We start from the raw sequence: 364,979 nt of genomic DNA on the forward strand, positions 1-364,979 counted from the left end.
AAAATGGCGAAATTATTTACCAAGAGTTGGTATTAGTTACTTTGGACTAAAGAATACAAATATCAATCAGCCGGATAGCCAATACAATGATATTCGTATTCAATTAAACCAATTAGTTTATGATGGTGGCGAAAACTTCCACGAAATAGAGTCAGCAAGATTACAAGAATTATTAAACAATCAAGATTGGAATATTACAAAGAACAAAATTTCTTTAGAAGTCCAAAAGGCATACTTGAAATTTTTAAGTAATAAGTTTAAACATAGTATGTTATCAAAAACTCTGGATAGAATCAATAAATTGCAAATTGATTCAGAATTAGAATCAAAATCAGGTTTCAATACTGAACTTGAGCGTTTGGAATTGGAATCTAAGATCAGAGACATAGAATTAATGTCTTTGAAAGCTTCTTCGTCAATACGGTTGGCCGAAATTGACCTAAAAAAACAAATGAATTTACCTTTAACTGTAAAACTTATACCTAAAGATTCAATACTGGAAGACTACATTCTTTTTCAACCTTCAGAATTAATTAATATATCCGAATACCTATTACAAAAGCCGGAGTTGAAAAAAAGTAAACTAGCGATTGAAAACCTTCGAACTCGACAAGAAATCTTGGATTCCTATTGGAAACCAAAAGTTATTTTTGGTGGCTATTATGGTAAAAATATTAATGGCCCTCTTCCCGTTCAAAATGATGTTTTTGGGTTCAATATTGGATTGCAAACGCAGTTAGGTAGTACGACGAATCAATCAAGTTTGAATTCCGGAGTACAAACTGATGGTACTGGTATTCAAAGAATCCCAGGGTTTGGACCCCAATTCGTTGGAAGAGGGGAAAATGCTTTTAATAGCACAAATTTCAATCTTTTTGATGATTTAAGTTATAGCAGAAAAATTTATGAAGGCCAAATAACACTCTCCGATGCGATCAGAAACCAAAGGAATCTTGAGATTACATTAGAGGCTGAGATTTATAAATCATTAGAAAAACTCAATGAAAGTTGGCAAGTGATTCGGATCTCCAATGCAAAATTCTATCAAAATGCTGAGGCATGGAAAACAGCCTTGTTAAAGTTTGATCGGGGTTTTATGAAACCAGCAGAATTGCTAAATCACGAATCAGAGCTCTTACGATCTTTAGATGATTTATGTTTAGGTTATTCTACATATATTGAATCTACATATGAATTAGCTTACAGTTTAGGTGTAAGCAATGAAGAACTTCTACTTGTTCGAAAAGAGAAATCGAAAGGAAATTCAATTTTTAACGAACTGATGAAGTCTGGATACTTTGAAGTTTCTAGTAAGGTAGATAAAAAATGAAGTTTATCATTTATAACTTATTATTGTTAGCCGCATTTAGCTATTGTAATCCAAATGGAAAAAGTTTGGATTCGTTATTAACATTTGTCGATGATGATGGCTCTCCAAAAATTGTTTACGCTTCGCCAACAATGGGTGAAAAAAATTTAGAGAGAAATGTAAGTGTTTCGGTCCTTTTTTCAAAATCAATGAATATCAATACTTGCGTTCAAAGTTTTTCAATGACTCCAAACACACTTGGATTTTTTGATCTTTCCGATCTATCATTGAAATTTACACCAAGTTCACTCCTACCTTACGGATCATATACTTATACAATTACCAAGAACTGTGAATCGAAAGATGGAATTGATTTAAAAGATGTATTCTCAGCAAATTTTTCTGTGGGTGAAGCAGTTAACGCAGGAAGTAATCCGCAAGTAACAGGAATATTTGTATCTGCTGGTACTGTTGCTGCTTGTAATGCTGGCACAGCAGCGCGAGTTAACATTCTAAGTTCTGACTATATCAACGTTTGTATGGGCAGTCCGACGATTAACGAAATTGAAGTGATCTTTGACCGGCCGATGGATCAAAGTTCTGTTTTATCGGCAATTCAAATTACGCCGAATATTTCTGCAAATTTTGTTTGGTCATCCTCAACGTCATTAAGAATAATTCCTGATAGACCATTGAATGGGAATATAAGGTACTCTGTTTCCATTTCTGCATCTGCTTCGGATTCTCTGAACAACCGCCTTCTTTCACCTGTTTTCAAGAGTTTTTTGGTCGGATCGGAAAATCTTGTACCAACGGTTACAAGTATGACCATTACAAATGGCACTTTAGCAGATTGTTTAGCAGGTATAGGAACCATTACAAATATACTAGTAACCTCCGTCACAAATGGTTGTTTAGGAAATCCAATCAATAATCCAATTGTCATTGATTTTGATAGACCCATGAATCGTTCGATTACAGAGTCATCAGTTTCCATTTCACCTTCCTTAACAGGAACATTCCTTTGGTCAGTCGGTGATACTAGACTTACTTTTACTCCTGATGCAAAATTTTCCTACGGAATTCGATATACGATTACTATTACTAAAAATGCTATATCGGCTAACGAAATTAATGTAAGTCAAAATGTTTCTTATAGTTTTATAGCAGGTGGAGCGATTGGCGATGCACCAGTGGTTCAATCAGTAGGTGTAGTTTCGCAAGGCTGTTCCAATTCTTTTCCAGGAACAGGCTCTGCAACTGGTGGAAACTGGTTGTTGCCTCAATGTTTTTGGGACAATAGTTTGCCTATACTCGGCCCAACTTCCTATTATTTTAGATCCGGGGATACTGGATCCGGTCTATCTTCCTGTGCAGATGTTAATACCGATAATTTCAAAATAATTTTTTCGAAATACATGGATATGAATACTACTTTAAATGCCATTAGGCTACGTCGAATGTCTCCACCTTCTACAATTGTGCAATTATCTTCTTGGGTGTGGAGAGATTGCCAAGCCACATTTCCTTTCGGATGTCGTGTTTTAGAGTTAGCTTTTGCAGAGCAAGAAGCATCTTGTAACGGACCAGTATTTGGAAATGCTTCAACGTCTGGCGATTTTAACTTGTTAAGATCAGATGATACTCCGTCTGGTTTTCCTTTTTATATGATTACAGTGGATACTTCCGCTAAAGATACTATGGGTGCATCCCTACAATCTACTTTTAATTTTACAATGGAGGCCAAATGAGGTTGTTACTAACAATCGCCGGACTTTATGCATTTGTTTTCTGCAAATCTCCTCGTGATAATCTAAATTATGCAATCAATCCGATACAAGGAAATAAAAAAATTCTATTAGGTGATTTCAAACAGAAAACAAACGTTCAATCAATGAATTTAGGAAAATTAGCAAAAGACTTTACTGTGATTGAATTGATGAAAGAAGGATACCGCGTAGACGTTTTCGAGACTAATTATGATCCCATCTTGATCAGAAAAGAAGAGACTAAGTCGGCTTTCAAAAACATGATTCTAAAGGCCGCAGGTGAACAAAATGAAAGAGTTTTTACTTCCGATATGTTGGATTCAAATTATATCGCCGAGTTAGGGAAAGAAAGAAATTTTGATTATTTTTTGCAAGGAAAATTACACATCTATAAGGAAGAATTCAAGACCAATTCGCTAAGTGAAATAATTGCCTATATAACCTTATCCAATTCTGAAGGTATGTTAGTAGCTGCAATTTCTTCAAAGAAGAAAGCATCCTCAGAGATTAGTTCTGAAGATGTATCCGAAGTGGTAACAGATGTAATCAAAAAAGTTCCCCAGGTCATAAATAAATGAAAATTCCTTTCATAGTATTACTTTTATTAATTGGATGTGGCAATTCGCAAGAGACCAATTTTCAAAAATACTTATTAGCAAAAGGCTATTTTTTGCAAGGGGACTTGTCTAATTCTTCCAAAATTTTCAAAGAAATATACAGTGATGATTCTGAGTTCGAAGATGTAGACCTACACATGATCAAAATTGAATTCTATCGAGGAAATTTCCAAGAATGCCTTGAGCTAATTGATTCGGCACTAGAAAGTGGACGATGGACACAACAGGCGTTAGTTTACAAGATTAGAGTTTTCCTATTAAACCCGGAAAAGAGGGGCGAACTACTTCCTTTAGTGGAAAAAATGTTGAAATTGGATTCATCCAATTTGGACGCCTTATTGTTGGCTGGTAAAGTATACACTATCCACAATAAGACTTCCGATGCAATCATGGTATACAACCGCGTTTTATCCGAAACCGATCGCATCCATACCGCCCACATAGAACTTAGCAAAATCTATAAACATCTAGGCCTCAAAGAGAATTCAGATTTACATGAAAATCTTGCGAAAAAAATTACGGGCTCACCTTTAAATGAAGTGAAATCCATTAAAGAAAATATATTAAACAAAATAAAGATTAAAAGGAAATAAAATCATGATTAATAAACTAAGAACTGTGTATATTCGATATAAAGAAATAATTTGGCCAACTCAGCGCATTGAAAACATTGAACCGACACACTTAACTAAGAACGCATTAAGAAATTTACTCTTAGTTTCAGGGATGTATTTACTTTTATACTTTTTTTTCTTTATTATAAAGTATTCCGTATACCAGAAATATAACGACAAAGTGATCGCTGACCTGAGTGCAAAAAATTCGGGAACAACATTGAAGTATTTAAATACATATCCCGGGAATGTTCTTTATATTTACCTTTCCCTGATCATTTTCTCAATCTTAATGATCTTAATTTCATATTTGATTTCATTCCTTTTGGAAACAGAAAAAAGAAAATTTCCAGTTCATCTAGCAATTAGTTTAAGAAGTGTAGCTACAGCATTTTCCGTTTTCCCAATTGTTTTGATTGTGAATAGTGTTTTCCCAATCAATGAAAATTCAGGACAATTTGTAACCTCTTTACTCGTTTCGTCATGGATCATTTTAGCATTCGCATCTTATATTCTTTCTGTCAGAAATTATATTATTGATAACGAAATGATTTTTGGTCAGCCCAGACGACGAAGTGCAATTGTTTGGACAATCCCATTTTATTTAGTTTTAAACTTTATGTTTGGGGTCATTTTTAATTAAAAATGAAATCAATTTATGAGTTCTTAAAAAATATTCCTTTTTTCAGTAAATTTGTAATTAGCGGATTAACCTATTTGCTAATCATGTTAGCATATTCAAATTTTACCTGGCAAGACTTTAGAGCCCGAATTCCCGCTGTAAGTAAAATACTATATTCAAAGAAACTGTCAATCGTTTATCATCTGGAACGGTACAACAATAAAGAAAATGACCAAAAGGCTGAAACATCTGAACAAGGTGACATGATCTTTATTTCAGTGCTTTCACTGAAAGAATCAGAATACTATCCAAAAATTCAGAACACAGCAATTCTTGAACCGATCCAGTCAACGGACATATATTCAAAAGTTAGTGGTCGCATAGAAAAGATTTTTGTCCAAGAAGGAGATAAAGTAAAAGTTAGCTCAAAATTGCTTAAGTTGGATAGTTTAACCTATGAGCTTGATCTCATAAAACAGAAAGCGGCAGTTGAAACTGCGAAGGCTCAATTTCGATTGTCGAAAGAAAAACTTTCTAATGCTGAACGAAATGTTGAAGTAAAATGGTATGAAATAGAGAAAAGAAAACTTTCTGTTCAAAAAACAAAATCCGAGTTAAATCGAATTCAAGAGATATTTAACAAAAAGAAAGAGCTATTTGAAAATAATGTAATAAGCCAAGAAGAATTAGAAAATATAAGCTTAGAGCTGCGAAATAGAACCATCGCATTCGAAACTGCTGAGCGAGATTTTGAAGCTATTTCTCTTGGAATGAGAGATGAAGATATTATTAATGATGGTCATGTAGTTCCGATTAAATTTTCTGAAAGATTAAAGCTACTAAAACGAATTAATACAAAAATTGAACGTTCCGAAATTGAAGTAGCTGAAAAAAACATTGAGGTCGCTGCAGCGAATATTCAAGCTTCTGAAATGCTGATTAAAGAGGCTACAGTTTCTTCACCTATGGAAGGATTGGTTTCAAAGGTAAATCGTTCCGAAGGAGAGTTAATAAACTCCGGAACAGGAATGCCTAATCCCATCATTACGATCATAGACGTAAGGAAGTTGCTAGTCATTCTTGCTGTCAACGAAAAAGACATTCAAAAATATCGAATTGGACAAGATAACTATATAACAATAGACTCAATACCTGACAGAAAGTACACAGGTAAGATTAAAAGGATCAATCCAGCAATTGATCCGAAGACCCATACTTCAGAAATCAAAATCGAATTAGCCAATTCAGATAACATGCTTCGCCCAGGTATGTTTGTTCGATCCGAAACCATTGTGGGTGAAGTAAAGAGAGCAATTCAAATTCCATTAAATTCCCTTATTCCAAGAGATGAAAAATCCGGCCATGTCTTTATTGTTAAAGACTCAAGAGTATTCCGGGTAGAGGTAGAACTAGATGAAAAGCTAGAAGAATCAGCAATAATAAAAAAAGGGCTCAAAGAAGGAGACTTAATTGCCACATCTAATTTAAACAAACTCTTTGACGGTGCCCAGATAAGTTTTTCAAACAACTAATCCAATGATTCGAAAATTTATTACTGCATTACTATATAAACCTATTGCAGTATTTATGGCTGCTGGTTTAGTTTTAATTTTTGGCATTATATCTTTTAATCAGATAAAGTTTGCGTTACTACCAAACATTGAATATCCACGTTTAACCATTTTAACAAAATTTGAAAATTCTTCCGCCGTTGAAGTTGAAAACTTAGTAACGAAGTATCTTACCGATACTTTGAATACAGTTCCAAGAATTGAACAAATTGAATCTGATTCCTGCCAAGGCCTTTCTATAGTCCGAATTCGTTTTAAATACGGAACTGATTTGGCTATTTCCACTCTTGAAATTAGAGAAAAGTTAGATCAAATCCGAGACCTATTACCGAGAGAAGCGGCAAGGCCGTTAATTAGTCGTTTTAATCCTGGCGAAAGTCCATTTATGCAAATTGCATTTACTTTCAAAAATTCGGAAGATGAAAGAAAACTTCGACCGTATTTAGAAGAGAATGTTCTATTCTACTTTGAGAGAGTGGAAGGAATAGGAAGTGTACAAATTTCGGGAGGATATAAGAAAGAAATACTAGTCGAAATTGATCCAGAAAAGATGAATTTTTATAAGACCTCCATTGACGAAATTAAACATAAAATAATCAGTCAAAATAAGAATATTCCTGCCGGTCAATTACCATTTGGTAACAAAGAACTATTGATAAAAACTAAATCACAATTTGAAAGTGTGGAAGATATTCGAAATCTAATTATTGGATCTACTCAAAACTTTGAGCACTTTTACCTATCAGATATTTCAGAAGTTAATGAGGTTTATAAAAGAAAACAAAGCTATGTAAGACACAATGGGAAAGACGCTGTCATTTTAAGCTTATACAAAGAATCTTCTCGAAACAGTTTTATTCTATCAAAGGATATTAAAGAGATAATAAAAGCTCAAAATGATATTTTTGGCGACCTTCTAAATTATGAAATTATATTTAATGAATCGGACTACATTGAAGCATCAATCAATAGCTTAATGTTTAGCTTAGCGATAGGGGCTTTTCTCGCATATCTTTCACTGTTAATCATTCTTAAGAACACAATCAGCCCTACACTCTTAGTTATAACTATACCATTATCAATTATTTCAAGCATATTAGTCTTTAGGTTTTTAGAAATTTCATTAAACCTTATGAGTATGGGCGGTCTCGCAATCGGCATAGGAATGCTCTTTGATTCGAGTAACGTTGTCTTATCTGGTATTGAACGAAATCTTCAAATAGGAAAAAACTTAACTGAGGCAGTGATTGACGGTGTTGTTGAGGTATTTGGGTCAGTAAGTTCTGCTACTTTAACCACGATAATAGTCTTTTTGCCTTTAATTTTTTTAGAAAGCCTTGTTGGAATACTATTTTCCGAGATGGCTTTCTCAATTATCATAATTATTTTAGTAAGTTACCTAATCTCATTTTCTTTTTTGCCTGTAAGCACCTTGATTTTATATAAATTTAGGAAAAATAATAACGGGGAAAACTTTCTATTATATCGTATTTTCAATGAAGATAAAATAAAACAAAAGTATACACGATTCCTACAGAATCTTCTACCACAACCAATTAAAATTTTAATTCCGCTAACATTCGCACTAACATTGGCTTTATTTTCGCTTAGTTTTCTCGATTTGGATTTCTTGCCAAAAATTAGTAGCGGGAGATACGTATTGCGAGGGGAGTTTCCCAAGGGTACGCCTCTACAGGTGATGAACGAAAAATCATTCCAATTAGAAAAAGAATTTAAACAAAAGATAAAAAAGGATTATTTCACAATTGTTAGCAGAGATGAAATCGAAATTCTGAAAAACCCTAATCTGCAAAAAGAAAAATATATAATCCAAATAGAGTTTTCTTTGGAAGAAGATGAAATTTATTTAATTTCTGAAATTTTATCAAATCTACATAAAAATTCTGAATTAACAAACATAAAACTTTGGATTGAAGAAAAAGGAGATCTATTAAGTCAATTAGTTCTGTTTAGAAGGGATGTCATCAATCTAGAAATTACCGGCGATTCTCCTTTAGCTATTTCAGAAGCCGGACTTAACTTAAAAAAAAAATTAGAGTCGAACCCAAAGGTAATTTTTGTAAGATTAGGAATGGATACTCAAGAACCTGAGCTACTCATAGAGTCCGACAAGTTGAAATTAGCTAGCTTCGGATTATTGAATCAAAACATTGCAGATTTAATTAAGATTAGTCTACGAGGTGAGGATGTATCCAAGTATAAAGTTAGTTCCAGCGAAACGGATATTAGAATCCATTTAAAAGACACGAACCTAAAAGAAACAAAAGATCTTCTAGATCTACGTTTGTTGACTAGAAGCGGTGAAAATATAGCACTTAACAATGTAGTCAAATATAGAGAATCAACATCTTATCCTTCTATTCAAAGAGTTGGAAGTAACATAGTAAACAATGTTTACATTCGTTTACAAGATGGTGATTCCTCTACGAGAGAAGAGATTCTAAAAATTTTTAAATCAGAAATAAATCGAAAAGATTTTTCTTTATTACCTTCTGATGAAATCAGACAAATAGAAACTGCGATGATCGAATTACTCTTGACTCTCCTTCTTTCTACAGTTATTGTTTACATGGTCTTAAGTGGCATATTTGAAACATTTGCCATTTCTTTTATTATGTTGCTATCTGCCCCTTTAATATTGGCAGGAACCATTCCGTTCATTCTTCTCTCTGGATCTAGTTTAAACGTCAGCAGTTTTATAGGTATGATCTTACTTATTGGAGTTTTAGTAGACAATGCCTCACTTTTTTACGAGTATTTCTCAATTTATAGTAAAACAAATTCTTCAATTAAAGATTCCGTGTTATTAGCAGCTCAAGAAATATTTCGACCCGTCCTTATGAACAATTCAACAACGATTTTTGGAATGTTACCGATTGCTTTCGGGCTTGGATTCGGAACAGAATTTCAATTTCCCCTCAGTATAGTTGTCATTTCTGGACTCATTATTTCGACCTTTGCTTCTTTATTACTAGTTCCTTTATTCTTCTATATTTACTTCAGAAAAAAAGCACAGAGTTAAGTTTGAAACCTAAACTTTATTTTATGGTAATGTTGGTATGCTCTTTACTTGGAGTATTAGGTATAAGTAAGATAAACTATTCTCCAAACCGTGAACGCGAGTTTAATGGTATCTTGGTGAAAGTTGATGCTACAGGTGCGGATGCGTTTAAGGTAGAAGAGATAGTAACATTTCCAATCGAAAAGTCTCTTTCCAACATTGGAGGAATTGATGAAATTAGATCCGTCTCTGAAGTTGGGAAGTCGAACATATATTTGAAATTCAAAGATTCAATAGATTTTAGAACTAAATCTATTGAGATTAGGGAAAAACTAGACTTAGTATCTGCAAATTTTCCGAAAGAGTTCCATAAACCCCACATTTTACGATATGATCCTGCTCAAAAGCCAATTTACATTGCATCTTTTGAAAGTAAGACACTTTCCATAAATGACCTACGATTATATCTAGAGAACAAAATTAAGCCGAGTTTGTCTGCCCTTGATGGAATCAATCTAGTTGAGATTGCTGGAGGAGAACTGGAAGAAATTCAAGTTTCTTGTGATCCTTTCAAACTGGAATCTTATAAAATTAGCCTTTTAGATGTGGTAAATAAAATACAAGATCTCAATAAGAATTTTTTACTTGGACATTTATATTCTAATTTTATCAAGCTAGAACGAGGAATTTCGTTAAATGGCAAATATGAAAACATTTTTGATATTCAAACAACCCCTCTTCTTGTAAAAGAAAATGGGAAGGGAATATTAGTTAAGGATGTTTGTAATGTTTCAAGAAAACCAAGAGAAAGCAGTTTAATTTCCCGAATCAACGGCGAAGAAAAAGCTAGTATTTTCATCTACGGAACTAGTGATTCAAGCATAGTTTTACTTTCTGATCAAATTAAAAATACTATAAACAGCTATTTAAGAGAGGACGTTGACTATTTCATTCATACAGATCTTTCTCGCGATCTCTTTTCTAGATTAAAATCATCTGCGATTATCTTATTCTCTCTTGCTATATTTTTCTCCATTCGCTTTAAATTTTATTTCAAAACAATCAACATTAAATTTTTTCTAATCATTATTACATTATCAATAAATTATATTTTTTTTCTAATTATCTTATTCAAAATGAAAGTAACCGAAGTTTCCTTAACTTCTTTTTTATTGAGTTTAATTTTATATTATTTATATAATACTCATTTAAGATTAAAAAAAGAAAGCTTAGTTCGTATTTTTTTTACCATTTTTACCATTACAACACTAAGCATAATATTTATCATTTCCTATCTAGATACAATCCTCGTTAAGGAATATTTTGAATTTTATATCTTATTTATATTATCATTTTTAGTATTACTGATCTATAGCAAAGACATTCCAAAAAAAAAGCAGATGACCAGCTCGAAATGGAATAAACTGACAAAGTTGAAAACTGTGGTGAAAGAGTTCAAACAGAAGACGACTCAAAAAATCACAAAATCTAAAAAAAAATATTTAAATAATTTCTATATTTTTCCCGCAAGTGTAATCTTTCTTTCTATTTTAGGTTTCTTTTTTTTTCTAAATAGTGATTTTTCAAGCAAACTTGAGAACGAAGGATTTGAACTATCAGCTGTCTTGGAATTTCCAGCAGGAACGTCTTTCGATTATTCGAATCAGATTACGAAAGGTGTTGAAGAGAAGCTAAAAAAGAATGAAAACATTAACGATGTAATTAGTAAAGTAGAATCGGATCGATCTTTTTTGATCATCAAATTTAAAGAAAACACTAAGATACAAAAGAGCCTTCTTATTTCACTTAAAAAGAGTGTAGGAAATCTAGAGGAAGCTTATTTGCATTTCATTAACGATTTGGAAGCTCCATTATTGAATGAATATGCATATGATTTAAGCGGACCAAATTTAGACACCCTGGAAAATTTAGTCTTTGAAATTACACGTAAATTAAAAGAAAAAGAAGGAATTGAAGATGTCACGCTGCGGTTTAAGCCTTCAAGAGAAGAACTAGAACTTATCTATAGGGGTGATAAATTTACCCATTCAGGGATTTCGATTTCAGAATTTGGCGAACAAATTAGAACTGCCATTCAAGGAGGGGTTGCTTCTAAGATATTTCTTGAAAACAAGGAAGTCGATATTCGAGTACGCTACGATGAAACATTTAGAAAAAGCGTCCGCGATCTCAACATATATAAAGTTAAAAATATTTTCAAAGGTTTCGTTCCAATTGAGCAAATCATTGAAATTAAAATAAAAAAAGTTCCATCTAAAATTTATCATAAAAATAGAGCAAGGGTTCTGTCATTTGCGGTTCAAACAGACTTCGAACCTAAAGCTACCAAAAGCTTATTGGACTCAGTATTTTCAGAATTAAATTCTGACATTAGTTATCGAGTTAGAGAATATAGAGACATAGAAAATAAAAATTTAAGAGATATAGTTTTACGCGTTTTTTTCCTATTAATCCTCGCTTCCGCATTCGTTTTTGATTTTAAGAGGGAAAAATCGCTATCCCTGCTCGTTTCCTATCGTGAAATTTTTCATTTTTTTCCTTTTTTTTTCCTATTGATTTACTTTCATCAATCCAGCTTCGGATTCTATCTTCAGTTGGGTTTTTTAACTGGATTTGCTTTGGAACGTTCTCTGGGGAAAGCTATTCTAACGATGAGAATTCTTCGGGAATTATTTTTTATTACCCTTATGATTAATATGCTAGTGCCGCCGATATTTTTTTCTCTGGCGTTAGTTTTAAACACAATTTTGATCTATTTATTCAGCAAACGTTTTTATTTGCAAGTTTCCAGACGATGGTTATTGGAAAATTCGCTAAAAAGCTGGGGAGGAGTAATGGATAGAATAAAGAAAGATATAAAGCAGTTGCCGAAGATAAGCAACTAGATAAAAAAATCTTATTCTTTAGCCAACCCCCTCGCAATTCCCCAAGAATTTTTCTTTCCTCAACCCACAAATGACTTGTGAATCCATTAAACTCCTGTTCTCTTTTAGATTCGGGAATTCAATAATTAATTTCCATCTAGATTTCCATAGGATGGATTTGGAAAGATCATGGTCATACAAAATCGAATTTATACTTTTAGTTTTCTATTTTTTCATTTTCTCGTTTTCAGTTTTTCCTTCAGTCATTGCAAACTGGACTTAAACAATCCCAGCGACCCAAGGTCCCGGAGTTTTTTTGAAACAGCCATTTGGAATGCCTATCTGAATTCTTTATGTGCTCCGAATGTTCGTGGAAGTTTTCCATTGGGAACGGGAAATACTTTGATCATCCCACTTTCCGTCAAAGCCCTAAAGAGTGGAAATGTGGTCATCACTGCAGTGACCCAAGAACCTTTAGTTTGGAATGGGAGCTCGAATGGAATTCATAACAATCACCAAAACGCAGCCTTAAACGGAGTAGTACTTGTGATTGATAAATTTTTTTCTCGGATTCTCTGGTTGGACTATATTGGAGAGATGAGTTATGGGGTAGATAGTTGGCCAATGACAGAAACTATTTCAGTAGACGAATTTCCCAATGGCGATTTAGGATTTTTTGCAGTGGTTAATGGAACTGGTCGGACCAATACATTAAATGCAAAATCAGGTACACTCGCATTTTTTCTATCGAGATATAACCAGTATTCCGGTGAAATCATTTGGCAAGGATATGCAAACAAAGACAATACAAGGTTTAATTTTAATAATTATGCAATGACCATCACCCCTTCTGGTCAAATGGCCATTGTGTACCAAGGTCAATCGGAAGCATCCACTCCAACAGTTGATTCCACGGGCCTTAGTTTTCCCGGATTGCCAGCACCCTCCACAAGTTCCAACTCTACAATTGCGAGCCAAAAAGAACTTGGATTAGCCTTAGTGGATGGTAATGGTGTGGGAATTAGGCAGAATTTTTTACCGAATCCAGGTTCTTCTTCCGATACCTACTTATTTAAATCTTATGGTGATAAACTTTTGTTAGGTGGAGAAACTTTCAATGAATTTACATCATTTTCTGGTCATCCCAGATTGAATGAAGCAAGAGGTTTCTATGGGATACTAAATTCTTCACTCAATTTAGGTTCCGTCAGTTATTATGGCCCAACGTTTACTCCTACAACCTCCAAATTCCGAAAATCACTGTTTGCCAATGGAGAGGTTTATTTGATAGGAACGATAGACCAACCAGATTCTTCACCAAATACAATCCACTCCTACCAAGGAACTTCTGGTCGCAGGAATTACCAAATCATAAAACCAGATCGAGACTCAACCAATTTGTTATGGAGTCAATATTTAGGAACAACAAGTTATAATGTACCAGATGTGATTCCTGGAAACTTTGTCTACAATAGTGCTCGCGGTGAGGTTATAGGAAACCTACTAACAGTAGATAATGGAACTCCGTATACAGGAATCTCTTCGGATATCCTATCAGGAACAGTTGTAAACGCACTGGGCCAAGCAAAAGTAAAAATGAATCCGCCTACAGGTGCCTTCCAAAAAATTCAATTGTATGAAGGAAGTTCTGATGTCAGTGGAAACAATGTAAGATTCATTTCGAACCAAACAGAGGTTTGTTCAGGAAGAATGGTTACCATTTACACTATGGTTTCTTCTTTTTCCGTACTTTCTACGGCAAGAAGAATTGAAATTTCGACAGTCCCCGCATCGGAAGAACCATAATCCATAAAGATATCCACTACACCTACAAGGATTTATACCAAAATCGGGTGATAAAATAGCGATTGTGTATTTTTGATGAACAATACATTCAAAATATCGAATATTCAATTTTTAGTGAATAACAAAAACTACCCAAATCAAAAAATTAGAATATCTTTAAGATCATAGATTGTCATTTAGGGATATCATAAACAAAGGACTTGAGAAATTCGCCACTTCTAGTACTATGGTCTAAAAAACCTTTCTAATCAGAAAGGAAATTCAGTTTGGCGATGAAACAACTTATAAATTTCGGAAAGAAGTTTTTTTTACTTCTTATTCTTTTCATGATCCTTTTGCAGTTTAACAACTGCAAACTTAAATTTAACAATCCTAAAGACCCAATGTCCCAAAGTTATTTAGAAACTTGGCTTTGGGAAGAGTATCTCCGAAGTTTGTGTAACCCAAATTTAAGAGGTTTTGTTCGTTTGGGAACAGGAACATATAAAACTTATCCTTACAAATTATTGAAACTTAAAAATGGTAATTTTTTAGTAACAGCTGGTGTCTTTGAGGAAGTAATATGGAACGGAAAAACTGCCGGAAAAAATTTTTCATTTTCGGGAACTCCTGGCACCGACATGAATGTGATTGTATTTTTAGTCAATGGAAGGTCATTACAAATTGAATGGTTGGATTATCTCGGCCAACTAGTCACTTCTTCCGATAGCAAAGATACATCACCAATTACGGAATTATCCAATGGTGATGTAGTCGTTACAACCTATGTCAAAAGTGCTGTGCAAGGAAATCCAATCTCTTCAAAGTCAAATACCAATTCTCTCATAATGGTTCGTTATGATGGGAATGGAAATCGTATTTGGAGTACATATTTAGATAAAACGGATAATTCTATTTTAGAATCTAGATTTTCCCTTGTTACTGATAGCCTTGATCGCATACATTTATTTTTTACAGGCAAAGGGGTGGGATCACCGATTGCTGATACAGTTGGCTTTGGTGAATTTCCAACGATGGAAGTTTCTTCGAATGGATTTAATTCTAACCAAGAAGAGATTGGATGGGCAGTAATATCAGCACAAGGTGTTCCCATACGGCAACGATATTTACCATCTAACGGAAACACATCGGTACATAATGCCATATTAGGAATGAGTGACTCCATCATCTTGTCTGGCAGTGCAGAAGATAATTTCACAGGTTACACTGGCCACCCACTACCCGCATACAATTACAAAAGACCTGTAGTTACTAAACTGTCCATCAATAGTTTTGCGATCACTAATATAACTTATCTTGGATCTATTAGTCCGAGTCATACCATCGGAACTGTACAAGAAATTCGATCCGGATCTGACGGAATTTATGGAACAGGAGTGAGTGCAGGCGATTTTGGAACATCTTTTCACCCTTTTCAACTCTATCCAAGTACAACTAGCTATAGAAATACAATTTTTTCAAAATTTGATTGGAATGGGAATCTAATTTGGAATCAATTTCTAGGTTCAACGGCTATCGATTCATTAGAAATTCCACCTACTTTAAGTTATATTACAGAAACAAGTTCATTAAAAGTATTTGGATTTTCTTTATCAAATGGAACTCGTTATACTGGATTATCGATCCCCACTTCAGGTGATGGAATCAATCCATTCCAAAGATTTACTTTAACAATATCGGAAACAAATGGACATTACCAATCGATTCATTATGAAACTAGTTTTAATAATGATCCTCCGGGAGCCACCGAGTTATTACAAAATATAGTATCTGTTTCTGAAGCCTGCCAAGGTAGATTGGTCCGACTGAAAAGTATTATAGAATATTCTTCAGAAAAGGGAATCCTCGAATTGGAAACAAAACCGGCAACCGAAGAACCCTAGGGTTTCTATAAACAAAATTCATTCCCGTTTGTGATTCAGGTTCACGAAAAATACGGACATTTTTTTCATTTTTTTCTTCCCATTTTGTCACAAACGGTAAAATCAATTGTCCCAATAGAAAAACCGTTCTTTAGGAGAATTCTATGAAACTTCTTTCGTTAATCCTGACTGGATTTGTTGCTGTCGAACATGTGTTCATTTTGGTATTGGAAATGTTCCTTTGGAAAACCGAGTTTGGAATGAAAGTGTTCCAACTAACACCGGAAACAGCAGAGATCACAGCCAAGTTAGCAAAAAACCAAGGCCTTTATAATGGATTTTTAGCAGCAGGTCTTTTTTGGGCTTTGTTCTTTATCAAAGACCAAACACAGAAATTCCAAACCATATTATTTTTTCTGATTTGTGTGGTAGTCGCAGGAATTTATGGATCAGCAACTGCTAAGTTTTCCATTTTGTTTTCACAAGGATTACCTGCTTTATTAGCACTCGTGGTTCACTACATAACAAACAAAACAAAATGATAGACGATCCGCATCTTTTATTATTAGAAAGTTCACTTGCGGGAAAAACAAATGCTTTGGAGGAACTCATTCAAATTTTCCAACCAAAGGTGTTTTCTTTAGCATTGAAATTTTTATGGAACCCGGAAGATGCGGAAGATGCCACCCAAGAAATTTTAGTAAAAGTGATTACAAACTTAGGTGGCTTTCGTAAAGAAAGTAAACTATCTACTTGGATCTACCGGATTGCCAGTAACCATTTGATCAATGTACAAAAATCAAAAATGGAACGACGAAAGGTTCACTTAAGTGCCATCCGCGAAGAATTACACCGAACACAACGCCCTTACCAAACAATTCCTGAATTTCCAACCGTAACCATGGATGAAGAATCCTCACCCCCAGTTTCCGAACTTGTTTTGCATGTCCAGGTAGCTTGCACCTACTCTATGTTACAAGGTCTTTCAAGACCTTACAGAATGGCCTATCTTTTAGGAGAAGTGTTCCAAACTTCCAGTGAAGAAGGGGCTTCTGTAATGGGTATTCGTCCCGAAGCGTTTCGCCAAAAGTTATCTAGATCTAGAAAACAAATGGAAACCTTTCTTGGAAAAGAATGTAGTCTTACAAAAGCAGAGAACCCTTGCCATTGCCCAAACCGAATTGGTTATGCAACAAGAGCAGGAAGGATCAAATCCTATCTCAAACTATCGGAACAAATGAAATTAGATGGGAGATGGAAAGAAACAAAACCGATGATGGCAGACACTTCTAAAATTAGAAAAGCCGCAGAAGTATTTCGCAACCACCCCGAATATTTGCCAAAAAAAAATCAGTTAGACAATATCCGAAAGTTATTACACAACTCGTTTCCACTCTCGGCTCGGTGAATTTCCATAAATTCGTTTATAGGCTTTTGAAAAAGAAAAAGCAGAAGCATAACCAACGTTTTGTGCAATTTCTTCCAGTCCCATATTACCCTTTTGAAATAATTGTTTAGCCTTTTCCATTCTGAGTTTTGCTAAATATTCCATTGGAGGGATTCCGAGAACTTCACGGAAACGGTTGGCGAGATTGGCCCGAGAAATCCCTGTTTCCTTTGCCAAGGATTCAATGGTCCAATCTTTACTATATCCGTTGTGTAATTTTTCTAGTGCATACAATACTTGTGTATCATGAAAAGCTTTGATCCATCCCGCTTGTGAATCGATATGTTGGTTCAACCACATACGTAACATATAATACAATAAAATGTCTGTTAACCTTTGTACGATCAAGTCAGTACCAAGATTTAGCTCCAATTCCCGAGAAAGGATTTGAATGATATCCCCCAGTGCATGATGGGCTTGGATGGTTTCATATGATATATGAATGTATTCAGGCAGTTCCAAAAATAAGGGATGGATAGGACCCGGTGGAACTTCATAACGAACAGAAACAAAGGTGGTTACAGGATTCTCTTTTTTGATCCGAATCTCTTTATCACCTAAGAAACGTTCAATGGTTACTACTTTTGCTTTTGGGTCGGATAATAGTTCGTGATTGGTCCCACGAGTGATAAAAATGAGGTCCCCTTTGTGTAGAGGGATGGTAGTCCCTTCGATCCTCGCATAACAGCTGCCTTGTGTTACGACATGAAAACCACCACTTTTTTCACAGGGGAAATGGAACCCAAAACTATCGAAAATTTGACCCTTGGAAAGTAGGTCGTTTTTCCAACCGGCGGAGGCAAGAATGTCAGAAAGTAGATCCATAACCCTTTTTTACTCAATATTCACCAAATGTCTATCAAATTATACGATTGGATATATTTTTAATATTTTATGACATAGACAGTCTAGATTTTCTATCGTATTATAGAGAAACAATAACGGATTCATTTCCGAATTCAAGGATTAACTATGAAAGTATTTGTATATGGCGGTTCTGGACTCGTTGGCGGTCATCTCGTAACCGAATTATTAAACGCAGGACATGAAGTCTTTGCAGGATCAAGAAAACCGGAATCACAAAAGAGTTCCTCAAACCTACATTGGGTGTTTGCTGATTCTAGTGAACTAAACAAAGGTCTAGAAGTTTTGGAAAAAGTGGATGCCGCTTATTTTTTAAGCCCTCCAGGTCAAACCAACCAATACGAAATTCTTTCCCCATGGATTGAAAAAGCAAAACAAGTCGGTTTAAAAAAATTAGTGTTAATGACGGCCATGGGTGTGGATCACGCACCACCAGAAGCTCCATTTCGCAAAACAGAGATTCTTTTAGAAGGAGCAGGGATTCCTTGGAATATCATTCGTCCCAACTGGTTTATGCAAAACTTCCATACCTTTTGGATTGCAGGCATCAAACAAGACGGCAAAATTTATTTTCCAGGTGGAACAGCAAAAACAAGTTTCATTGATGCAAAAGACATTGCATCAGTCGCAGCAGTGCTTCTAACAACTACTAAAAACGAAAACAAAGCATTTACCTTAACAGGGTCTGAATCCATTGACCACTCTGAGGTGGCAAAACATTTAACAAATGTAAGTGGTAAAGAAATTGGATATGTGGATGTGGATCCGAAAGTATTTGAGTCTTCTCTTGTATCTGCAGGACTTTCTAAAGATTATGCTGCTTTTCTTGTGATGATTGCCGGTGCATTAAAAGATGGATTTTCATCTCCAATCGTTGATACTGTAAAAACTCTAACCGGAAAAGATCCAATCTCCTTTAGCCAATACGCAAAAGAAAATGCAGGTGCTTGGAAATAAATCCAAACACCAGATTTGACATTGTTTTACCTTAAGGAAGATTGAATTTTAATCTGCTATTAAGATGCGGTTGGCGGCTCCGCCAGCCACATCTTCCATGATATTTCGAATCAACAATTTACGAAATGGCAAAAAAACAGAACCGCTCACATTCACATTATTTTTATAGAATTTTTTAGTAGGGATTACTTTCTTCTGCTTTAAAGTTATGGGATCATAGATATGTAATCCGGAGTTTCGAACCCAAACCAATTCTCCTTCTTTCCAAAATCCCAACTTATGACCATGAGTCCCCCATTTTGATTTTTTCACATCCGAAAGATTTTCAGTATTATACATACGAACTTCTCCGGTATCAGCGGCAGCCATATATAAATATTTTCCATCTTTCGAGAAACTAATTCCATAAGGAGTGGAAGGAATCGAAAATTCCTGGAATGAATTTGAATCTATTTTGAATAAATAACCCGTTGGATTTCTATTTTGAAACGATTCCGCATAACAAGAGATCACTATTTGTTTGGATTCTGGATGAAATTCAGGTGTGTACGGATAAAATTTAGATTTGTATTCTTTTAATTTTGTTAATTTTTGATTTTGAATTTTATAAATAAAAGCAGTCACATCAACTGAATCATTGTCTTTTAAGTCTGCATCTATCGCAAAAGTAAAATAACCTACATTATCTTCTTGTGAATAACCAACAACGGAACTGATGGCAAATGATTTTTTATCAGATTCTGCAATTTCATAGATTGGTTCAACCACATCAATGGTATTGGTCGACAAATTCCAACCCATAAAAAAATACCTTTTGGTATTTACCGAACTATGTTTATTTTCGATCACAAAACCAGCACGATGATTCACTTCATCATAAAATAAAAACTCGTAAATCGTAAGTGGTAAACGTTTGCCTTTTGTTTCTATCTGACCGATGAATTCAGTTGGATGGGCAAGGTAATATATTTCCAAAGGAACGGAACGATAAATTTTCTCTTTGGATTCTGTATCATAAAAATACAATCCAGGTTCGTCAAAATCAGCAGTCCTTCCCAAATAGACCCACTTACCACCGTTGACAAAAAATGGACTGTCCCCTTCTACAAATGTAGGTCGTACATTGAAATCTGTTTTGAACGAAAACTCAGATTCTATTTTTTGTGCAAAAAGTGAGAAGGCAAAAAATAGAATGAATAAATAAACAACAGAAAATCGTATCATAGTTTACTCCTTGTTTTTTGGCATGGTAGATGACTCTAAAAGGTTTCTAATTTTTTACAACCTTTGTTTGTCATTTTTTTTCAGAAAATGAACACTAACGATCCATAACAAGGGATGAATTAAGTTACTACATCTTTTCAAAAGAGTATGTTCGAACACCCGAACATTATAAACAGGATTCAATCTTACTTAATTCAGTGAGTAACCAATCTCTAGATTTAATTTCTTTTCCATCAAAAAATTTGATTTGATAAGGTGTTCCCGTTAGGAAGGATTTCGAAGCAATTTTTTCAATGAATAGTTTGGCGGTCCATTCTTTAGGATCGGGAGCAAAGAAGGATTTTTTTGCTTCTTCTAATTTATAACGTAGATGTTTCTCTGCCGCTTCTGCAGAATGAGTTTCTCCATTACGAATCAAACTCCCCTGTAATTTTCCGACTCCAACCAAAAGTTTTTCAATCTTTTGATCTTCCGTAAACTGAGGACAAGAACTTGTTTTTCCATAAAGAAGTGGAATTTCCTGAGTAACCAAGAAAAAACTAAACAAAGTAATCCAAATAAAACGACGATCTTTCATAAACACATCCTATTTTTCTTATTAAGGAAAAATCAAAAAAACTACCTTTTAGAATGATCGAAAGATAAATTATGGAATCCATTTGTATAGAAAGAAATAGAAACAGGAGAAGAAATTTAAATTTAGTGACCGTAAGTCATAGATAAATGACTGGTGGTTGTTCTAAATTGACCTCTAGTCAATAAGCATTTTTTTCTAGCATATTTTTTCGGATTTTCCTACACTGGAGGTATGAGCCGCGTGTTGGTTGCAGAACGATCACCCAAAAAAAGAGCCGTGTTGGAGAAAGACAAACTTTCCAAACGAGCTACAATTATCCAATCAGCAGCCTTTCTTTTGCAAAAAAAAGATTGGGCGGAACTCTCTATGGATGAAGTTGCCAAACGAGCAAAAATAGCCAAGGGAACTCTCTATTTGTACTTTCCCACGAAAGAAGATCTTTGCCTTCGCGTACATATTGCGGATTACGAAGCCTGGTTCCTCGATATGGAAAATTTTCTAACCGAAACGAAACCAATCAATGCTGAAATATTTTCCAAATGGTTTGTCGATTCCATGGATAGACATGTTCGATTTTTAAAACTACTTCCTATTGTTCCTACCATCTTAGAAAAAAATGCCAGCGTAGAAACCATTCGTGAATTCAAACTGAGTTTAAAAGAACAAATTTTTAAAATCCTACCTCTTCTTTTCCAAGTATTCCCATTCCTAAATGAAAAGTCAGGATTTTTATTTCTAATGCAATGTCATGCGTTAGCTGTTGGTTCTTGGTCTCATGGATTTCCATCAAACCAAGTAAGGGAAGCAGTAAAAGACGATGGATTGGATATTTTTGTTTTGGACTATAAAATTTTTCTTAGAACTTCGATTCTAACACTTTTACAAGGGAACCAAACCGTTTAACGAATATTAGAATATATCACATTCAATATTTTTCTTTTTAAAATTGAATCCGTAATAGGAACTCTATTTTTCTCTGCCAAGTCCATTTGTAATAACTGATCTCTATCACTATGATAAACGTACTTTTTGTCATCGGTGATCCACGATTTTTGAATCTCGGAATTCCAAGTTTTTAAAACTAAATTCAGTTTATATTCAGAACTAAAGAAATTTGATTTTAAATTTTCTTCTGTTTGGTTGTGGTTACCGTCCAGTAAACTTAAAATAGTATCTTTAAAATCGGTAGACGTTCCCTGTTCTGGAATATAAAGTTCTCCCGATTTGATAAAATATATTAAAAAAGGAACATCAGTTTCCTGATTGTATAAAGAATAGTTATGGGCATGAGCTCCCTCTTCTCCAAAGGATTCGCCGTGATCGGCGGTTAGGATAAGAACTGTTTCACGCGAAGAGTTTTCTTTCCAATAAGAAATGATAGAATCCAAAACTTCGACTTCTTCCTCAAGAGCCACCATATAACGATCTAAAGGTGATTTCCAAAAATAATCAACTTTCTCTTTAGATACAAAATAAGGGCTATGTGTTTGGCTAAGACCTATCATTACAAACAAAGGTTGTTTCTTTGTATTAGTGATTTGTTTTAATGCAGGCAAAACAACTCGATCTTCCATTCCCCAACTAAAAGATGGATATAAACCTCCATAACGTTTTTCCAAATCGCCTTTTTCCCAAACTGTTTGAAAAATTTTTGGGAAAAACTGGTCCATTCCTTCAAAATAGATGGATTGTGTGTAGATCATAGAAGTAAAATAATTATGTTTTTTCTCCAATTGTTTGGGAAGATTTGATTCCATTACGGATTCATCCAATTGCAAACGAGTGTGATCGAGTTGAGACTTCCCCGTCATCCAAGTAAATAAACTCTTAGATGTATGCGGCATGGGAATCCAAAAATGAAAATCTTGTAAGTTAGAAAAATCAATGTAACTAGATTTTATTTTTAACAAATGTTTTCTTGGAACACCTTCCAAAAAAACTAAAACAAAATTTGGTTTTCCTGAGAAGGATTCGAATTTCCTTTTCACTTTCTGTGTTGAGTATAGTTTCTTTTGGTTTTGGTTCAGATTAAGATCTGACATCACCCAAGAACCAGAATGAAGAATAATGAGTAAGATCAAACTGAAGGATAAAATAATCCAATTTTTTTTTGTTTCATCGCGATGGTTTGTGACAATCAAATAAAACCCAATTCCTAAAATCACCCAATGAATCAATTTCCATTGATATAAAAAATTGAAAAGATCAGAAGACAAAAGAGAGAGGTGTTGAAAAAAATATATCACAAGATCCAAAGAAAGAGCCGTTTGATAGACTTCTTGATAATGGAAAACCACAACAAAGAGAGTCCATAAAATCAAACGATAGACAGTTGTTTTCTGGTTAAAAAATTTGTTCCGATTGTAAATTATTAAGGAATCTAAAATCAACACAAAGAGTGTAAATATAGTAACCAAACTTCCATGAAAAAAAATCCAAACACTAAATGAAAAAGATAGGAAACCATAAAAAAGATAAGAGAAAATATAAAAAATAAACAATGTTGATTTTTTCGAAAAGAACCATTCCATTTGGCTCCAGAATTTATTTAACTTCGAAATCAACTGATGCCTTCTTCAATTTTCCATCATACAAAACCAACGATTGTTTTCCACGAATGATGGGCAGACGTAAGTCCCCTCTGGAGTTCGGTTTGAATTCTTGTTTGCCATTCCAAATTAGTTTCGGATCTTTTAAAGTTTGGATTTCACGAATTCGAACGGGAATCTCTTGAGTTTGTTTTTCATACGATGGATGGTATAAATAAATTTGACCCATAGAAGGATAAACAAAACCAACACCCAATACTGCCTGTTTGGATTCTTCGTTGTGTTGATTACAAGGTTCAGGAAGTAAAACTTTTTTTCGAACTCTTAAGACGATCGATGGACACTTATCTAGAGCTAATTTCCCTGTAAGCCTACAAAAATTTCTAGTCTCAGTAAATTTCGATGTGTAATCGAGTTTTGGTCTGTCTTTCATCAAACTTCGAAATATATTTTGAACGATCCGTCCAGCACCAAAAGAACCTGAAACATCCATCGTTCGTTCTCCAGAAAAATTCCCAACCCAGGCACCGACCACATAATCATCATTAAATGCTACTGTCCAAGAGTTTCGATAATCTTTAGAAGTACCTGTTTTGATAGAAACAGGAAAAGGAAAATCTAAATAACTCCTGCGACCAAAAGCTCTTTGCCTTAGCTTAGGATCTTTTAAAACAAATTTTATTTCTTCTGCTGTTTCAGCAGAAAAGAGTCGCGTTGAGGTACCGAAATATAATGGTTTTTTATCAATTTTGCCCAAACGTATTTTTGGTAATATTCCACTCAAAGGAAATGTACCATAAGCACGTGTTAGCTGCAAAAGACTGGTTCCACCGGCGCCAAGGGCAAGGCCAGGTCCGTAAAACTGAGGGGATTCTTTTAAATGATTAAATCCAGCCGATTGCAAAAATCGGTAAAAAGTAGTCACACCCATTTGATTGATCGCAGTAACGGCAGGAATATTCCGAGAGTTCCCGAGTGCTTCAGCTAATGTCAAATCCCCCCAATACCGAAGGTCAGCATTTCTTGGAAGGTAGTTCCCTCCTTGGCCTAAAGAGAAAGAATATTTTTCATCAGAAAATATGGAGTTAACAGCATAGTGTCCTTTTTCTATCGCAATTGCATATAACAGTGGTTTTAGAGTGCTACCTGCATCCCTATATGCCAAACTACCGTTTACCATTCCATTACCATCTTCAAAAAAATTCTTTGATCCGATCATGGCTTTAAGTTCTAATTCATCTTCTTTACCAGATACACGTGTTAGAACGATTGCAGAGGCATTGGATACATTCCACCTTGTTAATCCCTCTAATTCAGAATTTACAATCGAATTTAATTCAGAATTTAATTCAGAAGATAGAGAAGATACAAATTCTTCCGAAGGGATAGCGATCAACGTCCGTATCCAATTTAGAAAGTGTTGGTTTTCTCCCTTCAAAGGCTCTGATACATTAACTTTGTTCGATGAAGAAAAACTGATAGTGAGTTCGTTCGGATTCTCTAACTTTGGGATAGGATAAGGGATTCGAGCTCGTAAATTCTCATAACGAATAGATAGTTCTTCTAAAGAGGGCCTGTTTTTCCGAATAAGAACGGTGAGATATACCGCTTCTTCTATCGATAAAAAACGAATGTGTTTTCCGAATAACATTAGTGAAGCGGATGGAAATCCGACAAGATTGGAATGGATAGAAATAGAATTTAGGTAGGCTTCTAAAATTTCCGATTTGGTAAGCCATACTTCATAACGAAGAGCTTCTAAAATTTCAAAAGATTTTCGTAACAAAAGCGGATAAGATCGAATATCCGGATTTTGAATCCGTACAAGTTGCATTGTAATTGTGGAGGCACCTCCCCTTTTTCCTTCCGAAAAGAAGTAGGAACGAAGAGAATTAAATCCAGCAAATACATCGATTCCATGATGAAAGTCATATCGTTTGTCTTCCGCAATCTTTAAAATCTCTGGAACAAAGTTTGGATATTCATGAATACTTTCCCAATCTTGTTTGGTTTGATTTTTATTGGTTCCACGACCAATGAGAGTTCCTTCCTGAGTTAGAATTCGAACTGTTGTATGATTTCTAAGGGATTCAAAGGAAACAGGTCTTAATAAAAACCCTGTTAGTGGAATCAGAACAAATCCCACTAACAAAAAATAAATGGTAATTTTTTTCTTAGAAATCAATCCACTTTCACTTTAATCGTATTAGTATTTCCATAAAACTGTGGATGATACATCAAAAAGGTTTTTGAGGCAGGCATAATCGAATTTCCTTTTGCCACTGGTCTCAAAATATAATTAAATTCCATTTCTCCTTTTCTAATTCGATCTTCGGAAAAGATCACACGATCATCACGATATTCCTTGTAACCACCGTAATAGTTGTCTGTAACGTCTGTCTCTTCTCCATCAGAAGTTTTTTCCGTTAAAAAGGATGTGTTTACAATTTCAGTATTACTTGGGATCGGATCTACAATCATTCCGAAGGCTTGTTCTAAATTACTGAGGATTTTCACTTTTACAAGATAAGTGGATCCTCGCTGTAAACTGGTTACTTCTTTTAAAATGGCATCACCATTAGAATCTCTTCCATCAATACGATATAAAGTTTTTCGAATTTCAAGACCATTAAACTTTTGTGTGGTCGTATCTTTTACTGGAACATACATCAATCTAGTTTGAAAATACAACCTACCTTCAGAACTGGTTCGTTTGAAAACCAGCGGTCGACCGGATGGATCTTTTCCTTCAAAAAGACGATCAAAAGTAATTTCTTCTTTATAAATAGAATCCGAAGAAGAGGAGAAAGATTCATCAATTAACGTTTTTTCTCCAAAGATAGCTTCTCCTTCTGTGTCGAGAGACGTTGATTCAAAACGATTACGATATTCAGCGAGTGCAAGAGCAATCGTACCCACGCTATGACTGTCAGACCAGAAGTGATTTTGGCGATCCATCATAATCGATTTCACAAGCTCTACAATCTTTGGATTTTTCGAATCCACTCTAAGTAACAATCGCAAATAGTTTCCGAGTACCGAAGAAGAACTATAATACGAATAATAGTAGTATTCATCAGAATTTTGTTTTAAAGGTCTAAGGGCAAACAATTCCTTTTCATAAACAATGTATTTTGTGTACTCTGAAAATAATTTTTTAAACACAGGATCTGAATCAGAAGATTCTAGTTTATGTACCTCTGCGTAAGCAGTAAGAAAAATCCCTCTGGACTTTAGATTTAATTCTTCAAAGTGGTCCACCAATGTTTTTTCTAAGGAATGAACATCTTTTTTATCTTTCGAAAGCACAGAATAAATCAAACTGAGTGTTTGGTAAGAATTAACAGACGTTTCTGTAGGATTCTTAACGTAATTTTCCAAATACTTAATAGCCGATTGATATGCTTGTGGATTAGATCTTTTCCCTTTATCTTTTCCAATTTGCATCACTGAACTAATGTAAGCGGTTAAATAAGGATAACCTGTTCGACCATGACCTTTCCAAACAGTAAAACTTCCATCGGATGTTTGGAACTCAGACATCTCATCTAGAAATAGTTTTTCAATTTGTGTAAAATCATAAGAATCTTTCGCAGGGGCTTTGTATTGAAATTCTTTTAGCAACTCACCAGCACTCAAAGAAAGAAGATAGGCCGATGTCCTTTGTTCCATACAAAAGTAAGGATTTGATTCATAAAAATCGAAGGCAGATTTTAAAGCCGTAAGTGCAGTCCCTGACATTCGAATGTCTAATGAACCTTTATTAAGAAGTATAGATTCTTTTTTTGGAAAAGAAATCAGCGTTTTGTGTTCCGAATCCGTATACCCAGAAAATTGAACAGATGTTACTGGATCAAATTCTTTGATTGGCATAGTCACCACCAATGCATCGGAAAGATCGGATTTTTTTAGATCGGCAAACTCTGCCCCTGTTTCTGGTTCTACTGAAATTTGGTATGACAACTGAATTTCGTCTTTAGGGTGATCAAGTTTGAGTTTGATGTACTGTGATTCAGAAATCTGGAAGGTTCTAAGGACTTCCTTGGTTTGTCCTGCGGCAAGTTCAATCGATGTCCAACCCTTATCCTCAGAAAGGAATTTAGACTCGATTTTATACTTAAATTTACCCTTTTTCTTTGTATTATTGGTGATACTTCCACCTAACTCTAAACTGTCGCCAACACGAATGAACCTTGCTACAGTTTTTTGGAGGACTAGATTTTTTTTAACGATAAACTCGGAATTAGAGGCACCAAACTTTCCGTTGGCGGAAGATGCAACCATAACCTTAAAAGTAGTTAAGTTGTCAGGTAAAGTAAAACTAACATCTGCATTTCCGTTACTATCAGCAATCACAACAGGATTCCAATAGGCAGTGTACCGAAAATCTTTTCTTGCACCAGACTCAGATTCTGCAGAAAACCCACCGCCTGAATCTTCGCCGTAATCCCCACCAGGGCTATCTCCTTTATTTTCGTAAATATAATGTTTGATGATCATACTACGAAGCTCAAATGTTTTAACAATACTATACCAATACTGATAAAACATTTGAACAGGACTTTGAAAGGAGTAACCAACTAAATCAAGAACACCACGGTCAGCCACTGATACAGTGAGTTCAGCACCGGGACTCGATTGAATTGATAATTTCACCTGTTCTCTTGGTTGGTATTCTTGTTTGTCTGTTTTAATTACAACCGGTGCCGTTCTGGATGCCAAATTTACTTTCAAAGTCACAGATCCAGTTTTAGCTTTTGGAGCCCCTAAGTCTTGTTGATTGAATTCTTCGATATCATCAGCAGAGAGTCCCTCGGGTACAGGTAATCTACCCGACAACATAACAACGTTTACATCTACATTGGGAAGATACGACTCTTCAATTGGAATTTCAAGAGGAGCACTATTTCCTTTCATCAAAAATGATTTTTTAAAATAAACAGAGTCTCTTTCTACTGTCACAATGACACGAGCATTTTGTAACGGGGATTTAATCAAAATTTTGGCTTTATCACCAATTTTATACTCTTGTTTGTCGGAACGTAACTCGATGGAGTCGTCTCCACGAAAGTCCCATGTATAATAAGATTCTTTTTCGTAGGCATAAAAATCCACACGAGAAAATACTTTATCTTTGTTCAAAACTAAGATAGTGTAACTACCGGAATCTTTAGCCTTATAATCAAAGGAAACACCATCAACTTTAGAAACTAATTTTTTGACCTCTACAACTTTCTTTGTTAACTGATTACTTCGAAAAAAGAACTTCCCTAGTCCTTTTGACAAAACAGAAGTCCAGTCATTATAAATGATATAAGCCTTTAACTCCGCGCCGGCAACAGCTTTACCTTGTAAGTTGACAGCCACCGCATTGAATTGAAATGGTTTATCTATCGCTTGGTATCTATCATTACATTTCAAACCTACATAGGTTTCCGATGGGTTGTAAGGTAAACTCGAAGATTTTGTAACTGACTTTCCATCTACATCATATACAGAAGATTCCACAACCAAATTGAAAGGATCTGCAATTTCAATATCTTCACCATCTGTCGCAAATTTACGAGTTAGATCTTGAACAGGAATGTCCAAATTAAAAAGGCCTTTGGCATCTAAAACACCTTCCGATCCTGTTACATAATCAGAGTTACCGCCAGAATATTCATCCTCGTAATCATACCAAGTATCAGAAAAATCATAACTCGAAAAAGATTCGAAGGATATATATCTTTTTCTTTTTAAAACCGAATAACCAATCTTAGCTCCACCCATAGGAGCACCAAACATATACTTACCTTCAACCGTTCCCTTGACGTTTTGATCTTTGTTTACGGCATTTGCTAAATTGACATTCACCATAAAATTCACAGGTCGAAATTCTTCGACTTGGAAGGTATCATAAGTGATGGAATCATTTTTTCCTGCGTTATAAACAGATACGGAATAATGGCCAAGCGGTGCATCCGATGGAATGGTAAAACCCGTAGCGACTCCCCCTTGCCCAGTCGAGTTAAGATTTGTATTGGCTACATCCTTTCCACGTGAATCTCGAATTTGTATGTTGATATTCTTTGAACTATAAGGAACTAAAACTCCATTTTTTCGATCCGCAAGTACTGCTTTGATTTCCACCCGATCCCCAGGTCTGTATAACTTTCTATCGAAATAAATTTTCCCTTTTACATGATTTTCTGTATAATAATCACTATATCCTTCTATATGAGTTTGATTAAAATGAAGGAAGGCTTTATCACCAGAAGAATCTTCAGCAATTAACACAGACTTGTCGAATGATTTAGTATCAATGATGGATGGCACAGTACAATGCCCATCTTTGTCTGTTTTACATGTTCCGCGCAAACTTCCTTTTTCATACAAACTAATATTAGTATTGGCAACTGGTTCTGCTTTGGAAAGAGTATGTACCCATACATGAAGAGTATTTGGATCTAACTTGGTTGTGATACCTAAGTTTGTAGATTGTAAAAATATAGATTCTTTTTTGTATACTTCCTTATTGTTATCACCAATGACATTGGCCCCTAACTGAAACGCGATCCATCCTTTTGCATTGGGTTTGGCACCGAAATATGAATCAATATCCATACCTTGATTTCCAAAGGAATTAACTTTAATACCAGACTTCCAAACGGTTTTTTTCCAACTCAGTTGATTTTCGAAATCATAATATTTGTTCCCTAATGTTGCAATCGCATTCACAAGAACAGGAATTGATAATTCAGCAGAACGAATTTGAAACTCGGGAACATTTGAAATAGAAATAGGCAGGACTTTGTTTAAATTGGATTCAAATATATTTTCGCTAGATAAATAAAATGATGGTTTTCTCGCCATCACAGGAAGTTTAAAACTAACAGGAGTTTCTAAAAAACAATCATTCTCTGCATAAAATTTTCCAATTTTAATTTCGTATTCTACATCGGGATCAAAGTTCCAATGGTCCAAAGAAAATTCACGAGTAATATAATCAGAAAATTCTAATCGAGGATTAGATGGTTTTGGAGAGATCTGAACCGCAGATGCGAATTCTTGTAAATTGGTATCTTCGGTAACTGTGATATGATAATCCCAGAGGTCTTCCAAATATTTCAAATCTGTAGTGTCTAGTTTGACCTCGATACGGCAACTACTGGGAAATATGGTGCGTTTGATGGTTCGAAAAAAACCGCTGATAGAATTGCAGGAACCAAGGAAAAAAAGAAAACTAAAAGCCAATACCAACTTACGCATGAGAACTCCGAAATTCGAATGTTCCCTGTTCTACGACGGACTACCTTCTTTGCCAACTCTTTCCTGAATGAAATGGAAAATCTTTCTATATTTTTTCGATTGGATCAGAATTTTCGCTATGCTTTTGGCATTTTGCAATTTGATTGATGACGATGTCTCTGTCTCAAATCAAAAAACAATTTTTAGAACTTAAGGCACCCAATTCCTTTCCTGTAGGAAATTTTCAAGCGGAATGGATCGGTCCCAACTGGTTTCAAACAGGTGCTAGTTTCAGTTTGAACTTTATGTCCTTTCGTCACTGGTGGGGAAAATCATTTGATGGTTCGGAGATTGCTTACAATTTGTTTTTACCACCTAAGGAGACAGAGTTCCAGTTACGCCACCCCATGAATTTGTCCATCGCACCGTCACGGCTGGATAAAAACCTAAGTCTCGTTCTAGAATATACAAAAAATGCCCCATTTCCTTGGCCATATTTTATAGATGAATTCCGTGTTTTGAACGAAACAGATCTACTTGGGATGAGTTACAGCAAATTTACACCTGGTTTGGCGCTCCCATTTCTTATTAGAAAGTCCTAATTTAGTTTGTAGTTATTTCGTAAAGATTCGTCCAATGGTTGGTATGCAACCTCCACCCCCTTCATTGGAAATGCAAATTCTCTCCGAAATGGAGGAGGTGGTTTTTTCGGCTAGTTTTCCTGAATTAGAAATTATTTATGTCAGCCCTTCCGTGGAGATGCTCAGCGGATACCCTATTGAGTTTTTCAAACATGAATTAGGTGCCTGGCGAAAGATGATTCATAGTGACGACTTACATATCGTGGAACACGCACTAAGTTCTCTAAAAGAAACAAACAAGTTTCGAATCCGATATAGAATCCAAACGAAAGACAACCAAATTAAATTTGTTCAAAGCCAAGGTCGATTGATTCGTAATGAATCAGGAGAAATACTTCGGTTTGATGGAGTGGTCACCGATATTTCAGAATTACTTTCTGTTCAAGATTTCATTAAAAACGAATCAACTGGAATTAAACAACTGTTACTCGAAAATAATATTCTTTTTAATGGAAGCCAAGACTCCATGTTCCTTGTCGAAGTCATGGAAAATCGGGATTTTGTAATCCGAAGAATCAACACAGCTTATGAAAAAGCTACAGGCCTTACTCAATCCAACATACAAGGAAAAACTCCTATTGACCTTTTAGGAGAACCATTGGGAAGTTCAGTGATTCAAAATTTTCGGAATGCTCTTCGAGCAAAAACCACAATTTCTTATGAAGAAAGTATTCCTATGCCAGCGGGAACCAAAATCTGGACAACGGCCCTCACTCCTATTGAAGTTGATGGAAAAGTAAAATTCATTGTAGGATCAAGTAAAGATATCACTGAACAAAAACGTATTGAAACCGCTCTAAAAGAATCTAACGAACGATATGCTTTAATTTTAGAAGTGAGTTCCGATGGTTGGTTTGATTGGGACTTGGTGAACGATACAGTAATCTATTCTCGAAGATGGTGGTTGGAGTTTGGTAACGACGAAAAATCAGATAATGTTCCAATCAGTTATTGGAAAAGTTTAGTTCATCCCGATGATTCAGAATGGGTATCTGAATTCTTAGAAAATATTTTATCCTCACAAAGGGAAACTTTTGAGTTCAGTTTCCAAATGAAAAAAAGAAAAGGAAATTATGCTCATGTTGTGTCCAGATGTTATATTCAAAGGGATTCATCGGGAAAAAAAATCAGAATGGTTGGATCCAACTCCGATCTAACAGAAATCAAAAAAATTGAATCTACCTTAAGAAAGGCAAAAGAAATGGCAGAGGCTGCCAATCTAGCTAAGGGCAATTTTTTAGCCAATATGAGTCATGAAATCCGAACACCTCTTAATGGAATTATAGGATTCACAGAATTATTGTTACATGCATCTCTCACAGACGAACAAAAAGAATATTTACGAAGTATCTATATCTCTGGAAAAAGTTTGTTATCTCTTGTGAATCAAATTCTTGATTTTTCAAAAATTGATTCGGGCAAGATGGACTTGGAACTAATTAGCACAGATCTGATCGACTTAGTGCAATCTACTGTGGATCTCTTCCAAATTTCTGCAGCCTCCCAAGCAATTCACTTAAAACTAAAACTAGATCCGGAGTTACCCAGATTTGTATCTCTCGATCCTTTGCGTGTAAGGCAAGTTCTTTCTAATTTGATTGGAAATGCTATCAAGTTTACACACGAAGGTAAGGTAGAAGTCTCAGTTAAACCGATCAAACAAACGGGAGAGATCGTTGATATAGAATTCTCGGTTTCTGACACAGGAATTGGAATCGACATTAGTTCTCAGACGAAACTTTTTGATTCCTTCTCACAAGCGGATTCATCCATTACACGAAAATATGGTGGAACGGGACTTGGTCTCACAATCACAAGTGAACTCATTCACAAAATGGATTCTCATTTACGATTTGAAAGTGAACTGGGAAAGGGTAGCAAATTCTATTTTGTTTTATCACTCCAAGTAAATTCTTCAGGATCTGTATCCTCTAATTTGTTTGAGGAAAAACAAATAACTCCAGATGAAACAGCAATCATTGAAAACAACCAAATCCAAAACGATATTTTGATTGTGGAAGATAATGATTTAAACAAAAGACTGTTATCAAAAATGTTATTAAAAAGATATCCTAATATACAATTGAGATATGCAGTCGATGGGGCTGATGCCATCAATCAATTCAAACAAAAAATTCCTGATTTAATCTTTATGGACTTACAAATGCCAGTTATGGACGGTTATACGGCCACAATGGAAATTAGAAATTTAGAAAAAGACAAAGATAAAAAAACTCCCATCATCGCATTGACGGCAGGAGCCTTTTTTTCAGTTAAAGATACGGCAATGGAATCTGGGATGAATGACTTTCTTACCAAACCACTTTCCTCTGCCGATCTTTATAAAACTCTTGAAAAATGGTTATCTTCAGGCCGCATGTAATAGGTATTCAAAGGCACTAATAGCAGCCTTTGCTCCTTCACCCATAGCAATGATAATTTGTTTGTAAGGAGTATTTGTTACATCTCCACAAGCAAAAATCCCTTCTACATTGGTTTTACATTTTTCATCGACCAATATTTCACCAAAACGATTGGTAGCAACCAAATCCTTCACAAAACTACTATTTGGTACAAGACCAATCTGAACAAAAACTCCATCAAGAGGAATGGTTTCGGATTCTTCCGAACTTCTATCTTTATAAGTAAGTCCTGTTACTTTTTCAGTATTAGTTTGGATTTCCATTGTTTGTGCCTTCACCAAAGTTTTGATATTGGAAGACTGAGCTACTTTATCAAGTAAAACTTGATCAGCATTCAATCTATCACCAAACTCGATCAAGGTAACTGATTTTACAATTCCACTCAAATCGAGAGCCGCTTCTACACCTGAGTTTCCGCCACCAACTACAGCTACATCTTTGTCTTTAAAAAATGGTCCGTCACAATGAGGACAATAGGCCACACCTTTTCCAATAAATTCCTTTTCACCAGGAACATTGAGTTCACGCCATTTCGCGCCGGTCGAAAGAATGACTGTTTTTGTAAGAATCCGTTCCCCTGTATTCAAATGAATGGTTTTTAATTCTCCAGATTCAATTTTCAAAACTCGAACATTTTCTTTTTTACGAATTTGATTTTTCTCTATTTGTTCGGACAATACATTCGTTAACTCTGGCCCTGTTGTGTAAGGAATAGAGATGATATTCTCGATCCCTAAAGTATCCTTTACTTGTCCACCTAATCTGTCTGCAATGACAAGAGTATTTAATCCTTTTCTAGCAGAATAAACAGCTGCAGTCACACCGGAAGGCCCACCACCAATCACAGTAACATCATAAATTTCCGTAGGGTTTGTTTGATTAGAATTTTCTTCTTTGGATTCTGGAATGGAATACAATTCCAAAAGTTTATCAAAAATAACGGATGCTTCTGCCTTTCCCGAAAGAAAACGTTTTCCATTTAAAAAAACTGCAGGAACCCCTTGTATATTTTTTTCTTTCACAAGTTCTGGATACATAGCACCATCAATCATATTGTGAGAGATAGAAGGGTTTACCAAAGAAAAACTATTTAGTGTTTGTACCACTTCAGGGCAATTATGACAATCCAAAGAAATGAATGTTTCAAAGTGTAAAGTTTCTTTTAATTTTGAAACTGCAGATAAAATCCCTTCTTCCAATTTGATTGGATTTCCGCCGGATTGTAAAATTGCTAAAATGAGTGAAGTGAATTCATGACCCATAGGAATTCCAGAAAATTCAATTCCTGTTGGTTTTCCTTCAGAAAGAATGGCAAAGCGAAGGCCATCATTTTTATCTTCTGAATGTTCTAAAGTGATCATCGAACTAAGAGATACGATATCATTTAAAAATTCTACCAACTCCCCTCTTTTTTCATGGTCTCCCGAAAACAAACGAATGTTCACCGGGTTTTTAATTCTTTCAAAATATTGTTTTACTTGTTCCTTTGTTGATTCATCTAACATAATAACCTCCCGATTTAGGCGGGTTTTATCCCGCCTAATTTAGTTTAGATTTTTCCTACCAAGTCAAGACCTGGTTTCAAAGTGGAATTACCTGGTTTCCATTTTGCAGGACAAACTTCGCCGTCATTGTTTGCAACGTATTGAGCTGCTTGCACTTTACGAACGAGTTCCTCAGCAGAACGTCCAATTCCAAGATCATGGATTTCAGCAGTTTTGATCACACCTTCTGGGTTCACAACGAATGTTCCTCGAAGTGCTTGGCCATCTTCTTCGATCATAATTCCGAAACCTCGAGTGATCTTTCCAGATGCATCACCTAACATTGGGAATTTGATTTTTTTGATGGTGTCACTAGCTTCGTGCCAAGCTTTATGAACAAAATGTGTATCTGTGGATACAGAATATACTTCTACTCCCATTTTTTGGAGTTCCGCATAATAATCTGCTACGTCGCCAAGTTCTGTAGGGCAAACAAAAGTAAAATCTGCAGGATAAAAAACAAATACGGACCATTTTCCGAGAACGTCTTTTTTGCTAATTTTTTTGAAAGCCCCATTATGGAAAGCTTCTGTGGTAAAGTCAGGAATTTGAGTGTTGATATTGGACATTGAATATCCTCCTTTGTTGTTAAGAAGAATATACCCCAAACCAGATCATTTGTAAAATAAATACTATAAATGACAAGATTTACAAAAACTATCAATCAATTTTCATTCAATCTTGGTTCAAAGACACACCGATGATTTTAAATTTTTCTTTGGAATGATATTCCTTAGCTATCACACCAAGAATCAAACTTGTGAGTTTTTTTAAAATTTTAGTTTTGTAAAACCCCTTCTTATATACCAAACTAATTTCTCTTGCGGGTTCGGGAGTATCAAAAGGAACAATTCGTTTGGAAGATGGATCCACTGATAACTTAGGTAATAAGGTGACCCCAATCCCCATGTCTACCATTCGTTTCAAAGTTTCCACACTTCCACTTTCAATTTTTGCCAGTGAGTTGCGATTACAGATTTTTAAAGACTGGTGACGAAAACAATGTTCTTCACCAAGTACAAGTAAGGGGTACTTCTCGATATGTTTCATCGAAACAGATGAGGTTTTTTCTTTAGCATCTTTTGGATAATAAACAACAAATGGTTCATAGTAGAGCGGGTGTTCTACGATATTTGGAATTTTGAGTGGAGTCGCAAGAATTCCCAAATCAATTTCTTCTGATTCCAATTTTTCTAAAATGGAGAGAGTTGGAAGTTCCGAAATTCGGAAGTTTACTTTAGAAAACTCTGTTTGTAATTGATTGTAAATGGAAGGAATCAAATAATTACTGACAGTCGGAATGATTCCAATGGATATATTTCCGGCAGGTTCGTCTTTCCATTGACCAGCGATTTCAAAAAGTTTGTCTGCTTCTTTCAGTGTATTTTTTGCCTGATCTACAACGGCTTTCCCTAATTTGGTAGTTATAACAGGGTTTTTTTTCCGATCAAACAATTCAAAACCCAGTTCCTGTTCTACTTTTTGAATTTGTAAGCTCATAGTGGGTTGAGCAACTAAACAATGTTCGGCGGCTTTTGCAAAACTCTTAAATTGATCCAGGGCAACAATATAGCGAAGTTGAGTGATGGTCATTTAGATACTCTCCAAAAAAATAACGAAAGTGAATGGGAGAATGAAAATCAACTTGCATTCTCTCTGTACGCAACTATCCTTAGCCGATACCGATGAGATTTCTCTCATTTATTTTCCCCTTTTTACTTACTATAGTATTTTCGCTTTCCTCGGAACCACTAAAAGTAAGTTCCAAAAACCTGACAACCATGTCTGGTGACTGGACATTTACGTCCCAAGGCGAAACAAAACCCATCCAAGTTGGGAAAGGTCTTTCACTCCAAGGGCTGAACCCACCAATTCATGGCAGTTACAAAACAAGTTTTTATTACGAACCAAATCACAAACCACTAGGTATTTACTTAGACCGAATTCAAGAAGTCGATAAACTGTTTGTCAACGGTGTTTTACTCGGAGAAACCGGCACTGTCTCCGAGGATGGATCATATTTTCCTAACTGGTATTACAAACGATTGTATTTTATTCCCAGCTCCGTACTCAAAGAAAATGAGATAAACCATCTAGAATTAGAGATCCATTTTCGGAACAAAACCTTCCAAGGGGGATTATTTCGAAAAATTCCTGTTATGGGAAACTATGATCTTTTACAAGAATTCATCATCAATGAAGATGGACGCGATTTTTGTTTCATCATGTTGTTCTTTGGAATTGGTGCTTATCAAATTTTTTCGATCATTCTAAAAAGACAGGCAAAAGCAAATTTTTACCTTTTACTATCTACATTGATCTTTGTTTTGTGGAGATTACCTTTATTAAACATAAGTTATACTTATACCAACTTTTCATTTCTATTTTGGTTAAAAGTTTTTTTCACAGCGCAAGCCCTACTTCCAGTTTCCATTTTTTTGTTCAGTTATTCCTTATTCCAAACAAAATTCCATTTAAAAGAACGATTGTTGGTATTTTTCCTACTCCTATTGGCCTTTGCACAAACTTGGAACATCGATATACCAACCAGGATATTACTTTTAAGAATTTGGGAGTTTTCATTATTACTCGTAGTGTTTTTTATTGTTCGCGGAGTGATCCGAGCCGCAAAAGAAAAAAAGGCAGAAGCATACTTTTTAACAGTAGGTTTTATTTGTATCTGTGTCGGTGCAACAATCGATATCATGATCGATGTTACCTCTGGGAAAAATATATATTTAACTCAGTATGGATTTTTAATTTTAATGATCCTCTCCGGAGTTGCCATCTCGTATCGTCATGCAAAAAATGAAAAAGAACTTTCTGTACTAACCAAAGATTTAGAAATTCGTGTTCACGAAAGAACAGTTGAACTTAGAGAAAAAAATGAAGATCTAGAACAAGATTTATTTTTCGCCTCTCAACTCCAAAGTTATCTTCTACCCAAAGAACACCCAAATACAACAGGACTTCGAATCCACACAACTTATCTACCGATGAAACAAGTGGGTGGGGATTTATATGACTGGGTAGAATTGGACGATCATCGCCTGCTATTGTTAATTGCAGATGTTGCCGGTCACGGTGTTCCAGCTGCCTTTGTATCTTCGATGGTAAAAGTACAATTTAGAGAATCCACAAAAAATATCCACTCACCAAAAGTTGTATTGGAACATATGAACCAGGCTCTTACCTCACTTGTAAGTCGTTATTTTATCACTGCCTGTTGTGCACTTATTGATACAAATGAAAGAACAATCATCTTCTCAACTGCTGGCCACCCAAACCCACTGATTTACAATCGAATCCAAGGCAAATTTGAATTTATGAATGTAAAAGGTCCCATCATAGGTTGGAAAGAATCCTTCACTTATAGTGAATGGATCCACAAAATGGAAGCCGGTGATCGATATTTCTTTTTCACTGACGGTGTTACCGAAGCTCGTGCAGAAAATAAATTATTTGGTGAAAGCAAAATACTTGATCTACTGGAAAGAGGGAAAGACAAGGATATAAAATCGTTGTCTCGGGAAATTATTGTTCAAATTTCAAAATTTTCGGAAGAAGAACTAAAAGACGATGTCACTTTTTTCTTTATTGATGTAACATAAATTAAATCCATGGATTCTTCCACCTATTCAGTATTAATCATTGAAGATGAATATCCTGCTAGAATGCTCATGATGGACTATATCATGAACTGTTCTGAATTAAAACTGGCAGGCATCGCAGAAAGTGGCGACAAAGCCCTAACTCTTCTGCAAGAGAAGAAATTTGATTTAGTTTTTATGGATATCAACCTTCCTGCCGTCAATGGAATGGATATTTTACGAAAGGAACACAATAAATCTACGTTTTTTATCATTACCACTGCCTATAGTGAACATGCCGTAGAAGCCTTTGATTTGGATGCGACTGATTATTTACTCAAACCATTTTCATTTGAACGATTTCGAAAGTCCGTAGACAAAGCCTTACGTTTTTTACAAGAATCAAAACAAACAACAGTACCCTCGCAAGAGAAAAAAACCCATCTCAAAATTCAGTCCGACTCGGCAGTTTTTCTATTACCGTTTCAAGACATTCACTTTATCTCTGCAAATAACAAAAGTTGTGTGATTCACACTTCCCAAAAAGACTACGAAACATCAAAATTACTCAAAGAAATTGAAGAAAAATTACCTTCCGCACAATTCATCCGAATTCACAAAGGATTCCTCGTTAATTTAGATTACGTGACAAGTTTACGTTATGATAAAGGCGGATCCTACACCATCCAACTGAAAAACGAGGACGAAACTACCCTTCCGGTTGGCCGTTCGTTTGCTCAAAATCTAAAAGAAGCACTTAAATTATAATCCGTTTCGATTTCACTCCGGAATATGTAGCGTTCATTCCGAGTTAAGTAGTTAATCAACGTTAGTGCGATTAATCCGTTGACCACAACCATAGAAATGGTATGTGGATACGAACGGAGTCTTTTTATGAAACATTTTATAGTCACTGCAAGTATCTTCTTTTTATCTTTAGGTTTAACGAATTGTGCCTCTTCTTCCGTTGGACTTGCAACTAGCAATAAACCAATTCCAAACACTCCTTACGAAACCGTAAAAACCGTAGAGAAAACCTTTACATGGTATGCACTTGATTTCATTATCTTTGGTCTTCCTTTTACTGAACCACCTGTCACTGATTTATACGAAAAAGTGATGGAGGAGGATTCTGGGGACGCTCTTGTAAATATTCGTTACTGGAACGACAAATCCATTTTTGGACCAATCACAAGGTATCGATTCACTATTAAAGGTGATTTGGTTCGGTTCCCGTCATCCACAACACCAACTAAAAACAAAAAATAATACCAACGATGAAAACATCTATCTTCAAAATCTTTATAAGTTTTATTTCAGCTTCCATAATGGGTATGGGGTGTATTGGCTCCCATGTCTCAAAAGAAATTTATTTATATGATTCCGCAACAGTCATACGTTCCACCGATTATAAAATTCTCGGAAAAGGGAAAGGACAAGACTCCGCCTTTTATTTGTTAGGAATGTTTCCCGTTACAAAAGCACCTAATGTAGAGTTGGCCATGAGTCAAATTTTAGAAAAATACCCGACAGGAAAAACTCTAATCAACATCAAGATCCAAAGAGAAGATAAAGCTTATTTCCCTCTTGGTTTGGTTACTGTAGTGAACGTAACTGCTGACGTAGTTGGCCAACCGGAAGAAACAGAAACTACAACGACTGGAACAGGGACAAAAGGTACCAAATGAAAATCTGGACACTTACCTTTTTAATGGCGTTTGGATCTATCATCCATTGTGGAGCTGGGGTAGATCGCGTAGATACTAGCGATGCACAAAGCCAAGTTTATGCAGCTGCAAAATTTGCTTCAGAGAAATGTGGAAATCCCATTCCCAATCCACCATTAGTCATCGTTAATAAACCAATCAAAAGAAATTTAGACTTGTGTACAATTGCGATTACCCGTACGGAATGTCCGTTTCTTGGATATCCCCTACCTTGTACCCTCATTTACCTAGAAAAAGAAACGGGAGATATCCCTTGGTATTTAAACTTCAATGAAATCAGCAAAATTCAAATTAAATAATCGTATTTTATTAGGGATTTTTCTCTTTTGTTTTGGATCCCCACTCCTTGCCGTGAGTATCCGTGCCAAACTGATTAATCCCAAAAAGGAAATTGCAGAAAAGAATTTATCTGTATTAATTTTTGAGACGAAAAAATTTGCACAAACTGATGCAGAAGGAAATATCACTCTCGATTTTCCAGCACCTGGTGATTACACCTTACGTTTGTTGCGTGACTCAGGAATCCAAGAAATAAAAATTTCTGTTGGCTCTGAAGATGAATCAAGGACTATCTACACCGAAAAAAAAGCAAGTGCACCAAAAACAGGAATTGTAGTTGAAGGAGAACGTGAAAAAACTGTAGCTTCAAGAACTAAAGTTCGTTACGAAGAAATCAAAAGGATGCCAGGTACTTTTGGTGAGGCTCTCCGCGCTTTGGAAACACTTCCTGGGGTCATTCCTAACATTGGTTTTGGTGGTGGTGCCAATGGTATTATCGTACGTGGTGCTAACCCCAGCGCAAATACCTATCTTTATGATGACCTTCCGATTCTTTATCCATTCCACTTGGATGGATTAACATCTGTCATTCATAATGATTTGATCAAATCAATTGACTTATACTCTGGCGCATATCCTGCTAACTTTAATAATGCGACAGGTGGTGTCATTGAAATCGAAACAGTAGATTCCGTTCAAAAAACAAAAGGTGCTTTTCAAGTTTCCTTATGGAACACAACAGCTTATGCTGCGACACCAACATCCGGCGGGAAGGGATACCTTGCTATTGCAGGGAAACTTGGTTATTTGGATAAAACTTTAGGTGCCACAGGTCTTTTACCAGAAGGGATTAGGCTTCCTCGCTATAATGACTCACAAATTAAGTATGTTCATAACTTTACGCCTGAACACCAAATTGCTTTTTATAACCTATCTGCTCAGGACAACTTTGCTATCGATGTTCCGAACAAACCTGCGAATGATCCTACTAGTTCGGCACTTGCCCTTTTAAGTGGAGCAAAAGCTAGTTTCGGTCAAAGTTTCCGAACAACAGCCCTTAGATATACTTGGATTCCTGGTGATAAATTTCAAAACCGTATTACTTTAATTAACTTTGATCCAATCGGTGAGTATAATGTTGGCTTCGGAGCCATTCAAGGGAAACAATACCAAAGGGGAAGTTATGTAGGTGTTCGTCAGGATGCTTACTGGACAGCAACCAAGTTTCTAAAAGTAGATTTTGGAACAGAAGTGAGAAAGTTTTCCTTCAGAGATTATGGAACAGAGGTTGCCTTACGTGATCCGACAAATCCGGCGCCTAACCCTTATAACTCGGCAAATCCAGATTTCATCGGTAGACCCCTCAGTATCCAAGGAAATACCCCATATTACAATGCATATACGACACTCCACTTTAAATTTGGAAACTTTCTATTTGAACCTGGTGCACGTTATGATTATGTTCAGGTCACAGGTAATGGTGCCTTAACACCGAGAGCCACTGCCTCCTATACGTTTCCAGAAGTTGGGAAAGGGATGACAATTTATGGAAGTGGTGGGGATGTATCCAGATTTCCTTTAACAACTAATTTTAATTCGGAAACAGGAAACCCTGATTTACGGTTCGAAAGAGCACGAAAAGTAAGTGCCGGTATCGATCAAAAAATTGATCAAGTCTGGCAGGTAAAAGTAGAAGTATTCAAAAACCAATTTACCGATACCATCATTGATGATCCTTATGTGTCCACACCTGTTGGTTTAAATCCAGACAAGGGACAATGGTTAACTCAGCCGATAGTCGCCAATCGTCCGTTAAACTATTCAAACAGAGCATCTGGTTGGTCTCATGGTTACGAACTTTTGATTCGTAAAAATGCACGCCCGGGCACCAGAGACTGGTTTGGTTGGATATCTTATACTTGGTCGCAGTCCTTTCAAAACACAAATTTATATCAAGTTTATGAAGGTGACAATTCACAAGTTGGCGGGATCGAGAGAAAAATTCTTGCAGCTTATTTCCCAAACTCAAAAGAACAACTAGCTCCTTGGGATAGAACTCATGTTGCCAACTTTATTTATGGTTGGAGAGTTAGTGAAAGTTATCAAATTGGTGGTCGATGGAGCTATTTAACTTCAATTCCTTCCAGACCTGTAGTCGGTGATGATGGTGGTAGATTTTCGAACCCACTCAATGGACTTACTTTTTGGAATCCACAGTATTCGAATAATCCAAACTCATCTCAATATGGATACGTGAAACGTGGAACTGACTTTCATAGGTTTGATATTCGATTTGATATATTTGAAAACTATTCTTGGGGATACCTGAACTGGTATTTAGAAATCGTAAACGTTTATATGAGAAAAAACAAAAACGGTTATGATTATGATAACTCAAGACCGTTCTCAGCAACTAACCCCAGAGAAAATGATACTTTTGGAACTTTAGAACTTCCAGGTGGAACAGTCATTCCTTTCTTTAACGTAGGTATGGAGGCACACTTCTAATGAAACATGTTATCCTTCTTCTTAGTGTTATATCTATCATCTCTTGTAGTGAACCTAAAAAACTTGAAGATTCTTACAAGGAAACTGTTTTACTACAATACCTTGCTACACCGAATGCACCGCAAGACACATGTGAATCAATCATCACAAATAAAGATTTATGTTTCAAAGCTTATTTTACTGCAGTTGGTGGAACATTCACTGAAACAACTGCGGCAGTAAAAACATTAACTTGCCAAACGATGATATCCACTGTATATAAAAATATGTCAGGGATTGCCCAAACCTGTGCCTTTAACTGTCAAGTAACAGATTGGAAATCCAAAACCAGTTCGGGAGTTTGTGCTCAATCGACAATCCCTGCTCTGATAGAGTCGAGTCTAACATCTAATTCAGCAATTTCTTGTTTGAGGTCTTGTTTTGCAACGACCAACAATCAAATTAGTGCAGATCAGATTCCATTATATTTATTATTTAATAACATTCAAAACGGAGAATAGTATGCAAGAGTATGTAGAAATAGGTGAAGAATTAATCTTTATTGCAATGGGAATTGCAAGTGTAATTGCATTAGCAGTATTTGCTGAAAGATTAATTTATTATAAAAAATCGTTAGGTAAAAAAAACGAAGACTACCTAACTGAAGTTAGAACATCACTACAAGAAGAACCAGAAATTCACTGGAAAACTGACGCCGGCGAAGAATCCATTTATACCAGATTCGTTCAATTTGCTCTCAAACAATTAAAATTAGGACGAAAGGGACTTGATGAAAGTTTAGATGGCCAAATTCTATCCGAAAAATTGGAGTTGGAAAAACGTTTACCAATCCTAAACACCTTGGGTAATAACGCTCCGTTCATCGGACTCTTAGGAACCGTTCTAGGTGTTATCAAAGCTTTTTATGGTTTGGGAACCTTAGGAAGTTCTGGTGCAGAAGTGGTTATGCGTTCCATCTCTACGGCTCTACTTGCAACGGCAGCTGGTCTTGCAGTCGCAATTCCTGTGGTAATGGCAAACAATTATTTTTCTAGAAAGTCCAAGGTGATTTTACAGAATATGGAAATTCTGAAAAAAGAACTACTCTCTTATCAAATGAATAAGACAAAGGTATAATTATGGCTGGAGCATCAGGTTCACAAGACGAAGAAATTGGAAGTATCAATATCACTCCTATGGTGGATGTGATTTTGGTTCTTCTTGTCATCTTTATGGTAACGGCAAACTTTCTAAAAAAAGAAAGTTTAAACATCAATTTACCAAAAGTACAAGCTGCTGATCCGAACGTTGCTGAGTCGGTGCAAGTAGCAATTACCAAAACTGGCGCCATCCTTTTGGAAGGAAAAGATACAGACGTTTCCGGTTTGGTTCGAAATCTCGAAAGGGAAGCAAAAATTAGACCTAACATGCGTTTAACTCTTTCTGCAGATGAAAGCCTCCCTTATGGAAAAATTACGGAGCTGATGGGAATCATCCGAAAAGCGGGTGTTACTAAAATTGCCCTCAGTGTAAAAAAATGAACCGTATCGCGGAATTATGGATAATTTTTAAACAGTCGGTCAAACAGAATAAGGAGCGATTGTTCCATATATGTTTGATCGGTAGTTTGTTTGTCCACACCGCAACTTACGCTGGTTACAAGATTAGCCAATTACGCGGCGACGAAGTGATTGAAGAATCAAACTTTGAAGATGTCGATGTTAGTTTTGAAGACATTCCTCCTGAACTCATTGGTGGCACATCCTCTCCTGCACCTATCGAAAAACAGGAATGGGTAGAGGGGAGTAATAAAGACAAAGCTGACGAACCAGATAACTCCGATATCAACCCAAATCAACTATCGGGAAATGGAACAGATAAAGATGGATATCTTTTCTCTTTCAACGGAGACAAAATGCCAACTGCAATCATTGACTTTGATTTAAAGGAGTATTTTCCTCCTCAAGCCAAAGCAGCCAATATTGTAGAAAAACAAGTTGTACTTCTAGTTCAGGTGAATGAAGACGGAAGTTTACAATCGGCAAAAATTGTATCTGGCCGTGCAGGTTACGGATTCGAAGAAGCTGCAATGAAACTCATCAAACGTGTGCGATTTAGCCCAGGTTATGTGCAAGGACAGCCCAAAAAAATGGCACATAGATTACCTATTTTATTTTCTTTAGAAGACTAATAGACGCTCTATGAAAGATCTAGGGAGCAGATTTTTAGAAAAACCAACTCTATCCATCTGTCTCCTTTTTCTTATTTTCTCAGTTTCTATTACATCATACATCTACTCCATCACTAAACCAACGGATAACTCTCTAGCTGAATATTACCTAGCCGAAAACACAGAATACTTTGTTGGTGACATCCCTGCAGATGATAATGGTAACATTGATTTTCAAAAAATGCATAAAGTGTATTGGGAATCCATTTCCGGTTGGATTGACGATACAGAACTCCAACGAATCACCGATTCGGAATTTATTTGGTTACGTTCCAAGGCGTTACCAAATCACAAAACCAAAGAAGATGTTTTTTTTCTAATCGAACATGGTGGCTTAAATATAGAAATATTTAATGAATATGGAGATTCCGTTTTCAAATATGGAAATTTTTTAGATCAAGAAAGGTTACCCAATATTTTCCAGTCAAAATTTGATTGGGTTAAAATCCCCGATGATGATTCAAATTATTATTACTTAAGATTGTATCACAAAAAAGGAATCCTCTTTGTGATTACCATCGTGGAAAATTTAGTTGGGAAACAAACCGCACTGTATCGAGAAATTGCGTTAAAAAACCTAACGACAATTTTTTTCCATTCATTCTTCTTGATGATTGGTATCATCTGTGCCTTGGTTTTTTTTATTGAACATAAAAAACAATACAACATTCTCCTTGATTTTGCAGCTTTTTCACTATGTTTCGGTTTACTTGGCCTCACATCTAACGTACTCATTCGATATCTATTTACAAACTCAGAAACATTATTCATTCTCACTACCGTTTCAGCAAATTTTGTTTTTATTCCTATGTTATCTGGTGTGCGACGCCTTTTTGGAAGTGGAAGTTACAAAGTTTTAGATATATTAATTTATATAGATGTTATCATTTGTTCTGCTACGACTATTCTCGTTTTTTCACTTCCGTTCGTCGACACAGCTCATTCATTATTAATTAGTAGCAGAAGTTTTTTCATCTTATTTAATCTTTTAAACATTCTAGGACCAATTTACATTACCTTTGAAGCCTGGAAAAAAGGGAATCCTGAAGCCTTTGGTCATTTCATTGGATTTAGCGTTACACTCCTCCTTGTCATCATAGAAATTTTTCTGGCAATCAAATCGAATGATAACTCTACAAACAAAGTAGTTCTTTGGGGTGTTCTTTTTGGTGTTATCTCTCAAGGATTTGCATTAGAACGTACAATCTTTGCTAACAGACAAAAAGCACAAGTGTACAAAGAAGATTTGTTAAAAGCGGAAAAATCACTCAAAGAAAGCCAACTCAAAACTTTACAAACAAAGATGAGTCCACATTATTTATTTAATTCTTTAAATACCATTCATGCACTTCACAAAATTAAACCCGAGTTAATTGGAGATGCGATTTTAAGCCTTGCGAATAACTATAGATTCATTTCAGATAGAACGGATAGAGATTGGATTCCTTTTGAAGAAGAATGGAATTTTTTAGAAGACTATCTACATTTACAAAAACTAAGATTTTACGATACCATCCAAATTGATTTTAAAAAATCCGGTGACTTTTCTTCTGTAGTGTTACCACCACTGTTACTCCAACCCATCATCGAAAATTCTTTTAAACATGGGTTTCGCGGATCGGCAGAAGAACAGTTTCAATTGTTTATTCATGCAAAAATAGTTCGTGATTCTGTATTTAGTTTCGTTGTCTATGACAACGGTATTGGAATTCCAGAGGAGTTACTTACAGATAAAACAAAACTTTTGGAACGATCTTTGGGAAATATAAAGGAACGTTTGAAAAATCTTTATTCTGAGTTTAGTTTCGAAGTGACCAGAAATTATCCAGAAGGCGCTAGAACAGAAATTGAAATTATACTAACATCTAGAGTTCCGCAAGTTCTCTAAGTTTCGTTGCCAATATATTGGCAGAAACTCCACCAGGAAAGTTTATGAGAGTATTTAATTTTTCATCTAATACATAAATAAAATTAGAATGATCAATTCTATAAGTATTTCCCTCTCCTACTTTTTCTCTTACGATTCCAAATAGTTCAGTGAGTTTAGTTAAAGACTCAGCATTGGGAGAAAGTGCTGTTAAATTTTTTCCAGGAAAGTTATCTATATAGTTCTTCAAAGTTGCAGGAGAATCCCTTTCAGGATCCAGTGTTATAAAAATAAACCGATACCTGTTGGATTTTTCACCGAGTATTAAGGAAGCCCTTCCAAAATTTGTCAAAGCAAGTGGACACATATCGGGACAATGGGAAAATCCAAAATACAATACCGATTTTTTTTCAGACCAAAATTTTGGTTCTAACAAACTTCCATCTGGTTGTACAAAAGACAAATGTTTCCATTCTTCTTTAATTGTATCTTCCTTTGATTTACAAAAAGAAAAAAAACCAAATATCAGAAGAATACTTACTAAAGTTATACGGCTACGATCCAACCCATACCTCCGTTTTCAGCCATATGTGTTTGGTGAGGATGGAACATATACCGACCCTTTTTTTTCAAAACGAATTCAATGACAACTCGCTCTGTTTGTCCAATACTCACAACATCTGAATGTCCATCCGGAATGACACTTCCTAAATTTCGAATGATATCAAAAGTCTGAGCATGTAAATGGAAGGTAATGATAGGTTCTCGCTCCATCATGTTTTGAATGTAGAAACGCACCCTTTCCCCGACAGGAACTTTCATGGGATAACGATCATAAATTCCGGCAATACCATTCCAAGTATAATAATCGTTTTTACCCTTACCTTTTGTATCCCATCCAGAAAATGTAAGAACAAATTCATGCGCCGGTTTTCGTTTGATAGGTGGGTCAACAAGCAATGCACCATACAAACCTTTGGCGGTATGAACCATCAATGGTGGGACATGGCAATGATAAGGATGAAGGCCAATGGGACCTGCTTCAATTTGATAAGTCCTTTCACCAAATGCAGGGATTGGTTCCCATCCATCTTCTAACGGATCATGAGTTCCATGAAAGTGTAAAGAATGAGGATCGGGACTCGAATTTTTAACATGAATTCGGAGAGTGTCTCCTAAGTTGGCTCGAAGTACAGGCCCCGGAACCAATCCATCGAATGTCCATGCAGGATAGTTTACATTATGAGCAATATTCATACTCAAAGGAAATAGATTTAAATTAAAGTCTTTCACCTTCGAGTTCGTATTTTTATAGTTAGGTGGGTAGTAAAACCTTTCAGTATACTCCTCTTTGATAAAAAAAGGTGGGTGGGCCATACTTCCATAAGTATTAATACCACGTAAACTCCCACCGGCTCCAATTGAATTTTGATAGTTATCGCTAACTGTGGGAGTGGTCACCACTCCAAAGTTAGCTGTTACCGAAGGATCAGAAGGTCCACAAAATTCCTCAGAGTTTCTTGAATTGAATTTGATGGAACCAAATAATGATCCAACAAATCCTGTAATCCCGAATCCCAGCGTTGTTAAAAAACTCTTCCGATCCATAAGGTAACTCTCTAAAACTCTAAATATGAGAAATTAAACTAAGGACCCAAACAAGAATGAATACTCCCAAACCACCACCAACTGCGATTTGTTTGAATTTTTTTTCGTATTCCGTATCAGCTACCAAAAGGTATACAGCAGGCCCAAGAACTGGAACTATCAAAATCACAAGTGACCAAATGATTTGTTTTGTTGTATCCATCCCCTTTTGTTTAGAAAGACCAAACAGTGCTAAAGGGGCCCAAACCATTGTCAAAACAAAGGGAAGGTAATAAGCGTAAGATCCGATAAAATATGTCCAAAAACCTGGGTTTGCAAAAGTTGTTTCCATAAATATACTCCTATATTAAACTACAGACGGTTCTGTAACCGCCGTCATCGCATAACCGGCATAAGCCAGAATGGTAAAGAAAAGAAAAATACCACCAATCACTACTGTGTTCCGAACAGTCTTAGAAATTTTTGATTCTTTAGAGTATAAATAAACCAAAGATCCAATAAATGGAACAAGTAGAATCAGCCAAAAATAAAAATCTAACTTAGAACCTTTTGCAGAGAATCGATCCAAGATAGCAAGTCCTGTCCAAGCAGCAAAGATTGCAAATGGCAACAAATATCCCATTAGGTGGAAATACCATGTTTTGATAGTGCCCGGAAAATGAACTCTCCATCCCGATGTATACATAGGGTTTGTGGCAGCATCAAATTCTGCTTGGCTCAGTTTCGGCAGTTCGGCAGAAGTTATCAAACCTTTGTTTGCCTCAAAAACATCATGTGCAGGAATCACATTCACCAAACTTTCCTTAGGCATACTCATTTGAGATGGAGGGATTGGTTGGTTTTTATAAGAACCGAGTACAAATTCCCGAAGGTTTGCCTGTACAAAGAGGGCAAGTAGGCCAATACTAGAAGATAAGTCACCTATATGAGGATAACGAATGCCCGTACACGATTGAAGGGTTTCAAGTAAGGGGGGACTAGACACTCCATAAGAGTTTCCTTCAAAACAGTTTCCCACATTTACTGGCCCACTAAGAGCAATGTCTCCCCTGCCGGAATGATAAACTTTATTGTTCCTTACGACGTTGTTATTGGAGATCCAAATGTTTTCGTCGATATTCATTGTGACCAAAATTCCATAGTTCTTATGATTAAAAACTAAGTTGTCTTCGACCAAATTCTCTAAGGCTCCAAGTAAAGCGATACCGTTTCCAATCGATGGATATTCCAATTTTTTAGAAGGAGCATTCGTATTGTTATTATCATAAACAATATTTTTCTTCACCACAATTTGTTTTTGAGGAGGAAGTAACTCTCTATCCAGTGTATTTGGACCAATACCCAATTGGTTTTTTCTCCATATAGAAGATAAAAGATACAAGTTTCCACTTGAATTGGTTCCAGAATAACCAAGCGCATTGTTCTCAGAAATAACATCGTTAATAATCGCATTACAAGGATTACATTGACCTACATAAAATCCAGAATCAGGAGATCCAGAAGCATAAGAATGTTCCATCAGTCCATCAACAGAATCAAAAGCATAAATTCCATAATCACCGTTGTTATAAGCCGTTAAATAGGATCCTCGGTAACCTTTCACACCAGTCCAATACACACCATTTAATGTAGCATTTCTTGTTGTTAGGTTTTCTACAGCAACTCCATCGGCTCCCACCACCATGATTCCGTTTCCACGTAAAAACTCGCCATCGATAATGGTTTCATTACGATCTTCCCCACGAATCACAATCGAAGGAGTGGTGACTGTGACTTCTTCTTTATAAATTCCTTTGGCAACAAGAACTAAGTCGCCAGGAGAAGCTGCATCCACTGCATTCTGAATGGTTTTGTATTGAGAAGGAACCTTACGAGTCACTCCTGTCCATTTTTTTGATATTTTGGATTTTGTTATGTTCGTTTGCGGATTGTAAGATGCATTTCCAATCACAGCAACACCGGTCATTCCAATTTTACCATCTGGTGATGCATGGAAAGAGCAGAAATATGGGTACACACCTTCTTCAGGAAAGAACACATCGGTATGGGCTGCGCGAAACATCGCTAGGTTTCCAAATGTTTTCTCCGTTGACCAATCTTTATTGATCGAGATCGCATTGTGAGGATTGTTCCCTTCGTTCACAAATCGAATTTTTCCGCCTTTGAAGGTTCGAATGACTGGTGGGTGAAAGGCATTATCCATCATCGTGACATGGACAAAGGCCGAATTGGCAGGATCTTCTGAACTGCAATGATTCATACCAAGTGTTATGAATACTGCAATTGCGACTCCTAATAAAATCTTTTTATTCTTTTTCATAGGTCTTTCCCAGAACGTGAGGATTTCCTCACATTTTGAGAATTTTACATCTGTGTTAAAACTTTGTCAATGTTAAATCAAAGGAAGGAAGAAAAATATACAAATAACAAACTTTTCAGTTCCGCTACCACTGCCTTCTTTTCGGCCGCTTTTCCCTTTCTTTGGGCAATTTTGAAGACAGCATCCACCGTTTCCACAATCATGAGTGCACGATAGTAGGCTTGTTTTTTCTCTACTTTGGGAAACAAAGTAAGAATCACTTTTTCAGCAAGAGATTTCGCAAATCGTTCGTTACTTTCAATATCCAATTGTAACAATGCTTGGTTTGTATAGAGGATAGAATTGATTAGACGATACCCTTTAACTTCACTTAATGTCCGCTCAAAGGCATGAAGAGTGAACTCAATGAAATCCGGAGAAAACTTTTTTTTCTTTTTAAGCTCCTCATCAAGAAGTTTAAAAAAGTAATCATGAAGGATAAAATAACACGATTCCGCATGATAATAAATAATGGATTCTTTGTTTGGAAAAAATTGATAAATGGAACCAACGGATATTCCACTCCTCTCTGCTATCAAATCCGTAGTTAAATCATCATATCCAACTTCACCTAACAATTCAATTGTGGTATCAACAATTTTTTGATACCGTTCAATAGAACGTTTCTGCTGAGGAATTTTCCTTGGATTTAATTTTATATTCATTCAGATCGCAACGCTACGATCGGACTCAATTTGGCGGCATACTCCGAGGGCCACCAACCAAACAAAATTCCAATCGATATGGAAAAGAGAAATGCAAATCCAATAGAAGGAAAGGACAAAACAATAGTCCAACCAAAGTATTCTTGTAAAAATAATACAGCGAGTATCCCGAAAACAAGTCCAACAATCCCACCGGTCAAACTGGTTAAAGTAGACTCAATTAAAAACTGCATCCGAATGTCGGACTCCCTAGCTCCTAGTGCTTTTCGAAGACCAATTTCCTTAGTCCTTTCTTTTACAGACACCAACATGATATTCATAATTCCAATCCCACCTACCATAAGTGAAACTGCAGCAAGGGCTATGAGGAGAGTTGTCATGGTTTGATTGGTTTCAGATACTGCAGATTGGATATCGGCCATGTTCATCACTTGGTAAAGATTTCCCATGGATTCGTTGGTTCCATGTCTTTCATGTAAAAATCGTTTTAAGGAAGTTGTAAATTCTTCTGAAGATTCAATTTTCTCTAATTCCATTTCCAAACTATCAACCGCATCTTTATTGAGTAATCTTCGCATAGCAGTGTTTAGCGGAACTAAAACCACATCATCCTGATCGCGAAACCCGGCACTCCCTTTTTCAGGAAGAAGCCCAACCACTCGAAACAAAATACGATTTACTTTTAAATATGTACCAACTGGATTTTTTCCTTCATAAAGTTCTCTTACAACCGTGTTCCCCACAAGACAAACAAGAGCTCGTTTTTGGTTTTCTTCTTCTGTAAAAAATCTTCCTTCTACTGGTTCTAAATTGCGGAGTGTTTCATAGTTAGGGCTTGCTCCCGTGATATAACTATTCCAATTTCGACTTCCAAAAACAAGTTGTCCTCTGCCATTCACAACAGCAGAGATTTGTTTTACCTCAGGGAATTTTTTAGCAACCGCTCCTACATCAAAAACATCCAATCGATTGACTGTTCCTGCTTCTAATGATACCCCCCCACTCCTCATCCCACCCGTACGAACAATCACTAAATTAGCACCTAACGAAGAGAACTGTTCCTCAACTGATTTTTTAGCCCCTTCTCCCAATGCCATCACAGATATAACACAAACAACACCAAAAAGAATACCAAGAGCCGATAAAAAAGTTCGCAAACGATTAGAAGATAATGAAAACAATGATTGTAAAAAAATACCTTGAAAGAGAGGCCAACCCATTTTTCGTTTTAGATTTGTTTTTGGAAAAAGGTTGGATTCTTTTTTTTTCTTTTTTCCTTCATCAGACACAATACGCCCATCACTCACGTGAATGATTCGATCACAATACTCCGCCATTTCTGGTTCATGAGTTACCATCACAATGGTTTTTCCTTCCTGGTGAAGCCGTTGTAATTCTAACATGATTTCAATTTTACTTTTGGAATCTAGGTTCCCGGTCGGTTCATCCGCAAAGATGATTGGTGGGTCCACAAGTAATGCACGGGCTATAGCTACCCTTTGTTGTTGTCCACCAGAGAGTTCATTCGGAGTGTGATGTACTCGATTTTCCAATCCCACTTTTTGTAACTGTTCTACAGCTCTTTCATCGGTATGATCTACATTCGTGTATAAAGAGGGTAAACTTACATTTTGAGAGGCATTGGATTTAGATAATAAGTGGAATTGTTGAAATACAAAACCGATTAAACTTCCACGTACATCTGACAAAACATCAGAAGACTCTCCGTCAACCCTACGACCAAACAATGTATAGGTGCCTGAATCCACATGATCCAGTAACCCCATCACTTGTAATAATGTGGATTTACCAGACCCCGAAGGGCCCATAATAGCGACAAATTCACCTTGTGAAATTTCTAAATCAATCCCAGAGAGAACGGGAAATTTCGACTTTCCTATTGTATAGGATTTATTTAAGTTATGAATCTCAATTGCTAACAAAGATTATCTCTTCGGCATTTTTGGTGAGGAGAATGGACCACCGCTGTTAGTCTTTTTTTCCTCTTGAACTTTTTTCTTACGATAAACTACTTCATTTTCACTCAGGCCAGAAATTACCGCTGTATTTTGTTCATCGGAATTTCCAATACTTACTACTGTTTCTACAAGTTCACCATCCAATTTTTTTGTAACTTTTCCTTTCCCTGATCCACCTTTCACAAACTCATTGGGAAGGAGTAATACATCTCTCTCTTTGGAAAGAATAAAATCTATGGTAATCGACATTCCACTTCTCAAATATTCCGGAATGGTTTTTAATTCCAAATCCACATTGTACATGGTTACATTGTTCTCCGTCACAGCTTCGTATCCAATATGAGTGACTTTTGCTTGAATAGGGGTATTTGAATAAGAATCTACCGTGACATTAGCAATCTGATTAATTTTTATTTTTGATAGATCCGTTTCATCTACTTTTGCCTGCACCATTAGATTATCAGAAAGAACATAGAGTATGTCTTGTTGTGTGACTGTTTGCCCGGGACTAATATTAGAAGCGATCACCAAACCACGCAAAGGTGAAATAACAGGAGTTGGCTTATAAAAATCTTCCCATTTTTTTAATTCATCTTCTCCTTTAGCTCTTGCTGCATCAAGTAACGCAGCCCTTTCCGTGGAACTCATCCAAGCGATGATTTTCCCACGACCAACATGGTTCCCTTCATTTACGAGAATGGATTCCACGCGGCCAGCAATGGGTGGTTTGATTTCTAATCGATTTTTCGGAATGGCTGTACCCGTAGCTCGAACTGTAACAATTAAATCTCCACGAAATACTTTTGAAGATTCAAGTTTGGTGTTCGATTTTGATTTACCAAAACCAAATAGATATACCGTTATAGATATGGTGACGACAACAATTGAAATGAATATAAATTTAATCTTCATCAAAACACTTTCCTAAATTTCGTAAATAAGTAGCCTCTGCTAAACTCAGATCCCTTTTACCCAATAAATGATTTTTTTCTCGATTGATTAAATCGTTTTCGATGATGTCCCAATTTTCAAAACTAATCAGACCATTTGAGTATTGTGACCTTGCTATCATGGCACGAATCTCAGATGCTTTATAAAATTCTGTTAACACAACCAATTGTTCGGATGCATTTTTAAAATTCAAATGTGACTGCTCCAAAGAAAAGGAAAGGGAGTTCTTTTTGGAATCTCTTGTATGAATGGATTTTTCATATTCGGTTTTTGCAATCTTTACATTATAATAATCCCGACCACCGTTAAACAATGGATAGGTTAAGTTCAATCCGAAACTATAATTTCGAGGTTTAGGTAACCAAACATCATCTTGTCTCGTCATGGTTGCACTTAGATTTAAATCAGGATAAAAACCGGCCTCCGCTACACCGATATTGGCCTGTGCGGCTCTTACTTTGGACTGCTCCGCCATGACAGATGGATGTGATTCTAACAGTGATTCCTTCTCTTTCTCTGAATACTTCTTTTCCATTACCGGTTCATAAACAAATTCTGAATTGATATTTATATCCAAACGATTGGCAATCACCCGTTCTACTTCATTCAAATTACTTTCAAAAAGTCGAAATGCCGAAGATACTTCAAACTCTGATTGTTTCACAAAGGATTCACTTAGTAAAAAACTACCTTTATGTTCCCGTCCCACTTCATATCGAAGTTTTACTAAATCACGATTTTTAATCCTTCTTTCCTTGATTTTTTCGGAAAGTTGGTGAAGTTCTTTTGCATACAACATTTGAGCATAACCTGACTTCAATTCAAAACAAATCTTCAAACGAGAATCATGTAATGTTTGTTTTGCTGCCTGAAGTAATGCTTCTGTTTTATCGATTCCACTTTTATCTTTAAATCCAGCAAACAAGTTTTGATTAGTGCTAAGTCCAACCGAATAACGGTTGACTGCAGTTGGCCTGGATTCTCCTGAACTTGATGTTTGTGTTGAATTGGATCCTGCATTAGCCCCGCTGATTAAAGGATCATTTACAGTACCAGAGCCACTAAAGTTTGCAGATGACTGCCTTGCTGATGCCAGTACGTTCACTGTCGGTAAATATCCGGCATAACTTTTTTCATTTTCAAAAAATGCTTTGTCATAATCGGCTTTAGCCGATAAAAATTCTGGATTGGATTGTAAGGCAGTTTGCCAAAGTTCTTTCACTTGGACCGGTTTTGCAGACAGAGTGATCAAACCAGAAAATGCAAAATGCATCAATATAATTCTACTCAACTTCACTATATACTAAACCTAAGTTTGATAGGAAAAGTTCCCAAGGTTTCACAGTTTTGAAAAAAATTACCAACTTCCAGAACTACCTCCTCCTCCAAAACTTCCACCGCCACCACTGAATCCACCGGACCGAGAACTCCCACTACTTGACCAACCACTGCCACTAGAACTTCCGAAAGATCCTCCGAAACTTCCTTTCTTCATTCGCATCCTACCATGAGGAGTTAATAAATGATATAGTTTATAGATCCCAACTCCAACTGCATAAATTAAAAATACAGAGGCTCCGATATTTGCTCCATGAATGGCAGTCGGAAACAAACTCCAAAAAGGAAACAAAAAGAAATAAATAAACCAACCAATATAGGGGGTGTTAGCTGCTACATAAGTAAAAATTCCGAGCACAAACAAAACAAAAATGGAGACAAAAATTTTAATCGGTAAGGGAATTTCCTCCTGCCCCATCGATAGTTCTCCCAAAAAAGACAAAGGACCTAAATGAGAAAAATCTTCAGCAGGGGGAACCGTATAAGTTCCATCAATTCCAGCAAGGATCGCATTCACTCCATTTTGAATCCCTGATTTATAGTCTCCTTTTTTGAAGTAGGGTTTGATTTCCTCTTCTATGATATGATGGCAAAGAACATCTGTTAAATTTCCTTCGAGTCCATACCCAACTTCGATTCTTAACTTTCTATCATCCAAAGCAATTAATAACAAAACACCATTATCTTTTTTTCTTTGCCCCAACTTCCAGGTTTCTGCAACCTTCATAGAGTATTCTTCCAGAATTTCACCTTCTAAAGAAGAAACCACAAGAACAACAACCTGGTTACTAGTTTTACTCTCATGATCTTTCAGTTGTCTTTCTAGAGCAGATATGAAACCGGCATCCAAAGTCCAAGTTTCATCCATAACTCGTGCTTTTAAAGTAGGTATATCTTTGGCTTGGATAAAAATGGGGAATAAAAAAAGAAGAGAAAAAACCAATATCCTTTGCATACTAGGATATTGATTTTAAAACACTCAGTTACAAGAATTTTTTTTGGACTACTTGTTGATTCGAGTCGCCCCGTAATAAGCAGAGATAGGTTTTAAGTCTTCAAAACCTATCAAATTTACAACTCCACCTCGTTCTTCATAATCCCGTTTAAAACTTTGCAAAAATTCGATGGCCGAAAAACCAATCATTTCCACTTTTTTATCAAACTTAAGATCAACTCGTTCCCCAGGTGTGATTTTTCTGAGTAATAATTTTAATGAAATCATATTTGAAAACAACAAAGCATGTTTCACGTACAATTCATGAATTTTATTTTCTGATTTAACAGTGATATCAGCAACAAAAATATAACGAAGTGGAACTCCAAAATAAATTTGAATCAAAATGGCAGTCACAATACCACAGAAAACGCCAACTAACAAGTCTTCTACGATTGTAATTACAACAGTTACCAAAAAAATAACAATTTGATCCCAACCCTTTTCATAGGTTTCTTTGAAAACATGGGGGGATGCCAATCGAAGTCCCACCATAATCAGAATTCCGGCAAGTGATGCGAGAGGAATCCTATGAATCAATCCAGGTAAAAGCAAAATGAAAAAGAATAAAAAGAGTCCATGAAAGAAATTGGACCATCTAGTTTTGGCACCGTTCTCCATATTGGCAGAGGAACGAACTACCTCTGCAATGATTGGTAATCCTCCAATCCATCCTAAGAAAAAGTTACCGGCACCTTTTGCGACCAACTCACGATCCATATTCGATTTACGGCGATAAGGATCTGTATTATCAACGGCAGTTGCAGTTAACAAAGATTCGATACTCGCAATAAGAGCAATGGTAATTACCATTACCCAAAAAACTCCATCCTTCCAGCGAGAAAAATCAGGAAAAGAAATCCCATCATAAATATGGGCCGGTAGGTTTACTAATTTTTCTGGACCAATTTTATAAGTATGATCGAGCAAAGTATAGGAATGTTCATCAGCTAAATCAAAAACAACTCCAAGGACAATACCGATTAACACTGCAACTAGCGGCGCCGGTAATTTTTTTATGAGAGGATTTTTGATTTTCGCTAGGACCGCAATAATAACAATCGCAGAGATCCCGATGATGGCAACTTCCGGATTCACTAAAGAAAAACTAAAAGGAATTTCCCAAAGTAATCCCCCGATGGTTTTTGCTTTAGGAGTGATCCCAAGTGCCACATAAAACTGTTTGGAAATAATAATAATTCCAATGGCCGCCATCATTCCATGTACGACTGATATAGGAAAATAAACGGTTAAATTCCCTGCCTTCACTAATCCGAGGACTATCTGAATTGCACCAGCAATTACGATGGCCGCAAGAGTTAACTCAAACCCAAGTTTTGCATCCCCACCACCTAATACCATAATTGAGTTGAGAACTACAGCGATGAGTCCGGCTGCTGGACCATTGATGGTAAGATGAGAACCACTAAGTAATGAACCTATAATTCCACCCACAATTCCGGAAAAAATCCCAGCCATCGGTGGGGCCCCTGATGCAAGTGAGATACCCAAACAAAGGGGCAACGCAATGAGAAACACAATAAAACCGGACAAAATGTCCGATCGCCAATTTTCCTTTAACCCGGGTAACCAATCTTTTGGTTTGTTTTCATTGTTCATGGGAATGTCCTCTTAATCTAACTATCTATATATGGCTTCTTGGTTTTTCGAAATTGGTTTGGGTTTACACCGGATTGTTTTTTGAATTCAAGATAAAACGCGGACCTGGATCCAAAACCTGAAAGTTTCCCAACCTCAGCAACATTGAGTTCTGGTCTTTCGCTCAGGATCACCATGGCCTCTTTAATTCTATATTGGTTCAGTAAAGATGGAAAATTAAAATTATACTCAGAGTTAATCAGTTCGCTTAATTGGTGATAAGAAAGTCCCATTTTAAAAGCGATAAGTTCCTCATTACAATTTGGATCCAAATATATCTTCTCGGCAGCTAACAAAGATTCTAGTTTATTTCTAAATTCTGTTTTATCTAATTTTGTTGTGACAGATCTATATCTTGTTTTTGACTTATCTCGTTTTTCATAATTTCGCAAAAACAAAAAAGAACCTGCTGTCAGAAAAGGTAGATAGAATACAGCTGCATAAATGAAAAATGGTTGGTATGGATAAAAATCAAAATGAAACAATGTTTTCAAAAATACAGAGAACAGGAAAAAAAACCAACCTAATACATATGCTCTTGCATCGCTTTCTTGTTTCGATAATAAAAAATTATGAGTTTTGAATAAATAATATGCTGCCGTTCCAAAAATAGATAGAACTAGAAAAATTCTAAATTCATATACACGCGAAAATAACGGAACGAGTAAATACAAGAACCCCGCAAACCCCGAGATCCAAAACAAAATTTGTTTTGAAAAACGATTTCCAACAAACTGATCAAAGGTGGCGAGATAAACAAAAAACACAAAATGGTTAATTGATAAAAACAAATAATAAGAATGTGTAACTAATTTATTTGAGTTTCCCAAAAGGGAAGCAAACTCCTTTCCGTGAACAGAATACACAAGAAGGAAAAACATAATAAAATGAGTTAAAATTGCAATGTAGATCTTTTCTTTTGATTTGAGATATTCGGAGATAGCCCATCCAAAAGAAACAATCCCTACCATGGAAAAAAATAAAAATGTTAAGAATCGAAATAAAACAATGGAGCGATAACTTGCCGAAGAAACAGTTCGAATGGGAAAGTTTAAATCTTCGTTGGAAACAAGGTAAATATAAAAGTAACGACTTTCCTTAGCCTTTAGGGTTACATTAAAATGTGGGAACGGGGAAAGTAAACCCATCCAATCTTCCCAGACATAACCACTATAAGAATCTACAATTTCCCCATCTTCCCCCTCCGAACAAAGTTCCACAAAGGGAATGTTGATCCATTGGATGAGGATGCTGAAAAAACTGTCGGCAACAGCTTCATTCTTTAGTTCAAACCGAACCCACTGTCCCCCGACTTCGCGTTTTCCTCTCATGGAATCGGCACTTCGGTTGTCCATCCAGACCAAACTCCGTAAAGATTGGATGGATTCGTGACTGCATTTTCTTGGAATTTCTGTCCTATGGGGTACCAAAAATTGGACATCCTGACTTATGTTCCGTCCATAGAAACTTTCCGGTTTCCATAGGCATCCCCCCAACCCTATCAGGATTGCCATAAAAAGGGGGATTTGGGCCATTCGTTTCATCAGAAACACCAATCTTCCCTAATTCAACCGCCGAGAAAGCGATTTCGAAGTTTGAGGGAATTTGAAACGAGTTATTTTTTGTCCAATTTTATGATATTGGACAAAATAGGTGTCTTAAATGATGACAAATAGAGGGTAGAAATTATGGATTTCCACGCAGCACTCAACAACATCTTAAACCCACCGGTACTCTTTTTCTTTTTAGGAATGGGCGTCGTATTTTTTAAATCAGATCTACGGATCACAGAAGGAGTCTCTAAATTCCTTTCTTTGTATCTTTTGTTCTCAATCGGCTTCAAAGGGGGACATGAACTATTCAAATCTCCATTTGCAGAGGAACATATGATGACTCTCATTGCCTGTATGTTTATGGCATGTTTTGTTCCTGTTTACTCTTACTTCATCTTTAGAGCCAAATTGGATCATGCCAACTCGGCAGCACTTGCAGGAAGTTTTGGATCCATTAGTGCTGTGACCTTTGTAACTGCAGGAGCTTTCCTCCATAGTTATGGATATGAATACCAAGGATTCATTGTTGCAGGTATGGCTCTTATGGAATCACCAGCAATTGTACTTGCCGTGATCATTGATCGATTGGGCAAAAGGAAAAGTAATCAAAATCTCAATGAAAGGATCCAATGGAAACATTTACTCCATGAAGCTTTCTTTAGTTCCTCAGTTTACATTTTGATCGGAGCACTCATTGTAGGTTATTTGTCTGGTGAGTCCGGATGGAATACAACAAAACCGTTTACAGAAGATATTTTCAAAGGATTACTCACTTTCTTCTTATTGGATAAAGGAATCGATGCGGCAAGACAGATGCGTGAGCTAAAAAAAGTAGGGTTTTTTCTCATTGGATCGGCCCTCATCATCATGCTCATCAACATCGTGATTGCCATCCTGCTCACAAAAATCATTCAAATGCAAATCGGTGATGCTCTAATGTTTGTGGTTTTATGTGCCTCTGCATCATACATTGCAGTACCGGCAGCAATGAAAGATTCTATCCCAGAAGCTAACCCCAGTATCTATTTAACGGTTGCTTTATCGATTGTATTTCCTATCAACATAATCGTAGGAATCCCTTTATACTTTTACATACTAAAAGTCATTGCAGGAACCACTTAAGTAAATTAAACATTTGTTATAGAAAAGGAGATACTTCATGTATATTTCAAAAGGATATTTCTATTTTCTATTGTTAGCGGTAATGATGCCGCTAACAATTACAACGGCTGCTCCAACAGAAACAGAAAATGTTCCAACCGCAGCCACAACCCAAGAAATCAAACCCTATGTTTCTTCCATGAAAGAAAAGGGAATCGATCCAGAATACAACCGTCATATGTTTGTGGAGCCGGAATTATCCAAACATTCCGCTACTTCTGGCCAATTTTGGTTGAACGATGTATTACGTTTCGGAATGTATTTGCGACCTAGACAAGAAGCAAGATACAATATGGATTTTAATGCATCTGACAAAGGTTATACCGACAGAACGGTTCAAACTTCCTCTATATATTTTATCTTTGACCCTAGTCCCTATGTACAAGCAAAAGTAACTCTCCAAGATGCTCGTGTTTGGGGAGGGGAATCACCTGCCTCCACTGGCGACATCCGTGCTAATTTTTTTAACAACACTGCGGATATTTATTCCAAAAACCAAACCAATGCCGTTTCCCAAAACCAAACGGGAATCAGAGAAGCATTTTTAACCTTGAACCAACTGCCTTTACGTTCCAAATTACAAATTGGACGACAAATTTGGGCGTATGGCGACCAACGAATGATAGGTGGCGGGAACTGGACAGTTAACGGTCTCTCCTTTGATGGAGCAAGACTCATGTTCAACTATGACAATTTCAAAATCCATTTTCTCATGGCAAGGCCGTATTGGACACAAAGCGGAACCAATGGTGTTGTATCCGCAAACGATCCCAAACTCAATTCAGCAGCAACAGGTACAGACACCACCTTACTTGGAACCTATAATAGTTTTACCATCCCTGATTGGTTTACCTTGGATCTTTATAGTTTGGGAGTGGTTCGTAAATGGAAAAAAAATCCGGTGAATCCGATAACAGGACTTCCTGAATCTTCGAATGATGATCCGCAGGCCATGAACCGAAGTAGACAAAACCAAAACTTGGTCACCACTGGATTCCGGCTTACCAATAGAACCAAGGGAAATTTCCTGCCAGAAGGAAAGTCTTGGGATTTTACATGGGAATCAGCCTTCCAAACAGGCACTAGTGGACGACGAATCCAAGACCCTTATTTAAAAGAATACCTCCCAAATGAATATGATAACTCAAGAACCGAAAGAGAAAGGTATACAGGCCAAATGCATGTTTTCCAAACAGGATATACTTTCTTCAAAAAACTCAGGTTAGGTGGTCAGGTTTTATATGCATCTGGTGACAAAAATAGAGCTGATGCTTCTGTCTCTACCTTCCAAACCCTGGCCAATCCAAGATTTGGAGTGATTCCCTACTTTAATAGTGTGGCAGGAATTTCAGAAAACATCAACGCACAAAACTTATATTCAAAATCTGTGAGTATCAGTTATAAAACAGATACTTGGGGTGAATTCCAAGTTACTTATTTCCAAAATGATAAGGCAGAAAAACAAGATGCATGGTATGCTATCAGTGGTGCAGCCAACTCCACAAGTTCCCTAGGTGAAAAAAATCCTTACCCAGTATCAGCTGACAAAGGTAGTACGGAAAACTATTCCAATAATTCCTATTCCTCTCCTTATGCACTGGGCAAACGAATTTATACTGAAGTGGACTTAACTTGGCATGGGCAAATCAATGATTTTGTTTCTTTATGGATGGGTTTTGGGTATTTGAATGCAGGAGATTCTGTCCGCAACTATCGAAATAGCAAAATTCAATACAATGCCACCACTCAGTCCTTTGAGTGGAACCAAAATTACTTACAAGGGAAAAACCAACTGGCAAAGGATGCTTATATGGCCTATGCCCAAATCAACGCTGCTTTTTAAGAAAAACGTTCGATTTTTGTATGGATTTGAATACTATGGAGGACAGATTGATTCAAATCCATGTTGGAAGCTTCAAACAAACAAAGACGGATTCGAAATAGCCTCTCTCGTGAGGAAATTAGAGACGTCTCCCTGCTAATTTTAAAAGAGGAGGGGCTGGAAGGTCTTTCCATGCGAAAGATTGCAAACCGTCTGGGTTGCAGTGTTGCCAGTCCCTATTCTTATTACGAAAGCCAAATCGATCTTGTCCAAGACTTAATCAAATCAGGTGAGGATGAACTCCTCTCCATGTTAAAAAAAGCAAGTGCCGAGGCAGAATCTGGTACCGCCTTCCAACAATTGGCCGCCATTGCACGTTCCTACTTTAACTTCGCTAGTAACAATCGTGAGTTACACAAAGTTATGTTTGTGACCGATTACGGTGGTGTACATAGAAAAGCTTTCCCTCAATTACCAAAAAGTTATCGGTTCTTTTTAGAAACGGTTCGTATTGGATTTGAGTCCGGCGAAATTCCCTATCCGAAAAATGAATACCCTGCGATTGCCCGGATGATGTGGAGTTGGATGTATGGAGTTATTGTTTTAGATATGACAGGAATGCTTCGCAAACGAAAAGGTTCAGGAAATCCCATTGAAGAAGGGATTTCCTATTTCCAAAAACTCCTTAGCAAACAATACCCTAACGGAAAATAGGTGATGATTACTCTACAAAACCGTTGAAATTAAAATTAACCTTAACTAATACTTGGCGAAATTTCCAACCCATCATTTTCATCTTCTAAAACTTCCACTGGTTTTTGGGGAAGTATTACAGAAGTTCCTTTGTCTTTCATTCGGATGAGTTCACTTCGTACAAAACTTACTGTTTCAGAAGCATCTTTAACTTCCCGAATTGGATAACCAACGGACAATCGAATGGGTTTGTTTAAATTATACGCATCTAAAAACATAGGAATGATAGGTAAACCATAACGTTTACTGAGTACGGCCATACCTGGATGGAGTTTTCTCGATTTTCTAAACCCTCGAAACCAAGTGCCCTCAGGAAAAATACCAATACCCAAACTTCCTTTAGCAATTCGTTGTTTCATTTCTTTCATTGTGCGTGGGTCTGATTCGTTACGGTTCACAGGAATTAGGTCAATTGATGTAACAATCCCTTTGATGAGTTGTTCCATTTTTTGTTTTTTTGCTTTCTGAAAACTATCTTTGGGTTTTTTACCGGAATCAATACTCGCAAGAGCTGTTGTATAAATTCCATATCTTTTTAATACACCGCGAATCACAAAGGCATCATAAGGAAGAGTAATCAATCGCAAGAATTTGTTACGCGGTTTGATATGATTAGCAATTAGAATCACAGATTTACCACTAAACTCTCGTAAGATGTGGTCATTTTCCAAAGTCACTTTTTTTCTTCCATAAATTTGGCGCATGGGTTTTACAAATGCCCACATAAAAATAAAACCTATCAGACGACCTAAAACGTAAAACATACAATCCCTCTACTTCGTTAGAACAAATAGATCTCAGTTGGTTGCAAAATTCACTGAGTAAATTTCCCTCTGCGATTAGAATCTTAAAAAAAAATCAAATTGTAATGATATTCTGTAAAATACAAGGCTGTTCTTTACATTTGACAAAAAACCTGGTTCTTTAGACGTTGAAATTACCTTTAGGGAGGAAACAGGTGAAATTCCTGTGCTGACCCGCAACTGTAATCCAAACCAAAGTTTGGTGAGCCAGATCTTCCCCGTAGAGTCTACCTCGTGGCAAAGGAACTTTACACACTGATTCTAAATGTCCTCCATTTGGATAAGGGGCCCCAAAGGCATCGGGGCACCCGAAACAATTAGGAACTAAAATTGTATTTTAGATACTTATCCACTAAGTACTAACAACAGTTTGTTTATCATTGAATCGACGGTCCCTGAATTTTTAACTATTTAGGAGACTTCTATGAAAAGAACACTCAAAACTACTGCCCTTTCGTTGATTTTGCTCGCGCTAGTCGCTTGTAGCACAGAAAAACAAGTATCTGAAACAGATGCAAATAACAATCTAATCATGGGATTGTTAGCTGGTCAAGTTTCAGAGTCTAGTAAAGATTTTACTTTGAATGGTGTTTGGAATAGTTTTACAGGAAATGCAACTACATTAGATACTATAACCACATTCTCTGCAAAATATGGCTCTAAAGGATTACAACTAGACGACAGTACCGCCTTTGGTGGTTTCTCCAGCTGTTATATCATTATTGAATTTAACAATGCAGAAGGAAGTTTCATCACTCAAAACCCTGAGAACAACGGTGGATGTTTTGCTGGTGATACCAACAAAGGAAAATATAACAAAGTATTCTTTTTCAAAAATACGGCAAAAGATAATTCTTATTGGCTTTGTACGGTAGCTTTCGGAAAAACATACGATGCAGCCAAAGCCCAAACAGATACATCTACTAGAACCAACCCTGGTAGTTCTGGTTGCGGTGCGTCAGCATTCTCAAGATACGACAAAAAAACATAATCTTTTTTGATGAAGAAATCAACTGATCCCTATTTCAAACGATGGGGATCATTGTCTTTAGACCTAACAGTTATTTTCAAAAAATGGAAACTCCAACTTGGACTGGACTTTAAGGAATCGTTTCCGAAATTGGGAGATGTGATGCAAAAAAGATTCCAAACAAAAACATTATGTCTTTTAGTTCTGATGTTATTTGTTTCCTTTTCTTTTTGTAAAAAATCTGCATCTGGTTCGGGAGAAGAAAATCTCGCTGCCTTATTACCATTACTGAATGCAGCATCAAATGCTAGTGTTTGTCCAAAGTCATCACTTCCAACAGACATCTATCTTGCAACAACCGTTGTCAGTGCTAGTTCCAACATCTCAGGTTTTTCCGATCCGAAAAAAGCAGTCAATGGGATTTGTGGGGCTGGAGAAATGGCAGGTTCTCTTGATGTTTATGCCTTAGACATTACAGGAGCCGGAGCCACTATCGTACTCAGTTGGGGTGGTAAAACTGTAAAGAATGTATCCGATTTAGATTTTGTCGTCTATGACAATAGTTTCCGTATTTCTGATGATAGTAATACCTATGCCATGGATCCTTCCGTTGTCCAAGTTTCGATCGATGGGACCAATTATTGTGGCTTTAATCCCAGTTATTCGGGTGGCAATGTCAACTTACTGGACAGTTGGACTCGTTTCGGCGGATTAAGACCTGTTTACTACAATATGACCACAAAACCTTTCTCAAATGAAGACCTTTTTATCAACACTGGTGGTTCATTTTTGTTAGGTGGCGGCGACGGGTTCGATTTGGATCAAATAGACCCTGCTGATCCGAATGATATTGGTTGTGATACAACCTTAGCTGGTAACATCAAAACAAACGGATTCAAATATCTAAAAATTAGATCTGCAAGCGATGTGAACAATCCGAACACAGGAATCAAATTTCCTTGGCCCCCTGGCAGTTATAATGGAAGCGATATCGATGGTGTCGTGGCACGCGAAATCCAATAATTGTTACCATTATGTCAGATTCTTTCCTTCTCCGGAGTAATACCCAAAAAACCTTAAAAAACGACTTGTATTTCTGTTGACCGATCCTTAAAAAAGAGTTCTTTTCTTTAGAACCACTTTTCTGGCACGTATCTACTTTGAGCGAAAACCTATACACACAAAAAATATCCATCCAGGATGAGATACTTAGATTGTCTGCGCAGGCCAATCCCCTGAAACTCTTGATTAAGCCTTTATTGGATTCGATTTCCAAGAGTGTGAAATTCATGATCAATCTTGAAACATATTTTTATCAAAAATAGACGGAGGCAAAATTGAACCAAAAGTCACCCGTCATTATTGGAGAATACTACATCATTCCGGAAAATTTGCCTGCTGATGGCCAACTTCGATTGATTTTCCAACCCATCGATATGACTACGTATTGGAGTCGGTGTGGACTCACGGCAAACTTTGTTGCCGGTTTTTATTCTTATTGTTACGAAGCAAGTGAAACTAAAGCTAACTCACTTTCTACGATCATTAACGAACTTTTGGAAAATGCTTCCAAGTTTTCGAAGGCCATGAAAGGAAAAATCAACGTAGAATTAAAACAATACGGAAATCTTTTAAGAATTGATGTTTTAAATGTGGCGTCAAAAACCTTAAGGGATAGTTTTGAGCTTTTTGTAAATAGACTAATGTCGGAAAATGTGGAGGAGTTGTATTTTTCTACACTCGAGTCCAAAGAAGACGGCGATACCAAATCCGGTTTAGGACTATTGATGGTGTTAAAAGACTACCCCGTCCGTTTTGGTTATAGTTTCAATGAGATCGATTCCGATACTCATGAAATCACAGTAAGAGCAATTATCAACGTAGAAGAGATATAATAGGCGAAGCTTCATGGAAATCAAAGACTTAGATTACAATATAAAATACGACGAAGCCACTAAAACTGTCAAATTCACCGGTTCCATCCGATTGCAGAACTTACCTGCTTATGAACCTATAAAATCTTTTTTAAGGGATGCAGCCAAACTTTGCCAAGGTTCACTTTTGACTTTGGATTTCAGAGATTTACAATTTGTAAACAGCTCGGGAATCACTACTCTATCAATGTTCATTATTGATTCCAGGAAAAGTGCGACATACCAAATCAAAATCCAAGGTTCCCTCAACATTTCATGGCAGTCAAAATCCTTATCCAATTTCAAAAAACTTTGGGACCAAGTGATTTTGGAAATCGCCTAGACCACAAATACTCACAGGTGGAGGGAGGTTTCATTAAATCCCCTACACTAAAATCAGAAACAAAAAAAGGGGGATTCACTTTCTATCCCCGTAAACTCTGTATTCAAAAAATGATTCTGACTCATCCCAACCTTCATCCTTGAAAAATTAAAAATCATTTGCAATTTATGCAAAATGTATGATGTTATAATATAATTTTCCGCGTTCTCTTGAACGAAATCTAAAGAAAGAAAACTTTAATCTATGCCTCAAACTCCCTCCAACGAAATTCGATTTGTCCTGCCTGAATATTACAAAAAACAACTGAAAGAAATTGCCTATCAAGGGGAATTCCGCGCCGAAACTTTCGCAACCAAGTTCCGCTTCTTCTTCCTCGGAATGATATTTATCTTTTCCACATTGGGACTCCTTTCGGGCCGTCCAGTTGTAGAATACTATTACCAAATATCTGCTATCTTAATTCTTCTCAGTTATAACTTCTTTGTTCTTTATACGTTAAAGAAATCTGGTAAATACCTCAATATCTTTAAATTCCTTTCTTCCTTTTTAGAGATATCTCTACTAACTTTCGTTATAGGATACACAGCCCAGGCCCAAAAAAATCCAAGCCTTGTGTATGCAGCTCCTATGATTTATGTTTTCTTCATTCTCATTGCACTTGCTTCCATACGCAACAATACCAAAACCATCATATTTGCTGTTGTTGTCCTTATTGTTGAGTATGCATCACTAACCATTTACTTCTATCCAGAGATGACCGATTTGAATACAAAACTCATCGAATTATCTCCTTATCTCAAACCAAACTTTCTAGAAAAAAACAGTAATTTCTTTTTAGTCAGTGCGATTCCCATGGGAATCTTTCTCATTCTGATGTACATGGTTGTCACAGGTGGATTGATACTTTATGCAATCGTCAATACATCTCGCACGACACATGAACAAGCAGATTTAATTTTTAATACAGAAAAACAAGCCATCTTAGAAGAGAACATGCATCTCGGTATGGAATTGGAAGTAGCAAGGCAGATTCAGGCGATGGTTCTTCCTCGTAATGAGGAATTAAAAGAAATCAAAGAATTAGAAATTTCTGCTCGTATGGACGCAGCCAATGAAGTGGGTGGGGACTATTACGATGTAGTCCATCATGAAGATGGAACTGTTTATATTGGAATTGGGGATGTAACAGGCCATGGTCTTGCTTCCGGGGTTGTGATGCTCATGACTCAGTCAGCGTTTATCACAACTTTACGCTCCAAGGTCATTTCTTTACGTGAGTCTCTTCGTTCCTTAAACTCCATTTTATTTTCCAATATCCATATACGAATGAATGACATTCGTAACCTTACCTTGTCTTTATTTTCTTATAAGAATGGTGTGTTTACCACAGTGGGACAACACGAAACCATTATGGTTTACCGCCATACTTTGAAAAAAACAGAAATTATAGATACTGTCAATAATGGTATGTTAGTTGGTCTTACAGAATCTATTGACGAATTCATTCATGAAAAACCAATTCCACTCGAATCAAAAGACATCATCCTACTGTATACTGATGGAGCAACTGAAGCAGAAAATCAAAAAAGGGAACAATTTGGATCCCATAGGTTGATAGAATCTTTAGAAAGACATATCGAACTAGAAACCACAGATGCCATTTTAGATGCGATTTTTAAAGATATCTATGTCTTTATTGATGGAATGGAAGTTTATGATGACATCACTATCATGATTATGCGCAAACGAGAGTAAGGTGTTTTACCTCTGTTTCACAAAATACTGAAAAATACCTCGATACTGGGGAAATCCTCATGCCAAATGCAACCAAATCCCTGATAGACGAACCCATCAACAAAAAACCAAGGTCAGTATTGTTAGGAAAGGATTTTTTCTCAAACCAGTACATTTTGATAAACTGAGTACAAACCCCGAAGAACGCGGATTAATGTAATACTTGTTAGAAAAAGGGCTTGCGGCATTAAAATAGGTCACCTACATTTGTTAGTTGAACTAGGTCTATGCGAAAGTACGGCAATTTTAAATCTGAAAATAATACCAACCAAGAACCCGATTCCAAAATTCAAATCCAATTAACACCTTTGGATTTAATGCGTCATTGGCGGCGAATCGGAATCATGTCCGACTTTATTGGCTATTTTTACGGTTTTTCCTTTTTACCCAATGTCCCCACTGATTCGATGGAAATGAAAAATTCGAACATTGTTAGTTCCATCTCCACAGTCTTTAATGAATTATTAGAAAATGCTGCCAAATATTCTTATGATAAAAAGGCAGATATTGACATCTCTCTCATTCACAGAGGCAAAACCATTGAAATGTTTGTTCAGAACCAAACGAACGAAAAAAACGTGACGGCTTACGAAGCTAGCCTAAAAGATATTTTCTCTGCAAATGATTTAGAAAGTTTGTATCTGGAAAAATTAGAAACCAATGAAAATGATCCTAACCGTTCAGGAATTGGTCTGATCATGATTTTGAAAGACTATCCGGTTGAGATGGAAGTTAATTTTGAATCGAAAGGAGAAGAAACTACCATCACAAGCCACATCATTTATTTTACAGACGGGTTCCTTCAATGATAATCTCTAAAATTTGATTTACCTCTTTATGAAAAGTTTCCTCTTCCTCTTTGGATTTGATTTGTTTCCACTTTCGTTCGTTTAGTACGGCAAAACCGTGAACCCCACTCCAAAAACTCATCATGAGAGTGTCTGTAGGAACAGAATTTTTTAACTTCAAAGACTTTTGGCCAAACTCGACAATTTTATACATCCCCAAATAAGCGAACTTTCCACATTCCCTTAAATCGTCCGATAGAGGATCTCCAGAAACATAAATCTCACCACCAAACATGAGCTCTGTCCTTCTTGGATTTTTTAGGAGTAAAAAAATATACTCCTCACCTGCCTTTTTCACTTTTTCCACAGGATCTTCCGAGTAAGCCCAGGCTCTCTCCATACCTTCGGTCAATTCCCGAAATCCCTCCGTTACCAGAGCTTGGAGGAGGTCCATCTTTTTGGGAAAATGGCGGTAGGGTGCAGTATGACTCACACCTAAATCGTTGGCAATGTCTCGGAGGCTAAGGGCAGAAACTCCTTTGGTCTCCAATACCTTTCGGGACTGCTCTAACACCTCTTCCCTCAAATTTCCATGATGATAAGTCGTGGATTTAGAAGGGGTCAAAGAATTTGGTTTCGTATGGGTCTGTTTTTTTTTGGCAGGTTTCATATCAAAAATGTTTACAATGTATACTTTATATGTTGACAGAGTATACATTGATATTTACACTGTCTACATTATGGAATTTGCCAACTACAGAAAACAACCACTTTTTTGGAATGGAATCGCTATGGCAGTACTCACAGTTGCCATCCTTCCTCTGCTAATCCTCGACACAAGAACCCTTTTGGGAGTGAATGTCTGGATCAAACCCCTGAAATTTTCCCTATCCGTGGGTTTGTATTCCTTTACCACCGTTTGGGTCATCTATGCCTTTCTAAAAGATTGGAAATACAAAAATCAAATCCAAACGGTCTTAACAATTACTTCCCTAATCGAAATTATCCTCATCACCTTACAAGCGGCACGTGGAGAAGCAAGTCACTTCAATATCACAACCACTTGGAACCAAATTGTATTTTCAATTATGGGCACAAGTATTTCAATATTCTGGATCTTCCATCTTTGGATTGGATATAAAATCTTTCAAAAAAAGTCTATCCCGCTATCTGTAAAAGAAAGCCTTGTTTGGGGTCTTACGATTGCAGGCTTCGCAATGATCATTGGTTTTATGATGACTTCCCCTAGACCAGAGCAACTAGAAGCAATGAAAGCGGGTATCTTGGAAACCAGTGGTTCCCACCAGTTCGGTAGTGGAGATCCAGGTAAGGGTTTATTATTTTTTGGTTGGAGTACAAAACTCGGAGATATGCGTGTTCCTCATTTTTTTGGAATGCACGTGATGCAAATTTTTGTATTTTTAGCTGCTTATTTAAGCAAAAAACTAGATTCTTTACAATCCCAAATTTTTGTTCGATTCACAGGGATTCTATTCCTACTAATGAATGTCACTATGGTCATCCAAACTCTAAATGGAGAATCTATTTTTAGTTTTAGTCCCATATATATGGGCCTCTATTGTATTTCCGCGTTTCTCATTTTTCTTTGTCTCTTAAAAATCATTTCACAACCAAAAGAATATCAAAACCAGGTGGTCATATGAATCCTTCCTTAATCTTTAAAATTGCAAACGGTATCACACTCCTTTCTTGGTTGGTTTTAATTCTATCACCAAATCAAATGAAGGTGATTCGACCTTTAAGAGTATATATCTCTGGACTATTACTTAGTGGAGTGTATGTATTTTCCATCATCATCGGAAATGGACAGGCTGAGGGTAATTTTTCCAGTTTGGAATCAGTAAGATCTCTCTTTGCCAATGATCACTTTTTACTCGCAGGATGGATCCATTATCTTGCTTTTGATTTATTTCTCGGAACTTGGGAAGTGGAAGACGGAATCAAAGAAGGAATCAATCGTTTCCTTCTTATTCCTATTTTGGCACTTACATTTTACTTTGGACCGGCGGGATGGTTATTGTATTTAGTTCTACGATTGATTACGAAAAAAATAACAAAAAAGGTAAAAACTTCCTAACCACCATATACGTCTAGGAGAGAAAGGACTCGTTGGCATCTGTTCTTTTTCTCCTCATCACCTTCCAATTCAGCAATCTCCAAATTTTCGAAAGCAAGATCCCTACCTGTTTTTTCATCTAACGTTTTGGCATTGGATTTGGCACCAGATTCTAATAATAGAGCAAGGACAGCGGAATTTCCAAATTTACAAGTTTCATGTAAAGCCGTACTACCAGTGTTATCTGATATATGAATATCAATTCCGGCTTGGATTAACCTCTTGGCCATACTGGGTTCCCCAAAAACAGAACACCAATGTAAAGGAGTCATTCCATTCACGGACTGGAAGTTGACTTTGGCACCTCGCCGAATGAGTTCGTCCATAAGAGTAGTTTTTTCTTGTAATCGCAGTGTACTATCTTGGCACAACTTAAAGATTGCCGATTCTCCATTCGCATCTAGTTGGTTGGGATCGGCTCCTCGTTCAAGAAGACGCATACAAGATTTGTATCTCGCACGAACAAAACATTCTTGTAGAAGGGAAAAACCCAATGGATTACGAATAGGATCTTGAATTACGTAATCAAGAGAACCTACAGCACGAACAAAGGAATCCAAAAGATAAACATCATCAGAATCCAACCAGTCGAGGGTTTTGTCTTCGTTTTTAGATTCCAAACTAGAACCCAAATGTTGTTGATATCCCTCAGGAAATTTATGTTTTAACAGTGGGATAAACAACGGTTCGGTTTCCGTATGGCAAACTACATCATGGATCAATTGCCAATGTTTTTGATTGGGAACTACTTGGTTAGATAGAAGGAAAATTAAAGTTTCATTTAATTTTTTTTGGCTCAGTTGGAAAACAATCTGTAAATTCTCTTCTTTAAAATGAACTTCTGAAATCGTGGATGGATTTTCTGGCCAGTGGTACATAACGAGAGTTAGTAATTCATCTTTCGCCTGTTGGTTGAGAAGGGAAAAATTTTCCTGTAGGGCTAAAATATTTCCAGACAATGCAAAAATCTTAGATGCAAGTTCACTAGAAACAAAATCAGGGAGTTTTTTATCCGAATCTCCATGTTCATCAAATTGAATTTTGTAGATATGTGTCGCAGTAAAACTTCCATGTAATAAACTGTTCCACTCATCCGCAATGGCTAAATACAATTTCCCTGAAACAAAATGATCATCTAAGGAATCCACGGTGATTGATAATCTTACTGAGGAAACATTTACATTTTGGTTAATGATAATTTTTACAGTTTTGGATGGGGATTCTGGTGTAATGTCAAAAAGTAAATTTTTTAATCGTATGATCTCAGGCAAACCCGATATGGAGATCCGGATATCGTGTTCGTTCCCATCTTCATCTTTTAAAAAAACAAGTTCTTCATTAGACCATTCAGATATAAAATCAGTAGAGTATCTTCCAAAAATCTGACCTTGAAGTTTGTGTTCAGGAATTGAATCACCGAAATGAACATCAAATAACACCAATGAGTCGGATGTTCCGGATTCAAATTCTATACGATAATCAAAGTGGTTCCAGGAAGAACACTTTTTGCAGCGATACTTCCCTTTTTTCCCTTCCAATTTGAAAGTTGAAATAGAGTGGCCACTAAGACAATTAGAACAGGATAAGATCGTTTTCATATTTCGCTTGTTCCGATTAATAAAACAGGAGAGTTATGACGGATCAATCGAAAATTAAAATCTTATCAGCATTCAGGCAGGAATTCATGGGACAAAACCAATATTTGGTCATCGGAGGATCGGGAGAAGCGGGTCAAAGTGCAATCCTTTGCCTAAAGGATAAAGATCCATCTGCCTATATCATAACATCAACTACAACAAACGAACCTGTGTCGAATGCGGATCTTACATTTTTTGACAAAAAAGCAGAACCTGGACTTTCGGACAAAATTGTCGCAGATCTGAAAGCCCACAACATTCTACCAAGTTTTAAAGCCATCATCTACACACCTGCCCTCGGAGAAGTAGGGTTTCCGATAGCGGAGAGCAGTCCCAAACAAATTAAAGACACACTGGGAATTTGTTTGGATCCTATCCTGGAATTGGAGTTGGCTTTAAAACCTGAACTTATGGTCGCCTACTCTGCGTTTTACTGGCTTAGTCATACCTTGTCTTTTTACGGCTCCATGGGAATTGCTAAATACAAAGCGGACCTTTGGGCATTGGGAAATCCAAAAAACAGAAAAATTGTTAGAGCAGGAACTTTTTTCTCTAAAAGTGTCAGAGGAATCTCAATTGTTCTCCAAAGAACAATGAAAAAAACAAACAACCCTGACCTCCTAACATTAAAAAGTCGATTTGAAAACTCCGATCAAAAGTTTATGGATTTTTTTCTTTCCTATGCATGGGAACATGAAAAAGAGGCGTTTCAATCTAGGTTCAATACTCCATACCGCCCCACAGAGAGAAAAGACCTAAGTCGGGGTTTGTCTTTGGCCTTAGGATCAAATGCACCGATAGTCACAGTTCTTGGAGATTGGTCCTGGGAAGAAACAGAACTGCCCAAAGTTCCTAATTGGTTTAGTCAATTCTAGTTGTTTTATTTTTCGAAATAACAAAAAATAGACCAATTGGTATACGGAGGCTGTATGCGTCGACTCATGTTTCGAAAAAAAGGAATTTTAGAATGGGAAGAGTTAAATCCACTTACCATCACTGCAGAAAACCAAGTAATCATAGAACCGGTCTCCATTGCACGTTGTGATTTAGATTTACCCATCCTTCGTGGAGAAACTCTGTTTCGCGCCCCCTTTCCCGTAGGACACGAGTTTGTTGGTAAAATCAAATTGGTCTCAGAAGATTTGGTTGGTTTGTATTCGCCAGGAATGACAGTGGCCGTTCCCTTTCAAATCTCCTGTGGATCTTGTCCTTCTTGTTTAAGTCACCATACTAATTCTTGCGAATCAGTTCCCTATACATCGGCTTTTGGAATGCCACCCGGTGCACAAAGTTTCGGTGGTGCCATTGCTGATGAAATCAAAATACCATTCGCTAAACAAATGCTATTCGAAGTAGATCAGAAAATAGATCCGGTAGGAATTGCAAGTCTTAGTGATAACATTGCCGAAGTTTGGAAATTGGCAGGAAGGTTTTTAAACCAAAAAAAAGATCCAAAGGTTCTTGTTGTGGGTGGTCTTGCCGGAAGTATTGGGCTTTATACTGCCCTATTTCTCCACCAAACAAAAAAAGCAGAAGTATTGTATGCGGATACTGATAAAACGAGAATCCAATTGGCAGAATCTTTGGGAATCCCAGTGGAACACTTTACTACCTTTACTAAACCAACAAATAAATATGATTTGGTTTGTGATGCTTCCGCAAACAAAGCGGGATGGGATTTTGCGGTTCGTTCCCTTGGTAAAAATGCTATTTTTAGTTCTGCCTCGATCTTTTGGACCAACCAATGGGAAATACCCTATTTAGAAATGTACAACCAAGGTGTCGAAATCCATCTGGGTCGAGTGGAATCCAAAGATTCAATGGAAGCACTTTACCCCTACATTCTCTCAGGAACCTTCACACCAGAAAAAATTGTCACAAGAACCGCTAACTTCAATGATGCGAAGGAAGCATGGCTCGAAGAATCCATCAAGTTAGTGATTACAAAATGAAATCAAGAAATTCCCAATTAAAAACTTTCCCCGGTTCACCGAACCGGTTCTATCATTTTTCGATTGGGTTACTTCTTATCGTTTTAACCTTTTTTTTACAAAATCTATATGCAGATTCTATTATAGAGCGTTTTCCACCACCAGATGGATTCCAGAGAGTTTCATTTCCCAATGATAGTTTTGCAACATACTTACAAAATTTTCCATTAAAACCACAAGGAAGTTCTGTTTTACTCTATGATGGTAGAACAAAAACAAACCAAGTGTATGCCGCTGTTTTGGACTTTCCCCTCCTTCGAGAGGATCTCATCCAATGTGCCGATGCCGTAATGAAACTAAGAGCCGAGTATTTTTATTCTTTAAAAGAATATGATAAAATCCAATTTAAGATTAGTAACGGAATGGACGTTGGATTTTCTCGTTTCGCTAAGGGAGAGAGAGTCCAAGTTAAGGGAAACAAAACCAATTGGAAAACTGGCAAATTCAAAAAAGGAACAGGCCGTGATGTATTCGATGAGTATTTGCGATTTATTTACAGTTATGCGGGAACCATTTCCTTAAAATCAGAACTTAAGAAAAAACAAATTAATGAATTAAAACCAGGGGACGTTTGGATTGAAGCAGGTTCCCCAGGACATGTGGTTCTGATTGTAGACCAAGTAACAGGAAAAGATGGACAAACTTTATTTCTTCTGGCACAAAGTTATATGCCTTCCCAAGAAATGCACATTCTGAAATCGGAAAACAAATATTCCCCTTGGTTTGCAATTCCTAAAAACCAAACCTTTCAAACTCCAGAATGGGAATTTCCGGCAAAAGAAATTTATGGATTTGTAAAATGAAATACTGGTTACTATTATTTATCGTATTTGGCGCTAGTCTCTCAGCAGAAACCTACGAAGACGAAGTCAATCGTTCGATTGAATCCATTCGAACCATTAAAGATTCTGAGGACAAAAAGGAAATTGAAGAATTCAATTTTCTAATGGATGCTAACTGGAAAAAATTTTCCGAAAAAAAATCTGTATCCATTCCCATCATCCAAACAAAGTTAAAAGAAGAACTAAACTCAATAACACCGAACCAAATGTTGCTCTTAGACTTAAGTTGGTATTTAGCAGTTTCTGATCCCAACCAAGAACAAATCAATCTCATAGCAAAAACATTTGAAACTATTGATTTTCGAAATCCAACCATAGTTCAAAATACACAACAGTATTTCCGTTTAGCCTTATTCCTCAGCGAAAAACAAATTCCAGGTTTTTTAAACTTAATTGATCAAAGATTTTTACGAAACGAAAGTAGATCTTTTTTCATTCCACAACACATCAGTATGGTCGATGCCCATGCACAAAGAACTCATCTTTATGGTATTTATGGAAATCAAAGTGTTCCCCATTTAATCAATCTGCTAAAAATAGAAAAAAATACAAAACTAAGACAATCGATCACAAGTATCCTTAGACGGATTTGTACACCTGACTGTGCCAATGACATTTATGAAATGTTAGAAACAGAACAAGACCATACCACATTTGTAAACGGAACTTATATTTTATTAGATAATGCCGGTCCTGTCGGAAAGGAATTGTATTTAAAACTAAAACCTAAATCCCTTTCTAAAGAAACAGAGGATTACTTTTTTAGCGAAAAGATATACGTAAAAAATCAAAGTTATCATTTTTTTATCGAAAAAATGAAAAAGAAATATGGAGAAAGTTCCAATGATTTTTCAGATTCGAAACTGCTCGCCGAAATAGAAAAGATGATTCAAAATCAGGGAGCAAGTCAAACCATTCATCCATTAGATTTTTTTTCTAATTCCATTGAAAAACAAATCCTTATCGATAAACTCATCGAAACACGAAGAAAATGTTTTTTACGAATCAATCGTCACGGAATGGAAGACATTGATATCAACAACTTCATTCTAAACACAATCTACTACAAAGACCAAATTACAGATGACACAATTTAAAAACATTGCTGTATATTGTGGCTCTTCTCCTGGACAAAATCCTTATTATATGACCGCTGCATTTGAATTAGGTGAATATTTAGGTTCAAACCAAATTGGATTGGTATATGGGGGAGCAAGTGTCGGCCTTATGGGAGCGGTGGCCAACGGATGTTTATCAAAAAATGGATCAGTTATAGGTGTTTTGCCAAAGTTTCTAAAAAAGAAAGAAATTGAACATAACAAACTAAACCAACTCATCCTAGTCGACAGTATGCACGAAAGAAAATTAAAAATGTTTGATTTGTCGGATGCCTTTGTAGTCTTACCAGGTGGGTTTGGAACCATGGAAGAATTCTTCGAAGTCATCACCTGGTCTCAATTAGGTTTACATCACAAACCCATCATCATCCTTAATTGGCTTGGTTTTTACAATCCCCTCCTAACACTAATGCAAAATATGGTGACTTCAGGATTCTTAAAGAAAGAAAATGCCGCCCTCGTACAAGTTCTAGAATCGTCAAAAGATCTACTTTCTGCCTTACAAAACTATTCACCGTCTAAGACGGAGAAATGGTTGTCCGAAGATACCGTCTAAGATTCTATTACCAATAGGCAATTGAACATGCGAAATCCGTTATATGTTTTTATAAGTTTCATTTTGGTAGGAACTATTTTTGCCAATTGGGGAGTTGTAGCAAATCCAAGAAATGATGGATACGGTGCCAGACAAGGAAACCAAGAATCCAGACTCACACCACTGAACCAACTTTCCCCCGAAGCCAACCGAATCCTCAATGCCCCACCACCAACGCAGCACCAAGTCACCACTTTTGAAAGCCGAGTCACAGACCGCACTGCCTACCCATACATTCAAACCACTTTGAACTTTGTGAAAGGCCATCTTTCCTATAAGGCATTTTTATCCGATGGACAAGAAATTTCTTATTCCACTCGAGGTGAACATATCTGGCATTCTCAGTGTTACGGAGATCTTTGTGTATTAGTAACCAACAAAAACTTGTTAGGTGTTAGTAATTCAAGCACAGAATGGGAAAAAGGACATCATTTTGGTGAGGAACGTTACCAAATTGCGATAGGGCATAAAGCTGCCTTAGTGATTAGCGAAAGAAAATTATATTTGTTTAATAGTTATACCAACCATTGGGAAACCATTAGCCTAGAACAAGAAATCATTCGTTCCTTTGCCAATCTTTATGACAAAGTTGCGATCACTACAACTCGCCGAATGATTGTGATTGATTTACCATCAGAAACTCAATTCGAAGAAAACTTATTACTTCGAGGTATCTATCAATTTGAAATGCGTGATGCCTTTATCAACTTTTATTCTGGAGATAAACTCTGGATGTTTCGTTACCAAACACAAAATTTCGAGGAAGTGGATTTAACAGACTGAGCGATTGAAGAAGGGGGGCGCCTCGCATTGGTTTGGTGAACCTATATCAATCAATCACACGACCGCGCTTTCCGCTACAATCGCTGGCGCGGGGAAAACTTTAGATTCAAAGTAAAGATCAACTGATGTTAGCAGTCTCACAAAGAACTGATACGTTTCTTCCAGTTTATTTGAATAGAGAAGAAAAAATCAAAACTTAAATGGAACCTTTTTTGATGATACCATACGAATATTTATAATTTAAAATAAGGACGATAGGCTCCATTTGCTAGTGATACTGTCTGTTCGAATAAATTTCTTAGTACTCCAACATTATTTTTTAAACTATTTTGATTAACACTCAAAACTTGTTCAATGGTTTCAACTAACTTCTCTGGTTGTTTTAGCGCATCCTCCAATACTTTGATGGCGTTTTTATCTCCCATTGAATAAAGTTCATTGATTGCAAACAATGCATCTACAATGTTTTTTAAAGCACGTGAAATGCATCCCACTGTATTATAAAGATCTGATTTTTTAGCAAATTTATCAGCTTGCCAAAGAGTAAACTCAGCCGACCATAATGAATTCTGAATGATGGTTTGTTTCAATTTTAAAGGATAATCCTTTACCTCATTTTTTAACTTTTGAATGATATTTTCTGGATCATAAAGCGGAATACAATAATGAGTTTCTGCTAAATAAATTACTGATGAAAAACCATAAGGAGGTTGTTGTTCGTAGTCGTTTTCAAAAATTCCATTTTTTGAACTTTCTATTGTTCTTTTGATTTGATCAATGTTTTTATATAAAAGGTCAACTTCCCCTGAAGTTGTATGAATCCACGCCCCACCATTTACCCAAGTCCCCCAAACATAAAAATCTGTAACGGTTAAGGTATCATCAATTTGGTATTTTTTACTGATATTTTTGATCCCTTCAATACTAAATGGAGTTTTCTCATGATAATAGATTCCAATGTCTAAATCAGAATTTTCATTGGCGTTTCCTGTAGAATAAGAACCTCCGAGAACAAGAGCAACGACGCCATCCAACTGCTTTAAATCATCTACAATATCACCAAGTATCTTTTGTTTGTTTTCAGGAATTTGCATTTTAGGATATGTCCTTTCCAGTATGTATCATCAATTTGATGCTGGCTTTATCTTTTCGAAATATACAAAAAATCCTCAATCGATTGGTATCTCAATAAATATTTTGCTGTCATAAACACAAAACATCCAAAGGGAATTTGTGTAATCAAACCTAACAAAATAGGATGATTTGCCGTGATTAAGCCATAACCAAGATTCAGAGAAATATCAAAAATCATAATGATTACGGCGAGGGCAACCGCATATTTGTATTTCAGAAAAAACAATAAAATGACCAACGGATCGAAAACAACTAACGAAGTCCAAAAAACATTCAATAAAAATGGAGCAAAGGAATAACCAAGAAATCCCATAGTAACTACGTCTCTCGTATGAGTCAGAGTCCCAACGGAGAATCCAAACAAATAGACAATGAAGATGAGAAGGTGCTTTTTGTTGGTTTTCGAGGATTTCATTTTTGTATTCTAGGATCTAAGATACTTTTTCGGATGGTATATAACGAACGTTACCTCATCTCTACGCACATAGAAAACACAAAATTGAAAATCCAATCCGTCTAACAACCAATGTTTCCAGAAAGACCTGTTTGGATTTGGAAGGGGGATCCCGAATTTGCCCTATTACAACTTGTCCTATTAGTTCTATTCTTCTACCTTTCCTTTCGGATTAGCGCCTACCTCACACATAGAATCGAACTGATTCGAATGCATAGCAAACGTCTGGACCGGTTGGCATTTCGGGCAGGCTGCAGCAGAGAGGAACGAAACCTCCTCCAATCGTTTTACACCCAACTGGACAGACGCCACCGTGTTTTACTCGCACACAACCACGCCAAAGAATACCTCCGCCAACATTTGCTTCAGTTTATATCTTCTTTGGATGCAAAGGACTTCCCCGCTTTCCTTTCCCTGGTCTCAAAATTTTTAGGGACAGCAAACGATCCAAGACCACTGCTTAGCCTTCGCGAATTTGCCATTGTGCAGTGGGGGCCAAAAACTTATTTCGCACAAGTGGTTGATCCTGGTCTTGGAGAAGTTCGGCTGAGATTAGGATTACCTGCGGGCTCTCCTCCAAAGGCAACAAACGTGCAGGTCACCATCTTTCGAAACCCCAAAGGACTCCAAACCATTCGGGGAGGCGCAAGATGGGAGGCACCGGCCTCGTTTTACTTCCTGCCGAATCCCATGAATTGAAAAATTGACCAAATTCGATTCGCGCTTGAAAGATTCTTTCCAATAAAATTAATGTGACATAAGTCCATGAAGTGGAATCGCATCAATCAAAATGACGAATTGTTTTCCCTACTCTTCGTATTCCTGTTTTCCTTTACTTCCCTAATTTGGAACGGCAACTTCATGGTAAGAGGGATTGCCAGCTTTCAGGGTGTAGGCGATTTTTTTTCTGGGTCCTTTGATTCCTTCGGATCCCTAATCAAAAGTAGCTATAACAAACTCGAGTCTTTTGAACGTGTCAGAGAAGAGCGCGATTCTTGTTTGAACGTCATGGAAGAATACCGCCAACTTTCCAAAGATGTGGAAAGACTAAAAGCTGAGAACGCCATCCTCAGACAAGAGTTGAACTTCCCCCTCCATACAGATTACCCTTCCGTTCGGGCTGAAGTTTTGAGTGTTCGTTTGAATGCAATCTACCGAACCATCATCATCAATAAAGGTTCCGAAGTCGGAATCAAACCTTACATGCCAGTGGTCGCACGTGCCTTGGATGAAAAGGGAAAATTTACAGAAGCACTTGTGGGTAAAATCATTGCCGTATCGAAAGGTTCGGCCGTCATCCAACCCATCATTAATTCCAACTTTTCTATGGGAGTTGCCATTCCTGGAACCAATCTTTGGGCCTCACTTAATGGAAACAGTGGTCGCGGAACAGACGTTTTGTTAGATTATATTGACGCAGGGATTGTGATTGATCCCAAAGCCATTGGCAATTTTCCTATTGGTCCCAACCCACCTCCAACGTCGGCCAATACAATGTTTACCGAAGGATTTAGTAAAATTGGGAAAGCAGTGTTTAGTTCTGGTGGGTCGGGGGTTTTTCCTTCAGGGATTCCTGTGGGAACAATTATCGAAGAAGGCCCAAGAAATGGATCTTTTAAAACTGCCATCTTACGTCCGTTTGTTGAATTTGATAAACTTTTACATGTAATTGTTTTAAAGAAACAACCAGAAAAATGGCGTGAAGAATGGCCGGCAGAAAAAACAATTCAAATTGATGGACCATATTTTGGTGAAATCGATTTTCCTAAAGAAAAAGATTACAATAAAAAAGAGAAAGAAAAGGAGAAGAGACAAGGTAACTTTCCTTCCACTTTCGGAACTCCTCAATACACGAAACCATCTGTGAATACAAATGTACCTGATTCTACACCAACTGCTCCATCAACACCTTCCACACAAGAAGGACCTAAGGAGGTGGCGCCATGATTTTGGATAAACTTTTTATCATCATCGGATTACTGCTCTCTCACTTTTTAAATGGATCAAATTTGTTTGAATTGGGAAACGCAGTTCGACCAGACTTTATGGTGATCTTTGTTGTTTTTTTTGCCTTAAGAAAAGGCCCACTCTATGGACTCTGGCTTGGATTTTTTGGTGGCCTGCTCACCGATACTGCACTCGGTGGTGAAATTGGTGGAGACAATATTGTTTATTATAAAATTGGACTCCATTCCTTTTCCTATGCCATTATAGGATATATCGTTGGAAAGGTAATGCGATCTTCGTATACCGAAAATTATATATCGATTACCATTTATATACTTGGATTCACTCTTGTTTCAAGGATCATCACTTATTTATTATTTTTGATGTTCTTTCATTCCAACCAAAGTTATTCCTTTTTGTATGTGTCTTTGTACAATGCATTTATTGGGCCTGCACTATTCTTTTTGTTCTCCTGGGCATTCCGCTTAGATTCAGATGAGGTAAGGCAATGAGCCAATCGGCATCGGAATTTCGTTTAGAGACAAGTTTCCGTAAACGATTGTATTTTTTTACGGGGATGGTGGTATTCACCCTCACAGCATATATCCTTCAATTGTTCAATTTACAAATTGTCCAAGGAAGTGAGAACTCATTAAAAGCCGAACGTTTTGTCCGCAGAAGTGAGTCTATTCCCGCCGACCGCGGGAATATTTTTGATCGTAATTTTCTCACTCCCGAAACAAGCCAACCTCTTGTTTCCAACTCCGCGTCTCTCGATGTCATTCTGAATACAAGTTTACTTAAGAATGATCCAAGAAAGGTGAAGGATTTTATTTACAAATTCTGTGAAGCCCTTTCTATCCCGATCGTTTATTACGAAAAAGAACTTCAAGATTCGCGAATGATTAAAAAAATTCGTTCACGTGAACCATTTGTCCTTTTAGAAGGAATCTCACGTGAACAACAAGAACGAATTCTTGTTTTAGATAATATCAATAAATACGTCTATTTAGTTTCTTCACCGGCACGTGTTTACCATATGGGACCTGCTCTCTCACATGTGACTGGTTATGTGGGAAAACCAACAACAAGTGATCTACAAGAAAAAGAAATCAAAACCTACCAACTTATTGGTAAAGGTGGAATTGAATCTCTTTATGACACTACCCTTCGTGGCCAAGATGGATTTCGAATCCAAAAAAGAAACACGGAAGGAAATATCGAGGAAGAACGTGTTATCGAACATTCTGTTCCAGGAAACAACTTAATATTAACCATCGATCGTGATATGCAAATTGCCGCCTATCGTGCGCTAAAGGGTGTTCGCGGAACGGTTCTAGCAATCAAAGCAACTACCGGCGAAGTACTAGCGATGGCCTCCAACCCTTCTTACGATCCCAATATCCTTTCAGGAAAAAACAAATTAGATCGTTCTAACCACTTTACGCGCGTTACGAATAACGGCGGTTTTTTAAATTTAGCCATTCAATCTAGGTTTCCACCTGCTTCCACGTTCAAAACCCTTGTAGGTCTTGCAGCCATGGAAAGTGAACATAAAATCAATTTTGATCCCAAACAAACCTTTTCTTGCCCAGCAAACTTTACATTGAAATCAACATTCAAAGGTGTACCAGACCAAGTATTTTATAACTGGGACAAAAAAAATCACGGGGATCTGAACTTGGCCCAAGCTTTGGAAAAATCCAATTCTGTATATTTTTACCAATTAGGATATAAATTAGGTGCCGAACCAATCCTCGCCTATTGTAGGTTATTTGGTTTAGATAAAAAAACAGGAATTGACCTTCCAGGGGAAGCCACTGGTTTTATTCCTAGCTCAGATTGGAAAAAAAGAACTTATGGAAACAAATGGTTTGATGGAGATACAGTAAACCTTTCCATCGGACAAGGTTTTATCTCTGTGACTCCCATTGAGATGGCTCTATTTTATATGGCCGTAGTTAATAATGGAAAAATCTATAAACCTTATGTAGTCTCCGAAATCAGAAGTCCTCTCGACAATTCCCTTATCCAAAAAACAGAACCAACAATTTTGAGAGACATTCCACTCAAACGTTCTACTGTGGAAGCGCTGAAAGAAGGTTTGTATTTAGTTGGATATTCAGGAACGGCTTCTGGTGTTCTCAACTCACCTACACTTCCAGAAATTGCTGGTAAAACAGGAACTGCCCAAACTAGAAGAAGGGGAGCCTCTTCCTCAAACCATGCTTGGTTTATTGGTTATGCTCCAGTGAATGCACCTCCCGAGAAACAGATATTAGTTGCAGCTTTCGTAGAATACGGTGTCGGTGGTGCTGCATCCGCTGCTCCTGCCGCAAGAGAAGTATTTAAAGCAGCTTTTCCGCCCGGATCTTTCCCAAGAACGGATAGAACACGTGCTAAATCCATGGAAGAAGAAGCACCCGTTGAACAAGAGGCATTTTAATGGCTGATCGCAATACAGAAAAACTCGATTTTTTTCTCATCTTCTCTGTTGTCCTCGTGGCAATGGCAGGAGTTCTCACATTATACACACAAGAAGCCAACACAGCAGATGGACTGGGTCGATGGTATAAACAATTCACCTTTGTGTTTGTGGGACTTATCTCTATGTGGTTTATGTCAAGGATCAACTACCAACTAATTGGATCCTATGCTCTTTTCATTTATATTTTTTCCATAGTCTTACTTGTAATCACACTGATACCTGGAATTGGATATCTTCCTTCGGGTCGTGGTGCTCGGTCTTGGTTAAAACTAGGTCCTATCACTCTCCAGGCGTCTGAGTTTTCCAAATTGGCAACAGTGATTTTACTTGGCCAGTATTTGGTTTTAAAAGAAAAAGAAATGCACAAAATAACAGTACTCATTGTACCGTTTATCATTTGTTTGGTGCCGATGCTTTTTATCATTTTGCAACCGGACTTTGGAACTGCAGTTTCATTTTTACCAATGTTATTCACAATGTTGTATTTAGGTGGGGCAGATATTTTACACGTTGGTTCCCTACTTACCTTTGGTGGAATCTCACTCATGGTTCCTATGTATCTTGCCTACTCTCAACTAACACTGATTCAACCATTGGTTGATTTATTACGTAAGGACAACAAAACAGAACTGGTATCGATCGTAAACCAACTCCAAGGTAAAATTTGGCTGATTTTGGATGGTAAAAAAGTATCTGGATTGACTTTACCTGGAATCGAAAATCCAAAAAATCTACAGATGATCCGAGAAGCAGCAGAAATTGTAAAAGATGAGTATGCTAGTGTAGGATATAAGATTCTTTCGAACGAAGCCTTTATGTTTGGTCTTGGTGGAACACTGGCTCTGATTAGTTTGGTGATGATTTTTATCCGAATTGCACGTGGTTCTAAACACCTTAGAAACTACTACATCACGATTGGAATTTTAGGACTTTCCATCCTCTCGGCCATCGCCGTTCACAAATCCATTCCTTTCCGAGAAAACCAAGTCATTCGTCTCACTGCATTTTTAAATCCTGATCAGTTCAAACAAGGTGCGGGTTACCAACTCCGAGCCTCCAAACCAGCAGTTGGTTCTGGAAAGGTATTTGGTAAGGGACTCTTCCATGGTGAGATGACAGAAGGAAGAATTCCTCATGTTCCTGAATCGGGAACAGACTTTATCTTTGCTTCCTGGGCCGAACAAACAGGATTTTTTGGAAGTGTACTCCTTTTGTTTTTCTTAATGTCAATCCCACTCCGAGGTCTACAAATTAGTTTTGAAAGTAAAGACAGATTTGGATCACTTCTTGCTGCAGGAATTGTAGCGATGATATTTTTCCATATCGCCATCAATGTAGGGATTGTTATCGGGTTACTCCCTGTAACAGGTGTTCCACTCACTTTTATGAGTTATGGAGGATCCCATTTGGTGATGGCGATGACTGCTGTAGGAATCATCCTTTCGATCAAAAAACGTAAGTTTGCGAACTAAGAACCACAATGAAACCAACCAAAAAAGTATTGGGGGCAGAAGAGTTTTTTCAGACCAAAATCAAATTAGAAAATGAATTGATTCGTCTGGAAGAACTGGAAAGAGATTCGAAAAATTGTATTACGAATATGGTCCAACTTTCGGAAACATTGATTCAAATCTCTCAAACAAACGAGTCTCCTTACTTTTTACAAAGAAGCAAACGTCTTAGTATAGAAATCCATAAGTTCCAAATCAAAAACGAATACAAACAAAAAGAATTCGATTCTTTATTTCATATCTTAGACAAAATCAAATCAGAAGACAAAATTGAGTTTTTAGATTCTGCCCTAAAAAACCGCATCACTCGTATTGCCCAACATATTGTAGAAAAAAAGAGAACACCAATTACATCACAAAATCTAAAAGGCAAATTAGTTTTTATTTGTTATGTGTTAGAGGGTGTAAATTTTTTAATCCCTAAAAAAAGTTACCGCATCCTCAGAGATATTCCGGCATTCAAAAAACAATTAAAGATAGGAGAAAAGTCTGTTCCTTTATTTCCAGGACCTGGATTTGTTCTCATGGAAGAAGGTGAAAAAAAACAAAAGAATGTGATTCTTATGAAAGACTCATCAAAGAAAGAACATGGATTCTATTTTGATGAATTGAAAGAAGATTGGGCAGTATCCAAAACATCTTTAGAAGGATTACTCGAAAAAGATTCTACCAACGGACAAGTTTTAGGAAAAATCAAACGAAAAGGAAAGTTGTATCATTTAGTTAAAATTTAATACTTTGATACATGTGTTTTTGTCGTTTCCTAGTTGGCCTTTTAACTCCTCTAGTCCACTGAACTTTTTTTCATCTCGAATCTTTTGTACAATTTCCAATTCAACTTCTTTATCATACAAATCTCCATCAAAATCAAAGACATTCACTTCCACATGAAGTCCCAATCCATCAAAAGTTGGGTTATGGCCGATGTTAACCATCCCTTTATGGTCATGTCCATCAAACTTCGCAAAACAAGCGTAAACGCCAATAGCAGGAAGTAATTTATCCTCTGGAACTTTAATATTTGCAGTGGGAAATCCAATTGTCCTTCCTCGTTTGGCTCCTTGCGTAACAAAACCGGAAATATGGTAGTTTCTTCCTAAAAGAATTTTGGCCTCTTCCATTTCACCCTTTTCCAAAAATCCACGAATGAGAGAAGAGGAGATTTTGCTTTCTTTTTTTAAGACGGCTTCTTTTAATTCGACCGCATAACCATATTTAGTTTTATTTGAATCTAGAAGTGCGAAGTCACCACGACGTTGTGCTCCAAAAAAATGATTGTAACCGATTACGATATGTTTTGCGTTCAAAGTTTGGATCATAATTTTTTCTAAAAAATCTTCTGCAGACATTTTAGAAAGTTCCAAAGTAAAATCCAAAACAATCAAGTAGTCGATTCCGAATCCACTAATGAGTTCTTCTTTTTCCTTTTCGGAAGATAAATATTTAAAATTTGGTTTTTTGCCAAGAACCACAGAAGGGTTGGGGTAATAGGTGACAACCACGGACGGGATGCCCAGTTCTTTTGCTTTTTCCACAGTCCGAAGGAGTAAGGTCTGGTGTCCTACATGGATTCCATCGAAGTTGCCGAGAGTCATGGAGGAGCCATTTTGAAACTCGTTTTGGATCGATTCTAAAGAGCGAATAATTTTCAAAGGGGGACTTGTCTCGTAATCCGATACTTGTACTAGGTGCTTCCATTGAAACTACGAATCCTTCTCCTTACGGCAATCTTTTTATCATGCTTTGGTTCGGTGTTCGCATCAGACTCACAAATTCCCAAACAAGAATTTGGATTGGAAGAAGGTCTACTCCCCGAAGACATTGCCACCTACCCTGAATTAAAAACCTGGGCCATTTACCAATCCTATGAATTGGAACCAGATGCACCTCACCTCGGCCTCCAAGATTACATTTGCCGGATGGTTCCGGAAACCGGGCTTCGTTTCCTTTTAGAAAAAACCATTGTTTCGAAATCCACAGTTTATCTCTATTTGGACATAACTCGGTATAGACCCCTCAAAGGATCCAAATTCAAACCGAGAAAACTAAACATCCTTGTGAATGGAAGGCCCAAACTTTCTATTTATGCGGACAGAAACCAAAGTTTTCCCAATCCCGTGGAAATTTCTTTAGAACCATCTGAATATCCGGATGGAAAGATCAATGTAGACCTCGTCCCAAGCAATAACTCACTAGGAAGGTTTTGGGGGGTTTGGGATGCGTTTGTATTGGAAAATCGACTAAGTGCGAAAGATTAAAAAGAAATGACTAAACTGCGTATTTTTCGCGGTATTCGTCTTCGCTAATGGTTTGGAAGTAACTAGTAAGACCTGCTACTTTGAAAACCTTCTCAATGGCCGGTTTCATATTAGCAATGGAAAACTTTCCCTTCAGTTCCTGGACATAATTCAACTGTTTGATGAGCATTCCAATTCCAGAGGAATCAATATAATTGAGTTTCTCTAAATTGATGATGACATGTAGATTTTCAGTTGGTTGGGTGGGAACATTGGTTTCCAGGAAGTTTTTAAAATCCAGGGAAGTGTAAATGTCCAAACTTCCAGAAATGCTGATCACATAGGCGTCTGCATTTTTTTTTAGATTTATTTCCATGGGAGACCTTCCGCAAGGATCGGGTTTTTGCGTTTTTTATCAACCTTATTTTTAACAAATTAATGATTTCATTTCAAAAGTCGAAAATATATATAGAGTCTACTATCTGGGAGTTCGTATGCGTATCTCGTTTGTCCTAATTTTATCCTTTCTACTCACCGTTGGCCTTTTTGCTGCCGACGAAAAAAATGAACCTGTCAGCCAATCAGATTCTAAAAAGTTAAATCCGGATGGAAGCATTGCTCTCATTCCTTATAACGCCAAACAACAACAAAAGATCGAAAGAATCGGCAAAGAAATCGATGATTACCATGCAGTGATCAACGATAAGGTGAAATTCCTAAGTTTCGAAAAGAAAATCAAAGATAGCCGTTACGGTCAAGTGACGAATGCAAGGGAAATCCACCTACCATTCGAACCACGTTATGTCCTACACAGTCGCTTCGTGATGAAGTTGAAAGGTGGTGGCGGAGCAGAAGGTGGTGGATTCTCACTAGATGAAATCTCTTTCTGGTCAAGAAAATCACTCACAGAAAAAGGCAAAGACCCAGTCACTACTTACCGTGAATTAAAAAACAATACAGCTGGTGGAGTGAAAGGACTATCGCTTTCTGTTCGCACTGTGACGAATGCAGATGACAACACTCTGAGTTTTGAATTAGAGAAAATCCAAAGCCCATGGGAAAGACTTCGTTTAGCAACAGCTTACCGAGACAGACTTCGTGAAGTAGCAAGAACCATTGACAGATACATCCAAGCCAAAGGAAGTTTAGAAACCAGAGTGATTTCTGAATCCGTATTGGAAGTTTCTGTCAGCGGGGATTTTCAAGAGCCTTAATCCAGTGAGGGTGGAATGAGTCACTCCATACCACCGCAACAACCTACCAACCTTTACGAAGTCCTAGAGATTCCATTTGGTGCCACGACGGAAGAGATTAAATCCTCTTTCCGTCATCTGGTAAAACAATTCCACCCAGACAATCCCTTCACAGGTTCCTATTCCAAATTTCAAATCCTTTACTTTGCTTACCAAACCTTAACGGGAGAGGGACGAAAGTTGTATGATGAGGAATTCAAAAAAAATTACGCACGCGAATTTGTAAAACGCAAACTAGAAGAACATCCAGTAGTCCTACCTGTTTCTCGTGTTCGCTTCACAACGGGTATCCTAGAGCTCGCCAAACGTGGATTAATGAGAAAAGGATTTCGAAACAAAGATAGGCGTAAAGTAACAGGTATTGATTATGATTTGATCATTGATTTAAAAGAATCGGAGATCATTAGACCGGTCATTGCAGTCATCCCCCTCACAGTGAGGATTGTTTGTCGAGATTGTATGGGCGGCGACCCCCATTGCCCTGCATGCAGTGGACGAGGAAGTTACAAAGGTTACAAAAATCTAAAAGTAGAATTTCCTAAATCGGCACTTTTACATGGTAAGGTTTTTGAATTTGATCTCTCCAAATTTCGACCTGATTCCTTCACTCATTTTAAGAAAAAATACCTAAAGGTGAAACTCCTTGTTCATAAAAATATCCCTTTACGGGTTAAGAGTGCTGTCTAAAAAGGAAATCGATGGAAAAGATTCCCAAAGTTCTGTTTTTGACCCCCCTTTATAAGGAAAAAATCTGGGGTGGTCGAAAATTCGAAACAACACTTGGTCGAAAAATTCCAGAAGGGGCTATTGGAGAATCTTGGGAAGTTTCTGTATACGGAACTGACATTTCTCCCATTCAAAATCCAGAATTCCAAAACTTACTCCTAACAGAACTTATACGAAAAGCTCCCAAAGAAGTACTAGGTGAACCATTCTTAGAATCAGGGTTACCCTTACTTGTAAAAGTTATCGATGCCAAAGAGAAACTTTCTGTCCAAGTCCATCCTGATGATGAATACGCACTCAAATACGACCCAAAATCCAATGGCAAAAAAGAATGTTGGTATGTTTTGTACGCTGAACCTGGTGCAGAACTTGTGGTTGGATTTGAAACCGATACAACTCGCGAAGAATATTCAGCTCTCGTAAAACAAAACCTCGGAGAGACAGTTCTTAAAAAATGGAAAGTAAAAGCTGGAGATGTATTTTTATTAAACCCGGGAACCATCCACGCCATTGGAGGGGGAGTTCTACTTTTAGAAGTACAACAGTCTTCCGATTCCACCTACCGAGTGTATGATTATGGTCGTCTAGGTGACGATGGAAATCCGAGAGAACTTCATTTAGAAAAAGCATTGGCAGTTCTTAATTTCCAAAAGTCAGATAGTTCAGAAAAACAATCAAAACAACTGATCTCCTACCATCCATTCCCACGTTATCTATTTACTTCCAATGATAAATTCCGTTTGGAATCTTGGGAGTTTAACCAAGCACAAAATTTCACCTTTTCCAAGTTATGTGATCCAACTGCGTTTGGAATTTTTTATACAATTTCTGGATCTGTTTATTTTCCTGAATTTCAGAAACTTGTAGGTCCAAATGAAACATTTGTGGTCACCGCTACTGGCTTTTCAGAAACCATTTCTGCCTTTGCAGAGACAGGAACCAAACTTGCTTTTATGTCTGCAGGTTTCGACACTGTAAAATATCAATAACCTACCCTATTGACATTCTGATAAATTAAGTATAATAGTCACCAGAGAGGATTCTATGAAAAAAATATTTACCCTATTACTCGTGTTAGCATCTACATCAGTATTTGCTTTGTCTGACTTAGAGAACTTGATGATTAAAGAGGCAAATTCTCCAGAAAGTAAACAAGCGGCACGCTCTTACTTAAGTTCCATGGCAAAAGAGAAAGAAGCAAACGCAGTAAGACACGAAAAAATGGCGGGAAACAAAGGCGGAAAGGCAATCTCAGAAGCAAAGTTTAAAGAACATTGTTTGAACTTAGCAAAAGAATTCCGTGCAGAAGCAGAAGAATACAAAAAAGCGGCTGATGAATTGAAATAAATTTCGAACTCTTATTCTTTAATTGGGTAAAGGAATTCTGTCTGTTTCCCCTGGAACTTTCGGAAATTCATCTTTTGCCCATCTTTCTTTTGCTCTATCAATCGTATCCTGGTTTGTAGAAACAAAATTCCAAAATATATTTCTTTTTTCTGTTAACGGTTCCCCACCAAGTAACATCAAACGACTGTTCTGTTTAGCTTTGAATTTTACAGAGGTCCCTTTTTCAAATAACACCATAGATCCGACCGCATAAGATTCACCGTTGGATTCAATAGAACCACGAGAAACGTAAAGTCCTGCTTCTTCTTTATCAGAAAGCATCCAATCCACTTCCTCGGTGTTAAAACCAACTTCGATGTCTGCGTAAAACAAGGGTGAATGTACCGTAGCTGGTGATTCTAAACCTAGAAATCTACCACCTAACAACCGAAAGACCAATCCGTCTTTTTTAAGAACAGGCATTTCTAATTCAGAAAAATGTTCAAAACTAGGATCTATTTCTTCTTTTGCTTTTGGTAGTGCAATCCATGTCTGGATACCTTCTAAAATTTCGTATTTGGGATCAAATTTAGAACGTTCACTGTGTACGATTCCAGAACCTGCGACCATCCAATTGGTTTCGTTCGGCCGAATGTCCATTTCTACTTTCAAACTATCACGATGGGTAATCACACCATCATATAAAAATGTGATGGTAGCAAGGCCAATATGCGGATGGGCCCGAACCACCAGTTCTTGACCAGTGACTACAGGTACTGGGCCAAAATGGTCAAAAAAAACAAAGGGTCCCACCGAACGTTTTTCCATAGCAGGAAGAACGCGGCGAATGACAAAATTGTCTCCTAAATCTTTGGAATGTCCTATGAGTGAACGTGTCATTTACGTTTAGACTTACTTTTTTTGGCTTTTGGTTGGGATATTTTCTTTTTCGGACTGGCCTTCTTTTTTTGCACTTGTTTGGTGGTTCTCTTTGTAGAAGGTATTGATTCTTCTACCTTACCCACAAAAAGGCCGATGGCTTCTTTCCCTTTGGTCCAATGTGCTTTATCCCTTGCATTAAAATAAAGGATGAAGATTTTTTCTGCTTCGGAATACTTCACATCACAAGCATATACATGGCTTGCCTTCCATCCTTTTCCGGTGGGACCAAGAATTGGTGTTTGGTTGATTCGTTCAAAGTTGATACCATCTTCACTTTGTAAAAAGAGAATCGCCGAACAAGATTCCTTCCTTACTGGATTCCAAAAGATACCGTTTTGAAAACCAAGATAACGGCCTTTCCATTCAATGACTTTTAAGGAACCGGCACCCAAGTTACAAAAAGGATCCATCTCATTTGGTGTTAGTATTGGATCGGAAAAATAAGAGAAGGGTCCGAGAGGGGAAGTTGATTCTGCAACTGTAATATGTTTTGGTTCACAAAATCCACAATCAGGAATATAAACGAGTGAAGATGAAAAGTACATTCTGTACTTTTTACCAAACTTCACCAAACATGGATTACTGACAGAATCACCATACTTTGGATCTTTATGAAATGGGAATTTGGGTTCAATGACAGTTTTTGGTGCTGACCAAGTTTTTAGATCTTTGCTCGTTCGAACTTCGATTCTCGATTTCCACTTTCTATACGGGAACCAAGGCATTAAGATCTGTAGAAATTTGTATTTTTCGTAGTAGAGATAATAAGTGCCATCTTCCTGAAAGAGGAAAGGACGCATGGCATTCCAAATAATGGTTTTTCTTTTTTTCCATTGAATGCCATCTTCAGAGAGAAATTCTTGTACACCGAAAATATTGTGTGCAAAGAGATGCCAAAGACCATCAGGACAGTTTTCAGGAAATAAAAAACTCGGATCCGCCAAAATAGGCGACGGAAATCCTGGTTTTAGAATGGGATCATCTTGGTAGAGTTGCCAATAGATATTTTGTTTGTTCAATCGAAATGAATTTCCTTATTTTTCTAAGACAACTTTGAGGTTGGATAGTCCCTCTTCAAAGTCTTTTCCTATCAATTCTTGAAAATCCATAAAAAGGCAAATGATATTAGAAGGGTAAGGTATAGAACCTTCGAATCCCCAAATGACTTTCGATTTTTTTTGGTCCAAAGAAGAAACCTTCATATAACTCTTTTCTGTGGCTTCCATCGGTTCGATGAATCGAAGTTCCGTTTGCATCTCCAGGGCATCCACATTAATCATTTTGATTTCCTGTTCGCCTGTACCCACTTCTTTGTCCGAACTTTCCCAACGAGAAATAAAACCAACGGTTCCATCTTGACCGGTATAAATTTTTTTCATATTTGGATCTTTTTTGGCCCAAACACTATACTGGTCTTGGTTCTTTAACATTCGAATATATTCAAATACATCCGAAGCTGGTTTGGATATATCGATGGAACGTTCTACCTGGTATTGGGTAGGTAGAAAGAGTGCGACGATGAGTGGGATGGCGATAATGCCAATGATTCCTATGGTAATTTTTCTGCCGAGTGTCATAAGTAAAATATCCTACTGTCAGTTTTTGATTTAGTCAATTTATTTACCCGCGTGGTCGCAAATTCCAACTGAAAACAAGAAGGAAGATAGCAATCAAAGTCGACACAAGAATGGCGGATAAGGCAACATCCCAAGAATATTCTGTAGCAAGTAGTGCAAGACCCTTTCCTTGAACTGTCCGTCCCAAGGAGCCAAATAACCCAATAAATCCCGCAGCAGTTCCCACCGCTTTTTTAGAAGTGAAGTCCATTCCAGCAACACCTAACAACATAACAGGTGGATAGATAAAAAGTCCAATGAGTCCAAACAAAAGATAATCGATCCATAAAGATCCGGGAGGATTTAGAAGAATTCCTAAAAAAGCAAAAAAAATCGGAATGATACAAAGTAAACTCACCATTCCCCTACGTCCGTCAAATTTATCCGAAACCCATCCCATAAGAATGGTGGAACCAATTCCTCCAAATTCTAAAATAAAAGTAGAATACCCCCCACCCACAAGATCAGCTCCTTTGGTTTCTTTTAAATAAGTCGGGCCCCAATCGATCAAACTATACCGAATGATATAAACAAAAAAGTTAATAATCGCAAACAACCAAATGTATTTATTCATTAGGACTTGTTCAACAATCAATTGTTTGGTGGTAAGTTCTGCTTCATGATCTTCTTTTTCTTCTGGTGGAAAATCGTTTCTGTAAATTTCAACAGGAGGCAGGCCTTCTGACTGTGGTGTGTCTACAAGTCGAATGTATAAATACACAGATCCAACAAGGGCAATGACCCCCGGAACAAAAAAAGCATATTGCCAACCAAATTGCGCAGCCGAGTGAGAAGCGACCACTCCCACAAGCCCGCCTCCAATATTATGTGCAATATTCCAAAATGCAAACGTAGTACCACGTTCTCTCACTGAATACCAGTGTCCTAGAGAACGTCCACATGGTGGCCAACCCATTCCTTGCACTAAACCATTGGCTCCCCATAAAAATAGATGAATCCAATAATGATTCGCAAATCCAAATGAAAAATTCAAAATGGCGGTAAGAAACAAACCAACAGCCATAAACTTTCGCGGATTGGAACGATCGGAGAGTGCTCCCATTAGAAATTTTCCAATCCCATAAGTGATGGCAGTGACTGCGAGGATGTCACCTATATCTGCTTTCGAATAAGATAACGCTTCTCCAATTTCTTTGGATACAGGTGAGAAGTTATTTCGAGTTAAGTAATAGGTCGTATAACCGAGGAAAGTTGATTCTAAAACTCGAAACCGAAATTTCGGATAGAGCGATTGGATTTCTTTTTCCGATTTTTGAGGTATGGACGGAGCAGGAGCGAACCACCGACGAATGGTTTGTAACATAGACTAGGAAGATAGAAGTCTAAAGAGAAGGAGTCAAGTCGATTCTCATGAAAACAAATATAAGAAACGGATTTATTGATACTGTTGGGAACACCCCACTCATACGCATTCACTCGCTTAGCGAAGAAACGGGATGTGAAATTTTAGGTAAGGCTGAGTTTTTAAATCCAGGTGGGTCCGTCAAAGATAGAGCTGCTTTGTACATCATCGAGGATGCAGAAAAAAAAGGACTCTTAAAACCCGGTGGCACTGTTGTGGAAGGCACTGCTGGAAATACTGGAATTGGACTCACTCATATTTGTAATGCGAAGGGTTACAAATCAATTATTGTCATTCCAGAAACACAATCCAAAGAAAAAATCGAAATGCTACGAACGTTAGGTGCTGATGTGACCCTTGTCCCGGCGGTTCCTTATTCCGATCCAGGAAATTATGTACGAGTGTCAGAACGAATTGCTCGAGAAACACCAAACTCTGTTTGGGCAAACCAGTTTGATAACTTAGCCAACAGAAATGCTCATTTCGAAACCACTGGCCCTGAAATTTGGGAACAAACCCAAGGTAAAATTGATGTTTGGACGGCTTCCCTTGGGACGGGTGGAACTTATGCGGGAACGGGACTGTACTTCAAAGCCAAAAATCCCAAGATCAAATGTATCGTGGCGGATCCTTATGGATCGGGAATTTATTCTTTTGTCAAAACAGGGCAAATCACCATCGAAGGATCTTCCATTACCGAAGGAATTGGACAAGGTCGGATCACAAAAAATATGGAAGGGATGCCAGCGGATGACGCCATTCGTATTCACGACAAAGAAGCCCTTCGTATTTTGAATTTGGTTTTAAAACAAGATGGATTGTTTATGGGAGGCAGTGTGGGAATCAACCTGGCCGCAGCTTACCAGATTGCTAAAGATTTAGGCCCAGGTCACACCATAGTCACTGTGTTATGCGACAGTGGGGCAAAATACCAATCCAAAATTTTCAATCCTGAATTTTTGGCTTCGAAAGGTCTTATCTAAACCGGCCAATCGTTTGAATTTGTACAACCCAAGTGCAAATTGTTTCCTTACGGGTTTCGGCGCTACTCTGAAGCATTGGGACTTCTCTAAACGATTGGAACTACTTACTTGTGAGTATCGAAAACGGAAATGAAAGCCGATTACATAAGCGAAAAGGAGAATTAAATTCCATAGTAGAATCCATCCCAAATATGCAAAAATAATTTTGTTTTTTTTATCTCCCCAAATTCATTAACGTTGTAAACATTTCACAGGCAGTTACTGAACCTAACTCACAAGAGTCACTCAGTTCATGTAAAGCCAAAGTAATTTCTTCTGATTTTTTAGTTTTTAATCGATTGAGGGCACTCAATTCTAATTCCTTAGCTTTAGAAATTTGAGTTTCTTGGTTTTGGATCTTCCAAGGGTAAGGTCTTTTGTCAAAAGACAAACTATCTAAAAAAACCTGGATATCTTTTTCGATTTGCGGATATACCGATTCGTAACAAGTAATTAAAATGGTAAATCCAAACTCTTCCTCAGTAGCCGTGATATAATGTTGGACAATTGTATCTTCTTTATCTTTAAAACTTCCAAACATACCTAAAAACTTATAACCATTTTCAACATTAGGAATTTTCTGTAAGGTGAAAGATTGACGTAGATTAGTAATCAAACTAAACCGTTTAGATTCTGCATGAAAAAGAATGGGATTTAAACTAAGTTTGTTTTCCGATTCTTTAAAAAGAATCACAAGGGCCGGGATAATTTCCCTTCCCGATTCTTCTTTTAAAGCTTTGGTTTTGAAATGGTCAAACTTAGTAGTAAACCCATTGGACCTACGTTCAGTAAGAAACCATTGGGAAGGTAAGTCAAAAGAAATACAATTTGTATGAAAACAGGATCGCCAAGGAATGGATTCTGCATCTAAATTCACAGAAACTAACAATGATAAAGTTAGGTATCCGAACAGAATTCGAGAGGACTTCATACACTAAGTTCCTTTCGATTTTTAAAATGTTCGAGTGAATTTGGATTTGCGAGTGCATTTTTGTTTTTTACTTCTAGACCAGCAACTGTTTGTTTCACGGCGATTTCGACTTTTTTCCCATTGACCGTATAAGGAATTTCTGGAACAGAAAGAACAAGAGCAGGAACATGCCTTGGAGAAGTTTCTAATTTTATTTTTTCTTTAATTTTTTTGATTAGAGTTTCATCCAGTGATATACCTTCCGAAAGTGTGACAAACAAAATGACACGAACATCATCCTTATACTCTTGACCAATGATCACACTGTCTTTCACCTCAGAAATAGTGGATACAACAGAATAAATATCAGCAGTTCCAATTCTTACACCTCCAGGGTTTAACGTTGCATCGGAGCGACCATAAATAATCAAACCCTTCACAGCAGTGATGGAAGCAAAATCACCGTGACACCAAATATTATCATAGGTTTCAAAATAAGCGGATTTGTATTTAGCTCCAGAATCATCATTCCAAAAAGAAAGAGGCATTGAAGGAAATGGTGTTGGACACACGAGTTCGCCCTTCTCATTTTCCACCGACTTACCCATGTCATCAAAAACTTGTACATCCATACCTAATCCCTTACATTGAATTTGTCCTTCAAACACAGGTAAGTTGGGATTTCCTAAAGCAAAACATCCATTTAAATCTGTTCCGCCAGATATCGATGACAACTGTACGTCTTTTTTTATATTTTCATACACATAACGAAATCCGGAATTAGGAAGGGGTGAACCCGTAGAAAGGATGACTTTCAATGATGGTAACGAATATTTCAATTTGACCTGAACCTTTTCTTCTTCTAATACAGAAAGGTATTTCGCACTGGTTCCAAAAACTTGGATGGATTCTTTTTCCGCCATCGACCATAAAGTTTCCCAGGATGGATGGAATGGATTCCCGTCAAATTGGTATAGAGTCGCACCTATTGCCAAAGAAGATTGGGACCAATTCCACATCATCCAACCACAAGTTGTATAATAAAAAAATCGATTTTGTTTAGATAAATCACAGTGTAACGAAAGTTCTTTAGTGTGATTGAGTAAAACTCCTCCACCCTGAACGATACACTTGGGAAGGCCAGTAGTACCCGAAGAAAACATAATGTAAACTGGATCTGAAAAATTAATTGAAGTATAAAGTAGTTTGTCAGAAGGATCTGGTCGATTGATTTCACTGTAACGAAATGGAAATTGGATCTTACCAAAATCCTTTACGGGTTCTATAAAATCGTAGATGATTGTTTGTTTGAATTCTACACCACCAGCTTTTGCTAACTGAAGAGAAACTTCTTCCAACTTATCAACAATTGAAATTTGTTTACCTTTAAACAAATAAGACTCTACAGAAAGAAACACTTTCGGTTGGATTTGTTCAAACCGATCAAGAATCCCTCTAACACCAAAATCGGGTGATGCGCTAGACCAAATAGCACCTAACGAAGTTGTTGCCAACATTCCAATGGTAGCAATGGGTGCATTTGGTAGAAGGCCAACTACGCGGTCACCTCGTTTCACACCAAGAGTCATTAAATGTTTCTGTAATTTCAGAACTTCAGTTTTAAGTTCCGAATATTTTATCCTTTGAATTTTCCCATCTTCCGAATAAAAAACCAAAGCCAAATCGTTTGGATTTCCCACTTCCAATAAATTCTCAGCAAAATTATATAAGGCACCAGGAAACCAACGAGACTTTGAAAAATGAGTTCCGTGATCTAAGGTTCTTTCCGGTTCTTTATGTAACTTAAAACCAGAATAGGACAACCATTCTTTCCAAAACAAATCTGACTCATCCACTGAAAATTTATGGAAAGAAACATAATCAGAAAATGATTTATCAAACCGCATTTCCAGATGGCCTTGAAAACGGGAAAGGTTCGTATCTTTTGAATGAGGTGTCCACAGAATATTTTGAGTCGCCATGAAGACTGATCTTCCTGGATTTGATTTTTGAGGCAAGTATGATTGTGTAAAATGACTGGTAGAAAAAAATATCACGAAAATTCTAGGGAAAATGCTGTTCAATTCCGTTGACTATCTCTTCTTCTTTATAGCTTGTTATTCTATTTATTGGATGGCTCCTGGGAAGTTCAGAAAGTACATCCTTATTTTCTTTTCATTGGTTTTTTATGGATATTGGAGCCTTTCTTTTTTAACTCATTTCCTACTCTTCATTCTCATCACACATTTTTTTGTTTTAGCTATCCTCAAAACCAAAAAGAAAATCTTTCTCATCTTGGGTGTAGTCATCAACTTACTGAATCTTTGTTTCTTTAAGTACATTCTAACTTACTTACAATTCTTAAGTAAGGAAGGAGAGATCTCCATTCCGCTCATTCAATCGTTAAGTGAATTTGCTCTCCCATTAGCCATTAGTTTTTATACCTTTCAAATGATTGCGTATCTTGTGGATGCTTGGCATGGAAAATTTAACGAATCTCCTTTTTTAAACTTTTTGCTTTTTATTTTATTTTTCCCACAACTCATTGCGGGCCCCATTATGCGCCATGATGATTTTTATGAACAAATTGATCATGCCAAACTCAATTGGGATTTTGTTCACCGAGGAATTCTGCACATTCTTTCCGGAATCATTAAAAAAGTTTTAATCGCAGATCAAATCGCAAAGTCCATCAATCCAGTGTTTGCTGACCCATCTGGATATGATGGTTTGAGTATCTTTCTTTCCACTATGGCTTTTTCGTTACAAGTATACGGTGACTTTTCAGGATATACGGATATTGCACGTGGATCTGCCTTTCTCCTAGGATATGAAATTCCCGAAAACTTCCGATCCCCATTTCTCTCTGTTAGTTTTTCCGAATTTTGGTCTAGATGGCACATTACATTATCAACCTGGATTAGAGATTATTTATACATTCCGTTAGGTGGCAATAGAGTATCCGAATCTAGATTTATGTTCAACACTGTAACAGTAATGGCATTGGCTGGATTATGGCATGGAAATACTTATACATTTTTTATCTGGGGATTTTTACATGGAGTCTTTTTAGCAATTGAACGTTTCGCTTTTGGTAAATTAAACCGAAAAGATATGAACAATAAACAAAAGATCTTTGGGTTTATTTATGTATTTATTGGATTTAATTTGGTTAGTCCTTTTTTTCGATTAGATTCCTTACAAGGAATTTATAAATTCTGGTCTGCGTCCACCTCCACGGCAAAAAATTTTATTTATAAACCAGACTTTTGGTTACTCATCGTTGCTTGTTACCTGTTTCAATTTGTGGAATATAAAAATTATTTTAAAGAAAAACTGCAACCGTACACACATTGGTTAGTTCCTATTTTTACTATCCTCGTATTTTTTGCTTTAGTCAAAATTGAGAACCCTGTGGAAACATTTATCTATTTCCAATTCTGAGAGAAATCATGAACCAAAAACGTATTTATTTTTACCCATTTTTCATCATTTTTACGGTTTTTCTAATCGATAAGTTGGTTTGTATACCTGAACTCAGAGAAGCTGGCCGAAGAGCATATAAATCCGGACAAAATGTACTCGTTGGTCTACCTAAAGTTTGGGAAGAAGATAAAAAATTTCAATCAGAGAACACAAAAGTTGCCGTTGTTACAGGGACATCTCGATCCGATATTTTCCATGAATGGGAAAATATTCCGGTAAACAAATCTACATATGAAAATCCAGTTTATTTTGAAACAAGATCCTCTATTAAAGCTTCCGAATATTTTTTATTTTATCTAATGATTCAGTCGATGACAAAATCTGGGTTTAAACCAGATGTTTTGTTCTTAGAATTCTCCGAAGAGATGTTAAATGAAAATAATGTCTATTCTTACAAATCCAAATGGCAAGAGTTAATGTTACATGAGGATGAATTAATAGATATTTATCCAACTTTTAATTTTAAGTTCCAAAGAGAGATTTTAACTAAGTTATTATTTGTTTCTTACAATTATCACTTTAGCCCGACACAAGGGGTTTCTAATTGGATCAAAGGTAAAACCGCCAACGATGATACATACTTCATTGCTCTTGCATCTTATCTAAACAAAAAAAGACCCTTTGATCCTAAAAATGCAGGAATCGAATTAGATCGTTTTACACCGGAAGATTACAAAGCTCGTATCGTTGACTATAGTGAATCCCAACGAGAACTTCTACTCACCAAATATACTTTTTCTGAAACCGAATATGGATTTTTGAAAAAAATCATCCAACATGCAGAAGAACACAATATTCCCACCGTACTTTGGGAACCACAAATCCATCCGTATTACAGCCAACTTAGAAAATCGATTACCGGTGGGAATTTATTTGAAACTTTAGGCCGACCGTTGGTTGATCCAAATTCAAAAAATATTCGTCTAATCTCTTTGAATGAAGGGAATACCAACTGTAAAACTTTCGTGGATAGCAGCCATGTTTCCCCTCTTTGTGTTCCAGAAATTGCAGATAAGTTATTGCAAACGGCAAAGGAAATTCCAAACTTTAAGTAATCTTATGAAGTTAGATCGAAAAAAACTCAAATTTGGGAGGCAAGTTTTTCTATTTAGCTTTGTATTTCTATTTTCCGCTAATTTTATGTACCAACGTATCGTTGACAACGAGGTCAATTGTGGACTCATTGGTTCCCCTGAAAGTGGTTGCCCATATGCTTTTTTGGATCATGCCTTAGGTGTTAATTCTGGTCATGATTTGAATGAAGAAGGGGAACATACTGACCATGTTTGTTTTTCTTGCCCATGTAATTTGATTGTATCTTGCTCTTGGGATTTATATCTGTCCCATATTCTCATCCAACTCCATAAAGTTTATATCCACCAACCTGAACTTCTAATTCCACAACTTGTTTTTGTAAATAGTTTCTTCCGCCCACCCAAACATAACCTTACTTAGTTGATTCGCAATTGTATTGCGTCGCCACTTTGGAGGTTTTATGAATTTTTATTTTTTCCCCATACAACGGAAATTACTTCTTTGTTGTTTGGTTTATATCTATGTTATCGTTCTACCAATCCAACCGGAATCGAATGATTCTTTCGGAGGTAGTTGTCAAAAATACAATTCTATCCAGGAACTCAGCCACTGCATCGTGAGCAGACATCCTGAATATCGAATTGAAGAAATCAAACTGAAGGAAATATCAGGAAGAAAAAAAGTAGCTTCTTACTATTTCCCTTCTAACCCAGTTTTTAATGGTTATATGGCAGCAAGGAAAGGGGATACATCATCACCCTCTTTTCTTTCAGGACCTAATGCTGCAAATAACTTTCAGGTAATGGTCAACCAAGAAATTTTTACTAATGGAAAACGAGAAATTGCAATACAAATCGCAGATGAAGAATTTAAAGCACAAGTTTTTCGCCTAGAATCTGTAAGGCGAATCTTAGAATTTGACGTTTTAAAAAAACTAACTCGGTATCGTTACCTACATCTGGAAGAAGAAAATAGTTTTAATAGTTTAAATCTTGTAAAAGAACTAAAAAAAGTATCCAAAGCAAGAGTAAACGAAGGTCTCTCACCTGGTATAGACGAATCCTTATCAGAATCAGAAGAAATCAGGATTTTTAAAATCTGGAACCAAATCCATCGGTTATCAGAAAATGCAAAATCAGAATTAGAAGTATTACTTGGTTTCCCTATAGAAAAAGAAACAGTCAAAATCCAACATTGGATTTTGCCAAAAGACTTACCTAAAGAAAAATCGGATTTAATCCAAATGGCGATGCAGATGCGGCCAGAACTATCGTTATCAGAAAAGGAAATTGAATTATCCCTTCTTCGCCAAAACGAAGTGAGACGTCAAAAAATCCCGAACGTAACTTTAGGTGGCTTCGCACAGAATGATGGATTCAATGAAAGAGTTGTTGGAGGTTTGGTCACTTTCCCTATGACAGTTTGGAGAGATTATGAAGGCGAAACAATCATTGCTTCTTCTCAAATTGACAATTCCAAAGAACTAAAAGAGTCGGTTTCCAGAAATATCAAACAAGAAGTTTTGTTTGCGCTGACTAACTATCTCACTCTTTCAGATGAAATTCAACTATATGATACACAAAAAATGGATCGAGCTGAATTGGATTTAAAAAATCTACAGGAAGCAATTCGATTCGGAAAAATCAAAATCATAGATGCCATCAACCATCAAAGAATTCTGTTACAAACGAAATTAAATTACCTGAACACAAAAACCGAATTTGAGTTATCTCAAATTGAACTCGTTCGTGTTCTCGGTCTACCTAGCGACTCATTAGGAGTCAAACCATGAAAAAACAAACTATCATTCTACTTATTTCTGTCTTATTCATTTTGTTCTCCTTCTATTTATGGAAATCTCGAGAGACCAACCCTAATTTAGAAAACAAAAAAGAATCCAAAGACATAGTCAAATTGTTGGCAGAAACCCGAAAAAATCTCTTGATAGAAACAGAAATTGCCACAACACAAACCATCCAAACAAAAATAGAACTGATTGGTGAAACAGAAGCAGTTCCCGATGCAATTATTGATGTACCTGCAAGGATTTCGGGACGAATCACCTCTGTCTTTTTTGTAGAAGGGGATTCGATCAAAAAAGGTCAAAAACTGGCATCGATTGATTCTCCTGAACTAGCAAAACTTAGATCCCTTTATCTAGGAGCAAAATCTAAATACATTGCTTCTGAACAAAACTTAAGTAGAATTCATTCTCTTGTGAAAATGAATTTGGCCGCAAAACAAGAGCTAATTGATGCAGAGTCAAATTTAAAAGTGATTGAATCAGAAAAAAACGCAGCTGAAGAAAATTTACGTGCCAATGGTTTACCCATTGATAACTCGACATCCGGTGTGTACACTGTCTTTGCTCCAAGGTCAGGACTTGCTCTTTCTAGAAATGCGATCCCCGGTTCTATCGTTTTAGGAAATCAAATCCTAACAACAATCGCAGAGCTTTCTCAATTCTGGTTCCAGGCAAAAATTTTTGAAAACGATTTGAAACATCTCTCAGAAGGAGATCGCGGTAGAATCGTTTTAAATGCTTATCCTGATTTAGAATTCGAAGGAGTTTTAGAACATATCGGAGAAAAAGTGGATCCTGAATCTAGAACTGTACATGCAAGAATTGTTTTTAAAAATAAAAACCGCAAAGCAAAGATTGGATTGTTTGGAAAGGCCATCCTGACTGTAAACGATAGAATGGGAATTCAAATTCCCGAAGAAACAATTCAATCTTACCAAGATCGAAAGTTTATTTTTATAGAATTTAAACCAAATGAATTCAAGTGGAAGGAAATCACAACTGGTAGCGTAGCTGATAATAAAGTAGAAGTCCTATCTGGTGTGACACAAGGAGATAATATTGTAACCAAAGGAGCCTTTGAACTGAAAGCAATTCTCTTCAAAGCAACCTTTGGGGGAGAATAATATGGAGTTTTTAACAAAAATTGTCCAAGTTTCTCTTCAAAACCGATTGTTAGTGATTATATCAACAGCATTACTTGTGTTTGGTGGATTTTATTCACTAACTCATCTTAAAATGGATGCAGTCCCTGACATTACCAATGTCCAAGTGCAAGTAATCACAACATCCCCTGCCCTCTCTACTTTAGAGATCGAACAATACATCACTTTACCTGTAGAAAGAGCCATAACAGGAATTCCAAATTTAATTGAAGTTCGCTCCGTTTCTCGCTACGGATTTTCTTTAGTAACGGCAGTATTTGCAGATGGAACTGATTTATGGAAAAGTAGACAACTTGTTAGTGAAAGACTAACGGAAGCCTCAGAAAACATTCCTGCTATTTTTGGAAAACCGGTGATTGGGCCGATCACAACAGGGCTTGGCGAAGTTTTCCAATTTACCTTAGAAAGTGAATTCCATAACCAAATGGAACTCACAACTTATTTGAATTGGTACATCAACCCAGCTTTAAAAACCGTTCCAGGGATTGTGGAAGTCAATAGTTTTGGTGGGAAAACAAAACAATACCAAGTAATCGTTGATCCGTTTAAAGCCGCCGCACTCGGTTTATCTCTAAACCAAATCGTCACAGCCGTCCAATCGAACAACCTTTCTACGGGAAGTGGGTATATTGAAAGGGCCGGCGAACAATTGATTGTTGGGAGTGATGGATTACTTAAATCCATTTCTGATTTTGAAAAAATCCAAGTAGGCAAAATGGGAGATGGGTTTCCCATATATTTAAGTAGTATTGCAAAAATTATAGAAGGTCCAAGGTTACGAAAAGGAGCCGCCACAGCAGCAGGAAAGTCTGAGGTTGTTGGGGCTGTAACACTTATGTTACTCGGTGAAAATTCTCTGGAAGTAACAACGGCCGTAAAGGAAAAAATTACTCAAATTGAGAAGACACTTCCGACAGGAATGAAAATCAAACCTTATTATGATCGATCGATTATGGTAAAAAATACTTTAAATACAATTATTTGGAATTTATCGGAAGGTGCAATCCTTGTCATCATCATCCTATTTTTAATGATTGGGGATTTTCGCTCAGGATTAGTCATTGCTTCGGTCATTCCCCTTGCAATGTTATTTGCCATCAGCCTTATGTTTTTGCGAGACCTTCCTGCAAACTTAATGTCGATGGGAGCTATTGATTTTGGACTGATTGTAGATGGAGCAGTGATTCTTATCGAAAACTCACACAGACGATTAGGACTCAAACGAAAAGAATTAAAAAGAGATCTTACTGACAAGGAACAAAAAGAAACCATCTTATCTGCAACGATTGAAGTTCGTAAAGCTACCATTTACGGAGAAATCATTATCGGAATTGTTTATATCCCGATCCTTACCTTAAGTGGAACGGAAGGAAAGATGTTCATTCCGATGGCAACCACTGTACTCTTTGCGTTACTTGGTGCTTTCATCTTGACCTTGACACTCATTCCGGTTCTTGCATCTTATTTTTTAAAAGGGGGACATGTCGGAGAAGGAGAAACGAAATTTTTCCAAAAAATTCACAATTGGTATACGCCAAAACTAGACTATTGTCTCAGCGAATCAAAGAAGGTGACCTATTCTACAATCGGTATCCTTCTGCTTTCGATTCTTTTATTCTTTCGATTGGGGGGAGAATTCCTCCCCAAATTAGATGAAGGGAACCTTCTAATTGAAATTAGTCGGTATCCATCAACAACTTTGACAGAATCTATTTTGTCTTCTATGAAAATAGAAAAAACCATTCTAGAAGAAATTCCAGAAATCACAGAGGTGGTTTCAAGAACGGGTTCTCCTGAGTTAGCCATTGAACCTATGGGTGTCGAAAAAACAGATATGTATTTGGATATGAAACCAAGGTCGGACTGGAGTTTATCCAAAGGAGAAATTGAATCTAAATTACAAGAGATCATTGAAAGAGTGGCACCACACGTTGCTTATGGACTTTCCCAGCCGATTGAAATGCGAAACAATGAAATTATGGCAGGAATCCGTGCCGATGTGGGTATCAAAGTATTTGGTGATGACCTAACAAAACTAAAATCAATGGCAGAAGAGATAACATCCAAAATCAAAAATATCCCTGGTGTTGTGGATCTACGTATTGAACAATTGTATGGACTCGAATACTTACGTATCAAACCAAATAGAGAAAAATTAGCAAGATATGATCAGTCCATTGTAGATATCAATCGTGTGACAGAATCCATTTCTTCCGGTGTTCCCGCAGGTATTGTTTATGAAGGAATGAAACGATTTGAAATTGTTGTAAAAACAGAAATAGATCAGAAACCCGAACCCATCAAAAACATTCCGGTCAGAGTAGGAAAAAACACCTTTGCACCGTTACACGAATTATCAGAAATACAAATTGAGGATGGACCAGTTCAAATTTACCATCAAAACCAAAATAGGTATGCATTGGTTCAATTTAATATTCGTGGAAGTGATATGGTCAGTACAGTAAACTCAGTACAAAATGTTTTGGAAAAAGAAATCAATTTTCCACCAGGTTATCATTACATTACGGGAGGTGAATTTGAAAAATTTGAATCCGCTACAAAAACACTTTATGTTGTTGTACCGATTACACTATTGATTATTTTTCTAATCCTCTATTTTGCATTTAATGAAATATCATCGGCAATCATCATCTTTCTGAATGTACCCTTTGCCATTACTGGAGGGATTTTCGCCTTGTATTTCCGGAATCTACCATTTAGTATTTCTGCTGGCGTAGGTTTCATTGCACTCTTTGGAATTGCAGTTCTCAATGGGCTTGTGCTCATCAGTTTTATTAGAAGTTTGGAACAATCGGGAAAGAGAAAAGAAGAAGCGGTGAAAGAAGCCGCTTTATCCAGACTTCGCCCCGTCCTTACAACGGCCCTCCTTGCATCCATTGGATTTATCCCTATGGCAATCAGCACATCACCCGGAGCGGAAGTCCAAAGACCTCTCGCTACGGTTGTGATTGGAGGGTTGGTATCAGCGAGTGCTCTTACCCTTTTTGTACTCCCTCTCGTCTATTTGAAGTTTGCTGCAAAAAAGTCCTTCATACTTTCAAAAGACTCGTAGTCAGCTTTTTTATTATACGCAAGGCCAGGAAGACCTCGATCTTCTGCGCCTGGTCTTGTAAACCCGTGAACAGCTCCCGGATGAGAAACAAAACTCACCGGAGCCTTTGCATCCGTAATGGTTTTAACAAATGTTTCAACCGAAGTTTTTGGAACAAATGGATCATCTGCACCATGGTGGACTAAAACTTTAGTTTTCATTTTTTTTACACCCGATGCCAGGTTTTTACTGGCCAAAAAGCCGTGGAAAGAAACCACTCCCCCTTTTAAATCAGCACCATCTAATGCAAGTTCAATGACACCGCCACCACCAAAACAGTAACCAATGGCTCCAATTTTACTTACATCTACATTGGGATTTGATTTTAAAATATCAAGAGCCTTGTAGATCTTTTTCAAAAGAATTTTAGAATCTCCATTGGCACTCGATAATTTCCCAGCTTCCACATGGTCTTTTGCAAGAATTCCTTTTCCATAAACATCCATAACAAAAGCAACATAACCTAAGTCGGCAAGTTGTTTCGCCCGCTGTTTAGGATAGTCATTTAGTCCCCACCATTCATGGATCACTAGAATACCTGGACGTTTTCCTGTGAGAGAAGAATCAGTAGCGAGAAATCCTTCATAGGTTTTCCCATCCAATTTGTACTCCACTGCAGTTCCCGTAACTGTAGATTTTACAGGAAGCTGCGCCGTTGGTACGCTCGCACATTGTATCGCAAAAACGAGCGTGAGAATAGAAATGAGTTGTTTCATAGGTCTCCTGTTCTGCCGAAAAAACGAAAGATTCGTTCTTTCTACAGAGATCGATTTAGAATTCTAAATTGAAATCGGAAAAAAGAAACCTTAATTTCGTAAAATAGAGAACAGATTGATACCGATCAAAAATGAATACCTTTGTTCTTTTTTGTTAACAAGGACTAGAGAATCAGAAAAAGGAAACCGATCGGTTCACCAAAAAACAAAGTTTCAATTTTTTTTGTTATACGATTTTTTTTAATCGCCTCACATTGATAAAATCCATCTTCTAATCCAAAAGGAATTTATATGATCCAAAGTAACTACTTTCAAACCAACGAAGATTTAAAGGAACATTTTTACGAATTGATTGATTGGAATGAAATTGTTCCTCTCTATGAAAATAATTTTTCCGATTCTAAACTCTATACTGAGAACAATAACCCTAGATTAGAATATGCGCCATCTAATGTAGATGAGGCGAAATCCTTTTATGAAGAAATTCTAAAATCTTGCGGTGAAATTAGTGGGATTTATGTGTCCCAAGTTGCGGCAACAGTCGATGCCAAAGGTCTTAAATTTGATAATGGAAATGTAATCCACCCACAAGAAATGGTGGATGTTATTAAAATGTACCATGACGCAGGTTTAGGTCCTGTTGCTTTCAAAAGAAAATATGGTGGATTGGGAGCGCCAAGTATCATCAAAGCAATCATTGCTGAATTAATGTATAGGTCCGATAGTTCCATAACCATAGCAGTGGGAAGTATGGGTCTTGCTGCAATTTTAGAAGCCTGTGCAACAGACGAAATGAAAGAAGAATGGATACCTAAATTAATTTCAGGAAACTATACGGTCACCATGGGACTTTCAGAACCAGACTTTGGATCTGATTTGCCGAGCGTCACCACCAAAGCAACCAAGGCCAATGATAAGTGGTATCTTACTGGAACTAAACGATTTCAAACGGTAGCTTGTGGTATCAACGGAAGCCCTGGCATTACGCTCACACTAGCAAGAACGGGAACTCAAGAAAGTGGAGCAAGAGGTTTATCTTTTTTCATTGTCGAGAACAAAGATTACGCAGTGCAAGGGATTGAAAAGAAACTAGGAATCAAAGCCTCCGCCACTTGTGAAACTGTTTTTGAAAATAGCGAAGGTTATCTAGTAGGAAAAGAAGGTTTCGGACTTGTGAAGTACGTAATGGGTATGCTCAATGGAGCACGTCTCAGCGTATCTTCGCAAGGAACAGGCATTGTAACTGCAGCATATGAAGAAGCAATCAAATATGCAAAAGAAAGAATTCAATTTGGAAAACCGATTTATGAAATTCCTGCAGTACGTCGTATGTTGGATCGAATGGAAAGGGAACTCGCAGGTATGCGGTGCCTTATGGTAGAGGCTGCTTATTCCGTTGATAAATACTATTGGTATGAAGACGGTAGAACTGTCACACCAGAAGATTCCAAAACTGGCAAATTTTGGGAAAAAGTCGCAAACACACTCACCCCCATATCAAAATACTATAATTCAGAAATGTGTAATGACCTAGTTTATGACGGATTACAAGTATTAGGTGGCGCAGGATATACAGAAGATTATGATCTTTCGAGGCTTTACCGAGATGCAAGAATCACCAATATCTATGACGGAACCACACAAATCCAAGTGAATGCAGCCATTGGAGGAATTACTTCTGGAATGAGTCCTACTGGAACTTTCCGAGCTTACTTAGACCATTTGGCAAAAGGATCCGAATCCAATTCTAAATTACAAGAAATTAGAACTCTATTTGAATCTATTGTAGAAACTTACAAATCTATTGGAGACCAACAAACAAAAGAAACATATAGTTTTGAAGTGGTAGAATCAGCAGCTAGAGTTGTAGTCGGTTACTTAATGGAAAGAGCAAAAAACAAATCTACCAAAAGAAAAGAACTACGAACGCAGTGGTGTAAAGGATTTCATACCGATAGTTTAGCAATCCTTTCTGCAAATAAAATAAAACTCTCATAAAATTCTAAAAAAAAGGGCCCTCAATCACTTGAGGACCCATTAGAAAGGAAAGGGACGAACCTCCCACAATGCGTAAGTGGGAAGTTCAGATAATTCAGGTTAAATGCTTGTAACGGATTTCTCTTCTATAGGCAAAGAAATCTGAAAACTAGGTTGTTGAATCAAAGTCTTTGGTTCCAAATATTTCTTTTTGTTTCCCATTAATTTTCCGGCAAAAGAATCCGGGAAAGAATAAGCAATGATTCGTTTCCATACAGATGCAAACTGTTTTACGAAACTACCTGTGTTGTAGTGTTGACCATACTTGGCACAGATTTCTTTCAAACGAGGTGCTACTTCACGGTAACGTTTTGCAGGCATCCCAGGAAACATATGGTGTTCTATTTGGTGACTTAAGTGACCAGTCATCGTGTAGAAAAAATTACTGCCATCTAAGTTAGAAGAACCTTTGAGTTGTCTCAAATACCACTCTGCTTTTGATTCACCAGTGATGTCGTCTACAGAAAAGGATTCCGCATTTTCAGTAAAATGGCCGCAGAAAATTACTGCATAAGTCCAAAGATTTCTAATTAAATTAGCAATCAGGTTTCCTAAAATGATTTTTGGAAAATTCAAACCAGCAAGAAGTGGAAAGAAAATATAATCCTTAACAAGTTGTAATTCAATTTTCTTAAAGAACACTGCCTTGTAATCTTTTAATGTTTTTTTCTTTCTTTGTTTTTTGGGAATTTCCATATATTCCACACGATACCCGTGGGCCCCAACTCCCCACTGAAAGTTCATTGCAAGGAACAAATTTGTAAAAGGTTGCGTTAGGTGAACGGGTTTCCATTTTTGCCCTTCTGTCAAACGTGTGAAATTATACCCATAATCATGATCTTTATTTAAAACATTTGTATATGTATGGTGCATATAATTATGATAAAACTTCCATTGGTGAGCATCACTCACAATGTCCCATTCAAAAGTTCTTGAATTGAATCGGGGGTCGTTCATCCAATCATACTGTCCATGCAGAACATTATGACCAAGTTCCATATTGTTTATGATTTTGGATGTAGCTAGCAACAAGGTGCCAGCGACAAAAGTAATTGGTTCAAAACTAAAATGAAGGAGGCCACGACCAATTATTTCTGTATATCGATAAGTTTTATAAATAAATCGAATATGATCTGCATCTTCTTTTCCGACCTTGGACATCACTTCTTCACGAAGGGTTTCTACTTCTTTTCCAAAGGATTCAATTTCTTCTTTGTTTAATTTTTTGCTAATCGTTCTCATCTTTTTTTCCTATGATTATTTCTTTTAATTCTCATTCACCAATTTAGGTATTTAGGTTTCAAATCTCTAGAGTTCCAATTCCAAATTTGATTCAGCCCTAGAGACACAAATTTGGATGTTCTCTTCACCTAACTCAGACATTTCGCCTTTTGCTAAATCTGTAACAGAACCTACTGTTTTTTTACAAACACAAGTATGACAGATTCCCATTCGGCACCCACTTTGAGGATAAATTCCTTGGTCTTCCAATTCTTCTAAAAGAGATCGTTCCCCTTTCACTTGAATTGTCTTGTGACTAAGAGATAAAAACACATCCACAGTTCCCGTTTTTTTCACTTGTAAAGAAGTTTGTCCAGGTAACATAAACAACTCTGACTTTACTTCATTCCCTTCCAGAAGAGAAAGAGCTTTGGTTTGCATGGGTGCTGGTCCACAAACATAAACAGAATAGGATTTTAAATCTTTTGTATATTTTTGTAAAATTTCTTTGGTTAAAAATCCGGAATCATATCCCTCTTTGGACACTTCCGAAAAAATATAACGAATTTCTAACCAACCAGTTTGTTTTGCAATTTCTTCTAAGGAAGAACGTAAGATGATATCTTCGAAAGACCTAACAAAGTATAGGAGGGTGGCTTTGCCATTAAATTTCAAAGATTGTAGTTGTTTGAGAATGGAATGGATCGGAGTAATTCCGCTACCACCTGCTAAAAACAAAAACTTAGAAGGTAAAGTTTTAGGAAGAACAAACTCTCCTTGAGCTTCTCCCAATTCCAACAAATCACCCTTTTTGATATTCTGATTGATAAAGTTTGATACAAGACCACCTTTTTGACGTTTAACGGTGATACTTAAATGTTTTTCTCCGGGAACAGAAGACAAAGAATAAAACCTTGTCACTCGTCTTCCCGCAATTTCTACAGTGACTGGAACATGTTGTCCTGATCGAAACCCTTTCCACAACCAGTTCGGTTTCAAAACCAAAGTCTTTGTATCATCCGTTTCTTCCCTGACTGCAACAACTCGAGCTTTGATTGCCGTTACCGAAAACCTGGGATTGATCTCCCCCAATAGAAAATCAGCCCATTGTTTGGGTTGGAGAGAACTCAGGAATTCCTTGGGTTCATTGTAGATAAAAGGAAATGTTTTCATTTTCGCCTCGTATTTCGCATTTAAGTGAACACTCGTTCACAGAGATATTTAATAGTGTTAATTTACGTTGTTAGCTATGTCAACCCTAAAAAGAGGTTTTTGTCCTTGCTTTTTGAAAAAAAGTGAACGACTGTTTACTGAATTCAGGTCATGAAACTCAACAAACGATACGCCCAAAAACTACGTACCCACGACAATCTATTGGAGAGTGCGCTACAATTGATGGGAGAGGAGAAAGGACTCGGCGACTTAAGCCTTCGCGAGGTGGCGGGAGAGGCCGGAATTGTCCCTGCGGCGTTTTACAGGCATTTTAAGAATATGGAAGAGCTGGGACTAACTCTCGTGGACGAATGCGGGGGCCGGATCCAAACCATTGTCGGAGATGCTAGAAACAAAGGGGCGTATAAGTCAGCCCTACAATTGACCATTGGGTTTTTCTTCGACTATGTGGCCAACAATCGCTCTTTATTTCGATTCATTGCTCGAGAACGAACAGGAGGCAATCGCAAGATCCGAGAAAAAATCCGAGAGTCCATGAAGGCCATCGCAACCGAACTTGCGAAAGATATGCGAATGCCTAAAATGATTCCTGTGGAGGACATTCAGTTTGCATCGGAACTAATTGTAAGTATTTGTTTTCTGATGGCTTCTGATTTTTTAGATTTAGCAGCCGATGCCCATTCTGAAATGAGAAAACTAAAACTACAAACCATCAAACAAGTTCGTTTGGTTTTTATTGGAGCGATCCGAGGAAGAAAAAAGAGATAAGAGAAAATTTGAAAACAAAACTTACCTAAGTCAGTTCATTTTCTCACTTGTCATTGGATTTCACAGGAAAGGAAATCATAATATTGAGGCCTTCACCTTTTTTGGAGACGGAAGAGAAAACACCTTTGAGTTGTGACGTCAAACTACGAATCAACTCATAACCAAAATGATTTCCCTTTTCAATATTCACTGAATCTGGCAAACCATCTCCATCATCCCCAACCGATAAAATAATATTTTCGTTCGAACGAGAGAGATGGATACGAACATCTCCCCCTTTTTCATTGGGATAAGCATACTTGAGTGCATTGGTCAATAATTCGTTGAGGATCAGACCCAAAGGAAGAGTTCGTTTGAGATCCAAACGAATGTCTTCTAACTTCACATCAAAACGAATCTTCGTTGGATTGAGAACAAAGATATCATGTAAGCTAAACACTAAGTCCTCAATGTACTTACGAAGGTCTACAGATTCCAAATCTTCCGATTGGTAGAGGTTTTCATAAACCTTGGACATAGACATGATTCGAGATTGTGCATTTAGGAATGATTGTTTCGCAATTTCATTTTCAACTTTAAAGGATTCTAAATTAAGAAGTCCAGATATGATTGCGAGAGTATTTTTAACCCGGTGTTGTAGTTCTTTCAGTAGGACATCTTTTTCTTCTACAGACTTAGCCAAACGACCTTCCATATCCAAAATTTTTGTCACATCCAAGTTGATCCACAAAATGAAACGTTCACCTGCAATTTCAAAGGCTTGGCTAAATACAAGAACATCAAACTTTTTCCCATCGGTATGTTCTACGGACATCCTTTCACCGGACATCCTTCCGTTTTCTTGGTAGGCTTTATTCAGTCGTTCTATTTCTGCAGGATTACTCCATGCCTTAAACTCTTCCGTTTTTCTACCGATGACTTTTGATTTCTCTAATTGGAAAAGAGTTTCCATCGAAGAGTTTACGTCCAAATAAGTACCATCTTTCACCGTAGATATAGCCATTGGAATTGGACTCAGTTGGAATACCTTTGCATATAAACTTTCGCCATCCTTTGGTGGAACCATAACAGATGCAGATGGTGTTTCTCTAAAAACAATCACTATTCCATTTAGATTTTTTTCAGTATCCAAAATAGGTGAAATTGTTTCAGTAACATGTGTTTCACGGCCACTGCGAGAAACAATAATCAAATCATTTCTACGTTCTGTATCAATTAGCTTTTTAGATGAACTCAAAAAAGGATAAGAGACTCGAGTTCTCGCATCGGCTTGAACCAAATACAAAAAAGAGGTAAGATCTTTTTCTACAACTTCAGGTTTTTGATAACCTAACATATCTAAAGCTTTATGATTAATTTCTCGAATCAATCCTTCGGGTGAAAGAACAATCACTCCGTCACCCATTGCTTCAAAAGTAATTCGAAGTTCTTTTTCACGAAACGCTAACGTTTGTTCTGCTTGATAAAGTTGAAGTGCGGATTGAATCATACACTCTACTATATCTGGACTTGAAATTTTAGGAACATATCCGTAATGTTTTACCTTACAAACACGATCCAAGATTTTGTTATCTGAATAACCACTAACAAAAAGAATAGGAATCTCGCGGTAAGAAAGAATCTTTTCTGCTAATTGGATTCCATCCATTCCGTCAGAAAGATTGATATCCATAAGTATTAAATCAACTCGTTCACCGGAAGTGATATAATCATAAGCATCATTTGAATTAGATACATATTGTACAGAATACCCTTTGTTTTTCAAAAACTCTGATTGTGAGATGGCCAATATGGCTTCGTCTTCCACAAGTAGAATATGACCTAAACTATGTTTGAGTTCTGTCAGTGGCATGGAGTCTTCTACCGATTTTCATAATTAGCTGGTATAAAAGCAATCGATTAAGATGACAAAATTTTATGAAAAAAAATCAAAACCTGTGCAATAAAAACAAAATGTAAATGTTGAACAGATGAATTTATTGGAGATTGAGACTGTCTAATGATTGGATATTATGTCGAGTTTTCGGCACAAACAAATGTTTGCTGACATAAAATTTACGTAAGAAACCGAACTACATAAAGATTTTTTATATCACTTGTTCTTTTTTCAGGTAAGGATATCTTCTAAACGAAATCTCACCTTTCGTTCGAATGATGAGAACACTCAAACTATACGGTTCTTGGAATCAAAAACCAAAACAGAACCGCTACAGAGTTACGGTATATTACCTAACGAATGTTACAAATGCTTTAGGAGTGAGAATCATTTGTTGGTTCAAAAAAAGCCAGATTTTCTGGACCCTCATGAATGACAATCCGTCGAATTCTGCCCTCCGAGGATTTCACATCTGCTTTTAAACCGGAATAAAACCAACGAGCGACATTCTCAGAAGTAGGATTGATTCCCTTAAAATCCGGATGGTCGTTGATAAGGAGGTGGTCAATGGAATGTACGAGTTCCATAAGTTTGGTTCGTGCGGTTAAAAAATCATAAGAAATGCCGTCTGGCCGAATGTTTGTATTTCCTTCCAAAAACACCTCCACCTTCCAGGAATGGCCATGAATGGGCTCGTCGGAGCCGTCGGCAAAGTACTGGTAGAGGAAATGGGCCGATTCAAACCGACCCTCAATTCGGACATAAAATTTCCCGTTTTCTTGGGTAAACATTCCATTGACGAATAGAGCATAGTCCAATATTTGTATAGTAATTTCCTTCCTGAGGGTTCTTAAGATGACTGAAACAACAAAACCGCGCTTTTTTAAAGAAATGACTGTGGGTGAAGCGATCGCAATCCATCCTGAAGCAGGTCTAGTTTTCTCCAGCTACCATTTAGGTGGATGTTCACACTGCTCCATCAATGAAGTAGAAACCATAGAACAAGTTTGTATGGGTTACGGTGTCGAGGTAGACACTCTCATCGATTCACTGAACAACCTTTTCTCTGAAGAATAGACTTATTTCTCAACTCCCACCGGGCCCAAATTGTGGCCCTCGTGTTTTTTCAACCCAGTGGTAACTCTATAGGTTTACGATGGCAAAACAGTTTGTACGTTTCCAATATAAGAACAAAATCGATTGGGGGCTCATGACTGATGAAAACATCCTCCCACTACAAATTGGAGACAAATCCACCAAAGACTTGCTAGTTGATCTTCAAAAAAAAAGAATCAAACTAAATCTTAAATCTAAAAAACGAATCCAAAAAAAGGACGTTGCAGTCCTCTCTCCAATTACCGCCCCTTGTCAGGTCATTTGCCAAGGAGCAAATTATAGTAAACATTCCTTGGAATCGGGACTCGATCCTAAATCCAAAACATACAATTTGTTTTTTACCAAATCAGATCTTTCTCTCACTACCGCGATCGGGGATGTGATTCGGCCAAATCATGTAGAACTTTTAGATTATGAAATTGAATTGGGAATTGTTTTTGGTAAAGATATAGATCTTCCGTTAGACGTTAAATCGTATCATCCAAATGAATACATTGCCGGTCTTTTTATTGCCAATGATATTTCTGCAAGAGACATTCAACTTCCACAACTACAATGGTATAAAGGAAAATCGTACCGCACGTTTTTCCCTGCGGGTCCCATCCTGCTTGTACTCGAACCGGGAGATTATGAACTGATCCAATCATTAGAGCTAAATCTAAAAGTCAACGGACAGTTAAGACAATCAGCAAAAGCCAACCAAATGGTTTTTCCACCGAAAGAATCGATTGCGGAACTCTCTTTATTTACGCAAATTCGAGTCGGTGATGTTTTGTTAACCGGAACACCTGCAGGATGTGCACTAAAAGCTCCCGGAAAATTAAAACAAATCTTTGCTAGTTTTCTACCAGAACATAAAAAATGGGACCTTTTTATCAAAGGCCAAAAAAAACGAACTGAGTATTTACAACCTGGAGATCTAATCAAAGCAACGATTCGTACGGCAGATGGAAAGATGGATTTAGGAGAACAAATCATTCAGGTAAAACAGGACTAAATTCATTGGACAACCTAACATATAGCATACCAGGACTTCTTTTTCCAGCGATCTCCTTACTAATGCTTGCTTATACCAACCGATTTTTTGGTTTGGCTAAACTTTCAAGACAACTACTCAGTGAATATGAAAATTCAAAATCGGAAATTTTAGAAAAACAAATCCATAATCTACGATTTCGGATTTCTCTGATTTTATATTCCCAAAGTGCCGGAATCTTTAGTTTGATTTTATGTACTTGTTCTATGGGTATGATTCCATTTTACAATATCGTGGCTTGGATTTTATTTGTTTCATCACTTTTATTTATGGTAATCTCTCTCGTACTTGCGCTCATTGAAATCCACTTGTCGGTAATTGCATTAGATATTGAAAGAAATTCGATACTAACGCAAGGCTCTAAATGAAAAAAATTCCACTTCTTTTCATGTTGATTTTTCTTCTCTGTAAAGAAGCTAAGCAAAATGTAGATCAAGATATTCCACCTACCGTAAAAAACCCAATGATTGAAAAGATTTGTGTGATTGCGAAAGATGGATTGAGTATTTATTCAAAACCATCATCTAATTCAGAAGTTATAACATCTGTTTCTAAGTTAACGAAACTAGATGTTATCGAGTATTCCGATTATGAAACAATAGGAAAAGATTCTGGTAAATGGGCAAAAATTTCCTTTCACAACAAAGTCGGATTTCTATTCGATCAGCAAACAATTTGGGATTGTTCTCTGTATAACGAAGAGCTAATAGAACCAGATAAGATTAATGATCGATCAATCGTTGGCTTTTGGGGTGAAGAAAATTATAGCCCTTATTATATTCACTTCATGAAAGATCATACATTTGACGGAAACATTTGGAATGGATGTGACGAAGATGGTTGTATATCTTATAATGTCGATGGAGATTGGAAAATTGTAAATGACGTTATTTATATGCGATCTGTATACAAATCCGATAATCAAAGTAGATTTTACATCTATGTAGTTAGAGAAAAAAAACTAACTTCCACTGACCTTGATTATTCTTTTTTACAGAACTATGGCAACGAATCGGTTTCCGGTATTAAAAAAATTAAAAAGTGATGATCCTACTTTAAATCCGTATCACAATTTTTCCAAAATGAGATCCTGATCTTAAATAGCGAATCGCTTCAGCCGATTCTTCTAATGTAAAAACTTTATCAACAATAGGCCGTAATCCAGAAACTTCGATGGCCTGGTTCATTTCTATAAATGCTTTTCTGCCACCGACAACTAAACCTTGAATTTTTAAATTGTTCATAACTGCTGGAAGCAAATTGAGCTCACCTGATTTACCGGCAAGAATCCCAATCAAATGGATGACACCAAACGGACGACAGGCGGCAATAGACTGTTCTAAGGTTCCAGCTCCTCCCACTTCAATTATATGATCGGCGCCTACTTTTTCTGTGATCCGACGAACTTCTTTTCCCCAATCGGGAGTTTCTTTGTAATTGATTAGGTAATCAGCACCTAACTCTTTTCCCCGTTCTAACTTTTCTCCACTGGAAGAAGTAAGAATGACTTTGGCGCCGACCAATTTCGCAAACTGCAATGCAAAGATAGAAACACCGCCAGTTCCTTGTACGACGACAAATTCACCTGGTTTTAATTGACTGAACTGAAATAAACCAGACCAGGCAGTAAGAGCAGCACAAGGCAAAGTTGCTGCTTCTTCATAAGATAAATGTGAAGGAATTCTAACAATACCAGTCTCTGGAACTAAAGCAAACTCTCGTAAGGTGCCAGGTAGTGGCCCCCCGATCGTATGGCGCATTTCTGCATGTGTTGCCTCTTTTGCTATCCATTTAGGCGCAAAAGTGAGAAGGACTCGATCTCCCAATTTCCATTCTGTCACTTGAGAGCCGACACCCGCCACTTCCCCAGCGCCATCACTGCAAGGAATTAAGGGGAGAGGGAACTTGGGATTGTATTTTCCTTCCACAACCAAAGAATCGCGGTAATTCAAAGAAGCCGCACGCATTCGAACAAGGACTTCCAGTGGACCTGGACTCGCTGGCTCAGGAATGTTTACAATTTCTAAATGATCCAAACCAAAACTTTGGATTTGTGCTTGTTTCATACTTTCTCTTAATTCCTTTTCAGATTCAAAAACATAACAACCGTAAAACGAACTATTTACTTAGAACAATTTCTCCATTCTCATTCAAAGGGAAAAATGGATTGTATGCCACTTCAAAAATATGGCCATCGAAATCCTTAAAATAAGCACTGTATCCACCCCAAAAAACTTTTGTAGGTTCTTTGAGTATTTCTGCACCTAACGCGCGCACTTTCTCAATTACCGCGTCAACTTCAGCTTCACTTATTTGGTTTTGAGCGAGTGTAATTCCGGAAAACTTTTGGCGTTTTTGGAAAGGAATACCTATATCTTCAGCTAAAGCTTCTTCACCAAACAAACCAAAAACGAGAGCCCCAATTTGAAAAAAAGCAACACTATCATTACTTTCTTCTGAACGTTTCCAACCGAGTCCCTTTTCATAAAATTCAATTGACCGTTTTAAATCGGAAACACCTAGGGTGATTAAATTGATTCGTGGATGCATAAACGAACTCCTTTGGCAAAAATATGAACTTTAGAAAAATAAAAATTATGAAAGAAGGATTTGAATTCACAAAACGAAGGTTTCATGGTAGATGGAGCCATTGGGTGGCGGGTGGTTAACCCCACCCAGTCTATATAGGGCGGGGACATGTACCTAAATACTCACCTGGAAAGAATTACTTCTTTCCAAGACCTGTAGTTTTCGCACCAACGAGGATTGACATGTTTCCTGATGGGTGTTTGTTTTCGCGCATCAACTGGTGACACTCACCAGTTTGTTCGAAACTATAAGTTTCAGCCAAAACTGGATCTACTTTTTTATCAATCACCAATTGGTTGAGATCACGACAGTTGTCGTCGTTTGCGAAGTGAGAACCTTGCAGACGTTTTTGTCTCATCCACAGATAACGAAGGTCAGCTGTTGCATTAAAACCAGTAGTTCCTGCACAAATCACTACCATACCACCTGTTTCGCAAACAAATACGGAAGTTGGAAGTGTAGTTTCACCTGGATGTTCGAATACGATTTGTGGGTTTTTGCCTTTACCAGCAATGTCCCAAATCGCTTTTCCAAATTCACGTGCTTGTTTGGTCCATTCAACAAAAGCTTCTGGTTTGTTGATATCAGAAGTGAGCCCACCCCAGTGTTTGAACTTGTTACGGTTGATCACACCAGCTGCACCTAAATTTTTACAAAAATCAATTTTGTCATCGGAAGAAACAACAGCGATTGGAATTCCACCAGCTGCCTTTACAATTTGGATCGCCATAGCACCAAGTCCACCGGCTCCACCCCAAATCAAAGCTACATCACCAGGTTTTACATCGTTTGGTTTCCAGTGGTGTAACATTCTATAGGCGGTTGCAGCAACTAACATATAAGCTGCAGAAGCTTCCCATGTTAGGTGTTGTGGGCGAGGAAGACACTGATGGTCTTGTACTTTGCAGAACTGTGCAAAGGAACCCCAATTGGATTCATATCCCCAAATGATTTGAGAAGGTGCATACATTGGATCTTTTCCAGCAAGAACCCATGGATCTTTTGGATCCCACATAGCACAATGGACAACAACTTCGTCACCCACTTTTACATTTTTAACTTCGGCTCCAACCTTATAGACAATTCCTGATGCATCAGATCCACCAATGTGAAATTTTTCTGGTTCGCCTTTTTTGTTACGAGCTGCGATCACATCAACTGGATATCCAAGGGCTGCCCAAACGTTGTTATAGTTAACTCCAGCAGCCATAGTGGCTACGAGAACTTCGTTCGGACCGATCTCCGGAACATCAATGACTTCTGATTGGAAAGAAGTTTTCGGCTCGCCGTAACGTTCCGGGCGAATGACCTGCGCGTGCATTTTTTTGGGCACAACTCCAATAGGAGGGAGTTCCCCTACTGGTACGATTTCTACGTTGCTCATAGATTACCTTTTACGAATCAAATTTATAGAGTTTCTTAGAACGTTTTAAAAAAGGCATCAATTGTCAATCGCTTCCCCACTCCATAGAGAAGGCAAATGTCCATGCAGATTGATAGAGTCTATACTCACGATCCCTTTGCAACGGGTAACGATAGGCCAAACTCATATTGTATTTTTCTGAAAAATTCCAAGAAAACCCTGCACTCGCCTCTGTAAAATACGATGGATTGGCTTTATCTTTCTCTTTGGAATAATCCACACCATTATAGGGATTGCGATACAATAGTCCCGTAAAGAGTGAAATCTCTGGCATCAAATAATACGTCACATACGCAGAAATGAGTGTGGTTTTTTTGAATTCATATTCTGGTTCCGGAGGGGAAGCCGATGGTTTACGAACATAATAAGGAATTCCATCATTGTCTTGTAAGTTGTTTGGTTGTGGACGCGAGAGAGGGTTTAATCCTCCGATTTTAGTCACAAAGGACCACTTCTCATACAAATAACCAAGTTTGATAAATCCAGAACCCGTATAATAATTTCCACCGGTAAACCGGTCGGTATCAGGCCCACTAGGAAATCCTACCGAACCTTCAATCACAAAGAAGTAAGGTTTATCTAAATCAAAGAAAGGTTGGTATTTAAAACCAAGATAAGTTTTTCCAATTCGTGCTGCATCCTCTCTTCCTCTTTGTTGGTAGTAGTTCCAAGGTACAGAAGCATTGAGAGCAAACCTTCCATCAAAAAAATTCATCTCCGCAAAAGCTGTCGTTGTAAAAAGATGACTATTTTCCCTTGTGGATTGGTAATAATCTTGCGTCATTACCAGATAGTTGGTTGGTTTTTCTCGTTTTCCAGTAAATGGATCCACAAATCTCGCAGTCGCATTTGGACTATCCGACGAACCAGTGTGATGCGAATATATTGAAGAAAAAGAAAACAGAAAAAATATGAATACTAAAAAACTTTGTTTCATCGTTCCACTCCAGGGAAACAACCAGGGAAACTAAAAACGATATCTTCTGCTTGGAGATTCTGAAGGAGTATATTGTATAGAGAGACATTGGAGACTTTCGATATAATAACAGGTCCCGCGACTGCAGACAATTGGTCTAAAAATCGGATAGGAGTTCCCGACACAGATCGATCTTGAAAAAGCGACAATAAAGAGGTTAATATTTCTATATTACCAGAACGACCTGATTTAATTGGAATCTTACATTTAGGAGTAATGGATTTATTTCCTTGCGGAAGTAAAATAGTAACATCTTTCGCTCCTACTGTCATTCTGATATAAATTTCTTCCCAACTCAAATTTGCAACCGCCACCACTCCTAGTGGCATATTCGAAGTCCGAGTGTTTGGATAAAGAAAACTCGCACCCGTTTCCACTGTACTATTGTACTGAGTGATGTTGGATACCGTGGAAGCAGATAAAAATGGATAGATTTTACCATACAAATCGTCCGCAGGTAAATCTAAGGGTACAGTATACGGTGTATGTGTTTTCGCTGTGGCCGTGGAACTTCTTTCCGAACTTGAGGTGGACACACCTAATGTTTGGTTTGGTGGGTTGATTCGATAACTACCCGTTTCCCAATTGATATAACTGCTACTTTGGATCACAATAACGTACGCCACCGAATTACTAGTCAAACTAAACTGATTTAGGTTATCATCTGCTTGGTCATCATAACTGCGAAGGTTGGTTCCGACCGCTACCGTTTGGTTGTTATTAAAAAAAATTAAGTTCTGAAGAATCGTCAATTTTTCCTTATTACTATCACCCACCGAACCAAAAGTACAGTGAGTGACTAGTAAAGAAAGAATCGCAATGAAACTGAGCCGATAATTTTGTTCTTTCATCAAAAGGGGCTCGCAAACTTTGGATTGGTCAAAAACTCATTATCAGTGAGGGCCAAAAGAAAATTTACCATATCATCTCTCTCTGTTGCACTGAGTGTAAAAGGGCGAATCAACGTAGTGTTTTTAGCTGTGTGACTGACACCACCTGATTCATAATGTTGGATCACTTTTGTTAATGCATCCCTCGCACAATCTTGTTTCGTTTTTCCGGTACCGGCAGCTTTGTTCGGATTATTAACATCATCACACATAAAAGTGCCATCATGCATATAGGGATAAGTTAAACCAATGTTTCGTAGTGATGGAGCACGAAATTTTCCTATATCGGCAGAATCTCCTGTAACATCAAATAACCCTTTTTTATCATTCGGAAGAGATGCATAATACGCATCCGTATGTATGCCATTACTATGATAAAAAAACTCTTGTGAACCGGAATTTCCATGAAATGTAGTGTCAGTAAAATTAAACCCACCGTGACAATGGAAACATTCTGCTCGTTCTCCATTAAATAAGTTCATTCCCCGAATTTCAGAAGCATTCAGAGCGCTACGATTGTTTCGAAAGTTATACTGATCAAACTTTGAATTTCCCGAAATCATCGTCCGCTGGAAACTCGCCAAGGCAAATCGTACGTTTTGTTCGTTTGCAGAGGAATCTCCAAAAGCACGTTGGAACATAGGTGCATATATCGAATTTGCATTCAATCGATTCACAAAATCGTTATTTTGTAATCCGAGTTCCACCGGTGTTGCCCCAAACATTGGCACTCGCGATTGAATTTCCAAATTTGTCATCAAGGGATTATTCCATGTGAGACGCGGATGGTAAGCTACATTCGAAAGATGTTGCGAATTTCTTGGGTGGATTTCACCAGTAATTCCAGAAGGAAATTCCTTCGCATCGGCAAATGCAAATTCCTGAATATGACAACTGGAACAAGACATCGACTGATCTCGCGAAAGAGAACGGTCATAAAATAAAAACCTGCCGAGTTCGACTTTCGCTTCACTCATTGGATTAACACTAGGAACCACCGGAGTCGGAAACCCTGGAGGTAGGTTCCAGTTGTACCCAGAAGGAACAGCAAACAATAATAACAATAAATTCTTAGTGTTATCTTCTTTGTTTGGATTGAGTCCATTCAAAAGAAACGCACATTGGAATTGTAAAACTATAAATAAGTATAAATAAATTCGATTCATAAATCCTCCTTCGGGGAAATAATCCCCGAAGAGTTAACCAATTAAGGTTTTAAATAAAACGCAGAATGGGTTCCAGAACTCACACCCGACGCAGAAACGAGACCTGTGCGAGTGATGACCTTAGCACACTCTGCGTTTGCATTTCCTGGCATACACATTCCAATCGCTGCCGATTTGGTGTTGGTTGTATCTAACAATTTTTGAACATCAAAGTAGACTGGGTTGGCGGACGGAACCCAGCTAGACCCTTGAGTGGAAGTAACTCGAATCGTTGGTCGATTAGGAAGTGTACAGGTAACCGAGGGAGCAGTTCCCGTACAACTTGCACTGCCCAAATGAAATGCAGAAGCCACAGTTGAACCAGAGTCGGTCGTTTTCCAATCAAATTTCATAAATATAAATCCACTGAGCCAACTCCACTGCATTTTAGTTATATTAAAAGGTGCGGAATTCGTCGTCTCTGTCATATGATTTAAACTATAAGGAACTCCTATTTTAAACTCGAGTCCTATCACATTTCCAGAAGGTCTCGAAGTACGAATGATTTTATTTGTTTCCGAAGTTCCTTCTGCCGCACAGTCACTTGTTCCGTCTTCAAAGTCAAGTAAAACCACTGAAGAAGTTTGCCACTTTCCATCTGGAACTAAAGTTGCATCTACTGTCGTACCGTCGTTTAACACATATTTAACGTCATGTACATAGAATCTTGCATCTTTAATATAAAGACCGTCACTGCCAGAAACACTCACGCCAGCGACAGAACTAACTTCCGTTCCGCACTTTACGCCGACTTTGCCAGCTGCGACCATTTCAAATGGTATTTCTACGCTACTCATTGCATTCACAACGACCAAACCAGCGAGTAAATTGGAATTATCTTCCTTTTTTTCACCCAACATCTCACAACCAAATACTGTGAGAATTGAAAATGCGACAAAAGTCATAAATGTATATAATTTCATTATAATATCCTATTTTTCTAATTTATCTTTCAAAATTGCCGAAAGACTGGCTCTTTAAATTAGGAACTAGATACGTGGTGGTCTGAGTAAAGTGGGAATTCTTCCATCCTCAAGAGTGGATGAAGACTCATTAATAGTATAAAAAATCACAGAAGGAACGGTAAAACCAAAAGCTAAATTTGGTCTATCCATAGTTTGGTGGTGTGAACGTAAAGAAAGTGCATCTTTTTTTTTCTTTTTGCAAGAACATAGATGGACTTCGCCATCTTTTGCTTCGTGGCAATTCGGTTTGAGTGCCAATTCCTTTGTGGTTTGGTGGTTATCCACATGAGCCGAAGATAAAGATTCAGTTTTCCCTTCCGAAAAGAGTTTGTCTTCTGCGTTTCCATGTTTTTCCTTTTTGGATCCATGGTTACAATGGCAGATTTTGGAATTAGACTCCAGGCAATACCCAAGTAACCCACTCCCTAAAAAAAGGAATTGGGTACAAAGAAATAAGGCCAAACTCCCGGCAATCCACCGTTTGCAGAACATCTACCCCATGCTTGACCACCCAACCCAAAAATCGAGCCAATTTTTGGACAAATTTGGTGTCCCCCCTCCTGCCCTTTGAAAACATGGTCTTGGAACCAATGCAAACGAGCTAGAGGCCATCAGATGAAACGCACGGAACTAGAACGCAGGGAACGAGAACTGCGAAAAGCAGAAAAGAAAAAGATCCAACCTGGGGAAAAAGAAGCCATGAGCGTAGGTGACTACATCGACGCCCTATTTGGAATGTTTCGTTATGATTCGGACGAGATTTTTAATGCAGCCGAAGACGAAAACATTTTAGAACTTCTGGAAAACATGAAAATGGAACATCCAGAAAAACAATGGGATGTCATCATTCGCAAGGCTGTAAACAAAACAAAAGTGGAACAAAAAGAAAAGGCTTACGACTCCCTTCGAATCCTTGCAGGAATTCCTGCCGTCACCGCTTAATTCCTTTTTTTTCCCTAACAAACAGATTTACAAGGGAAGGTCTTCGTCTTATAGTTGTGACCTTCCTGTATGAAACAGACCTTCACCTTCATTCTGTTATGTCTCTTTTATACCAACCTATTTGCTACTTCAAAATCTTGTCCAAACACTGATCCTGTTCCACTTTCCAGCACGGAAGGGAATACTTATGATCTTTCTCATCATTTAGTTTTTTTCACGGCAAGTCCTGCCATCCATTCCGTATCCGAAGTAACAAATCAGTTTCAAACAACAACTTTACAAAAATCCAACGGAGTTATACCCAATTTTGGAAACACTGACAAACAATACTGGTTTTGTTTTGTCATTCACAATGATGAAACAAAACAAAAACGGATTGTCACCTACATCAAATACCCTTTACTTGATGATGTAAAATTTTTCGCATTACGAGAATCAGGTGACGTTTCAGAAAACCAACAAGGAAGAAGATTTCCGTTTAAAAATAGAGATCGGGACTACCGAGGTTTTAGTTTTGCGACTGACTTATTGCCGAAGGAAACCGTAACTTATTTTGTTGGTGTGAAAACAGATAGCTCTGTGTCTGTACCACTTATGGTAGCGGAGGAGAAAAACTTTTATACATTTGTTTCTTTAGACACTCTATTCCAAGGTATATTTTTTGGAATCGTAGGTGTGATGAGTATCTACAATCTGTTTGTATACTTCATGGTACGAGACAAAGCATACATCTTTTATGTTTTGTATTTACTCATTGCTGCAATTTTGTTCCAATTTTCACTTCAAGGTTTATTGCCTGTTTTATTTTTTCCCAACTCACCTGAACTGGTATACAACTCTCACAACCTACTTTACTTTTTATTTTTACTCACTTGTTTCCCAATGAGTATTACCTTTATGAACTTAAAGACCAATGCTCCACTCATCCGTAAATGTTTTTTGGGACTGATGGTCATCTCTGTTATTTGTATTTGCCTCCTTCCTTTTTTACCTTACCGCATTATGAACCAAGCAGGAGATATATTTTCGTTTTTACTCGCCTTCTTTGCTTTGTTTGTTTCTTATTACGTGGCCTTTATCAAAAAGTTCCCACCTGCGAGGTTTTATTTTTACGGATACTTTATGGTGATCGTGGGAGGGCTTGCGACGGTCCTCAAGTATATGGGATTTTTTCCAGTAAATACATTCACGGAGAATTCGTTTCAAGTCGGAATGGCGATAGAAGTACTTCTTATGGCCTTTGGACTTGGAGATAGAATCTCTGTAGTCCGCAAAGAAAAGGATAGAATTCAATTTAAAGCGGAAATCAACAAACAAAAGTTAATTGCCTACGGAAAAGAACTTAAGTTAGCCCAAAAACTTCAAGAGTCCACTCTTCCCCAAATTCTACCTAAGTTTCCAGGACTCATTATCAAAACGGGATACTTCCCCGCCTCTTTAGTTGGTGGTGATTTTTATGATCTTACCGTTTATGGGAAACACCAGATTTGTTGTTTGATCGCAGATGTAACGGGACATGGAGTTCCTGCCGCCATTGAAGCTGCCATGTTAAAGATTGCCTATATGCAAACTCTAGCTTTTGCCAATAAACCAGGAAAAGTTTTAGAAAGTATCAACGTATCCCTTGCCGGCAATTATAAAAATCAATTCTTAACTGCCAGTGCCATCTTTATTGATTTGGATCTCAAACAACTACGGGTTGCAAATGCAGGCCATCCTGCCTTGTACAAATTCAATGAAAATTCCACAACCATCGAAGTGATCCGACCGAAAGGAAAACTCATCGGATACTCTAAAGAAGTACAATACCCAGAAGAAATTCACAATGTATCTCCCGGTGACAAAATTTTATTATTTACCGATGGGATTTGGGATTTGTGGGAAAATGGTGATTCCGGCGAACAAGAATTAATTGGTTGGTTACTTGAGCGGAAGGCTGAGTCTGTGGAATCGTTGTATGGTGGGATTGATGAACACATTCGTCTACGGAACAAAGAAGGTCCCGCAGACGATGATATAACATTTATTTTGTTCGAAATTAACTAATATGCGGACTAAACGTCCGCATAAATCGCCGCATTCAAAAGTCTGGAGATATTATCCAAATTACGAGAAACGTCTCTATAAAGAAGGGCTGGCATCAAATTGTCTTTTTTCTGATACTTTTTCTTCTTCACTTTAGAATCATTCTTTTTAACGGAACGAATCATTTGAAAACGATACTCACGACTTTGGCTACGAATCTGTGGGTTACCAAGGATGTCAAAAGTTTCACTTTGTTCCAAGTTCACAAGCAAGATGTCGTAATGGTGTTTGAGTAAATCCATTTGGTCTTTTACCGAATGAGTGAAGGATTTATCTAAGGAAACCTTTTGGCGGTGTGACTTTCTCATCTTTCTTGCAATTGATGCAAAATTATCACCCATTTCTTCCACAGCCTTCACTCTTTCCATAATTCCTAAAACATCTTTCGCATAGTTTCCGGTAATACCAGTTTCTTGGATTTGGTTTAGGTAGGTAAGAACTTCTGACCTTACTTGGTCTAACTCTTCTTCTTTTTTTAATACCTGGAGGACACGAGTGGCATCGTAAGGTTGTAATAAAATTTGTTCTGTTAAACGAAGGAAGTCGTATGTGTCTCGAATGATTTTTTTAGTAAACTCAACAAGTTCCACCATCGCAAGTTCTGTGGTTTTAACAGCACCAGCTTGCAAAAGACGAATGGAATCTTTGTCTTTTCCTGTTTTGGATGCAAGTCCATCCACAATGGCACTCACTACTTTGGTAATTGTATTCACAAACCAAATGAGAATCAGAGTGTTCGTGATATTAAACATCGTGTGGAAAAGAGAGATATGAAATCTTGTCGATTCTTTATCAGTCAATGGATCCCCAGGAATCAAATCATCCACAATTCCAGTGAACAATTTAAAGAACAGTAAGGCCCAGATCACCCCGAACACATTGAATAATGTATGTGCAAGAGCGGCCTTTTTAGCATTTCGATTTCCCGGAATGGCAGCAAGGTTTGCTGTAATCGTAGTTCCAATGTTTTCACCAAGGATCATACCATAAGCGGCATCAATCGGTATATAACCGGAGAAAGCGAGTGTGATGGTGATAGTTGTGGAAGCAGAAGAAGATTGGATAACAATCGTTAAAAGAGCTCCAATCAAAACGAATAACAATATGGTGTTGAATCCCATATTTGTGTATTGTTGCAAAAATAGAAAACTCTCTGGATCTTTTGCACTATCAGGAACGGATGATTTTAAATAATCCAATCCTAAAAACAAAAATCCAAATCCGATCAGGAAACTTCCCCAACCCGATCTACTTTCTTTTCTCGAGAAATTTAAAATCACTCCGGCAGCAACCGCTGGTAAAGCGAAGGATGCAATGTTGAACTTAAATCCTAAAAAAGATACAATCCATGCAGTGATGGTGGTTCCAATGTTGGCCCCCATGATCACACCGATGGCTTGGGCGAGTGAAATTAAACCAGCATTCACAAATCCAACCACTAGAACGGTGGTTGCCGAACTGGATTGTATTGTAGATGTAATAAATAGTCCGCTGAACACAGCGGAAACTCGATTTCTCGTCATAGACGAAAGGAAGGAACGAAGCCTATCCCCCGCCACGCGTTGTAAGGACTCACTTAGTAATTTCATCCCATAGATGAAAATGCCGAGTCCGCCTAAAACCTGAATGAGTAGTGACCAATTCATAGATGTAATATTTCCAAGGTTTAATTTCTTTGATTACAATTTGGTACCAACCTTTTATTCGGTTGCAGTATTTTTTTCCGCTGGTACTTTGTAACCAATATGTCAAAAACCATCAGCAAAGGAATGGTTGTAGGATTTTCCTATCACCTAAAGAACGCCCAGGGAGAAACTCTGGACCAATCAGACGAACCACTATTATATCTCCACGGCTGGCAAAATATCATTCCCGGTTTGGAAAAAGAACTAGAAGGATTAGTAAACGGAGATTCCAAAAATGTAACTGTACCACCTGAAGATGGTTATGGGACATATAACGAAGCTCTGATCTTTCAAGTTCCCAAAACGGAACTTCCGGCAGAAGCCGAGTTAGAAGTGGGAATGGAATTCCAAACGGATACTCCCGAAGGTAGAATGGTTCTATACCTTCAAGAGGTTCGTGATGCGGATGTCATTCTGAACGGCAATCACCCGTTAGCTGGAGAAACTCTTCACTTTGCAGTGACAATTAAGTCCATTCGCGAAGCAACAGAAGAAGAATTACAACACGGTCACGTGCACGGTCCAGGCGGACACCACCACCACTAGAATTCTCTTTTTTTATTTTCTCTCTGGGTCTTCTTTCAGATTGCTTTTTTTAGAAAGGGTAATTACACTGACAGAAGATTCAGAGTATTGTTGATTTTCACCGCCGAAGTAGTCCTTTCAAGCTTGCACGCTGGTAGCTTTCCCAAGTTTTTCCCTGCATTTTTCTGGAGTTCTTACCCAAAATCCCTTTTAGGGTCCCGACGATTGTAAATCTAGAATTCCCGAGTCAACTTTAACAAACAGGACAAAAACTATGTCAGTAAACATTTACGTTGGCAACCTCTCTTACGATATGACTGAAGGTAAACTCAGTGAGCTTTTCGGAGCACACGGAGCAGTAACTTCTGCAAAAATCATCACTGACCAGTATTCTGGCCGTTCTAAAGGTTTCGGATTCATCGAAATGAAAGATGGAAAAGAAGCTGATAACGCAATTAAAGAACTTAACGGAAAGAACATTCTTAACCGTGAGATGAAAGTAAACATCGCAAAACCTAAAACTAACAACTGGAGATAATCTAGTTCGTTAAAAATCCGTCGCTTAACTTGGTTTAAGTGGCGGATTTTTTTTGTTTTTTTTGTTTTTTTTGTCTTTTTTGTTTTTTTGAAAAATAAAAAGGCTACTACCAATCCTTCTTTAAACAAATTTTCCTATTCCCTTTTCCTTCATTACACCCTACCCCTTACAAAACCACCTGGTATTTCGATTTCATCTTTTCTATTTGTTCTTCCGGAATTTGGTGTACATTTTTTCCTCCATGTCGATTCTCCACAGTCACAACATGAAGTTGATATTCGAATTCATTCGCTAAACGAATGTAAGGTTCCAATTCCCAATCTAAAGTAAATGTATTGTCCACGATGACAAAAGGAATTCCAAGTTCCAGGGCTTGTTTGGTTTTGGTTTCACAGTCTTTGTAGGCTAAGTGATTTTTTTTATAATCAAAATGATAATCACCAACCTCATCTTCAAAATAGGAATCAATGGAAAAGATGGGTGCCGTATTGGTGATGGAAATGGCTTTTGCCAAACTAGTTTTTCCTGAACCAGGAATGCCTCTTAAAGCTAGTAATGTTTTTGTTGGTTCAATGGAAGTGAGAATTGGTCTCAGGTCTTGTGATTGCTTCGGTTCCATTTCCAAATCTTGGTTCTTTTTCCCAATAGGGAAAGAGAAAAATCTAGCAAGGAATGGTTCTATCTGAAAGAATAGAGCAGAAACAAGGAGACTTTTGTGTCATACGAAGCTTATAAACTCATCCATATTTTCGGAATGTACCTTTTATTTTTATCCCTCGGCGGAATCGCTCTCTACACCATCAATGGTGGCAAAAAATCAGAAAACAAATTCAAAGCTGTGGCTGCTATCACACATGGTGTAGGACTTTTGCTCATCATCGTTGCAGGATTTGGCCTTATGAAGTTTCGAGGAATTTCTCATTCCGCACTTCCAGTTTGGGTGATTTTAAAAATCGTCATCTGGCTTGCGTTTGGTGGACTTTTAGCGATGGCTTCCAAAAAAGAGAAATTTGCAAAAATCCTTTGGTTTGTATTCCCACTTTTGGGTCTTTCCGCGGCTTACCTCGCTTTCTACCAACCGTTTTAATTTTCTAAATCACATCCTCCCGGATATTCTAACACGGGAGGGTATCAATTTTTCATTCTCACCTTTTTCTTTTTCGATTCTCAAATCTAACTCTGTCTACATAAAGAAGACAATTTATGTAAATTGAATCTCGAGGGAATATGAAAACAAGAATCGAAACCGACTCTATGGGTGAAATTGAAGTAGAAAATTCTCGTTATTGGGGTGCACAAACCGAACGTTCCCTCCACCACTTCCACATCGGCAATGACAGATTTCCGAGAGAGATGATTCGAGCTCTTGGGATTTTAAAAAAATCCGCAGCACTGACAAACAAAGATTTGGGAATTTTATCCTCAGAAAAAACAGAACTCATTGTGAAGGCGGCTGAAGAAGTCATCAATGGAACTTTGGATGCACATTTCCCTCTTGTGATTTGGCAAACGGGATCGGGAACACAAACCAATATGAATGTGAATGAAGTCATTTCCAATCGTGCCATCGAAATGGTAGGTGGAGTTATGGGTTCCAAAAAACCAATCCATCCCAATGATGATGTCAACAAAGCCCAAAGTTCCAACGATACCTTTCCCACAGCCATGCACATTGCTTGTGCCGAACAATTGGTTCACAAACTAATTCCCGCCTTACAAACGCTTCATGATACCTTGGAAATTAAAACAAATGAGTTTGCAGATATCATTAAAATTGGTAGAACCCATTTGCAAGATGCCACACCACTCACTCTCGGTCAGGAATTTTCAGGTTATGTCCAACAACTCTCTTATTCGATTGATAGAATCAAACGGGTGTTACCTTCTATTTACCGATTGGCACTTGGAGGAACTGCTGTAGGAACAGGACTCAATACCCATCCGGATTTTGCAGTGAAAGCCGCTGCGGCCATTACCAAAGAAACAGGACTTCCCTTTGTCACTGCGGAAAACAAATTTGAGGCTCTAGCCGCACATGATTCCCTTGTGGAAGTGAGTGGAGTTTTGAAAACCATCGCATGTTCCCTGATGAAAATAGCAAACGATATCCGTTGGTTGGCTTCTGGCCCACGATCTGGAATCGGTGAAATTTCCATTCCCGAAAACGAGCCAGGTTCTTCCATTATGCCAGGCAAAGTCAATCCCACCCAATCCGAAGCCATGACCATGGTGGCCGCACAAGTCATTGGAAATGATGTAGCAGTGAATGTCGGAGGGTCTTCGGGAAATTTTGAACTGAATGTATTCAAACCATTGATTATTTTTAATGTTCTCAATTCCATACGATTGTTAGCGGATGCGACCCTGTCTTTCGAAGAACATTGTGCAAGGGGAATTGAGGCCAATAAGGAAACCATAAACCAAAACTTAAACAGGTCCCTCATGCTTGTGACGGCTCTTAACCCCTACATTGGATATGACAACGCAGCCAAAATTGCCAAAACAGCTCATAAAGAAAATTCTACCCTAAAGGAAGCAGGAATCAAATTAGGAATCCTCACGGCAGAAGAATTTGATCTTTGGGTGAAACCAGAAGAGATGATTTCACCCAAAGAATAAAAATAATTTTGGATCACAAATTATATCAATATATAATAATATTATAATTAACAAATATTTAGTTAAAAAAATTCAATCTATAAAATGTTTGACTTTTATCTAGAATCCTTTTTATTTGCATATGTCTAGCTCATATAGAGACGGGGGAACCAAATTTTGGGGCGTACTGCAATTGCAGAGGATATCTCTCAATCCTAGCCCGACAGCTAACCTCGGAGACTTTGAGGGAAGGTAAACAACCTTCCACAAACGATTTTTGTAAGGAAGGAAGTTTATGAAGTCCTCAGTATTTTATGCCCTAGCGGTAGCCATTTTTTTCGGCACACTCGCTTTCGTTTTTTACCTCGGTAAGTTGTATTTCCCACTCAATCATGGTTTGAATCCTTTGAGCCTGGAGATCAATTTTTCTCACTTTTTAGTTGGTTTTGTGGCACACTTAAAATCCCCCTTCGGGCGATTGTTGTTACAAATCCTACTAATCCTTGTTACGTGCAAAATCTTTTCGTTTTTGTTTTCGTTAATACGGATACCAAGCGTGATCGGAGAAATCACGGGAGGTTTGGTCTTAGGCCCATCACTACTTGGTATGTTGGCACCAGAATTTTCAGAGATGATATTCCCTGCATCTTCTATGGGATCTTTGAAATTACTCAGCCAAGTGGGTTTGATTTTTTTTATGTTCCTGATCGGACTTGAAACTGATTGGAAAAATTTACATGGAAGTCTACATACCGCTGTTGTCATCAGCCATGTGTCCATCATGTTTCCTTTTTTACTCGGTGTGATTTCTTCCTTATTTTTATTTGAAACATTAGCACCAGAAAAAGTTTCTTTTCTCTCTTTTAGTCTCTTTTTGGGAATCTCCATGTCGATCACCGCTTTCCCTGTGTTAGCACGCATCATTCAAGAAAAAAAATTAAACACAGAAAGATCGGGCGTTCTCGCCATCACATGTGCTGCAGCGGATGATGTCACTGCATGGTTGATTTTGGCTTTGATTTTAGGACTCACCTCTTCCGATTCAATGTCGGGAGTTTTACTTTGTTTTTTGGGAGTGGTTCTCTTTCTTTATCTAGCATTCAAATATGTAAGGACAAGGTTTGCGAGTAGTCTTTCAAAATTAGAAAATATAGATTTTCTACCAAACTATATAGTATTTTTTCTTTTTATTTGGCTCACTTTTTCCTCCTTATTTACGGAATCAATGGGCATTCACTCATTGTTTGGAGCATTTATCGCTGGTTCTACGATCCCGGCGAATCATAAAATAAGAAAAATCATCATTAACAAATTTCAAGATGTGAGTGTGATTTTTCTCCTCCCTTTATTTTTCGCATACTCCGGTTTAAAAACTCAAATTGGTCTTTTATCAGATCCAAATTTATTTTTAATTTGTTTATTGATTCTGTTTGTAGCCATTTTTGGAAAGTTAGGTGGCAGTACCATTTCCGCAAGGTTTTTGGGAGAAACATGGAAGGATTCCCTCATCATCGGTATTCTTATGAATACACGAGGACTTATGGAACTAATCGTTTTGAACATCGGATTAGAAATGGGAATCATTGGGCCTGAGTTATTTACGATTATGGTGATTATGGCTTTGGTTACGACAGCAATGAGTGGCCCGGCCATCAACCTAGTGCAGAGACTTTTCAAAAAGAAAAGTATTCCTGAGGTTGTTCCCGTTTCAGAAAACACAAGTCCAGGTGTTCATCCCAAAATTTTGATCGCCTTTGCCAGACCCAAAACAGGGATTGATTTGGTAAAACTTTGTTATAAAATTTTTCCCAATGCAAAATTCAGAACCTTCCATGTAAATCAAAACTATAATTTCGACATTGAACAATCTCAGTACGAAATGTCCATTCTCTTCGAAAATATTAGGTTTATTTCTGCAAATGAAGGAATCCCTGTGGACTTTCAATTTTCTTCTTCGGAAAATTTTGAAACGGCTTTATGGGAACAGATAAATGAATACAACCCAGACCTTTTGATATTGGGGTCACCTAACGTAGAGTCATGGAAAGAAATTAATAAAGGTCCACTTAAAAAGATTATTAAATCTTCCAATTGTTCGGTAGCTGTATTCGTAAACAAAGGACTCGAATCATTAAACAAAATTTTTATGGAATCAGATTCAGAAGGAGCTGTTTCTATCATCAATAATTTGGGAGGAGATCGAAGTTTATTCAGACAATGGAAAGATGAAGATCATTTTGATCCAAACCATCATGTATTTGTTAGAGATTGGAACACAGAGAAAGACTTTGAATTTCTAAAAAAGAACTATTTGATTTTGGGTAAAAAAAGAACTTAAAGGTTTTCTATTTTAATCCATTTCCTTGGATTTTCTCAAATGAAATGTAAAATCTAAGCTGGTCCGTTCCAAGGGAAGTATTCCTTTCCTTGGTTCGTTTTTCTTAAACTAAAGTTTTGATCGCATTCCGAATTTTATCCCAATAGTTTTGGCGCCAACCCTCTTCTATATCAGGAATCAGTTCTTTCGGTACACCACGGTGAGTGAGTACGAGCTCAGTTCCACCTTCAGAAGTTTCTTTTAATGTAAATGTAGCCATAGAAAAAATTCCATCAGGAAAATCATTTCTTCTCCAGGCTTGGACAATTCGTTTTGAAGGTTTAAGGTCTACAATGATTCCGGTAACTTTTCCAGACAGAGCAGAAAAACTACCGCCAATACGTTTGCTAATCATCGCAGTTTCACCGGTAAGTCCAGTGACTTTCTTCGAATCAGCAATGAACTGATAGATCGTTGTGGGACTGGCCCTGAATTTTACTTTCTGTTTAATCGTTTTACACATCTTGAATTACCAAATTTGATAGCGACCAATCTATAAAATAAAGAATACAAAAAAACTTTCATTCCAACTCATCCGACTTTTCTTCTTCACTTTCTCCATCGTTGAGACTGCAGTTGATAAAAGGATCCAATTCTTCCTCAGTAATGTCCTCTTGGATCAGTCTTTGTAATTCCCCAACAAAATCTACCCTACGTATCTCACAAACATGAGATTGTCCACCATTCACACTGAGATCAAAATATACAGCTTCTTCTGGCATACCAAAACTAGATTTTCCCATTCGAGAAGAAGCACTACACTCAACTCCACCTATTTTACAATCGGAGACGACAAAACCTCTTCCGATAATATTTAATTCTACCTTAAAATCATTTTCTTTCGCGTAGAATGTGTATGGACTCGCAAGATTCTCTAGATTCATTTGGTGGAATCGAATGTCGAACTCGTCATCACTGAGTGAAATTCGCTTCACCCAACCAACCTTGTCATTATAATTGACTTTTACATATCCGCTATTTTGGGTGAGAGGGTGTGTATTTTCAATCACCTCTAACGGAATATTTTTTGGTATGATCATCACAGTTTTTGCACTGGGACTTGGTTCGTCATAAAGTTGAACCGTTTTGTTACTGAGTGTACGTAATTTTTTACTGGTATCTAAATAAAAACGACTCAACAATACTTCTCTTCCATTCCAAATCGCTTTATAATAATAAACGTTTTTATCAATTTTGATTTCTATAAACTTTCCACTCTTATCAGTGAGCAAAATGATTTTATCAAAATGTTGCGGACGAGAGTGCCAAATGACAGATAAATCTAATTCACGTGCTAATAAAATGGTGCCTGGAGAAATATATGTCGTCAGGCAGTTGTAACTTTTGGGACAAATGATTGGTTCGTTTTTTAAAAGATCAGATCCATTCAATAAAAAAAGCGAAAGAAGAAAGATTCCAACTTTTTTAAATAAATTCTTTCGTTTGAAATCCTTCATTTTAGTCCAACCTCTCCTTTCGAATTTTAGAAATCAGTTTCTTTAAAAGTAAGATTCAAAATATACCAGAATTTTCATCTTCTGGATGTAAAAATCGAAATTCAATTTGATTGTCACATCCAGTGAAAGTTAAGAAAAATTTTTCAATTCAACATTTGGAAAAAATCATTTCCTTTGTCATCTACCACGATAAAAGCAGGAAAGTTTTCCACATCAATCGACCATACGGCTTCCATACCTAACTCTGGAAAGTCGAGGACTTCTACTTTTTTGATATTTTCTTTGGCAAGAAGGGCGGCCGGACCACCGATAGATCCCAAATAAAACCCACCGTTCTTTTTGCAACTATCGGTGACCACTTTGGAACGATTTCCTTTCGCAAGAGAAATCATAGAATAACCTTTCTCTTGGAAAAGAGGAACGTAACTATCCATACGACCAGCTGTCGTAGGACCAAAGGATCCCGATGGCATTCCTTCTGGAGTTTTGGCAGGGCCCGCATAATACACCGGGTGGTTTTTGAAATAATCAGGAAGAGGTTCACCTTTATCCAATTTTTCCTTTAACTTCGCATGAGCAATGTCACGAGCCACAACGAGGCGACCCGACAACATAACACGTGTTTTTACAGGATACTTTGTGAGTACTTTAAGAATTTCAGGCATTGGTTGGTTGAGATTGATATGAACCGACTCTGTGCTGGAATCCACTTCATCAATCGTTGGTAAAAACTTAGAAGGATCGTATTCTAGTTTTTCTAAATAGATTCCATCTTTTGTAATTTTTGCTTTGATGTTACGGTCCGCACTGCAACTCACACCAAGTCCCACAGGGCAAGAAGCACCGTGCCGCGGAAGTCGAATGACTTTAAAATCATGAGCCAAATACTTTCCACCAAACTGAGCTCCAATTCCTGATTTTTGAGCCGCAACCAACATCTTTTCTTCTAGTTCCACATCTCGGAATGCAGAACCAAATTTGTCACCTTTGGTTGGCAAATGATCCAAATACCCAGCTGACGCTAGTTTTACGGTTTTTAGATTGGCTTCTGCCGATGTTCCCCCAATCACAACAGCAATGTGGTAAGGAGGACAAGCCGCGGTTCCTAAGTTGGATACTTTATCTGCAATGAATTTTTCGAGAGAGGCCGGGTTGAGTAAGGCTTTTGTTTCCTGGAAGAGGTAAGTTTTGTTAGCCGACCCGCCTCCTTTTGCCATAAAAAGAAAACTGTATTTGTCGCCAGGAGTGGAGTAAATATCAATCTGAGCTGGCAAATTGGACCCGGAGTTGACTTCGTCATACATAGTGAGAGGAACCACTTGCGAATACCGTAAGTTTCGGTTTACATAAGTATTATAAATTCCTTTGGAAAGAGCTTCGGAGTCATTGCCACCGGTGATGACGTATTCCCCTTTTTTTGCCATCACAATCCCTGTTCCCGTATCTTGGCAGGAAGGAAGTTGTTTGTCTGCAGCGATCACGGCATTTTTGAGAAGGGCCATTGCCACAAAACGATCGTTTGGTGTTGCTTCCGGGTCGTCTAAAATTCTACGAACTTTTTCAAGATGTGCCGTTCTTAGATAAAACGATACGTCTTCCATTGCCTTTTCTGCAAGAAAGGTGAGTCCTTCTGGATCTACTTTGAGAATTTCTTTTTCACCAAATGGAACTGTGCTCACAAAATCTTTTGTTAATAATTTGTATTCTGTGGTGTCCCCGTTTAAAGGAAATGGATCGGCGTAAAAAAACTCTGGCATGGTAACCTCTATTTATAACTTCTAATTTCAAGGGATTCCTCCTTTCGTAAATGAATTTTTGCGGAGACTGTTAGAAACACTGACAAGATTACAAAAATCCAAAAGGGAAAAAATCGTTTCCATTTCCAAAAATCAGTCTATAACAAAGGAAAATGAAACAGAACCTAATTTACGTATTCCTTGTTTCTGTCTCTTCTATGATTTTTGCTGAGGGCGAAGGCCGGGAAACAGAAAGACCCGTACCGGAAGGAAACAGTAAAAAATCAGAATGGAGTTTGCTCTTAAAAAGACAAACCTACCATTACCTTCCTTATGAATACAGTTCTCTCACTGACAAAAATGAATCCATTTTCCCCACTCGTTCCAGTTCTGCTTTGAAAGAAAATGGAAAGGTTCTCATCCCCTTTGTCTTCAGTTACGAAAACTTAGAAAAAGGATTCAAAGTAGATCTCTCTTATTTTGAAATTGAAATCGTAAATGCAAACACACTTCTTTACCAGCAGTCGGCACAAGGAGGGAACCTATCTCGGTTTTATCTTTCACCGATGGCAAGGTCCGAGTTTGAACTCAATCTTTATAAAACCTTTGCGCCCACAAAGGATTGGAAACTGAATCTGGGAGGTGGGGTTCGTAATATCAATCGTTATCTCTATGGAAATTATTTAGGCCAAGGAACCTTCAAAGAATACTTTTTTACTTATGGCCCACAAGCCTCTATCCAAACCATCTATCAAATCCACCAAGATTTTGCATTTCACCTAACAATGGATGTATTTTATACACAAGGTACTCGGTTTTTCAAACAACCAAACCTAATGGAAGACAGGTTCCAATATTCATTGTCCACAGCTGGTACAGAAGGAATTTTTCGCGGTTATGAATGGGATGGTTCTCTTTCCTATTCCTTTCATCCACATATGAAATTCTTTGTGGGATACAATATGATTGTTTCTAAGTTCTCTTATTTACATTATAACGATATCCAACTAAAGCAGGGTACAGAAAATTTAGGATCACAGAATCCAACTCTTGCCGGTGTTTGGGAAATGAATCTCCCCCAAAAATCAGAAAACTTTGATGTCTTACGAGGAATTTATTTAGGATTGATGGTGAGTTTTTAGGGAATTTTAGCAAGATAACCAAATTTCCTTTTGTTGTTGAAAAGAAATAGAACGTAGATTCCCTACTTGACTGAGAATCAAATAAGATATACAATCTCTGAACTATGAAATTCACGGTTTCCATCGATATCCATAAACCACTCGACTTTGTGATCCAAACATTTGATGACCCAGTGAATTTAAAACGATGGATGAAGGGACTTGAGTCCTTTGAACCTATTTCCGGAAACCCCGGCCAACCTGGTGCCAAATCCAAACTGACTTTCAATCTAAACGGCCGCAAAATGGAAATGGAAGAAACAATTACCGTTCGCAATCTACCAAAAGAATTTTCTGGTACTTATGAAGTGGGGGGGATTTGGAATTTGGTACAAAACCAATTTGAAGCCCTCTCTCCGAATCTCACTCGTTACACTTCCGTTCAAGAATTTCGTATGAAAGCACCGATGAAATGGTTTTCTTTACTTTTAAAACCAATGTTTCGAAAACAATCCACTCAACATTTACAAAGCTTTAAGGAGTTTACAGAGTCACTGGAATCATAAACTTCAAACATCCTTTTTTGATCCTTATCTATTGTTTTCATAAAGAGTGATCCAGTCCTTAGGACTCATTTTTTTTGACAACTCTCCAATCAATTTCCAAGGGATGTCTTCTAACTTTTTAAATCGGATACAACTTTTTCCCATATCCAATTTGGTTTTACAATGTTTGGGATATTCGGTTTGGAACCATTTGAGTAATTTTTGATCGGCGTAAATTCCCATATGATAGAGGGCAAGGCCATTCTTTTGAGATGCAATATGAATAAAAGGAAGTGCTAGTTCCGGGGTTACATGATAACCAGCAGGATACGTTTTTTTGGGTACAACAAATCCAATCATTTTGTATTGGATGGTTTCCTCAAAACCTTTGGGGAGATTTTTTTTAACGATCTCTCTAAGTTTCGAAAATGGTTCTCTTCGGTCTTCTGGTAAAGATTGGATGTATTCTTCAATGGTGTTTGGCATGGTAGATCCTTAAATTCCGGTACAGAGTTTTTTAAGGTCAAGAATTTGTTTCATTCAAAATATTTTGAACATAAACCATTTTAGATTCCAGCTCCCAATCCCTGCGCCAGCGATTGCAGTGGAAATCCTTCGTAAAATTATATGGTTCCATTTTCAATTAGAAACTCACGAAGGATTGAAACGAAAAGCGCGGTCGGTACAGAAAAAATTGACATTCGCATAACCAATGCGAGGCGCCCATATCTTTGACCACCAGAACATCTGATTGGTAAAAATTCGCCAGGCATAAAAAAACCCACCAAAAGGTGGGTTTGATTTAGAGAAAGGTCTCTAGTTTAAGTGTGAACTTTCTTATTTAGAAACAACTTGGAAAGTTACACGACGGTTGATCGCGTCTTTTTCATCAAAACCAGAAATTGGTTTAGAAGAACCAGCAGCTTTTGTTACCAATTTGTCCGCAGGAATTCCTTGTTTTACAAGAGCGTCCTTCACTGCATCAGAACGAATTTGTGAATAGTATCCGTTTCCTTTTTTAGCACCTTCTGCTTCTTCTGGACCAGATGCATCTGCGTGACCAGTCACTTCAAGAGCGTATCCTTCAGGAAGTTTTGCAATAGCATCTTTGATGTAAGAAACGTTGTCTTTTGCCCAAGTTTTGAAATCTTCTGCTTGGATGTCCGCTTGTTTGTAGCTAAAACCTCTGCGACGAACACCATCTGGATAGCGGTAGTCTTTGAGTGCTACATTGATTTCGTCCAAAAGAGCTGCATTGAGATCTCTGGAAGATACAGTGGATGTTGTTCCCGTAGTGGAAGTTGTGTCTTTCGGAGTTTCTTTTTCTTCAGAAGACGAACAATTCGTTAATGAAAGCGAAAGACCTGCGAGGAGGATGAGGCTTAAAAAAAATCCTTTTTTCATCAGTTGACCTACCTTAATGTTTCCATAGTTTAGTTCTTTTCATTAGATAACAACCGAAAATGCAAATATTTGTAACTGTTTCCGAAGATTATGACCAAAGTCGCCTGGATGTCTTTCTAAAAGACAATGCCGGAGACGATCTCAGCCGTTCTACCGTTCAAAAGTGGATTGATTCTGGATTTGTGACCAACAAAACCAAAGAACAACTGGCCACTAAAAACGGATATAAGGTGACTCTTGGTGAAGAGTACGTCGTGAATGTGATCGCAAGGCCTCCTTCTCGGCTTGAACCCATTCCCATGGACATTCCTGTTCTTTATGACGAGGACGAATTTATGGTTATCCATAAGAAAGCAGGGATTGCTTGCCACAGTGGGCCGGGAGATGACCAACCTTCTCTTGTGAATGGATTATTACACCAATTCAAAAACCTATCAGCCACAGGCGGTGAACGTCGTCCAGGGATTGTGCATCGGTTGGACAAACCAACAGAAGGGGTTCTCATCATTGCGAAAACCGATCGTGCCCATGCAGCATTATCCAAAATGTTTCAAGATCGGCTCGTGGATAAAACCTATTACGCTTGGGTGCTCCAAGCACCCGTGGAATCCGAAGGAACTGTCAATCTACCGATTGGTCGCCATCCCGTAGAAAGAGTGAAGATGTGTGTGAGAGAAGATGGAAGAATGGCCATCACTCATTATAAAACAGAAAAAATTGTCCAAACACAAACAGGTCGTAAATTTAGTTTGATGAAATTGGGATTGGAAACAGGTCGTACCCACCAAATTCGTGTTCATATGGCAAAGATGGGTTGTCCTGTTGTGGGAGATACTTTGTATTCTCGTTCCGCAAAAGATTATACACAATATGGACTTTTACTTTTTGCCAAACGATTGGAATTCCCACATCCTTTTATTCCCGACAAACGAATCTTAGTGGAGTTAGAATTTCCAGAAAGATTCAAAACTTTTGAAAGGAAATGTCCTAGTTACTAATGGATTGGTATCTTACCGCAAATGATTTTTCCAAACAAAAGTATAGCTGAAATATTGAGTCTGAATTCGATGTGTAACCAGAAAAATTATCTCTAACATTCACATTGGATTCACTGGTTTTTTAATTAAATTATGAGATTCAGAAATTTAAAACCGATTTTAATACTTTTGGTGCTTTTTGGCACCTTTCATTTGTTTTACGATGCTATTTATGAAAATCATATGGGTGAGGGAACCCATAGTGATGTTTTTTATCCGTATTTGTTTGCTCGGGATTTTTGGACTAGTGGATGGGCGGGTGTTCGCGGATGGAATGTACCCCCTTGTTCCTATCTATTTCCGGAGATGGTCCTTGCAATACTAGTTTATCCGGTTTTAAAGTCTGTGTATTCGTTTCATTTTGCCTTTGGATTTTTGTCCTTTGTGATGCCTTTTTATATGGCAAGGGCTCTCGGTCTGAAAAAGAACAAATCCTATTTGTTTTCTTTGGGATTTTTAGCGATTGCCGGAGTTTTGCCAAATAGTTTTGGTCAGTTTTTTTTGCCGGCTTTTCATGCGATGACCTTTTTCTTTGCTGCCTATACTTTATATGAAATCCATCATTGGGATTCTAAAAATCGAACCCAAGGTTTACGGTTCCTTCTAATGATTTCCCTCGTTTGGGTTTCTGAATATTGGTATTTTGTGAACATTGCCCCTTTCCTTCTGGTTTATGCAGTCGTTCGTTTGCAAAAAAAATCAATTTATCCCCTTGGTTTGGTGTTGGTTGGTTTTTTACTGGGTAAGGTTTGGCAAAAGGGAATTCAATCTTTAGGGATTGGTATTTTTACCTCAAAAGAACTCCCAACTATGGAGAGAATTCATTCCGCAAGAGATTTAATTTCGAAAGACCTAAATTCATGGATTTCAGGTGTAATCGAATCTATCACCAAACATCCGATATTTTCCGATTGGTTTTATTTGTATTTGGTTCTTTGTATTATCTACATTCTTTTTTTATTCCTTCGGCTCGAATTGAAAAAACAGTTTTTAGATTTGGTTTTTCTCCTTTCTCCTTTTCTTTCTGTAATTGCGTTATTTATCTTTCAGATTGAACCTAACTTTCGCTACTTGTACTTTTTACCTTTTTGTATTTTTTTTCTTATATTTCGATTGGCTTCTATGTTTCCTCTCCTTCGATCCGTCGCCACCTTCGTTTTGTTTCTCGGGCTTGTTTTCTTTTATAATGAGAAATACCCACTTCTCGCAAAATCAATCCAGGATAGTGAGGCCAAACGGGCCCATAGGTTGGAATGTCTTTCCGAATTTGATCCGAAAGTTCCTGGAGCCGCTACCTACTGGCCCATCAAGTATACTTATGCTTTTTCGGACAAAAATTGGATTCTTGTTCCTTTCACAAAAGAGGGAATTTATTACCCTTGGATTTCCAACCGGACATGGGACAAAGGACTCGATGAAAAACCTTTCGATCAGTTCCCTTGGGGGATCACAGAAACCAAAGAACATTTGGATTTATGGAAGGGTGTTCGGTTGGTGAAAGAATGTGAGGGTTGGTTTTTTTACAGGCGGTAGTCTCACCTTACCAAACCAAGGCCCGGGATTTAGATTGATTCATTTTTCATTTTTAGAACTTTAGGATACGTTATGATAGAAATTCTCTCCGACCCGTCGGTATGGCTTGCCCTTTTGACTTTGACTGCTTTGGAAATTGTCCTAGGCATTGACAACATCATCTTTATCTCTATTCTTTCCTCTCGTCTGCCAAAAACGAAACAAAAGTCTGCCCGCCAAATCGGACTGATGCTTGCCATGGTGACAAGAATCCTTTTGTTATTTTCTCTTTCTCTCATCATGAAACTCACGGCTCCGGTTTTTACTATCATCAACCATGCCATCAGTGGTCGTGATATCATTCTGATTTTGGGAGGACTTTTTCTCATTGCCAAATCCACTACAGAGATCCATCACAAATTAGAAGGAGAACCGGAGTTAGAAGAAGGTTCCGGGAAACGAATTTCCTTTACCAAAGTCATCATCCAAATTATGATTCTGGACATTGTGTTCTCTTTGGATTCTGTGATCACCGCTGTTGGAATGACTGACCAGTTAGGTGTGATGATTACCGCTGTGGTTTTGTCTGTAGGATTTATGTTGTTATCGAGTGGAAGTATTTCCGATTTTGTAGACCAACATCCCACAATTAAAATCTTAGCGCTGAGTTTTTTAATATTGATAGGTGTTGCCCTTCTCGGGGAAGGATTGGAATTACATATACCAAAAGGTTATATTTACTTTGCGATGTGTTTTTCTGTGATTGTTGAGTTCTTAAATATGAAACTTCGTTCCAAAAAATAAAAACCAATTAGGGATAAGGAAAATTCAAATGAAACGAAAAGATTTCTTAAAAAAAACAGCTTTGTCTTATAGCATTCTCCATTTGCCACTTCGTGCAGAAGGAACTGCCAAGGAAGAATCAAAATCAGAGACATCCAATGAATCTCCTTGGCAAGAAGCGGATGATCTTTCCGACCTTCGGGAACTCCTAGTTAAGTTACAAGCCGATACCGACGATTTTAAACTTTCTGGCAGTTGGGCTCCGGGAAAGGTATTTGCTCACTGCGCTCAAAGTATCGAATATTCTCTCAAAGGATATCCAGAGATGAAGTCTTCGCTCTTTCGTGGATCGATTGGTAAGGTTGCCTTTTCTATTTTTGCTTTTAAAAACAAAATGAATCACGGATTGGAAGAACCCATTCCTGGTGCCGAAGATATATCCAATGTTACGGAAATCAAAGCCGGGATTAAAAGACTCATCCAAGCCATTGATGATTTTTCCAAAACAAAAGAATCCTCGTTAAGACCTCATTTTGCTTATGGTGAACTTACTAAAGAAGAGTATGATGTAGCACATAGCCTTCACATCAAAAATCACATGGAACGAGTTTTAGGGTAAAATAAACTCTATTTGTTGGCAGAGATCTTCTGCCTTATACATTTTCGAAAGATAAGCAGAAACAATCGATTCCAATCCCTCTTCTTCCAAAAATTTGTCACCACCGGAAAGAGGGGCATCGGAACTGATCAGAATGATAGGAATCTTCTGGTCTTTGTGACGACGGCCTTCCCATTCATGGATGAGAGAAATTCCGTTCATTCCTGGCATTTGTAAATCCGTTATGAGTAAAGTTGGAGTGATCCGAGAGAGATGAGATAATGCTTCTTCGCCATTTCCTGCTTCAATTACAATCCATTGATTTCTTCGCATAACCTCCGCTAAGTCCGATCTAAAGTTTCCAGAATCATCCACAAGGAGAACCGATTTCGTACTTTTAGAGAGAGAAATCTCAAAAGAAGATCCAACACCGAGTACAGATTTGATTCGAAGTTTTCCAAAATGGGCTTCGAGGATATTCATACAAAGTTGTAAACCAAGTCCTGTTCCGCGTTCTCCGGCCGTTCCCGGCATACTTTTGATATTCTCTTCTCCAGTGAGTTTGTGGATTTGTTCTTCGCTCATTCCAAGACCACGGTCACGAATTTCCACAGACAACCATTTCCCTTTGTAAGAAACTCCTACCCAAACTTCCGAATTGAGATAAGAGTATTTGATGGAATTGGTTAAGATATTTTTAAAAACTTCCCCAATCAAGGTTCTATCGGCAATGATTTCAGCCTGGATGGGAGTATCCTTTTGGATACGAATTCCTTTAAGAGTGGCGAGTGGTTCCACCGATTCAATGATTTCATTTAATAGATCATTCACAGAAAATCGAGTTTGGATGAGTTTGGTTCCGAAGGCATCAAAACGACTGACATCCAATAATTGTTCCAACATTCGCAGAGACTGAGTGACACCCGTTTTACAAATTTCCAAAAATTTCTTTTTTTCCACTTCTGTGGATTCATTAAAACTGAAATCAATTACATCCAAAATTTGATTTACACTGTTTAGCGGCGAACGTAAGTCATGCGAAATAAGAGAAACAAAGTTTGCTTTCCAACGATTGGCTTTTTCCAATTCCAAAGTACGGGCTTTAACTTTTTTTTCGAGAGCTTCTTTTCTTTTGTATAATTCTTTGGATAAAGATTCGGACCGTTTATAAACACGAACAAGGCCAAAAGTAACACCGAGTGTCTGTGGAAAAATAAACAAATACAAAGAAACGAGTCCTAGAGGCCTATAACCAAAACTTGGATGGGAGATTAAAAACAAATCAATGAACCCGCCGATGATTGCCAAAAGTAAACTAAAGAAATACAATCTACTTTCCTTTCGTTGGAAGTACAATGCGAGAGAAACGGAAAAAAGTCCGAGAACAACAAAAATTGTGGAAAGGAATTCAAAATAAAAAGAAATTTTTGCAAGATTCGAGACGGGAGTAAACATAGCAACAAGAAGAAACGTAAGTGCATAAAGTTTTAGAAAAATCAACATACGTTTAAAAAAACGCACTTGAGTCATATTGAGAAGGATATAAGCTCCAAAATACATTACCAAAATAAATCCGATTCGAGAGAATCGAAATAAAGTTACGCAGTATTCATCCGAAAAAAGATTAAATAGAATTCTTGTTTCAATCAAAGTAGAAGTTAAAATTAAAATTCCTAAATAAACAAAAGCCATCCGAAGAGCATTTCTTTCTGACCTGTTAATAAAATAAACTAACGCATAATATATGGAAAGAAGTAACATAAAAATCATAAGAATCCAAGAAACAGTAAAATTTACGTTCCAGATACTGATGATATTTTGTATTTTTCCAAATCGAATGATCCCGTGAATACCAGCGTACTTATGTGAAAAGTTAGATATATGAATGACCAAATCTAATTTTTGAGAAAGTGTTTTAAGTGGGATGATTTTTACATGAAAAGAAGGTTGGTAGTTTTTTTCTGTTTTTGAGATGACTCCATTTTCAGCAACTAACTCACCATTTACGTACATTTTATACGCACTATGAAGAACAGGAACCAAAAGAGCTAAATTTTGATTCTCGGCAGGTGGGTCGGGTAAAAGGACTGTTAGGCGGTAGGTCGCAAATCCAAAACTGGGGTATACTTCCCCGTCTTCATTCTCTTGTGAAAACCAAGGTACACCCACTTTTAAGTAAGATTTGTTTTCGGGAGATTCTACCTTCGGATCTAAAAACTCATTCCAATAAAATTCCCATTTTCCCGTAAAGTTTATGGTTTCCCCTGAAAGATCAGCCGACCTTGCATCCAGAACACCATCTTTTGCCAGTAAGGTTGGGTAGGCATCAAACCGGCAGGAGGTGGTGCCCAGTACGATAAGGATCAAAATTAAGGGATATCTACAAAAAATAAGTAAGTCACAAAAAGATTTTTGGATGGATGAGAAGAATACGCTGAGAATCATGAGGCTGTGGAATCCGTTAAAATTGCCATCTTAGAAGACCATTCCGTTGTCACAGAAGGAATCATATCTATCTTAAAATCCAATCCTTTCTTTTCTCTGGCCGGAGAATTTCGAACTGCTGCTGATTTGTTTCATTTTTTAGAATCCAGTCCCATTCACTTATTGGTTTTGGATATCGACTTACCGGATCGTAATGGCATCGATGTTTTGCGCGAAATTAAAGAAAAACACCAACCTACAAAAGTCATTATCTTTTCCTTACATGGAAGTCGAGTTTATGTTGAAGATGCCCTTAAAGCGAAAGCTGACGGGTATATGCTAAAGTCAGATCCTATTTCCAAACTTCCCGAAGTCATTGAACTTGTGATGAAAGGTGGATCTTTTGTTTCCGATGGCGTGAGTAAAGTGCAACTTCCCTTCTCCGCTTTCCAAATGGAAATTCTAAATTTACTCGTACAGGGATTGTCTCAGAATGAAGTGGCGGACAGAATCCAAAAGTCGAGAAAAACAGTGGAATACCATCTCAACCAAATGCGTACCAAATTCTCTTGTAAGAACAACAACGAGCTCATTTCCAAGTACGAAAAAGAAATACAAAAATAGCCGTTTCGTGATTTCCGAATCCTTAGTTTCGGCTAATCTATTCGTATGAAACAAATTTATTTACTTCGTCATGCCAAATCAGAATGGGATGAACCTTATGATTCTGATTTGGAACGAACCCTTTCCAGGCGTGGGAAAGAACAATCCAAAGCCCTCAGAGAATACTTAAAAGAAAGCCGTTTCGAATTTGACCAGTGTTTGGTTTCTCCAGCAGAAAGGACGCAAAAAACCTATTCCTCTCTTCGGAAAGAAATCCTTCGTTTTCCAAAACCGGATCTACGGGAGGCCATCTACGATGCGGACAAAGAAGATCTCCTCTTTTTATTACACGGTCTTTCGCCAAGTGTTCGCTCTGTTTGCCTTGTGGGTCACAATCCGGGGTTAGAGGAATTAGGAAGTTCCCTTTTATTTGGGGAAACCTCTCCCACAAAATTTCAGAAATTTCCCACGGCCTCATTTCTCGGCTTGAGTTTTCCCAATGAATCGTGGAAAGATCTTAGCTGGGGCAGTTGCCAATTGGCAGTTTTCTGGATCCCTGGGCAAATAGGCAAAGAATGAAACCTTTATATTCAGAAGAACGAATCCATCACCGAGTCGAAGAACTAGCTCGTGAGATCTCTCGCGATTTTCTAAGCAAAGATCTAGTTGTGATTGGGATCTTAAATGGTGGTTTTATCTTCACAGCTGATCTTTGCCGTAGCATTGCCATCCCACATGAGGTGGACTTTATGGCCGCATCTTCTTACGGAGATGGAACCACTTCTGGAAATCTAAAAATCACCAAAGAACTAAAAAAATCTGTGAAAAACAAATCCGTTCTTCTTGTGGAAGACATTGTTGATACAGGAAAAACATTAGAATACCTATTAGAAGAAGTGGGAAAACACAATCCTAAAGACTTAAGAGTGGCTGCACTGTTTTGGAAACAAAGTAAAGCAAATCCTCACATTCCTGTTCATTATCCTGGTTTTATCATCGAAGATGAATTTCTTGTTGGTTATGGTTTGGACTACAAAGGTAGGTATCGTAACCTGCCTTATGTGGCGAAGTTGGAAGGAACGGAGTGAAAACCTTAACAAAATAAAATCATTCCCATCTTATCGATACAACAAAGGTGAATTAGAAAAATTCGCTACAAAACAATTGATTCCTAATCTTTAATGGGATGAAATTTCTTTCCGTTGATCATTCCGCAAAAACAAATTGCCAGAATCCTTCCGTTTGAATCCTTTTCTTATATACATGTATGTTCGTTTGATTTTTTTCTCTTTGGTTCTCTGTTTTTCCAGTAACTGCCAAATGGCTTCTTTATCCAATCCTTGTGATAGTGAATCCAAAGACTTCTACCCACAACTCCTTATCTCAGCAAGTATCGAAGGTGGTTTTTGCCAATTAAAAGTTGTGAATACTGGTGACTTATACCGCTTCACCGATTTTACTTTTTATAAATCCATTCCCATTTCCGTATTACCAAGATTAGGTTCTAAATCAGAAGTCAACATCAGTCCGAGTCTACCCACTGGATTGTATATAGATCCAAGTACGGGAGCTTTGTCCGGAACTCCCACAGTCCCTTTCGAAAGACAAAGATATACTGTTTATCGCAAAGGTGTGGCACAAGGTCAAATCACTGTAGAAGTGCGTGATTTAGCAGCGACTAAAGTGTATGGACAATTGGGAAATTTAAACTGCGGACTTTCTTATCTGAATATCAGTTGCACGACAGGAGGAACACCTTCCGCTAGCAATTTATCGGGACCCAATGACGTAAAAACCGACAATGCAGGCGGAGTTTATATTGCAAGTGCCAATCGTGTATTATATTATCCGTCAGGACAAACAACTGCGACGCGGGTCTATGGACAACATGGTCTGTTTACGTGTGACATTGCCAACGCTCATACAAACCAAAGTTGTATGCCACTGGGAGCCATTGCGGCGACCACTCTCAGCGGACCGAAAGGATTGTTAATTGATGCGGCAAATAATCTTTTTGTAACGGATACAGGAGCCAATCGCCGGATGTTAGTATACCCCAGTGAAAGTACAATTCCCATTCGCGCCATTGGAGTTCCTAACTTTGTTACTTCTGGAGGTGGGGCGACATCTCAGTCTACTTTGTACACTCCCATCCATTTGAGTCCAGACAGCACTGGTGGATTCTATGTCTCTGACACTGGCGACTGCCGTACCCTCTATTTTCCGAAAGATGCAAGTTTACCCACAGAAGTTTACGGACAACCCGATTTTTCAAGTAATGGAACCACAGCTTCAGCGAGTGGCCTAAGCACCAACCAAGGTGTTGTTGCCGATTCTCAAGACGGAATTTATATAGCAGACACAGGAAACCACAGAGTTGTCTATTATCCGAAAGGATCCAATATCGCAACAAGAGTTTATGGACAAGTTAACTTTACTTCAAGTGGAACTAGTGCTGTAACGAGTAACACACTAAATAACCCCGTTGCAGTTTCTTTAGACCAAAGTGAAAACTTATTTGTCGCAGATTTAAATAACCATCGCGTTCTTATCTACCCTCGAACAACTCTTGTCTCTGGAATGACAGCCTCAAGTGTTGTTGGCCAATTTGGAAACTTTACTTGTGGTGCTGACAATAATAATGGTTCCTGTTCTCCAGGTTCACCCACTGCCCAAAATCTATATCGACCTACTGCCGTTCATTTTGACAAACAGGGAAGAATGTACATTTCTGATTATGGAAATAACAGGGTATTGGTATATTGAATGAAAAAGAAAGGTTCTTTACAGTTCGACATTTAGTTACCAACACCACAATGGAGTCCTAGTCGGTGAACTAGATGATAATTTATTTCATAAATTAAATTCACCAAACCATTTTTGATAGACTTACAACTGCTTTTGCTTAGGTTTCACTAAACATTCTAATATGAAAATGTTCCGCAAATTGATTCCGATCTTACTTCCTGTTATTTTCTTTTTTTCCATTGGATGTAAACCCGATGGACTCGGAAACCATTGTGATCCCAAAGCAGATTCCTTTTTGGAAACGTTGACCTTCCAAGCCCTGACGACAGCTGTGTCCTATCATTGCGGTTACAATCTAGTCAACATTCCCCCATTTGGTTACAGACATTCCAATTACAGGCTCTATCTTAATTTTCCCGTTTCCATTGTCCCTCGCTATCCAAAGAATTCTAGTTATTCGATTCAAGGGATTTTACCTGCCGGTTTGACTTTTGATACCACAACAGGAGAAATCAAAGGTACGTCTACCGCTCTCACCACAGCCACGAATCTCACCATCACTAGAAATAGTCCCGGATTTGGAATTGTGACTATCACTTTGCAGGTGGTGGATACTAGTCCGACCATGGTGTATGGACAATATGGATTTTATACATGCGCCAATACATATAACAATGGTTCCTGTGCACCCGGAACTCCAACAAATCAGAACTTAAGTTTTCCCTTTGGAGTGGTCACTGACAACTCAGGCGGGGTGTACATTTCAGGTGTCAATCGTATTCAATACCATCCACCAAATTCAACTGTTTCATCTCGTGTTTATGGGCAATTTGGCAATTTTACATGCGATATTGCGAATATGATTTCTGCAGGATCTTGTTCAAATTATATAAACCCATCTGAAAATACCTTAAATTCTGTCAGAGAAATTGCATTAGATAGTCAGGACGGTTTGTATGCAGTAGACATGGCTAATCATCGTGTATTGTATTATACTAAAAATACAATCATACCTTCAGTGGTTTATGGACAACCAGGGTTTACAACAGGCACCGCGGGTTCTACAAGTGCGATATCATTAAACACACCGCAAAGTGTAGTTGCCGCACCTGATGGCGGAGTTTACATTTCAGAATCGGCTACCCACCGAGTTCTTTATTTTCCCCCAGGTTCTACCACTGCCACTCGTGTTTATGGGCAAACTAATTTCTCATCAATAGTCACAAATACAACCAATGTCAATCTAAGCGGTCCCTTTGGAATCACACTCGATTCGGAAGGTGGCCTCTATGTCGTTGATACAAATAACAACAGAGTACTTTACTTTCCTGCTGGTTCCACAATAGCCAGTCGAGTCTATGGCCAACCAAACTTTATTACGGGTACTAGTGGTGCAGTTGGACCAACTACACTTTCAACACCTACAAAAGTAGCACTGGATCAAAGCGAGAACCTATATGTTTCCGATACAGGAAACAATCGGGTGGTGGTATATCCGAAAACAACTCAAACTGCAGGAATTACTGCGGTGGCAGTGTTTGGACAATTTAATAATTTAAGTTGCGGGGTCGCCAACAACAATGGGAGTTGCGGTGGACCAGCCGTTGGACAAAATACTCTTTCCACTCCCACAGGAATTTTTTTCAACCAACTAGGCCAACTCTATGTCGCTGACCAACAGAATAACCGAGTATTGGTGTATTGAATCATACTCAGTAAGATAATCATCTACCATTTGAATGCAAACTTTTGTGCGCCTCGTATTGGTTAGTTGATCATTATTTTATAGATACCCGACCGGGCTCACTCCGGGGTGCGCATTCGCTCCCGTCTCACCTTTGCCAGGTGAGACCAAGCCCTTCGGATCCCATGGCGCGAGGAATGGTTACCAGATAAAGAGGGAAGGTTTGTTGGAGTTGGCGCCATTTGAGGTAACAACAATTATTTTTCCATTGATTGGATTTAGAATCGCACGAGGTGAAGCACCAGATTGAACGCCTTGCCCTGCCGAAATATCTGTATGTGAACAATTAGATCCATCCAAATTGCAACTAAATAAACTTGGTTTATAATTATTCGCGCCATTAGTTGCGACAATGAGCAACTTTTCATTAATGTAATCAATTTTTACACTAGGCTTGTTACCTGAATTACTACCTTGTCCAGCAGAAATATCCGTAAAGGTACAGCTAGTTCCATCTAAATTGCAACGGAATAGACTAGGTTTGTTAGAGTTCTGTGCATTTTGAGTGACAACCAATAACTTTCTATTGATGTAATCTAAAGTTGCACTTGGGAAATCGCCAGAATGTGGCCCTTGTCCTACTGAGATATCAGTTAAGGAACAGTTAGTTCCATCTAGATTGCACCTATATAGGTATGGTTTGTAATGATAATACCCATTTCCTGCGATAACGAGCAACTTTCCATTGACATGATCTACGATGGCAGTAGGGAATATTCCCGAATGGGTCACATTTTGTCCCGTAGAGATATCCGTATGCGTACAGTTAGTTCCATCCAAATTGCATCGGAAAAGACTTGGATTAAAGTTATTTGCATTATTAGTCGTGACCACCAACAGTTTTTCATTGGTGTGATCTATGACGAAACTAGGACTAATACCTGAATTAACAGCTTGTCCAGCTGAAATATCTACATGAATACAACTAGTCCCATCAAGGTTGCAACGATATAAACCTGGCTTTCCAATACTTGTGCGAGCGACCACCAACAATTTTCTATTGATGTGATCTATTAAGACCATCGGATCATAATTGGTAAAACCCCCTTGTCCCGCAGAAATATCCATATGGATACAGCCAGTTCCTTCCATGTTGCACCTAAATAAACTTAGCTTGTCGTTATTTGCTTGATTATGAGCGACAACTTGCATCTTTCTATTGATATGATCTATTACTACATTGGGGTAATAACCTGAATTAGTCCCCTGTCCCGCTGAAATATCTACATGTGTTCCCGGAGCATTTGTCCCAAATGGCATAACTGTTGTTAGGGCGATTGCTTCAAACGATGAAACCGCACTATTCCAACCAATATTGCTCGCCACCACCCTAAAGTAATACAGAGTTCCGGTCGTTAGTCCCGTAATGGTCGTATATGGATTAGTCACAGGCCCAAAACTTGTCGAAGCTTTTGTCACCCCAGGACTTGTGCTATAGTACACTGTGTACGATGTGGCTCCTGTCACAGGCCACCACTGCACGTAAGCACTCGTTCCTCCTGCTTGCGCTTCTACGAAAGCGGGAGCATCAATCGGAACCAAATTGACTTGCATTGTGAAAAGAGATACAGAAGTTCGATTCCCTCCCGCGCAAACGCCTGCATTGTCTTTAAAGGAAAATTCAAATATATATTCACCATTTTTATCAGGTGAAACTTTTGCAAACTTAGTCGTTCTATTTTGAATGTCCCCAGTAGCTAAATTGGATAGCGGAGGTTTGGAAACCACTCGCCAGTTATATTCATATAAATTTGATTGAGCTCCACAAAATGAGGCATCAGGGTCGGATGATTGTGAGGCATCCAATGTAGCTTCTGTACCTAAATCAATCGTAAGATTGGAACCAAACTGAATCACAGGGGATTGGTTGGCAAACGGTGTGGTTGCTTGTAAAACTCCACTCCAAAGACTTCGGTTGCCCCCATGATCAAAAGCGCGGATACAAAAATAATGTATTGTTCCCGAAGAAAGTCCACTTGCAGTGAATTCTAGAGGAGTTCCAGCAGGGGAAGATACAACACTATTCGGAACAAAAATACTCGCAGAACAGTCATCATCTGATACGATCGGAGTCGAACGTCTTCTGATCTCATAAGCGGAAGCGGATCCCGTGTTTCCATTATCACCCACAGCAGTCCAGTTGAGTTTGACTTGATGATAGGATTCAACGGTTGCAATAGCCGTAGTAATGTCAGCTGGTGGTACTAAGTCAGTAGGAGCATAAGTAGTGGCAGATACAGTTCCACTCCAGGAATTGCGAAGGCCAGAAGAATCAATGGCTCGAACACAAAAATAGTATGTAGATTGCGGAAGGTGTCCATCAATCTCTTTGATTTCCAATAACCCTGAGCTTTTTGGAACCATAGTATGTGCAATACCAACAGCGGCATCACACTGGAGATTATTTGTGATGGGTGCACTAGACCTTCTGATTTCGTATGCAGAAGCTTGTCCCAATACTCCGACACTTCCTGGTGCCGTCCATCGCAATTGGATTCTGGAAGCAGACATAGGTGTTGCCACCAAATCGGTGATATTCGACGGAGCAACCGTATCGGCAACATGAACAGAAGCAGATGCTTCCAAACTTTGATAAGTAGCAAATACTCCCGCTACACCGGGTGTTGTCGCCGTAAAGGTAGATGAGTTCAAACTGCCAATGGGAGATCCGCCAAGGCCTACGCCTGTTGTGTGGAAATTAACACGAACAAATTTTTGAACGCCTGCGAGAAACCCTCTAGCCGAAAATGTAATGGGTTCATTCACCTGTACCCATGCTTGCGTAGGTAAAATTTCAACACTATCGACTACAGCAGGTATTCCCGGTGGGTATGTTGTTCCCCCTGGCGGACTACTTGGATTGTTTGGATTGAATCCGTTGTCAAGTTCCCAGACATCATTGTATCCGTCTCCATCACGATCTGGATTGTATTGACTTATGTATGTGGGATTACCAGAGTCTGTGGGGTATAAAAAAGTTCCAGTTGATGGCCTCGATGTTTTTTGTCCATGAACATCCACAGCAATGACTTGAATTAAAATTCCACCAGGACTCATCGCTTCATAAGGTACTTTCGATTGGTACCAATTGGTTGTTCCCTCTCTTGTCATCGAGAAATAATTCGTTGGTCCACCAACAGGTCCGACCACCAAATACACATCCATTGGGTCACCATCTGGTTCTAACACATCAGCTCTTAATTGGTAAGGTGTATGTAAAGTACCGGTTTTTAAATAATAATAGGCGCCATTGATGACGGGAGGTAGGTTTCCTGGAGGTGGAGTTCCCCCACCAAACATCGAAAAGGTCTTTGTATGAAAAACAATATTTTCCGAATCCAGGGTTGTATTCACACCAGCCCAACCTGGCATCCTCAATGCCTCTGTTTCTGAGTTCGTGTTGGATACATGAAATCCTCTACTTTTCCCAAAGTTTAAATTCATCGATTGGGCTTTGGCACGATCCAGAGCGATGGTGACTACCACTTCTTTTTTAAACTTATAAGATGGTGTTACCTGATATATAGAACTTGTGGGAACATAACCAGAAGGAAGTGGTGCTTGTGTAGAATCATATTTTGTGATCTTAAAATCTACCGTTTCATCCATCGCACCTTCAGGAATCAAAATCGTAAAAAGTCCATCACTGGATTGGAAGCGTGTTCCTGAAGGATCTGCGGTTCCTCCACCAGCAGGAACCCCTACATTATTTGAACCTAATAGCAGTAATAATGAGTCCTTAGAAAATTCATTTTGATTCCGATTGAAATCTAAAAATGCAATACAGTTCCCAAGAAATAATGTTGTAAATAATATACAAAAAATCTTTTTCATTTATAATTTTCCTTTTTACAGTTGATCGAATGTTCTCTATATCATTGGGCAACTAAAACTGGAAAGAAATTAAGAAATCTCAAAATTTACCGTTCAAAGCGTTCTAAAATGGGGTAAAAAACGTTTTTAACGGTTTGGAAATTTTACGAGCAAAGCAAAGTCAAAATTTTAAGATATATTAGAGAATGATTCGATAGATACCGAAACTTAAGTTTAAGTTGTTGATCATTATTCTTTGATTGGTTGGTAATGTAAAAGAACAGCACCGCAATGAATCGTTTTGGTTTTTATGAGTTGGAGAGTAATTTGTTCACTGATGTCTTTAAATAAAGTCAAACCACTACCAGCAATAATGGGATGAACACATAACTGGTATTTGTCTATTAAATTCAGTTTTGTCAAAGAAACGATCAAACTTGGACTGCAGGCAAATATGTCTTTTCCGGGTTGGCGTTTAAGTTCCACCACTTCCTTTTCAAGATCCTGAGTTGCTAATTTAGCCGTTTTCCAATCTAAACTTTTCAAAGTTCGAGAAAAAACAACTTTCGGTATATGATCAATGGCTACTGCAAAATCATCTTTCGTTGGGTCTCCCGTAGGATTTTCCAGAACGGTGCGCCAATATTCCATCAGTTGGTAAGTGGTTCGCCATATAACGTGTCATCATTACTTCTTAATTGGTTAGCAAATGTCCTAGTCCGCGATGCCATAAATATGGTCACAAATTCCATCAATGGTCACATTGATTGATTTAATAAATTTTCGCATTTGTATTCTTATCTACCAAGCGAAGGCAAAAAAAAACCAACCCACAATTCAAATGTTAGATTGGTTCTTTTTTCAGACTTTGTATGGAATTCATACAAAGTTTGGTTGGCAAAGATTTAACTTCTTTTTGATTTTTTGGTCTGAGGAAGGACCTGGATTCGAACCCCTTTTCTTATTTCACCGGATCTGCAGAAACTTCCACTTCCGGTAATGATGCTCTCAAATATCCCGATTGTAATACCGCCACCTGTCCTTGTTCGCTGGTAAGGAAAGTAACAAAGGCATCAATTTTATCACCTTGATCGGTTTTATAAATGATAAACAATTCACGAGCGAGTTTATATTTTCTGTCGTATACATTACGTACTGACGGTGCCACATAAGGATCTTTTATTGTTTTGGCATAATCCAAAGCTTTTAATTTATCTTTGTTTTCCACAAGGGCAGACCCCATTCCCATATAACCAATGCTATTCGGATTTTCTTGAATGAATTTAGACAATTCAACATTGTCTTTCACGATTTTTGCATCCTTTGAGTACACGTTGGATTTGAATTCGTTGAATTCATTCAAACCTAAATCCTTTCTTTTGAGGATATGATTTTGGAAATAATCTTGAGTTCCCGATTTATCATTACGGATCACGATAGAAATGGGAGCATCGATACCACCAACTTCCTTCCAGTTTTTAATTTTTCCAGAGAAGATATCAGAGGTTTGAACCAAGTTGAGTTTGGAGACAGTGTTTTTGGGATTCACGACAAGAGCGACACCGTCGTAAGCCAATCTTACTTTTTCTAAGTTTCCTGTTTTACGAAGGTCATCAAATTCCGCTTGGTTTAAGTCGCGGGAAGAAACTGCCATATCGATTTCACCTTTTCGTAATCTATCAATTCCGGATTCGGATCCACCACCTTCGACTGTTACACGAGCATCAGAATTTACCTTTTCGTATTCGGCTCCTAAGTATCGCATCATACTGTTCATGGTTTCAGAACCCGCCACTTTCAAGGTTTGTTTGTCCTTACAGGCGACAAAATTAATTGTAATCAAAATGTAAAAAAGCAGAGAAAGGTTTTTCATGGTTATTCAGGTAAAGCCGAAAATCCATCCTTCGTCAATCGCAAAAACCGCTAGTTTTTTCCATTTCCCCTATCAGTTTTTCAAAAAAATCCCCGATCTTTTCAATGTCATGACTCGGCTCCGATTGTTATTTAGTTTTGTCATTTTTCTCCCACTTTTGGCCTCTACACCTGTGCCAACAGGAAAAACTACCTTCCAATGGAAATGGAAAGAAAACCAAGTTTTAGAATTGAATGAATACCATGATGTATTCTTCCGTGTGGGTACAAAAACGGTGGAAAGAGAAGATAAAAACAGAGTGGTGATGAAACCAAAAAAATGTTCATCTGATTCTTGTTTGGTGAATGCTTTTTTTGACACTTATATACGTTATGGCAAAACCTCAGGTCCTTTTTGGAAGGACAAAGAATTTTTATCCGATTTTACTCTATTCCGAAATGGCCGGTATGAAGTTCCCAATGAATTCATAATGCCAAACCTTCGCAGTTTTCCGAGTTTCCCTGACACACCGATTTCCGTTTCTGATGTTTGGAAATTACCTGCAGAAGAATCGTTTGATTTTAATGCAGAACGTATTCGTGTCAAAGTCCTTCCTGAATATACCTTCCAAGGAATTTTTCCTTGGTCAGAAGGAAATTATAAAGGGAATTGTGAAAAAATTACATACACCTATCCAATTTTTTATACCAAACCAGAAGGAGAAAAGATGGTACCAAACGTACCATACAAAATTTTTGGTTTTGCTTCAGGAACAGTTTTTTTTAACGCGAGCAGAGGTGTTCCTGAATTTAAAGAAGTAAAATTATCATACACGTTTATTTATCCGAACGGAACCGTACAGGAAGCCAACTTTCATATCAAAGGAATTTATTTCCTCCGCAACCAAGTGAATGCCAAAGACAAAGAGGCAATTCGTGAAGACATCCTAGGTGATCTCATTGTGGGATATACGGGAGATCCGAATGGATCAAAGTTAGGTGATCCTAACAAACTTCCATCCAATGGAAAAGAACCTAATAACGAAAATTTAGGACGAATCACGGACACGGGAGAAATTCCCGCTCCAGAAAAAAATACAGATCCAGAAAAACTTCCCATCACGGTGCGAACTTCCGATGACGGAATTGTATTTTCCTTGGATTCCATTCTTTTTGATTTTAATGATAGCAAACTGAAACCCGATGCCGAAACAGCAGTCGCAAAAATCGCAGAAATCCTAAAAAAATACCCGGATCGGGAAATTCGAGTTTCCGGTCATACAGACAATGTTGGAAAAAAAGAATACAACCAAAAACTATCCGAAGATAGAGCCAAGTCCGTACTTCATGCGTTAGTTGATAATCATCAAATGGATGAAAAACATATTTCCTTCAAAGGGTATGCCGATGATGTGCCGATTGTTCCCAATGATACAGAAACAAACCGACATAAAAACCGTCGGGTGGAAATTACATTAGTTTTAGATTAACAACTAACCGATTTGTAAATCGAGTCCGACAGAATATGGAGGGACAATGGGTTCACTAATCTTTTTCCCTCGTTCCATCAGAAGTTCCATCTCTTTACGAATCTCAATCAGTAAACTTTGGATGGCTTCTTTTTTGTTCGACTGGTAAATTTCGAAATATGGCGCCAAAGAAAAAGCAGGAGCCACAACTACATGAGCAACCCTTGCTCTTGCTTCCGTCTTTCCAAAAATATGTTTTTCAAAACTACAAATCCATTCCATCAAACGTTCTGCAGACGGCCATTGGATTAAATTTTTGGGTTTGGTAATGATAAAGGCGTACGCTGTGTCCACCAATTGTTTGGCTCTACGAATGTTTTGATCGGTAAGATTTTTAGGTGTAGAAGAAAGAGGAGCTCCAGCAGCCAAACTATCCAATGTCATAAACAACAATCGAATTTTTTGAATGGCATTGTCTGATTCATGAAACTTCACGTTTAAAATGGAAGCTGCAAGGTTGAGAGCTGTATGCCTTGCCCGACCCAATCGGTAATCAAAATCCTTTCCATCGGTCTCCGATCTTGGAATTCCCAATTCAAATTCGGTTTCTTCCAACATCACGCGACCAACAGTTAAAAACCGACGAAGCAGTGTTCGTCCACCGGGATAAAGTTTGAGTTTGCGTTCAATCCGAGAAAGAGAAGATTCAATGTCCGCAAGGATAGAATCCCTAGAACCAGAGATTCTATATTTCACAAAACTCGGTTGGATCCATAATTCTGCCTTGGGATCTTTTTCCAAAGCAGCCTCGAGTCCCCAAAAGGAAACTTGAGCCACACCAGGCATAAACGAAACCAAATTGTCGTTTTCACCAGAAACCATTCCTTCCGGATACATCACTAATTTCCCATTAGATTCAGCTAATATTTGTTTAGCGGTCTTGATCGCATTTCGATTGAGAGTTCCTGCAATGACAGAAAATGCACCCACTCGTTTGATGACCTCACCCACCAAACCAAAGGCCCAATTAAAAATACTACGGGAGGTCATAAAGTGAAATCTCGTTCCAATTTGATTCGCAACATAATAAGCAATGATGGGTTCGATTTCGCTTGGTTGGTTGGATAAATACATCACCCTTTTGTTTTTGATTTCTTTTAGATGGAGTTCATCTTCTTTTGCAATTTCTACTCCATCAATATTGAAGAGAAGTTTGGAAAGAATGGGGAAACCTAAGTCGAGTCCTAAAGCAAAGGGAAATTCAAAACGAGGAGGAATAAAAGAATCTTTCATACAATTGTCTAGTTAAGATAAGACGAACCCCTTTGCGAATACGAGCAATTATTCGTGGATGTATCCCCAGGTTTCTAATATTTTTTTTACCTCTTTACCCATCTCACGTTGTACTTCAGATTCTCTGGTTCCACTAAAGGCACCATCGTTATACACCCAAGGTAAAGGAGAAGATGGGAATCCTTCAGGTTGTCTTTCCGAGACAATCAAATCTTCTAAATGATGTATCGACTTTTGATATTCCAATCCATACCTTCCAAAACGAACAGGAATCGTTTTTCCATTACGAGAAAAACTAAAGTTGGCTCCAAGTTCTGGATTCACAGTTTTGAAAATAACTTCTTCCCCTTGGTTCCCCTCGGAAACTTTTGATTCCCTTTGCAAAGAAACTGCTTTTGCTGAACCGGAAATTAGTTGGACCGCATCAGAAACTTTCCAATCATAAATGGATCCTTGGACATTTAAAGAAAGGAAATCACGGCATAGAGATTCCGAACAAGGGGGAATCAAAATTCGCAAATGATTTCGTTTTAAAAAATTCTCACGACGAAAGTCGGCTCTAACAATCTGCAAAAGAGAATCTCCCTCAGGCAAAGGACTAAGGTTGAATTTTTCCTCTGGGTCTTTTTTTAAATCATACAATTCTTCTGCCATGGTATGGGGTTCACCAGCCGATGTTCGCCTAACTGTCGTAAATCCTGGATACCTGCGAATGTATTTATAATTTTCTGTCCGAACCGATTCCGACATCCTGCCTTCGGTATAAATAAAACTTTCTTTTGGACAAACATTTGTCATGCGAATGCAAGTGGAATAATCGACACCTTGGTAGGTGGATTCTTTGGGTAATAAATCTAAAAACCCGAGAATGGTGGGAGCGAGCGACAACAAAGAAGACTGGCCGGAAATTCGGATTTGTCCCCCATTGGCCACACCCGCCATTTCCGATTCCAAGTTTTCCTTTAGGGACTTAGGAAGTTTGATAAAATAGGGAACATTGATTTCCTCATCGTAATGAGTTTCTCCATGACCAAACCGAGTTTGCATGATAAAATGATAACTATAATCATGATGGGCACTGAATAATTCCCCATGATCACCAGTTACGATGATCATGGTTTCATCATAAGTTCCTTGTTTTTTTAACGCATCCACAAGCCGTCCAATTTCACGATCTGTATAATGCATCTCCCCTAAGTATCTTTGCACCGGAGATTCGTACCGATAAAAAACATCCGTTGGAACTGTAGAACGAACCACCGCCATATCCTCTGGAGGGGGAGAGTAAGAAGCATGAGGGGTATTCAAATTAAAATGTAAAAAGTAAGGTTTGTCTTTGTATTCGGTGACAAATTGAACCGCTTGGTTTGTGAGAATTTCCGTATCCACAATGTCCATTCCCACTTGAAAGGAATTATGAAATCCCAAATCCAAACCAACTGTGGTATAATCCAAAAAGAAAACGTTATTCATAATCGTTTGGGTGAAGTAACCCGCTTCACGAAAGGTTTTGGCTAAGTTGTCTCTATTTTTTCCATAATAAACTTTTCTTTGGTAGGGTTTTGTCGAAAACCAAGAATTCCCCAAACCAAGGTTAGATGAATATTCCGAATGGAAAAATGACATCATCGAAGGTTTGGTCCAGTTCCCATTCGCAAATGGATTTTCAAAAAATACCGATTCCTTTGCCATTTTGTCCATCACTGGTGTTACTGAATGTCGGTATCCATAAGATCCAAAAAAATCCTTTCTCGCCGAATCAATCACAATGAGAATCACAGACTTTGGTTTTTCAAGCCCTTGTTTTTCGGAAAGATTGCCCTCTTTTGGATATAACAAAGGTTCACCGACAAAAAGGTAACTATCAACACTCTCCCAAACCAACCGCAGGGATCCAGATTCCCCAATTTCTAAAACACTCTTTTTAGAATTCCATTTTTCCTTTACCGACCCAGTAAGATCCCATTCCTTTAGAAGTATTTCTCCTGAATAGATTTTGAACTTTCCCGAAACTTGGGTTTGGAATTCTGCACCACCTAACAGTCCAATCAGCGAAGAAAATTCATATTGTCCTTGGGGGACTTTGAATTCGTATTCCTGACCCGGTGGAAAAAAAAGAGAATCCAAGGAATGATTTAAAAAAATCTCTTTGTCTGTATTGAATGTGATTTGTGTGTTTTCCCATTTGCGAGAAAGAGGAAGACGGCTTTGGCGACCGGGATTTTTTTTCCAATGGTAGGGTAAGGGATCTTTAGAGACGGAGATTTTGGATTTAGCATTTCGTAACTCCAAAACCAAATCCACAGGGAAACGTCTTTCCGATTTGTTCAAACAGCCAAGGAGACAAAAACAGATCGTCAGGGCGAAAGGAACGGTCGCTCGCATATGGAACCAGTTTGGAAAACTGGTTTCCGACGAACAGGAAAAGTTCTTTCTTTTTAGGTTTCCATCGTCCATCCTTGACATCTATGAGTAATTGGGAACAAGCTTACTCCCGTGAGGAGTCTACCTTTCAAAACAAAGACGGCGGATCGATTTATTATCAAATCTATCGTCCAAAGTCCGGTGTCAAACGTGTGCTCGTTGTCCACCACGGAATTGGGGAACACGGAGGTCGCTACCAGTTTTTATTGGAAGCTATGGCGGAACGTAATTACGCCATCTACCTGATTGATGCCAGAGGCCATGGCAAATCGGATGGACGTCGTGGTGTCATCACACATTTTTCTGATTTTTTTGCTGACCTCAAAGAACTCATCGATATCGCCAAACGGAATGAAGGTGTTAGTAAAGTTACTTTACTTGGTCATTCCATGGGAGCAGCGGTCACCTTTCTATACACGGCCACTGACAACTATCAAAACGATTTAGATGCGTACATCTGTAGTGCACTTCCCATCAAAGTCAAAACAGACATCGTGATGGATATCAAAAAAGGTGCCGGCGGATTTTTAGCAAAACTAGTTCCTACCCTCACAGTTCCCACAGGTCTTGATGTGAATATGATTTCGCATGACAGATCAGTTGTGGAAGCCTATGTAAAAGATCCGTTAGTCCATGGAAATGTCGGAGCCTACTTAGGAGATTATTTACTTAACTGCTACACTCTCGCATTAGAATCGGCTACAAAAATCAATGTACCAATTTATATGTTCCATGGAAGAGAAGACCAAATCGCCCTGGTCCAAGGAACTTTGGAAGCCTTTGAAAAGGTAAACTCCAAAGACAAAACAATGAAAATTTTTGACGGATTGTACCACGAAACCATGAACGAACTTCCACAAGACAGAACTATCGTCTTTAAAGAGTTAGTTTCTTGGATCGATAAACACTAAGGAGATAAATGCCAATGGCAATAACCAAAGATATAGTTGGAAAAAAACTAGATCGTTTTGATTTCACTGTGGAACGAGGAAAGATCAAAGAATTCTGCCTCGCCATCAACGAAAAAAACCCAATCTATTTTGACGTAGAAGAAGCAAAAAAAGCAGGATACTCTGATGTTCCGGCTCCACCAACTTTCCCTACAGTCATTATGTTTTGGGGATACCCAAAGATTTGGAACGATATGGCAGAACTCGGTATCGACCTTTCCAAAATCCTTCACTTAAAAGAAGAGTATACGTATCACAAAATTCTGTATCCGGGCAAAGTGTACGCACAGTCCGAAATTTCTGACGTAAAATCAGGAAGAGCAGAAATCGTAACTTTCAAAACAACCATCTATGATGAAAAAAATGATCCCATCTTATCTGCAGAGATGGCGATTTTCATTCGTAAGGATTAATACAGGAGGCTAACAATGGCAAAAATCGAATTTGATAAAGTAGAAGTTGGTCAGACTCTTCCTTCTCTAGACATCCCTGTCATCGAACATGCAAACTTAGTTCGTTATGCGGGAGCATCTGGAGATTTTAACCCCATCCACAACGATCCTGATTTCGCAAGAAAAGCAGGCCTTGACGGAACCATCTCTCATGGTATGTATGTTATGGCACAAGTAGGAAGACTTTGTACTTCTTGGGCAGAACAAAAAGACATCGCATACTTTGGTGTGACTTTCAAAGCCATGACCAAACTCGGCGAAAAACTAACAATCGTTGGTACCATCAAAAAGAAATTTGAAAAAGATGGTAAAAAAACGGTAACTGTACTGGTAGAAGCAAAAAACGAAGCTGGTGAAGTGAAAGCCGGCGGAGATTTAGTCGTCAACGCAGTTTAAAAACAAAGTTCAAGTTCTTTTGTGACTTTCTAAAGTCTCATAAAAGAACAAAAACAAGAAAAAGGCATCTTTCGAAAGTTAGGTGCCTTTTTTATTTGGGTGTTATAACCTCTAATTTTTTTCTTGGGCGCCTCGAATCTAAGACACCACCAACATCCAATCGATTCAAGACCGCGCTATCCGTTGCAATCCTTCGCATAACAGATTGTATACTAAAATAGGATAAAGTCCGCGAAGGATTTCCACTCCTATCGCTGGCGCGGGGAAAGATTGGATCATTCAAAAATACTTCTAGTGATCTATTTTTTGGAGCCTATCTGCAAATTTTTAAGCTCTTTGTCATGTGCCGAAGAAAGTAAGAGATATATTACAAATTCTTTTTCAAGACGGTTGGTATATCATCGATCAAAAAGGTAGTCATATTCAAATGAAACATTCAGAAAAACCAGGGAGAGTAACAGTACCTTCGCACGGACTAGGAAAAGAAGTTGATATAAAAACAGAAAAAAGTATTTTAAAACAGGCTGGGATTGGGAAATAGAAAACATGAAATATATGGTTGAAATTGTGAAAACAAATACTGGATATTCTGCGCACGTACCGGACTTACCTGGTGTTTTCACCGTTGGTGATTCGTTGGAAGAAGTAGGAACGTTCATTCAGGAAGCCATCCAGTTGCACTTACATGGTCTAGAAGAAGATGGAATTACAGCACCACCTCCTAAAACAAACGTTATCTGGGTTGATGTATAACCCCTACTCCAAATCCTCAAATGGAATGTCCAAAACTTCAAACCCGGAACAGCCAGAAAAATCATAATGCCACCATTCGGTTTTGTTCACACGAAACCCATACTTAGCAAGGATGCTGATCAAAAGCGTACGGTTTTTTAAAATTTCTGGATCAGAAACCGGTGCTTCTGCCCAAGCTTCCTTTCGAAAGGAATCATATTCCGTTGGCATTGGAATTGTTTGTTTTGTTTTTAAATCCACCAAGCTTAAATCAATCGCACAACCTTTGTTATGCCTAGACCCAGTTTTGGGTGAGGCCACATATCTTGTGTCCCCAATGATTTCAAAAAATTTCACAGTGGCAGCATAAGGCCTGTAAGCATCAAAAATCTTAATCGAATAACCAAGTTTCGAAAACTCTTTTTGCGCCTCACCTAAAGCTTCTGCTACCGGTTTTCTGGCATATGCCTTGGCTTCTTTGTAGATAATTTGTTTGGTAAAGTTATCTGGTGTTGCATATTTGATATCTAAAAGGATTCCAGGGATCTTCTTTTCTAAGTTAATGAGTTCTTTATTTGGTGTTTTTTGAATCGAAAATTCATAAGCCTTTCGATCCAAAACATTGAGTTTAGTTTCGCTGGATTGAGAAACCAAAGATAAAAAAGGAAATCCCAAACAAAAGGCAATTGTCACTAGAACTAGTTTCATCATTTTCCTCTATCTAAGTTTCTAATAGAACTGGATCCTTTTGATTCTAGAAGTGGCTCATACATCATCCAAGCAGTATTTTCGGTTACCAACTCATCTTCCAAAATTTCTTTTGTATCTTTCAAAATTTTTTTTCTGCGAATGGTATTCCTTCTGGTATAACCTCCCCAAGGTTCTGCATGAAATCCGTGATAGGATTCATAAACTTGGTAAATGAAAGGAATGTCTACTTCGGAACGCCACTCCCCTTTTAAAAAATCATCTTCTATCCATAAATGCAATACAAATGGTTGTTTGGTTGTATTTTTGATTTGTAAGTCAATATAATTGTAAGACAAAGTGGCACCCGATCCAAATGGTAGAGTTCTTTCGGAATCCGGAAAGATATCAAAACTATGCCGCCACCGTTCCTTTACTTCCAAAGGACTATGTAAAGTCATCCAATAGATGAGGTTGGCCATTTGGCAAAGGCCACCGCCTGTGCGTTCTATAAAACTACCATTCCTCAGTTGCATCCCCAGCAAATATCCTTTGTGTTTTGTTGGTTTGCCCACAAGATACCAAAACGAAAAAACTTGGTTTGGTTGGAGAATGACTCCATCTAACTTGGAAATGGCAATACTTAGATTTACCTTCTTATTTTCTTGAAGATACATGGGTACGTCTTTGAGTCTGCGATAGATGGGAGAACTATGTTTAAAAATAGAAATGGGAAAGTTATGGGTTAACTTATCTAGGGATACTCTTATAGTTGCAAAGGATTTTCTTTCGAGAAACCAAACCAAATAACGTTTCCATTGGAAATAAATCTTACCAAAAAACAATCGAAGATTTCCTCGATTGGTCTTTCGATACATACCCGGAATGGATTTTTTTTTGAAACTAAATCCCATAATTTTGTTTTCTCTTCATAAAATCAGGACGCTGTCTGTAAGGATTTTTCCAAGACTTGGCGATAGATAGAAGTTTAGAATTTCTTTTTTCTAGCCACAAACGGTAACGTTGCCAATCTTTTTCTAAAACTAATTGATATTCACCTAAAGGTTGAACAAAGGAAAAAATAGGTAGATTTTTTTCATCCTTACTTGCAAGTAAATTCTCATAGCGAATTCCATACACAGCCCGGTAGATTTCTGTTCCTTTTGGTAATTCAGAAATTGCTTTTGTATCCGGTTCCCAAGATAGACAATCTTTTCGAAATTGGAAATGATAGTATTCGCAAAAACCATGGTGGGCTACAAGTAATCCATTGTTAGGTACGGAAGCCATTGATTCACCCGGTATCCACATTAAATCATAAGGATATCGAAATAGATGAGGACTCGTAAACAATGTAAAAATCCAAAAACTTGTACCGAGTGTCCAAATCAAAATTTGAATTCGATTCCAAACCACGAAAACTTGGGCCACTAAAACCAAACTCAAAAGAATTCTGTATTGTATGTCTGCAAAATGGAAGATAGGCAAGAGTAACATAAAACCAAAGAAAGCAATTGCCTTACGAATTTGGGTGAACTTCTCGTCACTTTTTCCAAATAATAAATACCCCCAGTCCCAGAGAATACCAAATCCAGCAATTCCATAAGCGGCCGTTAGTGGGAATATTTCAGTATCATTGTAAAACCTTCCATTCGGATCATGAGGAAGAAAAAAAGGCAAACTGAGAGAAAGGAGAAAAATGATTGGATAAAACTTAATAGATATTTGACTGAGAATCCAAATTCCGATACCCAGAACTCCCACCATTGGATGAAACCAAAAAGCCAATAAAAATAAAAGTACTGTGGCTCCCCACAGAATTCGATTCGTCCAAAAAGAAGACGAGGAAAATGATAAGGACGAATAAAAAGCAATACTAAGGATCAAAAAACCCAATGCCCAACTTTGTTTTGGATATAAAAATCCAAGTAACAAAACAACAAAACTGGGAAATACAAAAGTGAACTTAAATTCCTTTTGTAATAGAATCCAACGAGAGAGTATAATAGAAATTAACAACCAAACGGAAGTTAGAATTTGAAACAAAAATAAGGAGTGGTCTTGGATTCCAAAAATCTTTAGAAAAAGGGCAACGATATAAAAAACGGGAGAATGGTCTGGTGAATGTAATTTCCCTGTTTCTAATAGGGAAATTGCTTGAACACCATACCAATAAATATCCTTTCCGAACAACGGGATCAGTTGGAGATTTGGACTTTTTTGCCAATCATCTGCAATCCATTAGCAGACTTTTTAACAATAAGTGTATCACCAAAAATAATAGTAGATTCCGCACTTGTTGTTTCTGCATAGGGGCTATTCGAATCTAAACTTTGTGTAACAACCTTGTGATCCCGTCCAAAAATCTTAATTTTGGCTTCGGTGGGAGAAGCTTCTAATAAAACCCAGTTTCCATCCAAAACCCTTTTTTCTGATACATCCTCTTTCCAAATGACGAACGATCCATTAGAACGAAATACATAATCCAACCTTCCATCCGAAACATCACCAAACACTGCTTTATTGACAATGTTTGAAAGAATGGTATTCTTAGTTTTTGAAAGGATGGATTGTTTGAATTCATCAGCGTTTTTATCAACTACTGTAAATCGTTTTCCTTTTTCTCCGAGTAAAATAATCTCAGCGATCACAGTGTCTTTCCAAGTTTTTCCAGGTCGCACTTTTTGGATGGTGAATGTAAACTTTTTCCCTGATAAAGTTTTTGGGAAAAATATTCTTTGGCCACCTTGTTTGTCTGCAATTTTGATCGGAAAAGATTCGGATTCATTGGATACAGTTAGTTCGGTCACCGAACCATTTTTATAAAACAATGCATCTAATCTTTGATAACCGTTAAATATTTCCAAACCTGACAAATCAATGTTGTCTTCTAATTCAATTTGAAAAGATTCCCCTTCTCCATTTTCTTTAGCGCCTTCTACCCAAGCAAAATCAATACTTCCGTCAAATAATCCGTAAGCAGGATAATTAGGAAGAGTGCTACTTGCAGTCACCTCACCTAAAATAGGTTCCGGGTATAACACATCTAACTTTTTACCATTTTGAAAAAAAGAAACCGCTTTGATTCCGTTTCCTGAGTCTGGTAACAAATAAACAACATGAACTCCATTAGATCTTATTTTTTGAGGAGTATCTTTAGAGCAGTCAAAATTTGTCGCATAACTTCCATCTTTATAAAATGCAACGTAACCTTTTTTTTCTTGGCACTCAATGGAGATCTCACTAAAAAAGGCACGCCCATCTGTTTTTCCTGTTTGATTCCATTTTGTTCCGTTAGAGAAAAAAATTGTAATTCCATCTAAACTAGTTTCAGGTTTCCAATATTTGCCAGATTTAAATACATTAATGGGACTTGTGCCATCAGCAGAGGATGCTGCCTGGATTCGTTCAATTACGATGGAATTCTCAATCGAACTATTTTTACAAAATAAGATTATGAAAGCCAAAAAAATTAGAATTATTTTTTTCAAAAGATTTTACCTCGGCAGGTACAAAGAATTCAGAACTATTTCGACTTAGACAAGTAAAAATTTTACTTGATTGAGATCAGCCGAAACAATTTATTTTTCGTGTCGCATAGCAATCAAAATACGAAAGATGTTCCTATCCATTTTGACAAGTTTTCCCAGTTTGTAAGTCTTTATTTTACAAAGAAAAAAGAACAAAGAATCGGTAGACAAGGTCACAAACAATAGGATACATTGAGCATCTATTTGATGAAAGATCCAAAACTCGTACATCTTGACCCCAATGGGATCCGCCAACTTTTCCTGACTCATGGCAAAAAAATCAAACTAAAGAAAAAAGAAATTTTTGCAAAACAAGGCCTTCCGCTATTTAGCGTTGGTTTGGTTGGAACTGGAGGATTCAAACTGGTTTACAAACAAGGCAAAAAGGAATGGATCAAATCTTTTATCTTTGAAGGTGGGCTTTTGGGAAGTTTACCGAGCATTCTTGGACACCAAACAAGTAAATATTCCATCTTAGCTTTAGAACCAAGTGAAGTGTTTGTACTCACTGCAAATGTGTTCAAAACAAAAATGGAAAAGGAAAATCAATACAAAGACTTCCTGATCCAATTTCTATCAAATTTGTATTTGAAAAAAGAAGAACGAGTGGCCGATTTTCTACTCTTAGAACCTGAAAAAAGATACAAAAAGTTTATTCAAGAATACCATTCCGTTCTGGAAAGAATTTCCCAAATCGACCAAGCGGCCTATTTGGGAATTACCAACGTAGCTCTCAGTCGGATCAAAAAGAGGATTTTTGAAGATATTCGTTAATCGCACCTAAGTATAATTTGGTGAACTCGTCTCCTGAAAATGGATTCTGAGAAGTGACTAAATTTCGATCGCGAGTCGCATACCCACTTGCTGGAAATAAAGAAGATTCGTATTTCATTCCTCGTTCTATTAGTAAGTCAGAAATTTTTCTAACTTTAGGACTTCCTTTCATCACAAAGGTTTCAATAAACCACTCTTCTATTTTGGTAACAGAATTCACTCGATAACCTTGGAATAAAAATCCTTCTCCGTTTGTTCCGCTAGGAAGTGTGGTAAGTAAGGCAGGTGCATGGCATACAAGCCCGATGATTTTTCCTTGGTGATGAAAGGAGGAAATTAAAACGGGAAGGTTTTCATCATACAACAAATCGCTCATTAACCCTTGCCCACCGGGAATGAGTAAACTCAAATAACTTTGGTGATCTTTAGTAACGGATTGTAATGGGATGGGGTTTTGAAAGGATGGATGTGAATTTAAAAAACGAATAGCTTCTTCTTTTTCTTCCTTAGATTTCCAATATTTATCTTTTAAACTTTCAGGATCCAACGTAGCTTTTTTCCCTTCGGGTGTTGCAAATACAAAATCAAAACCAAAATGATCTAAAGCAATCATTGGATGATAGAGTTCATTCACGAATACTCCGGTCGGATGTTTGCGATTTCCATCTAACAAAAGTGTATTTGCGGCACTCATGACAATGAGAACTTTTGGTTTGGGTTTTGCAGAGATCGATGATTGTAAAAATACCAATCCCAGAAGCAAAATGACTCGTAACGCAGGACTAAAGATCCATTGAAAAAAATGGATCGGATTGGTTTTTAGAATTCTTTCTAAATGAAAAAAGGATATTATTTGATTCCTGATTGGATTCGACATGGAAAAACACTCACTTCTATTTTGAATTAGTTCCCTACCAAAAATAGAAGGGAACTTCTCTAATAGAGGTGCTAAAGAAATGAATTCATTTTAACCTAAGTTAAAATGTTAAAATTCCCATCCGAAATATCTTAAAATTTCCGAACCAATCGTACATTCTGTTTTTTCCTAAAACAAATCGATGGTTTCGAATCCTTGTAACAACTGCACTTCCACCTTTTCTTCTTCAGTTCGTTTCAAAATGTATTTCATGTTGGCATCAAAATCATCTCCAAGCCGGAGGTTTGGTTCCAATGGTTCTGATAGTGGTTTGAAAAAATTATCCCAATGGATGGGTATTAACAATTTGGGTTTTAAAGTTTGTACGGTTTGTTTGTAGAATTGTTCCTGGAAAGGAATGGGTTGTAAAGAAAGTTGAGCAATTCCCAAAAACAAAACATCTACTTTGATTTTATCAAAAGCTCCTTCTACAAAGTTTGTACTACTTTTGATTAAAATTTTATTTTTTCCATGTTGGATTAAAAAATCAAAGGTTCCTCCTTCGATATAGTCGGTTGCTTTCACCGGTGTTTTTAGTGGAGATTCAATGTTCGGGTGGTTCGGATCGGTGGCATTTGTTTTTCCGAGAATTCGAAATGGCGGAGTGTGTTTGGACTCCAAAACAGTAATGGTAAACTTTCCAATGGTAATTGGTTTTCCCGGTTGGAACTTCTGCATTTGTTCTGGGAGAAGTCCTGCACCAATTCCCACATTCAGAGTGGAAGTGGAACCAAACAACTTCGCCTTTGTTTGTTTGGCGACAAGTGGTGAGTCCATTACATGATCATAATGAGAATGGCAAACAAAAATGGCCTGAAGGCGATCGATTTTTGCTTTTTCGATTACAGATTGAACTGTAGATGGATCGGATTCTATTTTAGAAAAAGCGGTTTTCCATAAAGATGGCCTAGAAAAGAATCCGTCGGTTAGGATTTGTGTTTCCCCATCATCTAACAATATAGATGCGGTTCCAAAAAAAGTGGCTCGCACCTTCCCTTTAGGAATGGAACTTATTGTACTCTCATGCGGAAAATATGAATCATACTGGCTTAAAGTTCCGGAAGGACGAAGGGCACAATGAGAATAAAAGAGGATGAGTGACAAATAAAAGAAAGAGGGGAATAATTTTAATTTCTTAGGAAAACTCGTTTTGGTTATCATAACGAACAAATTTGGCAGAACGAAATTCTTATGGCAAACTCTTTCTATTCGTATAAAAGTTTGGATTCTATTTTGCGAGAGGGATTTGGAGGGCTTGGTCTCCGAGAACGCAAAGCGGTATCGGAGACGGGAGCGAACGCGGACTCCGGAAAAGCCCGGGCCCATCGGGACTCGCCAAGGATAAAGAAAGAGAATTTTAGATTCGGCGAGATTTCATTTTTGTTTTAAAGATTCCGAAGGATTTGTTTGCGCCAGAGGTTGGATCTTAGTCTAAGATTCAATATGAAATCTATCAATTCAGAATTGCCCATTGTTGTGACAGGAGGATCGGGATATATTGCTTCCTGGATCGTCAAATATTTGTTAGAAGACGGAAAATCAGTTCGAACCACTGTGAGAAGTCTAAAGGATACCAAAAAAATATCCCAACTATTAGAACTAAAAGATAAATTCAAAGACAAACTTGTCTTATTAGAAGCTGACCTCTTGTTGGAGAAAAGTTTTGATGCAGCGATCGAAGGTACAGAACTTGTCATTCACACGGCTTCTCCATTTTTTGTTGCGGGCATTAAAGATGCACAAAAACAATTGATTGATCCAGCTTTACAAGGAACACGAAATGTTCTTGAATCTTGTAATCGAATCTCGTCAGTAAAACGAGTTGTACTAACGTCTAGTGTTGCTGCAATTCATGGTGATAATATTGATTCGTTACAAGTACCTAACAATACCTTTACCGAGGAACATTGGAATACAACAAGTAACTTAAAACACCAACCATATGCTTACTCAAAAACATTGGCCGAAAAAGAAGCATGGGAAATTCAAAAGAGACAATCACGTTGGGATTTAGTTGTGATCAATCCATCATTTGTGATGGGCCCATCGCTTTCGAAGAGACTCGATGGAACGAGTGTTGAGTTTATGAAAAATATGTTGAAGGGAGTGTTTCGGACCGGTGTTCCCGATACGAAGATGGGATTTGTTGATGTGAGGGATGTTGCGAAGGCACATATCTTAGCAGGATTTACTCCTAATGCAAAAGGAAGGCATATCACTTCGGCGGAAGTCATGCCAATGTTAGGTGTGGCAAAAATCATCAAAGAAAATTTTGGGAACAAGTATTCGGTTCCCACAGGTAATCTTCCTAAAGCGCTTGTGTATGTGATTGGACCTTTCTTTGGATTATCTTGGGGTTATACAAAAAATAACATTGGCCAACCATTGAATCTAAACAATCAATATAGCAAAACTGATTTAGGACTAACCTATCGTCCGTTAAATGAAACTTTTATTGACCATGTAAACCAAATGGAGAGTTCGGGATTGTTATGATCCCACTCCACTTTCCCTTTTGCAAAGTGACTGAAATACTGGTGAAACTGCGAAGTTTTCTTTAGAATTTTGGGAGAGATTGGATTCCCAAGAGACAAGAGTTGGATTTTATGGTAGGAGTTGGGCCGGGAATGAACTCCCACAAGCCCACCTCCACCGCCCATTCAGGGTGGGGGCCGAGACCTGACACACGAGACATAATATGCAATCCCTCCAATCCAATCCGTTTTTAGGAACGGATTATTTACAGTCAGGAACCGCTAAACAGAAGGAATTGCTAGCTGATTTAGAAGAATGGAAAATTCTAAAATGTTTACATGGTTTCAAACCCGTAATTGCAGGAACCATTCCGTTGGACATCGATACCGAAACCAGTGATGTGGATATCCTCGTAAAATTTAATATTCCTGCGCATTTACAAAAGATTTGTTATGCCAAATTCCGCAATTTACCAAATTATAGTTTTTCAGAAAAAACAATATCTCTCCGTGTAACTTTAATTTGTCGATTTGAAACAAAAAAATTTAAATACGAAATCTTTGGACAATCGGTAGAACCGATAGAACAGTATGGTTGGATCCATATGATGGTAGAAAATCGTTTTTTAACTTTGGCAAACCCATCCTTTCGTGAAGAAATTCGTAATCTCAAAAAACAAGGTATCAAAACAGAACCTGCTTTTTGTACATTGTTGAATTTGAAAGGTGATCCGTACAAAACCTTAGCCCAATGGAATCAAAAAACAGAGGAACAGTTTCGAGAATTACTCATCCAAAGAGGGTTTTAAATCAATCCAAATTGACGAAAAGTTAGATTGATCCTTGGTCGTTTGACCTTCATTGTTTTAGGAAGAGAGTGTAACCAATGTCTTTGTATGACATCTTTCATTAAAAGTAAACTTCCATGTTCTAACTGTAATGCGACTTGCTCTCCTGTCTTTTTATGTTTATAACGAAAGATACGTTCGGCTCCAAAACTCACGGAAGCAATGGTGGAATTGGGACTTAGGGAAGTTTCATCATCACTATGCCAAGCCATACCTTCACTTCCATCATGGTATAAGTTCAACAAACAAGAATTAAAAATTTCTTTAGAAGTTAGTTCCACTTTTGTTTTTAGTTCTAAAAGGAGAGGGGACCAAGATAGAGCTGTTTTGGTAGTTCCTGAATAACGATAAGAAAAACCTTTTTCTGCATACCAAGCCACGTTTCGTTTGGTAATGATATGTTTTCCATAAAGTATGGCTTCGTCGGGTTTCCATTCAATCTCTTCCATCAAAGAATCAAAAACTCGATTGGCTTCTTCTATCGGGAGAAAGTCAGGGAGGTACAACAAAACCCCGTCATAAGGTAAGAGATTTTCCTGTTCAGACCTTTGGAATAAGTGCATGGATTTCGGATTCTACCGCCTGAAAAAAGTAAGTCACTGTAATTTTCCACCCAATGTCCAAAGAAATCCAATGAAATTCTACACTGACTGTCGAGACAGTCTAAAATTTTGGTTGGTTTCCCTTCCAGACCAAAGAATCTATACGATAGTATGACCCCAACTCGCACGATTCAATCTTTCATCGACGCAAAAAAGGAAAACCGTTCCCCTTCGGAAGAAGTTTGGAACTCTTTGAAAGGATTCCGGAAATGGAATGAACCGGAACTCATTGGCCTTCGGAATGCATCTGGATACTATCCAGATATTTATTTTGAAGCTGGAATGGATGAAACCATAACCAAACTACTTGCAAAATTCCAAGAGAGAGTGGTCCCCCATAAATTTTAATGAAGCCCAGTACCCCTAAAGTTTTATACCAAGAAGCCAATCCATATGGTTCTTTTACTGCATTTTTAGAAGATGATGGAAGAACCATTTACCTTTACTTACAATCACATAACAACCCTGAGTGGCCCATGAAAACACTTTGGGTGCGGAACTTAATTGATGCACCGGAAGCGCGTGTAGAAGAAGATTTTGATGCAGGTCTCGCTCCTGTACTCACTCAATTCGAAATAACAGATCCAAAAGCACAAAGTTCACTAACTGAAGATCAAATCCATTTTATTTGGTCAGAAGAAGGAGATGGAGTGGCATTGTTTGTCGATGAAGAACTACAAGCTTATTTGCCTTCTTGGTCTGGAATCAAAGGCATTCATGGATATTCTAAATTTGCAAAAGAAGAAGCTCCAACGGCATCACCACTCGGAGATCCTGAAAATGGTGTGATTGCGGAACGAGTTCGCAAGAATCGTAAGTTTTGGGAGTCTGTTGCAGAAAAAGATCATTGGAAGAAGGCACAGAAACTTCGATTGGATTTTTTAGAATCTAAACTTGGAAAACACCAAAAGTATTGGTCAGCGGATGGTGGAAAGTATCCTTCTCTTGGAATCGCATCGTTTTTACCAAAAGAATTTCCTGGTATCAAAATCTTTTCTACAATTGGGATGAGTGTTCAAAACCAACCATCTATCGAGCTCTACCATAAAGATTATGAAAATTTTTCTCGTATTGAACTTGTTTTCGCCATCCAACTCATGAAAGATGCTGAAGATAAATCAGAAACATGGATCCAACATGTACTCGGTGAGATGGTAAAGTTCCCTTGGAACACAGGAATTTGGTTTGGACATTCGCATACCATTCAAAATCCAAGAAAAGACCCTGATCAACTCTATCTAGACTTCAATTGGTTCGTTCTCCGTAACGTCACAGAAGAAATAGAGCAAGGTTCAACAGAATCTCTGCCGAAACTTCATGGACTCACCACAGAGAACGGGAAACGCGCTAATTTTCTCTTCTTAACACCGATCGCAACGGAAGAACGAATTTGTTTTATGAGAGAAGGATCGAGTCAGTTTTGGGAAACATGGAAGAAGGAAGGATACAGTTTCTTTCACGACAGCGAACGAAGAATGTTAGAATTCTAGATTTTAATTTCAAAAAAATCCGATTCAAACTCTAAAATCTGTCCGTTACTCTAAATGATATGGCAGAGACGTATACAAAGTACTTCAATTTAGAGTTTGAACCCTTTTCCTTAGAACGAATTCGTGAAGAGAGACAAGATTCCACCGGATTTTTCCTCTCTACTGTATTCCAGAAGCGGTTTTCGGAAGAAGTAAACCTCAAACGCCACGAGGATCAGAAACTATGGATCCAAACCAAAAATCTTCGTTACGTTGTTTTAGATGGGGTTCAGAAAATTTCTGATGAAAATGGAAGGTTAGAACCTACCAATATCCTCTACTTACTCGTATTTTTTGATTTTAACTCCATTACAGAGTATGGTTTCGAAGAAGTATGCAATGTACTGATGAAACGGTATGATCTGCCCTCTCTTATACTCAAAATGCCAGAAACAGACCATTTAGAAATTTGGAGTAAGGATCATTCTCGTAAAAGTTATAAAAATGTGATCCATCCTAACATTGAATCGCTGATGAAAGCACTCTTTGATTCGATCAATAAGAAGGATCATTTTCAGTTTATTGGTATGGAAAAAGCTAATTCTGATAAAAAATCAGGGTTTTTGATGAGTCGGAGGGGTTTTACAAGGGCAATTGCCTAGATTTTTATCAATCATACGCCTTATAAATGAAAAAACCCGCAGGTCTTGCGGGTTCACACAAATCTTACTTCGATCACTCGAAGGAAGAATTAAGGCTAAGCTTATTTCTTAGCTTTTTTCTTTGCAGCTTTTTTCTTAGCGGCTTTCTTTTTTGCGGCTTTCTTTTTAGCAACCATTGTGATCGTCCTTATCTTTTGATTTCAAAACACGGCTGTCCTTGGCAAACAGAGAGTGAATTGATACGACATAATTAAATCATATCAATTTTAATGTAAAGAAATTTTATTTTTTGCATGAATTTTTATTCAAAATAAAAAAACAGACTAATACTCATTCTACGGAACATTGATAACAATCTTACCAATAGTTTGTCCTGATTGAAATGTACGGAGTGCATCGTGTATCGAATCAAACGCAAATTCATGTCCAATGGTTTGTTTTGGTAATGATAACATCATTAAATCGGAAAAATGTTTTCGTAATTCATCAATTTCATTCCACAACCATATTAAATTGAATCCCATCACCGATTTATTGTCTGAAATCATGGATAATGGATCAATTTTTGGTCTTCTGAGGTAAGAATAAGCGATCGAAAGCCAATTTCGGAATGAATGTGATGGTGTGAAGTTCGCACTACCATATGTAATTAGCCTTCCCATCGGTGCCATGAGATCATAACTGTCGTGAAAATAACGACCACCTAAACATTCTAAAACAATTTTTAGTGGATGATCTGATAAAATTTTCTTCATCTCTTGTTTAAAATAAGGAGATCGAGTGAGAAAATAATCATAACCAACCTCTTTTAAGATCGAAAACTTAACGGAATCACCTACAAGTCCGATGGGAATTGCTTTTTTTTTCTTCGCAATATGTCCTGCCATGATGCCAACACCACCTGCCGCACTATGAATCAGAACGTGATCTCCTTCTTTTACTTGTCCGAGTGGAACAAGTGCATAGTATGCAGTGAGTGCTTGTACTACAAAAGCAGCACCATCTTGCATCGACCAACCCTTAGGAAGTGCAAATACTGTTTTTTCTGAGATGTTTAGATGCGTTGTGTATGCTCCGAACCTAGTCACACCAAACACTGAGTCACCGACTTGAAAATCCTTAACATTTGGGCCTATTTTTGCGATTTTTCCCGCAAATTCCAAACCAGGAATGAAACTATCCTTAGGAGTAGCTGAGTACAAACCATAAATCGAAAATACATCGGCAAAGTTAAGACCGATAGCTTTCACTTCAATGGTAACTTCAACTCCTTCTGGTGGTCTTAAAGGTTCTGATTTCCGTTGTAAACGATCAATAGATCCTGTTTTTTCGATGCGATAGACTTCTCTTAACATAATATCTTAAAAAAAATTCTATTCCATAACGATGAAACCATTTTTCCATGGTTCCAGAGTCTGAACGAGAGAGTGCCGTGGAACTAAAACAAACACCTTTACATACAATCCATAAAGAAATGGGAGCTAAGATGGTTCCTTTTGGCGGTTGGGACATGCCTGTTCAATATACAGGAATCATCCAAGAACATTTGAGCACAAGATCTGCTGCGGGACTTTTTGATGTTTCCCATATGGGTGAAATTTTTGTCACAGGTAACGAATCAGATGTGCTTTCTTTTTTAGAATCAGTCACTTGTAACACAATTACTGGGATGAAAGTTGGCCAAGTACAGTATAATGCGGTGGTGAATGAAAATGGTGGGCTTGTTGATGACATCACCGTTTATAAATTCAGTGATTCGAAGTATATGATTTGTTCCAATGCTTCCAATTATCCTGCAGTAACAAAACATTTAGAAACATATAAAAAAGGAAACGTAACTGTCGTTGATGATAGTAAAAACTGGCATCAAATTGCATTACAAGGCCCAAAAGCAGATGAAATTTTTTCCAAATATCTTGGTAAGGACTTAAGTTCCATCCTCTATTATCATTTTGAAGAAATGAATTGGAAAGGGGAAACCATCATTGTATCTCGCACTGGTTATACGGGAGAAGATGGATTTGAGATTTATACATCCAATACACTTGGTGTCACTCTTTGGAAAGATTTATTAGAAATTGGAAAAGACCTTGGTCTCACACCAGTTGGCCTAGGTGCTCGTGACACACTCAGGTTGGAAGCAAAATACCCACTTTATGGTCATGAATTGAATGCAGAATGGACTCCTGTAGAATCTGGAATCAACTTTATCGTCAAAGAAAAACCAACTCCTTATTTAGGATACGCGCGGATCATAGCGGACAAAAAGAATGGTCCCAAACGTAAAATTGTGGGGATTCGTCTCATGGAACCTGGTGTTTTACGCGAAAATTTCCCAATTTTCTCCGGTGATGGGAAAGAAATTGGTAAATCTACCTCGGGAACCCACTCTCCTAGCCGCAAAGAATCCCTAGGACTTGCCATTCTTGATATCGAATTCACCAAAAACCAAGTGGAAGTATTTGTGGAGATTCGTGGGCAGAAGAAATTGGCAAAAGTAGAGACTGGCGCCTTCATCCAAGGCAGTGTCCGAAACAATCGTTAAACGAGAGAGCAGAAAAGAAGAGGAAAATCATGGCTGATACACAAGCAAGAGACGGATATTATTATACTGAAAAACATGAATGGGTCAAAGTAGAAGGTGATGTGGCACAAATCGGAATCACTGACTTTGCACAAAATGCGCTTGGTGACATTGTGTTTATTGATCTTCCTAAACCAGGAAAACAAATCAAAGCAAAAGACAGCCTTGGAACCATTGAATCAGTAAAAGCGGCTGAAGATTTATATTCACCGATTTCTGGTGAAGTTGTGGAAACAAATTCCGCTCTCGGTTCCAATCCAGCGGCAGTGAATGCAGAACCATTTGATACTTGGATGGTAAAATTAAAAAATATCCAAACTTCCGAACTCGGAAGCCTGCTTACAGCTGCGCAGTACAAAGAATACGTATCTAAACTAGATTAATAGGAGTTTTTCTAAAGTGAGTTCCGCAAAACCTACATCGCCTCTCCAATCCCCTTACGAAGAAACATTAGAACCGAGCGATACTTTCCTCCGTCGCCATGTCGGTGTGACCGAAGAAACAGTTTCTTCGATGTTAAACACAATTGGTTATAAGGCTTTGGATGATCTCATTAATGATGCGGTTCCGGAAAACATTCGTTTACGAAAGGAACTCAACTTACCTACTCCTGTTGGTGAATATGCTCTCCAAAGAGAACTAAAAAAAATTGTTTCTAAAAACAAAATCTACAGATCTTATTTAGGTCTTGGTTATTACTCTTGTATCACACCTGCCGTGATCCAAAGGAATATTTTAGAAAATCCAGGTTGGTATACGGCTTACACTCCTTACCAAGCTGAAATTGCCCAAGGCCGAATGGAAGCTCTCATCAACTTCCAAACGATGATCACTGATTTAACGGGAATGGAAATTGCCAATGCATCTCTTCTGGATGAAGGGACAGCAGCGGCAGAAGCCATGAACATGCTTTTCTCTTTAAAAGAAGATACACAAGGAAAATCATTCTTTGTATCACAATCGGTTCACCCACAAACTTTAGATGTGATCCGCACTCGTGCGATTCCACTGGGAATCAATATTATTGTGGGATCTTTTAAGAAGATGGTCCCTTCCAATGATTTTTTTGGAGCGATTGTCCAATACCCATCTACTGATGGAACCATTTACGATTTTAGCGAATTTATTGAAAGCCTGCACAAAGTGGGAGCAAAAACAGTAGTCGCTGCTGATCTTTTGGCACTTACTATTTTGAAAGCACCTGGTGAAATGAATGCAGATGTTGTAGTGGGAACTACGCAACGATTTGGATTGCCACTTGGATTTGGTGGGCCACATGCTGGATACTTTGCCACCAAAGAAGAATACAAACGAAATATGCCGGGTCGTCTCATTGGAGTTTCTAAAGACTCTCAAGGAAAACCTGGCTACCGCCTAAGCCTACAAACACGAGAACAACACATTCGTCGTGACAAAGCAACTTCTAACATTTGTACGGCGCAAGTATTACTTGCTGTATTATCTTCTATGTATGCCGTTTACCATGGACCAAAAGGTTTAAAACAAATTGCATCACGAGTCCATCGTATGACAACAATCCTTGCCACTGGTCTTGAAAAACTCGGATACAAAATCATTTCCAATCCATACTTTGATACCATTCGAATCGAATTGTCTAAGATTTCTTCCGCAGAGATCATCCACTATGCAGAAGAAAGAGAAATCAATATCAGACAGGTTTCTGGTCACGTGATTAGCATCTCTTTAGATGAAACCACCAACCTAAAAGATATCAAAGACCTTTTAGAAATTTTTAATGAAAACAAACAGTTACATTTTCAATTGGAAGACTTAACCTCAAAAGAAGAATGGAAAATTCCAGAACTCTTGGAACGTAAGTCGTCATATCTAACACATCCAGTGTTTAATAGTTTCCATACAGAAACAGAGATGCTTCGTTATATTCGTAGATTGGAATCCAAAGATTTGTCACTGACAACTTCTATGATTGCACTTGGGTCTTGCACTATGAAACTCAATGCATCCACAGAAATGTATCCTGTGACTTGGCCAGAGCTTTCCAATATCCATCCTTTTGTTCCTGAAAACCAAACCGAAGGATATAGAACACTTTTTAGCCAATTAGAAAAATGGCTTTGCGAAATCACTGGATTTGCAGAAGTATCACTCCAACCTAATGCTGGTTCGCAAGGAGAATATGCAGGTTTACTTGCGATTCGTAATTACCACCAAAGCCGTAACGATATGCATAGAGACATTTGTCTTATTCCTATTTCGGCACACGGAACCAATCCTGCATCTGCAGTGATGGCTGGATTCAAAGTGGTTCCTGTGAATTGTGATTCCAATGGTAATATTGATGTAGATGACCTAAAGAAAAAAGCAGTCGAATACAAAAGTAGTTTAGGTGCCCTTATGGTAACCTATCCTTCCACTCATGGTGTGTTCGAAGCATCTATCAAAGAAATTTGTCAAACCATTCATGATAATGGTGGGCAAGTGTATATGGATGGAGCCAATATGAATGCACAGGTCGGACTCACAAGACCTGGTGATATTGGCGCCGATGTTTGCCATTTAAACCTTCATAAAACTTTTTGTATTCCTCACGGTGGTGGTGGACCTGGTGTTGGACCAATCGGTGTTGCCGAACACTTAGCACCTTTCCTTCCGGGTCATAGCCTTGTGGAAAATGGATCGAATAACAGTCAGTGGGCGGTATCTGCTGCTCCTTGGGGATCCGCATCCATCATTGTGATTTCTTGGGCATACATTGCCATGCTCGGCTTTGAAGGATTACAATTTGCAACAAAGATCGCGATCCTTAACGCAAACTATATCGCCAAAAAATTAGAATCTTCTTTCCCCGTCTTATATCGCGGAAACAAGGGACTTGTGGCTCACGAATGTATTTTAGATATGCGTGGTTTCAAAAAAGGAAGTGGTGTCGAAGTAGAAGATATTGCCAAAAGGCTTATCGACTACGGATTCCATTCACCTACCATGTCCTTCCCTGTTCCAGGAACTCTAATGGTTGAACCAACAGAATCTGAATCAAAAGAAGAACTAGACAGATTCATTGATTCGATGTTAGCCATTGCCGGAGAAATCAAAGATATTGAATCGGGAGTTCTTTCCAAAGAAGACAATCCTCTTAAAAATTCCCCACACACGGCAGACATGGTCATCAGCGACTCTTGGAACCATTCTTATCCAAGAGAACGAGCGGCTTACCCTCTTCCTTGGTTACGCACACGAAAGTTTTGGCCAAGTGTGGGTCGTGTGGACAATGTGTACGGAGATCGCAACCTAGTTTGTTCTTGTATTCCCATGGAAGACTACGCCGTTTAGGAAACTTAAGGAAAAGAAAAACCAATGTTTTACGAAAAACATGTTTTTGTCTGTGAAAACCAAAGGGCACCCGGCGAACGGGTGTCTTGCGGGAATCAAGGTTCCATTGAACTCCTAAAACTCCTGAAACAAAAGGCAGCCAAAGCTGGAATCGAATACAAATTTCGAGTCCAAAAATCTGGTTGTTTGGATCGTTGTGAACTTGGTCCCATCCAAGTATCTTACCCCGAAGGGATATGGTTTGCTATGAAAACCGAAGCCGATGTGGAAACTATTTTAGAATTTTATCTCAAAACCAACCAACCGGAAAAATACAAACACCTAATCGTCGCAGATGATGCGGTGGCAGAATCCACTTAAAGAAACTAAAACCGTTTCAAATCAACGGAATACCCATCATTCCACAAAATTCCTTTTATTTAGGAAATTTAGAAAAGCGCCATTTAATACGGTCCAATAAAACAATCCAGTACCGATGAATATTTCCTTTGAAGTTCTTTGAATGATTTCAAAGGGAAGGAATGCAAATGAACTAAGAATTGCAATGAAAAGAATTTGTTTTATTTTCATTTGTTGCTTTAGAACAAATTTATTATTCATTAAATAAAACAAAGAGCCAATAAAACCTGCAACTAATGTAATATAGTCAATTCTGTTCTCATACAGAAAGATATGAACTACAAAATAATAAATCGTCATAGATAAAATTAGATGAAAGCATTTCCGAAGGAAGCCAACATTGTTTGTGTTAAAATAGGAAGTTGAAATAGGAAAAGTAAACCCAGGAAGAAAAAACATTGTATCGATAAACAAGTATTTGATGGTTTTTGTTAAATTCATTCCGGCCGCAAATGTAAAATAAAACAACCCAAATACAATTGAGTAAAACAGTGGTTTATGATTCGAAAGAATTTTTCTTATGCTCATTTGATTTTAAATATTTAAAGTTAATATTTGTTAGTATTTCTGTAAATCAGTAAAATTTGTTTCTTTCTATTTTTACAGGGAAATACGTTCTTCCAATTTCGTAAGACACTTTTCAAATGTCTTCCACCAACCATAACTTTCCTACAGCGGTTTGTGTATATTTTTTGTTTTAGAAGTATTTTTCATTAATATTTAGGAAGGATTGTCAGTTAGGAACTCAATAAGATCACCTAACTCTTATTAATAATAATTGGAATCTCGCTCTTTTGCTAAACTATGAACTTCTCTCGAAATTTTTTTATCAAAAAGAAGATTGGCTCGCCGAAATTATAACTTTGTGATAAAAGGAATGCATTGGGAGGCGGGTCTAGTTCCCCACCCTCAATCGGGCGGGGATACAAATATCCATCCTGTACCACAACATACCCACCAAACCACTCCTAATTCCCCTTGACCAAAAACAACTTTACCTATCTTGTTGCTCCACTTATGAAAAAAATATCCCGTATCCTCACCTTCACCTTTCTTTCCTTAGTCGGCATCCTCGTAGTATTATTCACGACTATTTACACATTAAGTTCAATGCGTATGAACAAAACGTACGAAATCAAATCGGTTTCCATTCCTAAATTTTACAAACCTATCGATATTGCCGAAGGAAAACGTCTATACCAATCCAGAGGTTGTGGGGATTGCCACGACGTAGATGGAAGTGGAAGGACTTTTATTGACGATCCGGCGATTGGAACATTTTCAGGAGCCAACCTAACATCGGGTAAAGGAGGAGTTTTATCTGACCGATCCGATGAAGAGTTAGCCATTGCTATCCGTCATGGAGTTGGCAAAAAGGGAAAAGCCTTGTTATTTATGCCATCCACCGACTTCCAAGGAATGACCAATGAAGATGTTGGAAAATTAATCGCCTTCCTCCGTTCTTCACCTGCCGTAGACAAACCACAGGGAAATCTCAAAGCAGGCCCACTTGGTCGATTCCTATTTTTGATTGGCGAAATTCCTGTTTTTGTATCCGCAGAAGTCATCGATCATGAAGCCAATCACCTAACTAACATCACACCATCTCTTTCACTAGAGTATGGTAAATACGTTGCATCTACTTGCACTGGCTGTCATGGATTTAGTTTGAAAGGCGGACCCATCCAAGGAGCACCTCCGGAATGGCCACCAGCTCAAGATATTAGTAAAAATGGTTTAGCAAACTATTCAGAGTTAACTTTTATTCAAACCATCAGAACTGGAAAACGTCCGGATGGTTCAGAAATGAAATTCCCTATGCCTTGGCAAAGTTTAGGGCAACTGACAGATACAGAACTCAAAGCTCTTTGGATTTACCTACAAACAATTTAGTCAATCAAAGAGTCTGTAAGTAAGTCACGATTTACTTTTCTTTTGTAAAACTCAGTTCCGTTCCATCACTAAAGTCTTTGATGGACTGGAACTGGGCCACTGAACTTCCTTCCAAAGATTTAGATAACTCAAATAAAAATCCGTTCGCTTTCAAAGTATGGCTGCCAGGAGACCAAGTTCCATTAAATTGGCGGATTTCTTTTTCATTTAACTTTAATTTTGCGATAAACTCTTGGCCATTTCCATTGATTTCAATCGCAACTGCCTGTGGTCCTGATTTTGGATTCCAATACATCGATGTCCAAGATCCCACAAAAGTAGCTGGTACTTCTTCTAAAGACATCGCACGTTTTTTTACCTGAACCTTGGGTTCATTCCAAAATACCGATACAAAATTAGAATCTTTCGACTCTGACCCAAATTCTGATTTGGAGCGAACAGAGTATAAAAACAAATCTCCAGAATTTCCTGGGAAGGTTTCACTGAATGTATTTTTTTTAGAATCTACGCCTGAAACAAATTCCAGTTTACCTGACTTTCCACTTCCTTTCACCTGTTTACGATAGATATAGTATTCAAAACTATCTTTGACAGAATCCCACTTCAGAGTAACAACTTTGTCTTTGCCAATAGGATTTGTAGTCACTTGTTTTGGAGGAAAAAGTGTCACCCCACCGGCTCTTTTCGTAAGGCCAGGATCTGTTTTCCCGAATGCCACTTCACTAGGTTCCGCATAACCAAGATCATTTGCAGCAATCACAGTATATAAATATTGATTTCCATTTTGAATGGCTGGATCGGAATCCGTATAACCTGTTTCTGAAATTTCAAATTGACCAGAAGGTTCTGCTCTTTCATCAAACCTATACAAATAATATGTTTTTGCACCAGGAGCAGCATCCCAATTTAAAATAATTTTATTTGCATAATCTCCACTAGTTGCAGTTAAGTGACTCACTTGATTGGGTAATAACGTTTGATCTGCCACATCGATGGCCACTGATTCACTCCAATCTCCTGTTGGTTTTGATTGTACAAGTGCATTGACTCTATAAAAATTAGATTCCCCAAGTTTAGGTGAAGGATCAATAAAACTTGGAGTTTTAGTTGTTCCAATACTTTTCCATTTGAGAGACGAATCAGAACGGGCAACAGTATAACTTGTTGCTCCATCTAATGCAGACCAACTTAACTCTACATTTGGAGTGGTTCCATTTATATAAACCGTTCCTGCGAGGCCTACCACTTGGCCAATATTCCCTGATTGTGGTTCGGCTGCGGTAAATCCTTCCACGTCCAAAGAAGCAACTGAAACTTCCTCTGAACCTATAGAAAGAATACGATACACATAGGTAGAATTAGGTGATACATTTAAATCAGTAAAACTCGGTTTATCAGCATATCCTAAATCATAAAATTCAGATTCTTCTTTTCTTTGAACTAAATAAGCAACTGCCAAGTCTTGTTGATTCCATGTTAGTACAATTTTTGTATCAAATTCTCCTTTAGAAACTTTGATTTCTGTTGGTGGAAGGATTTTCTTTTTTACAGGTGCCACCACCGTTGGAGTATTTTGCGGTGCTGGTTCATCTATGATGGCATAGGTTTCCTGTCCTACCTTGGCAAGCATAGAATATGAAACCCAACCAAATCCTTTATCACCCCAGTTTGTTCCCCAAGAATTTTGTAATTTAAAAGCACCTTTTTTTCCTGATTTGGATTTTTTATTATCATCATAACCGACAATTGTCATGGCATGACCACCATAACTTTGACCACTATTCTCATCATAAATAGTAGATCCCTTTACCTTATAAAAGGCATCATCAATGATCATCCCCACCATTACGACATTATTACCAGCTAACACTCGCTTGATTTCATCCGGGTTTTTATAATTTAACCTAGAAAAGGATTTAATTTTGTATTTGAGAGCCTCTTTTTTAGAACTTTGTGAAGGTTGGGAAAGGTAATCTTTATCCGAGTATGGCATAGTACTCCAAGGTGCCACACCGTTTGACTTTAAAAACTCCATCGTTTTATAATAATATAAACCTTTGTCTTCTCCCCCATTCTGTTGGTTATAAATAAAGGCTGGAGAAAAAACATAATTTCCTTTTCCACCAGCAAAAGGTGGATCGTATTCTGTTACCTGTCCTTTGTTTTTTAATAGGTAGGATTTAATCGCATAACCAGAGGCCCATGCCACACAACTATTTTGTCGTCCTTGATTTCCCACTGGAGGCATAGAAGCCGATAGATCGATAGAACTAGGTAACTCCTCAAAAGAATTAAAATCTCTTTTGAGAGGAATACTATCTTGGATTTCTTTGGAACTAGGAATGTAACCACAAGAAAACGTTCCTGGTTTACATCCAGGTGAACGAACACTACTCGGATCAAATTCTTCAGCGAAAATTGCACTCGCAAATACAAGCGAGAATCCTAAGATCATTTTGTTTAGTCTTAAATTCATGGTTCCATCCTTTCTATGATTTCTATGATAGTATTTTTTTGTTTCCAATTGGATTCCTTACGTTCTTCTAAACGGTAATAAAATCTTGATTTGGTAGAACCCAACTGAAAAGAAACAAAGTTATAACTAACTCCAGTGATTGTTTCTGTTGGTGGAGATTCGAAAGTTAAAGAAGCGATTCCTGTTTTTGAAAGTTTTTGCATCCAAGATTGATAAAGTTTGGAAGATATTTCTTTGGTTTCATTGAGTATTTGTTTGTTCGCACGAGATACTTTACGTGTGAGCAAAATTTTATTTTGACCCGCAACAAGTCTATATTGTTTTCCATATCGAAACTCAGGAGCCACTGCTCCAGAACTTTCTTCCCAAACAAGATCCATTGGCTTCCAATTTCCTTTTTGATTCTTTAAGTTCCATCCTTGTGTTCCGACTTTTTTGGATTTAGGATTTGCCACGGCCATCAATCCCGGAAATAAAACCAAACAGACAAAAAAAGAAAGTTTTGAAAATGAAATCAAAGTGGATCGATCACATCTTGTTTTCTTACGAAAACAAGACTTTTTTTGTTGGAAAACGCTGTTCGAAAGATTAACTGATAATTCTTGTTCGAAGTACTAACTATTTGCAATTTCTGCTTTTAGCCATTTTTTCTCACCGATCGACTTCTTCATATTTTCAATGAGTGCCACAGTGATATTGGTATTGAGTTTCACCATATCTGGATCCTGGGCAATGACAATCATTTCATCGATGAGATAATCAATCAAATTTTCAATGGACTTTCTTCCCGAGGGATCGGTGGCCATCGCTACCGTTGCTTGTGAGATCGCAGAATAAATGGTCAAACTAATTTGTTTGGTTAGATTGGCCTGCATCTCTTTTGGTAACAACGATATTGGTTTCATATTAGCAGAAACACGTTCAGACACTTCTGTCACCAAATTCTGAATTAATGCTTGTAAGTTGGGATTCTGGGCCGATTTGGCAATATTTTTGATCGCTACTTTTTTTAACTCATCTCTGTTTTGGTCAATGGCATTCACTAATTGATCAAGAGAGTTCCCTGACTTCACTTCATTTTGAGTTTCTGTAAGGATCTGAATTGTAACAATATCAGAAATTTCTTCTTTGATGATATTCGAATAATACCGTAATGTTCTACTAATCAAATCATTTCCCAAAATACGAGTGAATTGATTGGTTTGTAACATCAAATAAATTTTATAAACACGCACCAAACGAAAAAATCGGAATGGAGCGATTGGAATGAGTCCTAAAACATCATACCAATGGTAAATAGGGTATAAAAACCAAGCAATATAGGATTTATTGCGGATGGCAATAAGCCAACTCAGAATAAATTCTGCCAAAAAGAAAAAGAGAAACGGTGCATCTAACAACAAATAGTTGTTTACTGGACTTCCATCAGAAGAAATCGCACGGTAATAATTCAGAGCAAAATACTCTCTAAAGTTAGAATTAAAAAAATCAATTTTTTGTTCGAGAGATCGGTTTTGATCTCTCCAAAACCAAGCAAAAGCCACCACTGTCGAAGGAATTCGGTCTCGGTTCAGTACAGGATCCAATTCTTGTCTTAATTTGATATCCCGAGCTTTGGTTTTGTGAGTTTGGTATTCGTTTTTGATACTTGTTTGAATTTCAGATAAAAATTTGGTTTGTCCAGACATCGCAAAAGGATTGGTTTCTACAATCTCTAACATACGTTTGTCCATTTTTTGTAAGATGGATAAAATTTCTTTCGACTCGTTTGATTCAACACTCAGTCGATTGATAAAGGCATATTTCTCAGACAATTCACTGAGAGTTGTGATTTCATCTGTTTCTTCTAAAACACTAAAAAAATCATTGAGTTGGACTAAGGTTTCTTCGACTTTTTTTCTACGAAGTTGGAGATCTTCAATTTGAATTGCCTTTTCAAATTCAGCATATAACGATTCAAATCTTTCATTCGATACTTGCGCTTTTAAAGAGGTTAGAATATTATAAATTTCCTCTCTTGTGATTTTCCTTTGATTTTCTCTAAAACCATCATCTCGCAGTTGAGTGAGGTATTTTAAATCATCCACCAAATCAGTATATGCTGTTGTTGTTCGATGGGTTTCGATTCCAAGGATTGGTTTATCATACAATTCTAAAATTTCGGGAAATTTATGAAAGTAAAACGGACGTAAACTCAAATAACTCAAATCAAAAATGATGAGGGCTAAGTTGCCGAGGACAACAAAGACCATAGTTATGTCCCAAAGTAAAGGAATTCCCAGTTTGTGTTTTTTGATCAATTCCCAAGAAATCATAGAATCACCAAGGGCAATACACTGCCCTTTCCTTTGTTTACATATTGCGGCGGTACTGACCTCCTACTTCGTACAAAGCATGGGAGATCTGCCCTAAGGACGCCACTTTCACTGTTTCCAGTAACTCGTGAAAGATATTTTCTTTCGCACGAGCCACTTGTTTTAATTTTGTGATGGCCTCGTCCGTTCCTACTCCATTTCGTTTTTGAAAAGCTTTTAGATTTCCAATTTGTTGTTGTTTCTCCTCATCTGTCGAACGAATGACCTCACCCGGAATGACAGTCGGAGATCCTTTACTATTTAAAAAAGTATTCACGCCGATGATAGGATATTCACCTGTATGTTTTAAAGTTTCGTAATGAAGAGATTCTTCTTGAATTTTATTTCTTTGGTACATTCTCTCCATAGCACCAAGTACCCCACCCCTCTCGGTCAATCTGTTGAATTCGGTTAAAATTGCTTCTTCTACAAGATCAGTAAGTTCTTCGATGATGAAAGCTCCTTGTAATGGATTTTCATTTTTAGCAAGGCCTAACTCTCTGTTGATGATGAGTTGGATGGCAACGGCTCTTCTAACCGATTCTTCTGTCGGTGTTGTGATGGCTTCATCATAAGCATTGGTATGGAGGGAATTACAATTATCATAAATTGCATATAACGCCTGCAATGTGGTTCGAATATCATTAAAATCAATTTCTTGTGAATGTAAAGATCGACCCGATGTTTGGATATGGTACTTTAACATTTGTGAACGTTCATTGGCACGATATTTGAACTTCATCGCTTTGGCCCAAATCCTACGTGCTACGCGACCAATCACTGAATACTCAGGATCTATTCCGTTAGAAAAAAAGAACGAAAGGTTAGGAGCAAACTCGTTAATGTCCATTCCTCGGCTTAAATAATATTCTACATAAGTAAATCCATTGGCTAATGTAAAAGCCACTTGAGTGATGGGATTGGCACCAGCCTCAGCAATATGATAACCACTAATGGAAACTGAATAAAAATTGCGTACTCCGTTTTGGATGAAGTGGTGTTGGATATCTCCCATCATCTTTAAGGCAAACTCAGTAGAGAAGATACAAGTATTTTGGGCTTGGTCTTCTTTTAGAATGTCTGCTTGCACAGTTCCTCGAACTTGCGAAAGAGCCTCTTTTTTTAATTTTTCATACACATCCTTAGGTAATACTTCATCACCTGTCACACCAAGAAGCATCAAACCTAAACCATCGTTAGTTTCTGGAAGTGCCCCTCCGAACTTCGGAACAGGTTGCCCTTTGGATTCATAGATTTTTTTAATTTTGGATTGAATCTCTTCTGTTTTCCCTTCCGCACGAATGTGTTTTTCACAAGCCTGATCAATGGCAGCGTTTAGGAAAAAAGCAAGCACCATCGGTGCTGGTCCATTGATTGTCATCGATACGGATGTGGAAGGATGACACAAATCAAATCCAGAATACAATTTTTTGGCATCATCAAGAGTGGCTACGTTTACACCGGAGTTCCCAATCTTTCCATATATATCGGGACGGACATCCGGATCTTCCCCGTATAACGTGACTGAGTCGAAGGCCGTAGACAAACGTTTTGCAGGCATTCCAGAACTCAAATAATGAAAACGACGATTCGTTCTTTCGGGTCCACCTTCCCCAGCAAACATACGAGTAGGATCTTCCCCACTTCGTTTGTACGGATACACACCAGCAGTATAGGGAAAAAAACCTGGGAAGTTTTCTTGGTAAGACCAATGTAAAATATCACCCCAATCCACAAAACGAGGAGTGGCAATTTTTGGAATTTTCAAATGACTGAGAGATACTGTATAGTTATCCACTTTGATTTCTTTCCCACGAACAAAATAGGAATACTGTTCCTTTCGAAAAGACTCTAGTTTCTCTAACCATGTATCTAGAATATTTCGTGAGTCAGTAGATAAAGCATCCCATAACAATTGATATTCGGATTCCAGGTCTCCAGTTGGTTTTCCTTTTTTGGATAATACGGAAATGGCACCTTTGATTTGATAGGCGGATCTTGCTATTTCTGCTTCTTTAGATATCCACTCGGCATTCCGATCAATTTCTTCTTTGATTTCTGTTAGATACCGAACACGATCCGGGGGAAGGACAACGGATGCCTCTCTTCCAATTTGGTTTTTTAAGTACTTCGACTTCCAATCCAATTGACACTTTTCAATCACAACACCAATCAAATGAGCATAGAGTTCATCGGTTCCTGCATCCTGGAACTGTGAGGCTATGGTTCCGTATACTGGCATCGCATCAATCGGATCATTAAATAAATTCCTCGAACGTTGGTATTGTTTTTTCACGTCTCGGAGAGCATCGAGAGCTCCTCGTTTATCGAACTTGTTGATGGAAATGACATCTGCATAATCGATCATATCGATTTTTTCTAACTGAGTGGCCGCTCCGTATTCTGGTGTCATTACGTATAACGAAACATCGGCGACTTCTGTAATTTCAGAGTCACTTTGTCCAATCCCCGCAGTTTCAACAATGATCAGATCATAACCCGCAGATTTTAAAATCTGGATGGCACCTTTTACGCTTCTGTTGAGAGCAATGTTCGCTTCTCTTGTGGCAAAGGATCTCATATAAACTTTTTCGTTAAAAATCGAATTCATACGAATCCGATCCCCAAGTAGTGCCCCACCTGTTTTCCGTTTGGACGGATCTACTGATAAAATAGCAATAGTTTGGTTCGGAAAATCATGTAAATACCGACGTACTAGTTCATCCGTCAAAGAAGATTTACCGGCACCACCTGTTCCCGTAATTCCAAGAACGGGGATGGTTTTTTTAGGGGGAGGAAATTCTAAATTGATAGAGTAATTGGTTTTTTCCTGCAAAAGGGAAAATTCCATTTGGGTAATGGCTTGGCCGAGTGCTAAATAATTTTTCTTTTGGATTTGTGACGCCAAATCTCCGTTAAATGAAAGTGGAGTGGCAAAATCAGATTTTTTAACTACATCGTTGATCATCCCTTGCAGACCAAGGGTTCTTCCTTCATCCGGAGAATAAATATGTGCCACACCATATTTATGTAGAACTTCAATTTCCGAAGGGAGGATGGTTCCACCACCACCCCCAAATACGCGAATATGACCAGCCCCTTCCTTTTGTAAAAGATCAATCATATATTGGAAATATTCTACATGCCCACCTTGGTAACTGGTGATGGCAATGCCTTGGACGTCTTCCTGGATGGCACACTGAACAATCTCTTGTACACTTCTGTTGTGTCCCAAGTGGATCACTTCCACCCCACTCTGTTGCAAAATCCTCCGCATGATATTGATCGAGGCATCATGTCCGTCGAAGAGAGAAGCCGCCGTCACAAAGCGAATTTTGTTTTGGGGGGTGTAGGCAAGGATTTCAGTCGTCATAGAGAACAACGTTCTAAAAAGATTGTTACGGATTCAATTGTAAAATGTGACGGGAATGACATAGCTTAGAGAACTATGCCATAAATTTCCCGAATGGTCGAGACTAAAGTATCGATTCCGCCTTTTTCATTAGCTCCCGCACGCGATTTTCCAGGATTTCTGTCAGTTCCTTGGCCGCTTTTTTCTCAGGTCCGGTTGGAAACTCAGAAGGGAGGATGGGTTTGCCAATTTGGTAGCGTATTTTGGTTTTGAAAGCATCTCCTGTCAGGAAGGCCTTGGGTTTTGACATGTTTGTCGCCCCCACAATTCCAGACGGAATGATAGGAACCCCAGCCCGGATGGCGAGTTTTGCGGCCATTGCCCGAAAGGATTGTAATTCTCCTGTTTCTGAACGAGAACCTTCCGGATAGATGGAAAGAAGTTCCCCTTCTTTCATGAGATCGACCATGTACGTTTCCAGCTTTTCGTAATAGTCCATGGCGGCCCGTTTGTCCATTTCGGAATCCTTCGCTGCATTCCGAATGATGGGCATACTCCCCCAATTGATTAAGTTCTTTTTCACAACTCCCCCAAGGGAATTTAACAAAACCTCAATGATGGGCTTTGTCAAACTGAGGGGAGGGTAGTTAAAAGGAGAATTTTTATGATTGATGATGGCCATAATCTCTTCTTGGGGATGGAAGAGCTCATATTTACCCAAATAAACAATTTTACGATCGGCAAAGGCACCTTGGACTGGAATGTCCAAATAATCCGTATGGTTAGAAATGATGAGGGCCCCACCGGATTCAGGAATATTTTCCGATCCAGCCACTTTGACGTCATAAATGAGCTCCAGGAGGTTACGGAGGATGGTTTTGGGAACTTCCCGGGGAATCACAAAGAGACTTTCTAATATATCAGAGGCGTTTTGGTTTGAATCCATAGAAACATCACATATTTCAAAATAAAACTTTATGAAATCAAGTTGGATTTTCATCTTAGATGGAAATTCCTATGAAAGATCTCCTCATCGCACAGAACTCCCTTTGGTTCTCCTCCCTACCCTTGGATTCGCTACATATTTGGGATCCAACTCTCGGTGGAGTTTTTCTGACCATTTCTACAATCTGTCACTATTTGGGAGGGAGTAGTTTTTTCCTAAGCCTTATCTCTTTTGTTTATATTTACTACCGACCAAAGCTCGCTTTTGAACTTTCATTAAGTTTATTAACTTCTGGAATTGCCGTTTATCTTTTTAAGTTTCATTTAGAAAGCCCAAGACCTTTTCCCTATCCAGAAGCTTTTGATGAAAAAGCATTTGGTTTACCGTCAGGACATGTATATTCAGCAGTAGTCGTCTGGGGATTGTTAGCCTATCGAATCCCAAAACTTTGGTTTCGTATTCTTTCTGTATTGATCATTCTTTGTATGCCTTTCACCAGGATGTATTTAAAAGTTCACTACTTAGGTGATGTTGGTTTGGGATTTGGATTAGGGCTTTTTCACTTATTAGTGATTATTTGGTTACTCAACCGATTTTATACAAAAGATACAAAACTAATCTTTATCAAAACAGAAAACTACAGAACCTTAGCTTTACTTGGGGTCGTCCTTACTCTTTCACCGATTGTATTAGATTCAGCCTTCCTTTCAGAAGAACATCATCATAGTTTAGTCGGATTAATCATGTCAAGTGGTGCACTCGGTGGTTTTTGGTTAGGTGTTCTTTTTTATCCGAGATTTAGCAAACCCGAATTTTTGGATTGGTCCCTTCCCAAAGTTAGTTTCTCATTTGGAACCAATGAATTTCGTATTTTTTGGAATACGGTTCTAGTTCGTTTGTTAGTATTAGCCATTGTGATCACGTTACTCTACGTAATTCCTGGTAGTTTAATCAAAAAATCGATTTGGAAAGACGATCTGTTCTTAAGATACATCCGCTACTTGGTAGTCGGATTTTCCATTGTAGCCATTGTTCCTTTGGTTTTACAAAAAATCCAAAAAGGAAAGTTTTTGCAAAACTAATACATGCAGAAATTAAAAAAGATATTTCAGATTCTCAAAACGGAACTAATGAAAGAAGGAGTCCTCAAAAACTCCATCTTCGTTAGTAGTTCCAAAGCCATATCCGCCATTACAAATTTGGTGTTTATGATTTATTCCGTGAATTTGTTAAGCAAAGCAGAGAATGGAAAACTCCAATACTTTTTAGGTTTTTTGCCCGTTGTTTTGGCTGTTGCAGAATTTGGAATTCCCAATGCCCTTATCAAATACATCTCACCCATGGCGGAAAAAAAAGAAAACCCGGGTGCGATCCTTAATGCATCACTTCGAATCAAATTTTATTCCTTTTTATTTCTTTCGTTCGCCTGTTTCATTGCTTACGCAGTTAGTGATGAAAATTATTTCGTCTTATTACTTTTGTTATTCGGTGGGATTATTATTTCCTTTATATCCTACTTCGAAAGCCTTTTTGTTTCTTACCGTAAGTACAAATCATTATCGCTTTGGAATCCATTACCAAATATAGTTCGACTTTTGTTGTTAATTTATTTTTCGGAATCCAGTGTTCATCCGTTGACTTACATGGACATACTCTCTATTTTTTGTATTGCTCCAATCTTTGTTTTGTTTTTGTTTTTTTTCTTTTTTGGGAAGGAAGAAATATCTTTTACAGCCGAGTCTTCAGCGATTCGAACGAACGAAAAAAAACTTTTGTTATTTAATCTTTGGGCTTTTGCCGCTTCGATTTGCGCCATCCTTTCCGATCGATTGGAAATTTTCTTTTTAAACCAATTTCATCCTCCTGAAATTGTTGCCGACTATGGCACAGCATTACAGTTGTTTAGTGGATTTGTTATTATTCTTGCTACTTTTAATTCCATCATTTATCCCAAACTGGCAAGGCTTGCGGAAACAGAAGAATTTCCTAATGTCTTGAAAAAATCAGTTTTTTTAGGAGGAATGATTGCCATCGTTTTATCCCCTGGAATTTTGCTAGCAGAACCCATCTTAACACTGTTATTTGGCACAAAATATACAAATTCGATTTCTGTATTTAAAATTTTATATCCAAACTTTTTATTACAATTGGTCTTTGCTCCCCTAGGAACGGCATTATTCGCATTAGGATTGCCAAGACTTCTTGCAGGACTTGCACTTCTCCGATTGTTATTTGGTGCAATATTTGACTACTGGATCATTCCCGATTGGGGTGCCAACGGAGCCGCCATATCATTGTTTCTCGGTCAAATAGTTTCCTGGTTACTTTTGACTGGTTACTTTATGGCTTACTTTCGGAAGTAACAAACTCATATATTTTTTTATAGTTTGTCTCCAAAGTTTCCCATTCCCGAACAGACACATTGGTTCCATATAATTTAAGATAGGCTTCTTTTACCGATTTTCCTTCAGAAAGGAATTCTTTCAGTTTCAAAAGAACCATTTTTAATTGGATGGAATCACTTAAAATGTCATAGTCTCTGTTGATTTTAGTCCCTGAAGACAGTTCAAATTCGCGAACAAAGATTTCGGGCAAACCGAGAATACCGTAACCCATAGAATGGTTCGTCTGAAAATCTGATCTTGTTTTTGCCCAAGCAAGTAAAAACAAAGTAGGGTTTGGCGGATATCCACCTAACAAAGTTCCATCGGGAAATTGTAATTTTTGCGAAAATCGAACAACTGCTCGGGAGAGTTCTTTCTTACGACGAACAGAAAAATTTGTTTTTTCAGCTTCCGTAAGATAAGCAAATAAAACTGCTTCCTCTTTACTATGGTCAGCCTTTTCAAAAAACCGACTCAAATCATGAGAAAAACGAGTGTCAGCTTCCCTATAAGAAAAAATAACCAACAGAAGAGGGAAAATGAGAAGAAATCCATGTCTGTATTTCAAAAGTATTTTCTTCATCCCTAAAAGTATCGGGATAGTTTCCCTTCTCTTTCTTTCTTTTTTTTCCGGACTTTCCGCTCAGTCCTATTCTGACTCCGTAATGGATGATGATCGTGCGAACCGTAATTTTGGTCGAGTGGTGGTCAAAGATAGAATCCAAAAAATACCAACAGCTCCGGAAAACAAAGGATTCGGTGTCCTAACTGAGCTCATTACCGGAGGAAGGTTTCATTCCCAAAAAGGGGGAGTTGATTCTGAAAAGGCCAACCGTTATTACTCACAAGGAAATACCACAACACCCACTCTCTTCTATTATTCAAGCCAAGGTTGGAATTTAGGTATCCTTCTGGCACCAAGGGTCACCCTTTCAGAAGGAAGGGTAGTCGAAAAGGAAGTCCGCACCATTTATGATTCCGAAGCCACAGCCCTCCTTTCCAAAGATATTTCGGGAATCCAGTTGGGACTCGAGGTTGGGCGTGGATTCAATCGATTGGATCGGTTTGGATTTTTCTTCGTGGGAATGGCCAATTATGGTTCGGTATCTATTTCACATTCTTCGGGCCTTCGCATAACAGGGATTCATTTAAATGCCAAACCAGAATTAGAAAATTGGTTTGGTCCTCCCTGGACAGGATATCGAAGAGAAATTTACGGTGGGATTATTGGTTCTGAAAAAAACCTATTCTGGGATGAGTTTCGTTTTTTCCACTATGTATATTCTGACCCCAACCATAATACAAATGGACAAATCCAATCCGGCCAAAGGATTTCTGGACGGTATTCCTACAGCGGTATGGAATTTCAATCTAAGAAATTTTTTGAGACATGGGCCATTGATCTAGTTGGCATTCGCCTTTTGGGAGAATCCAAATCTTCAATCAATCCTTGGACAGAAGGAAAAACGGCCACCAATTCATACTTGGGTTATCTTTCTCTCCATTCTCAAGGTGAGAAATTCAGTTTTGCCTTAGCAGGACTTTTTACTAAAAAAGATACTAAAGATCGATTGGATTCAAATAGCGATGGTTATGCGTCTAGTTTCGCCGAACCAAGAGTATTAGGGGGATATTCCTCCTTTCTATTGTATCAATCTTTGGATTTCATCCATTCTCCTCAATTCCGAGATGTTCCCACAAAAGATAATCCTAACTTTGAAAACAAGGGGAATCGAGTTTATGGAATCCAAATGGGTATGGATTGGTATTCCTTTTTTCGTACCGATCTTTTTATTAATCGTTCTGATTCCTTTTTAGGAAAGGGAAATGAAGTGATTGGAAAAATTAGTTTTTTATCTAACGATTATGGTAAGTTATTTGCCCAAATGAGTGCATCCTACACAGTAATGGATCCACGCAGAACACGCGTTTGGATTACAGAACCATTCACAGAAGAGGAACCAAAAAAAGAATACTTACGATTTTATGTTTCTTTAGGAATCCAGTTTTAAGACTGACTTAGTTTGTACCAGGTTTTAAAAAATCGAACTTCATTGCCTTTTTCATTGTAAACAATAGAATCAATATTCATCTTAGCTAGAAATATACCCCGTCCACTCACCAAGTTGGCCGCAGGGTTAACTACTGGATTGGGAATTTGACTGACAGCAAATCCATTTCCTTCGTCCCGAATCACTACAGTAATGCCAACATCATCCATCGAGATTTCGATAAACACAGCTGAATTGTTTTCAGCACAACGAGCATCAACTAACTTAAAATAATCTTCGTTGGCCTCCAAACAGGCTTGTTTTTCCTCATAACTCACACCGGCTACACCGTGTTCAATGGCATTTGCCAACAATTCATATAAAACAATCTTAATAGAAATCAAATCTTCTTGGGTAGCAATGGGAGAGTTTAAAATTTCTTTTACAATAAAAGCAATATAGGAATTTAATTTTTTGATTTGTGGACGGATTTTGATTTTACGATCCGCACTGAACTGAATGATCTCGCCACTATTAAATAAAAGAGTTAAATCAACATCAGCATTTTCAAATTTTTTAATCCTAGAACGGAGGGCTTCCATTCGGAATGGTTTTAGAAAAAAATCAACGGCACCCATTCTAAAAACATCAATTGCAATTTGTATATCGCTATCGCCGGTGATCACCAAAAAAGGAGTTTGGTTTCCATCAGCTCTTAATTTTTGTATGAACTGAATTCCATTTAATTTCGGTAAGCTGATGTCAGAAATAATGAGATCAAATGTATTTTGATTAGAGATGGTAAGGGCCTCTTGTCCATCGGAAGCAAGAGTGACATTAAATTCATCTTTGAAGTATTCCCAGAACAATTCGCGGATGGTATCTTCGTCATCAACAAAAAGGATTTTCATAGAATGGAGTCTTAGAGTAAAGGGAACTCCAATCTATAACAATTGTAAATCTATTTTTGAATTTTAATCTTCTAAGTTGTAAGATCGGCCCAGTTTATAAGTCAACTGTAACTCTTGTTGTAAGTCCAGAATTTCCCTACGAGTAAAAAACGCTATCTTTCCGCCTGAAAGCTCAAACGCATAATAGGTGGTGTCCTCCGATTGGAGCAGGGATTTCAATTGGCTGAGTGATGTGACTCTTGTTCCATTGACTTTCTCTAAAACTAAATCCTGAAATTCTTGGTATCCTAGGTTCCCTTCTAGGGGGAAAACACGGCTTAGAATCACTATCTTCTCTCGGACAGGGTGCACCTTTTTTTGATAGTAATCAGAAAGATAAACGAGTTTTTTCTCTGATTTTACCCGGTATTCCGAACCAAATTCCTTCAGATAGGCATTGGTAAGTTCAGTGAAAAAAAACCCACCAACAATCAAATACAAAGGTTTCCTTTTTTTGGCTTCTTCCGGAATTAGAAAGTCATTAGAATCATAAGCACGTAAATCATAACTGACAGACTGGTTTTGAAAGTTCCGGTGTAGTTTCAATTGTATTGTCTCACCTAACTCACGCAAAACACCATTTGATTTTCGTAAAATCAAATCATATACCCTATCCGTCCGATCCCAATCATCAACCTTAGACAAAGGTATAGAGTTAATCTCTGTGACCAAATCTCCTGGAAACAGATTGTAAGCAGGACCAACTCCAGGAATCACTTCCGTTACGAGAAGCGGACTGACAATTGTTTTAGAATAATATTCTCTTTCCGACGGAGTTAAGTTGACATCAAAAACCAAACCAGGATGGGGAAATGGTTTCCCACCTGTTTTATAAAAAGTTTCAACATATTCCGTTGGGATCAAAAATTCAGAAACAGTCACACCACATAACAGTTGATTTTTGAAGAAAAAATCAGATTCTTCTGAGGTTTTTTTCTCGAGTAACAAAACCTTAATTGGTGTTTTGGAAAAAGGAAGGAATACATAACGAGACTTTCCAGTAGGACAAATTTTGTTTGAAGATTTAGAATCCAAAACAACAGGTTTGGGAAGTTTTGGTATTTCTTTTGTTTCCAAAAGAAGAAACCCAGTTTCTTCGTCATAAGATTTAATTCCTAATTTAGGAACCGAATAATCAAAAGATTCAAATTCAGCAAAAACAGGATTTTGTTTAGGGAGTGTAACTCCAAAAAAAAGACCTTTACCTACATAAATCAAATTCAGTTTACGAGAGAATGGTTCCCCCACAAGCCAAGGATTCTGATGACTTGTTTTTTGAAAGGTAATCTTAGATTCGATGATACGTTTGTCTTCGAAATCTTCAGCACCTAAAGGAAGTAAGGTGGCAAAAATCAAAAACAATACAAAAGTAGATTTAAAACTCTTCATAGTTGGCACCATATCTTTTTTTCACACGTTGGTTCATCTGATAGACAGACTCTGGTCTAAGGACAATTGGTAGGTCCATTCCTCGAAATCGAAGGACAACAAATCCTTTTTTACCATCCTTCCAAATGGTTTTAAATTCATTTAAATCTTTGGGAACACGACCGTTGATTGACTCTACGACTTTGTATTTATATTTTTTATATTTTGAAGTTTCAGGATCGTTAAAAGTATAACTGAGAACAATGTCGCGAGTGGTGTACCTGTACAACAAATCCTGGATAAAATAACTATAGTGATATTTTAAAGAACTATCTAGATCTCCATCTTCTGAATGAAAAAAAGATCTTGTGATAGGTTGAAAAACAAATCCTGCCTGTAAAAAATAATCTTCCGTAGAATCTCTATACAAATCCAATGCATAGTTTTTTTGAAGATTCACTTCTGCATCGTACTTTTTGCCCGCTCTGTAATAACTCACTATAACTTTAGAATTGAGTTGTTTGTTTTCGATCCAATCAATGATAAACTCTTTTGTGTTGGACTGTGAAATTTCACCATCGTTTGTGAGTGGTAAACCATCCACTGCAGTGACAAAATCCTTTTCCTTTAAAACTTTTGAAAATGTGGAAGAAGGATAAATTCGATTCACAAAAATTCCCGACTGATCGGAAGGAACCTTCATTGCTTGTTTCAGGCTTCTAGGATTTCCATTTTGAAAAGTAAATCCAATATTTGGAAATCCATCGTATTTCCCATCGTTTATATCTTCTAAAAAGTGACGAATGATATCATTCGATATTAAATATGCAATCCCTTGTTCCAAAGTACTAATTTGAAATACAAGACCAACCACTTTGCCATTTTGAACTGCCGGACCACCAGAATTTCCAGGTTGGATATTGGCATTAATTTTTAATACATTACGATAATCTAACCCCGAGTAGGTGTACCGATTTTTTTCAAATCGAAGAACAGATCCCTTCTCCACTGATAGGCTATCGTTTCCATTGGGAAAACCAAGGAGTAATACATCCGATCCCAAATTGGGAACTCCTTCCAAAAAGGAAAGTGTGTTTGTTTGTTCTGAAAAATCCGGATCGTTTACTTGTAATAATGCCAAATCACAATCGTAACCAATGTATTTAACATCTGCTAAATATTCTTTTTTTGTGAAACTACTTTTAACAAGAATTCTTTTGGCATCGCGAACTACATGGGCATTTGTCAAAATGGTTTGGCCAGGTAAAACAAGACCAGATCCAAAACCTATGGATAAATTCTTTTTCATCCATGGTTGTGTTTTGTTTTCCGTATTAAATCCTTCATTACGAATAAGAACCACAGAACGAAAAATAGAATCTACTGCTGGTTCAGGATCTACTTGAGCATACACTGACTGAATCAATATAAAAAACAGAATGCAGAGTTTTAATAATTTATTCATAATATAAAACGATTTTCTCCCAAAAGGTTTGAGTCTCTGTGATTTTTTTTAGGACCGCATTTCCTAAAACTCGATCCCCAGGTTTTGGATCTTTCCATATTGTATTCGATGATAATAAATCACCGGAACCAGAGGAAGGCACTCGGATCAAACTATAAGCAGAATCGCGAATGCATGTGATACGAAAAACATAAGATACCGTCTGATCCCAATAAAAGCTCTCATCCTTTTCCAAATACTCTAACGGACAAGACGAATCAAAAAATACTTCGATATTGGACGGAACATCTTTTCTTCTCCGTGGATTTTGAGTGATGGATTTAAAATAAAATAAATTTGGATTCTGGATAGGTTTGTAAGTACTAATTGTTTTTTTACCTTCTACGACAACAGGGGTTTGTTTTTTAGAAGGATAATCCAATTCCGTATCATCTGTATTCAATTTGGGAGGTGTTTTGATTTCACCTGCAACCAGGCCGGTTTCAATTTCTAAATATTGTTTTTTTCCAATTCGATGAACAGCCCTTAATCGAAAGGTATTCGGATCTAAATTCCCTTTTTGATTGGATTGGAATCTAATAAGCATGGGTTCAGGCTCATTCTGGCAACTGAATCGAAAATAGGTAACGGAAGAAATACGAGATGCAGGTTCTAAATGACAATTTCCATCATCCATCGGAAAACTTTGTCTCGAATGAATCTGTTTTTTGATTGTCCGAGACGGTTTCCGCTCTTTCCAAGCACTTACCTCTTCTTTTAGCGATTGTAAGGATGGATTGATATTTGTGCGCTCCGCAAAAACAAACCCAGTCGCGAAAAGAAACAAAATCAATCCGAAGTATATAGATAACTGCCTAATCATGGAATACCGATTATGGTGATTATCGGCTGGTCTACCCTTCAGAATCAACTGGCATCCCATTGATTTCTTTTCTCATTATGTCTCGAACCGAGGATGAACTTTTTTTTTGGTTTTCAGACTTTCAAAAATTCGAGGGGTGGAAAAGTAATGTAAGAAATAGGAGAATACTTTTTTGAACTGGAACTTTCTTAAAACCGAAATAGAACCTGGTGACTTCCTCATCGATTGTCGTTCCCAATCAGCATATGAAGAAGAAACATTAGAAGGTGCCTACTACTATCCATTTATCAAAAAAGCATTTGGATCCGATCCAGAATCCCAAAAAAAATTGTACGGGCCAATGACTGCTGTCGTACAAGAATTCCAAAAATCAAAAAAGAGTCGAATCATCGTTTTCGATGAGGGAATGGGGATGTTTTCCACTCGTATGGTCTATTTACTTCGTGGAATGGGAATCAAAGATGCCTATGTTCTTGGCCAAAAATGGCCCGCCACTGGAAATAAAGCAAAAGGTGAGCTGAAAGTAGAACCACCAATTGCTGATAAAGTAAAACCCATTGAAGGTGTTGTGGACAAAGCCTTTATGGAACGAAATCTTACGAAACTCCAAATCTTTGATGCAAGAACCATGGAAGAATACGAAGGCCGATTGCCACGCCTTACCGCTCCAGAAGAGGGAACTCTCTGTGGTCGTTTGCCAGGAGCCTTCCTTTGGGATTGGAGAAATTTATATGATGGGGAAGCCAATCTCATCGAACGTTCTTTATTCAAAAAACGCCTGAACGGATTTCCTTTTATGCCAGAAAGACCCACTGTGATTTACGATTACAACGGAGCTCGTTCTTGTTTACTCGCCCTCATGCTTCGTGAAGCAGGTTATATTGACATCACAACCTACCAAGGTTCTTGGTTTGAGTGGAGAAAGTCGAGCCTACCCAAACAAGCGGTAGCGGTTTTTGGTGCCAAACAGGGGGCAGCTGCTGCACCTCGTGTGGGCGGAGTCGATCGCAAGAAAGTTTAAAAAAGGATTTACGAAACCCCTATCCATCGATCCACTTACTCCTGCTCCTGGAGGGGTCGATGGCATTTCGTTTATTTCTCTTATCATTCTCTTTATTCTTTTTGGAATGTGCGTCTCGCATTGTTTCCCAAATTCCTATCACGGAAGAATCGTTTCCTGTTAACAAACAAATTCAATGGATTCAATCGGCAAATGAATTCACACTTAGAAACCAAACTCTCGGAAAGGACTTTATCAAACTTTCTTTGGAAGAATCCTTTCTCAAATCCTTCACAAAAGAGACCACTGCCAAATACCGGATGGCATCTTTTCAATTCAAAGAGTCTGTACAAAAGTCCTGCACAGAACAATCCATAGACGAAGTCAAAAAAGAAACAGGTAAAGTCACCATCAAAGGAAAGTTAACCGGCAAAGGTTGTACGAGTGATTACCAAATCGTTTTTTTAGCCAAATCAGAAACCGAAGTAGAATTCAAAATCACACTAACGGATCCCACTCTCAACAGAGTCCAACTCCATTATGTTTCTCATCCAGAAGAGAAGATTTTTGGACTTGGAGAACAATTCACCTATGATGAACTCAAAGGAAAAACCCCTTTTCTTTTTACTGAAGAACAAGGAGTGGGGCGCGGAGACCAACCCATCACTACAGGAGCAAACTTACTCGCTGGTGCCGGTGGAAATGCTTATACCACTTACGCACCTATCCCTCACTACATTACTTCCGAAAATCGTTCTGTTTTTTTTGAGAACAGTGGTTATGCGAATTTTGATTTTAGTGATTCCAAAAAAACCAAAGTGGAATTTTGGGATTTTCAATCAGAAAAATCTCTGACCGGAACCATTTGGATTGGAACTTCTACCAAATCACTGATTGAAGCTTATACAAAAAAAACAGGAAGATTTCCAAAACTCCCGGACTGGGCTTATGGAACCTGGCTTGGTGTCCAAGGAGGAACAGAAAAAGTTTCCTCAATCGTCAAACAAGCAAAAGATGCTGGGAATCCTGTCACAGCACTTTGGATCCAAGACTGGTGTGGGCGTCGTGTGACTAATTTTGGAGATCAACTCAAATGGCGTTGGTATGCAGACGACAGTCTTTATCCAGACTTTAAAAAATTTGTAAAGTCGATGAATGACCAAAACGTACAAGTATTAGGTTATATTAATTCATTCCTTGCCGATACTGATCCCAAAAAACCAGGAGATGATTTTACAAACCCTCTATTAACAGAAGCAAAAGCAAAAGGATATCTTGTAAAAAACCAAAACGGAGAAGACTATCTCATCCAAACCGTTGGATTTCCCGCTTACCTCATCGATCTCACTAACCCTGCTGCCGTTCGTTGGACCAAAGATCTTATCAAAAAAAATCTGATTGGAATGGGTCTTTCTGGTTGGATGGCAGATTTTGGAGAATGGTTGCCTTATGACGCCAAACTTGCATCAGGTGTTGATGCTAAAATTTATCACAACCGTTATCCGGTAGATTGGGCAAAAGTCAATCGGGAAGCAATCAGAGAAGCCGGGATGGAAGGAAAAATTGTTTTTTTCACTCGAGCAGGATACAGTTATTCCAACGCACACTCTACGCTCTTTTGGGAAGGAGACCAAATGGTGAGTTTTGGAACCAACGATGGTCTTCCTTCCTCCATCATTGGGCTCACAAGCTCCGGTATCAGTGGTTATGCGCTGAACCATAGTGATATTGGTGGTTATACTACCATTTCCAACCCACTTCGTAATTATCATAGGTCCAAAGAACTTCTATTAAGATGGGCAGAAGCCTCTGCCTTCACTCCGGTTTTCCGAACGCATGAAGGAAATAGACCTCTAAAAAACTGGCAAGTTTATACCTATACCAAACCAGATGGAACCAAGTCCCTCGGAGATGACGATACAGTTGCCTTATTTGCAAAAATTTCGAGAATCCATTTTGCCCTCAAACCATATATTCAAAGTTTGGTGGAAGAAGCGACACAAACAGGAATCCCAGTGGTTCGACACAACTACCTTGTGGAACCGGAAGATAAAAATTTATTAAAATACAAATACCAGTTTTTCTTAGGAGATGATCTTCTTGTGGCTCCTGTTGTAGAAAGTGGAGAAATTGTTCAAGATGTTTACCTTCCTCGTGGCAGATGGCAACATCTTTGGACAGGAACCACTTACGATGGTTACAGAAAGGTGCAAGTCCCCGCTCCTATCGGAAAACCACCAGCTTTCATTCGAGTTGGCGGAAAATCGGAAGGCCTAATCCGTTCTTCCATTAGTTCCATTCGCAATAAAGACTAAATCACGGAGACAAACCCAAATGAAATTTGCACTGATCGGAGACATCCACGGGTATTGGAACCAAAGTGATATCGAGTATTTCAATGCATCAGATTATGATTGTTTGTTCTTTACGGGAGACCTTAGAGGAAATCCAAAACTTGGTAAAATCTCTTTCCAGGGTCTCACCAAACGAGCGTATATGATTCCTGGAAATTGGGATGGGATGAGTCTCACCTCTATCATTGGCGAAGTGATCCAATCCAAAATTCTCATCCAATCCGGTCAACTCGGTCAAAGTAGCAGAATGCGTAAACTCTCAGAACTAGTAAAACCAATCACTCTACTTGGTTATAGTTCCTTAGTTTTATCGCAAGAGTTGGATTTAAGTCTGATTGTAGGTCGCCCTCATGCAATGGGTGGTGGCCTTAGTTTTGCACCCAATATGAAAAAAACCTATATGGTTTCGAATCTGGATGCTTCCATCGAAAAATACAAACGACTGATTGATGGAACTAAAGAAAAAAATTTATTCTTTCTTTCGCATAACGGACCCTTTGGTTTGGGAGCCGCTAAAAATTCGATCTATGGAGCTGAATTTAAAAAGGAAGGTGGGGACTGGGGAGATGTGGATCTTACTGAAGCCATTAGTTATGCAAAATCCATTGGGAAAAAAGTACCTCTCGTTCTCTCAGGCCATATGCATCATTCCATTAGCAAAAAGAAAGAACGGGAAACCCATGAATACACTGGGGGAACTTTCTATGTCAACGGAGCCAAAGTCCCAAGGATTCGTGAAGGAAAACATTTCCATACAAAAATCGAATGGGATGGTGGTTCTGCGACTGTGATCCCTTTATGGGTATAGTGATCATTCACTAACCCAGACTAGTTTCAATTTCAATTTTTCCTGACAAAAGTTTATGAACCGGACAAGCATTGGCAACAGCGAGTAATCTTTCTCGTTGTTCCCCTGTTAAATTTCCGGAAAGATTTACAACTCTAGTGAATTTATGATCTTCTGGTGATCGTTTATCGATCGTTACATGAACTTCCACTGAATCCAAAGGATATTCTTTTTTATCAGCATACATCCGAACTGTTATAGAAGTACAAGCACCCAGAGAGGAAGCCAGTAATTCTGTTGGCATAGGTCCTAAATCTGTTCCTTCTTTGGCCTGGGGTTCGTCAGCGACCCAACTATGTTTTCCTGCTGTGATTTTTGTTTCATATTTGGTTTTGGCAGTTGATACTACCACCTTGTCTTCAAACACTGCTGTCATTTGGATTCTCCATTAGAAATTCGTTCGGCTTCTTTTATAGCAAGATCACGATTTTTTAACATTGCCTCTTCTACCTTTAGACGCATTCCTTCAAACTCTTCTTCATTTAAGTTGCGAGGAACCGAAATAGGTTCCCCATAAGAAACAACAAAAGTGGTAAAAGGTTTCGGAACTCTATGTTTGTCCCAGGCTCTTCTAAGTATCCACTGTCTACTACACTCGTAATGAAAGGGCACAATAGGAACTTGTGTAACTTGGGCTGCCGCAATGATTCCTGGTTGGACAATGAAGGCTGGTCCACGAGGTCCATCAGGCGTAAAGGCTGCCGGTAATCCTTTTTTTAAATGTTGGATCACAGCCTTTAAAGCTTTGGAACCACCTTTGGAACTACTCCCCCGAACACTTGTATTTCCAAACCTGTGAACCACTTGATTGATATAATCTCCGTCTTTTGATTCAGAAATCAAAACGGCTACGTTTTTTCCTCGGTGCAAATAAGGAGAGTACAAAACGTTCGTATGCCATATTGAATAGATAAATGGTTTTTTGTTTTTGAATAATTCTTCGTAGTGTTCGTTTGTTAAAAAACGAAACCTAGAAGTGAGGCCAATTAAACGTTGAAACCAAACGGCAATGAGTGGCAACAACCAGACTAAAATTCTACGTTTCAAATCGAATATCTCTCCCTAGAGATTAGATTCCAGGGAAAGACAAATCTAAAGAAAGATCAAGTTAAGTTTTCTTTTTGAACAAATCACCAAGTTTGCCCAAATCTTCTGGTTTGATATTGGTTCCCGCAGCTTTTTTGTTTTCTTCTTGGATTTCTTTATATACTTCTGCCCGATGGACAGAAACATTTTTCGGAGCCTTCACACCAATCTTTACTTGATCACCTTTAATATCAACAATGACTATTTCAATATCATCGCCAATCATAATGGATTGGTTACTTCTCCTCGCAAGAACTAACACGAGCTATACCTTCTCGGAAGACATCTCTTCCATAGACTCGATGATGTTTTTACGAATAGGATGATTTTCATCCCGAGAAATACATTGTTTCCCCTTTCCCTCTTTTCCATTCAGAATGATAGGGCCTTGTAAGTTAGCCGTCATTCCTTTGGGATTATCATGAGGAATCGTAACAATTAAAAATATAAGTCCCTCTTTCCAACTGGAAAGTCCGATGTCATGCAGTTCCTCATCAGAAACAGCAGGTTTATAATCGTTCATAAACAATTCAGGTTGGATAACAATAAATGCCAGTCCCGACTCCTTTGTGGATTGTAACCATTTGAAAGGACTTTCAGGACTTTCTTCGATAAGAGCATACTCATCAAATTCATCAAATCCGAGCAACCCTTGTGGGAATTTTAGGATTTGTTTTGTGTCCACTTGGATGGTTCCGAAAGGTTTTGTGTGAATCGTTACCGACATTCTAGTTCCTGTACTTTCTTTTCTTTCTAATATAACCGTCATTTAGTTTCCGTTACCGAAGGAAATCCATCAAAGTTGGTTTGATAATTTTAGAACCGACATTGAGCGCATAACTATGAATTGTTTCTAACCATTTCATATTCATAATTGTTTCCGGAAAATCGATTCCTTCATTTTTAGCAAGAAGTTCTGTCATATACATTTTATCGTAAGAAACTCGTTCTTCATGTTGTTCCAAACGATTCATACGAGCACCAATGGTAGAACGATGACGAAGGATATTTTCTAATGCCAAATCCAAATCACCCAAATCCCTTCCACCAATTCGTTCTTGGTCTTTTTGGATCAGGTCATTTCGAAGTTGGATGAGAACATCAAACACAGAAAGTCCTGTGACAGTTGCCGATTTAGAAAAGTTATTTGGTGGTTCACTTGCACTTGGTTCAATGAGTCCAATGTCGCGAAGGACTGTTCCTCCATCCACATCCTCTAACCAAATTTGGTGAGGTGCCGTAGAAGAAATGGAAATGTTATCTTGGGCAAGTTTACTTGCTTTCACTTCGAGAGGTGCATTATTGATTTTATCAATCACATCGTCGATGGTATCACCCACAGAGATATGAATTTCCACTCCATCAATTTTAAACTTTTGGTCGGAAGTGGCTTGGTAAGCGGAGTTATCCACTTTGGAAGTGACACTGACGTTCGTTCCCCAAAATACTTTGTTACCGGGAATAGTAATCGGAATGTATTCACCTTTTTCGATTTCACGGAGTTGTTCTCCGATATCACCGCGATACTCAACACCCACGTATTGGTTTTTGAGTTCCAGGCCTTGCAAACCTTTAATTTTTGATTCAATTGGTTCAAAAGGAGGTCTTTCAATGACATGACCACCAAACAAAGGTTGTCCGGTAGCATCACGGGCATTCGCAAGATCAACAATCGCACGTAAATGTTGGTCAATCTCTTTACCAATCGCAACTTCTAATTCAAATCCCTTGTCCCCTTGGTAAATCCCGTTTCCCGCTTGGACGGTAAGAACACGAGCCCTTTGGAAAATTTCACCCATCTTGTCTAGGACACCATCAATCTGTTGTAACCTTTGGTATCCGTCCCCAATGTTTTCTTCGTATTGGGAAAGTTCGTTCAGGCGAGAACGAAAGTACATTTGGTTTGTGGCCGCACCCGGATCATCGGATGGTTTACGGATTTTTAATCCCGTACCCAATTGGGTTTGGGTTTCATCCATAGCCACTTGGTGGCGGTTTAAGTTCCGCACCAAGGAATTGTTCTGCATCATGTTAGTGATTCTGATCATGATTATACACCTAACCTATTGATGATGGTATCTAACATTTCATTGAGTGTGGAGATCATTCTGGCAGATGCATTATAAGATTGTTGGAACTGAACCATATTGGCCATCTCCTCATCCAAATTCACACCCATCACAGACTGACGCATGTTCTCAAGTTCCACCATAAGTTCATTTTGAGTGGTATACTCTTGTTTTGCTTCTCTTGCTTCTGTTCCGAGTCTAGAAATCAGTGAGTTATAAAAATCATCCGTTGTTTTGGAATAATCAAACATCACCGGTTTTTCACGGAGGGCCGCTGCGATGAGAAGTGCATTGGATCCATCTTTTTGACCGTTCGGTGAATTATAATCACCGGACCCATTCACATCCTTACCACGAGCTGCTGCAATGTTTGCTGGGTTGTTTCTGACATCTTCTGACATTTTAAAGAAAGAAGAAGGATGATACATTGGTGTGAGAGTGATGTCCTGCGCATTCGCTTGGAATTTGTTGATCTCACCCACTTTGCGATAATCAAAAGATCCAGCAACACCTGTTGCCGTTAAGATTCCTGTCAGACCCACAAGAAGTTCGCCTGAGTCTTCCAAGTGGCGAATCATAAAGTTTTCTTTTTTATCCAAAGGGTTTGTCGTTGCTTTTAGCGCCAACTGGTTGTCATGCGACATGTAAGCCACAACACCAGTTTCCGAACGATTGATTCGTTTGATCACAGCATTCAAAGTATCATCTTTGGAATAAGGAACTAAAATTTCAGTTTCCCCACCAGGACTTGCTTTCAAAAAACGCATGGTTCCTGAAATTCCAATCGGACGATCGGCATCAATTGAGGTACGACCTGTTACACGGAACACAGCCGTTTTATCGTTCAGTCCATCTCCATCGGTATCAATTTCACCGAAGGTATTGGTGGCAAGAGCCCTGCTTTCAAAAAAGTTAAGATTGGTTTTTCCATTCAAACCAAATCCATCTTTATGAATTTCATTGATGACATCCATCGCATTGATGGCGAGAGCATCGACAGCATTGATTTTTTCGACGAGAATTCGGTCTCTGATTTCATAGAGAGCTTGGATGCTCCCCTTTCGGAGTAAAACTGTATCTCCAGTTTCTGACCATTTTAAGTCCAAAAGGCCATCGTTATTTGGATTTCCGACCAAATCGATTTTATGAACTTTTTGTCCTTGGACAAGGATCTGTTGGCCAATAAAAACCATCAGTTCATCTTCGTCACTGCGGCCAATGGTAATGTCCGCCATCCCCGCAAGTTCTTGTAAAAGTTCATCCCTTCTATCCAAAAGGTCATTCGGATTATCACCTAATGCTTGTGATTTTGTGATTTTTTCGTTCAGAGATTTGATATTCTCTGCCACGGTATTCAAATGGTTTACTTTTGATTCGATTTCGCGATTGGATTGGTCTCTGAGTAAAGAAAGTTTTCTATACACATCTTCCATTCGAGAACCAAGAGCTTCCGCTTTTTCTTGGACTACGGCTCTATGCGCCGTTTCTTCTGGATAGTTAGAAAGATCCTCCCATGAAGACCAGAACTGATCCATCATAGAACGAAGTGTGGTTCCTGTTGGTTCGTTAAAAACAGTTTCTACTTGGTATAAGTAATCATTCTTTTTCCCCCAATATTCTTTGAGAGATGAAGAATCAATGATACGATCATCGATGAAATTATCACGAACTCTTTCGATTTCGGAAATTTTTACCCCTTGTCCAATTTGTCCCGGCACTTCCGCACGGTTGAATGCTGGCTCATAAAGGGGATCCATACTATTCATGACCACTCTTTGACGAGCATAATGTTTGTTATCCGCATTGGATATGTTATGACCAGTGGTTTGGATCGCTTGTTGGTGGACCGAAAGTCCTCGTTTTCCTATTTCAATTCCTTGGAATGTTGATCCCATACGATACTCCTAGGCAGTCGCGTTCAAAATGATCGCGCCTTTTTGGCCCTGCCCACGCCTTGTCGGTTGTTTGTGTGAGGTATAAACTTTTTCCCTGGATAACTCTTGCAAAGAGTCAACAGTTGTTTGTAAAAAATCTTTTCTGGTTCTTAAGAGTTTGTCGTTTGTGATGATAGCATCTTTTAAATCTGCCACGACCTTCTTTAATTCCAAAGCAAAGGTTTTTAATTTAAAATTGGAATCACGATCCATTTGGTTCAAAAAACTCGTGAGAGTAATAGAAGATTCTTCTTTTGTGAATTTTTCTTTTTCGTAGACATCTTCAATGGCCTTCATTCGAATTCGTTCCAATTCTGAGGCTTCTACCATAATATGATAACTTTCTTTGACATGGGATTCCAAAGACTTTCCGTCCGCAGAATGGATGGCCGCTCTTTTTTTGCCTTCCAATTCCAGAAGGCGCTTGTAACAGTCTATTTCATTAGTAAATAAACTTCTAAGTGATTCTACCCAATCCAACATGCGAATTCCTTTTCCCTTATGGGAAGGATCGACGGATTCCCAAACTAGCTTAGGAAAATTTATAAAAATTTACTATTTTAAGGTCTATGTCGCTAAAATCGCCTTGTACCAAAGTCTGCATGATGGACCCAGATTCTGGGCTCTGTGCGGGTTGTTTTCGAACTATTGAAGAGATTGGGAATTGGTCAGTGATGACTGAGGAAGAGAGAGAAAGAGTTTGGAGTGAGCTCCCGCAAAGAAAAGCGGGAGACTCTCTCAAATAAATTGGTTATTTAGAACCTTTATCGATCTTGTTGCGGTGTTCTTCGCACAATCTATAGAGCTGGTCTGTAGATGGATTTTTCTTTGTGACTTTTTTTCCGCATACAATACACATTCCTTGGGCTCTTCTTCGTTTGTATAACAATTGAACTCGCTCTGCACCGGAAAGATTGTATTTACTGATTTGAAGGCGAACCCCTTTTACCAAATAGCTTCCAATGGCAGACTCTTCACCTTTTTTAAGTTCGGTAAAAATCTTACTCAGCTCATCCGGTTTAATCGATTTAGGTTTCATACATTCTCCTGCTTTCTTGCTAAATTTAACTCTCTGTTAGATTCTAAATGTTAATGCACATTAGTCAGTACCCACTAACGCGCAACACAATTTTGAAATCATATCCGATTTAACGAATATAGACAAAAAAACTAGGGATAAACTCTAATATTTAGAATGATTTTTGTCTTGGCAAAGTTCAAATTTCGATTACGATCAAATGTAAGGAGCCATGTATGGAAAAGAAATACAAAACACTCAAAGATTTTTTCCCATTTTATTTAGAGGAACATAGTCATCCCTTCAATCGAGCTCTTCACTTTGTTGGATCAAGTCTAGCCTTAGGATGTATCCTTGGATTTTTATCTACAGGTAAGTTCTATATCTTAGCCTTCGCTCTTGTTAGTGGGTATTTCTTCGCATGGATCGGACATTTTTTTGTCGAAAAGAACCGACCTGCAACCTTTACCTATCCATTTTATTCTTTTGTCTCTGATTGGGTCATGTATTTCAAAATGTTAACCGGTCGCATTGATGTAGAATTTGCCAAAATTAAGTCAAATAAAGGTTAAGATGAAACTTGTTCTCAACTTACTCGTAACTTTTGTTCTATTGTTTGGTTGCCAACCAAAGGATGTCACCAAACAGGACATTACTGCTCTGCGAGATGGAAATCATGAAAACCTCTTCAGTTTTTCAAATATGATTTTGCCAAAGATCCTAGGACAAGAATTCAAACGGTTTGAGTCGGGTGTGGATGCGGACAAAAAGAACGAAGTTCATATCACCTATGGCAGTAACTCAGCCCTCACCTTCAATGATAAGTCCGATTATCGTAAGACCAGTACTGAATACCATAGTTTAGTTCTTTTACGAGTGGGTTATGCCCTAACCCTTCATCAGTTTCATAGACTTTCTCTCAGCCTTTCTAAACCATTTTTCATTCAGGGAGAAAACAATCCCGATGCAGAAATCCAAGAAGCAGAAATTTTCAGAACCACCATTTCTAAACCAGAATTAGACGTTTTTTGGGAAAACCACCCCAATTTTGATCCCTACACTGCTCCCAAAATAGGAGAAAAAGAATGGGAGGCCATTACGGCGGAGGTTCAAAAGTTATGGAAAGTGGAATTGGATGAATTTAGTCGGGTGAAGTTGGAATGATCCATGGATTTTCGTCGCCTAACGCGCGCTCCAATCGATCTAAATAAGAAAGTTTAGGAATTTCATAAGCACCTAACTGCCAAGTCACATGATTGAGTTGTTGGGTGTCAAACAGCTCAAATCCCGACTGCCTCAATTTTTCGAATAGATGATACAAGCCAACCTTACCTGCATCCGATTCAAAAGAAAACATACTTTCTCCGGCAAAAAATTTGCCAATCGCAACCCCATAAACCCCACCCACCAATACATTCTCTGCATTCCAAACTTCTAACGAATGGGCCCAACCCAATCGGTGTAATTCCATATACCCTTCGATAAAACCGGGAGTAATCCAAGTATTATCTTTTTCTCTATAGGAACAACCTTGCATCACAATCGGAAAGGCTTCATTAAAAGAAATACGAAACTTACCTTGTCTGACTTTGCGAAGGACCGTTTTTGAAAAATGAACTCTTTGTATATCAAAGATGGCACGGGGATCTAAACAATACCAACGTATTGGGTCTTCTGACCAAGGGAAAATTCCTAGTTTATAAGCATATAACAAACGCTCTACGGAAAAATCCCCACCTACGGCAACAAGGTCTTCCTTCCATATCCGCGGGTTTTTAAAAAATTGGTCTAAACTCCTTTGTGTCAAGGTTCCAATACATCCTTTGGATAATCATATACGATTTTTACTTTCAAACTTTTCCCATTTTCATCATTGATATTGGAAAGTCCTTCGAATTGTAAAATTCGTCTGGTTTGGACATCATAAACTAAAAGAAACGGTTTCACAACTTGTTTCAAAAGAAAATTGTCAACTTCCAATCGTAAATACAAAGCAGACCTTCCCTTCCATTCCCCATCTTTAATTTTCTCTGCTGCAAATTTATAATCATCTAACTGAATAGGTGCAAGGAAATGAAAAGACATCCGCTCTCCCTTTGCCAAGGTTTCCCAATTGTTTCGTACAAAATAATCAAAACCCCCATCCATCACGGCCGGATACTTCGGAGTGTAGGTCCTTTCTACAAGAGGATCTTCTTTTTTACGTTTTGAAAAAAGGCGAACTGATTTACCTTTTACATCTGCTCCTTCCGTATAACCATCGCGAAAGTCTTCTGTTTTAAAAGTGGGGACTTCTGAATTTTTATCGAATTCAATGTGTTTGGTGCCAAACACCTTTCCCTCTGCGTCTTTGTAGAGGATATCTGAATGGACATGTTTTCCATTATTATAATATTCTTTATGATTGTCTGAATAAATGTATTTTCCTGTATTCAGATCGTAGGCTTTCCCGAAGTATTGGTACTTTGGTTTTTCTGCCCATAAAGGCAAAAAAGATGGAAAAACTATGGCAAAAATTAGGATTTTACGTATCATACTGCTTAGACCATGAAAAAATACAGACTGACTGACCAAAGGACACTTTTAGGAATCGTTTCCAAACTAACCGCCACTGTCCTCCAAGAGAGGGATTCAAAACAGAAATTCACTCTCCAGAACCCAGTTGCTGTAAACGATATTATGAAGTCGGTTCATATTACCATTACAACAACCGAACCCCTCCTTTCCAAACCCAAGTCTCTTATTTGTGTTCTCAAAGAAAACAGAGTCGAACTTCGAGTCAAACCAGTCAATCCGTACCAAGATGATTTACTCCAAGTTTATGAAATTCTCATCGAACCATTGGAAAGGTCCGCCAAACGAGCCAACATCGAAGATATCTCCGCTTACGAATTCAAAATGGCACAAACTGCGGATTTAGGTACGGTTATCTCAATTTATGGAAAAACTTCCATCATCAACCAAACATTGAACCAATGGCAGGTCCATTTGGAACAAACACTGACAAACTACGGTTACTTCATCAAAAAAGTCCAAATTGGATTTTATTATGCGGTGGACACACAACTAATGGAAGCCTTAGCAGCCTCGAAAGCACCGTATTACGTGCGTGATGCGAATCGTAGAATTTTTTATACAGACAGAAGTTTCTTTAGCCCCAAAAAACTCAGCGAAATCTACGTTCGATCTTATTTAGATTCTCTACTTTTAAACAATGCAAAATCGACTCTGATATTTCCTTTTTTTTCCAACGGAAAAGTTTTACTAGGTTACTTTGAAATCATCAGCAATTTACCTGACCTCGGTAATCCTATCTTACAATCTAATATTGAAGGCCCGGAAGGAATTGGACCTTTACTCACTTTCTTAGAACAGAAAGCTGAGGAATTTGTATTTCAATTGGAATTTGCATATGCGAAAGATTGGGAAACCATTATTCGCACAACGCCCGTTAGAGACATTAGCCAAGATGGTCGAGGAATTGGTATGACATTTCCAGCTGGTTCAAACATCGAAACAAAGACCTTAGGTTCTCCTGTATCTTTCCAAATGGTTATCAACTCATCGCCTTATACTTTTTACGGAAGTCTGAGAAGTATGAAAAAAGGAGAATCTGATTCTATAAATATCGGATTACAAATTTTCCAATGCGACAAACCAGAAGGGATGTCTTACCTTAGTTCTTACGCATCAAATTTAATTGGAGAAGCTGTTTCATGACTCCAGAACAATATGAAACAATTTTAACCTTATTAACAGAAATCCAAAAAACGGGGGGATCTGACCCTTACCGTTTGGTACTTTATTTAGTTCCAAACATTGGTATCATATTTGGCACCACTCTTTTGTTTTTTTTGTTCCAGTGGTGGCATAAACAAAAGATGGCACTCATCCAATCGGGCCAATACAAACCTTGGAGTTTTGACATCAGATTGTATTCATTTTTCCTAGGTCTTTTGTTGACATTCACTGGTTTTGCCTTATCGTTTGTATTTATACTCGTCTTAGGTCGTTCTATGGCGATGTTAGGAGGGTTAATCCCATTCGCAATTGGACTCGGTCTCTTGACCTTCTACAAAATGAGTCGTTAGAGTCGACAAAACGTATCTGCAACGAGGAAGACTGGAATTCTGTCCAGTCGGTCTTACGGGGTGACGTGTCCCAATTCGAATTGCTCATGAAAAGATACCAGGGCATGGTATTTTCCCAAGCAAAGAAAGCCTTTCTCACTGATGAAGAAGCAGAAGACTTTACCCAAGAAGTTTTTTTAAAAGCCTATGAATCTCTTAGCCAGTTTCGAGGAGAGTCACAATTTTCGACTTGGTTGTTTCAAATTGCAAAATTTCGCCTAACAAAAGTTTTTAAAAAGAAAAAACTCCCCATTACTGACTGGAAGGAAGATATCAGTTCTGTTGCTGATCTTTCAAAACCTTCCGTTGTTGAAATTTTAGACAAAGAAGAAACAAGTCATAATTTACGATCTCTCATTTCTAAATTACCAAAATCATACCAAATGCCAATCCTCTTACATTACTTTGAAAATAAACCGCTCAAAGAAATTGCTTCAGATCTAAATATAAAACTAAATACAATCAAAAGCCATATTTCGAGAGGAAAGGATCTTTTAAGGAAATGGTGGTCACATGAAATCGAAGGTTGATTCTCAAGTTTCAAACGCATTTCAATATCCGGATCCGTTTTTAAAACATTCGGAAGCGCCTGCTGTAATCCGCCTCAGAGTATTAGGACAAATTTTACCATTGAAGTTTTTATTTTCTTCTCTAGGTCTTTCTATTTTGTTATTTATGATTCCAATTGCGATCATGTTCCTATCTGTTTCTCACAATGAAAATACAGGATTACTTTTGCCGATTTTGATTAGCTCCAGTTTGTTTTTCTGTTTTTATTCGCTCGTGCTTGGCTTTTTACTCCTCAACACAAGAATTCCTTTTCTGAATGAATGGAAAGAGAAACTTGGATTTGAAGAGGTTTAAAGTATTCGTGAAAGCCCTATTGGTTCTCCCATTTTTTTGTTTTGCCGTTTCGCTTTCTGCTGAGGCTCTGCCATCTGGTGAAGAGTTCTTGAAAATGGATTTGGATCGTGCTCTCCCTCTTGTGGAGTCTCTTTCCAAAGAAGATTCGAAAATTCTTGTTTCGGAGCTCCGTGCAGAGATCAAAAAGTCATACCCCAAAGTAGATCATTTTTATTTCCTCATATCCCACTTGGAAGAAATCCAAGCCATTGAAAAAGAACAGGCACGCCTCCGTTCTCTCCTTTGGGTTTATGGATTGGCCTTCTTTTTATTTTTCGGATTTCTCGGGTTTTTGTTACTCCGCCAAAGACAAGCCATCCGCGATATCAATCAAATGCTCGGGAAATAGATAGATATCGTTTCTTTGTCATCATTTTGTATTCTCTTTGTAATGAATCCCTGTTACTTTTGGAATAATTCATGAAAATACTAATTGTAGATGACGAAGAAGACATTGCAGGGCTCATCCAATTCCATTTAGAGGAAGAAGGATTTCAGACCGAAGTATGTCACAATGGGATGGAAGTCCTCCCCCGTTTAGAAAAAAACCTCCCGGATGGAATCATCTTAGATTTGATGTTGCCGGGAATTGGTGGAATGGATCTTTGCAAACGCATTAAAGAAAAATACCCTCATATTCCTATTTTAATGGTAACAGCAAAAACTGGCGAAACCGATGTCGTACTTGGTCTTGAGTTAGGTGCAGATGATTACATTCGTAAACCATTTAACATTCGAGAACTTGTTGCTCGTGTAAGAACCGTTACGCGAAGAACGACAGACCCAGCCCAGGAAGTCCAAGGAACCATTTCCACAGGAAAAATCCAAATCAACCCAACGGCACATAAAGTTTTTGTTGAAGGAACAGAAATTGATCTCACTCTAATCGAATTCAAACTTTTACAACTGTTTGCTGGAAATCCAGGAGTAGCCTTTTCTCGAGACAAATTACTCGATCGAATTTGGGGAAAAGATGTATTTGTTACCGATCGAACTGTGGATGTAAATATCAAACGCCTTCGTGATAAATTACTTTCGGAAAAAGAAAGATTAGAAACGATTCGCGGGGTCGGTTACCGATTCCGAGATGCGTAGTTTTTTCTCTACATTACTTTTACTCAACTGGGGTCTTTTGCTTGTTTTACTGACCCTAGCCTTGGGTGTATTTTTTATTTACGATCTAGTTGTACCTGCCGTACGACCCCTTATCCTCTTTGGTTTTGTTTTAATGTCTATTTTTGGTACGTTTTATATTTCTACAAACATTGCGATGCGAATTACAGATCCGCTAGCAACCGTTGAGAAAAAAACAAAAGAAATCAATGCAGGAGACTTTGGAGTTGAACTTTCTTCACCTGACATTCGTGAGCTGGCAACCCTTGCTTTATCGATTAACGAAATGGCAAAACGGCTCAAAGTCCAATTTTTGGATCTTACTGTCGAAAAGGAAAAATTCAATTATTTATTACAGAATCTAAAAGAGGGTGTTTTTGCGATTGATAGGAATGAAAAATTTCTATTTTTGAATCGTAATATTTCGGATACCTTAATTGTAAAAAATTCTCAATTTAAGGATTATATTCCTTCGATCAAAAACAAGGAACTTCTAACTTTTATTAAGGACAAAATCCATCATGGAGTTGAAGGCAAAACTGAATTTCAAGATGGAGTTCATTTTTATACAGCTCGCATTTATCCGATAAAATCAGATTCCATCATCCAACTGTACATTGGAGTTTTGTCAGATATCACGGAAGATAGGCAAAACCAACTCATACGAGAACAATTTTTCCAAAATGCTTCGCATGAATTAAAAACTCCCATAACATCAATTAAAGGGTATGCGGAAACCTTGGAATACAAACTTAAACTTCCACAAGATTCGAATGAACGAAAATTTTTAGATGCCATTCTTCGTAATACGGAAAGACTGATTCGTATTGTTGAGGACATGTTAACTGTTTCTCGTTTGGAAAATCACAAAACGGTTTTAAACCTCACTGATTTTTCGCTTTTGGATCTTGTAAAAAATGTATCTGAATCATTGGGAGTAATTTACTCTCAGAAAAAACAAAATTTGGTTTTGGATATTCCTTCTGACTTTCGAGTCAAAGCCGACCGTTTGCTCCTCGAAGATCTATTGGTAAATCTCATTTCCAATGCTTCTGCCTATAGTCCCGAAGGTTCCAGTGTCATCGTCAGGACTTCTTCTGCAACAGACAAAAACCAAATCCATGTGGTGGACCAAGGGATTGGTATTTCTGCAGAAGATGCCGAACGAATCTTTGAAAGATTTTTCCGTGTGGATACCAACCGTTCCCGAAAAGAAGGTGGCACGGGTCTTGGTCTCTCCATTGTCAAACACATTGCTAGATTGCATTCTGGCGAAGTTTCGGTTTCCCCAAACCCTAAGGGTGGTTCCATTTTTACCTTTGAATTTCCTAAAAAATAGATTCTCGTAAGGGAAGTCACCGGATAGAATATTGGTATCCGGTAGGTATTTATGAAGTTTCCATTGGGATTTTATTCCTTCGGCAAAAACATAGGAATCAAAGACACAAGTTTAGATTTTGCTGTCATTTATTCGGAAAATCGATGTAAGGCTGCAGCGGTATTCACTCGTAATAATTTTCCTGGTGCTCCCATCTACGTAGGCCGTGACCACATTAAAGATGGATACCTACAAGCCATTGTCATCAATTCTAAAAACTCGAATGTTGCTACTGGAGAACAAGGGATCCAAAATTCCTATGCGATCTGTACGGAACTCGGAAAATCTTTGGGAATTCCAGCCAGAGACATCCTTCCTTCTTCCACAGGAGTGATTGGAGTTCCGCTTCCTATAGAAAAAATCCTTAACGCTTGTTCTACGGCCAAAAGAGACTTAAAACTTGGTAATTTGGAAGAAGTGGCAGAAGCGATTATGACTACCGATACTCGCAAAAAAATCTCCTATCGAACGATGACAAACCAAACTAGTGAAGGTGTTATGTTTGGAATTGCGAAAGGGGCCGGAATGATAGAACCCAATATGGCCACTATGTTATCTTATATACTTTGTGATTACATTCCGGAATCGGGTGATTTACAAGGAATTTTGAAACGAGTTGTCGACGTAACTTACAATTGTGTTACCATAGACTCAGATACATCCACAAGTGATACCGTAGTCCTTATGTGTTCGGGAGTTCTTGGAACCATTCCTGATGAAGTATTTGAATCTCATCTAAAAGAAATTGCAACTGATCTTTCCAAGATGATTGCTCGCGACGGGGAAGGTGCTTCCAAACTCATCGAACTCACGGTTTCTAATGGAAGAGATGATATACAAGTCACAAAAATTGGGAAATCCATTCTCAATTCTCCACTGGTCAAAACTGCCATTTATGGCGGAGATCCCAATTGGGGACGGTTTGTGATGGCAATTGGAAAGGTATTCGATGAACCTATACCTTATGATTCCTTAGAAATCCAACTAGGTGGAATCGCAGTTAAAGGAGCTGATAATGACACAAAATCAAAGTTAGCTGAATATCTAAAATCAAATGAGGAAATTCATATATCAGTCAGTCTAAACACAGGTTCTTTTCAAAAAACGTTTTGGAGTTGTGATTTTACCGAAGGATACATTCAGGAAAACGCTTACTACACGACATGAATTCTAATAAATTCAAAAGTTCGCTCAAATATTTTTTACCGTCGAGTTACCAATTAAAACTTTCGGTAACTAATACCTTTACGCGAACTTTATTCATTTTATTCGTATACCTTTCTTATTTCCTGATTTTGTCTCAAATTCCAGAACAGATGTCCTATCGTTTGGAATTAGCTTTACTACTCACAAGCGCCTTTGCACTCATTTTATTTTTACCAATTATCGAAAGACTAACTCGTTATATTCGTACTCGGTTTCTTTCGGAATACCTTACGGAAGATGCAGAATCTTACAGACAAGCCATCAAACGGTTCAACTTTGATGCACTGATTAAAAATGTTTTTCCAGATATGGTGAAAATTACAGGAAGTCATTCCGGAACCATGGCCGTACTCACTCAAAATGGAACCTTTGCGTTTCACTCCTACTTCCGCGGACGTCAAAAAAAATTAAGTCCAACAAAAGACATTTCTGTAAAAACCAGTTTCCAATCCTTTTTACTTAGTAAAAGGCACGGTTCTTCCGTTGCAGAAACCTATTCACACGAAAACATAAACAATGACTTTATGGAACTCCATGCAAACTATATTTACCCTTTTATCTTTAGAGAAAAACTGTTTGGATTCATTGCGGTATCTAACATTCCCAATACCGATGCGGCACATAGTTTGTCTTTACTTGCAGGCCAGTCTGCCTTAACCATCCACAACCATATCCTTTCCTATCATATTTCGGAAAATAAAAAATACCAAAAAGAAGCAGAGTACGCAGTACGCGTACAAAATCTTTTAGAAACAGGAACCATACCAAAACTTATGGGTTGGGAAATCACTCCCTTCAAAAGAACTAACAGAAATCTAATCGAATTTTTTCAAGTTGAAGATGGAAGTTGGTTTTTTGTCATTCTGAATGCAGGAAAATCCTATCAACATATAGGAATCATTCTTTCTTATATTTTGGGAGTTGTGTATTCGCAATCCAAACTACGGATTCTAAAAGGATTTTCTGATATAAAAGCCTTAATTCAGTCCACCTTTCAGAAGTTAGATTGGAAAGAAAATTACGAAATGATCATTGGTAAAATTGGATATTCTGAACTATATATTGTTCAAGAAGGCAAACAGTTTCGTATTACAAGAAATTCTGAAGAAGTCGTTGCGAGTATGGGATGGAAAAACATGATTAATATGGACAAAGGTCCAATCATTATCCAACAACGAGGAGAACCTGTTCTTAAATTTAGTTTTGAAGAGCCCGAAATCAAATGAGAGAACTTGCAATCACCATCCTATCCTCTCTTTTATTTTTTTTAATCCTTCTCTTTGCCTTTATCGGATTTCAAAATAATACAAAGAGACTTCCCTTCTACCATTATCCTTCTGGTTTGATTGTAAACATCGGAGAAGAAAACAGGGCCCACTGGGGAAATTCAGTTCTTAGAGAAGACTTAGAATCCTTTGAATCCATTTCCGATTTTTCAGGTATCGACTCCATTCGATTACATATCAAAAACTCCCAAGGTATTGTTTATGAGGAAGATTTCAAACTCACTACTCTCCGCAAAACGGATGTTCTAGGTGTATTTTTTTCTGATTTATTTTTAGCTTTTTTTAGTTTAGCAATTGCTGTTTATTTTTATTATTCTACGCGAGATGCTTTGATCTTTGGTTTTTTCCTTAACTTTGGGCTCATCATTCTTTCTAATGTTTTTGTACTTACTTTCAAAAATTCGATCTTTCTTTTTATACTCACTCTCTATTTAGGAAGTTTTTTACAATACCATCTAATATACCGACTTCGTGGAAAAGAAATCAATTCTAAGTGGTTATTACCTCAAGTATTAATTTCATTTATCATGGCTATGATTGCCTCTCAGGAAAAGTATGATATGATTCTCATCGAAAGAATTGTATTAGTTGCCCACGCAATTACGGTTCTATTTGGTTCCATCAATATCATTGCAAATATTTATGAAATTGTTCGCTCCAAACCTCAAGAGGAAGCCCTTCTCAAAAGACTTGTTTTGGTGTTTTCTATTTTTCTTTATGTAGCACTTCCCATCAGTATCCTCTTTTTCGATGGATACCCATGGTTATTCGTGCAGCGGTCACTGATTATCGTAACCTATCTTTTATTTATCTTATCTTTCTTTTACGGAACCTATCGTTACACTTTTGTACCCTCTTTGGTAATTTTTACACCGAGTATCGTAACCTTAATCTTAGTTTTGATTATTTTAGGAACCTATATTGGTACTATTTTTATTTTAGATTTCATTATACCCATTCGTTATCTGAAGGATCGTTGGGTGTTTAATTTAATTTATCTTTTCCTGGTTACTGCGTATCTCATCCCATTGAAATTGCGAGTCAAAGAATTATTTGACTATTGGTTCTTTGAACAAAATCCAAAGTTGAGTGAAGGGATAAACAAAATCACAGCTCTGTTATCTTCACCACTTTCAATGCGAAAAACGATTTTAACCATCAATCGAACTGTAAAAGATACAGTGAATGTTTCGAATATCATAATCTTAATTCCTGGTGATCAGTTTGCCAGCACCGATCTCAGAAATATTGATTTTGTTCGTATCTCACCTCAATCAGAAATTTGGAATTATTTTACAAGTACTGATCGAGTCACTGTCACCTCACATCTCGAATACGGAATTGGACTCAGAGAAACTTTATACAATTTTTTGAAAGGTTTACATGTTCAATTAGCATTTCCTGCTTACGATTCCTCTTCGAACAAAAAAAATATCCAGGCAATGATTCTCATCGGAGAAAAGTTAGATAAAAAATATTTCTCTATTGGAGAATTAAAATTTATCAATGAAGTGGTAAAAATTTCAGGGATGTTACTCGAAAACTATAGTTTGTTAGAAGACGAGATCCAAAAACGTAAAATTGTCAGAGATATCCAAACGGCTTCGATTGTCGACAACACCCTTAGGCTTATTTTACCAAGCGAAGTCAAAGGAATTGATTACGGTTATATTTCTAAACCTGCCGTTGGAATCTCAGGAGATTATTTAGATATCATTCCTATTTCTCAAACAAAAATGATCGTTTTGTTAGGTGACGTTGCAGGACATGGACTTGGAACAGGATTTTTAGTGAGTGCCATCAAAGGAATCGTAAGAGAACAACTTAGAAATGGAACTTCCCTAGAAGGATTATTTCGCGAAATCAATTCGTTTTTCCGAGCAAGATACAAAGGAAACGAGTTTATGACTCTCCTTGGCGGAATTTTTGATTCCAATGAAAATATCTTTAAATACGTCAATGCAGGCCATCTCTCTTTGATTGAGATGCGAGCCGATGGACAAATCAAACTGCATTCCAAAACACAACGTGTACTTGGCATTTTAGAAACTGATTATCATGCCCAAGAATTAAAATTACTTCCAGGAACTAAACTTTTCCTCTACTCGGATGGAATCACAGAAGCCTTCAGTGAACGGGATGAAATTTTTGGGGAAGAAACTCTTATCGAATTTTTACATTTCAATGCAGAAAAAACGGTCAAAGAAATCCCTACTTTGTTAGAAACTAAGATGACAAATTTTCGTGGGAACCGGGAACAATCGGATGATATTACATTTATTGGTCTTTCTTTTACACCGAACTAGCCGATATTCAAATTGATGATGGCAGAAAAACCGGTTAAGTTTGTCATTTTTCTATCTCTGATTTTGAGTTTAGTTGCGTTTTGGGATCACCAATTCACATCTTATCTCAAAGAATTTGTTGTACTCATCCATGAAATTTGTCATGCAACGGCCGCTCTATTTAGCGGTGGAATTGTGAAAGGGATAACCCTTCACGGAAACGAAGGTGGGGAAACCATTGCCGTTCCTGCTTCTTTTCGTGGTTCCTTTATTCTTGTTGTTTCAGCCGGATACATTGGTTCCTCCCTTGTCGGTGCTTTTTTACTTCGTTTAGGTTTCCAAGGGCGTCATGCTCGCCAAACAATGATTTTGTTTGGTTTGTTTCTCATCTCAGTCAGCGTATTGTATTCCAAACTGGGCGATCTTGCTTATTTTACCGGGATCTTTTGGGGAGTAGGAATTCTCGTCGCCGGAATGTTAGGTGAAACAATATCCATCCTTTCCTTAGTTTTTTTAGGCACAAGTATCTCCCTTTATTCTTTATACGATCTTTCTGATTTTGCAGAAAGATTAACAGAAACGGATGCTGGAATCCTTGCTTTTTGGATGGCAGGACTTGGCCCGGAAGACCTACAAAATCAGGAAGTTCCTACCGTTGTTGTGGTGCTTGGATACATGATTGCAACCCTTTGGTCCCTCCTAAGCATCGGGATCATTTTTATGTCCCTACGCAGTTCCCTCAGCCATGAAGAAATCCATGATTTTCCTGAGATGGATGAAAGTTTTGAACGGTTCCCAGGTGACCTTTCTCCCGAAGCAAAACTTTGGTTGGAAAAACGTGGGGTGGACCCTGAAAGTGGGATCGTTTTGCCCCCCAATTTGTTCCAAGACTTCCCTCCCAAAGACAACAGTCCTTAAGGCTTCTCGCAAATTTTCATTTGCGTAGGACACCGACTTCATAAATATAGAATCTCAATGGCAAAAAGAATCCTAATCACAGGTGGAGCCGGATTCATCGGTTCGCATCTGGCAGAAACTCTTTTGAACGCTGGGAACCAAATCATCGTATTGGACAATTTCCACACCGGACGAAAAGAAAACTTAAACCACCTCCTCTCAAATCCAAATTTTGAACTCATCCGACACGATATTACGGATCCAATCAAATTGGAAGTAGACGAGATCTACAATATGGCATGCCCTGCCTCCCCAGTTCATTACCAAAGTAATCCCATTAAAACGATCAAAACAAATGTTTTGGGTATGACGAATATGCTTGGGCTCGCTAAACGAGTGAAAGCAAGAATTTTACAAGCCAGCACTTCCGAAGTGTACGGAAACCCACTCGAACATCCGCAAACAGAATCGTATTGGGGAAATGTGAATACCATTGGAATCCGCAGTTGTTACGATGAAGGAAAACGTGTTGCTGAAACTTTATGTTTCGACTACCACCGCCAACATGGGGTGGACATCCGAGTGATCCGTATTTTTAATACTTATGGTCCAAGAATGATTCCTGACGACGGTCGTGTGGTGAGTAACTTCATTGTACAAGCGTTACGTGGAGAAAACATTACTATTTACGGCGACGGAAGTCAAACTCGTTCCTTCTGTTATGTAGATGATTTAGCTCGTGGGATCATTACTATGATGAATACAGAAAATTTCATAGGGCCAGTAAACTTGGGCAATGAAGGCGAATTTACTGTAAAGGAATTGGCTGAACTTGTGATCAAAGAAACGGGAAGTAAATCAAAAATCATTTACCTACCACTTCCGCAAGATGACCCAACGAGAAGAAAACCAAACTTGAGTTTGGCGAAAGAAAAATTGAATTATTCAACGACCGTTCCGTTAGTGGAAGGCGTAAAAAAAACCATCGAATATTTTAGCAAAAGAGTATAAAATGAAAATAGGCGTAATCAAAGAACCATCTTATGAAAACCGAGTGGCAATCACTCCGGACGTTGTCGAACCTTTGAAAAAGTTAGGTTTTACTGTTTCAGTTGAAACAACTGCAGGGGACAATGCATATTTCTCCGACAAAGATTATAAAGATGTTGGTGCTACAGTAGAATCAAGAGATGCAATTCTTTCTGGATCTGACATCGTGGTATCTATCCATACATTGGATGAAGCAAGTGCCAAAAAGATTGGAAAAGATAAAATCTACATCGCAACTCTCTCCCCTCTTGCTTTCCCCAAAAAAGTAAAAGAAATCGCAAATGCTTCTTTCAAAATTTTCTCTATGGATACCATTCCACGAATCACACGTGCACAGTCCATGGACGTTCTCAGTAGCCAAGCAACCGTTTCTGGATACAAAGCTGTTTTACTTGCGGCTTCCAACTACAGTCGTTTTTTTCCAATGTTAACAACAGCTGCTGGAACTATCACACCTGCAAGAGTCCTCATTCTAGGTGCTGGTGTTGCTGGTTTACAAGCCATTGCAACTTCTCGCCGATTAGGAGCAGTGGTAGATGTATTTGATACAAGACCTGAAGTGAAAGAACAATGTATGTCTCTTGGAGCCAAATTTGTGGAAGTTGAAGGTGCTGCGGATGCATCGAATACCGGTGGTTATGCGGTTGTACAATCAGAAGACTACCAACGTCGGCAAAAAGAAGCAATTGCGAAATTTGCTGAAAAAGCAGATATCATCATTACTACAGCTCTTATTCCTGGAAAAAAAGCACCAGTACTCATCACCAAAGAAATGGTAGATACAATGAGACAAGGTTCAGTCATTGTTGACTTAGCTGCAGTCAATGGTGGTAACTGTGAAATTACAGAAAATGATAAAACTATCGTTTATAAAGGGATCACTGTGATTGGAAATTCTAATCTGCAAAGTACCCAACCAATGGACGCAAGTAAAATGTATGCAAAGAACATTGTGAACTTCCTAAAACTTTTTGTGAATAAAGAAAAACAATTCAACATCAACTTAGAAGATGAAATCATCAATGCTTGTATGATTGCAGAAAATGGAGTGGTTCGTCACAAACCTACTTTAGCACTTCTCGGAGAGTAATTCCGAGAAGTAATAGACAAAGATTAGATTTTTAAATTTCTAATCTTTGTCTTTCGATTATTAATTGTTTTCGGTAACTTGCGGTTGGGTTCTCCAACGACGGTGGACCCAAAAGTATTGCTCCGGAAACAACTTTACTTCTTCTTCCAAAGTTTTTGTCCAAAGTTCTGTATAATGCCGAATCACATCATCTTTTGATGGATAAAGTTTTTTATCCACAAAACCCAAATCCTTAACTCGAACGATCACCTTACCATCTGTGCCAGCTAACACAGAATAATACAACATTTTAGCTCCAGTTAAGTAAGCCATAAGAGCCGGACCAACAAAAGTAGATGCTTGCCGATTCATAAAGGGAACAAAAATCCCTGCCTTTCCTGCATTCTGATCAGCACCAAATCCAATCCAATAACCTTGTTTCAAAAGTTTGATCACTTGTGTCGATTCTTGTACAGGAACAAGAACTACACCATTTTTGGAACGCATCCGACGAAGTAACTGGTCGACAAAGGGATTTCTTACTTTTTTATAGATCCCACCGCCCTTCATTCTGATTCCCAAAAATTGAACTAAAATTTCCCAAGTTCCAAAGTGACCAGAAATCAAAATCACTCCCACTCCTTGTTTTTTAGTTTCTTCTTCTATTTGAAGACTTTCTGAATCAATGATCAAATTTTCATCTAACCATTTTTTTGTCATTCGCGGAGCCCAAAGTGTATGAGCTAGTAAGATACCCAAATGTCGATAATGAGCTTTCACTAAATTTTGAATTTGGTCTTCAGAATAGTCTGGAAATGCGAAACGGATGTTATCGGCCGCAACCTTTTGGTGTTTTTTATCAAGTGGATAAAGAAGTTTGGTTAAAAAAATTCCATACGACAAACACCACTTATATGGAAGAATCTTAAAAGGAAAATAGAACAAATAAACAATTAAAAACGAGAAAAAATATCCAATATGTTTCATAGTGTTAAACAATAAGACCAAAGATAATAATGAAAAAGAACTGCAATAAGTCCAATTCCAAAACCAATGATCCATCCTCCCACAATATCACTTACAAAATGGTGTAAGGTGATTAATCTACCCACACCGGCAAACAAACTGAAAAAAAAGAAATAGGGAGTTTCGTGAAAAGCAAATACCAAAATCGTCGATACAACAATCGAATTGGCACTATGTGCAGAAGGAAACGAATGTTTCATATCAGGATTGGAATCCACTTTTCCCATAACACTGACAAGAGGACGTTTTCTGGCGAAGTATTTTTTCAAAACCAAAACCAAACGATCTGTAAGGTAAGTGAAAATCAAAACAAAAGGTAAACTAAAGTAAACCGGTTTGTAAAGATCACTTAGAAACATAAGTGGCAACAATACAAGCGCAAACATTTCCCCGCGATTGACTCGGGACAAAACCCAACTAAGTTTCGGGTGGTGTAAGTTCTTTTGAATCCAAATAGATAATTTTAAATCAATGGCAGAAATCAAATTCATTTAGAGAGCTCTTCTTTTATCTTTTGAAGTGCTTCAGAAAAAGAAAAACTCCATTGGTTACGAGTTGCCATGTCTTTCAGAGTGACTGTTCCTGCTTTAATTTCATCTTCTCCACGAAGTAAAATCCACCGGTATCCCTTTTTTTCTGCATAAGAAAGTTGTTTTCCCATCTTTTGAGAAACTAAAGAAACCTCCGTAGCAATTTTTTCCTTTCGGAGTTCTCTGGCAAAGTTATGATTCTCTGAAAAAGAAGTCTCATCCAATAGCGGAATATAAACTGTCGAGTCACTGGAAAAATTCGGTAACAAGTTATGTGCGGTCAAAAAATTCTGAAGAGTTACGTCACCAAGTCCAAATCCAATTCCAGAAAGTTCTTCATTGGAGAATAATCCAATTAAATTATCATACCTTCCACCACCATACAATGAACGTTTGTTTTGCGGAGAGGTATCAAAAATTTCAAAGATAAAACCTGTATAATAATCAAACCCACGAACCACTGACGGATCAAAATAAACAATGTCATTCAATCCTATTGTTTTAAGATCCTCAAACAAAGTACGAATTGCATTTAAAGTTTCGTCTTTGATCCCCGGAATTTGATTCAATGTATCAGTTGTCGCAGCTAAGAACAAATTAATCTTCGACACAGCCGTTGGATCGTTCGGAATTGTTTTCGAAACTAGAGCAATATATTCGTCTTCGGTGATTTTGTTTTTTTTGTCTAAAATTTTTGAAACTTCATGTGCTTGGTTTGGACTTACCTTTAAACCATCTAACAAAAACTCATCGAGAAGTGACCTATGAGAAATGGTAACTTTAAAACTATTTCTCGGTGCGCCAAAGGCAAAAAGTATATCGCAAGCTAAAGACAAAATCTCCAATTCAGCTCTTTGGCTTGTCACACCAAACATATCCACATTCAATTGCCAATGTTCCCGAAGGCGTCCAAGGCCTGGTTGTTCGTATCGCCAAAGGTTAGGAATGGAAAACCAACGAATGGGTCGAGGAAGATCACGTAATTTTTTTGCCACCATCCTTGCAACAGTCGGTGTCATTTCAGGACGAATCGCTACCTCGCGATCTCCCTTATCAACAAAATTGTAAATTTGTTTACCTACAATTTCTTCACCAGTTTTAGCTCTATATAAATCCAAAGACTCGACCATAGGTCCATCATACTCTTCGTATCCATAAGACCTGGCGACATCTTTCATCACCGAAAATAAGTAGTTTCGAAGGCGCATATCCTCAGGATAAAAATCCCGAGTGCCTTTATAGTTTTCTGTAGTTAGTTTTTGTTCTTTCAATGTATGGCCCTTGGAAGCTTGCGCAGATTAGGCAAAAAATTCAATTAGACTATGGTAAATCTCTTTGGCTTTTTTATCTCCGCTGACACCTGTGATCCTTCCACCCAACCTAAAATAGTCATTCACCTCTTCCAGATGGCGTAGTTCAATTGCCATTCGGATCGGTGCCTGTAATTTAAAGTTAATATCTAAAGTAAATGTAGGTTTCACTTTCAGTGCTTTGATAATTTCCATATCGTTAACTTCCAAGGCGACTCCACCTCGGGAAACGTTGAGAACGTTTTGTTTGATATCAAGAATATGGGTATTTGAGTCCATAATTCTTTCTTGAAACGTACGTTCAACCTCTTTAAACAAATCCAGTACTTCGCCTGGGATACCTGATCTTTCGGTTTCAAATGAAAGATATGCAAAAAAATGCATATCTTTCATTTGGATAAATAACGGGTAATAAATATAGGAGCCGATTTTTTTCTTTTTGTACTCTTGAATTTTATCATCCAATAAAAAATCATCTTCAAATGTTTTTTTAGGATCGAATACATCCTCCGAAGGAAAGGATTCAAAAGTTTCTGTATCTAATATAAAAATTGGTTTTTTATGTTCCTTCATCAAATCAATTTCATCGCTGTGGGTTGACCCAGAAAGAAAGACCACTTTTGATTGTGGGTAATTTTTTAAAACCGTTCGCTGGATATCAGAAAGAATCACCTGTGAACTAACGCCAGTTAGTTTAGAAAAATCAATATTTGTTTTAGCGACTAAAAAGTTTGAAGCTACTGCATTACCGCGAACTTTCTCATTTCTAGGATCTTGTCTTGTAGCATAAGTTTGTCTACGATCGATAATTTTTCCGAGAAGGAGGTTGTCCTTTTGGTTGATCAGTTCATAATCGACCTCAACATGAAATCCAGGAGTTGCTTGTACGGAAAAAATAGTTTCGATTAATTCTGGAACTGTTTCTAGTTCCCAGATATGTGCCCCATCCGGTCTCTCCCCTTTGAACTTTACTCGAATCGGAGTGTCGTATCCTTTGAGAAACAATCCATTCCCAGCCATCATTTGTTTAAAAAATTCAGGTAAAGCACGTACCGCTTCTAACGGAAGATACTCTCTTTCTTGGTCGAAATGAATTTTAACACGATTGATCATAACTAGTCTATTTTTTTGAAATTCACACGTCTATTGCGAGATCGTCCTTCTTCCGTTTCATTCTCTGCAATCGGTTGGGAATAATGATAGGCCTGAACCTTCATTCGTTCCTTAGGAACACCTTTTAATCGCATGTATTGATAAACAGAAAGCGCTCTATCCTCGCTTAAGCTAATGTTGTATTCTTTATTCCCTATATTATCAGTATGTCCACCAATTTCAACTTTTTCGTTCTTATGATGGATAAGGAAGTCGGCAAAAAGATCCAATTTTTTCTTATCTTCATCACTCAATACCCGTTCGTTGAATGGGAAATAAATAATTGTATTATACAAATTGTCAAAATCATTTAAATTTCTAAGATAAAGAACGGTTTCTTTCCCTTCCATTCCAGAAATTTTATCTTTGGAAAAGAGGAAGGTTTCCTCTTTATATCCTTTGGCTCTTACCAAAATTTCGAAATCCATCGTAGGAGATTTATCTAAATCAAATCGTGCATCTTTTGCTTCTAGAGATTTTCCTTTACGAGTTAAGTCATCAAAGTAATAACAAATAGCGTTAGGAATGACAAGATCCGTTTTCCTATCTTTGACAATGAAACGAATTCCTTGGATGGTTTTATCAGGTCGTTCTTCTTTAATCGGGCGGATCGGTTGTAAAATGATCTGTGAGTATTGTTCTTTATTTTTCCCCACATTTCCCCTCAAATCCAAAAGTACTTCCGTGGGATGAAATCCGGGAGAAGAAACTTCCACTCGATACAATTTCCCTGTTTTGATGGTTGTACGAAAGTTCTCCGCATCAGCAATGGACAAATCTCCTCCAATCCGTTTGGAAGTGATCACTTGAATGGGTCTTGTCTCATCATAAATTTTTAGAGTCGAATCAAGACCAATCATTATGGCTTCTGATCCATCGAGTACAAGCCCTCGGAATACAAATTCATAACTGCGACGTAGGTCTTCAGGAACCATCGTTCTATAAATATCAAATTGGCCTTCTCCACCCGGACGGTTGGAAGAGAAATAAAACCATAAATCATCAAAGGTAACAGATATACCTTCGTTATCACTTTCTTCCCAAAGACTGTAGGTGGAATAATCAGCAGGTGTATCAAAAGGGAATCCAGTAGATTCGCCTGACAATTGTTGTTTGGTATTAAACGGAGATCCTAACAAAACGGGAGTTTCAAAACTATTTTGTAACTCATTGTATTCACTATAGTAAAAACTAAATTTACGATTTTTATCACCGCGATTCGAACTGAAATACAATCGTAAGCCATCCCAATGGTAATTGGGGCTAATTTCATCATCTTTTGTGTTAATGACAGTTCCCATCGAAATCGGTTTTTGCCAGACCCCATCTCTACAAGTAATTTTAGGTTTATCTGGACTGATTTCTTTTGTTCCTGTCGTGGGTTCTCTTTTAGAAATCCAGAGATCAAAACCCCCAAGTCCTCCTGGGCGATTAGACGAAAACACCATAGAACATCCATCAGGTGAAACAGCAGGCATTTTATCCTCAAAATGTGAACTGACTTCGTTCAGATGGATGGGAACAGACCAAAGTCCAGTTCTTTGATTTATTTTTGTATAATATAAATTGAGACCGTCATAACCTTCTCGATTTTTTTTGGGGTCCGCTTGGGTTTTATCTCGAACAGAAGTAAAGTACAGTTCGTACGGTTTTTCCTCTTCATCAAAGAGGATAGAAAACATACCTTCAAAATTCGTTGTATTTAATTCCCGAAAGTTCTTAGGAGGAGACCAAACCGGCAATTTCATTCGGTCGGGAAAACTTAAATTTTCCGAAATCCAAATATCCATTCCCCCCTCACCTCCCGGACGGTTCGACTGGAACACCAGATATCGACCTGTTGGAGAAATGATGGGATTGTATTCCACATTTTGTGTGTTGAGTGGCTGGTAAAACCTTACATCCTTCACTTTCGGTAAAGGCTGCGCCAGGAGGGGAAATGCCGAAATGATTAAGGAAATAAGGAATTTTTTCATCTGCCGTCTCTCCTATGTATCGGCCAATCGGAATTTTCTGCCAAGGGAAAAATAAGGCTTTTAGGGGGAGGTGAACTGATAATCCTTCTCATTCATGGCCGAAATCTTCGGAATCTTAAACATTACAACAGACTCGTTTAGCGACGGGGGAAAATTCCTTAACCCAGACGACGCAATTGAACAAGGAAATAAACTTTTGCAAGAGGGGGCTGATTGGTTAGATGTATCGGGTCAATCCTCTAACATCGATGCTGCGTTAGTTTCTGAAGAAGAGGAATGGAAACGAGTCGAACCTGTAATTCGTCATTTTGTTCCCAAGGGAGTCCGCATCAGTTTGGATAGTTTCCGACCTGCCGTTCAGAAAAAAGGAATTGAGGCAGGGGTTCGTTGTATTAACGATATCACTGGTTTCACTTATGAAGGTGATCGAAGTTTTTTAAAATCAGCCATTCAAAAACACCCAGAACTAAAACTCATCATTATGCATTCGCATAACAGAAATATAGCGAAACATAAATCAGATCTTACACCTGAAAAAGTAGTGAGAAAGATCCAAGCTTTTTTTAGAGACCGCCGTTCGGACTTACTCGCTATGGAAATACCGGAATCGGCACTCCACTATGATCCGGGTATGGGTTTTTTTCTCAGCGAAAATCCAATGGTTTCCTTTCGAGTTTTACAAGAGTTAGAAATCCTCAAACTAGAATTCCCCCAACTGATGGTAGGAGTTTCCAGAAAATCATTCCTAGGAAATGTATTGGGTGATTTACCAATCCCGGATAGAGAATTTGCCACTTTAGCCTGTGAAATCCATTTATTACTATACAAAGTTCCCTTCATTCGGACGCATAACGTGCTTAAGTTGAGACAAGCGGAAAAAGTTTGGAATTTATGTCAGGAAATGGAATGATTGAAAAAAATCTTAAAGAAAGAATATTTCTTTCTTTAACTTCTTCCCGAACGAGAAGCCTTCCGAATATCCTTTCCCTCTTTTGACAAAGTAGGAAAAAAAACCGACTCGGGAACCGCATATCCTTTTTCGACCGCCTTACGATAGTAAGGCAAAAGCCCATCCCATTTGGGAAAGTCTTTTAAAACAAGTAAGGTATCTCGCCAAACTTCTAAAAATCCGATTTGGGTCTTTTCGCTAGCAGTAGCTGATTCCGCCCATTTCAAAGCCTCTTCGTAACGACCTAATTCATAGTTAGCTTTTACAAAATAAAAATGAAATTCTTTATTCTTTTTAGCGGCAATCTCTAGAGATTTTGCATAATCTAACAAACTATACCAATTATTTTTTTGTACTTGGATGTCCGCCATTCCATACAGGGCATTTTCATGGAAGGGAACCACTTCTAAGATTTGATTCAAATAACCTTCTGCATAAACAAAATTACCTGTTTGTATGTAGTAATTGGCTAGTTCCTCATATGCATATAATTCCCAACCCTTCACTCTAGATAACGCATCTAACAAAACGATTTTTTCTTCGTTTCTCAAACGGATTTCTAGTTCTTTTAAAATCGTCGTGTATGTAACGGAGGAACGTGAGGGACCTTCCTTCGCGACCTTTTCTTTTAAAATTTCGAATTCATCTAACAAAAAGTAAAATCGAAGTCGGTTCAAATGTACGGAAACTTCATTCGGATTGGTTTGAATACACTTGTCCCAAACCGATTCTGCTTGGTCAAGTTGCACGGACTTAGACAATCGTATGCCTTCCGCATTACAATCGCTTGCTTTTGCGTTGGTCACTTCCAAAAATAAAGTATCAGATTCTAATTCATCTTGTTTTGCGATGGGATATCTGCACCCCAATGAAATCAAAATAGAACAAAGGTATAAGATGTATATAATACGAAATTTCAATCTAGGATGGCCTGTCTGGGTCTGTCTTTTCCTTCATCTTTTGAGCAAATACCAAATATTGCATCGCTTTTTCCGGATTGCCGTTGAAAAGATATAACAAACTTAAATCCAAAGCTTCCTGAGCATCTGGGGGAGAAAACTCTTCTGGATTCTCTTTGGAAAGTTCTAATTTGGTTTGGAACTCTTTGAGTTTCTTTTTGGCCTTCGATTGGATCCGAACCAAACTTTCATGAGCAACCCCATCTTCTTCTTGCCAAGCTGCATGCAGACTTTCATTAAAATTTGTAAATCCCACATCCTCTTTCACCATTGTGGTGAGTAAAGTGGCCGATGCTTTGTAATTTCCTTGTTTGGCAAGGATTTCCGATTGGATGATTTTTAATTGAGCATTTCCGGGATACAGAATCAAGTAACGTTCAATCATTTTTAAACTTTCTGGAAAACGATTCCTTTCGTAATAAAACATCGCAAGCCCTCCTAAAGCTGATTTATGGTCTGGTTCGATTTTAATGACATTATTGAGATAAACTTCAGTTTTTTCATCGTTACCTAACTTCTGATAGGCTTGAGCGAGTAACAAATGAGCCGAAATGAATTTTTTTTCAAAGGTTAAAGTTTGTTTTAGAAAACTAACGGCTTTTTCTGTTTCTTCATGTTTGTACAAGGAAACAGCGAGGTTGTAACAGTTTTTAACGTTGGCATGGAGTTTGTATGCTTTAGAAAACAAAGGAATGGCATCTGCATGTTTCCCTTGTTTGGCGTAAATGACTCCCAAATTTTGTAAGGCCAAATGGTAATTTGGATCCTTTTCCAATAAAACTTTGTATTGGATTTCAGCACGATCCCATTCACCATTTCGCTCCAAACGGACCGCTTCATTGAACAAGGATTGAATTTCTTGCGCCATACTAGCCATTATCGTTTCAGAAACGAATCTCCACTGAGAAAATTTATCACGAGAATGGAAAAACCTTCCGAAAGGTACACACAAGAGTCCAGAGGAAGGGGAAAGTTATGCAAAGACTCATACTTATATCCATTGTATTGTGGCTGGTGTCCTGCAGTTCTGCTGATGCCACCCGAAGAGATTATAGCGCTTCCGGAGATCCGGAAGATATTTTTTTTGAACGTTCAGGGAAGTCAAAACCGACGAGTCAAACTAAGTCGGAAGACCCAGTGGCTCGATCCATCATTGACGATTTAGATTCCAATGCAAAAACGGCAACTCCTGTTGCCACTGCTATCCCTGTGAAAAAACCAGCCGACCAGTTTGATGAAGTTGGTTTATCATCCTGGTATGGACAAAAATTTCAAGGTCGCCCCACTGCCAGTGGCGAACCATTTGATCGAATGAAAATGACGGGTGCTCATAGAACACTCCCGATTGGAAGTGTGATCAAAATCCAAAATTTAGAAAACAATAAAGAAGCAGTGGTTCGAATCAACGATCGCGGTCCATTTGTAGATGAACGTATTGTGGATGTATCTGAAAAAACTGCAGAACTATTAGAGTTTAAGGATAAAGGGATTACCAAAGTCGGAATCAAAGTTCTCAAAAAAGGTGAGGATGATTTAGGTGATGATTTGGATGATTCCGACCTTCTGGATGATGCCCCTGCAAAACCAGAAAAACTCACACCTGTCAAACCTGGTGCAGTGAAGCCAATTGCTGCAGGAAAAGGTTTTACGGTTCAAGTGGGAGTGTTCCAGGAAAAAGAAAGAGCATTGAAATACCAAGAAAATATGAAATCTGAATACAACCAATCCGTGTTCGTAACTCCTAGAGATGGAAAGTTCGTAGTTCAAGTTGGGGATTTTGCAGACCGCACCAAAGCAGAATCTCTCAAATCAAAATTGAAATACGATGGGATTGATTGTTTTATCGCAAATCGTTAGTTTCCCCCATCCGACCGGGCAAATGGCTATCTTGCCGATTTGCTCGGGAAGGTTGGAAAATGAATTGATTTCGCATTTCCGCCTGTTACGATTTCGTATTAAATTAGCAACTAGAAGACCCTATGAGTGAAAGCATATTATCCGTTGACCACATACTAACAAATTATTATACATTCGGTAGTTTAATTGTCACTGTCCTCCTTGCGGTCTTGACTACATTCTTCTTCTCACTGAAAGACAAAACTGTCGCAACCAAACACATGGCTCTAGCCTGTTTGTTTTTGGGTTTATTCCAGTTTGGATACCTTTTAGGAGCATTTTACTACCATCCGATCGCATCCTACCATCGTTGGATCACCGGTGGAATCATTCTCTTTGGAATCATCCATTTTGGTCAGTTCTTCTTCCGTTTTCCTGATAACGAAAACCCAAAAGCAGCCAACATCATCCTAGGCATCCTTCACGCTGTTGCAATCGTTGTTGTTTTGTGGTTTTTAGTCACTGTATCCCAAGGGGAAAGAAAATATCATTTCACTGCCCACCACTGGGATTTTAATTCTGAAGGTGCAAGTAGAATCTTAAGTTTCTTTATTGCTGCCTACTCGTTTATCAACTTTATGGTTCTGCCAGGTTATCGATTGTTTCATCTAAAACGAGACAAACGTGGCACTCTTTTAATTATGTTGATTGCGGCTTTAATTGCCGCTATTGTTCCAAACATTACAAACGTTATGAGTCGTGATGGTGCAATGGAACGTTCCACTTACCTCACAGCACTTGTATTACTTTTCACTTTAACCTTTTTCATTATTACAATTACCTTTATCAACAATAGTAGTGAACGAACTACCTTCATGGCAAAAATTGTAGGTATTTCCTTTGTAACCATCCTACTCATCATGCAAGCGTTCAGTTACTTGGTAGACCAAGAAAAAGAAACATCTTATGACAGTACTGCCATCCAAAAGGCACTTCGAGCTGCAGAAGGAGGAGAACGTTCCAAGGACATTTTATTCGTTATTGAATACGATCTCTCCAATCAAAACCTAAAAAAGGCCTACCTTCCTTCTTCCGTAAATGTAGATTTACCTCTCGTACAAGCTGATCTTTATAACACGGCTTTGTATGATGAAGTTGTAAAGATTGATGAAGTAGATTATAGAAATGCTCTCAAAACAAGTTTAACAAAAACTCCATATTACTTTGAAGGTTATAAGAATGCCATCCTACAGTTTTTGGATGAAAATCCAGATTCAGAAGGAGCAGAACTAAAGTCAGAAGTTTCCAAACTCATTGAAAAACTCAATCGTAGAACCTTTATCAACACAAACAAACTCGGTGATATTTTACCAGATCAGTTTTGCGAAGAAGGCGTCAAATACGTCGAAAAAGTTAAAAACGTCGACAGTTTCCGTGACGCTATTCTCAAACATGTGGATGATTGTAAATGGGACGGTAAAGAAATTTCAGGAAGGGATCTTCGAGTCGAAATGTTGAAGTTCTTCCGTTATTTCAAACCGGATTTAACAAGACATTATAGAAAAGATTTAGATGGAGTTTCGCATTACATTGCTTACATGACTTACGATGCGAAGAAAAAAATCAATAGAGAAGTTGGTTTTAATTACCGCGATTATCGTGCTTATATGCACAAGTCTGCGAAGTTAGAACTTATCATCCTTGCCATCGTGATGTTCGTGTTACTTATTATATTCCCACTGTTCTTTCGATCAGCACTAGTCAATCCGCTTTACGCCTTACTTGCTGGGGTAGAGAAAGTAAACCAAGGAAATTTAGAAGTAGAAGTTCCTATCAAAGTAAATGATGAAATTGGATATCTGGCTGAATCATTCAATGGAATGGTGTCCTCCATTCGCGATGCCAGAAGAGAACTCCAAGATTATGCAGAAAACTTGGAAGAAAAAGTGAAGGAACGTACCAAAGAACTTCAAGAGAAAATGGATGAGATCCATCGTTTGAAAGTACAACAAGATGGTGACTACTTCCTTACATCTTTACTTGCGAAACCTCTATTTTTTAACGCAAACAAGTCTGATAACATTCGATGTGACTTCTTTGTTCATCAAAAGAAAACCTTTGAATTCCGTAATAAAACTGGAGATCTTGGTGGTGATATTTGTATTACAGGAAACCTAAAGTTAGGAAAACCTGATGATTTCCATCGTTACACTATGGTGATGAACGGTGACGCTATGGGAAAATCCATGCAAGGTGCTGGTGGGTCTTTGGTGATGGGTGTTGTTATGAACTCTATCATGGCTCGTTCCGCTGGTAACAAAAGAATTCTCAATCGTACACCTGAAGAATGGCTAACAGACGTATACGAAGAAGTCAACGCAGTATTCAAATCTTTCAGCGGGACCATGGTTATCTCTGCAACGGTAATGTTGATTGATGATGAAAGTGGGAAAATTTGGTATTTCAACGCAGAACACCCTTACAGTATTCTTTATCGAGATGGTAAGGCTAGTTTTATTGAAGAGGAATTAAAACTTCGAAAACTAGGCTTGGATTCTGAATATCCTTTTGAAGTACAAACCTTCCAACTCCTTCCTGGTGACCAATTAATTCTTGGTTCCGATGGACGTGACGATATTGACTTAACTCCTGATGAAGACGTAAGAACCATCAATGAAGATGAAACAATGGTTTTACGATTTATTGAACAAGCTGACGGCGATATTTATGAAGTAGAAAAACTCGTAAAAAAAACGGGAGATGTTACGGATGATATCTCCATGCTGAGCTTAGTTTTCAAAAGTGAAAAATCTCCAGTCCACCATTCTCCAGAAAAAGGTGATCTATCACAACAACCTGTAGATGATTTTTTCGACACTCCAGGCGACGATTGGGATGAAGCCCTTACAACCTCAGGAGCATTCGAAGAAGGAAAAGTTCTCTATCAAAATGGAGAAATCGAAAGGGCCATCACGGTTATGAAAAAAGCCTTCCTTGGCGATCCAACCAACCAAAAACTAAACAAGTTTCTTGGTCTTGTCAGTTATAAAGGTAAAGAATACGATATCGCTGCAAAAGTTCTAACCGAGTTCTTAAAAGAAAACGAAGGTTCAGGAGAATACTGGTATTACTTAGCAATGTCTGAGAAAAAACTCGGAAATTACGAAAGTGCACTGAAAGCCGCACAGGAAGCTCTGAAGTATGATTCTGAAAATTTTCAAAATCTAATCAACCTTGCAGACGTTAGTCGATTACTTGGAAACGTAGACCGTGCTGTTACTTATGTAACTCGAGCACAATCAATTGATCCAACAAATAAAAACGTTCTCAAACTTTCTAAGTTGTTAGAAAAAGCGACTAGCCTCAATTAATTGAGGTTAGTACTTAAGCCCTCCACCTTTTCTTCACCTCTCTGTTAGAAATACTCTAACGGGGAGTTCCTATCGAAAAAGAAACATAATCCTTTTATTTTTTATCACTAGTTGGTATCAATTTGGTATTTTCCTGAATTGTTGCTGTGAATTTCAAAAAACCAGCTTGCCAGAGAAAATTTTTCTGTCAGAATGAGCGAACCCAATTTTATAGAATAAGGATCTATATGAATCAAAAACTTGTTTTAAGTGTATGGACGGCCATCCTCTTCACAGGAAGTTCTCTACTTGCCCAAGAGGCTGACGTTGCAGTGGGAAGATACCTTCCACCTGAAAAAGACTCAGTCATCGAGATTTTCAAATGTGGTGATAAATACTGCGGAAAAACAGTTTGTATCAAAGACAATGCTTACCAGGAAAAAGAAAAAGACAAAGGTGTTCCAGGAACTCCTTACTTAGACCATAACAACGAAGATCCAAAATTACGTAACCGTCCAAACCTTGGTATGGTTTTTATCAATGGATTTGATTATGTAGGGGAAGGTGTTTATAAAAACGGAAAAATCTATAACCCACGTGATGGAAAAACATACTGTGGAAAATTCACTTCTCTTGAAGGTGGAAATCGTTTGGATTTAAAAGGAACACTTTGTTCCATTACCTTCATTGGAAAAACAAACAATTGGGTGAAACTCGGTGGTTTGAATCTTGATGACCCGAAATGGGACTGTACTTTCAAAGCTAAAAAATAATCATTCTTAAACATACCTGCCTTCTGTTTTGGAGGCAGGTCTAAATTTATCTTTCTAGTTTCTCTTCGAAAAAAATCTAAACTTATTTCTTTTCAAAGTCTTTGTACAACAAAGAAGGTTGGATGCCTTGGTTGGCTTGGTACTTTCCTGATTTGTATTCACTGATTTCCCCTTCTACTGTATGATAAAAAATTTGGCAAATCTGAACTCCAGAATACACACGAAGTGGGTGTGTAACTTGGATTTCTAAAGTCCAAAATCCTTTAAATCCTACATCCCCAAATCCAGCAGTGATATGAACAAACATTCCCAGTCGGCCAATAGACGAACGACCTTCCAACATTGGAACTAGATTGTGCGTTTCTGTAAATTCAATCGTTCTTCCTAAGTACAGTTTACCTGGTTCCAATAATAAACCTTCTTCTGGAATCTTTAGATTCTGTACAGGATTTGGTTTTTTCATATCCAAAGGAAATTCAGAATAGACCAAAAGGTCTTCATGCAAACGTAAGTTATATGAATTTGGATTTAATAAATTTGCATCATATGGTTCGATTTTAATATCGTTCCCTAGTCTTTTTAAAATTTCTTTTCCGGTTAAAATCACGGATCATTCTCCCTTAAAATTAGGTTTTCTTTTTTCAGCAAACGCTTGTAAGGCCTCAATTCGATCTTTTGTGCCTATAGTTTCAAAATAACACAATCTCTCCCATTCTAAGGCAGATTCTATTGGTAATTCCAGTCCACGGCGTACCGCTTTTTTGGCTGCAGAAACAGCGATAGGTGCAGATTCCGATATCTCTCGCGCTAAGGCAAGAGAAGATTCCCGTAAATGGTCTGGTTCAAAACTTTGCGAAACAAGGCCTCGGGCCATTGCTTCCTTTCCCGTTAGCTTTTTACCTGAAAATATCCATTCCATGGCCGTTGACTCCCCTACAATACGGGAAAGCCTTTGGGTTCCACCAGCTCCTGGAATGATTCCAAGTTTTGTTTCTGTAAGCCCCATTTGTGCCGATTCACTCGCATAACGAATATCACATGATAATGCTAATTCCAATCCACCACCAAAAGCAAATCCGTTGATAGCTGCGATGGTGGGAATGGAAAGACCTGCCAATTCAGAAAAACAAAGATTGATATCTCTAAGAAATTTTTTTACCTGTGGCTCAGACATGGATTTCCTTTCTTTCAAATCGGCACCTGAAGAGAACGCATCTCCAGTACCTATGAGGACCAGGGCACGTGCCTGGCTTTTTTTCACTTCCTGAATCTTTTCTCTCAATTCTGCGAGGAGTTGCACGGAAATTGCATTTTTTGCCTCAGGACGGTTCAACTCAATCAATGCTACATAAGTATGGTGGGTTTGGAGAGTGACAGTGTTCATAGAATTTCCTCCAGATGAAAAAATAGAAATGAAAACTGTTTTGATTTTCCGATAATGGAATCAGCTGTCATGAGAAGGATTTTATACACAATCGGATTCTCACTAGTACTTGGAAACAGTTTTTCCTGTATATCCTCCTCCGCTGAAGATCCTTTAGCGGCCCTTCTGACTTCACCACCAGTGGTTTCGTCAGTGACGCCCCAGATTGGAACTCCCGCTCAAAACAATCTCAATGCGACTTATTCCGCAACAGAAGTTGTGATCAAAGGAGAGAACTTTGGTCTGGAACCGATAGTCCGGTTCAACGATACTGTTGCCACCATCACCCTAAATATTGGAACTGAACTTTACACTAAGGTTCCCGATGGAGCATATTCTGGATTTATCACAGTTTCCAAGTCAGGTGGTTCTTGTTTACCGAATTCAAAAACGGGTGTCAACTGTGCTGGAATGGAATACTTTATCGACTGCTATGCGGTGACAAACAAACAATACGGTTCAGAAATTGAATTAAAACAAGGCCAAAGTCTATCTGTAGAATTTGACGGGAATGAAACCAAAGCCTTCCATACAGACACTCTGTTAGCCACCCGAAATTTAACCATTGGATGTGAGAGTGTTGTGACTGTTAGAGTATTTAACAGGTCTTGTCAGGCTACAGATTATGTGTTACAAAACGATCCAATCATCCCATTCCCTGCGGGAGTTGCAACACAGTTTTACATTACTGCTGAATCGGCTACTTGTAGTTTAGTTCTTTAAAACGATTTGTTTTTAACAAATCGTTTGAAGATAATAATATTAGCCGCGCCCATCCACTCATTCATATGTTCTCGGAAAATAAGATCTCTAGGTTTTGAATTTTTTATTTCTTCATCCAATTCATCATACTTTTGAATGGTGAGTTTCGAAATTTCTTTATATTTCTCTTCAATCATTTCCGTTAATTTTTTGAGCAAAGCCAAATTATTTTTTTCTTCACCTACATTTGGCAATATGATTTCGTTCCAATAATCGATCACATGTTTTTTGACATATTCACCAGGAATGGTTCGAATTACTTTTTTACCATCGGTTCCACGTGCATGGATATAACCCGTGTTTACTTCCATTAAGAATTTTTTTGCAATCATGTAAAAATGAGAAGGCCCTAAATGAAATAAAAACACATATTTCACTTGGTTTGGAATCATCATATTCATCAGGATTATATTTTCACAGAACAGGAAGAACTGTTTTAAAAAATTCTGATATTCCACTTCAAAATCGTCTGCAGACTTATTTTTCTTTTCTGTACTTGTCAACGACCGAATGAGTTCAGCGCGTAGCACTTGTTCATCAGCACCCAGATGTAAATCCATACTAATTGCCGTTTTAAATAAGGCTTTTTCAGCCAAATATTTATCCAACTCGTATCTGAAAAAATAGTGTTGGTCTGAGTTCCAAGTATATTTTCCATAAGCTTGGATATAATTAGTCGCACCCTCTTCCTTCAGTTTAGCTTTTTGGTTGGCCCATTCCTTTTTTTTATCCGAATCGACATTAGCTTTTTGAATTACTTCATCGGCTTTGTATACAATTCCAGAATCTTCTGGTTCAAGAGAGGCCGGTTTATCATATAAATTTTCATCAAAAATCGTAGACAATCGGTAAACGACTCGGTCACGGAACTTTGGTTTGGTGGGTTTGTATTCAGATAAATAATTTGGGTTATCAATCTGTAAAATAAAACTCATCCGTTTAAGAAAAATCTCAAGTTGGTTCAACCTTTCCAATGCAGGTAAAATTCGATAATTTAACAAAGCATTGGTTTGGAAATCTGAATCGCTAAACTTAGCATTCGAAACTGCATCTCGTAAAAAAACCCAACCCTCTTTAGTTTCTATATAAAAGTACCGAAGCATTTCAAAGATTAAGTGGAATTGAACATAATCGTCTCGACTCACCTCATCTAAATTACGTGAGAAATAACGGGAGTATTCTTTTCTCACTTGCGCATACATATGTTTTTCATCTAAGTTAAAGATGATCTCTTTGATTTTTTTTTGGGACTTATCTAGTTCTTGATCGAGGTTTTTTCGAAAGGAAAGGATTTCGCGTTTGTTGGCTTCGGTAAGTCCGGTACTAAGAAACTGGAGGAAACTTCCCACCAAGTTCTGAAAACCGGTGAGGAAATACACATAACCTTTTTTGAAATCGGTAAGTAGGTCTAATTCGTTCCCACCCCCTTGGTTCTCTATAGACATACCAAGAGGATAGTAAGTAAGATTTTTAAAAAATCAACAGGATTTAGTTAGAGTAGAAAATCTCTATTAAATTTTGGCTTGGATCGGCAAACGTAAGGCATTCCCCAGAATCAGTTCCTTCTGGTCCTTTGATGATCTTTACGTTTTTTTCCTCAAGTTCGCTGATGGCTTCGGTGAAATCATCCACATCCATCACAAAACTAAGGATGGGGAGAGATCTGTCTGAAACTTCTGCCTTCACCAATCGGATCCGAAAGGAATCCAGAGAAAGAATTGCTTCAGTCGCCTTCTTTGTCTCCACTTCGAAGTCAAAAATGTCCCGGTAAAAATCGATAGAGGTGTCGAGTTGGGAGACTGGGATACTGACGTGGCCAATGCCTTCTACAATAATCATAATGGAATTACACCTTCGTGAACTTTTCTGTCATCATGCTTGAAAAACCGGCTTTGTCGAGAAAAAAGCAATTTCCCTCTAACAAACTCGAAACTAAAATTTGAATTCCAATTCCAACTTAGGAAAAAAGAATCAAAATATGAATGCATTTCGGATTTCACTCATCGTTTTAGCCATTTTGGCCCTTTCTTGCAAGGAAGAGGTCGTTCCTTTTAATAATGCCCACGAAAACCTAGTGGCGAAACTCTTATCTGAGAACCAAATCCTTCTCGAAGAGTATCTAAAAGATGATCCAAAGCCGAATTGGAAAGTTTTTTCAGAATCACTTGATGCTTTAAAAGCCGGTGGACATCCAAAATTAAAGGCCTGGGCCGAAACCTTGAGCCCTCTCCTCCCACCAAACGGAACCGACTTAGAAACTAGTTATGAAAAAATTTCCAAAATACAAGAAATATTGGTTCAAATCAAAACTGAAGTACCAAATCAATCCAAGTACAATCGTTTTTACTGTCCTATGGTTGATAAGTCATGGTTAATGACAGGAAGAGAAGTAAAGAATCCATATGCTCCTGAAATGAGGGATTGTGGAGAACTAATACAATAATCCATGCCAAAATGTTTCCTCGGTACATCCTTATATGAAGCCTGCCCTCCCAGTTGCAGGCTTTCATTCGCTAAACAAGACGTAGATGAAGATTGTATTGCGAAAAATAAACTCGAGGCATTTTTACAGGATAAAGTTACATTCAAAATTGGATTTTCTGCATTTTCACAAATTCCAGCAAAAACTCTAGAAAAATTCATTTGGACTTCCAAAGATAATTTAGAATTAATTTCTTACTTTCTCTACATCGGTGAACCCACTCTTGTAAGGGAGATCATTGAATCGTTTTCTAATCACACATTAAGTTATCTTTTTAAATGTGATTTTGAAAACTATATGAACATCCGAGATTCAATTAAAAGAGAAAAGTCCATCAAACATATGTTTGATATTCGAAGTTTTAAATATTGGACTTTTGTAAGTTACCTGCGTATTTGTGATTTGATTCAGTATTTTGTACGTTATCTAAAAGAACCAGAGTATGCATGCCAATTTATTGTCATACTACCTTCAGAAATCGTTTCTAACCTAAACAAATACACAGGGCTCGATTTTGAAGAAGAAAAGTCTTTATATACTGCGCTTGGAGATTCGATCTACGAATTACCATTACAATCGCCAAAAATCTACGAACATATGATGCAGTTATTCGCCGAGGATTTCGAAGTATCGATTATACTTTCGACTATGGAAGGCCTCATTCATAGACAACAATTGATCTTAGAAACGAGTGAAAAACTTCATACTTACATAGCAGAACATAGAATTGATAAGAACTTTCAGTTTATTTTTTCGGAATTGAACGGGATGGAAATTGGAACAGCTTCAGAAATCTTAAACCAACTTCTCGAAAAAAAGATGATCACGGTATCTCAAAAACTCATGATCATCGATTTTCTTGAAACTGGTAAATTAGAATTGTAGAATAAACTAACCTTCGCTAGTTTATTCTACAAAACTTGGTAATCCTATCCTGCAATTTTAACTTTTTTAGCAAGATAAATGCTAAACAACAAACTAAACACAGATATCATCCCAACTAATTCGTAATTTACTAACTGATTATCGGGAGTTTGTACCAAAATGAGACCAGCAAGATAAGATGCGGCACCCGAAGAAATTTGTTGGATGGCTGAATTCACAGACATAAAACTCCCACGAATCCTTGGTTCCACAGCGGAGGTGATCATAGCAAATGCTGGTACCATTCGTCCCGAAACTAAAATCATAAAACAAGTAGTGATGACAAGAACTACAGGTAACGATGTTTTTGTCAAAGTCACAACGGCCACAATCGGAATCACTGCAATAATCGAAATGATTTGATAAACAACCAACTTTCCGTAACGGTCGGATAGTTTTCCAATGAATCTGCTAGTAAAAAATGTAAACAAACCACCAAAGAAATAAATGTATGGAAGTTCACTAACCGCCAAACCAACATTAGACACAAGAAATGGACTTAGGAAAGGAATGATGGTAAATCCACCAAACATCAAAAAAACCATAAAAAGAAAAGGGGCCATATGTTCTTTTTTAGTAATCACTTGTTTTAATGATTTTAGTTGAGATTGTTTTGGATGAACCTCAGAATCCAAATGGTAACGAATCGATGGCAAAACTTTGTATGCGATCGGTAAAATCAAAAACCCAGCAATTGCCAATGACAAAAATGGGAAGTGCCATCCGTATTTATTGGCTAACGAAAGGCCAATGGGAATTCCAATTACGGATGCTACTGAGAAAGAACTCATCACGACACCAGTTGCTGTTCCCCTTCTAAAAACAGGGATAATATCTCCAATGATGGAAAGGACGGTTGCTCCAATCATTCCGCCAAAACCACCGGCAACGATCCTAGCAAAGAGTAAAAATCCGTAATTAGGGGCAAAAGCACAAAGTAAAGTTCCAAAAGAGAATCCGAAGAACAAAACAAGAAGGCTCATTTTGCGATCATAAGAATCCAAAAACAAAGCCCCAATGAGCCCGAATATACCGGCACTGATAGAATAAGAGGAAACAAGGAGGCCAAAGGCTGCGGAGTTGATTTTGAAACTGTCCATAAACACAGGCCCCAGGGGCATCATGATGACAAAATCCAAGATGTGTAAAAATTGGAGGGCTGCGAGGATGAAGATAATGGCTCTTTCTTTTTGGATGGTATGAAGCGGATGGGTAAGAGGTTGGCTCATAAAACTAATATTGACCAGCCGTTCAAAATTTCCAAAACTATTTAGTTTCGAATTGCCAACTTTTACATTCCGTAATAAATTTCCCTCTATGAAATACGCGTTAATTACAGGTGCTTCCACTGGACTCGGAAAAGATTTTGCTCTGACTTTGGCTAAAAAGGGTTACACTCCTGTTTTAGTTGCTCGAGACTCAAATCGACTGAAGGCATTGGCCGCAGAGATCAAAAGCAAATACGGGATCCAAAGTGTTGTCATCGCTCAAGATTTAGCAAAACCAAACTCAGCCGAGGTTCTATACAAGGCAGTCAAAAAACTAAAGTTATCCATTCACTGTTTAGTGAACAATGCTGGTTTTGGTCTCAATGGAGAATTCCATAAAAATTCTTTTGAAAAAGAATCCCAATTGGTCCAACTGAATGTCACAACTCTCGCAGAACTTTGTCATTTGTTTTTGCAAGATATGGTCGCAGCAAAAGATGGTTATATTCTTAACGTTGCATCCACTGCAGCCTACCAACCTGGCCCTCTTATGTCCAACTACTATGCATCAAAAGCCTATGTCCTTTCACTTAGCGAAGGACTGGCAGAAGAAGTGAGAGATTATGGTGTTACTGTAACATGCCTTTGTCCAGGACCAACACAAACTGAATTTTTCGAAAGAGCGAATATGACTAAAATCAATTTGGTAAAGTCATCATTTCTAATCATGAAATCACAAGATGTAGTGGATAGCGGGCTTGATGCTTTGTTTAGTAAAAAAGTAATTAAAATTCCTGGTTTTATGAACTTTCTAGTCGCACAATCCGTTCGAATCTCCCCAAGATTTCTCGTTCGTAAAATTGCGAAGTTTTTACACCAAGCAGGATGATTTGACCAATTCAAAATTTTCATTTTCTAGTCGGTTTCAGTTGTTAGGTGATTTGAATTCAGAAAACAAAATCTACCAAACCAAACAAAACTTAGAAAAATCCGGAAATGAGATTTTTGATCTTACCAATTCCAATCCTACAAAACTAGGGTTGGAATTTCCACCTTCCGCTTTGTCTCATATATTTTCAAACTTAGATCTTAGCCAATATGAACCCCAACCAGAAGGTATGGAATCTGCAAGAAAAACCATAGTCGCAGATTACAAAAATCGTGGAATTCAAACAACTACTTCCGATTTGATTTTAACGGCGAGTACTTCAGAAGCTTATTCCTATATTTTCAAACTATTCACAAACCCTGGTGATGAAGTATTAACACCAAATCCTGGTTATCCGCTATTTAGTTTTCTTATTGGACTCGAAAATCTAAAGGAAGTCCATTACCCACTCAAGGAAGATCCTGAGACCGGAAATTGGATTTATTCTGCAGAAACCATTGCCAATTGTGTGAGTACGAAAACAAAACTCATCATTCTAGTCAGTCCCGCAAACCCAACAGGTTCCAGAACCACTACAAAGTTTTGGAAAGAATGGGAGGCAATGGGGCTCCAAATTCCCATTCTCTTAGATGAAGTCTTCGTGGGTTACGAGTTCTCTGGCGAGCCCCACCAAATTCCAGAGGCTCCCAATTTCCCTCTATTCGTTTGTAACGGATTTTCCAAAATGTTAGCTCTTCCAGGACTCAAATTAGGATGGATTCTTACCAAAGGCCCAGAAGTTTACAAATCGGAAATTCAGAAAAACTTAGGTTTCATTGCGGATACTTATCTTTCCGTAAACGCCCCTGTGCAACTTGCAACACCAGAACTCATTCCCTGGAAAACGATGATTCAAAATCGCATACGAACAAGAATTATGCGAAACATTGCACAGTGTATTTTATTTTCGGAAGGGAATTCCAAGATCATAAATAAACCAGCCGTGGAAGCCGGTTGGTATTTTCTATTGGATTTGGATTTGGATAAAAAAGATGAAGATTTGGTTTTAGAAATATTATCTGCAACCAAAGTGTTTTTACATCCCGGGTCATGGTATGGATTTTCGCATAACCGTTGTATACTAGTGATTAGTTTAATTTCTGATGAAGAAGTTCTACGAAGTGGACTTTCAGCCCTTCAATCCTTTCTCAAATAATCTATAATTGCTGTTTTTTGAGCCAAAGCATCGGCTTTTCCCAATTCAAAGGTTTCTCTGACTCCTTTTGGGTTTGTATAGTCAAAAGAAGTGATTGGCAAAGGTTTCGAAGGAGTGATCAAATAAGACCTTGCTAAAAGATCAGAATCTTTACCTACAATGGTATTGGGTTCATAATGAATTCCAATGATTTTTGCGTTATGCGAAAAAGTTTCAATGACCATATTATTTGTCAGCCCGCCATCCAAATAATATTCATTCCCAACAGATTGAAAGTCAACGATGGGAGGAATGGATGAGGAATTCATGATGAATTGTTCGATGGTTTCTGAATTCACAAAATCTTTTTCCGTAAAATCAACATCTTCCATATTCCATTTTTTGATCATCTCTGCAGTTCGATTGGCAGGGATTCCTTCTGATCTGTCCCGATCGTCCAAAATAAAGGCACGTCCCGTTTCAGATATGAGTCTCGCCAAACGAAACTTATTCTTTAATGAATCTTCCTTTGGATGAGCTTTCACTGAATGGATCCAAATTTTAGCACCTGATTCCAATACTTTGTCAAATCTCATTCCAAATCGAATGGTTCGACGATACATATCTTCATGAGGAAAAGTGGACTCACCACGCAGGAAATTCGAAAAATGGAAGTTACGTGAATTCCGTTTTGTGATTTCTTCAAAGTACTCTACAGATTCTTCCTCTGTTTGGGAAAGAATACAAAGTGCCATAGCAGCACCTGCGGAAACTCCCGAAAGCTCAGTAAAACGTACACCCCATTCCCGAAGTGTTTTCCCCACTCCTAAAGCATAAAAGGCCTTACAGCCACCGCCTGCGATCGCAAGGGAAACATCATAAGATGGAAAAATTTTAACTAATGTTTGTAAAACTTGTTCTCTAACGCCCATAAAATCGACAAATTCTATTCCCCTTCCCATCGAAAGCATAGAGTGTTGTTTTCTCCTAAAAATCTGTCAAAGTACAAACTAGCCCGACAATCATCTTCTGTCGCAAGAAAGAAATCATATCCTCCTGCCGGATATTTAATTTTACAGCAGCCTTTTTTGTCCTTACGGTCAGGGGGTTGGCGTACTGACTTGTCTTGACCCTTTAGATCTCCAAGAGTCGGAGGTAACTCTTGTCTAGAATCGGCCATCCTTTCGGAGACAAACACCAAGAAGAACAAGAAGATTAACAAAACGGATCGCATTCTATGAAGGTAGACAGCCTTAAAGATACACAAGTTCGGTGATTCCTAAAAAAGTCATGAATTAGGTTCAATCGTACGAATTGTATTTCTACTGAATAGGAAATATTTTTCTTTACCCTTGAGTAAAATCTTTTATAATCTCCCCACTAATCATCCTTTGGGGACACCAATGAACAATACGAGACTACAATACCACGCAACGGGAGGCCAACTCTTCGTCCTTTTACTGAAGAACATGTTCCTTACCGTAGTAACTTTAGGGATATATAGCTTTTGGGCCAGAACCAATGTCCAAAAATTTATGGCGGAGAATTTAGAATGGGCTGGCGAACGTTTTTCCTTCCATGGAACAGGAAAAGAAAGATTCATTGGTTTTCTCAAAGCTTTAGGAATATTCATAGTTCTTTATATTGGAATTTATATCATCCAATACCTCTTAACGTTCATTCCAATCCCTTACTTTTCAATGATTGTCGGATTTCTTCTAACATTAGGAGTCTTTTTAGCATTGGTTCCGATCATCGTAGTAGGTGGACGGAAATACCTAACTTCTCGAACTGGATACCGTAACCTACGTTTTGGTTTCGACGGAAAGATTTTAGAAGTAGCAAAACTTTACGGAAAAGGCATTCTATTAACTATCATTACACTAGGAATCTACTACCCATGGTTTTTTGCTGAAAAAGAAGCATACTTACAAAGCAAAACAAGATACGGAAATACAAACTTCGGGTTTTCGGCAGAAGGTAAGGAGATTTTTTTCCTCTACTTAAAAGGATTTTTTCTGAGTATTCTTACCTTGGGATTCTACTATTCCTGGTTTTTGGCAGATGTACAAAACTACATTTGGAACCGAACTAGTTTCCAAGGAAAAAAGTTTAGATCCGACATTACCGGTGGTAAAATTTTTGTTAATTTTCTCATCGCTTATTTAATTATCCTATTTACTTTAGGAATTGGATTTGCTTGGGCTGTTGTCCGATTGACCAAACTTTTTATCGAGTCGATCAGTTTGGAGGCAGAGGTTGATTTCTCTACCATCTCAGCACAAACAGATACAACTGCAAATGCTACCGCAGAAGGTTTGGAAGCACTTGCGGAAACTTTAGAAGCCTTCCTCACATAAACATTGTTTCAAAACCAAACATTTACATCCCGATATTTTGACGGAGTATCAGCGGTCCCTGAAGAAGGGACCGTTCTGATCCACGGCCAAACCATTGATTTTTCATCTAGAGATACCGCCCACAAACTAGGAATTTCGCAATTTACCGAATTCACTTTGACGCATAAAGGTTGTAAGTTGGTCTTATTACCTGACGAGGTGAGAGAAAGCCCTGTTTTAGAAATCTTCTGCTCTAAAGAAGAAGCAAAAAAATTAGAATCCCTTTGGATCCAAACCAAAAAAACCAAAAGTAAAACACATGCTTTTTTCTACTCAATCAGGGAAATGAATCCACTTGTACTTGGGATTCTATCCATTCTCATTGTTGCCACCATTGGCTTTTTTTATTTTAAAGGGTTAGAACTAGTAACCCACTTCATTCCGATTTCCATGGACAAATCGTTAGGTGAATCTGTTCAACTCAAAATGGATGCACAGTTTGAGGCCTGTAATACAAAAGCAACGGATAGGTTCTTTTCTGAAGCCCTAAAAAGGATTGTCCCCAAAGGAAGTCCACACCAGTTCCAAGTTTCCGTCATTGGCTCAACCATTCCCAATGCATTTGCCCTTTCCAATGGAAAGATTTATTTTTTTTCCGGACTCTTAAACGATGCTAAATCACAAGAAGAAGTCCTCGGCGTTTTAGCCCACGAAGTTGCCCATGTGGAAAAAAGGCACCATATGAGAAACCTAGTCAAAGCGGGTGGCACTTCGCTTGCAATTAGTTTGGTGGTTGGTCCAGGCCTTGGGAATATGGAATTTTTAGAAACATTTACGGAAATTGGCTCAACAATTCTTGTTCTTAAATTTTCTAGAGATTTTGAAACGGAAGCTGACATTACTTCCATTGAGTATTTAAAAAGCCAAAACATTTCAACATCTGGCCTCCTTACCTTCTTCCAAAGAATGCAAGAATTAGAAAAAGAAATGACCAAATCGGAAAAGAACCCTAAAGATGCTAATGCTAAAGACGATCAAGTGGTAACAAAATCAATTACTGATTTTTTAAGCACTCATCCGGCGACAGACGAAAGAATGAAAACTTTGGAATCTCTGATTCAGTCCGGCAAAAAAGGTTCGATCAAAAAAATTGTTTCTGACAAAACTTGGAAAGAAGTTCAATCTGTATGTTTAGATTTTAAAAATTCTGATTCTAAGTGATTGTAAATTTGTTCGAGAGTTTCGCTTAAGCTATGTTTGTTTCTCCAACCAAGGCTTTTGAGTTTAGAATTATCGCCATAAACTTTGGATGTTTCGGACGCTCTTACGCGTTCGGCATCCACAACAAATTGAATATTTTTTCCAGAAAATTTGACTAATTCTTCCACCATATAACGGATACTTCGTTCTTCCCCAGAACAAATATTATAAATTTCACCGGATTCCCCCTTCTCGATTAAGGTTAGATATCCACTTATGATATCTTCCACATGAGAAAAGTCCCTCGTCGGTTCTAGGTCCCCAACAGAAATAGAAGACTTTCCTGAATGTTTGGCTTCGATGATTTGGGAACAGAAATTGGGGATTACAAACTCTTTACGTTGTCCAATCCCAATATGATTGAAGGGGCGAGCAATCACAACAGACAAAAAAGAACTGTACTGCGCATACTGTCGGCAATAAGATTCGGCAGCCAATTTACTTCCGGCATAGGGATTGACTGGGTTTGGTAAAAAGGATTCTTTTAAAGGCAAAAGGGCGAGGTCTTGTTTCCCGTAAACATCTGCTGAAGATATGTACAATATTTTGCACGGCCTTCGCAGGCGGTGTAATGATTCCAATAAATTCAATGTACCACCAACATTGATTTCTTCCGTTTCCCAAGGATTTTCAATGGCAATCGGAACAAAGGCTTGGGCTGCTAAATGGACAACGGTATCTGGTTTGACCTCTTCAAGATTCTTAAGGACAGTCTTTCGATCGCGAATGTCACCTTGAAAACAATGGATTTGGGATTCGCCTTGGGATTCAAGAGCCGGAAGTAGATAACTTCCTACAAATCCGCTGGCTCCGGTGACTAAAGTTTGTTTTTTTTTCATAGAAAAGGGAAATTTCCGATTCGGCCCTAAGATTTAGTTGCCATTCTTCCAATTTTTCAAATCCTCTCAACAAAAGAAAGAAAACTGTGGAAGACAAAAAGAAATTCAATCCCTCCCCCTTTGTCGAAGTCCGAGACCCACAGTTAAATGTATCGGAATTGATCCAGGGAATCGAATCCAAGATTCCTCTAGATCCAAGCCAAACTCCCAATTGGTTAGAACTCACTCAGATTAGTTACAAACCTGAATCGCCTCAAGGATTCCGAAAATTTGATCCAGCCGGCACAGCCCATCTCTTTGAAAAAGGGATATCCAGTCCCAAATTCTCGAACCCAAAATTTTGGTTTATCAAAGGACCAATCAAATATCTAATCAGTCGCCTAATCTCCGTTTATGGACTTGTTGACAAAAAACTTTCTGAGAACCGAATTCGCGCATTTTTTTCCGTTCTACATGAGTTGGTTCGTTTGGGAAAAAGATTAGAACAAATCGAAACTAGATTTGATGGATTCTATAGGGATCATTTGTTACATGGTTCCTCAGATGGATTGCCTAACTTTGGTTGGGCGGTAAATTCCTATTTTACCGATGCAGGTTCCAATCCCGCATGGAAAGTTGCCTTAGAAGATATCTCTCACATCAACGAAATTACTGTCCTGTTTCCGGAATGGGGTGAGATTTTAAAACAACTATCGATTCACAAAATTCCTTTCCAATGTATCACTTCACATGAAAATGAATTTTCGTTCATACAAAGTAAAATTACCGCCACGGTTCAATTGGAAAAAAAACTTTTTCCGTTAAAACAAATCTTAAAAAAAAATACGAATGTTTTGGTGTATTTACCTTTGAATCGATTTCCATCTTTTTGGATTGAAAAGATATTTGCTGAAATTTCAAATTCTCTTTCCGAAGGAAACCATTTGTATTTCTCCATCTCCATTAAACCAAATGACACCAATCGCCCGTTCCGCGATCTGCAGGTTTCTGAAATAGATTTGGATCTATTACCAAACTATTTGTCTTCCCTTGGTTTCAAACAAGTTCGAGATCTTTCTGCAACGGAAGAGACGAAAGTATATAGATACACAAAACTTGATAAATGAATGTTTTTCAACATTTAGATGAACTCAAAGATTCTGACGGTGTTGGAAACGATGCCATGGGACTTGCAGAAGTATTTACTTCTCTAGGTTACAAATCACATTTTATTACAAGATTGGAAAGAAAAGGAAAACCATTAAAAAGTAAATTCCATCTAGTAGATTCTTTCCTATACCCAACAACACCTGAAGACATTCACATTCTTCATTATGGTGGAGCAGGTTATCCCTATCATTTATTTCAAAACTTACCTGGCAGAAAAATCTTAAGATTTCACAATATAACCCCTGCTCATTTTTATAAAGATACCACTACACCTGATATTTTTACTGCGATGGAAAAATTTGAATCATTGTCTTATTTGGAAATTGCAAGTTTATCTATTATTTGTGATTCAGTTTGGTGTGACTCGGAATTTAACTTCGAAACTATTTTGGGATACCAATTTAGAAATCCTTATGTCGTTCCTATTTGTAAATCATATGAAACAAACTCACAATTAGAACCAGAATCTCGAAATCATTCTTTAGTATTTGTAGGGCGGTATTCTCCCCAAAAGAAATGGGAAGATTTTATTGAATTATTTTCCTATTGGGTTAAGGAATTTCCAGAGGCACATTGTTTATGTATTGGTTCCGTGATTGGAGCCTTTGATGGTTATTTTAATAAACTAACAGACGTTGTGCGAAATCTCAAATTGGATGATAAAATTCATTTTTTAACAGGTAAAACAGATGCAGAAGTAATTTCGATTTTAAAAGAATCAGGTGCATTTGTTTCGATGAGTGAACACGAAGGTTTCTGCTTACCGATTCTTGAAGCTTTTGGTTCCGGAATTCCTGTTTTTGCTTATTCAGCAGGAGCCATTCCTGGAACTATGCGAGGTGGTGGTTTTTTATTCCATATAAAAGATTTTCCTTCGATTGCAAAAGAAATGAAAGAGAATTTATTTCAAAAAGAAAAACGAACTTCCCTGATTTCCAACCAATATAGAGTATTGGAATCCTATAACCAATTTCCATTTCCAGAAGTCATTTCTGGAATTCTTAACTCTGGTATCCAATGAACATACATCAATTTTCCGCAGGATTCCAATTAGGTGATGCCATTTCCCAGGAAATGTTGGAGATCAAACGTTTACTTTCCAAGGAAGGTTATAACGGAAAAATTTTTGCAGAAAACGTCTTTTCCTATGACAGAAAATATGCAGAAAAGATCACCAAAGCAAAAATCAAACCAAACGATGTATTAGTTTACCACCATTCAATTCACAGTGAGGTTTTGGATTTTATTCTAAAATATCCAAATCGGAAAATTTTGATTTATCACAACGTCACACCAGAGGATTTTTTCTCTGGTTACGATCTCAAATTTTCTTATTTATTACGCAAAGGAAGGGAAGATTTAGAAATCATTCGAGATACATTCCATCATTCATTTGCCGTTTCCCGTTTTAACTTAAACGAACTACAAGAAATTGGATTCAAACAAGCTCGTCTACTTCCCCTCCATCTCAACTTTCAAAAATGGAAAGACGTCCCGAGAGATTTCAAATCCAAATCCTTTACAAATCCATCTTTTTTATTTGTTGGCCGTATAGCACCAAACAAACGACAAGATGATTTGATTCGTTTTGCCAGAACATGGAAATCAAAAATGGGAAGCCAGTTTTCTCTACGAATGTTAGGTTTTTGTAACCCAAACCAACAATCCTACTTAGATGAACTTAATTTTATGATCCACCACTTGGATCTCACCGAAGAAGTAAAAATCATATCTTATGTAGATGAATTGATGTTAAAAAAAATCTACTCAGAGAGTAATATGTTTTTATCGATGAGTGAACATGAAGGTTTTTGTGTGCCTCTGATGGAGGCAATTTATTTTCATCTACCTGTTGTTGCCTTTGCAGCAGGTGCGGTTCCTGAAACTTTGGATCACTCTGGAATTCTTTTCGAATCCAAAGATTTTGACTCGATAGTTTCTCTTGTTGATTCTGTTTTCAAAAAACAGGACTTTCGAAACTCAATTATCGGAGCTCAAAACATTAGGTTAGATGATTATTTACAATCTACAAGTATTCTTCCACTTCTTGAAGTTGTGAGAGATTAGTAATGGCAAAAATTCTCATCATCACTGCACGCTTTTTAGAACATGCATCAGGTGGTGCAGAAAAACTAGCTTATGACTACGCCTCTATCTTATCCGAATCCAATGATGTGACGGTATGTACTTCTTCTGCCAAAGATTATGTAAGTTGGAAAAATGAATTTCCCAAAGGGGAAACCAAAGAAAATTCCATTCGGATCCTCCGATTTCCAGTGACTCAAACACGAAAAATATCCAAAATGAATCAGATCCTAAACCGATGTTTGGAAAAAGGTGATTCTGTTTCAGACAAAGACCAGCTGGAATTTTTGAAAGAACAAGGTCCTTATTGCCCGGACTTAATCAACTATGTAAACAAAGAACAAAATTCTTATGATTTAGCGATCCTCATTGGATATCTGTATTATCCCGTTGTTGCAAGTATTCCTAAACTAAAAATTCCCTTCGTAATCGTACCCACGTTTCATGATGAACCTCCATTTCGCCTTCCCATGTATAGAAAAACTTATTCTAATCAGTATGTCTATAGTTTCAATGCACCAGAAGAGATGTCTGTTTATGAAACTTATACAAAACAAAAAACCAGTTCTTATTTTTTGATTGGAACCTATATCAATGATAGTTTCGTAAATGCAGATTTCTCAAATCAAAATTCCAACCAATTGATCACTATCGGTCGAATTGAACCGGCAAAGGGATATCCTGAACTTTTTGAATATTTTCAAAATTGGAAATTGTTTTCTAACAGAAATGACATTACCATCAAATCTTTGGGGTCAATATCATCCATGGAAGTGCCAACAAATCCTTTGATTTCTTTTACTGGTTATGTGAGCGAAGAGAAAAAAATTTCAGAAATCCAAAAGTCTCTTTTATTACTCAATCCTTCTGCTTTTGAAAGTTTTTCTATTTCCATTATGGAAGCATGGATTCAAAAAAAGGCAGTGCTCGTAAATGCAAAATCCTCTGTAATGCGAGGACATTGTTTACGAAGCCAAGGTGGACTTTATTATTCTGATTCCCTTTCATTTCAAAGGACTTTGGATTTTTTATTGGAGAATCGAGAAATTACTGCGAGATTGGGTCAAAATGGTCGTGAATATGTTTTGGCAAACTTTACCAAAGACGTGATTCGAAGAAAACTAAACCGAATGGTTAGTATGCTACTCGATTGATCTGCCCTTCAAATTCAGCTAATAAATATTCATGAACAAGACCATTGGTTGCTAGTAAACTCGGAATTAAAATAGAAAAATCGTTACCATCCATTGAAGTAATTTTCCCTTTAGCTTCGAGAACAATCAAACCAGCCGCTGCCATATCCCAAGGTTTTAATCCAAGTTCATAATATCCTTCAAACTTTCCTTCGGCTAACCAACATAAATCGAGTGTTGCAGCCCCTGTTCGACGAATGCCACGCGATTTTTGCAAAATGGATTTATAATACTGCATAAGTGTATCTAAAGATAAATTCCGATCATAAGGAAAACCTGTGACAAAAAGTGAATCCTTTAAAGAAGCAGTTTTAGAAACTTGGATGGGAGTTTTGTCCCGAAAAGCACCCTGACCTTTGATTGCATGATAATAAGTATTCAACTCTGGAAAAAAAACCATTCCAAGAAGAGGAGTCATAGTTTCTGTTTCCACAACACCAACAGATATTCCGTACAATGGTAATCCATGAGTATAGTTGGTAGTTCCATCTAAAGGATCCACTACCCAAGTGTAACCTGATTTGCCTTCGATCTTTCCACGTTCTTCCGAAAGAATCCCATCCGTTGGAAAGTTTTTTTGGATCTCATCCAAAATCATGGATTCCGCTTTTAAGTCAGCTTCGGTAACTAAATTATATAAACCTTTTTCATCTACCTTCAGCTCTGATTCTTTATGTTTTTGGACGAGGAAGTCGGCAACATTCGGAAGGAAATTTAAAAAATGATAAGACCTATTCAGTAACTCAGATTGCATCAATACCCACCAAATTCGATGTTTTTCTTCATGGCGGTGATCTCAACATCTAAATTCAGGGTTTCATCTGCTTTCAGTTTATTTCTTACTTGTTCGGTTGTTTTAATCACTTCGCTGAGTAAAGAGTTTAGTTCCGTTTTTCGTTTATCTGTCTCAGTAGAACCAACATCAACACTAAGTTTATTGTACTGACTTAGTATCTTAGATACAGTTTCAGGGAAATAATTCAAAAATTGTTTTGCTTTTCTATAAGATAACGGGTCTTCTGCGAGTCGGACACGCAAATCAGATAATGAATGTAAATATTCAGTACTCAATCCTTGGAGAGTTGGATCCGTTAATAATTTGGATTCTTTTTCTGTTAAAAGTCGAAATCCATCCAATCGCTCCATTTGTGATTTATATTCAGTGAATTCCACTTTATCTTCAAATTTTTTCTTTAGTTCATTCCAATTCTCCTTTGTTGTATTAGAAGAAAACAAAAGAGGGAAAAAACTAAATGGGTAGCTATGAGCTTTTCCGATGGTAGTTCTATAAATGGCAATTCCCAAAAGAATAACATGTAGAAATGCCATAAACACATAAGAAAATACCAGTAAAACTCGATCTTCACCAAACTTAGTTCCAAATCCAAAAAATCCAAGTGATAACAAAGCTTGTAAATAAATTGCCTCTAAAGATTGTTTTGCGGAATAAGAAGATTTATTCCTGGAAAGCCACATCACAAACGGATAAATCATCGCTCCAAGAGAAGAGATAAAAAAAGGAAACGGCAACAAAGCCATAGGATAAGTAAGGATAGTTGAAATATGGGCACGTCTGGCCCATTTTTTTTCGTCTTGATTTTGTTCCAATTGCACTTCAGTCATTCTATTTTGATTCCAAAAGTTTTTGTTTGATTTCTGATTCGATTTTAATCATTTCTTGTTCTGCTGTTTTTCGTTTTTGACGACCCTCTTCTTGAATTTTCAAAGTCTCTGTAATGGTTGAAATTAGCTGTTGGTTTACAGATTTTAATGTTTCGATTTCAATGATTCCTTTTTCGGATTCCCTTGCGATCTCAACAGTCCCCGTTTTTAACATTTCCGCATTCTTTTGGATTAGGTCATTGGTAGTTTTGGAAACTTGTTTTTGTGCTTCTAAAGCTTTTCTTTGACGTAACAAACCTAATGCGATTACTATTTGATTTTTCCAAAGCGGAATTGTATTCAAAATCGAACTTTGGATTTTTTCGACAAGAACTTGGTTTCCATTTTGGATGAGTCGAATCTGCGGCCCTGTTTGCAATGAAAGGATTCGAGTGAGTTTCAAATCGTGGATTTTTTTCTCAAAACGATCCACCATTTGTGTCATATCTTGGTACTGTTGGGAAGCGAGTGTATCCCCTTGGGCTTTTGCTTTTGCCAACATCTCCGGTAGAATTTTGTCTCTTAGTTCTTGGACTTTTTTATCACCAGCTGCAATATACACCTGAATTTCTTTAAAATATTCCAAGTTTTTCTCATATAACGCCTGCAATAATGTTATGTCTTTTGTTAGGTTGGTGCGTGCAGAATGTAATTCTTCCACAATCTTTTCGATTTGCGATTGTAAGTCCTCAAACTTAGCAAGGAACTTCCTGGAAGCATCAAAAAGCCCTCCAATGATGGGAATTTTGGACAAAGTGTTCCCTTCGCCAGCAAAACTGTCCAAGTTTAAATCGGTAATTTTGAACAAAAGGTTGTTGAGCAATTCTCCGGCATACCCAGAGTCTTTGGTTTTGATTTCTGAGAGAACTTTATCGGCAAATTCAGAAACTTTAGCTTGGGCCGAGGCTCCGTAGGAAACAACATCATTCGGATTGCTGAGTTGTATCTGCCCCGTCAGTTCTTCAACTTTTAGTAAATCTTCCTTCGTGAGTTGTAGTTCCGGGTCATTCGTTTTTAGTTCCAAAGAGTCCATAAATATCTGTCCTTTCTTGTTTCTCCCAAAGATAGAATCGTTTTTGCGATATGAATCAAGCAGAAAATGGTAAGGTGCGAAAACATGAACTAGTGAATTTATTTCTTAGAAATTTCGATCCAAAACTGAGGTTTGGTGACAATTTGATTGCATGGATTGTTATAACTGTTACATTCCTGCGAGAAAAATTTATGCTAAATAATGATTTGAATCTACCAATCCTCCTCCCACAAGTATTGACGGTTGATGTTATGACACTCGACAATCGTTTGATCGACCAAGCAGAGATTCGAACTCTATTGTTTCGGCTCCGCGCCAGAAACTATCTCCATTATTTAATCATTAAATTCTTGGTATGCACAGGCCTCTCGCTCCCGGAACTCACCCATCTCAAAATTGCGGACTTTAGTCCCGAACGCAACCTATTCAAATTAAAGAACGGCGGTCGTTTGCGTAGACGGAAAATCTTCCTCGAACCTAACTTAGCGTTGGAGTTGTATCGGTATTCATCCGAATTCCTGCCGACTGATTATTTGTTTCCCGGTCGTTATGGAAAATTACGAACAAGAACCATTCAAAAAATTCTGAAGAATGCAAGTCTTCTCATCTCCAAAGAAATCCATATTCCCTTCCTTCGTGATGTCATTGCATTGGAGCTTTTCAAAAAAGGTTTTCCTGTTTGGGAAATCCAAGAGTTTTTGGGACATAGAACCACTCGTTCCACTAAGCAAAGAATATTATTACACATTCCGGTCGAAGAACGAACAGATCCGCGACTTTTTAATCGAAACAAAAACCAGGCAGCTTAAAAATTTCTTGAACCTTTGGTGTTTTCAGAGATTCTAGTCACCAAGTAGGCTCGCTTTGGAAATAAAGACCAAAAAAATCGGAAAGCACACACTTGTTCACCTAAACGGTCGTTTGGACATTACCCATTCGGATGAAGTGGAGGCCAAATTGGCCGACGACGTGCAAAACGGCGAGGGCGATATCATCATCAACCTTGAGCTTATCTCCTACATTTCCTCTTCAGGAATTCGTATCTTTGTTGGGATGGTTCGAGAGTTAGACAAACAAGGCAGAAAATTAAAACTCTGCTGTATCACACCTCCCGTCAAAAAGGTGTTTGATGTAGTGGAACTTTTGGATCTGTTTGAAGTTTTTGAAACGGAACAAGAAGCCGTTAATTCCCTCTCTAAATAGTACCCACGTGGCGTACGCCTCGTTTTTCATTATCTCTGCACTCTTTTTTTTCCAGGTTTGGATCAACTTGGATATCTTCCCTGTCGTTTGGCCGGACGAAGTTTTATTTTTTTCCCCGGCTCTGTCTTTTTCGAATCATACCCATCTACAAACCGATGTGTTAAAAGGTCTCATCCCTGGTATGGAATCCAAAACTCTTTGGATGCCACCGGTATATTTCCTGTTTTCTGGTTTTTCCCTATCTTTATTCCCCGACACACTAACGACCGTTCGTCTTGCAAATGTAATCATCGTATATCTCACAGCTCTCGGTTTTTACATTTTATTAAAAAGGGAATCGATCACTGAATGGGGAAGTCAAATTGCATTTGCGAGTGTTTTGTGGGAACCACTTCTCTTTCGTTTTGGAACTGCTGCAAGGATGGAAGGTCTAACAGCATTTTTCTTTATCTTAAGTCTATTATTTGCAACTAACAAAGACAAATCGAAATATTGGTATGTTTTTTTATCAGGAGTGGCCCTTTCCCTTTCCTCCTTGTCACATCCCATCGGTGCTTCCTTTGGACTCGTAACCGCTTTTTTAGTTTGGAGAAACTTTGGTTGGAAATCCTTTCCTTGGTTTTTCCTCGGTGGTGTACTTCCGATTCTCTCTTGGTTATATTACATCCATCCAAATTGGGATTGGTTTGAAATCCAATTCGGTGCCCAACTCGCAAGAAAACGAAACTTACTCGGAAGTTTTACATTAATTGATAAAGTAAAAGTATTTTCCTTCGGGTTTGGGTTCTCAAAATTGCGATTGTTTATCATCCTAACCGAACTCATTATCTTGATATTGATATCCTATAAGTCCTTCCAAAAGAATAGAAAATTAGATCAAAAATGGATTTTGTTTTGGATATGGATTTTATCGATTCTCATTTCTTTATATACCTCTTCAGAAGGTTGGTATGTTTTTCACGTCCTATTCCCTCTCGCTTTGGGAATGGCATTATTATATGATGCCAAACAATACAGTTCCAAATTGGCATTGGTTGGAGTTCTGGTATCACTCATAAGTTTACTTTATATCAATCATATTCATTGGTTTCAAACCGATTCGAAACAAATTTTAGAATCACATTTTCAACATTTAGAAATGAGTTTGAATCGATCCAAATCCGTTTATTTACAAGCGCTTCCTGATCCCTATTTTGATTTACGAAAAAAAAGACCTGATTTAAATATTTTAGAATTCATACCTGGAGAGTTGGATCTCCCATCTGAAGCTTACATTCAAACCATTCAATCCCGAGATAGTTTTGTATTTTATGATGATCAATTAATGAACCCTGTCATAAAGGATTTTATTAAAAAGTCTTCGTGGCAGAGAGAAGAATGGGAGATTCCTGTTCCAGGCAATCACTGGTTACATTATAAAACGATTGTTTATACAAAAAAATGAAAGTTCAGGTTCCTTCTAAAACCTTTATAATCCCCATTTTCTGTTTGGTTTTATTCGTTGGCTGTTACCATTCGGACAAACCAACCAACCAATACCTATCACTACTCGGAGGAGTTTCCTTGGAACGTCGTATTACAATTGTAGGAGATTCTTTAGGCCAATGGTCGGATGGTTTCGGATTAAAAACCAAACTTCCTTCAGAATATAAAGTAACCGATATCTCGGTAGCTGGTTACACAATAGAAGATTGGTTACAGAACAAAAATCGTATGAATGCAATCCCTACAGATCTTTGGATCATTGAACTGGGAACAAACGATGCAATGGTTTATGGAACGAATGGATTTGAAGTTAGAACAAAAGAACTTATATCTTTTTTGGAGTCTTCACTAAGTTCGAAGGTGATACTCACTACAATCCCTTTGACGAATATGACTTCGATTCGAGAAACAATTCGAATCAATAACCAAACGATTCGTCAACTGAAAGAAAAAAAAACTAATGTTGATTATGTGGAAATTGAATCTATTTTTGAATCTTATTCAGGAACTATTCCCTTATACCCTATTTCCGACCCCATCCATCCGAACCAAATTGGATATGAACTGATGGGTGAAGCCTACCGTAAAAAAATTTTAGGAATTTAGATCTGCGAGAATCTTAAGTCCTTTCAAAGTCATCATAGGATCAATTTCGTCGAACACTTGATTATGCGAAGCATGAATGGTCGTAACAAGTCCCCCTGTTCCAACGACTACATAATCTCCAGGATGTTCTTCTTTGATCGCCCTCACGATTTCCTTTAATAAACCAATCCAACCAAAGAAAAATCCAGCTTGGATAGATTCCACCGTAGATTCGCCTAATACTCGCTTAGGAGAACCAAAAACAATAGGTGGGAGTTGAGCTGTATTACGAGTTAAAGCATCCATGGAAATTTTAAGTCCGGGTGCAATCACACCTCCAATATATTCAGGTTTTTCGCTAATCACACAAAAGGTAGTAGCGGTGCCTAAGTCTACAAGGATAGCTTTTTTTCCAGGGTATGTTTTTGCACAGTAAGCCGCGTTCACCAACCGGTCCGCACCAATTTCAAAGGGACGAGGATAACTAATGCCAAAATTAAGTTTCATTTGGTAGTGAACTCGTAATGGATTTACGTTAAACCAATCTTCTAACATACGTTCCACAATTGGGTTTAGGGAAGGAACTACACTCGAGTATATAGCCATCTTCACTCGGTCAGCCTTTACGTTTTCCTGAGTCAAAAATCCTTTCAAAAAAAGACCAAGTTCATCGGAGGTACGATCCCTTCTCGTTACTGTTCGTTTGTGAAAGTCAGGAGTATCCTCTCCTTCACGAAATACACCGAACACTGTGTTCGTATTTCCTACATCGATAACTAATAATAGTGGTGATTCTGACATTTATATAATCCGAAATTTTGGTGAAGTGTCCATCAATTCAATCTTTTCGCCGGTTTCAGTCATGATGAGAAGGAATCCTAATTCATCAATTCCCAAAACACGACCACGAACCATTCTGGATTCCCATTCAGTTTCAATTACCTTGTGTTTTAATAACGAATGGTCCTCAATCCAAACTAAATCTTTTAGAACTTGTCCTTGGTCGAGTAAGGAAATTACAGATTGATTTAAATCGACAATCAATTGGTTCGCAAATCGTTCTAAAATTCCTTCTTCTAATGGTTTTTCGCACAAAAAAGTGGCCTTATCTTTAAGGGGATCTGGGATATTACTTCCAAAAAAATTAAGACCGATACCCACCACCACATCGAAAACTCCGTTGGTAAACTCGGATTGAACCAAAATCCCACCCACTTTTTTATCTCCACGATAAATATCATTGGGCCACTTCACCGTTGTGTCGACTTCTCGTTCTGGGAAAAAATGAAATATGGATTTGAGAACAGCAGAAGAAACAAAAATCGATAACAAAGGAAGTGAAATTTCTGCCGCCGAAATTCTGATTTTACCAGAAAAAATTAGCGGATCTTCACCTAACGATTGCCAAACATTTTGTCCACGACCTTTACCGGCAGTCTGTTCATCAGCAATCACCCAGGAACCAAAGGGAATTGAAACATCACGAATCCATTCGTTCGTCGAAGTGACCGTGGCAAGTCTGTGGCCCAATTCTGATTTTAACAATCTATATTCCATGCGTCCATTTCTCATTCGATTCGGATTGACGAAAGTAAAAAATACATTAACTTGAGGGAATGAAATTATCTGGAAATACGGTACTTGTCACTGGATGTGGTTTGGGAATCGGCGCATTAACAGCGGAACGGTTAGCAGAAGAAGGAAATGATATCATCGGTGTAGATATCAAACTATCTTTATTAAAAGAAATTCAAACCAAAGTAGAATCTTTAGGTAGGAAATTCTATGGTTTTGCTTGCGATCTTTCCAAAGAGACAGAAGTAGATTCTCTTATCAAACAAATCAAAAAAAAACATTTGAGTTATCAAATCCTAATCAATAATGCAGGAATTGCTCCGAGTGGTTCCTATGAAGGAAAAGATTTTTCGGTTTGGAATAAAGCCATCCAAATCAATATTACAGCTCCCATGAAGTTGGTTTATCTTTCTCTCCCCATCCTAAAAGAACAAAAGGAAGCAACTATCATCAATTTAGCAAGCATTGCAGGAAAGTTCGGAACGGAAGGAACGGTTACTTATTCGGCCACCAAACATGCAATGGTTGGATTTTCACAAGCCCTCAAAATGGAACTTTATGAAACACAAATTGGTGTTAGTTGGATCTGTCCAACAATGGTGAATACGAGAATGATTGATGGAGTCAAACCGTCTTTTTTTACCCCTGTAATCGAACCCTCGAAAGTGGCCGATGCCATTGTTTATGCGATCAAAAAAAATCCCGGGGAAGTGATGGTTCCATCCTACCTAAGGGCTTCAATTGTTATCCTACCTGCCTTATTTCCTAAATTTTCGCTTTGGTTGGCAGTGAAAACAAAAGCATCAAAAGGTTGGCTCTTGGCAAACAAGGGGCTTGAGAAAAATATTCCTGTTTAGAGGATAGGCCTTATGCATATTTCTCAGATTCTCGGTAAAAAACAAACGACCATCAGCTTCGAATTTTTCCCTCCCAAAAACGAAGAAACATCTGAGGATTTGTTCCGAAACATCCAAGAGTTATCCCAAATGAACCCGGCTTACGTCAGTGTTACTTACGGAGCTGGTGGCTCAACAAGAGACCTAACACATGATTTAGTTGTAAAACTTCAAGAACAAACTGGTTTAACAATCGTTAGTCACCTTACCTGTGTTGGCTCTACCAAAGATGAAATCCGAGAGATCCTCAAACGATACGAAAAAAGTGGAATTCACAATATTATGGCTCTTCGAGGAGATCCCCCGAAAGGACAAACCGAATTCCAACAAACAGAAAACGGATTTGCATATGCCGGAGAGTTGGTGGGTTTTATCAAAAAAGAATTTCCAGAAATGGGAATTGGTATCGCAGGATTTCCAGAGGGACATCCGTCTACTCCCAACCGCTTAAAAGAAATCGAATATTTAAAGTGGAAAGTGGACCAAGGAGCCGATTACATTTGCACTCAGCTTTTTTTTAACAATAACTATTTTTATGATTTTGTAGAACGCTGTGAAATTGCTGGAATCAAAGTTCCAATCATTGCAGGGATTATGCCTATCACTTCTAGAAAAGGAATGGCGAGAATGGCAGAATTATCTTTAGGAACTAATTTTCCTGCAAAATTGTTAAAATCACTTTCACGTGCTGAGGACGATTCTTATGCAGAAAATGTTGGTATCCATTGGGCAACGGAACAAGTAAGAGATTTACTTGATCATAAAATTGCAGGAATCCATATGTATACGCTTAACAAATCTAAGGCGACTAGAAAAATATACGAATCACTCGGGATTCGAAACTTCGATAGTATTGGTTGATGTCGGTGTCGGTGCGATTCCTATCCACCGATTGTCCTTCCAAGTTCCCTCCAATACCAAACTTCCCTTGGCGTTGATGATTTTTGCCTGCCCTTGCAATTGGTTGTTATCCCAATAACCTTCCAATATCAAACCATCAGAATAAATGTATTTTCCTAATCCTTGGCGTTTACCTTTGGAATAGAAACCAATGAATTTATCACCGTTGGCATAACGGTAAATCCCTGAACCTTCTTTATATCCAAATTGATAACCACCTTCAAAAACATCACCATTGGCATAACGGTAAATCCCTGAACCGTGTTTGATATCTTCTGAAAACTCTCCGTCAAATTGATCACCATTTTCATATTGGACCTGAAATTTTCCATTCCTGCAATTTTCACCTTCGCAGATTTTTTGGTTCGACTTACAAAAGCAGAAAAGGTATAAAAATAAAAATATAAAGTTTTTAGATCGCATGTTTGGTCGATGAGAAGTTTTTTTTCGTCAATTAGTATGTGCAATTTCATATATAAACTAGTTCGGAAATAAGGCAATACATATGTCACAAAAAAAAGCGCTAATCGTAGACGATAGCACGGTCACTCGTTTGATGATCCGAAAGATTATTTTAGATAATTTCCCTGATTGGGAAATTTTGGAAGCAAGTACTGCCGATGATGCCAAAACCGTTGTGACCGAACATCGAAATATTGATTTTTTTAGTTTAGACCAAAACATGCCAGGAACCCTTTCGGGATTAGATTTAGCAGAAGAACTCAGGAAGAGTTACAAAAACACAAAAATGGTCTTAATCACAGCTAACATTCAAGATGCGATCAAAAATAGAGCAAAGTCAATTGGTATTGATTTTGTAGAAAAACCAGTAACTGCAGAAAAAATCATCCCACACCTAGGATAAATATGAATTCTTTAACTGAAATAGAAAGAGATTCGTTATGCGAATTATTCAATATTAGTCTTGGTGCAGCTGCCAAACTAATGGGTGAAATGGTTTCTGATGAAATATTATTAACAGTACCAAATTTAAAACTAATTACAACAGACGAAGCAAAGAAAATAGAATACCTTGTAGACCAAGATGTATGCACAATTGAACAAAAGTTTGTTGGTGGAATTGGTGACGGTTCAGCCTTCCTATTATTTCATAAAAGTGCAAGTTTAGAAATAGTCAAAATGATGATGAAGGACTATGTGGCCTTAAATGAAGTTTCCCAATTTGAAAAAGATGCACTCAGTGAGATTGGGAATATTATCTTAAACGCCATATTATCAAATTTAGCGAAATTATCTGATTATAAAATAGAAACTCATGTTCCAGAGTTTTTTGCAGGAAAATATGAAGACTTACCTCTTGGAAGAAATTCAAAAAAAGACAATTCCATTCTTCTAGTTTTTATAGATTACAAACTAAAAGGAAAGGACATTAAAGGGTATATTTTTTTCATTCTTAATTTCGATAGCATCAAAAACCTTTCCAGAGTACTCATTGAAAAGTTAAAGTAGTGAACACTCTTAGTGAAAAGCACCTACTAACAATTGTTAAAAAATCTGGGATAGGGATTCTCATTCTGGATAAAAATCTCAATATTGTTTTAGCAAATAGTTGGTTTTTAAAAAGTTCAGGATTCAAAGAATTTGATTTATTACATTTTTCTTTTTTGGATGTTTTTCCTGAACTTAAAAATACACGAACTTTCAAATCAATCGAATTGTGTTTAAACTATTCACAATATTCTATATTAACACATACACTAAATCCATTTCCATTCCCTCTTTACGATAATGAAAAAAGAAAAGAAGCTGAAGAACGAATTTACCAATATTTACATATCATTCCTATCTCCATCGAAGATGAAACCAATCATTTTTGTATGATTCAGATTTCAGATGTTTCGCAACAAGTGGTTAGGGAAAAACTTCTGCGAGAACAAATGACTTTAGCAAACCAAAGAGAAATCGAAGCACAAAAAGCATCACAGGCGAAAACAGATTTTTTAGCTTCTATGAGTCATGAAATCAGAACTCCTTTGAATGCGATTCTTGGAATGACTGACACCTTAAATGAAACAAAGTTAACCGAGGAACAACAAGAGTATTTAACTGTCCTTCGAAATTCAGGAAAGGCTTTGTTCAACATTATCAATGATATATTAGATTTATCTCGGATTGAATCTGGAAAATTTGAGATGGAACATATCCATTTTTCCATTCGCAACCTCATGAGTGAAACAGTTTCTTTATTTTACATGAAAGCAAAAGCCAAAGGAATCCAAATAGAATTTCAAGTAGGAGACGACATATCCGAAAGTATTGCAGGTGATTCGACAAGATTACAACAAGTTCTCATCAATTTACTTGGGAATGCGATGAAATTTACGGAAAAGGGAAAAATATTCGTTAATGCTTCGTTATGCGAAAATAGGAAAAATTTAAAAATCTCCGTAGAAGATTCAGGAATAGGAATTCCTGCAGAAAAACTAAAATCTATTTTTGAAAGTTTTACTCAAGTGGATAGTTCCACAACCCGGAAATATGGCGGGACTGGCCTTGGTTTGACCATTACTAAAAAATTAATTCTTCTCATGGGTGGTGATATTTCCGTTATGAGTGAAGTTGGAATTGGATCCAAATTTGTTTTTGAAATACCTTATGAAGGTTTTACTAAACGAATCTCAGGAATCCACCAACACTGGCTCAATTTAGAACTGCCGGAACCTGAAAATTTTCCTAACTGCAAAGTTCTTTTAGCTGAAGATTCAGAAGAAAATATTTTTATCATTAAAACTTTTTTTCGAAAGTATCCCATTGACATTGTAACTGCCTATAATGGCAAACAGGCTTTGGAAAATTTCAAATCACAAAAATTCGATATCATATTAATGGACATGCAAATGCCAGAAATGGATGGGTTAGAGGCTACAAGAGAAATTAGAAAAATTGAATTAGCGAACCAAACGACGGCTACTAACTCAATTCCAATCATTGCAATTTCAGCAAATGTCCAAAAAGAAGATATTAGCAAAAGTTTTTTAGCCGGAATTACTTCTTATCTTTCTAAACCCGTCAGAAAGCAGGAAATTTTAAAGTTGATGTATTTTTATCTCGCAATGTAACCAAATTACTTTGATTATGCGAAACTTATTTTAAACTTTTTTCGACAGCCGTATCTGGATAAGCTTCCAACACATTCGATTCTGATAAAATTTCATTACCTTTTTCCACAGACACAAACCCTGGTTCTGTTTGAAAACTAACCAGTCGGGGAGAAAACTGATTTAAGATCTGTATTCCATATTTTTTAGAGATTTTCTCCAATGATTCTTGTGATTGATTCTTAGAGAAGGTAACAATCAAAACTCCCGGTAAAACAATATTGGCGCCAGAGCCAACGGAAGTAGAATAAACTTCTGTAGTTTTAGACGCAACAGTTGATTTTGAAGATTTCGGAAAGAGTTCTTTACCCGCAGGTCGAACATTCCAACCAAATTTAACCCCTTGTTTACCTTGATTTGTTAGTTGGTTCGATTGAGCCTGCTCATGGCTCACATATTCAGCTACTACACTAGGGTTTCGATAGAAAGTTTTCGTGACTCCACCTTCTACAAATGTAATCGAACTCGGAGGGTCTTTGGGATCCGCATTGAGTGGGTTCAAAATCCAACAACCTAAAGCAAATAAGCAGATCCAATTAGTAAAATTCATTGGTTTTTTGTTCATTGTCTTACCTACCATAAATTCGTAACCGAATGGAATTGATAGATCCCGTGTCCGCTGCACTGGCATCATACACACGTATGATCCAGGTTCCATTGGGATTTTCTCCTAGAGTGCGAGCTAGGCCAAAACGATAAGTTGGAGAACCTGTCATCGTTGCAATAGAAGTATTCCCTGAAGAACATAAAGAATTACTGTAAGGATTGAGACAAGCATGTGGTTCTGTTAGGAAACTGGTAGTTCCACTTGGAGAGGTAATAAGAATGTATAACTCTGGAAAAAATGTATGATATGATGTGAATTCTACATCCACATATTCAATGTAACTGATACTTGAGGAAACAATATAATTAACCGTTGCCCCAGTTACTACATCATTATCGGGTATAGGTGTATTCGGAGACAATGTCGCCTTAGTATCTATGATTTGAGGTGTCGTAATCGGGGACCAAGTACCTACTCTCTGAATGAGATTATCGGCGTTCACTGCACCAAACCCATATTTATGATTTATGTTTAAGCCGGCTGCATTTATACTCCAATCCGTATCTGTTGGATCGTTTTGTCGTGCGGAATAAGCAACTAACTCTCGTATGTCGCGCCAAGTAAGGTTGGGATAATAACTTGCCAAAAGTGCAATAACACCTGCAGCTAATGGAGTGGCCGATGAAGTTCCGTTGAATTTTCTAGTGTAGTTTCCAAACGAATAATCTCCAGAAGTACCGCCAGCATTCAATCCATTAACACCCGAAGCATCCGTTGTAGAAATGGCCGTTGTGTAAGCGGTTGCATTATTACCTTGGGTATGGGCAACCGTCCATAAGTTAGCACCTGATTCAGAATAGTTGGCCTTTTTGCCATCTTGACCTATTCCACCAATCGCCATTACGCCGTAATAATTGGCCTGCCCATCATAATTAGCATTGTCAACAAGTACAGGAGAAGATATACTCCCGCCATTGGCGCCGTTTCCCGCAGCCCAAACATATACCGTACCTTTGCCACTTTTTCCCTTTTGAATTCCTTCAGTCACACCCTGTTGCCAAAGTGAACTAGAAGGCCAAAGCCAACCATACCCATCGGGAGAACCCCAACTGTTATTAGAAATAGAAACACGTGCAGATTCATTAACCATAGCTCGATATTCATCAGAAGTATAAATTGTAGATTTTTCGAGTATGTTAACACCAACTAACTTAGAACAGGGGGCAGCTCCTCGAACACCAATTCCATTTCCTCCTCTAGCAGCAATCACCCCTCCGACGGCAGTTCCATGAAAACTTTTTAGATAGGTATGGGTAGGATAAATAGTGCTATTAAGGAGATTCAGGCCACGTGCAGTGACAGAAATATTAGAAGACAAATCTTCATGTCGAATGTCGAGGCCGTCATCGACAACACTTACAATAACCTGGTTTCCAGAGATTCCTTGATTCCAAATAGGATTAACGTTAGCATCCTCACCAACTGTACCACCGGATTGGCCTATGTTTTGCAGATGCCACTGATCATTATATAAAGCATCCCCATTACCGCCTGGAGCAAAAACACAGTTTTCTTCTTTTGCGTTTGCTACTGCTTGTAAAAGGAAATAATAAAAAAGTGAATCGCTGAGCGGATCATTATCATTTACAGGAGTACAATTTCCAAAAATCATACTTACGAAAACAAGGATGGAAATTGCAGTTTTCATTCGATTCATTTGATGGAAATTCCTGACCTATTTCTTATAACATTCGAACCGCCCGAATCAATCGAATTCCAAACAAATTTGAAATCTTTTTTAAGCTTTTGCTTCTGCGAGTCGTTTAGACCTGTCCTCTTGGACCAAAGCATCAATCAATTCGTCCAAGTCACCTTCCATAATGGCAGGTAAATTATGACTCGTAAATCCAATTCGGTGGTCAGTGCAACGCCCTTGCGGAAAGTTATAAGTTCGAATTCGTTCCGACCTATCCCCTGACCCAACTTGCGCTTTTTTCAGAGCATCTGCGCTTTGTTTTGCGGCATCGGCCATTTGGTCAATAATCCTTGCACGTAAAACTCGCATCGCTTTATCACGGTTTTTTATTTGAGAACGTTCTTCTTGGGAAGCAACAACAATGCCAGTAGGAATATGAGTGATCCTAACCGCAGAGTCTGTTGTGTTAACGTGTTGTCCACCAGCACCTGACGACCGATATACGTCAATTCTTAAGTCACTTTCCCTGATTTCTACTTCTTTTTCTTCTGCTTCTGGGAGTATAGCAACGGTTACTGCCGATGTATGAATCCTTCCCCCAGACTCTGTTTCTGGAATTCGCTGAACACGGTGCGTACCTGATTCAAATTTAAATAAGTCATATGCTTTATCATCATCTAAAGAAAATACAATTTCTTTAAAACCACCGATACCAGTAGGACTTGCATCGATGATCTCTGCTCTGATTCCTTGTTTATCGGCATACTTGTTATACATACGAAATAAATCCGCACAAAACAATCCTGACTCTTCTCCACCCGTTCCAGCACGAATTTCTACAAGGATACTTTTTCCAGAATTTGGATCTGGAGGTAATAACATGATTTCGAGTTCTTTTGCTAACTCTTCTAATTTTTTTTCACCTTCTTCAATTTCCGATTTCAACATGGAATGCATGTCTGGGTCATTTTCGGATTCAAGAAGTGATTTTGCATCTTGGCAATCTTTAGTTATTTTTAAATATTCATCAGCTTTAGTATATACGGGAGTTAGGCGAGATCTTTCTTTCGATAGATTCTTCAATGTATCGGATGCGGTGGCTTTTGCGAGCTCATCCTCGATACGCAGGTATTTTTCTTGAATTTTTTTCAATCTATCTATCATGTCTATGGAAAGGATATAGAATGCCTGTTTTTGATAAACCAAAATCTAACGAGGAATTCAGAAACCCGTGAACGAAACACAATCTCAGGTCAAATCTGAAGGTTTTTTAGACGGCCTTGTCGAATTATTTGCCGGCCTAGAGGATTATAGAAGCCCCTACGCACCCACAATTCAACCGCCGGACAATCTCATCCAGGAATTGGTTCAAAATGCTTCCTTTAAATCAGGCCTCGTCAGCGCTACCTGTTCCCTGCCCCCAGGGCCCCTTGGGATTCTCAGCATCCTCCCCGAATTACTTTTTGTGTACCGAATCCAGGGGCATTTGATTTTAGACATTGCGGCCCTCTACGGAAAAGAAGTCCAAGTGACTAAAGAATTATTACTTTATTGTCTATTTAAACATGGCGGGGCTCATGTGTTTCGTAAAATTATTGAAGAGTCCTCGTTGAAAATTTTGATTCGCCCAACAACTGTTAAAGTATTCCAAACGATGTTAGAAAAATTAGGATTATTAATTTCCAAGTCAATTCTTCGCAAACAGTTTGCTCGTTGGATACCAATTGGAGGAGCTGTAGTGACAGGAACCTTTGCTTATTACGATACAAAACGTGTTGGCAAAACAGCTATGGATCTTTTTTCTAAAGAAATCCATTCCGAAGAAATTCGAGAATTTTTGGAGTCTCAGTGAAATTATTTTTCCTTTTAATCTCTGCTGTTTTATTTCTTTTCTCTTGCCAATCAAAACATGAATCATTAGTATCCGAAATTGAAGATTTAATCGCCAAAGAAAAATACGAAAAAGCTTTAGTTCTATTACAAGACAGACTTTCCGCCAATCGTCCTACTTCAGAAATACTATCCAAAAACAAACCAAATCAACCTCGTTTATTTGCACTTTCGGAAGATAGAACAAAGATAGTTTGGACAGAAAACAAAACTCTATATTTTAAAGACTTAGTGAACGATAGTCGAAACTCCATTGAATTGAAACTAAGGCCAGATTCGATACAAGTTTCAGCTAATGGTAATTTTGTGGCGGTTCAGTACCCATTGAAACAATATGGTGGTTGTGCCTTATTTGGTTATTCCACTTCAGATTCGGCTTTGGAACATGAATCGATTGTACATATACCTTGTAAAACAGGTATGGCCATTACCAATTCAGGTGATTTGTTAGTTTACTTCTTTGAAAACCAACTCTTCGTCGAAAGAACTGGCAAAAGTTCAAAACCAGAAAAGTATATTATTGGCGATCTTTTTCCTACGCCCTATCCAAAGTTAAAAACACATAATCACATTACATCCATTGGAAACGAGTTTTTAGTATGGTCGGGGATCGGCGGATCATACAATTTATTCTATATGAATTTGGAATCAAAACGAGTGACTCTCCTTTCCAAAGATATCATACTTCCCAGATTTTATTATAACAATGGAATTTCTGGATATGTTGTCGGTGGTAAGATTGGAGATCTCTATCTGAAAGAAGTAGTTTACCACCAAGGCAAAACTCCTTCGATCAATCGAGGTATTCCCATTGTAACCAGAGAGGCGTTCTCCTGGCGAATGAGTGGGAAGGACGAATTCATAGCCACCAATCAAAATGATCCAAACCAACCAATGAAATGGAAGGTTGCCGGTAAAAAGGAACATTTTCCATTTTTTATAGAGAGGTTGTGGGGAGTCGCTGGGGACCGAATCGTTTATGAAAGTAAAAGAGGAGAACTAGTGTTAGATGATCTTAATTTTTCAGAGGAAGATTGGATGATTTATGATTATTTCAAAAAAGTAAGGAAAATGAACGATGGCTAAGCAGCCTGTTCCTTTTCTTTTTTTGCAGAAAAGATATCACATGCCTTGTAAGTGTCAGTGATACAATGAGAAGTAAGTCTTTCTAGATCTTCAGTTTGTAAACGATCTTTGGAACTAGGACAAATGGAGAGTCCTTTAGAATACAAAGGGCATTTTACATAAAACTCATTTTTAGGAAGGGACTTCTGTGCCATAACTCTGAAAATTTTTGGCGAAAGGAATGCCCTGTCAAATCGATTTTAGGTCCGAACACAAAATTAAAAATTCAAAAAACCGTACAATCCCTCGAAAATTAAAAGTACAAGTTTAAGATCGTAGGACTTTCTACCGATCCCACCTGATCCTCATTCGAAAAATCTCTTAGGTTAAATGTTTTTCCGTTCCAATTTTTATCATATAAATGCCCAGCCATAAACACTTGTACAAGGTCTTGTGCTTTTGTTGATTTGATGTATTTTGCCATACCTTCTTGTTTCCAAATATTAGGATCTTCTAAATCAAAGGATTGCCATTTCATGTTGGGATAAGTAGCCGATGGGGAAATCAAACCATCAATTGGTTTACCGACAAGGCGAGTATAAATGTTACTATCAAAAACATCCTGCCCAATGAAAATCGCAACCTTCCAACCAGGAACAATCCAAACTCGATCCTGAGTGACGTCACCGGCTGAAATAACTTTCAATTCCTCTTCTGTTAAAATTGATTTTTTAACTAGAGGATCCATTAGTTTTCCCTCGGCAGAAAAAGGAATGGCTACATTGTACAAAGGCCCTTTAGGATCTAGGACGAGACTACCCTTAACGATTTTTGGATTCGGCAAAATGATCGTTCCCGCCAAAATCGGAACGTTGTATTGTTTCGCTAGTTCAGAAAATGTTCGAACATATACATCAGCCATTTTCTCTGCTTTTAAATAAAACAAATCGGAAATTGTAAAATTTTCTCCTTTGGTTTTTAAAGCGGATTCGAAAGAATCTGCATTCAAAAACCTAGATTTTTCATCTAGAAATATTAGTCCAGTTCCAGTGTGTTCAGGAAGTATAATAATTGTTTTGCGATCAAAAATTCCTGCAGTTTTACCTTTACTTAAAGTTTCTTCAATTCGTTCTTTCCACCATTCTTCTTTAACAAAATCTTCTGGTTGGAGAACTAACTGAATTCCAACTAAATTTCCGTACTTTCGATCAATTCCATTGGTTTGAATCCTGATATCATTCCAAGATTTCGTTGGTTTAGAAATTTCTTCATCTACTTCAGGTTTACTAAAATTTAAGTTAAAATCAAATTTAATGTCAAAACTAAGATCTGGTTTCGGGATATCGAACTTCGGTAAGGTGGTCTGATCGTCCTTTAAAAACGAGGCAGAAAAAAAACCAAATCCAAACAAAACAATAAAAGTGAGAATTTTGTATGGTGGGACATATAAATTATGCATATTTTGTTAAATAGAGTTGGACAGCTTCCAACATATACTCCGAAAAAAGTTTAGACGGATCAAAGGTTTTAATATCAACCCAATCCATAAAATCGTGTTCATCCGACAACTGGATCTTCCCATTCAAAAGTTTGGCGGTATAAGCCACGATAATGCAGGGAATATTTCCCTCGTTCACCATATGTTTATGAATAAAAATTGGTTCTGGATTTACATCAATTTTTATTTGTTCTCCCAATTCTTCCGTAACTTCACGAAAAATACTTTCTGACCAATCAGAAAAAAATTCGTCTTCGTTCATCCGGCCACCAGGAAGATCCCCATGGCCGGATTTCCTGTCTCGTAACACCAACATTTGATCTCCATTACGAAGAAACAACTTCTGTGTGATTTGAAAAAAACCATGTTTACTCATAAAAAATTTCCCCAAACATTAATTTGGTGATCAACAGCATACAAATCTGGATTAGGAAGTTTTTTAGATTTATAATCATTCACCATACCTAATGAAACACTTGCTAATTGCGAAATGATTGGATCCATCGATTCTGTAGGAACTCCAAAAAATAAAAAGTTCACGGGGCTTCCATCACTGATAAGAAAAACTTCTTTTTCTATTTGTTTTTTTTCTATTTTAAAAATAATTTTAGAACCCAAATCCATTTGTGTTTGTGGATCTAAAATTCGATAAAAAAAGATTTTTAAATCTTCGCCACCTAGTTTTGGATTTTCCGATAAGTTCAATTCGTTAGTCCAACTGATAAAATCAGCAAATTCGACCGTCTTAGTAGAGCCAGAAGCAATGAACAATTGTTTGTGTTTGCTATTCAGTATCCAGGATTCCCAAGTTTTAGGTAAAATAATTGATTCTCCAGTGACACCAATAATTAAATCAATTTCGTTAAACTCTGCATTAGATAGATGATTAAAATCGGATTTTAAGTATCTCGATTCTTCTTTTGTTTTTCGATCTACTTCCAAAATATCTAAATTGTTTTCGTGAAGAAATCCACCAATTAGATAACGTTTTAAAAAACCACCAATGTTACCTTTTGATCCGAGAAGTAGTACCTTCCGTTTAGATAAAACCTTACCGACACCATGCAAAGTGTTATCCAAAGCATTCAAAATAGAACGAGCGACTTCCTTTGATTCTTCCTGAGTTTTTTCAGTAGAAATAGCGATGGAAAACGTAGGTAAAAAAAGAGATTTTTTCTCTGCTTTCACTTGAATTAAACGGTCGTAACCATTTCGAGTGTGTTCAATGGTTCCAATCACATAAGATTTTAGAATTTCTTGGAACGATTTTTCCCTGACAGAACGATCTTTTGTTTCTACCCAAAACTCATCCAAAACGGCTCCGAATGAAACACCATCTAATGCACGTTCGTTTAAAATTGGTGCTACGTAACCACCATCTTCAATTAAAAGTATTTTTTCATTTTTGGTAATCACGGCGAGTAATTTATTTAAAAACAAAAAAACAGCCAATTGTCTCATTGCGTCGAAAAAACCTAGTTTTGCTTCTTCTAGTTTATGACGGAATGTAGAATGAAGTTCAAAGTCACTATACAAAGGAGATACACCATAATAAGGAGTATTATTTTTTGTTAGTTTGAATTCGAGGCCAGCCATAAAAAACATTTCCGTTGGAATATCCAACAAAATATCCAAATAAACGGGAGGAATATTTCCACCATACTTAACGAAGGCGACATCTAAAGAATTTACCTTCAACCTTCGGAAAGTTTCTATTAGAGAAATAATTTCTGAAGTAATGTGATGAATTAAAAAAACATGAACACCTTCAAAATTAAAATTATGTCCTTGAGAGTTTGCAATTTCTTCTAATAAAGGCATCCGTTTTAAATAAAAAGAAGAATCAAGTAAGGTTCTTTTTTGGTTGATACTAAAATTTAGAACACGATCTAAACGAGAAAGATCAACATAAACTGAAACCTTTCCAATAAGGGCACGGACGGTATTTCCTTCTTTGATTTTTTTAGATGCAGATGAATCTTCAAGTAAAAGGAATAATTTTTTTAGAATCGATAATGAAACACTAGGGTCAGAACTTAAAATCAGGCTTCGATATTGCTCTTCCCAATAAAAATTTATATTTGTTAGTTTTCCAAGAGGAGTTTTTTCAATTTGAGAAAATACCTTACTAAAATGACTATTCTCTTCTTCGTAAAAAGTTTCTCCCTTCTGAGCTGCATTGATCATTCCGTTGCTCAAGGATTCACTAATTTTGGAAGCTCCCGCAATATAAGTTCTTGTATGAGCATCACTAATGATTTCATGTTTGATGTTAGTCAAATTCAAACATCCATCTTCCTGCGTATCAATAGTTATGCGAAGAAAAAAATCACCAATCCTATATTGACTAGCAACTCTTTCCATTAAAATATAATAACCGGAATCATGAACGAATTCGGCTTCAAAAGGAAATAACAATGCTACTGAAGAATTTCGATTAGGATCTTCTCCGTAAAATTCCGGGTGAATTTTTTTTGCTATCGATTGTTGTTGAAAGGATCCAAATACAAAACGTAAGTTTTCTTCAAATTGTTCTCGAAACAATACCCAATCTTTTAGAATTCCTGCTCTCGCAAAAACTTGAACATGTTGGATGTGCATGTCCACTAACTCATGATTTATGTTCGGATTAATTTTATAAATAAAAGACAAATCACCAGGAAGAGAAATTAATTGGTTGCCGATCTCTTCCCCAATCGTTCGCGAAAGAATCGAAAGCCCAAAAAAAATCCGAAGGTTTGTCAGATCGATTTCCCAGAGTCGATCTTCTACCGGAACGAGGACAGGCCCAAGCGATGTATGTATCTCTTTTTTTTCTGACATAGAGTTATTTAAAATCTACCACTACCTTAACACTGGAAGGATCTTTTGCTGTTGCATAAGCCTCTTCCAATTGGTCTGAAGAAAAACGATGAGAAATTAAATTAGTTTCGAGAGCGTTCGTGATCTCTGGATTATCACGAAGTAAAGAGATGGCCATATGGAAATCTCCACATCGAGAACTGTGAATTTCCTTTCCGTCGACAAAGAATTGTTTTACCAAACCAACATCATCTGACCAGTTATTTTGATTACTGGTGTCTACAAGGATTGCTCCTCTTGGTCGAACCAAAGAATTTTCATGAGCAGGATTTGGTCGGATGGCAAGGCTCAATTCTTCTGGACTGGAAACTATCACTAGATCAAAGCGAGGAACTCTATCGGAAAATTTAGGTGAGTTCAATATACCTTCTGCTTCCTCTGCACTTCCTTCAAACACATTGAATTGTTTTTTTAGATTCCCTTTGATTGTTTCAGATACCCCGTTAAACAAAAATATATTTTTGTTTTTGCGATTTTCCTTTTTCCAATGGAACAATGTATTGGATTCTGAATAAGGAAGGATTGAAAGTTCATCTACCACTAGTTCTGTCAAATGAGCAAGACCTGCCATTATTTGGCCATTGGTTGTTTTTAGATGGACTTCTCGTTTAGCAATTTTCAAAGCTGATTCAAACCCTGAAGTTGTGGAAGTTGTATCATAAACAATATCAAACTTGTTTTTGAGTGCAGGAATCTCTGTTTTGCGAAGATCAACTACCTCGTCTGCACCCATGGCTTTAGATAAGGTAACCAAATGGTCATGTCGGGTAATCGCAGTTATGCGAAAATCAGAATTATTTGTTTTGCGATATGATGCAAGTGCTGCCAAAATCAAACTTCCTAAACGACGTGGCCCGAGAACCGCCACATGGTCTCCCGGTTTCGGCGGAGAGGCAAGGATTGCTTGTAAAGCGGCAGCAAATGGTTCCATAAGAACAGCTGCCTTTGAAGAAACACCCTCGAGAGAAATTGCAGCATGTATTGGCGCTAAAATATAAGGACCAAATCCGCCAGGTAAGCGATCAATTCCGAGCACTCTCCTTTCGGGGGAATGAGTCGGGATACCTTCCCTACAAAATGCGTCAGGGACTTTATCTCCTCGTGCCTCAAAGGTATCATTAATTTCAACAACGAACTGTTTGCCTTGGTCGGCGCCAAGACCTTCGGCAAGGACTTCATGCCCAATGATTTGTGGAAGAGGAAAGGGTAAAAAACGTCTATCGATATCGGTAGAACAAACTCCGCAGGATATGGTTTTGAGGGGAATGTAACCAGGCCCTAGATGGAGATACTCTTGGCCGTTTCGTTTGATCTCCCAACCTTCCGTTTCACTACCAAAATACTCGTATTCTGCGGATTCAAACGAGTCTTCGGATGTATAATCCTTCGCTCGAAATTTTAAGTTCATTACCTATTGTTGATAAAAAAAAGAAGAATGATCGTCAATGTAAAAAAGGTAAAGTTCAAAAGAAAGCCCTGTCTGATTTCTCGTCTCTCTTTATCACCAAGTAAATAACTAGTAACAAAGACAGAGAAAAAACCACCTAAGTGCGCCCAGTGCGCCACTTGATCACGTGCAAACAAATTGGTAACATCAGAATAAACCATCATCCAACCAAACAAAAAAACTGGGAAAGGAATGGATTTTCTTTTGGAAATGGGAAATTGAAAAGGGGAAAGTAATGTGGCAGCAGAAGCCAAACCCGAAATGGCCCCACTCGCACCCACAATGGGGGTCCTATCTCCTAAAATTAGTCCTCTGACTACTGCATCACCTAATACAGATAATACGCCAGCCATAAAATAAAACAATAACCACTTACCTTTACCAACTCGATTCTCTACTACCCGACCAAGGATTAAAAGAAAAAATAAATTGGATAAAAGGTGGGCACCGGATCCATGAAAAAAGGTAGAAAGAATCCAATTGATCGGCTCAAATTCACCTGGTGTTGCAATAAAGTATACCCCAACCAGTTCTGGAAAAAAAATAGATACAACAGGGTATAATAAAAAAAGGAATAATGAAAATCCAGCTGTGAGGGGAAATTCCCAAAGAAACGATCGCATAACTATTGAAATGTGGGTGGTTTGACTTCTTCTGGATTTCTTACGTATGACGGATCAAAACCTGGAATCCCAGCTGCCAATTCATGTAAATCTGGTTGTTTCCAAATAATTTCATAATAATCCAAAGCCCCGTAAGAATCAAAATGACTATCATAGAGCAACCGTAAATACTTTTCGCGGTCAGAAAAGATGATTCGATTCACTTCATGGGCCATTTCAGCAAAAGTTCGGCTTTCTCTATCAAATTCATCAACAGAATCATGTAATAGCCCAAGGAGTACAATATACTTTTCTGCTTGTTTGAGGGACTTTAAGGAATATGCCAATTCCTGAAGTTTCATTAAATACAAATAAGGCCGAATGTTTTTTCCTACGATTAACTTCTGTTTTGCAACTGCAATTTCGCGATACCCTAAACGAAGATAGGACTTAGTTTCTGTTTTTTCCTTTCCATTAGCAAGTCTTGCCAGGCGACCCAGCTCTGTTTCCAACTCTTCAATTTCATCTTCTAAAACAAAAATATAAAGTTGGATGAGAAGTCCCTGTGTTCTTCTAAGTTCCGAATAGGAACGTCCCAAATCCATTTGTAAATGCAGAATTTCTGATTCTATATGGTGTTGTACACAACGTTTGAAATACTTTTTTTGGTCGTCAGTTCCTCTATTACTGATTGTTGAATTTAGAATGCGTAGAAACTCGTAGTTGTCCTTAAGTCCATAGCTAACACGAATTAACTGAGTTGCTTTGGAACTGGACTGGTCCGGTGTCATCTCTCCGATTGCAGCGAGGAAGAGTAGTAGTATTACCGAAAAACGTTTCATCTATGGAAATAGTTTCGGCCGTACACAGAAAACATTAGCATGATAAAAAAGAAAAGACATCTACGTCTCATATTCTAGAATTATGTCGAGAGGAACCTGTGCAAAAGTTAGGATCACTACCAACTTCCCCTTCGGAAGCCATTGACCTCCTTAAATCCGAAATGGACCAACCGGTCTGGGAATCACGTCTTTTGGATTTAATGAAATTAGCTGCAGATGGTGATAAAAACACCTGGACAATGATCTATCAAATCATTCGAGAAGCCGACTCTGGTCGACTGAGTTGGGGTTATCATAAATCATTGTTATCTGGAATGGTATATCTACTCTCCTATGTTGGAGATTCTAAGAGTTATCGTGTTTTATTGAATTATGTCAAATCTCTCGACCGCGCCATTCCCATCGGAGCCATGGAACTTATCTCCGATTTACTTCCGACATTTGCAGAACTTGATATTCGCGAACTGTTTACCATCGCTTCGAATGTAGATGAACTTAAGTCTGCATTTGGAATTTTGGCATTATGTAAACTCAATATGGAAAATCGACTTTCCGATGATGAAAAAGAAAAACTCAAAGATTTTTTATCTACATATAAAAATTATAAATACTACCTCACCGATACAATTGAAATCACGTTAGAACAATTAAATGAAACTGATGCGAGTGACATGTTATCGGAGTTAGATGGAATTTTTCAATGAAAGCAGCAGTCCTCCCCCAAGGTTCTAGATCCCTTGAAATTCAAGAATTAGATCTCCCTCCTCTCCTTCCCAACCAAGTAAAACTCAAAGTCAAAGCCTGCGGTATTTGTGGATCAGACATACACTTGGTTTTACATGGAAAAATGAAAGCCAGTTATACACCTTGTGTTCCAGGCCACGAAACCTCAGGAGTTGTGGAAGAAGTTGGAGAAGAAGTTACCAAATTCAAAAAAGGAGACCGAGTGGTTGTCAGTGCAGGAACTTCCTGTGGAAAATGTAAACATTGTTTGGTGGGCCGTGAAAACCTATGTGAAGAAATTGGAGTTCTTGGTTTTAACCAACGCGGAGGATTTGCAGAATACTTACAAATCGAAGAACGATATCTACATCAGTTACCTGACGAAATCCCATTTACAGAAGGTGCCATTCTAGCCGATGCCGTCTCTACCCCCTACCATGCAGTCAAATACCAAGGAGAAATCAAACCAGGGGATACGGTTGCGATTATAGGCTGTGGAGGTTTAGGAATCCATGCTGTTGCCATCGCCAAGGCTTTGGGAGCCGGTCGTATCTTTGCTGTAGATATTGATAGTGGTTCTTTGGAAAATGCAAAGGCATACGGAGCCGATGAACTGATCCTCGTCGAAAAAACTATGCAAGTGGGCAAGGTTTTAAAGGAAAAATCTGGCGGCATAGATTTGTTATGCGACTTTTCGGGATATATGCCAAATATTGAAAATTCTGTTCGGGCTATGAGTCGAGGAGGACGGATTGTCCTTGTTGGTATCGGCCGAAACAAACTAGAAATACCCATGCCATTTTTTCTGATTGAACGACAAATCAGAATCACAGGTTCTTATGGGTCTGACAGAAGGGCGATCCCCGAACTCATCCAACTTTATAAAGACAAAAAATTAAGCCTGACAAAGTCTATTAGTGGAGTGCATAAGTTAGAAGATACCAATGAATTTTTGCATGCCTTGGAAGAGAAAAAAGGAAATCCTATTCGTTTTATCATCAATCCGGAATTATAAATTTTAGATTGATGACCGATTCATCAAATTTGAATTTTGATTCATTGATTTCTAGATAAGTTTGGTAATTCCTAAGTTTTGTTTTAGTTTATTTAATTTCCACAAGAAGGAAACTCAAATCGTCCATTTGATACTTCCATCCAACGGAAAATTTAAAAAGAGAATCTTGAATGACCTTTGCCAAGTCTTGGAATTTTTGATATCGATTGTCCCATAATAACGATTTGAGTTTTTCTTCACCAAAACTATCACCAGCCTCATTTAACAAATCAAAGATTCCATCTGTATAGAGTAGAATTTTATCCCCTGATTGTAATTTTACAGTCTCCTCTGCATAAGGTAAATGTGAGAATAAACCTAATGGTTTCCCTTTAACATTTAAATGAATTACCTCTGATTCGGAATTTCGAATCAGAAAAAAACCTGGATGGCCTGCGTTACTAAATGTCGCTGTAAACGATTCTGTATCGATAAATACATAAGATGCCGTGATGAATAAATTTTTTGTTTTTCCAACCAAATGCCTGTTCATCGAATGAAAAACACGCGAAGGAAACTGCAGATAAGCACTTGCTCCCACAAATGCCATTTTCGACATGGCGGCCACCATGGCAGAAGAAATCCCATGCCCAGAAACATCTGCCATGAGAATGGCCCAATTCCCCATACTGTCTTTTGTATGGTCAAAATAATCACCACCTACCGATTCTAGGTTTTGTGAAAATCCAATGATCCGAATTCGTTCATCTTCATTGTATTTAGATGATAACAATGATTTTTGGAGAGCATGGGCCAAGGCCAAATCTTTATCGATTTGGATCAATCTTTGTAATTCTTTGTTTTTATTTCTTAATTCGGCATTCATCCGACTGATGGATTGTAGAAGTTGCCAATAATGTTTGAAAACATAAAATCCAAACAAAACCATCATCATTATAAAACTATAATGAATGAGTCTAACTCCATAATTTAAAAACCCAAGATCTATCAAAATATCATGAAGCCCACCAACGACGATAAACAATAATCCGAAGGTAATGGTTTGAAGATTTTTATTTCCTTTAATCAAAACGTAAACAGAAGAAAAAATGGCAACGATTCCTTCAAAAATAATGATCCAATCGTAATCATTTTCACTATTAAGAAAAGAAATTCCATTTTCATAATTATTCACTAGTGAAATAAAAAACACAAACAAATGAAGGACCGCGATCGCCTTAAAAAGATTTCGAAAAAATGGAGGGAAAATCCCAATCAAAAAAAGTAAAAGTGCAAAGGGGAAAAATGCAAAATTAAAAAAAGCAAGTGGTATAACAAAATAAGAAAACTGACTCAATGAAAAACCAACAAACCCATTCAAAACTTCAATCAAAGAGGCAGAGAATAACAGAATTGAAAAATTAAGAAAAATAATTTCTCTTTTTCTTAAAAAATAAAACCCGAAAAATATGATTGAAAGGATTAGTAAAATAGGAGCAAAAAAAGTTTCAGAAAAATTATCCAAAAACAAATCTACTAAAGCTTGTGAATGATCTTTAAAAAAAACTTCACGATCCATTCCTATAAAACCACGATATCTGGAATGAAATTGGATGATGAGTGAACCAGAAGGATCTTGTTTTAGAGGGATGATATAAGGAAAAATATGATCATGAAGTTTTGATTCAAAAACCAATTCACTACCTTGGAAAATCTTAAATTGTTCTAAAGCAATCCCAATAGATAAAACAGGGCTTTTGAGTTGTCTTATAAATTGATCACTAAATTTTACATATAGATACTGGCTTTCCTTAGATTCCATCCCCAATTCATTGGGTTTCATTTTTCGCCAAACATTGTTAGGAATCGAATTCGGGTCCAATACTTCCTCGGAAGACCAAAAGTAATACCGATCCAGAAGATAAACAGATTGTTGGAACTGGTGGTCGGGTTTAGTTTCCGAATGTAAGTCCAAACAACCTAAAAATAAAACTGCAAACCCCAAATAAAGAATAAACTGCAAGAGAGTATGAATTGATTTATATGATTTGACTTCTTTCAAAATTTTATTCCTATAGGACAAGCAGGATACGTTCAATGAATCGCAATCGATTCCTATCATTTTTTTACCTACTCACCTTCCTATTATTGTCTCTTACTACGCTTATGGCCCAAGAAGAGAAAACCCCCCAAGAATTATTCGTGGAAGACAAATTGGAATGTTATTCCATCGCCACGGACATTGATGGACAAGAACACCAAAAATCTCTGAAGTGTATCTCTAAAGATTCCATCTGTTACATTATCCAAGGTTTTGCGATGAGTTGTATTCCTCGTACAGGAAGATATCCTGCTGAGTTACCCAATCTGAATCCAAAACCGACCCAACCATAATCGTATAACAGGAGATTTATGAAAATCAAAACAAAAATCAGCGAAATGTTGAAAATTGATCTACCGATCATCGCAGCACCTATGTTCCTTGTCTCCTATCCGGAGTTAGTGGTGGCAGTTTCCGAGGCTGGGGGGATTGGTTGTTTCCCGTCTTTGAACTACAGAACGCCAGAACAATTGCGCGAAGGAATCCTTGAAATTCGTTCAAAAACAAAAAAACCCATAGGTGTCAATTTGATCCTACACAAAGAACACAACCCTAATTGGGCGAAACAATTTGAAGTAGTTATGGATTTAAAAGTAGAACTCATCATCACAAGTCTGGGAACTCCTAGAACCATTGCGAAAGAAATCAAATCGAATGGATCCACTTTGTTTTGCGATGTGACCACACTCAAACATGCAAACATTGTAGCAAAATCTGGGGCAGACGCTCTCATTGCTGTTTCTCAAGGTGCTGGTGGACATGCCGGAGCCATCACACCTTTCGCACTGATTCCTTACTTGAAAAAAGAAGTAGGGTTACCCGTGATCGCAGCTGGTGCCATCTCTACTGGCTCTCAAATGGCTGCAGCTTTGTCTTTAGGGGCAGATGCAGTTTACATTGGAACTCGTTTCATTGCAACACCTGAATCCAAAGCACAAAATGAATACAAACAAATGTTAATTGATTCAAGTCCTGACGAAATTGTTTATACAGAAAAAATTTCAGGAATACCGGCAAATTGGTTATCAAAATCGGTAGAACGTTCCCCTGAAATTTTAGAAGACGGGCCTAAAAAAATCGCTGCGGGTCATGCTGGCGGAGAAAAAGCCATTGAACAGGAATACAAACGATGGAGAGATATTTGGTCTGCTGGCCAAGGGGTAGCGCAAATCCATGAAGTGAAACCTGCAGGTGAGATTGTAAAAGAGATCGCAAGTGAATACCTGGCAACAGTGAACAATCTTCCTCGCTAAACAAAGATCAAACGAATCGATCAAATAGGTCGATTCGTTTGGCACCAAATAAAAAGGATAGTTTTATATCCGTTCTTTCCTAATTGATTTACTTTTCAAAAATGAATTTAAAACTTAAATTTTGAGAATGGCTTCGGTCATTCCTTTGGTATCTAAATAATCGTTCGACTTATAAATCATCTTTCCCTCTGGAGTGAGGATCAAGAAAAAAGGTAAGCCGATTTTCAATTCAGGGTAATTCGGATCATTGGCGAATTCTTCGAATATTGGGTCTGTGTCATAAACCTTCCAAAGAACGACTTTGTTTTTGAGAGTTTCATTCCATTGCTTTTGAGTTAGAGTCAATTTCTGAAACTCTTTGCAGTTCGTACACCAGTCTGCATAAAAATCAATAAATATCGGTTTTCCTGTTTCTTTAGCGATCCGGTATACTTCCCCTTTCGACCGGTTCCATTCCAAATTCCCGTGGACTTCCGTCGGGGCCGCGGTAAATGTTAAACCCGATGCAACTGACGAAAATTTATAAACAGTAGATTGTAAAAGTATAACAAGAACAACAATCGAAGTATAAACTCCCATTTGTAACAGTGAAAGTTTCATTTTCTCAAAAGGAAGACCCTCTTTCTTTTGTAAGTAGAGAAAACTTAATGCCAAAGTCCAAATCAGAAAAACCTTCGTTGATAAACTCGAATCCAAACCCCAAAGTCCAAAAGCCTTTTCCAAATAAGTATATGAAAAATATAAAATGAGCAGAGCAAGAATCCACTGAATTGTCTTCATCCATTTACCGGACTTAGGCAAAGCAAAACCAAAAACTCCGATGAGTAAAAAAGGGATCCCAAGTCCTAAACCAAAAACAAACATTTTTAAAGAAGTAAAAAGGATCGGCAAAATGTTGAATCCTTCGGTTTGGTAGGTAATGAGTTGGACAAGAATGGATACAACGACAGGCCCAACACAAGGTGAGGAAAGAAGGCCGGCACCGATTCCCAAAAAGAAAGTATTCGCATAACTTACGTTTACTGAATTTCTGAGATCACCAGAGAAAAAGGGAAAGTATAAAAACTCGGCTACACTCAAACCCAAAATGAATAACAAAATTGAAAGTACAAGTTGAGTCTCTGGGTAACGTAAAAAAGAATTAAATACCCCACCGCTAAAACCCGCAACAAGACCAAATACAGCATACATCGTTGCAAGACCGATATAATATACGAGTGGGTGAGACCATTTGTGCTTGGAAACACGAGACTTTAAAATTCCAGCTGTGATAGGGTATAGAGGATACACACAGGGTAAAAGTCCTGCCAAAAGCCCACCTAGTGCTAAAAAGAAAATACTTAAAAACGAAAATGAACCAGAAGATAATTGGGCTTCAATAAAGGATTGGATTTCAGATACCATACACTCTGTCTTAGAACGTAGCTGTGGCTTTCAAAACAATAGTTCGATCCAATCTTCCATATTCGGAAATAGGATGCGAAACAGGTTTGGAAAACTGTTCTATATATTCGACACGATTTGATGCCTCCCCGGTACTGTCTACATACCATTTATTTGGCTCTCCCTTAGAATCATACGAACGAACCTCTGTATATCCCAGAGCCAAACGTGCGGAAGGAGTCATAAACCATTCGGCAAAAATTTGACGGGAAATATAATAGGACTGATTGGAATAAAGAGGATCTGTAGTACCTGGTTTGAATCGTAACCAAGGTTCTCTTTCGACAACCTCAGTCGCTCGGAGTCCGGGAGCAGGACCACCAGTGGCAATTTCTCCGCGAGCCACAAGTCGAATTGTTCCATTTCCAAGTCCTGCCCAAACATAAGCTCCTCGTCCGGTTGATTCGGGAACCATGGTAGCTGGTTGGTACGGTGCCAAACGGTCTACAATCTGACCACCTAATTGTTTTTTGGCCATCCCTCCCAATCCCAAGTTGAGTATATCTTTCCAAACAAGGTGAGACTCGACTGCAATCACCTGTTCTTGGTTCAATGAAACACTACCCTGTTTTCTTGTGGCTGGGTTTCCATCACTGGCGAGGCAACTTGTTTTCCCTTCTCTACATTCATCACTCGCATAACCAAATGCATTCGATGCCCTTCCTAAAAGATGGAGTCCCGTTTTTAAATTCTCGGACCAACTGGGTTCCCATCCTAGTTTCCCAATCACATCATATCCGGTGTTCGTTGTATTTTGTGTATTTCGGTAACCTTCTCCATTGACGACAGCAGTTTGAACGGAAAAAGATTTCCAACGGAGTATATAATTAATTCCAAGATCCACAGGATCTTTTGCAAAACCCAAAGACTCTAACGGTGATTTATCAAAATAACGCCAATCATAGTTTCCAGACCATACAGAAAACATATGTGGTAATTCAAACATTCCAAATTGAATCTGATGTTTTGTATTTCCAAGTTCAAAAGTTTTGGAGATGTTTGCTCGCCTAACCAGAAATACATATGGATTGGATTTATTGCCAGTACCAGCCAAAGTATCGTTGGTTAAGGCATCATTACGTAGGATTTCTCCCCAAAATTCAGTCTTAATGCCGGTATTTTCCCATTCTTTGGAAATTGAAAACATTGTCCATGGCATAGAAAAACCAGCTTTGTCAGACGGCGATAGGTCTGTTGTGCCGGAAGCTTTGTCGCGGATGCGATAAGATGCTGTGGGAGTTAAGATGGCCCCAAGTTTTAGTCCATAGTAACCATCTGGTTCGTCTTTTTTTGTTGTAACGACCTCTTCGCCAAATAATGAAAAGGTGAAGAGGTATAAAAGAATTAAGAACTGAAAATTGTATTTCACTTTTTACCGTAAGTTTCGTCCGGAGTAAAACTTGTATCTTCCCAACCAACAGGTTTGTGACAAGGAAGGCAACGAGACAACATTGGATTATCTTTTCGTTTTTCTCTGAGCTGAATGGTAGCACCATCCTTAGTGATTAATTCTTTGTAATCATTTTTTTCCAATTCAGTGGCCCCTAATTTAACAGCACCACCAGAACTTTTAGAAAATTCTGAACCATTGATATTAACAAGGCCCTCGCAAACGCAAGTATATCCCTTCTTTTCTTTTTCTTCGTAGAACACTCCAAAAGCTGTTCCGCGAACACCAGCAGTGGTTGTAGGAGTAGAGACCTCAAAACTTCCTTTTTTAAAATTACTAACCCGAAACCAGGCTGCCCCTTTTTCTACATAAGCTTTGGCGAGTTTTTTTTCTGAATTCCATTCTTTTAAAGTAAAATCTGTGTTAGGTTGAATGCGAATCTCCGTTTCTTGGTATAGGAAGTCTACCTTGGATCCGTTTCCTGTTTTGATTCTATCGCCTGGCTTGAGGATGTCGTTAACTTTCAAAGTTTTCCAAAGTTTAGAGGAATCTGTGGAAGATAAAAAACTCACCTTCCCACGAGTAAAAGTTGCAACAGCAAATTCTTCCGCAGAAAGGGAAACAGTAGTTAGGATGAAGGAGGAAAGGGTTAGAAAGATTCTGAGGCTCATAATCTCTCTAACAAACATAAGGAAAAAATTTATCAACCGAATTTATGAATTCGGTTGTAGATTAAATTACCAAGGGATTGAAAAACCCATACCTTTCAATTTGTACTCTAATTCCTCACGTTCTCGGCTTTTTTTAGCGGTGGAACCTTGTTCGTCTAACAAACCCAGTTCGATTGCTTTCTTTTTAGCCCCTTCTTTGCCAGAAGTGTTGAGTGCATTGATGATTTCTGTGTCATATTTAGTCAAATTGAGGGCAGACAAACGGTAGTCGACAAATGCTTCCCAAGCGTTTGGAACCCATTTTTTAACAATTTGTTCACCGATAGTTTTTGCAAAGAGACGAACTTCCAATTGAGCATGATCATCCATACGAAGTGCTAAAAAGTGAAGTAAGTTATGTAAGTCAATTTTCCAATATGCCTCTGTATAAGTAGCAAGTGGTAAATCTTTTCTAGCCTGTTCGCGAGCTACACCCATTTCTAATCTTTCATTATAAAGATCATTTGCAAACTTCTGAAATTCAGTTTCTCTTTTTGTTAGGTGGTCGCCTTTGGATAATTCTAAAAATCCATCGCTACCTTGTTTGTTTCCAACGGATTGGACTCGCCATTCACCTGGCAGAGTGGTTTGAGCAGAATCGATGGCTACGGAGTAACGCGTAGAGTATTCATTGACATTTGCCATTCGGTGTCGAATCCACTGGCGCCAGGTATCCATAGGAACACGAACGTGTAGCTTTAGTTCGCACATTTCAAAGGGAGTGCTATGACGGTGGCGCATAAGGTACCGAATGAGACCTCGGTCTTCACTTACTTTTTTTGTGCCTTTTCCGTACGAAACGCGTGCTGCTTGAACGATTGATTCATCAGATCCCATATAATCAACGAGTCTGACAAACCCATCATCCAAAACCGGAAATGGTTTTCCTAAAATGGAGTCTAATTCGGGAACGGAAACTCTTGAAATGGATTCGAAATCAGATTGTTGCATATTAGCTTTATTTTTTAGTTCACAGGCATATGAAAAGTCGAAAATAGAGTTATAACGCTGCGTTGCCTTATAAATAGAAAGGATGCTAAATGGCACTTGAAGAAAATTCATTGGAAGATCGTTTGATCAAAATTTCCTCCCGAGACAGCAATAAAAGTCTCATGGTGAACCCGGACAAAATCTATATTTTTCCGGTCCCAAAAACAACGTTCCAGTTTTTGGAAAATATTTGGCAATCTTTCACAAATAAGATGGTTTCTCTCGTAGATTTCAACGATGATCCCATTTTTAATTTTTCGATTTTTGAAGTCATTGACCAAGATGAAATGAAAATTGTGGCCACGGCCACTCACTTCAAACTGAAGGAAATTGCGGAGCGCCGTCGAATTCCGGGAATCGAAGAATACATCAAAAAATCTCGCCCCATCCACTTAGGGGATCCGCGAAATGAGTCGGCCGGATTCATTCGTAAATCGATCATCGATTTCAATAAAGGCCTTAGACCGGAAGTCATCTTCGTTAATTTGAAACAGGAAGAAATCCATCCTGAGAAAAAAGTTTTACTCTCAGAAACAATGAACCACGCCATCGGGATTCCGCTTTTTGTAAACGAAAACCCAATCGGAATTTTATGGGGGATTACCAAAGATCCGATTCCTGAAGACAAAATCCGTCCGCTCACTCTCCAACTTTATTCTTTGTTTGATGTGATTGAATTTGTTGTGGCAAAAGAAATGGAATCAGGTAACGACCATTATATTGCCCAAAAAAATATTGAAAAGGCAGATACAGTTTCTAATTCGAGGAACTTGTTTTATACCACAACCAAAGACCAAAAAGAACCAGTTACTTCGATTATATTCAAATCCCATCAATATAACATTGAATATAGAATGGATGCATCCTTCATCATTCCAACAACTGATGGTTATGCGGTTTCGTTAAAAAGTTTTACTCCTGAAAAATTAAACAATACAGGTAAAAACCTTTTACTCATTCCTGGATTTTTTTGCAGACGTTCCGTAATGGACAAACTCGCAAAAGAACTTGCCCTTAAATATGGATATCGAGTTTTCCTAATGGATATGCGAGGAAGGTCAAGACAAACCATGCCTAAACATGGAAAAAAAGAAGGATGGACTGTAGATAATTACATCCAGGATGACTTTCCAGAAATTTTGCGTTGGATTCGTTGGCACTACCCAAGTGAAAGGACAGTGGTTCTTGGTCATAGTATGGGGGGAATGATTCCTCGTTTTTATGTATCTTCTTACGATAAAATCAAAGAACTAAAAGAAGAGTTCAACTTACCACAACCAGAAGAATACATTGCTGGGATCGTTTCCATTACTTCGCCTAACTATATTAGTTTAAAATCCAACTTTATTGGCCTAGATACTTTGAAACGCGGATTCAGTATGCTTCCGCACAAAATGATTTCTGATATGATTTTGAGTATGGCAAGTTTTTCCATGCAAGCCACAATCCAAACTATTGATCTAAAAAAATTCTTTAAACTAATATTGAACCTTCATTCCAGCTTGAGAAGTTTTAGTTATAATATTGGAACGAAAGTTTTAACCATCAAAGATTTTGTGGGTTATAAAGAAATCACTCCGCCCGAATGGTATTTCCTCATGGAAGATGTGTTTTGCGAAGAATCTGTCTCTGTGATTATGCAATTTTTCCAAAGTCAGATCTCCAACGAACGAAGTTTCTGGTCAAACGATGGCCGAATCAATTATACCGAAAACTTTCTAAACAACTTCAATATGCCAATTTATAGCGTAGTTGGCACTGTTGATAAAATTGTTCCAGAAGAAAGTTTAACAGAACTCAAAGATCTCAAATCAGAAAACAAGGTGATCACTTATTACGAACAAGGTCACCTTGGGATTATTTTTCACGGGGAAACTGTTAGAAAAATTTGTAAAGGGATCGACGAATGGATCCAGGGATTAAAATAATCCCGATATTCCCCTAACGACCGCTAAACCGGTTGTGGATGAGTTCCATTTCTTTTTGGAGAGTGGCATCACGACCGGCGAGGAAATAAGCACCTCTTACAGGAATGCTTGTAATTTCTGAATCTTCCGTAATTGTCACGACAGTTCCAGGAATTTTCGGTGCCAAGGTGTAAGTCCAAGACCCACGCATTTTAAAACTAGCATCCGTCAGTTCTATTTTCCAAAGTTTGTTCGGAATGGATTCGCGAAGTTCAAAAATCATATACCCACCCATATCCGGTGTTTCCTCCCATTTTGTAATCGTACCATCTGACTTAGTTTCTAAAATTTTAATCGCAACCACTTCCTTTCGACGATTGGGAAGGTCACGAACATCAGTGACGTAAGCCCAGATATCTTCTGGTTCTGCTTTCAACCATTCACTGGTTTCCGAATGGAATTTCGGATCTTGGAAATAACCGACTGCTAAAAAAAGAACAACAAGCCCTATAAGTAAAAAACTGGTTCCAAAAGCAAAAAGAACAATTCGTTTCATAACTTTTTTTCTTGCTTAGTCTTGGAATGATCAATCATAATCTTTTCCACAATGCATGCAAATGAACAGATAATTCAAAAGTTTTATACTGCCTTCCAAAACAAAGATGGGCAAACCATGGTATCTCTCTACCATCCCGAGATCGAATTCCAAGATCCTGCTTTTGGTCATTTAAAAGGGAAAGAAGCGGTCGCAATGTGGCTTATGTTAATCGAAAAAAGTCAAAACTTAACGATTCGATTTTCGAATATCAAAGCAGATGACACAAAAGGTTCCGCCGATTGGGAAGCCGATTATAGTTTTAGTAAAACTGGCCGGACAGTACAAAACAAAATCCATGCAAACTTTACTTTTAAAGACGGAAAGATCCTCATTCACAAAGATCATTTTTCTATGTGGAAATGGTTAGGAATGGCTATGGGTCCTATTGGTTATTTTCTCGGTTGGTGGCCGGCACTCGGTAACAAAGTAAAAAAAGAAGCTGTGACAGGATTACAACTTTATATGAAACGAAAACGTATGTAGTATGTTAGTTGGTTTGATAGAGAAACAATCTACCAGTTTATGATTAGTTTCTCTATCAGAATGAATCCTGTTATGGATTCGGCATATTGGAAAGTCCACCGGCGTTCGTAACATCAGAGTATCCAATAGATTCCAAAAATGATTTGGCACTTCCACTGCGACCGCCCGAAGCACAATACACAATGATGGATTTGTTTTTATCTCCAAATTCATCCAATCGTTTTGAAACTTGGTCCACAGGAATATTGATGGCACCTGGGAAATGACCAGATTGGAATTCGGCAACGGTTCTTACATCGACAACCAAAGCACCAGAATCAATTTTTTCTTTCAATTGGGTTTGGTTTACACCAAGTACCGATTTTAATTTATAAATAATAAAAATAACACAAAGAACAACTAAAACAATGATAACAATACGATTCAAAAACTACTCTCCTACTTTGTTAGGATAGACGAAGGAAATAGAATCATTCAGACCAAGTTCACGAAAAAAACAAGAATAATAACCTGTATGGCAAGCCGCGCCAATTTGATCCGTAATGTATTGGATGAAAAAGGGATTAGAATGTACATAAATCGCAGATAAATTTTGAAGGTGGCCAGACTCTTCTCCTTTCACCCATTTTCCATTTCTAGATCTGCTGAAATAAGTTCCAAGGCCTGATTCCACTGCCGAAAGCAAACTTTCCTTTTTCCCCCAAGCCAACATCAAATCTTTCCCTGAAATGTCTTGGGCTAAAAATGGGGAAAGAGGGGGAATGGTTTTTTGAAAAGAAATCCATTCTCCTTCCGTTATTTTCAAACTTCCCAATTCCCATAACAGAAGTTTGTCGGAAATTTCCAATTTAGGATTGATTTCAAGCAGGGCATCTTCATCACAATCAACAAACAATTGTTTTTTGCCAAAATCAAACCGGCTTACAAATTCCTGCGCAAGTGGAGAACTCATTACTTTTAAACTAACATCTTTTGAATTCAGTGTTGGTTTGGATATGATTGTGATCACTTTGTCAGCGGGAAGTTGGATCATATACTTGTCTCCACAGATAGAATTTCTGTAGTTTTAGTTTTTCCACGAAGAGAAAGTGTACCCATAGACTTAACTTTTAGATTTTGTCGAAACTCAAGTGAAATTTGATCGTATAATTCTTTAGAAATTAGAAAGTTTCTTTTTAAATCCTTTCCTAAGGACTCTAGTCTACTCGCCGCATTAACTGTATCACCAATCACTGTGTATTCCAATCGTTTCTCCACACCAACATTTCCCACAACGACCGGTCCATAATGAATTCCAATCCGAATGAAAATAGGTTTCTCACCTAATGTTTCACGTTTTTGGTTCCAGAGAGACAATGCTTTTATCATAGCAACACCCGCTTTGGCTGCATTGGTTGCATCTTCCTTAGTAGGAATTGGAGTTCCAAAAGTAACCATCATCCCATCACCAATGAACTTATCAAGTGTTCCTCTATGTTCAAAGACAACATCTAACATAAAACTATGGTATTCGGAAAGTAAGGACATGGTTTTTTCTGGACCTAGGGTTTCTGAAATTTGTGTAAACCCAACGATATCACAAAATAAAACAGCGATTGTAGTTTCTTTACCGCCAGGTTTAAAAAAATCATCTTCTGCATGATTCATTTCTGCCACTACGTTTGGCGAAAAGTATCGTGTAAGTTGAGTCATCTTCACTTCATTATTTACAGCAGCAAATATTGTTCGCCTAACGCGATAGGTAAGAAAAGCTAAAAAGAATCCAAGAACACCAATGATTCCCATAGACATAATGTAATTATTTACGTGGGCTGCTGGTCCAAGAAAGGCCTCTTTAAAACTTTCCGTACTTACAAATCTAGGATCTTGTTGTGCATAGACCAGAATCCCTGCTTGGCTTATAACAACCCCTAATGCATAAATCATTGGATATATGGGTTGGATGCTAAAGGCATTCATCACCAAAGTGCCCGCAATGATAAAATGTAAATAGGTTTTAATTAAATAAGTTCTTGGAACTTGTGACTCACCGCCAACTGCATTGTACCAAATAAATGGAAGGATGGTAATGATGAATAAATCAATGACCACACAAAACAATCCAACAAAGGAAACAAACTTCCCTTTTTTCAAAAACTTTGATAAAATATAGAGAACTAGATTTAGAGCTAAGGAAATAGAGGTGATGGTTAATATCTCAAATAAAGTCTGAGCAACAAAGAAGGTCCCAATCGTAAGAAGCGAAAAGATTAAAATTTTTCCGTAAAGGCTAAATTTTATTCCTTCAATCTCCTTCTCTCGTAAAATTTGTTCCGACTTTGTTGCCATTGGTTTATTTTAAAAGATCACCTGGATTTGCATCACGATCAGGAACAAACAAAGACAAGGTTTTCTCCTTTCCTGATGCGAGTAACATTGCCTCTGAGAGGCCGAATTTCATTTGGCGAGGTTTTAAGTTTGCAACTACTACCACTTTTTTTCCAACCAATTCTTCTGCCGTATAACTTGCCTTGATCCCAGCGAAAACATTTTTGATTCCTTTTTCTCCAAGGTTAACTTTTACAAATAGAAGTTTGTCGGCGCCTTCCACAGGGTTTGCTTCTACAATAAGACCCACCCGAAGTTCTACTTTGGAAAGTTCGTCAATTGTGATAAAACCATCTTCTGAAACAGTCGCAGAATCAGAGTTTTGCGTTTTCCCTTGTTCTGGTTTAGACTTCTCTGGATTTGCCTTTTCAAAAGCTTCTTTGGTTTCTTGAATCATAAGTGAAATATTTTTTTCCTCTACACGTTTTGATAACATTTGGTATGGCCCAAGGACTTTGTTTTCTAAGGTTTCGGTTAAATTCAGAAAACTTAAATTCGGCACCTGAAACAATGTAGCCAAAGAACTAACTATATTCGGTGTTACCGGAGCCAAATAAGTGAATAGAATCTTCGCACAGTTAAGAGAAGTTGTTACAACCTCTCTTGCTTTTTCAACATCAGATTTAATTAGATTCCAAGGAGCATAATCATTTACATACTTATTAACTTTATCTCCGAGACCTGTAACTTCTCTCATCACCTTAGAATAGTTACGTGATTCATAGGCTTCACGAATTTCTGATTCTTTGGATAATAGTTCGCCAACTAACGATTTTCCTTCTGCAGAAAGATTACCTAATTTACGATCCATTTTATCGAGGATGGAAGTAGACACTCGGGAAACCAAATTCACAAGATTTCCAATCAAATCGGAATTCACTCGAGAAACAAAATCATCAAAAGATATATCTACATCTTCCATCCCTGAACCCAAACGGCAGGCAAGATAAAAGCGAAAATGTTCTACATCTAGATACTTCGCAAAAGTGGAAGCATTGATAAATGTCCCTCTTGATTTAGACATCTTCTCACCGTTTACAGTTAAAAATCCGTGTACATTGAGTTGGGTCGGTGTTTTGTAACCAGAGCCCATAAGCATTGCTGGCCAAAAAAGCCCATGAAAGTAAAGAATATCCTTTCCGATGAAGTGAACAATTTCACCCTTTCCTTCTTTCCAAAACTCGTTGAACTTCTTTTCATCTTTTAAAAAGTTCATAGCGGATGCCATATACCCAACAGGTGCATCCAACCAAACATAAAAATATTTATTTTCTTCTTCTGGAATCGCAAAACCAAAGTAAGGGCCATCGCGACTAATATCCCATTCTTGTAACCCAGAGGTAAACCATTCCTTTAGTTTTTTCTGAGCCCCTTCATTCAAACGACTTCCTTCTTCCATCCAAGTTTGTAATTGAGATTGAAAGTCTTGGAGTTTAAAAAATAAATGTTTGGATTCTTTAAGTACTGGTGTTGTCCCACAGATAGAACAATAAGAATCCTTTAGATCTTTAGGAGAATAACTTGTTCCACAAACTTCACAAGAATCACCATATTGATCTTTGCTGCCACATTTCGGACATATCCCTTTGATGAACCTGTCAGGTAAGAACATCTTATCATGTTCGCAATATGACTGCTCAATGTTTCGTGCAACGATATGACCGTTTTTCTTTAAGGTAAGATAGATGGACTCTGAGTATTTTTTATTTTCTTCCGAATTTGTCGTATAATAGTTATCATACGACACTTCAAAAGACGATAGGTCTTTATAGTGTTCCTTCTGTACCTCTTCAATCATGGACTCGGGAGTTTTGCCTGCTTTTTTAGCGGCGATCATAATTGGAGTTCCGTGTGTATCATCGGCACAGAAAAAATAACAATTATTTCCAACTAACTTTTGGAAACGCACCCAGATATCTGTTTGGACTGCTTCTAATACATGACCTAAGTGGATGGAACCATTGGCATAGGGAAGAGCACTTGTAACGAGTATGTTTTTCGACATAGATTAATTCCAGTTTCCTGATTCGAAGTTCCAATTCAGCCCATTTTTAGGAAAAATCAAGAAAAGAGTAAAAAAATGAAGTTACGGAAGAATCGAAAGTAATAAAATTCACGTTTGTTATGGCTAAGAAAATCGTTCAAAATTTGAAACAAGTCAAAGGGAACAAGGACAGACATCCGGAATCGATCCAATCGACTCTGGAGATAGAAAGTGACCTTCATATTGAATATGCCAAAGTCCTTCTCAGTCTGTGGTCATATGCTTGCAATGCGGATGGCCAGTTCAAAAAGAAAGAAGGGGACATTGTCGGAGAACTGGTGAACGTACTGTTTGAACCTGGTTGCCTCTTAAGCGGATTCCAAGCCCAGAAAAAAACCGTTTTGGATATCCTTTCCAAAACCTTTGAAAACCCCCTTCCTATGAAAACCATCACCAAAGTGGTATCCGATAACGATGAGTACGCATTGAATTTTTTTGAAGATGCAGTTTGTATTGTCGCATCCGATGGAGCTCTCAATCAGGAAGAAATACATTTTTTGGAAGATTTAGCAAACGAACTCAAAATTAGTCATATGGACAAAGTTAGGGTCGAAAAGAAATACCTTGCTTAAAGGTTTTTATTTCATTCTATTTGGGATTTTAGTTTCGGTATCTATCGACCCAAGACCTGGAATGGGGGAGTCTTATAGATCTTCATCGTCATCCAGTTCTAGTAGTTATCGATCCAGTTCCTCTTCTTATTCCAGTTCGAAATCTTCCTATTCTTCCAATACAAAATCAGGATATAGTTCCTCTTCCTCCACTCCGAGTACCCCATCACCTAATCTTTATTTTAACACCAAAGATCACAAAATCACAGTCCATCTGTATTCTGATGGGTCCGCCTTAGTGAAAGAATCATTTACGATTCTTGCAAAACAATCCAATTTAGGAATTCGACGTCCGCAGATTTTTCACCAAGAAAATGGAGAAATCTCCGATATAAAAGTTTCTCCAGAAAATTTCAGCGTTTCGCATAACTATGATTCTATAGATATTTATTGGGAAGAACCGAAAGACAATCCAGAAACCAAAATCTCACTCGAATACAAAATTCTCCAATCCGTAGAGTGGTTAGGTACGCTCCCCTTAATTCATTGGCGGTTTACTAAAACAAGTAACGATTCGGTTCCTTTTTTGTTAGATATTTCATGGGATCCAGATACCATTTCTCCAAATTTACAATTGTATGAAGAAAAAATTGATTCCGAATTAGCAGAATACGTAAAAGAACCTGTCCTCAAAAACCAAAACAATACCGAACTTCATTATTCACCGAACAAAGATGATAAAGAAATAAATTCCATGGTTTTTATTGATTTACCATCCCTTGATTCAAAATCCAATCCGAAACTTTCTGGAACTATTAAAAATATTTCTGATTCGCTAAACAATGGTTACCGATTGAAAGAATATGTTTTTCTAAATGACAATGGTAGTCAAAATTATCAGTCAGAAATCGAAATCTCCAATCAAAACTTAAATTCTGAGCCTTTATTGATCCCATTTGGGTTATTTCAGTTTCGGGAACACGGAGAAACATTTTGGAATCAGATGGTAACTCCAAGATACCAAATTACTTATGCTCTAAAAGGACTAGATAGTTCATTTTGGCACCTTTTCAGTGCGAGTTTAACCAATTTTCAAAAAAGCCAAAATACAAAGTCTATAAATTATTCATTCGCCTATAACACATTAGGGGAAACATCAAATCGAAAAGACAAAGGTTCCGAACATTGGATTCGAGTTACCGGACTCGAAAAAAATAATAATTTGGATATGGAATCCTTTCAAATTCAGGTGGAAAGCGAATCTGATCTCGACAAAGACAATACCACTGTGGAATTGGTGATTGGGGATTGTGAGTTTTGTACCAACTACGAAGACCAAAATTCAATTCTGATACCGATTCAACCAGAATGGAACAAGTCCGGGTTTCTCATCCGATGGACTACAACCATTCCATCAAACTATAATCTTTACGTTCGTGTGCGAGAATCGAACAAATCTTTCAATTACAATCCAATTTTAGTATCATATGCTGTTCTCAATTCTTTCTATCATTCTCCGGGTTCCGGTAGTCATTCTGGTTATTTGATTTTCCTTGGAGTCCTCGGTCTCACCACAACCATCATTAGCTTTTACTTTATTTCGAAATTTAACATTAAACGAAAATATAATAGGAATCGAAATTTCATTCTGAAACAAATCCAACTAGCAGATCCAGAATTTGATTGGCATGAATTTTCAAAGAAAGTCATCTACATATCGGAACAAATTGTTTTCGCTTGGGATAAAGGAAATATGGATCCTGTGCGAAATTTTCTCTCAGCCTCTGTATTCCAAAGGTTTTCGATTCAATTGCGTTTGTTACGAGAAATAGACAAAGAAATCAATCGAATGAAAAATTTTTCAGTCTTGTCTGTTGAAATTTTAAATTTAGAGTTGGAATCGGAATACCAAACCATTCATCTCAAACTGCAATGTATATCTAAAGACCAAACCTTTTCGATTGAGACTAAAGAAGAAAAAATCCAAAAAGAGCTCAACTCTTCTTCTGCAAAAATCTATGAAGAAGTACATTCCTTTACTCGGAAACTCTCCGCCCTAACAAAACCAAAAATGGATTTAGTTCATAATCATTGTCCTTCTTGTGGAGCCAACTCACCACTATCACATCAATCTACCAAATGCCAATATTGCGGTGTGATTTTTAATTCTGGAGAATCAGATTGGGTTTTGACCGAGATCACTCAAATGGTCGAATGGGAACCGACTTCGATTGAAAAAGGAAAAATGAACACAGGCGAAATCTCCAAACAAATATTAGAAGATAGAGCCTCTGCTGTTTTTTGGAAGTATATACAATTCCAATCATTACCTCAAAGTTTAGTTCTGGACAGAGAAAGTACATCGAACGCTATTCAATTGTTAGGTGAACCAGGAAAGGAAATTTTGTTCCTGCCAGTGATCGGTTCTTGCCGGCTCATCCATTGGGACTTGGAATCCAGTCCTAAAACGATGGTTTGTGAAATTCGTTGGAGTGCAGCTTCAAAAAAAAATATGATTCCAGAACATAGGAGAAATCGAATCAAACTGAGTTTATCAGCGAACCGCTCGGCTTCCTTGGGTTTTTCGGAAATGAGCTGTCAAAACTGTGGGGCGAACTTTCCAGAATTGGATGCAACCCATTGTGAATTTTGTAACCAAGAAATTCCAAAGAAAGTAGACGATTGGTTATTAGAAGAAATATCCCCAGCTTAAATCATCACTATTACCTTGGTTTGGTATAACAGATCCAATGTCTGTCAGTAACTGGCTCCACATTCAATTTGGTATCTAAACGAACGATTTCTAACATTTCTTTCACTTCTTCGATTCGATAAGCAGCCAGTAAACTATTGTAAAAATCTCTTTTTAAAATTTCTGGTTCATTATTCGCATAACGTTCTATTAGTTGATTTGTTTGAGTGAGAGAATCAGGTCTCATTAGATCAGAGATGAAAATAAAACTATCGTTATGAATAGATCTTTGAATCGCTCCCCAAAATTGAAATGGATCATGTATATGATGTAATAAAGAATTCGAAAATACTAAATCGTAAGGGGATTCGGGAACAAAGTCCTGAATGAGTTCTTTTTTAAAATCAATTTTATTGTTTCTTTTTTCTGAATCCAATGTATCCATACGCTTCTTACAAAGATCTAACATGAATTCGGACCCATCTAGAAACGTAAAATTCGCCATCGGAAACTGTAAATACAAGCGAGATGACATATCCCCGGGCCCACAACCTAAATCCAAAATGGATTCTGGTACAAACCTTTGGGGGAGTCTATCTTGAAATTTACGAATGAGAAACGAATGAGCTGTTTCAAAATCAGCATTAGCATAAGATTCTACTTGAGTAGGATCTTCCATAAGTTCTGGTTCAGGGATTCGAACCATGTGGTGAAAAGAAAAGTTTACAGATCGTTTCATTCTCTATTAAGGATAAAAATCTCATGAAACAAATCTATCTATCCATCCTTTTCTTTGTTTTTCTGACAAATTGTATGCTTACGGAAGGGATAGGAATTCCTACCTACGGTGCGATCAAAGGTGCAGAAGCAAAAAAAAGAATCTCCAATGCAATTTTAGAAGCAGAATCAACAGCTTCTGCGTTTTGGCTTGCTCAATCAGGAATGAAGGGAGGGCAAGGTCCCATCTCGCCTCTTCTACTCATCAATGGTGTTTTAGCCAAAATTCTTTATTCCTATCTTGCAGAAATCGAAGATAACGAATCCTTTATGGAATCCTCTGTTTTACAATGTGAATCCGATATTCGTACAAAGGGAGCTTTGATTTTAGGAAGTACCTATGATGGTTTAACAACAACTGGCGGGGTCATTCGAGATGCCATTCTTTTGCCAGAGTTTGCATCCTGTGATTTAGTAAATACAGGCAAAATCATTACGATCGAACCAATTCGTTTTTAAATGAGGGTTTTATGAAATCGAATCAATTTAAATTATTAATTTTACTCTTATCGTCTTCTTTTTTTCTAGATTGTCTCAAATCAGTTGAGACGGACAAAGATGCGCAATCGATATTGATGGCAGGTATTGTTGGCTCTTGTTTTAGTATCGATATTTGTTTTGATCAATATGCCAAAACCACTGATGAAGGTGCGAGTTTCCAAGTTTATGACCAATCAGGTAACAGGATTTATGCGAGACAATCTGTCTTAGATTATAGTACTTACCGACCGATTGCTTCTGGATCCAAATGGGTAACAGCAATCACCGCCATGAGAGCCATAGATTGTAATGCTAATAGTGGAACCTATGCAAGTTGCGGAACGGTTACGACAGGAACTTGCGCCACTGGAGGGACTTTGTCCTTAAGTCGAACTACTGGTGAAATTCTTGGATGGACCGGAACGAAAGGATCCATCACCCTCCGTCAGTTATTGTCCTTTACTTCCGGTCTCAACGCAGGTGGGGGGAATGGATCAGGGCAAGCCACTTGTATTTCCACTTTACCCGTCGGTGCCTCTGGTACACAAAAAGATACTTGTGTGAACGACATTCGGGACCAATCGACAGGAACTCCGGGAGCATTGTTCCAATACAATTCCAATCATATGGCAGTCGCACAACGTATGTTAGAGGTATCTTGTGGAAAAACTTGGAATACTATTTTCACTCAACTCATTGTCACTCCTTTAGGATGGGATTCAAGTCAAGCCGTTTGGAAAGGTAATTACCGAACCAGTGAAGACACCGATGGAAGTTTGTCTGGAGCCTTTGGCCTTTCCATCTCGCCAGAACATTATGCGAGAATGTTAAATGCTCTTCTTACCAATGGAACAGCAAAAAATGCATCAGGTGCAAACATCGCCAATTTTTTATCCACAACCTCGGTGACAGAAATTTTGGCAGACCAATACCAAGGAGCAAAGATTGGATATTCTCAATTCTCTGCATTTGGATATAAATGGCAATATGGACTCGGAAATTGGAGATTTTGCACGAATACTGAAGTTCCGACAGAATGTGATAAAGACCTTATCTCTCATAGCATTGGAATCAACGGATTTTATCCATGGGTAGATAAAAATCGAAGTTATATGGCCATCTTAGCAGTCAATAATATCGGAAGAAAAAATGGATTGAGTTTGTTACCAGCTTCATCAACCTCATTATTCTTTGCAGAAACTGTTAGACCACTCATACATACTCAAATAGGAAAGTAACCATGACAAAAAAACAATTCGTTCTACTAACATTGATAGGAGTTTCCCTTCTATCTAACATATCCAATCTTGTTGCTCAGACACCAGAATGGTCCGAGTCCAAACGTAAAAAAGGAATCCAAGTTTTAACTCGTCCTTTTGCAGGCTCTAATCTAGATGAATTTTTAGGCCGAACAGAGGTAGATGCTTCCATCTCTCAAATCATTGCCCTACTCACGGATCCCGCTTCTTGTAAAAATCTTTACCACCAATGTAAAGAACTCACAGTGCTTTCCGGTACAGAAAAAAAATCAGTGGTTTACTTACGTAATGGTGCCCCTTGGCCAGTCAATGATCGTGATTTGATTATGGATCGAAGTTTTGAACAAAATGAAAAAACTTTGGTTACAATTATGAAGATCAAACGACTTGATTCCAATGCACGCCCTACACCCTCCGGTGTCACTCGTATGGAAAACTTTGAAGGTGTTTGGCGAATCATTCCACAAACCAATGGAAAACTAAAAATTGAATACCAAGCACATTTTGAACCAGGTGGATCTGTTCCCCAATCAGTGATTAACTTGGTTTTAACGGACACTCCTTATGAATCACTTCTCAACGTACAAAAGTTAGTGGAAGAAGGAAAACATAAAGATACAAAATTTGATTGGATCAAGGAACCAACAAAAAACTAAATCCTATCTTTAGTTTAATGAAGACCTGTAACGGGCTTCACAGTGAACTATTTATAGTTTGTCTGTGAAGTCAAAATACAGTCCGAAATCCATAACTGACAAAATTCGATCCACAATTGGGATCTGGCGGACAATAGAGACCAAAAATTCCTGATCTGTGATGGACTCGTAAAAAAATTTCTGTTTTTCTTTCGAAAGGTAAATAAGAACTAAATTCTACCATCATATAGTTAAGTAAAGCCCTAGATTCAATGGCATCTTTTTGTAAACCATCCAGATAATATCCTTTGGCTTTATTTTCTAATTTTGGATTTTCGGAGGCGAGAGACAAACCTTCACCTAACGATAAACTGAATGGGGAACCGTACATACGATCTATTTTTACAATGTAAAATCCATTCACTTCCCAATGGTTCATTTCACCAAAATGTTTGGTAACATTACCTTCCCATAAAAAATCAAACCATCGAATCCGGTAATCAAATGGTCGTGAAATTCCCAAACTTCCTATATACGATTCTTTATAATCAGTTTTTTGTCGAAACACAATGGGGATCAAATCGGTAGTGGTAAAAATCCCACCATACATCACCAAGTTCCAATTTTCTTTTGGGATAGAAACGGAGTTTAGATCTTTTAGAGGAAAAGTTGCGAAGAATATGACGAAAGATCCAATCAGAAAAAATTTACGAATTTGCGGGGCTATAATCTTTTTTATCTGAATCAAATCGATTGTTCCTTAGTTATGGTTGGAACCAATCTTGGTTTCTTTTTTCCCATTCCTTTAATTGCAAATGGATGTTGTCATAATTTTGAAGAAATAATCGCCTTAAGAAAGTTTCATATTCCTTACAGTTGTCTGACTGCGACTGATTTAATGACTCTCTTAGTTTTGTTGGTTTTTCTTGATTACAATATTTTTGCAAAACGGTAGGGTATCGGTTGGAATTTAAAGCTGGTGAAAGGATACTCGACATAGTCCCAATATAAAATGGCATGGGGGCCCAAATGGTTTCATGAGTGAATAAAAATGAAATTCTATGTAAATTGGTTTCACCCGATGTCCAAACTAGTTCCGCTTCTGTTTCCATTGTTCCATAATATAACATAGTCAATGCGAGAAGACTGGCTCCAATACTATAAAATGGTTTTTGACTCTCTTTTCGGATGACAATTGTCAGGTTGTCGATATTAGATAACTCAAATCCACGATCCCATCTTGGTAGTTCGTTAGGATTGATTGGTTTTTCTGGTTTTGGTTTTGGGGCATGGTCTGGATTTGGTTCCGCTAGCGGAACTGTTGTTAAATCAACTACATTCGCATTTTCATCCAAAAGAATGGCCGGTGGCACTGGAAAAATTTCATTAAATACCTTGGCTAAAATTGAATCTGTAGTAGTCCATCGAATGGAAATCATTTTAGTTTTGGAAATTTTCGCTTCTGAACTCAACTCAGGCATTGGAGTTTTACAAGAAAGATTCAAAACCAAAAAAATAATGAAAAAGGAAACTAGCTTTAGATTCATATTTACTTAAATTTCAAACTTCCCATTGGTAAAATTCTAAACTCGAATGAAACTAACAATGTAATCATCGGCAAAATGAAATTACACTTAACATGGATAAGATTATATCACTCACATTAGACATTAAATTTGTAAGTTGATACAAAATTATATGTTTATATTCTGTCCAAATTTCAATAAATTGCCATCTAAATCGACAACATAAAACTCTCTCATTCCCCAAGGTTTATCCATAATGTGAGCATTTTTATGGACAATTCCTTTGTTTTTGAAATCAACATACATGGAATCTATAGAATCTACCTGATAATAAACACTAGAGTTTTGTGGTATGGATGGATCATCACATAACCATAAATGAAGTTCAAATCCATCCTTTTCTAATAAAAAAATATCATCATATTCCTTTAGAGTTTTAAACCCTAAGTTCTCTTCATAAAAATTTTTGGACTTTTGCAGATCTAAAGATGGGAGTTGTGGAATTGATTTTTTGATCATAGATTACTGTTAGTTTCTAGTCCCGGATTCAAAGTTTCCAACTTTATTTTTTCTATTTGGATGGATCCTTTTGTAGAAAAAATTTTTGGCTTTGATTTCTGCGCATAAAAAAGGCCCGAAAATTCGGGCCTCTACTTTCCAAATCCTCTGCTGTTTGAGCGAACCCTAACAACAGAGAAGAAAATTTAGTTTCTAATTAAGAAGCTAATGCTTGGTCAAGTAAGTCTTTCGCTACTACACGAAGAGCCATTACTTCTTCCGCACCTTCAAAAATTGAGAATACACGAGCATCTACGAAATAACGTGATACAGGATACTCTTCCGCATAACCCATACCACCATGAATTTGCATTGCTTCACGAGTCACCCACTCAGCAATTTTGGATGCATACAATTTAACAAGTGTTGCTTCCATTTGACCTTTGTGGTTATCGAGTAGTGTTGCTACATAGTTAGTATACTGACGAGTTGCTTGCACAATCATTGCCATCTTCGCAATTTTGAACTTAGTTAAAGTATAATCGTAAATTGGTTTTGCGAATACTTTACGTTCTTGGGAATAACGAAGAGCTGCTTCAAGAGCTGCTTGCATCACACCATTGGCACGAGCTGCTGTTTGGATACGTCCACCAGCAAATCCTTCCATTTGGAAATAGAATCCTTTACCACGTCCAGCATCACCACCAAGAAGGTTTTCTTTTGGAACAAAGTAATCTTCAAAAGAAACTTCGTAAGAGTGCATTCCTCGGTAACCAATGGTTCCGATTGCTTTCCCTTGGATTGTTCCACCACCTTCTTGTTTGTAACTGAACTCATGGCCGTCAAAAGATGGTTTTTCAGCTAAAATGATAGAAAGACCTTTGTGTTTGAGGTTTGGATCAGATTCTGTTCTGCAAAGGATAAGAAGAAGATTCGCATAACCTGCGAATGTGCACCAGGTTTTTACACCGTTGATCACAAATCCGCCATTTGCTTCTTTCGCTGTTACAGATACACCAGCAACATCGGAACCGTAGTTAGGTTCTGTTACCATGATTCCAGCGAATTTTTCGCCAGATGCAAGAAGTGGTAACCATTTGTTTTTTTGTTCGTCCGTTCCCCCTTTGAGGAGAGCTTTGGACATAATTTCTGGTCTTGTGATGAGTGATCCTGCAGCACCGAGTGATCCACGAGAAAGTTCTTCCGTTACCACTAACATGGAAATGTTGTCTGGACGGTCATCTGGTTGGATACCACCAAATTTTTCCGGAATACAAAGTCCGAAACAACCCATGTCTTTTAATCCATTGATGATTTCAGCCGGAATCAAATCGTCATGTCTATGGACATGTTCTGCTTGAGGAACCACTACGTTTTCAGCAAAATCTTTAAAGATTCCGCGGAAGTTTTCGTGGTCTTCAGAAAGACCGTAAGCACCGAAGTGTCCAAGATCAACGATCTTGTCTACGATGGCTTCGTAGTTTTCCATTTTTGACGCTGCTTCTACATAAGCATTGATCTCATCAGAAAAAAGTTTGGAGAATAGTTCTTGGTAAGTCAGTTCATACTCAGCCGGACGAGCTGCGAGTTCCGAACGAATGTTAGTAACAGTTTCGGCCACAAAAGTAAGGGCCATTTTTTGTTCCAATTCACCAGTTCCCTTGGAAGCATCCCAAGCATAAACGATAAAGTTCTCAGCAACACGTTGTTGAGCCGTCATCCAAGCCAATTGGTAAAACACATGTTGTGTTTTGTCCATTTTGCTTACGGATACTTTGCCGTTATCGGAATTTTTCTGAGCTAGTCGTTTGGTAACTTCATTGAGGAGGGCGGCTTGGGCACTAAGAGCCTTCTCCGCCTGGGATTTTTCGAGTTTCACTGCCGTTGCGGTCATGTGTTTAACGTTCCTGCGGTGGTTTTCTTCCACTATACGGAAGGAAAGTACCTTGTCATTTTCATTTTTAGACTAGGTTTTGCGTAAGGGAGGTCAAAACTGGACGAAAGTGGAAACCAAGGAAAGAAATTATTGAAAATCATCGGCATTGACCCTGGCTCCCACCGTGTGGGGTACGCAATTTTATCCTTTCCCCAAGGATTACGCCGGAACCCCGAACTATTAACTTACGGAACCATTGAAGTGGCTCCCAAAACTCCTTCACCTGATAATTTGATTCAAATCCGAAAGGAACTAATGGACATCCTTACCGAATTCCAACCAGAAGTTGCGGCCGTGGAAGAGCTGTTCTTTGTTCAGAACACAACGACCGGAATGAAGGTTTCAGAATCTCGCGGGGTCATTTTACTTTCGCTCGGCGAAGAAAAGATACCTGTAGTCTCTCTCACTGCCACACAAATCAAAAAAGGAATCTCTGCCAAGGGGAACGCCACCAAAAAAGAAGTTCGGGCAGCGATCCAAATGATTTTGGGATTTAAAGATCTAAAAGGCCACGATGACTCATGGGACGCCATCGCTTGTGCCTTTGTTGGTCGCTCTTTAGTTTGAAGCACTCCTTGCCCCGTTCATCGACAAAAAGATTTCATTCTTTTGTTCCCGACTGGCATTCGCAGAAACCGTAGAAAAACCAGTGGTGATTTCCAAATCTCCATTCCGTAATCCTTCCATCACACCATCAGCATATTCGTCTAAGTTCAGTCCCGCCGTATGTGTGTTAGGGATTCCTAAATCTGTATCTACCATTGGTGGAGAAACTTCAATCACCTCAATGGGTTGATTCCGAAACTGAAATCGTAATGTCAATGTGAAAGAATGTAAAGCCGCTTTGGTTGCACTATACACCGGCGCATAAGCCAAAGGGATATGTGACAATCCAGAAGTAGTATTCAAAATCGCGGCATTTTTCTTTGCAAACAGGTGTTTAGCGAATAACATGGAAAGATGGATGGGACCTCCCAAATTTACATCGATCTCCTTTCCTAAGTCAGCCCAAGGTTCCACTTCGCCCAGTTTGGGATACCTTTGCATACCCGCGTTGTTGAATAATACATTCAATTCTGGAAAATCTTTTGTGGTTTTCTCAAACAACTTTTCCCTCTCTTCCGGGCGAGAGATATCAAATAAATAAGTCCCCCAACTGGGATGAGATTTCGAAATCTCTTCCATCTTTTTTGCATTCGTTCCGCAAACCAAAATTTGGTTTCCTAAATCCGAAAATCGTTTTGCGAGAGCGAGGCCGATCCCACTCGTTCCCCCAGTGATGAGGATTGTATTTCCATTCAATTGCATCAATTTGTACCGTTTCCCTACTTACATTAATAATATTTTGTAAGTTACAAAAAGTCAAGTCCGTAAGTTTCAAAACTAACATTTTTTTCATTTTGTAATTTGGAATTGACCCCCCGGTTCCAAATCCGATCCTTTCCCTATGCCAAGAACTGGTCTTACAGCTACGGAAATCCAAGACAAAGCCGTGGAAATCGCCATCAACCAAATGCGGGCCAAGGGTTTTGAAAAGGTTCGGTTGGTAGATGTGGCCAAAGAAATGGGAATTAGCCACGCGGCCCTCTATTCTCATTTTCAAGACAAAACAGCACTTCTCGATGCAGTTTCCGAACGTTGGCTTGTGAAGTTGGATGAGAAACAGGATTTGCTCATAAAAGAAAAACGAGACCCCATCCAAAAGATTCTCACCTGGTTTCAAAACCTACACCGGATGAAATTGGAAAAAGTAAAATTAGATCCTGAATTGTATAAAGCATTCGATATGGCCGCAGAAGAGTCCAAACCCTTCATCCAAACTCATTTATCCAATATGCACAGCCAAATGTCGAGTTTGGTCACAGAGGCTATCAACCAAAAGAAAATCAAAAAACGTGATGTGAACCAAATTACAGAAATTTTGATCTCTGCGGGAACTGCTTTCACACACCCGAAACTTGTGGCACAACATTCCGATGAGAATAGAGAACCGTTGTTAGTGGATACGATCGAAGCTGTTTTGAAGGGGTTGGCTTAAGATGATTATCAATATAGAAACTCATCTGGCGAGTAATTTCGAAAGGATTACTAGTTACGCGAAACTTTCCAAAACATTACATTATATCGCAAAACCACTAATTGTTTTTGAACCAGTCAATCAAATTAGTTTTCCAGAGAATTGGGAAAATGGTGAATATCTAACTGATATGAAACTTTTTGGAATCATCCCTCTCGGAAACCAATCTGTTGTTATCGAAAAAATTAAAGAAACCAACCAAAATGAATTCATACTTAGAGATAATGGTTACAGTTCTCTCATTAATACTTGGGATCACTGGATTTTGATTCGCAAAACTAAACATGAAAATTTAGTAACATATATAGATAGAATTGAAATCAAAGCAGGTTTGCTTACTGTTTTTATTGTTATCTTTGCTAGTGTATTTTTTCGTTGGAGGCAATTCCGTTGGAAGTTGTTGATCCGAAATAATTTTAAAGCTCTCTATTGAGTATTTAAAAGATTAAGAATCAGGATTGTTTTTACTCTATTTCTCCTGCCAAAAACCTTGCTGTGTTTACATTTCGTATCGTCATTGCCTTGTATAATTTATGACTGATGAGTTTTGCCAGTTGGCTTTTGTTCACATTTTCTCTTTTGATATTCCAAATGATTGCACCTTTGCTATAACGAATCTCTAAAAATTCTTTTTTGAGAGGAAGTTCCTCAATGATTTTTTTGGAATCGGCTTCGGGAAACAAGTAAGCAACATCCGTCCTTTGCGTGGCGTCGTTTTGCCATTCTGCAGGAATCGCCTTTGCAATTTTTTTCATTTCCTTTTCTGTTCTTACGATGGTGGGGATTTCAAATTTGAAAACTTTTTCAAAACTCTTTTGTATTTTTAACAAAACGGTTTTTGTGTCATCCTCTGATTCAAAAATAACATTTCCTGAATTGATATAAGTGGAAACTTCCGTGTATCCTAAGGATTCCATAAGGCTCCTTAGTTTTTTCATTTCGACCTTTCTGTTTCCCCCGACATTGATTCCTCTGAGTAGTGCGATGTATTTCATGGTGTTATATAGAAAAACTAAGATTTTAAAGTCGCTTTAAATCTATCAAAGATTACAAGCGCAATGCCGAATAGAATGAATAATGATGAAACAAATATTCTTAATGTTAATGGCTCCGCTATAAAAATAACTCCACCTAAAGACGCAATCACGGGAACAATTAATTGTATTACAGAAGCTTTGGTGGATTTTAAAAATGGCAATACAGAATACCAAACTGCATATCCCATACCGGAAGCGAGGGCACCGGACAAAACGGCAAACAAAAACCCATAACTGTCTATATTGATTTTTTCTAATGTAACAATATTTAATATAATGGAAAAAGGGACAGCTCTGATAAAGTTTCCGGCAGTGGTAGCAGTTGGGTTTTTACTTCTGCCACCACGCAACGAATATATACCCCATGCAAGACCTGCTATCATCATGAATACTGAACTAAACAATGAAGGGGATGAAATCCCAGGCAGTAATAAGTAAACAAGACCTCCGAATGCCAATATAATGCCGAAAAATTTTGTAAAATCTAACCTTTCACCCTTCCAAATTCCGAAACCAATCATCGTAATTTGAACTGCACCAAATAACAAAAGTGCACCTGTCGCAGCAGTCAAACCTACATAAGCAAAAGAAAAACAAGCAGCGTATACAAATAAGGCAAAAGCTGATTTCCAATTCCCTGAAATTGTAGTTTGCCTCTGAGTGATACAAACTAATAACCAAAGAGTAATAGCTCCTGAAAACAATCTGATACTGGTAAAACTTGATGCATCAATTTCGGTTCCTTTGAGAGCGAATCGACAGAGAAGAGAATTTGCTGCAAAGGCAATCAATGAAAATGATGTAAGGAAAAATATACGTAATTTGGACATCGAATTGGAAGGTTTTATAAGTTTAGAAATATATTATCTTTTGCCGCTAAGTATCAACCAACGAAGGCCCATTTAACATAAATACGACGGCCTACTTAAGACCATCATATCCATATCTATAGAAATCTTTCGTTATGGTCTTGGACATACCAAAAGAAAATCTTCAAACACTTGTGAAATCAAAAGTTTGTTTTTGAAAACAAGGCCTGTACTACCTGCAGAAATTTCAGCGCCTTCATTGGCATACACTTCGGTGACTTCTTTGTTTTCTGGATTGATTTTAAAAACACGAGTGGGTGCTAAATTGGTTCGGTTCATCACGTGGCGAATGAATTTGTAAGTAGAATCATGGGCCGCAAGCCAAAGCATTCCATTTTCATCTTCTAAAATATTGTCAGGCCCTGCACCGATGGCAATGGATTCCAAATACTTTAAGTTGACCTTTCCAGAACTGCGATCCACTTGATAAACTCGAATGGCTTTTTCAGCAAACACAGATCGGTATAACAACTCATCATTTCCTTTTTTACGAATGTAAATTCCATTCCCTAACATCACGGGAACATTTAACGCCTGAAATGATTTTCCGTCATAATAAGATATGTCGGCCCGCCCACTGCGAATGATCATATCCCAATATTTACGAAAGGCATTGCTTGTTCCATTGTCATTGGAAGAAAAAATTTCTCCGGCTTCGTTCATAAAAATATCATTGGGGCTTGTGAGAGTGGGATCACTCAAAGTTTTTGTGTGAGTCCATTTACCCGATTTAGATCTTTCAAAAATTTCAATGGTATGTGGATTCTCATCTGCTAATGTATGAGAGATGACAGCTAAAGTATCCACTCCTTTCACTTTCGCATAACTAATGCCATGGGGACGAAAGTTTGCTGGATAATTGGTTTCAATTTTTTTAGCTTCTAACTTTTGATTGGTGTCCTGGAGTGAAACTTCAAACAAAGCTCCAATATCTTTCAGTCCATTCCGACGTTCGTGAGAAGATACAATGACTGTGGACGTATCTCGAATGAGATCTAAATCTTCAGGGCCAGGTGTTCCAGAAATTCGTTCACAACCGGCGATTGGCTTTTCCTGAATTTGACCACCACAATCCAAAATGAAGAAAACAAGGGTGGCAAGGGAAAGGAGGGTCCATAAGGTTTTTGTGCGCATCCGACCATTTTGGTTCAGGATTTCAGATTCCTCCAGAAAAATCTTTCTAGACATTATTGTGCACTGCAAAATAATGGACCCATAAGGAGTAACATCCGATGAGCAATGTGGAAAACAAGCTGCAAGATATCGTAAATGCTGGGATTGGCGCTGTAAAGACTTCCAAAGAAGTTTGGGAGAAACTCGTCGTAGACCTAAACGAGAAAAAAAGCAAATTCGAAACCAACTTTCAAAAGTTAAAAGAACAAGGCGAAAGTGACACCAGTGACAATGCTTTAAAAGTAAAAATGGGTATTGCTTGGGGAATCGTTCGTTTTGACGAACTCAAAGACAATGTAGTTAAGTATTTAGACAAAGTCAAAGAAGGAAACGAAAACAAACCTTCTTAAGTTTTATTTTGTATATCACCATCCTGAATTTTCTTCCGGCAGGTTTGCTTGCAGGCCTGCTGGGTTTTTTAAACTGAACTTCGGAGTGACCGGATTTGAACCGGCGACCCCTTGCCCCCCAGACAAGTGCGCTACCGCTGCGCTACACCCCGTGTTCTGAAATCCAAAAACCTTACGGTCCAAAACGGGTCAAGTCTTACTAACAATTAAGAATTCAAATGCCTAGATTGTCTGGTGAAATGGCCCAGATAATCTGACCATGTGCAAATTTCTCTCGAGCTACGTTGATAGCTATCGTTGAACCAGGTTGGAAAATTAAATTTTCAGCAACACTTGAATTTCCAAGCAACCTTGCTGCAAAATAAGTAATGTCTGGATTATGACCGACTAACAATACTGTATCGGAATTGGAAAAATTCACCAAACAAGAAATAATATCGGAACATCCCTTTCCGGCAGCCAGATCATCCGATGCCAACATCTCCCCGTTGTATTTCAATTCATCAGAAAGAATTTCAGCAGTATGTTTGGTTCGAAGGTAAGGACTATAATAAACTTGTTTTACGGCTAATGCAGAGTTTTTAATAAACCTTCCGATTTTGTGAATGTCACTGACGCCCTTATCGGTAAGTTCTCTTTGTGAATCGGACATACTAGGAGTTGGATTTTCAGCTTCCCCGTGACGAACCAAAATGATCTTCATAGCACTTCCTAAGTCCAAGATTGGAACCTCGGACTGACGGAGAAACAAAAAATTAAGGAATTTCTTGCGAAAATGAATGATCAAGACATTCTAAGGATTATGACAGACAAACCCTACCGCAAAAACGTAGGCATGGTGGTTTTTAATTCTTTAGGAAAAGTGATTGTAGGAGAACGAGTACAATTCCCAGGGTCTTGGCAGTTTCCTCAGGGTGGAATTGACGAAGATGAGGATTATTTAGAGGCCGCTAAACGGGAATTATATGAAGAGTTAGGGGTCAAAAAAGCAACCTATGTAACGGAATATCCCGATTGGATTCCTTATGACTTCCCCAATTCCCTTGGTCTTAATGCCCATCTCCAAAAATTTCGTGGCCAATTACAAAGATGGATTTTGTTCCACTGGGATGGGAGTTTAGAAGAATGTGATTTAGTACACCACGAACAAGAGTTTTTAACCATCCAGTTTATGGAAATAGAAGAGACCATTCAATCTGTAGTGGAATTCAAAAGAGAAGTGTATGCGAAGTTTGTTCCTCTTTTTAAATCGGCCATCCAAAATTACATTGCAGAGAATTCAAAATCTAAGTAAGTTCTAGAAAGGAGACTATCTTTGGGAAAATCAGAAGAAGCAAGAGCGAGAATATTAGTACGGGGATTTGTGCAAGGAGTCGGATTTCGTTACTATATCCTCCAAAAAGCCCAAGAGATGAGACTCAAAGGTTATACGCAAAACTTACCGAATGGAGAAGTGGAAGCGGTTGTGGAAGGGGACAAACTGTTTATCGAAGATTTGTACAGAGCCATGCAACGTGGGCCCACAAAAGCAAAAGTAAAAGATCATGTCATTGAATGGAGTGATCCAAAAAATCAGTTCAGAACTTTTTTAATCAAAAAATAACATGAAAAAACGAAGACTTGGCAAAACAGGAATGGTGGTATCCGAAATTTGTATGGGCACCATGACTTTTGGATCATCGTGTAACGAAGATGAGGCGTTTCGAATTTTGGATCGTGCTTACGATGCGGGAATCGATTTTTATGACACTGCTGAAATTTATCCTGTCCCTCCACAAAAGTCTTGGGTTCACAGAACCGAAGAAATTTTTGGAAAATGGATCAAAACAAAACCTCGAGATGGACTTATCATCGCCACAAAAGTGGCCGGCCCTGGTCATGGTTGGTTTAGTCCCCCACTCCGCGAAGGGAAAACGGCATTAGACAAATACCATATTCGTCGTGCCATTGAAGGTTCCTTACAAAGATTAGGGATAGAAACTATCGATTTGTACCAAACACATTGGCCGGACCATGATGTATCTTATGATGAAACCATGGAAGTTTTGACAGAACTAAAAGAAGAAGGTAAAATTCGGTATGCCGGATGTTCCAACGAAACTTCTTTTGGGCTAATGAAAAGCCTTTGGACTTCGGACAAACACAATCTGATTCGATATGATTCCATTCAAAATAATTTCTCGATTCTCAATCGTCGCTTCGAAGACGAGTTAGCACAAGTTTGTCGAAAAGAAGGAGTTTCTTTATTACCTTATTCTCCCCTTGCTGGTGGTGTGCTTACAGGAAAATACAACGGATCTGTTCCTCCAGAAGGTGCTCGATTTGTTCGTTATATGGCCGAGGGAGAGAGACAAAGGCGAATGGCCAGTCGTTTCCTTAATGAAAACACTTTGGCTTCCACGGCGGAACTCACAACCATTGCTGAAAAATATGGAATGAGTTCGACAGTCCTTTCTGTTGCTTGGAGCAAACAACATGACTTTGTTGCCTCTACCATCATTGGAGCCAACACGGTGGCCCAACTTGAAGAGTCTTTAAAAGCAACAGATCTCATTTTATCAGATGAAATTCTTTCAGAAATCAATCTAGTTTCCAAAAAGATTCAATACCCAATGGGTTAAGGTAAATAAAAATCAATGAGTTCTAATTCTTACGATGATCATTTAGAAAAAAAATCCGAAGGAAAACAAGTTACTTCGAAGAAAAAAATTTCAAAGTTCGAGAAAATCACTTCGGGGGTTTTTCGAAAATTTTTGATTCTATTTTTGATTACTTATTTGTTCCCAGAATGTTCCAGTTTTGGTCCTAAGAATGCGCAGAGTAGTCTTATCATTGTTCATATGACAATTGTTAAAGATGAAATGATTTTAGATGAATTGATTGATCCAAGGTTTCAAAAGGTAACTCTTCGAAAGGGTGAAAAATCTTTTGAATATAATGAAAGTTCCGAACACTACTATTACTTTCAAAATTTAAAAGAAGGCCAATATGAAATTCATGATGCTGTCCATCTTTTGAATCGTGGTGCTTCCGACTTTGCCTTTGGAAGTACCAAACAACCCACAAAAATCGATATCGATTTTGATAGAAAGGATATTGAAAAATCGCGAGTGGATCTACAACCAGGTACGGTTGTGTTTCTTGGAAGTTTTCATGTCACTGTCGATTTTAAATTCCAAGAAGAACCAAAAATTACCGTTCGGCAAAGTAAAACCAACGAAGAAGAACTAGCTGCTATGGAACATTTGTATAAAAATTTTCCAAGAACCGGTTGGGGACAAAAAGCAAAAAATAGAATGAAACTCCTTTCTTCTTTTGCTCAGTGAAAACGGCTAAACCAAGGTAACCAAATCAGGATTTTGTAAATGAGGTGTGTGATTCCAACTCACTGGTTCCCAATGATCATTTTCTCTTCTAAAAATACTGAGTGAAGAATTTGTAATCGATTTCATAAACACTGGAAACTCAACCGGTTGCATTTTACAAGATAGACCCATCATAATCGCAATGGGAGTACTTGAAGAAACAACAAGTGTACTTTTTACATCTTTTGGAATTTCCTTTGGGCCAAAGGAAACTTTCTCCACATATTCTTGGAAAGTATAAGGTTCTACAGGATCCCAAACTCCATGAACCCAATCATTTAATACAATTTGGATCAGTTCTTGGAAATAATCTCTTGTTTCCTCTTTTCCTTCTTCCCAAGCTTTTTTATAAGATTCGTATAATTTGGCAAAGTTATCATTCGCATGACGAATCTTAGCTGCAAGGCCGAGCCACATTTTGGAATCAAATTCGTCCCACGCAGAATTTACCCCCGGTTCCGGGATACAAAATTGATCCTTGGAAAAACTTTCGATGATTCCTTGTGCAGTTTGTTTTTGACGATTGAGTGTACCAGTGTAAACGGAATCAAATTCGATTCTTTGGTTTTTGAAGTATTCGCCAAGTAACCTGGCTTGTTTCCAACCATGTTCTGTGAGTTGGTCATAGTTTTTTCCGAGACGATCTGCCTGTCCATGGCGCACTAGATACAATAAAGACATTTATGTTTGGAACCTCGGGTTGGAAATACTAAGTGTTTCCTTTAATTGATTTTTTGCAAAATCCCAAACCTTACTTCCTGGTTTTACTTCGAAGCTGGAATGATTTTTTGATTGGTTGCGAATTTTTTTAGCAAATTCTTGATTCCAATCTAAAAGGAGATTGTATTTTTCTTTGCGACTCAAACTTGAAAATTTGATTTTATCGAAGTCAGTTTCTAACTTAGATACTTTTAAATTTAATTCTAAAATTCGATTCCAATCCCCTTCGAATTCAGAGGATTCGGTTTCTCTGGCAATCACTCCCAACATATTCCAAGAAACTAATGTTTTGTATGATAACAAATCATCCCCTTCCAACTTAGGAAGCAGGTCTTTCATTAAAAAGTCCTGAATGGCAGAAATGAGTTCCTTTGTTTCTGGTCTATATTGCACAATTTACTCCCATAACAATACTTAAGCGACTGCCTGTAATGTTCCGTATTTAAATAAAAAACCTTGCCCTAAATCAAAACCGGTTTTGGTGGCAATTTCCAAATCCGCCTGAGTTTCGATCCCTTCCAAAATACATTGAATTTTTTGCAATTTTGCAAATGCCAAAAACCCTTTTAAAATCTCAGAATAGTTTTTGTCGGTACGAAGTAAAGACAACCAACGCCGATCAAACTTTAAATAACTTGCACCTTCCAAAAATTCAAAACAAAACAAATTATTTTGTCCACCAATATCATCCAAGGCAAAAGGAACATTCATATGCTTTAGATGATTCATACAAAACTTTGAATCCTCAACCGAAGCATAGTCTGTGTTTTCAATCAATTCACAAACTATGTTTTTTTCTCTCTTAAAAACTGATTCCCAATGATCCGTATGAATTTCCTTACTATAAACATGGGCATCCATATTCAAAAACAATGGATATCCTTCCGGGCGATTTTCAATTTGAAAGTTTTTCAATTTTTTCTCAAAATCAAAAAAGAATCCAGGATCGTTGTGTAAAATTTGGAAAGCTCGGTCGGGTGCAATTTTTCCACTATTTGTATAAAACCGCGCCAATGCTTCATAAGCCACTGTTTTCTTTTCCAAAATAGATACGATTGGTTGGTATTCCGATGCAAAACTACCATTCCAATATATGGTTTCCAAAGATTGATATTCTTCCCAATACCTTGGTAATTGGAAAACGTCCATTCCTAAATCCAGAGTTTGTTCCATAAGAAACCCCCACTCTTTCCAGGAAAGTGCAGTAGAAGTTAGAGTCAAGATAATTGAGACTAATTCTCAATACCATTAATGGACATAATATACAGAAAATATCGATTGGGTTACAGAGATTCAATGAGTCGCATGGCTTCCCATTCCATCTCCGCCGTACGCCGACCAATGGCAGCTAGCTCAATGCCCTTGTCCTTGCCAGAAAGATGTCTCTCCGTTTGTTGTGCACTTCCAATGGCCCAACGAACATTGCCCATAATTTCCCAGAAAGTTACTTTGAAAGGATCTACTGGAATACCAGAAGTCTTTTCGTAAGCTTCATAAAAATCTTTGCGATCTCCAAAACCACCGACTTCTTTGTTTAGGCGACCGAACCTCCAGTCACGCATACACAACCAAGCAATGTCTTCATGACGATCTCCAAAGTGTGCGAATTCATAATCTAAAATTCCTTGGAGTCCTTCAGAGTTCATCATAAAATTTCCAGTGCGAAAATCTCCATGAACCAAAACAATTTCATCAATCGAAGGAGCATTGGATTCCAACCAATGTAAACATAATTCGATGGCCGGATGCGCTTCAGGCAGTTCGTCTAACGATTGTCTTAGATCGGAAATAGCAATGGATGCATAATTTTCTTTAGTGACAATTTTTAGTTTTTGTTTTAGCTCTTCATCCGAAACGGAACTAGGTTTTACTGTATGGAGTTTGGCTAAGTTTTCTGCCAGATCCTTTACCATTTGAGTTTTACGATAAACATCTAATTCTTTATCTTTGGTGATGTAACGGCCAGTGGCTTTACCTCCAATTTTTTCCATAAGAAAAAAGGGAGATCCAATGATATCGGGAGTTTCTTCCAGAAAAACAGGAGTAGGAGTTTTGACACCGGCTTTGTAAACAAGTTCAGCCACTTTGAATTCGTCTCGTTTTGACAAAGAAGAAAGTAAACTTGCACCTTTGTCAGTTCTCAAAACTAACGATTGTTTACCGGATTTAGAAACCAAGTCCAATGAATAATTGTCTTGGCAAGCCCCTCCACTTAGGTGGTGGATATGCGCGACTTTCACATCGTCTTTCCATACGGCCGATAAGTGGAGCCCCACTTTTTCCTGTAGTTCATTCATTTCCATGGCTTTCTAAAAGTCCCACTTCTCAGATACGTAGTTTCGACCAATGACCATTTTATGAACTTCCGACGGACCGTCAGCAATCCTTGCTGCTCTTGCATCCCTATAAAACAATTCGAGTGGAAGGTCTCTAGAATACCCTTTTCCTCCACAAATTTGAATCGCCATATCGATGGTATTACACAAAGATTCGCTGACTTTCCATTTTGCCATAGAAGTTTCTTGGCGAGCATCTTTTCCTGTTTTTAACAACCAGGCTGCTTTTAAAGTCAAAAGAAAGGCCATTTCAATTTCTGTGGCACGTTCTGCAAACATCCATTGGATGCCTTGATGGTCAGCGATTCTTGAACTAAAAACTTGCCTTTCTTTCGCATAACTTCGTGCAATCGATAATGCTCGCCTCGCCATTCCTGTCCAACGCATACAATGAGTTAAACGAGCAGGACCAAGTCTCTCTTGGGAAAGTCGAAAACCCTCTCCAATACGACCGAGGATCATATCTTCTGGAACTTCGACATTTTCAAAATTAAGTTCGCAGTGTCCTCCGGGTCCATGAGAGCCCATAAGTTCAATTTCTCGCACCATTGTATAACCTTTCGCATCTGTTGGCACAAGGAACATTGTGGTTTTACGGAAACTTCCATTTACCTTTGCCATCACGATCAAATACTTAGCACCATTCGCGCCAGTGCAGTACCATTTACGACCGTTGAGAATGTATTTATCTCCTTGTTTTTCAGCATTGGTTTGTAAGGTGGTTGGATCGGAACCAGCACCAGGAGCAGGTTCTGTCATAGCAAAACCGGTTCTTAAGTTACCTTTGATGAGTGGATGGAGGATAAGTTCTTTTTGTTTTTCTGTGGCCGCCAAAGAAAGCAAATGCATATTCCCTTCATCCGGTGCATCACAGTTAAATATATAAGGAGCAATAGGTGAACGACCCAGTTCACTAAAAATGATACAAGTACCAATTAAATCTAAACCCAATCCACCTTCTGATTTAGGCAGATGAGGAGTCCAAAAACCAGCAGCTTTTACTTTAGCACGCGCTTGTTGATTGATGTCTTCTGGCATTCGACCTTTTTCATAATCATAATGTTTTTCCAGAGGAACGATTTCATTTGTAATGAAGTCTTGGATGTTTTTGCGAAGTGTTTCCACTTCTTGGGGAATTTCAAAGTCCATTGATTCCCAGAATTACAAGAATCAATGAGTAACGTAAAATCTTTTTTTAATGTGATTGAAAAATAGGTCTTTCACGTTTTGAATTTCTTCTAATTTCAAAATGCAAATGTGGACCGGTCGCTCTACCTGTTTGTCCTACTTCTCCAATTTTTTGTCCCTTTTTCACTTTCTGACCAATGTTTATATTAAAATCAAAAAGATGTCCATAACGAGTTTCATAACCCAAACTATGTTTTAAGATGATTAAATTTCCATAACCACCTTGTTTGCCTTTAAATATAACTTCGCCATCCATAGAGGCAAATACATCTGATCCTTGTTCGGCGGCTAAGTCAATTCCGCCATGAAAAGTATCCTTTTTCGTAAATGGATCCAACCGTTTCCCAAAACCAGAAGAGATACGTGCTTCCGTTAACGGGAACTGAAACCCAAATCCATAGAAAAAAGATTTTTCTGATTTTCCCATAGAAATTCCAGGCAAAAACCATTTCCCTCGTTCTGAATCATATTGTAATTTGTTAGAATCAACATTATATTTTTCGGCTAACTTTAATTTGGTTTTTTCATCACCGTTTCCCTCTTCAGGATGAAAGGTACCACGCATATTGGGAATTTCTAAAACCATACCCGGAAATAAATCATGCGGAGAACTTAATTCATTGACCGAAGAAAGAGTTTCCAAATCCATTCCGGTGCGAGCCATGATTTTAAAAAAATTATCTTCTTTGCGTACCTTATATTCATAATATTTCAGAGGGATGAGTTCTTCTCTCTTCACACCTGATTTGGAAATCCGTAAGTTTTCTTTGATTTCCGAACGAAGACTTTTTAAGGAAGGGTTAGAATATTCCAGATTTGCCAGAGTGATGGGGTTTGCCACAAGAGATGAAAAAACACAGAGAGTGCTTAAAAACAGGGCCCATTTCAGAAAATCGACGGTTTTAGACATAATCTTCTAATTTGAATATCGACCATTTCCCAAAAAAACGATGACGATTCTTGCCGAAATTGAGGAACTGTAAGGCAAATGCAGAATCGTTTTTTTGAGATCTTCCGGCTGACCGCCTATTCCTTGGGTCTCGTTTATGTATGTTCCTTCTTTTATTCCGTTATTTTTTTAGCCTTCGTCAACAATTCGGTGCTCGGTGATCGAATTCCCGAAGACCAGTTAGTTCCCCTCTACGAAGAGTATTGGGAAGGTAAGATGGACTTTAGTACCATGTTGGCTGAATATGAAAAAATTGTAACTCCCATCAAAGAACAATTCCAGAAAGAAATGACTGAGAATCCAAGTTTGCTTTTGTCTCAGTTTTACGATAAGGTGTTTTCTGAAAAACCTCATTACTTACTTGGGCATTCGATTCCATGGTTTTTATGTTATGTGGGCCTGGGGTATTTACTTTATAAAAAAGTTTTACAGATTCCTGTGACCAATCTTCAGGATGAATTATCATTACCTATTTTACTCAGAGGGATTGCGAATGGTTTTTTATGTTTCATCGTAGTCGTTCTCTTTGGTTTGTTATTGGAAAGAATGTCGGTTCCTGTGGAATCAGGTGTGTTTGCAAAAAAACTTTATGATGCCATTCATGGAAATGGTTATCTACTGGCTTGGGGAATTTATGTTGTGGGAATCATTACAGGAATTCTTGAAGAAATCTTTTTTAGAGGATTTTTGCTAAAAGCCTTTATTGATAAAAACCTTGCCCAAGAAGGTTTATTCATTGTTTCCTTACTCTTTGGCTGGCTTCATTACGGAGAAGGAACATCCATTGCCATTCCATTCATCATTTGTGGTGTCGGAATGTTCTTTGGTTATATTTATATCAAAACAGGAAATATTTGGATCGCTATGGCTTGTCATGCAACATACAATTCATTAGGTTTAATCAATGCTTACCTTCAGCTTCCTGGAGTCCAATCATGAAATTAATTAAAGGATTCAGATCATTTGTTCTTTATTTTTGTTTTCTAGTTTTACTTTCAACAACTGTAACAAGTTCACTTTTTGCGGGAGAAACGGTAGAAATCTTAGGTGGTCCTGAAGATGTTAACCTTCGCTTGGTGGCACTTTTAAACAAGTTAGATCCTGATTTTTATGCTGATGAAAAAACGCAAGGGTTTGTTTATCGATACAAAAACCGTTGGAAAAACCCCTATGATTTTAATATTTATGTAGGAAAAGTAGGGAAAACTTCACCCGATTCCATCATCCGGATTGAATCACCCAGACGTGGTCAAGAAAGGATGTGGAAAGAAATTATGGAACAAGAGTTGCTCCAAAAACCTCCACATGAATCGGCAGTCCCTTTATCAGAAAAGTATCATGTTGTCTCTCAAGGTTTGAATTTAATCACACCAATGGCTTCCGTTGGTTACAACTCCTGGAATTCCCCTCTGTTTTCCGGCCGAGACACTTTTGTCAGTATGAGTATTTATTTGTTATGTGATTTGATTTTGGCAGGTGGCGCTTATATGTATGCTCAAGAAAATCTGCCGAAAAAAAACATTTGGGATAATATGGCCAATGTAAAAGGTGCAGGAAATGTTTGGGATTCACCTAATGCAGTTGGCGTATTTGCCGCATTAGCAGTTTCTCGAGCTGTTCGAGCTTTTGATGCTTGGGAAGATACATCAGCACATAATAAAACAGCACAATTTGGTTGGTCATTTAAGTTCTAAACTTTTTACCACCAACCAAATTTAGAATTACTATTAGGATTTGAATAGATCCCTTGCAGCATCGGCAGCACTGGATCTTTCAAAATCTTCTCTCTCAATTAAAGTTAAATCCAAACCTTCTTTATCAATTCGGCTTAGAATTTTTCCAATATCTGCCACCTTACTTAATTTAGTTGCTAGATATTTGAAAGTAACTCCACAATCAGGACATTTTTTATCTTTTAAGTAGTTCAGGCCTAATTTTTTACAATTTCCACAAGTTCCGTAAAGATCATCAATATAGAGTAGTTGTTTTTTTACATCTTCCACATTGAGTTGTCGCCAAACTCTAACAAATTTAGTATTCTTTCCGGATGTATCTGAAGTCATAGGCAATAGGAAGTATCGTTTATGAATATTGTCAAGAAGCAATCCTCTCCGGTTTTAATCCTACTAGTTTGCCTTTCCGGATTTTTAGCCGTTGCCATTGGAGCCTTTGGTGCGCATGGTCTCAAAAAGATAATAACTCCAGAACTTATGGTGATTTTTGAAACCGGAAATCGTTATCATTTTTATCATACGCTAGCTGCACTTGTTAGCTTTATATTATTACAACAATCAGTTTCATTGGATTCACCAAGTAAAAGTAACACATTGTTAAAGGTAGCGACTTGGATGTTTCTATTAGGAATCCTGATTTTTTCCTTTAGTTTGTATGCCCTGGCAATCACAGGGATTCGTGTTTTAGGAGCCATCACTCCTATAGGAGGAGTGAGTTTTTTAGTAGGTTGGACTTGTTTGGGACTCGGATCTTTTTATCTCTTTGTTCCAAAGAAATAGTGACCTTGTTTACTAATTAAATTTCTAGAAATTAAGCCGTCAGCAATGAGTAACAGTCCTTCTGCGGCGGCCTTTTTGGCTTCTTCCGGACTATCCTTTTGAAGTGCCATTAGTTCATGTACATACTTTCTTTTTTGTACATCTAAAACTCCAAGCATTGATCCTGCAATTTTTTCATCCATTTGCATAAATGCCAAAGCAAGTGTTTGCGGAGGTGTTTCGATACATAAATAATACAAAGCTAGGTTATCGAAATATGACAATTGGCTAAGTTTTTCGAGTACTGGTTCTGATCCTGACATATAATTCCTTTAAACTCTTTATTGATTTATTATTTTGTTACTTCTTTGATTTTTCCATTCAAATAGGAAATCAAATGTTTAGAATCAGCCGATTCACCAGTAGTCTGTTTCATCAAGGTGTCTACATCATAAATTTTTCCTTTGGAATGAATGTTTTTACGAAGCCAACCCAATAGGTCGGAAAAATCACCTTTCGTGGAAAATTTGTTATGCGAATCAGGAAACTCTTCTGTGAATTTTTTGAAAAATTGTGAACTGAAAATATTACCCAACGTATAAGTTGGAAAGTATCCAAAGGCTCCCATCGACCAGTGAATGTCCTGTAAAACACCTTCCGCATCATTCTCAATGGTAAGCCCAAAACTTTCTTTCATCTTTGTATTCCAAATTTCAGGTAAGTCCTTAACTTGAATTTTTCCATTGATGAGATCTCTTTCGATTTCAAATCGCAAGATTATATGAAGGTTGTATGTAACCTGGTCAGCTTCCACTCTTACTTTTGTTTTTTCAGTGCTATTGATGTATTGGTATAATTCTTTGAAAGGAAGTTCCTTATCGCTAAGCCCAAAATCAGACAAAAGGATTGGATAAACAAATTCCCAAAACGGCAAAGAACGACCTACCTGATTTTCCCACAATCGACTTTGGGATTCATGAATTCCTAAACTTAAAAATTCTGTAATGGGTGTGGGCCAATTTGACATTGCAGACAATCCAGATTCATAAAGAGAATGGCCTGTTTCATGTAACACACCAAAGATGGAAGAAAGTGGATCTGTTTCTGAATATCTAGTTGTGATTCGTTTATCACCCTTTCCCAAACTTGTAGAAAATGGATGGTTACTTGTATCCAATCTCGATTCTTTTGTTGTAAGCCCGAGAAGTGATGGCAAACGATTACAAAATTTAGTTTGTTTCTCTATAGAGATAGGTCCTGGAAATGGATTTTTAAATTTAGGTGCCGTGGACACTATAGGAACCAAAGACGCTTTCAAATCAGAAAACAAGGATTGGATTTTGTTGGCTTTGGCACCCTTTTCATAACTATCGAGCAGTGCATCATAAGGTTCTGTCGTATAACCAAAGTAATCTGCTTGTTTTTTAGATAATTGAACCAGTTCCTCTAATCGTTTTGCAAAGGATTGGAAGTTTTTTTCTCTTTTTGCTTCTGCCCATTCGGCATGTGCAAGGTTGGTTACTTTCGCAAATTCGGAAACAAACTCCGAGGGCAATTTATCAGCCTTCTCCTTTTCTTCCATCAGGACTTCCAACTCACGATTCCAAAGTGATCGTTCGGATTCAGGTAGTTCACCGATAGATTGTTTCGCAGATTGGATTTGGTTTAAAAAAGATTTATCTGTCATCCAATCGTGGGTGAGCTCTGCCACAGCAGCAATTTGTGCCGATCGGTATTCGCGACCCTCCTCCGGCATCATCACTTCCGAATCCCAATGAAGTACAGACGCTACATCTTGGAATAATTTGATTTTACGATATTGTTTTCGGTAATTTTCGAGTGCTTGGGGCAGGGCCATGGTCTCATTTTCTCCCTCCCACACTTTCTGGAACCAAAAATCATTGACCCCTTACCCACAACCAAAACTATGTATTTACTGTCGCGGGTGTGGTGTAACGGTAGCACAGCAGCCTTCCAAGCTTCTGGCGAGGGTTCGAGCCCCTTCGCCCGCAATGACAGACTTCCAACTTTCCAAAAAATCCAAGCTTAATCTAATATTCAATCTGAAGGGATCGAACAGTGGCGCGACCTGAAACAGGAGTGACCCATAGGGAACGACTGTTACAGCAAGAAAGCCAGGATTGCGAATCAAGAGCGACGCCGTGACTCGGAGCGCGATGAGGACACGATGTCCGAACAGCGGAGAGGGCTGCTTTCAGTGGTACTGAATTGTATATAGGTATCCCCGCCCGATTAGGGTGGGGAACTAGACCCGCCTCCCAATGGCTTCTAAATACCATAATCCTTTCCATCAGAATATTCCTTTTCGAAATCTTACAAAAATAGTTTCGAAAAGTTCATATTTAGTTTAGGCCCAGTTTGGTTTAAGTTTATGTTGGGAAAATTTTTTTGCGCCACCGATCGCAGTGGAAATCGTTTCCTGAAGGGAAAGATTGGAACGGAGAGCGGGATCGCCTCATCTATATTAGTTGACTAATGAATAGAATGCGAGGCGCCCCAGACTATCAACTAAATATTATTAGGATATGGTAAAGTGACTAATCCTTTGAACCCGTCTTGATATACAGCCAAATAAAGTTTTTCTTTTCCTGGAACAACTACAATGATATACGAAAATAAACTACCATCGTGCACAGAGTAATATATAGGTTTACTTCCATTAGGTGAAAGAGCAATGATTCCTGTTTTTTTAGAAACAGGTTGGAGACTTTCCGGTATATAAAGAACAAGACTTTTCCAAAAAGGGTGTTTGTGTAACCATGTAATTAGTTTCGATCTTTCTACTGGGACGGCGATCCATATGCGCCCAGTGGCATCACGATCCATACCATCAGGAAATCCAGGAAGGCCTTCGATCACTATCTCATCTTTTCCTTCTTTATCGCCAGTTAGGTGTAAACGAACGAGTCTTGATTTTGATAATTCATTTAGAAGAATAGAAGTTTCGGTTTCTCCTTGAGAGTATTCCAATAGAATTCCATCTAAATAGGTGTATTGGTATGCAATCAAACTTGCAGTGTTATCTTTTAAATCATATTTCCATAGATGGCCGTTACGACCTAAAGTAAGGACTTCATGTTTAGATTGGGAACTGACACCAAGAATTGAGTTTGGATGATCGTATGGTTCTGTAAAATAAATTCTTTCTCCATCATTACTGATAGCTAAGTCATCTGCTTTTTCCACATTACGACTGTTTGTCTCATTTAATTTAGAGATTGGTATCTTGGTTTCTTTTCCTTTAGAGAAAAATATACCGATTTGGTTGTCCAATGGCTCTTTGGTTTTATCAACAAGAGGGACTCGGGTTCCAATTTTACGTAATTGTTTTGTTGAAATGGTTAATTCGTAAATTCCAGGTCCATCAACAAGGTTTATATCATGCTGTTTTCCTCGAGACAAACACATAAAGATGATATCAGGATTCTTTGGATGAAATACCATTCCCCCTGGTAAAAGCGGAGTTTTTAGAAATGGCTCGGTTGTATTGTTTTTCAAATCCACCTTCCAAATCCATCCATCAATGGAAGCAACAAAGGCTCTTCCCAAATCTTCTTGCAAAAGAATTTCATCTTGAGCAGGCAAAACGGATCCGCTAATGGTTACGTTTTGTTTGATGGGATCACCTTCTGATTTTATAGAATCAAATGCAGGATGATAAGAAAGTTCTACTGGCCCTTTGATTTGTTTTTTAAAATATTCTTCTGGCGTTCTACAAGAAACTAAAACCAGATAAAAAACAATCATTGAAAAGAGTAAATTATTTAGACGATGGAAAAATGATATTTTTTTGTTTTTACCCATAGAATCAATCACCTAACTCGAAACTAACGGTTGGAAGAGAATATAAACCTCGGGAAGATGTATCAAAAGATGGTAAGTAGATAGAATTCAAATTGGGGACAGCAACGGAAATATCTTTAATTTTTGAACCATCATGCATAGAATAATAAAGTGCTTTTTTACCGGAAGGATCAAGAACAAGAATTCCCGTTTTCTTTGCGATAGGTAAAATTCTTTGTGGAAGTGATAAAAGAAATGGTTTGAGCCAAGGATTGTTGTGAATCAAATTGACAAGACCAGAACGAGGTTTGATGATACCGACCCAAATCCTATCTTTGGAATCTCGTTCCAAACCGTCGGCGAGGCCCGGAAGATTTTCAAATAAAATTTCAAACTTTCCTTCTTGTTTGCCACTAATGTTTGCTTTGATGATTCTGAACTTTGTTGTCTCGGTGATAATTACAGATTCTTCTTTAGAAGCTGAATGGTCTGCAATGACAATACCATCCACAAAAGTAAATCCACTCATGATGAGAGAAACTGAATTTTGTTTTCTATCATACATCCAAAGTTTACCATGAGGATAAAGGCCGATTGCTTCAGGAACGGCGCCACTTCCCATTGCTGCATTAGGTCTTTCAAAGGGTTCTGAAATGTAGATTCGATTTCCATCTTTAGATACGGCGAGGTCATTACATAAAGCGAAAGCTCTAGAGTTGGATTCGTTTAAATTTTTAAGTGAGAAGGTTGGTCTTTTTGCTTCTGGATAAACCGTTTCGAAATCTGTTTGTTCTAATTTTGGTAAGTTGAGTAACAAAGGAACTACTGATTTTGTTTTGATATTGATTTCATATAAACCAACACGAGAGGTTTCTTCATAACTAACTCCACCAAGTCTTGAAGCGCAAGCAAGTATGGATTCATTGGATTGATTTGAAAATTGTAGTCCAGCTGGATTCACAGGAGGTTTTACCCAAGCTTCGGCTGAATTTGTTTTGAAATTTAATTTCCAAATCCATCCATCCATTCCGGATGCATAAGCAGTTTGATTTTTGTTATCGAAGATAAGATCATCATGACCAGGTAACTCAGGAAAGCTGACCTTTAAATGATTCAAAAAAGGATCTGGTTTTGTAACTTCTAGAATTGTATCAGGTACTTTACCCAGTTTATAAGCTTCTCCAATTTTGATATTACCGGAATTACATCCGACAAATAGAAAAAAGGAAATTGAACAGATATAGTTTATAGAGGATAAAAATTTCATACTGTTTCCTTTCGTATTTTGTATTTATTTACATGTGGGACATCGTCGTCTAACCAGTACGCTTTGTCTTTTTCCACAACTAAGATTTCTTCAAATTTAAAACCAGTTTTTCCTCTTCCTAGATGTGGTTCGATGGCCCAAAGTCCAACTTTATCTCCTTCATGATCAGGAGTTAATAGTTCTGGCAAAACTTTGTGTGATAAAAATTCGTAGGATCCCTGTAAACTAAACCAACTTGCAAAACTAATTGGTAACAAAGGAAAGGAAATGTTCGGCAGGTTTACTTTATACACTCTATGTCCAAGTACTGCAAAAGGATATAATGCATGTACATTATCGAATCCTGCATTTTTTGCATCGGAATCAATTTTCCACCAAATCTCTGAAGGTGTCATGGAAGAGCTAAAGTACGTTGGAATTTCTTTTCGGAGGTTTAATAAATATTCCATACCTTGGTCGAGTGCAGAATTTTTAATTAAGGAGGATGAATACCCAATGTCACCGATGTAACCATCAACTACAGGAGATACATCTAAAATAAACGATTCTTCTTCCTTTAGAATTTTTTTGCCAGGATGGAATTGAGTGAAACGTTTGTATCCATCGAATCTTGCGTGTTCACCGAACCAAGCAAAGGGTCTATGTAAAAAAACTTTAACGCCATGATCACGTAAATATTCATCCATACGTTTGGCGGTTTGTTTTTCCGTCCAACCGGGTAACATTTCTTTTTCTATAGTGGTAACACAATCGTAAGCCAATCGTTGTGCTTTTAAAAACCCAACTTTTTCTTCTGAATTGGGAATTCGTATCGATTCAGAGTTAAATTTTGAAAACTTCGAGGAGAGTTTGGAAAACAATCCTCTTTCTTTGGTTAAGGGCATTGGTTTTTCTTTTCCTTGGTAGAAAAAGAGAATAACAAATTATAAATATCTCTGCTTGAATGATTCCGGTATTTTTAAAATTTATTAAAGAATTTCGTTTGGTTCACAAAATCGAACTTCTGCAGTTTTGAGATGCCCAAAGAATAAAGAAGGTATAAACCCAAAATTTTCTTTGAATGTTCTGGAAAAATGAGCCGAATCGGAGAACCCTGCAGCATGAGCTGCATCAGTCAGATTATTACCTGCCTTTATTTCTTTCACCGCACGTAAAATACGAACCCATAACAAATACCTTCTTAAAGGAATTCCTAGATTTTCTTTAAACAAACGAATCAGCCTATCTTCTGAAATCGAAAAATCCTTGCCGATTTCTTTCATTCGAATGCTACTCGGAACTTCCATTCTAATTTTTTGGGCAATTTTTTGAATTCGTGGATCTATACTAGCTTCCAATGTATCAAATGGGTAAACTGTACGCAGTAAATTTAATTGAAGTTTGGTGGCATCTTCATCATTAAGATCACCATAATACAATGACCAAAGAGAATTAATCAAAGGGAGAAATTTTTGAATGTCCAACCGTTTGACTTCACCGGAAGAAATAGTCCCAGATATGGAACCAAACTCATAAGTTTCTGGATCAATGAGCAAAGCAACCATCTCCACTCCTGGAGAAATAGTTCTGTGATGAGTATTGGGGCCGACGAGAGCCACTCGATATTCTTCTTTACCCAACTCAGTTTCAATAGTGATGTTTTTTTTAAGCGAAATGGCGAGTGTGGCTGCATAATGCGAATGAAAATCTGTCTGCATACTGTTCGTTGCAAACATAACACGACTGTTCCATAAATAAAGTATGCTTTTACTTTCAAACTCCATCTAGGATCCTCTTTTTAAAAAAGAAAGTAATAACAGCGTAATACTAATAACTCATCTTTCAAAATTTCTTTGAGATCGATTTTTGAGGACGGGTAATCTTTTTTTTTTGAATTTTCTTTTTAGTTTTTTCTAAATTTTCGCCCACTCTGAATTTAACTATTTTTTTGATCAGAACATAAGGAATGGGTTCATCCAAAGGAAATTGAATGGAACCCTTTCCAAATTTATATTTTGAAATTTCTTTTTGGAATGCAATATTCCCCGATGGAAGTGCATAAAATCCGATATGTTTTGCATATGCTGCAAAATGTACCAAGTTTCCATTCAATGCAAACGTCGGCATTGCATAACTAATTTTTTCTGTTGCTTCCGGTACTTCCTTCTGAATTGTACTTCGAATTTTTTGAAGGATGATTTGAACATCCTTCGGAAAATTTCCTATATATTCATCGATTGATTTCGGAATCTTTGATTTCATAGATTAAAATTCTCTAAACCTTCGCTTGTTTCCAAGATCCCTTTGTAAACAACCATAGTGTGAACACTCCAACGGAAGTTTCTGAAATCATAATGGCCCAAAAAACGCCAGTCGGACCAAATGCTAAGTGTTTTCCTAATACATATGCCAGCGGGATCTGAATGATCCAAAAGAAAACCACATTGATTTTTGTGGGAGTGATGGTATCACCGGCACCATTAAACGCCTGTCCGGCAGCCATCCACCAAGCATAAATAAAATACGAATAGGATACAATCTGTAACCATTCACCACCAATGCTAATTACTTCTTTATCATTGGTAAAGATAGCAATTAGGTTTTCTCCCCAAAAGTAGTATACTATGGCAACGATAATCAGATAACCCATGTTACAGAATCCAGTAAACCATACGGATTGTTCAGCTCGTTCGGGTTTTCCTGCTCCCAAATTTTGACCTACTAAGGTTGCGACCGCATTAGACATTCCCCAAGAGGGCATCATAGTAAACATCATAGTTCTCATCGCTATAGTTGCTCCGGCGACTGTTTGACTTCCAAATTCGGAAAGGATTCTCATAATAAAAATCCAAGATGTCATACCCACAATCATCTGCCCAATTCCACCAAGTGAGGTTTTTAATAAACCTTGGATTGTTTCCCATTCAATTTTTAGGTGAGATTTAAGAATTCGAATGTGTTTCCCACCTTGAAACAATAACCATAATTGAAACAATACTCCTATTCCGCGTCCCAGGTTTGTCGCAATGGCTGCACCAGTAATTCCGTAGGCAGGCACGGGCCCCCACCCAAAAATAAAAATGGGATCTAAAACGATATTTAATCCATTGGAAATCCATAATACTCTCATGGAGATTGCTGCATCGCCAGCACCACGAAAAACTGCATTAATCAAAAAGAGTAATACGATCACTATATTCCCACCTAACATCCACTGCATATAATGATATCCCTCAGTTAGAACCCACTCATCTCCACCCATAAGTGTAAGAAGTTCTTTTGAGAAAAATATACCTGCTATTGCAAAGGGAACAGATGCAATGATAGCAATCCAAATGGATTGAACGGCTGCAACTCCAGCTTTATCTTTTTCTTTTTCTCCAATCCTTCGTGCGACAATGGCTGTTACAGAAAAAGACAATCCCATTGCTACAGAGTATAAAAGAAACAAATAAGTTTCTGTAAGGCCAACCGTTGCAACTGCAGAAGCACCAAGGGCACTTACAAAATAAATATCAACAACGGCAAATACAGACTCTAAAACGAGTTCCAATACCATAGGAACGGAAAGTAGAAACAATGCTTTGCGTATACTAACTTCCGTATAGTCTTCTTCAGAACCCGCAAGGGCCTTTTTTAAATCATTCCATAAACTAGCACTTGTCATTTTTTACTTTCCTGCCATACATAAAGTTTACCACCTAAATAAGCTATTGGTGGAGTTAGGATGACTAGAGACCAAGAATACCACCAAGGTCCTAAATGTCCGGCAAAAATAACGCCGGCAATTCCTAGGATCAAACCTACTCCACCCAAAATATAAGAATGTTTCATCGGATTTTGAGGTGCCAACCTCGCGGTCAAATAACATCCAAATATACTAAAAACGATTCGATAACCTAACACAAATAAAACTATATGTGTAGCTACGAACAAATGATCATAAGGAAGAAATCCTGTGACTTTTAGAATCAAGTCTGATAGAATAGAAAGGATAATATTGGACAAAAGTCCAACAAAAACGGCAATAAAACTTTTTAACATGTTTATTAATTTCCTTTAAAAATTATTTCTTCCAGATTTATTGAAAACTAAAAGATAAGATGATTCTATGAGGACTTATGTTCTGTATCCAAATATAGATTGAGTCTAGAAAGTGTCTGCTGCCCACTTTCTATTGCTCCAAAACCAATCACTGCATTTCGAACGTTTGTATCAGAAAAAGTCATTTGCATCTTTACTAATGTTTGATTCTTATCGATGGCAATTAGATATACGTTCACTAAAAAATCATCATTTTTATTTTCTTCACCAGATCCATGTAGGTATTCCAAGTAATCAAATTTTCTGATCACTTTGTATTCGATGGTATTGGGCCAAACCTTTCCATCTGGCCCAAGCATAGTAAATACCCATTTTCCACCAACTTTGAAGTCCATTTTTGTAGTAGTCGTTTTGAATCCACTTGGACCCCACCATGAATCAATGGTCAAAGGATTTGATAATGCATTAAAAACTAATTCTTGAGGATGATTTAATTTTTTTTCTAAGCTAATTTGATTCTGGTTAGGTAAAGCATTCGATTCTAATTTTTCGAAACTGTCCGACCAACCTTCTTTCATACCTGAGCTAGCAAATCCATCGCGAATTTGATTGTTCGCAAATTCGGTAAAGAGAGTTACTTTTGTTTTTCCCTCTGTTTCTTCAAATAGAATTCTCAATTTAGAATTTAAGATGTCTCGATCACCAGTGGTTCCAGTCATTTTCTGAACATCCTTTATCCATTCGTCTGGATGTTCATCCACTAAATCACTAATCACAAAACTTTGAAATGGTGTAATTTCTAAAAACTTTCCTTTGATTGGATAATCAACTCCCTCGGGAGACCGCATAACAATTCGATATGCTCCGCCCACTTTAAAATCAAATTCTACTGTCGGGTTCGTAAATCCTTTTGGCCCCCACCATTTTTCGATATGTACCGGGTTTGTCCAAACCTCCCAAACAAGTTGAATGGGAGCGTCGAACAAACGTTCAATGCGAACTATTTTTTCTTCTAATGTGAGGACTACATCTGATTTAAACATATTAATTTTTTCCTTTTGATTTTTGTAACTCTAGTAAGTATGCATCCAAACGATCCAATCGTTCTTCCCATAACCGTTTGTATTGTTCCAACCATTGGTTGGCTTCTTGCAGTGCTTCTACCTTCAAACGACAAGGCCGAGACTGAGCCGATTTACCTTTTTCGATGAGCCCAGCCTTTTCCAAAACTTTAAGATGTTTAGAAATTCCAGGTAGGCTCATTTCGAAAGGTTCTGCCAATTGGAGGACTGTCGCTTCGCCTGAGACCAATTGCATAAGGATCTTGCGACGAGTCGGGTCTGCCAATGCCTGGAACGTGGCATTCAGTGCTTCTTCGGATTCCTTTAATTTAACCATTTAGTTAATTAACCTTTTGGTAAAGTTTAGCGAAAGTAAAATTTTGTCAAGGGGTTTTATGGGGTGAATGGTCTGAAAAAAGGGATGGGCCTGTACAGGTTGGATATAAGTATCCCCGCCCGATTAGAGGGTGGGGAACTAGACCCGCCACCCATTGCCTTCCTTCTATCACAAAGATCTCATTTCCAAAATCCAAATCTCGAAAGTCTGGAATTTAATTTTGATAAGTTCGTATTTTAGATTTTCAGATCGTACTTTTGGATTCGGGGGATCTTTTTTGGAGGACAGCCAAATTCCATTTTGTTGGCTTAGGAGAAACCGAAAGACCCCAACTAACGTATGATTAGATGGGGTCAAAAAGGAGATTCGTGTATTGTTGGACTAAGGTTTGTTATCAGGAGGCTCTTCCTATCTTTGTGGCCTCCGTTACTTCTACTAGTTTTCCTGTTTTGACATCGTAATAGTATCCATAAACAGGAATGTCTTTGGGAATCAAAGGATGGTTTCGAATCCGTTTTACATCATCGATCACACTTTGTTCTAAATTTTCAAATGTGAGAAAGGGAACAAACTTTGCTTCTTCCGAACCACCCGACTCTTCCAAATTGCGCCATCCATTGGCATCGACGGTTGCCGTTTTCAAACTTTTGGCGAGAAGGTTCCGAATGATTGGATCAGTAAATAATTGCATTCCACAATCGGAGTGGTGGATGACAAAAAATTCTTTGGTTCCTAGAAGTTTATAAGAAATTACGAGAGACCGAATTGCATCATCACTTGCACGACCACCGGCATTACGAATCACATGGGCATCCCCTTCGGCAAGGCCCGCATATTTAGCGGGATCAAGTCTTGCATCCATACAGGTAAGGATGGTAAAACTTCTCGCTGGTGGGAGGGCGAGTTCCCCTTTCTTCCCAAATTCGGATACGTACTTTTCGTTCGCACCAATGACTTCTTTATGAACTTTGCTTGTTTCTTGCTGTATGAGTGTGTTTGACATAGTGGAAATAAAGTCCAATATAACAGAACTTGCAAGAAAACATTTTTCGAGGGATGGATTTCTCTGCCAGATCTGCACATTGCATTTGGCAAACGGCCAAGGGATTGGAGGGGTTTGGGTTAAGGGCCATTCCTGCGGTAGGGATACGGAAGGCTTGGTCACCTGCCATCGTTAGATGGTAGGTGACGGGAGCGAATGCGGACCCTGGAGTAGCCCGGTCAAGGTTACCAAAGGATCTTTGTTTTGGTCAAATTTGAACCGCCCAAAAAAAAGTAAGTTATTGTTAACTAATTGTTGTTAGTTTGCAAAAACATAGTCACTATATCCTTTTTCGCCAGGTGTGTAAAGAGTGGTTTGGTCAAAGGACGCAAGAGGGATGTTTTTTTGAAATCTTGTGACAAGATCTGGATTGGCAAGGAACGGTTTTCCAAAGGCAACCAGGTCAGCAACTCCGGAAGAAAGATCTTTTTCCGCACGTTCTGCATCATAACCACCACTGAGAATCAAAGTTCCTTTAAACGCCTTACGAATGTTGTAAACTGTTTCTGGATCCACAGTCGGTGCTCCCATTGAAGAATGGTCTACTAAATGGATGTATACAATTCCGATTTCGTTTAACTTTTCAGCTAACAACGAATATTCGTCATGAGTTTCTGGGAAAGGGAAAAGATCATTGTAGGCGCCGTAAGGAGACAAACGAATTGCTGTTTTTTCTTTTCCAATGGCAACACTTACTGCAGCGGCAACTTCCAGAACAAAACGAATTCTGTTTTCAATCGAACCACCGTATTCGTCTGTTCGTTGGTTGGAAGATGGATGTAAAAATTGGTCGAGCAAATATCCGTTTGCTGCATGTAATTCCACTCCATCAAAACCTGCTTGGATTGCATTTTTAGATGCATTAACGAATTCTTCTATCGTAGATTTTAGATCTGATTTGGACATCTCTTGTGGTATAGGATGGTCTTTCATTCCTTCTGCATCTGTCCACATTTGTCCTTTTGCCAAAATTGCCGATGGTCCAAGAACTTTAGCCCCTTTCGGTAAATTCAGTTCATGTCCAATGCGACCGGTATGCATCAATTGAACAAAAATTTTACTTCCCTTTGTATGGACTTTGTCGGTTACTTTTTTCCAAGCTTTGGTTTGTTCTTCTGAAAAAATTCCAGGAATTCTCGCATAACCAAGACCATTCGGTGATGGAGAGGTTCCTTCGGTTACTATAAGTCCTGCTTCTGCTCTTTGTTCATAATACTTGGCAACGATATCACCCGGTACATTTCCAAGGGAACGGGAACGAGTCATAGGGGCCATCACCACTTTATTTTTTAAGGAAAGATTTCCTAACTTTGCTTCTGAAAATAATGATTTCACAAGGTTCTCCAATATTGATTTACTATTAGAAAATAGACTACAATATGAAGTGATTCGATGTTGTAATTATTTAATATTAAACTAATTTTCAAAAAAAATCAAAAATCAATCCCAAGGATGGTTAAGTCGTCCTGGCGATCTTGACCATTTAGAAATATTTGTAGTGTTTTTAATAGGTGGTCTTCTACTTCTGCAAGGCCTAGATTCCTGGTAGATTGGAAGAGGTGATAGAGGGATTCTTCCCCAAACTCTTCTTCTTTCAAATTGAAGGCCTCAAAGACTCCATCAGTAAATACAAAAAGCCGATCACCCACATCCCAGGTAAGTTCCGATTGCCCATAATGGGTTTGTTTTTTGAGACCCATCATTCTGCCGGTTTTTTCTAAAAGTTGGATTTGGTTTTTTCGCAAAAGTACAGCTGGTGGGTGGCCTGCAGATGCAAACTGGATTGTTTTTGTAGCAATATCGATATCTACAATCAAAGCGGTCAAAAGACTATTCAGAGATACAAAATTATCCATAAACTCTTCATTAAAAATTTCCATTACTTTGGAGGGGCTTAATTCAAAGGTTTTGATATTATCATACAAACCTTTAATAGCCATGGTAATCATGGCCGCATGGACTCCGTGACCTGTTGCATCCGCAATGAGAATTCTATATTTGAATTCGTTCAATTGGCAAATATCAAAAAAGTCCCCACCTACTTCTGATACAGGAAGATAACGATACACAAGATTTAATCGTTTGATGAGAGTTGGGTCGGTGATGAGAGAATTCTCTTGGATTTTTTTAGCAACAAAAAGATCTCGTCTCATAGCACTAAGTGTACGATTTAAAATTTGAGTGCGTTCTTTTACTTTTTCTTCTAAATCAAAATTGGATTTTTCTAAATTGAATTTAACTAGTGTTTCTGCTGTTTCCTTTTCTTTGATGATGGTATTGTAACGATCGGCAAGAGCAAAGGCGAGTAACAACATTTCAGCAGCAGATCCAAATTGTGGTCCATCAATCGTAAATGAATTGGTAGGAATAAATCCGAGTGCTCTAAGTGTAGAAACAATTAACGCAGAAAATAAAAATGCAAAGGCTAGTAGAAAAAAATAGGCTATTCTTTCCTTTCGAAAAGAACAGGTGATGGCATTGACCAAAATCCAAAAGGCTGTAAAGGAATGACTGACTACCATGATTTTGATAAAAGAATCAAAAGATAAAATATATAATACTGGCAGAATCATTTGAATGATAATCAATACTTTGCTAACAAAATCCAGTTTTGGTACTAACTTTTTAGTATTTAATAAATTCCGCATAAATACTAAAAATAAAATCAAAACAATAGAAATTAGAAGATTGATCGAATACTGATCCATCCACGGTGAGTTTTGCCATAAATACTCCGATGCAATTCCGTTATGCGAAGCAATGGTCAATGCAGTGGAAAGAACTAATAAAACATAAAAAAGATAATTAGAATCTTTGAGGATAAAAAATACAAATAAATTAAAAACTGCCATAGCAAATGCAATTCCAAAGTAGAGGGCTTGAACGACATGATCATCAATCTCATGTCTGTCATAAGCTACTTTGTCCCAGAGTTGAATGGGAAGGTTGATGGCATTGGGTGAATTTACTTTTAAATATATGGTAGCATTTGAATTTCCAGAAAATTGGATCGGAAAAACAAAAAAACGACTTTTGTAAGGGCGAAATGAAAGTGGAACCGAATAACCAGAATGAATCTGTATAAATTCCTTTGGACTTTGAAAGTATAAATCCATTGTTTTTAATCTGGGGTAGGCAACCACAATCACGATATCTTTTGGAGTTGGATCCGAATTCTGCAAATGAACCCGAAGCCAATAAGTAGATTTGGAGTAGGAAAAATTGAAGGCTTCTTTAGAAGAAGGGACTTTAATAAACTTGGATTGGTAACTAGCGGATTGAACAGCCTCAAAGGACAGAATGTTTGTTGGATCTTCTAGAACTAACATAGAATTGGTGAGATATAAAGGAGAAGATCCGATACTATTAATATTGATTTTTAGATCGTCTGCAAAAATTTCAAAACTTCCTAAAAACAAGGATAAAATGAGAGCCAAAGATCGATTATAAAATCCTTTCATTTCGATTGATCCATCGAAAACAAATCGATCAAAAAGATTTGATTCCCTTTTGCAAACACAGTCATTCCATCAAAATTTACAGATAAACCTACAAAATTCGGTAATATTTTTTCTGTGATACTCTCTCCTTTGGGAGAAAACAAAATCACTTCGATTTGATCATCATTACTATAATCATCCTGCTTTGTAAGAACAACTATCACATGTTTTCCATCAAAGGTAAATACGGATAAAACTTCCGATTGGATTGGTTTCTCTAACAAAAGATTTCCAGAAAAATCAATCATATATATACCAGTATAATCGTCTGTGATGGTAATACGATCTTCCGTTACAAGGACAGGATTTTTTTCAATTCCAAAAGCATGTGGGCCGATTGTGTCTGTTGTACTAAATGGGAATTCTTTTAATATTTTTAAATTGGAATCCAAAAGATAAGATCCGTCCAAAGAAAAAGGCAAAAAAATTCCACCGGGGTATTCTACCGGTTTGGAAGACAACTGCCGAACCAAACTCACGCTAGATTCATAGGTTTTTTTGAACTCTATTTTTTTTCCGGAATCCGCAGATTCTACAATGGAGTAGTAATAGTATAAATGAAAATTTGAATCTATAAACACAGGATGATATGGGGAAGAATAGTGGAAGGTCACTTGGTCCTTTTCATTCATTCCGACTATTCCTTTTAAGGTATGGAATAATATCTGGCCGGATTCAGTTTCAAATGCTTTGCCTGAAAAAACTTCCCATCCAGGAAGTGAGATGGTTTTTAAATGATTACCCGTTTTTAAATCATAAACTTGAATTTTAGACTCAAAAGGAAGATATAATTTATCCGCTAGGATCGAAAAATAAAAGTTATGCGAAATTCGATTTTCAGATACATCCCTTTCTTCTGTGGAAAGAATTTCGTAACATTTGAATCGGAGAGGAATCGTTAAAATTTCCTTTCCGCTTAAATCATAAATACATAAAGTTTCTGGCCGATTGAGTTTAGAATAAAATTCCGATCCTTTCTGAAAACCCTGGTAATAACAAAGATAACCAGATTGGTAAAATAAAATGGGAATTTGTACACCCTCCAAAAAAGGTCTTTCGATTTTCTTGGTCCAAAAAATTTGTCGATTCGTAAGATCATAGGTTTGTAATTTCCATTCGTCTTCACAGCAAGTGATAAAAGCAAACTGGTCTCTCGCGATAAATTCAGAGACAAAAACTGATTCGTTTTCTTTCAGAAGTAATAATAAATCGGAATAAGATTGAAATCCGCTTTTTTGGACTTCCTTAAATTCATCAGGATATTCTTTCGGAAACCATTCACGTAACCAGCGCTTAACGGAAGAAGGTAAATTTTGGTCTCGTTTGAGAAAAAGTTCCTTTAAATTTTCTTTTTCAGACAGAGATACTATTTCCAAAATTTCTTCAAAAAAAGAATAAGGAAGTGGAGAATCTTTATGGAGAATGATTCCCGCCACTGTGGGTTTTCGGATTAGTTCTGAACGCTGGTCATCAATTCGTTCGGCCGTTTGCTCGTAAAACTCTGGATAGGTGGACCTTGGATCGCCTGTACCTCGAGTTTTGATCCACCAAAGGCTGTGGCAATCTTCACATTCATAAATTTCATGGAATCGACTGAGGGAATGTCCTACAATATCATCGGTAGGAAAGGTAGGAGTCCATGTTTCCTCCCGGGCCGGTTCTGACCTAGAAAACTGAGAAGATCCTTTCTGACAAAAAAGACAGGCCATATCGTTTCGGGAGTCTAGGTATATCTAAGTTTCAACCTTGAGTCAAGTCGGATTCTGAACTAACGAAATAAACCTATACACTCACTTATTTCTTGGCAATTTATTTCAAAAATTGTATTCTACCAATAATCCATGTCAACTGTTCCCAAGACATACGAAGTTTTACTAGCAGACCTCAAACGTTTGGAAGAAGAAAACCAAATGTTAAAACAAAGTTTAAAAGATAAGAACTCCCATCATTCCGATCTGATTCATGCATTACAATTTACACAATTTTCAATTGATTCAATCTCTGAAGCGATTGTTTGGACGGACGAAGAAGGAAATTACGTTTTTGTAAATGAAGCAACCTGTAGAAACTATGGATACACGAAAGAAGAATTACTTTCTATGCAAATGTTCCAAGTAGATCCTTTGTTTACAGTTGAAATGTGGAAAGCTCATTGGCAAGAAATATTGGAACGCAAATCTTTTTCCATCGAAACTGTGAATCGGACAAAAGATGGAACCTCCTTCCCTATTGAAGTAACTGTCAATCTAGTAGAATATGGTGGAAAACAATACAACTGTGCCATCGTTCGGAACATCACTGAAAGAAAACTTGCGGAAAATAATTTAAAACAATCTGCCATTCGTTTGGCGGAGCTAAACTCAACTAAAGATAAATTCTTTTCTATCATTGCCCATGACTTACGTGGGCCTCTAGGAACCCAACGAGAATTTACAAAAATCCTCAATGAAAAAGATTCATCCTTCACTGATGCAGAAAGATCCACTTATTTAAAAATGTTAGAGGAATCATCGGATTTGGTATACTCTTTGTTAGAAAATTTATTAGATTGGGCACGTTCCCAAACTGGAGCCATTCAATTCCAACCAGTTCCCATTGATGTTTATGACTTAGTGCAACGAGTGATTGGGGTTTTAACCCTTTCTGCTAACAAAAAACAAATGACCATTTCCAATCAAATCCCTGAACAATTAGAAATCGTTGCTGATTCGTTTATGATTGAAACTGTAGTTCGCAATTTAATTTCCAATGCAATCAAATACAGTAACTCCCAAGAAGTAATTACAATTGGAGTTTTGCCATCGGAACTACAATCAAATTCGAATCAAATCACCTTCTTTGTGAAAGATGAAGGAGTGGGGATGCATAAAGAACAAATAGAAAATCTATTTCGATTGGATCAAAAAAGCTCAACTCTCGGCACTGGACAGGAAGCAGGAACTGGCCTTGGACTCATTCTCTGTAAGGAATTTTTAGAACAACACAAAGGCAAAATTTGGGTGGAAAGTAAACCTGGATTCGGTTCTACATTTTTCTTTCAGTTATTTCAAAACTCAAAAAATCTTTAATCACTATGACGAAAAGAATATGCAAAAGTTTTTTTCTAATATTTACTCTATTGGTCTTCCCGGTTTTTGCAGAAAATGGAACCGATCCCTCGACATCTAAAACAAATAAACAATCCAAGGCCCCTTCTATCTTTGGATCCGGATTAAAAGTATTAGAATTTACTGGAGAGTTTGTACAAACACCATCGGAAGGTGGACCCCAGTCAGTTTCCAATATCCTAAATTCTACCCGTCTTGCTTCGAGCCTTGTCAATGCCAACACAGCAAACAACCTAAACCCACCGGGCATCATTACTGAAAGTTCCGAATCAAGACCAGCATCCACTCTATCTCCTCGAATTAAATACTCTCACCAAATTTCGGAAGATTTTTTTATCGGATTTGTTTATGCAAAGGGAGAACAATACAACGACACTCGAACCAATTTTAGTACAAACGGACTTTATGTAAATGACCGTATCCGTTCAGGGATCAATGAAGTTGGATTTAAAATTGGCCTTGGTCCTATCAATTATTTAACAAATTCTGATTCTATGGAATTAAGCTTCACCTATTCAGAGTTATCTTCAAAAGGACCGTTCCAATCCTTTCAATTAAAATTTCCTTTTTTAAGAACGGGAGATCAAACCATAACAGAAGGTTACGGGTTCTATGCAGGAACTGTAGAATTCAGAACTAAAAACTATGGAATGAATTATGGATTTGTTTTTTCTCTACTAGATTGGTTGAACTTGTACATGATGGCCGATGTTACCATCTTTGCGGGACGATTGAAACTATCTTCATACGGAGTAGAAACCTCATCCACTGGATCATTGAATGCAAGTAACCAAGTCGTTTTTAGTGCCCCTGTAACAAAAACAGATCTAACAATTTTCCAATCCAAAGAGGGTTTGGTAAAAGGACTTGGCGGTGCCACCTTAGCACTTGAGATGGGGCTTGTTTGGAAAATCTTTGATACCATTGGATTGAAATATGGCGGCTTCTATCAAATCTCCTCCTTTAGTGTGTCTGAAGTGAATGGTTTTAATTTAGGATCAGGCAAAACACCTGTGGAAATCAGCTCAATTCCCAACCTCAATTCTTCTCAAAGTTCGAAACAATACGGCTCTTTTGGGATGAATGTTTCTATTGTGAAAAACTTTTGATTCCTATCCACTGTCTTATAGATAGCGACTGGTGTCGCAAAAACAGGATTTTTACATGAAACACAAATCGATTTTATACGCCCAAAAACTCGACTTCCAATGGCCGACCTCGGACCCATTTTTGTTTTGTGTTCACCACGAAGATTTTTATCCAAAAGGGAATGGGAAGTTTGGTCCGGATGCTTCCTTACAAGGAAGACAAATCGGCCAAGACTTTGCCGGCAAAGATGGATGGAGGATGTATCACGGAGAAACCATTCCTGGGTTTCCTGGCCACCCTCACCGCGGCTTTGAAACCGTCACTGTTGTCCAAAGAGGACTCATTGATCATGCTGACTCTCAAGGCGCTGCCGGTAGATACGGAGATGGAGATGTACAATGGATGACTGCCGGTGCTGGAATCCAACATTCAGAAATGTTTCCTTTGGTGGATGAATCCGGTGATAACACTTTGGAGCTCTTTCAGATTTGGTTGAATCTTCCTGCAAAAAATAAATTTGTAGATCCTCATTTCAAAATGTTTTGGAACAAAGAGATTCCTGTGAAAGTTGTAAGTGATGCCTCTGGGAAAAAAATAAAAATCAAAACTGTCGCAGGATCTTTGTTTGGCGAAAAACCGCTAGATCCTCCTCCAGATTCCTGGGCAGGTGATCCTAAAAATGAAGTAGGAATTTATATTTTAGATTTAGATCCCGAAGTCAGTTTTGTAATTCCAGGAAGTTCTTCGGGTAATAACAGAAACCTTTACTACTTCCGTGGGGAAGGCTTAGTTATGGATGAAGTTGTGGTTCCAGGAAAACATATGTACAATTTGACATCTGATGTTTCTGTAGAACTGAAAAACGGATCAGAGCCCGGACGCATTTTGATTTTAGAAGGAAAACCCATTGCTGAACCAGTGGTACAGTATGGGCCTTTTGTGATGAACAAACAAGAGGAAATCCAACAAGCGTTTGATGATTATCGCAAAACGCAATTTGGTGGTTGGCCTTGGGATTCTTATGATCCCGTTCATGTTGGCAAAGGAAGATTTGCCAGACATGCGGACGGAAAGGAAGAAGTTCCTACTTAAACAAGTAGGAACTTCTAAATTGCACCTAACGGTCCGTTAGGCAACCAGTACTTGCATCTTTTACCATCTGGATGTACTTCCAAAGATATCCGGTGGTAATGCGGTATGGTGGTTTTTTCCAGGCCGCTCTTCTTTTTTCTAATTCCTCAGGTGAAATTTGTAATTCGAGTTTGTTCGTGCGAGCATCGATGAGGATGTTGTCTCCGTCTTTTACAAATGCCAACTCTCCTCCTTCCATTGCTTCTGGAGTGATATGACCCACAACAAATCCGTGGCTTCCTCCGGAGAACCTTCCATCAGTAATGAGAGCTACATTATCCCCAAGCCCTGCTCCAATGATGGCAGAAGTCGGTTTTAACATTTCCGGCATCCCTGGGCCACCTTTCGGACCTACGTAGCGAATCACAACCACATGGCCTGGTTTGACTTTCCCATCACGAATGCCTGTATTGGCTTCCAGTTCGGAATCAAAACAAATGGCTTTTCCTTCGAACATTTCCCCTTCGTGGCCAGTGATTTTTGCCACTGCCCCTTTTTTGGCGATATTGCCATAGAGAACTTGGATATGGCCTTCTTTTTTAATCGGGTTACTGACTGGTCTGAGTAAGTCCTGGTCACTCGGAAGATCAGGAAGACCCTCCAAGTTTTCTGCAATGGTTTTTCCAGTGACAGTCAAACAAGAGCCATCAATCAATCCTTCGCGTAACATGAATTTCATGATCGCAGGTGTTCCCCCAATGGCATGAAGGTCTTCCATTAGATACTTTCCACTTGGTTTCATGTCTGCAAGGAGCGGAGTTGTATCGGTTACTTTTTGAATTTGTTCTAAGTCTAGAGGAATGCCCATGGTTCTTGCAATGGCGATCATATGTAAGGCTGCGTTTGTGGAACCACCGAGAATGGTCACAACTCGAAGTGCATTCAAAATAGATTTAGGAGTAATGATATCAGAAGGTTTGATGTCCTTTTCTAAAAGATTGTACATATACTTTCCAATATTCATACATTCTTTCTTTTTTTCTTCACTGCGAGCAGGAGAAGAAGAACTATAAGGCAAACTCATTCCCATGACTTCAATGGCAGTGGCCATAGTGTTAGCAGTGTACATTCCACCACAAGCTCCAGGACCAGGGCAGGAATTTTTAATCACTTCTTTAAAATCATCTTCTGTGATTTTGCCGTTAATTTTTTTTCCATAAGCTTCAAAAGCAGAAACTATATTTAATTTTTCACCTTTGTAATGACCACCGTTGATGGTTCCACCATAAACCATAATGGATGGTCGGTTGAGTCTTGCCATTGCCATGATGGCACCTGGCATATTTTTATCACAACCTGCAGTAAAAAGAAGTCCGTCATAATAATGAGCACCAGCAATGGTTTCAATGGAGTCTGCAATGATTTCTCGGGATGGTAAGGAAAATCGCATTCCATCATTTCCATTAGTAATCCCATCACTCACACCTATTGTATTGAACAACAACCCAACCATTTCTTTTGTATCTAAAACACTTTTCTTTTGTAGGGCAGAAAGAGTGGTTAGGTGCATGTTACATGGATTTCCATCAAATCCTGTACTTCCAATTCCTATGAAAGGTTTATTCAGATCTTCATAAGGAACTCCAGATCCAATGATCATCGCTTGGGAAGCGGGAAGGGATTCGTCTTGGGTAAGAGTGCGGCTGTATCGATTCAAAGTCATAAAATTCAATTTCCTTTGGATTAAAGACAAAATGTGGGATGGCAAGGTTAAGGAAAGCGGATTTTGAATTTATGGATGAACGATTTCGACCAGGATTTTATTTTCATTGTTTCCTTGTGCTAGGTCTTTTTCCCAATCCTTAAACTCCAAATTCAAACAGCTGTTAGCACGGTCACGATTGGCTTGGGGTAAAAAAGTATTGGCTGAGATGGATTTTGCGGCCTTTGCGATTTTCCCACGGGCAGATTCTAACCACTGGATTTCCGTAAAAGTAGCAAACCTTGTTCCGGCTGAAGTTTGGAATCCTTCTAATTCACAAGTTTCAGCAACACGGAAACTATATTGAGATTTAAAACTATCACTACTAGCAACCGTCGTTGCCTTCAAACTCAAAACTCCAGACTGTAAAACCGATTCTTGGCAATCAGTGGTCCTCGCCTGAATGGTTCTAGTATCATTTAGAATCACGTTCAATTCACTTTGAGTGAGAATGAGTTGGTTTACATTACAGATTCCCAAAGGCCGCCGACTACAAAATTGGTTATTGGAACTTAAAGTTGTATTTGTTTTGATACAATTTCCGGATTGCCTTACTAGATATAAAGTAGTGAGAGTAATCGTTTGTTTGTTTTCCTCTTCTTTTTGTTTCTCTCCCCCACCCTCAAAACAAGAAATCAAACAAAGTAACAAACTGATTCCAATGGTAAATTTTTTCAAAATCTTACCTCAATACCAATATTGACAAGAGGAATGATCGCCATTTTTCCATTAGGTGTTTGAGAAACAATATAGGGAGAATTTACCGTATCATAAGTCGGAGCCGGGTTTTGGTTTCTTTGGTAATTTTTTGTGTTATCAAATTCAAACCCTGCTTGGTTCCTGCGACCGTAAAAATTTACAAATTCTATATAGGTATTGATATAACCCCAAGAATAATTTTCGATTCGATCAATCCGCAAATCAAATTGGTGGAAAGGTAAAAACCGATCACTGTTATAATTTCCGGAATAATTGGGGAAATATAAATTCAAACCAAAAGTGGCAGCTTGGTTTGCTCGTGTAGCACTTGTAATGGGAGTGTATGGAGTCCCCGAAAAATATCGAAACCTTCCCCCCACCATCCATTCTGGATTGAATTTATATCCAAATACAACATTCAAAATATGAGTTCTGTCTAAATCATACAATTGTTCTTTATCATTATTATAAATGACCTCTAAATTGTTATCATCATAATAATTGATATAGTTGGTTCCCATTTTAGCTTGGCCAAGTAGTGTTCTCGAATTATTGAGTAAGGTTCTGTTCCTGGTTTCTTCACTATTCAATCTGGACTGGTTATTGATTCGTTTGGTGATGGAGTTTGTATAGGAAATCCAACCAAAAAGTCCGGACTGTTCTCTTGGATCTTTTGTTTTTTTAATAAAAATTTCTACACCTTCTGAATGCCCATAACCCGCATTGGAATAATTTAAATTTTTAGGAGTAATTGGATTTGCTAAAACTTTTGCCGTTTCATTCACAAAAACACGTGTATCATTATTTAGAGCATACGGATCCACAATATAAGCATCCGGAACAATGATGTTTTGAAAGATATTCCGAAAACCTTCGATTTTAATTTGCCAGTTGTTCGCAAATTCTTGGCTTACACCTATCGAATTGTGTTCGGCTCTTTCCATAAAGAGATTGGGATTTCCTGACTTGGCCGACAATGCTTCTACTGAAACGGGAGCATTATAATGGATTCCATGTCCCGCCATAATCCCTGTTTTTGTAGATTCAAATAAATAACCGCCAGTGATCCTGGGTGCTAAATTTGTTTCATTACTTCCCGAATAATGATCCACTCGTGCACCCGGTGTTAGGCGAAATCCACCATATTTAAATGGAAGTTCTGCATATGCCGATTTTTCTCTATAACGAATTCGATCACCGTCAATCACAGAGCGAAAAGCTGCATTGGAATTCAAAAGATCATTAAAGATGTTATAAAATAAACGATTATAAGAAGAGATATTTTCACCTTTTAAAGTTGTCTCTCGAAACCGACCTTGCACCCCTGCTTCTAGTTTGAGGTGTTCCTCCCAAAGTTCCCATTCAAATGTATTTTGGACATAAGTGATTGTATCTGTGGTACGATTTTGTAATCCAAAGATGTTTTCAGCAGTCAGTGGATTTGTAAATTTGAGTTCAAAAAATTCATTAAAGGAAGTGCGTGAATAAGAAATTGTATTTCGAAACGTTTTCCCTTTCCAAACATAACGAATGGCATCCGTTCGAAACATTCGGTCAAGTCCAGTTGGCGGACGTGGGTCATCCCCTCCCCTTTCTAAATCTGCTTGGGCTTTCGTATATGCTTGCCTATCACGCGTTCCAAAAGTTTGGACTGTGAGTCTGTGTTCTGCATTGATATCCCAGATAAGTTTCCATTGATAGTCTTGGTATTCTGCGTACTTCGCATCTTCCGGAATCCCTTGGGGATAAACTTGTAATAATACAACATTGGGATAGTTTTTTCTACCCGAACTAATCATAGCAAGGCCAGGTAGGATTTTAGATTGGTTATAGATATCAGATAAAAACAAATTTGTATTGATGATGGTTTTATTTTCATCCACACGATCTGTTCCTTCGATGGCGATGATTCCACCAGTCGCATAACCATATTTAGCTGGAAATGCTCCCGTAAACACATCAAAAGATTTGATTAAATTATTATTTAATACAGAGGACTGGTTTCCTAAATGGAATGGATAGGGAAGAGGAAAACCATCAAAGTAATATTGGTTTTGTCTGGTTCCACCACCACGTAAAGAGAGATCCCCTCTTTCGCTATTGGAATAAGGATTTCCTGTCAGTAAATTGGAGCCGATGTTTGTAAACACTGATGGTAAAATTCCAACAGGTGCCCCAATCACAACTCCGGGAATGGTTTGTAAAGCTTTCAAAGAATCACCAGAAACTCCTGGAAGGCGTTTGATTTCATCCTGGACAAGTCCATACCGTGAAAGGGGAGTTTTGTCTCTTTCTCCACTGACAACTATCCCCGATAGATTGGCTTCGGAAATTGTAACAAGGATGACCTGGCCTTTAAATCGAACTTCTCGAAATACAGATTCGGTTCTGTCTGCTGTGGATACTTTGATTTCATAATATCCAGGTTCGGGAAATCGAAGTTTGGCGATCCCTTCGTCATTAGAAACCGCACTGGTTTTTCCTTTTTTAGAAATGACTACAGCATTAGTTACTGGTTTTCCTGAATTGGATTTTACAATTTGAAAAACAACTTCTATATTTCCATCGGCGAAGGTAGGACTAAACCAAAGAAAACATAAAACCAGTAAAAGGGGCTGAGTATATTTCATTTAGGAACGGGAATCAAACTTTCTGCAATTCGATATAATTCGTCCAATGACTTTTTGTCATCAAGCAAACGATACCCTTGTAAAACTCCTTCATAGACAAAAAATAGATGTTTGGCAAGCAAACGACAATCTACTTTAGAATTTAAATACCCATTTTCTTTTGAACCTTCCAGATAATCCGCCAACAAATCGATGGTTCTACTTGCGATTTCTTCAATTTCTTTCTGAATTTCCAACTCATCTGGCGCAATTTGTGCCCGAAAGTTTGCCATACCGCAACCAAAAAGTTGTGACAACCGAGCTTCCCTAGAAAGAATCCGAACCCAAGCCTTAACAAAATCCAAAGGTTTTGGATTTCGTTTCATTAAAGATTTAAGAAGTGTTAGATTTTCATTCGAATACATCCGAATCACTTCCTTTCCCAACATTTCCTTAGAAGCAAAATGTTGGTAGAGGCTAGCTTTGACTGTTTTTGCCTCTTCCACAATTTGATTCAGTCCCGTCCCCGAATACCCTTGTTTTAGAAAGAGATGGCGGCTGACTTGCAAAAGGCGAATGCGAGTGGGTTCTTTTTTCATAGCACCTACAATTTCCGAAAAAAGAGAAAACTATGCAAACAATATACCAACCGGTATGTATGAAAAGTTCTTGCAAATACATACCGACTGGTATGTATGTTTACAGATAAGGAGAATTCAAATGAACACTGAATTGATTTCGTTCCATACTACTGCGACCTCTGTATCCGAAGCCTTGGAAACTAGACATAGTATCCGAGAATACCTTCCGAAACGCATCCCAAATGAAATTTTACATAGGGTATTTAGCAAAGCATTGCGTACTCCTAGTTGGAAAAATTCACAACCTTGGAAAGTTCACATTGTGAATGGAAACAAAAGAGAGGAATTGTCCAAAGAACTCATCCAAACCGCCCGAGAATTTCCACCTAGGCCAGAAACAAGTTGGCCAGAATCTTATCCTAGTGATGCCAAAAGACGAATGTTTGATTTGGGAATGAAAATCTACGAAGCTGCAGGTATTGATAGGAAAGATAAAGATGCTAGGAACGAATTTATGTTACGTAACTTTGATTTCTTTGGAGCTCCGACAGCTGTTTTCATTACAACCAAATTTGAACTTAATTATTTTGTAGGAATCGATTTAGGTTGTTTTCTCCAATCTGTTCTTTTATTAGCAAGAGAAGAAGGTTTGGGGACATGTGCTCAGGCTTCCCTTGGTTCTTTTCCCGATGTGGTAAGAAATTCTCTCGAGTTGCCAGAAGAAGAAAAAGTGATTCTGGGATTGAGTATTGGATATCCAAAACCAAATTCGGAACTAAATAGTTACCACACTCCCAGAGAATCGTCAGAAGATTTACTTCGTTTCTATTAAATCGAAAAAACTAAAATAGATTTTTCTTTCAAGTTTTGAAATCCATGATTCTCTTTCTCCGGAAGAAGAGGGAGATTCATTTTTATGAAATTTTTCATTTCGATTTTAGTAATAACGATATTCTGTTTCCAATGTTCCTTTGGGCAAAAAGTAAAGTATGCCGAATTAAAACAATCCTATCCCAAAGTGAATTGGGAAGCCCGTAGATCTGAAGCAGTTAAACTTTTATCCGACCTATTAAAAATCCCTTCTGTTCGCGGAAATGAAATCCAAATTGCTAAATACATCCAAGCAGTTCTCTCAAAGGAAGGAATTCCTTCACGCCTGATCTTCGATCCCAAACATCCCACAAGACCCAACTTAATCGCAGAGTTACAACCAACAGTTTCTAATCCAGAACCAGGAATCATTCTCGCAAACCATTTAGATACAGTTGAATATGATTCGAAAGAATGGAAGGTAGGACCACTTTCTGGATCTGTGAGTGAAGGCCGAGTTTGGGGTCGTGGGGCCATTGATATGAAAGGTATGGCAGTTATGGAATTACTTGCCTTTTTAGAAATCAAACGATCCGGAATTCCAAGAACAAGAAAAATCATGTATTTAGGTTTAGCTGACGAGGAATCAGGCTCTGTGTTAGGTAGCCGATATATCACTTCAAATCATAAACAATTATTAGAAGGATATGAATATGCAATCAATGAAGGAGGAGTTGCCACAAGAGACATTGTGATTCCTGGATCTACGATCTTTAACATCCAGTATGCGGAAAAGGGAAACATATGGTTACGAGCTAAAATCACAGGAACCAGCGGACATGGATCTTCTCCTCCAAACCAATATGCTGCTTTGTCACTCATACAATTTTTTAACGAAGTTAGAGAACTCGAACCAGAGATTCGTATCACAGAAGAAACAGAAGCTTTTTTCTATCAATTGGGAACTATCAGTTCCTTTCCTAAATCATTTTTTCTAAAAAATGCAAGAAATCCATTGATTAAACCTTTGTTACATGGAACCATTCGAAGTAATCGCCACCTAACAGCAATGACAACAAATACTAAATCGATAACCGGATTTCGTACGACAGAAGGAGAAGGTGGGGAAAATGTAATCGCCGGGGAAGCTAATGGTCGTTTGGATATTCGTGTTTTACCTGGAATTGATATTAATGAATTTGCAGATAAGGTAAAAAAAATCGGTGATAAATACAACGTTCAAATTTCTTTTTCCGATATCAATGCGGCAGTTGCCTCTCCGATCAACACAAGATTTTTTAGTACTTTGGCTGCCGTTTCCGTAAATAAATTCCCAAATAGTACGGTGACTCCTTTTCTTTCTCCTGGTAAAACCGACAATTCTTACTTACGGAGAGTGGGGATCAAAGCTTACGGTCTCATTCCGGCAGTCCTCAAATCGGAAGATATCGACGGAATGCACGGAAAAAATGAAAATATGACTGTTGATAATTTGGAATTAGGGACAAAAATTCTTTTTGAAACTTTAGTGGAAATGAACCAGTAACAACGATTATTTGAGCGAGGAAAGATACTTCAATATTCCGTCTTCCCCTCGTTCTTCGGCAAGTTCTGCAATACTAACCCCACCCACAGTTTTGACTTTGGTTTCGGCGCCTGCTTTAACCAAAAGTTTGACCAAATCCAAATTCCCACGGTAAACAGCTCGATAGAGTGCTGTTTCACCAGTGGTGTTGCGAAGATTGACATTGGCACCTTTTTCGATCAAAAACTTGGCCATCTCCAATTCTTCGTCATCCGCCGCTTTGATTAGGGAGGAATTACCTAGGGAGTCCTTTGCATTGACGGATACACCTTCTGCCAAAATTATTTTTACTAATTCTAAATTTCCCTTTTCGACTGCCTGGAACAGGCGAAGCTCCCGACTCATCGGAGCTTTGACTACAGTTTCATCTTCCATACAGGAAAAGGTGGATCCAATCATTAATAAAAAAATGACAGCGGATAACGATTGGAATAAAAATCGACTGGATAGAAATCGTAACATCAGTTTTAGTCTAATGGTTTAACCATGAAACGTCGATCCATTTTTCCAGCCAGTTTCCAGTTCCTTTCCATTTTGGGTGTGAGCCTTTTATTTACATCGTGCCTCTCCATCATTAGTCCGGGAGAGGTGGGCCTGATGTGGCGACCGTATAGCACGGGACTCAGCCAGAAACCCTTAGAATCTCGGGTTCAAACCTATATGCCTTGGAATAGTGTTTATGTCTACTCAGTCCAATGGAGCAGCTACCAAGAAAAAGTAGAAGTACTCACCCGTGATGATTTGACAATTACTGTCAGCGCGGCGATCATCATCCGGCCAATCCAGAACGAAATTTATGAATTAGAAATGGAAATTGGCCGCGGTTACTATGAGAAGGTTGTTAAACCTCAATTTCGAACAGCGATCCGAAATATTCTATCTGCTTATAATATGGTTTCTATCTCCAAAGAAACACCAAACGTTTCTGCACAGATTAAAAAATCTCTTTCAGAAAAGTTAAAAGACAAACACGTAGAAATTGATGATGTGATTATTGATGATGTAGAATACAGTCCATCGATTTTGAAAGCGATTGAAAGTAAACTTACGAAACAACAAGAACAAGAACAAATGAAGTTCGAAATCAATATTGCTAAACGTGATGCAGAAATCCAACAAATCTCCGCAGATGGTAAAGCCAAAGCTGTCCTCATTGAAGCAGAAGCTCAAGCAAAAGCACAAAGAATGATTTCTGAATCTTTAACTCAGAAATACATTCAACTGAAAGCTATGGAAAATCCAAATAATAAGTTAATCTTTGTGCCAAATGGAAAAGATGGATTGCCAATCATCGTCAATCCTGAAGCAAAATAAAACTATTTTTACTTTTCTAAAACTTATGCGCTATAGTTATATAAAATGTATAACTATAGCGTTTGTTTTTTAAGCCGAAGGTCTAAGTTAAAGTTTCTGATTCTAAATATTAAGATAATCAATATACTAAACACAAACAATAAAAGACCAAAATTTTGAAACGCAATTACAGGACCAAACTTATCAGAAACTTTTGCAGCGATAAGTCCAAGGACTGCAGATACTCCAAGTTGAAGTATAGAGTATAAACTCAAAATTCTAGATCGGTATTCTTCGTTTAGTCGCATTTGGATCAAGGAAACCAAATAATTTGTTGATATACTGCAACAAATAGAAGATATAAAAATAATTAAAATATTAAGAGTTAAAATCTCAATTGGCATAAAAACAAAAATTGAAACTGCAGAAATGATAGATGCACCAAATATAATATAAACCAATTTTACATCTTTTAACACTAGTTGCAAAAACCCACCGAATCCCAAACCAATAGCCAATATCAAAAAATAAATTGGTTTAACCGAATCTCCTAACTTAAAAATAGTTTCACCATAGGTTGGAATTAAAATCTGAAAAGGACCTAAAAGAAAAGTTGTTAATGGCACTAACATTAATAAATAAACAATTTCGCGATTTTGATTCAAGTAATGAATCAAATCATTAATACCTGTCCTGATGGAAACAAATTGTTTGACTTCTAAAGGAATCAATTTTACGAAGATCAGCAAAAAATTACTGATGAAAAACAATAACGCAATTATCAACGGAATCAAAAAATTAGGATAATATTCCTTAATAAAACCAACAAAGAGAGGTCCAAATCCGAAAGCGAAAATATAACTTAAATTCACAAAAACTGTCATTTTTCCCTTTAACTCATCCTTTGTTAGCTGCCCGATAATTGCTAACCTTGTTGCTGGCAAAAATGAAAAGGAAAACCCTAGAATGATCGATAACAAAAACAAATAATTCGAAATATAAACCTGGTTGTCCGTTGTATAAATCAAAAGCGCGAAAAATAAATTTCCTATTATATATATAGTTTGGCTTATTATTAAAATTTTTCGTTTTGAATTGAAATCAATTATGATCCCAGTGATTAAACCAAATAATACAAAGGGAATGTGAATTAATAGAAATAATGAAGCTCCCAACGAATCGGCTTTAGTTAGATCATGCGAATAAACTATAACAAAGTAATTAAACATCACTATTGCTGTATAACCGAACATTGTTGAAAGCAAATATAGGTAATTGTTTTTGTTCATTTATTTGTTTTACGATTGAATAGTTTAACGAAATTGATTGAATCCCTTAAAGATGGGATGATTTCATTTATATTAGAAATATGATTAC

At 37.8% G+C, this 364,979-nt stretch carries 344 protein-coding genes, 2 tRNA genes, 1 pseudogene and 2 riboswitches; of the genes and pseudogenes, 180 read left to right on the forward strand and 167 right to left on the reverse strand.

Annotation, left to right across the window (positions count from 1 at the left end; genetic code table 11):
• From EHQ49_RS10975 to EHQ49_RS11030, 12 genes are all read left to right on the forward strand, one after another.
• On the forward strand, positions 1-1,330 hold a 1,330-nt coding region (locus EHQ49_RS10975; RefSeq protein ID WP_135579333.1), incomplete at its 5' end, for a TolC family protein.
• On the forward strand, positions 1,327-3,060 hold the full coding sequence (locus EHQ49_RS10980) for an Ig-like domain-containing domain (protein WP_135579335.1): 1,734 nt from the start codon (positions 1,327-1,329) through the stop codon (positions 3,058-3,060). The genes EHQ49_RS10975 and EHQ49_RS10980, both read left to right, overlap by 4 nt.
• On the forward strand, positions 3,057-3,656 hold the full coding sequence (locus EHQ49_RS10985) for a hypothetical protein (protein WP_135579337.1): 600 nt from the start codon (positions 3,057-3,059) through the stop codon (positions 3,654-3,656). Before EHQ49_RS10980 ends, EHQ49_RS10985 begins: the two co-directional genes overlap by 4 nt.
• Positions 3,653-4,288 (forward strand): tetratricopeptide repeat protein, encoded by a 636-nt coding sequence (locus EHQ49_RS10990; protein WP_135579339.1) that lies wholly within the window; start codon positions 3,653-3,655, stop codon positions 4,286-4,288. The genes EHQ49_RS10985 and EHQ49_RS10990 overlap by 4 nt, the downstream gene beginning before the upstream one ends.
• Positions 4,289-4,292: 4 nt before the next feature.
• The gene (locus tag EHQ49_RS10995; protein ID WP_135579341.1) at positions 4,293-4,952 is read left to right on the forward strand and encodes a hypothetical protein; all 660 of its coding nucleotides are present in this window, start codon (positions 4,293-4,295) and stop codon (positions 4,950-4,952) included.
• A 2-nt stretch (positions 4,953-4,954) separates the two neighbouring features.
• Positions 4,955-6,463: an efflux RND transporter periplasmic adaptor subunit gene (locus EHQ49_RS11000; protein WP_135579343.1), complete on the forward strand. Its 1,509-nt coding sequence runs from the start codon at positions 4,955-4,957 to the stop codon at positions 6,461-6,463.
• A gap of 4 nt (positions 6,464-6,467) precedes the next feature.
• A complete protein-coding gene (locus EHQ49_RS11005; RefSeq protein WP_135579344.1) occupies positions 6,468-9,545 on the forward strand; it encodes an efflux RND transporter permease subunit in 3,078 nt (1,025 codons plus the stop codon).
• Positions 9,546-9,547: 2 nt separating this feature from the next.
• A complete protein-coding gene (locus EHQ49_RS11010) occupies positions 9,548-12,430 on the forward strand; it encodes an efflux RND transporter permease subunit (RefSeq protein ID WP_135579346.1) in 2,883 nt (960 codons plus the stop codon).
• Between the two features lie 168 nt (positions 12,431-12,598).
• Positions 12,599-14,215 (forward strand): hypothetical protein, encoded by a 1,617-nt coding sequence (locus EHQ49_RS11015; RefSeq protein WP_135579348.1) that lies wholly within the window; start codon positions 12,599-12,601, stop codon positions 14,213-14,215.
• Positions 14,216-14,598: 383 nt separating this feature from the next.
• Positions 14,599-16,098, forward strand: a complete 1,500-nt coding sequence (locus tag EHQ49_RS11020) for a hypothetical protein (RefSeq protein ID WP_244241451.1) — start codon at positions 14,599-14,601, stop codon at positions 16,096-16,098.
• Between the two features lie 143 nt (positions 16,099-16,241).
• Entirely contained in the window at positions 16,242-16,619 is a 378-nt protein-coding gene (locus EHQ49_RS11025) for a DUF1304 domain-containing protein (protein ID WP_135579352.1), read from the forward strand.
• Complete coding sequence (locus EHQ49_RS11030) at positions 16,616-17,485, forward strand: RNA polymerase sigma factor (RefSeq protein WP_135579354.1); 870 nt, start codon at positions 16,616-16,618, stop codon at positions 17,483-17,485. Before EHQ49_RS11025 ends, EHQ49_RS11030 begins: the two co-directional genes overlap by 4 nt.
• Here the strand turns inward: EHQ49_RS11030 and EHQ49_RS11035 are convergent.
• On the reverse strand, positions 17,453-18,349 hold the full coding sequence (locus EHQ49_RS11035; protein WP_135579356.1) for an AraC family transcriptional regulator: 897 nt from the start codon (positions 18,347-18,349) through the stop codon (positions 17,453-17,455). The genes EHQ49_RS11030 and EHQ49_RS11035 overlap by 33 nt on opposite strands.
• 147 nt (positions 18,350-18,496) lie before the next feature.
• Here EHQ49_RS11035 and EHQ49_RS11040 point away from each other — a divergent pair, with 147 nt between their 5' ends.
• The gene (locus EHQ49_RS11040) at positions 18,497-19,345 is read left to right on the forward strand and encodes an NAD(P)H-binding protein (protein ID WP_135579358.1); all 849 of its coding nucleotides are present in this window, start codon (positions 18,497-18,499) and stop codon (positions 19,343-19,345) included.
• Between the two features lie 48 nt (positions 19,346-19,393).
• Here the strand turns inward: EHQ49_RS11040 and EHQ49_RS11045 are convergent, their stop codons facing one another.
• Together EHQ49_RS11045 and EHQ49_RS11050 are read right to left on the reverse strand one after the other, a co-directional pair.
• A complete protein-coding gene (locus EHQ49_RS11045) occupies positions 19,394-20,569 on the reverse strand; it encodes a YncE family protein (RefSeq protein WP_135579361.1) in 1,176 nt (391 codons plus the stop codon).
• A 166-nt stretch (positions 20,570-20,735) separates the two neighbouring features.
• Positions 20,736-21,146 (reverse strand): DUF5329 family protein, encoded by a 411-nt coding sequence (locus EHQ49_RS11050; protein WP_135579363.1) that lies wholly within the window; start codon positions 21,144-21,146, stop codon positions 20,736-20,738.
• Between the two features lie 231 nt (positions 21,147-21,377).
• Here EHQ49_RS11050 and EHQ49_RS11055 point away from each other — a divergent pair, with 231 nt between their 5' ends.
• Entirely contained in the window at positions 21,378-22,049 is a 672-nt protein-coding gene (locus EHQ49_RS11055) for a TetR/AcrR family transcriptional regulator (protein WP_135579365.1), read from the forward strand.
• On the opposite strand, the gene EHQ49_RS11060 is transcribed toward EHQ49_RS11055, so the two are convergent.
• Genes EHQ49_RS11060 through EHQ49_RS11070 form a run of 3 tightly spaced genes read right to left on the reverse strand, consistent with a single transcriptional unit; the run spans position 22,046 to position 30,946 of the window.
• Positions 22,046-23,677: a sulfatase-like hydrolase/transferase gene (locus EHQ49_RS11060; RefSeq protein ID WP_244241452.1), complete on the reverse strand. Its 1,632-nt coding sequence runs from the start codon at positions 23,675-23,677 to the stop codon at positions 22,046-22,048. The genes EHQ49_RS11055 and EHQ49_RS11060 overlap by 4 nt on opposite strands.
• A gap of 13 nt (positions 23,678-23,690) precedes the next feature.
• On the reverse strand, positions 23,691-25,880 hold the full coding sequence (locus tag EHQ49_RS11065) for a transglycosylase domain-containing protein (RefSeq protein WP_135579366.1): 2,190 nt from the start codon (positions 25,878-25,880) through the stop codon (positions 23,691-23,693).
• Positions 25,877-30,946 (reverse strand): alpha-2-macroglobulin family protein, encoded by a 5,070-nt coding sequence (locus tag EHQ49_RS11070; RefSeq protein ID WP_135579368.1) that lies wholly within the window; start codon positions 30,944-30,946, stop codon positions 25,877-25,879. Before EHQ49_RS11070 ends, EHQ49_RS11065 begins: the two co-directional genes overlap by 4 nt.
• A 146-nt stretch (positions 30,947-31,092) precedes the next feature.
• On the opposite strand from EHQ49_RS11070, the gene EHQ49_RS11075 reads away from it, so the two are divergent.
• Together EHQ49_RS11075 and EHQ49_RS11080 are read left to right on the forward strand one after the other, a co-directional pair.
• Positions 31,093-31,527: a hypothetical protein gene (locus EHQ49_RS11075; protein WP_135579370.1), complete on the forward strand. Its 435-nt coding sequence runs from the start codon at positions 31,093-31,095 to the stop codon at positions 31,525-31,527.
• A 43-nt stretch (positions 31,528-31,570) separates the two neighbouring features.
• A complete protein-coding gene (locus tag EHQ49_RS11080; protein WP_135579372.1) occupies positions 31,571-33,949 on the forward strand; it encodes a PAS domain-containing protein in 2,379 nt (792 codons plus the stop codon).
• Here EHQ49_RS11080 and ahpF read toward each other — a convergent pair.
• From ahpF to EHQ49_RS11095, 3 genes are all read right to left on the reverse strand, one after another.
• Positions 33,935-35,494, reverse strand: a complete 1,560-nt coding sequence (gene ahpF, locus EHQ49_RS11085) for an alkyl hydroperoxide reductase subunit F (RefSeq protein WP_135579374.1) — start codon at positions 35,492-35,494, stop codon at positions 33,935-33,937. The two genes, EHQ49_RS11080 and ahpF, sit on opposite strands and share 15 nt — an antisense overlap.
• Before the next feature lie 44 nt (positions 35,495-35,538).
• On the reverse strand, positions 35,539-36,102 hold the full coding sequence (gene ahpC / locus EHQ49_RS11090; protein ID WP_002979255.1) for an alkyl hydroperoxide reductase subunit C: 564 nt from the start codon (positions 36,100-36,102) through the stop codon (positions 35,539-35,541).
• A 106-nt stretch (positions 36,103-36,208) separates the two neighbouring features.
• Positions 36,209-37,126 (reverse strand): hydrogen peroxide-inducible genes activator, encoded by a 918-nt coding sequence (locus tag EHQ49_RS11095; RefSeq protein WP_135579376.1) that lies wholly within the window; start codon positions 37,124-37,126, stop codon positions 36,209-36,211.
• A gap of 92 nt (positions 37,127-37,218) precedes the next feature.
• Here EHQ49_RS11095 and EHQ49_RS11100 point away from each other — a divergent pair, with 92 nt between their 5' ends.
• The 11 genes and pseudogenes from EHQ49_RS11100 (at position 37,219) to EHQ49_RS11150 (ending at position 47,734) form a co-directional block, all read left to right on the forward strand.
• The gene (locus EHQ49_RS11100; protein ID WP_135579378.1) at positions 37,219-39,144 is read left to right on the forward strand and encodes a SpoIIE family protein phosphatase; all 1,926 of its coding nucleotides are present in this window, start codon (positions 37,219-37,221) and stop codon (positions 39,142-39,144) included.
• Between the two features lie 9 nt (positions 39,145-39,153).
• The gene (locus EHQ49_RS11105; RefSeq protein WP_135579380.1) at positions 39,154-39,891 is read left to right on the forward strand and encodes a LytR/AlgR family response regulator transcription factor; all 738 of its coding nucleotides are present in this window, start codon (positions 39,154-39,156) and stop codon (positions 39,889-39,891) included.
• Between the two features lie 126 nt (positions 39,892-40,017).
• On the forward strand, positions 40,018-40,392 hold the full coding sequence (locus EHQ49_RS11110; RefSeq protein WP_135579382.1) for an LIC20211 family lipoprotein: 375 nt from the start codon (positions 40,018-40,020) through the stop codon (positions 40,390-40,392).
• 8 nt (positions 40,393-40,400) lie between these two features.
• Complete coding sequence (locus EHQ49_RS11115; protein ID WP_244241454.1) at positions 40,401-40,811, forward strand: hypothetical protein; 411 nt, start codon at positions 40,401-40,403, stop codon at positions 40,809-40,811.
• Positions 40,808-41,149 carry a hypothetical protein gene (locus EHQ49_RS11120; protein ID WP_135579384.1) on the forward strand — a complete coding sequence of 114 codons (342 nt, stop codon included), beginning with the start codon at positions 40,808-40,810 and terminating at the stop codon, positions 41,147-41,149. The genes EHQ49_RS11115 and EHQ49_RS11120 overlap by 4 nt, the downstream gene beginning before the upstream one ends.
• On the forward strand, positions 41,121-43,637 hold the full coding sequence (locus EHQ49_RS11125) for a TonB-dependent receptor plug domain-containing protein (RefSeq protein ID WP_135579386.1): 2,517 nt from the start codon (positions 41,121-41,123) through the stop codon (positions 43,635-43,637). The genes EHQ49_RS11120 and EHQ49_RS11125 overlap by 29 nt, the downstream gene beginning before the upstream one ends.
• Positions 43,637-44,137 (forward strand): hypothetical protein, encoded by a 501-nt coding sequence (locus EHQ49_RS11130; protein WP_135579388.1) that lies wholly within the window; start codon positions 43,637-43,639, stop codon positions 44,135-44,137. The genes EHQ49_RS11125 and EHQ49_RS11130 overlap by 1 nt, the downstream gene beginning before the upstream one ends.
• 1 nt (position 44,138) lies before the next feature.
• On the forward strand, positions 44,139-44,753 hold the full coding sequence (locus tag EHQ49_RS11135) for a MotA/TolQ/ExbB proton channel family protein (RefSeq protein WP_135579390.1): 615 nt from the start codon (positions 44,139-44,141) through the stop codon (positions 44,751-44,753).
• Positions 44,754-44,755: 2 nt separating this feature from the next.
• Entirely contained in the window at positions 44,756-45,157 is a 402-nt protein-coding gene (locus EHQ49_RS11140; protein WP_002979115.1) for an ExbD/TolR family protein, read from the forward strand.
• A 170-nt stretch (positions 45,158-45,327) separates the two neighbouring features.
• Positions 45,328-45,807, forward strand: a pseudogene (locus EHQ49_RS11145) (energy transducer TonB); the annotation flags it as partial.
• Between the two features lie 10 nt (positions 45,808-45,817).
• Complete coding sequence (locus EHQ49_RS11150) at positions 45,818-47,734, forward strand: sensor histidine kinase (RefSeq protein WP_135579394.1); 1,917 nt, start codon at positions 45,818-45,820, stop codon at positions 47,732-47,734.
• Here EHQ49_RS11150 and EHQ49_RS11155 read toward each other — a convergent pair.
• The 11 genes from EHQ49_RS11155 to EHQ49_RS11205 form a co-directional block, all read right to left on the reverse strand.
• Complete coding sequence (locus EHQ49_RS11155; protein ID WP_135579396.1) at positions 47,712-48,278, reverse strand: SCO family protein; 567 nt, start codon at positions 48,276-48,278, stop codon at positions 47,712-47,714. The two genes, EHQ49_RS11150 and EHQ49_RS11155, sit on opposite strands and share 23 nt — an antisense overlap.
• Positions 48,260-49,321, reverse strand: a complete 1,062-nt coding sequence (locus tag EHQ49_RS11160) for a multicopper oxidase domain-containing protein (RefSeq protein ID WP_135579398.1) — start codon at positions 49,319-49,321, stop codon at positions 48,260-48,262. Before EHQ49_RS11160 ends, EHQ49_RS11155 begins: the two co-directional genes overlap by 19 nt.
• 19 nt (positions 49,322-49,340) lie before the next feature.
• Complete coding sequence (locus EHQ49_RS11165; RefSeq protein WP_135579400.1) at positions 49,341-49,652, reverse strand: PLDc N-terminal domain-containing protein; 312 nt, start codon at positions 49,650-49,652, stop codon at positions 49,341-49,343.
• A gap of 15 nt (positions 49,653-49,667) precedes the next feature.
• Positions 49,668-51,641 (reverse strand): right-handed parallel beta-helix repeat-containing protein, encoded by a 1,974-nt coding sequence (locus EHQ49_RS11170; protein WP_135579402.1) that lies wholly within the window; start codon positions 51,639-51,641, stop codon positions 49,668-49,670.
• Positions 51,642-51,718: 77 nt separating this feature from the next.
• Positions 51,719-52,345, reverse strand: a complete 627-nt coding sequence (locus EHQ49_RS11175) for a TetR/AcrR family transcriptional regulator (RefSeq protein ID WP_135579404.1) — start codon at positions 52,343-52,345, stop codon at positions 51,719-51,721.
• Complete coding sequence (locus EHQ49_RS11180) at positions 52,342-54,288, reverse strand: ABC transporter permease (protein ID WP_135579406.1); 1,947 nt, start codon at positions 54,286-54,288, stop codon at positions 52,342-52,344. The genes EHQ49_RS11175 and EHQ49_RS11180 overlap by 4 nt, the downstream gene beginning before the upstream one ends.
• Before the next feature lie 3 nt (positions 54,289-54,291).
• A complete protein-coding gene (locus EHQ49_RS11185; protein ID WP_135580014.1) occupies positions 54,292-55,236 on the reverse strand; it encodes an efflux RND transporter periplasmic adaptor subunit in 945 nt (314 codons plus the stop codon).
• Positions 55,226-56,548, reverse strand: a complete 1,323-nt coding sequence (locus tag EHQ49_RS11190) for a TolC family protein (RefSeq protein WP_135579408.1) — start codon at positions 56,546-56,548, stop codon at positions 55,226-55,228. Before EHQ49_RS11190 ends, EHQ49_RS11185 begins: the two co-directional genes overlap by 11 nt.
• Positions 56,549-56,632: 84 nt before the next feature.
• Positions 56,633-57,556, reverse strand: a complete 924-nt coding sequence (locus tag EHQ49_RS11195) for a TPM domain-containing protein (protein WP_244241455.1) — start codon at positions 57,554-57,556, stop codon at positions 56,633-56,635.
• A gap of 60 nt (positions 57,557-57,616) precedes the next feature.
• On the reverse strand, positions 57,617-59,227 hold the full coding sequence (locus EHQ49_RS11200) for a SulP family inorganic anion transporter (protein ID WP_135579412.1): 1,611 nt from the start codon (positions 59,225-59,227) through the stop codon (positions 57,617-57,619).
• Positions 59,228-59,244: 17 nt separating this feature from the next.
• Positions 59,245-60,810 (reverse strand): AraC family transcriptional regulator, encoded by a 1,566-nt coding sequence (locus tag EHQ49_RS11205; RefSeq protein WP_135579414.1) that lies wholly within the window; start codon positions 60,808-60,810, stop codon positions 59,245-59,247.
• A 144-nt stretch (positions 60,811-60,954) separates the two neighbouring features.
• Between EHQ49_RS11205 and EHQ49_RS11210 the strand changes: the two genes are divergently transcribed.
• From EHQ49_RS11210 to EHQ49_RS11220, 3 genes are read left to right on the forward strand one after another with little or no spacing between them, the layout of a single operon-like run.
• Positions 60,955-61,941, forward strand: a complete 987-nt coding sequence (locus EHQ49_RS11210) for a sodium-dependent bicarbonate transport family permease (protein ID WP_135579415.1) — start codon at positions 60,955-60,957, stop codon at positions 61,939-61,941.
• Positions 61,942-61,978: 37 nt separating this feature from the next.
• Positions 61,979-63,823, forward strand: coding sequence for an alginate export family protein (locus EHQ49_RS11215; RefSeq protein ID WP_135579417.1), 1,845 nt, complete (start codon positions 61,979-61,981; stop codon positions 63,821-63,823).
• Between the two features lie 60 nt (positions 63,824-63,883).
• Entirely contained in the window at positions 63,884-64,516 is a 633-nt protein-coding gene (locus EHQ49_RS11220) for a TetR/AcrR family transcriptional regulator (protein WP_135579419.1), read from the forward strand.
• Positions 64,517-64,557: 41 nt separating this feature from the next.
• Here EHQ49_RS11220 and EHQ49_RS11225 read toward each other — a convergent pair whose 3' ends face one another.
• On the reverse strand, positions 64,558-65,319 hold the full coding sequence (locus tag EHQ49_RS11225) for a lysophospholipid acyltransferase family protein (RefSeq protein ID WP_135579421.1): 762 nt from the start codon (positions 65,317-65,319) through the stop codon (positions 64,558-64,560).
• Positions 65,320-65,463: 144 nt separating this feature from the next.
• Positions 65,464-65,595: riboswitch (cobalamin riboswitch) on the forward strand.
• Positions 65,596-65,782: 187 nt separating this feature from the next.
• Here EHQ49_RS11225 and EHQ49_RS11230 point away from each other — a divergent pair.
• From EHQ49_RS11230 to EHQ49_RS11260, 6 genes are all read left to right on the forward strand, one after another.
• Positions 65,783-66,349 (forward strand): hypothetical protein, encoded by a 567-nt coding sequence (locus EHQ49_RS11230; RefSeq protein WP_135579423.1) that lies wholly within the window; start codon positions 65,783-65,785, stop codon positions 66,347-66,349.
• Positions 66,350-66,490: 141 nt separating this feature from the next.
• Positions 66,491-67,351, forward strand: a complete 861-nt coding sequence (locus EHQ49_RS11235) for an LIC_13355 family lipoprotein (RefSeq protein ID WP_135580016.1) — start codon at positions 66,491-66,493, stop codon at positions 67,349-67,351.
• Between the two features lie 314 nt (positions 67,352-67,665).
• Positions 67,666-68,223, forward strand: a complete 558-nt coding sequence (locus tag EHQ49_RS11245) for a slr1658 superfamily regulator (protein WP_135579425.1) — start codon at positions 67,666-67,668, stop codon at positions 68,221-68,223.
• Between the two features lie 13 nt (positions 68,224-68,236).
• The gene (locus tag EHQ49_RS11250) at positions 68,237-68,584 is read left to right on the forward strand and encodes a slr1659 superfamily regulator (RefSeq protein WP_135579426.1); all 348 of its coding nucleotides are present in this window, start codon (positions 68,237-68,239) and stop codon (positions 68,582-68,584) included.
• 243 nt (positions 68,585-68,827) lie between these two features.
• A complete protein-coding gene (locus EHQ49_RS11255; protein WP_135579428.1) occupies positions 68,828-70,339 on the forward strand; it encodes a PP2C family protein-serine/threonine phosphatase in 1,512 nt (503 codons plus the stop codon).
• A 266-nt stretch (positions 70,340-70,605) separates the two neighbouring features.
• Positions 70,606-71,187, forward strand: a complete 582-nt coding sequence (locus tag EHQ49_RS11260) for a DUF6272 family protein (RefSeq protein WP_135579430.1) — start codon at positions 70,606-70,608, stop codon at positions 71,185-71,187.
• On the opposite strand, the gene EHQ49_RS11265 is transcribed toward EHQ49_RS11260, so the two are convergent.
• Positions 71,165-71,836, reverse strand: coding sequence for a TetR/AcrR family transcriptional regulator (locus EHQ49_RS11265; protein WP_135579432.1), 672 nt, complete (start codon positions 71,834-71,836; stop codon positions 71,165-71,167). The two genes, EHQ49_RS11260 and EHQ49_RS11265, sit on opposite strands and share 23 nt — an antisense overlap.
• 70 nt (positions 71,837-71,906) lie before the next feature.
• Here EHQ49_RS11265 and EHQ49_RS11270 point away from each other — a divergent pair, with 70 nt between their 5' ends.
• Positions 71,907-72,830 (forward strand): hypothetical protein, encoded by a 924-nt coding sequence (locus EHQ49_RS11270; protein ID WP_135580018.1) that lies wholly within the window; start codon positions 71,907-71,909, stop codon positions 72,828-72,830.
• Complete coding sequence (locus tag EHQ49_RS11275; protein ID WP_135579434.1) at positions 72,827-73,264, forward strand: ABA4-like family protein; 438 nt, start codon at positions 72,827-72,829, stop codon at positions 73,262-73,264. Before EHQ49_RS11270 ends, EHQ49_RS11275 begins: the two co-directional genes overlap by 4 nt.
• On the opposite strand, the gene EHQ49_RS11280 is transcribed toward EHQ49_RS11275, so the two are convergent.
• Positions 73,261-74,901, reverse strand: coding sequence for an ankyrin repeat domain-containing protein (locus EHQ49_RS11280; RefSeq protein ID WP_135579436.1), 1,641 nt, complete (start codon positions 74,899-74,901; stop codon positions 73,261-73,263). The genes EHQ49_RS11275 and EHQ49_RS11280 overlap by 4 nt on opposite strands.
• Before the next feature lie 86 nt (positions 74,902-74,987).
• Between EHQ49_RS11280 and EHQ49_RS11285 the strand changes: the two genes are divergently transcribed.
• The 6 genes from EHQ49_RS11285 to EHQ49_RS11310 are packed head-to-tail and all read left to right on the forward strand — an operon-like array spanning position 74,988 to position 80,269.
• Complete coding sequence (locus EHQ49_RS11285) at positions 74,988-75,815, forward strand: hypothetical protein (RefSeq protein ID WP_135579438.1); 828 nt, start codon at positions 74,988-74,990, stop codon at positions 75,813-75,815.
• 54 nt (positions 75,816-75,869) lie between these two features.
• On the forward strand, positions 75,870-76,892 hold the full coding sequence (locus EHQ49_RS11290) for a zinc-dependent alcohol dehydrogenase (protein ID WP_135579440.1): 1,023 nt from the start codon (positions 75,870-75,872) through the stop codon (positions 76,890-76,892).
• Positions 76,889-77,734, forward strand: coding sequence for a DUF4846 domain-containing protein (locus tag EHQ49_RS11295; protein ID WP_135579442.1), 846 nt, complete (start codon positions 76,889-76,891; stop codon positions 77,732-77,734). Before EHQ49_RS11290 ends, EHQ49_RS11295 begins: the two co-directional genes overlap by 4 nt.
• Positions 77,731-78,870 (forward strand): hypothetical protein, encoded by a 1,140-nt coding sequence (locus tag EHQ49_RS11300; protein WP_135579444.1) that lies wholly within the window; start codon positions 77,731-77,733, stop codon positions 78,868-78,870. The genes EHQ49_RS11295 and EHQ49_RS11300 overlap by 4 nt, the downstream gene beginning before the upstream one ends.
• On the forward strand, positions 78,857-79,447 hold the full coding sequence (locus tag EHQ49_RS11305) for an LOG family protein (protein ID WP_135579446.1): 591 nt from the start codon (positions 78,857-78,859) through the stop codon (positions 79,445-79,447). The genes EHQ49_RS11300 and EHQ49_RS11305 overlap by 14 nt, the downstream gene beginning before the upstream one ends.
• A 27-nt stretch (positions 79,448-79,474) precedes the next feature.
• A complete protein-coding gene (locus tag EHQ49_RS11310) occupies positions 79,475-80,269 on the forward strand; it encodes a hypothetical protein (RefSeq protein WP_135579448.1) in 795 nt (264 codons plus the stop codon).
• A 233-nt stretch (positions 80,270-80,502) separates the two neighbouring features.
• Here EHQ49_RS11310 and EHQ49_RS11315 read toward each other — a convergent pair whose 3' ends face one another.
• Both EHQ49_RS11315 and EHQ49_RS11320 read right to left on the reverse strand, forming a co-directional pair.
• The gene (locus EHQ49_RS11315; RefSeq protein WP_135579450.1) at positions 80,503-81,363 is read right to left on the reverse strand and encodes a nucleotidyltransferase domain-containing protein; all 861 of its coding nucleotides are present in this window, start codon (positions 81,361-81,363) and stop codon (positions 80,503-80,505) included.
• A gap of 47 nt (positions 81,364-81,410) precedes the next feature.
• Entirely contained in the window at positions 81,411-81,818 is a 408-nt protein-coding gene (locus EHQ49_RS11320; protein WP_135579452.1) for a hypothetical protein, read from the reverse strand.
• A gap of 111 nt (positions 81,819-81,929) precedes the next feature.
• Between EHQ49_RS11320 and EHQ49_RS11325 the strand changes: the two genes are divergently transcribed.
• The 6 genes from EHQ49_RS11325 to EHQ49_RS11350 all read left to right on the forward strand — a co-directional run bounded on the left by EHQ49_RS11325 (position 81,930) and on the right by EHQ49_RS11350 (position 88,537).
• Positions 81,930-82,556, forward strand: coding sequence for a hypothetical protein (locus EHQ49_RS11325; protein ID WP_135579454.1), 627 nt, complete (start codon positions 81,930-81,932; stop codon positions 82,554-82,556).
• Between the two features lie 66 nt (positions 82,557-82,622).
• Complete coding sequence (gene mreC / locus EHQ49_RS11330) at positions 82,623-83,804, forward strand: rod shape-determining protein MreC (protein ID WP_135579456.1); 1,182 nt, start codon at positions 82,623-82,625, stop codon at positions 83,802-83,804.
• The gene (gene mreD, locus EHQ49_RS11335) at positions 83,801-84,316 is read left to right on the forward strand and encodes a rod shape-determining protein MreD (protein WP_135579458.1); all 516 of its coding nucleotides are present in this window, start codon (positions 83,801-83,803) and stop codon (positions 84,314-84,316) included. Before mreC ends, mreD begins: the two co-directional genes overlap by 4 nt.
• On the forward strand, positions 84,313-86,250 hold the full coding sequence (gene mrdA, locus EHQ49_RS11340) for a penicillin-binding protein 2 (RefSeq protein ID WP_135579460.1): 1,938 nt from the start codon (positions 84,313-84,315) through the stop codon (positions 86,248-86,250). Before mreD ends, mrdA begins: the two co-directional genes overlap by 4 nt.
• Positions 86,250-87,764 (forward strand): rod shape-determining protein RodA, encoded by a 1,515-nt coding sequence (gene rodA / locus EHQ49_RS11345; RefSeq protein ID WP_135579462.1) that lies wholly within the window; start codon positions 86,250-86,252, stop codon positions 87,762-87,764. The genes mrdA and rodA overlap by 1 nt, the downstream gene beginning before the upstream one ends.
• 8 nt (positions 87,765-87,772) lie before the next feature.
• Positions 87,773-88,537 (forward strand): hypothetical protein, encoded by a 765-nt coding sequence (locus EHQ49_RS11350; protein ID WP_135579464.1) that lies wholly within the window; start codon positions 87,773-87,775, stop codon positions 88,535-88,537.
• Here the strand turns inward: EHQ49_RS11350 and EHQ49_RS11355 are convergent.
• The gene (locus EHQ49_RS11355; protein WP_135579466.1) at positions 88,523-89,455 is read right to left on the reverse strand and encodes a bifunctional riboflavin kinase/FAD synthetase; all 933 of its coding nucleotides are present in this window, start codon (positions 89,453-89,455) and stop codon (positions 88,523-88,525) included. The two genes, EHQ49_RS11350 and EHQ49_RS11355, sit on opposite strands and share 15 nt — an antisense overlap.
• A 36-nt stretch (positions 89,456-89,491) precedes the next feature.
• Between EHQ49_RS11355 and EHQ49_RS11360 the strand changes: the two genes are divergently transcribed.
• Positions 89,492-90,061 (forward strand): LIC10729 family protein, encoded by a 570-nt coding sequence (locus EHQ49_RS11360; RefSeq protein ID WP_244241457.1) that lies wholly within the window; start codon positions 89,492-89,494, stop codon positions 90,059-90,061.
• Between the two features lie 10 nt (positions 90,062-90,071).
• On the opposite strand, the gene EHQ49_RS11365 is transcribed toward EHQ49_RS11360, so the two are convergent.
• Positions 90,072-90,416, reverse strand: a complete 345-nt coding sequence (locus EHQ49_RS11365) for an STAS domain-containing protein (RefSeq protein WP_135579470.1) — start codon at positions 90,414-90,416, stop codon at positions 90,072-90,074.
• A gap of 118 nt (positions 90,417-90,534) precedes the next feature.
• Here EHQ49_RS11365 and EHQ49_RS11370 point away from each other — a divergent pair, with 118 nt between their 5' ends.
• The 4 genes from EHQ49_RS11370 to EHQ49_RS11385 are packed head-to-tail and all read left to right on the forward strand — an operon-like array spanning position 90,535 to position 93,366.
• Positions 90,535-91,254, forward strand: a complete 720-nt coding sequence (locus EHQ49_RS11370; RefSeq protein ID WP_135579472.1) for an LIC_12936 family protein — start codon at positions 90,535-90,537, stop codon at positions 91,252-91,254.
• A 15-nt stretch (positions 91,255-91,269) separates the two neighbouring features.
• Entirely contained in the window at positions 91,270-91,980 is a 711-nt protein-coding gene (locus tag EHQ49_RS11375) for a J domain-containing protein (RefSeq protein ID WP_135579474.1), read from the forward strand.
• A gap of 11 nt (positions 91,981-91,991) precedes the next feature.
• Positions 91,992-93,008, forward strand: a complete 1,017-nt coding sequence (locus EHQ49_RS11380) for a type I phosphomannose isomerase catalytic subunit (RefSeq protein ID WP_135579476.1) — start codon at positions 91,992-91,994, stop codon at positions 93,006-93,008.
• Positions 93,009-93,063: 55 nt separating this feature from the next.
• A complete protein-coding gene (locus EHQ49_RS11385) occupies positions 93,064-93,366 on the forward strand; it encodes an LIC_10421 family protein (protein ID WP_244241458.1) in 303 nt (100 codons plus the stop codon).
• 18 nt (positions 93,367-93,384) lie between these two features.
• Here the strand turns inward: EHQ49_RS11385 and EHQ49_RS11390 are convergent, their stop codons facing one another.
• From EHQ49_RS11390 to EHQ49_RS11405, 4 genes are read right to left on the reverse strand one after another with little or no spacing between them, the layout of a single operon-like run.
• The gene (locus tag EHQ49_RS11390) at positions 93,385-94,245 is read right to left on the reverse strand and encodes a pirin family protein (protein ID WP_135579478.1); all 861 of its coding nucleotides are present in this window, start codon (positions 94,243-94,245) and stop codon (positions 93,385-93,387) included.
• Positions 94,242-95,306: a glycoside hydrolase family protein gene (locus tag EHQ49_RS11395; RefSeq protein ID WP_135579480.1), complete on the reverse strand. Its 1,065-nt coding sequence runs from the start codon at positions 95,304-95,306 to the stop codon at positions 94,242-94,244. The genes EHQ49_RS11390 and EHQ49_RS11395 overlap by 4 nt, the downstream gene beginning before the upstream one ends.
• Before the next feature lie 15 nt (positions 95,307-95,321).
• Positions 95,322-95,864 (reverse strand): SRPBCC family protein, encoded by a 543-nt coding sequence (locus tag EHQ49_RS11400; RefSeq protein WP_135579482.1) that lies wholly within the window; start codon positions 95,862-95,864, stop codon positions 95,322-95,324.
• Between the two features lie 43 nt (positions 95,865-95,907).
• Positions 95,908-97,227, reverse strand: coding sequence for an MFS transporter (locus EHQ49_RS11405; protein ID WP_135579484.1), 1,320 nt, complete (start codon positions 97,225-97,227; stop codon positions 95,908-95,910).
• 47 nt (positions 97,228-97,274) lie between these two features.
• On the opposite strand from EHQ49_RS11405, the gene EHQ49_RS11410 reads away from it, so the two are divergent.
• Positions 97,275-98,249, forward strand: coding sequence for a cysteine synthase A (locus EHQ49_RS11410; protein WP_135579486.1), 975 nt, complete (start codon positions 97,275-97,277; stop codon positions 98,247-98,249).
• 214 nt (positions 98,250-98,463) lie between these two features.
• Here EHQ49_RS11410 and EHQ49_RS11415 read toward each other — a convergent pair whose 3' ends face one another.
• Both EHQ49_RS11415 and EHQ49_RS11420 read right to left on the reverse strand, forming a co-directional pair.
• A complete protein-coding gene (locus EHQ49_RS11415; protein ID WP_135579488.1) occupies positions 98,464-99,219 on the reverse strand; it encodes a hypothetical protein in 756 nt (251 codons plus the stop codon).
• Positions 99,216-101,180 (reverse strand): acetoacetate--CoA ligase, encoded by a 1,965-nt coding sequence (locus EHQ49_RS11420; RefSeq protein WP_135579490.1) that lies wholly within the window; start codon positions 101,178-101,180, stop codon positions 99,216-99,218. Before EHQ49_RS11420 ends, EHQ49_RS11415 begins: the two co-directional genes overlap by 4 nt.
• A gap of 91 nt (positions 101,181-101,271) precedes the next feature.
• Between EHQ49_RS11420 and EHQ49_RS11425 the strand changes: the two genes are divergently transcribed.
• From EHQ49_RS11425 to EHQ49_RS11450, 6 genes are read left to right on the forward strand one after another with little or no spacing between them, the layout of a single operon-like run.
• Positions 101,272-102,642 carry an MBOAT family O-acyltransferase gene (locus EHQ49_RS11425; RefSeq protein ID WP_135579492.1) on the forward strand — a complete coding sequence of 457 codons (1,371 nt, stop codon included), beginning with the start codon at positions 101,272-101,274 and terminating at the stop codon, positions 102,640-102,642.
• A gap of 8 nt (positions 102,643-102,650) precedes the next feature.
• Positions 102,651-103,739, forward strand: a complete 1,089-nt coding sequence (locus tag EHQ49_RS11430) for a DUF1574 family protein (protein ID WP_135579494.1) — start codon at positions 102,651-102,653, stop codon at positions 103,737-103,739.
• Positions 103,740-103,743: 4 nt separating this feature from the next.
• Positions 103,744-104,139, forward strand: a complete 396-nt coding sequence (locus EHQ49_RS11435) for a hypothetical protein (protein ID WP_167483006.1) — start codon at positions 103,744-103,746, stop codon at positions 104,137-104,139.
• Between the two features lie 40 nt (positions 104,140-104,179).
• A complete protein-coding gene (locus tag EHQ49_RS11440) occupies positions 104,180-105,511 on the forward strand; it encodes a TolC family protein (protein ID WP_135579496.1) in 1,332 nt (443 codons plus the stop codon).
• On the forward strand, positions 105,508-106,647 hold the full coding sequence (locus tag EHQ49_RS11445; protein ID WP_135579498.1) for an efflux RND transporter periplasmic adaptor subunit: 1,140 nt from the start codon (positions 105,508-105,510) through the stop codon (positions 106,645-106,647). The genes EHQ49_RS11440 and EHQ49_RS11445 overlap by 4 nt, the downstream gene beginning before the upstream one ends.
• A gap of 1 nt (position 106,648) precedes the next feature.
• Positions 106,649-109,759, forward strand: a complete 3,111-nt coding sequence (locus tag EHQ49_RS11450) for an efflux RND transporter permease subunit (protein WP_135579500.1) — start codon at positions 106,649-106,651, stop codon at positions 109,757-109,759.
• On the opposite strand, the gene EHQ49_RS11455 is transcribed toward EHQ49_RS11450, so the two are convergent.
• On the reverse strand, positions 109,708-110,514 hold the full coding sequence (locus EHQ49_RS11455) for a dienelactone hydrolase family protein (protein ID WP_135579502.1): 807 nt from the start codon (positions 110,512-110,514) through the stop codon (positions 109,708-109,710). The two genes, EHQ49_RS11450 and EHQ49_RS11455, sit on opposite strands and share 52 nt — an antisense overlap.
• A 291-nt stretch (positions 110,515-110,805) precedes the next feature.
• On the opposite strand from EHQ49_RS11455, the gene EHQ49_RS11460 reads away from it, so the two are divergent.
• Positions 110,806-112,512: an acyl-CoA dehydrogenase family protein gene (locus tag EHQ49_RS11460; protein ID WP_135579504.1), complete on the forward strand. Its 1,707-nt coding sequence runs from the start codon at positions 110,806-110,808 to the stop codon at positions 112,510-112,512.
• A gap of 99 nt (positions 112,513-112,611) precedes the next feature.
• Here the strand turns inward: EHQ49_RS11460 and EHQ49_RS11465 are convergent, their stop codons facing one another.
• Both EHQ49_RS11465 and EHQ49_RS11470 read right to left on the reverse strand, forming a co-directional pair.
• Positions 112,612-113,793: a fatty acid desaturase family protein gene (locus tag EHQ49_RS11465; RefSeq protein WP_135579506.1), complete on the reverse strand. Its 1,182-nt coding sequence runs from the start codon at positions 113,791-113,793 to the stop codon at positions 112,612-112,614.
• A 66-nt stretch (positions 113,794-113,859) separates the two neighbouring features.
• Positions 113,860-114,945, reverse strand: a complete 1,086-nt coding sequence (locus tag EHQ49_RS11470; protein WP_135579511.1) for a ferredoxin reductase — start codon at positions 114,943-114,945, stop codon at positions 113,860-113,862.
• Positions 114,946-115,095: 150 nt separating this feature from the next.
• Between EHQ49_RS11470 and EHQ49_RS11475 the strand changes: the two genes are divergently transcribed.
• Positions 115,096-115,713 carry a TetR family transcriptional regulator gene (locus EHQ49_RS11475; protein ID WP_135579513.1) on the forward strand — a complete coding sequence of 206 codons (618 nt, stop codon included), beginning with the start codon at positions 115,096-115,098 and terminating at the stop codon, positions 115,711-115,713.
• Positions 115,714-115,756: 43 nt separating this feature from the next.
• Here EHQ49_RS11475 and EHQ49_RS11480 read toward each other — a convergent pair whose 3' ends face one another.
• Both EHQ49_RS11480 and EHQ49_RS11485 read right to left on the reverse strand, forming a co-directional pair.
• Positions 115,757-117,565 (reverse strand): histidine kinase dimerization/phosphoacceptor domain -containing protein, encoded by a 1,809-nt coding sequence (locus EHQ49_RS11480; RefSeq protein ID WP_135579515.1) that lies wholly within the window; start codon positions 117,563-117,565, stop codon positions 115,757-115,759.
• A 398-nt stretch (positions 117,566-117,963) separates the two neighbouring features.
• On the reverse strand, positions 117,964-118,380 hold the full coding sequence (locus EHQ49_RS11485) for a 6-carboxytetrahydropterin synthase (RefSeq protein WP_135580022.1): 417 nt from the start codon (positions 118,378-118,380) through the stop codon (positions 117,964-117,966).
• A 64-nt stretch (positions 118,381-118,444) separates the two neighbouring features.
• Between EHQ49_RS11485 and EHQ49_RS11490 the strand changes: the two genes are divergently transcribed.
• The 4 genes from EHQ49_RS11490 (at position 118,445) to EHQ49_RS11505 (ending at position 120,786) form a co-directional block, all read left to right on the forward strand.
• The gene (locus EHQ49_RS11490) at positions 118,445-118,666 is read left to right on the forward strand and encodes a DUF1858 domain-containing protein (RefSeq protein ID WP_002973441.1); all 222 of its coding nucleotides are present in this window, start codon (positions 118,445-118,447) and stop codon (positions 118,664-118,666) included.
• Between the two features lie 79 nt (positions 118,667-118,745).
• Entirely contained in the window at positions 118,746-119,702 is a 957-nt protein-coding gene (locus EHQ49_RS11495) for a fumarylacetoacetate hydrolase family protein (RefSeq protein ID WP_135579517.1), read from the forward strand.
• A gap of 5 nt (positions 119,703-119,707) precedes the next feature.
• Positions 119,708-120,109, forward strand: coding sequence for a DUF2721 domain-containing protein (locus tag EHQ49_RS11500; RefSeq protein ID WP_135579519.1), 402 nt, complete (start codon positions 119,708-119,710; stop codon positions 120,107-120,109).
• A complete protein-coding gene (locus EHQ49_RS11505) occupies positions 120,106-120,786 on the forward strand; it encodes an SH3 domain-containing protein (protein ID WP_135579521.1) in 681 nt (226 codons plus the stop codon). Before EHQ49_RS11500 ends, EHQ49_RS11505 begins: the two co-directional genes overlap by 4 nt.
• Positions 120,787-120,796: 10 nt before the next feature.
• Here the strand turns inward: EHQ49_RS11505 and EHQ49_RS11510 are convergent, their stop codons facing one another.
• From EHQ49_RS11510 to EHQ49_RS11545, 8 genes are all read right to left on the reverse strand, one after another.
• Complete coding sequence (locus EHQ49_RS11510; protein ID WP_135579523.1) at positions 120,797-121,807, reverse strand: zinc-dependent alcohol dehydrogenase family protein; 1,011 nt, start codon at positions 121,805-121,807, stop codon at positions 120,797-120,799.
• A 52-nt stretch (positions 121,808-121,859) separates the two neighbouring features.
• Complete coding sequence (locus EHQ49_RS11515) at positions 121,860-122,291, reverse strand: VOC family protein (RefSeq protein WP_135579525.1); 432 nt, start codon at positions 122,289-122,291, stop codon at positions 121,860-121,862.
• A 175-nt stretch (positions 122,292-122,466) separates the two neighbouring features.
• Entirely contained in the window at positions 122,467-123,714 is a 1,248-nt protein-coding gene (gene ccrA, locus EHQ49_RS11520) for a crotonyl-CoA carboxylase/reductase (RefSeq protein ID WP_135579527.1), read from the reverse strand.
• A 64-nt stretch (positions 123,715-123,778) separates the two neighbouring features.
• On the reverse strand, positions 123,779-124,690 hold the full coding sequence (locus tag EHQ49_RS11525) for an LIC11086 family outer membrane transporter (protein WP_135579529.1): 912 nt from the start codon (positions 124,688-124,690) through the stop codon (positions 123,779-123,781).
• Positions 124,687-125,580, reverse strand: coding sequence for a hypothetical protein (locus tag EHQ49_RS11530; protein WP_135579531.1), 894 nt, complete (start codon positions 125,578-125,580; stop codon positions 124,687-124,689). The genes EHQ49_RS11525 and EHQ49_RS11530 overlap by 4 nt, the downstream gene beginning before the upstream one ends.
• Positions 125,580-126,785: an MbnH family di-heme enzyme gene (locus EHQ49_RS11535; RefSeq protein WP_135579533.1), complete on the reverse strand. Its 1,206-nt coding sequence runs from the start codon at positions 126,783-126,785 to the stop codon at positions 125,580-125,582. The genes EHQ49_RS11530 and EHQ49_RS11535 overlap by 1 nt, the downstream gene beginning before the upstream one ends.
• Before the next feature lie 41 nt (positions 126,786-126,826).
• On the reverse strand, positions 126,827-127,747 hold the full coding sequence (locus EHQ49_RS11540) for an MbnP family copper-binding protein (protein WP_135579535.1): 921 nt from the start codon (positions 127,745-127,747) through the stop codon (positions 126,827-126,829).
• Between the two features lie 66 nt (positions 127,748-127,813).
• Positions 127,814-128,251: an LIC_11090 family protein gene (locus tag EHQ49_RS11545; protein ID WP_135579537.1), complete on the reverse strand. Its 438-nt coding sequence runs from the start codon at positions 128,249-128,251 to the stop codon at positions 127,814-127,816.
• A gap of 153 nt (positions 128,252-128,404) precedes the next feature.
• Between EHQ49_RS11545 and EHQ49_RS11555 the strand changes: the two genes are divergently transcribed.
• Both EHQ49_RS11555 and EHQ49_RS11560 read left to right on the forward strand, forming a co-directional pair.
• A complete protein-coding gene (locus EHQ49_RS11555) occupies positions 128,405-128,731 on the forward strand; it encodes an LB_289 family protein (RefSeq protein ID WP_135579539.1) in 327 nt (108 codons plus the stop codon).
• A gap of 69 nt (positions 128,732-128,800) precedes the next feature.
• Positions 128,801-130,777 carry a 7TM diverse intracellular signaling domain-containing protein gene (locus EHQ49_RS11560; protein ID WP_135579541.1) on the forward strand — a complete coding sequence of 659 codons (1,977 nt, stop codon included), beginning with the start codon at positions 128,801-128,803 and terminating at the stop codon, positions 130,775-130,777.
• An 8-nt stretch (positions 130,778-130,785) separates the two neighbouring features.
• Here the strand turns inward: EHQ49_RS11560 and EHQ49_RS11565 are convergent, their stop codons facing one another.
• Positions 130,786-132,462, reverse strand: coding sequence for a Na/Pi cotransporter family protein (locus EHQ49_RS11565; RefSeq protein WP_135579543.1), 1,677 nt, complete (start codon positions 132,460-132,462; stop codon positions 130,786-130,788).
• A 99-nt stretch (positions 132,463-132,561) separates the two neighbouring features.
• On the opposite strand from EHQ49_RS11565, the gene EHQ49_RS11570 reads away from it, so the two are divergent.
• Both EHQ49_RS11570 and EHQ49_RS11575 read left to right on the forward strand, forming a co-directional pair.
• On the forward strand, positions 132,562-133,047 hold the full coding sequence (locus EHQ49_RS11570; protein ID WP_135579545.1) for an FKBP-type peptidyl-prolyl cis-trans isomerase: 486 nt from the start codon (positions 132,562-132,564) through the stop codon (positions 133,045-133,047).
• Positions 133,048-133,300: 253 nt separating this feature from the next.
• Positions 133,301-133,564, forward strand: a complete 264-nt coding sequence (locus tag EHQ49_RS11575) for an RNA recognition motif domain-containing protein (RefSeq protein ID WP_035983131.1) — start codon at positions 133,301-133,303, stop codon at positions 133,562-133,564.
• Positions 133,565-133,730: 166 nt separating this feature from the next.
• On the opposite strand, the gene EHQ49_RS11580 is transcribed toward EHQ49_RS11575, so the two are convergent.
• On the reverse strand, positions 133,731-134,138 hold the full coding sequence (locus EHQ49_RS11580) for an AAA family ATPase (RefSeq protein ID WP_208732215.1): 408 nt from the start codon (positions 134,136-134,138) through the stop codon (positions 133,731-133,733).
• A gap of 180 nt (positions 134,139-134,318) precedes the next feature.
• Between EHQ49_RS11580 and EHQ49_RS11585 the strand changes: the two genes are divergently transcribed.
• From EHQ49_RS11585 to EHQ49_RS11595, 3 genes are all read left to right on the forward strand, one after another.
• The gene (locus tag EHQ49_RS11585) at positions 134,319-134,651 is read left to right on the forward strand and encodes a hypothetical protein (protein ID WP_208732216.1); all 333 of its coding nucleotides are present in this window, start codon (positions 134,319-134,321) and stop codon (positions 134,649-134,651) included.
• A gap of 140 nt (positions 134,652-134,791) precedes the next feature.
• The gene (gene fumC, locus EHQ49_RS11590; RefSeq protein ID WP_135579551.1) at positions 134,792-136,183 is read left to right on the forward strand and encodes a class II fumarate hydratase; all 1,392 of its coding nucleotides are present in this window, start codon (positions 134,792-134,794) and stop codon (positions 136,181-136,183) included.
• A gap of 112 nt (positions 136,184-136,295) precedes the next feature.
• A riboswitch (cyclic di-AMP (ydaO/yuaA leader) is annotated at positions 136,296-136,419 on the forward strand.
• Positions 136,420-136,457: 38 nt separating this feature from the next.
• Positions 136,458-138,500, forward strand: a complete 2,043-nt coding sequence (locus EHQ49_RS11595) for a cation:proton antiporter (protein ID WP_135579553.1) — start codon at positions 136,458-136,460, stop codon at positions 138,498-138,500.
• Between the two features lie 103 nt (positions 138,501-138,603).
• On the opposite strand, the gene EHQ49_RS11600 is transcribed toward EHQ49_RS11595, so the two are convergent.
• From EHQ49_RS11600 to EHQ49_RS11610, 3 genes are all read right to left on the reverse strand, one after another.
• Positions 138,604-139,002 carry an SRPBCC domain-containing protein gene (locus EHQ49_RS11600; RefSeq protein ID WP_135579555.1) on the reverse strand — a complete coding sequence of 133 codons (399 nt, stop codon included), beginning with the start codon at positions 139,000-139,002 and terminating at the stop codon, positions 138,604-138,606.
• Between the two features lie 58 nt (positions 139,003-139,060).
• Positions 139,061-139,996, reverse strand: coding sequence for an SH3 domain-containing protein (locus EHQ49_RS11605; protein ID WP_135579557.1), 936 nt, complete (start codon positions 139,994-139,996; stop codon positions 139,061-139,063).
• Positions 139,997-140,139: 143 nt separating this feature from the next.
• Complete coding sequence (locus EHQ49_RS11610) at positions 140,140-141,753, reverse strand: fumarate hydratase (RefSeq protein ID WP_135579559.1); 1,614 nt, start codon at positions 141,751-141,753, stop codon at positions 140,140-140,142.
• Between the two features lie 152 nt (positions 141,754-141,905).
• On the opposite strand from EHQ49_RS11610, the gene EHQ49_RS11615 reads away from it, so the two are divergent.
• Both EHQ49_RS11615 and EHQ49_RS11620 read left to right on the forward strand, forming a co-directional pair.
• Complete coding sequence (locus EHQ49_RS11615; RefSeq protein ID WP_135579561.1) at positions 141,906-142,874, forward strand: LA_2444/LA_4059 family outer membrane protein; 969 nt, start codon at positions 141,906-141,908, stop codon at positions 142,872-142,874.
• A gap of 104 nt (positions 142,875-142,978) precedes the next feature.
• Complete coding sequence (locus tag EHQ49_RS11620; protein WP_135579563.1) at positions 142,979-143,419, forward strand: SRPBCC family protein; 441 nt, start codon at positions 142,979-142,981, stop codon at positions 143,417-143,419.
• A 24-nt stretch (positions 143,420-143,443) separates the two neighbouring features.
• On the opposite strand, the gene EHQ49_RS11625 is transcribed toward EHQ49_RS11620, so the two are convergent.
• Together EHQ49_RS11625 and loa22 are read right to left on the reverse strand one after the other, a co-directional pair.
• Positions 143,444-143,884 carry a DUF1801 domain-containing protein gene (locus tag EHQ49_RS11625; protein ID WP_135579565.1) on the reverse strand — a complete coding sequence of 147 codons (441 nt, stop codon included), beginning with the start codon at positions 143,882-143,884 and terminating at the stop codon, positions 143,444-143,446.
• A gap of 351 nt (positions 143,885-144,235) precedes the next feature.
• Complete coding sequence (gene loa22, locus EHQ49_RS11630; protein ID WP_208732217.1) at positions 144,236-144,805, reverse strand: OmpA family outer membrane lipoprotein Loa22; 570 nt, start codon at positions 144,803-144,805, stop codon at positions 144,236-144,238.
• Between the two features lie 56 nt (positions 144,806-144,861).
• Here loa22 and EHQ49_RS11635 point away from each other — a divergent pair, with 56 nt between their 5' ends.
• The 4 genes from EHQ49_RS11635 (at position 144,862) to EHQ49_RS11650 (ending at position 148,753) form a co-directional block, all read left to right on the forward strand.
• The gene (locus tag EHQ49_RS11635; RefSeq protein ID WP_135579569.1) at positions 144,862-145,800 is read left to right on the forward strand and encodes an RluA family pseudouridine synthase; all 939 of its coding nucleotides are present in this window, start codon (positions 144,862-144,864) and stop codon (positions 145,798-145,800) included.
• Positions 145,801-145,932: 132 nt separating this feature from the next.
• A complete protein-coding gene (locus tag EHQ49_RS11640) occupies positions 145,933-147,372 on the forward strand; it encodes a hypothetical protein (protein WP_135579571.1) in 1,440 nt (479 codons plus the stop codon).
• Positions 147,373-147,447: 75 nt separating this feature from the next.
• On the forward strand, positions 147,448-148,155 hold the full coding sequence (locus tag EHQ49_RS11645; protein ID WP_208732218.1) for a TerC family protein: 708 nt from the start codon (positions 147,448-147,450) through the stop codon (positions 148,153-148,155).
• 28 nt (positions 148,156-148,183) lie between these two features.
• On the forward strand, positions 148,184-148,753 hold the full coding sequence (locus EHQ49_RS11650; protein ID WP_135579575.1) for a DUF1569 domain-containing protein: 570 nt from the start codon (positions 148,184-148,186) through the stop codon (positions 148,751-148,753).
• On the opposite strand, the gene EHQ49_RS11655 is transcribed toward EHQ49_RS11650, so the two are convergent.
• Positions 148,745-151,177, reverse strand: coding sequence for a hybrid sensor histidine kinase/response regulator (locus tag EHQ49_RS11655; protein WP_167483007.1), 2,433 nt, complete (start codon positions 151,175-151,177; stop codon positions 148,745-148,747). The two genes, EHQ49_RS11650 and EHQ49_RS11655, sit on opposite strands and share 9 nt — an antisense overlap.
• A gap of 6 nt (positions 151,178-151,183) precedes the next feature.
• Between EHQ49_RS11655 and EHQ49_RS11660 the strand changes: the two genes are divergently transcribed.
• The 5 genes from EHQ49_RS11660 to EHQ49_RS11680 all read left to right on the forward strand — a co-directional run bounded on the left by EHQ49_RS11660 (position 151,184) and on the right by EHQ49_RS11680 (position 156,212).
• Positions 151,184-151,780 carry a response regulator transcription factor gene (locus EHQ49_RS11660; protein ID WP_135579577.1) on the forward strand — a complete coding sequence of 199 codons (597 nt, stop codon included), beginning with the start codon at positions 151,184-151,186 and terminating at the stop codon, positions 151,778-151,780.
• 45 nt (positions 151,781-151,825) lie between these two features.
• Positions 151,826-152,338 (forward strand): SixA phosphatase family protein, encoded by a 513-nt coding sequence (locus EHQ49_RS11665; RefSeq protein WP_135579579.1) that lies wholly within the window; start codon positions 151,826-151,828, stop codon positions 152,336-152,338.
• Positions 152,335-152,847: a hypoxanthine phosphoribosyltransferase gene (gene hpt / locus EHQ49_RS11670; protein WP_135579581.1), complete on the forward strand. Its 513-nt coding sequence runs from the start codon at positions 152,335-152,337 to the stop codon at positions 152,845-152,847. The genes EHQ49_RS11665 and hpt overlap by 4 nt, the downstream gene beginning before the upstream one ends.
• A 136-nt stretch (positions 152,848-152,983) precedes the next feature.
• Complete coding sequence (locus EHQ49_RS11675) at positions 152,984-154,525, forward strand: NHL repeat-containing protein (RefSeq protein WP_244241459.1); 1,542 nt, start codon at positions 152,984-152,986, stop codon at positions 154,523-154,525.
• A 169-nt stretch (positions 154,526-154,694) separates the two neighbouring features.
• Entirely contained in the window at positions 154,695-156,212 is a 1,518-nt protein-coding gene (locus tag EHQ49_RS11680; protein WP_244241460.1) for an NHL repeat-containing protein, read from the forward strand.
• Positions 156,213-156,392: 180 nt separating this feature from the next.
• Here the strand turns inward: EHQ49_RS11680 and EHQ49_RS11685 are convergent, their stop codons facing one another.
• The 3 genes from EHQ49_RS11685 to EHQ49_RS11695 all read right to left on the reverse strand — a co-directional run bounded on the left by EHQ49_RS11685 (position 156,393) and on the right by EHQ49_RS11695 (position 161,937).
• The gene (locus EHQ49_RS11685) at positions 156,393-160,085 is read right to left on the reverse strand and encodes a fibronectin type III domain-containing protein (protein WP_135579588.1); all 3,693 of its coding nucleotides are present in this window, start codon (positions 160,083-160,085) and stop codon (positions 156,393-156,395) included.
• Between the two features lie 228 nt (positions 160,086-160,313).
• Positions 160,314-160,715, reverse strand: a complete 402-nt coding sequence (locus EHQ49_RS11690; protein ID WP_244241461.1) for a dihydrofolate reductase family protein — start codon at positions 160,713-160,715, stop codon at positions 160,314-160,316.
• A 310-nt stretch (positions 160,716-161,025) separates the two neighbouring features.
• On the reverse strand, positions 161,026-161,937 hold the full coding sequence (locus EHQ49_RS11695; RefSeq protein WP_135579590.1) for a phosphate ABC transporter substrate-binding protein: 912 nt from the start codon (positions 161,935-161,937) through the stop codon (positions 161,026-161,028).
• Between the two features lie 109 nt (positions 161,938-162,046).
• Here EHQ49_RS11695 and EHQ49_RS11700 point away from each other — a divergent pair, with 109 nt between their 5' ends.
• Positions 162,047-163,405 carry an OmpA family protein gene (locus EHQ49_RS11700; RefSeq protein ID WP_135580027.1) on the forward strand — a complete coding sequence of 453 codons (1,359 nt, stop codon included), beginning with the start codon at positions 162,047-162,049 and terminating at the stop codon, positions 163,403-163,405.
• Positions 163,406-163,408: 3 nt separating this feature from the next.
• Here the strand turns inward: EHQ49_RS11700 and EHQ49_RS11705 are convergent, their stop codons facing one another.
• Positions 163,409-164,677, reverse strand: a complete 1,269-nt coding sequence (locus EHQ49_RS11705) for a lysophospholipid acyltransferase family protein (protein WP_135579592.1) — start codon at positions 164,675-164,677, stop codon at positions 163,409-163,411.
• A gap of 48 nt (positions 164,678-164,725) precedes the next feature.
• Complete coding sequence (locus tag EHQ49_RS11710; RefSeq protein WP_135580029.1) at positions 164,726-167,134, reverse strand: sulfatase; 2,409 nt, start codon at positions 167,132-167,134, stop codon at positions 164,726-164,728.
• Between the two features lie 11 nt (positions 167,135-167,145).
• Between EHQ49_RS11710 and EHQ49_RS11715 the strand changes: the two genes are divergently transcribed.
• The 5 genes from EHQ49_RS11715 to EHQ49_RS11735 all read left to right on the forward strand — a co-directional run bounded on the left by EHQ49_RS11715 (position 167,146) and on the right by EHQ49_RS11735 (position 169,652).
• Complete coding sequence (locus tag EHQ49_RS11715) at positions 167,146-168,012, forward strand: alpha/beta hydrolase (protein WP_135579594.1); 867 nt, start codon at positions 167,146-167,148, stop codon at positions 168,010-168,012.
• 14 nt (positions 168,013-168,026) lie between these two features.
• Complete coding sequence (locus tag EHQ49_RS11720; RefSeq protein ID WP_015681966.1) at positions 168,027-168,464, forward strand: FAS1-like dehydratase domain-containing protein; 438 nt, start codon at positions 168,027-168,029, stop codon at positions 168,462-168,464.
• 15 nt (positions 168,465-168,479) lie between these two features.
• The gene (locus EHQ49_RS11725) at positions 168,480-168,899 is read left to right on the forward strand and encodes a MaoC/PaaZ C-terminal domain-containing protein (protein WP_135579596.1); all 420 of its coding nucleotides are present in this window, start codon (positions 168,480-168,482) and stop codon (positions 168,897-168,899) included.
• Positions 168,900-169,242: 343 nt separating this feature from the next.
• Complete coding sequence (locus EHQ49_RS11730) at positions 169,243-169,440, forward strand: type II toxin-antitoxin system HicA family toxin (protein ID WP_135579598.1); 198 nt, start codon at positions 169,243-169,245, stop codon at positions 169,438-169,440.
• Positions 169,441-169,445: 5 nt separating this feature from the next.
• Entirely contained in the window at positions 169,446-169,652 is a 207-nt protein-coding gene (locus tag EHQ49_RS11735) for a type II toxin-antitoxin system HicB family antitoxin (protein ID WP_135579601.1), read from the forward strand.
• Between the two features lie 3 nt (positions 169,653-169,655).
• Here EHQ49_RS11735 and EHQ49_RS11740 read toward each other — a convergent pair whose 3' ends face one another.
• Genes EHQ49_RS11740 through EHQ49_RS11755 form a run of 4 tightly spaced genes read right to left on the reverse strand, consistent with a single transcriptional unit; the run spans position 169,656 to position 173,809 of the window.
• Positions 169,656-170,342 (reverse strand): M15 family metallopeptidase, encoded by a 687-nt coding sequence (locus EHQ49_RS11740; RefSeq protein WP_425269857.1) that lies wholly within the window; start codon positions 170,340-170,342, stop codon positions 169,656-169,658.
• Positions 170,339-171,232 (reverse strand): VanW family protein, encoded by an 894-nt coding sequence (locus EHQ49_RS11745; RefSeq protein ID WP_135579605.1) that lies wholly within the window; start codon positions 171,230-171,232, stop codon positions 170,339-170,341. Before EHQ49_RS11745 ends, EHQ49_RS11740 begins: the two co-directional genes overlap by 4 nt.
• Positions 171,222-172,511 (reverse strand): hypothetical protein, encoded by a 1,290-nt coding sequence (locus tag EHQ49_RS11750; protein WP_135579607.1) that lies wholly within the window; start codon positions 172,509-172,511, stop codon positions 171,222-171,224. The genes EHQ49_RS11745 and EHQ49_RS11750 overlap by 11 nt, the downstream gene beginning before the upstream one ends.
• 5 nt (positions 172,512-172,516) lie before the next feature.
• Complete coding sequence (locus EHQ49_RS11755; RefSeq protein WP_135579609.1) at positions 172,517-173,809, reverse strand: discoidin domain-containing protein; 1,293 nt, start codon at positions 173,807-173,809, stop codon at positions 172,517-172,519.
• A 246-nt stretch (positions 173,810-174,055) separates the two neighbouring features.
• On the opposite strand from EHQ49_RS11755, the gene EHQ49_RS11760 reads away from it, so the two are divergent.
• Entirely contained in the window at positions 174,056-174,622 is a 567-nt protein-coding gene (locus EHQ49_RS11760; protein ID WP_135580031.1) for a Crp/Fnr family transcriptional regulator, read from the forward strand.
• On the opposite strand, the gene EHQ49_RS11765 is transcribed toward EHQ49_RS11760, so the two are convergent.
• Together EHQ49_RS11765 and EHQ49_RS11770 are read right to left on the reverse strand one after the other, a co-directional pair.
• Entirely contained in the window at positions 174,591-175,499 is a 909-nt protein-coding gene (locus EHQ49_RS11765) for a type 1 glutamine amidotransferase domain-containing protein (protein ID WP_135579611.1), read from the reverse strand. The genes EHQ49_RS11760 and EHQ49_RS11765 overlap by 32 nt on opposite strands.
• Before the next feature lie 168 nt (positions 175,500-175,667).
• A complete protein-coding gene (locus tag EHQ49_RS11770; RefSeq protein ID WP_135579613.1) occupies positions 175,668-176,699 on the reverse strand; it encodes an MBL fold metallo-hydrolase in 1,032 nt (343 codons plus the stop codon).
• Positions 176,700-176,981: 282 nt separating this feature from the next.
• On the opposite strand from EHQ49_RS11770, the gene EHQ49_RS11775 reads away from it, so the two are divergent.
• A complete protein-coding gene (locus EHQ49_RS11775; protein WP_135579615.1) occupies positions 176,982-178,034 on the forward strand; it encodes an NAD-dependent epimerase/dehydratase family protein in 1,053 nt (350 codons plus the stop codon).
• Positions 178,035-178,236: 202 nt separating this feature from the next.
• Positions 178,237-178,821 (forward strand): DUF4269 domain-containing protein, encoded by a 585-nt coding sequence (locus EHQ49_RS11780; protein WP_135579617.1) that lies wholly within the window; start codon positions 178,237-178,239, stop codon positions 178,819-178,821.
• On the opposite strand, the gene EHQ49_RS11785 is transcribed toward EHQ49_RS11780, so the two are convergent.
• The gene (locus tag EHQ49_RS11785; RefSeq protein WP_135579619.1) at positions 178,818-179,423 is read right to left on the reverse strand and encodes an alpha-ketoglutarate-dependent dioxygenase AlkB family protein; all 606 of its coding nucleotides are present in this window, start codon (positions 179,421-179,423) and stop codon (positions 178,818-178,820) included. The two genes, EHQ49_RS11780 and EHQ49_RS11785, sit on opposite strands and share 4 nt — an antisense overlap.
• A gap of 150 nt (positions 179,424-179,573) precedes the next feature.
• Here EHQ49_RS11785 and EHQ49_RS11790 point away from each other — a divergent pair, with 150 nt between their 5' ends.
• The 3 genes from EHQ49_RS11790 to EHQ49_RS11800 are packed head-to-tail and all read left to right on the forward strand — an operon-like array spanning position 179,574 to position 181,593.
• Positions 179,574-179,810 (forward strand): hypothetical protein, encoded by a 237-nt coding sequence (locus EHQ49_RS11790; protein WP_135579621.1) that lies wholly within the window; start codon positions 179,574-179,576, stop codon positions 179,808-179,810.
• On the forward strand, positions 179,810-180,952 hold the full coding sequence (locus EHQ49_RS11795) for a suppressor of fused domain protein (protein WP_135579623.1): 1,143 nt from the start codon (positions 179,810-179,812) through the stop codon (positions 180,950-180,952). Before EHQ49_RS11790 ends, EHQ49_RS11795 begins: the two co-directional genes overlap by 1 nt.
• 59 nt (positions 180,953-181,011) lie before the next feature.
• On the forward strand, positions 181,012-181,593 hold the full coding sequence (locus tag EHQ49_RS11800) for a hypothetical protein (protein ID WP_135579625.1): 582 nt from the start codon (positions 181,012-181,014) through the stop codon (positions 181,591-181,593).
• A gap of 335 nt (positions 181,594-181,928) precedes the next feature.
• On the opposite strand, the gene EHQ49_RS11805 is transcribed toward EHQ49_RS11800, so the two are convergent.
• The gene (locus EHQ49_RS11805) at positions 181,929-182,948 is read right to left on the reverse strand and encodes a synaptic vesicle VAT-1 family membrane protein (RefSeq protein ID WP_135579627.1); all 1,020 of its coding nucleotides are present in this window, start codon (positions 182,946-182,948) and stop codon (positions 181,929-181,931) included.
• Positions 182,949-182,995: 47 nt separating this feature from the next.
• Here EHQ49_RS11805 and gcvT point away from each other — a divergent pair, with 47 nt between their 5' ends.
• From gcvT to EHQ49_RS11830, 5 genes are all read left to right on the forward strand, one after another.
• The gene (gcvT, locus tag EHQ49_RS11810; RefSeq protein ID WP_135579629.1) at positions 182,996-184,138 is read left to right on the forward strand and encodes a glycine cleavage system aminomethyltransferase GcvT; all 1,143 of its coding nucleotides are present in this window, start codon (positions 182,996-182,998) and stop codon (positions 184,136-184,138) included.
• A 29-nt stretch (positions 184,139-184,167) separates the two neighbouring features.
• Positions 184,168-184,560, forward strand: a complete 393-nt coding sequence (gcvH, locus tag EHQ49_RS11815) for a glycine cleavage system protein GcvH (protein ID WP_135579631.1) — start codon at positions 184,168-184,170, stop codon at positions 184,558-184,560.
• 16 nt (positions 184,561-184,576) lie between these two features.
• A complete protein-coding gene (gene gcvP, locus EHQ49_RS11820; RefSeq protein WP_135579633.1) occupies positions 184,577-187,489 on the forward strand; it encodes an aminomethyl-transferring glycine dehydrogenase in 2,913 nt (970 codons plus the stop codon).
• Between the two features lie 24 nt (positions 187,490-187,513).
• Positions 187,514-187,849, forward strand: coding sequence for a (2Fe-2S) ferredoxin domain-containing protein (locus EHQ49_RS11825; RefSeq protein WP_135579635.1), 336 nt, complete (start codon positions 187,514-187,516; stop codon positions 187,847-187,849).
• A gap of 1,155 nt (positions 187,850-189,004) precedes the next feature.
• Positions 189,005-189,781, forward strand: a complete 777-nt coding sequence (locus EHQ49_RS11830; protein ID WP_135579637.1) for a c-type cytochrome — start codon at positions 189,005-189,007, stop codon at positions 189,779-189,781.
• A gap of 31 nt (positions 189,782-189,812) precedes the next feature.
• Here EHQ49_RS11830 and EHQ49_RS11835 read toward each other — a convergent pair whose 3' ends face one another.
• From EHQ49_RS11835 to EHQ49_RS11860, 5 genes are all read right to left on the reverse strand, one after another.
• Entirely contained in the window at positions 189,813-192,257 is a 2,445-nt protein-coding gene (locus EHQ49_RS11835; RefSeq protein WP_135579639.1) for a C1 family peptidase, read from the reverse strand.
• Positions 192,254-192,718 (reverse strand): permease, encoded by a 465-nt coding sequence (locus EHQ49_RS11840; protein ID WP_135579641.1) that lies wholly within the window; start codon positions 192,716-192,718, stop codon positions 192,254-192,256. Before EHQ49_RS11840 ends, EHQ49_RS11835 begins: the two co-directional genes overlap by 4 nt.
• Positions 192,719-192,871: 153 nt before the next feature.
• Entirely contained in the window at positions 192,872-194,572 is a 1,701-nt protein-coding gene (locus tag EHQ49_RS11850) for a hypothetical protein (protein ID WP_135579645.1), read from the reverse strand.
• Between the two features lie 37 nt (positions 194,573-194,609).
• Positions 194,610-197,984: a methylmalonyl-CoA mutase family protein gene (locus EHQ49_RS11855; RefSeq protein ID WP_135579647.1), complete on the reverse strand. Its 3,375-nt coding sequence runs from the start codon at positions 197,982-197,984 to the stop codon at positions 194,610-194,612.
• A gap of 103 nt (positions 197,985-198,087) precedes the next feature.
• Positions 198,088-198,909 (reverse strand): lysophospholipid acyltransferase family protein, encoded by an 822-nt coding sequence (locus tag EHQ49_RS11860; protein ID WP_208732220.1) that lies wholly within the window; start codon positions 198,907-198,909, stop codon positions 198,088-198,090.
• Positions 198,910-198,980: 71 nt separating this feature from the next.
• Between EHQ49_RS11860 and EHQ49_RS11865 the strand changes: the two genes are divergently transcribed.
• Positions 198,981-199,991, forward strand: coding sequence for a phosphatase PAP2 family protein (locus EHQ49_RS11865; protein ID WP_208732209.1), 1,011 nt, complete (start codon positions 198,981-198,983; stop codon positions 199,989-199,991).
• 3 nt (positions 199,992-199,994) lie between these two features.
• Positions 199,995-201,272 carry an oligosaccharide flippase family protein gene (locus EHQ49_RS11870; RefSeq protein ID WP_135579653.1) on the forward strand — a complete coding sequence of 426 codons (1,278 nt, stop codon included), beginning with the start codon at positions 199,995-199,997 and terminating at the stop codon, positions 201,270-201,272.
• On the opposite strand, the gene EHQ49_RS11875 is transcribed toward EHQ49_RS11870, so the two are convergent.
• Positions 201,250-201,876 carry a hypothetical protein gene (locus tag EHQ49_RS11875; protein WP_135579655.1) on the reverse strand — a complete coding sequence of 209 codons (627 nt, stop codon included), beginning with the start codon at positions 201,874-201,876 and terminating at the stop codon, positions 201,250-201,252. The genes EHQ49_RS11870 and EHQ49_RS11875 overlap by 23 nt on opposite strands.
• A gap of 82 nt (positions 201,877-201,958) precedes the next feature.
• Here EHQ49_RS11875 and EHQ49_RS11880 point away from each other — a divergent pair, with 82 nt between their 5' ends.
• Positions 201,959-203,305 carry a hypothetical protein gene (locus tag EHQ49_RS11880; protein ID WP_135580033.1) on the forward strand — a complete coding sequence of 449 codons (1,347 nt, stop codon included), beginning with the start codon at positions 201,959-201,961 and terminating at the stop codon, positions 203,303-203,305.
• Here the strand turns inward: EHQ49_RS11880 and EHQ49_RS11885 are convergent.
• The 4 genes from EHQ49_RS11885 to EHQ49_RS11900 form a co-directional block, all read right to left on the reverse strand.
• Positions 203,302-204,195, reverse strand: a complete 894-nt coding sequence (locus tag EHQ49_RS11885) for an ATP-binding protein (RefSeq protein ID WP_135579657.1) — start codon at positions 204,193-204,195, stop codon at positions 203,302-203,304. The two genes, EHQ49_RS11880 and EHQ49_RS11885, sit on opposite strands and share 4 nt — an antisense overlap.
• 63 nt (positions 204,196-204,258) lie before the next feature.
• Positions 204,259-205,623, reverse strand: coding sequence for a PDZ domain-containing protein (locus EHQ49_RS11890; RefSeq protein ID WP_135579659.1), 1,365 nt, complete (start codon positions 205,621-205,623; stop codon positions 204,259-204,261).
• Entirely contained in the window at positions 205,610-207,067 is a 1,458-nt protein-coding gene (locus EHQ49_RS11895; RefSeq protein ID WP_135579661.1) for a S1C family serine protease, read from the reverse strand. The genes EHQ49_RS11890 and EHQ49_RS11895 overlap by 14 nt, the downstream gene beginning before the upstream one ends.
• The gene (locus EHQ49_RS11900) at positions 207,060-207,893 is read right to left on the reverse strand and encodes an LIC11113 family protein (protein WP_244241466.1); all 834 of its coding nucleotides are present in this window, start codon (positions 207,891-207,893) and stop codon (positions 207,060-207,062) included. Before EHQ49_RS11900 ends, EHQ49_RS11895 begins: the two co-directional genes overlap by 8 nt.
• A 208-nt stretch (positions 207,894-208,101) precedes the next feature.
• On the opposite strand from EHQ49_RS11900, the gene EHQ49_RS11905 reads away from it, so the two are divergent.
• Genes EHQ49_RS11905 through EHQ49_RS11915 form a run of 3 tightly spaced genes read left to right on the forward strand, consistent with a single transcriptional unit; the run spans position 208,102 to position 212,091 of the window.
• Positions 208,102-208,950 (forward strand): sulfurtransferase, encoded by an 849-nt coding sequence (locus EHQ49_RS11905; RefSeq protein ID WP_135579663.1) that lies wholly within the window; start codon positions 208,102-208,104, stop codon positions 208,948-208,950.
• A gap of 59 nt (positions 208,951-209,009) precedes the next feature.
• Complete coding sequence (locus EHQ49_RS11910) at positions 209,010-211,244, forward strand: alpha-glucosidase (protein WP_135579665.1); 2,235 nt, start codon at positions 209,010-209,012, stop codon at positions 211,242-211,244.
• 19 nt (positions 211,245-211,263) lie between these two features.
• The gene (locus tag EHQ49_RS11915; protein WP_135579667.1) at positions 211,264-212,091 is read left to right on the forward strand and encodes a metallophosphoesterase; all 828 of its coding nucleotides are present in this window, start codon (positions 211,264-211,266) and stop codon (positions 212,089-212,091) included.
• Between the two features lie 10 nt (positions 212,092-212,101).
• Here EHQ49_RS11915 and EHQ49_RS11920 read toward each other — a convergent pair whose 3' ends face one another.
• From EHQ49_RS11920 to flgN, 7 genes are all read right to left on the reverse strand, one after another.
• On the reverse strand, positions 212,102-212,506 hold the full coding sequence (locus EHQ49_RS11920) for an OsmC family protein (protein WP_135579669.1): 405 nt from the start codon (positions 212,504-212,506) through the stop codon (positions 212,102-212,104).
• Positions 212,503-213,177 (reverse strand): lysophospholipid acyltransferase family protein, encoded by a 675-nt coding sequence (locus EHQ49_RS11925; RefSeq protein ID WP_135579671.1) that lies wholly within the window; start codon positions 213,175-213,177, stop codon positions 212,503-212,505. Before EHQ49_RS11925 ends, EHQ49_RS11920 begins: the two co-directional genes overlap by 4 nt.
• A 61-nt stretch (positions 213,178-213,238) precedes the next feature.
• The gene (csrA, locus tag EHQ49_RS11930; RefSeq protein WP_012390131.1) at positions 213,239-213,478 is read right to left on the reverse strand and encodes a carbon storage regulator CsrA; all 240 of its coding nucleotides are present in this window, start codon (positions 213,476-213,478) and stop codon (positions 213,239-213,241) included.
• A 3-nt stretch (positions 213,479-213,481) separates the two neighbouring features.
• Positions 213,482-213,943 carry a flagellar assembly protein FliW gene (fliW, locus tag EHQ49_RS11935; protein ID WP_208732221.1) on the reverse strand — a complete coding sequence of 154 codons (462 nt, stop codon included), beginning with the start codon at positions 213,941-213,943 and terminating at the stop codon, positions 213,482-213,484.
• Between the two features lie 52 nt (positions 213,944-213,995).
• Positions 213,996-215,261, reverse strand: a complete 1,266-nt coding sequence (locus tag EHQ49_RS11940; RefSeq protein ID WP_244241476.1) for a flagellar hook-associated protein 3 — start codon at positions 215,259-215,261, stop codon at positions 213,996-213,998.
• A gap of 5 nt (positions 215,262-215,266) precedes the next feature.
• A complete protein-coding gene (gene flgK / locus EHQ49_RS11945) occupies positions 215,267-217,180 on the reverse strand; it encodes a flagellar hook-associated protein FlgK (protein WP_100718711.1) in 1,914 nt (637 codons plus the stop codon).
• A gap of 9 nt (positions 217,181-217,189) precedes the next feature.
• Positions 217,190-217,702, reverse strand: coding sequence for a flagellar export chaperone FlgN (flgN, locus tag EHQ49_RS11950; protein WP_135579677.1), 513 nt, complete (start codon positions 217,700-217,702; stop codon positions 217,190-217,192).
• A gap of 86 nt (positions 217,703-217,788) precedes the next feature.
• Between flgN and EHQ49_RS11955 the strand changes: the two genes are divergently transcribed.
• The gene (locus tag EHQ49_RS11955) at positions 217,789-217,965 is read left to right on the forward strand and encodes a DUF1289 domain-containing protein (protein WP_135579679.1); all 177 of its coding nucleotides are present in this window, start codon (positions 217,789-217,791) and stop codon (positions 217,963-217,965) included.
• 5 nt (positions 217,966-217,970) lie between these two features.
• On the opposite strand, the gene EHQ49_RS11960 is transcribed toward EHQ49_RS11955, so the two are convergent.
• Positions 217,971-218,258, reverse strand: a complete 288-nt coding sequence (locus EHQ49_RS11960) for an LIC10235 family protein (RefSeq protein ID WP_100789131.1) — start codon at positions 218,256-218,258, stop codon at positions 217,971-217,973.
• Between the two features lie 215 nt (positions 218,259-218,473).
• On the opposite strand from EHQ49_RS11960, the gene EHQ49_RS11965 reads away from it, so the two are divergent.
• Both EHQ49_RS11965 and EHQ49_RS11970 read left to right on the forward strand, forming a co-directional pair.
• Positions 218,474-218,809, forward strand: a complete 336-nt coding sequence (locus EHQ49_RS11965; protein ID WP_135579681.1) for an Mpo1-like protein — start codon at positions 218,474-218,476, stop codon at positions 218,807-218,809.
• Between the two features lies 1 nt (position 218,810).
• On the forward strand, positions 218,811-219,401 hold the full coding sequence (locus tag EHQ49_RS11970) for a hypothetical protein (RefSeq protein WP_135579683.1): 591 nt from the start codon (positions 218,811-218,813) through the stop codon (positions 219,399-219,401).
• On the opposite strand, the gene aat is transcribed toward EHQ49_RS11970, so the two are convergent.
• Complete coding sequence (gene aat / locus EHQ49_RS11975) at positions 219,379-220,044, reverse strand: leucyl/phenylalanyl-tRNA--protein transferase (RefSeq protein ID WP_135579685.1); 666 nt, start codon at positions 220,042-220,044, stop codon at positions 219,379-219,381. The two genes, EHQ49_RS11970 and aat, sit on opposite strands and share 23 nt — an antisense overlap.
• A complete protein-coding gene (locus EHQ49_RS11980; protein ID WP_135579687.1) occupies positions 220,041-220,772 on the reverse strand; it encodes a hypothetical protein in 732 nt (243 codons plus the stop codon). Before EHQ49_RS11980 ends, aat begins: the two co-directional genes overlap by 4 nt.
• Before the next feature lie 12 nt (positions 220,773-220,784).
• Here EHQ49_RS11980 and EHQ49_RS11985 point away from each other — a divergent pair, with 12 nt between their 5' ends.
• From EHQ49_RS11985 to EHQ49_RS12045, 13 genes are all read left to right on the forward strand, one after another.
• Positions 220,785-221,957 (forward strand): hypothetical protein, encoded by a 1,173-nt coding sequence (locus EHQ49_RS11985; protein ID WP_135579689.1) that lies wholly within the window; start codon positions 220,785-220,787, stop codon positions 221,955-221,957.
• Positions 221,954-222,328, forward strand: coding sequence for a hypothetical protein (locus EHQ49_RS11990; RefSeq protein ID WP_135579691.1), 375 nt, complete (start codon positions 221,954-221,956; stop codon positions 222,326-222,328). Before EHQ49_RS11985 ends, EHQ49_RS11990 begins: the two co-directional genes overlap by 4 nt.
• An 86-nt stretch (positions 222,329-222,414) precedes the next feature.
• Complete coding sequence (locus tag EHQ49_RS11995) at positions 222,415-222,897, forward strand: RNA polymerase sigma factor (protein ID WP_135579693.1); 483 nt, start codon at positions 222,415-222,417, stop codon at positions 222,895-222,897.
• Complete coding sequence (locus tag EHQ49_RS12000; protein ID WP_135579695.1) at positions 222,881-223,231, forward strand: hypothetical protein; 351 nt, start codon at positions 222,881-222,883, stop codon at positions 223,229-223,231. The genes EHQ49_RS11995 and EHQ49_RS12000 overlap by 17 nt, the downstream gene beginning before the upstream one ends.
• A gap of 7 nt (positions 223,232-223,238) precedes the next feature.
• Positions 223,239-223,619: a hypothetical protein gene (locus EHQ49_RS12005; protein WP_135580037.1), complete on the forward strand. Its 381-nt coding sequence runs from the start codon at positions 223,239-223,241 to the stop codon at positions 223,617-223,619.
• Positions 223,620-223,690: 71 nt separating this feature from the next.
• On the forward strand, positions 223,691-224,365 hold the full coding sequence (locus tag EHQ49_RS12010) for a response regulator (RefSeq protein WP_135579697.1): 675 nt from the start codon (positions 223,691-223,693) through the stop codon (positions 224,363-224,365).
• Positions 224,358-225,722, forward strand: a complete 1,365-nt coding sequence (locus EHQ49_RS12015; RefSeq protein ID WP_135579699.1) for a HAMP domain-containing sensor histidine kinase — start codon at positions 224,358-224,360, stop codon at positions 225,720-225,722. The genes EHQ49_RS12010 and EHQ49_RS12015 overlap by 8 nt, the downstream gene beginning before the upstream one ends.
• A 51-nt stretch (positions 225,723-225,773) precedes the next feature.
• A complete protein-coding gene (argJ, locus tag EHQ49_RS12020) occupies positions 225,774-226,928 on the forward strand; it encodes a bifunctional glutamate N-acetyltransferase/amino-acid acetyltransferase ArgJ (protein ID WP_135579701.1) in 1,155 nt (384 codons plus the stop codon).
• Positions 226,925-228,193 carry a hypothetical protein gene (locus EHQ49_RS12025; protein WP_135579703.1) on the forward strand — a complete coding sequence of 423 codons (1,269 nt, stop codon included), beginning with the start codon at positions 226,925-226,927 and terminating at the stop codon, positions 228,191-228,193. Before argJ ends, EHQ49_RS12025 begins: the two co-directional genes overlap by 4 nt.
• On the forward strand, positions 228,190-230,559 hold the full coding sequence (locus EHQ49_RS12030) for a PP2C family protein-serine/threonine phosphatase (RefSeq protein WP_135579705.1): 2,370 nt from the start codon (positions 228,190-228,192) through the stop codon (positions 230,557-230,559). The genes EHQ49_RS12025 and EHQ49_RS12030 overlap by 4 nt, the downstream gene beginning before the upstream one ends.
• Positions 230,560-230,577: 18 nt before the next feature.
• Positions 230,578-231,456, forward strand: coding sequence for a M50 family metallopeptidase (locus EHQ49_RS12035; protein ID WP_425269861.1), 879 nt, complete (start codon positions 230,578-230,580; stop codon positions 231,454-231,456).
• Positions 231,457-231,513: 57 nt separating this feature from the next.
• Entirely contained in the window at positions 231,514-232,446 is a 933-nt protein-coding gene (locus EHQ49_RS12040; protein WP_135579709.1) for a UDP-glucuronic acid decarboxylase family protein, read from the forward strand.
• Between the two features lies 1 nt (position 232,447).
• Positions 232,448-233,575: a Re/Si-specific NAD(P)(+) transhydrogenase subunit alpha gene (locus EHQ49_RS12045; protein WP_135579711.1), complete on the forward strand. Its 1,128-nt coding sequence runs from the start codon at positions 232,448-232,450 to the stop codon at positions 233,573-233,575.
• A gap of 60 nt (positions 233,576-233,635) precedes the next feature.
• Here the strand turns inward: EHQ49_RS12045 and EHQ49_RS12050 are convergent, their stop codons facing one another.
• Genes EHQ49_RS12050 through EHQ49_RS12070 form a run of 5 tightly spaced genes read right to left on the reverse strand, consistent with a single transcriptional unit; the run spans position 233,636 to position 239,548 of the window.
• Positions 233,636-234,541: a lysophospholipid acyltransferase family protein gene (locus EHQ49_RS12050; protein ID WP_135579713.1), complete on the reverse strand. Its 906-nt coding sequence runs from the start codon at positions 234,539-234,541 to the stop codon at positions 233,636-233,638.
• Positions 234,538-235,071: a phosphatase PAP2 family protein gene (locus tag EHQ49_RS12055; protein ID WP_135579715.1), complete on the reverse strand. Its 534-nt coding sequence runs from the start codon at positions 235,069-235,071 to the stop codon at positions 234,538-234,540. The genes EHQ49_RS12050 and EHQ49_RS12055 overlap by 4 nt, the downstream gene beginning before the upstream one ends.
• Positions 235,068-236,381, reverse strand: coding sequence for a histidine--tRNA ligase (hisS, locus tag EHQ49_RS12060; protein ID WP_135579716.1), 1,314 nt, complete (start codon positions 236,379-236,381; stop codon positions 235,068-235,070). The genes EHQ49_RS12055 and hisS overlap by 4 nt, the downstream gene beginning before the upstream one ends.
• Before the next feature lie 27 nt (positions 236,382-236,408).
• Positions 236,409-237,533 (reverse strand): DUF1577 domain-containing protein, encoded by a 1,125-nt coding sequence (locus EHQ49_RS12065; protein ID WP_135579718.1) that lies wholly within the window; start codon positions 237,531-237,533, stop codon positions 236,409-236,411.
• A 2-nt stretch (positions 237,534-237,535) separates the two neighbouring features.
• Positions 237,536-239,548 carry an OmpA family protein gene (locus EHQ49_RS12070; protein WP_135579720.1) on the reverse strand — a complete coding sequence of 671 codons (2,013 nt, stop codon included), beginning with the start codon at positions 239,546-239,548 and terminating at the stop codon, positions 237,536-237,538.
• A 94-nt stretch (positions 239,549-239,642) separates the two neighbouring features.
• On the opposite strand from EHQ49_RS12070, the gene folP reads away from it, so the two are divergent.
• Positions 239,643-240,458: a dihydropteroate synthase gene (gene folP / locus EHQ49_RS12075; protein ID WP_135579722.1), complete on the forward strand. Its 816-nt coding sequence runs from the start codon at positions 239,643-239,645 to the stop codon at positions 240,456-240,458.
• A 35-nt stretch (positions 240,459-240,493) separates the two neighbouring features.
• Here folP and EHQ49_RS12080 read toward each other — a convergent pair whose 3' ends face one another.
• Positions 240,494-241,417, reverse strand: coding sequence for a tetratricopeptide repeat protein (locus tag EHQ49_RS12080; RefSeq protein WP_135579724.1), 924 nt, complete (start codon positions 241,415-241,417; stop codon positions 240,494-240,496).
• 1 nt (position 241,418) lies between these two features.
• Positions 241,419-242,324, reverse strand: a complete 906-nt coding sequence (locus EHQ49_RS12085; protein WP_135579726.1) for a tetratricopeptide repeat protein — start codon at positions 242,322-242,324, stop codon at positions 241,419-241,421.
• Positions 242,325-242,431: 107 nt separating this feature from the next.
• Between EHQ49_RS12085 and mpl36 the strand changes: the two genes are divergently transcribed.
• The 3 genes from mpl36 (at position 242,432) to EHQ49_RS12100 (ending at position 247,415) form a co-directional block, all read left to right on the forward strand.
• Positions 242,432-243,313 carry an RlpA family plasminogen-binding lipoprotein MPL36 gene (gene mpl36, locus EHQ49_RS12090; RefSeq protein WP_135579728.1) on the forward strand — a complete coding sequence of 294 codons (882 nt, stop codon included), beginning with the start codon at positions 242,432-242,434 and terminating at the stop codon, positions 243,311-243,313.
• Between the two features lie 122 nt (positions 243,314-243,435).
• On the forward strand, positions 243,436-246,663 hold the full coding sequence (locus tag EHQ49_RS12095; RefSeq protein WP_135579730.1) for a SpoIIE family protein phosphatase: 3,228 nt from the start codon (positions 243,436-243,438) through the stop codon (positions 246,661-246,663).
• Positions 246,664-246,890: 227 nt separating this feature from the next.
• Positions 246,891-247,415 (forward strand): DUF2147 domain-containing protein, encoded by a 525-nt coding sequence (locus EHQ49_RS12100; protein ID WP_135579732.1) that lies wholly within the window; start codon positions 246,891-246,893, stop codon positions 247,413-247,415.
• An 82-nt stretch (positions 247,416-247,497) separates the two neighbouring features.
• Here EHQ49_RS12100 and dcd read toward each other — a convergent pair whose 3' ends face one another.
• Both dcd and EHQ49_RS12110 read right to left on the reverse strand, forming a co-directional pair.
• Entirely contained in the window at positions 247,498-248,022 is a 525-nt protein-coding gene (gene dcd / locus EHQ49_RS12105; RefSeq protein WP_135579734.1) for a dCTP deaminase, read from the reverse strand.
• A gap of 3 nt (positions 248,023-248,025) precedes the next feature.
• Entirely contained in the window at positions 248,026-248,799 is a 774-nt protein-coding gene (locus EHQ49_RS12110; protein WP_135579740.1) for an enoyl-CoA hydratase-related protein, read from the reverse strand.
• Between the two features lie 69 nt (positions 248,800-248,868).
• Here EHQ49_RS12110 and EHQ49_RS12115 point away from each other — a divergent pair, with 69 nt between their 5' ends.
• Positions 248,869-249,561 (forward strand): LIC10067 family putative lipoprotein, encoded by a 693-nt coding sequence (locus EHQ49_RS12115; RefSeq protein WP_135579742.1) that lies wholly within the window; start codon positions 248,869-248,871, stop codon positions 249,559-249,561.
• On the opposite strand, the gene EHQ49_RS12120 is transcribed toward EHQ49_RS12115, so the two are convergent.
• Entirely contained in the window at positions 249,558-251,045 is a 1,488-nt protein-coding gene (locus EHQ49_RS12120) for a hypothetical protein (protein WP_135579744.1), read from the reverse strand. The two genes, EHQ49_RS12115 and EHQ49_RS12120, sit on opposite strands and share 4 nt — an antisense overlap.
• Positions 251,046-251,088: 43 nt before the next feature.
• A complete protein-coding gene (locus tag EHQ49_RS12125) occupies positions 251,089-251,439 on the reverse strand; it encodes a VOC family protein (RefSeq protein WP_100725775.1) in 351 nt (116 codons plus the stop codon).
• A 100-nt stretch (positions 251,440-251,539) separates the two neighbouring features.
• On the opposite strand from EHQ49_RS12125, the gene EHQ49_RS12130 reads away from it, so the two are divergent.
• Both EHQ49_RS12130 and EHQ49_RS12135 read left to right on the forward strand, forming a co-directional pair.
• On the forward strand, positions 251,540-252,043 hold the full coding sequence (locus tag EHQ49_RS12130; protein WP_135579746.1) for a DUF3347 domain-containing protein: 504 nt from the start codon (positions 251,540-251,542) through the stop codon (positions 252,041-252,043).
• A gap of 3 nt (positions 252,044-252,046) precedes the next feature.
• Positions 252,047-252,967: a hypothetical protein gene (locus EHQ49_RS12135; RefSeq protein WP_135579748.1), complete on the forward strand. Its 921-nt coding sequence runs from the start codon at positions 252,047-252,049 to the stop codon at positions 252,965-252,967.
• A 44-nt stretch (positions 252,968-253,011) separates the two neighbouring features.
• Here the strand turns inward: EHQ49_RS12135 and EHQ49_RS12140 are convergent, their stop codons facing one another.
• A complete protein-coding gene (locus EHQ49_RS12140) occupies positions 253,012-254,235 on the reverse strand; it encodes an MFS transporter (RefSeq protein ID WP_135579750.1) in 1,224 nt (407 codons plus the stop codon).
• A gap of 88 nt (positions 254,236-254,323) precedes the next feature.
• On the opposite strand from EHQ49_RS12140, the gene EHQ49_RS12145 reads away from it, so the two are divergent.
• Both EHQ49_RS12145 and EHQ49_RS12150 read left to right on the forward strand, forming a co-directional pair.
• A complete protein-coding gene (locus EHQ49_RS12145; RefSeq protein ID WP_135579752.1) occupies positions 254,324-255,103 on the forward strand; it encodes an SDR family NAD(P)-dependent oxidoreductase in 780 nt (259 codons plus the stop codon).
• A 1-nt stretch (position 255,104) separates the two neighbouring features.
• Complete coding sequence (locus EHQ49_RS12150) at positions 255,105-256,298, forward strand: pyridoxal phosphate-dependent aminotransferase (protein WP_135579804.1); 1,194 nt, start codon at positions 255,105-255,107, stop codon at positions 256,296-256,298.
• On the opposite strand, the gene EHQ49_RS12155 is transcribed toward EHQ49_RS12150, so the two are convergent.
• Positions 256,280-257,248 carry a patatin-like phospholipase family protein gene (locus EHQ49_RS12155; RefSeq protein WP_135579806.1) on the reverse strand — a complete coding sequence of 323 codons (969 nt, stop codon included), beginning with the start codon at positions 257,246-257,248 and terminating at the stop codon, positions 256,280-256,282. The genes EHQ49_RS12150 and EHQ49_RS12155 overlap by 19 nt on opposite strands.
• On the reverse strand, positions 257,224-257,511 hold the full coding sequence (locus tag EHQ49_RS18870) for an LIC_11321 family protein (RefSeq protein ID WP_425269862.1): 288 nt from the start codon (positions 257,509-257,511) through the stop codon (positions 257,224-257,226). Before EHQ49_RS18870 ends, EHQ49_RS12155 begins: the two co-directional genes overlap by 25 nt.
• Before the next feature lie 169 nt (positions 257,512-257,680).
• Here EHQ49_RS18870 and EHQ49_RS12165 point away from each other — a divergent pair, with 169 nt between their 5' ends.
• Positions 257,681-258,637 (forward strand): YjgN family protein, encoded by a 957-nt coding sequence (locus EHQ49_RS12165; protein ID WP_208732210.1) that lies wholly within the window; start codon positions 257,681-257,683, stop codon positions 258,635-258,637.
• A gap of 3 nt (positions 258,638-258,640) precedes the next feature.
• Positions 258,641-259,837 (forward strand): M48 family metallopeptidase, encoded by a 1,197-nt coding sequence (locus EHQ49_RS12170; RefSeq protein WP_135579812.1) that lies wholly within the window; start codon positions 258,641-258,643, stop codon positions 259,835-259,837.
• On the opposite strand, the gene EHQ49_RS12175 is transcribed toward EHQ49_RS12170, so the two are convergent.
• Positions 259,795-260,715 carry a GDP-mannose 4,6-dehydratase gene (locus tag EHQ49_RS12175; RefSeq protein WP_135579814.1) on the reverse strand — a complete coding sequence of 307 codons (921 nt, stop codon included), beginning with the start codon at positions 260,713-260,715 and terminating at the stop codon, positions 259,795-259,797. The genes EHQ49_RS12170 and EHQ49_RS12175 overlap by 43 nt on opposite strands.
• Positions 260,716-260,801: 86 nt before the next feature.
• On the opposite strand from EHQ49_RS12175, the gene EHQ49_RS12180 reads away from it, so the two are divergent.
• From EHQ49_RS12180 to EHQ49_RS12195, 4 genes are read left to right on the forward strand one after another with little or no spacing between them, the layout of a single operon-like run.
• Complete coding sequence (locus EHQ49_RS12180; RefSeq protein WP_135579816.1) at positions 260,802-261,821, forward strand: LIC_10202 family protein; 1,020 nt, start codon at positions 260,802-260,804, stop codon at positions 261,819-261,821.
• Positions 261,818-262,885 carry a glycosyltransferase family 4 protein gene (locus EHQ49_RS12185; protein WP_135579818.1) on the forward strand — a complete coding sequence of 356 codons (1,068 nt, stop codon included), beginning with the start codon at positions 261,818-261,820 and terminating at the stop codon, positions 262,883-262,885. Before EHQ49_RS12180 ends, EHQ49_RS12185 begins: the two co-directional genes overlap by 4 nt.
• Complete coding sequence (locus EHQ49_RS12190) at positions 262,882-263,931, forward strand: glycosyltransferase (protein ID WP_135579820.1); 1,050 nt, start codon at positions 262,882-262,884, stop codon at positions 263,929-263,931. The genes EHQ49_RS12185 and EHQ49_RS12190 overlap by 4 nt, the downstream gene beginning before the upstream one ends.
• Positions 263,932-263,933: 2 nt before the next feature.
• Positions 263,934-265,103 carry a glycosyltransferase gene (locus tag EHQ49_RS12195; RefSeq protein WP_135579822.1) on the forward strand — a complete coding sequence of 390 codons (1,170 nt, stop codon included), beginning with the start codon at positions 263,934-263,936 and terminating at the stop codon, positions 265,101-265,103.
• On the opposite strand, the gene EHQ49_RS12200 is transcribed toward EHQ49_RS12195, so the two are convergent.
• The 3 genes from EHQ49_RS12200 to EHQ49_RS12210 are packed head-to-tail and all read right to left on the reverse strand — an operon-like array spanning position 265,084 to position 267,837.
• Positions 265,084-265,896 (reverse strand): inositol monophosphatase family protein, encoded by an 813-nt coding sequence (locus EHQ49_RS12200; protein WP_135579824.1) that lies wholly within the window; start codon positions 265,894-265,896, stop codon positions 265,084-265,086. The genes EHQ49_RS12195 and EHQ49_RS12200 overlap by 20 nt on opposite strands.
• Complete coding sequence (locus EHQ49_RS12205; RefSeq protein ID WP_135579826.1) at positions 265,896-266,765, reverse strand: magnetosome magnetite crystal formation protein family; 870 nt, start codon at positions 266,763-266,765, stop codon at positions 265,896-265,898. The genes EHQ49_RS12200 and EHQ49_RS12205 overlap by 1 nt, the downstream gene beginning before the upstream one ends.
• Before the next feature lies 1 nt (position 266,766).
• Entirely contained in the window at positions 266,767-267,837 is a 1,071-nt protein-coding gene (locus EHQ49_RS12210) for a toxic anion resistance protein (RefSeq protein WP_135579827.1), read from the reverse strand.
• A 50-nt stretch (positions 267,838-267,887) separates the two neighbouring features.
• Here EHQ49_RS12210 and EHQ49_RS12215 point away from each other — a divergent pair, with 50 nt between their 5' ends.
• Genes EHQ49_RS12215 through EHQ49_RS12230 form a run of 4 tightly spaced genes read left to right on the forward strand, consistent with a single transcriptional unit; the run spans position 267,888 to position 271,131 of the window.
• The gene (locus EHQ49_RS12215; protein ID WP_244241468.1) at positions 267,888-268,646 is read left to right on the forward strand and encodes a site-specific integrase; all 759 of its coding nucleotides are present in this window, start codon (positions 267,888-267,890) and stop codon (positions 268,644-268,646) included.
• 55 nt (positions 268,647-268,701) lie between these two features.
• Positions 268,702-269,040 (forward strand): STAS domain-containing protein, encoded by a 339-nt coding sequence (locus EHQ49_RS12220; RefSeq protein ID WP_002975971.1) that lies wholly within the window; start codon positions 268,702-268,704, stop codon positions 269,038-269,040.
• Positions 269,041-269,047: 7 nt separating this feature from the next.
• Positions 269,048-270,484 (forward strand): ArnT family glycosyltransferase, encoded by a 1,437-nt coding sequence (locus EHQ49_RS12225; RefSeq protein WP_135579829.1) that lies wholly within the window; start codon positions 269,048-269,050, stop codon positions 270,482-270,484.
• Positions 270,481-271,131 (forward strand): SGNH/GDSL hydrolase family protein, encoded by a 651-nt coding sequence (locus EHQ49_RS12230; protein ID WP_244241469.1) that lies wholly within the window; start codon positions 270,481-270,483, stop codon positions 271,129-271,131. Before EHQ49_RS12225 ends, EHQ49_RS12230 begins: the two co-directional genes overlap by 4 nt.
• Here the strand turns inward: EHQ49_RS12230 and EHQ49_RS12235 are convergent.
• Positions 271,120-271,911: a type III pantothenate kinase gene (locus tag EHQ49_RS12235; protein ID WP_135579831.1), complete on the reverse strand. Its 792-nt coding sequence runs from the start codon at positions 271,909-271,911 to the stop codon at positions 271,120-271,122. The genes EHQ49_RS12230 and EHQ49_RS12235 overlap by 12 nt on opposite strands.
• Positions 271,912-272,667 carry a biotin--[acetyl-CoA-carboxylase] ligase gene (locus EHQ49_RS12240; protein ID WP_135579833.1) on the reverse strand — a complete coding sequence of 252 codons (756 nt, stop codon included), beginning with the start codon at positions 272,665-272,667 and terminating at the stop codon, positions 271,912-271,914. It abuts the gene before it with no gap.
• 59 nt (positions 272,668-272,726) lie between these two features.
• Between EHQ49_RS12240 and EHQ49_RS12245 the strand changes: the two genes are divergently transcribed.
• Positions 272,727-273,542 (forward strand): SDR family NAD(P)-dependent oxidoreductase, encoded by an 816-nt coding sequence (locus EHQ49_RS12245; protein WP_135579835.1) that lies wholly within the window; start codon positions 272,727-272,729, stop codon positions 273,540-273,542.
• 12 nt (positions 273,543-273,554) lie between these two features.
• Entirely contained in the window at positions 273,555-274,442 is an 888-nt protein-coding gene (metF, locus tag EHQ49_RS12250; protein WP_135579837.1) for a methylenetetrahydrofolate reductase [NAD(P)H], read from the forward strand.
• Here the strand turns inward: metF and EHQ49_RS12255 are convergent.
• Positions 274,407-274,904 (reverse strand): MORN repeat-containing protein, encoded by a 498-nt coding sequence (locus EHQ49_RS12255; protein WP_135579839.1) that lies wholly within the window; start codon positions 274,902-274,904, stop codon positions 274,407-274,409. The two genes, metF and EHQ49_RS12255, sit on opposite strands and share 36 nt — an antisense overlap.
• Before the next feature lie 82 nt (positions 274,905-274,986).
• Between EHQ49_RS12255 and EHQ49_RS12260 the strand changes: the two genes are divergently transcribed.
• From EHQ49_RS12260 to EHQ49_RS12270, 3 genes are read left to right on the forward strand one after another with little or no spacing between them, the layout of a single operon-like run.
• A complete protein-coding gene (locus EHQ49_RS12260) occupies positions 274,987-275,346 on the forward strand; it encodes a response regulator transcription factor (RefSeq protein ID WP_135579841.1) in 360 nt (119 codons plus the stop codon).
• Positions 275,347-275,348: 2 nt separating this feature from the next.
• Positions 275,349-275,951, forward strand: coding sequence for a chemotaxis protein CheX (locus tag EHQ49_RS12265; protein ID WP_135579843.1), 603 nt, complete (start codon positions 275,349-275,351; stop codon positions 275,949-275,951).
• Complete coding sequence (locus EHQ49_RS12270) at positions 275,951-277,561, forward strand: ATP-binding protein (RefSeq protein ID WP_135579845.1); 1,611 nt, start codon at positions 275,951-275,953, stop codon at positions 277,559-277,561. Before EHQ49_RS12265 ends, EHQ49_RS12270 begins: the two co-directional genes overlap by 1 nt.
• Positions 277,562-277,586: 25 nt before the next feature.
• Here the strand turns inward: EHQ49_RS12270 and EHQ49_RS12275 are convergent, their stop codons facing one another.
• The 3 genes from EHQ49_RS12275 to prfA all read right to left on the reverse strand — a co-directional run bounded on the left by EHQ49_RS12275 (position 277,587) and on the right by prfA (position 281,007).
• On the reverse strand, positions 277,587-278,165 hold the full coding sequence (locus EHQ49_RS12275) for a hypothetical protein (protein ID WP_244241470.1): 579 nt from the start codon (positions 278,163-278,165) through the stop codon (positions 277,587-277,589).
• Between the two features lie 4 nt (positions 278,166-278,169).
• Positions 278,170-279,864, reverse strand: coding sequence for a S8 family serine peptidase (locus EHQ49_RS12280; protein ID WP_135579847.1), 1,695 nt, complete (start codon positions 279,862-279,864; stop codon positions 278,170-278,172).
• Between the two features lie 81 nt (positions 279,865-279,945).
• Positions 279,946-281,007, reverse strand: coding sequence for a peptide chain release factor 1 (gene prfA, locus EHQ49_RS12285; RefSeq protein ID WP_135579849.1), 1,062 nt, complete (start codon positions 281,005-281,007; stop codon positions 279,946-279,948).
• Between the two features lie 67 nt (positions 281,008-281,074).
• Between prfA and EHQ49_RS12290 the strand changes: the two genes are divergently transcribed.
• On the forward strand, positions 281,075-281,695 hold the full coding sequence (locus tag EHQ49_RS12290) for a hypothetical protein (protein ID WP_135579851.1): 621 nt from the start codon (positions 281,075-281,077) through the stop codon (positions 281,693-281,695).
• Entirely contained in the window at positions 281,692-282,819 is a 1,128-nt protein-coding gene (locus EHQ49_RS12295; RefSeq protein WP_135579853.1) for a hypothetical protein, read from the forward strand. Before EHQ49_RS12290 ends, EHQ49_RS12295 begins: the two co-directional genes overlap by 4 nt.
• On the opposite strand, the gene EHQ49_RS12300 is transcribed toward EHQ49_RS12295, so the two are convergent.
• From EHQ49_RS12300 to EHQ49_RS12330, 7 genes are all read right to left on the reverse strand, one after another.
• Positions 282,816-283,013, reverse strand: coding sequence for a hypothetical protein (locus tag EHQ49_RS12300; RefSeq protein ID WP_135579855.1), 198 nt, complete (start codon positions 283,011-283,013; stop codon positions 282,816-282,818). The two genes, EHQ49_RS12295 and EHQ49_RS12300, sit on opposite strands and share 4 nt — an antisense overlap.
• Positions 283,014-283,111: 98 nt before the next feature.
• Entirely contained in the window at positions 283,112-284,257 is a 1,146-nt protein-coding gene (locus EHQ49_RS12305; protein ID WP_135579857.1) for a carbon-nitrogen hydrolase family protein, read from the reverse strand.
• Positions 284,250-284,672: an NUDIX domain-containing protein gene (locus tag EHQ49_RS12310; protein ID WP_135579859.1), complete on the reverse strand. Its 423-nt coding sequence runs from the start codon at positions 284,670-284,672 to the stop codon at positions 284,250-284,252. Before EHQ49_RS12310 ends, EHQ49_RS12305 begins: the two co-directional genes overlap by 8 nt.
• The gene (locus EHQ49_RS12315) at positions 284,669-287,119 is read right to left on the reverse strand and encodes a hypothetical protein (protein ID WP_135579861.1); all 2,451 of its coding nucleotides are present in this window, start codon (positions 287,117-287,119) and stop codon (positions 284,669-284,671) included. The genes EHQ49_RS12310 and EHQ49_RS12315 overlap by 4 nt, the downstream gene beginning before the upstream one ends.
• Positions 287,120-287,123: 4 nt before the next feature.
• The gene (locus tag EHQ49_RS12320; RefSeq protein WP_135579863.1) at positions 287,124-288,566 is read right to left on the reverse strand and encodes an MDR/zinc-dependent alcohol dehydrogenase-like family protein; all 1,443 of its coding nucleotides are present in this window, start codon (positions 288,564-288,566) and stop codon (positions 287,124-287,126) included.
• A complete protein-coding gene (locus EHQ49_RS12325) occupies positions 288,566-289,228 on the reverse strand; it encodes a rhomboid family intramembrane serine protease (RefSeq protein ID WP_135579865.1) in 663 nt (220 codons plus the stop codon). Before EHQ49_RS12325 ends, EHQ49_RS12320 begins: the two co-directional genes overlap by 1 nt.
• Positions 289,229-289,230: 2 nt before the next feature.
• On the reverse strand, positions 289,231-290,049 hold the full coding sequence (locus EHQ49_RS12330) for an adhesin OmpL37 family surface protein (protein WP_135579867.1): 819 nt from the start codon (positions 290,047-290,049) through the stop codon (positions 289,231-289,233).
• A 161-nt stretch (positions 290,050-290,210) separates the two neighbouring features.
• Here EHQ49_RS12330 and EHQ49_RS12335 point away from each other — a divergent pair, with 161 nt between their 5' ends.
• Together EHQ49_RS12335 and EHQ49_RS12340 are read left to right on the forward strand one after the other, a co-directional pair.
• Positions 290,211-290,753, forward strand: a complete 543-nt coding sequence (locus tag EHQ49_RS12335; RefSeq protein WP_244241478.1) for a hypothetical protein — start codon at positions 290,211-290,213, stop codon at positions 290,751-290,753.
• A complete protein-coding gene (locus EHQ49_RS12340) occupies positions 290,750-291,787 on the forward strand; it encodes a zinc-binding dehydrogenase (RefSeq protein WP_135579872.1) in 1,038 nt (345 codons plus the stop codon). Before EHQ49_RS12335 ends, EHQ49_RS12340 begins: the two co-directional genes overlap by 4 nt.
• A gap of 88 nt (positions 291,788-291,875) precedes the next feature.
• On the opposite strand, the gene EHQ49_RS12345 is transcribed toward EHQ49_RS12340, so the two are convergent.
• Positions 291,876-293,828, reverse strand: coding sequence for a PP2C family protein-serine/threonine phosphatase (locus tag EHQ49_RS12345; protein WP_135579874.1), 1,953 nt, complete (start codon positions 293,826-293,828; stop codon positions 291,876-291,878).
• Between the two features lie 35 nt (positions 293,829-293,863).
• Here EHQ49_RS12345 and EHQ49_RS12350 point away from each other — a divergent pair, with 35 nt between their 5' ends.
• Both EHQ49_RS12350 and EHQ49_RS12355 read left to right on the forward strand, forming a co-directional pair.
• On the forward strand, positions 293,864-294,160 hold the full coding sequence (locus EHQ49_RS12350) for a hypothetical protein (RefSeq protein ID WP_135579876.1): 297 nt from the start codon (positions 293,864-293,866) through the stop codon (positions 294,158-294,160).
• 18 nt (positions 294,161-294,178) lie between these two features.
• Positions 294,179-295,120, forward strand: coding sequence for an NAD(P)H-dependent flavin oxidoreductase (locus tag EHQ49_RS12355; protein ID WP_135579878.1), 942 nt, complete (start codon positions 294,179-294,181; stop codon positions 295,118-295,120).
• Positions 295,121-295,234: 114 nt separating this feature from the next.
• On the opposite strand, the gene EHQ49_RS12360 is transcribed toward EHQ49_RS12355, so the two are convergent.
• Genes EHQ49_RS12360 through thyX form a run of 4 tightly spaced genes read right to left on the reverse strand, consistent with a single transcriptional unit; the run spans position 295,235 to position 299,725 of the window.
• Positions 295,235-296,524: a protein-disulfide reductase DsbD family protein gene (locus tag EHQ49_RS12360; RefSeq protein WP_135579880.1), complete on the reverse strand. Its 1,290-nt coding sequence runs from the start codon at positions 296,522-296,524 to the stop codon at positions 295,235-295,237.
• Between the two features lie 10 nt (positions 296,525-296,534).
• Positions 296,535-297,932 (reverse strand): hypothetical protein, encoded by a 1,398-nt coding sequence (locus EHQ49_RS12365; protein WP_135579882.1) that lies wholly within the window; start codon positions 297,930-297,932, stop codon positions 296,535-296,537.
• A complete protein-coding gene (locus EHQ49_RS12370; RefSeq protein WP_135579884.1) occupies positions 297,929-298,642 on the reverse strand; it encodes a FecR family protein in 714 nt (237 codons plus the stop codon). The genes EHQ49_RS12365 and EHQ49_RS12370 overlap by 4 nt, the downstream gene beginning before the upstream one ends.
• Positions 298,643-298,690: 48 nt before the next feature.
• Positions 298,691-299,725: an FAD-dependent thymidylate synthase gene (gene thyX, locus EHQ49_RS12375; RefSeq protein ID WP_244241471.1), complete on the reverse strand. Its 1,035-nt coding sequence runs from the start codon at positions 299,723-299,725 to the stop codon at positions 298,691-298,693.
• Here thyX and EHQ49_RS12380 point away from each other — a divergent pair.
• Positions 299,704-301,581: an alpha/beta fold hydrolase gene (locus EHQ49_RS12380; protein WP_135579886.1), complete on the forward strand. Its 1,878-nt coding sequence runs from the start codon at positions 299,704-299,706 to the stop codon at positions 301,579-301,581. The two genes, thyX and EHQ49_RS12380, sit on opposite strands and share 22 nt — an antisense overlap.
• 13 nt (positions 301,582-301,594) lie before the next feature.
• Here EHQ49_RS12380 and EHQ49_RS12385 read toward each other — a convergent pair whose 3' ends face one another.
• Entirely contained in the window at positions 301,595-302,116 is a 522-nt protein-coding gene (locus EHQ49_RS12385) for an SRPBCC family protein (RefSeq protein ID WP_135579888.1), read from the reverse strand.
• Between the two features lie 51 nt (positions 302,117-302,167).
• Here EHQ49_RS12385 and EHQ49_RS12390 point away from each other — a divergent pair, with 51 nt between their 5' ends.
• Complete coding sequence (locus tag EHQ49_RS12390) at positions 302,168-302,641, forward strand: nuclear transport factor 2 family protein (protein WP_135579890.1); 474 nt, start codon at positions 302,168-302,170, stop codon at positions 302,639-302,641.
• 70 nt (positions 302,642-302,711) lie between these two features.
• Here EHQ49_RS12390 and EHQ49_RS12395 read toward each other — a convergent pair whose 3' ends face one another.
• The 4 genes from EHQ49_RS12395 to metG are packed head-to-tail and all read right to left on the reverse strand — an operon-like array spanning position 302,712 to position 307,013.
• Positions 302,712-303,068: a rhodanese-like domain-containing protein gene (locus EHQ49_RS12395; RefSeq protein ID WP_135579891.1), complete on the reverse strand. Its 357-nt coding sequence runs from the start codon at positions 303,066-303,068 to the stop codon at positions 302,712-302,714.
• 3 nt (positions 303,069-303,071) lie between these two features.
• Positions 303,072-303,674, reverse strand: a complete 603-nt coding sequence (locus EHQ49_RS12400) for a phosphoribosyl-AMP cyclohydrolase (protein WP_135579893.1) — start codon at positions 303,672-303,674, stop codon at positions 303,072-303,074.
• Complete coding sequence (locus EHQ49_RS12405; RefSeq protein ID WP_135579895.1) at positions 303,671-304,969, reverse strand: adenylate/guanylate cyclase domain-containing protein; 1,299 nt, start codon at positions 304,967-304,969, stop codon at positions 303,671-303,673. The genes EHQ49_RS12400 and EHQ49_RS12405 overlap by 4 nt, the downstream gene beginning before the upstream one ends.
• A gap of 4 nt (positions 304,970-304,973) precedes the next feature.
• Complete coding sequence (gene metG, locus EHQ49_RS12410; protein WP_135579897.1) at positions 304,974-307,013, reverse strand: methionine--tRNA ligase; 2,040 nt, start codon at positions 307,011-307,013, stop codon at positions 304,974-304,976.
• A 119-nt stretch (positions 307,014-307,132) separates the two neighbouring features.
• On the opposite strand from metG, the gene EHQ49_RS12415 reads away from it, so the two are divergent.
• Both EHQ49_RS12415 and EHQ49_RS12420 read left to right on the forward strand, forming a co-directional pair.
• Positions 307,133-307,624 carry a TerB family tellurite resistance protein gene (locus EHQ49_RS12415; protein WP_135579899.1) on the forward strand — a complete coding sequence of 164 codons (492 nt, stop codon included), beginning with the start codon at positions 307,133-307,135 and terminating at the stop codon, positions 307,622-307,624.
• A complete protein-coding gene (locus tag EHQ49_RS12420) occupies positions 307,617-310,316 on the forward strand; it encodes a TIM44-like domain-containing protein (RefSeq protein WP_135579901.1) in 2,700 nt (899 codons plus the stop codon). The genes EHQ49_RS12415 and EHQ49_RS12420 overlap by 8 nt, the downstream gene beginning before the upstream one ends.
• Before the next feature lie 10 nt (positions 310,317-310,326).
• On the opposite strand, the gene EHQ49_RS12425 is transcribed toward EHQ49_RS12420, so the two are convergent.
• Positions 310,327-311,034 carry a class I SAM-dependent methyltransferase gene (locus EHQ49_RS12425; RefSeq protein WP_208732211.1) on the reverse strand — a complete coding sequence of 236 codons (708 nt, stop codon included), beginning with the start codon at positions 311,032-311,034 and terminating at the stop codon, positions 310,327-310,329.
• 23 nt (positions 311,035-311,057) lie between these two features.
• On the opposite strand from EHQ49_RS12425, the gene EHQ49_RS12430 reads away from it, so the two are divergent.
• From EHQ49_RS12430 to EHQ49_RS12440, 3 genes are read left to right on the forward strand one after another with little or no spacing between them, the layout of a single operon-like run.
• Entirely contained in the window at positions 311,058-311,531 is a 474-nt protein-coding gene (locus EHQ49_RS12430; RefSeq protein WP_135579903.1) for a TIGR04452 family lipoprotein, read from the forward strand.
• An 11-nt stretch (positions 311,532-311,542) separates the two neighbouring features.
• Positions 311,543-312,790, forward strand: coding sequence for a serine hydrolase domain-containing protein (locus EHQ49_RS12435; RefSeq protein WP_135579905.1), 1,248 nt, complete (start codon positions 311,543-311,545; stop codon positions 312,788-312,790).
• 2 nt (positions 312,791-312,792) lie between these two features.
• On the forward strand, positions 312,793-313,467 hold the full coding sequence (locus tag EHQ49_RS12440; RefSeq protein WP_135579907.1) for an START domain-containing protein: 675 nt from the start codon (positions 312,793-312,795) through the stop codon (positions 313,465-313,467).
• A 70-nt stretch (positions 313,468-313,537) separates the two neighbouring features.
• On the opposite strand, the gene EHQ49_RS12445 is transcribed toward EHQ49_RS12440, so the two are convergent.
• The 4 genes from EHQ49_RS12445 to EHQ49_RS12460 all read right to left on the reverse strand — a co-directional run bounded on the left by EHQ49_RS12445 (position 313,538) and on the right by EHQ49_RS12460 (position 317,364).
• A complete protein-coding gene (locus tag EHQ49_RS12445) occupies positions 313,538-314,194 on the reverse strand; it encodes a hypothetical protein (protein WP_135579909.1) in 657 nt (218 codons plus the stop codon).
• Positions 314,195-314,210: 16 nt separating this feature from the next.
• Positions 314,211-314,993 (reverse strand): hypothetical protein, encoded by a 783-nt coding sequence (locus tag EHQ49_RS12450; protein WP_135579911.1) that lies wholly within the window; start codon positions 314,991-314,993, stop codon positions 314,211-314,213.
• Positions 314,994-315,140: 147 nt separating this feature from the next.
• Positions 315,141-315,491 carry a bleomycin resistance protein gene (locus tag EHQ49_RS12455; protein ID WP_135579913.1) on the reverse strand — a complete coding sequence of 117 codons (351 nt, stop codon included), beginning with the start codon at positions 315,489-315,491 and terminating at the stop codon, positions 315,141-315,143.
• 196 nt (positions 315,492-315,687) lie between these two features.
• Positions 315,688-317,364, reverse strand: a complete 1,677-nt coding sequence (locus EHQ49_RS12460; protein WP_135579915.1) for an acyl-CoA dehydrogenase family protein — start codon at positions 317,362-317,364, stop codon at positions 315,688-315,690.
• Positions 317,365-317,496: 132 nt separating this feature from the next.
• On the opposite strand from EHQ49_RS12460, the gene EHQ49_RS12465 reads away from it, so the two are divergent.
• Positions 317,497-317,973 carry a crossover junction endodeoxyribonuclease RuvC gene (locus EHQ49_RS12465; RefSeq protein WP_135579916.1) on the forward strand — a complete coding sequence of 159 codons (477 nt, stop codon included), beginning with the start codon at positions 317,497-317,499 and terminating at the stop codon, positions 317,971-317,973.
• Here EHQ49_RS12465 and EHQ49_RS12470 read toward each other — a convergent pair.
• Positions 317,965-318,714, reverse strand: a complete 750-nt coding sequence (locus EHQ49_RS12470) for an SDR family oxidoreductase (protein WP_208732222.1) — start codon at positions 318,712-318,714, stop codon at positions 317,965-317,967. The two genes, EHQ49_RS12465 and EHQ49_RS12470, sit on opposite strands and share 9 nt — an antisense overlap.
• A 139-nt stretch (positions 318,715-318,853) precedes the next feature.
• Here EHQ49_RS12470 and EHQ49_RS12475 point away from each other — a divergent pair, with 139 nt between their 5' ends.
• Together EHQ49_RS12475 and EHQ49_RS12480 are read left to right on the forward strand one after the other, a co-directional pair.
• Positions 318,854-319,444, forward strand: coding sequence for a TetR/AcrR family transcriptional regulator (locus EHQ49_RS12475; protein ID WP_135579920.1), 591 nt, complete (start codon positions 318,854-318,856; stop codon positions 319,442-319,444).
• Between the two features lies 1 nt (position 319,445).
• Entirely contained in the window at positions 319,446-319,916 is a 471-nt protein-coding gene (locus EHQ49_RS12480) for a hypothetical protein (RefSeq protein WP_135579922.1), read from the forward strand.
• 31 nt (positions 319,917-319,947) lie between these two features.
• On the opposite strand, the gene EHQ49_RS12485 is transcribed toward EHQ49_RS12480, so the two are convergent.
• The 3 genes from EHQ49_RS12485 to EHQ49_RS12495 form a co-directional block, all read right to left on the reverse strand.
• Complete coding sequence (locus EHQ49_RS12485; RefSeq protein WP_244241472.1) at positions 319,948-320,421, reverse strand: DUF1697 domain-containing protein; 474 nt, start codon at positions 320,419-320,421, stop codon at positions 319,948-319,950.
• A 74-nt stretch (positions 320,422-320,495) separates the two neighbouring features.
• Complete coding sequence (locus EHQ49_RS12490; protein ID WP_135579926.1) at positions 320,496-321,350, reverse strand: DMT family transporter; 855 nt, start codon at positions 321,348-321,350, stop codon at positions 320,496-320,498.
• A 132-nt stretch (positions 321,351-321,482) separates the two neighbouring features.
• Positions 321,483-322,577 (reverse strand): arylesterase, encoded by a 1,095-nt coding sequence (locus tag EHQ49_RS12495; RefSeq protein WP_208732212.1) that lies wholly within the window; start codon positions 322,575-322,577, stop codon positions 321,483-321,485.
• 44 nt (positions 322,578-322,621) lie between these two features.
• Here EHQ49_RS12495 and EHQ49_RS12500 point away from each other — a divergent pair, with 44 nt between their 5' ends.
• Positions 322,622-322,912 carry an LIMLP_16025 family protein gene (locus EHQ49_RS12500; RefSeq protein ID WP_135579928.1) on the forward strand — a complete coding sequence of 97 codons (291 nt, stop codon included), beginning with the start codon at positions 322,622-322,624 and terminating at the stop codon, positions 322,910-322,912.
• An 80-nt stretch (positions 322,913-322,992) separates the two neighbouring features.
• On the opposite strand, the gene EHQ49_RS12505 is transcribed toward EHQ49_RS12500, so the two are convergent.
• Positions 322,993-323,064 (reverse strand) — tRNA-Pro (locus EHQ49_RS12505).
• A gap of 62 nt (positions 323,065-323,126) precedes the next feature.
• Complete coding sequence (sixA, locus tag EHQ49_RS12510; RefSeq protein ID WP_135579930.1) at positions 323,127-323,615, reverse strand: phosphohistidine phosphatase SixA; 489 nt, start codon at positions 323,613-323,615, stop codon at positions 323,127-323,129.
• A 72-nt stretch (positions 323,616-323,687) separates the two neighbouring features.
• Here sixA and EHQ49_RS12515 point away from each other — a divergent pair, with 72 nt between their 5' ends.
• From EHQ49_RS12515 to EHQ49_RS12530, 4 genes are read left to right on the forward strand one after another with little or no spacing between them, the layout of a single operon-like run.
• Positions 323,688-324,206 (forward strand): RNA pyrophosphohydrolase, encoded by a 519-nt coding sequence (locus EHQ49_RS12515; protein WP_135579932.1) that lies wholly within the window; start codon positions 323,688-323,690, stop codon positions 324,204-324,206.
• A 21-nt stretch (positions 324,207-324,227) separates the two neighbouring features.
• Complete coding sequence (locus EHQ49_RS12520; RefSeq protein WP_135579934.1) at positions 324,228-324,515, forward strand: acylphosphatase; 288 nt, start codon at positions 324,228-324,230, stop codon at positions 324,513-324,515.
• A gap of 1 nt (position 324,516) precedes the next feature.
• Positions 324,517-325,533, forward strand: a complete 1,017-nt coding sequence (locus tag EHQ49_RS12525) for an aldo/keto reductase (RefSeq protein WP_135579936.1) — start codon at positions 324,517-324,519, stop codon at positions 325,531-325,533.
• Positions 325,534-325,548: 15 nt separating this feature from the next.
• Positions 325,549-326,238, forward strand: a complete 690-nt coding sequence (locus EHQ49_RS12530; RefSeq protein WP_135579939.1) for a hypothetical protein — start codon at positions 325,549-325,551, stop codon at positions 326,236-326,238.
• A gap of 6 nt (positions 326,239-326,244) precedes the next feature.
• On the opposite strand, the gene EHQ49_RS12535 is transcribed toward EHQ49_RS12530, so the two are convergent.
• From EHQ49_RS12535 to EHQ49_RS12560, 6 genes are all read right to left on the reverse strand, one after another.
• Complete coding sequence (locus EHQ49_RS12535) at positions 326,245-326,958, reverse strand: histidine phosphatase family protein (protein ID WP_135579941.1); 714 nt, start codon at positions 326,956-326,958, stop codon at positions 326,245-326,247.
• Positions 326,959-327,390, reverse strand: a complete 432-nt coding sequence (locus tag EHQ49_RS12540; RefSeq protein ID WP_135579943.1) for a hypothetical protein — start codon at positions 327,388-327,390, stop codon at positions 326,959-326,961. It abuts the gene before it with no gap.
• A gap of 21 nt (positions 327,391-327,411) precedes the next feature.
• A complete protein-coding gene (locus EHQ49_RS12545; RefSeq protein ID WP_135579945.1) occupies positions 327,412-328,170 on the reverse strand; it encodes an EAL domain-containing protein in 759 nt (252 codons plus the stop codon).
• Positions 328,171-328,280: 110 nt separating this feature from the next.
• Positions 328,281-329,300, reverse strand: a complete 1,020-nt coding sequence (locus tag EHQ49_RS12550; RefSeq protein WP_135579947.1) for a phosphotransferase family protein — start codon at positions 329,298-329,300, stop codon at positions 328,281-328,283.
• A 6-nt stretch (positions 329,301-329,306) separates the two neighbouring features.
• The gene (locus EHQ49_RS12555) at positions 329,307-330,482 is read right to left on the reverse strand and encodes an acyl-CoA dehydrogenase family protein (RefSeq protein WP_135579949.1); all 1,176 of its coding nucleotides are present in this window, start codon (positions 330,480-330,482) and stop codon (positions 329,307-329,309) included.
• 46 nt (positions 330,483-330,528) lie between these two features.
• Positions 330,529-331,431 (reverse strand): LysM peptidoglycan-binding domain-containing M23 family metallopeptidase, encoded by a 903-nt coding sequence (locus EHQ49_RS12560; protein ID WP_135579951.1) that lies wholly within the window; start codon positions 331,429-331,431, stop codon positions 330,529-330,531.
• 78 nt (positions 331,432-331,509) lie between these two features.
• Between EHQ49_RS12560 and EHQ49_RS12565 the strand changes: the two genes are divergently transcribed.
• Positions 331,510-332,409: a CPBP family intramembrane glutamic endopeptidase gene (locus EHQ49_RS12565; RefSeq protein ID WP_135579953.1), complete on the forward strand. Its 900-nt coding sequence runs from the start codon at positions 331,510-331,512 to the stop codon at positions 332,407-332,409.
• Positions 332,406-333,164: a hypothetical protein gene (locus EHQ49_RS12570; RefSeq protein WP_135579955.1), complete on the forward strand. Its 759-nt coding sequence runs from the start codon at positions 332,406-332,408 to the stop codon at positions 333,162-333,164. The genes EHQ49_RS12565 and EHQ49_RS12570 overlap by 4 nt, the downstream gene beginning before the upstream one ends.
• 33 nt (positions 333,165-333,197) lie before the next feature.
• Here the strand turns inward: EHQ49_RS12570 and EHQ49_RS12575 are convergent, their stop codons facing one another.
• Complete coding sequence (locus tag EHQ49_RS12575) at positions 333,198-333,533, reverse strand: hypothetical protein (RefSeq protein WP_135579957.1); 336 nt, start codon at positions 333,531-333,533, stop codon at positions 333,198-333,200.
• Positions 333,534-333,554: 21 nt separating this feature from the next.
• Here EHQ49_RS12575 and EHQ49_RS12580 point away from each other — a divergent pair, with 21 nt between their 5' ends.
• Positions 333,555-333,983, forward strand: coding sequence for a DUF423 domain-containing protein (locus EHQ49_RS12580; protein WP_135579959.1), 429 nt, complete (start codon positions 333,555-333,557; stop codon positions 333,981-333,983).
• Here the strand turns inward: EHQ49_RS12580 and EHQ49_RS12585 are convergent.
• Both EHQ49_RS12585 and EHQ49_RS12590 read right to left on the reverse strand, forming a co-directional pair.
• Positions 333,959-334,285, reverse strand: coding sequence for a hypothetical protein (locus EHQ49_RS12585; protein ID WP_135579960.1), 327 nt, complete (start codon positions 334,283-334,285; stop codon positions 333,959-333,961). The genes EHQ49_RS12580 and EHQ49_RS12585 overlap by 25 nt on opposite strands.
• A 29-nt stretch (positions 334,286-334,314) precedes the next feature.
• Positions 334,315-335,820, reverse strand: coding sequence for a carboxypeptidase M32 (locus tag EHQ49_RS12590; protein WP_135579962.1), 1,506 nt, complete (start codon positions 335,818-335,820; stop codon positions 334,315-334,317).
• Between the two features lie 83 nt (positions 335,821-335,903).
• Here EHQ49_RS12590 and EHQ49_RS12595 point away from each other — a divergent pair.
• A tRNA-Gly gene (locus EHQ49_RS12595) sits at positions 335,904-335,974 on the forward strand.
• Positions 335,975-336,491: 517 nt separating this feature from the next.
• Here EHQ49_RS12595 and EHQ49_RS12600 read toward each other — a convergent pair.
• The 13 genes from EHQ49_RS12600 to EHQ49_RS12660 all read right to left on the reverse strand — a co-directional run bounded on the left by EHQ49_RS12600 (position 336,492) and on the right by EHQ49_RS12660 (position 350,705).
• Entirely contained in the window at positions 336,492-337,730 is a 1,239-nt protein-coding gene (locus EHQ49_RS12600) for an SMP-30/gluconolactonase/LRE family protein (RefSeq protein WP_425269864.1), read from the reverse strand.
• A gap of 61 nt (positions 337,731-337,791) precedes the next feature.
• The gene (locus EHQ49_RS12605; protein WP_135579966.1) at positions 337,792-339,033 is read right to left on the reverse strand and encodes an SMP-30/gluconolactonase/LRE family protein; all 1,242 of its coding nucleotides are present in this window, start codon (positions 339,031-339,033) and stop codon (positions 337,792-337,794) included.
• Entirely contained in the window at positions 339,030-339,917 is an 888-nt protein-coding gene (locus EHQ49_RS12610; protein ID WP_135579968.1) for a M24 family metallopeptidase, read from the reverse strand. Before EHQ49_RS12610 ends, EHQ49_RS12605 begins: the two co-directional genes overlap by 4 nt.
• Before the next feature lie 84 nt (positions 339,918-340,001).
• Positions 340,002-340,748, reverse strand: coding sequence for a helix-turn-helix transcriptional regulator (locus tag EHQ49_RS12615; RefSeq protein WP_135579970.1), 747 nt, complete (start codon positions 340,746-340,748; stop codon positions 340,002-340,004).
• A 106-nt stretch (positions 340,749-340,854) separates the two neighbouring features.
• Positions 340,855-341,274: an iron chaperone gene (locus tag EHQ49_RS12620; protein ID WP_135579972.1), complete on the reverse strand. Its 420-nt coding sequence runs from the start codon at positions 341,272-341,274 to the stop codon at positions 340,855-340,857.
• A gap of 13 nt (positions 341,275-341,287) precedes the next feature.
• Entirely contained in the window at positions 341,288-342,679 is a 1,392-nt protein-coding gene (locus EHQ49_RS12625) for an MATE family efflux transporter (RefSeq protein ID WP_135579974.1), read from the reverse strand.
• A complete protein-coding gene (locus EHQ49_RS12630) occupies positions 342,676-343,056 on the reverse strand; it encodes a hypothetical protein (RefSeq protein ID WP_135579976.1) in 381 nt (126 codons plus the stop codon). Before EHQ49_RS12630 ends, EHQ49_RS12625 begins: the two co-directional genes overlap by 4 nt.
• A gap of 65 nt (positions 343,057-343,121) precedes the next feature.
• Complete coding sequence (locus EHQ49_RS12635) at positions 343,122-344,099, reverse strand: SRPBCC family protein (protein WP_135579978.1); 978 nt, start codon at positions 344,097-344,099, stop codon at positions 343,122-343,124.
• 1 nt (position 344,100) lies between these two features.
• A complete protein-coding gene (locus tag EHQ49_RS12640) occupies positions 344,101-344,454 on the reverse strand; it encodes an ArsR/SmtB family transcription factor (protein ID WP_135579980.1) in 354 nt (117 codons plus the stop codon).
• 394 nt (positions 344,455-344,848) lie between these two features.
• Positions 344,849-345,457, reverse strand: coding sequence for a beta-class carbonic anhydrase (locus EHQ49_RS12645; protein WP_135579982.1), 609 nt, complete (start codon positions 345,455-345,457; stop codon positions 344,849-344,851).
• Positions 345,458-345,754: 297 nt separating this feature from the next.
• Positions 345,755-346,831, reverse strand: coding sequence for an alkene reductase (locus tag EHQ49_RS12650; RefSeq protein WP_135579984.1), 1,077 nt, complete (start codon positions 346,829-346,831; stop codon positions 345,755-345,757).
• Between the two features lie 98 nt (positions 346,832-346,929).
• Entirely contained in the window at positions 346,930-348,957 is a 2,028-nt protein-coding gene (locus tag EHQ49_RS12655) for a 7TM diverse intracellular signaling domain-containing protein (protein ID WP_135579986.1), read from the reverse strand.
• A complete protein-coding gene (locus EHQ49_RS12660) occupies positions 348,954-350,705 on the reverse strand; it encodes a hypothetical protein (RefSeq protein WP_208732213.1) in 1,752 nt (583 codons plus the stop codon). Before EHQ49_RS12660 ends, EHQ49_RS12655 begins: the two co-directional genes overlap by 4 nt.
• Before the next feature lie 132 nt (positions 350,706-350,837).
• On the opposite strand from EHQ49_RS12660, the gene EHQ49_RS12665 reads away from it, so the two are divergent.
• From EHQ49_RS12665 to EHQ49_RS12675, 3 genes are read left to right on the forward strand one after another with little or no spacing between them, the layout of a single operon-like run.
• Positions 350,838-352,064, forward strand: a complete 1,227-nt coding sequence (locus tag EHQ49_RS12665) for a PAS domain-containing sensor histidine kinase (RefSeq protein WP_135579988.1) — start codon at positions 350,838-350,840, stop codon at positions 352,062-352,064.
• A 5-nt stretch (positions 352,065-352,069) separates the two neighbouring features.
• Complete coding sequence (locus EHQ49_RS12670) at positions 352,070-353,212, forward strand: hypothetical protein (RefSeq protein ID WP_135579990.1); 1,143 nt, start codon at positions 352,070-352,072, stop codon at positions 353,210-353,212.
• A 55-nt stretch (positions 353,213-353,267) separates the two neighbouring features.
• Positions 353,268-354,284 carry a pirin family protein gene (locus EHQ49_RS12675; RefSeq protein ID WP_135579992.1) on the forward strand — a complete coding sequence of 339 codons (1,017 nt, stop codon included), beginning with the start codon at positions 353,268-353,270 and terminating at the stop codon, positions 354,282-354,284.
• A 25-nt stretch (positions 354,285-354,309) separates the two neighbouring features.
• Here EHQ49_RS12675 and ilvD read toward each other — a convergent pair whose 3' ends face one another.
• From ilvD to EHQ49_RS12695, 4 genes are all read right to left on the reverse strand, one after another.
• Positions 354,310-355,986 (reverse strand): dihydroxy-acid dehydratase, encoded by a 1,677-nt coding sequence (gene ilvD, locus EHQ49_RS12680; protein WP_135579994.1) that lies wholly within the window; start codon positions 355,984-355,986, stop codon positions 354,310-354,312.
• A 69-nt stretch (positions 355,987-356,055) separates the two neighbouring features.
• The gene (locus tag EHQ49_RS12685) at positions 356,056-356,703 is read right to left on the reverse strand and encodes a hypothetical protein (RefSeq protein WP_135579996.1); all 648 of its coding nucleotides are present in this window, start codon (positions 356,701-356,703) and stop codon (positions 356,056-356,058) included.
• Positions 356,700-359,354: a TonB-dependent receptor plug domain-containing protein gene (locus EHQ49_RS12690; RefSeq protein ID WP_135579998.1), complete on the reverse strand. Its 2,655-nt coding sequence runs from the start codon at positions 359,352-359,354 to the stop codon at positions 356,700-356,702. The genes EHQ49_RS12685 and EHQ49_RS12690 overlap by 4 nt, the downstream gene beginning before the upstream one ends.
• The gene (locus tag EHQ49_RS12695) at positions 359,351-359,932 is read right to left on the reverse strand and encodes a TetR/AcrR family transcriptional regulator (protein WP_135580000.1); all 582 of its coding nucleotides are present in this window, start codon (positions 359,930-359,932) and stop codon (positions 359,351-359,353) included. Before EHQ49_RS12695 ends, EHQ49_RS12690 begins: the two co-directional genes overlap by 4 nt.
• Before the next feature lie 121 nt (positions 359,933-360,053).
• Here EHQ49_RS12695 and EHQ49_RS12700 point away from each other — a divergent pair, with 121 nt between their 5' ends.
• Positions 360,054-360,746 carry a nitroreductase gene (locus tag EHQ49_RS12700; RefSeq protein WP_135580002.1) on the forward strand — a complete coding sequence of 231 codons (693 nt, stop codon included), beginning with the start codon at positions 360,054-360,056 and terminating at the stop codon, positions 360,744-360,746.
• A gap of 84 nt (positions 360,747-360,830) precedes the next feature.
• Complete coding sequence (locus EHQ49_RS12705) at positions 360,831-362,270, forward strand: M20/M25/M40 family metallo-hydrolase (protein ID WP_135580004.1); 1,440 nt, start codon at positions 360,831-360,833, stop codon at positions 362,268-362,270.
• A gap of 6 nt (positions 362,271-362,276) precedes the next feature.
• On the opposite strand, the gene EHQ49_RS12710 is transcribed toward EHQ49_RS12705, so the two are convergent.
• The gene (locus tag EHQ49_RS12710) at positions 362,277-362,771 is read right to left on the reverse strand and encodes an ankyrin repeat domain-containing protein (protein ID WP_244241473.1); all 495 of its coding nucleotides are present in this window, start codon (positions 362,769-362,771) and stop codon (positions 362,277-362,279) included.
• Positions 362,772-362,795: 24 nt separating this feature from the next.
• On the opposite strand from EHQ49_RS12710, the gene EHQ49_RS12715 reads away from it, so the two are divergent.
• The gene (locus tag EHQ49_RS12715) at positions 362,796-363,623 is read left to right on the forward strand and encodes a prohibitin family protein (RefSeq protein ID WP_135580006.1); all 828 of its coding nucleotides are present in this window, start codon (positions 362,796-362,798) and stop codon (positions 363,621-363,623) included.
• A gap of 53 nt (positions 363,624-363,676) precedes the next feature.
• On the opposite strand, the gene EHQ49_RS12720 is transcribed toward EHQ49_RS12715, so the two are convergent.
• Positions 363,677-364,891, reverse strand: coding sequence for an MFS transporter (locus EHQ49_RS12720; protein WP_135580008.1), 1,215 nt, complete (start codon positions 364,889-364,891; stop codon positions 363,677-363,679).
• Between the last annotated feature and the right edge of the window lie 88 nt (positions 364,892-364,979).

It is taken from the genome of Leptospira perdikensis, from assembly GCF_004769575.1.
In the GTDB taxonomy this organism is placed as follows: Bacteria; Spirochaetota; Leptospiria; order Leptospirales; family Leptospiraceae; genus Leptospira_A; species Leptospira_A perdikensis.

What these genes read in the sequence shown, in the direction of transcription:
- mreC (WP_135579456.1), top strand. Translation starts at nt 82,623, where the DNA reads ATGAAGTGGAATCGCATCAATCAAAATGACGAATTGTTTTCCCTACTC.
- EHQ49_RS12635 (WP_135579978.1), bottom strand. Translation starts at nt 344,099, where the DNA reads ATGTTTAAATCAGATGTAGTCCTCACATTAGAAGAAAAAATAGTTCGC.
- EHQ49_RS11205 (WP_135579414.1), bottom strand. Translation starts at nt 60,810, where the DNA reads ATGAAACGAATGGCCCAAATCCCCCTTTTTATGGCAATCCTGATAGGG.
- EHQ49_RS11255 (WP_135579428.1), top strand. Translation starts at nt 68,828, where the DNA reads ATGCCTCAAACTCCCTCCAACGAAATTCGATTTGTCCTGCCTGAATAT.
- EHQ49_RS12340 (WP_135579872.1), top strand. Translation starts at nt 290,750, where the DNA reads ATGAAAGCAGCAGTCCTCCCCCAAGGTTCTAGATCCCTTGAAATTCAA.
- EHQ49_RS12195 (WP_135579822.1), top strand. Translation starts at nt 263,934, where the DNA reads ATGGCAAAAATTCTCATCATCACTGCACGCTTTTTAGAACATGCATCA.
- EHQ49_RS12305 (WP_135579857.1), bottom strand. Translation starts at nt 284,257, where the DNA reads ATGCATAATTTATATGTCCCACCATACAAAATTCTCACTTTTATTGTT.
- EHQ49_RS11565 (WP_135579543.1), bottom strand. Translation starts at nt 132,462, where the DNA reads ATGAATTGGTCACTACTCATTCAGGTTTTAGGCGGACTCGGCATTTTC.
- EHQ49_RS11390 (WP_135579478.1), bottom strand. Translation starts at nt 94,245, where the DNA reads ATGACACGTTCACTCATAGGACATTCCAAAGATTTAGGAGACAATTTT.
- EHQ49_RS11210 (WP_135579415.1), top strand. Translation starts at nt 60,955, where the DNA reads ATGGATTTCCACGCAGCACTCAACAACATCTTAAACCCACCGGTACTC.
- EHQ49_RS11710 (WP_135580029.1), bottom strand. Translation starts at nt 167,134, where the DNA reads ATGGACGATGGAAACCTAAAAAGAAAGAACTTTTCCTGTTCGTCGGAA.
- EHQ49_RS11530 (WP_135579531.1), bottom strand. Translation starts at nt 125,580, where the DNA reads ATGAAAGAACAAAATTATCGGCTCAGTTTCATTGCGATTCTTTCTTTA.
- EHQ49_RS12705 (WP_135580004.1), top strand. Translation starts at nt 360,831, where the DNA reads ATGAAATTTTTCATTTCGATTTTAGTAATAACGATATTCTGTTTCCAA.
- EHQ49_RS11235 (WP_135580016.1), top strand. Translation starts at nt 66,491, where the DNA reads ATGCAAAAAAGATTCCAAACAAAAACATTATGTCTTTTAGTTCTGATG.
- EHQ49_RS12530 (WP_135579939.1), top strand. Translation starts at nt 325,549, where the DNA reads ATGAGTTCTAATTCTTACGATGATCATTTAGAAAAAAAATCCGAAGGA.
- EHQ49_RS12690 (WP_135579998.1), bottom strand. Translation starts at nt 359,354, where the DNA reads ATGAAATATACTCAGCCCCTTTTACTGGTTTTATGTTTTCTTTGGTTT.
- EHQ49_RS12045 (WP_135579711.1), top strand. Translation starts at nt 232,448, where the DNA reads ATGAAAATAGGCGTAATCAAAGAACCATCTTATGAAAACCGAGTGGCA.
- EHQ49_RS11405 (WP_135579484.1), bottom strand. Translation starts at nt 97,227, where the DNA reads ATGTTACAAACCATTCGTCGGTGGTTCGCTCCTGCTCCGTCCATACCT.
- EHQ49_RS11715 (WP_135579594.1), top strand. Translation starts at nt 167,146, where the DNA reads ATGAGTAATTGGGAACAAGCTTACTCCCGTGAGGAGTCTACCTTTCAA.
- EHQ49_RS12545 (WP_135579945.1), bottom strand. Translation starts at nt 328,170, where the DNA reads ATGGAACAAACTCTGGATTTAGGAATGGACGTTTTCCAATTACCAAGG.
- EHQ49_RS12495 (WP_208732212.1), bottom strand. Translation starts at nt 322,577, where the DNA reads ATGTCTAGAAAGATTTTTCTGGAGGAATCTGAAATCCTGAACCAAAAT.
- EHQ49_RS11855 (WP_135579647.1), bottom strand. Translation starts at nt 197,984, where the DNA reads ATGACGACTGAAATCCTTGCCTACACCCCCCAAAACAAAATTCGCTTT.
- EHQ49_RS12245 (WP_135579835.1), top strand. Translation starts at nt 272,727, where the DNA reads ATGAAATTATCTGGAAATACGGTACTTGTCACTGGATGTGGTTTGGGA.
- EHQ49_RS11140 (WP_002979115.1), top strand. Translation starts at nt 44,756, where the DNA reads ATGGCTGGAGCATCAGGTTCACAAGACGAAGAAATTGGAAGTATCAAT.
- EHQ49_RS11805 (WP_135579627.1), bottom strand. Translation starts at nt 182,948, where the DNA reads ATGTTAAGAGAAGTCTATCGCATCGAAAAAACAGGATCTATTGATCGT.
- EHQ49_RS12165 (WP_208732210.1), top strand. Translation starts at nt 257,681, where the DNA reads ATGAACAATACGAGACTACAATACCACGCAACGGGAGGCCAACTCTTC.
- EHQ49_RS11175 (WP_135579404.1), bottom strand. Translation starts at nt 52,345, where the DNA reads ATGAATATAAAATTAAATCCAAGGAAAATTCCTCAGCAGAAACGTTCT.
- EHQ49_RS12480 (WP_135579922.1), top strand. Translation starts at nt 319,446, where the DNA reads ATGATTATCAATATAGAAACTCATCTGGCGAGTAATTTCGAAAGGATT.
- metF (WP_135579837.1), top strand. Translation starts at nt 273,555, where the DNA reads ATGCATATTTCTCAGATTCTCGGTAAAAAACAAACGACCATCAGCTTC.
- EHQ49_RS11040 (WP_135579358.1), top strand. Translation starts at nt 18,497, where the DNA reads ATGAAAGTATTTGTATATGGCGGTTCTGGACTCGTTGGCGGTCATCTC.
- EHQ49_RS11895 (WP_135579661.1), bottom strand. Translation starts at nt 207,067, where the DNA reads ATGAATAAATTATTAAAACTCTGCATTCTGTTTTTTATATTGATTCAG.
- EHQ49_RS11465 (WP_135579506.1), bottom strand. Translation starts at nt 113,793, where the DNA reads ATGAGAACGATTAGCAAAAAATTAAACAAAGAAGAAATTGAATCCTTT.
- folP (WP_135579722.1), top strand. Translation starts at nt 239,643, where the DNA reads ATGGCCGAAATCTTCGGAATCTTAAACATTACAACAGACTCGTTTAGC.
- EHQ49_RS11055 (WP_135579365.1), top strand. Translation starts at nt 21,378, where the DNA reads ATGAGCCGCGTGTTGGTTGCAGAACGATCACCCAAAAAAAGAGCCGTG.
- EHQ49_RS10980 (WP_135579335.1), top strand. Translation starts at nt 1,327, where the DNA reads ATGAAGTTTATCATTTATAACTTATTATTGTTAGCCGCATTTAGCTAT.
- EHQ49_RS12120 (WP_135579744.1), bottom strand. Translation starts at nt 251,045, where the DNA reads ATGTCTATAGAGAACCAAGGGGGTGGGAACGAATTAGACCTACTTACC.
- EHQ49_RS11620 (WP_135579563.1), top strand. Translation starts at nt 142,979, where the DNA reads ATGAAATTCACGGTTTCCATCGATATCCATAAACCACTCGACTTTGTG.
- EHQ49_RS11885 (WP_135579657.1), bottom strand. Translation starts at nt 204,195, where the DNA reads ATGAAAATCCTTTTTGTTGATGACGAAGATACCATCCGCGAATTGTTC.
- EHQ49_RS12355 (WP_135579878.1), top strand. Translation starts at nt 294,179, where the DNA reads ATGAAAATCAAAACAAAAATCAGCGAAATGTTGAAAATTGATCTACCG.
- EHQ49_RS12185 (WP_135579818.1), top strand. Translation starts at nt 261,818, where the DNA reads ATGAATGTTTTTCAACATTTAGATGAACTCAAAGATTCTGACGGTGTT.
- EHQ49_RS11965 (WP_135579681.1), top strand. Translation starts at nt 218,474, where the DNA reads ATGGAAAAGAAATACAAAACACTCAAAGATTTTTTCCCATTTTATTTA.
- EHQ49_RS12335 (WP_244241478.1), top strand. Translation starts at nt 290,211, where the DNA reads ATGGACCAACCGGTCTGGGAATCACGTCTTTTGGATTTAATGAAATTA.
- EHQ49_RS11250 (WP_135579426.1), top strand. Translation starts at nt 68,237, where the DNA reads ATGGAAATCAAAGACTTAGATTACAATATAAAATACGACGAAGCCACT.
- EHQ49_RS11080 (WP_135579372.1), top strand. Translation starts at nt 31,571, where the DNA reads ATGCAACCTCCACCCCCTTCATTGGAAATGCAAATTCTCTCCGAAATG.
- EHQ49_RS11685 (WP_135579588.1), bottom strand. Translation starts at nt 160,085, where the DNA reads ATGAAAAAGATTTTTTGTATATTATTTACAACATTATTTCTTGGGAAC.
- EHQ49_RS11460 (WP_135579504.1), top strand. Translation starts at nt 110,806, where the DNA reads ATGATCCAAAGTAACTACTTTCAAACCAACGAAGATTTAAAGGAACAT.
- EHQ49_RS12065 (WP_135579718.1), bottom strand. Translation starts at nt 237,533, where the DNA reads ATGATCAATCGTGTTAAAATTCATTTCGACCAAGAAAGAGAGTATCTT.
- EHQ49_RS11305 (WP_135579446.1), top strand. Translation starts at nt 78,857, where the DNA reads ATGACACAATTTAAAAACATTGCTGTATATTGTGGCTCTTCTCCTGGA.
- EHQ49_RS12210 (WP_135579827.1), bottom strand. Translation starts at nt 267,837, where the DNA reads ATGGACTCTTTGGAACTAAAAACGAATGACCCGGAACTACAACTCACG.
- EHQ49_RS11775 (WP_135579615.1), top strand. Translation starts at nt 176,982, where the DNA reads ATGAAATCTATCAATTCAGAATTGCCCATTGTTGTGACAGGAGGATCG.
- EHQ49_RS12240 (WP_135579833.1), bottom strand. Translation starts at nt 272,667, where the DNA reads ATGGAATATAGATTGTTAAAATCAGAATTGGGCCACAGACTTGCCACG.
- EHQ49_RS12570 (WP_135579955.1), top strand. Translation starts at nt 332,406, where the DNA reads ATGAAATTAATTAAAGGATTCAGATCATTTGTTCTTTATTTTTGTTTT.
- EHQ49_RS12695 (WP_135580000.1), bottom strand. Translation starts at nt 359,932, where the DNA reads ATGAAAAAAGAACCCACTCGCATTCGCCTTTTGCAAGTCAGCCGCCAT.
- EHQ49_RS11315 (WP_135579450.1), bottom strand. Translation starts at nt 81,363, where the DNA reads ATGCAAATTCCTGAAAACAAACAAAAGATACTTGGTGATATTGTAGAT.
- ahpC (WP_002979255.1), bottom strand. Translation starts at nt 36,102, where the DNA reads ATGTCCAATATCAACACTCAAATTCCTGACTTTACCACAGAAGCTTTC.
- EHQ49_RS11560 (WP_135579541.1), top strand. Translation starts at nt 128,801, where the DNA reads ATGAAACAGACCTTCACCTTCATTCTGTTATGTCTCTTTTATACCAAC.
- EHQ49_RS11495 (WP_135579517.1), top strand. Translation starts at nt 118,746, where the DNA reads ATGGCAAAACAGTTTGTACGTTTCCAATATAAGAACAAAATCGATTGG.
- argJ (WP_135579701.1), top strand. Translation starts at nt 225,774, where the DNA reads ATGAAGTTTCCATTGGGATTTTATTCCTTCGGCAAAAACATAGGAATC.
- EHQ49_RS11490 (WP_002973441.1), top strand. Translation starts at nt 118,445, where the DNA reads ATGACTGAAACAACAAAACCGCGCTTTTTTAAAGAAATGACTGTGGGT.
- EHQ49_RS11615 (WP_135579561.1), top strand. Translation starts at nt 141,906, where the DNA reads ATGAAACAGAACCTAATTTACGTATTCCTTGTTTCTGTCTCTTCTATG.
- EHQ49_RS12310 (WP_135579859.1), bottom strand. Translation starts at nt 284,672, where the DNA reads ATGAGTAAACATGGTTTTTTTCAAATCACACAGAAGTTGTTTCTTCGT.
- EHQ49_RS12140 (WP_135579750.1), bottom strand. Translation starts at nt 254,235, where the DNA reads ATGAGCCAACCTCTTACCCATCCGCTTCATACCATCCAAAAAGAAAGA.
- EHQ49_RS11780 (WP_135579617.1), top strand. Translation starts at nt 178,237, where the DNA reads ATGCAATCCCTCCAATCCAATCCGTTTTTAGGAACGGATTATTTACAG.
- EHQ49_RS12040 (WP_135579709.1), top strand. Translation starts at nt 231,514, where the DNA reads ATGGCAAAAAGAATCCTAATCACAGGTGGAGCCGGATTCATCGGTTCG.
- EHQ49_RS11760 (WP_135580031.1), top strand. Translation starts at nt 174,056, where the DNA reads ATGAAAGATCCAAAACTCGTACATCTTGACCCCAATGGGATCCGCCAA.
- EHQ49_RS12350 (WP_135579876.1), top strand. Translation starts at nt 293,864, where the DNA reads ATGAATCGCAATCGATTCCTATCATTTTTTTACCTACTCACCTTCCTA.
- EHQ49_RS11860 (WP_208732220.1), bottom strand. Translation starts at nt 198,909, where the DNA reads ATGGATTCAAACCAAAACGCCTCTGATATATTAGAAAGTCTCTTTGTG.
- EHQ49_RS11960 (WP_100789131.1), bottom strand. Translation starts at nt 218,258, where the DNA reads ATGAAACCTAAATCGATTAAACCGGATGAGCTGAGTAAGATTTTTACC.
- EHQ49_RS11585 (WP_208732216.1), top strand. Translation starts at nt 134,319, where the DNA reads ATGTACCTTTTATTTTTATCCCTCGGCGGAATCGCTCTCTACACCATC.
- EHQ49_RS11555 (WP_135579539.1), top strand. Translation starts at nt 128,405, where the DNA reads ATGAAACGCACGGAACTAGAACGCAGGGAACGAGAACTGCGAAAAGCA.
- EHQ49_RS12655 (WP_135579986.1), bottom strand. Translation starts at nt 348,957, where the DNA reads ATGAAAGGATTTTATAATCGATCTTTGGCTCTCATTTTATCCTTGTTT.
- EHQ49_RS12235 (WP_135579831.1), bottom strand. Translation starts at nt 271,911, where the DNA reads ATGTCAGAATCACCACTATTATTAGTTATCGATGTAGGAAATACGAAC.
- EHQ49_RS12605 (WP_135579966.1), bottom strand. Translation starts at nt 339,033, where the DNA reads ATGAAATTTTTATCCTCTATAAACTATATCTGTTCAATTTCCTTTTTT.
- fumC (WP_135579551.1), top strand. Translation starts at nt 134,792, where the DNA reads ATGAAAACAAGAATCGAAACCGACTCTATGGGTGAAATTGAAGTAGAA.
- EHQ49_RS12485 (WP_244241472.1), bottom strand. Translation starts at nt 320,421, where the DNA reads ATGAAAAAACTAAGGAGCCTTATGGAATCCTTAGGATACACGGAAGTT.
- EHQ49_RS12190 (WP_135579820.1), top strand. Translation starts at nt 262,882, where the DNA reads ATGAACATACATCAATTTTCCGCAGGATTCCAATTAGGTGATGCCATT.
- EHQ49_RS11185 (WP_135580014.1), bottom strand. Translation starts at nt 55,236, where the DNA reads ATGAAGATTAAATTTATATTCATTTCAATTGTTGTCGTCACCATATCT.
- EHQ49_RS11295 (WP_135579442.1), top strand. Translation starts at nt 76,889, where the DNA reads ATGAAATCAAGAAATTCCCAATTAAAAACTTTCCCCGGTTCACCGAAC.
- EHQ49_RS12430 (WP_135579903.1), top strand. Translation starts at nt 311,058, where the DNA reads ATGAAACAAATCTATCTATCCATCCTTTTCTTTGTTTTTCTGACAAAT.
- EHQ49_RS12035 (WP_425269861.1), top strand. Translation starts at nt 230,578, where the DNA reads ATGGCAGAAAAACCGGTTAAGTTTGTCATTTTTCTATCTCTGATTTTG.
- EHQ49_RS12265 (WP_135579843.1), top strand. Translation starts at nt 275,349, where the DNA reads ATGAATTCTTTAACTGAAATAGAAAGAGATTCGTTATGCGAATTATTC.
- EHQ49_RS11225 (WP_135579421.1), bottom strand. Translation starts at nt 65,319, where the DNA reads ATGTTTTACGTTTTAGGTCGTCTGATAGGTTTTATTTTTATGTGGGCA.
- mpl36 (WP_135579728.1), top strand. Translation starts at nt 242,432, where the DNA reads ATGCAAAGACTCATACTTATATCCATTGTATTGTGGCTGGTGTCCTGC.
- ccrA (WP_135579527.1), bottom strand. Translation starts at nt 123,714, where the DNA reads ATGAGCAACGTAGAAATCGTACCAGTAGGGGAACTCCCTCCTATTGGA.
- EHQ49_RS11795 (WP_135579623.1), top strand. Translation starts at nt 179,810, where the DNA reads ATGAAGCCCAGTACCCCTAAAGTTTTATACCAAGAAGCCAATCCATAT.
- EHQ49_RS18870 (WP_425269862.1), bottom strand. Translation starts at nt 257,511, where the DNA reads ATGCGATCCGTTTTGTTAATCTTCTTGTTCTTCTTGGTGTTTGTCTCC.
- EHQ49_RS11705 (WP_135579592.1), bottom strand. Translation starts at nt 164,677, where the DNA reads ATGAAAGATTCTTTTATTCCTCCTCGTTTTGAATTTCCCTTTGCTTTA.
- EHQ49_RS12370 (WP_135579884.1), bottom strand. Translation starts at nt 298,642, where the DNA reads ATGTTTGTTAGAGAGATTATGAGCCTCAGAATCTTTCTAACCCTTTCC.
- EHQ49_RS11915 (WP_135579667.1), top strand. Translation starts at nt 211,264, where the DNA reads ATGAAATTTGCACTGATCGGAGACATCCACGGGTATTGGAACCAAAGT.
- EHQ49_RS11200 (WP_135579412.1), bottom strand. Translation starts at nt 59,227, where the DNA reads ATGAACAATGAAAACAAACCAAAAGATTGGTTACCCGGGTTAAAGGAA.
- EHQ49_RS11325 (WP_135579454.1), top strand. Translation starts at nt 81,930, where the DNA reads ATGTTTCCAGAAAGACCTGTTTGGATTTGGAAGGGGGATCCCGAATTT.
- EHQ49_RS12050 (WP_135579713.1), bottom strand. Translation starts at nt 234,541, where the DNA reads ATGAAACATATTGGATATTTTTTCTCGTTTTTAATTGTTTATTTGTTC.
- EHQ49_RS11970 (WP_135579683.1), top strand. Translation starts at nt 218,811, where the DNA reads ATGAAACTTGTTCTCAACTTACTCGTAACTTTTGTTCTATTGTTTGGT.
- EHQ49_RS12450 (WP_135579911.1), bottom strand. Translation starts at nt 314,993, where the DNA reads ATGAATCTAAAGCTAGTTTCCTTTTTCATTATTTTTTTGGTTTTGAAT.
- EHQ49_RS12590 (WP_135579962.1), bottom strand. Translation starts at nt 335,820, where the DNA reads ATGGCCCTGCCCCAAGCACTCGAAAATTACCGAAAACAATATCGTAAA.
- EHQ49_RS12575 (WP_135579957.1), bottom strand. Translation starts at nt 333,533, where the DNA reads ATGACTTCAGATACATCCGGAAAGAATACTAAATTTGTTAGAGTTTGG.
- EHQ49_RS11650 (WP_135579575.1), top strand. Translation starts at nt 148,184, where the DNA reads ATGAAACGAAAAGATTTCTTAAAAAAAACAGCTTTGTCTTATAGCATT.
- EHQ49_RS12535 (WP_135579941.1), bottom strand. Translation starts at nt 326,958, where the DNA reads ATGTCTTTATTGTATCTAGTGCGCCATGGACAGGCAGATCGTCTCGGA.
- EHQ49_RS11020 (WP_244241451.1), top strand. Translation starts at nt 14,599, where the DNA reads ATGTCCCAAAGTTATTTAGAAACTTGGCTTTGGGAAGAGTATCTCCGA.
- EHQ49_RS11435 (WP_167483006.1), top strand. Translation starts at nt 103,744, where the DNA reads ATGAAGTTAGATCGAAAAAAACTCAAATTTGGGAGGCAAGTTTTTCTA.
- EHQ49_RS11100 (WP_135579378.1), top strand. Translation starts at nt 37,219, where the DNA reads ATGAGATTTCTCTCATTTATTTTCCCCTTTTTACTTACTATAGTATTT.
- EHQ49_RS11160 (WP_135579398.1), bottom strand. Translation starts at nt 49,321, where the DNA reads ATGGATCGGAAGAGTTTTTTAACAACGCTGGGATTCGGGATTACAGGA.
- EHQ49_RS12055 (WP_135579715.1), bottom strand. Translation starts at nt 235,071, where the DNA reads ATGAATTTGATTTCTGCCATTGATTTAAAATTATCTATTTGGATTCAA.
- EHQ49_RS11995 (WP_135579693.1), top strand. Translation starts at nt 222,415, where the DNA reads ATGAAAAGATACCAGGGCATGGTATTTTCCCAAGCAAAGAAAGCCTTT.
- EHQ49_RS12320 (WP_135579863.1), bottom strand. Translation starts at nt 288,566, where the DNA reads ATGAACTTAAAATTTCGAGCGAAGGATTATACATCCGAAGACTCGTTT.
- EHQ49_RS11850 (WP_135579645.1), bottom strand. Translation starts at nt 194,572, where the DNA reads ATGATTTCTTGGGAATTGATCAAAAAACACAAACTGGGAATTCCTTTA.
- EHQ49_RS11605 (WP_135579557.1), bottom strand. Translation starts at nt 139,996, where the DNA reads ATGAAGGATTTCAAACGAAAGAATTTATTTAAAAAAGTTGGAATCTTT.
- EHQ49_RS11440 (WP_135579496.1), top strand. Translation starts at nt 104,180, where the DNA reads ATGAATTTTTATTTTTTCCCCATACAACGGAAATTACTTCTTTGTTGT.
- EHQ49_RS11890 (WP_135579659.1), bottom strand. Translation starts at nt 205,623, where the DNA reads ATGAAGAGTTTTAAATCTACTTTTGTATTGTTTTTGATTTTTGCCACC.
- EHQ49_RS11190 (WP_135579408.1), bottom strand. Translation starts at nt 56,548, where the DNA reads ATGCATTTTGCATTTTCTGGTTTGATCACTCTGTCTGCAAAACCGGTC.
- EHQ49_RS11770 (WP_135579613.1), bottom strand. Translation starts at nt 176,699, where the DNA reads ATGATAACCAAAACGAGTTTTCCTAAGAAATTAAAATTATTCCCCTCT.
- EHQ49_RS11265 (WP_135579432.1), bottom strand. Translation starts at nt 71,836, where the DNA reads ATGAAACCTGCCAAAAAAAAACAGACCCATACGAAACCAAATTCTTTG.
- EHQ49_RS11510 (WP_135579523.1), bottom strand. Translation starts at nt 121,807, where the DNA reads ATGAAACAAGCACAAATCCAAAGTTTTGGTTTGGATCATTTAGAAATT.
- EHQ49_RS11415 (WP_135579488.1), bottom strand. Translation starts at nt 99,219, where the DNA reads ATGAAGTCCTCTCGAATTCTGTTCGGATACCTAACTTTATCATTGTTA.
- EHQ49_RS11230 (WP_135579423.1), top strand. Translation starts at nt 65,783, where the DNA reads ATGAAAAGAACACTCAAAACTACTGCCCTTTCGTTGATTTTGCTCGCG.
- EHQ49_RS11215 (WP_135579417.1), top strand. Translation starts at nt 61,979, where the DNA reads ATGTATATTTCAAAAGGATATTTCTATTTTCTATTGTTAGCGGTAATG.
- EHQ49_RS11135 (WP_135579390.1), top strand. Translation starts at nt 44,139, where the DNA reads ATGCAAGAGTATGTAGAAATAGGTGAAGAATTAATCTTTATTGCAATG.
- EHQ49_RS11665 (WP_135579579.1), top strand. Translation starts at nt 151,826, where the DNA reads ATGAAACAAATTTATTTACTTCGTCATGCCAAATCAGAATGGGATGAA.
- EHQ49_RS12280 (WP_135579847.1), bottom strand. Translation starts at nt 279,864, where the DNA reads ATGAATCGAATGAAAACTGCAATTTCCATCCTTGTTTTCGTAAGTATG.
- flgK (WP_100718711.1), bottom strand. Translation starts at nt 217,180, where the DNA reads ATGGGATCAACATTCCAAGGAATTGAAATAGGAAAACGAGGACTTTCG.
- EHQ49_RS12405 (WP_135579895.1), bottom strand. Translation starts at nt 304,969, where the DNA reads ATGGCAACAAAGTCGGAACAAATTTTACGAGAGAAGGAGATTGAAGGA.
- EHQ49_RS12440 (WP_135579907.1), top strand. Translation starts at nt 312,793, where the DNA reads ATGACAAAAAAACAATTCGTTCTACTAACATTGATAGGAGTTTCCCTT.
- rodA (WP_135579462.1), top strand. Translation starts at nt 86,250, where the DNA reads ATGGCTGATCGCAATACAGAAAAACTCGATTTTTTTCTCATCTTCTCT.
- EHQ49_RS12475 (WP_135579920.1), top strand. Translation starts at nt 318,854, where the DNA reads ATGCCAAGAACTGGTCTTACAGCTACGGAAATCCAAGACAAAGCCGTG.
- sixA (WP_135579930.1), bottom strand. Translation starts at nt 323,615, where the DNA reads ATGAAGATCATTTTGGTTCGTCACGGGGAAGCTGAAAATCCAACTCCT.
- EHQ49_RS11060 (WP_244241452.1), bottom strand. Translation starts at nt 23,677, where the DNA reads ATGGAATGGTTCTTTTCGAAAAAATCAACATTGTTTATTTTTTATATT.
- EHQ49_RS11260 (WP_135579430.1), top strand. Translation starts at nt 70,606, where the DNA reads ATGCGAAAGTACGGCAATTTTAAATCTGAAAATAATACCAACCAAGAA.
- EHQ49_RS11130 (WP_135579388.1), top strand. Translation starts at nt 43,637, where the DNA reads ATGAAACATGTTATCCTTCTTCTTAGTGTTATATCTATCATCTCTTGT.
- EHQ49_RS11840 (WP_135579641.1), bottom strand. Translation starts at nt 192,718, where the DNA reads ATGGCCGTGGCAAATCCTAAATCCAAAAAAGTCGGAACACAAGGATGG.
- EHQ49_RS12125 (WP_100725775.1), bottom strand. Translation starts at nt 251,439, where the DNA reads ATGATTATTGTAGAAGGCATTGGCCACGTCAGTATCCCAGTCTCCCAA.
- EHQ49_RS11475 (WP_135579513.1), top strand. Translation starts at nt 115,096, where the DNA reads ATGAAACTCAACAAACGATACGCCCAAAAACTACGTACCCACGACAAT.
- EHQ49_RS12425 (WP_208732211.1), bottom strand. Translation starts at nt 311,034, where the DNA reads ATGAAACGATCTGTAAACTTTTCTTTTCACCACATGGTTCGAATCCCT.
- EHQ49_RS11280 (WP_135579436.1), bottom strand. Translation starts at nt 74,901, where the DNA reads ATGAAAACGATCTTATCCTGTTCTAATTGTCTTAGTGGCCACTCTATT.
- EHQ49_RS11990 (WP_135579691.1), top strand. Translation starts at nt 221,954, where the DNA reads ATGACTCCAGAACAATATGAAACAATTTTAACCTTATTAACAGAAATC.
- EHQ49_RS11655 (WP_167483007.1), bottom strand. Translation starts at nt 151,177, where the DNA reads ATGATTCTCAGCGTATTCTTCTCATCCATCCAAAAATCTTTTTGTGAC.
- EHQ49_RS12390 (WP_135579890.1), top strand. Translation starts at nt 302,168, where the DNA reads ATGCATGCAAATGAACAGATAATTCAAAAGTTTTATACTGCCTTCCAA.
- EHQ49_RS11035 (WP_135579356.1), bottom strand. Translation starts at nt 18,349, where the DNA reads ATGGATCTACTTTCTGACATTCTTGCCTCCGCCGGTTGGAAAAACGAC.
- flgN (WP_135579677.1), bottom strand. Translation starts at nt 217,702, where the DNA reads ATGTTGGATTGGGTAGAATCACTTAGAAGTTTATTTACTAATGAAATA.
- EHQ49_RS12665 (WP_135579988.1), top strand. Translation starts at nt 350,838, where the DNA reads ATGTCAACTGTTCCCAAGACATACGAAGTTTTACTAGCAGACCTCAAA.
- EHQ49_RS11310 (WP_135579448.1), top strand. Translation starts at nt 79,475, where the DNA reads ATGCGAAATCCGTTATATGTTTTTATAAGTTTCATTTTGGTAGGAACT.
- EHQ49_RS11165 (WP_135579400.1), bottom strand. Translation starts at nt 49,652, where the DNA reads ATGGAAACAACTTTTGCAAACCCAGGTTTTTGGACATATTTTATCGGA.
- EHQ49_RS11570 (WP_135579545.1), top strand. Translation starts at nt 132,562, where the DNA reads ATGTCAAAAACCATCAGCAAAGGAATGGTTGTAGGATTTTCCTATCAC.
- EHQ49_RS11015 (WP_135579348.1), top strand. Translation starts at nt 12,599, where the DNA reads ATGGTCATACAAAATCGAATTTATACTTTTAGTTTTCTATTTTTTCAT.
- EHQ49_RS12515 (WP_135579932.1), top strand. Translation starts at nt 323,688, where the DNA reads ATGAATGATCAAGACATTCTAAGGATTATGACAGACAAACCCTACCGC.
- EHQ49_RS12360 (WP_135579880.1), bottom strand. Translation starts at nt 296,524, where the DNA reads ATGGTATCTGAAATCCAATCCTTTATTGAAGCCCAATTATCTTCTGGT.
- EHQ49_RS11830 (WP_135579637.1), top strand. Translation starts at nt 189,005, where the DNA reads ATGAACAAAACGTACGAAATCAAATCGGTTTCCATTCCTAAATTTTAC.
- EHQ49_RS12500 (WP_135579928.1), top strand. Translation starts at nt 322,622, where the DNA reads ATGAGCAATGTGGAAAACAAGCTGCAAGATATCGTAAATGCTGGGATT.
- EHQ49_RS12135 (WP_135579748.1), top strand. Translation starts at nt 252,047, where the DNA reads ATGCCAAAATGTTTCCTCGGTACATCCTTATATGAAGCCTGCCCTCCC.
- EHQ49_RS11120 (WP_135579384.1), top strand. Translation starts at nt 40,808, where the DNA reads ATGAAAATCTGGACACTTACCTTTTTAATGGCGTTTGGATCTATCATC.
- EHQ49_RS11320 (WP_135579452.1), bottom strand. Translation starts at nt 81,818, where the DNA reads ATGAAATCCTCGAAAACCAACAAAAAGCACCTTCTCATCTTCATTGTC.
- EHQ49_RS11350 (WP_135579464.1), top strand. Translation starts at nt 87,773, where the DNA reads ATGAAACCAACCAAAAAAGTATTGGGGGCAGAAGAGTTTTTTCAGACC.
- EHQ49_RS11375 (WP_135579474.1), top strand. Translation starts at nt 91,270, where the DNA reads ATGAGTCACTCCATACCACCGCAACAACCTACCAACCTTTACGAAGTC.
- EHQ49_RS11735 (WP_135579601.1), top strand. Translation starts at nt 169,446, where the DNA reads ATGAAATATATGGTTGAAATTGTGAAAACAAATACTGGATATTCTGCG.
- EHQ49_RS12145 (WP_135579752.1), top strand. Translation starts at nt 254,324, where the DNA reads ATGAAATACGCGTTAATTACAGGTGCTTCCACTGGACTCGGAAAAGAT.
- EHQ49_RS11785 (WP_135579619.1), bottom strand. Translation starts at nt 179,423, where the DNA reads ATGCACTTATTCCAAAGGTCTGAACAGGAAAATCTCTTACCTTATGAC.
- EHQ49_RS12100 (WP_135579732.1), top strand. Translation starts at nt 246,891, where the DNA reads ATGAATCAAAAACTTGTTTTAAGTGTATGGACGGCCATCCTCTTCACA.
- EHQ49_RS12580 (WP_135579959.1), top strand. Translation starts at nt 333,555, where the DNA reads ATGAATATTGTCAAGAAGCAATCCTCTCCGGTTTTAATCCTACTAGTT.
- prfA (WP_135579849.1), bottom strand. Translation starts at nt 281,007, where the DNA reads ATGATAGATAGATTGAAAAAAATTCAAGAAAAATACCTGCGTATCGAG.
- EHQ49_RS12025 (WP_135579703.1), top strand. Translation starts at nt 226,925, where the DNA reads ATGAATTCTAATAAATTCAAAAGTTCGCTCAAATATTTTTTACCGTCG.
- EHQ49_RS12560 (WP_135579951.1), bottom strand. Translation starts at nt 331,431, where the DNA reads ATGTCTAAAACCGTCGATTTTCTGAAATGGGCCCTGTTTTTAAGCACT.
- EHQ49_RS12470 (WP_208732222.1), bottom strand. Translation starts at nt 318,714, where the DNA reads ATGCAATTGAATGGAAATACAATCCTCATCACTGGGGGAACGAGTGGG.
- EHQ49_RS12000 (WP_135579695.1), top strand. Translation starts at nt 222,881, where the DNA reads ATGAAATCGAAGGTTGATTCTCAAGTTTCAAACGCATTTCAATATCCG.
- EHQ49_RS11070 (WP_135579368.1), bottom strand. Translation starts at nt 30,946, where the DNA reads ATGCGTAAGTTGGTATTGGCTTTTAGTTTTCTTTTTTTCCTTGGTTCC.
- EHQ49_RS12010 (WP_135579697.1), top strand. Translation starts at nt 223,691, where the DNA reads ATGAAAATACTAATTGTAGATGACGAAGAAGACATTGCAGGGCTCATC.
- EHQ49_RS11985 (WP_135579689.1), top strand. Translation starts at nt 220,785, where the DNA reads ATGAAAAAATACAGACTGACTGACCAAAGGACACTTTTAGGAATCGTT.
- gcvT (WP_135579629.1), top strand. Translation starts at nt 182,996, where the DNA reads ATGGTTCCAGAGTCTGAACGAGAGAGTGCCGTGGAACTAAAACAAACA.
- EHQ49_RS11480 (WP_135579515.1), bottom strand. Translation starts at nt 117,565, where the DNA reads ATGCCACTGACAGAACTCAAACATAGTTTAGGTCATATTCTACTTGTG.
- ilvD (WP_135579994.1), bottom strand. Translation starts at nt 355,986, where the DNA reads ATGACTTTGAATCGATACAGCCGCACTCTTACCCAAGACGAATCCCTT.
- EHQ49_RS11045 (WP_135579361.1), bottom strand. Translation starts at nt 20,569, where the DNA reads ATGATACGATTTTCTGTTGTTTATTTATTCATTCTATTTTTTGCCTTC.
- EHQ49_RS12435 (WP_135579905.1), top strand. Translation starts at nt 311,543, where the DNA reads ATGAAATCGAATCAATTTAAATTATTAATTTTACTCTTATCGTCTTCT.
- EHQ49_RS11610 (WP_135579559.1), bottom strand. Translation starts at nt 141,753, where the DNA reads ATGCCAGAGTTTTTTTACGCCGATCCATTTCCTTTAAACGGGGACACC.
- EHQ49_RS11430 (WP_135579494.1), top strand. Translation starts at nt 102,651, where the DNA reads ATGAACCAAAAACGTATTTATTTTTACCCATTTTTCATCATTTTTACG.
- metG (WP_135579897.1), bottom strand. Translation starts at nt 307,013, where the DNA reads ATGTCGAAAAACATACTCGTTACAAGTGCTCTTCCCTATGCCAATGGT.
- EHQ49_RS11700 (WP_135580027.1), top strand. Translation starts at nt 162,047, where the DNA reads ATGACTCGGCTCCGATTGTTATTTAGTTTTGTCATTTTTCTCCCACTT.
- EHQ49_RS11740 (WP_425269857.1), bottom strand. Translation starts at nt 170,342, where the DNA reads ATGATGAAACTAGTTCTAGTGACAATTGCCTTTTGTTTGGGATTTCCT.
- EHQ49_RS12155 (WP_135579806.1), bottom strand. Translation starts at nt 257,248, where the DNA reads ATGCTTTCGATGGGAAGGGGAATAGAATTTGTCGATTTTATGGGCGTT.
- EHQ49_RS12275 (WP_244241470.1), bottom strand. Translation starts at nt 278,165, where the DNA reads ATGAACAAAAAACCAATGAATTTTACTAATTGGATCTGCTTATTTGCT.
- EHQ49_RS11790 (WP_135579621.1), top strand. Translation starts at nt 179,574, where the DNA reads ATGACCCCAACTCGCACGATTCAATCTTTCATCGACGCAAAAAAGGAA.
- EHQ49_RS11625 (WP_135579565.1), bottom strand. Translation starts at nt 143,884, where the DNA reads ATGCCAAACACCATTGAAGAATACATCCAATCTTTACCAGAAGACCGA.
- EHQ49_RS11275 (WP_135579434.1), top strand. Translation starts at nt 72,827, where the DNA reads ATGAATCCTTCCTTAATCTTTAAAATTGCAAACGGTATCACACTCCTT.
- EHQ49_RS11290 (WP_135579440.1), top strand. Translation starts at nt 75,870, where the DNA reads ATGCGTCGACTCATGTTTCGAAAAAAAGGAATTTTAGAATGGGAAGAG.
- EHQ49_RS12110 (WP_135579740.1), bottom strand. Translation starts at nt 248,799, where the DNA reads ATGAACACTGTCACTCTCCAAACCCACCATACTTATGTAGCATTGATT.
- EHQ49_RS11765 (WP_135579611.1), bottom strand. Translation starts at nt 175,499, where the DNA reads ATGTCGAATCCAATCAGGAATCAAATAATATCCTTTTTTCATTTAGAA.
- EHQ49_RS12215 (WP_244241468.1), top strand. Translation starts at nt 267,888, where the DNA reads ATGAATCAAGCAGAAAATGGTAAGGTGCGAAAACATGAACTAGTGAAT.
- EHQ49_RS11125 (WP_135579386.1), top strand. Translation starts at nt 41,121, where the DNA reads ATGAAATCAGCAAAATTCAAATTAAATAATCGTATTTTATTAGGGATT.
- EHQ49_RS11525 (WP_135579529.1), bottom strand. Translation starts at nt 124,690, where the DNA reads ATGAAACAAAGTTTTTTAGTATTCATATTTTTTCTGTTTTCTTTTTCT.
- EHQ49_RS12415 (WP_135579899.1), top strand. Translation starts at nt 307,133, where the DNA reads ATGGCTAAGAAAATCGTTCAAAATTTGAAACAAGTCAAAGGGAACAAG.
- EHQ49_RS11540 (WP_135579535.1), bottom strand. Translation starts at nt 127,747, where the DNA reads ATGAAATTATATACATTTATGACTTTTGTCGCATTTTCAATTCTCACA.
- EHQ49_RS11470 (WP_135579511.1), bottom strand. Translation starts at nt 114,945, where the DNA reads ATGAAAACATTTCCTTTTATCTACAATGAACCCAAGGAATTCCTGAGT.
- EHQ49_RS11420 (WP_135579490.1), bottom strand. Translation starts at nt 101,180, where the DNA reads ATGGCGACTCAAAATATTCTGTGGACACCTCATTCAAAAGATACGAAC.
- EHQ49_RS11000 (WP_135579343.1), top strand. Translation starts at nt 4,955, where the DNA reads ATGAAATCAATTTATGAGTTCTTAAAAAATATTCCTTTTTTCAGTAAA.
- EHQ49_RS12380 (WP_135579886.1), top strand. Translation starts at nt 299,704, where the DNA reads ATGGCACTTGAAGAAAATTCATTGGAAGATCGTTTGATCAAAATTTCC.
- EHQ49_RS12660 (WP_208732213.1), bottom strand. Translation starts at nt 350,705, where the DNA reads ATGGCCTGTCTTTTTTGTCAGAAAGGATCTTCTCAGTTTTCTAGGTCA.
- EHQ49_RS11005 (WP_135579344.1), top strand. Translation starts at nt 6,468, where the DNA reads ATGATTCGAAAATTTATTACTGCATTACTATATAAACCTATTGCAGTA.
- EHQ49_RS12600 (WP_425269864.1), bottom strand. Translation starts at nt 337,730, where the DNA reads ATGATTGTTTTTTATCTGGTTTTAGTTTCTTGTAGAACGCCAGAAGAA.
- EHQ49_RS11150 (WP_135579394.1), top strand. Translation starts at nt 45,818, where the DNA reads ATGAAAGATCTAGGGAGCAGATTTTTAGAAAAACCAACTCTATCCATC.
- EHQ49_RS11075 (WP_135579370.1), top strand. Translation starts at nt 31,093, where the DNA reads ATGACGATGTCTCTGTCTCAAATCAAAAAACAATTTTTAGAACTTAAG.
- EHQ49_RS11370 (WP_135579472.1), top strand. Translation starts at nt 90,535, where the DNA reads ATGCGTATCTCGTTTGTCCTAATTTTATCCTTTCTACTCACCGTTGGC.
- EHQ49_RS12460 (WP_135579915.1), bottom strand. Translation starts at nt 317,364, where the DNA reads ATGACCGCAACGGCAGTGAAACTCGAAAAATCCCAGGCGGAGAAGGCT.
- EHQ49_RS12455 (WP_135579913.1), bottom strand. Translation starts at nt 315,491, where the DNA reads ATGATCAAAAAATCAATTCCACAACTCCCATCTTTAGATCTGCAAAAG.
- EHQ49_RS10990 (WP_135579339.1), top strand. Translation starts at nt 3,653, where the DNA reads ATGAAAATTCCTTTCATAGTATTACTTTTATTAATTGGATGTGGCAAT.
- EHQ49_RS12015 (WP_135579699.1), top strand. Translation starts at nt 224,358, where the DNA reads ATGCGTAGTTTTTTCTCTACATTACTTTTACTCAACTGGGGTCTTTTG.
- EHQ49_RS12095 (WP_135579730.1), top strand. Translation starts at nt 243,436, where the DNA reads ATGAGTGAAAGCATATTATCCGTTGACCACATACTAACAAATTATTAT.
- EHQ49_RS11880 (WP_135580033.1), top strand. Translation starts at nt 201,959, where the DNA reads ATGGATGATGATCGTGCGAACCGTAATTTTGGTCGAGTGGTGGTCAAA.
- hpt (WP_135579581.1), top strand. Translation starts at nt 152,335, where the DNA reads ATGAAACCTTTATATTCAGAAGAACGAATCCATCACCGAGTCGAAGAA.
- EHQ49_RS11870 (WP_135579653.1), top strand. Translation starts at nt 199,995, where the DNA reads ATGCAGAAATTAAAAAAGATATTTCAGATTCTCAAAACGGAACTAATG.
- thyX (WP_244241471.1), bottom strand. Translation starts at nt 299,725, where the DNA reads ATGAATTTTCTTCAAGTGCCATTTAGCATCCTTTCTATTTATAAGGCA.
- EHQ49_RS11270 (WP_135580018.1), top strand. Translation starts at nt 71,907, where the DNA reads ATGGAATTTGCCAACTACAGAAAACAACCACTTTTTTGGAATGGAATC.
- EHQ49_RS12645 (WP_135579982.1), bottom strand. Translation starts at nt 345,457, where the DNA reads ATGTCAAACACACTCATACAGCAAGAAACAAGCAAAGTTCATAAAGAA.
- EHQ49_RS11515 (WP_135579525.1), bottom strand. Translation starts at nt 122,291, where the DNA reads ATGCATCCACGAATCAATTTAATCACCCTAGGTGTTTCCGATTTAAAA.
- EHQ49_RS11115 (WP_244241454.1), top strand. Translation starts at nt 40,401, where the DNA reads ATGAAAACATCTATCTTCAAAATCTTTATAAGTTTTATTTCAGCTTCC.
- EHQ49_RS11220 (WP_135579419.1), top strand. Translation starts at nt 63,884, where the DNA reads ATGTTGGAAGCTTCAAACAAACAAAGACGGATTCGAAATAGCCTCTCT.
- EHQ49_RS12710 (WP_244241473.1), bottom strand. Translation starts at nt 362,771, where the DNA reads ATGTTACGATTTCTATCCAGTCGATTTTTATTCCAATCGTTATCCGCT.
- EHQ49_RS12720 (WP_135580008.1), bottom strand. Translation starts at nt 364,891, where the DNA reads ATGAACAAAAACAATTACCTATATTTGCTTTCAACAATGTTCGGTTAT.
- EHQ49_RS11095 (WP_135579376.1), bottom strand. Translation starts at nt 37,126, where the DNA reads ATGACCATCACTCAACTTCGCTATATTGTTGCCCTGGATCAATTTAAG.
- EHQ49_RS10985 (WP_135579337.1), top strand. Translation starts at nt 3,057, where the DNA reads ATGAGGTTGTTACTAACAATCGCCGGACTTTATGCATTTGTTTTCTGC.
- EHQ49_RS11455 (WP_135579502.1), bottom strand. Translation starts at nt 110,514, where the DNA reads ATGAAACAACTCATTTCTATTCTCACGCTCGTTTTTGCGATACAATGT.
- EHQ49_RS11600 (WP_135579555.1), bottom strand. Translation starts at nt 139,002, where the DNA reads ATGTGTAAAACGATTAAACAGAAAGTAAAATTCAGGGCCAGTCCCACA.
- EHQ49_RS11105 (WP_135579380.1), top strand. Translation starts at nt 39,154, where the DNA reads ATGGATTCTTCCACCTATTCAGTATTAATCATTGAAGATGAATATCCT.
- EHQ49_RS11720 (WP_015681966.1), top strand. Translation starts at nt 168,027, where the DNA reads ATGGCAATAACCAAAGATATAGTTGGAAAAAAACTAGATCGTTTTGAT.
- EHQ49_RS12400 (WP_135579893.1), bottom strand. Translation starts at nt 303,674, where the DNA reads ATGATCCAACTTCCCGCTGACAAAGTGATCACAATCATATCCAAACCA.
- EHQ49_RS12115 (WP_135579742.1), top strand. Translation starts at nt 248,869, where the DNA reads ATGAGAAGGATTTTATACACAATCGGATTCTCACTAGTACTTGGAAAC.
- EHQ49_RS11400 (WP_135579482.1), bottom strand. Translation starts at nt 95,864, where the DNA reads ATGACACTCGGCAGAAAAATTACCATAGGAATCATTGGCATTATCGCC.
- EHQ49_RS12525 (WP_135579936.1), top strand. Translation starts at nt 324,517, where the DNA reads ATGAAAAAACGAAGACTTGGCAAAACAGGAATGGTGGTATCCGAAATT.
- EHQ49_RS11825 (WP_135579635.1), top strand. Translation starts at nt 187,514, where the DNA reads ATGTTTTACGAAAAACATGTTTTTGTCTGTGAAAACCAAAGGGCACCC.
- fliW (WP_208732221.1), bottom strand. Translation starts at nt 213,943, where the DNA reads ATGTCGGTAACGATTCACACAAAACCTTTCGGAACCATCCAAGTGGAC.
- EHQ49_RS11050 (WP_135579363.1), bottom strand. Translation starts at nt 21,146, where the DNA reads ATGAAAGATCGTCGTTTTATTTGGATTACTTTGTTTAGTTTTTTCTTG.
- EHQ49_RS12625 (WP_135579974.1), bottom strand. Translation starts at nt 342,679, where the DNA reads ATGACAAGTGCTAGTTTATGGAATGATTTAAAAAAGGCCCTTGCGGGT.
- EHQ49_RS12615 (WP_135579970.1), bottom strand. Translation starts at nt 340,748, where the DNA reads ATGTTTGCAACGAACAGTATGCAGACAGATTTTCATTCGCATTATGCA.
- EHQ49_RS11875 (WP_135579655.1), bottom strand. Translation starts at nt 201,876, where the DNA reads ATGAAGAAAATACTTTTGAAATACAGACATGGATTTCTTCTCATTTTC.
- EHQ49_RS12300 (WP_135579855.1), bottom strand. Translation starts at nt 283,013, where the DNA reads ATGGCACAGAAGTCCCTTCCTAAAAATGAGTTTTATGTAAAATGCCCT.
- EHQ49_RS11690 (WP_244241461.1), bottom strand. Translation starts at nt 160,715, where the DNA reads ATGGAATATTGGCGCACCGTTCTGGAAAATCCTACGGGAGACCCAACG.
- EHQ49_RS12330 (WP_135579867.1), bottom strand. Translation starts at nt 290,049, where the DNA reads ATGAAACGTTTTTCGGTAATACTACTACTCTTCCTCGCTGCAATCGGA.
- EHQ49_RS12085 (WP_135579726.1), bottom strand. Translation starts at nt 242,324, where the DNA reads ATGGCGCAAGAAATTCAATCCTTGTTCAATGAAGCGGTCCGTTTGGAG.
- EHQ49_RS12200 (WP_135579824.1), bottom strand. Translation starts at nt 265,896, where the DNA reads ATGCAATCTGAGTTACTGAATAGGTCTTATCATTTTTTAAATTTCCTT.
- EHQ49_RS11300 (WP_135579444.1), top strand. Translation starts at nt 77,731, where the DNA reads ATGAAATACTGGTTACTATTATTTATCGTATTTGGCGCTAGTCTCTCA.
- EHQ49_RS12260 (WP_135579841.1), top strand. Translation starts at nt 274,987, where the DNA reads ATGTCACAAAAAAAAGCGCTAATCGTAGACGATAGCACGGTCACTCGT.
- EHQ49_RS12610 (WP_135579968.1), bottom strand. Translation starts at nt 339,917, where the DNA reads ATGCCCTTAACCAAAGAAAGAGGATTGTTTTCCAAACTCTCCTCGAAG.
- EHQ49_RS11410 (WP_135579486.1), top strand. Translation starts at nt 97,275, where the DNA reads ATGAAAACAAATATAAGAAACGGATTTATTGATACTGTTGGGAACACC.
- EHQ49_RS11800 (WP_135579625.1), top strand. Translation starts at nt 181,012, where the DNA reads ATGGCAGAGACGTATACAAAGTACTTCAATTTAGAGTTTGAACCCTTT.
- EHQ49_RS12620 (WP_135579972.1), bottom strand. Translation starts at nt 341,274, where the DNA reads ATGAAATCAAAGATTCCGAAATCAATCGATGAATATATAGGAAATTTT.
- EHQ49_RS11910 (WP_135579665.1), top strand. Translation starts at nt 209,010, where the DNA reads ATGGCATTTCGTTTATTTCTCTTATCATTCTCTTTATTCTTTTTGGAA.
- EHQ49_RS11380 (WP_135579476.1), top strand. Translation starts at nt 91,992, where the DNA reads ATGGAAAAGATTCCCAAAGTTCTGTTTTTGACCCCCCTTTATAAGGAA.
- EHQ49_RS11110 (WP_135579382.1), top strand. Translation starts at nt 40,018, where the DNA reads ATGAAACATTTTATAGTCACTGCAAGTATCTTCTTTTTATCTTTAGGT.
- EHQ49_RS11505 (WP_135579521.1), top strand. Translation starts at nt 120,106, where the DNA reads ATGAAAAAAATTCCACTTCTTTTCATGTTGATTTTTCTTCTCTGTAAA.
- EHQ49_RS11635 (WP_135579569.1), top strand. Translation starts at nt 144,862, where the DNA reads ATGCAAATATTTGTAACTGTTTCCGAAGATTATGACCAAAGTCGCCTG.
- EHQ49_RS11285 (WP_135579438.1), top strand. Translation starts at nt 74,988, where the DNA reads ATGGGACAAAACCAATATTTGGTCATCGGAGGATCGGGAGAAGCGGGT.
- EHQ49_RS11450 (WP_135579500.1), top strand. Translation starts at nt 106,649, where the DNA reads ATGGAGTTTTTAACAAAAATTGTCCAAGTTTCTCTTCAAAACCGATTG.
- EHQ49_RS11170 (WP_135579402.1), bottom strand. Translation starts at nt 51,641, where the DNA reads ATGAAAAAGAATAAAAAGATTTTATTAGGAGTCGCAATTGCAGTATTC.
- EHQ49_RS12385 (WP_135579888.1), bottom strand. Translation starts at nt 302,116, where the DNA reads ATGAAACGAATTGTTCTTTTTGCTTTTGGAACCAGTTTTTTACTTATA.
- gcvH (WP_135579631.1), top strand. Translation starts at nt 184,168, where the DNA reads ATGGCTGATACACAAGCAAGAGACGGATATTATTATACTGAAAAACAT.
- EHQ49_RS11385 (WP_244241458.1), top strand. Translation starts at nt 93,064, where the DNA reads ATGAAAAAAATATTTACCCTATTACTCGTGTTAGCATCTACATCAGTA.
- EHQ49_RS11835 (WP_135579639.1), bottom strand. Translation starts at nt 192,257, where the DNA reads ATGAATTTAAGACTAAACAAAATGATCTTAGGATTCTCGCTTGTATTT.
- ahpF (WP_135579374.1), bottom strand. Translation starts at nt 35,494, where the DNA reads ATGTTAGATGAATCAACAAAGGAACAAGTAAAACAATATTTTGAAAGA.
- EHQ49_RS12205 (WP_135579826.1), bottom strand. Translation starts at nt 266,765, where the DNA reads ATGACTGAAGTGCAATTGGAACAAAATCAAGACGAAAAAAAATGGGCC.
- EHQ49_RS11865 (WP_208732209.1), top strand. Translation starts at nt 198,981, where the DNA reads ATGAAAGATCTCCTCATCGCACAGAACTCCCTTTGGTTCTCCTCCCTA.
- EHQ49_RS11980 (WP_135579687.1), bottom strand. Translation starts at nt 220,772, where the DNA reads ATGATACGTAAAATCCTAATTTTTGCCATAGTTTTTCCATCTTTTTTG.
- EHQ49_RS11575 (WP_035983131.1), top strand. Translation starts at nt 133,301, where the DNA reads ATGTCAGTAAACATTTACGTTGGCAACCTCTCTTACGATATGACTGAA.
- EHQ49_RS11640 (WP_135579571.1), top strand. Translation starts at nt 145,933, where the DNA reads ATGAGATTCAGAAATTTAAAACCGATTTTAATACTTTTGGTGCTTTTT.
- EHQ49_RS11955 (WP_135579679.1), top strand. Translation starts at nt 217,789, where the DNA reads ATGTCGCTAAAATCGCCTTGTACCAAAGTCTGCATGATGGACCCAGAT.
- EHQ49_RS12630 (WP_135579976.1), bottom strand. Translation starts at nt 343,056, where the DNA reads ATGTTAAAAAGTTTTATTGCCGTTTTTGTTGGACTTTTGTCCAATATT.
- mreD (WP_135579458.1), top strand. Translation starts at nt 83,801, where the DNA reads ATGATTTTGGATAAACTTTTTATCATCATCGGATTACTGCTCTCTCAC.
- EHQ49_RS12715 (WP_135580006.1), top strand. Translation starts at nt 362,796, where the DNA reads ATGAAACGTCGATCCATTTTTCCAGCCAGTTTCCAGTTCCTTTCCATT.
- EHQ49_RS12070 (WP_135579720.1), bottom strand. Translation starts at nt 239,548, where the DNA reads ATGAAAAAATTCCTTATTTCCTTAATCATTTCGGCATTTCCCCTCCTG.
- EHQ49_RS12585 (WP_135579960.1), bottom strand. Translation starts at nt 334,285, where the DNA reads ATGTCAGGATCAGAACCAGTACTCGAAAAACTTAGCCAATTGTCATAT.
- EHQ49_RS11485 (WP_135580022.1), bottom strand. Translation starts at nt 118,380, where the DNA reads ATGTTTACCCAAGAAAACGGGAAATTTTATGTCCGAATTGAGGGTCGG.
- EHQ49_RS11030 (WP_135579354.1), top strand. Translation starts at nt 16,616, where the DNA reads ATGATAGACGATCCGCATCTTTTATTATTAGAAAGTTCACTTGCGGGA.
- EHQ49_RS12490 (WP_135579926.1), bottom strand. Translation starts at nt 321,350, where the DNA reads ATGTCCAAATTACGTATATTTTTCCTTACATCATTTTCATTGATTGCC.
- EHQ49_RS12255 (WP_135579839.1), bottom strand. Translation starts at nt 274,904, where the DNA reads ATGCGATCTAAAAACTTTATATTTTTATTTTTATACCTTTTCTGCTTT.
- EHQ49_RS11695 (WP_135579590.1), bottom strand. Translation starts at nt 161,937, where the DNA reads ATGAAAAACCTTTCTCTGCTTTTTTACATTTTGATTACAATTAATTTT.
- EHQ49_RS11680 (WP_244241460.1), top strand. Translation starts at nt 154,695, where the DNA reads ATGTTCCGCAAATTGATTCCGATCTTACTTCCTGTTATTTTCTTTTTT.
- EHQ49_RS12675 (WP_135579992.1), top strand. Translation starts at nt 353,268, where the DNA reads ATGAAACACAAATCGATTTTATACGCCCAAAAACTCGACTTCCAATGG.
- EHQ49_RS10995 (WP_135579341.1), top strand. Translation starts at nt 4,293, where the DNA reads ATGATTAATAAACTAAGAACTGTGTATATTCGATATAAAGAAATAATT.
- EHQ49_RS11745 (WP_135579605.1), bottom strand. Translation starts at nt 171,232, where the DNA reads ATGGGATTTAGTTTCAAAAAAAAATCCATTCCGGGTATGTATCGAAAG.
- EHQ49_RS11920 (WP_135579669.1), bottom strand. Translation starts at nt 212,506, where the DNA reads ATGACAGCAGTGTTTGAAGACAAGGTGGTAGTATCAACTGCCAAAACC.
- EHQ49_RS12030 (WP_135579705.1), top strand. Translation starts at nt 228,190, where the DNA reads ATGAGAGAACTTGCAATCACCATCCTATCCTCTCTTTTATTTTTTTTA.
- EHQ49_RS12230 (WP_244241469.1), top strand. Translation starts at nt 270,481, where the DNA reads ATGAAAGTTCAGGTTCCTTCTAAAACCTTTATAATCCCCATTTTCTGT.
- EHQ49_RS12315 (WP_135579861.1), bottom strand. Translation starts at nt 287,119, where the DNA reads ATGTCAGAAAAAAAAGAGATACATACATCGCTTGGGCCTGTCCTCGTT.
- mrdA (WP_135579460.1), top strand. Translation starts at nt 84,313, where the DNA reads ATGAGCCAATCGGCATCGGAATTTCGTTTAGAGACAAGTTTCCGTAAA.
- EHQ49_RS11425 (WP_135579492.1), top strand. Translation starts at nt 101,272, where the DNA reads ATGCTGTTCAATTCCGTTGACTATCTCTTCTTCTTTATAGCTTGTTAT.
- EHQ49_RS11535 (WP_135579533.1), bottom strand. Translation starts at nt 126,785, where the DNA reads ATGAATCGAATTTATTTATACTTATTTATAGTTTTACAATTCCAATGT.
- EHQ49_RS12670 (WP_135579990.1), top strand. Translation starts at nt 352,070, where the DNA reads ATGACGAAAAGAATATGCAAAAGTTTTTTTCTAATATTTACTCTATTG.
- EHQ49_RS12555 (WP_135579949.1), bottom strand. Translation starts at nt 330,482, where the DNA reads ATGGACTTTGAAATTCCCCAAGAAGTGGAAACACTTCGCAAAAACATC.
- EHQ49_RS12700 (WP_135580002.1), top strand. Translation starts at nt 360,054, where the DNA reads ATGAACACTGAATTGATTTCGTTCCATACTACTGCGACCTCTGTATCC.
- EHQ49_RS12175 (WP_135579814.1), bottom strand. Translation starts at nt 260,715, where the DNA reads ATGAAAAAAAAACAAACTTTAGTCACCGGAGCCAGCGGATTTGTAGGA.
- EHQ49_RS12325 (WP_135579865.1), bottom strand. Translation starts at nt 289,228, where the DNA reads ATGCGATCGTTTCTTTGGGAATTTCCCCTCACAGCTGGATTTTCATTA.
- EHQ49_RS12640 (WP_135579980.1), bottom strand. Translation starts at nt 344,454, where the DNA reads ATGGTTAAATTAAAGGAATCCGAAGAAGCACTGAATGCCACGTTCCAG.
- EHQ49_RS11595 (WP_135579553.1), top strand. Translation starts at nt 136,458, where the DNA reads ATGAAGTCCTCAGTATTTTATGCCCTAGCGGTAGCCATTTTTTTCGGC.
- EHQ49_RS12550 (WP_135579947.1), bottom strand. Translation starts at nt 329,300, where the DNA reads ATGGAAATGAATGAACTACAGGAAAAAGTGGGGCTCCACTTATCGGCC.
- EHQ49_RS11365 (WP_135579470.1), bottom strand. Translation starts at nt 90,416, where the DNA reads ATGGAAATAAATCTAAAAAAAAATGCAGACGCCTATGTGATCAGCATT.
- EHQ49_RS11025 (WP_135579352.1), top strand. Translation starts at nt 16,242, where the DNA reads ATGAAACTTCTTTCGTTAATCCTGACTGGATTTGTTGCTGTCGAACAT.
- EHQ49_RS12565 (WP_135579953.1), top strand. Translation starts at nt 331,510, where the DNA reads ATGCAGAATCGTTTTTTTGAGATCTTCCGGCTGACCGCCTATTCCTTG.
- EHQ49_RS11725 (WP_135579596.1), top strand. Translation starts at nt 168,480, where the DNA reads ATGGCAAAAATCGAATTTGATAAAGTAGAAGTTGGTCAGACTCTTCCT.
- EHQ49_RS11445 (WP_135579498.1), top strand. Translation starts at nt 105,508, where the DNA reads ATGAAAAAACAAACTATCATTCTACTTATTTCTGTCTTATTCATTTTG.